The organism is Mesorhizobium sp. LHD-90 (assembly GCF_030929505.1).
Taxonomy (GTDB): domain Bacteria; phylum Pseudomonadota; class Alphaproteobacteria; order Rhizobiales; family Rhizobiaceae; genus Kumtagia.
Genome location: NZ_JAVFVV010000004.1, coordinates 55,567 through 382,690, shown reverse-complemented (window position 1 = coordinate 382,690; position 327,124 = coordinate 55,567). Strand labels below are relative to the sequence as shown.

The window sequence follows — 327,124 nt, the reverse complement described above, 5'->3', positions numbered from 1 at the left end:
CGAGGGGCTATTGGGTCACCACGAGTGGCAACGTAACGGACGAGATGTGGATGGAATATATCAAGAACCAGACGCCACCCGAGCCCGATGACGACTTCAACGTGACGTGAGTGAATGCCACGTCCGCCGCCGGCGGACCGATCCGGCTTTAAGCCGTAACCCGAAGCCACCGCCTTTTTGGCGGTGGAGCATTCACAGAGACGAGCGCAAGCGAACCGCTGATGAAGTGTCGAAAAGTACAAGATGATGTCGAAACCAGGGGGAATTCGTTAACCTGGGACGAGTCTGGGGGGTGGCCTGATTGCTGCCCAGGCGGCATCCGGCATGAAGGCGGCGTGACTCTTTATCGGGCTTCTTTGTGGAACGCGGGAACCTGTCGCCTCGATGTTAAGAGAGAAGCCCAAATAGGCGGTCCCTATGAGGGTGAGAATACCAATGCGGGGCACAGGGGCGGAGCAACCCGTAGTAGTGTTGAAGGTCCTGTAATGGGGCTGGAGCGAAGGGGTTGCGTTGTTCAGTTCTGGAGCGAGGACAACCAGCGGACGGGAGGATCCTCGTGGATAGAGCAAAGCCGTATACAATTCCGAAAAGGGAGGTATGGGAAGCTTACAAGAGGGTCAGAGCCAACCAGGGGGCGGCTGGCGTAGACGGTCAGACGATTGCGGACTTCGAGGCTGATCATCCGAACAGCCTCTACAAGCTCTGGAATCGACTGACGTCGGGCAGCTACTTTCCTCCGCCGGTGCGGCGGGTCGAAATACCGAAGAGCGACGGCAAGACACGACCGCTGGGAACCCCCACGGTGGCGGATCGCATCGCGCAGATGGTGGTCAAACACCATCTGGAACCGATGGTGGAGCCCAAACTCCATCCGGATCCCTATGGATACCGGCCCGGTAAATCGACGCTCGATGCGATCGGCGTGGCGCGGCAGCGATGCTGGCTTTACGACTGGTAAGCATCGAACCGGAACTGCTGATGCGGGCGGTGCGCAAGCACACGGATTGCCCGTGGGTGCTTTTATACATCGACAGATGGCTAAAAGCGCCGGTGCAGATGCCGGACGGAAGTCTCGTCGGGCGAGAACGAGGCACGCCGCAGGGCGGGTGATTAGCCCCCTCTTGGCAAATCTCTTTCTCTATGCGTTCGACATGTGGATGCGATGGAACTTCCCGGACATTCCGTTCGAACGCTATCCGTGCATTACCCCAAGGTTTCTTCCACTCCCTCAGAGCGATGGTGATGCCGTCGCCCAATGCTTCACCGAGAACGCCTTTCCAACGGTGCGGGGTAGCGTCATCACCCGCTCGATTCTGACTGACTACGACGAGGCCCACGCTGTCCACAACGCCAAGCTGAGCAATCAGCGATATTGTCTTGCAAACTCGCTGATGCCGCGCAGCAGCGGGTCCTGGTCACCGACCCAGAACCAGTGGTCGTCGCCGGCGACCTCCACGAACCGCGCTCCGGATATCTTCGCAGCAAGGAAACGACCCGCCTCCGAGCGGACCGCGCGGTCGCCCGAGCGATGCAGCACCAGCGTTGGGACCGAGACACTTGCAAGCAGATGGCGGACGTCGGTGTCGCGCAGCGCTTCGAGCACGCCCGTCACAGCGCCTGGGCTGGAGGCCGCCCTCAGCAACCCGGCCCACCAGGCTTCCGCCTGGCGGTCTCCGACGAGGCTCGAGGCAAAGGTCTCGATCTCGGCCGGTCCACCCCAGTTGGCGATCAGGCGTCGCTTCCAGAGTTCGTATTGCTCGGCGGTCAAGGCGAAGGGGTAGTCGGGCGCACGGCTGCCTTTGGCCAGGGAGCCCCAGAGAACGAGTCCGGCCAGGCGATCGGGATGGTCGACCGCAAAGCGGATGCAGCCGGGTCCGCCCTCTGAATACCCGACGAGCAGAGCGCGGCGGCTCCCGGCCGCGTCCATCACCGCCAATATGTCCTTTGCGGTCGCGTCGACGGTTGGACGCGCTCCGACGCGGTCGGAAAGGCCGACCCCGCGCCGGTCGAACAGGATCAGGCGACCGATACGCGAAACCGCCGCGATCCACGAACGGCATCGGCTGTCTTCCCAGATCCGCTCCACATGCGAAACGAAGCCCGGAACGAGCACGATATCCGGCGGACCCTTGCCAACGGTCTGGTACGCGAGGTGGATACCTTCCACTTCGACATAGCGCGTTCGCGGCGTTTCAGTGGCCTTGCTTGGCTCTTGCAACAAGGCAACGGTAGCAGGGTCAAGGGGAACGCCAAGCTCATCTCGCAAGTGCCGGGCGCATGCTTCGAGCTGGCGCTCGGCTGCCGCCTTGTCGCCGGCCGCCAGGTTTGCGCGGATCAGATGGCGGTGTGCGCTTTCGCTTAACGGATCCAGTCCTACCAGACGCGTCGCATGCACAACCGCAGTGCGAGCCTCTCCGGCTACGATCCGAGTTTCGATCAGACGCTCCAACGCCTGTGTCAGGCGGCTACGCAAGGCCTCGCGCCTGAAGAACGCCCATTCCTCGAATTCCTGACAATCCGGTAGGGAGAAACCCGCAAGAAAATCGTTCGTGTAAGTGTTGGTCGCCGTTTCAAGAGGGCCGCGGTCGCAGGCGTACTCGAAAGCCTTGGAGTCAATCTCGACGGAAAGCGCCGGGTGCAGGCTGAGGGAGGTTCCGCTCGCGGCGACGACCTCGCTGCGAAACGCGACTCGGATCTTGTAAAGGGTACGCCTGAGACGCGCCCGAGCAGTCTCTTCGTCGGCTTCGGGCCATAGCAGCGTGGCCGCAGTCGCGCGCGCGACCGGTCCACCGGCCTCGGCAAGAAAGATGAGGAGCGCGGCTGCCGTGCGCAGGGCAAGCTCCACCCGCCGCCCGTTCATGCGGAACTCCGGAAAGCCCAAAAGCCGAAACGTCAATCGCTCCATCGATCCGCACACGACAAATGCAGGCAGGGGACGTTGAGGGGACGCCGGCCGCCTATTGGTTCAACTCCGGGCCGATCACGCCTGCAGAGTTCTCTGGAGCGAGAAATGTCACTGGTCAATACTTCCACCTCTCACTGCCTTTCCGAGGCAGTTGCCGAGGACGGCGTCTCGATAGCCTATGAAGACCTCGGCTACGGCGAGCCGCTTGTGCTGCTACATGGCCTAACCGAAAGCCATGAGTCCTGGCATGAGGCCGGTTATGTCGAGCAATTACTGCAGCGCGAACGGCGGCTGATCCTCGTCGATTGCCGCGGCCATGGCCGGAGCGGGAAGCCGCACGATCCGGCCGCCTATTCGGGCCGCAGGCGGGCGGCGGATATCGTTGCCGTCCTCGACCATGCCGGCATTCGCCGCGCCGCGCTCGTGGGACATTCGATGGGCGGCGTCATCGCGCTGGCCACCGCCTCGTACCACCCGGACCGCGTCACTGCACTGATCGTCAACGGCGCGCATCCCTTCGCGGAAGACCTGACCCCCTTGCGAGCCACACTCGAGGATAACTTCGAGGCGTGGCTCGCTTTCCTGAAGCAATTGGCCCCTGACCTTTCGCCGGACAACTGCCGACGCATCCGCGGTAACGATCTCGCCGCCGTTCAGGCAAGCCTTGCCAGGGATAGACCTGATTTCTCGGCAGCCTTTGCGGGACTTGGCATACCAGTGCTGGCGATCAGCGGCACGCTCGATCCCCGATGCGATGCCGCCCGAAAGTTCGCAGAACTGGCCGGAGGCGAATTCCTGCCGCTTGTGGGCAAGAACCATGTGACGGCTTTTCTCGATGTCGAGACGATCGGGCCGGTTGTCGACGCATTCCTCGGCTGTGTCAGCACCGGCAATACAGGGCGAGGAGGCTGAGCCGTGGCAGAAGCGTCATCGCAGTTTTTTACGGCGTCGCCGCATACCTTCCAGCCGATGATGCAAGCATGGACGTCGCCGGGCTCGGCGCTCGTGCTGAACATCGCCCCGGACCGGTCGTCGGCTCTCGCCGAAATGCAGCGGGTCAATCTTCCCGAGGGCCATCAAGGCGCATCGTGACGCCGACGGGTGAGGCCAGAGGCAGTTCGCGGCGGAGACGTGGGCCGCCTCGGCGAACGGCGGAAAAGACAGGCAATCGAGCGGCGATGCGGCCGCGCGAACGGTTGAAACAAAAGGAGAAATCCAATGGCGGAAATTACCGGCACCAATGGCGACGACGTCCTGAACGGCACCGGTGACCCCGAAGTGATCTGTGGCTTGGCCGGAAACGACAGGCTGTTCGGTAGAGGTGGCAGCGATTTTCTCGACGGTGGCCCGGGCGCGGACCTGCTTGACGGCGGTGACACCGGCCCCCACGGCAACATCGCTATATATCGTTCCGCCAGAACCGGCGTCCACGCCACCCTTCGCAATCCGTCGGAGAACACCGGCGACGCCGCCGGTGACACATACATAAATATTCAAGGCCTGGAGGGTTCCGACTTCGCCGACATCTTGCATGGCAATTCGCATGATAACGACCTTTTCGGCGGCGGCGGAGGCGACGACATCCTTGACGGTGGCGGCGGCGGCGACAGGCTCTTTGGCGGAACCAGGTTCGACAGCGCCAGCTATAAGTTTGCGCTCACGGGCATCGTTGCCAGTCTTGCCGACCCGTCGCACAACACCGGCGAGGCCGACGGCGACGCATATTTCAGCATCGAGGCCCTGCTCGGCTCCAACTTCAACGACAGGCTGACAGGCGATGACGATGAGAACTTTCTTGCCGGCAATGGCGGCGACGACCAGTTGCGCGGCGGCGCCGGCAACGACAGGCTCGACGGCGGCGTCGGCAGCAACTTGCTCGAAGGCGGCATCGGCGTGGACACCGTTGATTATTCCACCGCGTCGTCGGCCATCTTTGTCTTGCTGGAGCAAGCCTTCGGCGGCGGCGGCGGTCGCTCGGACGTCTATACCGGCATCGAAAACATCATCGGCTCCGCCTTCGACGATGAGCTGCTGGGCGACAGCTTTGACAACGACATCCGCGGCGGTCTTGGCAATGACAGGCTGGAGGGCGGCTTTGGCGCGGACCTGCTCGATGGCGGCTCTGGTGCGGACGACCTCGACGGCGGCGATGGCAGCGATCAGATCGACGGCGACTCCGGCGTCGACCACCTCGACGGCGGCGACGGCAGCGATCAGATGGACGGCGGTGATGGCGCTGACACAATGATTGGCGGCACAGGAGACGACTTTTACCGCGTTGACGATATCCATGATCGCATTTTTGAGGTCGCTGGCGAAGGCACCGACACCGTCGCCAGCAGCGTCACCTATGTGCTCACCGCCGGCGCCGCGGTTGAGATGCTGCGCACCACCCTCCCCGGCCGCACGGGTTTTATCAATCTCACCGGCAACGCCTTCGACCAGACCATCGTCGGCAACTTCGGGATCAATGTCCTGAGGGGCGGCGGCGGCAAGGATACGCTGCATGGTCTGGGCGGCGACGACACCTATTTCGTGGACAGCGCCGATGATGTGGTCGTCGAGGTCGCCCTCGAAGGCGAGGCCGACCTCGTGGCGACCAGCGCCGACTACGTTCTGGGCGCCGGGGTAGATGTCGAGATACTGAGAACGACGGCGAACGGCGGCACGTCGGCGATCGACCTTACCGGCAATGCGCTGCAACAGACCATCATCGGCAATGCCGGCGCCAACATTCTGCATGACGGCGGCGTCGGGGCAGCCGATACGATGACGGGTCTTGACGGCAACGACACCTACCGCGTGTTCAATTCGGAGGATGTCATCGTCGAGGTTGCCGGCGCGGCGGCGGGGTCGGCCGACAGAGTCGTGGCCGCGGTCGACTACAGGCTCGGCGCCGGCGTCCATGTCGAGATCATGACCACCAATGGCTCGGCCGGTACCTCGGCAATCGACCTCACCGGCAACGAGTTCGGCCAGCGGATCATCGGCAATTCCGGCGACAACCGGCTGGAGGGCAGGGGCGGGCTCGACGTGCTGAGCGGATTGGGCGGCAAGGACACCTTTGTCTTCGCCACGGCTCTCGGTGCCGGCAACATCGACATCGTCACCGACTTCAACGTCGCAGACGACCGCTTCCTCTTGTCGGACGCGGTCTTCACCGAACTGGCCACCGGCACCCTCTCGGCCGCCGCCTTCCGGGCAAACACGACGGGACTGGCCGGCGATGCCAACGACCGGATCATCTACGAGAAGGACACAGGACGCCTGTTCTACGATCCCGACGGTACGGGAGGGGCCGCTGGAATCCACTTCGCCACGATCACGGCGGGCCTTGCCCTCACCAATGCCGATTTCTCGGTGGCGTGAATTCTTGGCGCCGCAGTCTCCAGACGGAGGCTGCGCCTGCAACGTTGCCTGCTTTCCACGGGAAAAGACAGGGAATCAAGCGGCGATACGGCTGCGTGAACGGTTGAAACAAAAGGAGAAATCCAATGGCGGTTATTCAAGGCAACAATGGCGACGACGTCCTGAAGGGCACCGGTGGCGACGACTTTATCCGTGGCTTCGGCGGAAACGACAGCCTGTTCGGCGGAGATGGCGGCGACACTCTCGACGGCGGCCCTGGCGCGGACCTGCTTGACGGCGGCGGCGACGGTGGCCTCTTCAACGTCGACGACACCGCTACATATCGTTCCGCCAGAGCCGGCGTCCACGCCACCCTTCGCAATCCGTCGGAGAACACCGGCGACGCCGCCGGCGACACATATATAAATATCCAGGAGCTGGAGGGCTCCAACTTCGACGACGTCTTGCATGGCAATTCGCGAGATAACGGCCTTTTCGGCGGCAACGGCGACGACATCCTTGACGGTGGCGGTAGCGGCGACAGGCTCTTCGGCGGAACCGGCATCGACAGCGCCAGCTATATGTTTGCGCTAACGGGCATCGTTGCCAGCCTTGCCAATCCGTCGGAGAATACCGGCGAGGCCAACGACGATATATACGACAGCATCGAAAACCTGCTCGGTTCCACCTTCAACGACAGGCTGTTTGGCAATGGCGTTGACAACTTTCTTGCGGGCAATGGCGGCGACGACATCATTGACGGTGGCGCCGGCGACGACAGGCTCGACGGCGGCGACGGCAACAACATGCTCGCGGGCGGCGTCGGCCTGGACACGGTTGATTATTCCACCGCGTCGTCGGGTGTCTTTGTCTTGCTGGAGCAAGCCTTCGGCTTCGGCGGCGGTCGCTCTGACCTCTTAAGCTTCATCGAAAACATCATCGGTTCCGCCTTCGATGATGAGCTGATCGGCGACGGCTTTGACAACGACATCCGCGGAGGTCTTGGCAATGACACGCTGGGCGGCGGCTTTGGCAATGACATGCTGGAGGGCGGCGTTGACGCGGACCTGCTCGACGGTGGCGCCGGCAGCGATCAGATCGACGGCGGTGATGGCGCTGACATATTGGTTGGCGGCACAGGTGACGACTTTTACCACATCGACGATATCGGTGATCGCATTTTTGAGGTCGCTGGCGAAGGCGCCGACACCATCGCCAGCAGCGTCACCTATGTACTCACCGCCGGCGCCGCGGTCGAGATGCTGCGCACCACCCTTCCCGGCGGCGGGGGTTTTCTCAGTCTCACCGGCAACGCCTTCGACCAGACCATCGTCGGCAACTTCGGGATCAACGTCCTGAGGGGTGGTGGCGGCAAGGACACGCTGCATGGTCTGGGCGGCGACGACACCTATTTCGTGGACAGCGCCGATGATGCGGTCGTCGAAAGCAGCGGCCATGGCACGGCCGACCTCGTCGCGACCACCGTCAGCTACGTGCTAGGCGAGACGACCGAGGTCGAGACGTTGAGAACGACGGCGAATGGCGGCACGTCGGCAATCGACCTTACCGGCAATGCGCTGCGGCAGACCATTATCGGCAATGCCGGCAACAACATTCTGCATGACGGCGGCGTCGGGGCAGCCGATACGATGACGGGTCTTGACGGCAACGACACCTACCGCGTGTTCAATTCGGAGGATGTCATCGTCGAGGTTGCCGGCGCGGCGGCGGGGTCGGCCGACAGAGTCGTGGCCGCGGTCGACTACAGGCTCGGCGCCGGTGTTCATGTCGAGATCATGACCACCAACGGCTCGGCCGGTACCTCGGCAATCGACCTCACCGGCAACGAGTTCGCGCAGGAGATCACCGGCAATTCCGGCGACAACCGGCTGGAGGGCAAGGGCGGGCTCGACGTGCTGAGCGGATTGGGCGGCAAGGACACCTTTGTCTTCGCCACGGCTCTCGGTGCCGGCAACATCGACATCGTCACCGACTTCAACGTCGCAGACGACCGCTTCCTCTTGTCGGACGCGGTCTTCACCGAACTGGCCACCGGCACCCTCTCGGCCGCCGCCTTCCGGGCAAACACGACGGGACTGGCCGGCGATGCCAACGACCGGATCATCTATGAGACCGACACGGGACGCCTGTTCTATGATCCCGACGGTACGGGAGCGGCCGCCGGCATCCACTTCGCCACGATCACGGCGGGCCTGGCGCTCACCAATGCGGATTTCTCAGTGGCGTAGTAAAAAACGACAAAGCCCCGCCGGCTGGAGCCGACGGAGCGCTGTGGTCTCACGGGTCAGCTTGCGGCTTCAGGCGCCGAACCACGAGTTCCAGGAGGAGGTCGGCATCCACACGGCGAAAACGCCAATGAGGAAAGCCGAGGCGTGCGCTGGCCGGTTCTGTCGCAAAACCATTGCGGTGTAGAATGGCGTTCTCAAGTGCCCATGAATCGACATCCAAAATACCGACTTGGGACTAGCAGGCTGATGAAAAAGTCCCGAGGATACCCGTTTTGATTCGTGTTCGTGCACGGTTCGATTCTGATACGTTCCGTGAACAAAACAGTTTTTCAACAGCCTGCTAGGCGCTGTACAGACAGCGACAATGGGGGAGCCAAGAGTGGCAATCACCATCGGGATAGCCTCAGGCAAACTGGTCTCGCTCTCGCGGGCCTCGTTCTACCGCGAGCCCGCCGGTGAAACGGCCGAGAACCTCACGCTGATGCGCGTCATCGACGCGGCCTTCATGGAGATGCCGTGGTATGGCTCCGTCAGATGGCACGTCATCTGCGGCGTTAGGGCTGGTGCGTCGGCCGTAAGCGGGTGCGTCGGCTGATGCGCAAGATCGGCCTGTCGCCGATCTACCAGGCGCCAAAGACTAGCGAACCGCATCCGCAGCACCGCATCTATCCCTACCTGCTGCGGCATCTGACGATCGAGCGGCCGAACCAGGTCTGGTGTGCGGATGTGACCTACATCCCGATGGCGCGGCTTCCTTTACCTCGTCGCCATCATGGACTGGTTCAGTCGCAAGGTGCCGGCTTGGCGGCTGTCGAACACGATGGATGCCGACTTCTGCGTTGCCGCTCTCGAGGCGGCGACCGCCCGCCATTGCAGGCCCGACATCTTCAACACCGACCAAGGCTCGCAGTTCACCAGCTTCGCATTCACGACGACGCTGAAGGATGCCGGCATCCGCATCTCCATGGACGGGCGCGGCCGCTGGATGGACAACGTCTTCATCGAGCGGCTGTGGCGCAGCCTGAAATACGAGTGCGTCTTCCTCAACGCCTTCGAGACTCGCAGCGAGGCGCGCAGCGGCATCGGTTCCTGGATCGACTATTATAACCGTCGACGGCCGCACTCAACCTTCGGCGGCAGGACACCCGATGAGGTCTATGCTACGGCAGAAATTACGGAGCAACTGGCGGCGTAGAAACAACCCCGATCCACCTTAGCCAGGCCGCCAAACTGTCTCGCCAGGCGGGTCCACCTCACTACGACGAGAGCAGCAAGTTCTAGACTAAGATTAGGCAATCAGCACCAGCGAACCGGTCGTCACCCGCGCCTCGAGGTCGCGATGCGCATCGGCGGCACGCTCCAGCGGATAGCGCGCCGGCGGGGCGAGCGACACGATTCCGGCGCGCAACGCTGCGAAGAAGCGTGTCACATGTGGCGCCAACCGCTCAGGCGTGTCGGTGTAGTGCCCATAATTGGGCCGCGACACGGTGACCGATTTCGACGCGAACCGTCCGATATCCCAGTCGCCGACCGGGCCTGACGCCTGGCCGAAGCTGACCAGATGGCCGCGCACGGCGAGCGCCGCCAGCGAGCCGGCAAACGTATCCTTTCCGACCGCGTCGTACACAACATCCACGCCCCGCCCGCCGGTGATGCGCATGACCGCTTCCGAAAAATCTTCGCGCGAATAGACGATGACATGGTGCGCCCCCAGTCGCTCGGCGATCCGCGCCTTGGCGTCGCCGGAGACGGTGGCGATCACCGTCGCACCGAGGTTCCTCGCCCACTGCACCAGAAGCTGCCCGATCCCACCCGCCGCGGCATGCACGAGCACGACGTAACCCGGTCGAACCGCGAACACGTCATGGAGCAAAAAGCTGGCAGTGATGCCCTTGAGCAGGCCTGCCGCCGCAAGATCGTCGGGAACGTCGTCGGAGAGTTTTACCAGCATCTCCGCCGGCCGGTTGGTGCGTTCCGAATAGGCGCCGAGCGGCGGCCCGGCATAGACGACCCGGTCGCCGACGGCGAGGTCTTCCACACCCGGCCCCAGCGCCTCGATGACGCCTGCGGCCTCCATGCCCGGCACGCCCGGCGGCTTCAGAAGATCGAAAAAGCCGGTGCGGCAATAGACGTCGATGAAGTTGACGCCGATCGCCGCGTGGCGAACCCGCGCCTCGCCGGGTCCCGGCGGCGGGAGCGGCACCTCGCGCAACTGCAACACCTCCGGCCCGCCATGGCGTTCGACGACGATGGCGCGAGTGCGGTCGTGGGTCGCTCCTTGCGGCTTCATACCCCCACCCCTAACCCCTCCCCACAAGGGGGAGGGGGATTCGGCGACGGTAGCGCCAAAGCGAACGACGTCTCCGGTTCGAGCGATGGAAGCGCCGGACGCGTCTCCCTCCCCCTTGTGGGGAGGGGTTAGGGGTGGGGGTATGAAGGCCGGACCAGTTTCAAGACTTGGCTCTCGAACCGGGCTCCCGCCGGTATGCCCGACAGACAATGGCAAAGCAGGCCGCGCCAGTCTTCTCTTTATCGCCTCGAACCCGGCCCGATAAATTCCGTCCGTGACCAGCGCAACCAATTCGTCGCGCCGCTCCGCCGGCGGATGAAACTCCGATGTCCATTCCCAGAACGTCCGGTCCCCGTCCGTCACAGGCTTCAGCGCAATGGTTGCGACATAACCCATCAGCGGCATCGGCGCTTCCAGCAGGCAATAGGTGAGCCGCCGGTCGCGGTCCGACAGCGACAGAAGCTGCTCGCGCAACTCGCCGCCATCCTTCAGCCGGAACCGCCTTACCGCACCCACCGCGTCGACAGGCTCGCCACCCTCAATAGCGCTGGAAGCGATCGCCGGATGCCAGCGGTCATGGCCGTTGAAATCGCGCAATATGCGCCAGACGTCACCGACCGGCGCGTCGACGATGGTGCTCTGCCGGACTTTCACCATGCGCGGAGGTCAGCGTCCGAACCGCTGTTTCAGCGCGGAAAAAGCCGTCTGGAACACCCCCTGCCCGATCTGCTGGACGAGTGCCGCCTCGCGTTCCGGCGGGCAATCGAACTCCGCCTGCCACGAGGCGAAGGTGGCGTTGCCGTCGGTCACCGGGGTTAGCGCCAGCGTGGCGATATAGTCCGACACGCCCATCGGGCTTTCGAGGATCGTGTAGGTACAGGACAAATCGTAGTCCGACAGCGCCAGCAGCTTTTCGCGGATGCGCCCGCCGTCCTTCAGCGTAAAATTCCGGATGCAGCCGATCTGGTCGGCCTTGGCGCCCTGCTCGATGCGGCTTTCGGCGACGAACGGCGTCCATGACGGCAGGCCGTTGAAGTCGCGCACGATCCGCCAGACTTCTGCGGCGGGGGCGGCGATGACGGTGGAGATGTAGACTTTGGGCATCAGGGGCGCCGCCCTCCACCCTCCCCCTTGAGGGGAGGGTCGCGGAGCAATGCGCTCGGAACGAGCGCGATTGTGACGCGGGGTGGGGTCGGTGATGACATGCTCTTGCGTAAAGCAACGTTGGAGTTTGGCCACGGCGACCCCACCCAGCCGCTTCGCGGCCACCCTCCCCTCAAGGGGGAGGGAAAGCGGCACTCAATGATCCCGGTCGTCATCGTCGTCCTTCGCCACCTTCGGCTTGCCGTTGCCCTTCTTGTCGCGCGTCAGGCTGGAAATGTCCTTGGCGTCGCGCAGCACGTCGGTCATGCGCCCCAGAGAGCCACCCTCGATGCCGATCTCCTTCATGAGGTTGTCGATCATCGGCGCCTGCACGCGGTAGCGAAGTGCCGAATCGATCACCTCGTCGGTGACGTTGCGGCCCGCTCCCCCGCCCGCGCCGCCGGTGACCCCGTCCACGTGCAGGATCTTGATGCCCTCGATCTTCTCCATCGGCTTGACGCTCTCGCGGATGATGCCTTCGAGCTTGTCGATGATCTTTCCGCGCGTGCGGCTGGCGCGCGCCGGCTCGGACAGCATGTTCTCCGCCTCGTTGAGCTGCCGGTGGCCGGCCGCGTCGACCTCGTAGCGCTGCGCAGCCGCAAGCGCGGCGATCTTCTCGGCCTCGGCGGTGGCTTGCGCCGCGATCTTCTGCGCCTCGGCAAGGCTTTTGGCCGCCCGCATCTCGGCCTCCGCGGCGGCGGTGATGCGCAGCGCCTCGCGCTCCGCCTCGCGGCTGGCGCCGATTAGGTCGGTGAGCTTGCGGCGCTCGGCGATCTCGCGCTCGCGTGCCGTCAGCGCCTGCTCCTCCGCCTGGATCGCCTTGGCGCGCACCGCCTCGGACGCGGCGATCGCCGACGAGCGCTCCTGCGTCTTCTTGGCGATGTCGATCGCCTTCTGGATCTCGGCGATCTCGACATTCTGGTCGCGGGCGATCGCAAGCTGCCTGAGTTCGCGCTGGCTGATCAGCTTCGCTTCCTCGATGCCGCGTTCGGTCTGGATGCGGGCGCGCTCCACCTCTTCCGCCGAGGCGATCTCGGCCTCCTCGAATGCCTGCCGCTTGGCGATCTGCAGCGCCTCCAGATGCCGCTCGCGCGCGATCCGCACCTCGTCCAGCGCCCGGTCCTGGGCGATGCGCTCGGCTTCGGTCGACTGGGCGGCGACGATCTCGGCGCGGCGCTTCTCGGCTTCCGCCTTCGTCACCTCCAGCGCCTTGGCGGCAAGCGCGATCTGCCGCTCCAGTTCGACGATCTCCAGTGCCTTCCTGCGCTCGATCTCCAGTGCACTCTGCGCCTGCTCGCGTTCGATGCGCGCCGTCTCCAGCGAAAGCTCCAGCGCGATCTGCTCGCGTTCGGTCAGCTCGCGGGTCTTCAGTTCGGCCTCGTCGAGCGACCTGCGCCGCGCGATCTCGCGCCGCTGCGTATCCTCCTCCGAGCGGATGCGCTCCTCGGTGATGGCGCGCTCCTGCGCCAGCCGCGATTTCTCGACCGCCTCGCGCGCCGCCAGTTGCGCCTGCTCGGCCTCCTGGTCGCGCACCGCCCGCTCGCGGGCAAGCTCCGAGCGTTGCGCGGCGCGGCGGATCTCGACCTCGCGCTCCTGCTCCAGCCGCGCATATTCGCTCTCGCGGTCGATCTCCAGCACCTTGCGCTGCGTGTCGAGGTTCTGGTTGCGGATGTCGACCAGCGTACGCTGCTCGATCTCGTTGCGCATCCGCCGCCTGGTCTCGATGGACTCCGTGAGTTGCGTCAGGCCCTCGGCGTCGAAGGCATTCGACGGATCGAAGAATTCCAGGCTGGTCTGGTCGAGGTCGACGATCGCCACGCTTTCCAGCTCGAGCCCGTTGGCGGTGAGCGATTCGGCGGCGAGAGCCCGCACCTTCTGCGCATAGTCGCCACGCTGCTCGTGCATCTCCTCAAGCGTCATCTGCGCCGCAACGGTACGCATCGCGCCGGCGAATTTACCCTCCAGCAGCTCGCGCAGCCCGTCCTCCTGCAAGGTGCGGCGCCCCAGCGTCTGCGCTGCCGCCGCCACAAGCTCGCGGCTGGCCCCGACCCGCACGAAGAACTCGGCGATGAGGTCGACGCGCATCCGGTTTTTGGTGATCAGCGCCGTGCCGTCCTCGCGCAGTACCTCGATGCGCAGCACGTTCATGTTGACCGGCGTGATCTCGTGCAGGACGGGGATGACGAAGGCGCCGCCATTGACCACCACCTTCTCGCCGAGGAAACCGGTGCGCACGAACGCCGTCTCCTTGGTCGAGCGCCGATAGAGCCACCGCAGGATGTAGACGGCGATCACCACGACGATGGCGAGAATGATCAGCCACAAGAGAAAAGTGCCGAACGTCTGCGCGGCCATTAGATTGTCCTCCGGGTTCCATGGCGGCCTGCCTCGCGGCGGCCAGCGGACATTTTAGTTTTATTGGAAACAGGTGTCTTGCTTGAAGCGCTGCCGCTGGCGTCGCACTCCGTCCAGCACCCCTCATCCGCCTTCGCTTCGCTCAGGCACCTTCTCCCACAAAGGGAGAAGGCGGAGCGCTGCACTTGCGCCTCTGCAAATCGCCAGCATGGGCGATTGGCGGTGAGGTCGGCGCGAAACTCCCCCTTCTCCCCTTGTGGGAGAAGGTGCCTGAGCGAAGCGAAGGCGGATGAGGGGTGCTGGACGGAGTGCGACGACGAAGGTCGAGGAATCACCTGTGATTGACGAGACGTGCTCCGAAGGACCGCATGCAATATCATTACGCCCTCCTCTGCATCTTCGGCGTGATGCTCTCGAACGCCGCCACCGTCGCATCCACGAAGGCCGCATCGTTGATATTGGCCTTCACCCGGAGCACCTGCCGCGTCGGCGACACGCGCACCGTCCGCTCGATCGCCGAAAACAGCGCCGCGTCCGCTTCCGGATCGTGGAACGGTTGTCCCGGCGCATCGAGCATCGACACCCCACCCTCCGGCAGCAGGAATCGCACCGGCCCGTTCATCCGGTTTAGTCTTTCCCCGATCCACTCGCCGAACTGGCGGTTCTCGTCGCGTGTCGTGCGCATCAGCGTCACGTTGGGATTGTGGATCACGAATTTCCGGCTGCGGAATTTTTCCGGCACGGTGTCGCGCGAACCGAAATTCACCATGTCCAGCGCGCCGACCGAGCCGACATAGGGCAGGCCGGTGCGGATCGCGGCACCCAGCCGGTCTTCGCTCGCCGGGAACACGCCGCCGACGATCATGTCGGCCACTTCCGTGGTCGTCAGGTCGATGAAACCCGAAAGCAGGCGGGAATCGCCAAGGTTCTCCATCGCCCGGCCGCCGATGCCGGTGGCGTGGAAGACGAGGCAGTCGTAATCCGCCTCCAGTCGCCGCGTCACCGCCTGCACCGCCGGCGTGGTCACGCCGAACATGGTGATACCGACCGCCGGCCGCGCCAGCTTGCGCCTGGCTTCCCATTGTTCGCCCGACGGCAGCTGCGCCACCATGCCGGCCATGGCGTGCGCGGCGTTGGACAGCACCGCCTCGGTGATCGAGTTCAGCCCCTGAACGTCGGCGACCGAGTGGAACATCATGATGTCGGCCCCGCCGACATACTTGCCGACATCGCCGGCCGCCACCGTCGAGACCATGATTTTCGGCACGCCGACCGGCAGCACGCGCATGCCCGCCGTCGCCAGCGTCGTGCCGCCGGAGCCGCCGGCCGAGATGATGCCGCCGATCTTCGGCTCCTGCGCGATCCAGCGGGCGAATGCCTCGGCCATCGCCGCGACCGAACCGCCACGGTCGCCCGACATCACCGCCGAAGACCCGCCCCGATGCATCGCAGCCACCTGGCCCGCCGGCACGTCGGCGCTCGCCGGTTTTCCCGAGGTCGAGAGATCGACGGTCCTGACCGGTATCTTCAGCGCCTTCAGCCGGTCGGCGATGAAGCGCAGCTCGCGGCCCTTGGTGTCGAACGTGCCGGCCACCAGAACGGTCCGGCCGATCCGCTCGGCAAAGGGAATGGCGAAGACTTTTGCAAGATCGTCGGTAGCTTGCGTCTTTTCCATCGCCGCCTGGCGCATCGCCGTCACCGGCACGTTCCAGCGGTTCGGCAGGTCCGTCACCGGCCGGTAGACACCACCAGCGCCCTGGGCCTGCGCCGCCACTTCGCCGCCGGTCCGCTCGATCCGGTAGACTTCGGCAAGTTGCGAGGCTGCCTGCGCAGCGGCAGCCGGCGTCACCGGCTCCTCTTCCGAATGCCGCCCGACACCCAAGAGCCGCTGCTGCAATTCGCGGTCGCCGGCCAGCGCCTTGGCGTCCATCACCCGGTTGACGCGGCCATTGACCATGATCGCTACGCGGTCGGAGACCGCTGTCGCCACGCCGATGTTCTGCTCGATGACGAGGATCGCCATCTCGCCTTCCCTGCCCAGCTCAACCAGCATTTTCTCGACCTGGTCGACGATGACCGGCGCAAGCCCCTCGGTCGGCTCGTCCATCACCAGCAGCTTCGGGTCCGACAGCAGCGCGCGCGAGATCGCCAGCATCTGCTGCTCGCCGCCCGAAAGCTGCGAGCCGCCATTGTTCTTGCGTTCCGCCAGCCGCGGAAAGGTCTGGTAGACGCGTTCGGCCGTCCACGCCGCGTCGCGCCGGTTGCCGGAGGCCAGCCGCAGATGTTCATCCACGGTCAGGCTCGGCCAGACGCGCCGCCCTTGCGGCACATAGCCGACGCCCAGCCGATGGATCTCATGTGGCTCGAGCGACGACACCTCGCGACCGTTGACCCGGATCGAGCCGGAACGCGCCCGCTTCAGCCCCGTGATCGTGTTGCACAGCGTGGTCTTGCCCATGCCGTTGCGGCCGACCACCGAGAGCACGCCGCTCTCCAGCGTCAGCGACACGCCCTGCAAGGCGTGGCTCTCGCCGTAATAGACCTGCAGATCGTCGATCTTCAGCGCCGCCTTGCCAGCGGGGGCGGAGCGCTCAGCCATGGTGGCGGCCTCCGAGATAGATCTCCTGCACCTGCGGATCGGCCTCGATCTCGCGCGGCGTGCCTTCCTTGAACAGGCGGCCATTGTGCATCATCGACACATATTCGGAGACGCGCAGCGCCACGTCGAGATCGTGCTCGATGATGATGTAGCCGATATGCTTCGGCAGCGCGTTGAGGATGGCGACGAGGTCGCGCCGCTCGGTCGGCGACAGGCCCGCTGCCGGCTCGTCGAAAAGGATGAAGCGCGGCGCGCCGGCCAGCGCCAGCGCGATCTCGAGCTGCCGCTGCTGCCCATGCGACAGCGTCGCCACCAGCGTATCCCTGTCGCCCTCCAGATGCACCGCGTTGAGGATTGATTCAGCCTGCGCCATGTTGACATCAGTGGAGGCCGGCCTGAGCAGCGAGAAGCGCCGGCGCGACACGCCCCGGCAGGCGAGGAAGATCGAATCCAGCACCGACAAGCCATTGAACAGCTGCGATATCTGGTAGGTGCGGCGCAGGCCCCGGCGGATGCGCTCGTGCGGCGGCAGGTCGGTGATATCCTCGCCGAAGAATTTTATGCGCCCCGCCGTCGGCAGAAAGTCGCCGGTGATGGCGTTGAACAGCGTCGTCTTGCCGGCGCCGTTGGAGCCCAGCACGGCGCGCCGCTCGCCGGCCGCGATGCGCATCGATATGCCGGTCAGCGCCACCAGCGCGCCGAAATGACGCGCGACGCCGTCGAGCTCCAGCGCGTGAGCGCCGGTCCCCTGTAGACGCGAGACGATGGATTCAGGCATGGGCGTCTTCCACCCATGGATCGTGGCGCCCTACGTTGCCCCCCTCTGTCCTGCCGGACATCTCCCCCACAAGGGGGGAGATTGGCTGTCGCGCCTGCTTTCGCCAATCACCAACGTTGCAGGAAAGGCGACGTGGGCGAAGCTGCCGATCTCCCCCCTTGTGGGGGAGATGTCCGGCAGGACAGAGGGGGGCAACGTAGAGCGCCACGATCATCTTCTAGATCACTCGGTCACTCGCAGCTCGGATTGTCGCGGCTCACCGCGCCCAGCGCCTTGAACTCGGCCTCGTCGATGCCGAGCGTCTGGTTCACCTGCGGCACGACCTTGATCAGCTTGTTGAGCAGGTTCCCGTCGGGCCCTTCCACGACCTCCGTCAGATAGATGTCGGCAACCGCGTTGCGGTTCTTGTCGAGCGACACCTTTCCGGTCGGCGTGTCGAAGGACAGTTTTGACAGCGCCGCGCGCAAATTCGCGCCGCCGTCGGAGACGTCGCCCTTGACCTCGTTGAGGCCAAGGATCGCCGCCTTCATGTTGATGTAATAGGCATGCGCGAACAGCGACGGCGACGGGAAGGCGTTGGGCTGCTTCTTGTAGGCCTCGGTGAACGCAAGCCAGGCCGGCGCGTCATTGGTGTCCGCCGTCGGGCCGGCCGCCGGCGTACCGATCAGCACGTCGCGGGTCTTGCCCTGCGAGGTCAGCACCGTCTGGTCGACCGTGATCGAGCCGCCGATCAGCGGCGCGGAACCGCCCGACTGCTGGTACTGCGACAGGAAGTTGACGGCATCGGCGCCGCCCAGTGCCACGTAGATGGCATCGACGTCGTCCGGCAGCGCCGCGATCACCGAGGAATAGTCCTTGTTGCCGATCGGCACCCAGGACTTTGACGGCACCTTGCCACCAGCCTTGCAGAATTCGGCCATGAAGCCGAACACCTGCGTGTAGGGGAAGGAATAGTCCTCCGCCACCACCGCCACGTTCTTGTAGCCCTTGTCGTTGAAGGCATAGGTGCCGAGCCCGGCCATCCACTGCGCACCGTCGGTACCGAAGCGGAAGAAGTTCTCTGCCGGGTCGCGGAAGGTGGTGTCCTGCGCCGCCGAGGCGCCGTTGAGGAAGGTCACGCCGGGCTGGGTCTTGGCATAGTCCTTGACCGCGATGCCCTCGTCGCCGGAGAGCGGCCCGACCAGCACCTTCACGCCGTCCTGCTCGACCAGTTTTCGCGCCGCGCGCACCGCGCTGTCGGGCGAAGCGTCGGACGAGCCCTTGACGATCTCGATCTTCTTGCCGCCGGCCGTGCCGCCAAGTTCCTCGATCGCCGTCAAGGCGCCGCGCTCGCCGTCCTCGCCGAGAACCGTGAACGGCCCCTCGAAAGTGGCCAGCAGGCCGATCTTGATCGTGTCGTCCTGGGCCAGCGCCAGCGACGGGGCGGTCAGCCCCGTGGCCAGCGCAAGGGCGAGAAGGCTACGTCTGTGAAGTCTCATCATTTTCCTCCCATGTTGAACCCGAAAACCCCTGTCCGGTGCCTATGGCCCCGGGCGCAGGGAATCCTGGGCGAGGTGCGGCTTCAGCCGCTCCCACAGCCCGAGAATGCCGTCCGGCGATACGAAGACGATCACAAGGAAAACCAGCCCGATCAGCGTATTGAAGCGCTCGGCGCCGACGATATCGATGGCGAAGGTCTGCATCAGCACCACCACGACAGCGCCGAGGAACGGGCCGATCGGATGCTTCAGTCCGCCGATCACCGCGATGACCAGCACGTTGATCGCCGCCGCCACATTTATGGTGCCCGACGAGACGCGGCCGTTGAACCAGATCAAGAGCACGCCGGCCAGCCCCGCGATCAGCCCCGACACGAACCACGCGAACACCTTGTGCGCGGTGACGTGGTAGCCGATGGCGCGCATGCGCCGCGGGTTGTCGCGGATCGCCTGCAACGTCAGCCCGAAGGTCGAGCGCGAACAATAGAGCACGGCGGCGTAGGCGAGCGCGGCGCAGCCAAGGCAGAGATAGTAGAACGGCACCGGGTCGCGCCAGTAGACGCCCCAGAATTCCGGCGCGCGCAGCCCGTTGAAGCCCGGAAAACCGTTGAAGATCATATAGTTCTGCTGCGCGAAATAGAATGCCGCCGTGGCGATCGCCAGCGTGATCATGATCGTGTAGATGCCCTCGGTGCGCACCGCGATCCAGCCGATCAGCGCCGAGGCGGTTGCCGCGAGCAGCATGGCGAAGGGCGCCACGATCCACCATGGCCAGCCGAAACCGTGCACGTTGGAATTGTTGAGCCCGAAGATCGCCACCGCGTAGCCGGCGATGCCGGCAATCGTGATCTGCGCCAGGCTGACCATGCCGCCATAACCGGCCAAAATCATCAGCGACAGGCCGATCATGCCGAAGATCAGCGAATAGCCGCCGATCTGCGTCAGAAAGAAGTCCGTGGCGACCGCCGGATAGAAGATCAGCGCCGCCGCGAGCAGGATATGCCCTGCCCCGACCTTGCCGAGGAAGGCCGGACGCGCCGTGGCTGGGGTCGTGGCGACGAGGCTCATCGCGCCTTCCCCATGATGCCCTGCGGCCGTATCGCCAGCGTCACCACCATGATGACGAAGGTCAGCACCACGCCATAGGTCGGGAAATAGACGAGGCCGATCTGCTCGGCGAGCCCGATCAGCAGCGCGCCGATCGCCGCCCCGGTGATCGAGCCCATGCCGCCGACGATGACGACAACCAGCGAGGCCAGGAGGTAGCGCACGTCCTCGCCCGGCGCCACCGACAGCGCCGAGCCGCCGACCACGCCGGCGAAACCAGCCAGCCCGGCGCCGACCGCGAAGACGATGGCGAACACCGCATGCACGTTGACGCCCGAGGCCGACAGCATGGCGCGGTCGTCGACCCCGGCGCGGATCATCATGCCGACGCGGGTGCGGTTGAGCATCAGCCACAGGCCCACGCCGATGACGACCGCCGCAAACAACACCACCAGCCGGTAGAACGGATAGGTGAGGAACACCGACGCGCCGTTCGAGCGGACGGCGGTGATGATCGGCAGCGTCACCGCCCCGTCCAGCCATTCCGGCGTGGCGAGCTGGTAGGTCTGCCCGCCCCATACGGCGAGCATCAGGTCGGCGGCGACGATGGAGATGCCGATGGTCACCAGCGTCTGCCGCAGGTCGTCGCCCTCCAGCCTGCGGAACACCAGCACCTGCATCAGCACGCCGACGATAGCCAGCACGACGAAGCCGGCGGCCACGCCGATCAGCCAGTAGCCGGTACGCGCGCCGACCTCGTAGCCGATATAGGCGCCGAGCAGGTAGAGCGAGCCGTGCGCCAGGTTGACGTTGCGCATCAGGCCGAAGACGAGCGTGAAGCCGCTCGCCACCAGGAAATACAGCCCCGCAAGCGTCAGTCCGTTCATGACGGCACTGACGAAGGCTTTTTTCGAAGTCAGTACCGCGTTCAGCCAGGCCGGCCAGACGGCGAAGATCAGCCAGGCGACGATGGCCGCAAGCAGCAGCCAGAACAGCCCCCACGCCTGTCTTCGCGTAAAACCACCGCCTTCCACCGACGCACGCTGTTGGTCGAGCAGGCTCATCTATCGCCTCCGAATGAAGGCACTCTACGTCGCCCCCCTCTGTCCTGCCGGACATCTCCCCCACAAGGGGGGAGATTGACGGTGGCAAGGCTGGCGACTAGCCAATCTCCCCCCTTGTGGGGGAGATGTCCGGCAGGACAGAGGGGGGCGACGTAGAGCGGAACCATCGAAATAATCGTGGCCCTACGCCGTCAGCCTGCGCCGCGCCTCGTTCATCTTCGGCGCCCGGTGGAATTTTCCGTCCTTCATGATCGCCAGGATGCGGTTCTTGTCCTGAAGGATGCGCACGTCGGCGATCGGATCGCCGTCGACCAGCAGCAGGTCGGCTAGATAGCCTTCCTTGATCATGCCGAGCTCGTCGCTCATGCCCATGATCTGCCCGCCATATTTGGTCGCCGCCAGGATCGCCTCCATCGGCGAGAAGCCGAGCATGGTGACGAAGGTCTCGATGTCCTTGGCGTTGGTGCCTTGCGGCGTCCAGGCGAAACCGTAGTCGCCGCCGATGCAGATCCTTATGCCGCGCCGGTGCATCTTCTTCATCGTCTCGACGCACATCTCCAGCTCGCGCTCGTATTCGAGCGTCACCGGCGAGCCGGGCTTTATGCCCCACGGCTCGGCGTAGCGCGCCGTGTTGATCAGCCAGGCGATGCCGGGTGCGACGAAATGCTTGTCCTTGGCCGCCTCCAGCATGTCGAGCGCCTCCTCATCGGCGAAGGAGGCGTGGTAGATGTTCTGGATGCCGTGGCGGATGCACTGCTTGACCGAGCCGGACGAGCGGGCATGCGCGGACAGCACCTTGTTGCGGCAGCGCGCCTCGGAAGCGGCCATCGCCACCTCCTCCTCCGACATCGGCGTTTCTTCCGCGCCCATGCCGGTCAGCGCCTCGCCCGACAGGTTGAGCTTGATGGAATCGACGCCGTATTTGATGAGCTGGCGCACCGTGCGCCTGATCTCCTCCGGACCCGACACAACGAGGCCGAGGTTCAGCCCCTCATGCGGGATATGCGATGGCGCCGCGTCGCCAAGGCCACCCACCGTGGTGATCTCCGGCCCGGCGGCGAGATAGCGCGGCCCGGGGAAACGGCCCTGGTTGATGAATTTCTTGGCCACCACGTCGAGCCTGGGCTTTGCCGCCGCCGCGCCGCGCCCCGCGGTGAAGCCGGCGTCGAGCACCAGCTTGGCCATCTCCATGGTGACCAGCATGTGCTCTTCCAGTTCCATCATCTGGATCGGGTCGATGCCGGGCGCATTGTTCCACGACAGGTGCAGATGCGCGTCGATCATGCCCGGCATCAGCGTGGCTCCCATGCCGTCGATCGTCGTGGTGCCACCGGCCCCGCTATAGTTGCTCGAGGACGAGCCGAAGCGCGACGAACCGCGCGTGATCTGCTTGATGCGGTTGCCCTGCACCAGCACCTCGCCTGTGTAGGGATACTCGCCCGTCGAATCGAGCACACGCACATTGGTGAAAAGGATGTTGCCGGTGCCGTTTCCGGTCCAGCCATTGTTCCAGTCGTCTGCCATCTCTACCTCCCAATGGCCGGCGCGGGCGAGCGCGCCAAAACTCCCTCACCTGTGCAGGCGCGTCAGAAAATCGGCGAGCCGCCGGCTGCTTTCCCCCGGAGCCTCGACCGTAGCCCAGTGGCCGCAGCGGTCGAGCGACGAGAATACGGCTCCCTTGATCCTGTCGGCAAGCGCCTGCGCGACGCTCGGTGGGTTCACGGTGTCGGCATCGCCGGTGATCAGCAGCGCCGGCGCCTTGATCCGCTTCGCATCGACCGCTTGCGCCTTTGCCAGCGCCTCGCAGGTGCGGGCGTAGGATTCAAAATCCTGCCGCGTGATCGACTCCCGCACGAAGGCGGCTGCCGCAGGAAAATGCTCGCGCGTATGCGCCGAGATGGCGTTGGCGACGATCTGGTCGGCAATGTCCGACATGCCGCCGGAGCGCGCCAGTTTCGCCCGCGCCTGCAACCCGTTGCGGGTGGCCTCCGCCGGCTCGGCCAGCGCGCCGAACAGAACCAGCGAAGCTACCTGCTCCGGCCTTTCGGTCGCGATCTGCTGTGCAACGATCGTACCCATCGAATGGCCGACCACATGCGCTTTCTGCACGCCGGTCGCCTCCATCACCTTGAGCACGGCCTGCGCCATGCCCTCGATCGACAGCGCACCGACCGGGCGTGGCGAACGGCCCGATCCCGGCAGGTCGACGCGCACCACGCGAAAGCCGCTGAGCGCCTGCATCTGCGGGAAGAACATGTTCGACGTGCCGCCCAGGCCGTGGATCATCACGACCGGGAACCCCTCGCCGGAAACTTCGACGACGGCCGACCCGACGCTCACCGTCGTCATTGCAGCCGCTCCGCGATCGGGTTCTCCAGTGCGCCGATGCCGTCGATCTCGACCCGCACGAAGTCGCCGGCCTTCAAATATTTCGGTGGATCAAAACCGATGCCGACGCCAGCCGGCGTACCGGTGGCAATGATGTCGCCGGGCCGCAACGTAATGCCCTCCGACAACGTGGCGATGATCGTCGGGATGTCGAAGATCAGCAGCGGGATCTTCGAATCCTGCCTGAGTTCGCCATTGACGAAGCAGCGAATGCCGGTTTTCTCCAGGTCGATCTCGTCCCTGGTCACCGCCCACGGCCCCATCGGGCAGAACGTGTCCTGCGACTTGCCGATCAGCCACTGGCTGTATTTGCCTTGCAGGTCGCGCGCCGTGACGTCGTTGACGATGGTGTAGCCCCAGACATGGTCGAAGGCATTTTCCTTCGAGATGCCCCGCCCCGCCTTGCCTATGATCACCGCGAGTTCGGCCTCATAGTCGATCGCGGTCGAGACCTTGCTGTCGATCATCACGCTGGCGCGGTTGGCGATGACCGATTCCGGCACCTTTGAAAAAATGATAGGGTTTTTCGGGATCGCACCGGCCGCGGCGCTGGAATCGAAGCCGCTTTTGGCGAATTCATGCGCGTGTTCGTAATAATTCTTGCCGACGCAAAAGATGTTGCGGCGCGGCTGCGGGATAGGCGCCTCCAACTCCACCTGAGCCAGCGGGATCGGCGACAGCGTACGCGGCGCGCCGGCGCCGTTACGGTCGATGAGAGCCAGGATGCCGCTTTCCGCCCGCTCGACGGTTAGGTCGAAAGGCGCGATCGTCTCACTGTCCGCATCGACAATGCCGACCCGGCGCTCGCCGCCGATCGAGAATGTCGCCACCCTCATGCTTCTCTCCATGAACCTTTTCTGAGCCAATTCAAGCCCATTTCGTTCACGCTAACGCCGATTGGTTCCTGTAGCAAGGGCGATTTGTTCCCTTTCAGTCTCATTTTCGTAGCCAGGCAGATCGAGGCAGCCGATTGCGTATGGACGAGGCACGAAATCGTCGATAGATTGGTTCACTATCGGTTCATAACAGGAATCGCTTCATGCCGAAGCTGGTCGCCGGAGATATCGCCACCGCGCTGAGGAAACGTATCTCCTCGGGCGAATGGGAGGACCGCATCCCGCCGGAGCGCGACCTCGCCGGCGAATTCGGCGTGGCGCGCAACACGGTGCGGCGCGCCGTCGGGCTGCTGGAGGAGGACGGCACGTTGGTCCGCCAGGTCGGGCGCGGCACCTTTGTCGCGGCGGCCGACCCCAACTCGATGCCCGCCGTCTTCGCGCGTATGGAAGGCACCAGCCCTGCCGACATGATGGAGATCCGCCTGCTGCTGGAGCCTGCCGCGGCCGGCTTCGCCGCCACCAACGCCAGCGCCGGCGAACTCAACGCCGTGCGCGACGCCTACCAGACGGCCTGCGAGGCGACCGACATGCCGGAGTTCGAGCATTGGGACGCCGAATTCCACCACCGCATCTTCGCCTGCTCGCGCAACGAGTTTTTGAAGGAATTACACAATCTCATGCGCATATTGCGCAACCAGTCGCCCTGGTTCGAGATGAAGAAGCGCTCGTTCTCCGAAGAACGCCGTCAGACCTATTGCGTCGAACACGAGGCGATCCTCGACCGCCTGCTGCGCCGCGACCCCGAGGGCGCTCGCGCTGCCATGCTCGCGCACCTGCAGACCGTGGCGAGGAATCTGCTTGGTAGATAGCGGCCTCTACCCCAGCGCTCCTCATAAGAAGCCAATAACCTCCAGCAGAGCTGGAGGTTTGGTGGGGAACCGCCGGAGGCGGTTAGAAGTGACGATATGACAAGGGATGGGATTTTAGGAAGCTGAAAGCTTGATCTCCAACTGGTCCAACTGCCGATCGGCCAGTTCCTGGTTCTTGATGTAGGCGCGGATCAGCTCTTCGTCCCGGCCGATGGTGGTCGCAAAGTAGCCTCGCGCCCAGAATTTGTGTCCCAAGAAATTGCGCATCCTGCGTTCCACATTCAGCGCAATCCAGATCGAGCTCTTGCCCTTCATATATCCGATGACTTGCGCCACCGCGTATTTCGGCGGGATCGAAATCAGCATGTGCACATGATCGGGCATCAGATGCCCTTCCTCGATCCGACATTCCTTACGGCGTGCCAGATCGTGAAACACCTGTTCCCAAACAGCACCTTCTTGTGGTGCTTTCGCGTGAACACGACATGGTACTTGCAATCCCACGTCGCGTGATTCAGCTGATTGTACTCTTGTTCCATAATTGTCTCCCTGAGGTTCTTGGCGGCTTCCCCAGGGAGACAAGTGGACCCGGCACCGTAAAGTTAACTGAAGGCTGACGCGAATCTGCGATTTGGCAGCATGTCGAAGATCGCTCGTGACCCGCTGTACCGCCGCCACCGCTTTCCCGCCGAGGTCATTGCGCAAGCGGTCTGGCTCTACTTCCATTTCCCGCTCAGCTTGCGCATGGTCGAGGACATGCTGGCAGCCCGCGGCATCATCGTCACCCACCAGACCATTCGGCACTGGGCGGAAAAGTTCGGACGGCATTATGCAAATGAGATGCAGCGCCGATCCGCCGGCCGCCTCGGTGACAAATGGTATCTCGACGAGGTCGTCGTCAGCATCGCGGGCGCGAAATGCTGGCTCTGGCGGGCTGTCGACCAGGAGGGCTTCGTCATCGACGTGCTGGTGCAAAGCCGCAGGAATGCAAAGGCTGCCAGGCGTCTGATGCGCAAGCTGTGCTCAAGACGCAGGGCCGAACGCCCCGCGTCATGATCACCGACAAGCTTCGATCATACGATGCGGCAAAGCGTCAGGTCATGCCGAACGTCGAGCACCGATCACATAAAGGCTTGAACAATCGGGCAGAAAATTCGCACCAACCGATCCGACGACGGGAGAGGATCATGAAACGCTTCAAATCAACGCGACAACTTCAGCGTTTCGTTTCCATCCACGATCCGATCGCCAATCTCTTTCACCTTCCCCGCCACACCCTCTCATCCTCCGATCATCGTGAGCTTCGAAGTGCAGCCATGGCAACGTGGCACGAAATCACGCACAGCGCTGCCGCTTGAAATCAGCACAGTTGAGGTCAGAACAAGAGCAGTGCGAAATCGTGCGCTAAGGTCGAACAAAGTGAGAACTCATGCGGCTCGCCGTAGTTCAGCCGGGAGCCTCAGCGACCGGAATCGCTCCAGCAGATGCTGCTCGCTATCCCAGGTGTAGATGCCTGTCAGATTGATGTGCTCCCGGCAGAAGAGATTCACGTTCACGCAATGTGGTAACAATGGAACTGGCTATCGCAGCACCGTCGTCGGACATTGCCGCCACCTGAATTGCAGCCAATAGCGCGGCTCGACGATCTTGAGCCGTCGCGCTTCTCGTATCCAGATACGCCATGAGGCACGCCGTGTGATCACGACGGGTTTCTTCACGGCGTGCATAGAGCACAAATGCTTCTGGATCAGCGCCGATTTGGTCAGCAACATATCGAAGCATGGCGCGGGGCGGGACCTCTTCCGCTCCCGGCACTCGGCGAGGGTATCGCATCAGACATAGCTGAACGGCGAAACCAAGCCGATTATGCTCACTCCTCCGCAATTCAATCTCCAGACGATCTTCCGGTGACAACGAATAGTGCCGGATCAGGCTATCCTCGTCGGCTGGTATATCGAAAAGCCTCCGTCGATCATGAGCTTTGAGAAGCTTCCGTTTTGCCATTGCCCGACTCCCACGACTCGGTGGCCGCCCAAAGAAGCATCCAGACGATCCGCCGCCCGGACGAGGCCGAAAAGGTCAGTCGAATACGCAGAAAACGCCTGTCATGGCGATGGTGCAGCGGCCGAACGACGACACGCCCGGCACTCCGGCCGGCGACGCGCGTGCCGCGGTGGTGGCCGGCCTTTCGATGCGCGATGCCGAGCGCGTCATCGAAACGCAGATCACGCCCGATGCCCGCTTGATGAGCGACGAGGCGAAGGCGTTCATGGCCATTGGTGAGAGTTTCGCCGAGCATGAGACCGTAAAGCACTCCAGCGGCGAATATGTTCGCGACACTGTCCACGTCAATTCGGTCGAAGGGTTCAACTCGCGTGTTCGCCGCACAATTGCCGGCGTCTTTCACCACATCAGCCCGCAGCATGCGGATCTGTATTTTCACGAGATCGGCTTTCGCTGGTCGCACCGCGTCGTCGCAGGCAATGCCGTTCGCAAAACCCGGCGCGGGCCGCGAAACCATCCGGACGCTTTGGTCGCGCGTGCCGCCGGCCCTGCAACTCCTGAGCGTCTTTCGCGCCGCTGTTGGACGTCAGATGCGCCGCAGCCAGGATGGCGGCATCGTCATCAAATCAGCCGTAGCGGTCTTTGGTTGATAAAGACCGCATGTCTGGGAAAGCAAATCTTGTTCCGACCCCTACTGGGCGCGAAGCTGCGGATCGGTGGCGACGGCTGGGGCGACCGCCTCGACGAAGGCCCAACGCAGCCACTTATTGCCCTGCTTGATGATCTTGCCGTGATATGTCTTGCTGCCGGACGAATAGGTCGAGGGGACATGCGCGTCATCCACGTTGTCCTCGACCAGGCGCCGGTGCATCGCGGCCAGGCCGTTCGCGATTGGCTGGCCAGGCCCGGCCGCCGAATAGAGCTGCATTTCCTGCCCGCCTACGCCCCCAACCTCAACGCCATCGAGCGATTGTGGAAGCTCATGCACGAGCACGTCACCCACAATCGCGTAGCGAAGGATTCGCTTAGGCGATTTTCCGCCGGCCGCCCCATCGATGGAAGCGGTCTATTCGGAGTTGCGTGATATCGACATGCGGCGGCCGGCCCGAAACCAGTTCGGCTACCAGCCGCCCGGTGACGCCCGCCAGCGTCAGGCCCAGATGCCCATGGCCGAACGCATAGGTCACGTTGGACGTTGCAGGGGAGTCGCCGATGACCGGCAACGAGTCGGGCATGGACGGGCGGAACCCCATCCAGGTCTTTCCGGCCGTTCCCGCCGCAGGGAGCAGACGCCCGACTTCGGAGCGGATCACGTCGCTCCGGACCTTGTTGGGCGCAGCCGACAGCCCGCCGAATTCCACCGTACCGGCAGCGCGCAGACCGTCCGCCATCGGCGTCATGTAGAAGCCGTGCCGGACAAAGCAGACTGGCCTCTGCACGAGTTCCGCGGCATGGGGGAACATCACGTGATAGCCCCGTTCGGTGTCGAGCAGAACACGGTCGCCTAGCTGGCTTGCGAGACTGCCCGAGAAGGCGCCGGCTGCGACGACGATATGCTCGGTAGAGTGCCTGACGCCATCGACCGAGAACTCCAGCCGCGTTCGCGTCGACCCCAGACCGGTGGCGCAGCCCTTGACGAACTTCCCGCCTTTCGCCTGGAACGCGCGAGCAAAGGCCTCACCCATCTGCCGCGGGCTGTGGATCGTGTAGGCATCGTCGTACAGGACGCCGGCATGATAGAGCGGGGCCACGTTAGGCTCGAGATCGCGGACCTCAGCGGCGTCAAGCCTGGTCAGTCTGACGCCGTGCCGCTCGCGCAGCCGGTTGCCATATTCGCCGGCCGCGTATTCGGCCTCGGTCTTGTAGAGGTAGAGGCACCCCTTGCGGCGTAGGAGGTGCTTTGCAGATGCAAGCTCGAACAGGGGCTGCCAGCCGGCATCGGCATGATTGAGGAGCGCGGCCAGCGTCCCGGCGATCCGATTGACCTCGGCCTCGCGCCCGGCCCGCAGGAAAGCACGGAGCCACGGAGCGAGACGGGGCAGGTAGCGCCAATTGATCGCCAGCGGGCCGGTCACGTCCAGGAGCATGCCGGGAACTTGCCAGGCAAGTCCCGGAATAGAGACGGGAACGACGCCGTGGGGCGCAAAGGTGCAGGCGTTGCCGTAGCTGGCGGCATGCCGCCAAGGTTCCTCCCCCAGAGGTGGGGAAGGATCGACGACGACGACTTCGTGCCCGAATTCCTGGAGCCAGAGCGCCGAGGCAAGCCCGACAAGGCCGGCGCCGACGACGGTAACGTGCTTGCGAGGCGCGCCGCCTGCGGCGGACGCCGATATGCTGACTGGTGCTGCTTGCGTCATGCGAGCCCCGACAAAGCCCTGGGACGATCGCCCAATGTCGTGGCGACGATCCTCAGCGCCGTCGCGAGTTCGTCGCGGGAACCGGCGCCGCCGACGTTGATCCGGACGGCGTGTTCGACGGGCTGCCTGTCACAGGCAAACGCGCTGGACGGCAGGACCGCTACCCCGTGCGCCCTGACGTTCGCCGTAAAATCTTCCGCAAGCCAGGGCGCCGGCAGCCGCAGCCAGATGAACATGCAACTTGGATCGGATCGGAAATCGCAACCTGCCAGCATCGTCGCGACCAACGCGTGCCGAGCCTTGAGCTCGGCGAGCTGCGCCTTCAGGATGGTGATGGCCGTGCCATCCTCCAGCCATCTGCTCGCGACGAGAAGAGGCAGGGGGGAAGGCATCCAGGCCGTGGTCCTGATCGCCTCGGCCATCATCAGGGCCTTGCCCGGAGGGGCAACAAGCCAGCCGACGCGCAGCCCCGGAGCGATCGCCTTCGACAGGGCCGCAATGTAGCAGGTGCGCGCGGGAGCCATCGTGTAGATCGCGGGCGAACGGCTTCCCAGCATCGGACCATAGACGTCGTCCTCGATGATCAGGAAATCATGCCGCTCGGCGATTTCGACGATCTCCTTGCGACGATGCTCGCTCATCGTCACGACCATCGGGTTCTGCATCGACGGCACCACGAAGACGGCCTTTATCTGCGTCTGCCGGCCGGCTTCCTCCAGCTCTCGGGCCGACATGCCTTCCTCGTCGCTGCCGACGCCGATGATCCTGAAACGGTACATCTGGGCCAACGCCTTGAGGCCGTAATAGGTCAGTCGATCCGATACGATCGTGTCGCCAGGGTTGATGAGCCCGCTGACGACGGCCAGCAGCGCGTGCTGCGCGCCGCTGGTCACGACGATATCGTCGATCGACGGCTCGAAACCGTTCAGCGCGATCCAGCGCCTGCCTGCCTCCCGCGCCCACAATGGGCCTTCCGGGGGCTGGTAATCCTGCATGCCCCCAAAACGAGGGTCCTTGGCAACCAGAGGCAGGCTGGCGGCCAACCTGTTCTGGAATTCATCGGTCGCCGGGCGGTTGACCGTGAGATCGATCATCCCGCCGGAGCCCTCGCCCCTTTCGACGCGGGGCATGAGCCCCTGGCCGGTGACGATCGTGCCCCGTCGCGTACTGCCTATGACCAGGTTCTGTTTCTGAAGTTCCCTGTAGGCGCGCGTTACAGTCGACACATTGAGACTGCGTTCGCTGGCCAGGTCGCGCTGCGCCGGAAGCTGGCTCCCCGGGGGCAGCATTCCGGATCGGATGCGGGCCTCGAACTCGCTGGCAAGCTCGACATAGGCGGGGCGGCGCGCGCCATGCTGCGCGCTATTTGTCCGGATCTTTTCGGAGGGATCGATCATACAAAGTTCCCGATGCCGCTCAAAGAAGCAACGCGATACATATCAAAACCCAATAAGAACGCTACCCTTTTGCCCGATGCAACAGGGAATAGAGCCGAACGCAACTTATTTCCGACAATCGATATTGTCCCGCTTGACAAAACAAATGCAGGCCACACAAACTAGCTTACGCAACGAGAAACGTCGATAAGGCGTCCCTGGGAGAACTGAAATTGAACGAGCGCTTCATTTCGTTTGAAGCCGTCCGCAAGTCCTACGACGGCGCGAATTATGTCGTCCGCGGTCTCGATCTCGACGTGGCGGAAGGCGAGTTCCTGACCCTGCTCGGCCCGTCCGGCTCGGGCAAGACGACTACCCTGATGATGCTCGCCGGTTTCGAGGAGCCGACACACGGGAGCATTTCCCTTGGGGGCGCGCGGATCGACAGCGTGCCTGCCTATGACCGCAACATCGGCATGGTGTTCCAGAACTACGCCCTGTTTCCCCACATGACGGTCGGCGAGAACGTCGCCTTTCCGTTGAAGATGCGCGGAGTTTCCAAATCGCAGATCTCCGAGCGCGTAAGTAGCGCCCTCGACATGGTGCGCATGGCCGGGTTCGAGAGCCGTAGGCCCAGCCAGCTTTCGGGCGGCCAGCAGCAGCGCATCGCCCTGGCGCGCGCCCTCGTCTTCGAACCCCGGCTCGTCCTGATGGATGAGCCGCTCGGCGCCCTGGACAAGCAGTTACGCGAGCACATGCAGATCGAGATCAAGCATCTCCACGAGCGGCTCGGCATCAATGTCGTCTATGTCACGCACGACCAGAGCGAAGCCTTGACCATGTCGGACAGGGTCGGAGTGTTCAGCGACGGCGTCCTCCAGCAGATCGCCACGCCGCACGAACTCTACGAGAAGCCGGCCAATATCTTCGTCGCCGGCTTTGTCGGCGAGAACAACGTTGTGCCCGGCGAAGTCGTCGACATCGACGCCGGCCTCTGCCGTGTCCGTACGCCGGACGGTTCGGTGATTTCCGCGGTAGCGGGAGAACACGTCCGCAAGCCGGCGCGGGTCGTCGTTGTCGTGCGGCCGGAGCGCATAGTCCTGGCCCGCGAGGGCGACGAGGCTGCCAACAGATTCGCCGGCAAGCTGGAAGAGGTGATCTACCACGGCGACCATGTGCGGCTGCGCCTGAACCTGCTCGGAAGCGAGGGCCTTCAGGTCAAGCTGGCCGCATCGGCGATCACGGCTCCGTTCTCGCTAGGGGCGACCATCCATGTCGGATGGCGACCGCAGGATTGCCGGGCGCTCATCCAGAGCTAGCGCCGAACGGTGACCAACCAGAGTTAGTAACTTAACCAGAAGGGTGAACTAAATGAGAAGTCTGAAATTGATGCTTGGCGGCGCGGCGATTGCAGTCGTCGCCTCGGCTCCGGTCCTGGCACAGGACGCACTGACGGTCACGTCCTATGGCGGCTCCTACACGAAGAGCCAGGAGCAGGCCTTCTACGAGCCGTTCGCCAAGGAGACCGGGGTCAAGGTCCTGCAGGACGAGTGGGACGGCTCGACCGCCAAGCTCAAGGGCATGGTCGAGACCGGACAGGTCACCTGGGACATCGTCGACGTCGAGCCCGGCCACGCCCTGCAGGGATGCGAAGAAGGCTGGCTCGAGGAGATCGACTACTCGAAGATCGGCGGACGCGAGGGCTTTGTCGACGGCGCCGCAATGGATTGCGCGGTCGCCACCATCGTGTTCAGCACGATCTACGCCTATGACGCGTCGAAGTTCCCCAACGGGGGACCGCAGACCATGGCGGACCTGTTCGACACGGAGAAGTTCCCCGGACCGCGCTCGCTCCGCAAGGCGCCCAAGACGACTCTCGAGTTCGCCCTGATCGCCGACGGCGTTCCGACTGCCGATGTCTACAAGGTGCTGGGCACGCCGGAGGGCGTCGACCGGGCGTTCGCCAAGCTAGACACCATCAAGAAGGACGTCAAAGTGTGGTGGAGCGCCGGCGCGCAGCCGCCGCAGCTTCTGGCCGACGGCGAGGTCGTCATGGCGACCGCATGGAACGGGCGTATCTTCGACGCGGTCAAGAACGACGGCAAGAACTTCAAGATCGTTTGGGACGGACAGGGCCAGGACTTCAACCTGTGGGCCGAGCCGAAAGGCCTGAAGAACAAGGAACTGGCCGACCGCTTCATCGAATACACGATGAGGCCCGATGTGATGTCGCAGCAGTCGAAGTACATCTCCTACGGACCGACCAAGAAGACGGCGATCGAGAAGGTGCCGGCGGATATTCTCGCCGACCTGCCGACGGCGCCCGAGAACACCAAGAACTCGTTCGTCGTCGATGCCGAGTTCTGGGCGGATCATGACGAGGAGTTGACCGAGCGCTTCAACAAGTGGCTCGCACAGTAATCCGGAATGAGCGGGCGACCGGTAGCCGGCCGCCCGTTCGACCATGCCGCACTTCGTTCTGACGGGAGCCGATGAAATACGCTGTGACTTTCGCCGAGAAGCACGGCGGCGAGGAGCAGTCGACGCTGGCCAGGCAAATGGCGCGGACGAAACGCCGCGCGAAGTTGCAGGCGCTGGCGTTGATAGCTCCTCTCATGCTGTTCCTCGTCGTGGTGCTCGTGCTGCCGATCGGCACGCTGCTGGCGCGAGGCTTCGACAACGGGGATGCCGCCGCCCTCCTGCCGCGAACGGCCGAAGCGCTGTCTGCCTGGAACGGGCAGGATGCGCCGCACGAAGAGCTGTTCGCGGCCCTTGCAGGCGACCTCAAGGAAGCAGCGCGGGAAGACGTGGCGGTGCTGGCCAAGCAGCTCAACTATCATGACGCCGGCATGCGCTCGATGTTCCTGAAACTGGCGCGCAAGGTCAGGACCGCCGAGGCGCCCTACGCTCCGTCGTTCATCGAGGTGAACGAGGACTGGAGTTCCCCGCGCTACTGGCGCGCGCTGCAGCAGGTCATGCCGAGCGTGACGGATTTCTACATCCTGTCCGCGCTCGATCTCATGCGCGACGAGAACGGCGACATCGCCAGTGTTCCGCCCTCGACGGCCGTCAACCTCGAGGTCCTGGCCCGCACCTTCACGGTCAGCGCCTCCGTCACCGTGATGTGCCTGCTGCTTGGCTATCCCCTTGCGGCGCTCATCGCCCGGTCCCGGGGAACTGCCGCCAACGTCCTGATTGTTCTCGTCCTGCTGCCGTTCTGGACGTCGCTTCTGGTCAGGACGAGCGCTTGGGTTGTGCTCCTGCAGAGCAGGGGCGTGGTGAACAACGTGCTCGCGTGGCTGGGCATGATCGACCCCGAGGCGCCGCTGGATCTCATCTACAACCGGGTCGGCGTGGTCATCGCCATGACCCACATCCTGCTGCCGTTCATGATCCTGCCGATCTACAGCGTGATGAAGGGCATTCCTCCAGTCTACATGCGGGCGGCCGCTTCCCTGGGCGCCCGGCCGCTCTCCTCGTTCTTCCGCGTCTACCTGCCGATGACGATGCCGGGGGTGAGCGCCGGCTGCCTGCTCGTCTTCATCCTGGCGCTTGGCTACTACATCACGCCCGCGCTGGTCGGCGGGCCGCGCGACCAGATGATCAGCTATTTCATCGCCTACTATGCCAATCAGGTCACGAACTGGGGCATGGCGGCGGCGCTGAGCATCATCCTGCTGGTGGCGGTGCTCGTCCTCTATGTGATCTACAACCGGCTCGTCGGGATCCAGAGGCTGAGAATAGGCTGATGTCCAGGGCTCAGGTTTTCTCGGCTGCACTCTGGCTGGTCGGCGGATTGGTCATCTTCTTCCTGATGGCGCCGATCCTGGCGATCATGCCGCTGTCGTTCAATTCCGAACCGTTCTTCACCTACCCGATGCCCGGGGTGTCGCTGAAATGGTACCGCGAATTCTTCGAGTCGACCGTCTGGCTCCTGTCGCTCAAGAACAGCATGATCGTCGCTGTGGCGGCGACCATCCTGTCGACCGCGCTCGGCACGGTTGCCGCGATCGGGCTGACGCGGCCGGAATGTCCGGCCCGGGCGGTCCTGACGGCGATCCTGATCTCGCCGATGATCGTGCCGGTCGTCGTCTCGGCCGTGGGCATCTACTACGCCTTCGCCGCGGCGGGCCTCCTGAACAGCCTGACCGGGCTCATCCTCGCGCACACCGCGCTCGGCGCGCCATTCGTTGTCATCACCGTGACCGCCACCCTGCAGGGCTTCGACCAGAACCTGATGCGCGCGGCGGCCGGACTGGGCGCAAGGCCGATCGCGGCAACGCGCCTGGTGATGCTTCCGTTGATCGCGCCGGGTGTCCTGTCGGGGGCGTTGTTCGCCTTCGTAACGTCCTTCGACGAGGTCGTGATCGCGCTCTTCATAGCGGGATCCGAACAGCGGACACTGCCAAGGCAGATGTGGAGCGGCGTGCGCGAGCAGCTCTCGCCGACGATTGCCGCCGTCGCCACGATGCTCATCGTCCTTTCGACGATCTTCCTGCTCGTCATGCAATGGTTGCAGCGCAGGGCGGAGCGTCAAAGGCTGACCCCCAACAACTGATTGTCCAGAGACCGAACGTTCCGAGAGAGTGACATGCAGATAAGGCGCTACGAAACGAACTCCCGAATGAGCCAGGCCGTCGTCTATGGCGGCTTTGCCTTCCTTGCTGGTCAGGTCGCGGTCGACGCGCCAAACGCCTCCATCGCAGAGCAGACGCGCAACGTGCTGGAGCGGATCGACGGCCTTCTGACAAAAGTCGGAACCACAAGAAGCCGCATCCTGAGCGCCACGATCTGGCTTACGGACATCTCGACCTTCGACGAAATAAACGCCGTCTGGGACGCATGGGTCCCGGCCGCTTCGGCGCCCGCGAGAGCGACCGTCGAAGCCAGGCTGGCTGCACCGAAATACGGCGTCGAGATCGGCATCATCGCGGCGGTCGGTGACTGATCGGCTGACCGGCGGCAGAGAGATTGTGAAGGGAATTGATCGAATGGCTGTCTACAAGGTCCGCTCGAAGGCCGAGTCCTACGGGCACGATGTCGGGATATTGCTGATCGACTGCCGTACGCCGTTCATCCCGGGCGATGTCGGCAACGCCAGTTCCTACGGTTATCCCGTGCTCTACCGCACCGTGCCCGACGTGACCCTGGAGCGACTGATCGAGAAGGGCGACCTGTCGCTGACCGAAAAGGTCATCGAGGAGGCCCGGATGCTGGAGGCCTTCGGCGTGACCGCGATCACCAGCGATTGCGGTTACATGATGCATTTCCAGGAGCAGGTCGCGGCGGCCGTCAAGATACCGGTCATGCTGTCGTCGCTGCTCCAATTGCCGTTCATCGCGTCCCTGCTTGGCCCCGAGCAAGCAGTCGGAATTGTCTGTGCGAACCGCAAGCGCCTGACCAGCGAATTGTTGGCCAAGGCCTATCCGGCGGCGCGCATTCCGGTTCACGTCGCGGGACTAGAGACATGTCCAAACTTCCGCGGGCCGATCCTCGATGAAACGGATACGCTGAACAGCGACCTGATCGAGGCGGAGGTGGTGGCAACAGCGGAGGCGCTGTGCGGCGATCACCCGGAGATCGGCGCGATCCTGCTCGAATGCTCCAACCTCCCGCCCTACGCTCATGCGGTTCAGGCCAGGACGGGGCGGCCGGTGTTCGATTTCCTGACCATGATCGATTTCGTCCGCAGTGCCGGGCGCCGGAAACCTTTCAGCGGCAACTATTGACAGCAGCTTCATTGAATGAGGTCGGACGAGGCAACCGCCCGTTCATGCCGCCTTCTACCTCACCGCGCGCCCATCCCATGCAGGGGATTCAAGCCGGAAACCGAGGCTCGCGAGCGGCAAGCTTTGGGCGACGACACCGCGAGTCAAACGACGTGTCCGCCGCTGGTGGCTGTTTACGATGGTTCCGCATCGTCGCCCCCTCCTCGACCGTGCGTGGACTGCCGGCATGCGGTTGTCGATCTCTTCGTCGGTCATATCCTCCAGAAGCTCGAGGGTGGTGCCCTGTCCGACGGTGTAAACAAGGATGGTCCGCTTGCCATGATGCTCCGGCGGCCAGGCATCGGGGTGCCTCACACCCAACGAATGGTTGAGATGATCACCTCGGTTGAGTGATGCCGACGGCGGCGGAGGTCCAGCGGGTTGCAACGCTCGAGCCTGGTGTAGCGGCGATAGCGTCGCCTTAACATGGCGTGTGGGCGCAGAGGCTCGATCCGAGCTTTCCTTCATGCTGCAACCGACGCAGCAATCTCGCGCCACGTTGCCTTGGGGCGGTACGAAATTCACGACGGTCTGCTGCGGTCATATTGTTGCGAGGAGTGTGGAACAGGTTGGCGATTGGGCCATGGATAGATACGAAGCGTTGGCATTGCCGGGCCGACTTGAACCGCTTCATGTTCCGCTCTGGTCGGCGAACGGCAAGATGAGAGTTCTCCGCTCTGTTGTTCAACCCCTTGTGTGATCGATGCTCGACGCCAAGCATGAGTTCGTTCTTCGCGGCGGCGTATGAGCCGAGTTTGTCGGTCACCATGACGCGTGGCGCGGCGCCCTGACTCTTTAGCAGTTTGCGCAAGAGCCGCAGCGCGGCCTGCTTGCTTCTCCGACTTTGCACGATCGCGTCAAGCACATAGCCCTGGGCGTCGACCGCACGCCACAACCAGTGCTTCTTTCCGGCGATGGTGATGACGAGGCGAGTGGCGCGGGGGAGTTGCACCCCCGCGCTCTCTCAGAACCGGACGTGATACTCTCCGCCACCCAGCCCCGCGCCGCCGCTTCCCCGGCGCTGCCGCTTCGGCTAGAGCCGAGCCATGGCGCGAAAATTCCCTCTCCTCCTGCCGCTGATCCTGTTTGCCGCGACGTTCTGCTTCGCGCTCGGCGTGGTCTTGCCGCTGATCCAGGTGGACCGCTTGTACTTCTTCACCGACCAGCCGTCGCTGATCGGCGTCGTCACCGGTCTGTGGAATCAGGGAGACGTGCTGCTCGCGGCCGTCATCGGCCTGTTCTCGGTTGTCTTTCCGGCGCTGAAGCTGGCGCTGCTGCATTGCGCCGCTTATGCGGAACACCATTCACCGCGCATCCCGGCCTGGTTCCGGGCGCTGGCCAACTGGTCGATGCTCGACGTTGTGCTGGTGGCGCTGGTCGTCTTCGCGGCCAAGACCAGCGGGCTCGCCACCGCCTTCACCAAACCCGGCCTGTGGTTCTTCGCCGCCTCCGCCCTGCTCACCGCCTCCGCTTCGGCGCTCGCCAAGCGCGAGGCTACGGAACACTGAGAGAGCCGCCTACGCGTCCTCCAAAGCGCCCTCGCGAGCCCGCGCCTCGCGGATTTCGGGAGCATAGCGCTCCGCCCATGTCCGGATCTGGTTGAGCAGTGCCGCCAGGTTCTGCCCCAGTTCGGTCAGCTCATATTCGACATGCGGCGGGATCACCGGAAAAACCTCGCGCCGCACCAGCCCGTCGCGCTCCAGCACGCGCAGCGTCTGCGTCAGCATTTTTGGAGTGATGCCCTCCACCTTGCGGGCAATCTCGCCATAGCGCCGGCGGCCGGGCCGAAGAGCTCCGACCACCAGATAGACCCACTTGCTGGCCAGCATCTCCAGCACCGTGTGGGACATGCAGTCGCGCCTGTAGGCGTCGTAGCCGAACGGCCTGTCGGGATGCTTACTATCCATGAGGTGCATATATATCGAAATAGTGCATACTGGACAAGCCGATTGTGCTATCCAAATGATAGTGTCACCATCAGCCAAGGAGATCATCACGATGCGTGCCATTGTCCAGACCGCGATAGGCGGACCCGAAGTCCTCACCGTCTCGGACGTTCCGACGCCCCGGCCAGAGCGGGGACAAGTGCTCGTCAGGCTGAAGGCTGCCGGCATAAACCCCGTCGACGTCGCGGTTCGCGCCGGCTTCTATCCGCTGCTGGGCGAGCCGCCGTTCACCATCGGCTGGGACATCGCCGGTACGGTCGAAGCGGTTGGAGAGGGTGTTACGGCATTCAAGGCCGGCGACGCGGTTTTCGGCATGCCTTATTTCCCGAAACAGGCGGCCGCCTATGCCGAATACGCCGTCGCGCCGGCAAACGAGCTTGCGACAAAACCCGAAGCGCTCGATTTCGTCCCTGCCGCCGGCCTGCCGCTCGCCGGCCTGACCGCCTGGCAGGCGCTGGTCGACGCGGGCGGGTTGAAAGCCGGCGATCGCGTGCTGATCCATGCAGCGGCCGGCGGCGTCGGCCATCTCGCCGTGCAGATTGCCAGGGCCCGCGGCGCTCATGTCGTCGCCACCGCCAGCACGGGTAAACTGGACTTCGTCCGCTCGCTCGGCGCCGACGAGGCGATCGACTACACGGCGGCCGACTTCACCAAAAAAGTTCGAGACATCGACATCGTGCTGGAACCGCTCGGCGGCGACCACGCGGCGCTGTCACTGAAGACGCTGCGACCCGGCGGCATCATCGCGGCGCTGCTGACGCCGAGCGACTCCGCCAAGGCCGAGATCGACCGGAGCGGCGCGCGCTTTGCGCGGATCGGCGTGCGTCCCGATGGACCGTCGCTGACAGAACTTGCAGCCCTCGCGGAAGCCGGAAAGCTGAAGGTGCATGTGGCAAGGACGTTCCCCTTGGCCGAGGCCGGCGCGGCGCACACTTTTCTCGCCACGAAACCAATCGGCAAGGTGGTGCTGACGCTCTGACGGCGGCGCGCCTTCCAAAGCGTCATGACTGGATCGGGTGCCTCGTCTGTCACAGGCGCTCCAGAAGAACCTCAGTCCTTGGCGCGCTCCACATACGACCCGTCGGCGGTCATGACAACGACGCGCGTGCCGACGCCGATGTGCGGCGGCACGGCGGTGCGCACGCCGTTGGACAGCACCGCTGGCTTGTAGGAGGACGACGCGGTCTGGCCCTTGGTAACCGGCTCCGTCTCGACCACCTCGAAACTCGCGCGCTGCGGCAGCACCATTGCGATCGCCACGCCATTGTGCAGCGAAAGCTGCACCGCCATGCCTTCGGACAGATAAGGCGCCTGGTCGGCGATATCCGCCTCGGGCACCGCCACCTGCTCGTAGGTCTCGGGGTTCATGAAATGATATCCTTCGCCGTCGCCGTAGAGGAAAGTGTGCTCACGGTCCTCCACATGGGCGCGCTCCACCTGCTCGGTGGTGCGGTAGCGCTCGGAGACTTTCACCCCATCGGAGATGCGCCGCATGTCCAACTGGGTCACGGGCGTGCCCTTGCCGGGGTGGATGTTCTCGGCAAACAGGATGACGTAGAGTTTGCCGTCCTTGTCGACGACATTGCCTTTGCGCAGCGAACTGGCGATCACCTTCACGGGCTTTATCCTAATGAATAGGCCGGCGCGCGCCGGCCGAAGAAGCGTTTGCGTGCGCCCTACAACATCTTTATGGCCGCCGCCAGTCATCTTGCAGCGGAGATTGGCTCCATGACCGAAGCCTCGCCCTGGTGGACGCCGCACGTCCACGCCGACCGCCGCCCGCGCCTGCTGGCGCGCAACGCCATCGCGGCCGCCATCCGCGACTGGTTCGCGCGCCAGGACTTCATCGAGGTCGAGACGGCGGCGCTGCAAATCTCGCCCGGCAACGAGACGCATCTGTCGGCCTTCGCCACCGAGGCGATCCGCCCCGACGCGGCGCGCCGGTCCCTCTACCTGCACACCTCGCCGGAATTCGCCTGCAAGAAACTGCTGGCCGCCGGCGAGAAGCGCATCTTCAGTTTTGGCCCAGTCTGGCGCAACCGCGAGCGCGGCCCCCTGCACCATCCCGAATTCACGATGATAGAGTGGTACAGGGTTGGTGAGACCTATGAGAGCCTGATGGCCGACTGCGCGGCACTGCTGGCGCTCGCGGCCGAGCGCGCCGGCGCGAAACGCTTTTCTTTCCGTGATCGCGGGGCTGATCCTTTCGCCGAACCGGAGCGGCTGACGGTCAACGACGCCTTCCTGCGCCATGCCGGCATCGATCTGCTGGCCACAGTAGCGCTCGACGGAGAAACGGACCGCAACGCCCTGCATGCCGCCGTCGCGCAGGCCGGCATGCGCACCGCGACCGACGATAGCTGGTCCGACCTGGTCAGCCGGGTCATGGTCGAGCGCGTCGAGCCGGCGCTGGGCCAGGGCCGCGCCACCATCCTCTACGAGTACCCTATTCCAGAGGCCGCGCTTGCCCGGCCGAGCGCCCGCGATCCGCGCGTCGCCGAGCGTTTCGAGCTCTATTGCTGCGGCGTCGAGCTCGCCAACGCCTTTGGCGAACTCACCAACCCCGAAGAGCAGCGCCGGCGCTTTGCCGCCGACATGGACGAGAAGCAAAAAATCTACGGCGAGCGCTATCCGATCGACGAGGATTTTCTGGACGCGCTCGCGATCATGCCGGAAGCCAGCGGCATCGCGCTGGGGTTCGACCGGCTGGTCATGCTGGCGACAGGCGCTCGGCGGATCGAGGACGTGATCTGGACGCCGGTGGCGGATGTCTGACGAAACAGGTGAGCCCAGGCCTGCCCGTCACCGAACTGAAGCCTCTGGTGCTGAAAGAGTATAGGTCGATCAGTGCCGGTATTGCTGTATGCGCGTGGTGCGCAGGCCGGCAAGACCGTATTCGTCGATCGAGGCCTGCCACGACAAGAACTCTTCCGTGGTCAGCTTGTAGCGCTGGCACGCTTCCTCGAGGCTGAGCAGGCCGCCACGGACCGCCGCCACGACCTCGGCCTTGCGGCGGATGACCCACCTGCGCGTGTTGGACGGAGGCAGATCGGCAATCGTCAGCGGGCTGCCGTCCGGCCCGATGACATATTTAACACGCGGCCTTACCAGATCGGTCATCATACTCTCTACAATATTCACAGACCTAATCGTGCCCAGACTAGCGCCACAGCTTTAAAAATTGCCTAAGCACCTGCGACAAGCGTAGGGACACCTGTCTCAACAGTTCCTTTCATTCGGCAGGAGAATTTTAACGATTTCCCTACTCCCCGAAACATGCAAGCCGTTTCAATGACTTGCCGTAGAAGCCCGGCAAGTTTTTGTCGGGAATGGTCGCTCGGCTAACGGTCGCACTCGATAGAGGTCGGTTGTCTTCGTCACGAATAGGGTACAAATCCGGGCGCTCCGTCTCGCCGGAGACGACATGTCGCCACGACAATGAGGCCTCGCCTCAGCTTCGCACGATCAGCGGCGCCATGCCCTCGTGGCGTCGGTCGAGATAGCAGACAACCCGGTCGCGGACGCGCTCGAAGACGACGTCGACGCTGGCGTCGCCCACCCGGATATGACGGATCGCCAGATTGTCGATGCCGATCGGCAGGCGCGGATTGGTCACCTCGATCTCGCCTTTCCAGCCGTCGACCTTGAGGCCGAGGCAGGCTTGCAACAGCATGAAGGCCGCGCCGGCCGACCAGGCCTGCGGCAGACAGGCGACGGGATAGGCGACAGGCGCCTCGCCGGGCAGGCGCGTAAAACCGCAGAACAGTTCCGGCAGCCGCATGCTGAAATGCACGGCGGCCTCGAAGGTGCCGCTCATCAGCTTCACCACATTGTCGCGGTCGCCATAGCGCGCCAGCCCGGCGGCGCAGATCGCCGTGTCGTGCGGCCAGATAGAGCCGTTGTGGTAGGACATCGGGTTGAAGGGAAGTTCGCTCTCGGCCAGCGTGCGGATGCCCCATCCGGTATGGAGCGAACCGGCCAGCAATTGCTCGGAAAGCCGCGCCGCCCGCTCGCGCGAGGGCAGGCCGACATAGAGGAGATGGCCGGCGTTCGAGGCCCGCACTTCGCAAGGCAACCCGTCGCCGTCGATGGCCAGCGCATAATGCCCCTGCTCTTCCATCCAGAACCGGTCCTCGACCGCCACGCGCATCTTTTCGGCAAGCCCCTGCCAATGGGCGGCGCGCTCCTCCTCGCCACGAAGAGTCGCCAGCCCCGCCAGCCCCTGGAAGGCGGCGAAGACATAACCCTGCACCTCGACCAGCGCGATCGGGCCGGGCGGGATGCGTCCGTCGGCGTGAAAGATGGCGTCTGCGCTGTCCTTCCAGCCCTGGTTCGACAAGCCGGAATCCGCCGCCCGCTTGTAGGTCAGGAAACCCTCGGCATTGCGCGCGCAGGCTTCCTCGATCCAGCCGGCCGCAGCGCACAGCGAGGCCCACATGCGGTCGGCGAAGGCGAGATCGCCGGTGCGCTCGGCATAGGAGGCGGCGAGATAGATGTAGAGCGGCGTGGTGTCGACGCCACCATAATAGCGGGCGAAAGGCAGTTCGCGCATCACCGCCATCTCGCCCTTGCGGGTCTCGTGCATGATTTTTCCGGGCTCGGAATCGCTGAAGGGCGCGGTTTCCGTCGCCTGGTGGATGGCCAGGAAAGCGAGCACGCCACGCGCCAGGCCAGGATTGAGCCACAGCATCTGCAAGGCCGAGATCACGCCGTCTCGGCCGAAGGCGGTCGAGAACCAGGGAATGCCGGCATAGGGATAAGGCCCGGTGGCGAGATCGGTGGTCAGAAGCGCGATGTCGGCGCGGGTGCGCGTCAGCCAGTCGTTGAAGACGCGGCCGGAGCTGTGCACGGTCGCACCCAGCCGGCGTTTGGTGCGCATCGCCCAGCGGGCGCGGGCGGCGGCAGCGCGGAACCGCTCCCGGTCGGGAACCGCGTGTTCCTTGCCCACCTCGATGTAGAGAACCTCCTGCGCGCGATGCGCCACCGGAACGCTGAATTCGGCGTGGGCGCGGGAAAGATCGTCCGGGCTCCTCGAAAACGCCACCACCGAATGCCGGACCACCTCGTCCAGCCCGTCATAGCGGAAGGTGATGGCATCCGGCACGGTCTCGGCGTCGTAGGACCGTCCACGCCGGCTGCGGGTCGAACCGCGCACCTCGAACATGTCGCGGAAATCGACATCGAATTCGAGGCGCAGCGAGATGCGCAGCGGCCGTCCGGAATAGTTGGACAGCGTCAGCCGCTCATACATGCGCTCCTGCCAGAGGAAGCGCGTGCGCTCGATGTGCAGTACGCCCTGCCGCAACTCCGGTCCGTCCGGCAGTTTCAGCGGCAGGTTGGTCAAATTGGCGGTGAACAGGATGTTGTCCTGCGACAGCGAGGCACCGAGCAGCGACGGCGTGCGGTCGCCGATCAGCAGCCGGAAATGCGAGAGAACGCGCGTGTCGTCGCGGAACAGTCCGTCGCCGGAGCCGCGTATGTCGCCATAGGCATCCGATACGATGAAGCAGTCCTCATGCTTCAGTGCGAACTGGCGATGCGGCTCGCGCGGCGCGGACTCGTCGATCGACGACAGCGCCACCGCCGGATCGAGGCGCTGCTCATCCAGCGATAGCCCGGCCGGCGGAATGTTTTGAGCAAGCTCGTTCATACTGGCCCTCCAGAGACAGCTCTCAACGGAGCGCGCGAGCCGTTCCCCGATCGCGCGACCTGGGATGCGTAGATCGCCTCATAGTCATCCACCATGCGCGGAACCGAAAAACGGTCCTCCAGTCTCTGCCTTATCCTCGCCCGGTCCAGTCCGCCGAGCCGCCCGACGCAGTCGACCGCCTTGTCGATGCTATCGACGACAAAACCGGTGACGCCCTGGTCGACGATCTCCGGCATGGCGCCTTCGTTCCAGACTATGACCGGCGTGCCGAAGGCCATCGCCTCGATCACCACCAGCCCGAACGGTTCCGGCCAGTCGATCGGGAACAGCAGGCCGGCCGCCTCGTGCAGAAATTTTGCCTTGGCCTCCTCGCCGACCTCGCCGACATAGACCACCTTGTCGCCATCGATCAGCGGTTCGATCTCGTCGTGAAAATAGGCGCGGTCGCCGTCGCCGATTTTTGCCGCCATGCGCAATTGCATGCCGCTCCGCCTGGCGATCTCGATGGCGCGATCCGGCCGCTTGTCGCGCGACAGTCGGCCGAGGAAGGCGAGATAGGGCCGGCCGCTCCGGTCGGGCTCGGCTGGCATCCTGTAGTGGTCGAGCGGCAGACCGTGATAGACGTTGCCGATCCAGTTTGCTTCCGGCAGCGGCTTTCGCTGGCGTTTCGAGATCGAGATCATCGGAAAGCCCGGCCAGCGCCGGTACGCTCCCACCAGGTCGACATAATCCAGCCTGCCATGCGGCGTCGTCACCGTCTTTTCCCGCATGTGCTCGAAAAACGGGAAATGCTGAAAATGGCTCAGATGGAAATGCAATATGTCGAACTCATCCGCCCGCCGCCGCACCTCGTCCAGCATCGACAGGTGCGCCGCGATCTCCGACTTCAGCGGCGCCGGGTCGAGCCGCAGCGACCGCTCCCGGCTGGGAACGAGGGTGGCGCTCGTCTTCGACTCGCCGCTGGCGAACAGCGTGACCGCGTGGCCGCGCGCCACCAGTTCTTCCGTCAAGGTCGAGACGATGCGCTCGGTTCCGCCATAGAGCGGCGGCGGCACGGGTTCGTGAAGAGGCGCAATCTGGGCAATTCGCATCGGTCGGGAATTTCGCTTTCGATCGTGGCAAACAACGGGCACGCCAAAAGACGCCCTCGACCGACTGAACCCGAAAGCCGGGCGGAGGTTCCGACAAAAGATCGAGACGGGTCGAACACGCCTCAGCGGGGGCAATACCCGGGCGATAGGCTCCCTGCAGCTAGGCGGTGAACGTTTCCGATCTTGACTGCGCCGGCTCGCGCATTTGTGCTAGGTTCAAGGGCGTGATCTGCAAGTGGGGCTGGCACCATGCCAACAGCGAGGGATTACGCGATCGAAGCCGCGGCGCTTGTGCCCGAGATCATGCGCATCAAGGCAGACCAATTCGATAACGAGGCCGTCATCGCCATCATCGAGCGGGCCGTGAGGAAGGCCTTGCGGGAGCGCTCGAACAAAGCAGGCCGGGAGCTGAAGGAGACGGAGGCGGCCGCGCAGAGGCGCCTGATGCGGCTGCTCAGCGCCTCGCCGGCGGTCGTCTACAGCTTCAGCGCGCGCGACGATTTTCGCCCGACCTTCGTCAGCGACAACATCGAGAGCGTCTTCGGCTATCGCGCGCGCGACTATCTCGACGACCCCTGCTTCTGGCGCGACCGCGTCCATCCAGACGACCTGGCCCGCGTAGAGGCCGAGATCACCCGCTTCTTCGAGAATGGCACCCACGCGATCGATTATCGCTTCCGCAAGAAGGACGACTCCTATTGCTGGGTGAACGACGAGCAGCGCCTGATACGGGACGACGACGGCAGGCCACTGGAAGTGGTCGGTTCGTGGAGCGACGTCACCGCGCGCAAGCAACTCGGCGAAACGCTCGTCGCAGCGCAAGACCGTATTGTCCGCCTACTCGCATCTGCGCCGGCGGTGATCTACAGCTTCAAGGCGAGCGGCGATTTCGCACCCAATTTCGTCAGCCGGAACATCAAGGATTGGCTCGGCTACGAGCCGAACGAATACCTGGAGAGCCCGGATTTCTGGTGGCGCTGCGTGCACCCGGACGACCGCGGTTCTGTGGGGGCGCAGTCCGCCAATCTCTTCCGGACAGGCCGCCTCTCGATGGAGTACCGTTTCCTCCGAAAGGACGGTTCATATTGCTGGGTGAACGACGATCAGATGCTTGTCCGGGACAAGGACGGGCAGCCTGTGGAGGTGGTCGGCTCGTGGAGCGATATCACCGCGCGCAAGCAGGCGGAGGAGGATGCGCAGGCGGCGCGCGAGCGCGTCGAACATCTGGTCGCGAGCGCGCCGGCCGTCATCTACAGTTTCAAGGCGAGCGGCGATTTCGCACCGACCTTTGTCAGCGCCAACATCAAGGAACTGCTCGGCTACGAGCGCGACGAATATCTCAAGAGCCCGGATTTCTGGAGCGCCCGCGTACACCCGGAGGACAGCCCGCGCATTAAGCGGGCTTACGAGCGTCTCCTCGAGGTGGAGCGCCTAAGCAGCGAGTATCGCTTCCGAAGGAAAGACGGCAGCTATTGCTGGGTGAGCGACGAACTGCAGGTGCTGCGCAACTCGGCTGGCGACCCGGTCGAGGTGGTCGGCGCTTGGGGCGACGTCACGGCGCGCAGGCAACTTGGCGAGGCATTGGTGGCGGCGCAGGACCGTCTCGTCCACCTGCTGTCGTGCGCTCCCGCGGTGATTTACAGCTTCAGCGCCACCGGCGATTTCGCACCTACCTTCGTGAGCGAGAACATCCGGGACTGGCTCGGATATGAGCCGAAGGAATACCTGGAGAGTCCGGATTTCTGGTGGCGCTGCGTACATCCGGACGACCATGCGGCAGTCGAAGCTCAATCGGCCCAGCTTTTCCAGAAGGGGCGCCATACCTCAGAGTACCGCTTTCGCAAGAAAGACGGCAGCTATTGCTGGGTAATCGACGAGCAGCACCTTATACGTGACAAGGACGGTCGACCCATCGAGATCGTGGGCTCGTGGAGTGACGTGTCCGCCCCAAAGGAGGCCGAAATCGCCGCCGAGCGGAGCGAGCAGCGGCTGGCGGATGCCATCGAGTCGATCACGGAAGGCTTTTCGCTGTACGACGCGGAGGATCGGTTGATCGTCTGCAACAGCGCGTATGGCAAGCTTCTTTATCCGGGGCAGAGCACCCCCGCGCCGGGGACGCCGTTCGAGACGCTCATTCGAAGCGCGGCGGATCGCGGCCTTGTCGAGGAGGCGAACGGCCGCGTGGAGGAATGGATGGCCGAGCGCCTGTCCAGGCGGCGCAACCCGCGCGAGCCGCACGTGCAGCGGCGCTCCGACGGACGCTGGCTTCAAATCAACGAGCGCAAGACGGCAGAGGGCGGCACCATCGCCGTCTACACGGACATTACTGCCATCAAGCGGGCCGAGGAGGAGTTGCGCGACGCCAACCGCAATGCCGAGCTCGCCAACGCGCTGGTTAGCGAGAAGAACCAGGCGCTAGAGCTTCTTTCGAGGAAGCTTTCCAAGTACCTCTCGCCCCAGGTCTATTCCTCTATCTTCACCGGCCAGCGCAGCGTCGAGATAGCCACTACCCGCAAGAAGCTCACCGTGTTCTTCTCCGACATCGTCGATTTCACCGCCACGACCGACGACCTGGAATCGGAGGAGCTGACCGGGCTACTCAACCGCTATCTCACAGAGATGTCGAAAATCGCGCTCGAGCATGGCGCCACGATCGACAAATACATTGGTGACGCGATCCTCGCCTTCTTCGGCGATCCGGAGAGCCGGGGCGTGAAGGAGGATGCCAAGGCTTGCGTCGGCATGGCGATCGCGATGCAGCGGCGCATGCGTGAGCTGCAGTCCGAGTGGCTCGACGCCGGACTGGAGAAGCCCTTCCAGCTCCGCATCGGCATCAGCACCGGCTTCTGCACGGTCGGCAATTTCGGCAGCGAGGACCGAATGGACTACACCATCATCGGCAGCCAGGTGAATCTCGCCTCGCGGCTGCAATCCCACGCCGAGCCTGGAGGGATCCTGCTCGCCCACGAGACCTGGTCGCTGGTGAAAGATATGGTGCTTGCCGAAGAGCTTGAGCCGATCCATGCCAAGGGCTTCGTCAAGCCCGTACGGAACTACAGGGTTCTCGACGAGATCGGGATGGCTGCCGAGCAAGGCAAAGTGATCCACGAGGAACAGGACGGCATGCGCGTCTTCCTCGACTTACGGAAGCTCGACAGGGCCGCCGCCGTCCGTAACCTCAAGAGCATACTCTCGCAACTCGGACCCTGACTGCGCATCACAGGCGCTGGTAGCGGAGGAGGGATTCGAACCCCCGACACAAGGATTATGATTCCTCTGCTCTAACCGACTGAGCTACTCCGCCAAACCTGCGGCCGATCCGTTCCGGGCCGCGTTCAAGGCAGCGGCGGTATAGGGGGGACGGACCGAACCTGTCAAGCGCGACACATCGCTTCCTTTTCCCGCCGGATTCGCGGCGGTGCTGCCTTGGCCGCTCCGGTGAAGCGACGTTTTCGATTGACATCAATCGTGCGCGCCGCAGGCTTGAGTTCGGGGAGGCGCGTGGCTATGTCTGCCCCGCTATCCATTTGCCGGCCGATGCCTTCCTAGAGTTCTCGATTCGATGAAGCCAAGTATCGCTGTGCTGGGTTGCGGATACTGGGGCGCGAACCATGTCCGCACGCTCAGGGACCTCGGCGTGCTGCGCGCCGTTTCCGACGCCAATGCCGCGCGCGCCGAGGGTTTCGCCGTCGAGCACGACTGCCTCGCGATCGCCCCGTCCGAACTTTTCCAGCGCGACGACGTCGACGCGGTGGTGATCGCCCTGCCGCCGCAGTTCCATGCCGAGCAGGCGGTGCGCGCCGTCGAGGCCGGCAAGGACGTGCTGGTCGAGAAGCCGATCGCGCTCACCGTGCCGGACGCCGAGCGGGCGGTGGCGGCAGCCGACCGCAACGGGCGTATCTTCATGACCGGCCACGTGCTGCGTTTCCACCCGGCCTTTGAAAAGCTCAAGGCGCTGATCGACGACGGCGAACTCGGAACGGTCAAATACATCCACTCGCACCGGCTGGGCCTCGGCAAGTTCCATACCGAGAACGATGCGCTGTGGGATCTGGCGCCGCACGATTTGTCGATGATGCTCGCCATCACCGGGCAGGCGCCGATCGATGTGCGCGGAGAGGGCGCGGCGCTGCTCGACCGGCTCAGCGACTTCGCCCACCTGCACATGCTTTTCCCCGACGGACTGCGCGGCCACCTGTTCGCCTCGCGGCTCAACCCTTATCGCGAGCGGCGCCTCACCGTGGTCGGCACCAGGGCGATGGCGGTGTTCGACGATGTCGAGCCGTGGGAACGAAAGCTCGCCATCTACCACCACGAGGTCTGGCAGGACAGCGGCCAATGGCTCGCCACCACCAACGAGCCGACCTATGTGCCGGTCGAAGGCGGCATGCCGCTGACGCGCGAGCTGGAGCATTTCATCCACTGCATCGAGACCCGCGAACCGCCGCGCACCAGCGGCGAGGAGGGCGTGGCAGTGCTGCGCATCCTGACCGCCGGGACGGTGACGCATAGCTGACGGCTAAGCTCTGAAACGGTGGCGACGCGCGGCAGTCCGCTACCGCCAAGCCACAAACCAGATGGCGAAGGCGGCGGCTGCAGCCACAAGCAGGGCGATGCATTCGAGATAAGCGCGAAGGCGTGCTTGAACCTCTATCGAACCGGCTTTTTCCCTAAGTTCAGCCATCAGTTTCGCGGGAACTAGCCGGTCCAGGATAGTCACGGCAGCACAAAGGCCGACAATGGTCCAGGCCAGTTCAGAGAAACCGTTCAATGGCGTCAATGAACTGATCAGTGTGCCTGCCGCCATCCAGCCTACGAGTACGAACCCGACCGCCAGTTTCGCTCGCCAAGGTGTTCTGACGTCCGTGATTGCAAGGAAGGAGGCAGTCAAAGTGCGACTAACGGCTGTCGCCCTATCCCTGATCCCTGTCCGGTCCATCCAGGAACCTATTCCGCTGCAATATGGGCCAGTGTGGCGAGCCTCGCCAGCATCGCCTCGGCCGCCGCGCCACGCTCAGAGCGCTCGATGAAGCCGCCGCCAAGCACGCGGGCGTCGTTGCCGTCGTCGCCATAGAGCACGCAGGCCTGGCCCGGCGCGATGCCGGATTCGCCTTCCGCAAGCTCCACCCAGGTGACGCCGCCGCGGCGATGCAGCATCGCCGGGCGCGGCGGGCGGGTCGAGCGGACTTTTGCGAACAGTTCGACGCCGTCGGCGCCGGCCGCATCCAGATCGTCGTCGCCGAGCCAGTTCATGGCGCGCAGGTAGATTTTTCGCGTCTCCAGCGCCTCGCGCGGGCCGACGATGACGCGGGCGCGCTCGGCGTCGAGATGGACGACATAGAGCGGTTCGCCGGAGGCGACGCCGATGCCGCGCCGCTGGCCGATCGTGTAGCGCAAGATGCCCTCGTGGCGGCCGAGCACGCGGCCGTCGATGTGGACGATGTCGCCGGGCGTGGCCGCCGCCGGCTTCAGCTTGGCGATGATGTCGGAGTATTTTCCCTGCGGCACGAAGCAGATGTCCTGGCTGTCCTGCTTGTCGGCAACCGTCAGGCCGAGCTCGGCTGCGATGGCGCGTACCTCGGGCTTGGACAGGCCGCCGAGCGGGAAGCGCAGATAGTCGATCTGCTCCTGCGTGGTGGCGAACAGGAAATAGCTCTGGTCGCGGTCGGCATCGACCGGCCGGAACAGCGCCCGGTGCGTGCCGTTCGCGCGGCTGCGGATGTAGTGGCCGGTGGCGAGCGCCGCCGCGCCGAGGTCGCGCGCGGTCTCCAGAAGGTCGGCGAACTTCACCGTCTGGTTGCACGATACGCAAGGGATCGGCGTCTCGCCGGCCACGTAGCTCTCGGCGAAGGGGTCGATGACCGCCTTGCGGAAACGCTCCTCGTAGTCGAGCACGTAATGCGGGATTTGAAGCGTCTCGGAGACGCGGCGCGCGTCGTCGATGTCGCGGCCCGCGCAGCACGAGCCGGCGCGGTGCGTGGCCGCGCCGTGATCGTAGAGCTGCAGCGTGACGCCGACGACGTCGTAGCCCTCGCGCTTCAGGATGCCGGCGACAACGGAAGAGTCGACGCCGCCCGACATCGCCACGACCACGCGGGTATCCTCGGGCCTGCCCGGCAGATCGAGGCTGTTCATGAGGCGTCTTCCAAGATTTCGAACCGGCGTTTCATGCCAAGACCGCGAATATAGGTCAAGCAAGGTCATATCGCCAGTTGCGCGCACCTTCCGCCGCCAGGAAGCAATCGACAGAACCGTTGACCGGAGCAAGTCGGATAATAGGGTGTGAGGCTGCGCATCGCCGATAGCGCTCGATGGCCGGTCAAGCGCCATCGTCGCCACGGGGCGGAAAAATCCGCGCCGGCCAGGCCTTTCGCTCGTGATCTTGCCCCCAAACCTTCCGGAGCGAGCCGCCGCGCGTCATGACGTATCGGGAGTTTCCAGCGCGTAGACGGCCAGCGCATGGGCGTGCGCAAGAATCTCGTCGATCTCGCGGATGTTGCGCGGTGGGGTCGTAGCGGGACAGCCGGCCGCCGGGCGGACGCCCGCGCCGCAGCGGCGAGATGCGCCGGAAGCGTACCGCCTCGCGGCGTTGCTGGTTTTGCGCGCCTGCGGCGCGGGCTTCCCTTTGCCGCGCAACTGCTGCGTCGTGACGCGCCTTCCAGCGGGCGAAACGTTGTGCCTGACCCGGCAGGTCGTCGAGTGCGCGGCCCAACGCCTCCAGCCGCAAGGCGAGCCGCGATGCGTTGACTGGATCGTCGGGCGACGGTGGTGGCGGCAGGGGGCGGAGTTGCGCGCCGAAATCGAGCCCCGAGATGCGCGGCACGCTTCGGACCACTGGCCGGGCGGGGCGGCTCCAAAACCGAGGCATGCGTAGCGGATCAAGCAGCGGCAGGTTCATGGTGCGCGGGCGGGCGGCTCGCTTGGCGGCGGCCCGCTTCGCCGCTTCGGCGCGGGCATGATCGGCATTCGACATGGTGACGGCGATGCCGAGGCTGCGCAGGATGGGCTCGATGCTTTTGGGCTTCGGTTTTCGCGGGCGAGCCGGCGGCAAGGTCACGACGAGACCCCGCGCCGCCGCGATGATCAAACGCCGCGCCGCGGATTCGGCCGGTCGCAGCAGTTTGAGGATGGCGCGGTGGAGATGGCGGGGAAGAGTGGGTGCGCCGCCAGCCATCTCGGCCATGCCGACAAGCATGGCCAGCAGGCGCTTCAACGCCTGCCAGTTCTTGTCGATCGCCGGACTTACCTCCATCGCGCCCAACTCCTTCCCAGCACAGGCGACGAGGATTATCGGCCCGGTGGAAAGGGAGGGGATAAGCCTTGGGAAAATAATCCTGACAGATGCTGACGATGGCCGCTCTGTTGAGATTCAACAAGCGGTTGCCCCTCTCTTGCGATTTCTAACACTTAACCGCGCTCAATCCTCGCCCTTCGGGCTCGGCGCTCGGTTAAGATGTTGAAATCGCTTTCTCCCCCGCAAGGGGGGAGATAGCGCCGGCATCGGCCTTTCCGCCAAACGTCAACCGTCGTGATTGGCAGAAACGTCGGCGCAACGGTATCTCCCCCCTTGCGGGGGAGAATGGATTTTCACGATCTTGGCCCGAGCCGCCCGAAGGGCGAAAAGCGAAGGCCAAGTCGTAGAAAATCCAAGAGAGGGGCCACAAAAGTTGCATCACGAAACGGCCCGGGCGGACGGTTGCATCCTGCCTTTCGGAGCCGAAGACCAAACCAGGCCGACGCGTCTCCGCATCGCCGGGCGGCCGAACACGATCTCGAACTTCCGGCATTTTCGCGGGAACATATTGCGCTGCGATTAGTTACCCGTCCGCCGCCTGTTCGAAAGATCGGTTCCGGCAGCGTCGGGCCACGGCGGTGCCGGGCGTCGGTCGACACGAAGAAAGTGACGATGCCGCCAGACAGTCTGTTTCCCGCCGCCCTTCATTGGACCATTCTTGCCTCAAGCCTGATCATCTCCCTGGCCGCCTTGGCCTGCGTGGTCGTCCTGCTTCGACGCCGCGCCCCGGCGCAGCCGCTTGCAGCGCCGCTGCTCGACCCGGCGCCGGCCCTGCGCGAAGGCGAAAAGAACGGTCGTTCTCCCGACGAAGCCTTCATGCAGTGGTCGCCGGAGATGCTGCGGCAGATTCTGGCGAACGAACTGCCGGACACAGAGCTGATCGTGGTGTCGAACCGCGAGCCCTATGTCCACGAGCACGGCGAGGACGGCATCGAGCTGAAGGTGCCGGCCAGCGGCCTTGTCTCGGCGCTGGAGCCGATCACCCGCACCTGCGCCGGCACCTGGATCGCCCATGGCGGCGGCTCGGCCGACCGCGAAACCGTAGACCGCAACGGTCACATAATGGTGCCTCCCGACGCGCCGGCCTACACGCTGCGGCGCGTGTGGCTGAGCGAGGAGGAATACAAGGGCTATTACCTCGGCTTCGCCAATGAGGGGTTATGGCCGCTCTGCCACATCGCCTTCACCCGGCCGATCTTCCGTGCGGCGGACTGGGAATGCTACCAGGCGGTGAACCGGAAGTTCGCCGAGGCGGTCGTCGAGGAAGCCAAGACCAAGCGCCCCATCGTGCTGGTGCAGGACTATCATTTCGCGCTTCTGCCACGGCTGATCCGCGAGCGGCTGCCGGAGGCGATCATCATCACCTTCTGGCACATCCCGTGGCCGAATTCGGAGGTGTTCAGCGTCTGTCCGTGGCGCGAGCAGATTCTTGACGGCATGCTCGGCAGCTCGATCCTCGGCTTCCATATCCAGCTCCACTGCAACAATTTCGTCGAGAGCGTCGACCGTTTCCTCGAATCGCGCGTCGACCGCGAGGGCGCGGCCATCTCGTATGGCGGCCAGACCACGCTGGTGCATTCCTATCCGATCTCGATCGAATGGCCGGAAGCGGAGGAACGCGTGCAGACGGCCGCCGAGGCCAGGCGAAAAGTATTGGAGCGTTACGGCCTGCCGCCGGGCGTCAAGCTGGCGGTCGGTGTCGAGCGGCTCGACTACACCAAGGGCATCCTCGACCGGTTTCACGCACTGGACGAGTTTTTTCACCAGCATTCGGACTGGATCGGGCGGCTGGTCTTCCTGCAGATCGCCGCACCAAGCCGGGGAACCCTGCCGGCCTACCAGGCGCTGCATCAGGAATGCCTCGACCTCGTCGCCGAGATCAACGAGCGCTACGGCCGAGACGGCTACCAGCCGATCGTGTTGCTGCCCGAGCACCACGACCATACGGACTTGTCAGAGCTGTTCCGCGCCGCCGACCTCTGCGTCGTCTCCAGCCTGCATGACGGCATGAACCTCGTCGCCAAGGAATTCGTCGCGGCCCGCGACGACGAGGCCGGCGTGCTGGTGCTCAGCGCCTTCGCCGGCGCCTCGCGCGAATTGCTGGAGGCCCTGATCGTCAACCCGTTCGACCCAAGCGGCATGGGCGAGGCGTTTTTCCAGGCCCTCACCATGCCGCCGGATGAACAGGCCATGCGCATGCGCCGTCTGCGCGAGGTGGTGCGCTCGAACAATGTCTACCGCTGGGCGGGCAGTATGCTGATGGATGCTGCCCGGCTGCGCCAGCGCGAACAGTTCCGCGACCTCGGAACGTCCTCCGCCCCCTGGGCGGCAACCCGTCCCCCAGAGGACAATGTGGTGAGGCTACGGGCATGACGACACACATGACACCTCCCCTGCCCCGTTCCCCCTTCGCGCTTTTCCTCGACATCGACGGCACGCTGATCGAGCACCAGGCCCACCCCGAAGGCATCGCCGTCGACGACGAGTTGCGCGACCTGCTCATCGCCGCCGGCGAGGTGGTCGACGGGGCGCTCGCCTTCGTCACCGGACGCTCGGTTGAGATGGTCGACCGCATCTTCTCGCCGCTGGAGATCCCCGTGGCCGGGCTCTACGGACTGGAGCACCGGCTGCAGCCCGGCGGGCCGATCGAGGCGGCCGACGAGCCGGAAGACGTGGCCTCCGTGGCGGAAGCGATGCAGCGCGAGTTCGAGCATGTCGACGGCGTCTATTTCGAGCGCAAGGGGCCGGTGCTCGCCGTCCATACCCGCGCCGCGCCGCAGGCCTTCGACGCGGTCAAGGCCTCGGCCGAGACGGCGCTGGCGCGGCTGCCGGCCGGCTACCGCATCGTCGCCGGCAATGCCGGGCTGGAGTTCCTGCCGGTCGGCGCGCTGAAAAGCGCGGCGATAGACCGCTTCCTGGAGATCGAGCCGTTCAATGGCCGCGTGCCCATCTTCATTGGCGACGACGTGTCCGACGAGAGCGGCTTCACATTCGTCAACAAGACGGGGGGCCTGTCAATCCGCGTCCGGCCGCGCGGCGCGACCGAGGCGCACCATACCTTGCCGGATGTCGCGGCGGTGCGCGGCTGGCTGGCGAAGGCCGTGCTTTCCTGTCCGGTCGGGGCCGGCAAAGCGACCAGGACGTCCTGACCGACACGGACAAGATTCCTACCGGTGGATAGGGTCCTTCCAAAGCACCTCCTCCGGCGCTTCGACAGGCTCGATGTCGAGATTGACCACGACTGGGTCCTGCCCGGAGCGCACGAGCACGCATTCCAGCGTCTCGTCGCGGCTGGCGTTGATCTCCTGGTGCGGCACATAAGGCGGCACATAGATGAAGTCGCCCGGGCCGGCCTCGGCGACATATTCGAGATGTTCGCCCCAGCGCATCCGCGCCTTGCCCTTGACCACGTAGATGATGCTTTCGAGGTCGCCGTGGTGATGCGCGCCGGTCTTGGCGTTGGCGTGGATGGTCACCGTGCCCGCCCAGATCTTCTCGGCGCCCGCGCGCGCCGCATTGACGGCGGTGGCACGGTTCATGCCCGGCGTCTGCGCCGTGTTCGGGTCGAGTGAGTTGCCCGGTATGACTTTGACACCATTGTCGCGCCAGTCGATAGGCGCCGAATGGTCATGGTGGTGGTCGTGGCTGTGATCGCTGGACATCGGATTCGCTCGGTTGTCAGGCTGCGGCGGCGCGCATGATATCACGAACGGCGGCGATGATGTCGAGCGGCTCGGTCCGCACAAGCCAGTCGGGGCTGACGTCGGCGAAGCGGACCGTGCCCGAACGGTCGATGACGACCACGGCGGGCATCGGCAGTTCCCAGGTCCCCGTTCCGGTGACCTCGCCGATCGGCGTGCCGCTTTCCAGCGAAGAACGCCGCGACGCCTCGTCGAACGAATAGAGGATGCCGAAACGGCGGCCGAGCCGGTTGTCGCGGTCGGTGGCGACGAGGAAGCTTAGATCGTGCCGCTGCTTGATCTCGACCAGTTTCTCCGGAACTTGCGGGCTGACACCGACGAGCACGGCGCCGAGCCGCGCCAGGTCCGGCGCCAGATGTTTGTCGTAGTAGGGAAGCGCGACATTGCAGGCCGGACATCCGGCAAAGCGGAAGAAGATCAGCACCGCCGGGCCGTCCTTGACTAGCGCGCCGAGCGACAGCGTTTCCCCGCCGACCTCCTCGACTTCGAACGGCGCGACCACGTCGCCGGCCTTTACGAAGCCGTTCCGGTCCGCCGTTTCGACCAGGGTTCGGCGCTGGTCGACACTGATCTTCAGCTTGTCGGCCGGCATGGCGAGGGCACGCTTCGCCTGAAAATCGGCGAGCGTCTGGTTGAGGGAAATCTGTTCGGTCACGTTTCGTCTCCTTGCTGGCGCGCGGTTCGACAATCCGCAATCCGCGCGCGAGCAAGGATAGACGGCGTGTTCGTTCGATCGAGGAATTAAATTGCGAAATCTTCCACATATGCGGAGATTTCAAGCGGAATACGCTGCATCTCTCACAAGGAAATCGACAGCCGCTCTTCCACGAATCTGCTCCGGAAAAGCATGATTTTCCCGGAACGGGGGCGGTTTCAGAACGTGCCGCTCTCTTCACGGCAATTTCTACAGATATAGTAGACATTATGTTCCCCGTCCAGCCGGGCACCGAAGCGGCGGGACGGGTACACGCTGAAAGGTAGTCGCATGGCGCTTCGCAAACTGGTCGGGTTCGCCGGTAGCTTCAACAAGCCGTCACGGTCGCGGGCCCTGGTCGATCTGGTCGCCGATCTGGCCGCACAGCGCTACGGCTTGGTCGCCAGCGTCTACGACGTTGCCGACTTCGGCCCGTCGCTGGGCAATGCGCGCCGCGCCGGCGACCTGGATATCAAGGCGCAGGCAATCCTGCGCGACATCGCCGAGGCCGACGTGCTGGTCGTCGGCACGCCGACCTACAAGGGCAGCTACACCGGCCTGTTCAAGCATGTGATCGACCTTATCGACCCCGGGGCCTTGCTGGGAACGCCGGTGATCCTCACAGCCACCGGCGGCGGCGACCGCCATGCGCTGATCGTCGAACACCAGTTGCGGCCGCTGTTCGGCTTCTTCCAGGCGCATGCGCTGCCCAGCGCCATCTATGCCGCCGATCGCGATTTCACCGACTACCAGCCTGCCGCCGAGCCGATCCGGCAAAGGGCGCGCCAGGCCGTGGCCGAACTCGCTCCCTTTGTCGCCGCGGCGCAACGCGCCCCGATCGCGGCCGAATGAGCATCTTTGCGCGTCAAGGGAGACCCGACATGACCGTCACATCAATTCGCACCAGGCAGGACCGCTCGCACGATCCTGTCCAGATCGCGACTGATGTCGCGGAAGTCCTTGCCCGCTCGGCGGCCGAGGTGGACGCGGCGACCGACTTTCCGCGCGACAACTTCCGCCTGCTGCACGAGGCCGGCCTGTTGGGGCTGACGGCGCCGGTCGAGCTTGGCGGACCGGGCGTGGGGCTTGCCGATGCCGCCGAGGTCATCCGCATCATCGCGCGCGGCGAACCATCGACCGCGCTGATCCTGATCATGCAGTACATCAACCTGGCGACCCTGCCGAAGGGACGCTGGCCCCAGCATCTGGCGCGACGGGTGATCGGCGACGCGATCGACAGCGGCGCGCTCGTCAACGCGCTCCGCGTCGAACCCGAACTCGGCACGCCGGTCCGCGGTGGCCTCCCGGCCACGACCGCGCGCCGCACCGCCGATGGCTGGTCGATCAGCGGCCGCAAAATCTACTCGACCGGCATCGAGGGCCTGACCTGGGCGATCGTCTGGGCAAGGACCGACGAGGCGGAGCCCCGCGTCGGCGCCTTCCTCGTTCCCGCCGGCGCGCCCGGCCTCACGGTCGAGCGCACATGGAACCCTCTCGGCATGCGCGCGACCGGTAGCCATGACGCGGTGCTCGACGATGTGCGGGTGCCGCTCGACCACGCCGCCGACATCCGCCTGCCTTCGGAGTGGGACGCGCGCGGCGAGGGCCAGGCCGCCTGGCTCGGCACGCTTCCGGGCGCGCTCTACACGGGTGTCGCCGAGGCCGCGCGCGACTGGCTGGTCGGCTTCCTCAAGGCTCGTGTGCCGACCAATCTCGGCGCCCCGCTGGCGACGGTCCCACGCATCCATCAGGCGGTGGGCGAGATCGAGGAACTGCTGGCGGTCAACAGGCGGCTGATCCGCTCCGCCGCTCGCGACTTCGACGAGGGCCGTCCCTTCAGCCTGACCGAAGCCGGCCTGATCAAGGTCGTCACCACCGAAAACGCCATCGCTGCCGTCGAGAAGGCACTGAAACTTACCGGCAACCACGGCGTCTCGCGCAACAACCCGCTTGAGCGTCATCACCGCGACGTTCTGTGCGGCCGCATCCACTCCCCACAGGAGGACACCGTGCGCACCGGCGCCGGCAAGCTCGCCCTCGGCCTCTGACCAGCAAAAGACGGAGTTCCCATGCCAGTCGAATTCATCGGATACATCGGCAACCACAACGCTTCCGAAACGATCGCCCGTAGCGGGCCGGTCATCGACCGCGATCATATTGCGGCCGCCGCTGCCATCCATGAGAATGGCGGTTTCGACCGGGTGCTGCTGGCTTTCCATTCGACCTCGCCGGAAAGCATCCTGGTCGCCCAGCATGTGACGGAACGCACGCGGAACCTGAAGCTGATGATCGCCCACCGGCCGGGCTTCACCGCGCCGACGCTCGCCGCGCGCCAACTGGCCACGCTCGACCATTTGAGCGACGGGCGCATCTCCGTCCACATCATCACCGGCGGCAATGACCGGGAGCTGGCGCAGGACGGCGACCATCTCACCAAGGATGAGCGCTACGAGCGCACCAGCGAATATCTCGACATCGTCCGGCAGGAGTGGACGAGCGCAAAACCCTTCGACTACGAGGGCAAGTATTACCGCGTCACCAGCGCCTTCTCCGAGGTCAAGCCGCAGGGGCCGGACGGCATCCCGGTCTATTTCGGCGGCTCCTCCGAGGCGGCCATCGCAGTCGCCGGCAAGCACGCCGACATCTACGCGCTGTGGGGCGAAACGCTTGCGCAGGTGGGGGAATCGATCCGCCGCGTGCGTGAAGCGGCCGCTCCCAATGGCCGATCGCCGCGCTTCTCGCTGTCGCTGCGTCCGATCCTGGCCGATACCGAGGAAGAAGCTTGGGCGAAGGCCGGCCGCATCCTCGAACGCGCCAAGGCGCTGCGCGCCAGCAGCGAAAGGCTGATCAAGGGCAACAGCCCCGCCCATCAGCCGGCAAACGAGGGCTCGCGCCGCCTGTTGGCGGCCGCGGCGCAAGGTGCGCGCCTCGACAAGCGGCTGTGGACCGAGATCGCCGCGCTGACCGGCGCCAGCGGCAACTCGACCTCCCTGGTCGGCACGCCGGACCAGGTCGCCGAGGCCATGCTCGACTACTACGACCTCGGCATCACCACCTTCCTGATCCGCGGCTTCGACCCGCTGGAGGACGCCTTCCACTACGGCCGCGACCTCATTCCGCGTGTCCGCGCGCTTGTCGCCGAACGCGACAACGGCGTGCGCCACGCCGAAGCCGCCGAATAACGCAGCGCCCTTATCCACCCAGACATTTCCGAACCCAGGAGAGACAGATGAATTGGAGCATCCGCAATCCCCTCGCGACCGGAAGCGACCTTGCCGCGGGCATCGACCGCCGCGCCTTCCTCAAGACCGCCGGCGCGCTCGGCCTTGCCGCGCCGCTGGGCGCGATTTCAGCCACCAGCCTGTTTGCGCAGGCTGCCGCACCGGCCACCGAGCTGAAGAAGGTGAAGTTCGCCACCAACGCCACCGCCATCTGCCTGGCTCCGGTGTTCGTCGCCCAGCAGCACGGCATCTTCACCAAATACGGGCTGGAAGTCGAGCTGGTGAACTTCGGCGCCTCGACCGAGGCGCTGCTGGAAGCCATCGCCACCGGCAAGGCCGACGGTGGCGTCGGCATGGCGCTGCGCTGGCTGAAAGCGCTGGAGCAGGGTTTCGACGTCAAGATCACCGCCGGCACGCATGGCGGCTGCTCGCGTCTCGTCGCGCTCAAATCGACCGGCATCACCAAGCTCACCGAGCTCAAGGGCAAGACGATCGGCATTTCCGACCTCGCCAGCCCCGGCAAGAATTTTTTCTCGATCCTGCTGCACAAGGAAGGGCTCGACCCGGTTGCCGACGTCGAATGGCGGCAATATCCGGGCGAACTGCTGCAACTGGCGGCCGACAAGGGCGAGATCCACGCCATCGCCGACGGCGATCCGAAAGCCTATTTCTGGCTGCAGGACCCCAAATACATCCAGATTGCCTCCAACCTCGACCACGGCTTCGAGAACCGCGTCTGCTGCATCGTCGGCCTGCGCGGCAGCCTGATCCGCGACGACCTGCCGACCGCGACGGCGCTGACCCGCGCCCTGCTGGAAGCACAGGACCTCACCGTCGCCAAGCCGGAACTGGCGGCGGAGGCCTTCCTGCCGCAAGCGCCGAAGGACAAGACGGTCGCCGATCTCGTCGGCGTGCTGAAGGACCAGACGCACGGCCACAACCCGACCGGCGCCGACCTTCGCACCGAGATCGCACTCTACGCGCAGGAGCTGCGCGACGTGCAGGTGTTCAAGCATTCGACCGATCCGCAGCAGTTCGCCGACCGCGTCTATGCGGACGTGCTGACGGCGTAAGGAGGCTGATATGGCATCGATCGACCCGGCGCTCTCCGAGCGCGCCCATGGTTCCTTCCGAACGACCGGATGGAGCTGGACCGCTGTCTGGCCGCTCGGCCTCGTGGCTGCCGCCGGGTGGATCGGCGTCGCCGCGCTGATCGAACTGTGGCCGGAAATCATCCCCCAGCCCTACGGACGCGAACTGGCCGGCATAGCGCTGGCGATCGCCGCCGTGCTGGTCGTGGTGGCGGCGACCGGCCGGCTGTTCGGCGCGGTCTCCGACACGGTCCGCTACTACGGGCCCTGGTTCATCGCGGCGGCCGCGCTTCTCGCCGTCTGGGAGGTGGTGACGGCCAAGACCGGCTGGCTGCCGGTGCCGTTCTTCTCCTCGCCGCAGAGCATTCTGGAAGTGTTCCTGGATGACTGGAGCCGGCTCGGCATCAGCATCTGGTATTCGGTGCTGCTGCTCGTCAAGGGTTATCTCATCGGCGCGCTGGCAGGCGTCCTGACCGGCGTCACTATCGGCTGGTCGCAGGCGGCGAGTTATTGGGTGCATCCGGTGCTGAGGCTGATCGGCCCCCTGCCCGCGACCGCCTGGCTGCCGCTCGCCTTCTTCATCTTCCCGACCAGCGGCTCGGCCAGCGTGTTCCTGATCGCGCTCGCCACCGCCTTCCCGGTGACGATCCTGACCTGGTCGGGCATCGCCAGCGTCAACCGCGACTACTACGACATCGCCAGGACGCTCGGCGCCAAACCTTCTTTCCTGATTCTCAAGGTCGCGGTTCCGGCCGCCTTGCCGCATGTCTTCGTCGGCCTGTTCATGGGCCTTGGCACCTCGTTTGCCGTGCTCGTCGTGGCCGAAATGCTGGGCGTCAAGGCTGGGCTCGGCTGGTATCTGCAATGGGCGCAGGGCTGGGCCGCCTACAACAACATGTATGCCGCGCTGCTGGTCATGGCGCTGATGTGCTCCAGCCTCATCACCATACTGTTCCGCCTGCGCGACTGGACGCTCTCCTGGCAGAAAGGCCTCGTCAGATGGTAGCACTCGCCCTCAAACAGGCGGCGGAAACGACCGTCACCGGCCAGCAGATCGACCTGGAAAACGTCTCGCATCAGTTCGAGTTGAAGGGCGCGCCTCTCCCCGTTCTCGACAATGTCAGCTTCTCGGTGGAGCCCGGCTCCTTCGTCTCGCTGATCGGACCCTCCGGCTGCGGCAAGTCGACCTTGCTGCGACTGCTCGCCGGGCTCGACCATCCGACCGACGGCACGGTCAAGGTCGATGGAGAATCGGTCGGCGATCCCGACCCGTCGCGCATCCTCGTCTTCCAGGACCCGACGCTGTTCCCGTGGCGCACCGTCTGGGACAATGTCGCGCTCGGACTGGAGGCGCAGGGCATATTGAGAAGCGCCCGTCACCGCGTCGACAATGCGGTGCAACTAGTCGGTCTTTCCGGCTTCGAAAAGGCCTATCCGCACCAGCTTTCCGGCGGCATGGCGCAGCGCGTGGCGCTTGCCCGCGCGCTGGTCAACGAGCCGAGGCTGCTGCTGCTCGACGAGCCGCTCGGCAAGCTGGATTCGCTCACCCGCCTCACCATGCAGGGCGAGATCGTCAAACTGTGGCAGGAGGCAGGGTTGACCGCGCTTCTGGTCACCCACGATGTCGAGGAGGCTCTGTTCCTCACCCAGCGTGTGCTGGTGTTCGGGCCGCGCCCGGCGCGCATTGTCGCCGACATCGCCGTCGACCTGCCCTATCCCCGCCATCGCGGCGACCCGAAACTCGCCGAGCTGCGCCGCGAGGCGCTCGGCCATCTCGGCCTCGCCGCCACCTGGTAGTTCTCCCACCGAAGGAATTGTCGATGACCAAACGATACACCAACCTCTGGCGGATATTGCTCGCCGTTGCCGGCGCCGGCCTCACGCAGCCGGCGGCGGCGCACATCACCTTCGAAGGCAAGGAGGTCAAGGCCGGCGCCACGGCGAAATTCGTGCTGCGCGTGCCGCATGGCTGCGCCGGCTCGCCGACCGTCGCCGTCCGCATCTCCGTTCCCGAGCAGCTCGGCGACGCCAAACCGCAGCCCAAGCCGGGCTGGACGCTCGACATTCTTCGCGCCGATACCGAGACGACGGGATCGACGCAAGCCGGGCACGACGCACATGCGGACGCTCACGGCGCGGCGATCAAGGAGATTTCCTGGTCGGGCGGCAGGCTGGAAGATGCCCACTACGACGAGTTCGTCTTCCGCGCCAAGGTCGACGCCTCGGCGAAGGGCAGCGACCTCTTCATTCCGATCGTCCAGCAATGCGAGACAGGCGTGGAGCGCTGGATCGAGGTGCCCGTCTCCGGCGGTTCGTCTGACGACCTGAAGTTCCCTGCGCCCTCGGTGAAGGTCGTTCCCTGACCAAATGCACGCCAGCTTTCTGAGAAGCCTGACGGCGGCGATCCTCCTCGCCGCCGTTCTGTTTGTCGGCGCGGCCGGACAGGCGCTCGCCCATGCGCAACTCATCGCCTCCGATCCGCCGGACGGCGCGGTGCTGCCGCAGGAGCCGCCGACGCTGACGCTGAAATTTTCCGAACCGGTGCGGCCGCTGGTGGCGCGGCTGACCGAGCCCGGCGGCAGCACGCGGGTGCTGGCCGACATCGGCACGAAGGGCACGACCGTCGTGCTGACGCTGCCCGCTGGCCTCGGCCAGGGCACGCATATCCTGTCGTGGCGCGTCGCCTCGTCCGACGGACATCCGATCGGCGGCGGTCTGCTGTTTTCCATCGGCGCGGCCAGCGCGACGGCGCCTGGCGCCACGGAGCAAGCCGACCTTTCGGTCCGCATCGGCCTCTGGGCGGCGCGCTTTCTCGTCATTGCCGGACTGGTGTTCGGCGTCGGCGGCGCGGTTTTCCGATCCTTGGCGCACGCTGCTTCGTCACCGGAACCGACACCCCTGGTCTCCGCCGCCCTCTTGGCCGGGCTGATCGGCGCCATCGTGCTGGTGCCGCTGCAAGGGCTCGATGCACTGGGTGCCCCGTTCGCGGCGGCCTTTGAGATGGAAAGCTGGAAGGCCGGACTGTGGGCAACGAGTTATGGCCGCGCCACGCTGCTGGCGGCAACCGCGTTGCTGCTCGCCTTCGCGTCCCTGCAGATCAACCCGTCCCGCACCGCCCTTTTGATTTCCGCGCTGGCGCTGCTCGCCGCCGGTTTCGCCTTCGCGGCTGCCGGCCATGCCGCTTCCGCGCCGCCGCGCTGGCTGATGGCCCCCGCCGTCTTCGTGCATGCGGTCGCCGTGCTGCTCTGGCTGGGCGCGCTGGCGCCGCTGGGCGTGGCGTTGGCGCGCGGCGGCGCCGAGGCTGTTCGCCCGCTTGCGTGGTTCTCGAAAACCATCCCGGCCGTGATCGCCGCGCTGTTGGTCAGCGGCGCGATCATCGCTGTCGTCCAGGTCCAGACGCCGGCGGCGCTGATTTCCAGCGATTACGGCCGCGTGCTGCTCGTCAAGCTCGCGCTAGTTGCCGTCATGCTGCTGCTTGCCACGGTCAACCGCTACCTGCTGACGCGGCCAGCCACCGCCGGCGACAAAGTTGCCAAACGCCACCTGTCGCAAAACATCGCTGCCGAGATCGTGCTCGGTATTGCCGTCATCGGCGTGCTCGGCCTGTGGCGCTTCACGCCGCCGCCGCGCGCGGTTGCCCCCGATCCCGCCCGCTTCGAGGTCCAGTCCGTGCAGGCGACCAACGGTGACGTCACAGCGCTCCTGTCGATCCACCCGCCGATCGCCGGGCCCGCTCGCATCGAGGTGACGGAGATCACGGTCGGCGGCAAGCCGCGAAAACCGCTCGGCGTCAGCGTCGAGCTCGGCAAGCCGTCCTACGGCATCGGCCCGTTCACCAAGGACGCCGTGGCCGCCGCCGATGGCGTCTACCACGCCGACGGCTACCTGCTGCCGCTCGACGGTTTTTGGGTGGTGAAGGTCACGATCCTGGTTTCCGACTTCCGCTCGGTGACCCTGACCGACGTGTTCGACGTGCGCAAGGCAACGGACTGACGACCGCATCGATATCCGCCGACAAGAGGTTGATCCCGATACGCGACTGCGATAACATGACAATCGTAGTTAACTTTTAGCCGCGGCCGCAGTAGGGGCCGTCCCCTCACGCGCGGCGTCCTCATAGCCATAGACGATTGGAGAGCGGAGCCCGCATGGCCTCCGCATGAGAGACGTTCGCGCAATGATCGACAGAAACCAGATCGCGGCAGAGCAGGCGACCTTTCGAAGCTTCGCCAACAGCTATTTGCGGGAGCTCGATCCCGGAATCCCGGTGTTCCACCGCATCGGCGACCGCAACTGCGACTGCGTGGAGCTTCCCTTGCTCTCGCGCGGCACCGTGCTGCGCATCGAGATCAAATCCCGGTCGCTCTGCGGCATGCACCTGTTCGGCCGCATCTGGATGCGGCATGAGGCCGGCTGGCGCGAGATCGAGCCGCTGCTGGCCATCCATCTCATGGTGCTGGGCGCCCGCGAAACCGTCTCTCCGACACATCGGCAGGCCGACGTCGAGCTGCTTGAACGCATTCTCCAGAGCTGCCAGGCGACAAAACGTTATCTCGACGCCGCCGGGGACAAGACTTTGCCGCCCGCCGGCTTCCTCGCAGCCGAACAGTCGCTGTATTTCGGGCATCCGCTGCACCCGACGCCGAAAAGCCTGCAAGGCATGACCAACTGGCAGCAGGACGTTTATGCGCCGGAACTGCGCGGTTCTTTCCAGCTCACCTGGTTCGCGGCCGCTGACACTCTGGTCCGCGCCGACTCGGCCGGCGAGCCGGTATCATCCATCATCGACTCGCTGCTCGGAGACGACGCGGGCGGGCTCGCCATCCGCGACGGCGAAGCCGTAGTGCCGATGCATCCGCTGCAGGCCGAGGCGCTGATACTGGAGCCTTCGATACGGGCGCTGCTGGCGTCCGGCGATCTCCGCCGGCTCGGCCCGGCAGGTCCGCTGTTCACGGCCACGTCGTCGGTCCGCACCGTCTATTCGCCGGATGTCCCCTGGATGCCGAAATTCTCGCTGCCGGTGCACATCACCAACTCCAAACGCGTCAACCGCCGTCATGAACTGGAGGCCGGCGTAGCCGTGGCGCGGCTGTTCGCGCGCGCCGGCATCGATGGCGTCGATCCGCGCCTCGGCTTCCTGCACGATAGCGCCTACGTCACGATCGACCTACTCGGACAGGCCGAGAGCGGTTTCGAGGTCATTTTCCGGGAAAGCCCACTCGGCGCCGACGATCCGGTCGTCACCGTCTCCGCGCTGACGGCCGAGCCGCTGCCCGGCCGCCGCTCGATGTTCGAAAGCCTGATCCAACGCATCGCCAGCGACCACCGTCTGCCGCTTCGGCAGGCTTGCCGGCTGTGGTTCGCCCGTTACCTCGACTGCGTGCTCGACCCGCTGGTCAGGCTCTACGACCGGTTCGGCGTCGCACTGGAAGCGCACCAGCAGAACAGCCTGCTCGACCTGTCGCACAGCGGGTTCCCCAGCCGCTATCTCTACCGCGACAGCCAGGGGTTTTATCTTTCCAACTCCTTCAGGGCGCGCTGGTGCGACCTCGTGCCGGAACTCGAGCAGGTGCGCGGCCTGTTTTTCGACGACCGCGAGATCCGCGAACGCTTCGCCTACTACCTCGTCGTCAACCAGATCTTCTCCGTCGTCGCGCGGGCCGGCCATGACGGGCTGGCGAGCGAGGCCGAACTGCTCGCCATGCTGCGCGACCGGCTGAACAGGCTTGCCGCCGAACTTTCAGGTGCCGGCGGCGAATTCGCCAAAAGCCTGCTGGACCGGCCCAACATCACCGCCAAAGCCAATCTGGCGATCCGGCTGCAGGATGTCGACGAACTGGCCCCCGGCGGCACCACCATCTACACGCATTTCCCCAACCCTCTGAGCCGCGCCGGGCTGTTTGTGGCCGCCGAGACGATCCATGCCCTTGCCTCGTGACACGGATGGCACGGCCGGGCGCAGCGTGATGCGCCGGCTGGCCGAGGCGATGATTTTCGAAGGGCTGGTCGACTGCACGGCGACGCCTATCGGCGGATCGCACCGTTTCACCTGGCGTTGCAACGGCGTGGACATAAGCTGCGAGGGTTTTGCCGGCGCTTTCGGGCGCATCAGGATCGAGCCCGCGACGCTGCAATGCCGTCGCAGCCAAGATTGGGTTGCGGCCACGCTGGACGATCTTGTCGCCAGCCTCGACGCCGATCCGGAGCGCCGGCGGCAATTGGCGATGGAACTCGACCGCACGCTGGCGCTCGCCACCTGGAACGACGGCAATCTTGCCCGCCGGCCGCGCCGGCATCTGCCTCATGCGCAACTCGACAGCGCGCTCGACGAAGGCCACCCCTATCACCCCTGTTTCAAGGCGCGCACCGGCTTCGATCTCGACGACCACGCCGCCTACGGGCCTGAGGCCGGCAACACTTTTCAGCTCGCCTGGCTGGCGGTAGCACCCGAGAGGCTGCATTCCGCCTTGCCGGCCGAGGAACAGGCATTCTGGGAACGCGAACTCGGCGCGGAAACCTTTGCACTACTCGACTCCCGCCGCGCCGCCTGCGGCGACGCCGCGAAAAATTTCGGGCTGATGCCGCTGCATCCCTGGCAGTGGAAGGCCTTGCAAGGTTCGCACCTGTCGGTCTGGCTGGCGGAGGGCTCGGCCTTCTTCCTCGGCTTCGCCGGCGACCGCTACGCTGCCAGCCAGTCGGTGCGCACGCTGTTCAACAGCGACCGCCCCGGGCAGGCCAACGTCAAGCTGCCGATGAACCTGATCAACTCGTCGGCCATGCGCATCGTCGAGCCGCATTCGGTGTGCAGCGCCCCGCCGATCAGTTTGTGGCTGAAGGAACTCGTCGCCGGCGATCCGGTCCTTTCCGGGCGGTTTCCAATAAGAATCCTCGGCGAATATGCCGGCACGATCGCCGGCCGCGACGGCCCGCTCGCCGGCCAGATCGCCGCCATCTGGCGCGAGGACGTGAGCATCTATCTGTCGCCCGGCGAGGCCGCCGTGCCGCTCAATGCGCTGATGATAGTCGAAAGCGACGGCCGGCCTTTTGTCGCTGACTGGATCGGCCGCTACGGCCTGGAGCGATGGGCCTCGCAACTTATCGAGACGGTGGTCCTGCCGGTCTGCCATCTGCTCGCCGCCCACGGCATCGCCACCGAATGCCACGGCCAGAACCTCATCCTCATCCATCGCGACGGCTGGCCGGTGGGGCTCGCGATGCGCGATTTCCACGACAGCGTCGAATACGTGCCGGATTTCCTGCGCGAGCCCGAAAAGGTTCCGGATTTTGTCGCGCTCAATCCCGCCTATCACGACGCCGCGCCGAACGAATTCTACTGGATGGAGAGCGTCGAACTGCTCGGCGAACTCGTGATGGACGCGCTGTTCGTCTACAATCTGGCCGAGATCACTCACCTCCTGCATCACTGCTACGGCCTGGACGAGACCGCCTTCTGGGCCGGCGTCGGCCGGCGGCTCGCCACCCATGGCGAGGAGTTCGGGCTGACCGGCCGCATGGTCGCGCTCGGCCTGTTCCAGCCGCGCATCCGCACTGAATCGCTGCTCAGGCGAAAACTGGCGCGGCCGGGTACAGAATGCGCCCACGAAATCCCCAACAGCCTGGCGGTTGCCGCCAACGATGCGAGCACCGGAAGCGCGGACACTCGTTATTTGCAGGCCGTGATGGCCTGACCGGACAGAATATCAGGAGAAGAAGATGATCGAGATCAACGACACGATCTTCGACGAGGGCTATTTCCGCGACGCCGCAGAGCGCATCGGCGAGGCCGCGCAACTCGGCGCGCGCGCCGGCGACCGTTTCGCCGTCTGCTTTTCCGAAACGCAGGACTGGCTGGCCTTCTTTTTCGCCGCCCGCACCGCCGGTGCCAGCATCCTGCCGCTGCACCCCTCGACGCCCTATGCCGCCGCGCGCCGCCAGGCCGAGAACGCACAGTGCAACTGGCTGTTCTACAACCGGCTGGAAGGCGAGCCGATTGCCGGGGAGCGTGCTTCCGAAACAGGGCAGCTCCTACAGATGAGTTCGGGCACCACGGGCGAGCCGAAATGCATCGCGCGCGCCTGGAGCGACATCGAGGACGAGATCGAAACCTACGTCTCCTTCTTTACCGAACCGAGCGACATGACGCCGCTGGTCGCCTGCCCGACCACCCATTCCTACGGGCTGATCTGCGGAATCCTCGTCGCCCTGAAGCGCGGCCTGACGCCAAAAATCCTCGATACCGGCAACCCGAAATTCCTGCTGCGCAAGCTGCGCGAGACGGAGCGGCCCTACCTGATCTCGTCGCCGGCGATCCTGCACACGCTGGCGCGGCTGCTGCCGCCGGGCGAAAAGATCCACGCCACCATGACCTCCGGCACGCTGCTGCCGGAGCCCTGGTTCCGAACGATCCGGGAAAAGTCGAAACATATGTTCCAGCAATATGGCTGCTCGGAAGCCGGCTGCATCGCCATCAACACGGACGTGCAGGCGGCCAACGAGGTCGGCCGCGTGCTGCCGCGTTTTGTCCTGCGCGAGCCCGGCAGCGCCGAGGAGCCGAAGGAGATCGCGGTCGAGCGCAGCGGCGTCGCCGTCGAAACCCGCGACCTCGGCTACCGCCGCGACGACGACATGCTGGTGTTCCTGTCGCGCCTCGACGACCTCATCAACGTCTCCGGCCTCAACGTCTATCCGAAGGAGGTCGAGGACGTGGTGATGGGCATGCCCGGCATCGGCGACGCTGTCGTCTTCCGCAAGCCGGATGCGTTCGCCGGCGAGCGTGTCGCGCTGCTGTTCAGCGCCGAGCAGCCGCTCGACCGCGCCCAGCTCAGGCAATGGTGCGCCGAGCGGCTCGCCGCCCACCAGATGCCGACCGAGATCGTCCAGGTGGAGCGCATTCCGCGCCAGCCCAACGGCAAGATCAGCCGGCGCGACGTGGCGGCACGCTACGGCGCCGGCGAATTAGGCTCGGTGCGGACGGAGGCGGCGTGATGACCCATGACGACATTCTCCGCGCCATCGAGACGATTTTGCGCGACAAGCTCAATCACGCTCATATTGACGCTTTCGCGCCCACGGCCCGGCTCAACGAGGATCTCTACCTCGATTCCGTGCTGATCCTGGAAATCATGCTGGCGCTGGAACTCGACCACGGCGTCGTGCTGCCGGAGGAGGCAATCAGCCGGCAGGACCTCGACACGGTCGACGATCTGGCGAGACTGTTTGCCGAGCCGGCGGCGGCGAGCGACCGGCCCGCCGGCCCGGCGCGCGACCTCAGCTTCGCCCGCGCCGAGCGCGAGGCGGCCGACCGCGTCGGCGTGCATGGCGAGGACTATATCGACATCAAGGTCCACTGCTTCGTCAGTGGCGTCTGCCACGCGGTGAAGCAGAAGAGCCTGGACCACCGGCCGTTCTTCTTCGGCGTCTGGGACGCGGGCTTTTCCGTCGACGACCGCTGGCGGCTCGCCTACCACACGCCGGAGATCAGCCACGATTTCTTCCGCGACTGGTTCGAGCGGCTCTACGGTCCAAAGGTCCGCCAGTGGTACCGGCCCGACGCCAGCAAGGAGGACAACCTTTCGACCATGCTGGAACTGCTGCGCGGCAAGAAGCCGAGCGAGTTCCTGATGGTCATGCTCGACCTCTTCCACTTGCCGGAGCGCGAGAACAAGTTCAACCAGAACCCGTTCCCGCATTATCTGATGCTGGAAGAAACGGAAGACCCCGACGTCTGGATGGTGCTCGACCCGGACTTCCGCTGGGAAGGCCGGATCGAAAAGGCAAAGGTTGTCAACGCCATCATGCAGCCGACGGTGGGCGGCGGCTTCATCTTCGACGCAGCAGAGGTCCATGCCCCCTCGCCGATCGCCCTGCGCGACTATTTCCTCGCCTGCTTCCATCAGGACGAGAACCTTTTGACCAGTGCCGCGCGCGACACCGTGCGCGCGCATGTCGAGGGCCGCAGCGGCGTGACGCTCGCCGACCTGCCGGCGGCGCTGCGCGAACTGCCGGTCATCTCCATCCGCAAATACGCGCTGGAGCACGGTTTCGCGTTCTTCTGGCGTTCGCTGCAATTGTCGAACGCCGAGTTCGACGTGATCTGCGACGACATCGAGGCTCTGATCCAGGAGTTCAAGGCGCTGCACTATGCTGTGATGAAACTCGGCCAGACCGGCGACGAGGCGCTCACCCAGCCGGTCTTCGATAAACTCGATGCGCTGGACGCCTTGGAGCGCGACCTGAAGCGCCGGCTGGCGCAGACCTACCGCGTCTGGTGCGATTCGCGCGGGCTGCTGCATGCGCCGTGCCACGACATCGAGGAGGCCGTGGCATGAGGCTGTCGCTCTGCACCATCACCTTCCGCCACCACCTGTTGTCGCTGGAGGATATTGCCCGCTGGGCGGCGGCCAATGGTTTCCAGGGCATCGAGCTGTGGGCCGCGCATGCCCGCAACATGCAGCATCTCACCGACCGCGACGCCGCCTGGATGGCCGGCTTCGGCCTGTCGGTGCCGATGCTCAGCGACTACCTGCCGCTCGACGACGATCTGGCCACGCTGCGCCACGCCACGGCCGACCTCTGCCGCCTCGCCAACCGCTGGGGTGCGAAAAAAGTGCGCACCTTCGCGGGAAAGGCCGGCAGCCGCGACACCTCGCCCGAGGCGCGCTGGCGCCTGTCGGCGCGGCTGAAGGACGCCTGCCGCATCGCCGAGGACAAGGGCTGCAAGATCCTGGTCGAGACGCATCCCGGCACCCTGGCCGACACGCTGGCCTCGACGCAGCGCCTGATCGAGGAGGTCGACCACGCGGCGCTGGCGGTCAATTTCGACACGCTGCATGTGTGGGAAGGCGGCGACGATCCGCTTGACGCGCACCGCGCCCTGCTGCCGCATATCCGGCACTATCACCTGAAGAACGTGCGCTCGCGCGCCGATCTCGGCGTGTTCGAGCCATCCAACGTCTATGCCGCGGCGGGAAAGCGCATCGGCATGACGCCGCTGTTCGACGGTGCGCTGAACTATCTAAAGTTCCTCGACGAGTTGTTCGAGCGCGACGATGTCGACGCCTCGCTGGAATGGTTCGGCGGCGACTGTTTCAACGTGCTGGCCAACGACGCGCGCAATTTGCGCCTGCTGAGAGCCGACCGCGAGGCACCGGTCCGCGCCGGCGCGGCTTGAGGCCGACGGCTCGAGTCCACGAACGCGAAGAAAGCCGGCGCGGACCACCATCCGCGCCGGCTTTCTTTTATGTTTCGATGCCTCAGAACCGCGCCGTCGCTGTCATACGGAACGAGCGGCCCGGATCGTAATGCGGATCAACGCCCTCGAAATCCTGGCCGTAGGCGGCGCGATCCGTATAATTCTCGTCGAATATGTTGAGGGCGTCGAGCCGCAGCGTGAAATCCGGCCTGGAAGGCGGCGTCCATTCCAGATAGGCGTTCACCACCTCGTAGCCAGGAAGATAGTCTACCTTCGGGCTCCCGCTATCGCTTGGATGGCGGAACGAAACATCCTCGTTCTTGAGCGCGATCTCGATGTCGCCGCCGACCCTGACGCCCCAATCTTCGAACGTGTAGCCGGCGCCGATCATGATGATCTGGCCTAGAGGGGTCGTCAGATAGCGTCCGACTTCGGAGTCGGCGTATCCATCGCCTTCGGCGGACCGGACATCCGCGCTGACGTCTGCATATTTCACGCTGACGAAGGCCGCATCCCAGTCGTAGCGCCCACCGATCTCCCAGCCCTTGGAGGCAACGTCCCGCGTGCGGAGGGATGTGAGACCGGGAACATAAGGAGCCGGGCCGTAGGACGGCAGGCGCGCACCGTTGATATCGGTGCGAAACACGTTCGCCTCAAACGTGAAGCCGTTGTAGCGCGCCTCCAGACCGGCCGTGTAGTTGTTCGACGTTACCGGCTCCGGACCGTCGTCGCCGTAGGTCCAGAGCGGGTTCTGGATAAAGTTCTCCGCCAGAGGAACGCCGCCCCACACATGCGAGGTCGCGGCCTTCACCATCAGGAACTCGGGCACAATATCGTATTCGCCGGAAATGTTGCCGCTCAGGCCGGCATTAGTCCAGTCGGAATCGTCGACACCAGTAAACCACTGGTGGTCGGCGCGGCCGCCAAACGAAATGCGTGCGCGATCCGACGGCTCCAGTCGAGCCTGGGCATAGAGGCCGACATTGGTAGCGCGCTCATCGGCAAACTCGAAGAAGCCGGGAAAGCGCGACTCCAGCTTCGCCTTGTCGTTGAAGAAGTCGAAGCCCGCTATCACGTTCCCCATATCGAACGTGAACCGGTTCTCGACCTTGCCGTTGAAGCTGCTCGTGTCGCCTTGTGCCGGTCCGGAGATTTCCGGCCCCCGGCGGCTGTACACTTCCGTTTCGAGATCGGTCTTGCTGTAGGCCAGGACGATCTTGGGGTCCCACCAGCCCTCCGGCGAGGTATCGGTGTAGGTGAAGACCGTGTTCTGCCGGTTCAGGTCATAGTTGCGGGTCTTCGGCTCGTTACCGAGATTGATGTAGACATTGGCGCGATAGGGCCGCAGGTCGTCGTCGCGCACCCGCTCGTGGCTGAGTTCGAAACGATGACCTTCGAGGCTTTCGTACGCGATCTTGCCCAGGCCGCTAAGCAGGTTCGTGCCTGTGCCCAGCATCTCCTCGCCATCGCCAGAGGTGAAATTGCCACCATTGCTATAGTTGATGTAGCCGAGGAACTCGAAGCCGTCCTTCTGGCCGAAGGCGGCGAGGCCGGTCGTGTAGGTCTCGCTGTTGGTGTCCCAGATGCCGGTGACGAAGCCTCCGAAATTGCGGCCGGGCTCCAGCAGGTCGACGGCGTCCTTGGTCTCGAAGCCGAGCGAGCCGGCAAGCGCGCCGGGACCGGCATCGGCCGGCGCGACGCCCGCCTGCACCGACACCGCCTTCAGCAGCGCCGGGTCGACCAGATAGGTGCCGTTGTGGTGGAACACCTTGTTGTTCTGCCGCGAGCCGTCGACCGTCACCGCCAGATTGTTCTCGTCGACGCCGTTGACATAGATCTTCTGCGTGCTGGGAATGGCTCCGCCGACCGCGATCTGCGGCTCGCCCGAAAACAGCTCGCGCAGGTCCCTCGGGGCCTTGCGGGCGATCTCCTCGGGACCGATGGTGATCAGGTTGGTGCCGGCCGAGGCGGGCGCGCCCGCACCGACGTCGAGAACGATGGGATCGAGCTGCGTCGTGCCGTCGGCGCTGGTTTCGCCATCCTCCTTCTTCTCCTCGGTTGCTGCCGCCCCGGCCTCGGCATCTTGCGCGGGAGCCGACTGCGCAAAGGCCGCCGGGCAGACAAAAATGGACATCGCGGTGCTGACCGTCAGCACGCGCAAAAGATCGGATGACATCGCCTGATTTTCCCCTTGATGACAGTGCCCACGGGCCGGTGTCAAACACACGACTACATCTGCCATAACGCATCGGTTGCGCTGCGGCAATAAACTTGATAAGAAAAATCCAGTTTATGCAAGCCATTGGAACTGCTACGCTCTTTGGCGAAGCGGTTCATGGGCGCGCTCACGCGTGGTGCAGCACCGTGAGCCTTCCGGCTAGGGTTTCGACCCGCATCGGGAAGCCGAACACCGCTTCCAGAATGTCCGGCCTTATGATCGCCGCGGTCTCGCCCGATGCGGCGATTCGGCCGTCTTTCATCGCCACGATGCGGTCGGCATAAGCGGCGGCATGGTTGATGTCGTGCAGCACCACTAGCACCGTCTTGCCGTGCCCGTCGGCCATGACCCGCAGCGTCCGCATCAGTTCGCGCGCATGGAACATGTCGAGATTGTTCAGCGGCTCGTCGAGCAGGATGTAGTCCGTGCCCTGGCAGAAGGTCATCGCCACCAGCGCCCGCTGCCGCTGTCCGCCCGACAGCGTGTCGATGAAGCGCGAGGCCAATCCGGTCAGGTCGAATTGTTCCAGCGTTTCCGCGACGATCCGGCGATCCTCCGCCGTCAGCCGTCCGCCATTGTGCGGGAAGCGGCCGAACCCCACCAACTCGGCGACACGCAGCCGGCTGGCCACGCCGGGATCCTGGCGCAGGATCGCCATCACCTTCGCCAGTTGGCGCGTCGGCGTCGTGTCGACCGGCAGCCCGTCCACCGTGATGCGGCCCGTCTGCAGCGGCCGCAGCCGGGCGATCAGCGACAGCAGGCTGGATTTGCCGGCGCCGTTGGGGCCGACCAGCGCGGTCACCCCGCCTTTCGGCAGCGTCAGCCCGACATGGTCCAGGATCAGGCTGCCGCCGAGCGTCAGCGACACGTCGGATATGTCGATCACCGCCGCGCCCCTGCAAAAAGCATCGAGAGAAAGACGACGCCGCCGACGAATTCGACGACGATGCCGAGCGTGCCCTCGCCGCCCAGCCCGTGCTGCAGCAGCGTCTGGCCGCCGACCAACACGACCACCCCCACCAACGCGGCGGTCGGCAACAGCACGGCATGCCTGCCGGTGCCGGCGATGCGATCGGCCAACGAGGCGACCAGCAGGCCGAGAAACGCCATCGGCCCGACCAGCGCCGTCGCCGCCGCCACAAGCGCTGCGACCAGCACCAGCAGCCACGCCGCCGTCCGCCGCCAGGCGACGCCAAGCCCGGTCGCCGCGTCCTGGCCGAGCGCGATCACGTCGAGAACATGCCGCATCCGCCAGACTACCACCGTGCCCGCTGCCGCGATCAGCCCGGCCACCAGCAGCAGATCCGGCCGGGTCCGGCTGAAGCTGGCGAATACCGCGCCTTGCAGCACGGCGAAGGCGTTGGGATCGATCAGCCGCGCCAATAGCACCGACAGCGAGCGGAACAGCACGCCGAGCACGACGCCGGTCAGCAGCAGCAGGCCGAGATCGAGGCGCCGGCCGAGCATCGGCAGGAACAGCGCAAGCGCGAGACCGGTCATGACAAAAAAATTGCCGAAAAATTGCAGGCGCGGGTCTATGCCGGCGAAACCAAAGCCGCTCAGCAAAAAGACCAGAGCCGTCTGGCAGAACACGTAGAGCGCATCGAGGCCCATGATCGAAGGGGTGACGATGCGGTTGGCGCAGACGGTCTGGAACACTACGGTCGACACCGCCACCGCCACGCCGACGACGACCATCGCCGTCAACCGCGTCACCCGCAATTCCAGCACCAGCGCGAGGTCGCCACGCAAGCCGACCGTCATGTAGGCGGCGCAGGCGAGCAGCGCCGCGGCACCCGTCAGCGCCAGCCCACGGTTCGCTCGCCCGGCTTCCGGAAACGTCACGGCCTCAGCCATCGGCGCGCCGGACAAACAACAGGGCGAGGAACAGCGCCGCACCGACGACGCCGAGCACCGTTCCCACTGGAATCTCGTAGGGAAAGCGGATCAGCCGTCCGATGATGTCGCAGGAAAGCACCAGCGCGGCGCCTGTACCCGCCACCCACGGCAAGGTGTGACGCAGGTTCTCGCCGGCAAAACGCGAGATCAGGTTCGGGGCGACCAGCCCGACGAAGGGTATGATGCCGACCACGACAACCGTCAGCGCGGTGACGGCCGAGACGATGACCAGCCCCAGCCGCAGCACCGCCGCGTAGTTCAGACCGAGCCCGACGCCGACGTCGCGGCCGAGCGACAGGATCGTCAGGCGGTCGGCGGTCCACCAGGCAAGCGCCACCAGCGCGCCGGCGATCCACAAAAGCTCGTAGCGGCCGCGCAGGATCCCGGAGAATTCGCCGGTGGTCCAGATTTCCAGATATTGCAGCAGATCGAGCCGCCAGGCCGCGAAGGTGGCAGCGGCGCCGACCACGCTGCCATAGACGATGCCGAACAGCGGCACCAGAAACGGCTGCGTCGGCGGCAGTTTGTGGACCAGCGCCAGGAAGACCGACGTGCCGGCCAACGCTGCCAGGGACGCGACGGCAGCCTTCCAACCGAGCGGCGCTTCCGGCCACAGCACGGTGACGAGCAGGATGCCGAGCGCCGCCGACTGCGCCGTGCCCGCCGTAGCGGGCTCGACGAAGCGGTTGCGCGCCAGCGTCTGCATCACCAGCCCGGCAATAGCCAGCGCGCTGCCGGCGAGCAGAGCGGCCAACGTGCGCGGCAGCCGGCTGACCATCATCAGCCGCAGCGCCTCGGGGTCCGAGAACAGGGTTTTGGGTGAAAGCGCGCCGACGCCGACGAACAGGCTGGCCAAGGTCAGTGCGAGCAGGCCGGCGAGCCCGGCAGCCCTCAGCACACCATCCGGACGACCAACGGAAACAACCGTCATTGCGGCTTCGAAAAGGCGGCTCGAAGCGTCTCCAGCACACGCGTCGTCGCGCCGATGCCGCCTGCCGCGATGTAGAAGTCGGCGGCCGGCAGGTAGACCACATCTCCGTTCTTCCACGCCGTGGTTTCGGCGACCAGTTCGTTGTCGAGCGTCGCCTTGGCGTTGGCCTCGCCCGAACCGATCGCCGCCGCGCGGTCGACGACGATCAGCCAGTCGGGATTGGCGTCGCGGATGAATTCGAAGGACACCGCCTCGCCATGCGTCGCAGCCTCGACGTCCGTCACCGCCGGAGGGATGTCGAGCGCCTCGTGCACCCAGCCGAAGCGGGAGTCTTCGCCATAGGCGGTCACTTTCGGACCGCTGGTCATCAGGATCAGCGCCTTGCCTTTTCCCTCGGCCGCCGCGCGGGTCCTGGCTACCGCGGCGTCCAGCTCGTCCGCCAGTCTTGCCGCTTCGGTCTCCTTGCCCGCCAGCGCGCCATAGGCGGCGAGCCGCGCCTTCGCCTCGGCGATGAGATCGTCGCCCTGAATGGTCATGTCGATAGTCGGCGCGACTCTAGCGGCGGCTTCCAGTTGCGGCGAAGAGCGCCCGCCGACGATGATGAGATCCGGCGCCAGGGCGCTCAACGCCTCGAGATCGGGGTCGAAAATCGTGCCGACGGCCTCCGCGCCCTCCTTCAGCCGGTCGAGTTCCGGCACGTAGAGTTTTTCCGGGACGCCAGCGATCTTCACGCCAAGACTGTCCAGCGTATCGATGGCGGCGATGTCGAACACCGCGAGCCTTCGCGGCGGCGTGTCGACAGTCACCTTGCCCCGTGCAGTGTCGATCTCGGCAGCCATTGCGCCGGCGGTCATCAGCGCCATCGCCGCCAGGACGAGCCCGGCCCGCGCCCAGCCGGCGGGCAGCCATCCGAACGACCGCATCGGCATCAGCCCTGCCAGGCGAGCGGCTGGAGGTTCTCGCGGAAGGCGAAGCGGATGAGGTGCGATTCGATGACGTGCTTGGTGTCCTTCAGCCCCTCCGCATCGGCCGCCTCCACCTCGATGTCGAGGTTTTCGGTGTCGGCGTCCATTTTTGCCGTGCCGCAGGAAAAACGGCATTCGCCGTGCCCGTCGGCATAGCTGGCCTCGATCTTGTGGCCGAAATGTTTGCAGAGCTGCTGGATGTACTTGTCGGCGTGCGGGGTTTGGCAGCGCGCGGTCGCGGTGAGCATGACCACCTCTTTTTACATGAGTATCATACTCCAGTTATCGCAAGCGGTCGCTGCGGGCAAGGTGCGGCACCCTTTTGGCTGAAACCCGTCCGGGGTAGACTGCCAACGACGATCGCCTCACGGGAATTTTGCGAGGCGGGCACATTTGTGCCAGTTAGGCGTCGACTCGTGACGGCACGGAGCTTCGAAGACATCCCGGCTTCGAGCGCAGCGGAGGGAGGAGCCCGGTTTTGCAGCAATTCGACTCCACCGCCGATTCCGCCGACGCGATCCTCGCCTCGGTGATCCGTTCTTCTCTCGACTGCATCATCGTCATCGACGAAAACGGCCACGTCGTGGAGTTCAACCCGGCAGCCGAAGCGACCTTCGGTTATTCGCGGGCGCAGGCCATGGGCAGGGAGATTTCCGAACTCATCATTTCGCCGCGTCTGCGCAACGCGAATTCGACCGGCCACGCAGCCTATCTCGCCGGGGGCGCGCCAGGTCTGCTCGGCCGCCGCATCGAACAGACCGCGATGCGCGCCGACGGGTCGGAATTCCCGGTCGAGCTTGCCATCACCGAGGCATGGAACGGCAGCCGGCGTTTCTTCACCGCCAGCCTGCGCGACCTTTCGGAGCGTTATGCCGCCGACGCCGCCCTGCGCGCCACCCAGGCGCGGTTCGCTGCCTTCATGAAGCATGCCCCGATCGGCATGTACCTGAAGGACACGGACGGCCGCTACGTGATGGCCAATCCGGAGATGACAAAGGTCTTCGGCCGTCCGGCCGAGGAGGCGATCGGACTGTCGGCCGCCGACATCTTCGGTGAGGAGGAAGCCGGGATGATCGCGGAGAACGACCGGCGGGTGCTGTCGACCGGCCAGCCCGTCGCGGTCGAGGAGTTTCTCAGCAATGCGGTCGACTACGCATGGAGCCTGGTGGTTCGTTTCCCGGTCCAGTGGGCAGACCAGCAGCAGGCGCGCATCGGCGGCTTCGACATCGACATCACCGAGCAGAAGCGCGCGGCCGAGCGGCTGGCCGACAGCGAGCGCCGCTTTCGCGAAGTGACCCATCATCACCCGGTGCCGGTCGTCTTCATCGATCCGCACAACCAACTGATCATCGCCAATCCAGCCTTCCGCGACATGATGGGCGTCGGTCCCGACGACGAGGAACGTTTCCTGCAGCACCGCTGGTTCGCCGGCCGCGACGAGTACCGGCGTATCAACGCCATGTCGCGCGAATTGCCCCGCGCCGACGGAATCGAGGCGCAGTTCCGGCGCCTCGACGGATCGGTTTTCCCGGCCTCGCTGAGCTGGCGCCATATCGAGATGGACGGACAGCCGGTGATCGTCGGCAGCATCCTCGACCTGACGGCAACGAGGGCGGCCGAGGCCGAACTCGCACGCTCGCGCGAGGCGCTTGCCCAGAGCGAACGGCTCAACGCGCTGGGTTCGCTGCTCGCCGGCGTCTCGCACGAGCTCAACAACCCGCTGGCGGTGGTGGTCGGCCAGGCGCTCATGCTCGAGGAGGAACTGACCGGCACGGCGCATGCGGACCGCGCCGGCAAGATCAGGCGCGCCGCCGACCGCTGCGCCCGCATCGTCCAGACCTTCCTCGCCATGGCGCGCGAGCGCCACCCCGAACGCCGCAGCATCAACGTAAACGACCTGATCCGCGCCGCGCTGGATATCGCCAGCTACGGCTTGCGAACCGCCGGCGTCGAGGTCACCAGTCGGCTCGCCGAAGGCCTGCCCTCCCTCGAAGTCGATCCCGACCAGATGCATCAGGTTCTCTACAACCTGATCGTCAACGCCCAGCAGGCGCTGCAGGAAATACCGGAGCCGCGGCGTATCGTCATCGAAACGGCGCGTGTCGGCAACGGCGTCGAGATATCGATCTCCGACAACGGGCCCGGCGTGCCGCAGGAGATCCGCAGCCGCATCTTCGATCCGTTCTTCACCACCAAGCCACTGGGCGTGGGCACCGGCATCGGCCTGGCTTTTTCACTGGGCGTGGTGCATGCCCACAATGGGCAGTTGGAATTGCTCGACAGCGCGGACGGCGCGCATTTCCGCTTGCGCTTGCCCGTCGAGATCTGCACTGGAACCGAGCCGGAGGGAAGCCAGGCGCAATTCCCGAAGGGCGGCGTCGGCCGCACCGCGCTGGTCGTCGACGACGAACCGGATGTCGCCGAAATGGTCGCCGTGTTCCTCGAGATCGAGGGATTTGCCGTCACCACCGTGGAGGACGGCGCCAGCGCCAAGCGGGCCATGACCGAAACCGCTTTCGACGCGGTCTTCTGCGACCTGAGGATGCCGAACACCGACGGTCCCGCCCTCTTCGACTGGGCGCGGGAGAAAACTCCCGAAGTAGCGAGCCGCTTTGTCTTCGTCACCGGCGACACCCTCGGCAGCTCGGCGGCGCGCTTCCTCGAACGGGCGCGCAGGCCGGTCGTCGAGAAGCCCTTCACGCGCGAGGCGATCCGCGAGGCGATCGCCGCCCTGGCGGAACAGTCCCGTCAGGCGGGATGAAAGGAGGATCGCCGGTCATTCCGCGCGGCGACGCCACGCACCCTCTTGCCGGACGATTGCCTGCCGCGATATCTCTTTGTCCCGTCCGGGCAAAACCGGGACGGCGCGCCTGGCGACCGTTCATCGATCATCCGGAGAGGACCCTGATGCCCGGCCCTGCCCATGTCGTAGTCGTCGACGATGAGGCTGACATCCGCGACATGGTGCAGGAGTATCTCTCGCGCCACGGATACGCGGTCTCCGCCGTCGACGGCGGTGCGTCGCTGCGCGCTCTTCTGGCGGAAAAGCCCGCCGACGTCGTCCTCCTCGATATCAACATGCCCAACGAAGACGGTCTCGCCATCGCCAAATATCTGCGGAGCCGGGGACCTGTCGGCATCGTCATGCTGACCGCTAGCCGGACAACCGCGGATCGCGTGAACGGTTTGGAGATCGGGGCCGACGACTACGTGACCAAGCCCTTCGACCTTCGTGAGCTTCTCGCCCGCGTGCGCAGTGTGCTGAGGCGCGCATCGGCCAACGAGCCGACGGCCACGGCCAATACGGAGATGCGTTTCGGACGTTGCATCTTCGATGTGCGTAAGGCGAAGCTCTATTCGGCCGACGGCAAGGAGATCGCCGTCACCGCGATGGAATTCGAGCTGCTGCAGGCCTTCGCACGCAACCCGAACCGCGTCCTGTCGCGCGACCAACTGCTTGGCCTGGCCGGCGATGGCGAACTGGATCCGTTCGACCGTTCCATCGACACCAGGATTGCGCGCCTGCGCAAGAAGATCGAGTTGTCTCCTGACGAGCCGCAATCGATCAGGACGGTGCGGGGCGTGGGCTACATATTCGTGCCGGGAGGAGCCTGACCGCGCGGCTTATCCTGTCCGCGCCGGGAAAGACGCCGGCGTCAATCGATCTGCAGCGACACCGCCGGATGCAGCTTCTTCAGGTTCGGCAGGGACTTGTTCTGCCAGGGCAGTTCGGCGCTTCCCTTCACGACCAGTTGCACCTCGGGCTGCTTTCGGACTTCGATGGTGAATTTTGCCAGAAGATTGATGCCGGAGGAGTTCAGGAACTCCAGGTCAGTCAGGTCGAGCGTGATGGCAGGCGGCTTCGCCGCCAGGATGCCGGTCATCAGCGTCATGATCGGCGCGTAGGCGTCCGAACCCGAAAGCCGCATGGCGCCCTCGAAATGGATATCGCTGGCCTCTGTCCAGACACGATAGTCATCGGTCTTGATTTCCATGTTCGGGTTCAGCCTCCTGCTAATGCGACTGCGATATCGGGATCGTGGCGAATGTCTCTACATGCACCTGGTCCCCGACGTCCACCGGGCTGAAGATCCACGCAAGGCGTACGCCGTAGTCGCTCATCAGGGTGAGCAGCCCAAGGCCCGACCCGGACGCGTCCGGATCGGCGGCGTTGGCTTCGATCCGGCTGATCAGGAGATCGCCGGGGTCGCCAATGGTGATCTCGGACAGCAGTGCCTGGAAAGCGGTTGCCGTCTGGTCGTTGACGACGTTCGATACCTTCACCTTGAAATTCTGCTGGTCCATGGATGCCTCGATCATGATCTCGCCCGGTTGGCGGAACTTGACCGCGTTCTCGATCAGCTCGTTTACGAGATAGCCGATGTTGTGACGAATCTCTTTGTAGTCGTTGCGAGACGTCTGGAACGGCAACGCGAAGATGTCCGCGATGAAGTCCGACGTAGTCGCGCAGTGGTGCCATTTCAGGTCGAGCGGACCATCGAACAGCCGCACCCTGCTGATGCTGTCGTTCATGCCGATCGCGATATCGGCGGGGCCGAACAAAGTGGTCATCGTTACCTGTGCCTCATCACAACCAGCGTGATGTCGTCGTGGATCTTGCGCGTCCCGATATGCGCCATGAGATCCTCGACGATACCATCCTTGATCTCCTCGGCGCTTGCGCCGTGGCGCCGCACCGCGCTCTTGGAAAGTCGTTCCAGTCCGAAAAGCTCGCCGCGCGCACCTTCCGCCTCGGTCACGCCGTCGGTGTGCAGAACCACCACGTCGCCGCTGACGAAGGGGATGTTGCGTGTTGCCACGAAGGGAGAAATGTCCTGCTCCAGCCCGATCGGCAGCCCAAGGTCCATCGTGTCGATCCGCTCGACGTCCCCGTCGGCGCGCACCACCAGCACCTCCTCGTGCTGACCGGACAGTACCAACCGCTCATCCTCATAGTCGAGGAAGGCCAGCGACAGGTGCTTGTCGGAATTGGTGCGTTCCAGGTTCTTGAAGATGGCGCGGTTCAGGCGATCGAGGAATTGCAGCGGATTGGCCTCGCCCGTCTCCTGCAAGGCACGCGCCACAGACTGCACCATCAGCATCAGCACACCGCTTTCCAGCCCATGGCCGGTCACGTCGCCAATCCCGATCTTCAGCTTGCGGCCGTCCTGCAGCACATCGTAGTAGTCGCCTCCGACCTCGTCGGCGGGGCGCATGTAAGCGGCGATTTCCATCCCCGGCACGGCCTCCAGCTCGCTTCCCTTCGGCAGCACCATCATCTGGATATGCTTCGCGACCTCCAGTTCGGCGCCAAGGCGGACGTTCTCGTCGCGCAACTTGTCATTCAGCGTCGAGATTTCCTTGTTGGCACTTTCGAGGTCGCGCGTACGCGCATCCACCAGCCGTTCGAGGTTCTCGGTATGGTAGCTGATTTCCTCGGCCATGCGGTTGAAGGCCACGCCGACCTCGCCGACCTCGTCCCGGGTCGGGATGTTGACGCGCACGGAGTAGTCCTTGTTCTGGAGCCGGCGCGCCGCGCCGGCCAGCGCGCTCAGCCCCGCCGTGATGCGCTTCGACAGCCCGAACACCGCCGCGAACACGATCAGCAGCGACACGACGATAGCGATGAGCTGGTAGAGCAGGATGCGGTCGGTCGCCTTGGAGATACTCTCCTGCGCGGCGAACAGTGATGCATAGATCTCGCGTTCGGGCACGACGATGCCGAGCGACATCGCCTGCGCCTCGACCGGCCCCGACGTCCACAGGTTGGTTGGCTTCAGTTTCTTCAGCACGACAATATAGGGGACGTCCTCGTCGCCCTCGCGCAGCAGGATATGCTGGACGACCCCGTCATTGTCCTGGTCGAGCGCGAGCGAGGCGATCGCTGGCTGGGTGCTCTTGGCGAGCGAGCGCTCGAGGCCCGTGACACCCTCGCCCGCACTGTCGCTCGACGACACCAGGCCGATGGTCGCCTCGCCTTTGGGATTGATGGCGACGACGTTGCCGTTCGACATCGTCAGGAAGCCGAAGCCGCTCTCGGCGATCCTGACGCTCTCGACCACCTCCGCGAGTTGGTCGAGCGTGATGTCCGCGCCGGCCGCGCCGGCCACACCCTTGCGGTCGGCGGTCCACAATGGGTGGAAAAAACTGACGATCAGTTTGCCGGTGATGGCGTCGGTGTAGGGCGCCGTCTGGGTGATGACGTCGTCCTTGACGACGCGAGACGACGGATTGGCGGCCCATTGTTCCCACGAGCCGTAGACGCCAGGGAAGAAGAACTCCCAGAACTCCGAACTGTTGTGGCCAGGATAGAGGCGGTCGAAGGTCTGGGCCTGGTCGGTGTAGGGCGCGGTCCTGAAGATCGGATGCTCCTTCGGGCCAATGTAATACATCTGCAGCTTGGAGGAGCCGGTGGTCAGCAGGCTCGGCGCGACCAGATCGAGCACGGCGCTGTTGTCGATGTCCTCCTGAACGGCAGGCAGCGGCTTGTGATCCGGACCGAGCAGATAACCCCAGACGCTGACGACGGACGACGCGCCGGGAAGGTTCTGCGCCCAGCCTCCTTGCGGATTGTACGTCACCTGCACGGAATTCGCCGCCTGGCTGGCCAGCGCGGCGCCGACATCCTTCTGCCGGTCGGGATCGTCGATCTGCGCCTGCAAGACGCCGGCCAGCGAGCTTACGTCCGCATGCACACGGTCGAGCAGAAGGTCCACGCGCGAGGCAGTGGAATCGGCATAGGAGCGGATGTACTCCTGGTTTGCATCGGTGAGACCCGCCCCGACCTCGGACGTCGCATCCTCGGACAGCCGCTGCACGTTCCACAGCGCCAGCCCGCCGCTCATCAGCAGGTCGAACAGCACCGCGCCGCCGACGACCAGCACGAACTTCGCCCGGAACGAGCGCAGTCCGAAGGCCGGTCTCGCTTCGCTATCGCCGGTCATGACGGCTTCCTTGCCGAGGCCACCCAGATTGGCCAGCCAGCATAACCCTTGGGATGCAGGGCGGCGAAGATGTGGTCGCGGAATCCCTGCCGGAACCGGCTGATGAATTCCGGCGTGTCGCCGCGCTGCACCGCCATCTCTCCCGCATAGACCTCTTCCCATGCCGCGATGACGTCGGCGAAATCCTGGGGATCGCCGTCGAGATTGGTAACCATGAAGGACTCGACGCGAATGTCGTCGAAGCCGGCGTCGGCAAGGTAGCGCCGGCTTTTCGGCCCGAACTCGACGTCCATGTCGAAATGCGCGAACAGTTTCGCCACCTCGTTGTAGGTCCATTGTATGCTTTCGGCACGCGGTTCGCCAAGGCAGTGCGAGTTCTTCTCGTTGGTGATGTAGACCCTGCCTCCCGGCTTGCAGATGCGGAAGAGTTCCTTGAGGATCAGGGTCGGCCGGTTGAAGATCTGCAGCGAGTGCCGGCACGTCACCAAGTCGAACTGATTGTCGTCCAGCAGCATCTCCGAGGCGTCGCCGTAGGTGTATTCGACGCCGCTGACCGCGAAATCGGCAGCGACCTGGCGCGCATAGGCCAGACTCGACTTTGAGTGGTCGAGCGCCACGATCCGCGCCGGCTTGAATTCCTTCTGCACGAGGAGCGCGAAGTCGCCGATGCCGCAGCAGATGTCGGCCATGACGATGCCCGGCCGCATGCCGTGGCGCGGCAGGATGTTGCGCTCATGCCGCCAGGTCATCTTGGTCTGGGTGCGCAGGATCGGGATGAACCCGCCTTCTTCGAGGAAGTTCTGCCCCGGATAGAACTGGTTGTCGTACTCCTCGACCGAGATGTTCGGCTCGATGCTGGCCAGCCGGCTGAACTTCCGCGTCGTCCAGCCGACCACGCTGGAGGTGATGATCACGAATCTGAGGTCCGAACGGATCCGACAGGAATCGATGATGATCCGCGAGAAAGCATGGAACGCCGTGTTGTTCATCTGCGTCAGGCGCCTGACGTTGACGTAAAACAGGCCCTGCACCCGATCGATCGAATCCTTCAGGAGGGCGAGGCTCGGCGCGATCTCGTCGACCATGTAGGGACGAACCGCCCCGGCGATCGAAAACTCCTGGTTGCTCAGGTCGAAGGTCGCCCTGTAGCGCGCCGACAAGCTGAAGATGTGCGTCGTCAATTCGCCAGCCCCCCGAGCGGCAGGTCGACGACGAGCGTGAGCGTCTCGTCCTCGTTGGCGCGCAACGAGAGCGTCGCGCGATAGTTCACCGCGAGTTCGAGCAGCGTCATCTCGCGGCTGGGCCCGACATCCCCCGACAGCGAGTCCAGATACCGGGCGCGCAGGTCCTCGCCGCTGCGAATCCGCGATACGTTGGTTTCGAAGAAGCGGCGTTCCTCCGCGCCGCAGGCGAAGCTTATCTCGATCCTGTCGGTGTCAACGTGCCGCGAGACCGCACAGGCGAGCGCGCCGGTCCTGTGGCGGGTCCGGAAGGTGATCTCCAGCAGTTCGTTGAGCACGGACGAGAACAGGTTCGAAAACAGCACCGAATCGGGCCGGTTGTGGCTGATGACACGGGCAAGGTAGGTGGCGATGTAGTCGCAATGCGTCCAGTTTGACTGGAAGGATGCGATCTGCATGTCGACCTGGATCATCGTGCGGAAATCGCGGTCCGCCATCGAGTCATATGCGGCTTTCATCGGCGCCCCCAGCATGTTCCGGCACGGCGCGGCATGGCGCTTGCCGGGCAAATTCACGATGTCCGTCGGAAAGAGATATGTATCGCATGCGCCCCTCCGCCTCCGCCACGGACAGCACCTTTCGATCAGAAGCGATCCTGCTCGTTCATCCCGTGCAACGACATCGATGACCGGGCTATGAAATCGGGAATCGAATCCGCCACCATCGCCTCTCCCAGAAAATTCCCCTGGAGGCAATCGCAACCCTCGCCGACCAGCCACAGGGCCTGCCCCGCTGTCTCGACCCCCTCGGCGGTGACGCTCATGCCGAGGCCGTGCGCGAGACCCATGATGGACCGGACGATCGTCTGGCTCTTCTTCTCCGACAACAGATCCCTGATGAAGTACTGGTCGATCTTGACCGAGTCGAAGGGAAAATTCTTCAGATAGGCCAGTGACGAGTAGTGGGTTCCGAAATCGTCCAGCGAAATCCGGATGCCCAGCACGTTCAGCGTGTTCAGCGTGTCCAGATTGTCGACCGTCTGCTCGAGCAGGACGGTCTCGGTGATCTCGAATTCGATCCGGTCGGCCCGGATGCCGGACGTGTCTATCACCTGGGCAACGGTGTCGGTCAGCGAGCCGCCGAGGAACTGGGCCGGCGACAGGTTGACCGCCACGTTGAACTCTTGCGGCCAGGTCATGGCCTCGCGACAGGCTTCCTCCAGCACCCAGCGGCCGATTTCCTCCATCAGCCCGTCCGCTTCCGCCATCGGGATGAAAACGGACGGGGGGATCGGCCCTATTTCCGGGTGGTTCCAGCGCAGCAGCGCCTCGAACCCAACGATCGATCCCGGGGCCTGGATCAGCGGCTGGTAGACGAGATGAAGTTCCTCGCGCTCCAGCGCCACCCGCAAGTTCCGCCGCAGGTTCTCGCGCTGCTCCAGAAGCAGCATCATCGAGCGGTTGAAGATTCGCGCACAGCCCCGGCCTTCGCGTTTGGCGGCATAGAGCGCTATGTCGGCCGCCTTCATCAGCTCTTCGCTCTCGGTTCCGTGCTGCGGACCGAAGGCGACGCCGATGCTTGCACCCACAAACAGCGGGATGCCATTGATGATGAAAGGAGGCTTAAAAGCGTCCACCAGGGCCTGGGCCAATTGCTCGGCCGCGAAGGGCTGCTCCTTGCCGTACTGTATGACCGCGAACTCATCGCCCGCGTAGCGGTAGGCCGTGCCGCCGTCCCGCAGGGCGTCTCGGATCCGCTCGGCGGCAAGCTGCAGCAAGGTGTCGCCCGTGCTATGCCCGAGCGTGTCGTTGACGGACTTGAAATCATCGAGATCGATCTGCAGCAGCGCCGAGCGCTCGCGCCCGCCCTCCCCGGCAGCCAGCACCTCCTCCAGCCGCTCGCTGAAACGGCGCCGGTTCTGCAAGCCGGTCAGCACGTCGTGCGTGGCCTGGTGCAGAAGCTTCACATGTTCCGCCTCGTCGATCGCCACGGGCCTTTGCTCGGACGCTTCGATGATGCCGATGCCCTCGGCAGTGCGGAAAACCACGCCTTTCCTGGTCCGGCGCCCGGCACCGTAGAGATCCACGGTCACCGAGGAGACGCCCGCCAGAACGCGTTCCAGGGCGCAGCGCGGCTCGCCTTCGGCCAGCGCCGGGTAGATGTCCCAGGGACGGGCGCCGAGCGCCACGGCGCCGCCGCGCGCCTGCTGCAGGCTCGCCGCGCAATCGGTCATGCGCAGTTCGCGATCGTAGAAGGAGACGAGGTCGGACGTGTTTTCAAGCAGTTTTGCCAGACGGGCATCGCTTGCGGAGGATGACTCCGCGGGCTTTCGGCTTGGGTGATCGTCCTCAACTGCCACTCTGAAACGCCCAAATGAAACCGTGGAGCCGCTGTTCCCGCCTACCACCGCAGATGGATAGCATGCCTTTCGAAGTGCCTGCAAACTTTCGCGACCGAACTCCACAGAGCGGCGTTGTCGAACGGATGCAACGTAGGAGAATCGCTATCGTTTGAACATGCGTTCGACGTATTTTCCGCGCGGATTGTTAACAAAATCAAACGGTGCGCAGCCCTTTCCACGCGGAGGTCGGCAAATCACCTTGGGGAAGCACATTGGCGACAACATGCGAACGGAACCGACGGGATGGCGGTCCCGGCGCAACCCACGCCGCGAAAATCGCTGCGCCCCCGCTGCCCGCCTAGGGTCTGTTGAGATTCCGGTCAGGGCGAGGCGAAAATGGTGATTTTCGAGAACCGAAGCGGAGTGTACGTGAAGGTACATGAGCATCGGAAGCGCAGAAAAGCGCCATTTGCAGCCCGCTCTGGCCCGAATATCAACAGGCCCTAATCGAATGGCTGGAGCAGTGCGCGGTCGGCGATCTCCATGCCGAATCCGGGCTTGTCGCCGACCGTGAGTCGGCCGTCGCGCGGCAGGTCCTCGCCGATGAACAGCTTGCCGAAGATCGGCATGATCGAACGGCCGTCGGGACTCGCCGCCACATATTCGCAGAGCGACTGCGCCGGCTGACTGGCGATGAAATGGTAGGAATAGGGTCCCGAGCCGTGCGGAATGACCGGCACGTCGTAGGCCGCCGCATGGGCGGCGATCTGCAGCAGCGCCGTCAGCCCGCCGACCCACATCACGTCGGGCTGGATGACGTCGATGGTCCGCTCCTCGATCAGCCGGCGGAAGCCGTAGCGGGTGTATTCATGCTCGCCGGTCGTCCATTTCAGCGTCGGATGCGCTTGCTTGAGCAGCCTGAAACCCTCGACGTCGTCGGGATGAAGCACCTCTTCCCACCAGTAGATGTCGAGATGCCTGGCCGCGTCCGCCAGCCGGATCGCATAAGGCACCGTCAACGACATGTAGCAGTCGACCATCAGCGGATAGGCCGGCCCCACCTTGTCCCGCTGCGCCGCCAGATAGTCGATGTTGCGCACGAGCCCCTCCTCGCCGTCGAAATGGCTGTGCGGCAGCGGCACCTTCGCGCCCCAGAAGCCGAGGCTTTTGACCGCGTCCGGCGCGGGCCCGGTGCAGTAGAAGGTGATCTCGTCGCGGCACTTGCCGCCGATCAGGTTGTAGACGGGCTCGCCCCGCAGCTTGCCGATCAGGTCCCATAGCGCCAGGTCGACCACGGAAATCGTGGCGATCGGCATGCCCTTGCGGCCATAGGGCATCGATGCGCGGAACATCTGGTCCCAGATTTTCGCGATATTGCGCGCGTCCTCGCCGATCAGGAAACGCGAAAAATGATGCTTGACCAGCCAGGCCGCCGGATGCCCGCCAAAGCCCGTCGCGACACCGGTCGCTCCCGATTCGGTCTCGATCTCGACGACGATCGAGCCCATCACGCCGATGCCCCAGGACGAGCGGGAGGCCTTGTATTTCTCATGGCCCGACATCGGATTGGCGATCAGCGTGTCGATCAGCCAGTGACCCTTGCCCTTCTGGAAATAGTCGCCGCCGTCGCCCTCGCTCTCGACGAGGAAGACGCGGACGTCCTTGATGATGAAACTGGGCATCGGGCTTCCGCTTGGCTTGGGTTACGGCAGGTGAAAGACGCGGGCGAGTTCGACCACATGCGGCGTGCCGTCGTCATTGTAGTCCATGACGTCCTGCATGAACGCCCACCAGCGCTGGTTCGCCTCGGTCTTCGGCAAGTCGGCCATGCGGTGGTCGTCGGAGCGCACCAGCGTCGCGAACAGGTAGTCCGTCTGCGGATCGTGCCAGATCGAATAGTCGGAGACGCCGGCCTTGTGCAGTGCCTCGATCATTTCCGGCCAGAGTTCGTCGTGGCGGCGTTTGTATTCGGCCACCTTGCCCGGATGGACCTTCATGCGGAATGCGACGCGCTCGGGCATGGGGATTTCCCTATTGCAGGTTGACGAAAAGGCCGCGGTCGCCACCGGTGACGATTGCACGTTTTCCTTCGAGCAGCATTGCGGCCTACCGGATGCGGAATGGAACGGGATCGGCGCCCGCAAGCACGTCGAGCGTCGTCTTGCGGATATGCTCGACATGCGCGACCATCGCTGCCTCGGCCGCTTCAGGATCGCGTGCGCCGATGGCCCTGACGATGGCGTCGTGGTCCTTCGCCGACTGGTCGAGCACGCCGGGCGTTTCCGAGGCCTTGCGGCGCTGGTCGATGGCAAGGCTGTAGAGCGACCGCGACACCCGGTCGAGGAAGGCATTGTCAGAGGCGGTCCCGACCAGTTCATGGAACTCCACATCCGCCAGCCGGAACGCGACCGGATCGGCGACGGTGCGATAGGCGACCTCGACCAGTTCGGCGAAGCGTTCCAGTTGCGCCGGCGTCGCGCTGCGCGCCGCCTCGGCCGCCAGCCCGCCATCGATGACGGTGCGCGCGGTGAACAGGCTGTCCAGGCTGTAGTCCTGCAGGCTGAGCACGAAGGAGAGCGGCGCCATCAGCCGGTTCGGCTTGAGATCGGTGACATAGGAGCCGCCGCCCTGCCTGGTTTCCACCACACCCATCATGGTCAGGCCGCGCAGCGCTTCGCGCACCACCGGCCGCGACACATGCAGCGCCTTCGAGAGCTGGTTCTCGCTGGGCAGCTTGTCGCCCGGCGCGATGTTGCCGGAGGCGATGAGGCTCAACAAGCGCTCCGCCACCTTCTCGGAGGCGGAGGGCGTGACCTCGATCGGCCGAAGCTGGTCTAAGGGCGTCATCGAGGCCTCATCCTTGGGAACGCACGCGCAACTGGTCGAGGCTGACGGCCAGCAGCAGCACGACGCCCTTGGTCACGTCCTGCCAGAAGCTCGACACGTTGAGCAAGGTCAGGCCGTTGTTGAGCGTGCCGAGTATCAGCACGGCGAGCAGCGTGCCCCAGACCGAACCGCGGCCGCCGAACAGCGACGTTCCGCCGAGAATGATGGCCGCGATCACGGTAAGCAGATGCCTGCCCACCGAATCCGGCGCGGCCGCGCCGAGCATCGCCGCAACGATGACGCCGGCCAGCGCGCCCGATATGCCGGAAACCACGTAGAGCACCACCTGCGTGCGGTCGACCGGGATGCCCAGCATGCGCGAGGCCTCGGGATTGCCACCGGCGGCATATATGTAGCGGCCGAACGGGGTGAAGGCCATCACCCACCAGATCAGCAGGAAAGCGACGAGCATGATGACCAGCGGCACCGGAATGCCGCGCGAGCCGCCGATCCGACCGGAACCGATCCAGTTAAAGCCCTCGATCATCAGCGGCTGGGTCAGGCCCCCGGTCAGAACCAGCGACAGGCCGGTGATGATCGACATGGTTCCGAGCGTGACGATGAATGGATTGAGCCTGAGCCCGTTGGTGAGCGCGCCGTTGCCCGCACCGATCAGGCCGCCGGCGGCGATGGCGATCAGGCAGGCCAGCCAGATGTCGATGCCCGCCGCGTAGCACATGGCCACGATGACGCCGGAAATGCCGGCCACCGCCGCCACCGAAAGGTCGAGCCCGCCGGCGATGATCAGCGGCGTGCCGGCGGCCGCCATCAGGCCGATGAAAGCCATGTTGGAGCCGATCGACAGCAGGTTCTTGACCGTCAGGAAGAACGGCGTCAGCGCCGTGAACACCCCGATCAGGATCAGGTAGAACACGAGCAGCATGGCGACGCCGGCCCAAGGCCGGCCGAGAAGATCCTTCGGCCGTCTGCCCAGCTCCTGGACCGCCGTTGCCTGCCGCGTCGACTGGATTTCGGACATCGGTCGCTCCCAGGGTTCAGGCCGCGACGGCCGAGTGGCTGGCCGCGTTCATCAGGGCGGAGGCCAGTACGGGCTGTTCGAAGGTAGATGCGATTCGTCCGCCCGCCAGCGCGATCGACCGGTCGGACAGTCCCGCGACCTCCTCGGCGTCGGACGAGATCAGCAGTATGCCGAGCCCCTCGTCGGCGAGCTGGCGGATCTGGCGATAGATTTCCTGCCGCGCGCCGACATCCACACCGCGCGTCGGCTCCTCCAGAATCAGCACCTTCAGGTTGCCGAGCAGCCAGCGCGCCAGGCAGACCTTCTGCTGGTTGCCGCCGGACAATGTGCCGATCTGCTGTTCCGGGCCTCGGGCGCGGATCGTCAGACGCCGGATCCAGTCGCCCACCGTGCGCTCTTCCTTGCCGCGATCGACGATAAGACCGCGCGTGAACAGCGGCATGTTGGCGGCCGACATGTTCTCGCGCAGACTGAGCATGGAGATGATGCCCTCGCGCTTGCGCTCCGCCGCGACCAGCCCCAGTCCGGCGGCCACCGCCCGGCCCGGCGTCGTGATCCGATAAGGCGCGCCGCCGATCGTTACGCGCCGCGCGGTGGCGCGGAGCTCGCTGCCGCCGAACAACGCCCGCCCGATCGTCTCCACGCCCGAACCGATCAGCCCGTGCACGCCGGTGATGGCGCCGCGGCGGATGGTGAAATCGATGTCGCGCAGCCATCCAGCGACGCTCAGCCCCTCGACAGTGACATCATCCTGTTTCCCGCCGGCATTGGCGGAGAAAGGAGGATAGAGGTCGCCGACGCGGTTGCCGACGATGGCCTGCAGCACCTCGTCGACGCTCGTCGAACCTGTGCGGAAGTCGCCGGCGTTGCGGCCGTCGCGCAGCACGACGATACGGCCGGCGATGGCGAACACCTCCTTGAGATAATGCGAGATGTAGATGACCGAAATTCCCTCCGCCTGCAGCCGGCGGATGATCGAAAACAGCGTCTCAACCTCGTCGGCAGCCAGCGAGGCGGTCGGCTCGTCCATGATCAGGATGCGGGCCTCGCCGTTCATGGCGCGCGCGATCTCGACGATGCGCTGCACATGATGGGAAAGATCGCCCATGCGCGTGCGCGGCGACAGCCAGTCCAGCCCCATGCGCTTCAGCAATGCGGCGGCCCGTTCCTCGAGCGTCCGGAAGTCGACATGCATGCCGGACTTTGGCAACGCGCCGATCATGATGTTCTCGGCAACCGTCAAGTCGGGAAAGATCGAAAGCTCCTGCGGCAGCATGCGGATGCCGAGCGCCAGCGCGTCGGCGGGCGTCCTGAGCTCGTAAATCTGCCCGTTGATGGCGATCGCGCCGGCATTGCGCGAATAGTTGCCGGACAGGATCTTCATCAGCGTCGACTTGCCGGCGCCGTTGGCACCGAGCAGCGCGACGACTTCGCCGGCATCAACATGAAAATGCACATTGCTCAGCACCGGCACGCCGCCGAACGACTTGCCGATGCCGGTCATGTCGAGAATTCGCGTTTCGGCCATTGTTGGCTACCTGCTGGAAAATGGAAGCGGCGAGGACGGGCTCAGACTCCGGCCCCCGCATCCGTAAGTATTTTAGTTCGCCGGCACGAGATCCTCGAAACCCTTGAGGAAATCCTCCTTGCGCAATTCGGTCAGGTAGGCCGAGAACGCTTCCTGCGGGAACACGTATTCGAAGTCGGCTTTGTCCGTGCATTTGAAGTCGGCGTAATACTGGCAGACATTGGCCTTGTTGATCATCACATGGTTGACCAGCACGGCCGGCGGCAGCGGCTTGCCGGCCAGCGCGGACAGCGCGATCGGCAGCAGGTAGTTGCCATAGGTCTCCGGGAAATAACCGGTCGCCGCGACCAGATCCGGCTCCTCGACCAGCGCCTTGGTCTCGTCGGCGCCGTTGCCCACCGCGACCACATCCGCCTGACGCCCGGCCTGCTGGACGGCGCGCAGCATGCCGATCGCCGACTGGTCGTTGATCGCGGTCACCATGATCGGCACGCCTTCCGGGATGCGGCCGAGCACGTTCGACATCTGGGCGAAGGATTCCTGCTGGGTGTTCTTGGTGTCGATGCGCAGCATCTTCGCCTTGTCGAATTCCGGCAGGGCCGACAGGAAGCCGTTGACCTGTCCCTCCGTGCGCATCTTGGGGATGGCGCCCGACTGCGGCAGTTCGCCGACGACGAAGTAGCCTTCCATCGCCTTGTCCTTGCCGAACTTGGCGATGGCGGCCTGGCCAAGATAGGATCCGGACATGTAGCCCGACTTCGGGTTGTTGGCCCCGAAGAAGGTGGCGCCGGGCATCGGTATGTCGATCGCCACGACCTTCACCCCGTCCTCGTTGAAGACGTTCATGATGGTCTGGCCGAAATTGCTGTCGGTCTGGAATTCGATGACATAGTCGGCATCGCGCTGCACATAGCTCTGGGCGTTGGCCAGCGCCGTAGGGCCGTCGAGCCGGTTGTCGGTGACCAGCAGTTCAACGCCGGCGAGATCGGCATTTGCCTGGATCGATTTCTCAACCACCACGCCGAAGGTGATGTCGCGCTGCAGATTGGCGAAGCCGATGACGTATTTCTGGCCGTTGCGCGGCGGCGTGACGGCAGTGGCGTCCTTGACCATCGCCGCATACTGCTCGGCGCTGAGCCGCTTGCCGTCGAAATTGGCGGGGTCGAAGCCGTGGAAATCCTCGGCGAAGGCGGATGCCGCGGGCAGCATGCACACGGCCACACCAAGCGCGAGCGCTCTGGCGAATCTCTTCATATCCCTGATCCTCCCAAGGCGGACGCTGCCGCCAACTATCTTCCCGCACGGCCCCTTCCCGGTCGTCAGGATATAGCCACGATGTCACCTCGCAACTTGTCAGTCAAGTTACAGTCTGCTAGCACTGTGGCCCCGGGAGGAAGAAGCAGAGATGCCGCTGGGGGCAAAGCCGCGCGTCGGCCTCATGTCTCTCGGGCTGGTGGCGGCCCCGACCATCCATGCAACTCGGGGATACGAATTGCCGGGTGCGTTTCCCGCCCGGATTGCGTAGGTTCGTCAACACCTGGGCGGCGGAAGGGCCGACTCATCACGGCGTGATGGCGCCGGGGCACCGGGTCGTGGCGCCGCGGCTGGTGGCGAAGCTGTTCGCCATCGAACTGCGGGTTGTTTGTTGAGCGGCAGGGGAGGAGAACCGTGTCGGAGAAGGTCAACATCGGCGTCATTGGCGCCGGCTGGTGGGCGACGTTGGCCCATATCCCTTCGCTATATGCCAATCCGCATGTCGGCTCGGTCGCGGTTGTCCGGCCGGATGCCGAGGGCATGGACAAGGTCGTTTCCAATTTCCCCGGCGCAAAACCCCATTTCGACCCTGCCGAAATGCTGGAGAAGGAACATCTGCACGGCGTGGTCGTCGCCTCGCCGCATACGCTGCACGCGCAACATGCGCGCCTTTCGCTGGCGAAGGGACTTCACACGCTGATCGAGAAGCCGATGGCGACCACGGCGGCCGATGCCCGCGATCTCCTGGCCCTGGCCCGCAACAACGGCGCCGAAATCGTCCTGCCTTATGGCTGGAATTTCAGGCCTGTCGTCGAGACCGCGCACCGGCTGGTCGCCGAAGGCTGGATCGGCGAAGTCCACCACGTCGTCGCGCAGATGGCCTCGGCGCTCGCCGACCTGTTCGGCGGCGAGCCGATGGTGGAAACGCGCGACCATCTGTTCCGGCCGCCGGTTTCGACCTGGGCCGACCCCGCGCGGTCGGGCGGCTATGGCTGGGGCCAGCTCACGCACGGCCTCGGCGCGCTGTTCCGCATCGTCGATCTCGATCCGGTCCGGGTGTTCGCCCGCACCGGCCTTTCGCCGGCCGGCGTCGACTTCTACGACGCCGCGGTGATCGAATTCGCCAACGGCGCCACCATGGCGCTTTCCGGCTCGGCCACGGTGCCAAAATCGCGCGGCTACCAGATCGACATCCGCATCTTCGGCAGCGAGGGCATGCTTCTGTTCGACATCGAACGCCCGCGCGTGGAGGTCGTCCGCCACGACGGCATGTCGCATGTCGCCGAATTGGATGCCAAAGCCGGCGACTACGAACTCGTCGCTCCCATCACCCTGCTGGTCGATCTCTGCCGCGGCGCCGCGGCGATCAACCCCGCCGACGGCGTGGTCGGCATGCGGTCTTCCGTGCTGCTCGACGCCATGTACCGTTCCGCCCGCAGTGGCAGGATGGAAGACGTCCAGTGAGACGATACAGCGCCGCCTGGACGCGGTAGATCAGTCGATACGATGACCGGCCGCCGGCATCGAAAACCAAAACGCATCGAAAGCATGAGGAACGGATGAACAGGATCGATCTCGAAGGCCAGGTCGCCGTGGTGACCGGCGGGGCGCAAGGGCTTGGCTTCGCCTTCGCCAAGCGCATCGTCGCATCGGGCGCCAAGGTCAGCCTGTGGGACGTCAACGAAGCGCAACTGAACGCCGCGGCCGCCGAACTCGGCGACGCCGCCAGGGCGGTCGTCGTCGACATCACCGATCCCGATGCCGTGGTTGCCGCGCACGCCCACACAGAAGGCGAATCGGGACCGGTGTCTATCCTGGTGAATTCCGCCGGAGTCGCCGGCCCGAACCACACGCTGGACGACTATCCGATCGACGCCTGGCGGCGGGTCATCGACATCAACCTCAACGGCACCTTCTTCGTGAACCGCGCGGTCGTGCCGGCCATGAAGGCGCGCAACTACGGCCGCATCGTCAACATCGCCTCGATCGCCGGCAAGGAAGGCAATCCCAACGCCTCAGCCTATTCGGCCTCCAAGGCCGCGGTAATCGGCCTGACGAAATCACTCGGCAAGGAACTGGCCGGCTATGACATCGCGGTGAACTGCGTCACGCCTGCCGCCGCCCGCACGCCGATCTTCGATCAATTGAAGCAGGAGCACATCGACTACATGCTGTCGAAGATCCCGCGCGCCCGGTTCCTCGAGGTCGACGAGGCGGCCAACATGATCGCCTGGCTGGTCTCCAAGGAGAACAGTTTCACCACGGCGTCCGTTTTCGACCTGTCGGGCGGTCGTGCAACCTATTGAGCCGGGGCAACGACGCGCTGAACGGCGCCAACGGTATCCGCACGATGCCCGGAACGCCGGTTACGCGGCGCTTTCGAGCATCGCGGCGCTTTCGAGCGTGGCGGTGCGTTCGAGCAGCAACGCCCGTCTCTCCGCCCGGCGGCGCGCGATCTCGTACCAGATCGCGCAGACGATGGTCACGCTGATCAGTATCAGCGCCAGGGCGTTGATGGTCGGCGTGATGCCGCTGCGGACCTTCGAGAAGACATAGACCGTCAGCGTGTTCGACGTGCCACGCGTGAACAGCGTCACGTTGAAATTTTCGATCGACTGGAAAAACGCGATGGCCGCGCCGGCGCCCAGCGCGGGCGCGAGGTGCGGCAGCAGGATGCGGCGCAGCACCTGGCCGTGGCTGGCGCCCAGGTCCAGCGCCGCCTCCTCCAGCGCCGGATCGAAACTTTGCAGCCGTGCCAACACCAGCAGCATCACGAAGGCGGCGATGTAGCTCACCTGCCCGAACACCGACAGGTGCAGCCCTGGTGGAACGTTCGCATGGTTCCAGAACAGCAGCGTCGAGATGCCGATCACCGCTCCCGGCATCAGGATGGGCGCGACCATCAGCCCGTAGAGCGCGCCGCGCACCTTGCCCGAGATCGAGTTGATCAGGATCGCGCCGGCCGTGCCGAGCGGCACGGCCAACGCGACGACGGCCAGCGCGACCAGGATCGTGTTGATGAACGACGTCCACATCACCTGGTCGGCGAACAGTTCGGCGAACCACCGTCCGGTCCAGCCTTTCCACGGATAGACGGACGGCAGCCGGCTGTCATTGAAGGCCGCGCCGCCCATGATGGCGAGCGGCACGAACAGGTAGAACAGGAAGGCCCCCATATAGAGGTGGCCGAGCAGGTTGCGCTTCCTGTGCATCCCCGCCCCCTACTTCGCGATGTCGCTGAGCTTGACCTTGAACAGCCACATGACCAGCGTCACGACGACCGTGCAAAGCAGGATGTAGAGGAAGGAATAGGCGGCGCCGGAATTCCAGTCCTGGCTCTCCAGCATCAGTACCTGGATGGTCTGGGTGAACCAGTTGGACCTTGTCGACGGCAACACGGTCGGCACCAGAAGCGACCCGGCCGACAGCATGAACACCATCACGCAGCCCGAGGCGATGCCCGGCTTGGCGTGCGGCAGCACGACCCGCCAGTGGGTCTGCCACCATTTGGCGCCGAGATCCTCAGCCGCCTCGATCTGGTTGCGGTCCAGCGACTGGATCGACCCGTAGATCGGGAACACCATGAACAGCACGTAGGTGTAGACAAGGCCGATGACGATCGCATCGTAGGCGGTCACCACGCCGTTCTGCCAGCGGATCGGGCTGTCGAGCAGCCCCAGGCCCACCAGCGAGGAATTGAGCGGGCCGTTGAAGGTGAGGATGATGTACCAGGCGAAGGCGCGCAGCGCTTCCGATACCCACAGCGGAATGAACAGCAGCAGGATGAGCGTCGGCAGCGAAGCGGGCGACACCATCTTGGCGAGATAGTAGGCCAGCGGGTAGCTGAGCACGAAGGTGATCACCGTCACGATCGCCGAAAAGATCACCGTGTTGAAGAAGGTGATCATGTGGATCGGCATCGTGAAGGGGATGCCAAGAAACGAGGTCTCGACCGGATTGTTGATGAATTTCTGGTAGTTGGCGAGCGTGTAAACATCCTTCGGCCCGCCGATGTCGACGACCGGCAGATAGTAGCGGAAGGACGATTCGAACAGCGTGACGTTCGGCAGGATCACCAGCGCCAGCAGCCAGAAGGCGGTCAGCACGACGAAGGCCCCGGTCAGCGTCGCGCCGTAGCGCCGGAGCAGGTCCTGCATCGCGTCAGGCCTTCGACTCGTCGGGCAGGATGATCGCGCGGTCGGCGTCGAAGTGCATGAACAGCTTGGCGCCGCGGTCAGGCAGTTTGCCGATGCCGTCGTTGCGCACTTCGGCGGTCAGATCCGCGCCCGTGTCCGCCGTCGCCGACACGGTGATGAAATTTCCCTCGAACGCGATGTCGCCGATGGTGACCGGCACCGAGTTCTCGCTGCCGCCATCCTGCGAAAGCACCATGTGCTCCGGCCTGACATAAAGCTTGACCGGCGCTCCGTTCACACCAGGCGCCAGCCGGGCACGGAAAGTGCCGTGCGGTGTCCCGAAGACGGCATGACCGTTGGCGACCTGGCCGACTTCGCCCGTCAGCCTGTTCATTTCGCCGACGAAGCCGGCGACGAAGCCGTTCACCGGATTGTTGTAGATCTCGCGCGGGTCGGCGACCTGCTGCAGGCGGCCCTGGCTCATGACCCCGACGCGGTCCGACATGGCGAGCGCCTCGCCCTGGTCGTGGGTGATGTAGATGAAGGTGACGCCCGTGCGTTTCTGGATGCCGCGCAACTCGGCGCGCATATGCTGACGCAGCTTCAGGTCGAGCGCCGACAGCGGCTCGTCGAGCAGCATGACCGAGGGTTCTACGGCAAGCGCGCGGGCGATGGCGACACGCTGTTTCTGGCCGCCGGAAAGCTGGCCGATCATCTTGTCGGCCGCGCCGGGCAGGTCGACCAGCCGCAGCAATTCCTCCGCCCGGGCGCGCCGCCTGACCTTGTCCTCGCCGCGCACCTCCAGGCCGAAGGCGATGTTCTCCCAGACCGGCATCAGCGGGAACAGCGCCAGGTTCTGGAAGATCAGGGCGGTCGGCCGCTGGTTGGCGCGCTGGCCGCGCATGTCCTTGCCGCCGATGCGGATGGCGCCTTCGGACGGCTCCTGGAACCCTGAGATCATGCGCAGGATCGTCGTCTTGCCGCAGCCCGACGGGCCGAGGAACGAGAAGAACTCGCCCGGTCGTATGGAAACATTCACATGGTCGACGGCGCGAAAACGGCCGAAGTCGCAGCTCACGTCGTCGAGCTCAACACCCGCGCTCATGCGTGCGCGCATCCCTCTGTAGCCGCGAGCTTGTGCCCGCTGTCATCATTGCCGGCCACGCTAGCGCGGAACCATTTCGCGGTGCAACATGAAACCGCCGGATCGCGTCCTGAATCCGGCGGCTTCCGCAGGCTCGCCGGTCAGGCAGCCCTGTACTTGTCCGCGTATTCGCCGCGCTTGGAGATGAACTCGGCGGTCTGCTCCGGCCACCACCACAGCTTCGACAGCGCCTCGTCGTTGAAGGTGCCGTTGTAATAGGCCTTCACGTCCGGATCCATGAGATCGGCCGCGCCCTTGCCCACCGGGTTCGACGAGAAGGCCGTGGCCCAGCCGGCCGCGCCCTCCGGCGTGGACACGAACTTCATGAACTCGAGACCCTGCTCGACGTTCTTGGCGTTCTTCATCATCACGAAGCCCTGGTGCCAGGCGAAGGCGCCTTCGGTCGGAGCGACGTATTTGTAGCCGTCCTTGCGCAGGTTGTAGCCGGTCGAATCCCAGCACAGGCCGAGCGTCGCGCCGTTGGCGGTGAAGCCGGCATTGGCCTCGTTCTCGCCCGACCACCACTGGACGACGTTGCCCTTGGCCTTGATCGCCTCGGCCAGCGCGATGTCCCAGAGCTGCACCATGGCGCCCATGTCGGAATAGCCGTCGATCCACGGACGCGGCAGCTTGCCCTGCGCGTCGAGATAACGGCCCATGGCGGCGAGCGTCGAGTGCGGACGCAGCACCACCTGGTTGTCGGCGCTGAACAGGTCGCCCAGCGACGGCGGCGACGACAGTTTGGCGTTGGCGTCGTTGGCGACCAGCGCCTCGGTGCCCCAGTTCGACGGCACGTAGTAGAGCTTGCCGTCGAGGCGCGAGCGTTCGCCCGCCGCGCCATCGGCGAGGCCGGGCAGATAGTTGCCCATCGCCAGCTTGGATTCATCGAGCGACTGCAGCAGGCCGTTGGCGTTCCAGCCGCCCCAGCGGTCGATCGTCGGCTCGATCACGTCGATGCCGCCGGCTTCGACGGCGACCTTGGCCTGCGCGAACATGGCGTCCTGGTCGGGGAGTTCGGTGAAGTTGACCTTGATGCCGGTTGCCTTGGTGAAGGCCGGGAACACCACCTCTGCGAGCTTCGGATAACCGGCCCAGCCGGTGAAGTTCACTTCGCCCGAGGAAGCGAGCGCCTTGCTGGAAATGATGGCCGGCGCGGCCAGAAGGCCGGCGCCCGCGGCCGTGGCCTGCAGAAACGTACGGCGGCTTAGCGGTTTGATAAGCTTGATCACGTGAATTCTCCCATTCGGTTTTCTAGGTCCGGTTGTGCTTCGTAAGGCCGGCCGGCCGGGTAACGCGAAGTCCCCTTGGCGTTTTTGTTATGGCGCCGTCGGATAACGGCGCGGTGACGCTCCCCTGCGAGCCGGCGAAGCTTGCCATTCGACAGTCTGGTGAGGGACCTTCCCTACAGACACTGCCATTCTCAACAAAATGACAGACCACTCGCAATGTCAATCGAGCGCATCTGGCACATTTCCGAAAGTGGCTGGACGCTTCAAAGTCCGTATGAATAGCTGTAGCAACGGGCGCCGGCAGGCCACGGCTTGCGGGCGGCGAAAAGACAGGCGAAGGGGAGACACGCCACATGAGAATGACCACCGAAGAGGCCTTCATCAAGGTCCTGCAGATGCACGGCATCGACAATGCCTTCGGCATCATCGGTTCGGCGATGATGCCGGTATCCGACCTCTTCCCCAAGGCCGGCATCACTTTCTGGGACTGCGCGCATGAATGCAATGCCGGCATGATGGCCGACGGTTTTACCCGCGCCACCGGCAAGATGGCGATGGCGATCGCCCAGAACGGTCCGGGCATCACCAATTTCGTCACGCCGGTCAAGACCGCCTACTGGAACCATTCGCCGCTGCTCCTGGTGACCCCGCAGGCTGCCAACCGCACCATCGGCCAGGGCGGCTTCCAGGAAATCGAGCAGATGGCCCTGTTCAAGGACATGGTCTGCTACCAGGAGGAGGTGCGCGACCCCTCCCGCATCGCCGAGGTGCTGAACCGCGTCATCGAAAAGGCCTGGCGCGGCTCGGCGCCGGCGCAGATCAACGTGCCGCGCGATTTCTGGACGCAAGTCGTCGATATCGAGCTGCCGCAGGTCGTGCGGCTGGAGCGCCCCGCCGGCGGCGCGGCGGCGATCGCCGAGGCGGCGAAGCTGCTGTCCGAGGCGAAATTCCCGGTGATCCTCAACGGCGCCGGCGTGGTGCTTGGCAACGGCGTCGACGCCTCGCGGCGTCTGGCCGAGCGACTGGCGGCCCCGGTCTGCTGCGGCTACCAGCACAACGACGCCTTTCCGGGCAGCCACCCTCTGGCGGCCGGGCCACTCGGCTACAACGGCTCCAAGGCCGCCATGCAACTGATCGCCAAGGCGGACGTCGTCCTGGCGCTCGGCACGCGCCTCAACCCGTTCTCGACGCTGCCGGGCTACGGCATCGACTACTGGCCGAAGACCGCGAAGATCATCCAAGTCGACATCAATGCCGACCGCATCGGCCTGACCAAGAAGGTCACCGTCGCCATCCAGGGTGACGCGCGCCAGGTGGCGGAACAGATCCTCGGGCAGCTCGGGCCGCATGCCGGGCAGGCCGACCGCGCCGAACGCGAGGCGGAAATCCACCGTACCCGCTCCGCCTGGCTGCAGCAGCTTTCGTCCATGGACCACGAGGACGACGACCCAGGCACCACCTGGAACGAGCGCGCCCGCAACAGGGAGCCGGACAGGATGTCGCCGCGCATGGCCTGGCGCGCCATCCAGGCGGCGCTGCCGAAGGAGGCGATCATCTCTTCCGACATCGGCAACAACTGCGCCATCGGCAACGCGTATCCGAGTTTCGAGAAGGGCCGCAAATACCTGGCGCCCGGCCTGTTCGGTCCGTGCGGCTACGGCTTTCCGGCGATCGTCGGCGCCAAGATCGGCTGCCCTGACGTGCCGGTGGTAGGCTTCGCCGGCGACGGCGCCTTCGGCATCTCGATGAACGAGATGACGGCGGTCGGCCGCGATCCGTGGCCGGCGATCACCATGGTGGTCTTCCGCAATTTCCAGTGGGGCGCCGAGAAACGCAACACCACGCTCTGGTATGACGACAATTTTGTCGGCACCGAACTTTCTCCCGACGTGCAATATGCCAGGATCGCCGAGGCCTGCGGGCTGAAGGGCGTTCAGGTGCGCAGCATGGAGGCGCTGACCGAGGCGCTGCGCGTGGCCGTCGAGGCGCAGATGAAGGACAAGGTCACGACCTTCATCGAAGTGATCCTCAACCAGGAACTCGGCGAGCCTTTCCGGCGCGACGCCATGAAGGCGCCGGTGGTGGTAGCGGGCATCGAACCGGGAGACATGAGGCGGCAGCGCGCAGGGTGACTTCGGCCGGCGTCAAATCCTGACGGTGACCGACTTCACCTTGCAATAGCTATGCACCGCGACGAGGCCCTTCTCCCGGCCGATCCCGGATTTGCGGTTGCCGCCGAACGGTGTCTCGATGCCGCCGGCGAAATATTCGTTGACGTAGACCTGGCCGGCGTCGACGGCGCGGGCGAAGCGGTGCGCCCGGGATAGGTCGCGAGTAAAGATGCCCGCGACCAGCGCGTAGCGCGTGCAGTTGGCGGCCGCCACCGCCTCGTCGAAATCGTCGACCACCTGCACCGCCAGCACGGGACCGAAAATCTCCTCCTGCACCACCGGATCGTCCCACGCGAGATCGTCGATCACCGTCGGCTCGAAGAACCAGCCCTTTCCGGTGGCCGGATCGGCCGCGACGTTGCCGCCGGTCGCCACAGTGAGCCCGCGCGCCCTCGCTCCATCAAGGTAGGACGATATCTTCGCAAGATGCCCGGCGGAGTTAATGGCGCCGAAATTCACGGTTTCCGACAGGCCGTGCCCCATGCGCAGGTCTTGGGCACGCCGGACCAGGCGCTCGATAAACTCGGCATGGATCGAACGCTCGATCACCAGCCGCGACCCGGCCGAGCAGATCTGGCCGGCATTCTCGAAGATGGCGCCCACGACATTGTCCAGCGCCAGGTCGAGGTCGGCGTCGGCGAGCACTACATTCGGCGATTTGCCGCCGAGTTCCAGCGTGACCGAGGCGACGTTGCGGGCCGCGGCCTGCATGACGCCCATGCCGGTCGCGGTGGAGCCGGTGAACGTGATGTGGCTGATATCCGGATGCGCTGCAAGCGGCGCGCCGGCCGCGGAGCCCGTGCCGGTCACCACGTTGCACACGCCCGCCGGCAGACCGGCCATGTGCAGCAGTTCCGCCAGCATCAGCGCCGTCATCGGTGTCTGCTCGGCGGGCTTCACCACCGCCGTGCAGCCGGCGGCGAGCGCCGGCGCGACGCTGCGCGCCGCCGTGGAAAGCGGATAGTTCCACGGGACGATGTGGGCGGTGACGCCGACCGGTTCGTTGAGCGAGAAGGACGAATAATCCTCGCCGAGCGGAAAGCTCTTTCCTTCGTTCTTGTCCGCCGCGCCGGCATAATAATCGAAGCAGCGGGCGGCTCCCGCCACGTCGCCGCGTGCTTCCGAAATGGTCTTGCCGCTGTCCAGCACCTCGGCGATGGCGAGCCGTTCGCTATTTTGGCGGATCAGTTCCGCGGTGCGCGACAGGATGCGCCCGCGCTCGCGCGGCAGGGCCTTTTTCCAGGCGCCCTCGCCGGCGCGCTTGGCGGCAGCGACGGCAGCCGCCACGTCCTCCTCGTCGCCCGCCGCGAAAACGGCATGCGGGCTGGCGCGGCCGGGGTCGAAACTTTCCATCACGCCGCCACCCGAAGCGGGCCGCCAAGCACCGTCGATGAAATGCCTGTCGGGAAGATCCGCCAGCACGCCGGAGCGCAGTACGTCGCGCAGCAGGTTGTCTTCACTCATGAAAACTCGCTTGCCTGATAGCGGGATCTCGCCAGCCATTCCGGATCGACCTCGACGCCCCAGCCGGGTTCGCCGGAGACGGTCACGTGGCCGTCGACAACCTCATAGGGGAACTTGCGGAACAATCCGTATTGCCACGGATAATAGTCCGGGCCCTCGATGGAGAATTCCAGGTATTTGCCGGCGCCCTCGATGGCGCGCAGCAGATGCATGGTGAACAGCGTCACCAGCCCCCAGTTCGCGGCATGCGGCGTGACCGGCAGGCCGGCGGCCTGCGCCATGCGGCAGACGCGCAGGGTGCGGCTGATGCCGCCGAGATAGAGGATGTCGGGCTGCACGATGTCGACGGCGCGCATGTCGATCATGTGCCGCCAGGTCGCGATCTCGCAGTCCTGCTCGCCGCCGGTCACCGCGATATCCAGCGCGTCGGCGACCTCCTTGGTCTGCGCGAGTTCCCAATAGAGGCACGGCTCCTCGAAATGCTCGACGCCGTGATCCTGCAACAGCCTGCCGACCTCGATGGCGCGCTTCGGCGAGAAGCCGGAATTGGCGTCGACCAGCAGCGCCACCCCATCGCCCAGCGCCTTGCGGATGGCAGGAACGATCTCCTCGGTGCGGCCGGGCCACTCGTCGACGTCGTGGCCGTATTCGGCCGCGACACGGAACTTGAAGGCGTCGAAACCGAATTCGTCGCGCAGCCGCCTGAACCGCTCTGCCTCCTGAGCCGGCGTGATGTCGCGTTTCATTGAGGAGGCGTAGGCGCGCAGCCGCCCCGGCGTGCCGCCGAGCAGGCTGACCACGGGCAGCCCCGCCTGTTTGCCGCGAAGGTCCCAGATCGCGGTATCGAACCCGCCCAGCGCCCGCTTCATGTAGGAGCCCGGAAACTTGTGCTCGCGCGCGATCACCTTGTCGGTCAATTTGTCGATATCGTCGAATTCCGCGCCGAGTACATAAGGTGCGACCTGCCGGTGCAGGACGGTGGAGGTGATGTCGGAATTGTAGGTCGAGACCTGGCCCCAGCCCTGGCTGCCGTCCTCGGCGGTGATGCGCACGAAGCCGATGGATTGGGTCGAAAAGGTCTCGATCCTGGTTATGCGCATCTTGTCCCCGCCGGTGCGCGCCTGCCGCGTGCCACAGGCTCTATCGTCCCGGCAGGCGGGCCGTGTAAGGTCCATTCTCGAAATTCGCGCGAACCGATCGTTCGCGCCGGGACCGCGGGTACGGCAAGGCATGGTGAAGCGTTCGGGGGGCGAGTTGCTGTTCGCGATCTCGATCGACCGCGCCTCTCAAAGATCGGTGACCTCGCAGGTCTACAACGCCGTCAAGCAGTTGATCGTCTCGGGCGACCTCGCGGCCGGCAAGCGGCTGCCGTCGAGCCGCACCTTCGCCGCCGAACTGAAGATTTCCCGCACCACGGCCATCGCCGTGTTCGAGCGGCTGGTCTCCGAGGGGCTGGTGGTGTCGCGCACCGGCTCCGGTTCGTTCGTCTCCGAGGCGGCCGAGGCGCGGCGGCCGAACGCCCGGCTGGTGGTCGACGCCGAGCGCCCGGCGACGACCAAGCTGGCCGACCTGATCGCCGAGGCTTCGCCGAAATTTTTCCAGCGGTTGACACATCCGGCAAAGCCGCGCGCCTTCATCACCGGCCTGCCCGACTATGACGCCTTCCCGCTCGCCGTCTGGTCGCGGCTGTCGGCAAAGCACTGGAGCGAGGCGCGCGACACGGTGATGGGTTATTCCGATCCCGACGGCCTGCCGTCGCTGCGCCAGGCGATCGCCGGCCATTTGCGCGGCAGCCGCGGCATCGCCTGCGAGGCTGGGCAGATCTTTATCGTCAACGGCGCGCAGCAGGCGTTCGACCTGATCGGCCGGGTGCTGCTCAACCGGGGCGACCGGGTGTGGTTCGAAAATCCCGGCGCGATCGGCGCGCGCAACTCCTTCATCGCCTGCGGCGCCGCCATGGCGCCGGTGCCGGTCGATGCCGAGGGGCTGTCGGTCGAGGCAGGCCTGCGCCTCGCCCCGGATTTTCGGCTGGCTTTTGTCACGCCGGCGCACCAGCATCCGACCGGCGCGGAGATGAGCCTCGAGCGCCGCGCGCATCTCTTGAGCGTCGCCAACGAGCGCGACGCCTGGATTGTCGAGGACGACTATGACGGCGAGTTCCGCTACGACGGCCGGCCACTGCCGACGCTGAAAAGCGCCGACCAAGCCGAGCGCGTGATCTATGTCGGCACCTTCTCCAAGGCGATGTTCCCCTCGCTGCGGCTGGGTTTTTATGTCGCGCCGCAGCCGCTGGTGCCGGTGTTCCGGCGCATTTCCGGCGCTTTCCTGCACGGCGTGCCGTCGAGCATCCAGGCAGTGACGGCGGCCTTCATCACCGAGGGCCACTTCGCCACGCACCTGCGCCGCATGCGCGACATCTATCGCGAGCGGCACGAGGTTTTTCACGACGAAGCCGGCAAGCGCCTTGGCGGCCTGTTGGATGTCGCCCGCTCCGCCGCCGGCTTTCACGTGGTCGGCCGTTTTGTCGATCCGCGCCACCAGGAGGATGCCGTCGAGGAAGGCGCCGCGAAGGCCGGGCTGACCGTGTCCACGCTCGGCCGTTTCTGCATCGAGCCGATCGCCGAGAAGGGTCTCGTGCTCGGCGTCAGCGCGATCGCGCCGCGCGCCATCCGCAAGGGCGTCGAGGACCTGGCTCGGGTGCTTGAAAATACCCGTGGATCGTCCCCCGCGACCGTACCAGCGCCGATGACGACGAAGTCGAACCGCTCCATTCCTTGAACCGCCGGCAGACCGATTTTCCGGCATGACATAGAACGGCGCTGCGCGGTCATGGCCAACCATTCCCAGCAAAACACCAAGCCGCTTGCCGCATTGACGGCGGAGCCCGCCGAAGCCGTTGCGGCCGTGCCGCGCCGGGCGTCGATTCTATCGCATGTTGAACGGCGGCTCGAATTCCTCGCACCGCAGGACCGGGCAGGACTGGGTGTCGGCTGCGGTAATGTAGACGATCTCGGTGACCTCCCCGCCCTGGCAAAACTGCGCGCTGCGCACGAAACGGTCGTAGAGCGGATTGCCGCGCCTGGAGGTGTAACTGACGATCGCCGCGCCATTGTCGCGGACTGACTGCTGCACGCGCGCGCAACTCATGCGGTTGGACGAGAACCGGGCGATCGCATAGGCATCGGTCGCGATCAGGGTGGCAAGAACGACAAGAAGAGAGCGGACCATGAAAGCCTCCGATGCGCAAAGATAGACACAACCGGGCGGCTGTCCACCCTGCTGCCTGCCGATCGTCGGGGCCGTGATGGTCTGAGGACCGGCAGACCTCGGCTCACATCTGGTCGTTGTAGGGCCGTTTCGTGCTTCCCACGAGGCGCGTCAGCTCGGAGAAGGACGGCACGGTGGTCTCGCCCTGCGCGTTGTTGGCCATGCGCAGCAGCCTGATCGGAAAGCACACGGCATCGCGGTTGGCCGGCGACATGTCTTCATGCAGGCGTTCGTCGCTGGTCAGGCCGGCCTCCGCCCGGCGCAGCGCGAGATCGACGTCATCGACCGTCAGGAGTCCTTTTTGGACGAGCAAATTGTTGACCGAGGCGACCGCCATCAGCAGGCCCTCAAGCTGTAGATTGGCAACGTTCATGATGATAGCCCTCCGCATGGACGGCATGCCGACGCGATTTTTGTGCTGCTCGTCCCGGCATCCCCAAAGCATTGAAACCGCGAGACCAGCAAGTGGTTCCGAGCTGTCGCGCCTAAGCCCCCGCCGGGCTCGCTCGCGACTAGGTGATCGAATAGCCGCCGTCGACCACCAGCGTGCTGCCGGTGATGAAGGAGGCGACCGGCGAGCACAGGAACAGCACCGCTCCGGCCACATCCGCCGGCTTGCCCCAGCGCTTCAGTGGGGTACGCGCCAGGATGGCGTCGGAACGACCGGCATCCTCGCGCAACGCCGTGGTCAGCGGTGTCTCGATCCAGCCTGGCGCGACGGCATTAACCCTGATGTTGTCGCCCGCGTAGGCGATGGCCAGCGATTTCGTGAGCTGCGAGATGCCGCCCTTGCTCGCAGCATAACCCGGCACCAGCCCGCCGCCGAAGAAGGACAGCATTGAGGCGAGATTGACGATTGCGCCTTGCCCCGAACGTGCCAGCAGCGGCCGGGCGGCGGCGCAGACCCGCATAGTGCCGCCGAGATTGATGTCGACCACCTGGTCGAAAATTTTCGGATCGAGTTCCTCGCCGCGCCGGATGATGCCGGCGCAGTTGACCACGATGTCGAGCGCCGGCAGGCGCGAAACCAATGCCTTGACGGCCTGGTCATCACGCACGTCGAGCAGTTCGACCAATGCGCTGCCCAAATCGGTATCGCCGGCCAGCGCGTCGATTTCGGCCTGCGTCACGCCGGTAGCCGTCACCATGCCGCCGGCGCGCAGGAAGGCGCGCGCCACGCCGGCGCCGATGCCCGACGTGCCGCCGGTGACCAGAACCCGCCGCCCGGTGAACCAGTCTGCCGGCCAACGCGAGTCCGTTTCCGTCTCCCCTGTGCTCACGACCTGCCTCAGTTAGCGAACAAACTGATCAACATAATCGGCGCCCAGCCCGACGCTCTCATAATGCGCCCGGCACATGTCGATCTTGGTGAACACGTCCTCGTAGCCGACGTGCTTGTTGTTCTCGTCGAGATAGACCATCGAGCCGGTGATGTTGAAGAAGGTGATCATCTCCGAGCAGTCCTCCGGCACCAGCAGCGTGTGGATCTCGCCCGGCGGCTCGAACACATAGGAGCCCGTCTCGGCGATCCAGTCGTGCTCGCGATAGTGCCACCTTCCCTTGATGACATAGCCGTGCACCGGGTTGGGATGCAGGTGCCGCGACAGCACGCCGGAGCGGCGCACGCGCAAAAGGTTGCACCACTGGCCTTGCAAAGTGTTGAGCATCAACGGCCGGAACCAGACGCGGTCGGCCTGAGGCACCCACACCCGCTCGTCGTCCGGCTCGGCCTTCACCGCGATCTCGGGCGGGGCGAGCCTGTGCGCCGACCCCGCCATGTTCTTGTACATGCCTCGTCTCCCTGATGCGCCTGGGACGTGTCGTGTCCGATCAAGGTGCCGGATGCGCCGGCCGGCTGCAACCGGTGCTCTGGCTCACGGCTTGCCCTGGGCGTTGCGCCAGGCGATGTATTCGTCCCGCACAGCCTCGGTGAGCGGGTAATATTTGCGCAGGTCGCCGCCCTGCGACAGGCGGAACCGCGAAAACTCCTCCCATTCGGCATGTTCGCTCGCCCGCTCGATGAGTTGCGGCGCCAGCGCCACAGGCACCACCACCACGCCATCGTCGTCGGCGACGATGATGTCGCCCGGCATCACCAGCGCCCCGCCGCAGGCGACGGGAACGTTGACGGCGAAGGGGATGAGGCTGGTCTGCGCGTGATAATTGGGCGTCACGCCCTTCACCCAGATGCCGAGGTCGAGTTCCTTGGCTTTTGCGGAATCGCGGATGCAGCCGTCGACGACGACGCCCGCGCCTTTCCGGCCGGCGAAGAAGGTCAGCATCATCTCGCCAAAGATGCCGCTCGCCATGTCGCCGCGCGCGTCGACCACCACCATGTCGCCGGCCTGCGCCGGATAGAGCACATGGCGATGCAGTTGCAGTTCCGGATTGTCGTATTCGTTGGTGCCGTAAAGGTCCTCGCGCTTCGGCATCATTTGCAGCGTCAGCGCCGGGCCGGCCACCGAGCGGCCGGACTTCAGCGGCATCGGCCCATGGATATGCGGGTCGCGGATGCCCATCAGGCTGAGCTCGCTGCTGGCAGTTGCGGTGCCGATCGCGGCCAGCGCGTCGGAGAGATGACGCGGCGGGCGGACGATGTCCTTGATGTCGGAGGGGGATTGCAAAGGAGAACCTCGATGTTGGGGTAAAATGGTTTGACGCGGCTGGTTCAGTTCGTCGCGATGCGCTGGCCGGAACCGTCGAACAGATGCAGATGCTCCGGCACCATCGACACAAGCAGCGTCTCGCCCGGCTTCTGTCGGATGCGTTCGCGGAAAACGCCGACAATGTCGTGACCGGCCAGCCGCATCAGCACCTGCGTCTCGGAACCCATCGGCTCCACCGTCAGGATCTCGGCCGGGAGTCCGTTCGTATCGAGCGAGAGGTGCTCCGGCCGCACGCCGAGGCTGACCGTCTCGCCTTCGTGCCTGCCGCCGACCGATGGCACGGCGATCGCCACTCCGGCGCCGGGAACGAAACGGCCCTCGACGATCCTGCCCTTGAGCACGTTCATGGCCGGCGAGCCGATGAAACCGGCGACGAACAGGTTGGCCGGAAAATCGTAGAGCTCCAGCGGCGTGCCGACCTGTTCGACGATGCCGTCATGCATGACGACGATGCGGTCGGCCATGGTCATCGCCTCGATCTGGTCGTGCGTGACATAGACCGTTGTGGTCTTCAGCCGCTGGTGGTTCTGCTTGATTTCCGAGCGCATCTGCACGCGAAGCTTCGCGTCGAGGTTCGACAGCGGCTCATCGAACAAAAAGACCTTCGGGTTGCGCACCATGGCGCGGCCCATGGCGACGCGCTGGCGCTGGCCGCCCGAGAGCTGGCGCGGATAGCGCTTCAGGTAGTTTTCGAGGCTGAGCATCTGCGCCGCCTTCGCGACGCGCTGGCGGATCTCCTCCTTCGGAGCGCGGGCGAGTTTCAGCGAGAAACCCATGTTCTGCTCGACCGTCATGTGCGGATAGAGCGCGTAGCTCTGGAACACCATGGCGATGTCGCGTTCCTTCGGCTGAACGGCGTTGACCACCCGCCCGTCGATCGCGACCTCGCCCGAACTGATGTCTTCCAGCCCCGCCAGCATGCGCAGCAAGGTCGACTTGCCGCAGCCGGAGGGGCCGACGAGCACGACGAATTCGCCGTCGGCGATGTCGACGGAAACGCCGTGCAACACCTGCACCGCGCCATAAGTCTTGCGGACGTCACTGATCGTTACTGATCCCACGAAAGATCTCCCGAATTGGCGCCGGTCAGTCGTCCCAGCGCGGCGACTTGGTCGGGTTAATGTGGCGCAGGCCGCGGTCGAGCGCGCGGATGCGGTTCATCTCGTCCTCGCTCAACCGCACTTTGAGCGCGGCGAAATTGCCATCGAGGTTCGCCCGGCTGGACGAGGCGGGAATGACGACATGCCCTTCCTGCATCAGGAAGGCGAGCCCCGCCGCCGCCGCGCTCACGCCATGCGACGCCCCGATTTTCCTGAGAACAGGATCGTCATTGACCTTGCCCTTGTAGAGCGGCTGGTAGGCCGTCAGCGTCAGGCTGCGCGAGCGCGAAAAATCCCTGAGTTTTGGCGATTGCAGATAGGGATGGATCTCCACCTGGTCGGTGGCGATGGCGCCCTCGCCGAGCAGCGCGCGGGTGCGTTCCAGATCGGCGATCGGGAAGTTGGACACGCCGATCAGACGTGCGAAACCCTTGGCCTTCGCTTCGGCGAGCGCCAGCATGTAGTGCTCGAACGGAACCTGGTCGTGCTGCGACGGCCAGTGGATCAGCAGCAGGTCGACCCTGTCCATGCCGAGGGTTTCCAGGCTCTTCTCGACGCTCGGCATGAAACTCGCCTTGTCGAGATTGGTGTCGGCCACTTTGGTGGTGACGAAGAAATCGCCGCGCGGCAGGCCGGAGCGGCGGATCGCGGCCCCGACGCTGCTTTCTGTGTCGTAACTCTGCGCCGTATCGATATGCCTGTAGCCGACCTCGATGGCGGTCAGGAGCGCTTCGATGCCGGCGTCGCCGGTACGGCCGAACGTGCCAAGCCCCATCTGCGGGATAGAAGAAGAATTCATCAGCAATTGCCTCGATCAACCTTTGGTGGCCCCGGCGGTGAGACCGCCGATGAACAGGCGCTGCATGGACAGGAACAGGAGCGCGATGGGCAGCGTCATCACCACCGAGGCGGCCATGACGGCACCCCAGTCGGTGTTGAATTCGGTGGAGAACTCCGCGAGCCCGATCGGCAAGGTCTTCACCGAGGAATCGGTGGCGAAGCACAGCGCGAAGATGAACTCGTTCCAGGTGGTGACGAAGGCGTAGACCAGCACCGAGACGATGCCCGGCAGCGACAGCGGCAGCGTGATGCGCAGCAGGCAGCCGAGCCGGCTCGCCCCGTCGATGATCGCCGCTTCCTCGAGTTCGACCGGGATCGCCTTGAAGTAGCTGGTCAGCATCCACACCGAGAGCGGCAGGGTGATGATCATGTAGACCAGGATCAGGCCCCAATAGGTGTTGACCAGTCCCAACACCCTTAGCGTGATGAACAGCGGCACGATGATTGCTGCGGTGGGCAGCAACTGCCCGACCAGCACGAAAGACTGCAGCAACGGCTTGCCCCTGAAGTTGAAGCGCGCGAAGCCGTAGGAGGCGAAGACCGCCAGCACCAGCGCCAGTGCGGTTGCGCCGATCGAGATCACCAGGCTGTTGAGGAAATAGCGCGGTATGTTCGATTCGAACAAAACCTTGCGGTAATTGTCCCAGGTCGGCGCTTCCGGCCACCAGATCGGCGGGATCGTATAGAGTTCGCGCAGCGTCTTCACCGACGACAGCGCCATCCACCAGAACGGGAACAGGCAGACCACGACCACCAGCACCGAACCGACGATGATCAGCGGACGGCCGAGGCCGGGGCGCTTCAGGGTTTCCGCCTTGGCGCTCATGGCTGGTCACCGCTGGAAGCGAGGGTCTTGATGTAGACGAACACCACCACGATCGCGACGCCGAAGAACATCACCGACAGCGCGGCCGCCTGGTTGAACTGCACGCCCTCGAAGGCGGTGCGGAAAATCTGGATCGGCGTGATCAGCGTGCGGTTGGCCGGGCCACCCCTGGTGATGGCGTAGATGATGGTGATGTGGTTCAGCGCCCAGATCACCAGCAGCAGGGTGACCGCGACGATCACCATGCGCACCTGCGGCAGCATCACGTACCAGACCTCTTCCCAGAAACTCGCGCCGTCGATGCGCGCCGCCTCGTAGAGGTCGTTGGGGATGGATTGCAGCCCCGCCAGCACCATGATGGCGACGAAGGGAAACATCTTCCAGACGTTGATGGCGATCATCACCGGCATCACCGTGCGGCCGTTGGTCAGCCAGCCGACCGGCTCGTCGATGAGGCCGGGCGCCGTCAGCATGTAGTTGATGATGCCGAACTCGGTGTGCAGCATCCACGCCCAGGTGGTGGCCGCGACGATGCCCGGCACCACCCACGGCACGAGCGTCACGGAGCGCACCAGCGCCCTGCCCCGGAAATTCTGGTTGAGCAGGATCGCCGTCAGCACGCCCAGCACGACCTGGAAGACGATCGAGCCGAACACCCACCACAGCGTGTTCCAGAAGGCGATGGGCGTGGCGCGCGCCGCCAGGATGCGCCGGAAGTTCTCCAGCCCGACATATTCGCCCTGGTTGTCGGTGACGCTGAGCAGCGCCGTGTAGGCGACCGGATAGGCGATCAGCATAGCCAGCAGCATCAGCGCCGGCAACACGAACAGATAGCCTGTCGATTGTCTCTGCATTCTAGGGAAAATCCAGCTTGAACTCAGTGCCCCGGCGGCGAAAAAATGCCGCCGGGGCACCGGGGAGGAGCGCTCTGGTTACAGCAGCGACTCGATTTCTGCGGCGGCACCGTCCATGGCCTTCTGCGCGTCCTCGTCGCCGAGCAGGATGCGCTGGATGCCGTCGAAATACGCCTGGCTGATCTGCACCCAGCGCGGATGCGCCGGCACCGGCCGGCCGTAGGGCAGCATCTGCTTGAACACATCGAGGATCGGATCGTTGAAGCGCTCGGCCTTCATCGCCGAGATGCGCGCCGGGAACGTGTCGGTCAGCACCGCCTGGCTGTCGGACTCCGCGAGGAAGGCGATGAAGGTCTTCGCCTCTTCCGGGTTCTTGGCCGAGGACGGCACGACGAGGCTCCAACCACCGAGGATCGCGGCGGTCTTGCTGCCCTCGGGATGCGGGATCGGCATGACGCCGACGTCGATCTTGGCATTCTCCTTCTTGATCGACGGTACGTCGAACTGGCCCGACTGGTACATCGACACTTTTTCGGCGATGAACAGCCGGCGGTTGGCCGTGCCGTCATTCTCCAGGGTGGAAGCCGGCGACAGCTTGTTCTTGAAGAAGTCGGTGTAGAAGGTCACGGCCTTGACGCTCTCGGGGCTGTTGACCAGCACCTTCTTGCCGTCGTCGGAGATGATGCCGCCGCCGGCCATCCACATGAAGGGCAGCGAGCGGAAGATGGTGTTGCCGACCTCGCCGCCGCCGGTAATGGCGAAGCCCGACTTGCCGTCGGTGGAGAGCTTTTCGGCGGCCGCGACCAGTTCGTCCCAGGTCTGCGGCGGCTTGTTCGGATCGAGGCCAGCGGCTGTGAAGTCGCCCTTGTTGAAGATCACCGCATGCGTCTCGATGCGGTAGGGGATGCCCCACAGCTTGCTGTCCCAGGTGACGTATTCCAGCGCCGCCGGGATATAGTCCTCGCGGTCCTTCAGCACCTCGTCCAGCGGCAGCACCAGCTTGTTCTGCGCGTAGCCGTTCACCCAGCCATGCTGCACGTCGACGATGTCGGGTGCGGCGCCCGACTGCAACGCGGTCAGCACGCGCTGCGGCAGGCCGTCCGTGGTGGTGACCTCGAGCTTCACCGTGATGCCGGGATTGGCGGCCTGGAATTTTTCCACCAGCGTCTTTGCCCGCGCTTCGTTGAAGTTGGGCGTCCACCAGGTCACCTCGCCGGCGAATGCCGTGCCGGCCGAAAGCGCTGCGATGGCCGCGCTCAGCAATGCTGTCGTCTTCATCCTCATCGTCATTTCCTCCCATGCGACACAAGCGTCGCGCCCGGCCCGCCGGCCGGATCGTCGTTACCGCGCCACGGCGGCGATTGCAGGATTGCGGACAGGTGCTGCCGGGCGCGCCGCAGACAGCGCGGCGGCATGCGCCACCAGCGCCTTCATGTAACCGACCGTATAGGCATGGCCGGCATGCCAGGGAGCAGCGCAGTCGAGGTCCGGCACGTGGTCCGGCACCAGCACGCCGTCAAAACCCTCCTCGTGCAGCACACGCACGATCTCGGCCATGTCGACGTCGCCGTCGTCGACGAAGGTCTCGACATAGGTCGGCACCTTGCCGCGCACATTGCGGAAATGGACATAGGCGATGGCGCCCGACCGCGCAAAACGCCGCGTCGTCTCATAAATGTCGCCCTCGCGCATCTCGGCCAGCGAGCCGACGCAAAATTCCAGCGCGTTGGCTGGGCTCGGCGCGATGGCCAGCAGCCGGTCGTATTTGGCGTGACTATTGACCAGCCGCGCGGTGCCACGCAGCCGCTCGACCGGCGGATCGTCGGGATGGGCGGCGAGCCGCACCCCCGCCTCCTCCGCCACCGGCACCAGTTCGTTCAGGAACCATTCCAGCCGCGCCCACAGCGTCGGCTCGTCCGCCGTCTGCGCAGCCGCGCCGGCCACCGCGTCGCGGTAGCGCATGTTGCCCACCATTCCGTCCGGCAGCGGGCTGTCGATGTCGACCTCGTCGGCGGCGAACACGGCGGTGATTGCGTTGCCGCGCGCGATCGGCTTGCGCTGCCAGCCCCACACGCCGGCCAACGAGAAATTGTAGCCGATGACGGGGATGCCGGCGCGACCGGCATCGCGCACCAGCCCCTTCATTGCCTCCATCTGCTCCAGCTTGCGCGGCCCGTCGAGCAGGATGTCGGACCAGAAATTCGGCGAGATGTTCTCCATCGCAGCAATGCTCAGCCCGTGGCGGGCAAGCATGGCCACCATGCCGGCCATATAATCATAGCTCCACAGCGGCGCGTCGATGCACTCACCGTTGATCGGGCCGACGCCGCCGGCAAGATAGCCCGAGCCGTCGCCGTTGCGCGTGTAATTGGTGAGATGGACGACGACGTCGCGCACGCCGAGCTGCGCCGCGAAACGCGCGCCCTGTTCGCTCAGCGATGAGCCATGCAGCGAAAGTCCAACCCGCAACGCCATCCTCCGTCTGCCTCCTCCAGATCGACGCCGGCTCTTCGTCCGTTAGTTCATATTTGAACTCTGTCAATTCTATGGATAACTATGATGGCAATGACCCTGCCTGTCAACCGCGCAGTTGCGCTGGTAATGTTTTGCAGGAGTTTCAGCGGCCTTCCCATGCCCAAGACCGCTTGGGAACGAATTGGTGATGAGCACTGGAACAGAACATTGGAGGCTGAAAGGCATGGCGCTCAAGCGGATGGACAATGTAGGAATCGTCGTCGAGGACCTCGATGCGACGATCGATTTCTTTCGGGAACTCGGCCTCGAACTCGAAGGGCGGGCCATGATCGAAGGAGAATGGGCCGGACGTGTCACCGGACTGGGCGATCAGCATGTCGAGATTGCGATGATGCGCACACCGGACGGCCACAGCCGTCTCGAACTCTCCCGCTTCCTCAGGCCGCCGGTCGTCACGGATCATCGCAACGCCCCGGTCAACGCCCTGGGCTACCTTCGCGTCATGTTCACCGTGGACGACATCGACGAGACGCTAGAAAGGCTCCGCCCGCGCGGCGCTGAACTCGTAGGCGAAGTCGTCAAGTATGAAGACGCGTATCGGCTCTGCTACATCCGCGGGCCTGAAGGGCTTCTCATCGGACTCGCCCAAGAACTCAGCTGAGACGCTGGCGTTGCCGCCGGTCAGCGGGTATCCCCGCCCGACAGCGTCTGCGCACCGGTCGCCACGCCGCTGGTGTTCATCGATCCGTCGAACAGCGGCACGTTGGTCGCCTCGTAGGGGAACCGCGCGCAGGCTTCCTCGATCAGCTCGACGCCCAGCCCCGGCGCGGTCGGCGCAAGGATCGTTCCGTCGCGGAACTGCAAGGTCTCGCGCACCAATTCCCTTCGCCACGGCACGTCGACCGACACCGTCTCGAAGACGGAAAAGTTCGGGATCGCCACCGACATATGCAGCGTCATGGCGTTCATGACAGGCCCGACCGGATTGTGTGGCGCCACCGGGATCAGGTGCGTATGGGCCATATGGGAAATGCGCTTGGTCTCGCCCATGCCGCCGGCATGCGACACGTCCGGCTGCAGGATGTCGACCGCCTTCTTCGACAGTGCCTCCAGGAATTTTCCGGGCTCATAAAACCGCTCGCCGGCGGCGATCGGCACCGGGCTGTGGGCGCGCACATCGGCCAGCGCGTCGATGCTTTCCGGCGGCGTCGGCTCCTCGATCCAAGTCAGGTCGAACGGCGCCAGCGCCTTGCACATGGCGATCGCCGTCGGCACGTTGAGCCGCCCGTGAACGTCCAGCATCAGATTGATGTCCGGCCCAACCGCGTCGCGCACCGCCTCGACGATCTCGATCGTCTGCCGCCGCTGTTTTCTGTCCATTTCGAGGTCGGCGACGTCGAACGGGTCCCATTTCAGCGCCTTGTAGCCCATCGCCACTCCGGCGCGCGCCTTGGCGGCATATTCCTCCGGCGTCGTCGCGCCGAAGAACCAATGATTGGCGTAACAGTCGACATGCTCGCGGAATTTTCCGCCTAAGAGTTCGAACACCGGCACGCCCAGCGCCTTGCCCTTGATGTCGAGAAGTGCTGCCTCAATCGCGCCCAGCGCCGTGCGGAAAACCGCGCCGGTGCGCCAGTAGCTGTCGCGGTGCAGTTGCTCGATGATCGCATCGACCGCAAAGGGATCGCGGCCGATCAGCACCCGCTCGAGTTCCTCGAGCGCCGACACCACCGTCTTGGTTTTCCACTCCAACGTCGCCTCGCCGACGCCCTCGATGCCGTCGTCCGTATAAAGTTTCACGAAGACAAAGTTGGTCCGCGAGACATTCGCGATGAACACTTTTTGGGCGACGATCTTCATGGCACGTCCTTGGCGGCGGTCTCGGCAAAAGCCTCTTCCAGCATGGCGCGATAGTCCTCCGCCGGAGCTGTGCGCGGATTGGTGGCGTGGCTGTGGTCGGCCAGCGCCCGCTCGACCACCCAGTCGAAATGCGCGCGGGTCACGCCCATCGCCGCAAGGCCGGCAGGCAGCCCGAAACTCCGGTTCAACACTTCCAACTCGCCCGCCAGATCGGCATCAGCCGGCAGGCCCATCGCCGCCTTCAGCCGCGCCAGCTTGTCGCCGACATGAGCGGCGTTGAAACGCACCACGATCGGCATGAGGATGGCGTTCAGCGTGCCGTGATGCAGCTTGAGATCCTTCAACCCGCCCAACGCATGGCTCAGCGAATGCACGGCGCCTAGCCCCTTCTGGAACGACAGGCCGCCATGCAGCGCGCCCATCATCACCTCGCTCCGCGCCGCGAGATCGGACCCGTCGGCGAAGGCTTTCGGCAGGTTTCGCCAGAGCCGCCCGGCGCCGTCCAGCGCGATCGCCTCGGCCGGCGGGTTCTGGCGCGGCGAGAACAGCGTTTCGATGCAATGCGACAACGCGTCGAGGCCGGTCGCGGCGGTGAGAGTGGGCGGCAGGCCGAGCGTCAGTTCGGGATCGCAGATGGCGCGGCGCGGAATGAGATACGGGCTGATGAAACCCAGCTTGCGCCCGTCATCCAGCGTCAGCAGCGAGGCGCGGCCAACCTCCGCGCCGGTTCCCGCCGTCGTCGGGATGGCGATCACCGGCGCGACACTTGCCGAAATACGCTCGATGCCGCCATAGATCGCCGCATATTGCTCAAGCGGCCCGTCATGGGTGGCCAGCAGCGCCACGCCCTTGGCGAGGTCGATCGGCGATCCGCCGCCGAGCGCGACGATGCCGTCGCAGCCGCCTGTCCGGTAGACGTCAAGTGCCGCCAGCACGGCGCTTTCGGTCGGATTGGGCGGTGTGTCGAGGAATACCGGCGCGCCGGCCGGCAGCATCGCCCCGACCCTGACGACAAGGCCGGAGGCGGCGAGGCCCGCGTCGGAAATCAGCAGCGGCTTGGCGATCCCGAGATCACCGAGTGCCGCCGGCAGCGACTTGAGTTCGCCGGCGCCGAAGTCGATCGTGGTCAGGTAGGTGATGCGGGCCATGGCGGATCATCCGGCCCGGAGGCGGGCAATGGCCGCCGGCTGCATGGCGTCCGGCATCATCTGCATCAGTTCGATGCGATGCCCGTCCGGATCCTCGATCCAGGTCTGCCAGTTGCCGTCGGCGCCCAGCACTTTTGGCCGGATCATCTCGACGCCCGCCGCGTCCAGCTCGCGCACCGTCTGTTCGATGTCCGGCACGGCAAGGCACATATGGTTGAAGCCCACCGCCTCGCGCTCGGCCGCCCGCTCGCCCTCGCCGTCCGGAAACACTTCGAGATACTGGTCGTCGGTGATGCGCAGGTAGATCAACCAGAGCTGGCCGTCGCGCTCCAGCCTGAGCATCTCGGCGAAACCCAGTCGATTGATGTAGAAATCCAGCGTCCGCTCCACGTCCTTGACGCGGATGGCGACGTGGCCGATCGATGAAACCGTCAGCATGGAAATGGCCTTTCGGACTGGTAAGGCAGGATCGGAATGCAGGCAGGATAACCGGGCGCCGCGCGATGCGCAGCCTGCCGCGAGGGACATGCTCTCCGCCCAGTCATCGACCAAAACTCCTCCCGGTGCGGCAGCGCCGCGCTGGACGATTGCCCAGCAATCAATCCAAATATGAACTTTGACAGTTCAATTTCATATGGTAGTGACGAGGCCACGATTGTCAACCGCTAGGGCGACGGATGAGCGACATAACCGACGATGCGGGTAGCAAGCACACCATCCCGGTCATCGACCGGATGATGGAGGTGCTCGGCGAGCTTGCACACCACGATTCCGGCCAGACGATCCGCGAGCTGACCGAGACCCTGCGGCTGCCGCGCACCACCATTTACCGTATCCTCAACTCGCTGCAGCAGCACAACATGGTCCGGCGCGATGAAGGCGGCGCCTACCATCTCGGACGTCGGCTGCTGTCGTTGGCCTCGCATGTGGCGTCGCGCGCCAGCGAGGTCGACCTCGCGGCGACCGCCCAGCCCTTTCTCGACAGGCTGGCCGTGGAACTCGGCGAAGGCATAAAACTCAGCGTCATCGACCAGGACGGCATTTTGGTGCTTGCGGCAGCGCAGGGCCGCCGTGAATACGCGCTGACCGTCGCGCCGGGCCAGCGCATGCCGATCCACGCCGGCGCGGCCAGCAAGCTGCTCTTGGCGCATCTGCCGCCGGAAGAGCTGGAATTGTGGCTGGCCAAGCCACTGATCGCCTACACCGGCAAAACCGTCACCGACCCAAAACGGCTGCGCACCGAACTGGCGAAGATAAAACGCCTCGGCTGGGCGCAGGACAAGGGCGAGAACGCCCCCAGCATCCATGCCTTCGCCGCCCCTATCCTCACCGGCGGCGGCAAGATGGTGGGCGCGCTGAGCGTGCCGTTCCTCGCCGGCGCCGAGGCCAGCCGCATGGAGGAAATCCGCATGGCCGCGATCGACATGGCCAAAACCATTTCGCAAGCCATGCCGGGCTGACGGGCGTCTGGGAGGACAGCCATGAAAATCGTCGACCTGAAATGCGCCGTCATCGGCAAGAGCCCGGTCGTGCGGATCGTGACCGACGAGGGGATCTCCGGCTTCGCCCAGGCGGAGACCTGGAAGCCCTATCTCAAGCCGCACATCCTCGCCTTCCGCGAGGCGCTGATCGGCGAGGACCCGACGCTGGTCGAACGCGTCATGCTGAAGATCCGCCAGCGCGGCGGCTTCAAGCCGTGGGGTTCGGCGGTCAGCGTCATCGAGACCGCCCTGTGGGATCTCGCCGGCAAGGCCGCCGGCCTGCCGATCCACCGCCTGCTCGGCGGAAAGATCCGCGATCGTGTCCGCATCTACAATGGCTCCGTCCGCTTCCCTTTCTCCGGCTACCGGCCCGAGGACTATGCCGACGACATCAGGAAGATGATGGCGTCGCCCGAAGGTTTTACAATCGTCAAGCAGCCGATCGGCTTCCATTCGCCGATGAAGCGGGAAGTTCCCGACTTCTATTATGGCGAGCCGAAAGCCAGCCCGTTCCACGGCGCGCTCGACCGAGGCGCGGTGACCGAAAAGGGCCTGCGGCATCTGGTCGATTGCGTGGCCGCGATGAAGGAAGTCACCGGCGATCGTGTCGGGCTGGCGCTGGATTGCGGCCCCGGCTGGATGCTGGGCGACGCCATCCGGCTTGTCCGCCTGCTGGAGCCCTACAACCTTCTCTGGGTCGAGGACCTGCTGTCGGGAGACTACACGCCCTGGGTCAATGCCGGCCTTTACCGCGACCTGACCAACAGCACGACCACGCCGATCCACACCGGCGAGCAGATCTACCTCCGCCAGAATTTCAAGGAACTCATCGAGACCCAGGCGGTCCGCGTCGTCGGTCCCGATCCGGCCGATGTCGGCGGCATCGCCGAACTGAAATGGATCGCCGAATATGCCGACCTGCACGGCATCACCATGGCTCCGCACGGCACCGCCAACGGCCTGCTCGGCCTGGCGGCGCTGGTCCAGGTCTCCTCGACGCTGCCGAACAACTTCATCGCCTTCGAATACACGACCGGCGATCCCGAATGGTGGAACGACATCGTCGACGGCCTGCCCGACCCGATCGTCAAGGACGGCTTCATCCAGGTACCTGACCGGCCTGGGCTCGGCGTCGAGATCGTGCCGGAACGCGCCCGCCGCTACCTCGCCGAGGACGACCGCGGCTTTTTCGATTGAACCCAGGGATCGGTGACTTGCACAGAATCGGCATTCTCGGCGCGGCCGGCATCGCGCCGCGCTCCATCATCCTGCCGGCCCGACGCCATCTACCGCAAGGCCGGGCTGCGGTAGGCGTCACCCTTCGCCCGTCCGGCCCTGGCGCGCGTTGCTCGCTCGGCCTGGGCCGAGCAGCACGGCTTCGAGTTTTTCGAGACCAGCAAGCAGGTCCCTGCTCGAAGCCTCGCCCAGCCTTTCCTTCAGCGCAGTTTCGAAGCCGGCCAGGTCGGGCACGATCTCCTCATAGGCGCTCCGGCCCGATTTCGTCAGCGTCAAGAATTCTTCGCGCCGATCCGTCTCGTTGGTCTCGCGGACCAGCCAGCGCCGCTCCTCCAGCGCTGCAACCGCGCGGCTCACCTTGGTCTTGTGCATGGCCGAATGCCGGCCGATGCGACTCGCGGTCAGCCGGCCGAACTGGCCGAGCGTCGCCAGCACCCGCCACTCCGGAACCGTAAGCCTGTGCTTACGCCTGTAGACGTCGCGCGCTCGGTTCGACAGCACGCCGGCGATGCGGTGCAGCCGGTAGGGAAGAAAATTTTCGAGGTCGAGGTTCATTCCTCGATGGTGTCGATTTCCACCGATCCCGGCAAGGCCGTTGTCCTTCAGCCAAGCGACAGGGCCGCGTTCGAAATAGAGAAGCCCAATGCGCGCAGCATGAAGCGCATGGCGCCGAAAACGGCGGTTGCACCTGCAAAAAAGCGGGCTTTCGTGAAGCCCGTCGTGGTGTTTTGTTCGTGCGTTCCGGATAAGGCATTGAAACAAAGCGATATTCTGGACTTCACGCGACCTCAACACGGATGGCGCGGCAGCGCGCGAAGGCCGCAGCACCGCCAGCCGTGAGGGCCTTAACAGATTGAAATCCCTCTCTGTTTCGAAAGACCGCGATCAGGCCGCGACCGGAATCTTCGTGTCGGTCTGGCGGTAGCGGAATTTCGTGTCGGTCAGCCCCGCCGCATCCGAAAGTTCCGCCGCCAGCAACTGTGCCGCCAGAATGTCGACGATGCCCCGCGCGATCCGGTTTTGCAGCGCCGGCACCCGCATGACGGCCAAGACACCCTTGTCGGAGACGTCCTGGTTAGATGTCACCAACAGCACCGGGCAGCCGATTTCCTCAAGCTGCAGCGCCATTTGGACCTCCCGGCCGTCGCCGAACACCACCACGCCGGTGCGCGAATCCATGGATTCCATCGGCCCGTGCAGATAGTGCCTGGTGTCGGTGGCACCGGCCGGAATGCGCGCCGCCTCGCGGATCAGCAGCGACGCACCGTCCGCCGTGCCCAGCGAGGAGACCGCGCCGACGCAGTCTATCGCCCTGCGATCGTTGAACAATTTGCCGAGGCGTGGCATTTTTTCTGCCGCCCGCTCCAGCGTGTCCCTGACCGTTTGCGGCAGCGCCGACCAGTCGGTGCCGCTCGCCCCACAGAGTTTTTCCGTCAACAATCCGGCGGCGGCCAGCGTGCCCGTGTAGCCGGTGCTGGAGGGCGTCGCGTCCGGCCCGTTCTCCAGTCTGATGTGCCGGCCGGCGGCCTCGGCCAGCGGGCTGGTCTCGCTGTTGGTAATGGCAAGCTTTGCCGCGCCCGGATGTTTCTTAAGGGAATCAACGGTTTCGACGCTGCGGCCGCGATGCGAAAGCGCGATGATGGCGTCGGCCGCGTCACCGGCGTCGATCAGGTCGACCGAGCGCAGCGCCACCGCGCGCCGACCGTTGCGCGCCAGTTCACCGGCGACGACGGCCGAGGCGGCAAAGCTCGCGCCGATGCCGGTCACGGCGATCTGGCCGGAGGAAAACGGAGCAAGATCAAGGGTTTCGACTTGGCCTCGGGCAGCCTCGATACAGGCCGCGATGGATTCCGGCTGCCGCGCGACGGTTGAACGATAGCTCATGACTTGCCTTTCCGATTGTCTTCAAAAATTCAAGAGGATACGGCCGGGCGGCCGATCGCGGCCGGCGGTTCGGCGTGGCCGGCGAGCTTTGCCGCCAGCCGACAGGCGCCTTCCACCGGCGGGCCGGTATAGATTCTTGCCGTCATCGCCCCGCCGTAACGCCTTGAAATCTCGTCCAGAAACGCGTTGGCGAGGCTCTGCTGGGCGACGATCACGCCACCGCCGGCGACCACAACATCGGCCTCGGCGCCGTTCCTCTTCAGCCGCGCCACCAGATCGGCCAGATGCCGCGCCCCATCGCGGATCACCTGGCGGGCAAGCAGCGAGCCGCGCCTTTCCGCCTCGAACAGCACCGGCGCGTGTTTTCCCAGTGCCGCCGCCCCGCCCTGGCGGGCGACCACCGAGCCGATGCGTGCCGCGCTCGGAATCGACAGCGCCTCGAACATCAGCTCGACCAGCGGCTCGGCCATCGAGCCGCCGCTGTCGAGATGCAGGCTGATCGTTCGCGCCGCCTCGCGCATCAGGCCCGACGCGCTGCCCTCGTCGCCAATCACCCAGCCCCAGCCGCCGGCGACCAGCATGCCGACCTTCGCATCCCGGCAGACCGCGATCGATCCGGTGCCGGCAACCAGCCCGATCTGGTGCTCGTAGCCGAGTGCCGCAGGCAGCAGTTCCGCGTCGTTGACCACCGTCACCGGAAATTTCGCATGGCGTGCAAAGGCCGCCTGGAACGCCTCGCATTCGGCCGCGTCGTCGCAGCCATGCGCGCCCACCGCCAGCGCCGCGATGTCGCCTGCGAAATTTTGCGCGATGCCGAGCAGCGCGACGGCGTCCTTGTCCCAGTCGCGCAGCCGCCATTCGGCGCTCGGCAGCACCAGGTCGCGCGCGGCGCCGGCCGGGTCGTAGAAACGCAGATGCGTCTTCGTCCCACCAATGTCGATGCCGAGCGCGGTCACGCGGTTCCTCCGCATCTGCCTGCCGACAGCGTCAAGCCGGTGGCGCCGCGCGTCCGGCTGCCCGGACGCGATGTCGTGTTGGTTCGCATATGCCTGCTCAATGGGTGCTTCTGATCCGCGCACCGGACCGGTCGAACAGCAATATGCCCGCCGGATCGAGGCTCGCCACGCATTGCGCGCCGCCGCGGTATCGCGCCTTGTTGCTGCGAATCACCAGCCGCTCGCCGCTGGCCGTGTCAGTGTGGATGTAGGTGACGTCGCCGAGTTCCTCGACGAAGGCAACTTTCGTCTCAAGCGTGCCGGGCCGGCCGACCTCGCTCGCGATCTCCACATAGTCGGGCCTTATGCCGAGCTCGACCTCGCGCACCGAAGCGTTGAACCCGGCGAACGGCAGGTCGAATCGGCCGCCGCCGCCGACATCCGCAACGGTGATCCTGCCGCCATGCACAGCCTCCACCGTCGCCCTCAGAAAATTCATCTTGGGCGAGCCGATGAAACCGGCGACGAACTTGTTGTCGGGATCATCATAGAGATCGAGCGGGCTGCCGCATTGCTGGATGATGCCGCCATTCATCACCACCATCTTGTCGGCCAGCGTCATCGCCTCGACCTGGTCGTGGGTGACGTAGATCATCGTGGTGCCGAGCTTGTCGTGAAGCTGGATCAACTCGGCGCGCATCTGCACGCGCAGTTCCGTGTCCAGATTCGAAAGCGGCTCGTCGAACAGAAAGACCTTCGGCTCGCGCACGATGGCGCGGCCTATGGCGACGCGCTGCTTCTGGCCGCCGGAAAGCTCGCCGGGGCGGCGCTCCAGAAGCTTTTCCAGCCGCAGGATCTCCGCCGCGCGGCCGACCTTCTCCTTGATCAGCGCCTTCGGCTCGCGCGCCATGCTCAGGCTGAAGGCCATGTTCTGGAAGGCGGTCATGTGCGGATAGAGCGCGTAGGACTGGAACACCATGGCGACCCCGCGTCTGGCCGGGTCGACCCGGTTCACCACCTTGCCGTCCAGCCGGATCTCGCCGTCGGCGATTTCTTCAAGTCCGGAGATCATGCGCAGCAGCGTCGACTTTCCGCAGCCCGACGGGCCGACGAAGACGACGAATTCACCGGACGAGATCGACAGGTTGACGTTTTTCAGCACCTCGACAGTGCCGTAGGATTTCGAGACGTCGACGATTTCAAGCTGGGCCATGGCGACCTCGGGAACTGATTTGCGGGACTGGCGAGCTTTTGGGCTCACGCGCACGGACAAAGGAGAGGATGGGCACCATGCGGCTCAGCCCTTGGTGCCCGACATGGCGATGCCCTCGACGATCTTGCGCTGGAACAGCAGGAAGAAGATCAGCGGTGGCAGCGCGGCGAGAAGGTTTGCGGCCATCACCACGTCGACCGTGACATGCGAGAACGGTGCGTTGAACAGGCCGACCACCTGGCCCACCGTGTAGAGCTGCGGGCTCGGCGCAACGATCAGCGGCCAGATGAAGTTGCCCCAGGTCTGCATGAAGGTGAGGATGGCCAGCGTCACCAGCGCGTTCTTCGACAGCGGCAGCGCGACGTGCAGATAGATCTGGAAATGGCTGGCGCCGTCGAGCCGCGCAGCCTCGATCATTTCTTTCGGGATCGACTTCATGAACTGGATCAGCATGAACAGGCCGAAGGCCGAAGCCAGCCCCGGCACGACGAGGCCCTGCATGGTGTTCAGCCAGCCGAGATCGGCGGTCAGCAGATAGCGCGGGATCAGCGTCACCGCCGACGGCACCATCAGCGACAGCATCACTACGGCGAACATCGGCCGCTTGCCGGGAAACTCGAACAAAGCGAACTCGAAGGCCGCCATCGAGCCGACGATCAGCACGCCGGCGATGGTCAGCAGGCTGTAGGCGATCGAGACGTAATAGGCGCGCAGATAGGGCGTCTCGGTGAAGATCATGCGGATCTTCTCCACCCCGTGGCTGAAGGAGGTCGGCACCAGGCGCGGATTGATCGAGACCGGCACGCCCGGCTCGGCGAACACCACATTGACCATCCAGACGATCGGGAAGACGGCCACGACGGTAAGGCAAATGGCCACCGCCCATTTCAGCACGGTCCATACCGAAAAATCCCAGCCGGCCGCCTGCGTGCGCTGGCCGATCATCGTCAGGGAGGCGCTCATGCGTCGTATCCCTTTCTGCGGAAGGCGAACATGCCGGCCGTGACCACCACGATGACGGCGGTGAGCAGGAAACCGTAGGCGGAGGCCTGGCCAAATTTCAGCTCGCCGAAACCGCGCCCCATCATGTCCATGACCGGGAAAAGCAGCGCGTTCTGGCGCCCGCCATAGTCGGAGAAGGACGATCCGGTCAGCAGCCAGGGCGTGTCGAACACCTGCAGCGCCGAGATCACGCCATAGGTGGTGACGAAGAACAGTACGGGATAGAGCATCGGGATGGTGACGTAAAACACCTCCTGGAGCTTGCTCGCGCCGTCGAGCCGCGCCGCCTCATAATAGTGCTTGGGGATGTTCTTCAGCCCGGCCAGGATGATGACCATGTTGAAGCCGGCCGATACCCACACGTCGACGGCGATCAGCGAATAGAGCATCGTGCTCGTGTCGTTGAGGAACTGCACCGATTCCAGCCCGAACCAGCCGCGGATGGTGTTCAACAGGCCGATGTTGGGTGTGTAGATCCAGCGCCAGATCGTGGCGGCCAGGAACATCGGCAGCACCACCGGCATGAAGAAGGCGCTGCGGAAAAAGTTCGACCAGAAGCCTTTGAAACTGTCGACCAGCAGGGCGAGGCAGAAGGAGACCGCGATGCCGAGCGGCACGGTGATGACGATGTAGGTCCCGAGATTCCACATCGCCTTCTTGAAGTCGCGCGAGGCGATGATGCGCTCGTAATTGCCGAGGCCGACGAAGCGCATCTGCGTTGTCGCGTTCCAGTCATGGAACGAGTAGATGAGGCCGCTGACGATCGGATAGAGAAAGAACACGGCAAACAGCGCCATGAACGGAAACACCATCAGCAGGTGCGGAATGTGTTTCTTCTCGATCATGCGACGCCTCAGGAATGCCGGCCGGCCCAAGTCGGGTCGGCCGATCTGGATTTCAGCCTAACCGATCAGCCGCCGGCCAGGCATTCGTTCAGTTCCTCGACGAGCGCGGTCGCGCCTTCCTGCGGCGAAAACTCGCCGTCGGCCGCCGCCTGTGCGTTGTCGGTCAGGATCGAACGGTAGCAGTTCGGGTAGGCCCCGACGAAATAGGGCGGCATGCCGTCTATGGCGTTTTCTGCCGCTTTGTTGGTGATGGCGATCAGCGGGTCGCTGGCGACCGATGGATCGACCATGGCGGCGGCACTTGCATTGTAACGCGACAGCAGCTTCGCCCAGCGCAGCATCTGTTCCTTGGCGGTGACGTAGGCTGCGAACTCGAACGCGACCTTGGCGTTCTTGCCGGGGGCGACGCCGATGAACTCGTAACCCTTGATGCCGCCGAAATCGCCCTCGGCCTTACCGGGAACCAACACATAATCGTATTTCAGGCCGGATGCCTTGGCGGCCTCCGCATAGGTCGGGTTGACCCACGGACCGACCAGGTGGAAGGCGAGCTGGTTGCTGATGAACAGATCTTTGGTGGCCTGGTCGTTGCGGCTGGTGCCGCTGTTGTAGGGCTTCATGTCGACGAACATCTGAAGCGCCTGGGCGTATTTTTCCGGATTGACCTTGGTGGTCTTGGCCTCGAAATCCGCCCCCCCATTCGTCCCTGGTCGCTACGCCGGAATAGGTGTCGACGATCGACTGCCAGGCCTGCGTCTGGTCCGGCACGGCGAACTTGCCCTTGGCCTTCACCTTCTCCATCTGCGACAGCCAGTCGGCCCAGTCCTTCGGCGGCTTCGAAATGTCGACACCGGCTTCCTCGAGCACGGTGAGATTGCGGAACATGAAGGAGCCGTAGCCGGTATAGGGCAGGCAATACATGGTCTCCGGCTTCGGCGAGCACATGGCAATCAGTGCCGGATCGAAGGAGTCGCGAAAATCCTGCGGCGTCGCCATGAAGTCGGCATAGATGTTGTTGAGCGCGCCAGCCTCGACCAGTTGAGCACCCACCGCCACGCCGTTCATGAACACGTCCGGCAGCGTACCGCTGGCGGCGCCCGTCACCTGGCCGGTGGTCAGGTCGTCATCGCCCTTGCCTGTGATGTTGACGGTGACGTTGGGATGCGTCTTGCGGAATTCCTCGATGAAGGCCTGCTGCAGCTTCAGCGCCTCGCCCTGGGCGAAGTCGGAATAGACCCAGTATTCCAGCGTCACCGCATCCTCAGCCTTCGCGCCGCCGAGTGACGCTGCAAGCGCCAGCGCGGCAAGGCTCACCCTGCCCAAACTCCAAGCCGTCGTCATCGATACCTCCAGTGCGTGTTGATGTTCCCGGTTACCGGCGCCGCGCCCTCGCGGTGTCGATCCCTATTATGTTACGCAGCTTAACAAACAAAATCGGATGCGCAAGGGGATTGTGATCGGGCGGCTCTTTTTGCGGCGCTGCGACGGGGATGGGTGAGGCGGACGGAGTTTAAGGCAGCGTCTCGGTTCGAATTTCGGCTATGGGGTAGAAAGTGGACCACCACTGCCGACTTGGGAGCGCTATCTCTCCCACAGGAAGGGCAAGTCGGGGTAGAGCCACTCGACTACCGCGCGCCGCATTGCGATGGCCAGGGGATCATGAAAAACCTCCAGGGCTTTTTTTGCCTCCTCAACCGTCAACCAACCATCGCTGAGACGCCAGCGACGGAAGAACAGCCAATCGAGACTGTGTCGGCGACCGGATTCAATGCTCCTGCGCGCCTGTTCATTTGTTGTGAAAGCACGGATTAGCGCTTTCGGACCGTATTTGGCGCGCTGTTCTTCGTACCATGCCTTGCTGTTTGCCAAGGCCGTGGCGATATCACTTTCGGTGATCGCCGCAAGCCGATCCATCTCGTCTCTAATGTCTTCGGGCATTGAGTTCGCCGCGCGCTTGATGGCGGCAACAAACCTTCGGTCGGATGTGAAATCTCCACCCCATTCTCTGGGTTGATCCCGCCAGCAGATGGTTTCGGCAATCGTCGTCCACATTCCATTGCTTACCAACCCCAATGCCTGCAACACCGATTGGACGTCTGGCATCGCGTATGCAGGTCCAAGGCCTTCAGCCGCATTGATATTCGCTGCTGGCGGAGGCGCGACTACCACCGCGCGAATTACGAACCCCCGCACTTTTACAGGCGGCACGTTGCCATCCGGAAGGCGATACCGCAGCTGCCCTCGTTGATCGGCTAGCTTGAGCACAACCGCGCATACATCGTCCCAACGCGGGAGAACTTCGGGTAGTCTAGGGTCTTTCAGAGGCACGGCGCCCCGGTCAGTTTCTTCTGCATATCCAAGAGCTGCCAACGCCTCGCAACTCATTTCATAGGCAGACGTGAATGTATGGTCCCAAGATTTGCCGTCATCGCTCAATTGCTGGTTTCGAGCGAGATAGTTGCCTGCCGCGGTCGCCCAGTCAGAAGGCAGGCCATTGTCCTCAATCATCGAACTCGTTCCGTCGTGCTTGCAGCAATTCTTGAACGCAGTGTCGTGGCGCAAAGGCGCCCAGTCCGTAATGGGTGCAGCCTGTGGCTCGAGAGCGGAAACTCAATCGATTCTAGACTGCGTCAGTCCGTGACCGTCCCCACCAGCATCTCACACGCATGGTCGGCGGCGATCTTCTCGATGCCCAGCACTGTAGCGTCATGGCCGAGCAGGCTGGACTCGATGTCGGTCGGATAGCTCAGCCGTTGCACCGTCTCGCGCACCGTCGGCAGCATCAGCGGGTTGCTGCCGATGCCGCCGCCGAGCACGAACAGGCCGGGATCGATGACGCCGACGCAGGCCGAGACGATCGCGCCGATGTCCTCGGCATGGCGCCTCACTTGGCTAAGCGCGTCTTCGTCGCCTTGTCCCGCCAGCGCGAACAGCGCGGCGGTGTCGGCCGGCGCCGGCCCCCGAGCACCGGGCCAGGCGGCGCGCACGCGCTGCATCAGCGCCTCGGCACCGACATGGTCCTCCAGCGCGCCATTTTCGGGTTTTTGGCCCGGTCCCCAGGGATAGGGAAGATGGCTGATCTCACCGGCAGCGCCGCTGCGCCCGCGGATCAGCCGGCCGCCCAGCACCACGCCCATGCCGATCTTCACGCCGACCTGGATATAGGCGAAATCCTTGTGTCCCCTGGCGACACCGTGGCTCTGCTCGGCGATCGCCGCGCAGTTGACGTTGTTTTCGAGCAGCAGCGGCACGTCGGCCGGCGGCTTGAAATGGCTGAACAGGTTTTCCTGCCGCGTCGCCGCCTTCTCCGTGTCGTCTTCGACCACACGCGACGGCAGCGCGATGCCGAGCGCCCGCAGCTTGCCCCAGCCCTTTTCGGTCTCGGCGCGGACCGCCTCGATCTCCTCCGCCACCGCCTGGCTGATTTCGGGACCGAGATAGCGCTGGTTGGAGGCCAGACGGTAGACGCGGTGGTGCAGCAGCCGGCGGTCGAGGGTTGAGACACGCAGCCGCACATGGGTGGAGCCGGCATCGACCGCGATCACATGACCGGCGCCTGCCCCTAGCCGGTACATGCCGGCCTTGCGGCCGAGCGCGCCCTGGATCTCGCCGATCTTCTCGACATAACCGACGCGCTCCAGCTCGCCGATGGAGGAGGACATGGTCGGCCGCGACAAGTCGAGCGCGGCGCAAAGCTGCGGCCGCGTCGCCGGCCCCTCGGCAAACAGCTTTCGGAAGACGGAGCGCGCGCTGGAGGTGAAGGTTGCGCGGATCGCGGCTTCGTGGGGTTCAACACGTTTCACGGAAATCCTTTAGTTAGGAAACTTGACAAAATCCATAGAGGAGTCGATCCGATATGCAAAGAGCATTGAAAACACGCGCAGTTTGCCTGAAACTCGACCGATCGCAAGCCGGGTCGAAAACGGCGGCTGCCACCATCGGAGCATGACCGCCATGGATCAGAGGATTGCCGCATTGGAAGTAGGTTACGACGTGCCCGCCGCAGTCGGCATGGACATTTCGGAAATTCAGACGCCGGCGCTGATCGTCGATCTCGACGCCTTCGAGCGCAATTGCGCGCGCATGAAGGAAGCCATCGAGCGCATGGGGGTACGGCTGCGCCCGCATGCCAAGACGCACAAGTCGGCCGACATCGCGCGCTACCAGATCGAGCATGGCGGCGGCTGCGGCGTCTGCTGCCAGAAGGTGTCGGAGGCGGAGGCGCTGGCGCGCGCCGGCATCCGCGACATCCTCGTCTCCAACGAGGTGCGCGACCCCTTGAAGATCGAACGGCTGGCGCGGCACGCACGCATCATCGTCTGCGCCGACGATGCCACCGGCGTCGAGGCTTTGTCGGCCGCCGCGGTCCGGCACGGCGTCACGATCGAAGTGCTGGTGGAAATCGAATGCGGCGCGCGCCGCTGCGGCGTTGCCGCCGGCGCGCCTGCCGTCGACCTGGCACGGAGGGTGGCCGCGGCCCAAAACCTGATCTTTTCCGGCCTGCAGGCCTATCAGGGCGCCGCGCAGCACATCGCCGATGCGGCCGAACGCGGGGCGGCGATCGGCATCGCCATCGAACAGACGCGCCAGACGGTTCGGCTGCTTGGCGTAGCCGGGCTCGACTGCGCCATAATCGGCGGCGCCGGCACAGGCAGTTTCGAGATCGAGGGCAATTCCGGCGTCTACAACGAGTTGCAATGCGGCTCCTACATCTTCATGGACGCCGATTACGGCCGCATCCGCGACGCCGGCGGCGGCGTGGTCGGCGGTTTCGAGAATGCGCTGTTCGTGCTCACCGCGGTGATGAGCAAGCCGGAGCCCGACCGCGCCGTCTGCGATGCCGGGCTGAAGGCGCTGGCCGTCGACAGCGGCCTGCCGGTGATTTTTGACCGACCCGGCGTGCGTTATGCCGCCGCCAATGACGAACACGGCAAGATCGAGGATCCCGATAACCTGCTCGCAATCAACGACCGGCTGAAACTGGTGCCCGGCCATTGCGACCCGACCTGCAATCTCTACGACTGGTATGTCGGCGTGCGCGGCGGCAAGGTCGAAACGCTCTGGCCGGTGACTGCACGCGGAAAGCTGTACTGACCTTTTTCAGACAATGGCGGAGCGCCGCCGTCAGATGCTTTCGTCCTCCCGGTCTGGTAGCCCGGTCCACGAGTGCTGCTGCAAGCGGTTGCGTTTGACATTTCACGCTCCAGCCCCGAATGCTGGCGAGCGGCCGCAAGCGGTTGCGGCGGTCGAGAGACAGGCAGGACGAGCCGGCCGGCCGAAAGTCGGGCGAGAAACAACAGGTCATGAAAGAGCAGTTCGCACCCAGGAAACCCGGGCGTCCGACCCTTTCGGACATCGCCAGGGCGCTCGACGTTTCCGAGGCCACCGTGTCGCGGGCGCTGCGCGGCAGCCCTGAGATCAGCGAGCAGACGCGGGCCGCGATCCGGCGAGTGGCGCGCGACCTCGGCTACGTGCCCAACGCGGCGGCGCGCAACCTCGCCCGCCAGACCAGCAGGACGCTCGGCCTGCTGGTGCCCGACGTCACCGACCCGGTCCACGCGCTGGTCGTCGCAGGTTTCGGCCGGGCGGCCGACAGCCGCGGCTACACGGTGATCGTCATGGACGGCTCACGCGACGAGGCGCGGCGCACCAGGAGCCTGCGCACGCTGATCGAGCATCAAGCCGAGGGCATCGTGTTCTGCAGCACGCCGCTGTCGATGCGCGAGACTATCGAGGAAGTTCGCCCGGCACACGCCGTCTTCATCCTGCATGAAGGCGCCGACGCCGTGCTGGCCAGCGAAACGCCGCTCGGGCGCGTGCGCGCCGACGACGAACTTGGTATCCGGCTGATGGTGGAGCACCTGCTCGGTCTCGGCAAGCGGCGCCTTTCCTACGTCAACGGTCCGGACATCGCCTCGAACCGGCTGCGCCGCAACGCCATCCTGCGGTCGCTGGAGGCGCTGGGCATCGAGCCGCGCATCCGCGAATATTCGACCGGAGAGGAGCAGACCGATTTCGAGAGCGTCGCCCGCCTGGTGGCGCGCGAGAGGCCGGACGCGCTGCTGTGCTACGACGACAAGATGGCACTGCACATGCTGGATGCGCTGCGACGCGCCGACGTTTCGGTGCCGGACGATCTGGCGGTGACCGGTTTTGACGGGATTCCCTTTGCCGCCATCTCCAATCCGCGGCTGACGACCGTGATCCAGCCCGCGGACCTTCTTGGCGAGACCGCGGCCGGCGCGCTGTTCGATGCGATCGAGAACGGCACGCCGCCGCCCGACGTCACGTTTCCTGTGACGCTCGCAATTCGCGGCAGCTCGCGCCGGCGGGTCGCTGAAACCGAAGGCGCCGTCGCCGGCGAGCCGTCATAGGCCGAACTCCGAAACCAGATGGCCTTCGCCGAAATCCCGCAGCAGGGTTTTCGGCGGTTCGTCGCCGACACGACGCACCGCGCTCGGTATCTCCTTGTCCAGCCTTGCAAACCGGGCGCGGCGGCGCGAGGGATCGGGGATCGGCACCGCCTCGATCAGGCGCTTCGTGTAGGGATGGCGCGGGCTGGCAAAAATCTGGTCGCGCGTTCCCATTTCGACGATCTGGCCGAGATACATGACCGCGACGCGGTCCGAGATGTTCTCCACCACTGCCATGTCGTGCGAGATGAACAGGTAAGCGACGCCGAATTCGCGCTGCAGATCCTTCAGCAACCTCAGCACGCGCGCCTGGACGGAAACGTCGAGCGCCGAAACGCTCTCGTCGGCGATGATGAGTTTCGGCCGCAACGCCAGAGCCCGGGCGATGCAGATTCTTTGCCGCTGGCCGCCGGAGAATTCGTGCGGGTAGCGCTCCATCTGGTCGGCGGAGAGGCCGACGCGCTCGAACAGCGCGGCGACGCGGTCGCGGCGTTCTTTCCTGTCGCCGATGCCGTGGATAACCAGCGGCTCCTCGACCAGTTCGCCGACGCGCATGCGCGGATCGAGCGAGGCATAGGGATCCTGGAACACCATCTGCACGTCGCGGCGGATCGCCATGCGTTCGGCGCGGCCGAGCGAGGCAAGGTCGCGCCCGCCGATCTCGATCTTTCCGGCATAGGGCACGAGGCCCGCGATGGCCTTCGCCGTGGTCGATTTTCCGCAGCCCGATTCGCCGACAAGCGACAGCGTTTCGTTCTGTCCGATGGTGAAGCCGACGCCCTCGACCGCATGCACGCGGCGGTCGACCCGGCCGAAGAATCCACCTGTCAGGTCGAAGCGGACGGTGAGATCGTGGATAGCGGCGACGGCAGGTTCCGTTGTGGGCCCCCTCACCCGGCCTCCGCTCCCGCCCGGATCGCGGACCGAAGGATCATGGCCTTCCGCACCCACGGAGCCGCGATCCAGCCGGGGCTCGGCCACCCTCTCCCCGCCGGGGAGAGGAGGTTTGCCGCCGTTCGCGCCAAGCCCGTGTTTGATATCCAGCGCAGCGCCGGCCTCTCCGATCTCCTTTCCCCTCTGGGGAGAGGTCGCCCGAGCGAAGCGGAGGGCGGGTGAGGGGGCCAATTGTCCGGCTCTGCCGCCCCCAATCCTCGGCACGGCCGCCAGAAGCTCGCGCGTATAGTCCTCGCGCGGAATGGCGAAAATGGCGGACGTAAAGCCTTCCTCCACCATCCGGCCGTGGCGCATGACGATGACGCGGTCGGCCATCTCGGCGACGACACCCATGTCGTGGGTGATCAGGATGATGCTGGTTCCCTGCTCGCGCTGGAGGTCGCGAAGCAGTTCCAGCACCTCGCCCTGCACGGTCACGTCGAGCGCCGTGGTCGGCTCGTCGCAGATCAGCACGTCGGGCTTCAGTGCCAGCGCCATGGCGATCATCACGCGCTGGCGCATGCCGCCGGAAAGCTCGTGCGGAAACTGTTTTAGCCTGCTCTCTGCTTCCGGAATTCGCACGGCCTTCAGCGCCTCGACGGCGCGGCGGCGCGCCTCCTCGCGCGACAGCGGCGTATGCGCTTCGATCGCCTCGGTAAGCTGGCGGCCGATCGACAGAACCGGGTTGAGCGAGGTCATCGGCTCCTGAAAAATCATGGCAATGCGGTCGCCGCGGATTGTTCGCATGCGGTTTTCGGAGAGGGTGGCGAGGTCAGTATCGCCGAGCCTTATGGATCCCGCAGAGACGCGCGCGCCGGGCTGTGGCAGCAGGCCCATGATGGCCAGCGCCGTCATCGATTTTCCGGAGCCGGACTCGCCGGCGATGCACAGTGTCTCGCCCTTTTGCAATGCGAAGGAGAGATCGGATACGACTTCACGCTCGCCGTCCTCGCCATGGACGGAGACGGCGAGGTTGGAGACGGTGAGGATAGGGGCGGTCAAAGGCGCGCGCCCCCTCCACCGCCTTCGGCGGTCCCCCTCCCCCGCTTCGCAGGGGAGGAACCAGCGCTGCGGGCGGCCGCGGCCTTGATCCTCCCCCGTTTACGGGGGGTCCGAAGGACGACCGCCGAAGGCGGTGGAGGGGGCGTGCGCAAACGCATCACTCGAACACAACCCGCGGGAAATAAAACGACACCACCCAGTTCGGCATGTCGACAATCTCGCTGATCCTCAAGTCGCCGCAGACCGAGCACAGCATGTAGGCGTCGACGGCATCCATGTTGTAGCGCCCCGCGAGCAGGTCGACCATTTGGGCGACGGATTCCTTGGCGCCAGTCATCAGGTCCGGCCCGACGCCGGTGGTCACCTCGTAGCCCTTGGCGTCGAGATGGCGCGTCACCGGACCCGGCGTGGTGAAGCGCGGGGTCCTCAGCCGCGCGTCCTTGACCAGGTCGAGCTTCAGCACCACGTCCATGGGGCTTTCGATGGCCGTGCCGCAGACCTCGCCGTCGCCCTGCGCGGCATGGGTATCGCCGACCGAGAACAGCGCGCCCGCCACCTCGACCGGCAGATAGAGCACCGTGCCGGCGGCTAGGTCGCGGATGTCGAGATTGCCGCCGACGCGGCGCGGCGGCACCACCGAATGCAGCCCCGGCTCGGCCGGCGCATTGCCGATGGTGCCGGCGAAGGGTTTTAGGGGCACCCGCGCGTTCTTGCCGAAGAGGGCCGGCTCGAGAGACGAGGCGTCATACTTCCAGATGTTCAGCGCCGGCGTCTTGAAGTCGTCGGCGAGCAGGCCAAAACCCGGAATGTTCGCCGTCCAGCCGAAGCCGGACGGTTTGAACTGTTCGATGGTGACCTTCAAGGCGTCGCCCGGCTCCGCGCCTTCGACATAGATCGGGCCGGTGACCGGATTGACCTTGGCGAAGTCGAGTTTTGGAACGTCGGCGACGGTGCTGTCGGTGTCAAACTGCCCGCCGGACGAGTCCAGGCAGTTGAACTCGATGGTCGAGCCGGGCGCCACCCGCTCGGCTGGGACAAACGAATTGTCCCAGCCGAAATGATAGTGGCGCCCGTGGATGGTGTAGTCGCAGTTACTGCACATCGGTCACATACACATAGTCGTAGTTGATCGGGATATGGACGGGGTCGACATAGAGGTTGTCGGCGCCGCCCATGCGGGGCGACTTCATGGTGAAGCGCTGCTCGTTGAACACCGGCGCCCAGGGCGCGTCCTCCATGACCTTGCCGTAGATTTCGCTCCACATCTTGTAGCGTTCCTCGGCCTTGGCGGGGTCGACGATGGAGTCTGCTTCCGCGGCCTTCTTGTCCAAATCTTCGTTGCAGTACCAGGCCCAGTTCCAGCCGCCCGGCACAGCGCCGCCGCAGCCGAGGATCGGGCCGTAGAAGTTGGACGGATCGGGGAAGTCGGCGATCCAGGCCATGCCACCCGACCAAATCATCGGCGCGCCCGCCTTGTCGCCGCCGGCCGCGATCACGTTGGCCTGCGCCAGCGACTGCAGGTTGGCCTTGATGCCGATCGCGGCGAGATCCTGCTGGATCGCCTGGGCGATGCGCGGGTTGGGGTCGGTGTTCATGACGAACAGTTCCGTCTCGAAGCCGTCCGGATGCCCGGCTTCGGCGAGCAGCGCCTTGGCCTTGTCCACGTCATAGGCGTAGCCGGCAAAACCCTTGTCGTAGCCAGGCATCGACGGCGGCAGCGGCTGGTTGGCCGGCACGGCGCGGTTGTTGATCAACTGGACGATGCGGTCCTTGTTGATCGCCATGTTGACCGCCTGCCGCACCTTGGCGTTGTCGAAGGGCGGCATGGTGGTGTTCATGGTGACGTAGCCGGTGTGCAGTTGCCCGCCGACCACGACGCGTTCCTTTTGCGCCGGATCACCCATCACCTCCTGGAATTTCGCGGGCGGAATGCCGTCGCCGGGCACGTCGACCTCGCCCTTCTGCAGCCGCAGCAGCGCCACGATCGGCTCCTGGCCGATCTCGAAGGTGATCTTGTTGAGATAGGGCAGGCCCTTGCGCCAGTAGTCGGGGTTCTTCTCGAAGACGAGGCGCTGGCCGAGCGTCCATTCAGCCATCTTGTAGGCGCCTGTGCCGACGGGGTTCTTGCCGAAATCCGCGCCGTATTGCTCTACGGCTTCCTTCGGCACGACGTGGCTGAAATTGATTGCCATGACATGCAGGAAGGTGGCATCGGGCCGTGACAGCTCGATCTTGATCGTCGACGGATCGACCACGGTGACGCCCGACAGGCTTTCCGACTTGCCGGCGGCGACGTCGTCATAGCCGGCGATCGAGGCGAAGAAGCCGGCGCCGGGCGACTGCGTCTTCGGATTGGTGACGCGGTCCAGCGAGTACTTCACGTCCTCGGCCGTCATCTCGCGGCCGTTGTGGAATTTCACGCCCTGCCTGAGTTTGAAGGTGAAAGTCTTGCCGTCGGGCGAGATCTCGTAGCTCTCGGCGAGTTCAGGGCGCAGCGTGGTCGTGCCCGGCTCGTAGTCCATCAGCCCGTCATACAAGCTCTTGATCATCGACCAGTTCTGCCAGTCGTAGCCGATCGCCGGGTCGAGCGTGGCGACGTCGTCCTTGTAGGTGATGGTGATCTCGCCGCCCGCCTTCGCGTTGGGGTCGAGCTTTTCCTCCTGCGCGGCGGCCGGCGAAAACGAAAGCATCAGCGCCAGCGCCGAGGCGGCTACGGTTGAGGCCAAAAATCTCTTCATGTCAGTGTTCCCTTTCTCGTTGTACTTCTCTTTGCTCACCGCAGTTTTATGCGGGGATCGACGAATGGCGCGACGATGTCGGCCAGAAGGTTTCCGAGCACGATGGCGCAGGCCGAAACCAGCGTGACGCCCATGATGATCGGAATGTCGACGCGCTGGATCGCCTGCCAGGCGAGCTGGCCGATGCCCGGCCAGCCGAACACGCTCTCGACCACGACGATGCCGCCCATGAAGATGCCGACGTCGATGCCGATCATGGCGATGACCGGCAGGATGGCGTTGGGCAGCGCATGGCGGAACAGGATGGTGCCGCGCGCCAGCCCCTTGGCGCGGGCGGTGCGGATATAGTCCTGGCGCAGCACGTCGATCATCGACGAGCGCATCATGCGCGAATACCAGCCGGCGCCGAGGATGCCGAGCGTCAACGACGGCAGCACCATGTGCCGCCAGGTGCCGTAGCCGCCGATCGGGAACCAGCCGAGCCGCACCGCGAAGACGTAGAGCAGCAGCAGGCCGACGACGAATTGCGGCGCCGAGACGCCGATGAAGGAGCCGACCATCAGCGCCTGGTCGGTCTTGCTGCCGCGCCTGACCGCGGCGACCAGGCCCATGGTGATGCCGATGACGACCTCGCAGGCGATGGCGCCGAGCATCAGCAGCAGGCTGGCGGGCAGGCGCGAGACGATGAGCTCCGTCACCTCCGAGCGCTGGATGTAGGAGCGGCCGAGATCGCCGCTCAAAAGATTCATCAGATAGCGCCAGTATTGCACGAAGAAGGGCTGGTCGAGGCCGAGCTGGCGGCGGATGTTTTCGACCGTTTCCGGCGTGGCGCTGCGGCCGGCGATCTGCCGCACCGGATCGGCCGGCAGCAGGTAGAGCAGGGCGAAGGTGATGATCGAGACGCCGAGCAGGATCAGCGCGGACTGGATCAGGCGGCGGCCGAGATAGGCGATCATGCCCGCCCCCGCTGCGTTGGATCGAGCACGTCGCGCAGCGCGTCGCCGACCAGGTTGAAGGCGAGCGCCAGCGCCAAGATCGCCATGCCGGGGAAGAACACCAGCCAAGGTGCGGCCTGGAAGTAGGTCTGGTTCTCGAAGATGATGTTGCCCCACGACGCCGTCGGCGGCTGCACGCCGATGCCGAGATAGCTGAGCGTCGCTTCCAGCAGCACCGTGGTGGAAATCCCCAATGTGCCCCAGACGATGATCGTCGGCAGAAGATGCGGCAGGATATGGCGGAACAGGATGCGCCCGGTGCCGGCGCCGATGGTGCGTTCGGCGTCGATGAACTCGCGCTCGGCCAGCGAACTGGTCTCCGTGTAGATGACACGTGCCGTCTGCACCCAGTTCACCAGCGCGATGACCAGCGCGACGATCCAGAGCGACGGCTGCAGGATGGCGGCGAGGCAGATGGCGAGCAGCAGCGCCGGAAAGGCCATCATCAAATCGGTGAAGCGCATCAGCACGCTGCCGATCCAGCCTTTGAAATAGCCGGCGGTCATGCCGACCAGCGTGCCGATCAGAAGTGCGGCGCCATTGGCGACGATGCCGATGATCAGCGAGGTGCGCGCGCCGTAGAGGATGCGGGTGGCGAGGTCGCGGCCGAGCAGGTCGGTGCCCAGCCAGAACTTTTCGCTCGGCGGCAGCGGCGCGCCCTCCAGCGTCAGCCCGTCGAACATCTGCTCGTTCGGGTCGTAGGCGGTGAGCCATGGCGCGAGGATGGCGCCGGCGACCGTCAGCACGATGATGACGAGGCCGAGCACAGCCAGCTTGCGCCGCAGAAGCCGCCGCCAGATGCCGGCGCGCGGCCTTGCCGGCATGACGGCCGGAGTGGCGAGGTCAGGCGCGATGGGAACGGTCATCGTTCTCCTCCGCCGTCATGGCGACCACGCGCCGCGCCGCCTCCTCGATGCTGATCTGCCAGCTCATGGCCAGCGAGCGAAGCTGCTCGTAGGCGCGGCCGTCATCAAAACCTTGCGCCGACAGCGCCGCGACCGCCCGCACGATGGTCTGCCGCTCCGCCACGCGCGATTGCAGGGCGGAAATCTCTCCGGTCAGCCTGCGGCGGGCCTCAAAACTTTGGCGGGCGATCAGCAGCGCCGAATAGACGCCGGCATTGCCGACGGGCTTCAGCAATTGCGCGTCGGCGTTCTGCGATAGCGCCCATTCGATGCGGCCGGGAGCCTCCGAGCCGATCAGCGCGACGGTCGGCATTGGCGCCTGGCCGGGCAACCATGGGAACTGCTGGTCGAAGCCGAGGTCGACGTCGAAGAAGACGAAGTCGGCGGCCAGCGCCTCGGGCGGCAGTTCGGGCCAGCACGCGACGGCATCCAGGCCGATCGCCGCGAGCTGGCGGGCGATCGCCGTCACCGTCGCATGCGGCCGGTGCAGCACGAAGGCTTTCGCCCCGCCGAGATTGGGAATGCGCGGGGCGCGGCTCACGACACCACCTTCAGGCGCGGATGGGCGAAGGTCACCGCGCGGTCGTAATGCGACAGGTAGGGATCGGGAGCGACGCCTTCGCTGCGGCTGATCACCGCGAAGCTGTTGCCGGAAGCGATGCGGCCGATCTCGACCGGCAAGGTGGCGTGCTGGGTGCGCGGATCGATGGCGATCCCGCCAAGGATCGTTTCGAATCTGCGCGCCGCGAAGATGGCTGGCAGGTCGGCGAAGGCGGCGTCCGGCCTGGTTGCCAGCACCTTGGCCAGCACCTGCACCGAGGCATAGGCGGAGGCTTCGAAGGAGGAGGCGGGAGCGATTTGCGGTGTCGCAAGGTCCCCTTCACCCGCCCTCCGCTTCGCTCGGGCGACCTCTCCCCGTTGGGGAGAGGAGGTCGTCAGCGTCCTCGCCTCACCTTCAACTTGATCAGTTGATGGGGGCGCTAACCGTGCAGACCTCCTCTCCCCAGCGGGGAGAGGTCGCCCGAGCGAAGCGGAGGGCGGGTGAGGGGGAGCTTTCAGTTCCTGCCAAAAATACGGACCGGCCGAAAGATGGCCGTCGCCGGCCGCGCCAACTGCCGGCAGCTCGCATTCGCTGAGGTTGCAGGACAGCAGCGGGCAGCGCTCGGGGCGGAAATGCGCGTCCTCGCGGCCGAGTTGCGCATAGGCGGCGATGAAGGCGTAGGAGGACGTGCCGATCAGGTTGTTCAGCACGAAATCCGGTCGCGTGGCGCGGATCTCGGCGATCAGCCGGCCGATGTCGGTCTCGCCGATCGGCAGGTAGCGCTCGCCCAACACCTTTCCGCCGGCGTCGGCGATCAGGTCGCGGGCGACGCGGTTGGTCTCCCAGCCCCAGATGTAGTTGGAACCGAGCAGGAAACCGTTGGCACCGAAGCGCGGCACGACATGCGCCAGCAGCGGGACCAGATGCTGGTTCGGGCAGGCGTGCATGTAGACGACGTGGTCGTTGGCCTCGAAACCTTCATAGGGGCAGCCGTACCACAGCGTGCCGCCGAGTTTTTCCAGTACCGGAATGGTTTCCTTGCGGCTCCAGGACGTGGTGCAGCCCAAAATGTGGCGGGCGCGGCTGTTGCGGAGAATCTCCTCGCAAAGCACGGCGTAACGGTCGGTGTTCCCCAGCGGGTCGCGCTCGACCGGGACCAGTTCGATCTCGGAGGCCGGATCGGCGTTGAGATCGGCGATCGCCCTGAGCGCGCCGAGCCGGCAGGATTCCGAAATCAGGCGGTAGGTGCCCGAGCGGGAATAGAGCAGGCCGATTTCGACGCGACGCTTCAACGGTGCTTCCAGAAATGAAAATGCCCCGCGAGCCGGACGCCCTGAAACGGGCGAGGCTAGCGAGGCACGATTGCCGCCCGGCATCCGGGGCCGGTATTTTGGAGACAGCCTATCCTTCGAGCGCGGTCAGTCAAGGGGCGGGTCGTTTGAATTTCCGCTTTCGAGCCTTACCGGCCGTTTGTTCCGATCGAAAAGCGCCACAAAATATCGCGTCTCGATATCGGCACAACGATCACGCCGGGAAAGATTCTCGAACCCGGACCGATGGCGAGGAAGACTGAGCGTCTCCTGACGGACGGCTGTCGGGAAGACCGTGCTAAATCTCTCTTCCCACGGCCGCCGAAAATGAAAGGCCTTTTGACTATGACGATATCACCGTTTCTCGCCGCCCTCAGATCCGAAGCTCCGCCAGCCAACCGGGCGAAAGACATGGACCTTTATGGGTGGCTGATCGGAAGCTGGGAAATGGACACCGTCCGCCACCTCGACGACGGCACAACTGAGGAGACGACAGGAGAAATCCATTTCGGCTGGGTGCTGGAAGGTCGCGCCATTCAGGATATCTGGATAAGGCCCAAACGCCCTGCACCGTCTACTATGTATGGTACGACTTTGCGCATCTTCGATCCTGCCATTGGTGGCTGGCATATCATCTGGAGTGACCCGTTCAACCAAGACTACTCGCGCCAGATCGGGCGTGCCGAGGGCAAGGACATTATACAGATCGGCGATGACTCACGCGGCCTGAAAGCTCGATGGCGCTTTACCGAGATCACTGCCGACAGCTTCCATTGGATCGGCGAGGAAAGATCTTCCAATAGCGATCCTTGGCAAATCACCTACGAGCATTTTGCCCGCAGAACCAGTCCTTGATGCTTGGGACGCTGTATTGGCTGAAAGCGGCCCTTCCGCTTTCCACCCATTGCGAAGCTGGCGGAACACCCAAACCGGTCTGGTCGGCTTCGCCACAGGCAAGCATGGCTCCTTGCCGGCAGCACCTATCGTCGCCGCACCGCGGAAAAATCAGCGCGACGATCGATCCCCGGCTTGTGGCGTCCGGAGCGGTGCCGTCATGACGTATCGGGAGATTCCAGCGCGTAGACGGCCAGCGCATGGGCGTGTGCAAGAATCTCGTCGATCTCGCGGATGTTGCGGGGATGGATCGCGGTCGGGTCGTAGCGCGACAGCCGACCGCCGGGCGGACGGCCGCGCCGCAGCGGCGAGACGCGCCGGAAGCGGACCGCCTCGCGGCGTTGCTGGTTTTGCGCGCCCGCGGCGCGGGCTTGCCTGTCCCGCGTGCGTGCTGCGTCGTGGCGCGCCTTCCAGCGGGCAAAACGTTGTGCCTGTCCCGGCAGGTCGTCGAGTGCGCGGCCCAACGAGGCGAGGCGCTGGCCAAGACGCGTGGCGTCGACCGGATCGTCCGGCGACGGTGGCGGCGGCAGTGGGCGGAGTTGCGCGCCGAAATCGAGCGACATGATGCGCGGCACTGTGCGTGCCGGCACATGGCGGCGATGGAAGCGGAACGGACTTTTGAGCGGATCGAGCAGCGAGAGGTTTAGGACAGGCGGGCGGCGCGGAGCGCGGCTGCGCGCTTCGCCGCTTCGGCGCGAGCAAAATCGGCGTGCGACATGGTGACGGCGATGCCGAGGCTGCGCAGGATGGGCTCGATGCTTTTGGGTTTCGGTTTTCGCGGGCGAACCGGCGGCAGGACCACGACGAGACCACGCGCCGCCGCGATGATCAGGCGCCGGGCGGCGGATTCGGCCGGACGCAGCAGTTTGAGGATGGCGCGGTGGAGATGGCGGGGAAGAGTGGGTGCGTCGCCGGCCATCTCGGCCATGCCGACAAGCATGGCGAGCAGGCGCTTCAGCGCCTCCCAGTTCTTGTCGATCGCCGTACTTACCTCCATCCCACCGCCTCCTTCAGCACGGGCGACGACGATTATCGCTCCGTCGAGAGGGAGGGGGATAACTAGTGGGAAAATAATCCTGACAGATGCTGACAATGGCCGCTCTGTCGAGATTCAACACAGCGGACCCCGGCGTTTTCGAAAGATTGGCCGGCATGTTCTGCATGACGATGCCGTCGCCTGCAGCGCGCCAAAATACGACCGCCGGCAAGAATCGGGTTGAATTCGCACCCTCTCTCCATGACATCCTTGGCAGACGAAAAGGAGGCCATGAAATGGGCAGCCATCACTACACCATCTTCGAAGCCGCGAACGGTTTTTGCGGCATTGCCTGGACCAGCGACGGCGTCACGCGGTTCCAGTTGCCGACCCGGACGGCGGACGCGGCCGAACGCATGATGCTGCGCCGCCTGCCGGATGCCGCGGTCGCGGCCCCGACGCCGGAAATCGCCGAGGCGATCGACGCGGCAAAACGCTATTTCGCCGGCGAGACGGTCGACTTCTCCGGCATAAGACTCGATCTCGGCGACCAGGAAGCATTCTTCCAGCGGATCTACGACGCGCTCCGGCAGATCGGCTGGGGCCGCACCACGACCTACGGCGCGCTGGCGAAACAGCTCGGCGCCGGGCCGGAAGCGGCGCGCGACGTCGGCCAGGCGATGGCGAAGAACCCCGTGCCGCTGATCATCCCGTGCCATCGCGTGCTGGCGGCGGGCGGCAAGGTCGGCGGCTTTTCGGCGCCCGGCGGCGCGACCTCAAAAGTCCGCATGCTGGAACTGGAAGGCGTGCATATCGACCAGGCGGCCAAGCCCGCGCAGAAGGCGCAGCAGTCGTTCGGGTTCTGAGGATTTGGATGGCGCTTTGGGTGCGTCCTTCGAGGCTCGCCCGTTAACCTGAGCCCGCGCATTTTGCCTCGTGGTCGAGCAGCCAGCGTTTTCGTGCGATACCGCCGGCATAGCCGGTGAGGTCGCCATTGGCGCCGATCAGCCGATGGCAGGGGACAACGATGCTGAACGGATTGGCGCCGTTGGCATGGCCGACGGCGCGCGGCGCCGACGGCCTGCCGATGGCCGTCGCCAGCCCGGAATAGGTGAGCGCCCGCCCCGGCGCGATGCCGCGCAAGGCCCTCCAGACCTCTTGCTGGAACGGCGTGCCGCCGTAGCAGACTTCCATCTCGTCGATGGCGCCGACATCGCCGGTGAAATAGGCGTCCAGCGCGGCGGCACCAGAGACCGGACCGCTTTCCAGCCGGTAGCGGCCGGCGCCCAGCCGGCGGTCGAGCAGCCGGCCGAGCCGCTCCTCACAGTCCGCGAATTCCGCCGCCCGCAGCGCGTTTTCCGGATCGGCGACGAGCAGCATGTCGCCGAGCGGCGTGGCGATACGCTGGACGGTCAGGCTGAGCATTTCAGGGTCACCTCGCATCGTGAAAGATGATGCCGAGCGTATGCCGCCGGCCGGAGCGGATGCGGCTGACGCCGTGCCGCATGTTGACACGGTAGCTGCCTTTCGTGCCCTGCACCGGCCGGTTGTGCACGGCGAAGGCGACCGCGTCGCCCTGCCTCAGCGGCACAACCTCCGCCCGGCTCTGCATGCGCGGCCTTTGCTCGGTCAGCACGAACTCGCCGCCGGCAAAATCGCGGCCCGGCTCCGACAGCAGTACCGCCGCCTGGATCGGAAAGGCGAGGTCGCCGTAGAGGTCCTGGTGCAGGGCGTTGAAATCGCCCGGGCCGTATTGGAGCAACAGCGGCGTCGGACGCTTTTGGCCCGCCTCGTGGCAGGCCCGAAGATAGGCCTCGTGGTCGACGGGGTAGCGGGTCTTGTCGCCCATGCGTTCGTTCCATGCATTGGCGACCGGCGCCAGCCGCGCATAAAGCGCGGTTCTCAGTGCCTCGACGAGATCGGGCAACGGATAGGCAAAATAGCGGTATTCGCCCTTGCCAAAACCGTGGCGCGCCATGACCACATGGCTGCGGAAATGTTCCTGCGGATAGAGCGCGGCGATGGCGGAACACTCTTCCGGCGTCAGTAGCTTTTCGATCACCGCGCAGCCGAAATCATCCAGCTCGCGCGCGAGTGCCTTCCAGTCGTGACGGCCGACACGCGCCGCCGCCTGCGGGTTCCTGAACGACACGATTTTCGATGCGGTATTCATTTGGCGACCTCCTGCCTCGGCCGGCCCGCCGGCCGGCATCCGGGTCGAAGCTAAGCGGGACGCCCGCGCCCCGCCACCCGATTTGGGACGGTGTCGAAAGCGATCGATGGTTGCTTCGAGCCCGACAGGCCGGCCCTGTTCACTCCGCATCCGGCTGGTTTTCCGGCGCGGCGTCCCGGAAGACGGGAAGCGCGGCGCAAGCCTCGGCCACGGCGACGATTTTTGGAAAGGCGTCGAGTGGGACGGCGAAGCGGCGCGCATTGTAGACCTGCGGCACCAGGTAAGCGTCGGCGAGCGTGGGTTTGGCGCCCATCGCAAAGGGTTCTGGCTCGATCAGTTCTTCGATTGCCGAAAAACCTTCGGCGATCCAGTGCGCGTACCAGGCATCGACCGCCGGCTTGTCGCATCCGAGCTGGTTCCTCAAATAGTTGAGGGTGCTCAGATTGTTAAGCGGATGGATATCGCAGCCGACGATCGCGGCGATGGCCCGGCAGCGCGCCCGGGAAAACGGCTCGGCAGGCAGCAGCGGCGGTTCGGGAAACGTCTCTTCCAGCCATTCAATGATGGCCGACGACTGGATCAGGATTGTCCGGTCGTCGCCAATCGCCAGCGCCGGCACGCGGCGCTGCGGATTGATGGCTCGATAGGCGTCCGACAGGTGTTCCCCGCCGCCGCGCACGAGGTGAGCGGGTATCTGGTCGTAGGAGAGCCCCTTCAGCCGCAGCGCGATGCGGACGCGATAGGCGGCGGACGAGCGGAAGTAGTCGTAGAGGACAAGATCAGTCATGGTTTATTGCTCGCGCCTCCGACACGGGAAAAACATTGCGCCGCTTGAGACGTCGGCGCCTCAAGCCATAAAGCATCTCACACCCCCAGATACCGATCCTGCAATTCAGCGGTCAGCGCGGCCGGCGGACCGGAAAACACGGTGGCGCCTTTTTCCAGAACGAAGCAGCGGTCGGCGACCGGAAGCAGTTCGGACAAGGTCTTGTCGACCACGAGGATGGATTGCCCCCTGCCCTTCAGCGTGCGGATCGCCGCCCAGATGTCCTGGCGGATGACCGGGGCGAGGCCTTCGGTCGCCTCGTCGAGGACGAGCAGGCGCGGATTTGTCATCAGCGCCCGGCCGATCGCCAGCATCTGCTGTTCACCGCCGGACAGGGTGTTTGCATATTGGCCGCGCCGTTCGCCGAGGCGCGGGAACAGCTCGACGATACGGGTCACGGTCCAGTCGCCGGGGCGGGCAGCGGCGAGCAGATTTTCCAGCACGGTGAGGTTCGGAAAACAGCGGCGGCCTTCCGGCACGAGGCCGATGCCGAGCCTCGCGATGCGGTGCGGCCTCATGCCGGAGATGGGCTGGCCGCCGAAGCTCACCGTGCCGGTGCGCGGCCGCTCTAGCCCCAGGATGGAGCGGATGGTGGTGGTCTTGCCCATGCCGTTGCGGCCCATCAGGGCGACCACCTCGCCCTCGCCGACCTCCAGCGTCACGCCGAACAGCGCCTGCGAGGCGCCGTAAAAGGTTTCGAGCCTGGTGACGCCGAGCAGGCTCATACCGCATCTCCCAGATAGGCGCTGCGGACTGCTGCGTCGCGGCGGATGTCGTCGACCGAGCCGGTGGCGATGACGCGGCCATAGACCAGCACCGAGACGCGGTCGGCGAGCGCGAAGACGGCGTCCATGTCGTGTTCGACCAGCAGGATCGGCGCCTCGCGGCGCAGGCCGTCTAGGAATTTCGTCAGGTTTTTCGAGCCTTCCGGCCCCATGCCGGCCATCGGCTCGTCGAGCAGGAAGATTTTCGGCTCGAGCGCCAACGCCACGGCGATTTCGAGCTGCCTTCGCTCGCCATGCGACAGGCTTGCGGCGGGCACGTCGGCGCGGGCGGAGAGCCCGACGCGCTCCAGCATGGCGCGGGCCGGGTCGGTCAGCGCCCGGTCGCCCATCACGGATCGGAAGAAACGGAAGCTGGAGCCCTGCCGCGCCTGCACCGCCAGCATGACGTTGCGCAGCGCGGAAAATTCCTGCGCCAGCGACGACACCTGAAAACTGCGGCCAAGGCCGAGCCCCGCCCGCCCGGCCATGCCGATGCCGGCCATGTCACGGCCGAGGAAGCGGATGGTGCCGCTGTCGGGTGGGATCGAGCCGCAGATCTGGTGGATCAGCGTGCTCTTGCCCGCGCCGTTCGGGCCGATGAGGGCGTGGATTTCGCCGGGCCTGAGATCCAGGCTGACGCCATCGGTCGCCTTCAGCGCCCCAAAACTTTTGCGCAGGTCGCGGATCTCCAGCACCGGCTCAGCCATGCCGCGTCCTCCCCGCCAAAATGCCGAGCAGGCCGCCGCGCGCGAACAGCATGACGCCGAGCAGGATGAGGCCAAGAAAGAACTGCCAGCGCTCGGTGAGCCCGCCCAGTGTGTATTCGAAGAAAACGTAGAGCATGGCGCCGGCCAGCGGGCCGAGCAGCCGGTCCTTGCCGCCCAGCACGATCAGCACGATGAGTTCGCCCGACATCTGCCACGACAGCATGGACGGGCTGGCGAAGCGGTTGAGGTTGGCGAACAGCACGCCGGCCAATGCAGCGACCATCGCCGAGATGACGAAGGCGGCCAGCCGTATGCCGAAGGGCGAGATGCCGACGGCGGCGAGCCGCGTCGGGTTCTGCCGGCCTACCTGCAAGGCGGCGCCGAAACGCGAACCGCGGATCAGGCGGAAGAGAACAAGGGCTGCGGCCAGCACGGCAAGGCAGACCAGGAAGAAAGGCAACGGCTTTGCGGTGTTGACCAGCGGAAAGGCATTGCGCAGCGCCATCGGCAGGCCATCCTCGCCGCCATAGGCCGGCCAGGAGACGGCGAAATAATAGATCATCTGCGCGAAGGCGAGCGTGATCATGATGAAATAGACGCCGGAGGTGCGCAAGCTGATCGCGCCGATCGGCAGCGCCACAAGTGCTGCGACCGCAATGGCGACGAGCGCGATCACCGGCATGGACTGCGTTGCCGGAAGGCCGAAGACCAGCGGCTCCATGTTGAGGGCATGCGAAGCAAGGATGCCGGCGACATAGCCGCCGAGGCCGAAGAAGGCGGCATGGCCGAACGACACCAGCCCGCCGAGGCCGAGCGCGATGTTCAGCCCGGTAGCGGCCAACGCCAGGATGACGATGCGGGTGGCGAGCGTCAGGTAGAAGGGTTCGTCGAGGACGATTGCGGCTAGCGGGATCGCCGTCAGCAGCGCGACGATCAGGATGTTTGCGGCTGTCTCGCGGGCAGACATGGCGGCGCTCATGCCTCGGCCGAGAACAGGCCGCGCGGCCTGAGCGCCAGGATCAGCGCCATGACGATGTAGATGAGCATGGAGGCGAGTGCCGCCCCCGCCATGCCCGCCTGCGCGGCGGGCAGCATCAGCGCGAGAATTTGCGGCAGCAGGAAGCGGCCCATCGTGTCGACCACGCCGACCAGTATGGCGCCGACCAGCGCGCCCTTGATCGAGCCGATGCCGCCGATGACGATGACGACGAAGGCGAGGATCAGCACCGGCTCGCCCATGCCGACCTGCACCGATTGCAGCGCGCCGACCAGCGCTCCGGCGAAACCCGCGAGCGCTGCGCCCAGCGCGAAGACGATGGTGTAGAGGCTCGATATGTCGACGCCGAGCGCACCGATCATCTCGCGATCGGACTCGCCGGCGCGGATGCGCATGCCGAGCCGCGTGCGGGCGATCAGCCAGTAGAGGCCGACGGCCACCAGCACGCCGACGCCGATGATGGCGAGGCGATAGAGCTGGTACTGGCCGCCGCCCGGCAGCGGCACCGCGCCCTGCAGAAGCGGCGGGATGTCGAGATAGAGCGGAAACGAGCCGAACAGCCAGCGCGTGCCTTCCGACAGGATGAGGATCAGCGCAAAGGTGGCGAGCACCTGGTCGAGATGGTCGCGCGCATAGAGACGGCGGATGACCAGCATTTCGAGCAGCGCCCCGGCGGCGGCCGCGGCGGCGAGGCTGGCGGCAAGCCCGATCCAGAAGGAGCCGGTGGCGGCGGCGACCGAGGCGCAGGCGAAGGCGCCGATCATGTAGAGCGAGCCGTGCGCCAGATTAATCAGGCCCATGACGCCAAAAATCAGGGTCAGCCCCGCCGCCATCAGGAACAGCATGACGCCGAGCTGCAGCCCGTTGAGGAGTTGTTCGAGGAGAAGAGGAAGTTGCACGGCGGCTCGCGATTGGCGGTCCTTCTCCCCGTCTACAGGGAGAAGGTGGCGGCAGCCGGATGAGGGGCAGCGTCAAGCTAGCGCAGGTATGCTTCCGCCCCTCATCCCCCTGCCGGGACCTTCTCCCCGCACGCGGGGAGAACGAGGAAACTCACATCTTGCACTGCTCGGCGTAGGCGTCGCCGTGCTTCTCGAAGGCGGTGGCAATGATCTTGTTGGTCAGCGTGTCGCCTTCCTTCACCACCTCGCGCACATAGATGTTCTGGATCGGGTGGTTGTTGGTGTTGAAGGTGAAATCGCCGCGCACCGACTTGAAGTCGGCGGATTTCAGCGCGGCACGGAAGGCTTCCTTGTCCTTGACGCTGGCCTTGCCGAGCGCCGACAGGATCAGGTTCGCGGTGTCCCAGCTCTGCGCGGCATAGATCGACGGCAGGCGCTTATATTCGGCGACAAAAGCCTCGACGAACGCCTTGTTGGCCTCGTTGTCGATGTCTTTTGCCCAGCTTGCCGAGTTCTTGACGCCGAGCGCGGCGTCGCCGATGGCCGGCAGCACGTCCTGGCTGAAGGAGAAGCCGGGCCCGAGCACCGGGATGCCGACGCCCGACTGGGCATATTGCTTCATGAAAGCGATGCCCATGCCGCCGGGCAGGAAGAAGAACACCGAATCGGCGCCCGAGGCGCGGATCTGGGCGATCTCGGCGGCGTAGTCGGTCTGGCCGACCTGGGTGTACAGCTCACCGGCCAACTCGCCCTTGTAGTAACGCTTGAAGCCGGTCAGCGAATCTTTTCCGGCTGGGTAGTTGGGGGCGAGGATGAAGGTCTTCTTGTAGTCCTGGTTGGCGTATTGGCCCATCGCCTCATGAAAGTTGTCGTTCTGGTAGGCGACGTTGAAATAGTTGGCGTTGCAGCCGGCGCCGGCAAGCGCCGAAGGACCGGCATTGGGTGAGAGATAGATGACGTCCTGCGCCACGGCGTTCGGCACCACGGCCATCGCCAGGTTCGACCAGATGATGCCGGTGAGAAGGTCGACCTTGTCGCTCTGGATCATCTTGTCGGCGATCTGCACGGCCAGTTCCGGCTTCTGCGCGTCGTCCTCGACCACCAGTTCGATCTCCTTGTTGCCGGACTGCTTTATCGCCAGCGCGAAGGCGTCGCGCATGTCGATGCCCAGCCCCGCGCCGCCGCCCGACAGCGTGGTGATCACGCCGATCTTGACCGGCTCGGCATGGGCCGCGGCGGAGAGCGAGAGACCGAGCAGGCCGCCCGCGAGGATTCTTTTCATGTCATTTCCTTCCCAAAATGTTCCCCGCGCGCGTTTGCGCGTCTTGGTGGGGTGAATTTTTCAGAGAACGGGCGGGAGTTCAACCGGGGCACGGGAAAGGAAATGCGGATAATGCGCCCCCTCCACCACGCTTCGCGTGGTCCCCCTCCCCCGCTACGCAGGGGAGGATCAGCAGCGGCCCTCACCTCCCCGGCCGCGCCACCGGCGGCACATAATCCTCCAGGTCGGGGATCGGGAAATGCACGGTCTGGCCGATCTCGGCGGAACGGTAGAGGCCGATCAGCATCTCGATGACGGCGAGCCCGTCGTGAAAAGTTTCGAGCGGCGTCTCGCCCTTGCGGAAACATTCGACCATGTGGCGGTTTTCGTCGGTGTAGCCGTAGACGCCGGCCTCGTCCTCCAGCACCGGCATCAGACCCTGCTCGGCATTCTGTTTCTCGACGAGGTCCTCGCCTTCCGAGCCGGTGACGGCGCGCGACATGAAGATCTTCAGGCCCGTGCCGAGCGAGTTGAACTCCATGGCGTATTCGGGGCCGAGCAGTTCGAGCTGGATGCGCAAACCGGCGCCGACATAGGCCCAGGAGGTGGTGGCCTCGATCATCAGCTCTTCGCCGTTCTCGTCCTCCAGCGTGATCGTTCCACGCGCAAAGTCCTCGGACGGGCGTTTCGTGTAATCGACCTCGGCGCCGAATCGCTCTTTGAGTTGTGCGGCATAGATGGGCCGCGTCCATTTCAGATTGGCGACGGTGCCGTTGACCGATTTTATCCTGAGCGAGTTGCGCGGCGCGCCCGGCGCGGTGAGCAGATGCCGCGCCACCTCGACCGAATGGCACATCATGTCGGAGAGCACGCCGCCGCCCTGCTTGTCGCCCTGCCAGAACCAGGGCTCGTGCGGGCCGGAATGTTCCTCCGCCGCCCGCGCCAGGTAGGGCCGGCCGGTGGTCGAGGCGGCACGCCGCCAGACGATCTCCTTGCCGCGCAGCACCGGCGTCGAGAACACCTGGTTTTCGAGATAGCCGTGGTTGAGCCCCGCATCCTCGGCGAGCCGCAGCATCTCGCGCGCCTCACGAATAGTGCGCGCCAGCGGCTTTTCGCAGGCGACCGCGAACACCTTGCTGCGGCCTGCCTTCACCTCGGCATGGATGACGCGCATCGTGTCGAGGCGGGTGTAGTTGGGCGAGAGGATCCAGATGGCGTCGACGTCGTCCGCCCGCAGCAGCGATTCCAGGCTGTCATGCGTGCGGCATGAGCCGAGGCCGAGATCGGCGACGGCGGCTGCGAAACGGTTGCGCTTTTCGGCGCTGCGGCTGAAAACGCCGGTGACGTCGGCATTGCGCACGCCGACCAGCGATTTCAGGTGGAAATGCGCGATGAAGCCGCTGCCGACGAAGCCGATGCGCAGGCGCTGTTTTGGCAGGTTGGTCAAGATGTCCTCCCTCTGGTGTCGTCCCAGCGATGTTAGCCGCCTGATGGCGCCGCCGGTTGCTGCAAATTCTACGCCGCCGGAGTGTACCGCCACCGGTACGGCATGGGTCCTAGGGTCTCCGCACTCGCTCCGCTCGTGCTGCGCCCTAGGATGACGAAGGCGTTGGGGTTCGCAGCAAATCGTCTACGTTGGCGATTGGCGGCTGACGTTGACGGTTGGCAGCGGTTTCCCTCACTTCGTCATCCTAGGGCGCAGCACGAGCGGAGCGAGTGCGGAGACCCTAGGACCCATGCCGTAGCGGTGCGGACCCACTCCAGCGGTGTAGAACTCGCCAAATCAGGCTGCGGCTCACGGAACCACCTACCGATCCTCGATGATGCGCAGATAGGCGGCGGTGACCAGGAGCACGATCGCCCCGAACAGGATGCGTCGCGCGCCTTCCGGCATCTGCAGGATGGTGAGCAACGTGGTCAGCACGGTGAGGATGAGCGCGCCGACGATGGTGCCGGTGTAACCGCCGCGTCCCCCGAAGATCGACGTGCCGCCGATGACAGCGGCGGCTACGGAAGGCAGAACGAGCGGTTCGGCCAGCGACAGCGACGGGGCGCGGATCAGGCCCATGTAGAGCAGGCCCATGATGCCCGCCAGCACGCTGGAGAACATGTAGAGGGCGAGGATCACCTGCCAATACTGTACGCCGGAGAGGCGCGTGGCGCGCTCGTTGTCGCCGACGGCGTAGAGCAGGCGGCCGAAGCCGGTGCGCTTCTGGATGAAGATCAGCAGGGCGGCGACCGGGATGAACAGCAGCAGCGCGTTCGGAAAACCCCAGGTCACGCCGGTACCGAGCCAGATCAAGAAGTCCGGCACCTTGGCGCCGGAGCCGATGACGGTGCGCTGGTAGACCTGGAGGCAGCCGACGCCGATCAGGCTGGTGCCGAGCGTCATGATGAGCGGATGGACACGGAAGACGCCTACGCCGATGCCGTTGGCGAAGCCGACCAGCAGGGCGGGGATCAGCGCGATCAGCATGGCGACTGGCGCCGGATTGTCGACGCCCTGGGTGGCGACGATGAAGGCCGCCATGGTGGCGACGGTGCCGACCGAGAGGTCGATGCCGCCGGTCAGCATGGTCATGGTCTGGCAGCCGGCGAGCAGCGCAAGCGGGATGGCGAACTTGACGGTGTTGGCGATCCAGCGCTGGTTGACAATGCCCGGCTGCATGATCTGCAGGACGACGACCAGCAGGACGAGCAGGATGAGCAGCGGCACCAGCGGGTAGTCGCCCATGAAGCGTTTTACGCGGCGGCCGAGCGGCACGGTTGGGGATGCAGTCGCGATGATGCTCATGACGAGCGGCTCCGCATGACTATGAAAGCGCCGAACATGACCACCGCGACCATGATCGTGCCTTCCACGATCGCCGTGACGTTCGGATCGATGGCGAGCAGCGTCAGGTCCGTGCGCACGAGGCGCAGCACGAAGACGGCAACGATCGGACCGAGCAGGCCGCCCTTGCCGCCGCCGAGCGCCACGCCGCCCAGCACCACGGCAGCGACGCTGGCCAGCAGGTACGGACCGGGGATCGGCGCCCCGATGCCGGTGCTCATCGTCAGCGACAGGCCGCCCATAGCGCCGAACAGGCCGGCGATGGCATAGGCGAGGATCTTTGTGCGCGCCACGGGAACGCCGCTGCGGAAGGCGGCGAGCTGGTTGGAGCCGATCGCATAGATGGACAGCCCAAGGCGCGAACGCATCAGCGGAATCCAGACGATGCAGAGAAGCACGACCATCAGCACGAGGGCTTTCGGTATCCACGTGGTGAGGCCGTCAGGAATGCCGGGCAGCGGTACGGTGCCGATGATCAGGTTTTTCAGCCATTCGGCTGCGCCGCCGCCCGGCGCGCCGAGCACAAGCAATGCCGCGCCCTGCAGCATGAACAGTGTCGCCAGCGTCACCACGATGTCGGGCACACGCGTGACCACGATCAGGATGCCGTTGAGAGCGCCGAGCGCGAAGCCCAAAGCCAGCACGAAAGGCACGACGAACAGCGCGTATTCCTCGCTGGCGCCCGCCATCATCGAGGCGGCGGTGACGCTGGTCAGGGCCATCATCGAGGCGACCGACAGGTCGATGCCGCCGGCGATCACCACCACCGTCTGCGCGGCGACCACAAAGGCGTAAGGCAGCACGGCGCGAACCAGCGAGCCGAAATCGCCGGCGCCGTAACCTGGTTGGATGATCTTGGTCAAAATGAAGAGCACGACGAACAGGGCGAAGAGGCCCGCGACCCAGCCGTGCTGGCGAAGAAAACGCATCACGGGCGGGCTCCCTCGCTCGACGCGGTCTCCGCCAGAATGCCGACAGCGGCCTTGGCGTCGCGCGGCAGGCCATAGGCCGCGCGCGTCAGCGCCGGCTCGTCGGCGATCTCGACCGGCAGGATGTCGACGACCTTGCCGCCGAAGATGACGATGGCGCGGTCGCAGGCGAGCTGAATCTCCTCGAGCTCGGAAGTGTAGAACAGCACGGATTTGCCCTGCGCGGCGAGCTGGCGCAGCAGCTTGTAGATTTCCTGCTTGGTGCCGACGTCGATGCCCCGCGTCGGGTCGAAGCACAGGATGGTGCGCGCATCGACGGCGATCCAGCGGGCGATCGTCACCTTCTGCTGGTTGCCGCCGGACAGCCGCTGCACCTCTCTCTGGGCGCGCGTGTCGATCTGCAGCCGCTCGATGGCGCTCTGCACCGTCGCGCGCTCCTGACCCATGCGGATCGGCCCCCAGTTGCGGAAGGCCGCGCTGAACGGCAGGGCGATGTTTTCCCGCACCGACTGCTGCATGGCCAGCGCTTCCGAGCGGTCGCCGGGCACATAGGCGATGCCGGCGCGCACGGCGTCGACGGGGTGCGAGAACCGGACCTGCCGACCGTCGACCTCGATCGTGCCGCCGGAGGGTTTTGTCGAGCCCGCGAGCGCGGCGAACAGTTCGTCCTGGCCCTGGCCTTCCAGCGCGACCACGCCGGCCACCTCGCCGTCCTTCAGATCGAAGGACACGTCCTGCAGTTTCGTGCCGACGCGCAAATTGCGCACCGCGATGCGGGTGCCCGCCTCGCCATGCGCGCTGGCTTCGGTCGCCTGCCGCTGCGCGGCGCGCGCCTTCTCGATCTTCGCGCCGAGCATCAGCTCGACGATGCGCTCCTCGACGCCCGGGCTGATGTCGACCACGCCGACCGTCTCGCCGTCGCGCAGCACGGTCGCGCGGTCGCACAGCGCGGAGATCTCGACGAAGCGGTGTGAGATGAAGATGACGGATCGGCCTGTCCGGCTCTGCCGCTTGACCACGTCCAGCACACGCTCGGCCAGGTTCGCCGGCAGTGCCGCGGTCATCTCGTCGAGCAGAAGCACGTCGGGTTCGATCGCCAGCGCGCGGGCGAGGTCGAGCACGCGCTGGATCGCCAGCGGCACGTCGCGCGCATTGTCGCGCATGTCGAGGTCGGGCACGCCGAGTTCGCGCACCCAGTTGCGGAATGGCTCCACCGGCGTCTGGGTGAGACGAAGATTGGCGAGCACGTCGAGATCGGGGATCAGCGACGGCTCCTGATAGACCGAGACCAGGCCGGCCCGGCGCGCATCGGCGGGTGAGCGCACCAGATGCGCCTTGCCGCGCACCAGGATCGTGCCGCGGTCATGCCGGATCGCGCCGGTCAGGATCTTGACCAGCGTCGACTTGCCGGCGCCGTTCGCCCCCATGAGGGCATGGACCTCGCCCGGCAGCACCGACAGCGACGTATTCTTCAGCGCGGCGACCGCGCCATAATTCTTGGCCACACCGGTGGCTTCGAGGAGAGGTGAAGCGTTCAAAGTCGACCGTAATGGAGATTGGAATTCGAATGGAAGCCGCGGGTTCGGGTGTTTTCGATCCCGCTCCAGCGCACTTGGTGTGCCCCCTCCACCACGCTTTGCGTGGTCCCCCTCCCCCGCTTCGCAGGGGAGGAACCAAGATCGCGTCCGGCCGCACCGTCGATCCTCCTCCGTTTACGGGGGAGGGGGACCGCCGAAGGCGGTGGAGGGGGCGATCCGGAGATCATCAGGGCGAAAGCTTACTCGCCCGGACCCTTGCAGGCGACGATCTGCTCCTTGGTGTAGGTGGTCCAGTCCGGGATCGAGATGGAGACCGGCCATTCCGGCGAGAGCGACGGATCGGCGGCGCCCTTCAGCTTGGCCTTGCCCTCGTCGGTGACGTTCTCCCAGAGCTGCGGCTCGACCAGAACGGTCTGCTGCGCCGGCTTCTGGCCCTCGAGGATCTGTAGCGCGAGCGTCACGCCGGCGCCGCCGATCGAGCCGGGGTTGGTGACCGCCGCGCCCTTCAGGCCTTCGACCGAATTGAGCTGGCCGACGAAGCCGGCATTGTCGGCGCCGACGACCGGCACCAGCGTCGCCTGGCTCTCGACCAGGGCGTCGACGATGACGTTGTCGATGCCGGAGGTCCAGATGCCGTCGAACGGCACGCCGGTGGCGATGTAGTCAAGAATCTGCTGCTTGCCCTGGTCCTGCTGCCAGCCGGTGAACGTCTCCTGGGCGACCTTCACATCCGGGAACTCAGCGAGGGCCTTCTTAAAGCCCTTGTCGCGGTCGCTGTCGGCGGAAGCACCGGCCGCGCCGCGCATATAGACGACGTTGCCCTTGCCGCCCATCTGCTCGAACAGCCATTTCGCGCCGAGATAGGCGTACTGCTCCTGGTTGTTGGAGATGATGTAGGCCGACGGCTCGGTGACCGCCTGGTCGACGGCCACCACGGTGATGCCGGCGGCAGTGGCTTCGGCGAGCGCCGCCTGGATGCCGGCCGGATCGGCCGGGTTGACGACGATGGCGTTGACCTTCGCGCTGATCAGGTTGCGGATGTCCTCTGACTGGCCGGCGGCGTCGGTGTTGCGGTGGGCGATGTTGAGCTTGGCGACCTTGCCGGAAGCCAGCGCCTGTGCCTTGATCGCGCAGATCATCTCCTCGCGCCAGCCATTGCCCTGCACGGTGTTGGACACGCCGATCGTGTAGGTGCCCTGCGCCATGGCGGTGCCGGCGAAGAGACCGGCGGCGATGGCGGCGAGGCCGAATTTGGCAAGCATTCTCATGAAACTCCTCCTGGTTGTGCTTCTGCCTGTTTGTAGTGCTTCTGCATACAGCACGGATGGCAATCCGTAGCTGATCGGGTGCTCACGCCGCAAGCCTTATCCATGTGCCGCCTGCCTCGTGCGAATCCACGGCGGCCTCGATGAAACGCATGCCCTTGAGGCCGTCATGGACGTTGGGAACCGACGCTACCAGCGCGGCGTCCGGCGTCTGACCGGCGCGGCGCGCGGCGATCAGCGCTGCGGCGTCTCGGTAGAGATTGGCGAAACCCTCGACGTAGCCCTCCGGGTGCTCGGCCGGCATGCGCGACACGGCCGCCGCGGCAGCGCCGACACCCGGCCCGCCGCGCACCAGCGTGCGCGTCGGCTCGCCGAACGGCGTGAAATACAGCACTTCCGGCTCGTGCGCGAACCATTCCAGCCCTGCCTTCTCGCCATAGATTTTCAGCGAAAGCCGGTTGAGGTTGCCGGGCGACACCTGGCTGGCGATCAGCACGCCGCGCGCGCCGCCCGCATACCGCATCAGCACATGCGCATTGTCGTCCAGCCGCCGGCCGGGCACGAATGTCGCCAGATCGGCGGCGATCTGTTCCGGCACCATGCCCGATACGAACTGGGCAAGGCTGTAGGCATGGACGCCGATGTCGGCGAGGCAGGCCGAGCGACCGGCGCGTGCAGGATCGGTGCGCCATTCCGCCTGCTTCTGCCCGTCGGCGTCGATCGGCAGCGTCAGCCAGTCCTGGATGTATTCGGCGCGCACGATGCGGATCTTTCCGAGCGCGCCGGAGGCGACCATGGCGCGCGCCTCACGCACCATGGCGTAGCCGGTGTTGTTGAGCGTCACGGCGAAAACCAGGCCGGACCGGTCCGCCAGTTGCGCCAGTTCCTCGGCCTCGGCTAGCGTCGCCGACAGCGGCTTGTCGCAGATCACGTCGATGCCGGCCTTCAGGAAGGCACGGGCGACCGGTGCATGCAGATGGTTCGGCGTGACGATGATGACCGCCTCGATGCCGTCGGCGCGGCTCGACTCTGCGTCCGCCATCTCCTGATAGCTCGAATAGGCGCGGTCGGGATCGATGCCGAGATCGGCCGCCGAAAGTTTTGCGCGTTCCGGATCGGACGACAGTGCGCCGGCGACCAGTTCGATGCGGTCGTCGAGCCTGAGCGCCATGCGATGAACGGCGCCGATGAAGGCGTCGCGCCCGCCGCCGACCATGCCGACTCGCAGCCTTTTGGCGCCCATGCCGTCGCCCGTTGCGTAGACCATGTCGTCAGCCCTTTATGCCGAGCAACTGGCGGCTCATCGTCAAGTCGACGCCGGTCGCCATGAAATCGTCGAACACCCGGTCGGTGACTTCGATGATGTGGTCGGAGATGAATTTCGCGCCGTTGCGGGCGGCGACTTCCGGATGCTCCAGGCAGCACTCCCACTCATAGACCGCCCAGCCGGCGAAATCGTACTGCGAGAGTTTTGAAAAGATCGCGCCGAAATCCACCTGGCCGTGGCCGAGCGAGCGGTCGCGCGCGGCGCGCTCCAGCCAGCCCTTGTAGCCGCCAAAAAAGCCCTGCTTGGCGGTCGGGTTGAACTCGGCATCCTTGACGTGAAACATCTTGATGCGCTCGTGATACACGTCGATGAAGCCGAGATAGTCCATGCCCTGCTTGATGAAGTGCGAGACATCGTAGTTGATATTGCAGCGCCTGTGGCCGCCGACGGCGTCCAGGAACATGTCGAACGTGTCGCCGTCAAAAGTGTCTTCCGTGGGATGGATCTCGAAGCAGAGATCGACACCCTCGTCCTCATAGACGTCGAGGATCGGCTTCCACCGGCGCCCCTGCTGGGCGAAAGCTTCCTCGATCAGGCCGGCAGGACGCTGCGGATAGGGATAGATGTAGGGCCAGGCGAGGCTGCCGGTGAAGCTGACATGCTCGGTCAGGCCGAGCTTTCGCGACACTTTTGCACATTTGCGCACCTGGTCGGCAGCCCAGTGGCGGCGGCCCTCCGGATCGCCCTTGAACTGCGGCGGGCACTGGCCGTCGAACATCAGGTCGTAGGCCGGATGCACCGAGACCATCTGGCCCTGAAAGTGGCTGGATAGTTCGGTGATGACGATGCCGATGTCCTTCAGCTTGCCGTTGATCTCGTCGCAATAGGTGTCGCTTTCATAAGCGAGATCGAGGTCGAAGAACCGCTTGTCGACACTCGGCACCTGGATGCCGGCATAACCGTAGTTCTTCGCCCAGCGGGCGATCGATTCCAGCGAGTTGTGCGGCGCCGTATCGCGCGCGAACTGCGCCAGGAACAGGCCCGGTCCCTTTATGGTGCGCATTCTTTTCCTCCCCTACCGCTCTCCCGGGCGGATACTGCACGACAATTTCCACTAGTCAAATTCTGAAATTCTCTGTCCCGACATCGTGATCACGCCGTCTGCGAAGCGAGGAAATCGCGGACGACCTCGCGTGACGGGCGCCTGCCGAGATCGGCGACGAGGTCGGCCAGCCTGTCCTTGACGAAGCCGTTCTGGGCAAGATCGGTTCCGAAGATCGCCTCGATGCCGAGCATGCCTTCGACCAGCCGCGCCGCATCGCCGCCGCTTGCCGCGGCGACGGCTTTCGTGCGCTCCGCGAAGGGGTCAAGCACCTCCAGCGCCCTGCCGGCACTGTCGACGCCGCTTGCGTATTTCATCCAGCCGGCGATGCCGAGCAGCAGCCCGCCGCAGGGCGTTCCGGCCTTCAGCGCGGCGCGCAACGGCTCCAGCAGACGCTGCCTGATTTTCTGCGAGCCGTCGGTGGAAATCTGCAAGGTGCGATGCTTCAGCGCCGGGTTTTTGAGCCGGCTAATCGTCTCGCCGACATAGGCGGAAACGTCGATCCCGGGTACGGCAGGCAGATGCGGGACGACTTCCCGCGAAATCGTACGCAAGGCGAAGTCGCTGAATACACCCTCGGCCATGGCATCGGCCATGAAGTCGATGCCGGACAGTACGCCGAGTTGGCAGAGGTTCGACTGGATGCCGTTGACCACCCGCATCTTCAGAATCTCGTAGGGCGCGACGTCCTTGACGAACATCGCGCCGGCCCTATCCCAGGCCGGCAACGGCCCGTTAAAGCGGTCCTCCAGGACCCACATGCGGAACGGCTCGCCGACCACGAGGCCGCGATCCTCGATGCCGGTCGCCTCCGCAAAACCTGCAACGTCTTCGGGCCGCGTCGCCGGCACGATGCGGTCGACCATGGTGTTGAGAAAACACGCCTCGCGCTCGAGACGGTCGCGTAGGGCTGGATCGATTTTTGCGGCAAGGCAAAGCACCGAACTCCGCAGGGTGCTGCCATTGTCCGGAACGTTGTCGCAACTGATCAGCGCCGGCAGAGGCCGGCCGGCGGCAAGGCGCATGGCAAGCGCGCGCAGCACGAAACCCGGCACGGAGACCGGCGTTTCCGGATGGGCAATGTCGTGGCTTATGTCGGGATGGCCGAGATCGAGTTCGCCTGTGGCCGGGATGTGGCAATAACCCTTTTCCGTCACCGTCAGCGTGATCGCGCCGATAGACGGGTTCGAGGCCACCGCGAGCGCTCCGGCGAGAGCACCCCCCTGCAGATCACCATCCTCGCCGGTCACCGAAATCGTCTCGACCAACGCGCCGATTAGCCGGCGTTCGACATCGCCGTGACGACGCAACTCGCGGCAATAGAGGTTTTGCTGGGTACCCAGCGTCGGGGAAAGGTCGGGCGCCCGCAGATTAACCCCGACGATACCCCACGGACCGAACGCCGCCTCCAGCGCGTCGTCGGTGTATTCCGCCTGGTGGCAGCGATGGAAGGCGCCGACGCCGAGATGCAGGATGCCTGGCGTCAGGCGGCTGCGATCATAGCCGGGGCATCGGACATTTGCCGGCAAACGATCGACGGCCGAAGGACCGAGGCGCTGTGCGGAAGCCCTGGGTTCCTGCACGGACATCAACCCATCCCGCGCGGCGGCGCGCCGAGCACGACCTGTTCGAGATCGGTCAGCGTGCCGGTCATCAGGCCGGAGGCTTCGCTGAGCAGGAACAGCGTCAACTGCGCGACCTCGTCCATGGTAAGCAATCGTCTGAGCGGCAGGCCGGCGGCGGCCTTGCGCTCCCAGTCGTCGCCCTTGCCCAGCGTCCTGCCCTGCATGACCTGCTCGGTCGGGGTCGCCACCCAGCCCATGTTGATGCCGTTGACCCGGATGCGGTCGGCGAGATGGGCGTTGGCGGCGTTGCGGGTCAGCGTCGACAGCGCGCCCTTGGTGGCGGAATAGACGGCAAGTTCCGGCGCGCCGCAATGCGCATTGATCGACAGGATGTTGACGATCGAGCCTGGCGCGCGCCGCGCCTTCATGTCGGCCACCGCCGCCTGCATCAGGAAGAATGGCGCGCGGGCGTTGACGGCGAACAGCCGTTCCCAGTCGGCCAGCTTACCGTCGGTGAGCGAGGCGCGGTCGGTGAGCGCCGCCGCGTTGACCAGGCAATCGACCCGCCCAAGTTTTGCGATTGCCTCGGCCATCACGGCGGCGGGCGCTTGCGGGTCCCCAAGTTCGGCCTGGATGAAATGCGCCGGACAGCCCAACGCCGAGACCGCCTCGGCGACGCCGGCTCCGCGCTCGGCATTGCGCCCGACCAGCGCGATGCCTGCAGCGTTGCTCTCCGCCGTCAGGCGGCAAATGGTTTCGCCGAGCCCCTGCGTGCCGCCGGTCACAACCAGGGTCTTGCCGTCAAGGCCAACGTTCAATTCGCCCTCCCGAAACCGAAATTTTCAGTTTCCAAGTAATAGAATTGCATTTCCAATTTTGGATTGTCAAGCGCCACCGGGGCGCAGCCGCGCCGATTTGCACTTGCTATCGGTCGATATGGCTGCCGAGGCTGACGATGATCGACTGGCAGAGCACCATGGCCGGCACCTGCGAGCGGAAATGGCCGAGCCGCGCTTCCTTGACGTAGAGCGTGTGCCGGCCGAGTTTTGCCACCGGGCTGAGTTCGTTGTCGGTGATCACCAGCAGTTTTCGGCCCTTCCTGTGGGCGGCGAGCGCCAGTTCGATGGTTTCCGGCGTATAATCGTCGAAGGTCAGCACCATCAGCACATCGTCCGGCGCCATCGCGGCAAGCTGCTGCTCGCGCATGGCGCCGAGATTGTCGATCAGATGCGCGCGTTTGCCGATGCGCGAAAAGCCGTAGTAGGAATAGGCGCCGACGCCGAATGCTCCCCGTGCCGCCGCGATATGCACCGCGCCCGAGGCGCGCAGTGTCTCGACAAAGCCTTTCAGCGCGTCCGGCTGGACATCCTCGCGCAGTCTCAGCAGCGCATCCATCGCGGCCAGCACGAACGTGTCGAAGACGACATGCGGCTCGTCGAGTTCCAGCCCGGCGGCAGGCGCCTTTCCAGGTCCTTCCGACAGCGCCTTCATGCGGTCGGCATAGGTCATCTTCGGCCCGACCAGCCGCTGCCGGAACACACCCTGCAATTCGCTGAAACCGTCGAAACCCAGTTCCTTGGCGAAGCGCGAGATGGTCGAGGGATGCGTACCGGCCTGTTTTGCGAGTTCGACGATGGTGTAGATCGCCACGTCTTCCGGATTGTTCAGGAAGAACTGCGCCACCTGCTGCAGCCGCTTGCTGAGTTTCGCCTTGCGCGCCGTCAACATGGCGACAAGGCTGCCATAATCCTCGGCCTGGCCTGTAGCCATATGCTTTCCTCGTCCGCGAAATCGCCGGCGCCGGGATGCGCCGGCCGGCCGCAATGCCACCGGTTTGAAATCGGGCCGGCGTTTCGCGCAAGCACAATTCCATATTGGAAATTCTGGAAAACTCAATTGCAGAGGCGGCCAAATCTGTGCCTCGTTCGTCTCAGTGCGATCCGGCCCGCTGCGCCGCAGCAAGGCTGGTGACGCTGCCCGGCGCGACCGCGACGCCGCTGTGGGCGGAAGCGATGGCTGCAAAGGCCATCGCAAGGCTGACCAGATTGCCGCGCGCGCCATTCAGCGGCTCGCGGTTTTCCTCGATGGCGCAGATCAGCTCGCCCATCGCGCCGTGAAAGCCGTCATTGAACCAAGTGCCTTCCAGCGCAGGCGTGGCGACGCCGGCCTCGGTGGTGATCTCGACCGTCTGCTGGCCGAGATTGGGGCCGATGCTGAACAGGCTGCCCTTTGTGCCGGCGATATAGGTTCGATCCTGCGGACCGTGGGGCGCGGCGCCGTCGAAGATCAGCGATGCCTGCCCGCCGCCGAAAGCGACAAGCGATTGCGCCAGCAGCGGTGGCCTTGCCTCCTGCCCGGCGGCGCTGGCGCGCGTGGCGAAAACCGAACTGGCGCGGTCGCCGATGATGCTGGCGAGAAAATCGAACCAGTGGATGGCGAAATCGTAGAAGACGAGGTCGTCGATCTCCTCGAACGGCGTGCCCTTGATCCAGCCGTGGTTCCAGTGGACGCCGACATGGCAGGACATGACCTCGCCGATCAGCCCCTCACGCACCGCCTCGCGCATATAGGAAAAATGCGGCGCCCAACGGCCATTCTGGTTGACCGCGAGTTTTAGTCCATTGGCCTCCGCGAGATCCGCGAGGCGCTTGCCCGTGTCGAGGTCGAGCACGAACGGCTTTTGCGACAGCACATGTTTTCCGGCATCCAGCGCCTGCCCGATCATCGTTTCGCGCTCCTTCGGGTGCGTGGTGATGTCGAGAATGTCGATGTCGTCGCGCGAAAGCAGCGTGGAAAAGTCGTCGGTCGCCTCGGCCTGCGGAAAAAACTCCTCGCGGCGTGCCACGGCTTTCGACAGCGTGCGGCTGCAGATGACGGGCACCTCATAACCCGCCTTCCGGTAGGCGTCGAGATGCGCGAAGGAGATGCCGCCGGCGCCGACCAGCGCGATCCTCGGCTGATAGGATTTCGGGCGCGGCGGCTTGTAGTCGAGATCCGGCGCGGCGACCGTTTCGACCACCCTCACCGCCAGCGCGTAAGAATCCTCGCTGGGCGTCCCGCTCATGGCAGCAGCACCACAGTGCGCTTCTCGCGCGCCGACAGCACGGCGCTGTCGATGATCTGCTGGCCGACGCGGCAGAGCGCCGGGTCGAGCGGCCCGCCGATCGGCGCACCGTTGGCGATGCAGTCCAGCACATATTCGACCGGCGAGCGCCGGCCGGTCGGCAGCGTGTCGGCGGGAATGCGCGTCTGCTGCGGGCGCTCGCGCGTCTGGATCGTCACATGCGGCTCGTAGTCGTAGCTGGAGATCGTCCCATGCGTGCCGACGACGACAAAACCGCATTTCGGCTGCGGCTGCAGCGTCCACGGGTCGGAGAACGTGCCCCAGCGCGTCTCGAACTTCGACAGGCCGCGCCGGTAGCGGCAGATGGTGATCGAATGCTGATCGACCTCGATGCCGGGCGTCTCGTCGACCACGCTGGTGACTTCGAGCGGCTTCTCGCCGTTCAGGAACCAGGTGCCGAGCGTGACGCCGTAGCCGAGATAGTCGAGCAGGCTGCCGCCGCCCGACGCCTTCTTGTACCACCAGGAGGCGGGCTTCGCCGCTTCGATCTCCTCGGGCGTGACCTCAACCTTGTCGGCGAGATGGAAAAGCGGGCCGCGATTGCCGTCGTAATAATGCACCTCGATGACGTCGCCGATGGCGCCCTCGTCGATCAGCCGCTTGGTGGTGACGTGGCAGGGATACCAGGCGAGCGGCCAGTTGATCGCCATGCTGCGGCCGGCGGCTTTCATCGCCGCGATCATTCGGTCGGCCTCGGCGACCGAGGCGGCGAAGGGTTTTTCCACCAGCACATGCACCTTGTGACGGGCCACGCGCTCGACATGGTCGGCGTGCTCCGCCGTCGCCGCGCAGATGATGGCGAGGTCGGGCTTCGTCCGCGTCAGGCATTCATCAAGGTCGGTGAAGACACGGTCGGCAGGCAAGGCGAAATTGCCGATCGCCGATTTCATCCGGTCGAGGTTCTTGTCGTAGATGCCGCAAATCTCGGCGTCGGCGTGGTCGAACACTTGCCGGAGCAGGTCGCCCATGTGCATGTGGTCGAAATTGATGCCGGCGACACGCCACCTGCCCATGCTGTCCTCCCTGGATCGCGCTCGGCAAAAAGATCCCCGGCGCGGATATGAAGATCGGACTCAGGGCCGCCGGATAGCTCGGCAGCGACCGACTTCATTTTGATGCTTCATTTTGAAGCTAGTGTGGCGGGGCGTCGCGCGTCAAGGTGCAAAACCCATTCCTGTCAGGACCCGGGAAGTGGAGCACCGCAAATCCACATCTTTATGATGGCAAAGAAACCTCATTTTGAGGCTTTCTCATTGACCCATCCATTTCGCGGTCGTACTGTCCGGCCTCATGGGCGGATGCAAGGGGGATTTTTGAGCGACGCGCGACCAAAGATGGATGAGATCGCGCGCACCGCCGGCGTCTCCAAGGCCACGGTCGACCGCGTGCTCAACAATCGGCCGGGCGTGCAGGAGCACACGCGCAAGCATGTGCTGGCGATCGTCGCCGAACTCGCCGGCACGCTTTCCCCCGATGCGCAGCAAAGCCGAATCCGCCTGGATTTCGTGCTGCCCGGCGGCGAAAATGCCTTCATCACCGATCTGGCGCGGGAGATCGAGCGGCAGGTCGAACTTCGCGGTGATGTCGATGTCGTCGTCCACCGGCTGAACGGCATCACGCCGGAGGAGATCGCCGCCAAGCTCGGCAGCCTGCGCCCGACAACGCAAGGCGTGGCTCTGATCGGGCTGGACAGCCCGTCTGTGCGCGAGGCCGTGCGCAAGCTCGTGGCGGCCGGCATCCCGGTTCTGACGCTGGTCTCCGACATCAGCCATGTCGGAAGGGTGAATTATGTCGGCATCGACAACCGCGCCGCCGGGCGGCTGGCGGGCTACCTGATCGGCCGCTTCCTGCCTGGCTCCGCTGGCAAGGTGGCGCTGATTGCCGGCGCACTCGCCTATCGCGGCCATGAGGAGCGGGAGATGGGGTTTCGCCACGTACTGCAGGAGAGTTTTCCGCGTTTGAACATCGTCGCCGCGCGCGAGGTTCAGGAGGACGCCGGCAGAGCCTATTCGGAAGTGCGCGCGCTGCTTGCCGAACATGACGACCTCGTCGCCATCTACTGCATTGGCGCCGGCCACGAAGGCATTGCCCGCGCCCTGACTGAGGCCGGACGCGAGAACGCGATCGTCTTCATCGGCCACGACCTGACCGAGGACACGCGGCAGTTCCTGTTGAGCGGCGTGATGGACGCGGCGATCGACCAGAACGCTCGCGTCGAGGCGCGCGAGGCGGTCGACCGGCTGGTGCGGGCCGTCCGCAACGAGAGCAACGTTTCAACCGCCACGGTGCGTATCCAGTCGGTGTTTCGGGAAAACATCCCCAACGAGCCGTAAGCCTTCCTGCAAGCAGAAGAGACCCTCAGATGGACAAAATCGCCACCGACGGCATCACGGTCGCCTTCAATCGCCAGGGGGGCGTCATCGACGAACTTGTCATCGAGCCGGCGGGCGGCGCGGCGCTGCGGCCGCTGCACAAGGCGCCATGGGTACGCGACGGGGAGATTCTGCCCGACCATGTCGCACCGGTGGAGCGGCGGCTTGCCGGCGACTTTTTCTGCGCGCCGTTCGGAAGGCGCGGCGACGGCCTGCCGATCCATGGCTGGGCAGCCAATGGCGAGTGGGAGAGCGCGGGTACAGAGACAGCGCCTGGCGGCACGGTGACGGCAGCCTACCGCCTGCGCCAGGATGTCGACGGGGCGCGGCTGACCAAGCGCATCAGCCTGCATCCCGGCCATCCGATCGTCTACCAGCAACATGAGTTCGAGGGCGGCAACGGCCGCCTGCCGGTCGCCCACCACGCCATGCTGCATGTGCCGGGCGGCGCGCGGCTGAGCTTTTCGAAAAAGATCGGCGGCGGCACCCCTGCCGCCGCGCTCGAGCCGGATCCTTCGCGCGGCCGGTCGGTGCTGGCCTATCCGCAAACCTTTGAAAATCTGTCCTCGGTGCGGCGGGCGAATGGCGAGACTGTCGACGCCAGCTTTTATACCTTCGACCAAGCGCATGAAGATCTGGTCCTGATGACGGAGGACCCAGGTGCAAAGCTGGGCTGGTCGGCGGCGCTGGCGGAAAAGGACGGCTTTCTGTTCTTTGCGGTGAAGGACGCGGCGCTGCTGCCGCAGACGATCCTGTGGATGAGCAATGGCGGCCGCAACTATTCGCCGTGGAATGGCAGGCATCGCGCGGTCATCGGCATCGAGGAGGGCGCAGCCGATCTCGGCATCGATCCCGCCCGCCCCGGCATACCGCCCGATCCGCCCTCCGGCCTGACGCTGGCGCCGGGCAGGACCACCGCCATCCGTTACGCCTTCGGCGCCATCGCCGCCCCGGCGGGCTGGACCCGTGTCGCCGACATTTTTGTGGAGGCCGGCAAGATCACATTGGCTGACGCCAGCGGTGATACGCGCACCCTGCCCTTCCTGGACAACCATTTTGCCGGGTCGATCTAACTATAACCTCAAAATGAGGTGTTTCTTGCCGGAGGGTCGGTCCGGGACCCATCAAATCCAGAAACAAGGATCGATGATGCAGTTGCCATTGCGGCTTGACTCATGCTCCGGCTTGCCACTAGCATTTACCGACATCAAAATGATGATGAAAAGAAATCATTTTGAGCGAACAGACATGAACTGACTGCCGGAGCCGCCATGGGCGGCGTGGCAGGTGTGCCGGGCTGGAGGAGCAAGGCCTGCGCGACAGAATTTTCGGACAGTCCGAAAAGGGGCCGGACATCGGCTCCCGCAAGTGGAGGAGGAGCAAGTGCTGAGACGTACATTCATATTCCTGTCGGCGGCGCTGGTGGCGGTGAGCCTCGGCGCGGTGTCGACCGCCTATGCGCAGGCCAAGAAGACCTACTACTGGGTGTCGCACGGCTCGCCCGCCGACCCGGTCTGGACCTATTTCCTCGCCGGGGCCAAACAGTGGGCCGACGATACCGGCAACGCCGTCAACACCTCGTTCCACAATGGCGACGTGCCGGCGCATCAGGAAGCCATCCGCGCGGCGATCGCCGCCAAGGCCGACGGCATCGTCACCACCAGCCCCGATCCGGGCAGCCTGGTCGAGATCGCCAAAGAAGCCAACGCCGCCGGCATCCCGATCATCAACTTCAACACGCCCGACCCGACCGCCAGCTTCGACGCCTATGTCGGCGGCAACAACGTCGCATTCGGCCGCGGCTGGGCGCAATATCTGGTCGACAAGGGCCTGGTGAAGTCCGGTGACTTCGTCTGGATGCCAGTCGAAATCCCGGGTGCCACCTATGGCGTGCAGGAAGAGGAAGGCATTTCAAGCGTCTTCAAGCCGCTCAACATCACCTGGGAAGTGACGGATTCGACGCTCGACCAGGGCGAGGTCATCACCCGCATGACCGACTATCTCACTGCCAACCGCGACAAGATCAAGGCCATCATCGGTCTCGGCGATCTCGTCACCGGCTCGATCAAGCGCGTCTTCGACCAGGTCGGCGTCAAGCCAGGCGAGATTCCGGTGGTCGGCTGGGGCAACTCCACCGACACCACGCAGGAAGTGCTGAACGGCTACGTCAATGCCGGCCAGTGGCAGGACCCGCAGGCGACCAGCTACATGGCGCTGTCCATGGCGGCGATGGCCTCCAGCAAGATCCCGCCGGGCTTCAATATCATCACCGGCGCGCTCTACGAGAAGGACACCGCCCAGATCTACGACGACATCCTGTCGGGCAAATAGGTCTGGTCCGGAACTTCGTCGCGATCCTTCACCCGGCTTGAGCCGCTGGCTCGAGCCGGGCAGCTTTCTCATGCTGACGGCGGCCCTTCATGCAGCAACACTCCCTTCTGCAGCGCTTCATCGCCAAGCCTGAATTCGGGCCGCTGGTTCTGCTGGTGCTGGAACTCGCGGTCTTCTGGTCCCTGAACCCCAGCTTCCTTTCCCTGCAGAATATCGGCAACACGCTCGCCTTCACGGTCGAGCTCGGCCTGATCGCGCTGGCGATGACGCTGCTGATGACCTCGGGCGAATTCGACCTGTCGGTCGGCTCGGTCTTCGGTTTTTCGGCGGTGCTGATGTGGACGCTGTTCAACAGCGGCGTCGTCTCGCTGGAACTCGCTTTCCTGGCCGCGATGGCGGTCAGCCTGTTTATCGGCTACGTCAACGGCTGGTTCGTCACCAAACTCAACATCCCGTCCTTCCTTGTGACGCTCGGCATGCTGCTGGTCGTGCGCGGCACCGCGCTCTACGTCACAGACGGCTTTCCGCAGCGCACCTGGAGCGCCGAGGGTTCATGGCTAGCCTCCGCGCTGGTCGGCAGCTTTTCGATCGGCGGGCTGAGACTCTACATGTCGGTCTTCTGGTTCGCGCTGGCGGCGATCGGCACGCACTACCTGTTGACCCAGACCAAGGCGGGCAACTGGATCCAGGCATCGGGCGGCAATCCCAACGCGGCGCGCGCCCGCGGCGTCAATGTCAGCCGCACAAAAATCGCGCTGTTCATGTTCTCCTCCGCCATGGCAGCACTTGCCGGCATCATCAGCTCGATCCGCACGTCGGCCGCCAACCCGAATAGCGGCACCGGCTACGAGCTGGAGGTGATTGCCATGGTGGTCATCGGCGGCACGGTGCTGACCGGCGGCCGCGGCACCATCATCGGTACGGTCCTCGGCATCTTCATCCTGCGCATCATGCGCAACGGCATCGTCATGATCGGCGTGCCGGGGCTGGCCTACAATATCTTCATCGGCGCCATCATCCTGGGCATGATGGCGCTGCATTCCTGGCTCGAACGCCGCCACAATGCGGGGACCTGAGACGATGGCCGCCGAAGAACTCGTCCGCATGGAAAACATCAACAAGTTCTACGGCCGCATCCATGCGTTGCGCGACGTGAGCTTGAGGATCGATCGCCATGAAGTCGTGGGCCTGCTCGGCGACAACGGCGCCGGCAAATCGACGCTGATCAAGGTTCTGTCGGGCGCCGTGCCGCTGACCAGCGGAGACATCTTCGTCAAGGGCAAGAAGGTCGAGATCAAACGCACGACCGATGCCATCGCCAACGGCATCGAGACGATCTACCAGGATTCGGCGCTGGTGCCGCAGCTCTCCATCGCCCGCAACCTTTTCCTAGGCCGTGAGCCGATCAAGGGGCCGCGTTTCCTGAACCGGCTCGACCACCAGACGATGGGCGCGGTTGCCCGCCAACTCTTGAAGAAGGTCGGCATCACAAAAGACATCCCGCCGGAGACGCCGATCACCGCGCTGTCGGGTGGCGAGCGCCAGGCGGTGGCGATCGCGCGCGCCATGCAGTTCGACAGCGATCTGATCATCCTCGACGAGCCAACCAACAATCTCGGCGTCGCCGAGACGCAAGGCGTGCTGCGTTTCGTGCGCGAGGCGCGCGACACCGGCCATTCCTGCATCTTCATCGCCCACAACATCCACCACGTCTTTCAGGTCGTGGACCGCATCATGGTTATGCGCGGCGGTAAGCTGGTGGCTGACGATATCGACCCGAAAAAGACGACGATCGAACAGGTCGAGCGGGTGATTACCGGAGAGCATCTGCTGCATTGAGCAGTATGTCCCTCCACCGCATTCGCCGGTGGCGGGACAGTCAGTTCGCGTTCAAGCCGCCTTGCACTGCGCGCAGGTGCCACGCATCTCGATGGTGGTCTTCGACAGCTTGAAAGCGTGATCCTTCGACCAGCCGCTCAGCCGCGACTCGACCATGTCGTCCGAAAACTCGTCCACCTGCCCGCACTTTTCGCAGATGGCGAAGGCGATCATGCCATGCGCGTGGTCGTGGGGATGCGAACAGGCGACGAAGGAATTCAGGCTCTCCAGCCGGTGGACCAAGCCATAGTCGATGAGTTTCTCCAGCGCCCGGTAGACCTGCAGCGGGGCGCGGAAACCGTGCTCGCGCAACTGGTCGAGCAACGTGTAGGCGCTGAGCGGCCCGTCCTCGCGCGACAGCGCGTCGAGCACCAGCCGCTGGTTCTTGGTCAATTCCGGGGCGTGCATCGCTTTTTGCATCCCATTCCATTTGCCGTCTTGCGGCCGCAGCCGATGTTGATGTAATAACATCACATCGCCATCCGCTCAAGGACCGGCGAACCCCATCACGGAATCATCATCGCCGATGGCCGAGGCCTGCATCACATTTAGCGACTTCACGCTGGGCTACAACAGCCACCCGGCGGTACACCACCTTAACGGCGCGGTGAAGAAGGGCTCGCTGACAGCGGTGGTGGGCGCCAATGGCTCGGGCAAGTCCACGCTGATGAAGGGCATCGTGGGCGTGCTCAAGCCGATGGCCGGGGCTTGTGCCGTGGCACACGGAACGCGCATCGCCTATCTGCCGCAGCAATCGGAACTCGACCGCTCCTTTCCGGCGCGCGTCGTCGACCTCGTCTCGCTCGGCCTGTGGCCGAAGCGCGGCCTGCTCGGCCGCCATCGGCCCGAGGACCGCGAGGCGGTGGCGAACGCCATCAAGGCGGTCGGACTGGAAGGATTTGAAAAGCGCCCGCTCGACACGCTGTCCGGCGGCCAGTTGCAGCGCACCCTGTTTGCCCGCGTTCTGGTGCAGGACGCCGACCTGATCCTGCTCGACGAACCGTTCAACGCCATCGACGCCAAGACCGTGACCGACCTGGTGGCGCTGATAAAGCGGTGGCAAGGCGAGAACCGCACGGTGATGGTGGTAGCGCACGATCTCGACCTGGTGCGCGCGCATTTTCCCGAGGCGCTGCTGCTGGCGCGCCGGCCGATCGCCTGGGGCGAGGCGCGGGCGACGCTGGCGCCGGAAAATCTTTTGCGCGCCCGCCAGTTCCACGAGGCCTGGGACGAGAACGCCCCTTGGTGCAGTCCCGAAGCGGAAACAGGCGGCCACGATCACGGCCATTCGCATGACCATCACGGCCATGATCATGGCGATGGCCACGCGGATCATGGCCATGCGCACGGCCACCCGCATCTCCATGCCAAGCCGGCGTCGGCAGATGCAAGGCACATCCACGGGGATGCCGCCTGATGGACGCGCTTTACCAGTGGCTGATCGCGCCTTTCGCCGAGTTCGGCTTCATGCAGCGCGCGCTGTTGGGCTCGCTGCTGCTGTCGCTGAGTTCCTGCCCGGTCGGCGTCTTCCTGATGCTGCGGCGCATGAGCCTGACCGGCGACGCCATGGCGCATGCGATCCTGCCGGGCGCGGCGGTGGGTTTCCTGCTGTTCGGGCTTGCGATCGTGCCGATGACCATCGGAGGGCTCATCGCCGGCATCGTCGTGGCGCTTGGCGCCGGCGCGGTTTCGCGGCTGACTGTGCAGCGGGAAGATGCCTCGATGGCCGCCTTCTACCTGATTTCGCTGGCGCTTGGCGTGCTGATCGTGTCGCTGCGCGGCTCCAGCGTCGACCTGATGCACGTGCTGTTCGGCACGGTGCTGGCGCTGAATGACGAGGCGCTCGGCCTGATCGGCCTGATCGCCGCCGTCACGTTGGCAGGGCTCGGCATCTTCTGGCGCGCGCTGGTCGCCGAATGCCTCGATCCGCTGTTCCTGCGCTCGGTTTCACGGCTGGGCCCGCCGGTCCACTTCGTCTTCCTGGCGCTGGTGGTGCTCAACCTCGTCGGCGGTTTTCAGGCGCTCGGCACATTGCTTTCGGTCGGGCTGATGATGCTGCCGGCCGCCGCCGCCCGCTTCTGGACGGTGCGGGTCGAGCCGATGTGCCTGCTCGCCATCGGCATCGGCGCGGTCTCCTGCATCGCCGGGCTTTTGCTCTCCTATCATGCCGCCCTGCCCTCCGGCCCGTCCATCATCCTGTCCGCCGGCGTCGTCTACGCCGTGTCGATCATCGCCGGAACGCGCGGTATCGTCGCCACGCGGCTGCGCCACGCCTCCCACAGAACCGCCTGACTTCAAAGGAGTTTTGAGCAATGCTGAAGCCGGTAAAACTCGCCTCCGCGCTGACTGTTATAACATTAACATCACCCATGTCCGCGCCAGCCTTCGCCGATCCGCTGAAGGTGGTCGCCAGTTTTTCGATCATCGCCGACTTCGCCAAGAACGTCGGCGGCGACAAGATAGAGATCACAACCCTGGTCGGTGCGAACGGGGACGCGCATGTCTACGATCCGAAACCAGCCGACGCGGTCGCCATGTCGAAGGCCGACGTCGTGCTGGTCAACGGCCTGCATTTCGAGGGCTTTCTGACGCGCCTGGTCGAGACCAGCGGCGCCAAGGCAAGTGTCATCGAACTGACAAAAGGTGTTAACCCGTTGAAGATGAATGAGGAATTCGAGGAGGGAGAGAAGGGCAAGGAGGCCGCCGAGGCGAGTCATGACCACGCGACTGAAGCCGGACACGATCATGCTGCGGAAGGAGAGCACGCCGCGGAGGATCATCACGGTCACGGCGACATCGACCCGCATGCTTTCCAGTCGGTCGTCAACGCAAAGACCTATGTAGCCAACATCGTCGACGCCTTCTGCCAAGCCGACGCAGCTTCATGCGAAACCTACAAAGCCAATGGAAGCAACTACTTAGCGAAACTCGATGCGCTCGACGCCGAAGTGAAGACAGCCGTGGAATCGATCCCTGCGGACAAGAGGACGGTCATCACCTCGCACGATGCCTTCGGCTATTTCGAGCACGAATACGGCCTGACTTTTCATGCGCCGGAAGGCATTTCGACCGAGGCAGACCCTTCCGCAGCGGACGTGGCGAAGCTCATCCGGCAGGTCAGGCAGGACAAGGCATCGGCTATCTTCCTGGAAAACATCACGAATCCACGCTTGGTCGAGCAGATCGCCGGCGAGACCGGATTGAAGCTCGGCGGCGAACTCTATTCCGACGCACTGTCAGATGCCGACGGCCCGGCGGCAACCTATATCGACCTGATGCGGCACAACATCGCCATCATCAAGGGCGCAATCACGGGAAGCTGAGCCCGGTGGCAAGAAGGCAGGCGCCCCTTATCGGGTCGCCTAAATATTTGATATTATGAAACTTTCATCCCGATGACGATCTGCGTTCCGGCGCGTCGCCGCGTCATCGACGGCCCCTGCCGCAGCTTATGTGAAGTCCGGAAGATCGAACGTTTTCAGTGGCTTGCCGGAGATGATGCGCGCCAACAGCGAGAATCGTTTGAATCCTGGGCGGTTTTGGGGGCCTTTTCGTTCACGGTCGGGGCATTTCGCATTGCCGGCGCGTCAATTCCATTCGCGCGCTTCACCAAAATCGAAGCAGCATTGACGGCCGTCGCACGAAGCCCTGCCGACGAGGCAAGACGCGCTCGGTTCGTGCGTCTCGCCTCGTCGCTGTTCGTTCGGACCGTTTTTATCGCCACCCGGCTCACGCCAGTTCGATCGCCTTCTTCTCGGCGATGCTCTGCTCGGCCGCCAGCACGATGCGAAGCGAGTTGACCGCAGCGTCCATGGATTCGGTGAGGTCCAGATCCTCCCGGATGGCCTTCAGGAAAAACGCCTGCTCGCGGTCGCAGAGCTCCTGATGGCCCGGCTCGTCGGTCATGGAAAAAATCTCGTCCGGCTTCGACCAGTTCTTGTCCTTGTCGACGGCGGCGTGGTGGATCTTGATCGCGTCGGTCTTGGTGTGCTTGTCGATGTCGGCGGAGTCGGAGAGCTTCTCCGTTTCGGTGACGCTGCCGCCCTGGTTGGCGACGATCGACACCGCGCCCTTCGGGCCGACCACATCCTTCACGAAGAACGCGACCTCGCTCATCATCGGCCCCCAGCCAGCCTCGTACCAGCCGACAGAGCCGTCGTCGAAGGTGACGTGCAGGTGGCCGTAATTGTCCTTGTCGGCCTCCGCCCAGAGTTTCGCGCCGATGCCGTGGACGCGCACCGGCTTGGCGCCGGTCAACTGGCACATCACGTCGACATAATGCACGCCGCAGTCGACGATCGGGATCAGCGAGTCGATCAGGTTCTTGTGCCAGTGCCAGGCCGGGCCGGATGACTGCTGGTTGAGATTCAAGCGCATCACCAGCGGCTTGCCCAGCGTCTTGCCCATCTCGATGAATTTGATCCAGGACGGGTGGACGCGCAGAATGTAGCCCAGCACCAGTTTCTTGTTCGCGGCGCGGGCTGCGGCGACGACCTTTTCGGCGTCCTCGATGTTGGTGGCGATCGGCTTTTCCATGAAGACGTGGCAGCCGGCGTCGAACGCCTTCAGCGCATATTCGGCATGGGTGTTCGGCCAGGAATTGATCGACACCGCGTCGGGTTTGGCTTGCCTCAACGCTTGGTCAAAATCCTCGTAGAGGGGGTAGTTTTTCAGCTCGTCGGGGATTTTCTTGCCCTTGATCGACCGGCTCATCAGGCCGACGATCTCGAACCCCGGATTGCGGTGGTAGGCGCTGGCATGAGACGCACCCATATTGCCGAGGCCGACGACGAGGATTTTGACTTTGTCCGGCATGGTGCCCTCCCGATTAGTTTGCCATCAAGAAGGCTGGCGCTTCTTCGCACCCCCCTCTGTCCTGCCGGACATCTCCCCCTCAAGGGGGGAGATTGGCCGGCCGCTTGCGACGGCACTGTTCTTCGCCGTCTCCGATTGGCGAAATCCTTGCAACCTCCAATCTCCCCCCCTTGAGGGGGAGATGTCCGGCAGGACAGAGGGGGGTGCGAAGGACCTCGACTTGTCTTCTACACCGCGTCGTCGAACATATGCGCGCGCACGTTCTCGACGTCGATCGCCGCGAACGCGTCGGTCAGCTTGTAGGCATCGGCGTCGGCCTTGACCTTGGCGTGGTCGAAATCGTTGGCGCCCTTGATCAGGTCGTTGGTGCAGACGTCCTCGGCCTTCACCGCCTCCTTGATCTGGCCGAGCTTCAGGGTCAGGTCGAAGAACTGCTGCCAGCTCGACATGTCGTGAGAACCCCAGCCTTCGCGCTTGTCCATGTCGCCGCGGAAGACGTTGTCCTGCTGGAGCAGCGAGGTGGTGCCGAGTTCCGGCCCGGTGTTTTTCGCGAAAGCCGGGAACTGCTCGAACACGGCTTCTACCGCCGCGCGCGGGTTCTGGTGGCCGAATTCCAAGCCCATCGCCCAGCCGCGAAGATATTGCTCGAGGAAAGCCTTCTTGTCCGGGTCGTCGAGATCGGCGGCGCGAATGACAAAGGTGTTGGCCGGCAGCTTGGATTTCTGCACGCCGAGCCAGTAGTCGAATTTGAGGCCCGTTGCGATCCATTCGGCGCGCAGGCCCTCCCAGGAAAGAGCCGCGTCACCCTGGCCGCCAGCAAGCGCGGTGCCCCAGGTCGGCCAGCCGGCCTCGACATATTTCACCTTGGTGACGTCGACGCCCTGGGCTGCGAGCATCGGGTCGGTGATCGCCTGCCAGGCGGCCGAACCGAGCAGCATGGTCTTGCCCTCGAGACCCTTCAGGTCGGCCATGCCTTCGCCCTTGCGGAAGGCGATGGAAAAAGTGTCGCGCGCGCCCATGTGGAACACGCTCTTCAGCTTCATGCCGTTCTGGAGCGCGAAGGAAAAGATGCCCGGAGACGGGAAGCCCATGTCGGCCTGGCCGACGTCGACGAACTTGACGGTCGCGGTGCCGTCCGATGGGCCGGGCTGCATGTCGGTCGGCAGGTCGCCGAAGTAACCCATCTTCTTGGCCGCCCAGTACGGGTAGTCGTCGAGCACCTCCAGCGTGCCGCGCGGCGAGATCCAGGTGAATTTTTCATAGGCCGCGGCATTGGCCCGGAAGGCCGAGCCGCCGAGCGCGGTGGCAGTCACCACCCCGGCGCCGGTCACCTGCAGGAAGGTGCGGCGGGTCATGCCCGTGTCGAACATCGTCATTGTCAGTCTCCCATTGTTTGACGCGTCTGTTCTTTTCGCGCCGGTCTGCGTGCCTGATTTTTTCGGCTACGCCTCCCAGCTCGCCCACTTCTTCCCGATGAAGAAGAAGAGCACGTAGATCAGGATGCCGAGAATCGACAGCAGCAGCACCACCGCGAAGAATTGCGGCATCTGGATCATCGACGAGTAGCTGGTGAGCCGGTTGCCCAGGCCGAAGCCGCCGCCGACCATCTCGGCGCCGACGGCCGTCAGCAGGCCGAAGATCGCGCCGATCATCAGCCCGACCAGGATCATCGGCAGCGCCATCGGCGCACGGATCTTCCAGAATATCTGCAGCGTCGAGGCGCCATAGGAACGCGCCAGCGCGATTTTTGCACTGTCGACGCGGCGAAAACCGGTGGCGGCGTTGATCATCACCATCGGCCCGGCGGCGAGCGCCACGGCGATGATGCGCGGGGTGTAGCCGAAGCCGAAGCGCAGGATGAGCAGCGGCACCAAGGCCAGCATCGGCGTGGTGACGAGCAGAAGGATATAGGGGGCGACGATCTTTTCCGCGAAAGGAAACTGGGTGATGACGGCCGCCATGACCAGCCCGATGATGGAACCGATGGCAAAACCCGAGACGAGCTCGACCAGCGTGTAGCCGAGATGCGGGGCGATCAGCGGGAATTCGTCGACCAGCGCCCAGGCGATCTGGCTTGGCGGCGGCATGATGTAGTGCGGCACCTCGAAGAAGCGCAGCAGGAATTCCGCACCGCCGACGATGATCACCGCCACGGCAATGATGGCGAAAATCTCCGCGCCGGATCTTATGCCGGGCCCGCTGGAGAAGGCCGAAAGGTTGGTGAGGCTGACGTCGCCGCCCTCGCCGGCTTTTGCCTTCTGGAATTCCGGAATGGCGTCGCCCTGGCTCATCGCGGTGCTCCTCCGTTCACCACGGCCAGCGCCGGTTTCGCCTTGGCGCCGATGCGGCCGCCGACAATGTCCATCTTGATGGCGTTGGTGAGGTCGAACACCTCCTTCGTCGCCATGATCTCCAGCGAGCGTGGCCGCGGGAAAGGCACGGGATATTCCTTTGCGACGCGGCCCGGACGCGGCGTCAGCACCACCACCCGATCCGACAGGAAGATCGCCTCTTCGATCGAATGGGTGATGAAGACGATGGTGGTCGGCGCGTCCAGCCAGATCTCCTCGACCAGCCGGTTCATCTCCTCGCGGGTAAAGCTGTCAAGCGCGCCGAACGGCTCGTCCATCAGAAGCACCGACGGTTTCAACGACAGCGCCCGCACGATGGCGGCGCGCTGCTGCATGCCGCCGGACAGTTCGCGCGGGAATTTTCCGCCAAAACCTTCCAGCCCGACGCGGCGCAGGAGGTGGTTTATCCACGCTTTGTCGGGTTGCGTGCCCTTGATCTCGAAGGGGAAATTGATGTTGGCGTCGAGGTTGCGCCAGGGCAGCAGATTGGCTTCCTGGAAGACGATGCCGATGTCGGGATGCGGCCCGGTGATTTTTTGGCCGTCCAGCACCACCTCGCCGGCGGAAAGCCCGTGCAGGCCGGACATCGACCACAAAAGCGTGGTCTTGCCGCAGCCGGACGGGCCGACGATGGAGACGATCTCGTTGGCGCGGACGTCGAGGTCGCAGCGGTCCAGCGCCAGCAGGTCGCCGGAGGCCGTGTGATAGACCTTGGTTGCGGCGCGCACCCCGAGCTTCGGCTTACTGGTATGGCCCGCGTTCATGCACCCTCGGAATTCGCACGATGATCCCCATATCATCCACCCGCGAAAATCAGTCTGTAACTATCCTACTTTTCTGTCAAGCACTCGTAACCGATCGGTTGGAAGTCGACACACGATTTTTCCTATCATATTGTTTTTGCTAGCTTCTATGAAGCATTGCCAAGAATGTTGCTTTCCTACATAATTTGCCAGTCCGCGCGGATCGCGGCACGCGCCGGCAGCGGTGAAAGGACGGAAGCACCTTCATGACGGAAGCTCTCGGCGAGGCTTTGTGGAGCGGCGAGAACGATGCCGACGCGCACGACCCCGCCAAACGCATCCCCGACATCATCTCGCTGGTGAAGGACTCCTACGGTGAGTTGCGACCCGCCGAGCGGCGGGTGGCCGACGTGGTGCTCGACGACGTGCGCTTCGCCATCGACGCATCCAACGCCGCCCTGGCCGAGCGGGCGCAGGTGAGCGAGCCGACCGTGACGCGCTTCTGCCGCGCCATCGGCTGCGAGGGCGTGCGCGACTTCAAGCTGAAGCTGGCGCAGAGCCTGGTGGTCGGCGCGCTTTATCTCGCCAAGCCGCCGCAGCAGCCTTCCAGCGACAACGGCATGCCGTTCTGGAACGCCGTGTTCGGCGAGGCGCGGCTGGCGCTGCAGGAGGCGGAACGCCAGATCGACCCGGCGCAACTGGAGAAGGCGGCCGAGCTGATCGCCAAGGCGCGGCAGGTCGCGGTGTTCGGCCTCGGCGGCAGCTCCTCGGCGCTGGCGCAGGAGACGCAATACCGGCTGTTCCGCTACGGCGTCACCGTCAGCGCGCACAACGATCCCTATGTGATGCGCATGACCGCATCGACGCTGAAACCCGGAGACCTTGTCATCGCGATATCGGCCACCGGCCGCACCCGCGAGGTGGTGGAGGCGGTCGAACTGGCCCGCCACTATCGCGCCAACGCCATCTGCATCACCGCGCCGGACACGGATCTTGCCCGCGCCTGCGACGTGAGGCTGACCGTGGCGGTGCCGGAATATCCCGACACGCTGAAGCCGACCGCATCGCGTTTCGCCTTCCTGGCGGCGATCGACCTGCTGGCGGTAGCGACGGGGTACAGGATCGACGGCCCGGCGCGCGAGACGCTGCGGCGCATCAAATACAACGTCCAGACCTATCGCGCCGGCAAGGAGATGGAGCCGCTGGGGGATTGAGGGCGGGAGACTGTTTGGGTGTTCGTTTCGTGTGGTGGCGCCAAGCTGGAACACCCCTCATCCGACCTCCCCTTTCGGCTCGCTCGCTGCGCTCGCGGCTCAGGGTCGGCCCCCTTCTCCCACAAGAGGAGAAGGGGGAGCCTGCATCGACCTTGCTGCCAATCGCTGGCGCGGAGATTTGCAGAGGCGGAGGCGCGAAACTCCCCCTTCTCCCCTTGTGGGAGAAGGTGGCCGACCCTGAGCCGCGAGCGCAGCGAGCGAGCCGAAAGGGGAGGTCGGATGAGGGGTGCTCCAGCCTGCAAAATCGCTGGCTGGGAAAGCCATTGCGAAGTTTAGTCAAGAAGAGAAAAGCATGCACGAACATTCCGCCACTCAACAGGCCGCCGCATGGCTCGGCGCCTTCGCCAGGGCGCTCGAAACAAGCGACATATTGGCGGCCATCGGCCTTTTCGCCGACGACTGCTACTGGCGCGATCTGCTGGCCTTCACCTGGAACATCAAGACGCTCGAGGGTCGTGACGCCATCCGCGACATGCTGGGAGCGACGCTTGCCGGGACACACCCTACCGGCTGGCGGCTGACCGGCGAGGCATCGGCCGATGGCAGCACTGTCGAGGCCTGGTTCAGCTTCGAGACGGCGGCGGGCCGTGGCGAAGGCTGCCTGCGCCTGATCGACGGCCGGTGCCGCACACTCTTCACCGCGCTCTCCGCGTTGAAGGGTTTTGAGGAGAAGTCGGGGCCGACCCGGCCTCTCGGCGTCCGTCACAAGGCAGACCGGCGGCGCGAGACATGGTCGGAGGCAAGGCGGCGCGAACAGGCCGAGCTTGGCCTAACGGAACAGCCTTTTTGCGTCGTCATCGGCGGCGGCCAGGGCGGCATCGCGCTCGGCGCAAGGCTGAAGCAGCTCGGCGTGCCGACGGTCGTGCTGGAGAAGAACGCGCGGGCCGGCGATTCCTGGCGCAACCGCTACCGCTCGCTCGTGCTGCACGATCCGGTCTGGTACGATCACCTGCCCTACATCCCCTTCCCCGATCACTGGCCGGTGTTCACGCCCAAGGACAAGATGGGCGACTGGCTGGAGATGTACGCGCGGGTGATGGAGCTGAACTACTGGACGAGTTCCACCTGCACGGAGGCGTCCTATGACGCCGACGAAAAGCACTGGACCGTCGAGGTCGACCGCGCCGGCGAGAAGATCGTGCTCAAGCCGAAACACCTTGTCTTCGCCACCGGCGCCTACGGCCCGCCGAAAATGATCCGGCTGCCCGGCGCGGACAATTTCGCCGGCGAGATTCTCCATTCGAGCGCCTATTCGGACGGCCGCAAATTCGAGGGCAGGAAGGTGGCGGTCATCGGTGCGGCGAGTTCCGGCCATGACGTCAGCGTCGACCTGTGGGAAAGCGGCGCCGACGTGACGATGATCCAGCGCTCGCCGACCACCGTGGTGAAATCCGACACGCTGATGGAACTCGCCTTCGAGATCTATTCGGAGGCGGCGGTTGCGCGCGGCATGACCACGGAAAAGGCCGACATGCTGGTGGCGTCGACGCCTTTCGCGCTGATGCCGGAAGGCCAGAAAAAGCTCTATGACCGCATCCGCGTACGCGATGCTGCCTTTTACGAACGCCTCGCCGCCGCCGGCTTCGCGCTGGATTTCGGCGAGGATGAGACCGGCCTGATGATGAAGGCCTACCGCACCGGCTCGGGTTACTACATCGATGTCGGCGCCTCCGACCTGATCATCGAAGGCGAGATCAAGGTGCGCAGCGGCGTGTCGATCAAGTCGCTGGCGCCGGCAGGCATCCTGTTCGACGACGGCACGCAACTCGAAGCCGACGCGATCGTCTGCTGCACCGGCTACCAGTCGATGCACGAGACGGTGGCGCAACTGGTCTCGCGCGAAGTCGCCGACAGGGTCGGCCCGTGCTGGGGGCTGGGCTCCGGCGTGCGCGGCGATCCCGGTCCCTGGCAGGGCGAGCCGCGCAACATGTGGAAGCCGACCGCGCAGCAGGCGCTATGGTTCCACGGCGGCAACCTTGCGCTGTCGCGCTTCTATTCGAAATATGTGGCGCTGCAGATCAAGGCGCGGATGGAGGGGATTCCGACGCCGGTCTACGGGATTCCGCCGGATGCAAGGGGTTGAGGGCCGGAAATCTGGCCCTCACACCACCGCGGTCATGCCGCCGTCGACCGAAATGAGCTGGCCGTTGACATAGTCCGACGCCGGCGAGGCAAGATAGATGACCGTGCCGACAATCTCCTCCGGCAGGCCCCACCGCCGCGACGGCGTGCGGGCCTTGACCCAGGCATCGAAGTCCGGATTGTTGACCAGCGCATCGTTCATTTCGGTGACGATGTAGCCGGGCGCGATCGCATTGGCCTGCACGCCGCTCGCCCCCCATTCGGCCGCCATCTGCTGCGTCAGCATTTTCAGGCCGCCCTTGCTGGTGGCGTAGGGGGATATGGTGGCGCGCGCCAGCAGGCTGGTGGTCGAGCAGATATTGATGATCTTGCCGCGGCCGCGCGCCACCATGCGCCTTCCGGCCTCGCGGCCGATGACGAAGGCGCTGGTCAGGTTGATGTCGATGACCCTTTGCCATTCGGCCGTGGGCAGGTCGACCATCGGCTTGCGCCACTGGATGCCGGCATTGTTGATCAGGATGTCGATGGCGACGCCGTCCGCGTCGAAGCGCTCGAAGGCGGCGAGGATCGCGGCTTCGTCGCGCACGTCGAAGGCGATGCCATCCGCCTGATGGCCAAGGGCGCGGAGATCGTCGACGGCCGCAGCCACGCGCGCCGCGTCGGTGCCGTTGAGGATCACCTTCGCGCCGGCGCCCGCCAATCCTTCGGCGAAGGCGCGCCCGAGGCCGCGCGTCGAACCGGTGATGAGGGCCGTGCGGCCGGTGAGATCGAACAGGGAATTCGGCATTTTCACCTCAGCAATTGCATTTGCCGAAATGCCGGCGGGCGAGGTCGGCATGGGTCTGGCGCCCTGACGGCGCGTATGTTCGCGGCGTGTCCCTGTGCTCGTTCGGCCACCATGCCCCGCCGGCGACAATGCCGTGCGAGATCAGCTCGCGCTCGGCGACGAGCTCCGCGCCGGTGGAATCGAAGAAGCTGACCGGTCCTGCCCGCTCGCCGAGCACGGCGATGTCGGCCGGCCCGCCGACCGCCAGGCATCCGAGCTCCGGCCGGGCGATCGCCTCCGCCGGACGCTGGGTCGACGCCTTCAGCACGTCCAGGAACGGCATGCCCAGCGCCAGCATCTTCGACATGCAGACCATCATGTCGAAGGCGGGTCCGTCCACGTTCAACAGGTGCACATCGCTGCTGATGACGTCCGGCGCCAAGCCTTCCTTCAGCATGGCGCGCGCCACGTCGAAGTCGAACGAACCCATGCCGTGGCCGATGTCGAAGATCACGCCGCGCTCCCGCGCCAGGTGCATGTCGGGCCGCACCGCGCCCGAAGCGAACACCGGCGCGTTGGGGAAGGGTCGGAAACAATGGGTGAGCACGTCGCCCCGGCGCAGGCGCGGCAGCACCTCGGAGCGGCCGGGCGGCGGCTCGTCTATATGCGCCATGAGCGGCAAGCCGGCCTGGTCAGCCGCCTCGACCGCGAGATCGACCGGCGCGATGCCGCTGGTGCCGCTGGCGTGTTTTCCCGCCCGCACCTTCACGCCGACGATCACGTCGCGGTGCTCGTCCACGCAGCCGAGCACCTCGCGCGGCTCGCACAGCCTCAAATCGCTGCATTCGCCGACCATGACATTCTTCGAGAAGCCGAAAATCCCGGCAAACGAGATGTTCACGTAAGCGAGGATGCGGACCTTCGAGCGCTCCATGACATGGCGGCGGAAGCCGAGGAAATTGCCGGCGCCGGCGCTGCCGGCGTCGATGAAGGTCGTGGTGGCGCTGCGCGCCGCAAGCAGGTCGGCGTCGACGCCGAGCGAGGTTCCGCCCCAGTAGACATGGCTGTGCAGGTCGATCAGGCCGGGCGTGACCATGGCGCCGGCGGCGTCGACGACCTCTTTTGCCCTGTCCGCCGGGATGCCGGCTTCGATCGCGGCGATCCTGCCGCCGGCCACCGCGACGTCGCGCGGCGCGTCCAGTCCGGACGCCGGGTCGATGACGCGCCCGCCCTTGAGGAGGAGATCAAACTGCATGAACGACTGCCTCCGCTTTCATTCCGTTGCCTGCCTCGCAGTGGCGCATCCTTCCCGAATACAGGGCGGGACCGGACTGCCGAAAACTCAAACCGGCTTGTAGGCGACCGCCTCGATCTCGACCTTGATGTCGATCATCAGGCGGGATTCGGCGGTGGTGCGCGCCGGCGGCTCCTTGGGGAAGTGTCTTGCATAGACGGCGTTGAAGGCGCCGAAGTCGCGGGCGTCGTCCAGCCAGCAGGTGGTCTTGACGACGTCCTCCATGCCGCAGCCGGCCAGCGCCAGCGCCGACTTGATATTCTGCAGCACCTGCTCGGTCTGCTCGGCGATCCCGCCCTTCACCACGAGGCCGTCGGCGCCGACCGGCACCTGGCCGGAAACGAACACGAAATCGCCGGCGCGCACGGCCGGCGACAGCGGCACATGCGAGGTTCCGAAACACTGTTTTGGCAAGGCTGTCTCCATCGGGCGGTCCGTTCGCCGCCCCGCTTTGCGAAGCGCTTGCAACCGTTCCGCCATCCTGTCTTTCGAGCGGGTCTGGCCGCTTCCTGCGCATCTGCATAACGCTGAACTGGGGACTCGTCCACCAGTCTTGTTGGAAAGCAACACGGAATCTGAAATCCATGTTGCTTTGTTACATGGAGATCAGCATTCTATCGAGAATGGCGGGCGCGGCGACGCCGGCGAAACGGCTGAAGACGAGGCGGAGGGGCGCGGCATGATCGATTTCGGCGGGCGCAAAAAAGAACAACGCGGTTTATCTTTATGAAAGAATTATGAAAGAACCTTGCGATTTTTGGGCAGTATCTTATGAAAGGGAGGAGGCAAATGTAGGAAACTTACATGACAAAATTGAGCGATACGTGGTTGAGACGTACCAAAATAGACAATGGCATCTACGGAGACGGGGATCGCTTGTACCTGCGAGTGCAGGGTAACGCGCGGTCTTGGTTGTTCATCTACACGAGCAAAGGTAAGCGCCGTGAACTCGGTCTTGGTGGGTACCCTGCGGTAGGTTTGAAGGATGCTCGCAAAAAGGCCGGGGAGGTCCGCAACCGACTCACCAATGGCAAGGATCCGATAGCTGAAAAGCGCGAGGAATTGACGGTACTCGCCAAACGCACACTGGGCGAGGTGTGTGAAGCGTATATCAAAGTCAATGAGTCAGGGTGGACCCCAAACGTCGCTGCCAGATATCGGGCATACATCAAGAACCATATCGGCGATACCAGATCGATGCTGATCGAGGATATCACGACCGATCATATCGAGACGGTGCTGATGCCGTCATGGGACACACCGACTGGTGAGTTTTTACGGTCGTTCCTCGAACGCGTCTTCGACTATGCGATGGTCAAAGGCTACCTGCCGCGTGGATTTAACGTCGCTCGGTACAAGGGCAACCTCAAACACATAATGCCCAAGGTCAAACGAACGACCCGGCATCACGCCGCTATGGCTTGGCAAGAGGTACCGGCGCTCATGCGCTGGCTGGAACGTATGTGTGATGCTGACTGCGCGACAGGGAGTCGGTCGTTTCAGGGCGTCGGCGCAATGGCATTACGCTTGACCATCCTCTGCGCGTTGCGTCAGGTCGAGGCACGTGAGTTGCGCTGGTGCGACGTGAAGGCCGATCGGATCGTGATCCCTGCAGAGCGATATAAGACCCGCCGCGAGCATGTCGTGCCTCTGTCTGACGCTGCGAAAGCGATCATTGATGAGGCGGGCCGCGGCAGTAATCGTGATCCAGACGCGCTTGTGTTCGCTGGTCGCCTCGCTAAGCGTCCGTTATCGCAGCACATCTTTTCGTTCCTGTTGAACGATCTTGGGTCCGATGCGACCGTCCATGGTTTCAGGACGTCATTTGCGGTTTGGTGTGTGGAGGGTGGTGGGTTCTCAGATGACATCGCTCAAAGGTGTCTCGGCCATGTGGTCGGAACTGCTGTTGGCCGGGCGTATCAGCGGTCAGATTTTTTCGATGCGAAGCTGGCCGCATTGCAGGGATGGGGTAAGTTCTTGATTGGCGATTGTCCGGTTGACAAACCACGGGCCGCCGCAATGGATACGCCCTGTATGGCGTGACTGAGTCAAATGGTCGCATTGATTCGGTGTCTCTGGACCTGCCGAATCAGCCCTCCAACACGTATCGTGTCACCTAATCAGGAGGGACTATCGAATGGCCGGACGGGTGCTGTCCCCGATCTACCTGGATTCGAGCGAAGCCGACGAATACCCGACTGTAATTTCGCGCCGCCGCAATCGTCGCCGCATTGCGTTCGGCTGGTATGGCGGCAAATTCAGTCACCTTGAATGGCTTCTGCCGCTCCTTCCCAAGGCGCATCACTATTGCGAGCCATTCTCCGGCTCTGCTGCCGTCCTGCTCAATCGCGCACCGTCGCCTGTCGAGACGTACAACGACATTGATGGCGATGTGGTGAACTTCTTTCGGATGTTGCGGGAGCAAGGTCCCGAACTAGAGCGGCAGATTGCCCTCACGCCGTTCTCACGGGAAGAGTACCACAAGGCTGTAAACGACTTCCCGCGAGCGACTACGGCACTGGAGCACGCCCGCAGGTTCTATATCCGCGCTCGACAGACGCGCACTGGGCTAGCTCAGACAGCAACACTTGGTCGATGGGCAAACTGTAAGGACACAAGTCGCAAGGGTATGTCTGGCGTCGTCTCGCGCTGGCTTGGTGGCGTCGAGGCTCTTCCGGAAATCGCAGAACGGCTCCTGCGGGTGCAGATTGAGAACCGGCCTGCCACAGACGTTATCCGGCTCTACGACTCTCCCAAAACCCTGTTTTATTGTGACCCGCCGTACCTGCATGACACTCGCGGCGACAGCAAAGCCTACGGCTTTGAGATGGACGAGGGAGAACATGTAGCACTCGCGACAACCTTGCGCGCATGTAAGGGCAAGGTGGCGGTTTCCGGCTATCGCAACCCTCTTATGGACAAACTTTTCAAGGGGTGGAAGCGGTTCGACGCTCCCGTGAAGATGGCGCATTCCATCAAAAAGGAACGCCAAGAATGCCTTTGGATGAATTATTGAGGTATGGCCGATCTCTACGACAAAGCGCGGGAGTTGCTGGCTGAGGCGTTCTCAGAAGCAGAAGACGATTTTCGTGACGGGAAGCTAATAACGCTTCCCAGTGATGTTATGGGGGCGATCGAGCGCACCTTTGCCTCCAAAACACAAGCTTACCGAGAGGCACTTGTCGGTTGCGCGCTAACAAGGCTGGTCGACGAAACAATTGACGTTCGATACCCAGCGACGGCACACGGGGACAAATCATTCAGCGGCAGAGGCGTCTCCGATCAGGTGGTGGCCCCGTTCCTTCAATCAAAACGGGTTCCTATTTCGGTCTCACCGTATTTGTCAGCCCTTCGTGGTGGCGCGAAATTTGTTCCCGGTGGGCAACCTCGAATTCAGAGAGACCAGCCGGCTTTCGACGCGCTTGTAAAAGCTGTCTCGTATGTCGCCGACGCAAATCCAGATGAAACGAGAGCGCTCCTTCGAAGGCTACTGAGGGAGTTCATCCAGCTACGAGAGTCGGCGAACATTAGTCTTAAGCGGACCGCCAAGCCCAGCGTCTTCCAACTCGACAAAATTGCTGACACGCTCCTGAGAATCAAAAGCGGCGGGCGGATAGCGTCGTTTCTCACAATCGCAATGTTTCAGGCTTTGAGCGACAGGTTTACTCTCGGCTGGGAAGTCGATTTCCAAGGGATAAATGTCGCCGATAAGTTCACCGGCGCGGTTGGCGATGTCACGGTTAAAAAGAATGGCGATGTCGTGCTCGGCGTCGAGATAACCGAACGGCCTATCGGAAAGGCTCGCGTGTCGCTGGTTTTCGAGGACAAGGTTTCGCCGGCCGGGTTGATCGATTACCTGTTCGTGACGACCGCGCTACCCGAAGCCGATGCCATCGTGGCCGCTAAGAATTACACGGCGGTTGGCAACGACATGAACTTTGTCGATCTCCGTCGATGGCTTCACCATTTGTTGGCGACAATCGGACCGGTCGGACGGCTTGCCTTTCAGGACAGATTGATAGCTCAGCTTACGGAGACAGGTGTCCCGGCCGAGCTCAAACTTGCTTGGAACGACGCCCTCGAAGCAGCTATTGGCGGCGCGACTTAACTTCCGGTTTTTTTTTGCCAACGCCTTTATAATGCAATTTCCAGAAATTCGACTTTTGAAAAAACGGGAGCCGACGCCGCCCCCAGCAAGTCGCCCTCCTGCAAGCACCCCGGGGTAGCATCGCCATGCTGTTCACATCGAACAGATAGCTGCCCTCCTGCCGCCTGCTACTTCAACGCCTTAGCGCTTGCCTGTGGCACAGTTCATAAGCACGCTCATAAACAGCGTCGAATTTAATCGATTGAATTTGCATCGATCCTTTTAGGGGTATGTCGCGTATCGTCACACGTATTAACACGCGTCACACGGTATGCCTCGACGGTTGCTTCGCATTTTACCGCGTCACAGTACCCCCTGTTTTGCACGTCGCAGTGACCGCCGTGTCAGCGCTCAGGACGTGTCACGTCTCTTTGGGCAAGAACTTGTCGTGGAACTCGGCGATCTGCTTGTCGAGCTCGGCACGATCCTATAGGAGATGGTGGCCGCCATGGGCTGGCTTTCTTCGATGATTTTCATGGTCGTTTCCTCATCTGCTCGCCGCGAGGCGATCGCAGGTTACACCGAGCACGTACTCGGCAGCAGCTACCTTCACAGGATCGACCGCCTTCGCCTCGTACTTGGCCCATAACCGCTGCGCGCCTTGGCGTCCTCAAACTCCTTCTTGATGAAGGCTTTCGACTCCTGAAGTTGTGAATAGCACGTCAATAAAAATCCTTGGCACTGCAAACAGGACAAACACATGAACCGACCTACTTTTTTCTAGAAGCGATTCTCCGGCAGTACCTCCTCCAGATGTGGCGATAGTTCTAGGGGTTCTAGGGGTTCTAGGGCGGAGATTTTAATGACTTTGTATGGTTTATTTTCGCCTAGGGGGCTTACCCCTAGAAAACAGTCTTGACCCTAGAAAATACGTTAAAGAAATCAATTCACTAGGGGTTCTAGGGGTTCTAGGGTAAAAAAAATGAACCATATATAGTCAAAAAAAGTGAGCTTTTTTTCGCGTGTATGGTGAATATGTTTTTAGGGTACCCCCCTAGACCCTAACCCCCCTAGGGAAAACTCAAGGAACGATAAGACCTAGGGGTTCTAGGGGATCTTTTCAGTGCCATATCGACCATTCAATAGCATCATTATTCCATTCTAACCCAGAAACTTCGTAATGCTTTTCAGCAAGGCGGCGCGACAACCACAGAGAACCTATCCACCGTCCTGTTTGATTTTCATTCTTATACCAATGCTGATCACGACTGATGATCCTTCCGTGCTGGGTCACAACGCTCTTCCCCGCAGCGAATTTGCCGCCGGCACTCATGACCGACAGGATGTATCCAGCTTGGGCGGCGTCCATTCGGTAAGCATGTCCGCTGTCCATCAGCATGCGCAGGAACCATTGAGTCGGCACGTAATGAGCCTCTACAAACTCGCCTTCTGGATAGGATGCGTCGAATGAACGGGCGGAGATCATCTCCATCACCGCTGGATCGAACGGTAGCAGCCCGGCCTCTAGAACCGAATGCAGTATCCGGTTTTTGCCTCGCAACGAGTGAAGCTGCTGGGAGACCAGGGTGCTTGTTTTTGGAATGTTGCGCAGATCGAAATTCGCTAACGGCACCTTGGTCAGAAACTCGAAGAACGCCCACATCTCCACGGCCTCCCCCGTAGCGCCGGATTTACCAATGCCAATCGCTTCATCCAGCGCGGCGAAGTAGGCGGCGTCCTTCTGATGAATCTCGGAACATGTCAGCAGGAACTGGCGCCGATCCCCGAAATCAGCGTTCATGAACCAGTGCTCGTTTGAGGCGAAGATCATGCGGAAAAACTTGCGTGCCTCGAAAGCGTCGATGAACTTCTTTTCGACCGTGTAGACCTCGCCTGTTGTCAGGTTCTTAAAGACGGCGTCAGACGTTTTGTCACCAACCGCGAATGCCTCATCGAAACCGAGAAACAACCGATACAGCATCAAAGCGTTGAAGTTCCTTTTCAGCGACTCCGGATGCGTGAAGATGTGACTGTAGTCTGCACCAATCAGACTTTTGACCAATTCGAGCAGCTTGGTCTTGCCGGTACCTGGTTTGCCGCGAATGCCGATTACGGTCGTGTTGTACTCAAGCGGGAATTGCACCCAATGAGCGAGCCAAAAAAGCAGGTATGCAAAATGTTCCTTGTTGCTGCTGCACACTACAGCATTGAGGTAGTGGTAGATCTTTGGCCATTTGGTCGACCCATCTTCAACCACACCACTCACTGACGGCCAGCCGTGACTATTAGGTTCGTACACGTTTCCTGTAGCGCGTGCCCACGGCCAGCCTTGCCAAACATTGTACTCGCCCGGAATCGCTCCAAGCACCGGTTTGAAAATCTGAGTGTCGTAGCGATCTGCCTCGGGATGGGTTAAATACCAAGGATGCACTCCCTTAAGGACCGGATTTCCGTTTTTATCAATACCGATAAAGACCTTGCGCTCTAGACTGGCGTCCTCGAAAGCCTTCTTGAACATTGGCGGTTGAACCGCGCCGTCGCTTGATCGATTTTTTGGAATTATGGCGAGCTTTCCACCGTAGTTGCGAATGATCCTAAACCGCGACAGACACCATTCTAACCACACGTCTGGGTCATGGTGGCCGCCTTTCATTTGCTCGCTAACAAACTTGACTCTCGCCTTCTGATATTCCTTGAACAGCGCCTTTTCGCTCAGTCGCAATCCCTCTTTTGCGCTCAAAATGTCTATCAAAATGTCCAGATCGATTTCTGACTGCTCCAACCGTGCGGCGTATCGGACGTACTTTCGAGCCTCATCCGCGGACAGCGTGCCTTGAGCCAGCTCCTGCTGAACTTTGGCGACGATCTCCTCAATCGTTCTTAGCGCCGAGACTGCCTTCATGTCGGGATTGACGATCTCAACCCTCGGCGTCTCATGGTCACGCCCTAGCCATTGCGATTCCCACTCGCCCGCATAGAGGCCGCTCTCGTCCTTTGGGTCATCATTCCCCGGGTCAGGTTCCTCGGGGGCGTCAGTTCGGATGAACGTGCAGGTACCGGGGCCGTTGGCAGTTCGGAAGGTCCTGATCTTGTGGACGGTGCCGTCATCAATCGGATTGTTGCAGTTCCCGCATATGCTGGGTTTGGTCTCGGCATCGGACATCATGGCGCTACCATTTCGGTTGGCTAACACTTCGAGTTGGCGAGTGTCGGCCGCGCTAGGCGGTTTTGATGTCGCAGAAGGAGGTCTACGCTACCTCACGGTAGGGTCACTGGCAACGAGTGAGTCACTCCGCAGCTGCTTTTGTAATAAAGTCAGGGGTTGCTGGCGGGACAATCACCTTGGCGAAGGCGTGAGCTAGCTTAACTGCTGGTGCCTTCATCCGCTCACGTAGCTGCGGGAGAGGCAAGACCTCCCGCGTCACCATATGATAGTAATAGCGATCATCCTGCGGATGAACCAGCCATCCTTCTGGCGGCACGAACCGAGCGGGCGCTGCTTCTCCTAGAATGATTTGGCAGTCTGGATAGAAAAACTCCACCAGTTTATCTATCATGTCCACACCAACCCTGTACGTTGATCCTCTCAAAAATCCGTACAATCGCTGTGTTTGAAGTCCAGTCATCACCGCTACATCATATACATTCCCATACTCACGCAACCTTTGGCGGAGATGTTCTTGAAGCTCCGACGGTTTCATTTTGGTTAATCCCTATTTTGTACTTGACAATGCCAATATTATATGCGACAATACAGTGAATGTCAATAGTATACCTTTGGCGTGACTAAATATTGTTTTAATCTATACTACTGGATCAACTAGAGGACAGGACAATGGACACCTACCTGGACGTCAGAATTATAACTCAAGACGATTATGCGCAGGACCCGAAGAATGCAGATGAGGATGAAACTCGGTGGATGATGCACGGCGCTCAAATATTTCTGGACGCGTTCAAGGATACACTTAAACCAAAGAATCAGCGAAAGTTGTGCTTCACCTGCGACTACGAGTTTGATCTCGAAGGTGGCCCTCCTTGCGCTTGCGTCGTAGCGAGAAACAGATTTGAACCCGATAATGGCATGGCCACGGGTGGGGTTATCTGCTGCGAGTGCATAGAAGACGAAGACATTCTATCTCGCGTCAAGGCCGCATTCGGCAAGATTTATCCGGGATCGACTATCCTCCACAACCACTATGCGTGACGTGGCGCCTTAGTGCTTCCAACAGGACAAACACATGACTTGGGGTAGACCGCTACGGCGACCGTCACAGCGTTTGGCCGAGCTTCACTACGAACTGGCCATGGCCTATGCGAGGGCTGGCCTTGCAGTTATGCCATGCTATCCGGACGACGACCGCGCCCCTTTGATCAGCGGTTGGACGACGCAACGCATTCCGGTCGAGCGGGTTCATGCGATCTGGAACCCAGCACCGCACAAGTACGAAACGGGTCATGCCGGCACGTATGCAGGAGCAGCGATTGGCCTTGTAGCTGGACTGTCCGGCCTGCTGGTCGTGGACGATGACATCTACAAGAAGCAGCCGGGCGGCGAGTATGAGGGTGCGGAGACGTTCGAGCGCACTGCGCAGGCAAACCACGATCCGCTGAACGCGGTACCACGTGTAGTCACCCCCAAAGGCGGAATGCACTACTATTTCCGTCAACCTGACGGCATGGCGCTTGGGAATAGCACGGGTTCTTTGCCGAAAGGCACTGACGTGAAAGGCGGCGGGGGATTCGTGTTCGCGCCGGGATCATACACCGTCTTCGGCCAGTACAGCGCTCTAGCGATCGACCAAATCCTAAACGCCCCGCCGGTGCCTGAATGGTTGATTAAAATCCTGCAGCGACCGCTGGCCTTGGATACCCCTCTATGTGTTTTTCCTGTTGGAAGTAGCTCAGAGGCGATCACCGGGTTGCAACTAAGCCTACGGTATCTCGATCCAGATTGCGATCATAGGCAATGGTTCACAATCCTTGCCTGCATCTGGCGCGACACGAATGGCAGCGAAGATGGTCGACAACTGGCGCACGAATGGTCGAGCAAGGGTAGCAAGTATTATGACTCAACCCGTCGGATAAGAGGTCTAGGTTTTGCGAACGGCGCGGATCTGATTGACGTCTACTGGAAGCGAGGATTTCAAATCAAAGGCAAATATTCCGGTGAGCACACACTCGCAATGATGCTCAGGAAGAGTCTTGGATGGTAAGTCACATTTAATATTCAGGATCGATAATAACGATTAAGTATAGATTTCATCGCTACAAATATCGATGTTGCATGTACGATGAACACGTGTTATGATACATGCACGATGAACGAATGTAGCGATATATCCTATGCCTAACCCGCCTGATAATTGGGCGCAACATCCGACGTCCCCGGACTACTGGTGGAACAGCGCGACCAAAGAAGTCATCTTGGCGACAGGGCTGGTTGAGCGTTTCGGATGGAAGATACATCCGACCAACCCGGCATTCTACTATAGAGGGAAAGATGTAATTCTGAAGGAAGAATTGCTGAAAACGCGCATCGTGCATGACGCGCGTATGAACGCGGCGCAATCCCTTAGGGAAAATCTTGTCGCCGATCAAAAGGAAAAGGCTGAGGCGAAACAAGCCAAAGCTGACAAGAAAGCTGCTAATAAGAAAGAAAAGGTTGATATAATCTTTCCGCCATTCGGCTGGCAACCACATCCAACTGCGCCGGGTCACTATTGGAGCACGGTAAGTCGCGAAGTTTTCACGGAAGATGCGCTATATGGCCGGATACGATCAAATGGGATCTATGTCCGAACCGATGCCGAGATTGAAAAGCTAAGACAAGCGATCATAAAATTGCTGCGTGACGACAGTCTTCCTGTGACGGTTAGACAGGTATTCTATCAAATGGTGGTCAAAGGCCTGGTTCCCAAGATAGATAAGGGAGCAGGTAATGGTTACGGTTACACACAGAGAGAATTGCTCAGTCTACGTCGATCAAAGATAATCCCGTACAGTCGAATAGTTGATAGCAGTCGGACCATGTTTAGTGCGTACGACAGTGGCACAACGCGGTCTCCAGATAAATATCTCAAAGATCAGTTAAAAGGTATTGGTGATTTTAGTCACATAGCGATTGGATACGAAATACCATACTGGCACAAAAAGGATGAGCGAGTACAGGTATGGCTCGAGAAGGCAGCACTACAGGAGATTATCCGACCCATCTGCAGCGAGTATCGTGTGCCGCTATATGTGGCACGCGGCTTTTCAAGCGAGACATTTGTGAATGAAGGCGCGGAAGAAATCGCGCTTAATCCCGGCGAGATGAAATGGGTGCATGTGCTGCATCTCGGGGATCGCGATCCGAGCGGCGATAAAGCAGCAAAGGATATTGGGAACAAAATAACAGCGATGGTTAAAGAATTAAATCCGGATATCCTAGTCGACTTTAAGCAGATAGCTGTGACGGATGAACAGATCGAAACGTTAAAACTGCCGACACGACCAACTAAGGTTGGGAATAATCCACATTACGATGCTAGCTGGGATGGCAAAGGCAGTGTTGAGCTTGATGCTATTCCGTCGAAGATTCTACAAGAAATACTTACCAGTGAGCTTGACAAATTCCTTACGCCGAAAGATTTCGAAGAACGTAAGGAAAAGGAGGATGAGGCGCAACAATGGATGCTACCATTCTTGGAACAGATCACGGTTGAAGTGCCTGAAATCTTCCCGCCATACGAGTGGAAGCCTAATCCCACAGAATCCGGCTCCTACCGTCACGAGGAGACCGATGAGGTTCTGACTGAGGAACAGCTTCGCCAGAAACTTGCTGAGAAGCCCAAGGATGAAGAGGAATTGGATTAATCAGTTTCGATCTTAACGCGCATCGTGCATGTCGCAAACGCGTTTTCAGATCGATGACTACCACCACGTAAAGCGTTTCTTGGAGGGCGCGGTACCTAGGGCCTTTAGCGCTTCGGCAACTGGGTTGTAGTCGCTAACGATGCTCCCCGATGACCGCAATTCAGCACGCTCCCTTTCACGGCGCGCAGCACGCCTCTCTGTCTGTTCCCGTTGGAGTCGCAATGCCCGTTCGACCAACGCTTCCCGATGCTTCTGGAGGGCGGATTTCATCCCCAAACCTTTCTTACAGCATTCTCAACCGACCGGATTTCAGCAGCTTCCTTGCGAGCTAGTTCCAGTTCCTCGTCAGTCGCTTGCCAGACTTCGGGCATGTCGATTGATGCCCCCCTCTGCGTACCTTGAACCACCTCAAGTCGCACGATCTCTGGAGGATCAGGTCTCGCCATAAACGATAGCTCGTTCCGCGCGGGATCGATGAACTCACCTGTCGAGCAGACGATGATCTCGATTTCGGGGCCATCACCGGACAGCCGCTCAGGGACCACGAACTCGTTGCCACGAATGTCGGCCAGACGTATCTGGGCCATATTAGAACCCGCTAAGTTGCATCATCTCGACCTTGCCTGCTTCAATGGACGCCTCCCGGCCCATGATTGCGTACCGGCCGGCATCAAGGCAGTGATCGTGTCCCTTGCGCGGAACCTGAGTGCGCTTGCCAGACTGACGGTCCAGCTTCCATTTGTAATGCTTAGTCTCCTCTATGACCGTCTCGCAGTCAGGGTTCACGACAATCCGGTATCCGCGAATGAACCTGATCCCCTCAATGACCGATCCGGCGCCCTTTTTGGCCGTGACGAGATTATACCCTTTGGCGTTGAGCGCGTCGGTCGTGCGCTGCTCCGAGTTGTCAGATGTAACGACTGCATCTTTTTCGTGCAGCACGTGATCGAGCAAGTCGGCAATGCCGTTGGCATCCTCCCCATATCCCACTGCTTCCTTTTCGAAGTAAATGAGCTTGTGCTGTTGGAGCACCCAGACGCGGACCGCTGCGGTCGGATCGTCAACGTAACCGAGGTCGAGACCGTAACAGGGTTCGCCGCCGGCCAGATATTGCCAAGGCACTTCGCCGATCTCGATCTTGTCGTAAACTCGTTCCCCGCCGGCGGAGTCATGCTTGCCCCCGTAGACGTGTTGCCACATCTGCTCGTCGGCGGCCTTGAGACGCCAGTACTCGTCGGCCATAGGCGATGTGAAGAAGGCGGGGTTGTCGTCTTGGGTGGTTTCAAGCAGCAGCAAATGCTGAGGCGGCACGTCTCCGCGATATAACTGCTCGATCGCATCTTGCGGGTCTAATGGGTTCCAGCTTGAGATCAGTTCCGCGCCACGTTCACGAAGAACCCTGACCAGATTCATCAGCGCCTGCATCGAGACGTTGCGAGCTTCGTCCAGCCAGAAGATATCGACGCCATCTAACCCGCGGGTCGTCTCGTCGCTGTCATGCTCAAGGCCACGAAAGAAGGCAATCGACCCCGTGACGCGATTTCGGATCTCAGTATGAAGCACTTCAAAACGGTGAGTCAGACCCAACCAACGGATGGCCCGTTCCAACACTCTCTTGCTGCTGTGACGGATTGAGACCTGGCGCTTACGCAAACCGGCAACGACCGTGTACGCGGCGTCCATACGCAGAATGATGTAGAGGGCAATCGTAGTGGTCTTCGCCGTTCCACGACCGCCGTAAAGCGCTTTGTGGGTGTAGCCGGGGCTGAATAGCTGGAGGTACTTTTCGCACAGAACTAGCTGGCCATTCCAACCCCCAATGGGTCCGGCAACCGATTCCCGCAGCGTCCGTAGCGCTCGATCAGTCGCGGTCGAGTTGGTTAGGAGATTCCATCCGGCTATGCGCATGGAGCGTCAGACCACCTTGCCGGGCGGCGGCTTCTGAATCCTGTCAGACACTTTCTGCGCTGACTTCTTGTCTAGGGCTTGTTCTGCGGCAAGCGCATTAACCTTCGCGCCCAGAATGCCAAGGAGCGTTGCCACGAACTTTTCATCGACGGCCCCTGCGGCAAACGACCTCAAGACGGAGTCAACCGCGTCAACAGGAGCCAGCTCGGTGAGGGCCTGCACATTCGGCACGGCATTGACGACCTGAGCGGGACCGACTGCGCGCTTTAGAATCTCTTCCGCGACCGAAAGCTGATCTTTGAGCGGGGCATTGCTGCCTTTGCGCAGGACGTTCTCGTAAGTCTCAAACGCGGCCTGCAAACTGTCGGCGGCACGAAGACGGACATACGCCTTGGCCTGAGCGACGGACATGACAAAGTTTGGTTTGCCGCCAGCACGCGCGACGTAATGCTCGTGCAACTGGATGCGCTTCTGCTCTTGCTGCGCTTCATAAGCCTTTTTCTGCGCCTCGTAAGCGCCGACTGCTTCGTCATGAGACATGTTCTCGCAGCAGGTAATAAAGTGCTGCTCACGCAACTCAGCAGAGAATGTCCCAATGGGTTCATGCTGACGGGCATCGTACCAAAAATAGAAAGGCATGGCGGAACACTCACATGACTTGAAACGTCGCGTGATACAATATAGTACTGCGCATAGCACGTCAAATAATTGCCTTCAGCAATACCAGTACAAAATGCGGTGCTGATACCATTGTGATTGTACATTAGCGCTAAAGTACTCTATTATATCAGGTGTTTATAACTGTCCTCATTAACTGGATGTCGCTAGCTCCTGTAGCAAACTGAGTCTGATCCTCTTAGTTATAGTGGCATCCAGTCAGGACAGGTTGAGGACAAGACACATGAACTCCATTCCACAAGAATCTCAGGACCGTGAACGTCCTTTCGGCGGTTCTGATGATCCGGTCGGCCGCCTGAATCCTCGCGCCGATGTAGGGCGGCCGACTGCTGAAATGCTCCTTGCATTGCCGAAGTTCGTAACCGGCAAGGACATCTTCTACGGCGTCCCGGTGCCATTCCGCGTCCAACAGAACAAACAACCATCTAACTCGGAGGCGGACTAATGAGCGGCCTTAAGAAGCTGCGGAAACGCGCTTGGCATCACAATGGCAGTCCAGACCTGGCGCGACGCATGGGAGTCACTGCCGACCGCATTCAGCAATTCGCCATCGGCCATGACAAGTTCACGGACGAGCAATTGAACGAGATGGCCAAGTTCTTCGGCTTCGGCGGTTACGACGCCAAGGCGGATGAGGTCACCCCTCTGCGTACCTCGAAGTGACATGCCATGAATCCCTACGTCCTCCCCATCACCAAGACAATAATTCAGAGTCAGTACGTTCGGTCGATTACCGCCAGACTCATTGCTCACTACAACAATGATACCGCGCTCGCTGCGCAGGCTGAGCACGACATGGCCGCTTGTAAGAACATGATGGCCGAACTCGATGCCATTGGCGCGCGGCGCAAGTTCTCTGCAGGTCAGGTCGTCACACTCAAAGCGCCACAGGGATCGGATGGCATCGTCACTGGATGGGCCAGCACGTCTGACCTCGATCTGTACGGCCATAAGATCATGCGCGGCGCGTTCTCGCAGTCGATAAGCTCGCGCGGCCTGACAGGTCCGAGAGCTATCAAGTTGTTGCTCGATCATGACTGGCACAAACCAGCGGGTCTAATCCGTCAACTCGAATACCGTGCCGACAACCTCTGGATCGACGCTCAGCTTGCTTTGGACGTGGAATACGTTCGCGACCGCTACACCGTCATCAAGATGCTGAACGGGTTCAATTTCTCGGTTGGCTTCATCCTTGAAGACTACGAGATCAAGACTGATCCGGTGACGAAAAACGAGTACCTCCAGGTAAATCGCGGCGATCTGTTCGAGGTGTCGGTCGTGGCCTTTCCGGGGAATGAGGCTGCTACCACGGTCGAGGTCCGATCTCTGAGCGACAACGAAAAACTAGAGCGGATGATCGACCAAATTCGCGGACTCAAAAGGGAGCTAGGAAAGTGAGCATCAAAGACACAATCCAGTTGATGAAAAGCGTCGGCTGGACGCCGCAGCTATTCGCTGAATCCTTTAATTCGATGGCCCGCTTGGAGGCCCATGCGGCCTATCTGCGAACGAAACAACGTGCGAGTGCCATACCTCAAGTCGATCTCGCGACGGCTGAGCGGTTCCTGGCCAACGGGACAAGGTTCGGCGGCGTGGCTGAAGATGATCTACTTGATCGGTGGATTGCGCGACGCTCTGGCCAAGGCCATGTCGCCAGACCTATGGGGGGTACCACAGTGACCTTCTTCGACCCTCCAATGGAAAAACAAACTCTCTCCAATGTCTCGCCGCCGTTGTTGCTCCCTCTCGAAGTCGAGGAATCGCAAGACGTCATCACGCTCCAGAACGTGACCAACGAACGGGCGCGGGCAAAGGCACTTGGTATCCGGGGGATTGGTTAGTCGAGGTACGCAGAGGGGTGTATCTAAAGGAGACACCATGGTTGCGCTGGAGTTCTACGCCGACAACCCTGTGCTATCGCAGGAATGTAAGTTTCCTGTCGATGAACTCCTGACCATCGAACTGATCCGCGATCACACCAAAACAGACGACGTTCCGTCCGTGAGCGACGAGCAGTTGAAGCTCTACCGCGCTGCTTCCGTTGAAGCTGCCGAGCAATATACGGGCATAATGCTGCGCGGTTACAAACCGATCACCGAGCAGATCGATTTTCGGATCGGCCACAAGTCGATGCGGTCCGGATACGTCGTCTACAACCTCCACCATCCTTCAACCGACGGCATCGTCTACCTCTACGGGGCGCTGACCACGACGCTTCGCATCCGGCCACGGAGCCGAAAGATTCATATCCCCACAATGGCCATAATGTTGGACGTGAGCAGCGCTTGCTGTCGCGGTCCTTGTGACGAGTTCAACGAGCGTGGCGGGCACGTTCAGTTCGACCTCATGGCCCTTTACCGAACTGGCTTCGCCAAGTGGGACGATCTCCCGAAAGGCATCATTCTCGGAATGCTTAAATTCATCGCTTGGTGCGTAACCCACCCAGGTGACGAACTGATCTCTGTCCGCAACAAAGAGGGCATCAGTGCCGGTCTGATAATGGGCACCAATAACGTAGCGTTCGCCAGCGGGGCATTGGAACTCTGGCGCCAATACGACTCCGTTGCATGAGGTCATCATGGCCAGCTTTTCAGTTTCAGCATCACTTTTATTAAATGAGAAAGATGCCGTAAAAGGGATCAATAAAACCAACGCTGCTTTAAAGCGTTTATTCGCGACCGCTAAGTCCATGAAGAACATGGACCTTGGCCTCAATACTCGGACTTTAGGTCGAGCAGAACGCGAGATACGCAACCTTACTCGTTCAGTTAGCAATTTACAGCAAGCAGCGCGTCGTCCGATCACCATAGCGATCAATACATCACGGGCGCAGCAGCAGATACAGCGTCTACGCCAACAGGCTTCGCAGTCTGTTACGATGGGGGTAGGTGCCACAGGACGCAACGCCGGATATTCGTTCGGCCGCGACATGGGTCTTGGTTTCCGTGCGGCGATCGGGAATGAAATCTTCCAATTCGCTAAACGTGCTGTGGTGGAAGGAGCGACAGCGACGGATGTTTCCGACACTCGCTTGGCCTTGCAACAACTGTCTGCCACGGATGAAGCAGCGGCTAGGAGTGCTATTCAGGATATTTTGAAGCGGCAGCAAGCAACACCATCAAAGCAGCTTCTCAACGAAGCGCAGACTCAGAGCTTGTTGACTGAGGCCCTTGGTGTGACGCGCGGCGATGTTGGTGCCGCCAAGCTGCTGACTGAAGAATTGACTACAATGATCAAGCTCGGGGTCGCGCAAGGCCAGACCCTAGACGCTGCGCTAGAAGGCGCGATCAATTTTGGTAAGGCCGGTGAACAGATGGGCAAGTTCACCGACTCAGTTACTGGCGCTTTCGATCCGAGAGGCATGGCCGCATGGTTTGAGTTACAGCGCAAAACAATGCCGTCTATCGGCAAGGAATATACCGGCCAGTTTGTCAGAATGCTGACTCAAGGTCTGCGCTCATCGAAATACCCGCTGACGCCAGAAGCGTTTGTCAAAGGTGCGCTGCTACAGGAAGAGAACACCTCGACCGGCGTAGGAATAAACCAGTTGGTGAAGAACCTGACTGGCGGCACTGACGTCAAGACCATGCTCAATCAGATGATGGCTGGTTTGATTGAGACGGAACAAGTCGGCAAGAAGACCATGTGGCGCGGCACCTTTGACGAGGATGCCCTAAGAGAGAATCCAGCGCAGTGGATCAATGACTACGTGATCCCAGCTATGAAAAAGCAGGGGTTCGATCCGGCAAGCGCGACGGATGCGACCAAATTCGCTTCGCTAATTGCATCTGATAGAACTGCCCGCGAAACCCTGACTGCAATGATTATTCGCAATCAGGAATTGGAGGCGCAGGCCAAACAAATCTTAGCTCGTAGCGGCACAACTGCTACAACAGAACAGATCCTTAAAGATTCAGCTACGCTTCGTTTCGCAGCATTTGGTGCTCAGGCTGAAAACGTTGCTGGCAATGCCATCCGGGCGCTTGAACCGATAATTGTTCCGGCCATGGACAGGTTAAATCAGTCTTTGGCCGATATGGCGCAAGGCAAAGTATCCCCAGCTAAAGCAGCGACTGCTGCGGCAGCAGCTTTGGCTACAACTACAATGATTTCCGGCGCTTCAAGTCTAATGTCCCAAATAACCGGGATCAGCGCGCTTACCTCTGGCGATCCGACCACGAAAGTCCTCGGCGCAATCGCGGTCAACACAGCGAACACGGCCACAGGCGTTGCAGCTATCGCGACAGGGATGGCGGTAGGTGGCGGCAAAGGTGCTTTAGGTCTGCTCGGACTGTTAGGTCGATACGCTGGTCCTGCCACAGCAGGGGGCACGCTCTACGGCCTTGCCATTTCCTATCTCGAATCTCTCAAAAGACCTGAACAACGTGCTGGCGAATACGTCGGCGGTCTCGTCGGACCAGAAAAGAATTACGAGGAGATGTGGAAGGAGCTAAGGCGCAAACCCGACTGGACCGATCTTGTGGATCGCACGGATGAACGGGCATATCGTCGTAGTCAGATGGAAGAATTGACCCGAGCGCCAGACCCGCTAACGACTCAAGGAATTTTCGCTAACGCGGATGCCTCTCTTGAGGCTGCATTTACCGCAGGAGGCACAACAATCGCCGCGTCCATGACTGGTGCCGCGCCGACCGTTGGCAGTTCGATCATGAGCGCAATGATGGCGGGTGCCGCAGGGATGGGTAACGTCATTGGTGGAGCTGCGGCCGCGAGAATCTCCAGCGCCCAGATCAATGTTAGATACGCTGCTGCACCCACTGCGCCTGATACCGGCGCACAGACAGTGATCCAGTGACCTCCAACAGAACAAACACATTATCCTACTGGAGTGTGGCACGGCGCTAATATCGATTTCACACGAGGTGGTACGTTGGAATACCCGCATTCCGTCATTGCCACTGACTTCATGGTCGCTGTGAGCAATGCGATTTATCAGATGCCGGAGGTCGACAGGATCGCGGTGCTTGGGGCAATCGGGTCTGTGATCGCCGCGTTGGATGAGTTCCCTCGCGAATGGGAACCCGAGATAATTTACGCTAAGGGCACAGGAAAGCTGGTAGTGGTCTTCAATGGCGACCCGGCGAGGGAACCTGTCGTGGTGGAATTGTGACGGTACATCGGTATGCTAACGTTTCCCCCTTATGGAAATCTTATGAACTCAGGACACCAAAGAACCTAAGTCATTGATCCAGTTGCACTTCCCATGTTGCTTTGTTACATGGAGATCAGCATTCTATCGAGAATGGCGGGCGCGGCGACGCCGGCGAAACGGCTGAAGACGAGGCGGAGGGGCGCGGCATGATCGATTTCGGCGGGCGCAACGTGGTCGTCACCGGCGCCGGCGGCGGGCTCGGCAAGGCGCTGGTCGAGGAGCTTGCCGCCTGTGGGGCGCGGGTCGTCGCTTGCGACGTCGAAGGCATGGATCTGTCCGCTCCGGGGATCGCCGAGGCGCACCGCTTCGATCTGCTCGACGACGCCGCGGTGGCGGGTTTCGCGGCGCGCGTTAATGATGGCGAGCCGCCGGCGGCCGTGATCTCCAACGCCGGCTGGACCCGCGCCGAGACGCTCGCCGCCGTCACGCCCGAGGCGCTCGACCGCGAGATGAACCTGAATTTCCGCAGCGCCGCCCTGCTGTCGCAGGCGCTGCTGCCGTCGATGCGCAACCGGCCGGGCGGCAGCGCTTTCGTCTTCGTCTCCTCCGTCAACGCCATCGCGCATTTCGGCAACCCTGCCTATGCGGCTGCCAAGGCCGGCCTGCTCGCCTGGATGCGCGCCATCGCCACCGAAGAAGGCGGCAACGGCGTGCGCGCCAACGCCGTCGTGCCGGGCTCGATCCGCACCGGCGCCTGGGACCACCGCATCGCCGAGAAGCCGGAGATCCTTGGTGCGGTGAGCAGGCTTTATCCGCTCGGCCGGCTGGTCGAACCGGTCGAGGTGGCGCGGGCCGCGGTGTTCCTGGCCTCGCCGGCGGCAAGCGGCATCACCGGGGTGTCGCTCAACGTCGATGCCGGCCTGCTTGCCAGCAACCTGCCGTTTCTCAACGAAATCGCCTAAGGGCCCCAGGAAATGCGTGATGGGCCCTAAAGGCAGCACAACCCGGAGACCAATCATGCGCGTGGAAGATCTGGATACGCCGGCGATCGTCATCGACCGCCGCATCGTCGAGGAAAATCTGAAGCGCGCGCAGGAGCATGCCGACCGGCAGGGCAAAAGGTTGCGGCCGCATATCAAGACGCACAAGCTGCCGATGTTCGCCAAGCGGCAGCTTGAACTCGGCGCCATCGGCATCACCTGCCAGAAGATCGGCGAGGCCGAGGTCATGGCCGACGCCGGCATCGCCGACATCTTCATCCCCTACAACATCATTGGCGCCGCGAAGCTGGAACGGCTGAAGGCGTTGCACGAGCGCATTACCCTGTCGGTGACCGCCGATAGCGCCGAGACGGTCGACGGCTATGGCGCGGCCTTCACCGATGCGAGCCGTCCGCTCGCCGTGCTGATCGAATGCGACACCGGTGGCGGCCGCTGCGGTGTCCAGACACCGGCGGAGGCGGTGGCGCTGGCCGAACGCATAGGCGCTTTCCCAGGCCTGCGGTTCGGCGGGCTGATGACCTATCCGCCGCGTGGCAAGGCGGGCGAGGTGGACGTCTGGCTGGAAGAGGCGCTTGCGCTGTTCAAGGCGAAGGACATCGCTGTCGAGCGCGTGTCGGTCGGCAACTCGCCGGATTTCTATACATCGAGCACCGGCGACGCGGCGACGGAGTTGCGGCCCGGCACCTATATCTATTCGGACCGCATGCAGGTGGCCTTCGGCCATGGCGCGCTTGAGAATTGCGCGCTCACCGTGCTGGCGACCGTTGTCAGCCGCCCGACGCCCGATCGCGCCATTCTCGACACCGGCTCGAAATCGCTCGCCGCCGATTTGTCGCCGGCGCCTGGTCACGGCCACATCGTCGAATATCCGGACGCGGTGATCACCATGCTCAACGAGGAGCACGGCATCGTCGACCTGTCGCGCTCGGCGAACAAGCCGGCCATTGGCGACAAGGTCCGCATCATCCCGAACCATGTCTGCGTGGTGTCGAACCTGTTCGACGTGGTGCATCTGGTCGAGGACGGAGAAGTCGTCGAACAGGCGCCGGTAGCGGCGCGCGGCAAGCTGAGCTGAGAAAGCCGAGGCCGGTCAGAACCAAAAGGGCGGTGGTCGAGCGCCACCGGGTAGCGGCGCGGGCCGGATCGACAGCCCGAGCACGATCCGCTGCGTGTGTAAGCGCCTTACACCTTCCCAAAAATGTGCTTGTCGTAGTCCGACACCAGCAGATGCAGCGGCGCCTCGTCTTCCTCGATCGAGGAGAAGCGGCCAATCGGCTGGTCGAAGATGTTGTCGGAGAGATCGTCGTTCACGGTCGAGACCTCGCCGATCAGCACGTCGCCGCCCTCGCCCCAGAAGGCGTGCCAGACGCCGGGCAGCAGCGTCACGCTCTCGCCCGGATCGAGCTTCAAGAGGCCGCCCGCCGGCAGTTTGCGCACCACGCCGTCGGTCGGCACCGTGACCTCCTTGTGGCGGTCGATGCCGCCGTCCTCGGCGGGCATGAACAGTTCGAGCACCAGCTTGCCGCCGCCGCGGTTGATGATGTCCTCGGCCTTCACGATGTGCCGGTGCATCGGCGATATCTGATCCTTGCGCGAGATCATGATCTTCTCGGCGTAGAGCATGCCCTTGCCGCTCGCCAGATCCTCCTGCCGGCCGTTGCGCACGGTGAAGAGGAACAGGCCGAACTCGTCGAATTTCTCCTGGCCGAAATCGGTGATGTCCCAGCCGAGCCGCGCCCCGACGATGCCGTCGGGCCGCCGTGTCCTGAGTTCGTCCGGGGTCCAGTAGGCGAAAGGCGGCATGATATAGCCGAAGGAGCGGATGAAGGCGTCGCCTTCACGGATGATCTCGTTGACGCGCGACCGTTTCATGCTTTCTCCTCCGGATGCTCGGCGCCTTCACATGCCCGGTATTCGCACTGCCCGCAAGCCTCGCGTGGGGCGGCCGGCATCGTCGCGGCGACGCCGGAAGGACAATCGATCCATATTTAACAAGTTTTTAATTTTCGCCTTTGATGTCGGATTCGCGACGCGTTAGATTGAAAGCGAATCAGTCGACCGCGGCTCGGAAAACGACCGTGATCGACACTCGCCAGACGGGTCTTTGAGGCGCCTGGCAAGCGGTTCGTAGTATGTGCGGTTCGCGGTCCGTCTCGAGGACGGGCGCGTGGTTCTCGTGACAAGTTGTAGGTTTTTCATGTCCGGTCGCTGGCGCAGCCAGGGTCCGGGCAACCGTAGCGATTCGGGCTTCCAGCAGGCGGATGACAAGCCTAGGCGAACAGTTCGGAACCTCGACAGGGCTGGCCAAACGGCTGGCGTCGCGAGGCGACCTCAGCGGATTCCTGATGGCGCTGTGCCAGGCGATCGGGGCCGACAGCTACATGCTGGTTGCCGTGGTCAACGACCAGAACAGGAGCGACGTGCGCATCGTCGCCTCCAACTGGATCTACGACACGATCCAGCTCGTCGGGCATGAGACCGTCGCGGCAATCGCGCAATGTGCTCATGCGGCGGCGCCCGGCGCCCGGCCGCGACCGATCACCACGCGCGAAGCTCCCGCGCTTGCCGGCGTTCTGGGCGGCGAGGAGGCAAGGCTCCTCGACGTGCTCGGCCATGGCGAGATCTACGCGCTGAGGCTGAATGTCGGCCGCCAGCGGCTGTTCATGCTGCTATCGACCGAAGAACCCGGCCAGCTCGACCCGGCGGAGCTCGCCCGCGCCCAGATCCGCTGCTGCCACGCGCTGTCGCAGGTGCCCGACCTGCTTGCCGCCACGACCCAGCAGGATCCGCTGTCGGACCGCGAGCGCGAGTGCCTCTACTGGGTCTCGGAAGGCAAGACGACCGACGAGGTGGCCCTCATCCTGGGCGTCTCGTCCAACACCGTGAACAGCTACGTCACCCACGCGATCCAGAAGTTCTCGGCGTCCAACCGCGTCATGGCGGTTGCAACCGCGATCAGGAGCGGCATCTTTTGAGCAGGCCGGGCAAAGACGGCGGTCGCCTCGCGGCGCGGAATCGCAAAAGCCCCTTCGGCGCGGCCTCGCCGGATGGCGAGCCCGGCCACACTCTGTCGGTCGCGGATGCGGTGCGCCGCTGCCGCTGGATCGCCATCGACATCAACGCCGCGGAATTCGCGCTGTTCTTCGCCAGCCCTTCGCTGGAGCGCGCCCGGCTCGTACCCTGTTTCGACGCCCTTCATCCCGCAATTGCGCCGGGGACGCGCCTTGCCGCCGGACGCGGCGGCGAGGCGATCGTGCGCCACGCGCGCACCTCCAGCCTGCCCTGCTGGTGGGGCAACGACGGCGCAACGGCGTCGGAACGGGCCTTCGCCGCACTCGACATGGCCGAGCGCACGGAGGAACTCGTGCCCGGCTGTCCCGGCATCGCCTTTCCCGTCTTCGGTGAGCGCGGCCAGTGCGGCCTGATCGCCTTCTGGGGTAACGAGATGGTGCTTGCCGGCGACCAGGCGCTGGACATCCATGCGCGCTGTTTCTCGCTGTTCGCGGCCGTCTCGGCGATCCGCTCCAACGAGTTGCGCAAGCTGCCGACGATTTCGAAACGCGAACTGGAATGCCTGAAGCTGACCGCCAACGGCTTGACCAGCGAGCAGATCGCCGCCTCGCTGAAACTCTCGGTGCATACGGCGAACCAGTACCTGACCAGTTCGGCGCAGAAGCTGGACGCCACCAACCGCACCCATGCGGTGGCCAAGGCGCTGAGACTCGGACTGTTCGAGTAGGTTGCAGCGCCGCAAAGCCGCGCTCAAAGCATGTAAGTCAAATCTTACCGAATGCCCGCAGGCTCCGGCCGCCTGATCCGCGCATCCTCGATCGCGGCGGCGAGAAAGGCCGTGTTCTTTTCCGGATCGGGGTCGGGGTCTTCGAAGGCGACGTAGTTCACCGTCACCCCGGCCGTGTCGGCGCCGAGCGTCAGCGTGAAATAGACCGTCGCGCCGCGCGGCCTGAGTTCCAGGTCGAGTTCGATGCGCGGCGGGTCCATCCAGTCGACATGCGCCTGCCCGCCATGGCCGAGGCGGACCGTGCGGGGCATGAAATACAGCTCGGCCGCCGAATCGACGAGGTCCGAGATGCAGGCAAAATGCTCCAACCGGATGAAGGCGATGTAGTCGGCGGCGTCGACCAGCCGCAATTCGGCGACGATGTCGCGAATGGCGTCGGCAACGATGACCTCGCGGGACGATGCGTGCGATTGCCGGATCATGATGCCTGTTTTTTCGAAGGCTGCTTGGCGTAGACGATGCGGACCAGTTCGGCGACCGCCTGGTAGAATTGCGGTGGGATGACGCTATCCACCGAAACTTGCTTGTACATGGAGCGGGCGAGCGCCACGTCCTCGAACACCGGGATATTGTTCTCGGCGGCGATCTCGCGGATGCGCAGGGCCACCAGATCCTGCCCCTTGGCGAGCACCACCGGTGCGGAATTTTCCTCGCGCACGTAGCGCAGCGCGATCGAGAAGTGGGTCGGGTTGGCGATGACCAGCGTGGCGCGCGGCACCGCCGTCATCATGCGCCGCCGCGCCCGGTCGCGCGCCAGCGAGCGCAGCCGCGACTTGACGATCGGGTCGCCTTCCGACTGCTTCATCTCGTCCTTTACTTCCTGGCGGGTCATGCGCAGGTCCTGCAGCCAGTGGAAACGCGACCATACGAGGTCGATGGCGCCAATGACGGCCATGACGGCGACGATGGCGACCAGGATGTTGATGGCGATGTCGCGGATGACCAGGCCGAACGACACCGGCGGGGTGATCATGCCGGACAGCAGCGTGGTGAGGTCGCCGCGCAGGACGAACACCAGCACCAGCGTGACGAACACCAGCTTGCCGAGCGATTTGGCGAATTCGACGAAACCCTGCGCGCCGAACAGCCGCTTCCAGCCCTCGGTAAGCGAGATGCGCGAGGCCTGCGGTCGGATGCGCTCGCCGACGAACTGCGGCAGGTTCTGGATTGCCGAGGCGACGAAGCCCGCCACCATCAGCATGACCACCAGCGCGACCATCGCCTTGCCCATCTGCATCAGCACCGCCTTGTAGAGCGTGCCGATGTCGCTCGCCGTGTCGAGCGGCCAGTCTTCCGGCTTTTCCAGGAATACGGACAGGAACACACCCATCTCGCCGATGTCCCGCTGGGCGAAGAACACCGCGAAGACCAGGATGGCGAGGAAGGAGGCGAGGATCGGCGCCTCGCGCGACACCGGCAGCTTGCCCTTCTCGACCGTGTCGCGGATCTTCTTCTCGGTCGCCTGCTCGGTTTTGCTTTCCTTGTCGGCGCTTTCGGCCATGTCTGCTCAGCCCATCAAGCCGCGGCGTCTTGTGTCGACGGCAGCTCGAACGCCCCCTCGCGCGCCATGCGGATGGCGGTGGACGCCACTGTCTTGCGCGCCCGCACGATGTCGGCCATGGCGATGCCGTCGGAGCCCTGCCCGAGCTCGGCCTCGATCATGCGCCGCGAGCGCGCACCGATGGCCGACAGCACCGATTCGGCCAGCTGCGCCGGGGTGTTGCGCAGGCAGAGCGTCACGAGTTCCGTCGACAGGCCGTCGAACAGCGCGACGCGCGCCTTCTGCGTGAGCAGCGGGATGTCCTCGAAGGAGAACAGCCGGGCGCGGATCGCCGCGATATCCGGCGTGCCGGCCTCCTCCAGATCCTGCATCACCTCGTCCAGCTGGCCCTTGTCGAGTTCGTTGAGCAGGTTGGCGACGCGGCTCTGGCCGGCCGACATGTCCTTGACGTTGGTTTCGCCCAGCACGCGGTTGCGCAACTGGTTCTCGATGATCTTCGTGGCGGCCTCCGGAATGGCGGCGATCGACACCATGCGCCGGACGATCTCGCCGCGCAGCGGCTTGTCCAGCGTGATCAGCGCGTTGGCCGCCGTCTGCGGCGCCAGCTTGGAGAGCACCAGCGCCGAGGTCTGCGCATGTTCACCAGCCAGGAAGGCGCCGATGCGCGCCGGATCGAGCTTTTCCAGTTCCGTCCACACCGGCGGCGGCAGATTGGCCGCGCCCGCCTGGTCCTTGCCCATGATCGCCTTCATCTCTTCCGCCGACAGGGTCTCGTTGAGCAGGTCGTCCATCTGGTCGGCCGAGTCGAGCTGTCCGGCCCCTTCGGTGAACTCCGCCTCGAACTCCGCCACGATGCGCTCCAGCTCGCTCTGCGGAATCGTCTTCAACAGCCGCGCGCCCTCGACAAGCGCCTTGAGTTCGTCCTGCTTGAAGAATTTCAGCAGGCGGCTGGCGGCCGGCTTGCCCATGGCGACCAGGATGGCGGCCGCCTTCTGTGGACGCGAGAGGTTGAGCGTCGTCATCCGCGAACCTGTCCCATCGTCGGCCAGAGCACGGAACCGGCCATCACGCCGGACCCGAGGTGATGATCTCGGTCAGCCGCAGGCCGAAACGCGATGGGTCGTTTTCGAGCACGGTGATCTCGCCGCGCGCGATGCGGCGGCCGTTGACCATGACGTCGACCGCCTCGCCGACGCGCCGGTTGAGCGCTACCGTCGACCCCTTCTGCAGCCCCATCAGCTCGGACACCGACATCTCGGCGCTGCCGAGCACGATCTGCACCTCGACCGGGATGTTCATGATGATGTTGGCGTTGGCGGCCACCGCCCCGCTGGGCGCGCGCGCCGCGCCCGCGTCGCCGTCGTTGAGGACGCCGCGCAGTTCCTGGATGGCGCGGTTGAGCTGGTCTTCTCCGCCGTCTTCGGCCGGTGCCCCGTTTCCCTGGCTCATCAACGATCCCCTTCCAACCTTGATCCGGCGGCTAGCGCCGAACCAACCCCGCGATCAGTTCCTGCCGCTCGTCGAACGGCTGCTTGATGCGCACCGTGTAGTGCAGCCCGAGCTTGCCGAACTCGCATACGAAAAGAGTCTTGTGCCGGGCTGACAGTTTCGCCTCGCCCTGCGCGTTCTCGCCGAGTTCGATCACCTGCCCGGGCTGCAGGCAGGCGAGATCGGCCAGCGTCATGCGCGCCAGCGGCATGGTCGCCTCCAGCCGCACGGCCGAGCGCATGACCTCCTCGCCGAACCGGTCGCCCCAATCGTCGCCCGCGGCTTGGTCCGCCGCGCCGTGCTTGTCCCCGCGGTGCTTGAGCAGCACGCGCTGCGGCATGAACATCGACAGGCGCCCGGAAGTGCTGCCGCAGGTGACGGAAAAATCGACGCGCGCCGCCGGCCCGTCGCGGATCACCCGCTCGGCCAGGGCTGCGCCGGAGATCGCGTGCGGCAGCGGAAGATTGAAGGCGAAGGCGCGCGGTCCCGAACCGTTCACTGCCCTGGCGATCTCTTCGAACGCCATCGTCGCAACGTCGATCTCGGTCGGTGACAGCGGCCGCCCGATCGCCGCGACCGGCATATCCGCATCGCCGCCGAACAGCGCCGAGACGAGGACCGCCGCGCAGCGCGAATCCAGCGTCAGCACCATGGCGTCCGGCGAGGCCGGCGAGGAGGCTATCGCCATCGCGCCGTTCTCACGCGGGTCGGGTTTTGCGGTTGCGAAGCGGGTCAGTTCGACAGACGCGATGTCAACGCCGACCGGCGTTGCGAGGCTGGCGGCAAAACCCTTGCGGATCGCCGGCAAGGCGCGCTCCGCCACCGAGCGCGCTGTGGCGCCGATATGGTCGGGCTCGCCAGTGTCGCCGACCAGGCGCTCGACGATATAGGCGCGCATGTCCGACGGGCTGCCTGGGCTAACCATCGAGGGAGTGCTCCGCCCGGCGCATCGGCATCACTCAGGCCGCCTTCTTCGCGGTGTCGGCGCCGGCGACGCCGCCGGTGTTCAGCGTGCTCTGCTCGACCGCGTCGATCGACGGCCGGTCGTAGGAGGAAATGGTCTTGCGGCCGAACTCGATCGCCACCTGCGGCAGCGAACCGTTCATGTAGGCCAGCAGCGTCTGCTTGACGATGATGTAGAGACGGTTGTTCTTCTCGCGCACGATCTTGATCTTGGTGGCTATCGGCCCGACCACCGCATAGGACAGGAAGATGCCGAGGAAGGTGCCGACCAGCGCGGCGCCGATCAGCGCGCCGAGGATTTCCGGCGACTGGTCGAGCGCGCCCATCGCCTTCACCACGCCCAGCACCGCAGCCACGATGCCAAGCGCCGGCAGGCCGTCGCCCACCTGCACCATGGCGTGGTAGGATTTCAGCTTGTCGGAGCGGATGGTCTGGATTTCTTCGTCCATCAGCGCCTCGATCTCGTGCGAGCGCGCATTGCCGATGATGATGAGGCGGCAATAGTCGCAGATGAAGTGCGTCAGGTCGTGGCGCTTCAGCACCGACGGGAACATCTGGAAGATCGTCGAATTATCCGGATCATCGATATGCGCCTCGACTTCCGAGCGAGATTTGGTGCGCAGCTCGCGCATCAGGCTGTGCAAGACGCCGAGGGTTTCGAGATAGTCCTTTTCCTTCGGCACCGCCTGCTTGAAGGCTTCGAGCATCGCCTTGCCGGTGTCCTTGACCGTCGACATCGGGTTGGCGACGAGAAAGCAGCCGACGGCCGCGCCGCCGATGATGACGAGCTCCCACGGCTGCATCAGCACGTCGATGTGGCCGCCCATGGCCATGAAGCCACCCAGCACGCAGCCCAGCGTCACCACAAGTCCGATCAGAATGCCCACGCGGCAGGCCCTCGCATGATTGTGCCAGCGTGCAAGGATTAGCCCGCGTGCCTTGTGTGAGGCTTGAATGGGCGGCGGGGAAGCTTCGCGGACGGGTCGAACGGATTCAGCCTCGCGCAAGGAACCCGCCCTATTCTGCCTGCACCAGGCTGCGGAGTCGCGCGCGTGATCAACACCTATCTGGACTACCAGCTCATTGCCAAGGACATCGGCAAGGCGATCGACCGGGTCGAGACCGAGCCGATGGTGAAGCGCGAGACCGAATACTATCTCGCCAACATCACCCAGGTGAAGTCGATCGACGACCTGATGAAGGACGACCGGCTGTTCCGCTATGCCATGAAGGCGCACGGGCTTGGCGACATGAGCTACGCCAAGGCCTTCATGGTAAAAGCCATGAAGGAAGGCATCGACGATTCCGACAGTTTCGCCAACAAGCTGACCGACAAGCGCTACTACGAATTCGTGAAAACCTTCGACTTCGTCAGTTTCGGCGAAACGACGACGGTGCGCACCCGCGCCCAGCAGGGCACGGTCGACATGTATCTGCGCCAGACGCTGGAGGAAAATGCCGGCAAGCAGAACGAAGGCGTGCGGCTGGCGCTGTATTTCGAGCGCAAGGCCGGCGACCTGACCAACTTCTACGAGGTGCTGGCCGACCCGGCGCTGAGCCGCGTCGTGCGCACCGCGCTCGGCCTGCCGGATTCGTTCGCCTCCGCCGATATCGATAAGCAGGTAAAACTGTTCGAAGAAAAGATCGACATCGCGGATTTTTCCGATGCCGGGAAACTGTCGAAGTTCCTGGAACGCTTCACAAGCCTGTGGGAGCTGAGCAACCCCTCGCAGGGCAACTCGGTCTCGCAGATGAGCGTGCTGTTCAGTCAGCCGGCGGAATACGGCATCTCCACCAATCTTCTGTTCTCCATCCAGGGCCTCAGGAAATAGCGATGCAGGACGGTCTATACGTCGCGCTTTCCGCGCAGGTGGCGCTGGAGCGCCGGCTGAACACCATCGCCGACAACGTCGCCAATGCCTCGACGGTCGGCTTCCGCGCCACCGGCATGAAGTTCGAGGACGTGGTCAGCGGCACCGGGCAGAAGGCGGTCGCCTTCGCCTCCAGCGGCGACACCTTCATGTCGACCGAGGCCGGTGCGCTGCGCGAAACCGGCGACCCGTTCGACTTCGCCATCCAGGGCGACGCCTGGTTCGGCATCGAGACGCCTGCGGGCACCGTGATGACCCGCGACGGCCGCTTCACCATGCTCGACACCGGCGACCTGGTGACGCTGCAGGGCCATCCGGTGCTCGACGCCGGCGGCGCGCCGATCCAGCTCGATCCGCAGAACGGGCCGCCCGTCGCCGGCGCCGACGGCGCGCTGCGCCAGCAGGGCCAACTCGTCGGTGCGCTCGGCCTCTATAATTTCGACCCGGGCGAGAATTTCGTCCGCTACGCCAATTCCGGCATCGTGCCGATGGGTGCGCCGGAACCGGTCATCGACCGCAACGACATCGGCGTGGCGCAGGGGTTTGTCGAGGAATCCAACGTCAACCCGATGCTTGAAATGACGCGGCTGATCGAGCTGCAGCGCAATTTCGAGAACGTCGCCGCGGCGATCCGCGGCACCGACCAGACGTTTGGCGATGCGATCGCCACGCTCGGGTCGAAGACTTAGCGCAAACTCGGCCACTCCCTTGCAAGCACCCTCCGACCCGCTCGACCTCATCGAACGAAGCTGGGCGCGTTTTTGCGACGACCGCACCCTTGTGCGCCAAGGCGGCAGGGTGGTCGAGGTCTCGCCGACCCATTATCTTGTCGGCGGCCTGTCGGGCTCCGCGCGGCTGGGCGACATCGTCGAGTTGCGGGGAAAGAGCGGCCGCGGGCGCGGCGAGATCGTGCGGATCGGCCCGCGTGACGTGATGGTGGCGCCGTTCGAGCGTGCCGCCGACGCCGGTATCGGTGACCTCGTCTTCGTCCACGGTCCGCTATCGGTGGTTCCGCATGCCGCCTGGCGCGGGCGGGTGATCGACGCGCTCGGCCGCGCCGTCGACGGCGGCCCGTCCATGATCGAGGGCGATGCACGCCATTCCGGCGAAGCAGTCCCGCCCTCAGCGCTGGCGCGCCAGCGTGTCGGCACGGGGTTCCGCACCGGCGTACGTGTCATCGACATCTTCACGCCGATCTGCTTCGGCCAGCGGCTCGGCATTTTTGCCGGCTCCGGCGTCGGCAAGTCGACGCTGCTCGCCATGTTGGCCTCGGCGGAAGCCTTCGATACGGTTGTGGTGTCGCTGGTCGGCGAACGCGGCCGCGAGGTGCGCGAATTCCTGGAGGACACGCTCGGCGAGCGCGGCATGAAAAAGACCGTCGCCGTGGTCGCCACCAGCGACGAGAGCGCCATGATGCGCAGGCGCGCGCCCGACACCGCCATGCGCGTCGCCGAGCACTTTCGCGACCAGGGCCACCGCGTGCTGCTCGTCGTCGATTCCATCACCCGCTTTGCCCATGCGCTGCGCGAGGTGGCTATCGGCGCCGGCGAACCGCCGATCTCGCGCGGCTATCCGCCCTCGGTCTTCACCGACCTGCCGAAACTGCTTGAGCGCGCCGGCCCCGGCGCCGACGGAGCCGGCTCGATCACCGCCATCATCTCCGTGCTGGTCGACGGCGACGACCACAACGACCCGGTCTCCGATGCGGTGCGCGGCATTCTCGACGGCCACGTCGTGCTCGACCGCGCCATCGGCGAGCAGGGCCGCTACCCGGCCGTCAACCCCCTAGCCTCAATCTCGCGGCTGGCGCCAAAAGCCTGGAGCGACGACCAGCGCGCGCTGGTGGCCAAGCTGAAGGCGATGATCGCCCGCTTCGAGGACACGCGCGACATCCGCCTGCTCGGCGGCTACCAGCCTGGCGCCGATGCGGAACTCGACGTAGCCGTGCGCCAGGTGCCGCTGCTTTACGAGGCGCTCAACCAGTCGCCCGCCGACCGGCCGTCGGCCGATCCCTTCGCCGACCTCGTCCGCTACCTGAAACCCAGGGAAAAGCCCCATGCCGCCCAGCAAGCCTGACCGCGCGCCGCCCGGAGCTGGCAGGCAAAAACCTGCCGCCCGGCGGAGCTTTTCGCGCCTGTGGCGCGGCCGAAATTCGTCCTCGCCACTGCTGGCACGCCGGCGCCGCAGCGACCTGATTGTCGCCGGCCTTGGCATCGCGCTGGGCTTCGGCTGCGCGGTGTTTCCCTGGTACATCTTCTTCAACCAGGACAAATTCGGCATCCGCGCGCTGAAGTTCGAGGGAAATCCCGACCAGAAGCCGCCGGTCATGCTGGGTTCGGACGGCGAGCGCATCGGCGCGCCGATGACCGCCGAGGACATTCCGCCGATGCAACTCGACCTCTTCGCCACCGGCACGGTCGGCGCCGGCGCCGACGGACAAGAAGAGGAAAAGCGCGCGACCGAGGCGCTCGACCAGCCCTTTCCCGGCGACGCAGTCGCCTACCGGCTGGTCTACGCCGCCGCCGGCCGCGCCATGATCGCCGACGACAGCGGCATGTGGGTGGTGCAGCGCGGCTCGCTGTTGCCCGACAACAGCAAGGTCGCCGGCATCGAGCAGCGCGCCGGCAAATGGGTGCTGATCACGTCTAATGATAAGGTGGTGGAACTGGAAGCGATGTGAGGCAGAAGGCTTAGGAGGTCACGGCACTGCGCCGAACTATGGCAGCGAGTTCCAGTCGACAATTCCATGGTCCCTGATGGCCTCCACCTGGTCCGAATCGACACGCTCGCAAAAGACGATCAGATTTACGGCATTCGACCGGGCGCTTGGGACAAGGAGGCCGTCATGTCCATGAAAATGCGCCACTTCCGCGATCTCCTGGGTACGCGGATATTCGGCAGTCCGTTCGAGATAAGACATCCGCCCGTACTGCCTCGTGTCCAGTCCCAGCGCCTCCAGAGCGTGCAGGGAGGAAAGGTCGAGCACGTTTCGCAGTCGAATGCGCAATTCGTGAAGTCCGAAGCGCAGCTTCGAAGGCACGACAGGCTGTCCCGCTCTCAGATGAAAGAGCATTTCGGCTAGAGCGCCTTCACGGGTCCGGGAAGTATAGAGAACGTCGAAGGTTGTATCATCCCAGCGGCCGCCTGATGCGCCGCAATCGGTTGGATCACGGCCCTCGCGGGCCACCCTCCAGACAACTTCGTCCAACGGTAAACGCGGACGGCCATCTAGGGCATCGACAAGTCGGATGTCGCGTGGGGGACGAGCCATTCCTAAAGATATGCGCCGGCATCCAGCCGATTCAGAATCTGAAGAACCTCGTCCGTCCTGTCGGAGTGAATCAGGTCGATCGCCCTTGCACCATCCAGTTGCGGGTGACGGGCGTAAAGCCAGATCCTGATCTCCTCGCCGGAATAATACTCCTGCAAGCGCCCCACGACGTAATGCAGATCGGAAATACGCAGCTCGTTGCTCGGCTGCGGTTTTGCGGCGCCGCTCCGCCAGCGCGAAACCGTCGCTTTCGACACATCCGTGATGTTCGCGATGTCCGTACCCCGGAGCCCGCCGTTGCTTTCCAGCTCTCCGATGAAACGCGCGACAGTGCTTTGTGCAGGAGCCATCTTCTTCTTCGGTTCCTAAAAAGATGAGCTTTCGGCAAGGTGCCTTCGCCCTATTAGTTCCATTCTCGTTTCATGCCGCAAAGATATGAAACGAAAATGAGACCGTCAAGCAAACTCGGGCTGACAGTCTCCCTCACAAGCCCCGCGCAAGACTGGCCGCCTAGAGTTCGCAAGAACGCCCGGAATCCGGATCAGGCCATGCAGCCCGTCAACCTCTTTCACCTCGCTTCGCAGCAGGCCGAATGGCTTTCGGCGCGCCAGGCGGCGGTTGCCGGCAATGTCGCCAACGCCAACACGCCCGGCTACCGCGCCGTCGACGTCGAGCCGTTCGAAAAAGTGCTGGAGCGCACCGGCGTCAGCCTGACGGCGACGCAGGACGGCCATTTCGGCGCCCGGGCCAGCGAGGTGAATTTCCGCAGCCGCGACGACGACCGCACCACGGCAATTCTGCCCTCCGAAAACACCGTCGTGATGGAGCAGGAACTGATGAAGGCCGGCGAAGTCGGGCGTTCCTTCGAGATGAACACGGCGATCGTCAAGGCCTTTCACCGCATGATGCTGATGAGCGTCAGGTAGCGCCATGGACGCCCTTACCTCCGCCCTGAAGGTCGCCGCATCGGGCCTCTCCGCCCAATCGGAACGGCTGCGCGTGGTTTCCGAAAACCTCGCTAACGCCCAGTCGACCGGCGACGCGCCGGGCGCCGACCCGTATCAGCGCAAGACCATCACCTTCGCCGCCGAGCTCGATCGCGCCACCGGCGGTTCGAGCGTCGAGGTGCTGAAGATCGGCCACGACGAGACGGATTTTCCGGTCGAGTTCATGCCCGGCCACGAGGCCGCCGACGCCAACGGCTACGTCAAGATGCCCAATGTCAACGTGCTGATCGAGATGGCCGACATGACCGAGGCCAACCGCTCCTACGAGGCGAACCTGCAGGTGATCAAGCAGGCGCGCTCGCTGATCTCGATGACCATCGACCTGATGAGGCCGCAGTCATGATCTCCGGCCTCGGCCCGATCGGCCCGAATTTTCTGACTGGCACCGCCGGCGGCGTGCTGAGCCCAACCACGCCTACGGCCGGCAGCGCCGCCGTCGAGACCGGCGTGTCCTTCGCCTCGGTGCTGGCCGAGACCGCCGGCCGCTCGGTCGACAAGTTGAAGGCGGCCGAGCAGATGTCGGTCGAGGTGCTGCAGGGCAAGGGCGACATGCGCCAGACCGTCGACGCGGTGATGAGCGCCGAGCAGTCGTTCCAGGCGGCGGTCGCCATCCGCGACAAGATCGTCACCGCCTATCTCGATGTCAGCCGAATGGCGATCTAGGAGTTTTCTGATGCGCGCCCTCTCCATCGCCGCCACCGGCATGAACGCCCAGCAGACCAACCTGGAAGTCATCGCCAACAACATCGCCAACATCAACACCACCGGCTTCAAGCGCGCCCGCGCCGAGTTCACCGACCTGCTCTACCAGGTCGACCGCATGCAGGGCGTGCCCAGCCGCGCCAATGCCAGCGTCGTGCCGGAAGGCGTCAGCATCGGCCTCGGCGTCAAGACGGCGGCGGTGCGCAACCTGCACATCCAGGGCAATCTGATCAGCACCGGCAACAAGTTCGACCTGGCGCTGACCGGCAATGGCTGGTTCCAGATCGACGGCGCCGACGGCGAGACGCTCTATACGCGCTCCGGCGCCTTCAACACCAACGCCACCGGGCAACTGATTACCCTGGACGGCTACACCGTGCAGCCCAACATCACCGTGCCCGCCGACGCGGTCGAGGTCGTCGTCAACAAGTCCGGCGAGGTGTTCGCCCGGATCGACGGCCAGGTCGACCTTCAATTACTCGGCCAGTTGCAGCTCGCCAGCTTCTCCAACGAGGCCGGGCTGGCCGCCATGGGCGACAACCTGTTTCGCGAGACGCCAGCCTCCGGCCCGGCCACGGTCGGCATGCCCGGCGATCCCGGCTTCGCCGAGGTCGAGCAGGGTTATCTGGAGGCCTCCAACGTAGATCCGGTGAAGGAAATCACCGAGCTGATCTCGGCGCAGCGCGCCTATGAGATGAACTCGAAGGTCATCCAGGCCGCCGACGAAATGGCCGCCGTCGTCTCCAAGAATATCCGGTGACGGCGATGATCCGCCACGCCCTGTCCCGCTTCGCCGCCGCCGCCCTGCTCGCCGCGTCATGGGCCGCGCCGGCCATGTCCGCCGAAGTCGTGCTGGTGCCCAGCCGCGTCATCTATCCCGGCGAGACGGTCGAGGCGGATGCGCTGAAGCAGGTCGTGCTGGCGGAGGGCAAGGTGGCGCCGGACAACGTCGTCGTCGTGCTCGACGCGCTGGAGGGCAAGGTCGCCAAGCGCACCCTGCTGCCCGGCCGCTACGTACAAGCCACCGCGCTGCGCGAGGCCTATGTGGTCGAGAAGGGCGTGCCGGTGGAGATGGTCTTCATGACCGGCGCCCTGTCGATTTCGGCCAGCGCCGTCACCCTGCAGCCGGGCTCGATCGGCGACGTGGTGAAGGTACGCAACATCGACAGCGGCAAGATCGTCTCGGGCGTCGTCATGGCCGACGGCAGGGTCAGGATCGGCGGCTGATGAAGCGCCTGGCCACCCTCCTGCTGGCTTTCGCGCTCGGCTGCCAGGCGGCAGCCGCGGACGACGCGCGCGCCGGGCGAAGGCTGGGGCCGGGCGACAAGGGCGCCGGCGACGGCAGCTACGGCGACCAGACCGTGCTCTACGACGGCCGCAACCTGCCGACGGCGCGCATCAAGGACATCGCCCAGTTGCAGAGCTCGCGCGACAACCAGCTCGTCGGCTACGGCCTGGTGATCGGGTTGAACGGCAGCGGCGACGGGCTGCGCAATTCGCCTTTCACCGAGCAGTCGATCCGCGCCATGCTGGAAAACCTCGGCATCGCCAGCGAGGACGGGCGCTTGCGCGCCAAGAACGTGGCCGCGGTCATCGTCACCGCCAATCTGCCGCCCTTCGTCCAGTCCGGCGCGCGCATCGACGTGTCGGTGTCCTCGCTCGGCGACGCCACCTCGCTGCAGGGCGGCACGCTGGTGATGACGCCGCTGAAGGCGGCCAACGGCGAGATCTACGCGGTCGCCCAGGGATCCGTCTTCGTCTCCGGTTTCACCGCGCAGGGCGAGGCCGAAACGCTGACGCAGGGCGTGCCCACCTCCGGCCGTGTACCAAACGGCGCCATCGTCGAGCGGCAGGTCGAGGCCGAATTCGCCAATCTCGGCACGCTGATCCTGCAACTGCGCAATGCCGACTTCTCCACCGCCGTGCGCATCGCCGACACGATCAACGATTATTCGATGGAGCGTTTCGGCCGTCGCGTCGCCGCCGAACAGGATTCGCGCACGGTGATCATCAAGAAGCCGGGGGAGATTTCAGCCGCGCGTTTCTTCGCCGAGCTCGAAAATCTCGTGGTCGAGTCGGATTCGCCGGCCCGCGTCGTGCTGGACGAGCGCACCGGCACCATCGTCATCGGCAACGAAGTAAAGATCTCGCGCGTGGCCGTCAGCCACGGCACGCTCACGGTGCGCGTCACCGAGGCGCCGCGCATCGTCCAGCCGGAGCCCTTCTCCGACGGCGTCACCGCGGTCGAGCCGTTCACGGCGATCGAGGCCGGCCAACCAGACGCCAAGGTGGCGGTGCTCGACGGTCCCGACCTGCAGACACTGGTTGCCGGCCTGAACCGCCTCGGGGTGAAGCCGGACGGCATCATCGCCATCCTCCAGGGCATCAAGTCGGCCGGCGCCCTGCAGGCCGACCTGGTGGTGCAGTAAGATGACGGCCGCCCTGCCCCGCAGCTTCGCCGGCCGACGTCTCCAGGCTGGGGTCGCCGCCGCCGTGCTCATGCTGGCCTCGAGCGTACCCGCCGCCACCGAAACCATTCCGCTTTCGAGCACGCAGACGCCGTCCGAGATCGAAAAGTTCTGCACCGGCATTGCCGACGCCGCGCGCGACCGCCGCTACTCACTGCAGGCGATGGAACTGAAGAAGCTCAAGGACGACATCGACCAGCGCATCAAGCGGCTCGAGCAAAAGCGCGCCGAATATGAGAGCTGGATGAAGCGGCGCGAAGTGTTTCTCGCCCAGGCCGAGGACGGCGTGGTGAAAATCTACGCCACGATGAAACCCGACGCCGCCGCCGAGCGGCTGGCCGAGCTCAACGTCAAGCTCGCCGCCGGCATCCTGATGAAGCTCGATTCGCGCAAGGCGGGCGTCATCCTCAACGAGATGGACAGCAAGGCCGCCGCCACGCTCACCGGGATCATGGCGAGCGCTGCCCGCAGGGAAGACCCGTCATGAGAACAATCCTCGCGCTCGCCGCGCTTGCCCTGCTCGCCGGCTGCAGCAGCAGTTTGAAGGAAGTTAACAAGGCGCCCTCCATGTCGCCGGTCGGATCCGGCGTGGCGCTCGTGCCTTCCTCGGAGAGCGGCTACGCCGAGCCACGGTCGCAGCCGGTGAAGCGCTTTTCGCTGTGGAACGACAAGCAGAGCCGGCTGTTCACCGATCCACGCGCCATCACCACCGGCGACATCCTCACCGTCCGTATCTCGATCAGCGACCGCGCAAAATTCAAGAACGAATCCGACCGCAGCCGCGTGGCGGAACGCTCGATGGACCTCACCTTCTCCGGCGACTGGAACGGCACCAAGACAGGTGAGGCGAGCGGCTCGGGCGCCATCGGCTCGACCACCGTCACCGACGGCAAGGCCGCCACCGAGCGCTCCGAAGACATCAATCTCAGGGTCGCGGCCGTCGTCACCGACGTGATGCCCAACGGCAACCTGATGATCCACGGTTCGCAGGAGGTGCGCGTCAACTACGAATTGCGCGTGCTGACCATCGCCGGCATCGTCCGGCCCATGGACATCGGGCCGGAAAACACCATCGCCTACGACCGCATCGCCGAGGCGCGCATCTCCTACGGCGGCCGCGGCCGCCTGTCGGAAGTCCAGCAGCCCGGCTGGGGCCAGCAGGTCGCCGACCAGGTTCTTCCTTTCTGATCCCGCTGCGACGATGGCCATCACCGACCAGACCGCCCCACCTGCGAAAGGTCCGTCCATGATCGTGCAGCTTGCCGTGCTGCTGGTCATGACGGCGGCGGCCGTCGGCGGCGGCTGGTTTGCCGGCGGCTATCTCGGCATGGAAGGCGCCGAAGCCGCCACCGGGGGCAAGGCCGCCGCGGCCGACCACGGCACGGCTGCCAAAGGCGGGTATGGCGCCGCCGCGGGTGGCGAAGCCAGCCATAGTGATCAGGCGGCCGGCAATCCGCTGCTGGTGCCGCTGGCGCCGATGACCACCAACCTCGCCGCGCCCAGCAAGATCTGGGTGCGCATGGAACTCGCGCTCGTGCTCGATGCGCCGCAGCCGGCCGAGCTTGTCGAGGCTGTCCACCAGGATCTGTTCGCCTATATGCGTACGCTGAAGCTGCACCAGATCGAGGGGCCGAGCGGCTATCAGCACCTCAAGGCCGATCTCGAGGATCGCGCCCGCGTCCGCAGCGACGGCCATGTCCGGCAGGTGCTCATCAGGACGCTGCTGTTCGAATGAAGCGCTTTTTCCTGACCCTTCTGGCGCTTCTCGCCGCCACCGGTGCGGCCAGCGCCCAGCAGATCGACCTCGGCCAGATCGGCCAGGCCGACGGCACCACCATCGGCTACATCATCCAGATGTTCGGCCTGATCACGGTGCTGTCGATCGCGCCCGGCCTGCTGATCATGGCGACAAGCTTCACCCGCTTCGTCATCGCCTTCTCGATCCTGCGCGCCGGCATCGGCCTGCAGACCACGCCGGCCAATCTGATCCTGATCAGCCTGTCGCTGTTCATGACCTTCTACGTGATGGCGCCGACCTTCGATCGGGCCTGGAACGACGGGGTCAGGCCGCTGATGGCCAACCAGATCGACGAGACGGTGGCGCTGGAGCGCATCTCCGACCCGTTCCGCGACTTCATGATGCGCAACGTCCGCGACAAGGACCTCGACCTGTTCGCCGACCTCGCCCGCGAGCGCGGCCAAACGGTGTCGGTCGAGAATGTCGACCTGCGCATCCTGGTGCCGGCCTTCATGATCTCGGAGATCCGCCGCGGCTTCGAGATCGGCTTCCTGATCGTACTGCCGTTCCTGGTGATAGACCTGATCGTCGCCACCATCACCATGGCTATGGGCATGATGATGCTGCCGCCGACGGTGATCTCGCTGCCGTTCAAGCTGCTGTTTTTCGTGCTCATCGACGGCTGGAACCTGCTGGTCGGCAGCCTCGTGCGATCTTTTATGTAGCGTTTACCTTTTACGAAACGTTCACCTTTCGACTTACGCGTTTGGTAGGGACTCCCTGCGATGTTCCCCCTCGCATGGCGGGGGTGATCTTATTCGATCATGGGCATGATGCCGCACCGTCATACCGGTCGAGCCGGTATGCCTGTTCAGTATGATTACGAGTAAGGTCCAGTATCATGGCCAGTATCATGACCAATGCGTCGGCAATGACGGCGCTCCAGACCCTCAACGCCACCAACAAGAACCTCGAAGCCACCCAGAGCCGCATTTCCACCGGCTTCCGCGTCGCCGAGGCGGCCGACAACGCCGCCTACTGGTCGATTGCCACCACCATGCGCTCCGACAACAAGGCGCTGTCGACCGTTCAGGACGCGCTCGGCCTCGGCGCCTCCAAGATCGACACCGCCTATACCGGCATGAACAAGGCGATCGAACTGGTCAACGACATCAAGACCAAGCTGGTGGCCGCCAACGGCGCCTCGGCCGCCGACAAGGAAAAATACGACATCGAGATCAAGGCCCTGCAGGGCCAGATCAAGAGCTATGCCGATTCCGCAACCTTCTCCGGCGCCAACTGGCTGTCGGTCGACACCACCAGCGGCCACGCTGCCGCCGGCACTTTCGATGACGTCAAGATCGTCGCCTCCTTCAACCGCAACGCTGCCGGCACCGCGTCGATCTCGACCATCGACGTGAAGGTGCAGGACATCAAGCTGTATGACGGCGGCTCGACCGACGGCACCACCGACGGCATCCTCGACGCCGTGCGGCTCGGCACCACCGGCGCCCGCCAGGCGGCTGCCTCGGCTCCGACGGCCGGCACCGACGCCGCGACCGACACCTATACGGTCTCGACGCTCTCGGTGAAGGGTTTCAGCGATGCGCAGATCACCAAGATGCTGACGGTGACCGAAGCGGCACTGAAGGAAATGACCACCGCCGCGACCAATCTCGGCGCCGTCAAGACCCGTGTCGACCTGCAGAAGACCTTCACCTCCAGCCTGATGGACTCCATCGACCGCGGCATCGGCCAACTCGTCGACGCCGACATGAACAAGGAGTCGACCCGGTTGCAGGCCCTCCAGGTCCAGCAGCAGCTCGGCATCCAGGCGCTGTCGATCGCCAACGGCAACTCGCAGTCGATCCTGTCGCTGTTCCGCTAAGCGAACCGTCCAGGCAACATCTTTTTGGCGGGCCGCGTTCCGGGGGGGAGCGCGGCCCGCCTGCTTTACGTATGGCGCGACGAAGTCGCCGCCATTGGAACATTGAGCAGCCGCCGGTTCCGTCCTTCGTAAAATCGGGCATTTACCGCCGCTTAACCATAACGCTTATGCGTTTGGTAAACCTGCGCCGTCATAGTCGGCCGCGACAATGACGGGTTGATCACCAGAAATCGATCATGGGCATGATGCCGCGCCGTCATACCGGTCGATCCGGTATGCCTGTTCCGTACCGCTTACTGTCAGGTGAGTATCCATGGCCAGCATCATGACCAACGCCGCGGCGATGACCGCGCTGCAGACCCTCAACGCCACCAACAAGAACCTCGAAGTCACCCAGAGCCGCATTTCCACCGGCTTCCGCGTTTCCGAAGCCGCCGACAACGCCGCCTACTGGTCGATCGCCACCACCATGCGCTCCGACAACAAGGCGCTGTCTACCGTTCAGGACGCGCTCGGCCTCGGCGCTTCCAAGATCGACACCGCCTATACCGGCATGAACAAGGCGATCGAACTGGTCAACGACATCAAGGTCAAGCTGGTAGCCGCCAACGGCGCATCGGCCGCAGACAAGGAAAAATACGACATCGAGATCAAGGCCCTGCAGGGCCAGATCAAGAGCTATGCCGACGCCGCGACATTCTCCGGCGCCAACTGGCTGTCGGTCGACACCACTAGCGGCCATACCACCGCCGGCACCTTCAACGACATCAAGATCGTCGCCTCCTTCAACCGCGACGCGTCGGGCGCGGTGACGCTGTCGACCATCGACGTGAAGGTGCAAGACATAAAACTCTACGAAGCCTACACCACCGCCACAGGCTTGAACGACGGCATTCTCGATGCCGACCGTCTCGGCACCACCGGCGCGCGCAATGCGACAGCGCAAGCCCCGACGGCCGGCGCCGTGCCGGCCGCCGGCGACACCTACAAGGTCTCGACGCTGTCGGTGAAGGGTCACAGCGACGCGCAGATCGGCCAGATGCTGACCGTGGTGGAAGCCGCGCTCAAGGAAATGACCACCGCCGCGACCAATCTGGGCGCGGCGAAGACGCGCGTCGACCTCCAGAAGACCTTCACGTCGAGCCTGATGGACTCGATCGACCGCGGCATCGGCCAGTTGGTCGACGCCGACATGAACAAGGAATCGACCCGCCTCCAGGCCCTTCAGGTGCAGCAGCAGTTGGGCATCCAGGCGCTGTCGATCGCCAACGGCAACTCGCAGTCGATTCTGTCGCTGTTCCGCGGCTAAGACCCCGCCGCCACCTTATTTCTGAACTTAAAGGGCCGCGCTTCGACCGAAGCGCGGCCCTTCCCTTTTGGCCATCCGCCTCTGCCGGTTAACCGAAACGGCCACGTCACCGTAGTCGCTTAAGACGGCGTTAACCATGTTGCTTGTACTCATGGTTAATCAAGGCTTACGCCTGCCCGTGGAATGCGCCAATATCCGGTGATTCGGCGGCGGCTTGGGATGGGGTGGTTTCGTGTCTAGCATCATGACGAACGCATCGGCGCTGACGGCGCTGCAAAGCCTGAGCGCGACCAACAAGCAGCTCGATACCATTCAATCCAGGATTTCCACCGGCTACCGGGTCGCCGAGGCCGCCGACAACGCCGCCTACTGGTCGATCGCCACCACGATGCGCTCCGACCGTGGCGCCATGTCCACGGTGCAGGACGCGCTCGGCCTCGGCGCCTCCAAGGTCGACACCGCCTACACCGCGATGAACAAGGCGATCGAGCTGGTCAACGACATCAAGGTCAAGGTGGTGGCCGCCACCGGTGCCACGCCGGCCGACAAGGAGAAGATCCAGACCGAAATCTCGGCCCTCCAGGGCCAGTTGAAGAGCTACGCCGACGCCGCCACTTTTTCCGGCGCCAACTGGCTGTCCGTCAGCTCCACCGTTGCGGCAGGCCACACCGCCGCCGGCGTCCACAACGACGCGCAGATCGTTTCGGCCTTCAACCGCGACGCCGCCGGCAACGTCACGCTCGGCACAATCAAGATCAAGGTGCAGAGCATAAAACTCTACGATGCCGGCGCCGGCGCCGCCGACCAGGTCAACAAGGGCATTCTCGAAGGGCTGCGCCTCGGCACCACCGGCATCCGCGCCAACACCGCCACCAACCCGACCACGCCGGGCGCCGCGCCCGCCGCCAATGACGGTTATGCCGTCGCCTCGCTGACGGTCGTCGGCTACGGCGACGCGCAGATCGCGCAGATGATCAGGGTCGTCGACGAGACTTTGGGCGAGATGCAGGACGGAGCCGTCATCCTCGGCGCCGCCAAGAAACAGATCGACCAGCAGAAAACCTTCATGACGAGCCTGATGGACTCGATCGAGCGTGGCGTCGGCCAGCTCGTCGACGCCGACATGAACAAGGAATCGACCCGCCTCCAGGCGCTCCAGGTGCAGCAGCAGCTTGGCATACAGGCGCTGTCGATCGCCAATTCCAACGCCCAGCGCGTGCTCTCGCTGTTCCAGAACGGGTAAAACCGGCACTAAGTGCTCCATGACCATCGGGCCGCGCATCGCGCGGCCCGATTTCATCCTCGCACAAGCTTCGATCGTTAGGCTCTGCCCCGGAAAGCCGTGTGGAGCCGTGATCCGTGCCCGAGCAACTCCAGAAGATCGTTGCCAACCTGCAGGCTTTCGGCCCGCGCCGCCTCGCCATCATGGGCGGGGTCACGGCGCTGGTGCTCTCCGTGCTGGCCGTCGCCTCGATCTATCTCAACCGGCCGGCCTTCGAGACGCTCTATGTCGGCCTGGAGCGCTCCGACGTGAACCAGATCGGCCTGGTACTGGGCGAAGCCGGCATTGCGTTCGACGTCGCCTCCGACGGCACCACAGTGCTCGTTCCCGCCGGCAGGACGGCCGCCGCGCGCATGCTGCTGGCTGAAAAAGGCCTGCCGACCAGCGCCAATGCCGGCTACGAGTTGTTCGACAATGTCGGCTCGCTCGGCCTCACCTCCTTCATGCAGCAGGTGACGCGCGTGCGCGCGCTCGAGGGCGAGATCGCCCGCACCATCCAGTCGATCAACGGCATCAAGGCCGCGCGCGTGCACCTGGTCATGTCCGAGCGCGCCTCCTTCCGCCGCGACGAGCAGCAGCCTTCCGCTTCCGTCGTCATCCGCGCTGCCGATCTGGACGCCGCCAAGAGCGCCAGCGCCATCCGCTACCTGGTCGCCGCCGCGGTGCCCGGGCTCGGCGTGGAAAAGGTCACCGTGCTCGATTCCAGCGGCACGCTGTTGGCTGCCGGCGACGATCCCACCAATTCCAGCGCCAGTCGCTCGCTCGGCGTCGAGCGCAATGTCGAGCTGCAGATCGAGGACAACATCCGCCGCGCGCTCGCCCCCTATCTGGGGCCGGAAAATTTCCGCGCCAGCGTCAAGGCAGACGTCAACACCGACATGCGCCAGTCGGAGGAGACGATCTTCGATCCGGAATCGCGGGTCGAGCGCTCGGTCCAGGTGGTGCGCTCCAACGAGAACACCAGCCAGCAATCGGCGGCCGCGCCGGCCTCCGTCGACCAGAATTTGCCCGAAACCGAGGCGCCGATCACCGCCGGTCCGCAATCCTCCGAGCAGAGCGAGCGCAAGGAAGAAACCACCAACTACGAGATGAACTCCAAACGCATCTCGACCACCAGCAACGGCTACACGTTGACGAAGCTGTCCATCGCGGTCGTGGTCAACCAGCAGCGGTTGGCCGCGATCCTCGGCGAGGGTGCGACGCCGGACAAGGTCGCCGAACGCATCGCCGACATCCAGAAGGTCGTCGCCTCGGCCGCCGGGCTGGACGAGGCGCGCGGCGACAAGCTGAACGTCTCGGCAGTGGAATTCATTGACGGGCTGGACGGCAGCGAGATCGCCGGCCCGGGCATCATGGATTCGATCGGTCGGCATACCGGCACGATGATCAATGCCGGCGCTTTCATTGCGGTGGTGTTCCTGCTCGCCTTCTTCGGCCTGCGCCCGATGGTCGCCGCGCTACAGAGGCCGGCCGGCGCGCCGGCGCTCGCCGGCCCGTCCTTCGACGAGGTGCAGCGCTCGCTGCCCAATCCGGAAAGCGCCGGCGCCGAGGTCACCGCCCTGCCCGGCCGGTCCAGCGCGACGACGCCGCTCGACGATCTGCGCCAGAAGCTGAAGCCCGCGCCGCAGGAGCGGCTGGCGCGCATGGTCGACTTGAACGAGGAGCGCACCGCGCTGATCCTGCGCAAATGGGCCGCGCCGGAAGCGGCGGGCTGATCCGATGGCGGCCCTCAGACTGATCGATGCCCTGCCGGATTTCGGAGCGCCAGCCGCGCCCGCGCCAGGCACGCCGCGCGCTCCCGCTCCCCCTTCGCCGGCTCCGCAGCCGCCGCAGGTCGATGTCGACGCGATCGTGCGCGCCGAGGTCGAGCGCGCCGAGCAGGCGCTGGCGATGCGGCTGGCGGTCGAGCACGAGGCGGCGCTGCTTGCCGAGCGGCGGACCCACGCGGAAGAGATCGAGGCGCTGTCGCACCGGCTGGGCGAGGACGCCGCGACGGCCATCGCCACGCGGCTCACCGAACTGGAGCGCGGCGTCGGCGAACATGTGTCGGCGACGGTCGCGCGCATCCTCGGCGGCGTGCTGGCCGACGACCTGCGCCGCCGCTCCATCGAAAGTCTCGCCCGGTCGATCGACGCCGCGCTACGCGACGCCGACAGCCTGCGCATTGAGGTGCGCGGCCCGCGATCGCTGTTCGAGGGACTGAGCCAGGCGCTGGCGGGCCGCGCCGCCAACCTGCACCATATCGAGACCGACGGCTTCGACCTCTCCGTAGCCATCGACGGCGCCGTCTTCGAGACCCGGCTGGGCGAATGGTCCGGCGTGCTGTCGGAGATTCTCGAATGAGCGCCGATTCCCCGCACGAGATCGTCATCGTCCGGCGCGGCCACGGCGACCACGACGACGACCATCATGGCGGTGTCTGGAAGATCGCTTTCGCCGATTTCATGACCGCCATGATGTGCTTCTTCCTGGTCATGTGGCTGATCAACGCCTCGAACGAGGAGACAAGGGTAGCGGTCGCCAGCTATTTCAACCCGGTCAAGCTGGTCGACCGCAACGCCGGCCGCAGAAGCATCGGGGACGAGGGCGACGGCTCCGAACAGGTGGGCAGCGAGACGGAGAAGAATTCCGAGGGCGGCGAGGCCGAGGCCGGCCCGTCGACCAAAGAAGGCACCGTGCAGAGCTCCGAGATCAAGAAGGAGGCCGACGAGAAGCTTTTCTCCGACCCCTACGCCGTGCTGGCCGAGATCGCCTCCGACACCGGCATCAAGCAGAACATCAGCGAGAACGGCGACGGCGGCGCGCAGGTGGCCGGGCCGGCGACGGGCGCTTCGGGCGGCGAGGCTTACCGCGACCCGTTCGCGCCGGATTTCTGGTCGCAGCAGGTTGCGCTGCCGAACGAGGCCGAGGCCAGTGCCGAGCCGCGGCGCACCGAGGACGGCAGCCCCGGGACCGAGGCGGCCGCGAGGCCGGACGCGGGCGGCGAAACTTCTGCTCGCAACGCCATTGAACAGCCGCGGGCGGAAAAGACCCCGCCCGCCGCCGCTCCGAAAGCCGATGCCGGGACCACGGCGAAACCGGCGGAGCCTGCGCCGCGGGAGAAACCGGAACCGACGCCGGCGGCAGAGAAGGCCGCCGACCAGATCCGCCGCGAACTGGCAGAGGAACTTCTGCCAAACGACAAGATGAAGGACGGAATTTCGGTGGTGGCCACCGACAAGGGCGTGCAGGTCTCCGTCACCGACCAGCTCGAATTCGGGATGTTCGAGATCGGCTCGGCCATGCCACGCCGCGAGCTGGTGCTCGCCATGGAAAAGATCAGCCAGGCGATCGGCAGGCAGAAGGGCACGGTCACCCTCAGCGGCCACACCGACGCCCGCCCCTACAAGGGCAACGGCTACGACAACTGGCGGCTGTCCACCGCGCGCGCGCATTCGGCCTACTACATGCTGGTGCGCGCCGGCCTCGACGAAAAGCGCGTCACCGAAGTGGCCGGCTTTGCCGACCGCAAGCCGAAGGACCCCGCCAATCCGCTGGCGGCAGTCAACCGCCGCATCGAAATCCTGCTCGAGATCGGCGGATGAGGTTTCTGGCGACCGCCGCCGGCCTGCTGGCCGGGTGCCTGCTCGGCGCGCCGGCGGCCGTCGCGCAGCCGACTGACGGCGCGCCGGATCTGGCGCCCTACCAGATGGTGCGCTCGCTCCAGCATGTGCAGGACCGCGTCGCCGTCGGAGACCACGCGGCGCTGCCGATCCAGCGGCGGCTGCTGGAGATGATCGATGCGCGGCTGCGCGAGGCCAGCGCTGCCGAACTCATGCAACCGGCCAATCTCCAGGCGATGCTGGTCTACGCCATGAGCGGCGGAAACCCGGCGACGCTGAAATCGATCCTGCTCAGGCTGCATCTCGGCGAGCGCGACAGCCGCATCGCCGCCGGCATCCTGGGTTATCTCAACGGCGGCACGCGCAACGCCGCCGGCGCGCTGCGGCCGATCGATCCGATGGCGGAGCCGGCCGAGATCGGCGCCTTCATCGCGCTGCTGAAAGGTTCCCTCGCTTCGCTCGAGGATCCCAACGGCGCGCTGAAGCTGCTCGACCAGGCGCGGCTGCTGTCGCCCGGCACGCTGGTCGAGGAGGCTGCACTGCGCCGCTCCATATCGCTGGCCGCGAGCGTCGAGGACCCGGAGCGCTTCCTGCGCGCCATCGACCAATATGCGCGCGGCTACATCCGTTCCCCCTATGCCAGCCAGTTCGCCGACGCACTGGTCGCGGGCGTGATCAAACTGAACGACCGGCTGGACCTCTCCTCGGTGGACGCCGTCACGCTCCTTATGAACCCCGAGCAGCGCAAGGTGATCTATCTGCGCATCGCCCGCCGCGCCGTGATCGAGGGCCATGTCGCCTTGTCCAAATACGCCGCCTCCAAGGCGGAATCGGTGATCGTGCCCGAAAGCCACGAGACGGACCCGCGCCTCCTGCTCTACACCAGCCTCACCGGCGTGGCCGAGGAACCGACGGAGGCGATCCGCCAGCGCATTTCACGCATCGACCGGGGAAAACTGTCGGACGGCGACCGCGAACTGCTCGATGCGGTGCTGGCTGTCAGCGAGGGCATCGTCAGGACGCCCGCGGCGTTGGCGCCCCCCTCGCCACCGGCGGCTGACGCGAAAGGACCCGCCGCGACGGCGCCGGGCGAAGGCGCGTCCCAATCTATCGAGCGCGGTCCCGAGCCCGAAGGCAGCGCGCCGAACCGGGCTGCTTCGCCCGGCGAGACCTTGCCGCAGGTGGTCGAGGCGCCCGCCCAGCCGCCCGCGGACCCGGCGCCTGACGGCGACGATGCACCGGTTGAGCAGGCGCAAGCACTGGCGGCCGAGCCTGGCACGCGGCGCGCCGCAGCCCAGGCCGAAGAGCCCACCGAGGACCATGCGGCCGCCGCTCCCGCCATAGCCAAAAGCCCGGATGCGGCGAAACCCGCCGATGCTGTCGACATGACGATGGCTGAAGGGCGCAAGAAGCTTGCCGAGATCGATGCCTTGCTGTCGGGAGCCGAGGATTGAAGACCAGCAACATCGCCCCTGCTTCGCCTTTGGCGAAACCCACCAGGCACGGCGGTCCGGCGCGGCGCGACGACGCGGGTGCCTTCTCGCACTTCGTCCGGCAAACCGAAGCGCAGGCGAAAAGCTCGTCAGCGAATGCAGAAGGCGCGGCCGTTGCGGCCCATGCTACATCCGCCGGCGACAAAAGCCCGCCGCATGCCGAGGAACTCAAAACGCCGATCGCCGCGGACCCGGAAAGCACTGGACAGCCCCATCCTCTCCCCGCCGCTGCTGCCTCCGGGCGATACAAGGCCGATGTCGCAGAAAGGGAAACCGACGCCGGTGACGAGGATCGTCGGCAGGATCCGCACGCAGCCGATGTCCCGGTGTCCGTTCCCCCCGCACCTGCCCTTACCGCGCCGGTGCCGCCGTCCCTCGCGCCTCTACCCGCGCAGTCCGCGCCTCTGGGGTCCGCGACAGTGGAATCCGCGCGGGCCGCATCACCCGATGCGGTTGCGGATGCAGCCGAATCCACCTCCTTGCCCGGCGCACCGCTCCCGGCGTCCGACGGTGCGTTGAAGGCACCCGCAAACCAGGGCAAAACCGTCGCACCCGATGTCCGGCATGCCGTTCCCGACAAGGCTGATCGGCACGCCCGCGCTGCAGCCATCGGCAGCGCGACGACGTCGGGCGATGACGCCTCCTCCACACGCCCCGTTTCCGACCGGCCTTCGATCCCGGCGGCGTCGACTTCGCCTGGTCCCGCAGAAGCGTCCGCGTCTGCGGCCCCTCCGGGAAGCGCCGTCGCGGCCATCGGGCGCGGCCTCCCGCCGGCAGTCCGATCCCGCAGCGAAGCGACAGACGCGCGCGCGTCTGTCAGAACGCCAACGGAGGGCGAAACGCCGCTTTCGCGCGACGCCGGGACGCCCCGCCGGCAGGTGGGCGCCGCACCGGCTGGCGACAACCCGTCGACAACTGCAAAACCGGCCCCGGCGGGCCCAGGGACGCCGACGTCGACCACAGCCCAGCCACAAGGCAACCAGGCACAAGTTCCATCCGCCATCGTCATTTCAGACGTGGACCTGTCGGATGGCCGCCCTGATTTCACGCCAAGATCTGCGAAGGTACAGGGTCCCGGCCCGGCCATCGGCCGCACATCCGAACCCTCACAACCGTCGCGGACCGTTGCTCCCGGCGATGGCGACCGCTCCTTCTCTTCCGAATTGACCGCCGCCGTGGCGCGGTATGCGACGCGCCGGCCCGCGGCGGAAACCGCAACGCGCCAGCCGGTGCAGCAGCATGACACGCTCTCCGGTGCGGCCGCGTCAATCCCGCAGCCCCCACGCCCCTCGGCCGCCGGGCCTGAGCGCTCGCGCACGCTCGTCGCCAGCGTCCTTTGGACCAAACATTCGTCGGCGGCGGGTCCGTCTCCCGGCGCAGACCAGCTTCAGGACGGCGCCGGGCCGCTGGAGCTCGCAGCAGCGCCGGCGGATGGAACGGGCGTTCATCCGGATGAGCCTGCCGACGAGCACATCGCCCAGCCTGACGCGTCGGCCAAAACGGAACCGGCGCTGCAACTCCTGGCGGCAGCCGCCACGGCGAGGCCCGCCGTTCCGCCAGCTCAGCAGCCCTCCCCAGCGCTGGCGCTAACCGCCGCGATCCTGACGGAACCGACATGGCGGCCCGCGCCTGTTGCAGTGGCGACACACCCCTCATCCCTTCTCGCACCCCTTGCTCCGAGGACGCTCGAGCTGCAGCTCAATCCCGAACATCTGGGGGCGTTGACAGCTACCTTGAGCATATCCGGAACTCAATTGAAGGTTGAAATCCGCGTTGCCACGCGTGAGGCGCATGACCGTCTCAAGGGTGAGGAGCAGGTCATCGAAAAGGCAATCCGATCGCTGGGCTACGAAGTGGGTCAGGTCACCGTTATACAATCTTTGATTGCATCAAATGCATCAGCGCGCGCCGATGCGGCTACCCCGCCCGGCCTCCCGCAAGGCCGCGACCAGCCGCCAGGCGGTACGCCAGGCGACGGCGGCGAACGGTCGGGCGGCCATCATGGAGGGCGCAGTGAAGAAGACGGTTCGCCGGTGTTCGCCGGCACGGCTCGGCGCGATGCTGATCGCGGCAGCGGCGGCCTTTACATCTAGCGCCGCCGCGACAGGCGTCGCTTCCGCCGCCGGCAACCCCTGCGAGCCCGAGATCCTGCGCGCCGCCGACCGCTACGGCGTACCGGTCGGCATCCTTTACGCGGTCGGGCTGACGGAAACCGGAAACAAGGGGAGCCTTCAGCCCAACGCCTTGAATATAGAGGGAAAAGCCGTCTTCCTCGAAAGTCCGCGACAGGCGCTGGCCGCCTTCGCCAAGGCGCGCGGCGAAGGCAAGACGCTGATCGATCTCGGCTGCATGCAGATCAACCACCACTACCATTCGCAGCATTTCGCCAGCGTCGCCGACATGCTCGATCCGCGCAAGAATGTCGACTACGCCGCCCGCTTCCTGGCCCGCCTACATGCCCGGCACGACACCTGGTCGATGGCCGTCGCGCGCTATCATGCCGGACCGGACAACGACCCGGCACAGAAGCGCTACGTCTGCCGCGTCATCGCCAACATGGTCGCCACGGGCTTCGGCAAATGGACGTCGAACGCCCGCTCGTTTTGCAACCATAGATAGCTCTCTGGCCGACTGCGCCCACACGGCGGTCCCCCCTCCTGCGCGCATTCATATATGAGATGATTCCGATACAACCTTGCAAGTGCGAAACAACTTTTACGGGCATCCATTCCCAAGAAACCATCCACAAGAAATAGTGATATTTCGGGGTGGCGGTCACGATTACGCCTTGAATCGCAAATCGCTGCGAATGATTCGAAAGGCGGGGGCCTATGATCGTGATCGTGGACGAGCGCAAGCTCGTCACTGAAGGTTATTCCTCACTCTTTGACCGAGAAGGCGTGGCAACCACCGGTTTCAGGTCGGGTGAGTTCGGCGAGTGGGTTTCCAGCGCGCCCGACGAGGATTTGAAGTCGGTCAGGGCATTCCTGATCGGCGACTGCGGCAGCGAAAACCTCTTGCCGCGCGCCCTGCGCGACCGCACCGGCGCTCCGGTCATCGCGCTCAGCGAACAGCATTCGCTCGAAAACACGCTCCGGCTGTTCGACTCGGGCGTCGACGACGTCGTCCGCAAGCCGGTCCACATCCGCGAGATCCTGGCGCGCATCGCCGCCATCCGCCGCCGCGCCAGCGACGAGCACAAGCCGGCCGAGATCGGCCGCATGCGCATCTTCATGGATGGCCGGGATCCCGAGATCGATGGTGTGCCGCTGCCGCTGCCGCGGCGCGAGCGCCGCATCCTCGAATATCTGGCGGCAAACAGCGGCCGCCGCGTGACCAAGACGCAGGTCTTCAACGCCATTTACGGGCTTTTCGACGAAGAGGTCGAGGAGAACGTGGTCGAAAGCCATATCAGCAAGCTGCGCAAGAAGCTGCGCGAGCGGCTGGGCGCCGATCCGATCGATTCGAAACGGTTCCTCGGCTACCGGCTGGTCGTGTGATGTCCGCGCCCGTTCCGGAGGCGCCGGCGGGCCGCTGCCACGCCGACAGCCTCGCGCAAGACAGATTGGCTACCCTCGGGTCCAACGGCCTGGATCATGAGGAGACCTCCCGATGAGCCTTTATGGAATGATGCGCACCGGCGTCTCGGGCATGAATGCCCAGGCCAACCGGCTTTCTTCCGTCTCGGACAACATCGCCAATTCGAACACCACCGGCTACAAGCGCTCGAGCACCGAATTCTCGTCGCTGATCATACCGACCACCGGCAGCAACTATACGTCCGGCGGCGTCACCACCACGGTGCGCAACGCCATCTCGCAGCAGGGCGACCTGCGCTTCACCACCTCGTCCAACGATCTCGCCATCAACGGCAACGGCTTCTTCATTGTCCAGGACGCCGACGGCCAGACCTTCATGACCCGTGCCGGCGCCTTCACGCCCGACGACGAGGGCCGGCTGGTCAACGCCGCCGGTTTCCAGTTGATGGGCTACAGCTACTCCAACGGCATTCCCAGCGCCAACGCCAACGGTTTCGGTGGCCTCGAAGCCGTCAGCGTCAAGATCAACGAGACGACCGCCGCGCCGAGCCGGCTCGGCATCTTCAGCGCCAACCTCCCCGCCAGCGCCGACATCGTGCCTGCGGCCGAGCGGCCGTCGCAGAACGCCGCCACGGCAAAATTCTCGGCGAAATCCTCGCTGCTCGCCTACGACAATCTCGGCCGCGAGGTGCTGCTCGACGTCTACAGCACCAAGACCGCCAGCAACACCTGGGAAGTCACCATCTACAACCAGGCCGACGCTGCGGCGAACACCTCGTTCCCCTACAGCAGCCCGGCGCTGGCGACGCAGACGCTCTCCTTCGACGGCACCACCGGCCAGCTTACGGCGGCCAGCCCGAAGGACATCACCGTTGCCGTTCCCGGCGGGCAGAGCTTGACGCTCGACCTTGCCAAGATGACCCAGCTCGGCAAGGACTACACGGTCAGCAAGGCCGAGATCGACGGCTCGGGGCCGAGCACGATCGACACGGTGGAAATCGCCAGCGACGGCACCGTCTTCGCGCAGTTCAGCGACGGCTCGATCAAGGACCTCTACCGCATCCCGCTCGCCAGCGTGCAGAGCCCGGACCAGCTCAACGTCCTGTCCGGCAACGTCTTCTCCGAAAGCACATTGTCGGGCTCGGTGCAGGTTGGCTTCGCCGGCGAAGGCACATACGGCGCGATCGTCTCCGGCGCGCTCGAAAGCTCGAATGTCGACGTGGCGGAAGAACTCACCAACATGATCGAGTCGCAGCGCAGCTACACGGCCAATTCGAAAGTGTTCCAGACCGGGGCCGACCTGATGGATGTCCTCGTCAATCTCAAGAGGTAGCGTCGCGGGCCGCGGCGCGCCTTCGGGCGCCCGCGGTAAAGCGGGCCGCCTGAAAGTCCTTACACATGTCGCTTTCCGCCGCCCTCAACATCGCCCAGTCGGCGCTCCTCAACAACGGGCGCCAGACCAGCGTCGTCTCGCGCAACGTTCAGGACGCCAAGAACCCCGACTATACCAGACGCGTCGCGCTGGTCTCCAGCATGGCTCCGGGCAGCCGGGTGGTCGACGTCCAGCGCGCCACCAACGAGCAGTTGTTCCGCCAGAACCTTGCTGCGCTCTCGGCCTGGAGCGGACAGGGCACACTATCCGCCGGCCTTGAGCAGCTCGAAATATCCGTCAATGGCGTCGACAATAGCTCGACCGCCGCAACTGCCATCGGAAAACTCCAACAAGCATTGCAGACCTATTCGGCCTCGCCGTCGAACCGCAGCCTGGCCGAAAACGCCATCGACGCCGCACGCCAGGTGGTGCGTTCGCTCAACGACGGCACTGCCGCGATCCAGACATTTCGCGGCGACGTCGACGGCCAGGTCGCCACTGCCGTCGGCGAGCTCAACCAGTTGCTCGCCCAGTTCAAGGACGTGAACACCGCGGTCGCCGCGGGCACGCGCGCCGGCCGCGACGTCAACGACGCGCTCGACCAGCGCGACGCGCTGCTGAAAAAGATTTCCGAATATGTGCCGCTGTCGACCCTGTCGCGCGGCGACAACGACATGGTGCTGATGACGAAGGACGGCGCCACGCTGTTCGAGGGCGTACCACGCACCGTCTCCTTCCAGGCGACAGCGGCCTTCGGCGCCGGCACCAGCGGCAACGCCGTCTATGTCGACGGGGTGCCGGTACGTCTCGGCTCAGGCGGCAACACAGATGCCTCGGGCAAGCTCGCCGGCCTGGTGCAACTGCGTGACGGCGTCGCCGCACAGATGCAGGGCCAGCTCGACGAGATCGCACGCGGCCTGATCTCCGCCTTCGCGGAAAAGGGAACTGCCGTGCCCGACAGGCCCGGCCTGTTCACCTGGCCGGGCGCGCCGGCCATGCCCGCCGCCGGCACGCTGGCCGACGGGCTCGCCGGCTCGATCCGCATCAACGCCGCCTTCGATTCGAGCGCCGGCGGCAATCCGGAACTGCTGCGCGACGGCGGCGCCAACGGCGCGGCTTATGTCGTCAACACCGGCGGCAATGCCGGCTTCGCCGATTTGATCATCGCCTATGGCGACCGCCTGGGCCAGCCCATGGCCTTCGACACGGCGGCGGGGCTGACCACCAACATCAGCCTCAGCGCCTATTCCAGCGCCTCGATCGGCTGGTTCCAGGCGGTGCGCAAGGACGCCTCGGAGGGCGCCGAGACCAAGGAGGCGCTGGCGGCGCGAACCCAGGAAGCGCTCTCCAACGCCACCGGCGTCAATGTCGACGCCGAGATGGCGCTGCTGCTCGAGCTCGAACATTCCTACGAGGCCTCGGCGCGCATCATCAAGGCGGTGGACGAGATGCTCGCCACCCTGCTCGCGGCGGTCGGGTAGCGCCCATGAAGATGACCTCCGTCTCCACAGCCGCCCTGTCGCAATCGCTGCGCTACTCGCTGCTGCGCGCGCAATCGGACCTGATGAAGGCGCAGAAGGAGTTGCAAACCGGCGTGCTTGCCGACACCGGGCTGGCGCTCGGCGCGCGTACCGCACAGACGGTTTCCTTCACACGCGACTTCGAGCGCATGCAGGGCATCGTCGATTCCAACACGCTGATCTCGTCGCGGCTGAAATCCAGCCAGGACTCGCTGACGCAGATCCACGAGGCGGCGCAGAGTTTTCTCTCCACGCTCACTACCAGTTCCTCTGGCGACGCGGTGGGCGACGTCACCCGCTCGGCGGCAAAGATCATGCTGGAGCAGTTGACCAGCGTGCTCAACACCAGCTTCAACGGCGAGCATATCTTTGCCGGCACCAATACCGACGTGACGCCGATCGACGATTTTTCGGCGCCGGGCTCCCCCGCCAAGGCGGCCTTCGACGCCGCCTTCCAGGCGCATTTCGGTTTCGCCAAGACCGATGCGGCGGCGGCCTCGATCACCGCCGCGCAGATGGATGCCTTCCTGACCGCCGCGGTCGAGCCGCAGTTCCTTGGCGTCGGCTGGATCGCCAACTGGTCCAGCGCCACCGACCAGCGCATCGTCAGCCGCGTCACGCTCACCGACACCACGGAAACCTCGGTCAGCGCCAACGATCCCGGCCTCCGCAAGCTGGCCATGGCTGCCGCCACCATCAGCGACCTGTTCGACAGCGAAATCGGCGCCGGCGCCCGCCAGGCGCTGTTGGAAAAGGCCGTATCACTGGTCGGCGAGGCGGTCGGCAACATCGCCGACCTGCAAGCCACCACCGGCATCCTGCAGAAAAGGGTGAGCGACGCCAGCGACCGGCTCGAGGTGCAGATCGACCTGTTCGAACGCCAGATCGGCGACATGACCGGCGTCGATCCCTACGAGGCCAAGACGCGCGTGGACGCCCTGCTCGGCCAGATTGAAGCCTCCTACGCGCTCACCGCGCGCCTACAGCAACTCAGCATCCTGCGTTTCATCAGCTAACCCGGCGGCAAACCGACGATGTATCAATTCTCCTACGCCGACATCCAGACCGACTCGGTCGCCGACGCACGGGATCGCGAGCGCCAGTTGCTCAACCGCTCGATCGCGCTGCTCAGCGAGGCCAGGCAGGCCGGCGCCGACTCGCTGAAGGCGATCGAGGCGCTGCATTTCACCAACCGCCTATGGACCACCTTCGTCGAGGACCTCGGCAATGCCGAGAACGCGCTGCCGAAGGAATTGCGTGCCAACCTCATCTCCATCGGCCTGTGGCTGCTGCGCGAGGCCGAAGAGGTCCGCCAGGGCCGCTCGCAGAATTTCGAGGGGATCATCGAAGTGTCGCAGATCATCCGGGACGGAATACGATGAAACCGACGCTGAAGATTTCGCTGAAGCCCAACGAGAAGATCTATCTCAACGGCGCCGTCGTGCGGGCCGACCGCAAGGTGACGATCGAGCTTCTCAACGACGTGCAGTTCCTGCTGGAAAGCCACGTCATACAAGCTTCCGAAGCCTCCACACCGCTGCGCCAGCTCTATTTCATGGTGCAGATCATGCTGATGGAGCCGGAGGGTGCTGCGCAAGCGCGCGACATGTTCCGCAAATCGCTGCCGCTGCTGATCGCCAGTTTCGAGGACCCGCAGATCAGCGCCGCCCTCAAGCAGGTCGATGCGCTGGTGAGCCAGGGCTCGGTGTTCGAGGCGCTGAAGACCATCCGCTCGCTCTACGGGCTGGAGGCCAAGGCGATGGGACATGCCAACGATGCCGCGACGAATGTGCGACCGATCGCGATGGGAGCGCGCGCCTGATGACGTCGCCGGTCAATGCAGTGCAGACGAACACTGCGAACAAGACATCCACATCGAACGATGCGGCCGCCAAAACCTCGGTCGACTACCAGTCCTTCCTGCGGCTGCTCGTCGCGCAGATGAAGAACCAGGATCCGACCAACCCGATGGATTCGACCCAATATGTGGCGCAGCTCGCGTCCTTCAGCCAGGTCGAGCAGTCGATCCAGATCAACAGCCGCCTCGACCAGCTTCTGCAGGCGTCGACACTCGCACAGGCCGATGCCCTCATCGGCCGTACCGTGACCTCCGCCGACGGCAAGACCAGCGGCACGGTGACCGAGGTGCGATTGACGAGCAGCGGCGCCGTCGCCGTGCTGGAAAGCGGCAAGCAGATCACCGTCGGCCCCGGCATCGTCATTTCGCCGGGCAAATAGTGCCGGAAGTACCAGCTTGAAACTTGAAGCGACCCCTCACCGAATCAAGCGGTCTCTCGCGGGAAACAAAGTCCATGAACGAGGCCGACGCGCTCGACATCGTGCAGTTCGCCATCTGGACGGTTCTGACCGCCTGCGGCCCGGCGGTCGGCGTCGCCATGATCATCGGCATCGGCATCGCGCTGGTCCAGGCGCTGACGCAGATCCAGGAAATCACGCTGACCTTCGTGCCGAAGATCGTCGCCATCCTTTTGGTCATCGCCTTCACCGCGCCGTTCATCGGCGGCCAGATCACCGCCTTCTCCAACGTCATCTTCGAGCGCATCGAGACAGGGTTTTGAGCATCACGGCCCGGTTCCCACGCCGCCGATTGCCCAATTGCCACTTGAACGATCGCGACACCTGTCGTACTTTGATCAGACATTTGTCGCGATGAAGGCGATCCAGGCATGCGAACTGTTGGCGATCTTCGGAACGAAGCCGAAGTAGGCTACGTTCGGCACAACCTTCGGCGGGTGATGGACCTGCTCGGGGGCGACGAAGTTCTTGACGAAGCGCCGGCAACCGAACTCGATGTTCACGACCTTCTGCTACGCGGGCTGCCGTCCCGAGCCCTCAACAGCCTGCTCGACCGCCTCATCGTTTTGCCAAGGAACAAGTCGCTTGAGCAGGCGGTAGGAATCAGCCTGCGGACATACCAGCGCCGCAGCGAGCAGCCCGACAGGCCGCTGAGCCAGGAACAAAGCGGCAGGACATGGAAATTCGCCGAGATCCTGGCATTGGCCACCGATGTATTCGGCTCGCAGGAAGAAGCCGAACGCTGGATGGAGCGACCGGCAATGGCGCTCGACCAGCGCCGCCCGATTGATTTGCTCGCGACACCCGCAGGCGTCGGGCTTGTCGAGACATTACTCAAGCGCATCGACTACGGTGTCTATACATGACGCCTCTGCCGGCGCCTCTCGGCGGCGACGAGTTGATCGCCTGGCGGCTTGACCGGCAGGCATATGCCAGGACGTGGGACAGCGGCGAAGGCGCCTATCAGGTGGGCGGCCGCTGGAACAGTGCGGGCGTTCGCGCCGTCTATTGCGCCATTGATCCGTCGACCGCGATTCTGGAGGTCGGCGTCCACAAGGGTTTTCCGCTTCTGGACACAACACCGCACGTGTTGACGCAAGCCAAGGTGGTCGATCTCACATCCGTCCGGGTGGTATTGCCTGAAGATGTGCCGAACCCGAATTGGCTCTATCCGGGCCAGCCGAGCGCCGGTCAGCAGGGCTTTGGCGACGGGCTTCTGGCCGATCACCAGTTCGTCGTCATCCCGAGCGTTGTTTCCAGGCGCAGTTGGAACCTGTTGTTCGTGGCGGAAAAAGCTGCCGGCGCCTATGTCATGGGCTCGCAGGAGCGTTTCGCCCTCGACCCCCGACTGCACCCGCCTGCCGTGAAACAAAGCCTGTAGCCTTCCCCACCACGCCTCGCGCAAGCTTGAGCGTCTAGCCTCTCCGCGCCGGTCTGCGCGTGCGACGCTCCGGCATGAACTGGAACGGGCACATGGCAGTCACCGAAACTCTCTCCCCCGCGCCGCCCGCCCGGCACAGCCGTGACGTCTTCTTCGCGCTCGGCATCGTCGTCATCCTGGCGGTGCTGTTCCTGCCGATACCGGCCTTCATGATCGACATCGGGCTGGCTTTCTCGATCGCGCTTTCCGTGCTGATCCTGATGGTGGCGCTGTGGATCCAGCGGCCGCTCGACTTCTCGTCCTTCCCGACGATCCTGCTGATCGCCACCATGCTGCGGCTGTCGCTCAACATCGCCACCACGCGCATGATCCTGTCGCATGGCAGCGAGGGCACACACGCGGCCGGTTACATCATCAGCGGCTTCTCGCAGCTCGTCATGAGCGGCGACTTCGTCATCGGCCTGATCGTCTTCCTGATCCTGATCATCGTCAATTTCATCGTCATCACCAAGGGCGCCACCCGTATCGCCGAGGTCGGCGCCCGCTTCACGCTGGACGCCATCCCCGGCAAGCAGATGTCGATCGACGCGGACCTTTCCGCCGGCGTCATCGACGACAAGACCGCGCAGTTGCGCCGCCGCGAGCTGGAGGAGGAAAGCTCCTTCTTCGGCTCGATGGACGGCGCCTCGAAATTCGTGCGCGGCGACGCCATCGCCGGCCTGATCATCACCGCCATCAACATCGTCGGCGGCATCGCCATCGGCTATTTCCGCCACGACATGGGCATGGCGGAAGCATCCGACGTGTTCATCAAGCTCTCCGTCGGCGACGGTCTGGTGACGCAGATCCCCGCCCTCATCGTCTCGCTCGCCGCCGGCCTGCTGGTCTCCAAGGGCGGCACCCGCGGCTCCACCGACCAGGCGGTGTTCGGCCAGCTCGGCGCCTATCCGCGCGCGCTCTATGTCGCCGCCGGCCTGCTGGTGCTGTTGTCACTGATGCCCGGCCTGCCGATGTTCCCCTTCGTCACGCTGGCGGCCGCCATGGCGGCCATCGGCTACATCATCCCGCTGCGTCAGCGCCGAGAGGCCGAGGCGCAGGCGACCGTCGCACGCGAGCAGACCGCGACAAAGGAGGACGAGGAGAAGAACTCGGTCAAGGCGTCCCTCAAGACGGCCGAGATCGAGCTGCTGATCGGCAAGCAGCTCTCGACGAAACTTCTAGTCTCGCATCAGGAACTCGCCTTCCGCATGGCCAAGATGCGGAAAAAATTCGCCTCGCAATACGGTTTCGTCGTGCCCGAGGTGAAACTCACCGACGACCTCGCTTTGCAGAGCAAGAGCTACCAGATCAAGATCCACGGCACGGTGGTGGCCGAGCACCAGATGCGCGTCGGCGAGTTGATGGTGCTGCTGGGAAAACGCGACAATCCCGACATCCCCGGCGAGGAGGTGCGCGAGCCGGCCTTCGGCATGCGCGCCTATTCGGTGCCCGAAATGTTCGCCGAGGATTTGAAACGCGAGCAATACACTTATGCCGACAACATGTCGGTGCTGCTCACCCACCTGTCGGAAGTCATCCGCAACAACCTGCCGCAGCTCCTCTCCTACAAGGACATGAAGGCGCTGCTCGACCGCCAGGATGCGGAATACAAAAAACTCGCCGACGAGATCTGCACCTCGCACATCTCCTATCCCGGCCTGCAGGCGGTGCTGAAGCTGCTGCTGGCCGAGCGGGTGTCGATCCGCAACCTGCATCTCATCATTGAGGCCATCGCCGAGATCGCCCCGCATGTGCGCCGCACCGAGCAGATCGTCGAGCATGTGCGGGTGCGCATGGCCCAGCAGATCTGCGGCGATCTTTCCGAGGCAGGCGTGCTGAAAGTGCTGCGCCTCGGAAATCGCTGGGATCTCGCCTTCCACCAGAGCCTGAAGCGCGACGCCAAGGGCGAGATCCGCGAGTTCGACATCGACCCGCGCCAGCTGGAGGAATTTGGCCAGGACGCCTCGAAGGCGATCCGCTCCCATATGGAGGCCGGCGAACGCTTCGTCATCGTCACGGCGCCCGATGCGCGCCCCTATGTGCGCATGATCATCGAGCGGCTCTACACCACGCTGCCGGTGCTCTCCCATGTCGAGATCGCCAAGGGCGTCGAGATCAGAATTCTGGGCACGATTTCGTGACCACCCTGCCCGAAAGCGTCGTCATCGCGGCCTTTCTCGCCTTCTGCCGCATCGGCGGCTGCTTCATGATCATGCCAGGCCTGTCCAGCGCCCGCGTGCCGATGCAGGTGCGGCTGTTCGTGGCGGTGGCCGCCACCGGCGCGCTGCTGGTACATCTGTGGGACCAGATCCTGCCCTCGGCCACGCGCGAGCCGGCGCTGCTGGCGCCGATGGTGGTTTCCGAACTGCTGACCGGCGGACTGATCGGCCTGCTCGCCCGGCTTTACATGATGGCACTGTCCTTCATGGGCTCCGCGATCGCCATGCTGATCGGCTATGGCGGCATGGCCGGTCCCGGCATCGAGAACGGCGAGCCGCAAGCGCCACTCGGCGAGATCATCTCGTTTTCGGCGCTGCTGCTGCTGTTCGTCTTCGATTTCCACCACGAGATCGTCAAGGCGCTGATCCAGTCCTACGAGGTCGCCCCGGTCAACATGCTGTTCAATCCGCGCGCAGCACTCGTCAACGTCACCGACACGTTGGGCGAATCTTTCATGATCGCGCTGAGGCTCGGCAGCCCCTTCATCGCCTATGCCATCCTGGTCAACCTGACCGTCGGTTTCGTCAACAAGCTGACGCCGCAGATCCCGGTCTACTTCATCTCGCTGCCTATGGTGATCGCCGGCGGGCTGATCATCTTCTATTTCGCCATCGCCACCATGCTCAGCCTGTTCGCCGATGGCTTCGCCGCCACCGCGCTGGGAGGCTGAACCATGGCCGACCGCGTCAGAAGGCTGAAAAAGCTGCTCGACGTGCAGGAGCAGTTGAAGGCGCTGCACGAGACGCGTCATGCCGGTTTCGTCGCCTCCGCAGTTGCCGCCCGCGCGGAGGCGGAGGAACTTGCCGGCCGTTTCGACGCAGAAGGCTCGCTGGCAATGTCCTTTCCGGATGTCTACCACCGGCGCATCTCAGCCGCGCTGTCCCGCGAGCGGGCCAGCCAGAAACTGGCCGAGACCGAGGCAGGGCGCGTGGCGATGGCCACCGTCCGCGCAGACCGGGTCGAGCGTGCCTGGCGCGAGGCCGATCGCGCCGACGAGCGCGGCAAGACGGAACGCGATCTGCTGGAGTTGCTGGCGCGGAAGCAGTCGCCGACGTAACCCTCCCCCTCGAGGGGAGGGTCGGCGAGTCAACGAAACGAAGTGGAGTTGAGCGAGCCGGGGTGGGGTCGCTTCAGTTTGGAGCGCCCGTCGGACCGCTTCAGGATGGAGCACTTCATCGGCAACCCCACCCCGCGTCACAAATCGCGCGTTCCGCGCAATTTGCTCCGCGACCCTCCCCTCAAGGGGGAGGGTTACGCTGGCGCTCCCCAGGCAAGGCTCCCGCAAGCTTCTCGGTCCACAATGCACCCGTCAAAAACCGGAGGAGCCAGCGTCTTGGCCATTTCGCCGCCCAGCGACATCGTGCTCGACGTAGCCCGCGCCGTCGAGCCGTCGGGGTTGGAGGCGGCTCGCACCGCGCTGGCCCGCCGCGTCGGCGCGACGGCGCCGACTGGAGCCGACGCCGCCTTCAGCCTCGGCGCCGCCGGCCCAGGCAATATGCGCGCCACCCGAGGCGCAATAGCCCCCGATGGCGCCGACGCCTTGAAGAAATTCGAATCCGTCGTGCTCGGCACCTTCATTCAGACCATGCTGCCCAAGGACGCCGGCGAGGTCTACGGCAAGGGGCTGGCCGGCGACATGTGGAAGTCGATGATGGCCGGCCGCATCGCCGACGTCATGACCGAGCGCGGCGGCATCGGCATCGCCTCGCGCCTGCTCGCCGATCACTATGTCGAGGGCAAGTCCGCCGTTCCGGTCGGCCCGGTCTCGCACGGCACGGAACGCACCGAGGCCGACCGCCAGGCAGCGCTCTCCGACGCGCTGGTGCAGGACCTGCAGCGCCGCGTGGCGCGCGCCATGGAAGAGCCGCGCGGCGCGAACACCGACGGCAAGGCGTAGGGAGTAACGAATGACCGAGTACACCGCGACTGTTACCCCCACCGAGAGGCCCTACGCACCCGAGCCGGCAGCCGCCCGCCCGGCCAGCCTTTCGATCCTGATCGGCCGCATCGAGGAAGCCGTCGAGGCCGAAACCCACGGGCTGAAGAACGACCGCGGCTTCGACCTCCAGTCCTCCAACGCGCGGAAAGGCCGCTGCCTCTACGAACTGACGCGCGCCATGAAGGGCATCGGCGAAGCGGCTTTACTCGCCGAGCACCGCGACGGCCTCATCCGCCTGCGTGAGACGCTGGCGCGCAACGAGGCGGCCATCCGGGCCCACATGAACGCCGTCAACGAGGTCGCGACGCTGATGCGCAACGCCATCCGCCACGCCGAGGCGGACGGCACCTATTCGGCCGGCGAGTTCGGGTGGGGCAGGTGATAAAATTCGTCCTCGCCGCACTCTGGATCTGCGCGGCGACGCTGGGCGCCGTCTTCTATTCCTTCCAGTCGGCCGGCACGAAATCGGATGCGCCGGCGCAGGAGGCAAGCCTCATGGGCGGCCTCGACTATGTGAAGACCGACGTCATCTCAGTGCCGCTGATCCGCAACGCGTCGGTCGAGGGCTATTTTCTCGCCCGCCTGGTCTATACGGTCGATCCTAGGGAACTGCGCAAGCTGACCGTGCCGGCCGACGCGCTTATCACCGACGTCGTGTACTCCTACGTCTATTCGACCCCGGCGCTCGATTTCAGCAAGACCCCGGCCCTCGATCTCGACGCCTTCCGAGCCGGCATCCGCGACGGCATCAACAAGAGGGTCAAGCAGCAACTGGTCGAAGACGTGCTGGTCGAGCAGGTCGACTACCTCACCAAGGAAGAGATCCGCGACAACGCGGTAAAGCGTCGCAAGACGATCACCGAAGAGGTCCCCGCGACCCAGGACGCCGACGCGTCCTCCGGCGGCCACGACGCCGCGCCCGCGCATTAGAGCGTGTCGCCGCAAGCCGACGGTTGACCCGCCACACACGCCTGACGTAACCCTCTGCCAAGTCTGATTTGCATCGGTCCGGCTGACCTTGCGGCACGATTGCCGCGGGCGCCGGCGACGCTATTTTGCGGTGGCGGATCGATCCGCCGGCCGCGCCAACAGGAGATTTTGAGATGAGCGTTCAGGATCTGGTCGAGCGGCTGCGGCCCCGCGTCGAAAAATCGGATTTCGACAAATCGGTGAAGTTCGATCTGGGCAAGGACGGCGTGATCGTCGTCAACGGGACCAGCATTTCGACCACGGACGCCGAGACGGATTGCACCATCTCGCTTACGCTGGACAATCTGGAGGGCCTGATGTCTGGGGACCTGAGCCCGACCATGGCGTTCATGACCGGCAAGATCAAGGTCACCGGCGACATGTCGGTGGCGATGGCGCTGAGCCAGTTGCTCTGAAAACGCGCGGCGGCTTCGCCAAGCGCGACCGTCGGTGTGGACCCGGCCATCTCCCCCACCAGAAGATGGCCGGCGGACCGGACCCAAGGTCCAGCCCGTGGGAAAGTGACTTACGCGGCCCGCGCGAGTTCCGCCCGGGCTCCGATCTTGCGGCCGGCAGGCCGAAGCACGCCTTGCGCTCCGTCCAGCGCGCCCTCGACCAGTTCAAGCGCCAGGAAGCGATGACGCTCATAGGGACCGGGCATGGCGAGCCGCCCCGTCTTCTCCGCCGAGAAGCCAAAACGCCCGTAGTAGGGAGCGTCGCCGACCAGCACGACCGCCCTGTGTCCGAGCCGCTTCGCCTCGGCGATCGCATGCCGCATCAGCGCCGAGCCGACGCCCGCGGATTTTGCCGATGGATCGACCGCCAGCGGGCCGAGCAGCAGCGCCCGGCGGTCGCCGCTGACATGGACGTCCCACAACCTTACCGTCCCGAGCATGCGCCCATCTGCGCCGCGTGCGACAAATGCCAGTCCCTCGGACGGCTTGCGGCCGCGGCGCAGCTTCTCCGACGACTTGCGCTTGCGGGCAACACCCATGGCGCGGTCGAGCAGCGCCTCGCGCGCCGCGACATCCGCGGTGGTCTCGGCGACGATGGAGTAGGTCAGGGTATCGATTTCGACTGCGTTCACTTTGAAAAATCCTTCCCCCGCGGAGGTCTGTTCCACAAGCGAACCCGTCGCCGGCGAGATACCGCCGGCGGCCGGGAAGTGATCTGAGGGGCCGCGAGCCCGTCAGATCACGTAGGATCGCAGCGGCTCGAAGCCGTTGAAGGCGACCGCCGAATAGGTGGTCGTGTAGGCGCCAGTGCCCTCGATCAGCACGTCGTCGCCGATGGTCAGCGACAGCGGCAGCGGATACGGCGTCTTCTCGTAGAGCACGTCGGCCGAATCGCAGGTCGGGCCGGCGAGAACGCAAGGTGCGGTCTCGCTGCCGTCATGCGCCGTTACGATCGGGTAGCGGATCGCCTCGTCCATCGTCTCGGCGAGCCCGCCGAACTTGCCGATGTCGAGATAGACCCAGCGCACATTGTCGTTGTCGGCCTTCTTCGAGATCAGCACGACCTCCGACTTGATGACGCCGGCATTGCCGACCATGCCGCGGCCCGGCTCGATGATCGTCTCCGGGATGCGGTTGCCGAAATGCTTGCGCAGCGCCGCGAAGATCGCCTGGCCATAAGCCTGCGCCGCCGGCACGTCCTTCAAATAGCGGGTCGGGAAGCCGCCGCCCATGTTGACCATCTTGAGCACGATGCCTTCCTCGGCCAGCGTCTCGAAGACACGCTTGGCGTCGCCCAGCGCGCGGTCCCAGGCCGACAGGTCGCACTGCTGCGAGCCGACATGGAAGGACACGCCATAAGCGTCCAGCCCGAGCGCCTTTGCATGGCGCAGCACGTCGACCGCCATCGCCGGCACGCAGCCGAATTTTCGCGACAGCGGCCACTCGGCGCCTTCGCCGTCGGTCAGCACGCGGCAGAACACGCGGCTGCCGGGGGCGGCGCGGGCGATCTTCTCGACTTCCTCGACGCAGTCCACCGCGAACAGGCGGATGCCGAGTTCGTAGGCGCGCAGAATGTCGCGCTCCTTCTTGATGGTGTTGCCGAAGGAGATGCGGTCGGCGGGCGCGCCCGCGTCCATGGCCATCTCGACCTCGGCAACCGACGCGGTGTCGAAGGACGAGCCCATCGAGGCAAGCAGGCGCAGGATCTCCGGCGCCGGGTTTGCCTTCACCGCGTAGTAGATCTTGGAATCCGGCAACGCCTTCTCGAAGGCGCGGAAATTATCGCGCACGACGTCGAGGTCGACGACGAGGCAAGGCCCGTTCGGTCGTCGGGTGGCGAGGAAGTCGAGGATGCGCTGGGTCGCCATCGGTCTCTCCATTCGCACGGGGTTTCTACCGCGCGTCATCTGCAAGGTGCGGACCGCCCTCTGGGCGTTCATCCGCGGTGGACAAAGGGGCGAGACGGCTTCTCGTGGCGCCAGCCGGTGGAGACCCCGGAACCACGAAAACGCGTCACGCGCGTCGGCTTGCTGAGACCTTGCGGTCCGCGCTCGCTTTGTCTGCCTTGGCTTGGATGGGAGACCCGTCCGCACTGCCGGCAATGAAGGTGTGCCTCTTCAGTAATTGTCGGCGTTGGACTGCCGACAGAGACCAGAAAGGCCCGCACCGTCGTTGCTTCAAGACGTCCTCGGATCGGCGGTTGGCCGCTGAACCGACCGGGCTCGTTACTTCCCGGGTACCGTCCCGACATCTCGCCATTCCGAGGGTCGGGGGACGCCCACAGGCACGTGCGACTTTGGGCAAGCGCGATATAGGAATCTTGGCTGTCACAATCAACGAAAAAATGCACTCCGCTTGCAATTCTTCGAGACGCGAACAATTCTGCCGCAGCAGACAGGAAACAGTGAACGATGATTGGCACCCGCGACGCCCTCAACGCTTTCCTCGACCTGCCGCAAGTGCCTGTCGCGCATGCGGAATCCGGCCTGCTCGATGGGCTGCGGCTGGGCGTCAAGGACATATTCGACGTCGAGGGCTTTCGCACCGGCTGCGGCAATCCGAAAAAGTTCGAGCAGGCGGTTCCAGCTACACAAAGCGCCTCCTGCGTGAAGGCGCTGCTCGATTCGGGCGCGCGCTTCGCCGGCAAGACCGTGACCGACGAACTGGCCTTCTCGCTGTTCGGCCAGAACGTGCATTTTCCCTATCCCGTCAATCCCAAGGCGCCGGACCGCTTCACCGGAGGCTCTTCCTGCGGCTCGGCGGCGGCGGTGGCCGGCGGGCTGGCCGACATCGCCATCGGCTCCGACACCGGCGGCTCGGTCCGCGCCCCGGCCAGCTTCTGCGGCCTGATCGGGCTGCGCACCACGCAGGGCCGCATCCCGATCGACGGCGCCATGCCGCTCGCTGCTTCCCTCGACACGGTCGGCTGGTTCGCCGCCGACATCGAGATCTACGAGGCGGTCGGAAAAATCCTGCTCGGCCGCGATGCGAATCGAGCGCTGATCGCCAAGGCGGTGACGCTCGACACGATGGATGCTTTTGTCGCCGGCCCGGAGGAAGCCGCCGAATATGAGCGCATGAAAACCTTCCTCGGCCTACCGATCGAGCGGCGCGAAACCTTCCCGTTCACCTCGACGCCGGACGAACTCTATTTCTGCTTCCGCAACATCCAGGCTTTTGAAGCCTGGGGCGCGCACGGCGCTTGGCTTGAAACGCATGGGGATACGGTTGCCCCCGCCACGCTCGAGCGTTTCCGCTATGGCAGGACGATCGACGAGCAGACCGTGCATGCCGAGCGCGTCCGCCGCCTCACCTTCCGCGCCGAGATGCTGGAGCTTCTGAAGGACGGCGCGGTGCTGGTGCTGCCCACCGTGCCCGGCGCATCCCCGCTGAAGAGCGCTTCGCCCGATGATCTGCAGAGCTACCGCGAACGCGCGCTGCACCTGCTCTGCCTGGCCGGCCTCTCCGGCTGCCCGCAGATCACTTTGCCACTGGGCACCGTCCACGGCGCGCCCTTCGGCCTCTCCATCGTCGGCCCGCCCGATAGCGATGTTTCGCTGATCAGGCTGGGGCGCAAGATTCTGGCGGGTGCGGGAGTAGAGTGATGCCGCCAACCGTCGAACGCGCCCCCTCCACCACGCTTCGCGTGGTCCCCCTCCCCCGTAAACGGGGGAGGATCCAGGGCGTACCGACTGCGCCGCTGGTTCCTCCCCTGCGAAGCGGGGGAGGGGGACCACGTGAAGCGTGGTGGAGGGGGCGTCCTATCGCCAATACACCCAGACCGCCGAAGTTGGTGGAGGGGGCATTCGTTCTTTCCCTTGGACGCGCCTGAATGGACACCCTCACCCGCATGCGCGCCTTCATCGACGTGGTCGAGGCCGAGGGCTTTTCCGCCGCCGCACGAAAGATCGGCCGCTCAAAAGCGCTGCTTTCGAAATATGTGCGCGAGCTGGAGGACGAACTCGGCGCGCTACTACTCAACCGCACCACCCGCCAGTTCTCGCTGACCGAGGCCGGGCACACCTATTTTCGCCGTGCCACCGAAATCGTCCGCGAGATCGACAGCCTCGCCGACGACGTGCGCGAATCCTCGGGCGACGTGCGCGGCCGCATAAAACTGTCGGCGCCGCGCACCTTCGCCGACGCGCCGATCGGCCAGGCGCTGATCGATTTTGCCCGCGAGCATCCGGAGATCGTGCTGGAGATCCAGCTCGACGACCGTTTTGTCGATCTGGTCGAGGAAGGTTTTGATCTCGCCATCCGCATCACCAGGCTGGAAAGCTCGTCCCTCATCGCCCGGCGCCTGTCGCCCTTTTCGGTCAGGCTCTGCGCCTCGCCCGAAGTCATCGATAAATACGGCATGCCCGTCCGCCCGCAGGACCTCGCGGCAAAACCCTGCGTCGTCGACACCAACGGCCGCTGGCTTTCCAACTGGCCCTTCGTCGGCGAAGACGGCGAGACGACAACCGTCTCGGTCACCGGCCGCATCGAGGTCAACAGCCCGATGGCGGCGCGCGCGGCCGCCGTCTCCGGCCTTGGCTGGGCGGTGCTGCCCGACTTCATCGCCGAGCCGGACATCGCCAGCGGCAAGCTTGTCCCGATCTTCGACGACCGCATCCCGCGCGGCGGCGGCATCTTTGCCGTCTACCCCCACCGCCGCTACCTGCCGGCAAAAGTCCGCGTCTTCGTCGATTTTCTGGTGCAGTGGTTCCGCAAGAACGGAGCGGGGTGACAGGGATCGTCCGGCTCGCTTCAGGACATGCAGGCCTGGAGCGGGCCTGCGCCGGCGCCAGCCGGGCAGGCAGAGATGGTCGGCGATTGCGGCCGAGGTCACGGAAGACGCCGATGTGGGACGATGCAGTGCTGTCGTCTAATGCGGCCGGCGGCCGGCCGCGGACGGGACCGCCTCGCCGCGCGCCCTCAGCGTGTCCTTCGGCATTTCGCCATACTGGCGATGATATGCCTGCGAAAACCGCCCGAGATGGGAAAAGCCCCATTTGAGCGCCGCATCCGCGACGGTGGCCGGCCCGCCGGCATCCATCAGGTCGAAGCGCACGCGGCGCAGGCGCTCGCGGCCGAGCGCGTGCATCGGCGACAGGCCGTAGGCGCTCCTGAACGCCGTCTGCAGCGTCCTTGCGGTGACACCGGCGGCCTCGGCGATGTCGAGCACGCCGATCGGCTCGGCGGCGTTCTCGCGCAGGAACTCGTTCGCCCGGCGCAGATGGCGCGGCGCGGGTGCGGCCGGTGCGTCGTCGATGAAGTGGGACATGTTGTTCGGCTGCTGGCGAAAGAACAGTTCGAGCAATTGCTGTTCACAGAGCGAGGACGAGATATCCGGCGCCGGCCCGGTCTCGGCTTTCTGAAACAGCGCCGCGGCAAGCGCCCGCCACTGCTTCATCTCGGGACGCGTCAGGTCGATACGCGGGGCGAAGGCGACCGGACCGGGCAAGACGCGGTCGAGCAGGCGCTCGACGAAAGCATGGAAGGGCGCCTTCTTGACCTGGACCAGGATCTGTTCGCATCCCGCCCACCATCGCATCCTGGTCGCCCAGTGCGGGTTGAGCACCGATGCATGGTCCGCATCCGTCGAGAACTCGTCGCAGCCGTTGCGGATGGTCGCCCCGCCCCGGACCTGCATCTGGATGAGGTAGAAGTGCTCCAGTTCTCCCGGATCGACCAGCACGTCGGCGCCATAGCGGATATAGTTCAGCGACAACATGGTGCCCGGAACATGATGGTGGGCCGCGTCGAATTGCGCGCGGTCGCCCAAAAGCTCCAGCCGGTGACTGCAGAATTTCTCGGCGACGCGCTCGCGCGCGCAATCAAGGTCGCCGGTCTGGAACAGGACGTGGTTTGAAAGCGGTGACGCGTGCATGGTCATGACCAGTTTCTGCGGCAATTTTTGGCAAACCTGACCGCTTCATACAGAAATATCCGCAAATTGCCACATATTCCCGCATTCGATTTCGTTTTCTGGATAGTCGTTGCGCCTGGCGGATAGATTTTCATCGCCGGCCGCAGCACAACCCCGCCACGAAACGGATCGGTGAGGGGCAATCACCGGTACCCGATCGAAACAAGAAGCGACGAACTTTGCGCGGAAGAGATGCCCATCGGCATGTCCATCAGGCGAAAGCGTCGTTCGGACCTTTGATCCGAAGACGTAGCGACGGCCGGCAGGCCCAAGTTTTCTTGCTTGGCAACGACACGTCGGTCGCCGGAACTATAAGTATCTCGTGGGAACAACGAAGTCCCACAGGGATCTCATAAAAACATAAGCCGTCAATCGGCAATAAAAAATCCATTCATCTGGGACGCGTGCCGGTTCGGATTGCATCCGGACAAAGATGCGCGCGCGATCAAATCATGACTCCGTCGAACGCCGATGGAAATTTCATTTCAAGGAGAACACCATGCCTACCGTTGTACAGATCGTCCCCGCGAGCGCCCTGGATCTCGTCAGCACGCCGATCACCCAATTGTCTGACGCCGCGCTCATCGAGGGCAGCAGCTTCAGGCACGCCAGCAGCACCGGCTTCGTCTGGGGCCGCACCATTCCGCAGGGCCAGCCGGGCGCCTACACCATGCTGCAAGGCAGCATCGTGGTAGGCGGCAGCAATCTCGTCTACGGCGGCGACTCCATTCCCGACAGCGGCACGATCACCTCGCTCAGCATCAGCCTCGGCGGCGTCATCACCAACCATGTCAGTATCGGGTCCTCACCGGGACTGACCATCTCCGGCCTGTCCATCGACGCCGCGGACTTTGGCGAAATGCTGATGGATTTTTTCGAGACCGGCAACGGCTCGAACCTCGACGCCCTGTTCCGCACCTTCGACTGGACCTACAACGGCAGCGGAGCGCGCGACGTCTATGCCGGCGGAGACCTGGATGACGTGATGAAAGGCAATGGCGGCGACGACCGCCTCATCGGCCACGACGGCGACGACACGATCGCCGGCGGGGACGGCGACGACACGCTTATCGGCGGCGAGGGCACCGACTACCTCAGCGGCGGCAAGGGCACGGACACCGCGGACTATCTCTCCGGACCCGAGGTGGTCGTCAGTCTTGCCGACCCTTCCCTCAATGCGGGCGGCGCGGCCGGCGATACGTTCAATTCCATCGAAAACGTCAGCGGCTCGATCTATGGCGACACCATCACCGGCAATGGCGGCGCCAACACGCTGGGCGGCGACTGGGGCAACGATACGCTGATCGGCCTCGGCGGCAACGACACGCTGCGCGGCGAAGGCGGTGACGACATCCTGGTCGGCGGCCTGGGCGGCGACGCGCTTCATGGCGGCGACGGCTCGGACACGGCCTCTTATGCGGGTGCGGCGGCCGGCGTCGTCGCCAGCCTGTTCGGCCCGACGGAGAACACCGGCGAGGCAAAGGGCGACAGCTACCAGTCGGTGGAAAACCTGATCGGATCGGCCCACAATGACGATCTCACCGGCAACAATTCCGCCAATACGTTCAAGGGCGGCGGCGGCCAGGACATCCTGCGCGGATTGCAGGGCAACGACACGTATTATGTCTACGATTCCGCGACTGAAGTCGTCGAGGCGATGTTCGGGGGAAATCTCGACCGCGTCACTGCGGCGGTGGACTACAAGCTCGCCGCGGATGCCGAGATCGAGATGATGACCACCAACGGGTCGTTGGGCACCTCTGGTATCGACCTCACCGGCAATGGCTTCATCCAGGAGATGATCGGCAATGCCGGCGACAACCGGCTTGAGGGACGAGGTGGCGCCGATACACTGAGAGGGCTTGGCGGCAAGGACACGTTCGTGTTCAACACAAAATTCGGCGTCGACAATGCCGACGCCGCGTTGATCCTCGATTTCAACGCCGCCGACGACCGCATCCTTTTGTCCGACGCCATCTTCACGGAACTGACGCCGGGCACGCTGTCGGCCGCCGCGTTCCGCGCCAACACCACCGGCCAGGCCCAGGACGCCACCGACCGCATCATCTACGAGACGGATACGGGTTCGGTCTACTACGACGCCGACGGCAATGGCGCCGGCGCCGGTATCCTGTTCGTGGGGCTGGTGGGGATGCCGGCGATCACCAACGCGGACTTCTCGATAGCATAACCCTACACAGTCGACGCCAGGCCGGCCGAGGGGCACGGCCAGCCAGATCCATGGCGTGGGCGAGAGCGGGCGGCCAGGGCCGCCCGCTCTTCGTCAGATCGCCTCGACCACATGGAAATCCGCGTGGGTCAGCGCCAGGCCGCCGGTCAGCGTGGCGAAGTGGATCCGCGCGGCGGCGCCGGTTCCGTCCGGATCGTAGTACAATCTTCCGGTGTCGGTCTCGTAGACGATGCGGTCGCTGGCATCGGCGGCCAGGCCCGTCATGTTGGCACGAAAGGCGGCGGTCGCGAGCGGGCCATCGGGGAGCGCGGCGAAGACGGTGTCGACGAGCTGGATGGTGTCGGCGGCGGTGCTGTAGTCGACGATGGTGTCGACATTGCCGGCGCCGAGCGCGGTGGAGAAAACGAAAAAATCCTGGCCGCTGCCGCCGCGCAGCGTGTCCTTGCCACCGCCGCCGTCGATGAAATTGACGCCGGCATTGCCTGTGATCTCCTGGCCGATCTCGTTGCCGGAAAGGTCGATCGCCGTGGTGCCGGTCGAGCCGTTGGTGGTCAGCATCTCGACATGGACGCCCTTGCCCAGCCGGTAGTCGACGGCGGCGATCACTCGGTCGGCCGTCCCCTGCGATGCCGTCTCGACGATGACGTCCTCGCTGTTGAAGACCCGGTAGGTGTCGTTGCCGGAGAGGCCGCGCATGACGTCGGACGCACCCTTGCCGCCGTCATGCAGGATGTTGTTGCCGGCATTGCCGATAATCTCCTGTTTCATTTCGTTGCCGGTGAGGTCGATCGCCGCGGTGCCGGAACCCGAGGTGGTGGTCAGCATCTCGATGTGGACGCCGGCTCCAAGCTTGTAGCTGACGCCGGCCAGAACGCGGTCGGCGGTGCCTTCGGTCGCGGTCTCGAAGATCAAATCGCCGGCATTGTAGACGATGTACCTGTCGTTACCGGAAAGCCCGACCAGTTCGTCGGCCTGGCCGCCCGGCCCGCCGCCCTTGATCGTGTTCTGGCCGGCATTGCCCTGGATCGTCTGCGCATACTGGTTGCCAGTCAGGTCGATCGCCGTCGTGGCCCTCGCATCGGTGGTAGCGAAAACCTCGACCGCCGCCGTCTGCGCCAGCGCATAGCTGACAGAGGTCAGCACCGTATCGCCGCCCTCGCCGTCGAATTCGGTCACCACGTCGCCGACATTGTCGACCCAATAGGTGTCGTCGCCGCCGCCGCCGCGCATGACGTCGGCGCCCTCCCCGCCGATCAGCGTATCGTCCGCGGCGCGGCCAGTGAGGCGGTCGTTGCCTTCCTCGCCATGCAGGGTGGCGCCGTCCTCACGGCCGACGATGTTGTCGTCGCCGTTGCCGCCGGCGAGAAAATCGTCGCGCGGATCGATGATCCGGTAGTTGAGTGTCGCCTCGCCGGTCGAATCCCCCGTCTCGCTCTGGTAGGTGAGGATGACGCGGCCATCGTCCAGCGTGGCGATGCTGGTGAGAATCTGGTCGCCCGGCTTGTCGATCTCCAGCCGCACGCCGACCGCCATGCCGTTGGCGTCGAAGCGCTGCAGGAAAATCTCCTGCTCTATGGTGCCGTCGCCCTCCATGCCGGAGAGGTTGATCCAGGCGACGATGAAGCCGCCATCGTTGAGCCCCGTCACCTTCGCCGAGATGCTGTTGGCCGAGCCGGCGATCAGTTGCGGCTGCTCGTCGAGCGCCACGCCGAAGTCGTTGTAGCGGCGGAAGTAGATCCCCTTGCCGACGTCCTGGAACACTACCACGAAGTCGGTCGGCAGCAGCGGCAGATCCTTCATCCGGGCGATGTCGGGGCGAGCGGCGTTGCCGGTGTCGCCGACGACGAAGGTGGCGGGAACCGAGCCGTTGGGCCGGACGAAGGCCAGGTTGACCGTGCGGATGCCTGTGTCGGGGTCGAAATTCTCGTAGGCTATCGCCACGTTGCCGGTGCTCAGACCCGCCACCGCGCCGAGCCGCTGGATGCCGTCGCTTTCCTCGCCGATGCGGATCGGTGACGTGGTCGTCTTGTCGCCGTCCTCGTCATAAAAGCGCATCGCCAGATGGTTCTCGTCGCCATAAGCGAAGACGGAAGCCGTGCCGCCCGATGCGGTAGCCGTGGTGTCGAGCAGGAGTTCGTCGGTGCCGAATTCGATCTCCAGCCCGTCGACCTTGGAGCGCGGCATGAAATCGGCGTTCACCGCGTGCCGCAAGATGTCGATGTCGCCGGACTGGAACGCGAAGTCGAAATCGACCACGACCTTGCCGTTGGCCTGCTGGACGATGCGCGGCGAATGGATGTTCTGTGGGATGCCGTCGGAGACCGCGGCCATGAAGTCGCCGCTGGCGGCGGCCCCTGTCTCGTTGTAGTGGCGCCCGCCTATGTCCAGGCTGTCGGACCAGACGATGGCGAAGGTGTTGTCGGCAAGGCCGACGACCTGCCCCTGGAAATCGTCGGTGCGGTTGGAGATGATGGTTTCATTGCCCCAGAATGTGGGTGTGGTGGTCATGATGGGTCTCCGCTATGCGCAGCGTTGAGGTTCCCGGACCGGGCATCGCCCGTCCGCGTGGAAAGTTCCCCTTGAGGCCTTCGAAGACTTGCAATGGAGGCCGCGCCGGACGGTGCGGCACCGTTGCAAGGCCCTTGCGGCCCTTAGACCCGTCTGGTGATTGGCCGGCCTGCCGCCGGTTTCCCGGCGGGGATGGACGACGCCCGCGCAAAGGCTGTCGTCCGGCTGGCAAAGTTCCGGCCCGATGCCGCTGTCCCTTTGGGGATTGCGCGGCACGGGCCAGAGAGTCGGCGCGCGGCGGCTACTCGGCCGCCCCGCAATATGCCTCGATCCGGTAGCCGTCCGGGTCGACGGCGAAGGCGGCGTAATAATTGTCGCCGTAGTCGGCGCGCAGCCCGGCCGGGCCGTTGTCGCGGCCGCCTGCCTTCAGCGCCGCTTCGTGGAAAGCGGCGACGGATTTGCGGGTCGGCGCGGAAAAGCAGAAATGCAGGCCCGAGCCGGTGTCTTCCGGGACCGGGCGACTGCTCTGGCCGATCCAGAGCGCGACCGCGTCCTTGCCGTAGCCCAGAGAGGTCGCGCTGTCGCTCAAGCAGGAATAACCGAGCGGCGCCAGCACCGCATCGTAGAATTTCTTGGCGCGCCCCACGTCGCGGACGCCGATGGAAACATGGTCGATCATCGCCATTGTACACTCCAATGAATTGGACGGCCTGCAAGGCAGCGACCGTCATGAGATGGCGGCAATCTGCGGCGGCGCGCTTTCCGGCACTTGGGGAAAATTGCTATGATTGCGCCATGGATAGCTTGTCCGGCGAATTCGACATGCAGGCGACGCACGTCGGCGTCCCCGCCACGTCGCGGCTTGCCGACGGGCGCGGCTGGTCCATTCACGACTATGTCTGCGAGGCGGGGCCGGGCGACCGGCCGTTCGAGGAGCGCCATGAATCGGTCTCGATCGCGGCCGTGGTCGCCGGTTCGTTCAACTACGCATCGGATCGCGGCCGGGCTCTGCTGCATCCCGGCGCGCTCTTGCTCGGCAATCACGGCGCCTGCTACGAGTGCGGCCACGACCACGGCGTCGGCGACCGCTGCATCGCCGTGAAGTTCGCGCCGGATTATTTCGCGGAGATCGCGGCGACGGCGGCCGGCTCGTCGAAATTCCGCTTTCCGGCGGCGATGCTGCCGTCGGCACGCGAGACGCTGCCGCATACTGTCATGCTGGAAGCCGGCGGCAGGCAGCGCGACCGGCTGAAGATCGAGGAGGATCTGGTCGGCTTCGTGGCGGGCGTGGTGCGCGCGCTCTCGGGCGCGGGCGCGGTGGCGGCGCGCGTCTCGGCGCAGGATTCACGCCGGCTGTCGCGGGCGCTGCGCCACATCGAGAACCATGCCGAACAACCGCTCGATCTCGACCGGCTGGCCGGCGTGGCAGCGATGAGCAAGTTTCATTTCCTTCGCGTCTTCCGCCGCGCGCTGGGCACGACGCCCTACCAGCATGTCCTGGCGTTGCGGCTGCGCCGCGCCGCGCTGCGTCTCCTGACCACGCCCGAAGCCGTCTCGGCCATCGCCTACGACAGCGGCTTCGGCGACCTCTCCACCTTCAACGCAGCCTTCCGCGAGCGCTTCGGCAAGAACCCGACGGCCTTCCGCCGGGCGGGGTGAGAGGGCGGCAGTCGGCCTTCCGCGTTTGCGATTTTCCCCGCCTGCGTCAATCTCGACCGACCTTCCGGTCCCATTTTCGCCCGCTTTCTGGTAATCCTCGGGCCCGCAAATCAGCCGGACCCGAGGATGCCTTTTTCCCATCAGCTTACGAAAGCGGCAGCCGCGGCTTTGCTACTTGGTGCCTCTACCGGGCCGGCGCTGGTGCATCCGCATGTCTTCGCCGAGGCCAGGTTGGATGTGGTGATCAATCCGGACCGCACCGTGAAAGCGCTGCGCCATCTCTGGCGTTTCGACGATCTTTTCTCCTCCACCGTGCTGATGGAGTTCGACAAGAACTCCGACCTGAAGCTTGACGACGCCGAGTTGCAGGACGTCGCCAACACCGTCCATGCCTCGCTCGCCGAATACAACTATTTCCAGGTGGCCACCGCCGACGGCAAGGACGTGGCGATGCAGCCGCCGCCGAAACTGATCGCCAGTTTCGAGGACCAGCAACTCATCATTCTGTTCGAATCGGCGCCCAAGGAGCCGCTGAAGCTTTCCGGCAAGGTGGATTTCGGCGTCTACGACCCGACCTTCTACACGGCGATCGATTTTACCGAGGACGCCAACCTCACCGTCGTCGACAAGCCGGCCGACTGCTCGACCACGGTCATCCGGCCCGACCCCGACGAGGCCCTCGCCCAGAACCAGTCGACGCTGACCGAGGCCTTTTTCAACGATCCCACCGGCACCGACATGAGCAAGATTTTCGCCACGAAACTTGAAATCGCGTGCCAGGCGAACGGGTGACGGGCCGCGCCGGATGACGAAATCGACGCTTCGCGCGCCCCTCGCCCTGCTCACGCTGGTCGTCGTCGCCAGCCAATTCGCGACATTCGCCCATGCGCAAAGCTCGCTCGGCATCGGCACCAACGAGGCGATGGTGCCCTCCACCGGCCTGTTTTCCGGCTTCATGAACTGGATCAACGTCCAGCAGCAGGGTTTTTATCGCTCGCTCACCGGAGCGCTGAAGGCCATGCGCCAGGACGGCAGCCAGCTTTGGATCCTGGTCGGGCTCTCCTTCGCCTACGGCGTCTTCCACGCCGCCGGGCCTGGCCATGGCAAGGCCGTCATCTCGTCCTACATGCTGGCCAACGAGGTGGCGCTGCGGCGCGGCATCATGCTCTCCTTCGTCTCGGCGTTCCTTCAAGCGCTGACGGCTATTGTCGTGATGACGCTGGTCTTTCTTGTACTTCGCGGCACCGCCGTTTCGATGACCGACGCCACCTGGTTTTTGGAGATCGCCAGCTATGCGCTGATCACGCTCTTCGGCGCCTGGCTGCTATGGCGCAAGGCCTTGCCGCGCATGGCCGGCCTGTTCGGCCTCAACCCGGCGCTGAGCCTTTCGGCCGCCCAGGCCGACAGCCCGGCCGGCAAACTGTTCGGCCCGGTGGAACGCCGCGCCGCGCCGCGCTACGACCATGCCTTCGTCGCTTCCGACGCCGGCGCGCCCGGCGTCACCATGGTCTGCGAGACCTGCGGCCACAGCCATGCGCCCGACCCGTCGATGATCTCCGGCGACCGCTTCGACTGGCGCACCGCCTGGTCGGCGGTGGCCGCCGTCGGCCTGCGCCCCTGCACCGGCGCGCTGATCGTGCTCTCCTTCGCCTTCCTCAACGGCCTGTTCGCCGCCGGACTGCTTTCGGTCCTTGCCATGTCGGTCGGCACCGCCATCACAGTCTCGATCCTTGCCACGCTGGCCGTCACCGCTAAGAACTGGGCCGTGGCTTTCGCCGGCGACGGCCGCACCGGCAACCGGGTGCATGCCTCGATCGAGATCGCCGGCGCGCTGCTGGTCTTCCTGCTCGGCCTGGCGCTCCTCGGCGCCAGCCTCAAGGCATAAGGTTGGGACGACGGGGGGCGGTTTGCCTTTTCCGACAGTGCCCAACCTTTGCGTGCTTCGGCCTTCTGCGGAAAAGCTAAACTCTCCCCGGACTCATCGACGGCTGGTCGGGATCAGTCCAAGCGCGCGAATGCGAAACGCAGCCCGGAGAACACGAAAGCGCTCGGAAGTGCGCCTCCATCGCGCTTTCCACGGGTTTTGTGAAACTCGAAAAGCCTGTGCTGTCCTGACATGCCGCACAGGCCGTTGAGATTGCTCGATATTCCCGGCTTCACATTGATTTCTGGCTGAGCTTCGTCAGCGGCCGCGCCGGCGCTGCCGGCGGCCGCGCAGCCAAAACACCAGGAAGAACGCCGCGACGAACAGCACGGCGAAAATCCCTGCAATTACAGGCGAATAGCCACCGATCGCCAGCATGATCGTCGGCAGGTAGAACGCGCCCAGGCCGAAAGCCAGCACGATCACCAGCGCGGCGATCGCCGCATTGCGGTTGTCAGCATCCATCAGAGGGCGAAATCCATCGAAGTATGATCCTCAAAGCGCGAAACCGCCGTCGACATTGATCACGGTACCGGTGGTGAAGGCCGCCTCGTCGGCCGCCAGATAAACCACCACGGGGGCGATTTCGGCGGCATCCGCGACGCGTCCCATCGGCTGGCGATTGACGAACATTTCCAAGGCCTTGTCCTTGCTGCCGACTGTTCTGCCGAGTTCCTCCACCCGATCTTCCCACGACGGCGACCGAAACGTTCCCGGCGCAATCGCATTGCAGCGGATTCCCTCGCGAATATAGTCCGCCGCCACCGCTTTCGTCAGCCCGATCACCGCCGCCTTGCTCGCCCCATAGGCATACCGGTTGGGTATCCCCCGCACCGAGGAAGCCCCCGACGAAATGTTCACGATTGAACAGGTCTTGCCCGTTTCCCTGGCCCGTTCCAGCATGCCGGGCAGGAACGCGCGGATCGTCCGATGCATCGACTTGACGTTGAGGTCGAAAGAAAAATCCCAATCTTTCTCGGAGGTTGTCAGCACCGTGCCGTGATGCACGAAACCCGCCACATTGACCAATATGTCGATCTTGCCGACCTTTGCGGCGTAGGATTCAACGGCTTTGGTCGACAGCACGTCGAGTTTCGCCTTCTTGGCGCGCGCCAGCCCTTCCAGCTTGTCGCGCGACACGTCCGACGCGAAAACGGTCGCGCCTTCGGCCACGAACGCCTCTGCGATGGCCCGGCCGATCCCCTGCCCCGCGGCGGTCACCACCGCGACCTTGCCCTTCAGTCGTCCGGCCATTGTCTCTCCCTGACGCCATTGCCATTTCGCGGACCGTCCACCGCGCCGCCCGGCGCAGGCTTAGTGCATTGGCCGGCAAAAGTCTTGATCTATCTCGGCTTTTTGGACTTCAGCCTGCGGCGCGAAACTCTTCCAGCCGCTTCTTCTGTTGGCCGGAGGCATCGAAATTCGACGGATCGAGCCATGCCTCATAGGCGCGCTTCAGCGCCGGCCATTCCTTGTCGATGATCGAAAACCATGCGGTGTCGCGGTTCTCGCCCTTGATCACCATGGCCTGCCGGAACACGCCCTCAGGCTGGAAACCGAAACGCAAAGCGGCACGTTTGGAGGGCTCGTTGCGGTTGTTGCACTTCCACTCCCAGCGGCGGTAGCCGAGTTCGTCGAAGATGTAGCGCATGAACAAAAAATGCGCTTCGGTCGCCGCCGGCTTGCGCTGCATCAGCGGCCCCCAATGGATATGGCCGATCTCGATCGACCCGTTGGCCGTGTCGATGCGCAGAAATGTCTGGCGGCCGGCGACCTTGCCCGACGCCTTGTCGATTACCGTGAAATACAGCGGATCCTCGCTGGCTTCGGCCTTGTCCAGCCAAGGTTGCAGCGCGGCGCGACTCTCCGGTGGATATTCGCCGAGCCAGCGGAACCGCTCGTCGGCATTGGCTGTTGTCGCCGCCTCGAACAGGCCGTCGCCATGCCACGCCGCCGACAGCGGCTCCAGCCGCGCGTAGCGGCCCTCCAGCACCTTGCGTTCGGGACGGGGGCGCGCGGTCCAGTTTTTCAGATCTTCGTCCAAGGCCGGCCTTGCTCCGATTGACTTTGCGGCGCGAGGCTCACAAAAACGCGCACCCGCAAGATTTCAGTAGCACATGATTTTCCCGAACTCGTTGGGTTTTCGGGGCCATGCGCTAGAACCAGATGGGGAGGAAAAGTGCTCCAAACGATTGCCGCCTTCGACCGCATCGGCGAGGAAAACGCCTTCGCCGTGCTCGCCCGCGCCACGGCGCTCGCCGCGCAAGGCAAGGACATCATCAATCTCGGCATCGGCCAGCCGGATTTCCGCACGCCCGAGCATATCGTCGAGGCGGCCATCAAGGCGCTGCGCGACGGCCATCACGGCTACACGCCGGCCACCGGCCTGCTCGCCACCCGCGTGGCGGTGGCGCGCCGTACGCTCACCACCACCGGCGTGGAAGTCTCGCCGGAAAACGTCATGATCCTGCCCGGCGGCAAGCCGACCATGTATGCGGCGATCGTCATGTTCGGCGAACCGGGCGCCGAAATCCTCTATCCGGATCCCGGCTTCCCGATCTATCGCTCGATGATCGAATTCACCGGCGCCAAGCCGGTCCCGGTGCCGATCCGCGAAGAAAACGGCTTCGCCTTCTCGGCCGAGGAGACGCTTGCGCTGATCACGCCGAAGACGCGGCTGCTGATCCTCAACTCGCCGGCCAACCCTACCGGCGGCGTCACGCCGCGCGCCGAGATCGAGAAACTGGCGAAGGGGCTGGAAAAGCATCCGCATGTCGCCATCCTCTCCGACGAGATCTACGACGTCATGACCTATGACGGCGAACAGCACTGCTCGCTGCTGCAATTTCCGGAACTGCGCGAGCGCCTGATCGTGCTCAACGGCTGGTCAAAAACCTGGGCGATGACCGGCTGGCGCATGGGCTGGTCGATCTGGCCGAACTCGGACGCCAGCAGCCATCTGTACGACAAGGTGCGAAAACTGGCGGTCAATTGCTGGTCCTGCGTCAACGCCCCGTCGCAACATGCCGGCATCGCCGCCATCGACGGGCCGCAGGACGCAGTGGATGTGATGATGAAGGCGTTCGACCGCCGCCGCAAGGTTGTGGTCGATGGCCTGAACAAGCTGCCCGGCGTCTCCTGCATCACGCCGAAGGGCGCCTTCTACGCCTTCCCCAACATCTCGAAGACCGGCTGGAAGGCCAAAAAACTGGCCTCTGCGCTGCTGGAGGAAACCGGCGTGGCGCTGATCGGCGGTCCGGATTTCGGCGTGCTCGGCGAAGGCTATATCCGGCTTTCCTACGCCAATTCGGAGGAGAACATCTTGCGGGCGCTGGAGCGGGTGGGTAATTTTCTAGCAGCGTGAGAAACGCTGAAAGCCCTCTCAATTCCCGCTTGTTGCCTATCTTATTATCTGTTCACTTTATGTTCTTGTTGAGGTATGTCTTTTCCCATTGGAGGAGGGGAGGACATGGCACGTTCGCTATTTCACTTGGTTCGAAACGCCAAGCTTGAAAGAGGCAGGTTCAATCGCGAAACTGAGCCGCCGAATCAATCAGAATCGCGGTATTGGAATATGAAGACTGCCCGCATCAAACGATCACCTCAGATGCCATTGCGCGAAAGCATCATCATTGAAGGAGATGCGTTGACAGTCTTGCGCCGCCTGCCGGATGAGGCCGCGCAATGTATAATAACATCACCCCCTTACTGGGGCCTACGAGACTACAATACTCCGGACCAGATTGGACTCGAACCAACGTTGCCGCAGTTTATTTTTCGGTTGGTCGAGGTGTTTCGCGAGGCAAGGCGCGTTTTGCGCGACGATGGAGTTTTTTGGCTAAACGTCGGGGATGGCTATACGAGTGGTAATCGTGGTTGGCGCGCTCCGGACAAAAAGAATCGCGCACGCGCCATGACGGTGCGCCCCGATACACCTGATGGTTTGAAACCAAAGGATCTTTTAGGCATCCCATGGCGTTTGGCTTTCGCGCTTCAGGATGACGGCTGGTATCTACGTGCTGATGTGATTTGGCATAAGCCGAACGCTATGCCTGAAAGCGTGCGGGATCGCCCAACACGAGCTCACGAATATCTATTTATGTTCTCCAAAGGAGAGCGTTATTTCTATGATCGCGATGCTGTCCGTGAAGTAAACAACCGTAATCTTCGCTCAGTATGGAACATTAATACCTTGCCGTTCCCGGGAGCACATTTTGCGACCTTTCCCCCTAAGTTGATCGAACCTTGCTTGCGATCCTCTACGCGACCAGGTGATTTCGTGCTGGACCCGTTTTTTGGCTCAGGAACTGTCGGGTTGGTGGCCGAGCAGCTACATCGGTCTTATGCGGGTATCGAGTTACATCCAGAGTATGTCGCGTTGGCAGCCGAACGGCTCAACGCAGACAACCGGACGATTGTCCGGGTTGCGGCATGATCCCATTACCTGAACTGCAGATTGAGTTCAGTGTTGCTCTTGCCGAGATCAGGCGGCACATGCTTCAGGAGGCCTTGCGCGAAACAGTACGGAAGTTGGATATTCCGGCCTTGGATCGCGAACTCGCCGACAACGTTTCAGCCCATAGCCTAGCGCAACTCGCCAGCTTTGGCATTAGGGGCGAGATGATGTTCCCGGTTCCACTGGTGCTGACGGCAAATCCGAGATTGTTGGGATACTACCGTCTGCTCTATGGATACAGCCAGAAGGAGTTCTATACCTCGGCTACAGGCGCTGGAAAGTTCAGTGGCATGGAAACAAGGGGCACATTGCGAGCCGAACTTGAGGAGCACTTGTCGAATTTCTGCAAGGAAATGTGTGAGGCTGGCTCGCATTTGCTTACCGGGATAGCCGGACAGAAGGTCACGACGGCGTTGCTTGATGATTTGACGCTCCTCACACTAGGACCACAGTGGCGCGGTGGTGCCAATGTGCGGCGAGGGACTGCCGGAATCGTGCAGGTCTTCAATGTTATAAAAGAAATCGTCCAGGAACACGTGGAGGTGTCGGAGACCCGTGAACTGAAGGTTCGAAACGCGGCAAGCCGGCTCGTACTTATTCAATTCGCCGCTGATCCTGATATCGTTATCCGCGAAGAGCTTCGCCCCGAAACCTATCGCAATATTGTTGCGATCGAGGTCAAAGGCGGAACAGATTTTTCAAACATTCACAACCGCATTGGTGAGGCGGAAAAAAGTCACCAGAAAGCACGCGCGGCTGGTTATGTGGAGTGCTGGACAATCGTAAATGTAGACCGGATTGACTTGGCAATGGCCTCGCGCGAATCACCCACGAGCAATAGATTTTATCGGATATCGAGTTTGGTAAAGGCGACTGGCCAGGAGTTTGATGACTTCGAAGATCGCGTCATTTCAATGACGGGAATTCCGACTCCTCGCTGACACGACGCCAATAGCTCTGCCACTGGCCCTGGCCCTCAAGCCGACCGCCATCTGGACCGCGAAACCGGCTACCGCCACGTCATAGTGGCGCATGTCTGCCGGCATCATCGTCTTTTCGGTCGTGTGCGTTTTCCTCGCGGCAATCGTGCGGGGCTATTCGGGATTTGGCTTCTCGCTGCTGACCGTCACCGCGCTGTCGCTGGTGCTGCCGCCTTCGCAAATCGTGCCTTCGATCTTCATGCTGGAGATCGCCGCCAGCATCCATCTGCTGCCGGGCATCTGGAAGGACGTGCACTGGCGCTCGATCCTGCCGCTGCTGATCGGTTGCCTCATTGGAACGCCGTTCGGCGTGTGGTTCCTCGCCAACGTGCCCGCCGCGCCCATGCAAGTGGCGCTGGGCATCGTGGTGCTGATCTTCACCATCCTGCTGTGGCGCGGCTTTGCGCTGAAAACCATGCCGGGCACGCTCGCCTCGGTGACGACCGGCGGCGCGTCCGGCCTGCTCAACGGCGCCTTCGGCACCGGCGGCCCGCCGGTGATCCTGTTCTATTTCGCCTCGCCGGCCGGCAACATTGCCGGCCGCGCCTCAGTGATCGCCTATTTCCTCGGCACCGACATGATGGCGCTGCCGATGCTGGCGCATGAGGGGCTGCTGACCTGGGACAGCGTCTTGCGCGCCCTGATGTTCCTGCCGGCGCTGCTGGTCGGCGTATGGGTCGGCTCGCGCGGCTTCAAGGGCGCCGACCCGGCCGTGTTCCGCAAGGGCGTGCTGGCGCTGCTCGGCCTGCTGGCGCTAATCTCGGCCGTGCAGGGGGTCGCCGCGCTTTGACGCCTATAGCCGTTTCTCGAACCAGTGGTTGGCGTAAAAATTGTCGTTGTAGCGCTCGATCTCGTGGTAGCCCAGTTTTCGGTACATCGCCTGCGCTTCCGAGAGGGCCCGGTTGGTGTCGAGCCGCACGGTCGTCAGACCGGCCTCCAGGGCAATGGATTCGAGCTTTTCCATCAGCCGCGACGCGATGCCCAGTCCGCGCGCCGAAGGCGACACCCAGACACGCTTGATCTCGCCGATGCCTTCTTCAAGTGTCTTCAGCACGCCGCAGCCGGCGGGCTCGCCGTCGATGCGCGCCATCACGAACCAGCCCTTTGGCGGCATCATCTCAGATGCTTCGGCCGCCTTGCCGAGTTCCAGGTCGAAACCTTCCTCGAAGCGCCGCGCCAGCTCTGCAAAATATTCGCCGAGGCAAAAGCGCGCCTCGTCGCTGTCCGGAGCCTCCACTGAGACCTCCAGAGCCGCGATGCGCAGCAGCCGCTCGACCTCCGCCATCGCCGCCACCAGCCGCTCGCGCTGCGCCTCGCCCAGCGACGCCAGCATCGCGCGCGCCATCTCGTCGGAAAGCGCGTCGTAGGCAGCATACTCATCGCGTCCCTTGGCGGTCAGCCGCGCCTGGCGCACGCGGCCGTCGGCCTCCGCCCTGCCGACCTCGACGAGTTGCTGGCCCTCCAGCGATCGCAGCAGCCGACTGAGATAGCCGGCGTCGAGACCGAGCCGGCGGCGCAAAAAGCGCACATCCCTGCCCTCGCCCTGTCCTGTCTCGAAGATCAGCCGCGCCTCGCCGAGCGGTCGGCCGCGCGACAGATAGCTGTCGTCAAGCGCGCCGATGCGCTGCGAGACCAGCCGGTTGAAGCGGCGTATCTGCTCGATCTGTCCGTCTTGCATTATCTGACTTTAGTCAGATATCTTTCCACATGCAAGTTCCGGCCACTGGCATGTCCACGCCGGCCGTGGCCATGCCGGGTCAATGTCAGGAGCGAGTGGACAACAGACTTGCACGAAAAGCCGGAACCGGCTCTGTTTCGCCGCCAACATAGCCGTCCGGCCGAGACCAAGAGAGGAAAGCCGATGCTTTATGCGATGCTCGCCTACCACGTCGAAGACACGATCACCGCGATGACGCAGGACGAGGCCTCAGCGCTGATGACGGATCTTCTCACCGTCCACGCGCGCTATGTCGAGGAGGGCACATTCGGCCCCGCCGCCCGGCTCGGTTCGACCAAGGACGCATTCACGCTGCGCGGGCCGGGCGCCGGCATGGTCATAGACGGCCCCTTCGCCGAGACGAAGGAGCAACTGCTCGGTCTTTATATGGTCGAGGCCGAAGACCGCGATGCCGCGGTCGAAATCGCGCGCAGCCTGCGCCGCGTCAACCGGACTGCGGTTTATGAAATCCGGCCGGTCAGGCTCTTTCTGCCGGGCGCGCCGTTTCCGGAGACGGCCGCGGAGTAGCGCAGGATCGCCATCTGGCTAGACGGAAGCGCCGAGGCCTTCCGCCCGTCACCCCCGTCCCACAAACGGCATCTTGGTCGCCATCACCGTCATGAACAGCACGTTGGCGTCGAGCGGCAGGTTCGCCATGTGCAGCACCGCGTCGGCGACATGCTGCACGTCCATGACGGCCTCTACCGCCATCGTGCCGTTGGCCTGCGGAACGCCCACCGTCATGGCATGCGCCATGTCGGTCAGCGCGTTGCCGATGTCGATCTGCCCGCAGGCGATGTCGAACGGCCGTCCGTCGAGCGCCAGCGTCTTGGTAAGCCCCGTGATGGCGTGCTTGGTCGCGGTGTAGGGTACCGAGCCCGGACGCGGCGCGTAGGCCGAAACCGATCCGTTATTGATGATGCGCCCGCCTTGCGGCGACTGCCGGCGCATGGCGCCGAAGGCGGCGCGGGCGCACAGGAACGAGCCGGTCAGGTTCACACCGACCATGTCGGTCCACACCGACACCGGGATCTCGTCGATCGGCGTCGACTTGAAGCCCATGCCGGCATTGTTGAAGAGCAGGTCGACGCGGCCGAAAGTGTCGATGACCGTCTTGAACAGTTTTTCGACATCGGCCTCTTGCGAGATGTCGCAGGAAACAGCCAAGGCCCGGGCCTCGGTCGAGCCCGCAGCAGCCACCGCATCGTCGAGCATCGCCTGCCGCCGCCCGACAAAGACCGTGTTCCAGCCGTTGCGCAGCAGCGCCGTGGCCGTCGCCTTTCCGATGCCGGTGCCCGCGCCCGTGACCACCGCCGTTCTGCCTGAAGTCATGATGTCTCCTCCGTGTCCGTGTCGCGGAGGCATTGCAGATCGGGAAGGATTGGGCAAGCCGCCCGACAAAAAGGGCGGCCATTGGCGACCGCCCTGATCTGAACCGCGCTTGGGAGGAGGAAAGGCGGATCCGACTGATGAGAATCATGCGCTTTAAGGGTTAACGAAACGTTAACCCTTTTGGCGGGCAAATTTGCCGCCGGGAGTATTTCATCAATCTGCCAGTCCAGGCATCGGCCATGCAAGCGCCATCCGTAGTGAATGCACCAAATTTTGACGGCGTCAAGATTGAGTTGGAGGCAAGCGAATGGTATGGCGACCCGATCGCAGAGATGGACCAATGGCATCGGACACGGCGCGACGGCAACGAGCCGGCTATCACCACGGCGACCTGCGCGCCGCACTACTCGCCGCCGCCGAGCAGGAACTGATCGAGAAGGGCGTGGAAGGGTTCAGCCTGCGCGGCGTCGCCAAGCGCGCCGGCGTGTCACACGCCGCCCCGGCGCATCATTTCCGCGACACCAAGGATCTGTTGACGGCGCTGGCTGCGCTCGCGGCGCGGCGCTTTCGCGACGCCATGCTCGACAGGCAGTTGCAGGCGCCGAGGAACGCCCGCTCGCAATTTATCGCGTCGGGTCTGGGCTACGTGGAATTCGCGCTCGCCAATCCGGCGCTCTTCGACCTGATGTTCGGATCGAAACGGCCGGACTTCGCATCCGAAGACTTTTCAACGCCGGCTTCGGAGGCCTTCATGGTACTGGTCGAGGGCGTCGCGGCGCTACGTGGCGACGACCCGCTAACATTGGCCGAAGGTCGCGCCGAAATCCTCGCCGCTTGGTCGCTGGTCCACGGACTGGCGGAACTGCTGATCGCCGGCCGCCTTGCATTCGCCGAGGCCGACCTCGCGGCCGACCGCGAAGGCACGATCTTGCGCGCCATCGAGCGTGCCCTGCCGCTGGGCGGAAAGACCTGTTAGACGCCCAAAAAGCTGGAGCTGGCTGGCTACCAGCGCGGGTTGACTTTCGGAGTCGTCGAAGGAGCCGGGGCCGGCTCGGGCGCGGAGGCTGGCTCTGCCGGCACCGAGGCCTTGGCCGCGGAGACAGTCGCCTCGACATGGTCGATTAGCGCGTCCGGCAGGCCGAGCCGGCCGGCCAGCAGGTCGAGATAGCCGCGCTCGGCGCGCGAATTCGGATCGATCGCCAGCCGCGAGGCGGCATAAAGCTCGACCTTCTGCTCCTCCGTCTTGGCCGCGGCCGCGAGCGCATCGAGATCAAGCGGCGCCTCCAACTCGGCCATCAGGAATTTTTCGGCGTCGCCGCCGATGCCGGCTAGGCTGAGCTTGTCGGAGATGCGCTTGCGCTCCTCCTCGTCGATATGCCCGTCGGCCTTGGCCGCGGCGATCATGGCGCGGATAAGCGACAGCGCGAATTCGGCGTCGCCCTGGGGAGCGTTGTCGGGATGGAAGCCCGTGTCCGAGGGCGGCGGCAGCATTTCAGGCTGGGAGCTCGCCGTCTCGCTGGTGTCCTTTCCGGCCTGCCAGTTCTTGTAGGCATGATAGGCAAGCCCGCCGATTGCCGCCAAGCCACCCACCTTGGCCGCCGTGCCGGTCACCGAGCGCCCTGTGCTGGTGCCGAGCAGCACGGCGACCAGCGCGCCCGCCGCAAGGGGGTTGTCCTTCGCCATCCGCATCGCCTTGCCGGCGCCGTCACGCACCGTGCCGCCGGTACCGGGCACGTTGGAGCCAAGCAGATCGTCGAGCAGCTTCTTGGGATCGAACATCAAGGCCTCCGCTTTCTGGTCCCGCTGGCCGGGACGGTCACAGGTCCGTCAGAATTAGGCAGACCATCGCGACAATGCAATGACCGGCGCAGCAGCTCAACTGCCGATCGGCAGCGGCAGTCCCAGCGCCTCCGCGCGCTCCACCTGGCGCTGGCGCTCGGCATAGCGGGCGCGGTCCTCGTCACTGCGCTCGTCGTGGCAGCGCTCACATGAAATACCGGGCCGATATTTCGGCGACAGGCGGTCGGCCGGCGTCAGCGGCGCCCGGCAGGCGCGGCAAAGCTCCGCCTCGCCTTCCGCCAGCCCATGCGTGACCGAGACGCGCTCATCGAACACGAAACACTCGCCCCGCCACAGGCTTTCCTTGGCCGGCACATTTTCCAGATATTTCAGGATGCCGCCCTTGAGGTGGAACACGTCCTCGATGCCCAGCGACTTCACATAGGCCGTCGCCTTTTCGCAGCGTATGCCACCAGTGCAGAACATCGCGACCTTGCGGCCGGCGAGTTCCTCGCGGTGCTTTTGCGCCCAGGCGGGAAAATCCCGAAAGCTGCGGGTATGCGGATCGACCGCGCCCTGGAAAGTGCCGAGCCGCACCTCGTAGTCGTTGCGCGTATCGACGACGATCGTGCCAGGGTCGGCGATCAGCGCATTCCAGTCCGCCGGCTCGACATAGGCGCCTGCGCTGGCGGTCGGGTCGATGTCCCCGACGCCCATTGTGACGATCTCGCGTTTCAGCCGCACCTTCATGCGGTGGAAGGGCATCTCGTTTGCACCGCTGTATTTGACGTCGAGGCCTGCCAGTTCCGGCACCGCCTGCAGCTTGTCGATCAGCGCGGCGATCGCCTCCTCGGTTCCAGCGACAGTGCCGTTGATGCCCTCATGCGCGAGCAGAAGCGTGCCCTTGATGCCGTGCCCGCAGCAGAAGGCGGCCAGCGAAGCGCGCAGTTCCTCAAATCGATCCAGTCGGCAGAACCGATAGAGCGCGGCGACGCGGAAAGCCTGTTCTGGTGGGGGCGAGGTCATGGCCGCTGCCCGTATCGGTTCATCCGCGCCTTTTCAAGGCGAAGACCGGCTCGTCGGAACCCCGCAGGCGGCCTGATGGCCTGCGCGGATTGCTCGCGTCGCGGCCGCCAAATGCAGGGTCGTTTCGTGGACTTGCCCAGCCCACTCTGCTAAATCGGTTGAATTCCAACCATTCCCCGGACCGTATCGATGCCAAGCAAGACCGAAACGCTGCTGTCCCTGCTCGACGGCCAACCCGTCATTCCCGTCATCAAGATCGAGGATGCGGACAATGCAGTTCCGCTCGCACGGGCGCTGGCGCGCGGCGGACTGAAGGTGATCGAGATCACGCTGCGCACGCCGAGCGCGCTGGAAAGCATCCGCCGCGCCGCGGCTGAAGTGCCGGAAGCCGTGGTCGGAGCCGGCACCATTCTGGACGCCGCGCAATTCGACCAGGCGGCCAGGGCGGGCTCGCGCTTCATCGTCAGCCCCGGCGTCACCCGCGACCTGCTGTCGGCTGCCGCCGGCAGCGAGGTGCCGCTGCTACCCGGCGCGATCACGCCGGGCGAGATCATGACCGCGCGGGAAGCCGGCATCGACTTCCTGAAATTTTTCCCCGCCGAGCAGGCTGGCGGCGTAGCCTTCCTGAAGGCGCTGGCCTCGCCCTTCGCCAGCATCCGCTTCTGCCCCACCGGCGGCGTCTCGCAGAAGAATGTGAAGGACTATCTGTCGCTGCCCAACGTGATTTGCGTCGGCGGCTCCTGGGTCGCGCCCGACGACCTGATCAAGGCCAAGGACTGGGCGGCGATCGAGGCTCTGGCCCGCGAGGCTTTTACGCTGCGCCACCGGTAAGGCCGGCTGCGCACGCGATTCGCTGTCTGTACTAAATGAAAAAGCGCCGGAGCGACCGGCGCTTTTCGTTTGTCTGAACCGAGCCTGCGCGGATTGCGCTACTCGAAGCGGGCCACCGACAGGAATTCCACCGACTTGCCGGTAAACCGGTTCGGATTGGGAATCCCCTGGTCGTCCTTGCGGAAACCGGAGGTGTAGACCTCGCGCGGTGCGGTCACCACCGCGTTGTAGGCGAACGACGGAGCGGTCGTGCTGGCGGCGGCGGTCTCGGCCATCTGGTCGCTGTTCAGCGCCCAGCGGGCGGCCTTCGGCTCCGCCACCTTCACCTGGCTCTTGCGGTCGGGCTTGGCGTCGCTGGCCGTGGCGCGCGCCGTCTTGCGGGTGGTCTTTACGCCGAGCGACGAAACGGTATCTGGGTCTATGCCGGCGGTGACCACCTGTCCGGCCGCACCGGCCGTGACCGATGCTAGCGCGGCGACGCGAGCCTCGTTCGCTTTCATCACTGCCTTGACCGCGGCTTGGTCCTCCGGGCTGGTCGCCGTGGCCATCTGCGGACGCTCGGACGGCAGCGCGGTCAGAAGTTCGTCGTCGTCGGGGCGCGCCATTGGCATCGGCACGGCGGCTGCGTCGCTCGTCGCCGGCCGGTCGCGATCGGCCGAAATCAGCGCCATCAGAACCTCGTCCTGCATTCCGGGCGCCGCGTCCTGCGCCGGCTTTGCGGCATGGTTCGGCCGCGGCGTCGGCAGCGGGATGCCGAGCGCAACCTCGGTGGCCGGCTGCGCGGCGGCAGCGCCCGCAGGCACGTCCTGGGCCTGACCGAACGGAATGTCGGTCGGCGTGTAACCCACGGCTGCGGCTTCGTCGACCGTCGCCATCGCGACTTCCGTGCCGCTGACGTCGGTCTTCGGTCGTGGCGCCATCAGCGGCAGCGGCACGGAGCGGGCCGGCAGCGCGGCGATGATCGCCTCGGGCGTCTCCGGCGCCTCCGGCTCGGATTCGGCCGCCACGGGTATATCCACGCGGTTCGCCTGGTCCGGGGACACGATCTGGATACCCGGCAGATTGGGCTTGGCGGCCGCCGCGGGCGGCTCGGCCTTGGCCACCTGGACGGGCGCCTTCTTCTCCACCGCCGGAGCAGGCGCCTCGTTTACCACGCCTTCTTCGTCCTCGTCTTCGCCGCCGCCGAACAACGCCGCCAGCAGGCCTTTCGACGGCTTGCTGCTGCCGGTGGAGGCCAGCGCCAGCGCGGTCGCGCCGGTCTTCTTCCGAGCCTCGTAGGAGGCGACCGCCTGGTCGAAGCCGGGCAGCGGCTTGCCGTCGCTCGGCATGTGCAGGGTCTTGCCGTTCGGGAAAAGCGCCACCAGTTCCCTGCGGCTCATCCGCGGCCAGTGGCGCACATTGCCAACGTCCATGTGGACGAACGGCGACCCGGAGCGGGGATAGTAACCGACGCCGCCGACCTGCATCTTCATGCCGGTGTCGCGCAGCTTTTTCAGACTGACGCCGGGAATGTAGAAATCCATCGCCTTGCCGAGCATATGCTGGCTCCTCTTGGCGACGCCACGGCTGCGGCCGCGCAGCATGGAATTGGTCGCAGGCGAGCGATAGGCCGAGACGACGTTGATGTAGTCGCGCGCGCCGACAGACTTGTAGACCGACCACACGAGGTCGAGCAGGCGCGGGTCGACCTTGGTCGGCTCGTTGCGACGCCAGTCCCGCAGGAACATGTTGATCTTCTTGAGGCCGGCCTGGTCGTAACGCCCGTTGCGCTTGTAGGTGATCTCGGCCCGTTCCTTGGTGTGGATGAAATAAAGCTTCAGCGTACGGGTCTCGGCGCTCGCCGCGCCCATGCCCCAGACAGTCGCGCAGAACGCGACCATGAGACCAACAACCCAGTTTCTCCAGCGGGTTCCCTCGTCGTCTCGCCGGTCTTGGTGTCGCTCGATGCTGATCAAATCAAAAGGCCTTGCAGACTGCCGTTTGTCCCCGGATTTGAACTCCGGACGCCGGTGATTCCCGACACCCAGACTATCGATCCTAATGGTTAATCACAGCTTATTGAAGCCGAAATGCGGTAAGAGCGTGGCGATATCCTGTCCAAATTCGCGCTGCCAACCACATGGTTAACAGCCAGAATATGACGGCTAGCTTACGCGATGCTTGCGTTAACGTCTACGACGCGAGCCGGTCGGAACGCCCGGTTTCCGGGTCGATGCCGTATTCCTTGAGCTTGCGGTAGAGCGTGGAGCGGCCGATGCCCAGCCGCCGCGCCACTTCGCTCATCTGCCCGCTGTAGTGGTCGATCGCCATCACAATCATGTCGTATTCGACCTCGGCCAGTGGCCTGACCTCACCGCTGTCGTCCAGCGCCCGGAGCATGCCAGTGGCCGGGAGCATCATTGCGGCCGGCGCTGCCGGTTCCGCGGTGGCCGCCTCGAACAGATCGGGCTGCGGATCGCGCGGCGCCTCGGGGCCGCGATCCGCCGCCGCGTCGAGGTCGACGGTGCCTTCCACCTGCGCCCGTATCTGCGGGAACTCCTCCTCGGTCAGCGTGTCGCCGTCGCAGAGCACCGTGGCGCGGAAAACGGCGTTCTCGAGCTGCCGGATGTTGCCCGGCCAGTCATACGCTTCCAGCATGGCGAGCGCGCGCGGCGAGACCGCACGCACCCTGCCCTTGGTCTCGGTCGCCGAGAACCGCGCGAGAAAATGCCGCGTCAGCGGCTCGATGTCCTCACGCCTGTCGCGCAGCGGCGGCACGACGATCGGATAGACGTTGAGCCGGTAGAACAGGTCCTCGCGGAAGAGACTGTCCTTGACGCGCTGCAGCAGGTCGCGATGCGTGGCCGAGATCAGGCGGATGTCGACCTTGATGGCGGAGCGCCCGCCGACGGGATCGACCTCGCCTTCCTGCACGGAGCGCAGGAGCTTGACCTGCACGTCGAGCGGCAGGTCGCCGATCTCGTCGAGGAACAGCGTGCCGCCATTCGCCTCGACGAATTTGCCGGCGTGCTTTTCGGTGGCGCCGGTGAACGATCCTTTTTCGTGGCCGAACAGGATCGATTCCACCAGATTGTCGGGAATGGCGCCGCAATTGACGGTGACGAAAGGTTTTCCGGCGCGCTCGCCCGATCCTTGGATCGCACGCGCCACCATTTCCTTGCCGACGCCGGACTCGCCCTCGATCAGGATCGGGATGTTGGAGGCGGCAGCCTTGCGCGCCAGCCTCAGCATCTTGTCCATCGTCGGGCTGCGGGTGACGATGTCGGAGAAGCCAAGCGTGCCCGTGGCGCGCCGCGCCACGCGCTTGGCCTCGTCGCCACGCGTCTCGACCCTCAGCGCATTGGCGAGCGCCACCTTCAGCCGCTCCGGCGAGGCCGGCTTCACGACGAAATCGAAGGCGCCGTGGCGCATGGCATTGACTACCGTCTCGATGCCGCCCTGCGCCGTCTGGACGATCACCGGTAGTTCGAGCCCGCGTTCGGCCATCGCCTTCAACACGCCGATGCCGTCGAGGCCGGGCATGTTCAGATCGAGCACGAGCGCCGAAATGCCCTTGCCGTCAGGCCCGTCGAGCACGGTCAAAGCGGCCTGGCCGTCGGTTGCGATCACAGCCGCGTAGCCGAAACGCGTCACCGCCGCTTCAAGCAGCCGCCGCTGAACCGGATCATCGTCAACGAGAAGGATACGTGCCGTCATGGCCCCTTCGACTTCAGCGGAAAACCGTTCTGGCCATGGATGCCGTCTGGATGATACTGGCACCCGGACCTAAATAAGCGTTTAAATTTCCGCCCGACTTCCCACCAATGGCGGCCGCCCCCCGGAATCGAAAGAGGATGACGATGCGTTTTGCCCCAAATGCCATAGCCGGCGCTGCAGTGGCGACCGTCGGCGCGCCGCCGCTGGGCGACCTGCCCGAATGGAATCTGGCCGACCTCTATCCTGGTATCGAGTCGCCCGAGGTGAAGCGCGATCTCGCCCTGGCTGCCGAACAGTCGGTGGCGTTCGAGAAGCGCTGGAAGGGCACGCTGGCTTCCGAAGCGTCCGCCGGGAAGGCAGGACGCCTCGGCCAGGCGCTGAAGGAGTACGAGGCACTGGAAGAGCTCATGGGCCGCATCGCCTCTTATGCGGGCCTCGTCTACGCCGGCAACACCGCCGACCCGCAATTCGCGAAGTTCTATGGCGACGTCCAGGAGAAGATGACGGACGCCAGCGCGCATCTCCTGTTCTTCTCACTGGAGCTCAACCTGATCGAGGACGAAGCGATCGCCACGGCGCTCGCTGCAGATCCGGTCTTTGGCCACTACCGGCCCTGGGTGCTCGACCTGCGCAAGGACAAGCCTTACCAGCTCGAGGACCGCATCGAGCAGTTGTTCCACGAAAAATCGGTGACCGGGCGCGGCGCCTGGAACCGGCTGTTCGACGAGACCATGACGGCGCTGCGCTTCAGTGTCGACGGCGAGGACCTGACGCTCGAGCCGGCGCTGAACAAGCTGCAGGACCCCAACCCGAAAGTCCGTCAGAACGCCGCCGCGGCGCTGGCGAAAACTTTTGAGGAAAACCTCCGTGTCTTCACGCTGATCACCAACACGCTCGCCAAGGACAAGGAGATTTCCGACCGCTGGCGCGGCTTTCAGGACATCGCCGATTCCCGCCATCTCGCCAACCGCGTCGAGCGGGAGGTCGTGGATGCGCTGGCCGCCGCCGTTCGCGACGCCTATCCGCGCCTGTCGCACCGTTATTATAGGATGAAGGCGCGCTGGCTCGGCATGGACAGGATGAACCACTGGGACCGCAACGCGCCGCTGCCCGAAACCCCGCAGGCGACGATCGGATGGGACGAAGCGAAGAACACTGTGCTTTCGGCCTATCACCGTTTCTCGCCGGACATGGCCGACATTGCCCGCGGCTTCTTCGACCGCAAATGGATCGACGCGCCGGTGCGGCCCGGCAAGGCGCCGGGCGCCTTCGCGCATCCGACCGTGCCTTCGGCGCATCCCTATGTGATGCTGAACTACATGGGCAAGCCGCGCGACGTGATGACGCTGGCGCACGAACTCGGCCACGGCGTGCACCAGGTGCTGGCCGGCGCGCAAGGACCGCTGATGTCGTCGACGCCGCTGACGCTCGCCGAGACCGCCTCGGTGTTCGGCGAGATGCTGACCTTCCGTTCGCTGCTCGACCGCACCACCGACCGGCGCGAACGCAAGGCCATGCTCGCCCAGAAGGTCGAGGATATGATCAACACGGTGGTGCGCCAGATCGCCTTCTACGAATTCGAGCGCAAGGTCCACACCGAGCGCAAGAATGGCGAACTGACCTCCGACAGGCTCGGCCAGTTCTGGCTGGAGGTGCAGAAGGAGAGCCTTGGCGAGGCCATCACGCTGCGCGAGGGCTACGAGACCTTCTGGACCTACATCCCACACTTCATCCATTCGCCTTTCTACGTCTATGCCTACGCCTTCGGCGATTGCCTGGTGAATTCGCTGTTCGCCGTCTACCAGAACGCCGAAAAGGGCTTTCAGGAGAAATATTTCGACATGCTGCGCGCCGGCGGCACCAAACACCATTCCGAACTGCTCGCGCCGTTCGGGCTGGACGCGTCGGATCCGGCCTTCTGGGGAAAGGGGCTCTCGGTCATCTCCGGACTGATCGACGAACTGGAAGCGCTCGACTGAACGGGCGCGCCAGCCGTCGGCTTCCCCCAGGCAGGCCCAAAGCTGCGCAAACGATCCTCCGACTTGCCAATAGGCGCACGCACGCGCCCCGGCTAGGTTCGCGCATCGACGACGGCAGCCGGTCGCAGGACGGCTGCGCAAGTAACGTGACATCATCCTGGTTTCGATTGACCGATTAAATGGCAAAGCCATCTGATCCCTTCGTCCTCTTCCGGGACGACCCCGCTGGCCGGTCGGTTCTGTTCGAGCGACCGCGCGACATCCTGTCCGCTGACACGCCTGAAGCCTTCTTTGCCGTGCTGGATAAAGCCGAAGCTGCGCGCGACGCCGGCAAATGGCTGGCCGGCTATTTTTCCTATGAAGCCGGCTATCTTCTTGAACCCAAGCTGCGGCCGATCCTCCCGGAAGGACGCCGCGCGCCGCTGGTCTGCCTCGGCGTCTTCGACGGGCCGGCAGATACGGATCAGCCAATAGGGAAAACGGCTCCGACCAACGGCCCGATCTTCGACGCCCGCGCCACATGGACCTTCCCGGAATACGAAAAGCGCTTCGCAAAACTGCATGGACATCTGCGCGCAGGCGACTGCTATCAGGGCAATCTCACCTTCCCCGTCCATGCGAATTGGAGCGGCGAGCCGCTCGCCGCCTTCGACGCACTGACCGCCCGCCAGCCGGTGAAATACGGCGCGCTGGTCGATCTCGGCGGGCCGGTGGTGCTGTCGCGCTCGCCGGAACTGTTTTTCGAGATCGGCCAGGACGGCTGGATCGAGACGCATCCGATGAAGGGCACGGCGCCGCGCGGCGCGACGAAGGCCGAAGACGTCCGGCTCAGGGAGTTTCTTCGCAACGATCCGAAGAACCAGGCCGAGAACCGCATGATCGTCGACCTGCTGCGCAACGACATCTCGCTGGTCAGCGAGGTCGGTACGCTGGACGTGCCCGAACTCTTCAAGGTCGAGACCTATCCGACCCTGCACACCATGGTCAGCCGGGTGCGGGCGAAACTCCTGCCCGACCGCTCGATCCGCGACGTGTTCGCCGCGCTGTTTCCCTGCGGCTCTGTCACCGGCGCGCCGAAGATCCGTGCGATGGAGATTCTGCGCGAATTGGAAACCACGCCGCGCGACGTCTATTGCGGCGCCATCGGCTGGATCGCGCCCGGCGGCCCGATGCGTTTTTCCGTGGCGATCCGCACCATCTCGCTCTTCCCGGACGGCGAGGCCGTCTACAATGTCGGTGGCGGAATCGTGTTCGATTCCACCGCAGAGTCGGAGTACGAGGAATGCCTTCTGAAGGCCCGCTTCGCGACGGGAACGGTCCCGGCTTCGAGCTGATCGAGACGCTGCGCTGGGAGCCCGAAGGCGGCTTTGTCCGGCTCGAGCGGCATCTGGCGCGGCTCTATGCATCGGCTATCGCGCTCGGTTTCCCGGCAGACCCGCAAAAGATCGGCGAGGCCCTGCACGAGTGCGAAGGCGAACGTGTGCCGCTACGCGTGCGGCTGGCGCTGGCTGGGGACGGCAGCGTCAGCGGCGTCACCCAGCCCTTCGAACCGCTCCCCGAAAACAGCGTTTGGACCCTGCGCATCGCAGGCACACGGATCGACTCGGCCGATCCGCTGCTGCGTCACAAGACGACGCGCCGGGCGCTCTACGAGACAGCGCGCGCCGAGTTTCCGCGCGACCAGGCCGACGAGATGCTGCTTCTCAACGAGCGCGGCGAAATCTGCGAGGGCACCATCACCAACATCTTCCTCGGCGCCGGCGATGGCGGCCCGATGCTCACTCCGGCGCTGTCCTGCGGGCTCCTGCCGGGCGTGCTGAGAGACGAGATGCTCGACGACGGAAAGGCGCGCGAAGCCGTGCTGATCCTGCACGATCTCTGGACGGCGCAACGAATATATGTCGGCAACTCCTTGCGCGGGCTGATCGAGGCGCGGATTTCCGCTGCGCCGGCAGCGGGTTTTGGAACACGATGATTTGACGGCGAAGGTGACGCCCTCTACACTGTGTTCGCCAGAGTTCACCTGTGTTCGAGGATCACACCATGGCCGCGAGCGAGACTTTTTCGGTACGCCTGCCTCCAGAGACCAAAAAGGAGCTGGAAGAATACGCCCGCGCAACTCAGCGTTCCACGGCCTTCGTCGTGAAGGAGGCGGTCGAGGCGCATCTTGCCGAGCGCCGCGCCTATCTCGCCGCGATCGAGGAAGCGGAGCGGGAGATCGAGCGAGGCGAAACGGTCGATGGCGAAGAAGTGATCAAATGGCTCGAGTCCTGGGGTACTGCCAATGAGCTGCCTCCTCCGAGCGTTCGCAAACCAAAAGTCGCCTAGTGAGAATCAAGCTCTCCAAGTCGGCCGAACGTGACCTGTCGGCATTGCGCAGCTACATTGGCGCGGACAATCCCAGAGCGGCCGACGAGGTTTCGGGACGCTTGGTCAAGGCGTTTCTCCTGATCCGCTCCAACCCGGAAATCGGCAGGCCGAGCCCTTCCGGAAAAACACGAGAGTGGTCGGTTCCGGGGCTGCCTTACTTGATCCCCTACAGGATCAGGCCCGGCGTTCTCTATATTCTTCGCATCTGGCACACGAGCCGCGACCGCCCCGAGCAATGGTAGACTTGCTTCCCGCCCACACCCCTTATGACGGCTCGTCGAAACTGTTCACGATCGGCCTGAAGCCGCTCGACCTGAGCGACTGGATCGAGGTCGACAAACGCTACGAAGCCTACATCGCCGAGAAGCAGCGGCTTTATGCGACGATCCCGGAAAAAGTCTTCGTCGAGGAACCTGATACGCGCGAGGCGCAAGCCGAGGTGCTCGATCGGCTCGCCGAGCATCTCTGCGCCAACGCCGCCCGCCTGTTCGCCATACCGGAGCAGAAAGCACTTTTAGATGCAAACCTTGCAGCCGCGCAAGCGCCGTTGCGGGCCGCCTCGCTGCTGGTGCAGGAGGACCTGATCCTGATGCGAAGGGGCGAGAATGGTTGGCGGCTGGTGGCCGGATCGCTTTGCTTCCCATCCTCCTGGTCGCTGCTCGAAAAGTTCGGCCGGCCTCTGCAAGAAATCCATACGCCCGTGCCGGCCTTCGGTCCGGGCACGCGCATGGCAGAATTGATCCACCGGATGTTCGACAACCTGCAAGGCCAGGGCGTCCAGCGTTTCAACTGGTCGATCCAGGCGAACGCCGACCTCTACCACCCGCTGTCGAACGTGGCCCGCATCGACCGCGCCACCAACCGCCCGTCTAAATTCCCGGATCTCGAAGCCGCCGCCCGCGCCTTCATCCGCGTCGAGCGCCAGACGCTGCGAAAAATGCCGATGTCGGGCGACATCCTGTTCACCATCCGCATTCATCTCGATCCGCTGGCGGCCCTTCGCCGCCATCCGGACCGCGCGGCTCTGGCAAAATCCTTCGTCGAGCAGCTCGGCGCGCTCGACGAGGCGCAACTCGACTACAAGGGGCTGACCGCCGACCGCAACCGGCTGACGGAGCAGTTGCTGCTCATCGGTGCGGCCTGACCAGCCTGGGATTCCTTGTTCTGTCGCATGATCTTGTCCGAAAAGTCTGCACCTTTTCGGGATCATGCTCTATCGCTGCGCCGGCGCGCCGGTCACCAGCGTAAAGGCGGCGTCTCCCGCCGCTTCCATATAGGCGGGGTCGCGGTTGAGCAGCACCACCGCGAAGGCGCCGTCGAGCAGGATCACCACCTGGCGGGCAAGCTGCGCCGGGTTTTCGAGCCCTTCAGCCGCGAACATCGCGGCAAACCAGTTTTCGAAATCCTTCTTGTGGGCGACGCCGATCCTGATCGCCGGATGCCCCGGCATATTGGCGAGTTCGGCCGCAGTGCGCAGGAAGGCGCAACCCCTCCAGCTCGGCCGTCGCGCCGCGCGCGCCAGATTGCGGAACACGGCGCGGGTTTTCTCGGCGACGCCACCCTCAGCCTCCGCGTACCAGCGCCGGAACCGCGCAAGATTCGGTTGTTCCCGCTGCTGCAGATAGGCGGCGATCAGCTCGTCCTTGCTGGTGAAATGGTAATATAGCGTGCGCTTGGTGACGCCGGCCCTTTCGGCCACCGCGTCGACGCTGACCGCGCGAATGCCCTCCCCGTAGAAGAGGTCGGATGCCGCATTGACGATGCGGTCACGGGTAGAGAGTTCGGCCGAGGTCATGCTTCCATGTATACCGACTAGTGAGTGTGATCAATCGCGGCACAACGATAGGCTGGCGGCGTGTGAAGGAGGCCTTTCATGCTGCACCAAGCCTTGTCCGCCGCCGAGCCCGTCACTATTCCTTGCGCCGACGGCGTGGTCCTGCACGGCCATTTCTGGAAGGCCGCGCACGGACAGTGCACCGGCACCGTGATCGTCAACGCGGCGACCGGCGTGATCGCCCGCTACTATGCCCGCTATGCCGCCTTCCTTGCAGCCCATGGCTTCGACGTCTGGACCTACGACTACCGCGGCATCGGGGAATCGCGTCCGGCCAATCTGCGCGGCTGCGGCTATCGCTGGCGCGATTGGGGCGAGAAGGATTTCGAGGCCGTGCTCAAAGTGGCCAGGGCGCGGGCCGGCAAAGCGCCCCTGCTCGTCGTCGGCCACAGCATCGGCGGCGTCCTGCCCGGCCTCGCCGAAAGCGCGCCGGCGATCGACCGCATGCTCACCGTCGGCGCGCAATACGCCTATTGGCCGGACTATGCGCCGAACCGCGGTGCCAGGCTCTTCCTGAAATGGCATGTCGTCATGCCGCTGGTCACCGCGGCCTTCGGCTATTTCCCGGGAAAACGGCTCGGTTGGCTGGAGGACCTTCCCGCCGGCGTCGCCAACGAATGGAGTTTTCGCGGGGCAAAAATGGAACGCAGCCATCCTCGCGCCGAGCGGCCGGAAGTTCTCCGCCGCTTCGCTGCCGTCAAAGCGCCGATCCTGGCGGTGACGGTTTCCGACGACGAATTCGCCACGCCGCGCGCCGTCCGCCGCGCGCTCGGCTACTACAGCGGCGCGGCCCGTCAGGAAGCCCTGCTGTCGCCGTCCAATCTCGGAATGAACGCGGTCGGCCATTTCGGCCTGTTCCACGACCGCCATGCCTCGGGCTTCTGGCTCGACACGCTGATGTGGCTGCGCGACGGCACGAATCCATGGCCGGGCAAGGGTTTTGGCCCGTCGCTGGACACAGCCGATTGGGACATGCCGCCACTCCCGCCATACATTCGTCGCTACTATTGAGGCCGTCAGGCACGGCTGTTGGCCGGCGCGAAGAGCGGTACCGCGAACCTGAAAACCGGGCGAAGTATGCTTCAAAAGGCCCGAAACGGCCGAAATTCGAGATTTCGCTTTATTGTGACACCGTTCTATGGTGATCGAAGAGGCTGCCCACTCCCGGGCGCCCAAGGTTCAATGGAGGGACCAGCATAAAATGGCGAAAGACAAATGGCCCGTCTACGGTGAGATCACCGGCCCCGTCGTGATGATCGGCTTTGGTTCGATCGGTCGCGGCACGCTTCCTCTCATCGAGCGCCATTTCAAATTCGACAAGTCGCGCATGACAGTGATCGACCCGCGCGACACCGACCGGAAACTGCTCGACGAGCGCGACATCAAATTCCTCCAGGAAGCCGTCACCAAGAAGAATTACAAGGAACTGCTGCCCCCATTGCTGACCGAAGGCGGCGGCCGGGGTTTTTGCGTCAACCTGTCGGTCGATACCGGCTCCCTGGACCTGATGAAGCTCTGCCGCGAACTCGGTGTGCTCTATATCGACACCGTCGTTGAGCCGTGGCTCGGTTTCTATTTCGACAAGGATGCCAGCAACGCCTCGCGCACCAACTACGCGCTCCGCGAGACCGTGCGCGAGGAGATCCGCAAGAACCCCGGCGGAACCACCGCCGTGTCCTGCTGCGGCGCCAATCCCGGCATGGTGTCCTGGTTCGTCAAGCAGGCGCTGGTCAATCTCGCCACGGACCTCGGCCTCAAATTCGAGGAGCCGGCCACGAACGACCGCGAGGGCTGGGCGAAACTGATGAAGAAGGCCGGCGTCAAGGGCATCCACATCGCCGAGCGCGACACCCAGCGCACCAGGAACCCGAAACCGTTCAACACTTTCTGGAATACCTGGTCGGTCGAAGGCTTCATTTCGGAAGGTCTGCAACCGGCCGAACTCGGCTGGGGCACGCACGAAAAATGGCTACCCAAGAACGCCAAGAAGCAAAAGAAGGGCTCGAAGGCGGCGATCTACCTCGAGCAGCCCGGCGCAAACACCCGCATCCGAACGTGGTGCCCGACGCCGGGTCCTCAATACGGCTTTCTCGTCACTCACAACGAGGCGATCTCGATCGCCGATTTTTTCACGGTGCGCGACAAGCATGGCGAAGTGACCTTCCGCCCGACCTGCCACTACGCCTATCATCCTTGCAACGACGCGATGCTGTCGCTGGACGAGATGTTCGGCGCCGCCGGCAAGGCGCAGCCCGTCCAGCACGTGCTCGACGAGACCGAACTGGTCGACGGCTCGGACGAACTCGGCGTGCTGCTCTACGGCCACAAGAAGAACGCCTATTGGTACGGCTCGCAACTGACGCTGGAGGAGGCGCGAAAACTCGCCCCCTACCAGAACGCCACCGGCCTGCAGGTCACCTCGGCGGTGCTGGCCGGCATGGTCTGGGCGCTGGACAATCCGCAGGCTGGCATCGTCGAAACCGACGAGATGGATTATCGCCGCTGCCTCGAAGTCCAGTCGCAGTATCTCGGACCGGTCGAGGGCTATTACACCGACTGGACGCCACTCGACGGCCGTCCCGGCCTGTTCCCCGAGGACATCGACGAGAAGGACCCCTGGCAATTCCGCAACATCCTCGTGCGCTGACGGGACTTCCACACGTCGCCCGTTGAACTTGCAATCGCCCGGAATTCGGGCGATTGCTTTTTGACGGAGCAAGGAGAGGATTCGCAACGATGATCGAAACGCGCAGGCTTATCCATGCGGGCGCCATCGCAATCCTGGCTGCCGGAATCGCGGGCTGCGTCAGCGGCGGTCCTTCCGGGCCGGGCGCGGCCGTGTCGGCGGTCGAGGGCGACTGGCTGAGCAGCGACGGCGTCGCGGTATCAAGACTGTCGGGAGGCGTTTTCACCACCACCGCTCTCGACACCGGCAACAAGCTCGCCGACGGCAGCTACAAGGTGAACGGCAATTCGGTCGAGATCACCGTCGTGTCGCTGATCCGCAAGACCACCACCAACGTCAACTGCAATCTCGTCGCTGCCAGCCAGTTGAACTGCACCAGCTCGGCCGGCCAGCAATTCGTTCTGACCCGGCGCGGCGGCGCCGCGGCCTGACGCCGATGGACCCTTCCATCCCCGCTGTCCGTCCGCGCTGATTGCCCTGGCCGATCTGCGGGCCGGATCGGCGCGCTGCGATAACACGCCCGATCGGGAGGACGGTCATGGCGGAATTCTTCGACGATCTGGAAACGCGCTCTCATGCGCAACGCGAAGAGGCGCTTTTTTCCGCCCTCCCGGCCTTTCTCGCTGGGGCGGCCCGAACCATGCCTGCCTTTGCCCAGCGACTCGGCGGTATCGATCCCGCAGGCGTGACCGACCGGGCGGCGCTGGCAAAACTGCCGGTGCTGCGCAAATCCGACATCATGGCGCTCCAGGCCGAACATCCGCCGTTCGGCGGCCTCGCCGACCCGGCAACGCTTGCCGGCCAGCGTGTCTTCCAGTCGCCCGGTCCGATATGGGTGCCGGAGGACGATCGGAGGGAGGCTGCGCATGCCACGGCGCGCGCCTTCTTCGCGGCCGGCATCCGTGCGGGCGATGTCGTCCATAACACCTTCAGCCACCACATGACCCCTGGCGGCTTTCTGCTCGACGCAGGCGCCCGCGCCCTAGGCTGCACCGTGTTCCCCGCCGGCGTCGGCGGCACCGACCTGCAGGTCGAAGCGGCCGCCAGCTTGAAACCCACGACCTATTGCGGCACGCCGGATTTTCTGAAGGTCCTGCTCGACCGGGCGGCGGAGATGGGCAAGGACCTGTCCTCGTTCCGCAAGGCGCTGGTCACTGCCGGCGCGCTGTTCCCGTCGCTGCGCGCCGAATATCTGTCGCGCGGCGTCTCGGTCATGCAGTGCTACGCTACCGCCGAGTTCGGCGTCATCGCCTACGAGACGGCGGGGCCGGAGGGCACGCCGAACCCCGGCATGGTCGTCAACGAGCACGTCATCGTCGAGATCGTCCGGCCCGGCACCGGCGATCCCGTGCCAGAAGGTGAGGTCGGCGAGATCGTGGTCACCGGCTTCAACCCCGCCTACCCGCTCGTCCGTCTCGGCACCGGCGACCTTTCCGCCGTCCTCGCCGGCCCGTCGCCCTGTGGCCGCACCAACACCCGCATCCGCGGCTGGATGGGCCGCGCCGACCAGCGCACCAAGGTGAAGGGCATGTTCGTCGACCCCGCGCAGGTCGCCGAGGTGACGCGCCGCCATCCCGGCATTGCCCGCGCCCGTCTCGTGGTCACTCGCGACGGCGAGATGGATTTGATGACGCTGCATGTCGAGCCGAAACCGGGTCAGACGCTCGACGCCGGCGCCATCGCTTCCGCACTGCGCGAGACGACCCGTCTCGGCGGCAGCGTGGCGGTCGCCGAACCCGGCACTTTGCCCAATGACGGCAAGGTGATTTCCGACGAGCGCGACTACGCCAAATAGCAGTTGCGCCGCAACGGCGGACCGGCACGCCGGGGCTTTCCTGCAACAGCCACGGGCCGCCTCGCGCGGAGCCCCGATTCCGCTTGCATCCGCCGATTGCCGGTGAAAACATGCCGTTCATCCGCCGTGTAAGAAAGCGGCAAGGGGGGCGCGCTAAGGGCGTGCGACTGGTCGTATCCGGGAGACAAAGATGAAGAAACTCGCCGCACTCGCCGCCCTGTCGGCGTCGACGCTTGCACTGTCCGTCAGCGCTTCCTTTGCCGACTACACGCTCAACATCCTCCACATCAACGACTGGCACAGCCGCATCGAGTCGAACAACAAATACGAATCGACCTGCTCTGCCGAGGAGGAAACGAAGAACGAGTGCATCGGCGGCGCGGCCCGGCTGGTCACGGCGATCGCCCAGGAGCGCGACAAGCTCAACGGCCAGAACGTGCTCTTGCTGAACGGCGGCGACAATTTCCAGGGCTCGCTGTTCTACACCACCTACAAGGGTGCGGTTGAGGCCGAGTTCCTCAACCAGATGAAGTTCGACGCCATGACCGTCGGCAACCACGAGTTCGACGACGGCGAGGACGCGCTGGTGCCGTTCCTCGAAAAGATCCAGTTCCCGGTGCTGTCCGCAAACGTGCACCCCAATGCCCAGTCGAAGGTCGGCGACCGCATCAAGCCTTCGATCGTGCTGGAGGTCGGCGGCGAGAAGATCGGCATCGTCGGCGCCGTCACCAACGACACGCCCGACATCGCCTCGCCCGGCCCAAACATCACGATTGCCGACGACGTCCAGAACATCACCGCAGAGGTCGAGAAGCTGAAGGCGCAAGGCGTCAACAAGATCATCGCGCTGACCCATGTCGGCTATCCCAGAGACAAGGAGATGATCGCAAAAATCCCGGGCGTCGACATCGTGGTCGGCGGGCACTCGCACTCGCTGCTGTCGAATACCGACGCAAAGGCCGAGGGGCCCTACCCGACGATGATCGACAACCCGGACGGCTACAAGGTGCCGGTCACCCAGGCGGCGTCCTATTCGAAATATCTCGGCGAATTCAAGGTCGTGTTCGACGACAACGGCATCGTCAAGGAGGCCTCCGGAAACCCGATCTTCCTCGATTCCACCGTCAAGCCGGACGAAGGCGTGCTCGCCCGCGTCAAGGAACTCGGCGCACCGATCGAGGAATTGAAGGCCAGGGAGGTCTCCGAGACCACCAAGCCGATCGACGGCGACCGAAAGTCCTGCCGCGCCCGCGAATGCGAGATGGGCAATCTTGTTGCCGACGCCATCCTCGACCGCGTCAAGGGCCAGGGCGTGCAGATCGTCTTCCAGAATGGCGGCGGCCTGCGTGCCTCCATCGACCAGGGCATCGTGACCATGGGCGACGTGCTCACCGTGCTGCCTTTCCAGAACACGCTCGCCACCTTCCAGCTTCCCGGCAAGGACATCACCGCAGCGCTGGAAAGCGGCCTCGGCCAGATCGAGGAAGGCGCCGGCCGCTTCCCGCAGGTGGCCGGCCTGAAATATGCCTTCGACAAGGCCGCGCCGGCCGGTAGCCGCGTCAAGACGGTCGAGGTGATGGAGAACGGTGCGTGGGCGCCGATCGATCCGAACAAGGACTATATCGTCGCCACCAACAACTACGTGCGCCAGGGCGGCGACGGCTACAAGGTCTTCGCCACCGACGCCAAGAACGCCTATGACTACGGCCCCGGCCTTGAGCAGGTCGTAGCTGACTATCTCGCCGCGCACCGGCCCTACACACCCTATCTCGACGGCCGCATCACTGATGTCTCGGCGGACGCTCCGGCCCAGACGGCGCAAGCGCAGCCGGCCACGGAACCCGCGCCCGCTGCAACTGCACCCGCGCAGCCAGCCCCGGCGGAAGCAGCTCCCGCGACGGCTACGCCGGCGCCGGACGTAGCCTTGCCGGAATTGCCGGCGGCATCTGGCGACATAGCCGGCACACCGCCCTCCACGGGCGAACCCGCGGCCGATCAGCCTGCCGCTACCACGCCCGCGGAAACGGCTGCGCCGGCGACAGCCGCAGCTCCCGCCGAGAGCGCGCCGGCCGCTGCCGCTGCGGCGGAAACCAGCCATGTCGTGGCCGTCGGCGACAATTATTGGGATATCGCCGAAAAGGTGTATGGCGACGGCGCCAAATGGCACCTGATCGGCGACGCCAATCCCTACAAGCCGCGCTCTATTCCAGTCGGGGCGACCCTGAAGATCCCGCCCGCAAACTAACGCGGCAAGCTTGAGACAAGATCGGCCCGGCCTTCGCCGGGCCGTTTTCATGTGCGGCAGGACGCTGCATTGAATTCCCGGCTTTTCGGGTTAGGTAAAGCCGGGGAGCACAGCCGAATGACTTCAGCCACCACCACCCGCGAGGCGACTGCAGCAAGCAGCGAGACGAGCAGTCCTTGGCCGCCCACCAGCCAGCCGAAGATCGGCGTGATGCTGGTCAATCTCGGCACCCCGGACGGCACCGATTTCTGGCCGATGTGGCGTTACCTGCGCGAGTTCCTGTCCGATCCGCGCGTCATCGAGCTGCCACGCTTTATCTGGTACCCGATCCTCTACGGCGCGGTGCTGACTACCCGCCCGCGAAAATCCGGCGCCAACTACGCGAAGATCTGGAACCGCGAGAAGAATGAATCGCCGCTGCGCACCATTACCCGCGCCCAGGGCGAAAGGCTGGCGGCCGGCTTTGCCGGCGACGACAGGATCGTCGTCGACTGGGCGATGCGTTACGGCAGCCCGTCGATCAGGAGCGTCGCGGAACGGCTGGCTGCGCAGGGCTGCGACCGCATCCTCACCTTCCCGCTCTATCCGCAATATTCGGCGACGACGACGGCGACCGCCAACGATAAGCTGTTTTCCGCGCTGGCGAAGATGCGCGACGCTCCGGCGGTGCGCAGCGTCCCGCCCTATTATGCCGAGCCGGTCTATATCGACGCGCTCGCCCGCTCCATCGAGGAGCATCTGAAAACTCTGCCGTTCGAGCCGGAGATCGTGCTCGCCTCCTACCACGGCATCCCGAAACCCTATTCCGACAAGGGCGACCCGTATCGCAGCCACTGCCTCGAAACCACAAGGTTGCTGCGCGAAAGACTCGGATGGGGCGAGGAAAAGCTGACCACCACCTTCCAGTCGCGTTTCGGCGCGCAGGAATGGCTGCAGCCCTACACCGACAAGACCGTCGAGAAGCTGGCACGCGACGGAATAAGATCCATCGCCGTCGTCAATCCGGGATTCTCCGCCGACTGCATCGAGACGCTGGAGGAGATCGCGGTCGAAGCCGCCGAGATTTTCCGCCATGCCGGCGGTCAGAACTTTTCCCATATCCCCTGCCTCAACGATTCTCCCGAAGGCATGGCGGTGATCCAGGCGATGATCCGTCGCGAACTGTCCGGCTGGATCTGAGTCTGCCTTCCACTGCACGCGGAACGCTGTTGGCACTGGTCCGTTAAGACCGGGTCAACCTTTCCACCGGGGTTTCATGCAACGCCAGCTTGACCTTCACACCGGACGTCCGGTCTGGTCCGCCTACCGCGCGCCACGCGTTCCTGTCCGCAGGCTCATTCGCGACATCAAGACCGAAGTGGTCGTAATCGGCATGGGCATCAGCGGCGCGATGATCGCCGAAGCCCTGTCCGCCGCCAGCCATGATGTCGTCCTGATCGACCGGCGCGGTCCCGGCCATGGATCGACTGCGGCCAACACCGCGCTCGTGCAACACGAGATCGACATGCCGCTCTCGCTGCTCTCCCGCCGGATCGGCCGCGAAAAGGCCGAACGCGGCTGCCGGCGGTCAAAGCTCGCAGTCGCGAACCTCCATGCCCGCATCGCCGACCTCGGCATAAGATGCAACCTTGTCCTCCGCCCCTCGCTCTATCTGGACGGCGACGTCCTCTCGCCCTCCGACATGCGCAAAGAAGGCGCCGCTCGCGCCGCCGCCGGCCTGCGCAGCCTCTATCTGCCACCCGCCGCCCTGAAGGAACGGTTTGGCATCGAAGGCCGCTCGGCGCTGCTCAGTCACGGCAACATGGCGCTCGATCCGCGCAAGCTCACCGCCGGCCTGCTGCTCAGGGCGCGCGCGAACGGCGCGAGGCTCTACGCTCCAGCCGAGGCGACGGCCATCGAAACCGATGTTGATCGCGTCCGCGTCGCCACCGAGGGCGGTCCCGTTGTCCTTGCTCAGCATGCCGTTCTGGCAACCGGCTACGAACTGATGGACGTGGTGCCGAGGGCCCACCACCAGATCGTCTCGACCTACGCCATCGCCACGCGTCCGCAGCCGCGTTCGATCTGGCCGGAAAAGGCACTGATTTGGGAAGCGTCGGACCCCTATTTGTACGCGCGCACGACACCCGACGGCCGCGTCATTTGCGGCGGGGAGGACGAGGATTTCCAGTCCGAAGACCGCCGCGACAGTCTGATCGGCGCAAAATCCCGGAGGATTTCGGACAAGCTCCTGAAATTGTTCCCACAAGCGGATTTCACGCCGGAATTCGCCTGGGCCGGAGCTTTCGGAACGACCTCCACCGGCCTGCCCTTCATCGGCCGAGTCCCGCGAAATCCGCGGCTCTTCGCTGTCATGGGTTATGGCGGCAACGGCATCACCTACTCGCAGATCGCCTCCGAGCTGATCGCGACGGCACTTGCCGGCGGGGAGGATTCGGATACGGACCTTTTTGCCCTTCCTGGCTGAAGGCCTTCACAAGTGCTTCGCCATCACCCGATTGTATAGTTGCCGCGCCGAACTTAAGTGATTCGTGCGGGACCGGGCGGATTCTCCGCTGCGAGGTCGGCAATCGGAGGGGAATTGCATGAATTTTACCGGCTTCGACATCGTCATCCCGGCTCTTGTGATCCTGGTCCTGCTCATCCTTTTCATGGGCATCAAGACCGTCGGGCAAGGTTACAACTATACGGTCGAGCGTTTTGGCCGTTACACCAAGACGCTGACCCCCGGCCTCAATCTCATCATCCCCTTCATCGACCGCATCGGCGCCAAGCTGAACATGATGGAGCAGGTGCTTGATGTCCCCACCCAGGAGGTCATCACCCGCGACAACGCCATCGTCGCCGTCGACGGCGTCGCCTTCTACCAGGTGCTGAATGCCGCCCAGGCCGCCTATCAGGTCTCCAACCTGCAGAACGCCATCCTGAATCTCACCATGACCAACATCCGCTCGGTCATGGGTTCCATGGACCTCGACGAACTGCTTTCCAACCGCGACGCCATCAACGAACGCCTGCTGCGCATAGTCGACGAGGCGGCACATGTCTGGGGCATCAAGGTCACCCGGGTCGAGATCAAGGACATCAATCCGCCGGCGAACCTCGTCGAATCCATGGCCCGCCAGATGATGGCCGAGCGCAACAAGCGCGCCCAGATCCTCGAAGCCGAGGGCCTGAAGCAGGCGCAGGTGCTGGAAGCGGAAGGCCGCAAGGAAGCCGCCTTCCGCGACGCCGAGGCGCGCGAGCGCGCGGCCGAAGCCGAGGCCCGCGCCACGCAGGTGGTATCGGAAGCCATCGCCCAGGGCGACCTGCAGGCGATCAACTACTTCGTCGCCCAGAAATACACCGAGGCGCTGGCCAAGATCGCCTCGGCCGGCAACAGCAAGGTCGTGTTGATGCCATTGGAGGCGTCGTCGCTGATCGGCACGCTCGGCGGCATAGGCGCGATCGCCCGCGAGGCGTTCAATCCCGACGGCGGCGGCCCCGCGCCGCGGTCCCCGTCCCGTCCGCCGGTGACGCGCACGCCGGAACAGAACTGAGGAGCGCTTCCGATGATCGAGTGGCTGATCGGCGAGCTGGGTCCGTGGAACTGGATGGTGCTGGGGCTGGCGCTGCTGGCCATCGAGATCGTTACGCCCGGCTTCTACCTGCTGTGGATCGGCCTTGCCGCGCTGGTCGTCGGGGCGATCTCGCTTGCCCTTTGGGATGCCGCCTTCTGGGGCTGGCAGGTGCAGGTGGTCGCCTTCCTCGCGCTGTCGCTGGTTGCCGCTTACGCCGGCTACAAGCTAATGGGCGGCCGCAAGACCGAAAGCGACCAGCCCTTGCTCAACCGCCGCGGCGAGCAGCTCGTCGGCCGCACCGCGATGCTGAGCGAACCGATCCGCGAGGGTTATGGCCGCATCCAGCTCGGCGACACTATGTGGCGTGTTTCCGGGCCTGACCTGCCGGCCGGCGCGCGCGTCAAGGTCGTCTCGGTGAACGATCTGGAACTGGTGGTGGTCGCCGCGTAACAGGCGCCTACTCAGGCGACGCCGATCTTGAGCAGATCGTGGAGGTGGACGAAACCGACCACCTTGTTGTTTTCCAACACGATCAGCCCGGTGATCGAGGCCGTCTGGATGCGCTGCATCGCTGTCGCCGCCAGTTCGTCCGGCTCGATCCATTTGGGATTGCGCGTCATCACCTGCTCAACCGTCTTCGACGGCAGGTCCTCGCCGATCTTGCGGCGCAGATCGCCATCCGTGATGATGCCGGCGAGACCTCCCCCGGCGTCGACCACGACGACGCAGCCGAATCGTTTGCTCGATATTGCGACGATGGCTTCCCTCATGCCGGCGCCGACCTCGATCGTCGGTATCTCGTCGCCGGTGTGCATGATGTCGCTGATCTTGGTCAGGCTGGCGCCGAGCTGTCCGCCCGGATGGAAGGTACGGAAGTGATCCGGCGTGAAGCCGCGCATTTCCAGGAGCGCGATTGCCAGCGCGTCGCCGATGACCAGTTGCTGCAGCGTCGAGGTTGTCGGCGCCAGCCCGTGCGGGCAGGCTTCCGGCGTCTTCGGCAGGCAGATGACGACGTCCGCCGCGCGCGCCAACGCGGATTTTGCGCCGGAGGTGATCGCGATCAGCGGGATCGCGAAGCGGCGGGAATAAGCGATGATGCCCTTGAGTTCGGTCGTTTCACCGGACCATGACATGGCGATGATGGCGTCATCACTGGCGATCATGCCGAGATCGCCGTGATTGGCTTCGGCGGGATGCACGAAGAAGGCAGGCGTCCCGGTCGACGCCATCGTAGCGGCGATCTTCGAGCCTATATGGCCGCTCTTGCCAACGCCGGTCATGATCACGCGTCCGCCAATACCGGAGATCAGCTCGACGGCATGGGCGAAGGGTTCGGACAGGCCGTTGTTGAGCGCCTCGACCAGCGCGGCCATGCCTGCCTGCTCGATTGAAACTGTTCTCAGTGCGGACGCGATCGAGGAGGAGCGATCGGGTCGAATCTTCACGGAAGCGAGAGCCATGAGTGAAGCGCTTAGCGCTTTGGCGCCGCGCTGTCCACCGCCAAAGAAGGCGACAAACCCGCCCGGACATCCTCAACCCAACGTTAACCATCGCCATTTACGGTTCGGTAAGCATGACGCGCAGGCGTCGCCGAACCATTGGAATTTCATGCCGCGGGTCCGCCTTCAGCCAAGCCAAAGCCTGCGCGCAAAGGCGGTCTGCCTTCTGCTTGCGTCGGCGAGTGCCTTGGCGTTCACGCCGGTTGCATTCGCACAGGATGCGGGCGGCTTGCGCGGCGGCATGCGGCTCGAAGCCGACGCCACCGATCCGGTGACGACGGGAGGCACGCCGGCCTCCTCCGAAACCCAGGCCGCGCCGGCCTATGTGCCTGTCAGTCCGGGCGCGGTTCCCGACGAACCGACTGACACGGCCAACCCGCCGGGCACGCTTTTCCCCCAGGACAACGGGAACTCGGCGGGTTTCGGCGATGTCCCGGTCCCGAGTGCCCGCCCGCCGACGACGGCGCGCGAACGCAGGGCGGCACGCGAAGGGCGGGAGCAGCCGGCGGCCCCACGTCAAAACACCCGCGCCGCGGGCAGCGGCGAGCCGGCCCAGATACCCCGGCAAGAAACGACCGGCACTGTCCGGACCGAAGCCGTGGGGCCGGCAGTGCGAATCGGCGTTCCCGATGATGGACAACGCGCGGAAGCGATCGAGGCTCTCGATCCGCGGCAGCCGGAGGAAGACCCTTACGCCCCTCTGGGCATCCGGGTCGGCACCTTCATCCTGCGTCCCACCATCGAGCAGGGCGTGACTGTCACCTCGAATGCCGATTACAGCGTTGAGGGAAGAGAGGCGGTACTGTCGCAAACGACGCTGCGGCTGAACGCCATTTCGGACTGGACCCAGCATTCCGCCTCGCTGGATGCCTACGGCACCTTCCGAAAGACGCTCTCCGGCTATGAGATCAGCGAAATCCGGGCAGGCGGACTGGCCGCGCTGAACCTCGACATCACCGAAGAGCTTCGCGCCCGCGCGACCCTGGGCTACGAGCGCGCGCCGGAGACCGCGGCCTCGCCGGTGATCATCGCCGACACCGTCGAGGATCCGATCCACCAGACTTTCACCGGGAGCCTCGGTCTCGAGAAGGACGTCGGCAAGGCGCGTTTCGGCATAACCGGCCGGGTGGAGTATGACGCTTACGGCGATGCCGACCTTTCGGACGGCACGGTCCTCTCGCAAGAGGATCGCAACTCGACGCTGGTGGCAGTTTTGCTGCGCGGCGGCTACGAAATATCACCCGCCGTCACGCCCTTCGCCGAAATCGAGGCGGGCCACAACTTCTACCAGGAGGAAGTCGACGCCAGCGGCTTCCGCAGGTCCTCCGACCGTATCGGCGCCCGCGCAGGCGTCGAACTCGACCTTAGCGAGAAACTCACCGGAGAAATATCCGGCGGCTGGATCCGCGAGCAATTCGAGGACGATCGCCTTGAGCCTATCGAAGGGCCAACCCTCAACGCCCTGCTCACCTGGTCGCCGGAGCGGGAAACGACCGTGGATATCGAGGCTGCCACCACCGTGGAGGGCACGACGACCGCGGACGAGAGCGGATCGCTGCTGCACGTGGTGCGAGTCGGCATCGAGCGGCAGGTGCGCGCCAATCTGACAGCGAACGCGGAACTTGGTATCGGTTACCGCGACTATACCGGACAGGACGGCCACGACCTTCTCTATAACGCCGAACTCGGCGCGACCTGGTGGCTGAACCGCTACGCCGGCATAACCGGCCGGCTCCGCCACGAAAGCCAGAAAAGCAACATCGAGGGCCGCGACTTCAAGGCCAACAGCGTGTTCCTGGGGCTCAAGGTGCAGCGCTGACGTGGCGCCGGGCCGCCTATTCGGCGGCCTTTACCGTCTGATCCCTGTCGAGATCGGCGATCAGGCGCTCCAGCATGGCGAGCACGCCGCTGCGCATCTCCGGACGGCCGAGTGCGAAAGCGATGTTGGCTTCGACAAAACCCTCCGGAGAGCCGCAATCATAAGTGCTGCCGCGATAGTGATAGCCGAAGAAGGGCTGGCGCTTCTCCAGCTTCAGCATGGCGTCGGTGAGCTGGATCTCGTTGCCGGCGCCACGCTCCTGGCTGGCGAGCACCTCGAATATCTCCGGCTGCAAAATGTAGCGGCCGTTGATGAAAAGGTTCGACGGCGCGGTTCCCTGCCTGGGCTTCTCGACCATCTGGGTGATCTCGAAGCCGTTGTGGATGTCCTTGCCTCGGCCGACGATGCCGTATTTGTGCGCTTCCGCGGGGTCGCACTCCTGCACACCGATGATGTTGCTGCCGGTTTCGGCGTAGAGCTCGACCATGTCCTTCAGGCAGCTCTTTTCCGACTGCATGATCATGTCGGGAAGCAGCAGTGCGAAGGGCTCGTCGCCGACGATGTCCCGCGCGCACCAGACGGCATGACCGAGGCCGAGCGGCACCTGCTGACGGGTAAAGCTGGTCTGGCCCGGTCCAGGCTGCAGTTTCTTGAGGTAGTCGAGCTGTTCGATCTTGCCGCGATGGGCAAGCGTTTCGTTGAGTTCGAACTGCAGGTCGAAATGGTCCTCGATGACCCCCTTGTTGCGGCCGGTGACGAAGATGAAGTGCTCGATGCCGGCTTCACGCGCCTCGTCGACCACATACTGGATGACCGGCCGGTCGACGACCGTCAACATCTCCTTCGGGATCGATTTGGTGGCTGGAAGGAAGCGGGTTCCAAGCCCGGCGACGGGGAAGACTGCTTTTCTGACTCGTTTCATACCCTAGAATATCCGTTCACCCTTGGTGGCCGCAATGAGCTCGAAAGTCATTGTCATGCCCGAATTGAAGATTAGTTCCCGCACAAGGCGGGGCGGTACGCTGCCAACAATCGATTTCATGAATTTTGGTTCCGGCCGGCTCCATGGTAAACGGATTGCTAACCGCCTTTGGCGATGAATGTGTCTTCAGTATATCGGACTGGAGGTAAACATGCTCGTTCGCAACACCGCAAGACGCTTGGCCGTCGCGGCATTTGCTGGCCTGTCGATCGCAATCGTCGCCTGGTCCGGCCCGGCCTTTGCCGATGCCGGCTTTGAACGCTGGGTCGCGGGCTTCCGCGCCACCGCCATTCAGAGCGGCGTTACCGGCGCGACCTACGACCGTGCGTTTCGCGGCATAAGAGCCGCCGATCCCGAGGTGATCGAGAAGGCGCGCTTCCAGCCGGAGTTCACCGCTCCGGTGTGGGACTATTTCGACAACCGGGTGCACGAACAGTCGGTGGCCGTGGGCCGCGCCATGGCAAAGAAATGGAAACCCTGGCTCGACAAGATCGAGGCGCGCTACGGCGTCGACCGCAACATCGTGCTCGCCATCTGGTCGATGGAATCGAACTACGGCGAGATTCTCAAGAACGACAAGGTGATGCGCAACGTGGTGCGTTCGCTGGCGACACTTGCCTACGCCGACAAGCGGCGGGCGAAATTCGCGCGCACCCAGTTGATCGCTGCGCTGAAAATCCTGCAGTCCGGGGACATCGACGAAAGCCATCTCACCGGCTCCTGGGCCGGCGCGATGGGCCACACGCAGTTCATCCCGACCTCCTACCAGGCCTACGCCGTCGACATGGACGGCAACGGCCACCGCGACATCTGGAATTCGGTTCCCGATGCGCTGGCTACCGCCGCCAATCTGCTCAAGAAGAACGGCTGGCAGGCCGGCAAGACCTGGGGATACGAGGTCGCGCTCCCGGCAGGCACGAAATTCCCCAAGGGCTCGATGTCGCTATCGAAATGGGCTGCTCTCGGCGTCGAGAGGCCGAGCGGGAAGGCGTTCCGCAACGGCGGCGACAAGGCGGAACTCAAGGTGCCAGACGGGCGCGGCGGCCCGGCCTTCCTGATGACGAAGAATTTTTACGTGCTCAAACGCTACAACAACGCCGACAAATATGCGCTTGCCGTCGGCCTTCTGGCGGACCAGATCGCCGGCTATGGCGACCTCGCGCAGGACTGGAAGCGGCCCTTCACCAAGCTGAGCTTCGCCGAGAAGCAGGAGTTGCAGCAGCGCCTGATGGCGCACGGCTATTATGACGGCAAGGCGGACGGCAAGATCGGCGAGGGTTCCCGTTCGGCCATCAAGGCGTTCCAGTTGAAGGCCGGCATGGAAGCCGACGGCCATCCCAGCCTTGAGGTGCTGAAGACCTTGCGGCAGAACTAGGAGTATGGAGGATTTGTGCGGGGCAGGCGACGCTTGACGTCAGGCCGGCATTTGCTGCCGGTCTTGCTCGCAGCCGTTTCCCTGACCGTCGCCGGGGTGTCGGCGGTCGCCTTCGCCCAAGAGAGTTCGCGGCCCTGGTCGCTGCGTGACCTGTTTGCGCCTCGCAAGCCGCAGCGGCTCCTGCCGCGGGACCCATCGCCTCCAGCCGCCACGCCGCGGCCGCGTAAGAAGAGCCCTGCGCAGCGGAAATCCGCCGAGCCGCGCGACGAGCGACCCGAAGTAGCGATCCTTCCCAAGCAGCCGGACGCCAGAACCGTGCTCGTGGTCGGAGATTTCATCGGGTCCGGCCTCGCCGAAGGCCTCGACATGCTGTTCGCGGCCGAATCGGGGATACGAATCGCCGATCGTTCCAACGGCTCGTCAGGTTTCGTGCGCGAGGATCATTTCGACTGGCCGGGCGAGATATCGGCCGTCGTCGAGGCCGAGAAGCCAGCCGTGGCGATCGTGATGATCGGCGCCAATGACCGCCAGCCGATGCGCATCGGCCAGACCAGCGCGACATTGCGGTCGGATGCCTGGACGCGGGAATATTCCGCCCGCGCAGCCAGCTTCGCCAGCGCGCTTTCCGGAAGCGGCGTGCCGCTGATCTGGGTCGGCGCGCCGCCGTTCAAGTCGCCGCGATCCTCGTCCGACATGCTGGCGCTCAACGAGATCTACCGCCGCGTGGCGGCCGATGTCGGCGCCGAATTCGTCGACGTGTGGGAAGGTTTCGTGGACGAGAACGGAGCCTTCTCGACGACCGGCGCGGACATAACCGGCCAGACCGTGCGTCTGCGCAGTGGCGACGGCGTCAACCTGACGGCGGCGGGCAAACGGAAGCTTGCCTTCTACGTGGAGAAAATGCTCAAGCAGCGGCTCGGAACAGGCGGCGCATCCCCGGGCGGCGCCGGCGTGCCCGTGGCATCCGCCAAGCCGGATCGGCCGGCCCAGACGGACCGCACTCTGCCGATAGCCCTCGACGATCCTGCGCTGGATGGCGGCGGCGAGCTTTTGGGGGCGGCAATCGTGCAATCTCCTGCACGCCCGTCCACCGGCTCCGTGTCGACGACCGCCACGGCGCCCGCAAGGGTGATCGGCCGGGCAGACGATTTTTCGTGGCCGCCGTTGGCCGCAACAGCTCCCGCCTCCTCGCCGCCGGCGACGCCAGATCCAGCGAGCGCTAAACAAGGCGTCGGCGCCGCCGACTGACGGTATCTTCCGCGTCCTTTTCAGCGCGGCAGCACCGACGAACCCATCAGAGCTTCGTCGATTGCGCGCGCCGCCTGCCGGCCCTCGCGGATGGCCCAGACGACCAATGACTGACCCCGCCGCACGTCGCCGGCGGCGTAGAGCCTGTCGACGCTGGTGCGGTAGTCCTTGTCGTTGGCGGCGATGTTGGTGGAGCGTCGCGTGTCCTTGATCACCTGCAGCCGTCCGTCGAGTTCCTTCAGCACGCCGTGCGCGAACGGGCCGGCGAAGCCGATGGCGATGAAGGCGAGGTCGGCACGAATGACGAATTCCGAGCCGGCGATCGGCCGCCGCTTCTTGTCCACCTCGCAACATTTTACGCCGGTCAGCGCGCCGTCCTCGCCGATGAACTCCAGTGTCGCAACCTGGAACTCGCGCTCGGCGCCCTCGGCCTGCGAGGAGGACGTACGCATCTTGGTCGCCCAATAGGGCCACACGGCGAGCTTGTTCTCCTTCTCGGGCGGCTGCGGGCGGATGTCGAGCTGCGTCACCCTGACCGCCCCTTGGCGGAACGCGGTGCCCACACAGTCGGACGCGGTGTCGCCACCGCCGACGACCACGACGTGCTTGCCGCCCGCGAGGATCGGCGCCGACGGCCATGCGACCGAATCAATGTCCTCGTGGCCGACGCGCTTGTTCTGCTGCACCAGATACGGCATCGCGTCGTGCACGCCTTCGAACTCGGCGCCCGGAATGCCGGCGGGGCGCGGTGTTTCGGAGCCGCCGCAATAGAGCACGGCATCGTGGCTTGCCAGCAGTTCGTCGACTGTCTTGTCGACGCCGACATTGACGCCGCAATGGAAGGTGACCCCTTCGCCCTGCATCTGCTCGACGCGACGGTCGATGAAGTGTTTTTCCATCTTGAAGTCCGGAATGCCGAAGCGCATCAGCCCACCCGGCTTCGACTCGCGCTCGTAGAGATGGACATCGTGTCCGACGCGGGCAAGCTGCTGGGCGGCGGCCATGCCGGCTGGACCGGAGCCGATCACGGCAACGCTCTTGCCGTTCTTCTTCTCGGGGGGCTGCGGCCGGACCATGCCGAGTTCGTAGGCCTTGTCGGCCAGCGCCTGCTCGACCGTCTTGATGGCGACGGGGATGTCCTCGAGATTGAGGGTGCATGCCTCCTCGCACGGCGCCGGGCAGATGCGCCCGGTGAACTCCGGGAAATTGTTGGTCGAATGGAGGTTGCGGATCGCGTTCTCCCAATCGCCATTGTAGACGAGGTCGTTCCAGTCCGGGATCTGGTTGTGGATCGGGCAGCCGGTCGGGCCATGGCAGAACGGCACGCCGCAATCCATGCAGCGCGCGGCCTGTTTCTCGACCTCCTTGTCCGACATCGGCAGCGTGAATTCCTTGAAATGCCGGATGCGGTCGGAAGCCGGCTGGTACTTATGCACCTGCCGGTCGATCTCGAGAAAACCAGTTACCTTGCCCATGAAATTCAAATACCCAGTTCAATCATCGTGTGCGTCGGCTTGCGAACCGCATGCATCAGATCTCAGTTCTTCCAGTTTTCGATCTTCAAATTCGGCACTTGTGAAAAATGCCTGACATTTGCCGTGACGACCGTCGCATCGGTCGCAAGAGCGTGCGCAGCGATGAGCATATCCATCGCCCCGATCGGCCTGCCCTTCTCCTCAAGTGCGCTTCTCATGTCTGCATAGACGTAGTCGAACGGCGTCTCCCAACTTTCAATGGCGATATTCTCGAAGAATATTTCGTACGCCGCCTTGAGCCGTTTTGACGAAATCTTGGTGTAGCCATAGCGCAGTTCCGACACAACAAGGATGCTTGTCACGATGGCCGCGCGGCGCACCTCCTGCCTGATCCTCGCCGCCGCTAGCCCAGTTGGCTGATCGATGACATCCGAGATGATGTTCGTGTCAAGGAGATACCTCATCCCTTGTCGTCCAGATCGATTGGTTCTGGAGGAAAATCTTCTATTTCTGGCATTTTCTCGTCAAACGGTGGTTGCTGTGCAAGCCAATCCAACACGTCAACCAATGACTTCTTCAGGGGTTTCGGCCGAAGATGCACCGTCCCATCCTCGTCCCGAGAGATCAGTACCTTCTCGGTGTCGAACTCAAACTCCTTAGGAATGCGAACCGCTTGGCTGCGGCCGTTGCGAAAGACGCTGGCTTCCTTTTCTCTGGCAGCTTCCATGTTTAGCCTCCTGCATCCGTGATATGACGCGTCATATCACGGATGCTTGGTTTCAGGAAATCACTCCGCCGCCAAGCTCATCCGCATACGCTCCATCTCGATCAGGGCGCGGCGATACTCGACCGGCATGACCTTCCGGAATTTCGGCCGGTAGGTCGCCCAGTCTTCCAGGATCGTCTTGGCGCGGGTCGAGCCGGTGTAGTGCGCATGGTTCGAGATCAGTTGCACCAGCCGTTCCTCGTCGTGCTTGGTCATGTCGCCCGACACGTCGACCCGGCCCTTGTGGGCGATGTCGCCACCATGATGGTGCAGCTTCTCCAGCATGTCGTCTTCTTCGGGAACGGGCTCCAGTTCGACCATCGCCATGTTGCAGCGGTTGGCGAAGTCGCCCTCCTCGTCGAGCACATAGGCGACGCCGCCCGACATGCCCGCCGCGAAGTTGCGGCCGGTCTTGCCGATCACCACGACCACGCCGCCGGTCATGTATTCGCAGCCATGGTCGCCGACGCCTTCGACAACCGCGGCGGCGCCCGAGTTGCGCACGGCGAAACGCTCGCCAGCGACGCCGCGGAAGTAGCATTCGCCCTCGATAGCGCCGTAGAGCACGGTGTTGCCGACGATGATGGAGTCTTCTGCGACGATACGGGCGTCCTCCGGCGGCCGGATGACGATGCGCCCGCCCGACAGGCCCTTGCCGACATAGTCGTTGCCGTCGCCAACGAGTTCGATCGATATGCCGCGAGCCAGGAACGCGCCGAACGACTGGCCCGCCGTACCTGTAAGCTTCACCGAGATCGTATCATCCTTCAGCCCCTTGTGGCGGAAACGCTTGGCGACTTCGCCGGCCAGCATGGCGCCCGCCGAGCGGTCGACGTTGCGGATCGGCATCTCGATCTTCACCGGGATCTTGCTCTCCAAAGCGGGACGGGCAAGCTCGATCAGCTTGCGGTCGAGCACGTCGTCGATCGGATGCTTCTGGCGCTCGGTCCAGTGCGTGGCCTCCGCCGGCGCGTCCGGCTTGAAGAACATGCGGCTGAAATCGAGCCCCCTGGACTTCCAATGATCGATGACGTCCCGCTTCTCCAGGAGGTCGGAAGCGCCGACGATCTGGTCGAGATGGGTGAAGCCCATTTCGGCAAGCAGTTCGCGCACCTCTTCCGCGACGTAGAAGAAATAGTTGATGACGTGCTCCGGCGTGCCCTTGAAGCGCTTGCGCAGCACCGGGTCCTGCGTCGCCACGCCGACCGGGCAGGTGTTGAGATGGCACTTGCGCATCATGATGCAGCCGGCGGCGATCAGCGGCGCCGTCGAGAAGCCGAACTCGTCGGCGCCGAGCAGCGCACCGATGATCACGTCGCGACCGGTGCGTAGGCCGCCGTCGACCTGCAGCGCCACGCGCGAACGCAGTCCGTTCAGCACCAGCGTCTGGTGCGTCTCGGCAAGCCCCATCTCCCACGGCGAGCCGGCGTGCTTCAGCGACGTCAGTGGCGAGGCGCCGGTGCCGCCGTCATAGCCGGCGATGGTGATGTGATCGGCGCGCGCCTTGGCGACGCCGGCCGCGACCGTGCCGACGCCGACTTCCGAAACCAGCTTGACCGACACGTCGGCCGCAGGGTTGACGTTCTTCAGGTCGAAGATCAGTTGCGCCAGATCCTCGATCGAATAGATGTCGTGGTGCGGCGGCGGCGAGATCAGGCCGACGCCCGGCGTCGAATGCCGGGTCTTGGCGATGGTGGCGTCGACCTTATGGCCGGGCAACTGCCCGCCTTCGCCGGGCTTGGCGCCCTGCGCGACCTTGATCTGCATCATGTCGGAGTTGACAAGATACTCCGCCGTCACGCCGAAGCGGCCCGACGCGACCTGCTTGATGGCCGAGCGTTCGGGGTTGGCCCCGCCGCCTGGCAGCGGCAGGTAGCGGTCCGGCTCCTCGCCGCCTTCGCCGGTGTTCGACTTGCCGCCGATCCTGTTCATGGCGCGCGCCAGCGTCGAATGCGCCTCCCGCGAAATCGAGCCGAAGGACATCGCACCGGTGGAAAAGCGCCTGACGATGTCGGCCGCCGGCATGACGTCGTCGAGCGGTACCTTCTTGCGGCCCGACCCCTCCGCCAGCCTGATCTTGAACAGGCCGCGGATCGACTTCGCCCGTGCCGCCTCGCTGTCGATCTGCGCGGAGAATTCCTTGAAGGTCTCCCACGAACCTTGGCGCACGGCATGCTGCAGCGATGCCACGGCGTCAGGCGACCAGACATGCGCCTCGCCGCGCATGCGGAACAGGTATTCACCGCCGACTTCGAGCGCAGTGCGCAGCACCGGATCGTCGCCGAAGGCGTCGGCATGGCGGCTGACCGTCTCGGCCGCGACCTCGTCCAGCCCGACGCCCTCGATCAGCGAGGCCGTGCCGGTGAAATATTGCTCGACGAAATCGCTCTTCAGCCCGATCGCGTCGAAGATCTGCGCGCCGCAATAGGACTGGTAGGTCGAGATGCCCATCTTGGACATGACCTTCAGGATGCCCTTGCCGATCGACTTGATGTAGCGCGAGACGATCTCGTAGGGATCGACCTCCTTCGGCATCTCGCCGCGCTTGTGCATGTCGAGCAGGGTATCGAAGGCGAGATACGGATTGATCGCCTCGGCGCCATAGCCGGCAAGGCAGCAGAAATGATGCACCTCGCGCGGCTCGCCGGACTCGACGACGAGGCCGACGGAGGTGCGCAGTCCCTTGCGCACCAGGTGATGGTGGACAGCGGCTGTCGCCAGCAGTGCCGGAATGGCGATGCGGTCCGGCCCGACCTGCCGGTCGGAGAGCACGATGATGTTGTAGCGCCCGGCGACGGCCGCCTCGGCGCGCTCGCACAGCCGTTCGATCGCGCCGCGCATGCCGGTTGCGCCTTCCGAGGCGGCATAGGTGACGTCGATCGTCTTGGTGTCGAAACTGTCTTCGGTGTGCCCGATCGAACGGATTTTCTCCAAATCGCCATTGGTCAGGATCGGTTGGCGAACCTCCAGCCGCTTGCGGCGCGATGTGCCGACCAGATCAAGAATGTTCGGCCGCGGCCCGATGAACGACACCAGGCTCATCACCAGTTCCTCGCGGATCGGATCGATCGGCGGGTTGGTGACCTGCGCGAAGTTCTGCTTGAAGTAGGTGTAGAGCATCTTCGACTTGTCCGACATCGCCGAGATCGGCGTGTCGGTGCCCATCGAGCCCACCGCTTCCTGACCGGTCGTCGCCATCGGCGACATCAGCAGCTTGGTGTCCTCCTGGGTGTAGCCGAATGCCTGCTGGCGATCGAGCAGTGTCACGTCCTTGCGCAGCGCGCGCGGCTCGACCGGCTTCAACTCCTCTAGGATCAACTGGGTGCGCCCCAGCCATTCCTTGTAAGGATGCCTGCCGGCGATCTCCGCCTTGATCTCGTCGTCGGAGATGATGCGTCCCCTGGCGAGGTCGATCAGCAGCATCTTGCCCGGCTGCAGGCGCCACTTCTGGACGATATGCTTCTCCTCCACCGGCAACGCGCCGGCCTCGGACGCCAGGATCACCCGGTCGTCGTCGGTCACCATGTAGCGCGCCGGCCGCAGCCCGTTGCGGTCGAGCGTCGCCCCGATCTGGCGGCCATCGGTGAAGGCAACCGCCGCCGGCCCGTCCCACGGCTCCATCAGCGCGGCATGGTACTCGTAGAAAGCCTTGCGGTCGGCCGGCATCGACTTGTTGCCGGCCCAGGCTTCCGGGATCAGCATCATCATCGCATGCGCCAGCGTGTAGCCACCCTGGAACAGGAACTCGAGCGCATTGTCGAAGCAGGCGGTGTCCGACTGCCCTTCATAGGAAATCGGCCACAGCTTTGAGATGTTGTTGCCGAACAGTTCGCTGTCGACCGACGCCTGGCGCGCCGCCATCCAGTTGTTGTTGCCGCGCACGGTGTTGATCTCACCGTTGTGGGCAACCATGCGATAAGGGTGCGCCAGCTTCCACGACGGGAACGTGTTGGTCGAGAAACGCTGGTGGACGAGGATCAGCGCCGTCTCGAAGCGCGGGTCCTTCAGGTCCTTGTAATAGGCGCCGACCTGGTAGGCCAGGAACATGCCCTTGTAGACGATGGTGCGCGCCGACAGCGACACGCAATAGGCGCCGATGTCCCTGTTGTTGTTCTCGGCATAGATGCGGCCGGAAATCACCTTGCGCAGCAGATAGAGCCGCGCCTCGTACTCCTCGTCATTGTCGATGTCGGGCGTGCGGCCGATGAACACTTGCCGGTGGAACGGCTCGGCCGCCGCAATGTCGGGCGCCTTCGAAAGCGACGCATTGTCGACCGGCACGTCGCGAAAACCGATCAGCGGCAGGCCTTCCGACTGCGCCGCCTCACGGATGATCTCGTTGATATGCTCGCGCATCGCCGCGTCCTGCGGCATGAACCAGTGGCCGACGCCATACTGTCCGGGCGGCGGCAGCTCTATCCCCTGCCTGGCCATCTCCTCGCGGAAGAAGCGGTCGGGAATCTGCACCAGCACGCCGGCGCCATCACCCATCAGCGGATCAGCTCCAACGGCGCCGCGATGCGTCAGGTTCTCGAGCATGAACAGCCCGTCCTTGACGATCTGGTGTGACTTCACGCCCTTCATCTGCGCGATGAAGCCGACGCCGCAGGCGTCGTGCTCGTTGCGCGGATCGTAGAGGCCGTTTTCGGTGGCGCGTTTGACGGCGGCCGCATTCGTCGTAGCGGCAGCAACAAGCGCGCGCGTCGAAGATGTCATGTCCGTCATGGTCAGCCTCCGTTCGTTCCGGCTCCCTGCCTGCCGCGCCGCCGGAGGGCACCGCGAAGGCAGGTACGGGCGTTCGTCTCGAAATTCACCGCTGGCGGCCGGCTCTGGATAGCATCCGTAGGCCAGACCTCTGTCAATCCGGCATGCGGACGCATCTCACAGAACTGGCCGGAAACGAGGCGTTTTCAACGCTCGATCCGGCGGCCACTGCGCGGATAAATAAGACAGCACTGCTGTCCTAAATTTGTTATGGCAGAAATCACGGAACCACACAAGACCGAATCGAAAACAATCGGGGCGAGACACGAAATAATCTGTCGCAAGGCTTGCCGCTCACGCAACTTCCGGTCGCAGCCGCCGAGGGTTCTGGCGGTGCGATAAGCCTTGCTGGCTCTTGATGCCGACCGTCAGATCCGGTCTTGTCGCCGCTTCCGCCCGACAAGCCCGATGGACCCCTTCATGCACTTCTCTTCCGACAACTGGGCCGGCGCCCATCCCAAGGTGGCCGAAAACCTCGCGCGCCATGCAGCCGGCTACGACGCCGCCTACGGCAACGGCGTTCTGGACAAACAGGTGGCCGAAAAATTCAACGAGATCTTCGAGCGCGAGGTCGAAGTGTTCTTCGTCGGCACAGGCACGGCGGCGAATTCGCTGTCGCTGACCCTGTTCAACCGGCCGGGCGGCATTTCGTTCTGCCACCGCGAGGCGCATGTGATGGACGACGAGTGCGGCGCGCCGGAGTATTTTTCCGGCGGCTCGCGGCTGTTCGCGGTGGACGGGCCGACGGGCCGGATGACCACGGAAAACCTCGACCGCGCCATCGGCCGCTTCGTGCCGCACGTCGTGCATTCCGGCCGGCCGATCGCCGTCACCATGACCCAGGCGACCGAGGTTGGAACCGTCTATTCGCTGGACGACATTTCGGCGCTGTCGGCCGTCGCCAAGAAATACGGCCTGCCGCTGCACATGGACGGCGCCCGCTTCGCCAACGCGCTGGTCTCGCTGAACACCACGCCGGCCGAGATGACCTGGAAGCGCGGCGTCGATATTCTTTCCTTCGGCGGCACCAAGAACGGCTGCTGGTGCGCCGAGGCGGTGGTGCTGTTCGATAGATCGAAGGCTGAAGAGTTGTCGTTCATCCGCAAGCGGGCGGCTCAGCTCTTCTCGAAATCGCGGTTCATCGCCGCGCAGTTCGACGCCTATTTCGCCGGCGGACTTTGGCTTGAGACGGCCGCGCACGCCAATGCGATGGCTGCTCGGCTGGCGGATGTGTTCCGGAACTCCACGAATGCGCGGCTTGCCTGGGAGCCGCAGGCCAACGAAGTGTTTTCGATCATGAAAAAGGAGACGATGGCGAGCGCGTTGGCCGCCGGCGCCTCCTTCTACGACTGGCGCCCGCCGCAAAACTTCGCCGATCCGATCGCCCCGGACGAAACCTTGTGCCGGCTGGTCACCAGCTTCGCCACCACACACGACGATGTCGGCCGTTTCGCCGCGTTGATTTCCTGAAGCCGCAAACGCAAAGCGGCGCCCGAAGGCGCCGCTCGCGGGAGGATGCGATGCCGGTCTTAGTTGACGGCATTCGCCTCGATCTGCTTGGCTTTCGCCGAGGTGTTGGTGATCGCGATCTTGCGCGGCTTCAGCTCCTCGGGAACGTTGCGCTTCAGCTCGATGTGCAGAAGGCCGTTCTTGAGGACGGCACCCGTGACCTCGACGTGGTCGGCAAGCTGGAAGCGTCGCTCGAACGAGCGGGCGGCAATGCCGCGATAGATCACTTCGCTGCCTTCGCCATTGCCCTCTTCCTTGCGCTCGCCCTTCACGCTGAGCACGTTGCGGTGCGACTGGATGTCGATCTCGCTGTCGGAGAAGCCGGCGACCGCCATGGAGATACGGTAGGAATCCTCACCGGTCCGCTCGATGTTGTAGGGCGGGTAGCTGGGCGAGGCGCTCTCGGGCTGGCCGAGCGAGTCCAGCATGGTGAAGAGCCGGTCGAAACCGACGGTCGAGCGATAGAGGGGGGAAAAATCAACGTGACGCATGTGTCTGTTCTCCTGTCGAGCAACAAGTTTGGCGTTTGATCCGTGCGAAGCCCGTTTGGCCCTTCGCGGCGATCAGCGGCCCCGTTCTGGCGGCCGCACCGTTCATTTGGGGAGGCAAAAACGGCGTTTCAAGGCATTTCGCCGCGAGATTCATGAACCGGGAATGAACCGCGCCTTCGGCCGTTGTTCAGGCAGGCCACGCTAGATTGCGCCTGCATCGGAAAGCGGTGCGTCTCGGCGCAACGCCGACGAGCCGAACCGGGCGTAACGTCCCTTCCGCCCGGATCGCAAAGGGCCGGAGGTTCGCGGAAAGCGGCTTCCGGCCCGCTCCCATTGCTTACCGCATTTCGCAGACGCGCGTGTTTCTCGCCAGTCCGCGGAAAAATCCGCGCTGGCCGTCGTTCCTTCGCTTGTGTCGTCCGACAAGGACGCCGTCACGACGTATCGGGAGTTTCCAGCGCGTAGACGGCCAGCGCATGGGCGTGCGCCAAAATTTCGTCGACCTCGCGAACGTTGCGCGGATGGATGGCGGTGGGGTCGTAGCGCGACAGCCGCCCGCCGGGCGGACGCCCGCGCCGCAGCGGCGAGATGCGCCGGAAGCGGACCGCCTCGCGGGGTTGCTGGTTTTGCGCGACCGCGGTGCGGGCTTCCCTATCCCGCGCAAGTGCTGCGTCGTGGCGCGCCCTCCAACGGGCAAAACGTCGTGCCTGGCCGGGCAGATCGTCGAGTGCTGCGGCCAGTGCTTCCAGCCGCAAAACCAGCCGCGATGCATTGATCGGATCGTCGGGCGATGGCGAGGCAGGCAAGGGGCGATATGGCGAGTCGTCAGCGAGCGACCTGATGCGCGGCAAGGCGTGCGCGGGTACATAGCGGCGGCGGACGCGGAGCGGATTTTTCAGCGGATCGAGCAGCGACAGGCTCGATGCGCGCAAGGCGGGTTTTGGACGCTTCTTCGGGCCGACCGGCATGAAAGCGCGCGGCCCCCGCCGGATCGCGGGCTTCGGTTTTCGCTGGCGAAACGGCGGCAGGGTCACGACGATCCCACGCGCCGCCGCGATGATCAGGCGCCGCGCCGCGGATTCGGCCGGACGCAGCAGTTTGAGGATGGCGCGGTAGAGATGGCGCGGCAGGGAGAGTGCCGCGTTAAGTGCCGGGGACAGTTTACTTTTTTCGGCTTGCGCGACGTCTGGACTGCTGCGGCCTTCCTGCCGAAAGAAAGTAAACTGTCCCCCAGCACCCAGCCCACCAAGACCCAGTTCGGCCATGCCGACAAGCATGGCCAGCAAGCGCTTCAGCGCCTCCCAGTTCTTGTCGATCGCCGGACCTCTCTCCATCGCCGCCGCCTCCTTTCAGCACAGGCAACGGAGATTATCGCTCCAGTCGGGAGGGAGGGGGATAAGTCTTGGGAAAATAATCCTGACAGATGCTGACAGCGGTCACCCAAGGCGAAGGGGAAAGTTCGCCCCCGTCTTCAAGCGATCAATGTCCCTCTCTTGGATTTTCTACGACTTAGCCTCGCTTTTCGCCTCGCCCTTCGGGCTTCGGCCGCTCGGCTAAGATCGTGAAAATCCATTCTCCCCCGCAAGGGGGGAGATAACGCGGGCATCGACCTTGCCGCCAATCGTCAGCGCTGGCGATTGGCAGTAAGGTCAGCGCCGCCCCTCCCCTTGTGGGTCCGAAGGAGGTGGCCGAGGCCCGCGGTTCGGGCCAGCGCGGTGGCAGACCGTGAGTCGCGAGCGCTGCGAGCGAAGCATCTCACCATTCGGGATCCCGGCCTTCGAGCCCGTCGTCCGGGGCGATGTGGGGCCGGTGACTGGTGTAGGGGTCCACGTAGGCCATTTTCAATGCATCGCCGAGCAAGGCGGATATTGCGGCGAGCGACGCTCCGATTCTGAGCATCGGTATGCTTGGTTGCTGCAGGTCCGAGCGGCGGACGGTGATCGGGGCGTCGGCGGAGATGTCGGTCATGATGTCCTCCAGTGACGGTGAGGATGACACCGCTTCCCATTCAGGTCCTTGGCTCGGACCTGAAGAGTCCTGAACAGCCCTGAAGTTCGCCTTCCGAGCCGTCTTGGGTTATCGTGCCTGCGAGGGATGGATTCTGGGCAAATGGACCTGGAGTTTGGCAGCTATCGCCTGAAGCGCGCCGACCGGCGGCTGCTGGGGCCAAAGGGGCCGGTGGACCTTTCGGCGCGATCCTTCGACATCCTTGCCTTGCTGCTGGATAAGCCGGACGAGGTGATCGGCAAGACCGAACTTTTCGATGCGGTCTGGCCCGGCCTGGTGGTGGAGGAGAACACCCTCCAGGTCCACGTTTCGACGCTGCGCAAGGCGCTCGATGGCGGCATGATCATGACCGTGCACGGCCGGGGCTACAAATATGTGGGACCGAGGCCAGTCGCGGCCGCGCCTGTTGCAGATGTGGCTTCGCCGCCAACCAAACCGTCCATCGCCGTCCTGCCCTTCGCCAATCTGAGCGGCGATGCGGCGCAGGACATTTTTTGCGAAGGATTGGCGCTCAACATCGTCGCCAGCCTCGGGCGCTTTCACGAGTTGTTCGTCATCGACCTGTTGTCGACGCTGGCCTACCGGAACCGGCCGGTGACATCGGCCGAGGCGGCGCGTGAACTCTCGGTTCGCTATATTCTGGAGGGAAGCGTCCAGAAAGCCGGGGATCGCATCCGCGTCTCGGTCCAACTTGTCGACGGAGCCGACAACCGGCAGCTTTGGACCGAGACCTATGACCGGTACCTGACGGACATCTTCGCGGTCCAGGACGAAATCACCGGAACGATCATCGGCACGCTTGCGTCGGGCTATGGCGGCAGGCTCGGCAAGGCCTGGCGTGACCGAAACAAGCCCGCCAGACTCGAGAGTTTCGCCGCCCTCGACCATCTCCTGCGCGCCATCGATACCTGCCGTTTCACCAAGGAAGGAGAGATCACTGCCAGGGAGCATCTGGCCAGGGCAATCGAATGCGATCCCGGCCTCGCCAAGGCCTATAGCAAAATGGCGTTGAGCCACCTGGTCGAAGCCTATTGCGGCTGGGCCGACGACTATGACGCCTCGATGGAACTGGCCCGCCAATGGGCGATGAAGGCAATTGCCTGCGACGATGGCGATTCCTCGTCCTATTGGGCTTTCGCCAACTATCATTTGTATACATTGAATCATGGCGTGGCGCTCGAGGCCTTCCGCAGGGCCCTCGAATGCAATCCCAACGACGCCGAGGCGATGACCGATTACGGGCTTTGCCTGAGCTATGCGGGCAGGGCGGAAGAGGGCATCGAGCACGCACTGAAGGCCATGCGCCTCAATCCGTATCACTTTGAATGGTACACTTCCCAACTGGGCCAGATCTATTTCGACGCCCGCCAATATGACAAGGCAATCGCCACCTTTGCCGGCCTGCGTTCGCTGGAGAGCGCCCTCACACGTATCTATCAGGCCGCCAGCTTCGCCGCCGCCGGGAACCAGCAGCAGGCTCGGAAATCAGTTCATCGCGCGCTCGAACTCGACCGCGGCGCGACGCTGGAGAAATGGACCGACGCGAAACTCGCGCCTTACGGCGATGCGGGTTACCTCGAACATTTGCGGCGGAATCTCCGGAAGGCAGGCCTGCCGGAGCGGACCGCCCCGCATGACGAAAAACCCTCCATCGCCATACTTCCCTTCGACAACATGAGCGGCGACCCGGAGCAGGACTATTTCAGCGACGGGATTACCGAAGACATCATCGCCGAGATCGGCAAGTACAAGGAGTTCCTGGTCATTGCGCGGAACTCCTCCTTCCAGTTTCGCAAGGCGCATGACCTGGCCGAAGTGGCGGGAAAACTCGGCGTCCAGTACGTCGTGGAAGGCAGCGTGCGCAAGATCGGCAACCGGGTGCGCATCAGCGTGCAACTGACCGATGCGTCCTCGACGGCGCATATCTGGGGCGAACATTACGACCGGGAACTCGACGACATTTTCGCGATCCAGGACGAGATCACCCGGATGATCGCAGCCCGCCTGGCCCGGCAGGCCAGAACCGCGATCGCGTCGCGCGCCAGGGCCCGGCCGACCGACAACATGTCGGCCTACGAGTTCTACCTGCGGGCGCTGCAACTGGCAGCCGTCTATGACGCCGCGCACGACGCGGAACCGTTTCTGCGCCAGGCGATAAAACTCGATCCGCGGTTTGCTGCTGCCCACGCCATGCTCGGCGTTGTCGAGACCCTCAAGTTCTTCTGGATCTTCTATGAACCCGGCCCCTTGCATTCCGCACTGGAGATGGCAAAAACCGCGTTGGAGCTCGACCCCGACGAGGTGTACGGCCATCTCGCGACCGGCTTTGCTCTCTTGTACCTGCGCCAATTCAGGCAGGCTGAAATCAGTCTCGACCGTGCGGTTGCCCTGAACCCGAACGACCCCTTCATTCTCAGCATCCGTGCCCTTTTCCTCAATTACACGGACAGGCCGGAGGAAGGGCTCGCTGAAATTAACGAAGCCCAGCGCCGCGACCCATACGCCGTGGGATGGTATGAAGACTTTCGCGGCATCCTGCTGACGACGGCTGGACGATATCGCGAGGCAACTGCCTGCTACGCGAAAATGGCCGTTGTACCGCGGTGGTCGCTCGTTCGTCTTGTCGTCTGCCATTGCGAACTGGGCGAGATCAGCCAGGCGCAAGACACCCTGGCAAAAGTCAAGGCACAGTATCCCGCACTCAGCCTTGACGAGATCGTTGATGCGGAAGTGGACTACTATGCAGATCCCGGCGTGTGCAGCCGTTATCGCGCGATCCTCCGGCGCCTTGATCACGCAGGGTAAGCATCCGAAGACCGCGGCCGCCGCCCGGCAGGCTGTCCAGGCCGCGGCGGGACGATTTTTTTGCAATTGCCCGATAAGCTCCTACCTTGCGACTAGGTCGCCCCAGCGCGAGCACGCCATGCTTCGATGACGGACTTCTTCTTCGAGATCCCCGGCAATTCCGCGCCGGACGACGCCTCCGGCGGCTTCTTTTGGACGCCGGACGGTTTTCGCCTGCGCTACGCCTGCTTCGCGCCGAACGAGGCGCCCTCGCGGGGAACGGTGATCCTGCTCAGCGGCCGCAACGAGTGCATCGAGAAATATTTCGAGACGATCCGCGACCTTTCGGCACGCGGCCTGGGCACCGCGATCATGGACTGGCGCGGCCAGGGCGCTTCCGACCGGCTTATCCGTGACCCGATGCGCGGCCACGTCGTCAGCTTCGACGACTATGTCGCCGATCTCGGCCATTTCTTCGCCGAGATCGTGCAGCGCAATTGCCCCGGCCCCTATTTCGTGCTGGCGCACTCGACCGGTTCGCTGATCGCGCTCATGGCCGCGCCGTCCTTCGCCGGCAAGGTGCGCCGCATGGTGCTGGTCGCCCCGTTCCTCGGCGGCAGCGGGCTTCCCCTGTCAACCAAAAACATCAAGCGGCTGATGAACCTGTTCTATTGGGTCGGCATCCGACGCCTCTATGCCTATGGCGGCAGGCGGCCGCCCGGACCGCCGGTGTTCGCCACCAACAAGCTGACCACCGACCAGGCGCGGTTCCAGCGCAACACGCTGCTCTACCTGACCCATCCCGGGCTGGCGCTGGGCGGCCCGACCGTCTCCTGGGTCCGCGCCGCCTGCATCGCGTCGGAAAAGGTGCAGGATCCTGCCTTCATCGCCGGTTTCAAGATCCCCACGCTGTTCGTCGCCGCCGGGGCCGACGAGGTCGTCTCCACCCAGGCCATCGAGGATTATTCGCAACGGCTGAAGGCCGCCTCGCTGGTCACCATCGACGGCTCCCGCCACGAGATCCTTCAGGAGGCCGATCTTTACCGCGAACAGTTGCTCGCCGCCTTCGACGCTTTTGTGCCGGGATCGGGCGCGGAGTTGGCCAACGCCGCGACGGCCTGACACGCCGCCGATACCACAAAGCACTGGCGCAGCCCCTTGCCCTCCGGACTCGGCCAAACACAAAATTTGCGGATTATGGAGAAATTCGCTATTATTGAGATAATTGGAAAGGAGCTGCCGATGGTCACGATCACAGCCGCCGAGCTACAGAACCATTTCGGACGCTACCGCGATTTGGCTCAGAAAGAGCCGATCTCGGTCACACACCATGGCCGCGAAAGCGTCGTCCTGATGTCGGCGGAGGAATTCAAGCGGCTGAAGGCATTCGATACGCGGCAGGTTTTCTATGCACACGAGCTTCCCGAGGACATCCTCGCCGAACTCGAAAAGGGGTATCAGGGCGAGCCGACGCCGCACCTTGACCATCTGATGAAATAATCGCGTGGCGCTCGAGCCGAAACCAGGCCTTGTTGTACGTTATGATTTCCTCTGGAAGGAGGAACAACGCACCGGCATCGAAAGCGGAAAAGACAGGCCGTGTGCGATTATTCTGACCTCGACCGAACGGCCTGGCGGCTCCAAAGACGTTCTGCTTTGCGCGATAACACACACGCCACCCAGTAAGGGCGAAACCGCTGTAAAGGTGCCGGCGGCAGTGGCAAACCATCTCGGCCTCGATGAAGGCCCGTCGTGGATCAAGACCGGTCAGGTGAATAGGCTTGTGTGGGAGAAAGGTCGTATTCCCCACGGTATCAGTCCGGTTGCGAAGGGCGAATGGACATTCGGCATGCTCCCGCAAGGCCTCGGCCGGCAGGTTTTCGAGCAGGTACGGGACAAAGCGCGACAACGGACATTGCGGACGGTGGACCGCGACGCTCCTTCAAAGCGCGATACCGGTTCACAATGACATCCCGCGCGCGCCCTACCCCGCCAGAACCGCCCGCGCCGCAGCATGCAATTCGGGCGTCGCCGCGGCGATGATGTCGCCGCCGCCTTCCGCCGGGCCGCCGTCGAAAGTGGTGACCACCCCGCCAGCCTGCTCGATGATCGGGATAAGTGCTGCGATGTCGTAGGATTTCAGGCCGGGGTCGGTGACGATGTCCACCTGCCCCGCCGCCACCATTGCGAAAGCGTAGCAGTCGGTGCCATAGCGCGACAGTTGCACGCTGCCTTCCAGGCGGTCGTATTTCGCCCGCATCGGCGCGGTGTTGAACAGCGCCGGCGTGGTGGTGAACAGGATGGCGTCGGCGAGTTTGGTTGTCTTGCGGGTCGAAAGTTTCCGCTCGCCGCCCGGCCCCTCATAGAAGGCGCCGGAGCCGGTGGCGTAAAAAAGCTCGCCAATGAAAGGCTGCGACATCAGCCCCGCCGCCGCCCTGCCGTCGACCGTCAGGCCGACCAGCGTGCCCCACACCGGAATGCCGGAGATGAAGGCGCGCGTGCCGTCGATCGGATCGATGATCCAGCGGTGGCGGCTGTCGGCGTTTTCGACGCCGTGCTCCTCGCCCAATATGCCGTGGTCCGGATATTGCGACCGGATCAGCGCCCGGATAACCCGCTCGGCCTCCTGGTCGGCTTCCGTCACCGGGTCGAACCCGCCCGCCAGTTTGTTGGAGACAGCGCCCTGGCTGCGGAAACGCGGCAGCGTCTCCTTCGCCGCGGCTCGCGCGATGGTGCGCAGGAAATCTGCCGAAACGGTCAAGATGGAGAATCCTTTCTGGGAGGCGTCAGGCGATTCGTTGCAAAAATATCACAAAAGCGGCCATTCGGGATCAAAACATCACTCTGAATTAAGAATTCCGTCATGATCGCTTGACATTTGTGCGATGCACAATATGCTCATATTTGAACAGGGTTTCCTGTTCATGCCCTCCTTGGGCGTTTCCTCCCTAGACTTGGACCGCGTTGTGCGAACAGCGCGGTTTTTTTTGCGCTGTGCAAACGACACGGCCCGGCGAGGGCGATCGATCCCGCATGGCGAGCGCCCTATTCCGCCGCCTGCGGCAGGCCGACGAAAAAATGGTCCGGCAGCGACATCAGGTCGGCGGCGAACCGCGTCAGGTCGTCGGCGAGCGCGTCGAACCCGGCGGACTTCTGGAACGTACGCTCGTTCATGTAGAGCCCGCGGTTGATCTCGATCTGCACGGCGTGCAGGCCGCGCGCCGGCCGTCCGTAGTGCTCGGTGATGAAGCCGCCCGCATAGGGTTTGTTGTGGGCGACCGTATAACCCATCGCCGACAGCAGCGCGATCATGCTCTCCACCATGCTACTCGAGGCCGACGCGCCGAAGCGGTCGCCGACGATGAAATCCGGCCGCACGCCGTTGTCGCCGACGCGGATAGAGGCCGGCATGGAATGGCAATCGATCAGCACCGCGTAGCCGAAATGCCCGTGCGTCCGCATCACCAGGCGTTTCAGCGTCTCGTGGTAGGGTTTGTAGACGCCGTCGATGCGCCCGACCGCCTCCGCCAGCGGCAGCCGCGCGGGATAGATGTCCAGCCCCTCGCCGACCAGTTTCGGGATGGTGCCCAGCCCGCCGGCGACGCGCGCCGAGCGGATGTTGGCGAAGGACGGCACCGGCTCGTGGAACATGCGCGGGTCGAGTTCCCACGGCTCGCGGTTGACGTCGAGATAGGCGCGCGGGAAGTTGGCGGCGAGCAACGGCGCGCCGAGCGCCACCGCGCCGGCGAACAGCTCGTCGACAAAACTGTCCTCGGAGCGGCGGATCGCCGTGGCGTCGAGCCTGGTCATCGCCAGGAAGCGCGGCGGATAGTGGCGGCCGCTGTGCGGCGAGGAGAAGACGAAGGGGACGCGCTGTTCGGCGCTGCTGCGAATCTCGAAGGGCGCGACGCCGGAAAAATCGTCGGCCGCCGTCAATGGAGCTGCTCCCGGCCCTGAACGCTGTCTGCCATGAAGCCGAAACTGCCATTTGCCGGGCCGCGTGTCCAGCTTCCCCAAGGTCGCCGAAGCGGCGGCATTCACTTGATATTTACCGCCCGCACTTCATATACAGAAATGGTTAACGGGCGCCCTCAGCGGCTCGACGATCCGATTGGGACGGGACACGATGGCACGAATCCTTCTGGCCGAAGACGACCACGACATGCGCCGCTTTCTGGTCAAGGCGCTGGAGCGCGCCGGCTACGACGTCAGCGATTTCGACAATGGCGCCAGCGCCTATGAAAGGCTGCGCGAGGAGCCCTTCTCGCTGCTTCTGACCGACATCGTCATGCCGGAGATGGACGGCATCGAGCTGGCGCGCCGCGCCACCGAGATCGACCCCGACCTGAAAGTGATGTTCATCACCGGTTTCGCCGCCGTCGCGCTCAACCCTGATTCGAAGGCGCCGCGCGACGCGAAAATCCTGTCGAAACCTTTTCACCTGCGCGATCTCGTCAACGAGGTCGAGAAGATGCTGCAGGCCGCCTGAATCCGACCGCTCCACGATCGATTTTGCGCGCGCTGCCCCCGCCTGCCGTCGCTTGCCCCATCACCTCGGCGCTGTTTCGCCGCTCTACCGACACCGTCTGCTGAACAAAAATAGCCGCACCGGGCGCTATTGACGCGCCGGAGCAAAAATGGTGTATGCGCCCCATTCGGATGGGCGTGTAGCTCAGCGGGAGAGCACTACGTTGACATCGTAGGGGTCACAGGTTCAATCCCTGTCACGCCCACCATTCGAACCGTTGAAATCGTTGAAAAATCCGCTTCGGCGGATTTTTTCGTTTCTGACGAGTGGCACGCAGGTGGCACGCAATCGCCCAAATCAATAACACGAGGCTGATCTGAGAGCGCCAATTCGGTGAAGTAGTCATCAATCGCTTGACGCCCCTCCGAGAGGTAGTCAGGGGAATATTTGGCGTAGCGCTCAGTCACCCCCGGCATGCGATGTCCGAGGAAACCCTGAACCTCCCAGTGATCGACACCTCGCTTGCGGAGTTCGGTAGCCATTGTGTGCCTCAGGCAGTAGGGGGTTACCTCGACCGGAAGCCCTGCTGCCTTGACCAGCGTTGCGAAACCTTTCTTTACGCTTGCGATTGGCTCACCGTGCCAAGTCACAAACCGAACCACCTCGCGGGCTTGAAGATAGGGAAGCAGTGTATCGGTGATCGGCACGACGGGTCGCTGCTTCTTTGTCCGCTTGCGGCCTCGAGGGTTCAGGTCGATCCGCCTTTCATCAAGGTCAACCTGTGCTGGAGAAAGGTCCAAGACAGCGTCTGGTCGCGCTAAGGTGTTTAGCGCGATCATGCTGAAAATGTGTAGGTGCGGCCATTTCTCCTTCGCCGTAAGCAGCAGCCGATGTATCTCCGGCTTCGACAGCCGTAACTTCTCCTCTTGATCACTGCGATCGGGCACGTCGATGATGTAGGGCGAGTGACCTATCTCTTGACGCTTGTGGGCCCAACGGATTGCTGCTCGGCCTACTGAAAGCACCCGCGACACATAGGAGTTTTTTGAACCCCGCGACTTCAACCATTCGACAAACGCTTCTTGACGAGCGATGGTTAGGTCCGCGACCGTCGCACTACCCCAGTGCTCGGTCCAAAGAGCGAGCGCAAATTTTGCCTGCTCATGGCTCGCAATTCGAATGAGGCGACCATCAGGCCCGGTTCGGCATACATGACCGTGCCAATAGCGGATAAACACCGACGCCAGTTGTGGCTCACCGGGTCCTTGGTCGCAAACACGGGCTTTCTTCGCAACGAACTCTGCTAGACGGACTTCGGCTTCCCGAAGGTCCTCTGTGCCAAGAGATGCGCGCTTGGTTTGCCGGGTTGCCTGATCGAACCAAGTGGCGTGAAAGAATGGCGAGCGCTCCCGCTTGGTGAGGTAGTACCCCGCGAGTTCACCGAACCGCTCGTCTTTTTTTCGCATGCTTCAACCTTGGTTCTTTCGACAAATTCGCGGAGGTCTGCCAGCGTATACCGGACCCTACCCCCAATCTTGCGGTAGCTGATTTCGTTCCGCTTTCTGATGCGCTGGAGCGTGTCGACGGACACCCCTAGGCGCAGGGCCGCATGCCTCTCACTGAGTGGTGGTTCCAAAACTTTCTCCCTGTTGTCACGCCGAACGGATCGCCGTCGCGTGCGTGTCGCCAAAGTGGAGTGTCGGAGGTCAAATGAGGAGGGCAAAAGCGAGAACATCTATGATACATTTGGCAGTTTACCTGCCGTCTTGAAGACCCCATAGCCACTGGCGACCTGACGATGAGGCTCGCGCTCGGTATCGAAGAACGCATCGAGTTTTATCGCGCTCCTAGATGCAAGGCGGTAGGGGTGTATTCTTCATCGTTGGTATGCCCCGAATGTGGAGCACATCGTCCTGAAAACAAGGTTTATTCGATAATTTTTCTGAGGCGCTAATGACTGGGAAATCGGAGACGATGGCTAGAAGAAGGTCCCGGCCGCGAGATGCCCCAAAACACCCGTCTGGAGCATGTACAGCGCCAAAGCGGTATCGGCGCCTCATTGTCGATGAGGCTGTGAGAGGCCGTCAGTTCCAGCGACACATCCAGGCCTGCTTGAAGATCAGTCATACTTGACACTTTGGCGACGTCAGCCCTTGTCGAGCTTGACGCGGCTCGAGCCGATTGCGGCTAAACACTGGAGGAAAAAGCCTGCCGAAAAGCCACCTCGAGCGATTTTCGACCGCACAGCCTTATGGCTAATGTCAGAGCCATTATCCGCGAGCTTCTTCCTCAAATCATTCATGTTGAGGCCATGCGCTTCCAACTCTGACCTGAGCATATCCGAAGCGACCTTTTCCCACTCCTGGTCCAGCTGCGATTTTTCCTTCATTCCCAGTCCTCGAAAAAATTATCGGCTAACCATTGCATCAAGCCGTATGTGCCCCACATATGGGCCATACCCCACAACTGGGGCATACCGACGGCGAGTCGGTCCAATGTCTCTCTTACCAGGATTTCTCCATGACCCTTGAGCCTAAGGCTAGCCAATGCATCACCGCTCTTTGCCGGGAACTGGCATCTGAACTCGACCTGCATCACGAAGACCATGAACTCCCTGCTGCACAGGCGACCATCCAGGTTCTTCAACAGGCTGCGCAGCTGCTTCAGGAAAACGGCATCCAGGTGCCGGAGGTGCAGTTGCACATCGTCAATCGTTACCTGGCTGCGACGCGCGGAGGCCAGCATTGATCACCCTATTCGACCCCAACACAACCGCCACCGAGTATCTGAAGCTGGCAGCGATCGATCCGCAGCTTCCGGACCGTCTGAACTGGTTCCTGCGGCCAGGCTTCGATTTCGGGTTCAATGCGGGAAACCTGAAGGTGCTGAAGGAGCAAGCGACGGAGATTTGCGTTCACGCGGATTGGAACGGCATTTCCAACATCAAGGTTTCCTGGACAACCCTGGGCGACGACGGCCCGAAACTGCCCGACGACCGGCGCGAGCTACTCTGGTACCGTCGGTTCAAGCAGGCGCTGGACGAGGCACAGTTGGGCTTCCGAGGCGGGCTCTTTGTCGCCTACGCCCACATCGCGCGCTACAATCAACTGCTCAACGACATTCGGTCTGCAGGTGTCACGATCATTCGAGCAAGCCGGATCATGCCGTTCTGGGAGTTCAACGTCGACATCCAGCAGGCACCGGCCTAAGGCGATGGGCAAACAGGCCTCGGCGCCTCAGTCCACACGGAGACTAGAGGCGCCGAGCGACCAATAGGGCCCTGATCGGCTTCGGTCCATTTCGCCTCCCTCAACGACGTTGAGCTTCCGCACTTCAAACGGTCGTCGGGCACTAACGTCGAGAATGATGCCCTTTGTCCGAACTGACGAGCCCAACGTGATTGACGTTGGGAGCTTCCATTTTCGAACCAGTCTAGTCGGGACATCGGTTTTCGGCGGGAGGGCGTTGGCATCTAAGGAGGAGACCTAACCGGGCGATCCAAACGCTGCGTAGTCGGTCCAGCCAGTTCACCAATTCGTCCGACCAGATTGCGGCGAAGCACTGAAGCAGAAGGTCTCCAATGATTGAGCAACTCGCCGGGGTCTCGCCCGCGAGATCGCAATCCGCCGAAACAGCGCTGTGTGGCTGTCGGCGGACCGCTGCGCTCATTACGAACTGCTAGGCAGTCACGGGTTCCTGACAATCGAGGCGGTCCAACAGCAGCAACATCCCCTTAAGCATTGCCACCGTCCACATGCTGTCGCCATCGACGTGGACCTCAATATATTCGCATTCATCGGGATCGAAATCGTCTGAGCTATACCAAGCAAGCAAGAGCCTATTGGCGATGCGCCCGGGCGATGGGATCGGAAGAATTTCTTCCTTGTCCAGCAGGAAGAAGCGATGCTTCCAGCCCGGCAACGCCATTGAGATCAGGCCTCCTGCGGCCTCATGACAGGTGGTGTAGGCTGGAACGGCAGAAAGGTCGTCGCTTTTCGCCACCAGCTTGTGCAATAATAAATCAAACCCAAACCACGGGAAGTCGTAAGTCTCCATAATATCGGCGAGTTGAGCATAGTGGGCAACGTCTTGCATCGTATTCTCCTTGAGGTTCTAGCCATATATAGATATGATCTCTCACCCAGGAATGATCGCTACGTCAAATGTCTATTAGATATTG

304 protein-coding genes, 2 tRNA genes and 10 pseudogenes are annotated in these 327,124 nt (G+C 64.2%); 159 read left to right on the top strand and 157 right to left on the bottom strand.

What is annotated here, in order from left to right:
* Positions 1-556: 556 nt before the first annotated feature.
* A pseudogene (locus tag RB623_RS07755) lies at positions 557-1,196 on the top strand (reverse transcriptase domain-containing protein); the annotation flags it as partial.
* A 167-nt stretch (positions 1,197-1,363) separates the two neighbouring features.
* On the opposite strand, the gene RB623_RS07750 reads toward RB623_RS07755, so the two are convergent.
* Complete coding sequence (locus RB623_RS07750) at positions 1,364-2,905, bottom strand: alpha/beta fold hydrolase (protein WP_308056190.1); 1,542 nt, start codon at positions 2,903-2,905, stop codon at positions 1,364-1,366.
* A 33-nt stretch (positions 2,906-2,938) separates the two neighbouring features.
* Here RB623_RS07750 and RB623_RS07745 point away from each other — a divergent pair, with 33 nt between their 5' ends.
* The 5 genes and pseudogenes from RB623_RS07745 to RB623_RS07725 form a co-directional block, all read left to right on the top strand.
* Positions 2,939-3,817 (top strand): alpha/beta hydrolase, encoded by an 879-nt coding sequence (locus RB623_RS07745; RefSeq protein ID WP_308056189.1) that lies wholly within the window; start codon positions 2,939-2,941, stop codon positions 3,815-3,817.
* A gap of 3 nt (positions 3,818-3,820) precedes the next feature.
* Positions 3,821-3,997, top strand: coding sequence for a hypothetical protein (locus RB623_RS07740; protein ID WP_308056188.1), 177 nt, complete (start codon positions 3,821-3,823; stop codon positions 3,995-3,997).
* 126 nt (positions 3,998-4,123) lie between these two features.
* Positions 4,124-6,274 (top strand): calcium-binding protein, encoded by a 2,151-nt coding sequence (locus tag RB623_RS07735; protein WP_308056187.1) that lies wholly within the window; start codon positions 4,124-4,126, stop codon positions 6,272-6,274.
* Positions 6,275-6,399: 125 nt separating this feature from the next.
* Positions 6,400-8,502, top strand: a complete 2,103-nt coding sequence (locus RB623_RS07730) for a calcium-binding protein (protein WP_308056186.1) — start codon at positions 6,400-6,402, stop codon at positions 8,500-8,502.
* Between the two features lie 373 nt (positions 8,503-8,875).
* Positions 8,876-9,697: pseudogene (locus RB623_RS07725) on the top strand (IS3 family transposase); the annotation flags it as partial.
* Between the two features lie 93 nt (positions 9,698-9,790).
* Here RB623_RS07725 and RB623_RS30360 read toward each other — a convergent pair.
* From RB623_RS30360 to RB623_RS07665, 11 genes are all read right to left on the bottom strand, one after another.
* On the bottom strand, positions 9,791-11,449 hold the full coding sequence (locus tag RB623_RS30360) for a zinc-binding dehydrogenase (RefSeq protein ID WP_374121649.1): 1,659 nt from the start codon (positions 11,447-11,449) through the stop codon (positions 9,791-9,793).
* A gap of 9 nt (positions 11,450-11,458) precedes the next feature.
* Entirely contained in the window at positions 11,459-11,896 is a 438-nt protein-coding gene (locus RB623_RS07710; protein WP_308056185.1) for an SRPBCC family protein, read from the bottom strand.
* Between the two features lie 195 nt (positions 11,897-12,091).
* On the bottom strand, positions 12,092-14,290 hold the full coding sequence (locus RB623_RS07705) for a flotillin domain-containing protein (protein WP_308056184.1): 2,199 nt from the start codon (positions 14,288-14,290) through the stop codon (positions 12,092-12,094).
* Positions 14,291-14,669: 379 nt separating this feature from the next.
* On the bottom strand, positions 14,670-16,889 hold the full coding sequence (locus RB623_RS07700) for an ABC transporter permease (protein WP_308056183.1): 2,220 nt from the start codon (positions 16,887-16,889) through the stop codon (positions 14,670-14,672).
* Positions 16,882-17,667 (bottom strand): ABC transporter ATP-binding protein, encoded by a 786-nt coding sequence (locus RB623_RS07695; RefSeq protein WP_308056182.1) that lies wholly within the window; start codon positions 17,665-17,667, stop codon positions 16,882-16,884. The genes RB623_RS07700 and RB623_RS07695 overlap by 8 nt, the downstream gene beginning before the upstream one ends.
* A 230-nt stretch (positions 17,668-17,897) precedes the next feature.
* A complete protein-coding gene (locus RB623_RS07690; protein ID WP_308056181.1) occupies positions 17,898-19,145 on the bottom strand; it encodes an ABC transporter substrate-binding protein in 1,248 nt (415 codons plus the stop codon).
* Between the two features lie 42 nt (positions 19,146-19,187).
* On the bottom strand, positions 19,188-20,213 hold the full coding sequence (locus RB623_RS07685; protein WP_308056180.1) for a branched-chain amino acid ABC transporter permease: 1,026 nt from the start codon (positions 20,211-20,213) through the stop codon (positions 19,188-19,190).
* Complete coding sequence (locus RB623_RS07680; RefSeq protein WP_308056179.1) at positions 20,210-21,256, bottom strand: branched-chain amino acid ABC transporter permease; 1,047 nt, start codon at positions 21,254-21,256, stop codon at positions 20,210-20,212. The genes RB623_RS07685 and RB623_RS07680 overlap by 4 nt, the downstream gene beginning before the upstream one ends.
* 183 nt (positions 21,257-21,439) lie before the next feature.
* Entirely contained in the window at positions 21,440-22,780 is a 1,341-nt protein-coding gene (locus RB623_RS07675; protein ID WP_308056178.1) for an amidohydrolase family protein, read from the bottom strand.
* A 45-nt stretch (positions 22,781-22,825) separates the two neighbouring features.
* Positions 22,826-23,605 carry an alpha/beta hydrolase gene (locus tag RB623_RS07670; protein ID WP_308056177.1) on the bottom strand — a complete coding sequence of 260 codons (780 nt, stop codon included), beginning with the start codon at positions 23,603-23,605 and terminating at the stop codon, positions 22,826-22,828.
* Complete coding sequence (locus RB623_RS07665; RefSeq protein ID WP_308056176.1) at positions 23,602-24,492, bottom strand: fumarylacetoacetate hydrolase family protein; 891 nt, start codon at positions 24,490-24,492, stop codon at positions 23,602-23,604. The genes RB623_RS07670 and RB623_RS07665 overlap by 4 nt, the downstream gene beginning before the upstream one ends.
* 191 nt (positions 24,493-24,683) lie before the next feature.
* Between RB623_RS07665 and RB623_RS07660 the strand changes: the two genes are divergently transcribed.
* Positions 24,684-25,349 carry an FCD domain-containing protein gene (locus tag RB623_RS07660; protein WP_308056175.1) on the top strand — a complete coding sequence of 222 codons (666 nt, stop codon included), beginning with the start codon at positions 24,684-24,686 and terminating at the stop codon, positions 25,347-25,349.
* A gap of 114 nt (positions 25,350-25,463) precedes the next feature.
* On the opposite strand, the pseudogene tnpA reads toward RB623_RS07660, so the two are convergent.
* Positions 25,464-25,888, bottom strand: a pseudogene (tnpA, locus tag RB623_RS07655) (IS200/IS605 family transposase).
* Between the two features lie 100 nt (positions 25,889-25,988).
* On the opposite strand from tnpA, the pseudogene RB623_RS07650 reads away from it, so the two are divergent.
* Positions 25,989-26,707 (top strand): annotated as a pseudogene (locus RB623_RS07650) (IS6 family transposase).
* Positions 26,708-26,861: 154 nt separating this feature from the next.
* Here RB623_RS07650 and RB623_RS07645 read toward each other — a convergent pair.
* Positions 26,862-27,353: pseudogene (locus RB623_RS07645) on the bottom strand (DUF4158 domain-containing protein); the annotation flags it as partial.
* A gap of 16 nt (positions 27,354-27,369) precedes the next feature.
* On the opposite strand from RB623_RS07645, the pseudogene RB623_RS07640 reads away from it, so the two are divergent.
* Positions 27,370-28,003, top strand: a pseudogene (locus tag RB623_RS07640) (IS1595 family transposase); the annotation flags it as partial.
* 44 nt (positions 28,004-28,047) lie between these two features.
* Here RB623_RS07640 and RB623_RS07635 read toward each other — a convergent pair.
* Positions 28,048-28,236 (bottom strand): annotated as a pseudogene (locus RB623_RS07635) (transposase); the annotation flags it as partial.
* Between RB623_RS07635 and RB623_RS07630 the strand changes: the two are divergent.
* On the top strand, positions 28,183-28,437 hold the full coding sequence (locus RB623_RS07630; RefSeq protein ID WP_308056174.1) for a transposase: 255 nt from the start codon (positions 28,183-28,185) through the stop codon (positions 28,435-28,437). The pseudogene RB623_RS07635 and the gene RB623_RS07630 overlap by 54 nt on opposite strands.
* Here the strand turns inward: RB623_RS07630 and RB623_RS07625 are convergent.
* Positions 28,379-29,710 (bottom strand): FAD-dependent oxidoreductase, encoded by a 1,332-nt coding sequence (locus RB623_RS07625; protein WP_308056173.1) that lies wholly within the window; start codon positions 29,708-29,710, stop codon positions 28,379-28,381. The genes RB623_RS07630 and RB623_RS07625 overlap by 59 nt on opposite strands.
* On the bottom strand, positions 29,707-31,107 hold the full coding sequence (locus tag RB623_RS07620; protein WP_308056172.1) for a PLP-dependent aminotransferase family protein: 1,401 nt from the start codon (positions 31,105-31,107) through the stop codon (positions 29,707-29,709). Before RB623_RS07620 ends, RB623_RS07625 begins: the two co-directional genes overlap by 4 nt.
* A gap of 212 nt (positions 31,108-31,319) precedes the next feature.
* Between RB623_RS07620 and RB623_RS07615 the strand changes: the two genes are divergently transcribed.
* The 6 genes from RB623_RS07615 (at position 31,320) to RB623_RS07590 (ending at position 36,815) form a co-directional block, all read left to right on the top strand.
* The gene (locus RB623_RS07615; protein WP_308056171.1) at positions 31,320-32,405 is read left to right on the top strand and encodes an ABC transporter ATP-binding protein; all 1,086 of its coding nucleotides are present in this window, start codon (positions 31,320-31,322) and stop codon (positions 32,403-32,405) included.
* A gap of 52 nt (positions 32,406-32,457) precedes the next feature.
* Entirely contained in the window at positions 32,458-33,507 is a 1,050-nt protein-coding gene (locus RB623_RS07610; protein WP_374121648.1) for an ABC transporter substrate-binding protein, read from the top strand.
* A 71-nt stretch (positions 33,508-33,578) separates the two neighbouring features.
* Positions 33,579-34,835, top strand: a complete 1,257-nt coding sequence (locus tag RB623_RS07605) for an ABC transporter permease (protein WP_374121647.1) — start codon at positions 33,579-33,581, stop codon at positions 34,833-34,835.
* The gene (locus RB623_RS07600; RefSeq protein WP_308056170.1) at positions 34,835-35,644 is read left to right on the top strand and encodes an ABC transporter permease; all 810 of its coding nucleotides are present in this window, start codon (positions 34,835-34,837) and stop codon (positions 35,642-35,644) included. The genes RB623_RS07605 and RB623_RS07600 overlap by 1 nt, the downstream gene beginning before the upstream one ends.
* 33 nt (positions 35,645-35,677) lie before the next feature.
* Entirely contained in the window at positions 35,678-36,034 is a 357-nt protein-coding gene (locus RB623_RS07595) for a RidA family protein (protein WP_308056169.1), read from the top strand.
* Positions 36,035-36,077: 43 nt separating this feature from the next.
* Positions 36,078-36,815 carry an aspartate/glutamate racemase family protein gene (locus RB623_RS07590; protein ID WP_308056168.1) on the top strand — a complete coding sequence of 246 codons (738 nt, stop codon included), beginning with the start codon at positions 36,078-36,080 and terminating at the stop codon, positions 36,813-36,815.
* A gap of 503 nt (positions 36,816-37,318) precedes the next feature.
* Here RB623_RS07590 and RB623_RS07585 read toward each other — a convergent pair.
* Positions 37,319-37,782 (bottom strand): annotated as a pseudogene (locus RB623_RS07585) (transposase); the annotation flags it as partial.
* Positions 37,783-37,900: 118 nt separating this feature from the next.
* On the opposite strand from RB623_RS07585, the gene RB623_RS07580 reads away from it, so the two are divergent.
* Positions 37,901-38,362 carry a paraquat-inducible protein A gene (locus RB623_RS07580; RefSeq protein WP_308056167.1) on the top strand — a complete coding sequence of 154 codons (462 nt, stop codon included), beginning with the start codon at positions 37,901-37,903 and terminating at the stop codon, positions 38,360-38,362.
* Positions 38,363-38,371: 9 nt separating this feature from the next.
* Here the strand turns inward: RB623_RS07580 and RB623_RS07575 are convergent, their stop codons facing one another.
* Positions 38,372-38,761, bottom strand: coding sequence for a helix-turn-helix domain-containing protein (locus RB623_RS07575; RefSeq protein WP_308056166.1), 390 nt, complete (start codon positions 38,759-38,761; stop codon positions 38,372-38,374).
* Positions 38,762-38,852: 91 nt separating this feature from the next.
* Here RB623_RS07575 and RB623_RS07570 point away from each other — a divergent pair, with 91 nt between their 5' ends.
* Positions 38,853-39,779, top strand: coding sequence for an NADP-dependent oxidoreductase (locus tag RB623_RS07570; RefSeq protein WP_308056165.1), 927 nt, complete (start codon positions 38,853-38,855; stop codon positions 39,777-39,779).
* A 71-nt stretch (positions 39,780-39,850) separates the two neighbouring features.
* Here RB623_RS07570 and efp read toward each other — a convergent pair whose 3' ends face one another.
* Positions 39,851-40,417 carry an elongation factor P gene (gene efp / locus RB623_RS07565; protein WP_308056164.1) on the bottom strand — a complete coding sequence of 189 codons (567 nt, stop codon included), beginning with the start codon at positions 40,415-40,417 and terminating at the stop codon, positions 39,851-39,853.
* Positions 40,418-40,528: 111 nt separating this feature from the next.
* On the opposite strand from efp, the gene epmA reads away from it, so the two are divergent.
* On the top strand, positions 40,529-41,575 hold the full coding sequence (gene epmA / locus RB623_RS07560; protein ID WP_308056163.1) for an EF-P lysine aminoacylase EpmA: 1,047 nt from the start codon (positions 40,529-40,531) through the stop codon (positions 41,573-41,575).
* A gap of 69 nt (positions 41,576-41,644) precedes the next feature.
* Here epmA and RB623_RS07555 read toward each other — a convergent pair whose 3' ends face one another.
* From RB623_RS07555 to RB623_RS07545, 3 genes are all read right to left on the bottom strand, one after another.
* The gene (locus tag RB623_RS07555; protein WP_026227425.1) at positions 41,645-41,920 is read right to left on the bottom strand and encodes a DUF1153 domain-containing protein; all 276 of its coding nucleotides are present in this window, start codon (positions 41,918-41,920) and stop codon (positions 41,645-41,647) included.
* A 331-nt stretch (positions 41,921-42,251) separates the two neighbouring features.
* Positions 42,252-44,450: an amylo-alpha-1,6-glucosidase gene (locus RB623_RS07550; protein WP_308056162.1), complete on the bottom strand. Its 2,199-nt coding sequence runs from the start codon at positions 44,448-44,450 to the stop codon at positions 42,252-42,254.
* Entirely contained in the window at positions 44,447-45,541 is a 1,095-nt protein-coding gene (locus RB623_RS07545) for a glycosyltransferase family 4 protein (protein ID WP_308056161.1), read from the bottom strand. The genes RB623_RS07550 and RB623_RS07545 overlap by 4 nt, the downstream gene beginning before the upstream one ends.
* A gap of 249 nt (positions 45,542-45,790) precedes the next feature.
* Between RB623_RS07545 and RB623_RS07540 the strand changes: the two genes are divergently transcribed.
* Positions 45,791-48,751 carry a PAS domain-containing protein gene (locus RB623_RS07540; RefSeq protein ID WP_308056160.1) on the top strand — a complete coding sequence of 987 codons (2,961 nt, stop codon included), beginning with the start codon at positions 45,791-45,793 and terminating at the stop codon, positions 48,749-48,751.
* Between the two features lie 17 nt (positions 48,752-48,768).
* Here RB623_RS07540 and RB623_RS07535 read toward each other — a convergent pair.
* Positions 48,769-48,845 (bottom strand) — tRNA-Met (locus tag RB623_RS07535).
* A gap of 258 nt (positions 48,846-49,103) precedes the next feature.
* On the opposite strand from RB623_RS07535, the gene RB623_RS07530 reads away from it, so the two are divergent.
* Positions 49,104-50,057 (top strand): Gfo/Idh/MocA family oxidoreductase, encoded by a 954-nt coding sequence (locus RB623_RS07530; protein WP_308056159.1) that lies wholly within the window; start codon positions 49,104-49,106, stop codon positions 50,055-50,057.
* 39 nt (positions 50,058-50,096) lie between these two features.
* On the opposite strand, the gene RB623_RS07525 is transcribed toward RB623_RS07530, so the two are convergent.
* The 3 genes from RB623_RS07525 to RB623_RS07515 form a co-directional block, all read right to left on the bottom strand.
* A complete protein-coding gene (locus RB623_RS07525; RefSeq protein ID WP_308056158.1) occupies positions 50,097-50,348 on the bottom strand; it encodes a hypothetical protein in 252 nt (83 codons plus the stop codon).
* Positions 50,349-50,488: 140 nt separating this feature from the next.
* Positions 50,489-51,676 carry a tRNA 2-thiouridine(34) synthase MnmA gene (gene mnmA / locus RB623_RS07520; protein WP_308056157.1) on the bottom strand — a complete coding sequence of 396 codons (1,188 nt, stop codon included), beginning with the start codon at positions 51,674-51,676 and terminating at the stop codon, positions 50,489-50,491.
* A gap of 184 nt (positions 51,677-51,860) precedes the next feature.
* Positions 51,861-52,793 carry a hypothetical protein gene (locus tag RB623_RS07515; protein ID WP_308056156.1) on the bottom strand — a complete coding sequence of 311 codons (933 nt, stop codon included), beginning with the start codon at positions 52,791-52,793 and terminating at the stop codon, positions 51,861-51,863.
* A gap of 654 nt (positions 52,794-53,447) precedes the next feature.
* Between RB623_RS07515 and RB623_RS07510 the strand changes: the two genes are divergently transcribed.
* Together RB623_RS07510 and otsB are read left to right on the top strand one after the other, a co-directional pair.
* Entirely contained in the window at positions 53,448-55,208 is a 1,761-nt protein-coding gene (locus RB623_RS07510; RefSeq protein WP_308056155.1) for a trehalose-6-phosphate synthase, read from the top strand.
* The gene (otsB, locus tag RB623_RS07505) at positions 55,205-55,984 is read left to right on the top strand and encodes a trehalose-phosphatase (RefSeq protein WP_308056154.1); all 780 of its coding nucleotides are present in this window, start codon (positions 55,205-55,207) and stop codon (positions 55,982-55,984) included. The genes RB623_RS07510 and otsB overlap by 4 nt, the downstream gene beginning before the upstream one ends.
* Before the next feature lie 18 nt (positions 55,985-56,002).
* Here otsB and RB623_RS07500 read toward each other — a convergent pair whose 3' ends face one another.
* Entirely contained in the window at positions 56,003-56,497 is a 495-nt protein-coding gene (locus RB623_RS07500) for a cupin domain-containing protein (RefSeq protein WP_308056153.1), read from the bottom strand.
* Between the two features lie 16 nt (positions 56,498-56,513).
* The gene (locus tag RB623_RS07495) at positions 56,514-57,191 is read right to left on the bottom strand and encodes a peroxiredoxin-like family protein (protein WP_308056152.1); all 678 of its coding nucleotides are present in this window, start codon (positions 57,189-57,191) and stop codon (positions 56,514-56,516) included.
* 330 nt (positions 57,192-57,521) lie between these two features.
* On the opposite strand from RB623_RS07495, the gene msuE reads away from it, so the two are divergent.
* The 13 genes from msuE to RB623_RS07430 all read left to right on the top strand — a co-directional run bounded on the left by msuE (position 57,522) and on the right by RB623_RS07430 (position 72,712).
* Positions 57,522-58,082 (top strand): FMN reductase, encoded by a 561-nt coding sequence (gene msuE, locus RB623_RS07490; RefSeq protein ID WP_308056151.1) that lies wholly within the window; start codon positions 57,522-57,524, stop codon positions 58,080-58,082.
* A gap of 29 nt (positions 58,083-58,111) precedes the next feature.
* Positions 58,112-59,278: an acyl-CoA dehydrogenase family protein gene (locus RB623_RS07485; protein WP_308056150.1), complete on the top strand. Its 1,167-nt coding sequence runs from the start codon at positions 58,112-58,114 to the stop codon at positions 59,276-59,278.
* Positions 59,279-59,299: 21 nt separating this feature from the next.
* Positions 59,300-60,412: an LLM class flavin-dependent oxidoreductase gene (locus tag RB623_RS07480; protein WP_308056149.1), complete on the top strand. Its 1,113-nt coding sequence runs from the start codon at positions 59,300-59,302 to the stop codon at positions 60,410-60,412.
* Between the two features lie 47 nt (positions 60,413-60,459).
* A complete protein-coding gene (locus tag RB623_RS07475) occupies positions 60,460-61,524 on the top strand; it encodes an ABC transporter substrate-binding protein (RefSeq protein ID WP_308056148.1) in 1,065 nt (354 codons plus the stop codon).
* 10 nt (positions 61,525-61,534) lie between these two features.
* Entirely contained in the window at positions 61,535-62,548 is a 1,014-nt protein-coding gene (locus RB623_RS07470) for an ABC transporter permease subunit (protein WP_308056147.1), read from the top strand.
* Entirely contained in the window at positions 62,542-63,339 is a 798-nt protein-coding gene (locus RB623_RS07465; protein WP_308056146.1) for an ABC transporter ATP-binding protein, read from the top strand. The genes RB623_RS07470 and RB623_RS07465 overlap by 7 nt, the downstream gene beginning before the upstream one ends.
* Positions 63,340-63,362: 23 nt before the next feature.
* A complete protein-coding gene (locus RB623_RS07460; protein WP_308056145.1) occupies positions 63,363-63,905 on the top strand; it encodes a DUF1775 domain-containing protein in 543 nt (180 codons plus the stop codon).
* 4 nt (positions 63,906-63,909) lie between these two features.
* On the top strand, positions 63,910-65,535 hold the full coding sequence (locus RB623_RS07455) for a CopD family protein (RefSeq protein ID WP_308056144.1): 1,626 nt from the start codon (positions 63,910-63,912) through the stop codon (positions 65,533-65,535).
* 184 nt (positions 65,536-65,719) lie between these two features.
* Entirely contained in the window at positions 65,720-67,480 is a 1,761-nt protein-coding gene (locus tag RB623_RS07450; RefSeq protein ID WP_308056143.1) for an IucA/IucC family protein, read from the top strand.
* Positions 67,464-69,230 (top strand): IucA/IucC family protein, encoded by a 1,767-nt coding sequence (locus tag RB623_RS07445; RefSeq protein ID WP_308056142.1) that lies wholly within the window; start codon positions 67,464-67,466, stop codon positions 69,228-69,230. The genes RB623_RS07450 and RB623_RS07445 overlap by 17 nt, the downstream gene beginning before the upstream one ends.
* Positions 69,231-69,255: 25 nt before the next feature.
* Positions 69,256-70,527, top strand: a complete 1,272-nt coding sequence (locus RB623_RS07440) for an AMP-binding protein (protein ID WP_308056141.1) — start codon at positions 69,256-69,258, stop codon at positions 70,525-70,527.
* Entirely contained in the window at positions 70,527-71,870 is a 1,344-nt protein-coding gene (locus tag RB623_RS07435; protein ID WP_308056140.1) for a DUF6005 family protein, read from the top strand. The genes RB623_RS07440 and RB623_RS07435 overlap by 1 nt, the downstream gene beginning before the upstream one ends.
* The gene (locus RB623_RS07430; protein ID WP_308056139.1) at positions 71,867-72,712 is read left to right on the top strand and encodes a sugar phosphate isomerase/epimerase; all 846 of its coding nucleotides are present in this window, start codon (positions 71,867-71,869) and stop codon (positions 72,710-72,712) included. The genes RB623_RS07435 and RB623_RS07430 overlap by 4 nt, the downstream gene beginning before the upstream one ends.
* 82 nt (positions 72,713-72,794) lie before the next feature.
* Here the strand turns inward: RB623_RS07430 and RB623_RS07425 are convergent, their stop codons facing one another.
* The 6 genes from RB623_RS07425 to RB623_RS07400 form a co-directional block, all read right to left on the bottom strand.
* Positions 72,795-74,909, bottom strand: a complete 2,115-nt coding sequence (locus RB623_RS07425; RefSeq protein ID WP_308056138.1) for a TonB-dependent receptor domain-containing protein — start codon at positions 74,907-74,909, stop codon at positions 72,795-72,797.
* Positions 74,910-75,078: 169 nt separating this feature from the next.
* A complete protein-coding gene (locus RB623_RS07420) occupies positions 75,079-75,837 on the bottom strand; it encodes an ATP-binding cassette domain-containing protein (protein WP_308056137.1) in 759 nt (252 codons plus the stop codon).
* Positions 75,834-76,808: an iron chelate uptake ABC transporter family permease subunit gene (locus RB623_RS07415; protein WP_308056136.1), complete on the bottom strand. Its 975-nt coding sequence runs from the start codon at positions 76,806-76,808 to the stop codon at positions 75,834-75,836. Before RB623_RS07415 ends, RB623_RS07420 begins: the two co-directional genes overlap by 4 nt.
* Positions 76,801-77,781, bottom strand: a complete 981-nt coding sequence (locus RB623_RS07410; protein ID WP_308056135.1) for an iron chelate uptake ABC transporter family permease subunit — start codon at positions 77,779-77,781, stop codon at positions 76,801-76,803. The genes RB623_RS07415 and RB623_RS07410 overlap by 8 nt, the downstream gene beginning before the upstream one ends.
* On the bottom strand, positions 77,778-78,704 hold the full coding sequence (locus tag RB623_RS07405; RefSeq protein WP_308056134.1) for a siderophore ABC transporter substrate-binding protein: 927 nt from the start codon (positions 78,702-78,704) through the stop codon (positions 77,778-77,780). The genes RB623_RS07410 and RB623_RS07405 overlap by 4 nt, the downstream gene beginning before the upstream one ends.
* A 5-nt stretch (positions 78,705-78,709) precedes the next feature.
* Positions 78,710-78,994: a DUF2218 domain-containing protein gene (locus RB623_RS07400; protein WP_308056133.1), complete on the bottom strand. Its 285-nt coding sequence runs from the start codon at positions 78,992-78,994 to the stop codon at positions 78,710-78,712.
* A 230-nt stretch (positions 78,995-79,224) separates the two neighbouring features.
* On the opposite strand from RB623_RS07400, the gene RB623_RS07395 reads away from it, so the two are divergent.
* Entirely contained in the window at positions 79,225-81,507 is a 2,283-nt protein-coding gene (locus tag RB623_RS07395) for a PAS domain S-box protein (protein ID WP_308056132.1), read from the top strand.
* Between the two features lie 146 nt (positions 81,508-81,653).
* Positions 81,654-82,361, top strand: a complete 708-nt coding sequence (locus RB623_RS07390; RefSeq protein WP_308056131.1) for a response regulator transcription factor — start codon at positions 81,654-81,656, stop codon at positions 82,359-82,361.
* 41 nt (positions 82,362-82,402) lie between these two features.
* On the opposite strand, the gene RB623_RS07385 is transcribed toward RB623_RS07390, so the two are convergent.
* The 12 genes from RB623_RS07385 to RB623_RS07330 all read right to left on the bottom strand — a co-directional run bounded on the left by RB623_RS07385 (position 82,403) and on the right by RB623_RS07330 (position 95,859).
* Positions 82,403-82,741, bottom strand: a complete 339-nt coding sequence (locus RB623_RS07385) for a hypothetical protein (RefSeq protein ID WP_308056130.1) — start codon at positions 82,739-82,741, stop codon at positions 82,403-82,405.
* Positions 82,742-82,760: 19 nt separating this feature from the next.
* A complete protein-coding gene (locus RB623_RS07380; RefSeq protein WP_308056129.1) occupies positions 82,761-83,318 on the bottom strand; it encodes an ATP-binding protein in 558 nt (185 codons plus the stop codon).
* Positions 83,319-83,320: 2 nt separating this feature from the next.
* Positions 83,321-85,690: a SpoIIE family protein phosphatase gene (locus RB623_RS07375; protein ID WP_308056128.1), complete on the bottom strand. Its 2,370-nt coding sequence runs from the start codon at positions 85,688-85,690 to the stop codon at positions 83,321-83,323.
* Positions 85,687-86,871 carry a class I SAM-dependent methyltransferase gene (locus RB623_RS07370; protein ID WP_308056127.1) on the bottom strand — a complete coding sequence of 395 codons (1,185 nt, stop codon included), beginning with the start codon at positions 86,869-86,871 and terminating at the stop codon, positions 85,687-85,689. Before RB623_RS07370 ends, RB623_RS07375 begins: the two co-directional genes overlap by 4 nt.
* Positions 86,868-87,389: a ubiquinone biosynthesis methyltransferase UbiE gene (locus RB623_RS07365; protein WP_308056126.1), complete on the bottom strand. Its 522-nt coding sequence runs from the start codon at positions 87,387-87,389 to the stop codon at positions 86,868-86,870. The genes RB623_RS07370 and RB623_RS07365 overlap by 4 nt, the downstream gene beginning before the upstream one ends.
* A 125-nt stretch (positions 87,390-87,514) precedes the next feature.
* Positions 87,515-89,104, bottom strand: a complete 1,590-nt coding sequence (locus tag RB623_RS07360) for an EAL domain-containing protein (protein WP_308056204.1) — start codon at positions 89,102-89,104, stop codon at positions 87,515-87,517.
* A 611-nt stretch (positions 89,105-89,715) separates the two neighbouring features.
* Positions 89,716-90,894: an L-rhamnonate dehydratase gene (rhmD, locus tag RB623_RS07355; RefSeq protein WP_308056125.1), complete on the bottom strand. Its 1,179-nt coding sequence runs from the start codon at positions 90,892-90,894 to the stop codon at positions 89,716-89,718.
* A 21-nt stretch (positions 90,895-90,915) separates the two neighbouring features.
* Positions 90,916-91,239 carry an L-rhamnose mutarotase gene (gene rhaM, locus RB623_RS07350; protein ID WP_308056203.1) on the bottom strand — a complete coding sequence of 108 codons (324 nt, stop codon included), beginning with the start codon at positions 91,237-91,239 and terminating at the stop codon, positions 90,916-90,918.
* Positions 91,240-91,318: 79 nt separating this feature from the next.
* The gene (locus RB623_RS07345) at positions 91,319-92,059 is read right to left on the bottom strand and encodes a FadR/GntR family transcriptional regulator (RefSeq protein ID WP_308056124.1); all 741 of its coding nucleotides are present in this window, start codon (positions 92,057-92,059) and stop codon (positions 91,319-91,321) included.
* Between the two features lie 7 nt (positions 92,060-92,066).
* Positions 92,067-93,077: an ABC transporter permease gene (locus RB623_RS07340; RefSeq protein WP_308056123.1), complete on the bottom strand. Its 1,011-nt coding sequence runs from the start codon at positions 93,075-93,077 to the stop codon at positions 92,067-92,069.
* Between the two features lie 16 nt (positions 93,078-93,093).
* On the bottom strand, positions 93,094-94,605 hold the full coding sequence (locus RB623_RS07335) for a sugar ABC transporter ATP-binding protein (protein ID WP_308056122.1): 1,512 nt from the start codon (positions 94,603-94,605) through the stop codon (positions 93,094-93,096).
* Between the two features lie 72 nt (positions 94,606-94,677).
* Entirely contained in the window at positions 94,678-95,859 is a 1,182-nt protein-coding gene (locus tag RB623_RS07330; RefSeq protein ID WP_308056121.1) for a sugar ABC transporter substrate-binding protein, read from the bottom strand.
* A 414-nt stretch (positions 95,860-96,273) separates the two neighbouring features.
* Here RB623_RS07330 and RB623_RS07325 point away from each other — a divergent pair, with 414 nt between their 5' ends.
* Together RB623_RS07325 and RB623_RS07320 are read left to right on the top strand one after the other, a co-directional pair.
* Positions 96,274-97,323 carry a Gfo/Idh/MocA family oxidoreductase gene (locus RB623_RS07325; protein ID WP_308056120.1) on the top strand — a complete coding sequence of 350 codons (1,050 nt, stop codon included), beginning with the start codon at positions 96,274-96,276 and terminating at the stop codon, positions 97,321-97,323.
* 95 nt (positions 97,324-97,418) lie between these two features.
* Positions 97,419-98,165: an SDR family NAD(P)-dependent oxidoreductase gene (locus RB623_RS07320; protein ID WP_308056119.1), complete on the top strand. Its 747-nt coding sequence runs from the start codon at positions 97,419-97,421 to the stop codon at positions 98,163-98,165.
* Between the two features lie 60 nt (positions 98,166-98,225).
* Here the strand turns inward: RB623_RS07320 and RB623_RS07315 are convergent, their stop codons facing one another.
* The 4 genes from RB623_RS07315 to RB623_RS07300 form a co-directional block, all read right to left on the bottom strand.
* A complete protein-coding gene (locus RB623_RS07315; protein ID WP_308056118.1) occupies positions 98,226-99,071 on the bottom strand; it encodes an ABC transporter permease subunit in 846 nt (281 codons plus the stop codon).
* A gap of 9 nt (positions 99,072-99,080) precedes the next feature.
* Positions 99,081-100,016 carry an ABC transporter permease gene (locus tag RB623_RS07310; RefSeq protein WP_308056117.1) on the bottom strand — a complete coding sequence of 312 codons (936 nt, stop codon included), beginning with the start codon at positions 100,014-100,016 and terminating at the stop codon, positions 99,081-99,083.
* A 4-nt stretch (positions 100,017-100,020) separates the two neighbouring features.
* A complete protein-coding gene (locus RB623_RS07305) occupies positions 100,021-101,100 on the bottom strand; it encodes an ABC transporter ATP-binding protein (protein ID WP_308056116.1) in 1,080 nt (359 codons plus the stop codon).
* Between the two features lie 140 nt (positions 101,101-101,240).
* Positions 101,241-102,368 carry an extracellular solute-binding protein gene (locus tag RB623_RS07300; protein WP_308056115.1) on the bottom strand — a complete coding sequence of 376 codons (1,128 nt, stop codon included), beginning with the start codon at positions 102,366-102,368 and terminating at the stop codon, positions 101,241-101,243.
* 353 nt (positions 102,369-102,721) lie between these two features.
* Between RB623_RS07300 and xsc the strand changes: the two genes are divergently transcribed.
* Positions 102,722-104,500 (top strand): sulfoacetaldehyde acetyltransferase, encoded by a 1,779-nt coding sequence (xsc, locus tag RB623_RS07295; RefSeq protein WP_308056114.1) that lies wholly within the window; start codon positions 102,722-102,724, stop codon positions 104,498-104,500.
* A gap of 12 nt (positions 104,501-104,512) precedes the next feature.
* Here the strand turns inward: xsc and RB623_RS07290 are convergent, their stop codons facing one another.
* Both RB623_RS07290 and RB623_RS07285 read right to left on the bottom strand, forming a co-directional pair.
* On the bottom strand, positions 104,513-106,003 hold the full coding sequence (locus tag RB623_RS07290) for an aldehyde dehydrogenase family protein (protein WP_308056112.1): 1,491 nt from the start codon (positions 106,001-106,003) through the stop codon (positions 104,513-104,515).
* Positions 106,000-107,103, bottom strand: a complete 1,104-nt coding sequence (locus RB623_RS07285; protein ID WP_308056111.1) for a mandelate racemase/muconate lactonizing enzyme family protein — start codon at positions 107,101-107,103, stop codon at positions 106,000-106,002. Before RB623_RS07285 ends, RB623_RS07290 begins: the two co-directional genes overlap by 4 nt.
* A 130-nt stretch (positions 107,104-107,233) precedes the next feature.
* On the opposite strand from RB623_RS07285, the gene RB623_RS07280 reads away from it, so the two are divergent.
* The gene (locus RB623_RS07280) at positions 107,234-108,781 is read left to right on the top strand and encodes a PLP-dependent aminotransferase family protein (RefSeq protein WP_308056110.1); all 1,548 of its coding nucleotides are present in this window, start codon (positions 107,234-107,236) and stop codon (positions 108,779-108,781) included.
* Positions 108,782-108,928: 147 nt separating this feature from the next.
* Here the strand turns inward: RB623_RS07280 and RB623_RS07275 are convergent, their stop codons facing one another.
* The 11 genes from RB623_RS07275 to RB623_RS07225 form a co-directional block, all read right to left on the bottom strand.
* Positions 108,929-109,231, bottom strand: coding sequence for a hypothetical protein (locus RB623_RS07275; protein WP_308056109.1), 303 nt, complete (start codon positions 109,229-109,231; stop codon positions 108,929-108,931).
* A gap of 103 nt (positions 109,232-109,334) precedes the next feature.
* Positions 109,335-109,643 carry a hypothetical protein gene (locus RB623_RS07270; RefSeq protein ID WP_308056108.1) on the bottom strand — a complete coding sequence of 103 codons (309 nt, stop codon included), beginning with the start codon at positions 109,641-109,643 and terminating at the stop codon, positions 109,335-109,337.
* A 139-nt stretch (positions 109,644-109,782) separates the two neighbouring features.
* A complete protein-coding gene (locus RB623_RS07265) occupies positions 109,783-110,550 on the bottom strand; it encodes an SDR family NAD(P)-dependent oxidoreductase (RefSeq protein WP_308056107.1) in 768 nt (255 codons plus the stop codon).
* 12 nt (positions 110,551-110,562) lie between these two features.
* Positions 110,563-111,060 (bottom strand): 2,4'-dihydroxyacetophenone dioxygenase family protein, encoded by a 498-nt coding sequence (locus RB623_RS07260; RefSeq protein WP_308056106.1) that lies wholly within the window; start codon positions 111,058-111,060, stop codon positions 110,563-110,565.
* Positions 111,061-111,144: 84 nt separating this feature from the next.
* Complete coding sequence (locus RB623_RS07255) at positions 111,145-111,894, bottom strand: ribonuclease activity regulator RraA (RefSeq protein WP_308056105.1); 750 nt, start codon at positions 111,892-111,894, stop codon at positions 111,145-111,147.
* 44 nt (positions 111,895-111,938) lie between these two features.
* Positions 111,939-112,997, bottom strand: coding sequence for a sn-glycerol-3-phosphate ABC transporter ATP-binding protein UgpC (locus tag RB623_RS07250; RefSeq protein WP_308056104.1), 1,059 nt, complete (start codon positions 112,995-112,997; stop codon positions 111,939-111,941).
* Between the two features lie 25 nt (positions 112,998-113,022).
* The gene (locus RB623_RS07245) at positions 113,023-113,835 is read right to left on the bottom strand and encodes an aldo/keto reductase (RefSeq protein WP_308056103.1); all 813 of its coding nucleotides are present in this window, start codon (positions 113,833-113,835) and stop codon (positions 113,023-113,025) included.
* A gap of 15 nt (positions 113,836-113,850) precedes the next feature.
* On the bottom strand, positions 113,851-114,702 hold the full coding sequence (locus RB623_RS07240; protein ID WP_308056102.1) for a carbohydrate ABC transporter permease: 852 nt from the start codon (positions 114,700-114,702) through the stop codon (positions 113,851-113,853).
* On the bottom strand, positions 114,699-115,556 hold the full coding sequence (locus RB623_RS07235; RefSeq protein WP_308056101.1) for a sugar ABC transporter permease: 858 nt from the start codon (positions 115,554-115,556) through the stop codon (positions 114,699-114,701). Before RB623_RS07235 ends, RB623_RS07240 begins: the two co-directional genes overlap by 4 nt.
* A 78-nt stretch (positions 115,557-115,634) precedes the next feature.
* Positions 115,635-116,840 (bottom strand): ABC transporter substrate-binding protein, encoded by a 1,206-nt coding sequence (locus RB623_RS07230; RefSeq protein WP_308056100.1) that lies wholly within the window; start codon positions 116,838-116,840, stop codon positions 115,635-115,637.
* Positions 116,841-116,897: 57 nt separating this feature from the next.
* Positions 116,898-118,025, bottom strand: a complete 1,128-nt coding sequence (locus RB623_RS07225) for a mannonate dehydratase (RefSeq protein WP_308056099.1) — start codon at positions 118,023-118,025, stop codon at positions 116,898-116,900.
* 229 nt (positions 118,026-118,254) lie between these two features.
* Here RB623_RS07225 and RB623_RS07220 point away from each other — a divergent pair, with 229 nt between their 5' ends.
* Positions 118,255-118,692 carry a VOC family protein gene (locus tag RB623_RS07220; protein ID WP_308056098.1) on the top strand — a complete coding sequence of 146 codons (438 nt, stop codon included), beginning with the start codon at positions 118,255-118,257 and terminating at the stop codon, positions 118,690-118,692.
* A 20-nt stretch (positions 118,693-118,712) separates the two neighbouring features.
* On the opposite strand, the gene RB623_RS07215 is transcribed toward RB623_RS07220, so the two are convergent.
* The 3 genes from RB623_RS07215 to RB623_RS07205 are packed head-to-tail and all read right to left on the bottom strand — an operon-like array spanning position 118,713 to position 121,477.
* Positions 118,713-119,891, bottom strand: a complete 1,179-nt coding sequence (locus RB623_RS07215) for a mandelate racemase/muconate lactonizing enzyme family protein (RefSeq protein WP_308056097.1) — start codon at positions 119,889-119,891, stop codon at positions 118,713-118,715.
* Positions 119,888-121,039 (bottom strand): iron-containing alcohol dehydrogenase, encoded by a 1,152-nt coding sequence (locus RB623_RS07210; RefSeq protein WP_308056096.1) that lies wholly within the window; start codon positions 121,037-121,039, stop codon positions 119,888-119,890. The genes RB623_RS07215 and RB623_RS07210 overlap by 4 nt, the downstream gene beginning before the upstream one ends.
* 6 nt (positions 121,040-121,045) lie before the next feature.
* A complete protein-coding gene (locus tag RB623_RS07205) occupies positions 121,046-121,477 on the bottom strand; it encodes a VOC family protein (protein WP_308056095.1) in 432 nt (143 codons plus the stop codon).
* 239 nt (positions 121,478-121,716) lie between these two features.
* On the opposite strand from RB623_RS07205, the gene RB623_RS07200 reads away from it, so the two are divergent.
* A complete protein-coding gene (locus RB623_RS07200; RefSeq protein ID WP_308056094.1) occupies positions 121,717-122,499 on the top strand; it encodes an IclR family transcriptional regulator in 783 nt (260 codons plus the stop codon).
* A 21-nt stretch (positions 122,500-122,520) separates the two neighbouring features.
* Positions 122,521-123,717, top strand: coding sequence for a mandelate racemase/muconate lactonizing enzyme family protein (locus tag RB623_RS07195; RefSeq protein WP_308056093.1), 1,197 nt, complete (start codon positions 122,521-122,523; stop codon positions 123,715-123,717).
* A 117-nt stretch (positions 123,718-123,834) separates the two neighbouring features.
* Here the strand turns inward: RB623_RS07195 and RB623_RS07190 are convergent, their stop codons facing one another.
* Positions 123,835-124,311: a MarR family transcriptional regulator gene (locus tag RB623_RS07190; RefSeq protein ID WP_308056092.1), complete on the bottom strand. Its 477-nt coding sequence runs from the start codon at positions 124,309-124,311 to the stop codon at positions 123,835-123,837.
* A gap of 6 nt (positions 124,312-124,317) precedes the next feature.
* Here RB623_RS07190 and RB623_RS07185 point away from each other — a divergent pair, with 6 nt between their 5' ends.
* On the top strand, positions 124,318-124,596 hold the full coding sequence (locus RB623_RS07185) for a hypothetical protein (RefSeq protein WP_308056091.1): 279 nt from the start codon (positions 124,318-124,320) through the stop codon (positions 124,594-124,596).
* A gap of 45 nt (positions 124,597-124,641) precedes the next feature.
* Here the strand turns inward: RB623_RS07185 and RB623_RS07180 are convergent, their stop codons facing one another.
* From RB623_RS07180 to RB623_RS07140, 8 genes and pseudogenes are all read right to left on the bottom strand, one after another.
* Positions 124,642-125,640, bottom strand: coding sequence for an SIS domain-containing protein (locus RB623_RS07180; protein WP_308056090.1), 999 nt, complete (start codon positions 125,638-125,640; stop codon positions 124,642-124,644).
* A 29-nt stretch (positions 125,641-125,669) separates the two neighbouring features.
* Positions 125,670-126,596 carry a BadF/BadG/BcrA/BcrD ATPase family protein gene (locus tag RB623_RS07175; RefSeq protein ID WP_308056089.1) on the bottom strand — a complete coding sequence of 309 codons (927 nt, stop codon included), beginning with the start codon at positions 126,594-126,596 and terminating at the stop codon, positions 125,670-125,672.
* Positions 126,597-126,693: 97 nt separating this feature from the next.
* Positions 126,694-127,788, bottom strand: coding sequence for an ABC transporter ATP-binding protein (locus tag RB623_RS07170; RefSeq protein WP_308056088.1), 1,095 nt, complete (start codon positions 127,786-127,788; stop codon positions 126,694-126,696).
* A gap of 84 nt (positions 127,789-127,872) precedes the next feature.
* A complete protein-coding gene (locus tag RB623_RS07165) occupies positions 127,873-128,751 on the bottom strand; it encodes a carbohydrate ABC transporter permease (protein WP_308056087.1) in 879 nt (292 codons plus the stop codon).
* Entirely contained in the window at positions 128,748-129,635 is an 888-nt protein-coding gene (locus RB623_RS07160; protein ID WP_308056086.1) for a sugar ABC transporter permease, read from the bottom strand. Before RB623_RS07160 ends, RB623_RS07165 begins: the two co-directional genes overlap by 4 nt.
* Before the next feature lie 65 nt (positions 129,636-129,700).
* Positions 129,701-130,976 (bottom strand): annotated as a pseudogene (locus tag RB623_RS30355) (extracellular solute-binding protein).
* Positions 130,977-131,216: 240 nt separating this feature from the next.
* A complete protein-coding gene (locus RB623_RS07145) occupies positions 131,217-132,143 on the bottom strand; it encodes a hypothetical protein (RefSeq protein WP_308056084.1) in 927 nt (308 codons plus the stop codon).
* Between the two features lie 122 nt (positions 132,144-132,265).
* The gene (locus tag RB623_RS07140) at positions 132,266-133,438 is read right to left on the bottom strand and encodes an ROK family transcriptional regulator (protein ID WP_308056083.1); all 1,173 of its coding nucleotides are present in this window, start codon (positions 133,436-133,438) and stop codon (positions 132,266-132,268) included.
* A 151-nt stretch (positions 133,439-133,589) separates the two neighbouring features.
* On the opposite strand from RB623_RS07140, the gene RB623_RS07135 reads away from it, so the two are divergent.
* Together RB623_RS07135 and RB623_RS07130 are read left to right on the top strand one after the other, a co-directional pair.
* Positions 133,590-134,729 carry a DSD1 family PLP-dependent enzyme gene (locus tag RB623_RS07135; protein WP_308056082.1) on the top strand — a complete coding sequence of 380 codons (1,140 nt, stop codon included), beginning with the start codon at positions 133,590-133,592 and terminating at the stop codon, positions 134,727-134,729.
* Positions 134,730-134,938: 209 nt separating this feature from the next.
* Positions 134,939-136,009 (top strand): LacI family DNA-binding transcriptional regulator, encoded by a 1,071-nt coding sequence (locus RB623_RS07130; RefSeq protein WP_308056081.1) that lies wholly within the window; start codon positions 134,939-134,941, stop codon positions 136,007-136,009.
* Here the strand turns inward: RB623_RS07130 and RB623_RS07125 are convergent.
* The 7 genes from RB623_RS07125 to RB623_RS07095 all read right to left on the bottom strand — a co-directional run bounded on the left by RB623_RS07125 (position 136,004) and on the right by RB623_RS07095 (position 144,454).
* On the bottom strand, positions 136,004-137,983 hold the full coding sequence (locus RB623_RS07125; protein WP_308056080.1) for an ABC transporter ATP-binding protein: 1,980 nt from the start codon (positions 137,981-137,983) through the stop codon (positions 136,004-136,006). The two genes, RB623_RS07130 and RB623_RS07125, sit on opposite strands and share 6 nt — an antisense overlap.
* Positions 137,984-138,140: 157 nt before the next feature.
* On the bottom strand, positions 138,141-139,085 hold the full coding sequence (locus RB623_RS07120; protein ID WP_308056079.1) for an acetamidase/formamidase family protein: 945 nt from the start codon (positions 139,083-139,085) through the stop codon (positions 138,141-138,143).
* Complete coding sequence (locus RB623_RS07115; RefSeq protein ID WP_308056078.1) at positions 139,075-140,721, bottom strand: ABC transporter substrate-binding protein; 1,647 nt, start codon at positions 140,719-140,721, stop codon at positions 139,075-139,077. Before RB623_RS07115 ends, RB623_RS07120 begins: the two co-directional genes overlap by 11 nt.
* A 35-nt stretch (positions 140,722-140,756) precedes the next feature.
* Positions 140,757-141,677 carry an ABC transporter permease gene (locus RB623_RS07110; protein WP_308056077.1) on the bottom strand — a complete coding sequence of 307 codons (921 nt, stop codon included), beginning with the start codon at positions 141,675-141,677 and terminating at the stop codon, positions 140,757-140,759.
* A complete protein-coding gene (locus RB623_RS07105; RefSeq protein ID WP_308056202.1) occupies positions 141,674-142,540 on the bottom strand; it encodes an ABC transporter permease in 867 nt (288 codons plus the stop codon). Before RB623_RS07105 ends, RB623_RS07110 begins: the two co-directional genes overlap by 4 nt.
* Before the next feature lie 19 nt (positions 142,541-142,559).
* The gene (locus RB623_RS07100; protein WP_308056076.1) at positions 142,560-143,162 is read right to left on the bottom strand and encodes an ANTAR domain-containing protein; all 603 of its coding nucleotides are present in this window, start codon (positions 143,160-143,162) and stop codon (positions 142,560-142,562) included.
* On the bottom strand, positions 143,159-144,454 hold the full coding sequence (locus RB623_RS07095) for a transporter substrate-binding protein (RefSeq protein ID WP_308056075.1): 1,296 nt from the start codon (positions 144,452-144,454) through the stop codon (positions 143,159-143,161). The genes RB623_RS07100 and RB623_RS07095 overlap by 4 nt, the downstream gene beginning before the upstream one ends.
* 465 nt (positions 144,455-144,919) lie before the next feature.
* Between RB623_RS07095 and RB623_RS07090 the strand changes: the two genes are divergently transcribed.
* Positions 144,920-145,327, top strand: coding sequence for a hypothetical protein (locus RB623_RS07090; RefSeq protein ID WP_308056074.1), 408 nt, complete (start codon positions 144,920-144,922; stop codon positions 145,325-145,327).
* A 197-nt stretch (positions 145,328-145,524) separates the two neighbouring features.
* Here RB623_RS07090 and RB623_RS07085 read toward each other — a convergent pair whose 3' ends face one another.
* The gene (locus tag RB623_RS07085) at positions 145,525-145,941 is read right to left on the bottom strand and encodes a hypothetical protein (protein ID WP_308056073.1); all 417 of its coding nucleotides are present in this window, start codon (positions 145,939-145,941) and stop codon (positions 145,525-145,527) included.
* Between the two features lie 68 nt (positions 145,942-146,009).
* A complete protein-coding gene (locus RB623_RS07080; protein WP_308056072.1) occupies positions 146,010-146,363 on the bottom strand; it encodes a hypothetical protein in 354 nt (117 codons plus the stop codon).
* A gap of 275 nt (positions 146,364-146,638) precedes the next feature.
* Here RB623_RS07080 and RB623_RS07075 point away from each other — a divergent pair, with 275 nt between their 5' ends.
* A complete protein-coding gene (locus RB623_RS07075) occupies positions 146,639-147,208 on the top strand; it encodes a methylated-DNA--[protein]-cysteine S-methyltransferase (protein ID WP_308056071.1) in 570 nt (189 codons plus the stop codon).
* Positions 147,209-147,251: 43 nt separating this feature from the next.
* Here the strand turns inward: RB623_RS07075 and RB623_RS07070 are convergent, their stop codons facing one another.
* The 20 genes from RB623_RS07070 to RB623_RS06975 all read right to left on the bottom strand — a co-directional run bounded on the left by RB623_RS07070 (position 147,252) and on the right by RB623_RS06975 (position 168,605).
* Complete coding sequence (locus RB623_RS07070; RefSeq protein ID WP_308056070.1) at positions 147,252-147,767, bottom strand: methylated-DNA--[protein]-cysteine S-methyltransferase; 516 nt, start codon at positions 147,765-147,767, stop codon at positions 147,252-147,254.
* A 7-nt stretch (positions 147,768-147,774) separates the two neighbouring features.
* Entirely contained in the window at positions 147,775-148,515 is a 741-nt protein-coding gene (locus RB623_RS07065; RefSeq protein WP_308056069.1) for a 2OG-Fe(II) oxygenase, read from the bottom strand.
* 139 nt (positions 148,516-148,654) lie between these two features.
* A complete protein-coding gene (gene maiA / locus RB623_RS07060) occupies positions 148,655-149,302 on the bottom strand; it encodes a maleylacetoacetate isomerase (RefSeq protein WP_308056068.1) in 648 nt (215 codons plus the stop codon).
* A 77-nt stretch (positions 149,303-149,379) separates the two neighbouring features.
* Positions 149,380-150,066, bottom strand: a complete 687-nt coding sequence (locus RB623_RS07055) for an ABC transporter ATP-binding protein (protein WP_308056067.1) — start codon at positions 150,064-150,066, stop codon at positions 149,380-149,382.
* Positions 150,063-150,812 carry an ABC transporter ATP-binding protein gene (locus tag RB623_RS07050; RefSeq protein WP_308056066.1) on the bottom strand — a complete coding sequence of 250 codons (750 nt, stop codon included), beginning with the start codon at positions 150,810-150,812 and terminating at the stop codon, positions 150,063-150,065. The genes RB623_RS07055 and RB623_RS07050 overlap by 4 nt, the downstream gene beginning before the upstream one ends.
* Positions 150,805-151,779, bottom strand: coding sequence for a branched-chain amino acid ABC transporter permease (locus RB623_RS07045; protein WP_308056065.1), 975 nt, complete (start codon positions 151,777-151,779; stop codon positions 150,805-150,807). Before RB623_RS07045 ends, RB623_RS07050 begins: the two co-directional genes overlap by 8 nt.
* Positions 151,780-151,787: 8 nt before the next feature.
* The gene (locus RB623_RS07040; RefSeq protein WP_308056064.1) at positions 151,788-152,708 is read right to left on the bottom strand and encodes a branched-chain amino acid ABC transporter permease; all 921 of its coding nucleotides are present in this window, start codon (positions 152,706-152,708) and stop codon (positions 151,788-151,790) included.
* 151 nt (positions 152,709-152,859) lie between these two features.
* Positions 152,860-153,990, bottom strand: coding sequence for an ABC transporter substrate-binding protein (locus tag RB623_RS07035; protein WP_308056063.1), 1,131 nt, complete (start codon positions 153,988-153,990; stop codon positions 152,860-152,862).
* Positions 153,991-154,171: 181 nt separating this feature from the next.
* Entirely contained in the window at positions 154,172-155,416 is a 1,245-nt protein-coding gene (locus tag RB623_RS07030) for a Gfo/Idh/MocA family oxidoreductase (protein ID WP_308056062.1), read from the bottom strand.
* 360 nt (positions 155,417-155,776) lie between these two features.
* Positions 155,777-156,763 (bottom strand): ABC transporter permease, encoded by a 987-nt coding sequence (locus RB623_RS07025; protein ID WP_308056061.1) that lies wholly within the window; start codon positions 156,761-156,763, stop codon positions 155,777-155,779.
* Positions 156,760-157,734 (bottom strand): ABC transporter permease, encoded by a 975-nt coding sequence (locus RB623_RS07020; protein ID WP_308056060.1) that lies wholly within the window; start codon positions 157,732-157,734, stop codon positions 156,760-156,762. The genes RB623_RS07025 and RB623_RS07020 overlap by 4 nt, the downstream gene beginning before the upstream one ends.
* Positions 157,731-159,269: a sugar ABC transporter ATP-binding protein gene (locus tag RB623_RS07015; protein ID WP_308056059.1), complete on the bottom strand. Its 1,539-nt coding sequence runs from the start codon at positions 159,267-159,269 to the stop codon at positions 157,731-157,733. Before RB623_RS07015 ends, RB623_RS07020 begins: the two co-directional genes overlap by 4 nt.
* 239 nt (positions 159,270-159,508) lie before the next feature.
* Positions 159,509-160,531: an ABC transporter substrate-binding protein gene (locus RB623_RS07010; protein WP_308056201.1), complete on the bottom strand. Its 1,023-nt coding sequence runs from the start codon at positions 160,529-160,531 to the stop codon at positions 159,509-159,511.
* A gap of 88 nt (positions 160,532-160,619) precedes the next feature.
* Positions 160,620-161,801, bottom strand: a complete 1,182-nt coding sequence (locus RB623_RS07005) for a Gfo/Idh/MocA family oxidoreductase (RefSeq protein WP_308056058.1) — start codon at positions 161,799-161,801, stop codon at positions 160,620-160,622.
* A 4-nt stretch (positions 161,802-161,805) separates the two neighbouring features.
* Positions 161,806-162,864, bottom strand: coding sequence for a sugar phosphate isomerase/epimerase (locus RB623_RS07000; protein WP_308056057.1), 1,059 nt, complete (start codon positions 162,862-162,864; stop codon positions 161,806-161,808).
* Positions 162,865-162,953: 89 nt separating this feature from the next.
* Complete coding sequence (locus RB623_RS06995; RefSeq protein ID WP_308056056.1) at positions 162,954-164,492, bottom strand: mannitol dehydrogenase family protein; 1,539 nt, start codon at positions 164,490-164,492, stop codon at positions 162,954-162,956.
* Positions 164,492-165,286, bottom strand: a complete 795-nt coding sequence (locus tag RB623_RS06990; RefSeq protein ID WP_308056055.1) for an SDR family oxidoreductase — start codon at positions 165,284-165,286, stop codon at positions 164,492-164,494. The genes RB623_RS06995 and RB623_RS06990 overlap by 1 nt, the downstream gene beginning before the upstream one ends.
* A gap of 106 nt (positions 165,287-165,392) precedes the next feature.
* Positions 165,393-166,238: a MurR/RpiR family transcriptional regulator gene (locus tag RB623_RS06985; protein WP_308056054.1), complete on the bottom strand. Its 846-nt coding sequence runs from the start codon at positions 166,236-166,238 to the stop codon at positions 165,393-165,395.
* Between the two features lie 160 nt (positions 166,239-166,398).
* Entirely contained in the window at positions 166,399-167,532 is a 1,134-nt protein-coding gene (locus RB623_RS06980; protein ID WP_308056053.1) for a Gfo/Idh/MocA family oxidoreductase, read from the bottom strand.
* Positions 167,529-168,605, bottom strand: coding sequence for a Gfo/Idh/MocA family oxidoreductase (locus RB623_RS06975; protein ID WP_308056052.1), 1,077 nt, complete (start codon positions 168,603-168,605; stop codon positions 167,529-167,531). The genes RB623_RS06980 and RB623_RS06975 overlap by 4 nt, the downstream gene beginning before the upstream one ends.
* A 321-nt stretch (positions 168,606-168,926) precedes the next feature.
* Here RB623_RS06975 and RB623_RS06970 point away from each other — a divergent pair, with 321 nt between their 5' ends.
* From RB623_RS06970 to RB623_RS06950, 5 genes are all read left to right on the top strand, one after another.
* On the top strand, positions 168,927-169,925 hold the full coding sequence (locus RB623_RS06970) for a LacI family DNA-binding transcriptional regulator (protein ID WP_308056051.1): 999 nt from the start codon (positions 168,927-168,929) through the stop codon (positions 169,923-169,925).
* A gap of 29 nt (positions 169,926-169,954) precedes the next feature.
* Complete coding sequence (locus RB623_RS06965) at positions 169,955-171,037, top strand: hypothetical protein (RefSeq protein ID WP_308056050.1); 1,083 nt, start codon at positions 169,955-169,957, stop codon at positions 171,035-171,037.
* A gap of 310 nt (positions 171,038-171,347) precedes the next feature.
* The gene (locus RB623_RS06960; protein ID WP_308056049.1) at positions 171,348-172,295 is read left to right on the top strand and encodes a substrate-binding domain-containing protein; all 948 of its coding nucleotides are present in this window, start codon (positions 171,348-171,350) and stop codon (positions 172,293-172,295) included.
* A gap of 89 nt (positions 172,296-172,384) precedes the next feature.
* Positions 172,385-173,371, top strand: coding sequence for an ABC transporter permease (locus RB623_RS06955; RefSeq protein WP_308056048.1), 987 nt, complete (start codon positions 172,385-172,387; stop codon positions 173,369-173,371).
* Positions 173,372-173,375: 4 nt separating this feature from the next.
* Positions 173,376-174,134: an ATP-binding cassette domain-containing protein gene (locus RB623_RS06950; protein WP_308056047.1), complete on the top strand. Its 759-nt coding sequence runs from the start codon at positions 173,376-173,378 to the stop codon at positions 174,132-174,134.
* 51 nt (positions 174,135-174,185) lie between these two features.
* Here RB623_RS06950 and RB623_RS06945 read toward each other — a convergent pair whose 3' ends face one another.
* The gene (locus RB623_RS06945) at positions 174,186-174,581 is read right to left on the bottom strand and encodes a Fur family transcriptional regulator (RefSeq protein ID WP_308056046.1); all 396 of its coding nucleotides are present in this window, start codon (positions 174,579-174,581) and stop codon (positions 174,186-174,188) included.
* 118 nt (positions 174,582-174,699) lie between these two features.
* Between RB623_RS06945 and aztA the strand changes: the two genes are divergently transcribed.
* Genes aztA through RB623_RS06930 form a run of 3 tightly spaced genes read left to right on the top strand, consistent with a single transcriptional unit; the run spans position 174,700 to position 177,496 of the window.
* Positions 174,700-175,590: a zinc ABC transporter ATP-binding protein AztA gene (gene aztA / locus RB623_RS06940; protein WP_308056045.1), complete on the top strand. Its 891-nt coding sequence runs from the start codon at positions 174,700-174,702 to the stop codon at positions 175,588-175,590.
* Positions 175,590-176,465: a zinc ABC transporter permease AztB gene (gene aztB / locus RB623_RS06935; RefSeq protein ID WP_308056044.1), complete on the top strand. Its 876-nt coding sequence runs from the start codon at positions 175,590-175,592 to the stop codon at positions 176,463-176,465. The genes aztA and aztB overlap by 1 nt, the downstream gene beginning before the upstream one ends.
* Positions 176,466-176,485: 20 nt before the next feature.
* Complete coding sequence (locus RB623_RS06930; protein WP_308056043.1) at positions 176,486-177,496, top strand: metal ABC transporter substrate-binding protein; 1,011 nt, start codon at positions 176,486-176,488, stop codon at positions 177,494-177,496.
* A 406-nt stretch (positions 177,497-177,902) separates the two neighbouring features.
* Here RB623_RS06930 and RB623_RS06925 read toward each other — a convergent pair whose 3' ends face one another.
* From RB623_RS06925 to RB623_RS06910, 4 genes are all read right to left on the bottom strand, one after another.
* A complete protein-coding gene (locus tag RB623_RS06925; protein ID WP_308056042.1) occupies positions 177,903-178,988 on the bottom strand; it encodes a Gfo/Idh/MocA family oxidoreductase in 1,086 nt (361 codons plus the stop codon).
* Positions 178,989-179,215: 227 nt separating this feature from the next.
* Complete coding sequence (locus RB623_RS06920; RefSeq protein WP_308056041.1) at positions 179,216-180,364, bottom strand: ABC transporter substrate-binding protein; 1,149 nt, start codon at positions 180,362-180,364, stop codon at positions 179,216-179,218.
* 66 nt (positions 180,365-180,430) lie between these two features.
* Positions 180,431-181,279: an ABC transporter permease subunit gene (locus RB623_RS06915; protein ID WP_308056040.1), complete on the bottom strand. Its 849-nt coding sequence runs from the start codon at positions 181,277-181,279 to the stop codon at positions 180,431-180,433.
* Positions 181,276-182,103, bottom strand: a complete 828-nt coding sequence (locus RB623_RS06910) for an ABC transporter ATP-binding protein (RefSeq protein WP_308056039.1) — start codon at positions 182,101-182,103, stop codon at positions 181,276-181,278. The genes RB623_RS06915 and RB623_RS06910 overlap by 4 nt, the downstream gene beginning before the upstream one ends.
* A 245-nt stretch (positions 182,104-182,348) precedes the next feature.
* Here RB623_RS06910 and RB623_RS06905 point away from each other — a divergent pair, with 245 nt between their 5' ends.
* Positions 182,349-183,296: a MurR/RpiR family transcriptional regulator gene (locus RB623_RS06905; protein WP_308056038.1), complete on the top strand. Its 948-nt coding sequence runs from the start codon at positions 182,349-182,351 to the stop codon at positions 183,294-183,296.
* 352 nt (positions 183,297-183,648) lie between these two features.
* Complete coding sequence (locus tag RB623_RS06900; RefSeq protein ID WP_308056037.1) at positions 183,649-185,439, top strand: NAD(P)/FAD-dependent oxidoreductase; 1,791 nt, start codon at positions 183,649-183,651, stop codon at positions 185,437-185,439.
* Positions 185,440-185,457: 18 nt separating this feature from the next.
* Here RB623_RS06900 and RB623_RS06895 read toward each other — a convergent pair whose 3' ends face one another.
* The 3 genes from RB623_RS06895 to RB623_RS06885 all read right to left on the bottom strand — a co-directional run bounded on the left by RB623_RS06895 (position 185,458) and on the right by RB623_RS06885 (position 187,924).
* Complete coding sequence (locus tag RB623_RS06895; protein ID WP_308056036.1) at positions 185,458-186,225, bottom strand: SDR family oxidoreductase; 768 nt, start codon at positions 186,223-186,225, stop codon at positions 185,458-185,460.
* Positions 186,226-186,232: 7 nt separating this feature from the next.
* Positions 186,233-187,459 carry an amidohydrolase/deacetylase family metallohydrolase gene (locus RB623_RS06890; RefSeq protein ID WP_308056035.1) on the bottom strand — a complete coding sequence of 409 codons (1,227 nt, stop codon included), beginning with the start codon at positions 187,457-187,459 and terminating at the stop codon, positions 186,233-186,235.
* A gap of 87 nt (positions 187,460-187,546) precedes the next feature.
* Positions 187,547-187,924, bottom strand: coding sequence for a RidA family protein (locus tag RB623_RS06885; protein ID WP_308056034.1), 378 nt, complete (start codon positions 187,922-187,924; stop codon positions 187,547-187,549).
* 127 nt (positions 187,925-188,051) lie between these two features.
* Between RB623_RS06885 and RB623_RS06880 the strand changes: the two genes are divergently transcribed.
* The 4 genes from RB623_RS06880 to RB623_RS06865 all read left to right on the top strand — a co-directional run bounded on the left by RB623_RS06880 (position 188,052) and on the right by RB623_RS06865 (position 191,606).
* Complete coding sequence (locus tag RB623_RS06880; RefSeq protein WP_308056033.1) at positions 188,052-188,228, top strand: hypothetical protein; 177 nt, start codon at positions 188,052-188,054, stop codon at positions 188,226-188,228.
* 74 nt (positions 188,229-188,302) lie between these two features.
* Positions 188,303-189,541: an integrase arm-type DNA-binding domain-containing protein gene (locus RB623_RS06875; RefSeq protein ID WP_308056032.1), complete on the top strand. Its 1,239-nt coding sequence runs from the start codon at positions 188,303-188,305 to the stop codon at positions 189,539-189,541.
* Positions 189,542-189,635: 94 nt separating this feature from the next.
* Positions 189,636-190,514 (top strand): DNA adenine methylase, encoded by an 879-nt coding sequence (locus RB623_RS06870; RefSeq protein WP_308056031.1) that lies wholly within the window; start codon positions 189,636-189,638, stop codon positions 190,512-190,514.
* 3 nt (positions 190,515-190,517) lie between these two features.
* Positions 190,518-191,606, top strand: coding sequence for a restriction endonuclease, SacI family (locus RB623_RS06865; protein WP_308056030.1), 1,089 nt, complete (start codon positions 190,518-190,520; stop codon positions 191,604-191,606).
* 1,099 nt (positions 191,607-192,705) lie between these two features.
* On the opposite strand, the gene RB623_RS06860 is transcribed toward RB623_RS06865, so the two are convergent.
* A complete protein-coding gene (locus tag RB623_RS06860) occupies positions 192,706-194,751 on the bottom strand; it encodes a DUF5906 domain-containing protein (RefSeq protein ID WP_308056029.1) in 2,046 nt (681 codons plus the stop codon).
* Positions 194,752-194,872: 121 nt separating this feature from the next.
* Positions 194,873-195,286 (bottom strand): hypothetical protein, encoded by a 414-nt coding sequence (locus RB623_RS06855; RefSeq protein ID WP_308056028.1) that lies wholly within the window; start codon positions 195,284-195,286, stop codon positions 194,873-194,875.
* Between the two features lie 134 nt (positions 195,287-195,420).
* Here RB623_RS06855 and RB623_RS06850 point away from each other — a divergent pair, with 134 nt between their 5' ends.
* The 3 genes from RB623_RS06850 (at position 195,421) to RB623_RS06840 (ending at position 198,443) form a co-directional block, all read left to right on the top strand.
* A complete protein-coding gene (locus tag RB623_RS06850; RefSeq protein WP_308056027.1) occupies positions 195,421-195,792 on the top strand; it encodes a hypothetical protein in 372 nt (123 codons plus the stop codon).
* Positions 195,793-195,865: 73 nt separating this feature from the next.
* Positions 195,866-196,801 (top strand): bifunctional DNA primase/polymerase, encoded by a 936-nt coding sequence (locus RB623_RS06845; RefSeq protein ID WP_308056026.1) that lies wholly within the window; start codon positions 195,866-195,868, stop codon positions 196,799-196,801.
* 130 nt (positions 196,802-196,931) lie between these two features.
* Positions 196,932-198,443 carry a hypothetical protein gene (locus tag RB623_RS06840; protein WP_308056025.1) on the top strand — a complete coding sequence of 504 codons (1,512 nt, stop codon included), beginning with the start codon at positions 196,932-196,934 and terminating at the stop codon, positions 198,441-198,443.
* 266 nt (positions 198,444-198,709) lie between these two features.
* Here the strand turns inward: RB623_RS06840 and RB623_RS06835 are convergent, their stop codons facing one another.
* The 3 genes from RB623_RS06835 to RB623_RS06825 are packed head-to-tail and all read right to left on the bottom strand — an operon-like array spanning position 198,710 to position 200,990.
* Positions 198,710-199,030 carry a hypothetical protein gene (locus RB623_RS06835; protein ID WP_308056024.1) on the bottom strand — a complete coding sequence of 107 codons (321 nt, stop codon included), beginning with the start codon at positions 199,028-199,030 and terminating at the stop codon, positions 198,710-198,712.
* A 1-nt stretch (position 199,031) separates the two neighbouring features.
* Entirely contained in the window at positions 199,032-200,351 is a 1,320-nt protein-coding gene (locus tag RB623_RS06830; protein ID WP_308056023.1) for a phage terminase large subunit, read from the bottom strand.
* Positions 200,352-200,357: 6 nt separating this feature from the next.
* Positions 200,358-200,990 (bottom strand): hypothetical protein, encoded by a 633-nt coding sequence (locus tag RB623_RS06825; RefSeq protein WP_308056022.1) that lies wholly within the window; start codon positions 200,988-200,990, stop codon positions 200,358-200,360.
* 262 nt (positions 200,991-201,252) lie between these two features.
* On the opposite strand from RB623_RS06825, the gene RB623_RS06820 reads away from it, so the two are divergent.
* The 9 genes from RB623_RS06820 (at position 201,253) to RB623_RS06780 (ending at position 208,218) form a co-directional block, all read left to right on the top strand.
* Positions 201,253-201,474, top strand: coding sequence for a hypothetical protein (locus RB623_RS06820; protein ID WP_308056021.1), 222 nt, complete (start codon positions 201,253-201,255; stop codon positions 201,472-201,474).
* Positions 201,474-201,692, top strand: coding sequence for a helix-turn-helix transcriptional regulator (locus RB623_RS06815; protein WP_308056020.1), 219 nt, complete (start codon positions 201,474-201,476; stop codon positions 201,690-201,692). The genes RB623_RS06820 and RB623_RS06815 overlap by 1 nt, the downstream gene beginning before the upstream one ends.
* Positions 201,693-201,698: 6 nt before the next feature.
* Positions 201,699-202,427 carry an HK97 family phage prohead protease gene (locus tag RB623_RS06810; RefSeq protein ID WP_308056019.1) on the top strand — a complete coding sequence of 243 codons (729 nt, stop codon included), beginning with the start codon at positions 201,699-201,701 and terminating at the stop codon, positions 202,425-202,427.
* Positions 202,424-202,870, top strand: coding sequence for a hypothetical protein (locus RB623_RS06805; protein WP_308056018.1), 447 nt, complete (start codon positions 202,424-202,426; stop codon positions 202,868-202,870). Before RB623_RS06810 ends, RB623_RS06805 begins: the two co-directional genes overlap by 4 nt.
* Before the next feature lie 37 nt (positions 202,871-202,907).
* A complete protein-coding gene (locus RB623_RS06800) occupies positions 202,908-203,600 on the top strand; it encodes a hypothetical protein (protein WP_308056017.1) in 693 nt (230 codons plus the stop codon).
* Between the two features lie 7 nt (positions 203,601-203,607).
* Positions 203,608-205,845, top strand: a complete 2,238-nt coding sequence (locus tag RB623_RS06795) for a hypothetical protein (protein WP_308056016.1) — start codon at positions 203,608-203,610, stop codon at positions 205,843-205,845.
* Between the two features lie 75 nt (positions 205,846-205,920).
* Positions 205,921-206,160 (top strand): hypothetical protein, encoded by a 240-nt coding sequence (locus RB623_RS06790; RefSeq protein WP_308056015.1) that lies wholly within the window; start codon positions 205,921-205,923, stop codon positions 206,158-206,160.
* A gap of 188 nt (positions 206,161-206,348) precedes the next feature.
* On the top strand, positions 206,349-207,104 hold the full coding sequence (locus RB623_RS06785) for an SDR family oxidoreductase (RefSeq protein WP_308056014.1): 756 nt from the start codon (positions 206,349-206,351) through the stop codon (positions 207,102-207,104).
* Between the two features lie 55 nt (positions 207,105-207,159).
* Positions 207,160-208,218: a D-TA family PLP-dependent enzyme gene (locus RB623_RS06780; protein ID WP_308056013.1), complete on the top strand. Its 1,059-nt coding sequence runs from the start codon at positions 207,160-207,162 to the stop codon at positions 208,216-208,218.
* 107 nt (positions 208,219-208,325) lie between these two features.
* On the opposite strand, the gene RB623_RS06775 is transcribed toward RB623_RS06780, so the two are convergent.
* The gene (locus tag RB623_RS06775; RefSeq protein WP_308056012.1) at positions 208,326-209,015 is read right to left on the bottom strand and encodes a D-lyxose/D-mannose family sugar isomerase; all 690 of its coding nucleotides are present in this window, start codon (positions 209,013-209,015) and stop codon (positions 208,326-208,328) included.
* Positions 209,016-209,404: 389 nt separating this feature from the next.
* Here RB623_RS06775 and RB623_RS06770 point away from each other — a divergent pair, with 389 nt between their 5' ends.
* Positions 209,405-210,118 (top strand): LuxR C-terminal-related transcriptional regulator, encoded by a 714-nt coding sequence (locus tag RB623_RS06770; RefSeq protein WP_308056011.1) that lies wholly within the window; start codon positions 209,405-209,407, stop codon positions 210,116-210,118.
* On the top strand, positions 210,115-210,882 hold the full coding sequence (locus RB623_RS06765; RefSeq protein ID WP_308056010.1) for a helix-turn-helix transcriptional regulator: 768 nt from the start codon (positions 210,115-210,117) through the stop codon (positions 210,880-210,882). Before RB623_RS06770 ends, RB623_RS06765 begins: the two co-directional genes overlap by 4 nt.
* Before the next feature lie 44 nt (positions 210,883-210,926).
* Here RB623_RS06765 and RB623_RS06760 read toward each other — a convergent pair whose 3' ends face one another.
* The 6 genes from RB623_RS06760 to motA are packed head-to-tail and all read right to left on the bottom strand — an operon-like array spanning position 210,927 to position 215,781.
* On the bottom strand, positions 210,927-211,364 hold the full coding sequence (locus tag RB623_RS06760; protein ID WP_308056009.1) for a hypothetical protein: 438 nt from the start codon (positions 211,362-211,364) through the stop codon (positions 210,927-210,929).
* Positions 211,361-212,443: a flagellar biosynthesis protein FlhB gene (gene flhB / locus RB623_RS06755; protein WP_308056008.1), complete on the bottom strand. Its 1,083-nt coding sequence runs from the start codon at positions 212,441-212,443 to the stop codon at positions 211,361-211,363. The genes RB623_RS06760 and flhB overlap by 4 nt, the downstream gene beginning before the upstream one ends.
* Positions 212,444-212,457: 14 nt before the next feature.
* Positions 212,458-213,465 (bottom strand): FliG C-terminal domain-containing protein, encoded by a 1,008-nt coding sequence (locus RB623_RS06750; RefSeq protein ID WP_308056007.1) that lies wholly within the window; start codon positions 213,463-213,465, stop codon positions 212,458-212,460.
* 43 nt (positions 213,466-213,508) lie between these two features.
* On the bottom strand, positions 213,509-213,892 hold the full coding sequence (fliN, locus tag RB623_RS06745; protein WP_308056006.1) for a flagellar motor switch protein FliN: 384 nt from the start codon (positions 213,890-213,892) through the stop codon (positions 213,509-213,511).
* Between the two features lie 31 nt (positions 213,893-213,923).
* Positions 213,924-214,856: a FliM/FliN family flagellar motor switch protein gene (locus tag RB623_RS06740; protein ID WP_308056005.1), complete on the bottom strand. Its 933-nt coding sequence runs from the start codon at positions 214,854-214,856 to the stop codon at positions 213,924-213,926.
* Between the two features lie 34 nt (positions 214,857-214,890).
* Positions 214,891-215,781, bottom strand: coding sequence for a flagellar motor stator protein MotA (gene motA / locus RB623_RS06735; RefSeq protein ID WP_308056004.1), 891 nt, complete (start codon positions 215,779-215,781; stop codon positions 214,891-214,893).
* A 165-nt stretch (positions 215,782-215,946) separates the two neighbouring features.
* Here motA and RB623_RS06730 point away from each other — a divergent pair, with 165 nt between their 5' ends.
* The 4 genes from RB623_RS06730 to RB623_RS06715 are packed head-to-tail and all read left to right on the top strand — an operon-like array spanning position 215,947 to position 219,445.
* Positions 215,947-216,726 carry a DUF1217 domain-containing protein gene (locus RB623_RS06730; protein WP_308056003.1) on the top strand — a complete coding sequence of 260 codons (780 nt, stop codon included), beginning with the start codon at positions 215,947-215,949 and terminating at the stop codon, positions 216,724-216,726.
* A 2-nt stretch (positions 216,727-216,728) separates the two neighbouring features.
* Positions 216,729-217,454: a flagellar basal-body rod protein FlgF gene (flgF, locus tag RB623_RS06725; protein ID WP_308056002.1), complete on the top strand. Its 726-nt coding sequence runs from the start codon at positions 216,729-216,731 to the stop codon at positions 217,452-217,454.
* Positions 217,423-218,841, top strand: a complete 1,419-nt coding sequence (fliI, locus tag RB623_RS06720; protein ID WP_374121646.1) for a flagellar protein export ATPase FliI — start codon at positions 217,423-217,425, stop codon at positions 218,839-218,841. The genes flgF and fliI overlap by 32 nt, the downstream gene beginning before the upstream one ends.
* A complete protein-coding gene (locus RB623_RS06715; protein WP_308056001.1) occupies positions 218,822-219,445 on the top strand; it encodes a hypothetical protein in 624 nt (207 codons plus the stop codon). The genes fliI and RB623_RS06715 overlap by 20 nt, the downstream gene beginning before the upstream one ends.
* A 36-nt stretch (positions 219,446-219,481) precedes the next feature.
* Here the strand turns inward: RB623_RS06715 and RB623_RS06710 are convergent, their stop codons facing one another.
* Entirely contained in the window at positions 219,482-219,973 is a 492-nt protein-coding gene (locus RB623_RS06710) for an RES family NAD+ phosphorylase (RefSeq protein WP_308056000.1), read from the bottom strand.
* Between the two features lie 65 nt (positions 219,974-220,038).
* Positions 220,039-220,386, bottom strand: a complete 348-nt coding sequence (locus tag RB623_RS06705; protein ID WP_308055999.1) for an antitoxin Xre/MbcA/ParS toxin-binding domain-containing protein — start codon at positions 220,384-220,386, stop codon at positions 220,039-220,041.
* A gap of 198 nt (positions 220,387-220,584) precedes the next feature.
* Between RB623_RS06705 and flgB the strand changes: the two genes are divergently transcribed.
* The 36 genes from flgB to RB623_RS06525 all read left to right on the top strand — a co-directional run bounded on the left by flgB (position 220,585) and on the right by RB623_RS06525 (position 251,236).
* Positions 220,585-220,962 (top strand): flagellar basal body rod protein FlgB, encoded by a 378-nt coding sequence (gene flgB, locus RB623_RS06700; RefSeq protein ID WP_308055998.1) that lies wholly within the window; start codon positions 220,585-220,587, stop codon positions 220,960-220,962.
* 4 nt (positions 220,963-220,966) lie between these two features.
* The gene (gene flgC / locus RB623_RS06695; protein WP_308055997.1) at positions 220,967-221,386 is read left to right on the top strand and encodes a flagellar basal body rod protein FlgC; all 420 of its coding nucleotides are present in this window, start codon (positions 220,967-220,969) and stop codon (positions 221,384-221,386) included.
* Positions 221,383-221,706, top strand: coding sequence for a flagellar hook-basal body complex protein FliE (locus RB623_RS06690; RefSeq protein WP_308055996.1), 324 nt, complete (start codon positions 221,383-221,385; stop codon positions 221,704-221,706). Before flgC ends, RB623_RS06690 begins: the two co-directional genes overlap by 4 nt.
* A gap of 10 nt (positions 221,707-221,716) precedes the next feature.
* Positions 221,717-222,505, top strand: coding sequence for a flagellar basal-body rod protein FlgG (flgG, locus tag RB623_RS06685; RefSeq protein WP_308055995.1), 789 nt, complete (start codon positions 221,717-221,719; stop codon positions 222,503-222,505).
* Positions 222,506-222,510: 5 nt separating this feature from the next.
* Positions 222,511-222,972 (top strand): flagellar basal body P-ring formation chaperone FlgA, encoded by a 462-nt coding sequence (flgA, locus tag RB623_RS06680; protein ID WP_308055994.1) that lies wholly within the window; start codon positions 222,511-222,513, stop codon positions 222,970-222,972.
* Positions 222,972-224,174, top strand: coding sequence for a flagellar basal body P-ring protein FlgI (locus tag RB623_RS06675; RefSeq protein WP_308055993.1), 1,203 nt, complete (start codon positions 222,972-222,974; stop codon positions 224,172-224,174). Before flgA ends, RB623_RS06675 begins: the two co-directional genes overlap by 1 nt.
* A gap of 1 nt (position 224,175) precedes the next feature.
* A complete protein-coding gene (locus RB623_RS06670; RefSeq protein WP_308055992.1) occupies positions 224,176-224,700 on the top strand; it encodes a MotE family protein in 525 nt (174 codons plus the stop codon).
* Positions 224,697-225,401 (top strand): flagellar basal body L-ring protein FlgH, encoded by a 705-nt coding sequence (gene flgH, locus RB623_RS06665; protein WP_308055991.1) that lies wholly within the window; start codon positions 224,697-224,699, stop codon positions 225,399-225,401. The genes RB623_RS06670 and flgH overlap by 4 nt, the downstream gene beginning before the upstream one ends.
* Before the next feature lie 13 nt (positions 225,402-225,414).
* On the top strand, positions 225,415-225,948 hold the full coding sequence (locus tag RB623_RS06660) for a flagellar basal body-associated FliL family protein (protein ID WP_308055990.1): 534 nt from the start codon (positions 225,415-225,417) through the stop codon (positions 225,946-225,948).
* The gene (gene fliP / locus RB623_RS06655) at positions 225,945-226,676 is read left to right on the top strand and encodes a flagellar type III secretion system pore protein FliP (protein WP_308055989.1); all 732 of its coding nucleotides are present in this window, start codon (positions 225,945-225,947) and stop codon (positions 226,674-226,676) included. The genes RB623_RS06660 and fliP overlap by 4 nt, the downstream gene beginning before the upstream one ends.
* Positions 226,677-226,852: 176 nt before the next feature.
* Positions 226,853-227,839, top strand: a complete 987-nt coding sequence (locus RB623_RS06650; protein WP_308055988.1) for a flagellin — start codon at positions 226,853-226,855, stop codon at positions 227,837-227,839.
* Between the two features lie 313 nt (positions 227,840-228,152).
* The gene (locus RB623_RS06645; protein WP_308055987.1) at positions 228,153-229,148 is read left to right on the top strand and encodes a flagellin; all 996 of its coding nucleotides are present in this window, start codon (positions 228,153-228,155) and stop codon (positions 229,146-229,148) included.
* A gap of 232 nt (positions 229,149-229,380) precedes the next feature.
* Complete coding sequence (locus tag RB623_RS06640) at positions 229,381-230,391, top strand: flagellin (RefSeq protein WP_308055986.1); 1,011 nt, start codon at positions 229,381-229,383, stop codon at positions 230,389-230,391.
* Between the two features lie 116 nt (positions 230,392-230,507).
* On the top strand, positions 230,508-232,145 hold the full coding sequence (fliF, locus tag RB623_RS06635) for a flagellar basal-body MS-ring/collar protein FliF (RefSeq protein WP_308055985.1): 1,638 nt from the start codon (positions 230,508-230,510) through the stop codon (positions 232,143-232,145).
* 4 nt (positions 232,146-232,149) lie between these two features.
* A complete protein-coding gene (locus tag RB623_RS06630; protein WP_308055984.1) occupies positions 232,150-232,773 on the top strand; it encodes a hypothetical protein in 624 nt (207 codons plus the stop codon).
* Complete coding sequence (locus tag RB623_RS06625; protein WP_308055983.1) at positions 232,770-234,014, top strand: MotB family protein; 1,245 nt, start codon at positions 232,770-232,772, stop codon at positions 234,012-234,014. The genes RB623_RS06630 and RB623_RS06625 overlap by 4 nt, the downstream gene beginning before the upstream one ends.
* Positions 234,011-235,486: a chemotaxis protein MotC gene (locus tag RB623_RS06620; protein ID WP_308055982.1), complete on the top strand. Its 1,476-nt coding sequence runs from the start codon at positions 234,011-234,013 to the stop codon at positions 235,484-235,486. The genes RB623_RS06625 and RB623_RS06620 overlap by 4 nt, the downstream gene beginning before the upstream one ends.
* The gene (locus tag RB623_RS06615; protein ID WP_308055981.1) at positions 235,483-237,618 is read left to right on the top strand and encodes a flagellar hook-length control protein FliK; all 2,136 of its coding nucleotides are present in this window, start codon (positions 235,483-235,485) and stop codon (positions 237,616-237,618) included. Before RB623_RS06620 ends, RB623_RS06615 begins: the two co-directional genes overlap by 4 nt.
* Positions 237,584-238,144 carry a transglycosylase SLT domain-containing protein gene (locus tag RB623_RS06610; RefSeq protein ID WP_308055980.1) on the top strand — a complete coding sequence of 187 codons (561 nt, stop codon included), beginning with the start codon at positions 237,584-237,586 and terminating at the stop codon, positions 238,142-238,144. Before RB623_RS06615 ends, RB623_RS06610 begins: the two co-directional genes overlap by 35 nt.
* A 212-nt stretch (positions 238,145-238,356) precedes the next feature.
* On the top strand, positions 238,357-239,025 hold the full coding sequence (locus RB623_RS06605; protein WP_308055979.1) for a response regulator transcription factor: 669 nt from the start codon (positions 238,357-238,359) through the stop codon (positions 239,023-239,025).
* A gap of 112 nt (positions 239,026-239,137) precedes the next feature.
* A complete protein-coding gene (locus RB623_RS06600; protein ID WP_308055978.1) occupies positions 239,138-240,397 on the top strand; it encodes a flagellar hook protein FlgE in 1,260 nt (419 codons plus the stop codon).
* Positions 240,398-240,462: 65 nt separating this feature from the next.
* Complete coding sequence (gene flgK, locus RB623_RS06595; RefSeq protein WP_308055977.1) at positions 240,463-241,917, top strand: flagellar hook-associated protein FlgK; 1,455 nt, start codon at positions 240,463-240,465, stop codon at positions 241,915-241,917.
* A gap of 11 nt (positions 241,918-241,928) precedes the next feature.
* Positions 241,929-242,972, top strand: a complete 1,044-nt coding sequence (locus tag RB623_RS06590; protein ID WP_308056199.1) for a flagellar hook-associated family protein — start codon at positions 241,929-241,931, stop codon at positions 242,970-242,972.
* Positions 242,973-242,990: 18 nt separating this feature from the next.
* Positions 242,991-243,338, top strand: coding sequence for a flagellar biosynthesis regulator FlaF (flaF, locus tag RB623_RS06585; protein WP_308055976.1), 348 nt, complete (start codon positions 242,991-242,993; stop codon positions 243,336-243,338).
* Positions 243,335-243,778 (top strand): flagellar biosynthesis repressor FlbT, encoded by a 444-nt coding sequence (gene flbT, locus RB623_RS06580; RefSeq protein WP_308055975.1) that lies wholly within the window; start codon positions 243,335-243,337, stop codon positions 243,776-243,778. The genes flaF and flbT overlap by 4 nt, the downstream gene beginning before the upstream one ends.
* Complete coding sequence (gene flgD / locus RB623_RS06575; RefSeq protein WP_308055974.1) at positions 243,778-244,194, top strand: flagellar hook assembly protein FlgD; 417 nt, start codon at positions 243,778-243,780, stop codon at positions 244,192-244,194. Before flbT ends, flgD begins: the two co-directional genes overlap by 1 nt.
* A gap of 74 nt (positions 244,195-244,268) precedes the next feature.
* A complete protein-coding gene (fliQ, locus tag RB623_RS06570; protein ID WP_308055973.1) occupies positions 244,269-244,535 on the top strand; it encodes a flagellar biosynthesis protein FliQ in 267 nt (88 codons plus the stop codon).
* A 108-nt stretch (positions 244,536-244,643) separates the two neighbouring features.
* Positions 244,644-245,138 carry an antitoxin Xre/MbcA/ParS toxin-binding domain-containing protein gene (locus RB623_RS06565; protein WP_308055972.1) on the top strand — a complete coding sequence of 165 codons (495 nt, stop codon included), beginning with the start codon at positions 244,644-244,646 and terminating at the stop codon, positions 245,136-245,138.
* On the top strand, positions 245,135-245,653 hold the full coding sequence (locus tag RB623_RS06560; RefSeq protein ID WP_308055971.1) for an RES domain-containing protein: 519 nt from the start codon (positions 245,135-245,137) through the stop codon (positions 245,651-245,653). Before RB623_RS06565 ends, RB623_RS06560 begins: the two co-directional genes overlap by 4 nt.
* A 92-nt stretch (positions 245,654-245,745) precedes the next feature.
* A complete protein-coding gene (gene flhA / locus RB623_RS06555) occupies positions 245,746-247,833 on the top strand; it encodes a flagellar biosynthesis protein FlhA (protein ID WP_308055970.1) in 2,088 nt (695 codons plus the stop codon).
* Positions 247,834-247,838: 5 nt separating this feature from the next.
* On the top strand, positions 247,839-248,582 hold the full coding sequence (fliR, locus tag RB623_RS06550) for a flagellar biosynthetic protein FliR (RefSeq protein WP_374121653.1): 744 nt from the start codon (positions 247,839-247,841) through the stop codon (positions 248,580-248,582).
* 3 nt (positions 248,583-248,585) lie between these two features.
* Positions 248,586-248,969 carry a hypothetical protein gene (locus RB623_RS06545; protein ID WP_308055968.1) on the top strand — a complete coding sequence of 128 codons (384 nt, stop codon included), beginning with the start codon at positions 248,586-248,588 and terminating at the stop codon, positions 248,967-248,969.
* A gap of 276 nt (positions 248,970-249,245) precedes the next feature.
* Positions 249,246-249,809, top strand: a complete 564-nt coding sequence (locus tag RB623_RS06540; RefSeq protein WP_308055967.1) for a rod-binding protein — start codon at positions 249,246-249,248, stop codon at positions 249,807-249,809.
* A gap of 10 nt (positions 249,810-249,819) precedes the next feature.
* Complete coding sequence (locus RB623_RS06535; RefSeq protein WP_308055966.1) at positions 249,820-250,233, top strand: hypothetical protein; 414 nt, start codon at positions 249,820-249,822, stop codon at positions 250,231-250,233.
* Positions 250,230-250,781: a hypothetical protein gene (locus RB623_RS06530; RefSeq protein ID WP_308055965.1), complete on the top strand. Its 552-nt coding sequence runs from the start codon at positions 250,230-250,232 to the stop codon at positions 250,779-250,781. The genes RB623_RS06535 and RB623_RS06530 overlap by 4 nt, the downstream gene beginning before the upstream one ends.
* Before the next feature lie 173 nt (positions 250,782-250,954).
* Entirely contained in the window at positions 250,955-251,236 is a 282-nt protein-coding gene (locus RB623_RS06525) for an SCP2 sterol-binding domain-containing protein (protein WP_308055964.1), read from the top strand.
* A gap of 110 nt (positions 251,237-251,346) precedes the next feature.
* Here the strand turns inward: RB623_RS06525 and RB623_RS06520 are convergent, their stop codons facing one another.
* Together RB623_RS06520 and odc2 are read right to left on the bottom strand one after the other, a co-directional pair.
* The gene (locus RB623_RS06520; protein ID WP_308055963.1) at positions 251,347-251,907 is read right to left on the bottom strand and encodes an N-acetyltransferase; all 561 of its coding nucleotides are present in this window, start codon (positions 251,905-251,907) and stop codon (positions 251,347-251,349) included.
* Positions 251,908-252,009: 102 nt separating this feature from the next.
* Positions 252,010-253,143: an ornithine/lysine decarboxylase gene (odc2, locus tag RB623_RS06515; RefSeq protein ID WP_308055962.1), complete on the bottom strand. Its 1,134-nt coding sequence runs from the start codon at positions 253,141-253,143 to the stop codon at positions 252,010-252,012.
* A 543-nt stretch (positions 253,144-253,686) separates the two neighbouring features.
* On the opposite strand from odc2, the gene RB623_RS06510 reads away from it, so the two are divergent.
* Positions 253,687-254,880, top strand: a complete 1,194-nt coding sequence (locus RB623_RS06510) for an amidase (protein WP_308055961.1) — start codon at positions 253,687-253,689, stop codon at positions 254,878-254,880.
* Between the two features lie 227 nt (positions 254,881-255,107).
* On the top strand, positions 255,108-256,007 hold the full coding sequence (locus RB623_RS06505) for a LysR family transcriptional regulator (RefSeq protein WP_308055960.1): 900 nt from the start codon (positions 255,108-255,110) through the stop codon (positions 256,005-256,007).
* Positions 256,008-256,145: 138 nt separating this feature from the next.
* Here the strand turns inward: RB623_RS06505 and RB623_RS06500 are convergent, their stop codons facing one another.
* Entirely contained in the window at positions 256,146-257,156 is a 1,011-nt protein-coding gene (locus RB623_RS06500; RefSeq protein WP_308055959.1) for a helix-turn-helix domain-containing protein, read from the bottom strand.
* A 532-nt stretch (positions 257,157-257,688) separates the two neighbouring features.
* Here RB623_RS06500 and RB623_RS06495 point away from each other — a divergent pair.
* Positions 257,689-259,380 (top strand): calcium-binding protein, encoded by a 1,692-nt coding sequence (locus RB623_RS06495; RefSeq protein ID WP_308055958.1) that lies wholly within the window; start codon positions 257,689-257,691, stop codon positions 259,378-259,380.
* Positions 259,381-259,473: 93 nt separating this feature from the next.
* Here RB623_RS06495 and RB623_RS06490 read toward each other — a convergent pair whose 3' ends face one another.
* A complete protein-coding gene (locus RB623_RS06490) occupies positions 259,474-261,888 on the bottom strand; it encodes a calcium-binding protein (RefSeq protein ID WP_308055957.1) in 2,415 nt (804 codons plus the stop codon).
* Positions 261,889-262,189: 301 nt separating this feature from the next.
* A complete protein-coding gene (locus RB623_RS06485; protein WP_308056198.1) occupies positions 262,190-262,567 on the bottom strand; it encodes a VOC family protein in 378 nt (125 codons plus the stop codon).
* A 116-nt stretch (positions 262,568-262,683) separates the two neighbouring features.
* On the opposite strand from RB623_RS06485, the gene RB623_RS06480 reads away from it, so the two are divergent.
* From RB623_RS06480 to RB623_RS06470, 3 genes are all read left to right on the top strand, one after another.
* Positions 262,684-263,547 carry an AraC family transcriptional regulator gene (locus RB623_RS06480; protein WP_308055956.1) on the top strand — a complete coding sequence of 288 codons (864 nt, stop codon included), beginning with the start codon at positions 262,684-262,686 and terminating at the stop codon, positions 263,545-263,547.
* A 126-nt stretch (positions 263,548-263,673) separates the two neighbouring features.
* Entirely contained in the window at positions 263,674-264,339 is a 666-nt protein-coding gene (locus RB623_RS06475; protein ID WP_308055955.1) for a DUF1007 family protein, read from the top strand.
* Between the two features lie 13 nt (positions 264,340-264,352).
* Positions 264,353-265,432 carry a nickel/cobalt transporter gene (locus tag RB623_RS06470; protein WP_308055954.1) on the top strand — a complete coding sequence of 360 codons (1,080 nt, stop codon included), beginning with the start codon at positions 264,353-264,355 and terminating at the stop codon, positions 265,430-265,432.
* 297 nt (positions 265,433-265,729) lie between these two features.
* Here RB623_RS06470 and RB623_RS06465 read toward each other — a convergent pair whose 3' ends face one another.
* From RB623_RS06465 to RB623_RS06455, 3 genes are all read right to left on the bottom strand, one after another.
* Complete coding sequence (locus RB623_RS06465) at positions 265,730-265,939, bottom strand: hypothetical protein (protein ID WP_374121652.1); 210 nt, start codon at positions 265,937-265,939, stop codon at positions 265,730-265,732.
* Between the two features lie 27 nt (positions 265,940-265,966).
* Complete coding sequence (locus tag RB623_RS06460; protein WP_308055952.1) at positions 265,967-266,725, bottom strand: SDR family oxidoreductase; 759 nt, start codon at positions 266,723-266,725, stop codon at positions 265,967-265,969.
* Between the two features lie 109 nt (positions 266,726-266,834).
* Positions 266,835-267,515: a GNAT family protein gene (locus RB623_RS06455; protein WP_308055951.1), complete on the bottom strand. Its 681-nt coding sequence runs from the start codon at positions 267,513-267,515 to the stop codon at positions 266,835-266,837.
* Positions 267,516-267,650: 135 nt separating this feature from the next.
* Between RB623_RS06455 and RB623_RS06450 the strand changes: the two genes are divergently transcribed.
* The 4 genes from RB623_RS06450 to RB623_RS06435 all read left to right on the top strand — a co-directional run bounded on the left by RB623_RS06450 (position 267,651) and on the right by RB623_RS06435 (position 271,697).
* Positions 267,651-268,835 (top strand): pyridoxal phosphate-dependent aminotransferase, encoded by a 1,185-nt coding sequence (locus tag RB623_RS06450; protein ID WP_308055950.1) that lies wholly within the window; start codon positions 267,651-267,653, stop codon positions 268,833-268,835.
* A 243-nt stretch (positions 268,836-269,078) separates the two neighbouring features.
* Positions 269,079-269,906, top strand: a complete 828-nt coding sequence (locus tag RB623_RS06445; RefSeq protein WP_374121651.1) for a site-specific DNA-methyltransferase — start codon at positions 269,079-269,081, stop codon at positions 269,904-269,906.
* Positions 269,903-270,868, top strand: a complete 966-nt coding sequence (locus tag RB623_RS06440) for an XcyI family restriction endonuclease (RefSeq protein WP_308055948.1) — start codon at positions 269,903-269,905, stop codon at positions 270,866-270,868. Before RB623_RS06445 ends, RB623_RS06440 begins: the two co-directional genes overlap by 4 nt.
* Positions 270,869-270,959: 91 nt before the next feature.
* Positions 270,960-271,697, top strand: coding sequence for a sulfite exporter TauE/SafE family protein (locus tag RB623_RS06435; RefSeq protein ID WP_308055947.1), 738 nt, complete (start codon positions 270,960-270,962; stop codon positions 271,695-271,697).
* A 3-nt stretch (positions 271,698-271,700) separates the two neighbouring features.
* Here the strand turns inward: RB623_RS06435 and RB623_RS06430 are convergent, their stop codons facing one another.
* A complete protein-coding gene (locus tag RB623_RS06430) occupies positions 271,701-272,585 on the bottom strand; it encodes a helix-turn-helix domain-containing GNAT family N-acetyltransferase (protein ID WP_308055946.1) in 885 nt (294 codons plus the stop codon).
* A gap of 183 nt (positions 272,586-272,768) precedes the next feature.
* Between RB623_RS06430 and RB623_RS06425 the strand changes: the two genes are divergently transcribed.
* The gene (locus tag RB623_RS06425; protein ID WP_308055945.1) at positions 272,769-273,152 is read left to right on the top strand and encodes a YciI family protein; all 384 of its coding nucleotides are present in this window, start codon (positions 272,769-272,771) and stop codon (positions 273,150-273,152) included.
* 48 nt (positions 273,153-273,200) lie between these two features.
* On the opposite strand, the gene RB623_RS06420 is transcribed toward RB623_RS06425, so the two are convergent.
* Positions 273,201-273,956, bottom strand: coding sequence for an SDR family oxidoreductase (locus tag RB623_RS06420; RefSeq protein WP_308055944.1), 756 nt, complete (start codon positions 273,954-273,956; stop codon positions 273,201-273,203).
* Positions 273,957-274,296: 340 nt separating this feature from the next.
* Here RB623_RS06420 and RB623_RS06415 point away from each other — a divergent pair, with 340 nt between their 5' ends.
* Positions 274,297-274,932 carry a TetR-like C-terminal domain-containing protein gene (locus tag RB623_RS06415; protein WP_308055943.1) on the top strand — a complete coding sequence of 212 codons (636 nt, stop codon included), beginning with the start codon at positions 274,297-274,299 and terminating at the stop codon, positions 274,930-274,932.
* A gap of 26 nt (positions 274,933-274,958) precedes the next feature.
* Here the strand turns inward: RB623_RS06415 and RB623_RS06410 are convergent, their stop codons facing one another.
* Together RB623_RS06410 and RB623_RS06405 are read right to left on the bottom strand one after the other, a co-directional pair.
* Positions 274,959-275,735 (bottom strand): tellurite resistance TerB family protein, encoded by a 777-nt coding sequence (locus RB623_RS06410; protein WP_308055942.1) that lies wholly within the window; start codon positions 275,733-275,735, stop codon positions 274,959-274,961.
* 96 nt (positions 275,736-275,831) lie between these two features.
* The gene (locus tag RB623_RS06405; RefSeq protein ID WP_308055941.1) at positions 275,832-276,761 is read right to left on the bottom strand and encodes a rhodanese-related sulfurtransferase; all 930 of its coding nucleotides are present in this window, start codon (positions 276,759-276,761) and stop codon (positions 275,832-275,834) included.
* A 189-nt stretch (positions 276,762-276,950) separates the two neighbouring features.
* Here RB623_RS06405 and RB623_RS06400 point away from each other — a divergent pair, with 189 nt between their 5' ends.
* Positions 276,951-277,592, top strand: coding sequence for a 2-dehydro-3-deoxy-phosphogluconate aldolase (locus RB623_RS06400; protein ID WP_308055940.1), 642 nt, complete (start codon positions 276,951-276,953; stop codon positions 277,590-277,592).
* A 98-nt stretch (positions 277,593-277,690) separates the two neighbouring features.
* On the opposite strand, the gene RB623_RS06395 is transcribed toward RB623_RS06400, so the two are convergent.
* Together RB623_RS06395 and RB623_RS06390 are read right to left on the bottom strand one after the other, a co-directional pair.
* The gene (locus RB623_RS06395; RefSeq protein WP_308055939.1) at positions 277,691-279,472 is read right to left on the bottom strand and encodes a DUF882 domain-containing protein; all 1,782 of its coding nucleotides are present in this window, start codon (positions 279,470-279,472) and stop codon (positions 277,691-277,693) included.
* 292 nt (positions 279,473-279,764) lie between these two features.
* Positions 279,765-281,288 carry a sigma-54 dependent transcriptional regulator gene (locus RB623_RS06390; protein ID WP_308055938.1) on the bottom strand — a complete coding sequence of 508 codons (1,524 nt, stop codon included), beginning with the start codon at positions 281,286-281,288 and terminating at the stop codon, positions 279,765-279,767.
* Between the two features lie 143 nt (positions 281,289-281,431).
* On the opposite strand from RB623_RS06390, the gene RB623_RS06385 reads away from it, so the two are divergent.
* From RB623_RS06385 to RB623_RS06365, 6 genes are all read left to right on the top strand, one after another.
* On the top strand, positions 281,432-283,267 hold the full coding sequence (locus RB623_RS06385) for a M3 family oligoendopeptidase (protein ID WP_308055937.1): 1,836 nt from the start codon (positions 281,432-281,434) through the stop codon (positions 283,265-283,267).
* Positions 283,268-283,446: 179 nt separating this feature from the next.
* A complete protein-coding gene (locus RB623_RS06380) occupies positions 283,447-284,601 on the top strand; it encodes an aminodeoxychorismate synthase component I (RefSeq protein ID WP_308055936.1) in 1,155 nt (384 codons plus the stop codon).
* Positions 284,550-285,242 (top strand): aminotransferase class IV family protein, encoded by a 693-nt coding sequence (locus RB623_RS06375; RefSeq protein ID WP_308055935.1) that lies wholly within the window; start codon positions 284,550-284,552, stop codon positions 285,240-285,242. Before RB623_RS06380 ends, RB623_RS06375 begins: the two co-directional genes overlap by 52 nt.
* Before the next feature lie 68 nt (positions 285,243-285,310).
* Positions 285,311-285,595, top strand: a complete 285-nt coding sequence (locus RB623_RS06370; RefSeq protein ID WP_308055934.1) for a ribbon-helix-helix protein, CopG family — start codon at positions 285,311-285,313, stop codon at positions 285,593-285,595.
* Positions 285,595-285,879, top strand: coding sequence for a type II toxin-antitoxin system RelE/ParE family toxin (locus tag RB623_RS30350; RefSeq protein WP_374121645.1), 285 nt, complete (start codon positions 285,595-285,597; stop codon positions 285,877-285,879). Before RB623_RS06370 ends, RB623_RS30350 begins: the two co-directional genes overlap by 1 nt.
* The gene (locus RB623_RS06365) at positions 285,873-286,781 is read left to right on the top strand and encodes a DUF3445 domain-containing protein (protein WP_308055933.1); all 909 of its coding nucleotides are present in this window, start codon (positions 285,873-285,875) and stop codon (positions 286,779-286,781) included. The genes RB623_RS30350 and RB623_RS06365 overlap by 7 nt, the downstream gene beginning before the upstream one ends.
* 69 nt (positions 286,782-286,850) lie before the next feature.
* Here the strand turns inward: RB623_RS06365 and RB623_RS06360 are convergent, their stop codons facing one another.
* Positions 286,851-287,432, bottom strand: coding sequence for a helix-turn-helix domain-containing protein (locus RB623_RS06360; protein ID WP_308055932.1), 582 nt, complete (start codon positions 287,430-287,432; stop codon positions 286,851-286,853).
* A gap of 78 nt (positions 287,433-287,510) precedes the next feature.
* Between RB623_RS06360 and RB623_RS06355 the strand changes: the two genes are divergently transcribed.
* The 9 genes from RB623_RS06355 to RB623_RS06315 all read left to right on the top strand — a co-directional run bounded on the left by RB623_RS06355 (position 287,511) and on the right by RB623_RS06315 (position 298,207).
* A complete protein-coding gene (locus tag RB623_RS06355) occupies positions 287,511-288,482 on the top strand; it encodes an alpha/beta fold hydrolase (RefSeq protein ID WP_308055931.1) in 972 nt (323 codons plus the stop codon).
* Positions 288,483-288,672: 190 nt separating this feature from the next.
* Entirely contained in the window at positions 288,673-290,118 is a 1,446-nt protein-coding gene (locus tag RB623_RS06350) for a homospermidine synthase (protein ID WP_308055930.1), read from the top strand.
* 89 nt (positions 290,119-290,207) lie between these two features.
* Entirely contained in the window at positions 290,208-290,588 is a 381-nt protein-coding gene (locus RB623_RS06345; RefSeq protein WP_308055929.1) for a hypothetical protein, read from the top strand.
* 107 nt (positions 290,589-290,695) lie between these two features.
* Positions 290,696-291,952 carry an AMP-binding protein gene (locus RB623_RS06340; protein WP_308055928.1) on the top strand — a complete coding sequence of 419 codons (1,257 nt, stop codon included), beginning with the start codon at positions 290,696-290,698 and terminating at the stop codon, positions 291,950-291,952.
* A gap of 190 nt (positions 291,953-292,142) precedes the next feature.
* Positions 292,143-294,197, top strand: a complete 2,055-nt coding sequence (locus tag RB623_RS06335) for a 5'-nucleotidase C-terminal domain-containing protein (RefSeq protein ID WP_308055927.1) — start codon at positions 292,143-292,145, stop codon at positions 294,195-294,197.
* A gap of 117 nt (positions 294,198-294,314) precedes the next feature.
* The gene (gene hemH / locus RB623_RS06330) at positions 294,315-295,376 is read left to right on the top strand and encodes a ferrochelatase (RefSeq protein ID WP_308055926.1); all 1,062 of its coding nucleotides are present in this window, start codon (positions 294,315-294,317) and stop codon (positions 295,374-295,376) included.
* A 76-nt stretch (positions 295,377-295,452) separates the two neighbouring features.
* A complete protein-coding gene (locus RB623_RS06325) occupies positions 295,453-296,664 on the top strand; it encodes an FAD-dependent oxidoreductase (protein ID WP_308055925.1) in 1,212 nt (403 codons plus the stop codon).
* Positions 296,665-296,782: 118 nt separating this feature from the next.
* The gene (locus RB623_RS06320; protein ID WP_308055924.1) at positions 296,783-297,736 is read left to right on the top strand and encodes an SPFH domain-containing protein; all 954 of its coding nucleotides are present in this window, start codon (positions 296,783-296,785) and stop codon (positions 297,734-297,736) included.
* Between the two features lie 12 nt (positions 297,737-297,748).
* Positions 297,749-298,207, top strand: coding sequence for an NfeD family protein (locus tag RB623_RS06315; protein ID WP_308055923.1), 459 nt, complete (start codon positions 297,749-297,751; stop codon positions 298,205-298,207).
* Between the two features lie 11 nt (positions 298,208-298,218).
* Here the strand turns inward: RB623_RS06315 and RB623_RS06310 are convergent, their stop codons facing one another.
* Positions 298,219-299,217, bottom strand: a complete 999-nt coding sequence (locus tag RB623_RS06310) for a KpsF/GutQ family sugar-phosphate isomerase (RefSeq protein ID WP_308055922.1) — start codon at positions 299,215-299,217, stop codon at positions 298,219-298,221.
* Here RB623_RS06310 and RB623_RS06305 point away from each other — a divergent pair.
* Positions 299,105-301,075, top strand: a complete 1,971-nt coding sequence (locus RB623_RS06305) for an outer membrane beta-barrel protein (protein ID WP_308055921.1) — start codon at positions 299,105-299,107, stop codon at positions 301,073-301,075. The genes RB623_RS06310 and RB623_RS06305 overlap by 113 nt on opposite strands.
* A 16-nt stretch (positions 301,076-301,091) precedes the next feature.
* Here the strand turns inward: RB623_RS06305 and galU are convergent, their stop codons facing one another.
* Complete coding sequence (gene galU / locus RB623_RS06300) at positions 301,092-301,997, bottom strand: UTP--glucose-1-phosphate uridylyltransferase GalU (RefSeq protein WP_308055920.1); 906 nt, start codon at positions 301,995-301,997, stop codon at positions 301,092-301,094.
* A 211-nt stretch (positions 301,998-302,208) separates the two neighbouring features.
* On the opposite strand from galU, the gene RB623_RS06295 reads away from it, so the two are divergent.
* Together RB623_RS06295 and RB623_RS06290 are read left to right on the top strand one after the other, a co-directional pair.
* A complete protein-coding gene (locus tag RB623_RS06295; RefSeq protein ID WP_308055919.1) occupies positions 302,209-303,432 on the top strand; it encodes a lytic murein transglycosylase in 1,224 nt (407 codons plus the stop codon).
* Between the two features lie 33 nt (positions 303,433-303,465).
* Positions 303,466-304,680 (top strand): DUF459 domain-containing protein, encoded by a 1,215-nt coding sequence (locus RB623_RS06290; protein WP_308055918.1) that lies wholly within the window; start codon positions 303,466-303,468, stop codon positions 304,678-304,680.
* A gap of 20 nt (positions 304,681-304,700) precedes the next feature.
* Here RB623_RS06290 and RB623_RS06285 read toward each other — a convergent pair whose 3' ends face one another.
* The 4 genes from RB623_RS06285 to gltB form a co-directional block, all read right to left on the bottom strand.
* On the bottom strand, positions 304,701-306,155 hold the full coding sequence (locus RB623_RS06285; RefSeq protein WP_308055917.1) for a glutamate synthase subunit beta: 1,455 nt from the start codon (positions 306,153-306,155) through the stop codon (positions 304,701-304,703).
* Positions 306,156-306,217: 62 nt separating this feature from the next.
* A complete protein-coding gene (locus RB623_RS06280; protein ID WP_308055916.1) occupies positions 306,218-306,619 on the bottom strand; it encodes a type II toxin-antitoxin system VapC family toxin in 402 nt (133 codons plus the stop codon).
* Positions 306,616-306,882, bottom strand: coding sequence for an AbrB/MazE/SpoVT family DNA-binding domain-containing protein (locus RB623_RS06275; protein ID WP_308055915.1), 267 nt, complete (start codon positions 306,880-306,882; stop codon positions 306,616-306,618). Before RB623_RS06275 ends, RB623_RS06280 begins: the two co-directional genes overlap by 4 nt.
* Before the next feature lie 60 nt (positions 306,883-306,942).
* Entirely contained in the window at positions 306,943-311,646 is a 4,704-nt protein-coding gene (gltB, locus tag RB623_RS06270) for a glutamate synthase large subunit (RefSeq protein WP_308055914.1), read from the bottom strand.
* A gap of 459 nt (positions 311,647-312,105) precedes the next feature.
* On the opposite strand from gltB, the gene RB623_RS06265 reads away from it, so the two are divergent.
* Positions 312,106-313,155 carry a low specificity L-threonine aldolase gene (locus tag RB623_RS06265; RefSeq protein ID WP_308056197.1) on the top strand — a complete coding sequence of 350 codons (1,050 nt, stop codon included), beginning with the start codon at positions 312,106-312,108 and terminating at the stop codon, positions 313,153-313,155.
* Between the two features lie 59 nt (positions 313,156-313,214).
* Here the strand turns inward: RB623_RS06265 and RB623_RS06260 are convergent, their stop codons facing one another.
* From RB623_RS06260 to RB623_RS06250, 3 genes are all read right to left on the bottom strand, one after another.
* Positions 313,215-313,685, bottom strand: coding sequence for an Hsp20 family protein (locus tag RB623_RS06260; protein ID WP_308055913.1), 471 nt, complete (start codon positions 313,683-313,685; stop codon positions 313,215-313,217).
* A gap of 434 nt (positions 313,686-314,119) precedes the next feature.
* The gene (locus RB623_RS06255; RefSeq protein ID WP_308055912.1) at positions 314,120-315,019 is read right to left on the bottom strand and encodes a hypothetical protein; all 900 of its coding nucleotides are present in this window, start codon (positions 315,017-315,019) and stop codon (positions 314,120-314,122) included.
* 421 nt (positions 315,020-315,440) lie between these two features.
* Positions 315,441-315,653, bottom strand: coding sequence for a hypothetical protein (locus RB623_RS06250; protein WP_308055911.1), 213 nt, complete (start codon positions 315,651-315,653; stop codon positions 315,441-315,443).
* Positions 315,654-315,779: 126 nt separating this feature from the next.
* On the opposite strand from RB623_RS06250, the pseudogene RB623_RS30345 reads away from it, so the two are divergent.
* The 5 genes and pseudogenes from RB623_RS30345 to RB623_RS06225 all read left to right on the top strand — a co-directional run.
* A pseudogene (locus RB623_RS30345) lies at positions 315,780-316,004 on the top strand (transcriptional regulator); the annotation flags it as partial.
* A gap of 192 nt (positions 316,005-316,196) precedes the next feature.
* Positions 316,197-318,497, top strand: coding sequence for a tetratricopeptide repeat protein (locus RB623_RS06240; RefSeq protein WP_308055909.1), 2,301 nt, complete (start codon positions 316,197-316,199; stop codon positions 318,495-318,497).
* Positions 318,498-318,623: 126 nt separating this feature from the next.
* Positions 318,624-319,598, top strand: a complete 975-nt coding sequence (locus RB623_RS06235) for an alpha/beta hydrolase (protein WP_308055908.1) — start codon at positions 318,624-318,626, stop codon at positions 319,596-319,598.
* A gap of 120 nt (positions 319,599-319,718) precedes the next feature.
* Positions 319,719-319,976, top strand: a complete 258-nt coding sequence (locus RB623_RS06230; protein ID WP_308055907.1) for a type II toxin-antitoxin system Phd/YefM family antitoxin — start codon at positions 319,719-319,721, stop codon at positions 319,974-319,976.
* A 4-nt stretch (positions 319,977-319,980) separates the two neighbouring features.
* Positions 319,981-320,445 (top strand): hypothetical protein, encoded by a 465-nt coding sequence (locus RB623_RS06225; RefSeq protein ID WP_308055906.1) that lies wholly within the window; start codon positions 319,981-319,983, stop codon positions 320,443-320,445.
* A 15-nt stretch (positions 320,446-320,460) separates the two neighbouring features.
* Here RB623_RS06225 and hisN read toward each other — a convergent pair whose 3' ends face one another.
* Positions 320,461-321,237 (bottom strand): histidinol-phosphatase, encoded by a 777-nt coding sequence (gene hisN / locus RB623_RS06220; RefSeq protein ID WP_308055905.1) that lies wholly within the window; start codon positions 321,235-321,237, stop codon positions 320,461-320,463.
* A gap of 284 nt (positions 321,238-321,521) precedes the next feature.
* Positions 321,522-322,412, bottom strand: a complete 891-nt coding sequence (locus RB623_RS06215; RefSeq protein ID WP_308055904.1) for an N-formylglutamate amidohydrolase — start codon at positions 322,410-322,412, stop codon at positions 321,522-321,524.
* A gap of 190 nt (positions 322,413-322,602) precedes the next feature.
* Here RB623_RS06215 and cpdR point away from each other — a divergent pair, with 190 nt between their 5' ends.
* Both cpdR and RB623_RS06205 read left to right on the top strand, forming a co-directional pair.
* Positions 322,603-322,965, top strand: a complete 363-nt coding sequence (cpdR, locus tag RB623_RS06210) for a cell cycle two-component system response regulator CpdR (protein ID WP_308055903.1) — start codon at positions 322,603-322,605, stop codon at positions 322,963-322,965.
* A 172-nt stretch (positions 322,966-323,137) separates the two neighbouring features.
* A tRNA-Val gene (locus RB623_RS06205) sits at positions 323,138-323,212 on the top strand.
* Here RB623_RS06205 and RB623_RS30340 read toward each other — a convergent pair.
* The 3 genes from RB623_RS30340 to RB623_RS06200 all read right to left on the bottom strand — a co-directional run bounded on the left by RB623_RS30340 (position 323,163) and on the right by RB623_RS06200 (position 325,333).
* Positions 323,163-323,891, bottom strand: coding sequence for a site-specific integrase (locus tag RB623_RS30340; protein ID WP_374121650.1), 729 nt, complete (start codon positions 323,889-323,891; stop codon positions 323,163-323,165). The genes RB623_RS06205 and RB623_RS30340 overlap by 50 nt on opposite strands.
* 356 nt (positions 323,892-324,247) lie before the next feature.
* Positions 324,248-324,679, bottom strand: a complete 432-nt coding sequence (locus RB623_RS30335) for a helix-turn-helix domain-containing protein (protein WP_374121644.1) — start codon at positions 324,677-324,679, stop codon at positions 324,248-324,250.
* Positions 324,680-325,090: 411 nt separating this feature from the next.
* Positions 325,091-325,333 (bottom strand): DUF6471 domain-containing protein, encoded by a 243-nt coding sequence (locus tag RB623_RS06200; RefSeq protein WP_308055902.1) that lies wholly within the window; start codon positions 325,331-325,333, stop codon positions 325,091-325,093.
* Between the two features lie 131 nt (positions 325,334-325,464).
* Between RB623_RS06200 and RB623_RS06195 the strand changes: the two genes are divergently transcribed.
* Positions 325,465-325,692 carry a hypothetical protein gene (locus RB623_RS06195; RefSeq protein ID WP_308055901.1) on the top strand — a complete coding sequence of 76 codons (228 nt, stop codon included), beginning with the start codon at positions 325,465-325,467 and terminating at the stop codon, positions 325,690-325,692.
* On the top strand, positions 325,689-326,153 hold the full coding sequence (locus tag RB623_RS06190) for a hypothetical protein (RefSeq protein WP_308055900.1): 465 nt from the start codon (positions 325,689-325,691) through the stop codon (positions 326,151-326,153). The genes RB623_RS06195 and RB623_RS06190 overlap by 4 nt, the downstream gene beginning before the upstream one ends.
* A 469-nt stretch (positions 326,154-326,622) precedes the next feature.
* Here RB623_RS06190 and RB623_RS06185 read toward each other — a convergent pair whose 3' ends face one another.
* A complete protein-coding gene (locus RB623_RS06185; protein ID WP_308055899.1) occupies positions 326,623-327,039 on the bottom strand; it encodes a hypothetical protein in 417 nt (138 codons plus the stop codon).
* Positions 327,040-327,124 lie beyond the last annotated feature (85 nt).

Excerpts from the sequence above, each read along its gene's own strand:
- RB623_RS07700 (WP_308056183.1), bottom strand. The coding sequence starts at position 16,889 with ATGGCTGAGCGCTCCGCCCCCGCTGGCAAGGCGGCGCTGAAGATCGAC.
- RB623_RS06645 (WP_308055987.1), top strand. The coding sequence starts at position 228,153 with ATGGCCAGCATCATGACCAACGCCGCGGCGATGACCGCGCTGCAGACC.
- RB623_RS06690 (WP_308055996.1), top strand. The coding sequence starts at position 221,383 with ATGATCTCCGGCCTCGGCCCGATCGGCCCGAATTTTCTGACTGGCACC.
- RB623_RS06445 (WP_374121651.1), top strand. The coding sequence starts at position 269,079 with ATGCCATTGCGCGAAAGCATCATCATTGAAGGAGATGCGTTGACAGTC.
- RB623_RS06480 (WP_308055956.1), top strand. The coding sequence starts at position 262,684 with ATGGATAGCTTGTCCGGCGAATTCGACATGCAGGCGACGCACGTCGGC.
- RB623_RS07425 (WP_308056138.1), bottom strand. The coding sequence starts at position 74,909 with ATGTCATCCGATCTTTTGCGCGTGCTGACGGTCAGCACCGCGATGTCC.
- RB623_RS06860 (WP_308056029.1), bottom strand. The coding sequence starts at position 194,751 with ATGATGTCCGATGCCGAGACCAAACCCAGCATATGCGGGAACTGCAAC.
- RB623_RS07330 (WP_308056121.1), bottom strand. The coding sequence starts at position 95,859 with ATGAAGAGATTCGCCAGAGCGCTCGCGCTTGGTGTGGCCGTGTGCATG.
- RB623_RS07050 (WP_308056066.1), bottom strand. The coding sequence starts at position 150,812 with ATGGCTGAGCCGGTGCTGGAGATCCGCGACCTGCGCAAAAGTTTTGGG.
- RB623_RS07570 (WP_308056165.1), top strand. The coding sequence starts at position 38,853 with ATGCGTGCCATTGTCCAGACCGCGATAGGCGGACCCGAAGTCCTCACC.
- RB623_RS06380 (WP_308055936.1), top strand. The coding sequence starts at position 283,447 with ATGGCAAAGCCATCTGATCCCTTCGTCCTCTTCCGGGACGACCCCGCT.
- RB623_RS06905 (WP_308056038.1), top strand. The coding sequence starts at position 182,349 with ATGACGGAAGCTCTCGGCGAGGCTTTGTGGAGCGGCGAGAACGATGCC.
- RB623_RS06370 (WP_308055934.1), top strand. The coding sequence starts at position 285,311 with ATGGCCGCGAGCGAGACTTTTTCGGTACGCCTGCCTCCAGAGACCAAA.
- RB623_RS07405 (WP_308056134.1), bottom strand. The coding sequence starts at position 78,704 with ATGCGGTCGTTCGGATGGCTGCCCGCCGGCTGGGCGCGGGCCGGGCTC.
- RB623_RS07540 (WP_308056160.1), top strand. The coding sequence starts at position 45,791 with ATGCCAACAGCGAGGGATTACGCGATCGAAGCCGCGGCGCTTGTGCCC.
- RB623_RS06185 (WP_308055899.1), bottom strand. The coding sequence starts at position 327,039 with ATGCAAGACGTTGCCCACTATGCTCAACTCGCCGATATTATGGAGACT.
- RB623_RS06440 (WP_308055948.1), top strand. The coding sequence starts at position 269,903 with ATGATCCCATTACCTGAACTGCAGATTGAGTTCAGTGTTGCTCTTGCC.
- cpdR (WP_308055903.1), top strand. The coding sequence starts at position 322,603 with ATGGCACGAATCCTTCTGGCCGAAGACGACCACGACATGCGCCGCTTT.
- RB623_RS06985 (WP_308056054.1), bottom strand. The coding sequence starts at position 166,238 with ATGGCTACAGGCCAGGCCGAGGATTATGGCAGCCTTGTCGCCATGTTG.
- RB623_RS06350 (WP_308055930.1), top strand. The coding sequence starts at position 288,673 with ATGGCGAAAGACAAATGGCCCGTCTACGGTGAGATCACCGGCCCCGTC.
- RB623_RS07340 (WP_308056123.1), bottom strand. The coding sequence starts at position 93,077 with ATGTCCGAAATCCAGTCGACGCGGCAGGCAACGGCGGTCCAGGAGCTG.
- RB623_RS06235 (WP_308055908.1), top strand. The coding sequence starts at position 318,624 with ATGACGGACTTCTTCTTCGAGATCCCCGGCAATTCCGCGCCGGACGAC.
- RB623_RS06320 (WP_308055924.1), top strand. The coding sequence starts at position 296,783 with ATGAATTTTACCGGCTTCGACATCGTCATCCCGGCTCTTGTGATCCTG.
- RB623_RS07460 (WP_308056145.1), top strand. The coding sequence starts at position 63,363 with ATGACCAAACGATACACCAACCTCTGGCGGATATTGCTCGCCGTTGCC.
- RB623_RS06705 (WP_308055999.1), bottom strand. The coding sequence starts at position 220,386 with ATGGCTCCTGCACAAAGCACTGTCGCGCGTTTCATCGGAGAGCTGGAA.
- RB623_RS06760 (WP_308056009.1), bottom strand. The coding sequence starts at position 211,364 with ATGATCCGGCAATCGCACGCATCGTCCCGCGAGGTCATCGTTGCCGAC.
- RB623_RS06265 (WP_308056197.1), top strand. The coding sequence starts at position 312,106 with ATGCACTTCTCTTCCGACAACTGGGCCGGCGCCCATCCCAAGGTGGCC.
- otsB (WP_308056154.1), top strand. The coding sequence starts at position 55,205 with ATGACGACACACATGACACCTCCCCTGCCCCGTTCCCCCTTCGCGCTT.
- RB623_RS07245 (WP_308056103.1), bottom strand. The coding sequence starts at position 113,835 with ATGAATTCTTCTTCTATCCCGCAGATGGGGCTTGGCACGTTCGGCCGT.
- RB623_RS07525 (WP_308056158.1), bottom strand. The coding sequence starts at position 50,348 with ATGGCGGCAGGCACACTGATCAGTTCATTGACGCCATTGAACGGTTTC.
- RB623_RS07215 (WP_308056097.1), bottom strand. The coding sequence starts at position 119,891 with ATGAAGATCGTCGCCCAAAAAGTGTTCATCGCGAATGTCTCGCGGACC.
- RB623_RS07450 (WP_308056143.1), top strand. The coding sequence starts at position 65,720 with ATGATCGACAGAAACCAGATCGCGGCAGAGCAGGCGACCTTTCGAAGC.
- flgC (WP_308055997.1), top strand. The coding sequence starts at position 220,967 with ATGGACGCCCTTACCTCCGCCCTGAAGGTCGCCGCATCGGGCCTCTCC.
- flaF (WP_308055976.1), top strand. The coding sequence starts at position 242,991 with ATGTATCAATTCTCCTACGCCGACATCCAGACCGACTCGGTCGCCGAC.
- RB623_RS07110 (WP_308056077.1), bottom strand. The coding sequence starts at position 141,677 with ATGATCGCCTATCTCGGCCGCCGCCTGATCCAGTCCGCGCTGATCCTG.
- RB623_RS07390 (WP_308056131.1), top strand. The coding sequence starts at position 81,654 with ATGCCCGGCCCTGCCCATGTCGTAGTCGTCGACGATGAGGCTGACATC.
- RB623_RS06740 (WP_308056005.1), bottom strand. The coding sequence starts at position 214,856 with ATGGTTAGCCCAGGCAGCCCGTCGGACATGCGCGCCTATATCGTCGAG.
- RB623_RS06950 (WP_308056047.1), top strand. The coding sequence starts at position 173,376 with ATGGCCGCCGAAGAACTCGTCCGCATGGAAAACATCAACAAGTTCTAC.
- RB623_RS07180 (WP_308056090.1), bottom strand. The coding sequence starts at position 125,640 with ATGAGCTATCGTTCAACCGTCGCGCGGCAGCCGGAATCCATCGCGGCC.
- RB623_RS07365 (WP_308056126.1), bottom strand. The coding sequence starts at position 87,389 with ATGAAAGCCGCATATGACTCGATGGCGGACCGCGATTTCCGCACGATG.
- RB623_RS06255 (WP_308055912.1), bottom strand. The coding sequence starts at position 315,019 with ATGGAGAGAGGTCCGGCGATCGACAAGAACTGGGAGGCGCTGAAGCGC.
- RB623_RS07065 (WP_308056069.1), bottom strand. The coding sequence starts at position 148,515 with ATGAATACCGCATCGAAAATCGTGTCGTTCAGGAACCCGCAGGCGGCG.
- RB623_RS07135 (WP_308056082.1), top strand. The coding sequence starts at position 133,590 with ATGGATCAGAGGATTGCCGCATTGGAAGTAGGTTACGACGTGCCCGCC.
- RB623_RS07590 (WP_308056168.1), top strand. The coding sequence starts at position 36,078 with ATGGCTGTCTACAAGGTCCGCTCGAAGGCCGAGTCCTACGGGCACGAT.
- RB623_RS06525 (WP_308055964.1), top strand. The coding sequence starts at position 250,955 with ATGAGCGTTCAGGATCTGGTCGAGCGGCTGCGGCCCCGCGTCGAAAAA.
- RB623_RS06510 (WP_308055961.1), top strand. The coding sequence starts at position 253,687 with ATGATTGGCACCCGCGACGCCCTCAACGCTTTCCTCGACCTGCCGCAA.
- RB623_RS07660 (WP_308056175.1), top strand. The coding sequence starts at position 24,684 with ATGCCGAAGCTGGTCGCCGGAGATATCGCCACCGCGCTGAGGAAACGT.
- RB623_RS07400 (WP_308056133.1), bottom strand. The coding sequence starts at position 78,994 with ATGCTCACCGCGACCGCGCGCTGCCAAACCCCGCACGCCGACAAGTAC.
- fliP (WP_308055989.1), top strand. The coding sequence starts at position 225,945 with ATGAAGCGCTTTTTCCTGACCCTTCTGGCGCTTCTCGCCGCCACCGGT.
- RB623_RS06810 (WP_308056019.1), top strand. The coding sequence starts at position 201,699 with ATGAATCCCTACGTCCTCCCCATCACCAAGACAATAATTCAGAGTCAG.
- msuE (WP_308056151.1), top strand. The coding sequence starts at position 57,522 with ATGGCGCTTCGCAAACTGGTCGGGTTCGCCGGTAGCTTCAACAAGCCG.
- fliI (WP_374121646.1), top strand. The coding sequence starts at position 217,423 with ATGCGATCGCCACGCTCGGGTCGAAGACTTAGCGCAAACTCGGCCACT.
- RB623_RS07680 (WP_308056179.1), bottom strand. The coding sequence starts at position 21,256 with ATGAGCCTGCTCGACCAACAGCGTGCGTCGGTGGAAGGCGGTGGTTTT.
- RB623_RS07045 (WP_308056065.1), bottom strand. The coding sequence starts at position 151,779 with ATGTCTGCCCGCGAGACAGCCGCAAACATCCTGATCGTCGCGCTGCTG.
- RB623_RS06400 (WP_308055940.1), top strand. The coding sequence starts at position 276,951 with ATGCCAAGCAAGACCGAAACGCTGCTGTCCCTGCTCGACGGCCAACCC.
- RB623_RS07320 (WP_308056119.1), top strand. The coding sequence starts at position 97,419 with ATGAACAGGATCGATCTCGAAGGCCAGGTCGCCGTGGTGACCGGCGGG.
- RB623_RS07575 (WP_308056166.1), bottom strand. The coding sequence starts at position 38,761 with ATGGATAGTAAGCATCCCGACAGGCCGTTCGGCTACGACGCCTACAGG.
- RB623_RS07165 (WP_308056087.1), bottom strand. The coding sequence starts at position 128,751 with ATGAGCGCCTCCCTGACGATGATCGGCCAGCGCACGCAGGCGGCCGGC.
- RB623_RS07010 (WP_308056201.1), bottom strand. The coding sequence starts at position 160,531 with ATGCTTGCCAAATTCGGCCTCGCCGCCATCGCCGCCGGTCTCTTCGCC.
- flgH (WP_308055991.1), top strand. The coding sequence starts at position 224,697 with ATGAGAACAATCCTCGCGCTCGCCGCGCTTGCCCTGCTCGCCGGCTGC.
- RB623_RS07130 (WP_308056081.1), top strand. The coding sequence starts at position 134,939 with ATGAAAGAGCAGTTCGCACCCAGGAAACCCGGGCGTCCGACCCTTTCG.
- RB623_RS07455 (WP_308056144.1), top strand. The coding sequence starts at position 63,910 with ATGCACGCCAGCTTTCTGAGAAGCCTGACGGCGGCGATCCTCCTCGCC.
- RB623_RS06930 (WP_308056043.1), top strand. The coding sequence starts at position 176,486 with ATGCTGAAGCCGGTAAAACTCGCCTCCGCGCTGACTGTTATAACATTA.
- RB623_RS07625 (WP_308056173.1), bottom strand. The coding sequence starts at position 29,710 with ATGACGCAAGCAGCACCAGTCAGCATATCGGCGTCCGCCGCAGGCGGC.
- RB623_RS07515 (WP_308056156.1), bottom strand. The coding sequence starts at position 52,793 with ATGGAGGTAAGTCCGGCGATCGACAAGAACTGGCAGGCGTTGAAGCGC.
- galU (WP_308055920.1), bottom strand. The coding sequence starts at position 301,997 with ATGAAACGAGTCAGAAAAGCAGTCTTCCCCGTCGCCGGGCTTGGAACC.
- RB623_RS06470 (WP_308055954.1), top strand. The coding sequence starts at position 264,353 with ATGACGAAATCGACGCTTCGCGCGCCCCTCGCCCTGCTCACGCTGGTC.
- RB623_RS07620 (WP_308056172.1), bottom strand. The coding sequence starts at position 31,107 with ATGATCGATCCCTCCGAAAAGATCCGGACAAATAGCGCGCAGCATGGC.
- RB623_RS06910 (WP_308056039.1), bottom strand. The coding sequence starts at position 182,103 with ATGAACGCGGGCCATACCAGTAAGCCGAAGCTCGGGGTGCGCGCCGCA.
- RB623_RS07730 (WP_308056186.1), top strand. The coding sequence starts at position 6,400 with ATGGCGGTTATTCAAGGCAACAATGGCGACGACGTCCTGAAGGGCACC.
- RB623_RS06590 (WP_308056199.1), top strand. The coding sequence starts at position 241,929 with ATGACCTCCGTCTCCACAGCCGCCCTGTCGCAATCGCTGCGCTACTCG.
- RB623_RS06340 (WP_308055928.1), top strand. The coding sequence starts at position 290,696 with ATGGCGGAATTCTTCGACGATCTGGAAACGCGCTCTCATGCGCAACGC.
- aztB (WP_308056044.1), top strand. The coding sequence starts at position 175,590 with ATGGACGCGCTTTACCAGTGGCTGATCGCGCCTTTCGCCGAGTTCGGC.
- RB623_RS07210 (WP_308056096.1), bottom strand. The coding sequence starts at position 121,039 with ATGGCCCGCATCACCTACCTGACCACGATCGACTTCGGCGCCGGCGAA.
- RB623_RS07440 (WP_308056141.1), top strand. The coding sequence starts at position 69,256 with ATGATCGAGATCAACGACACGATCTTCGACGAGGGCTATTTCCGCGAC.
- RB623_RS07170 (WP_308056088.1), bottom strand. The coding sequence starts at position 127,788 with ATGGCCCAGCTTGAAATCGTCGACGTCTCGAAATCCTACGGCACTGTC.
- RB623_RS07695 (WP_308056182.1), bottom strand. The coding sequence starts at position 17,667 with ATGCCTGAATCCATCGTCTCGCGTCTACAGGGGACCGGCGCTCACGCG.
- RB623_RS06395 (WP_308055939.1), bottom strand. The coding sequence starts at position 279,472 with ATGGTCGCGTTCTGCGCGACTGTCTGGGGCATGGGCGCGGCGAGCGCC.
- RB623_RS06855 (WP_308056028.1), bottom strand. The coding sequence starts at position 195,286 with ATGAAACCGTCGGAGCTTCAAGAACATCTCCGCCAAAGGTTGCGTGAG.
- RB623_RS07705 (WP_308056184.1), bottom strand. The coding sequence starts at position 14,290 with ATGGCCGCGCAGACGTTCGGCACTTTTCTCTTGTGGCTGATCATTCTC.
- flbT (WP_308055975.1), top strand. The coding sequence starts at position 243,335 with ATGAAACCGACGCTGAAGATTTCGCTGAAGCCCAACGAGAAGATCTAT.
- RB623_RS06650 (WP_308055988.1), top strand. The coding sequence starts at position 226,853 with ATGGCCAGTATCATGACCAATGCGTCGGCAATGACGGCGCTCCAGACC.
- RB623_RS06285 (WP_308055917.1), bottom strand. The coding sequence starts at position 306,155 with ATGGGCAAGGTAACTGGTTTTCTCGAGATCGACCGGCAGGTGCATAAG.
- RB623_RS06430 (WP_308055946.1), bottom strand. The coding sequence starts at position 272,585 with ATGCAAGACGGACAGATCGAGCAGATACGCCGCTTCAACCGGCTGGTC.
- RB623_RS07605 (WP_374121647.1), top strand. The coding sequence starts at position 33,579 with ATGAAATACGCTGTGACTTTCGCCGAGAAGCACGGCGGCGAGGAGCAG.
- RB623_RS07670 (WP_308056177.1), bottom strand. The coding sequence starts at position 23,605 with ATGACGACGGTGAGCGTCGGGTCGGCCGTCGTCGAAGTTTCCGGCGAG.
- RB623_RS07285 (WP_308056111.1), bottom strand. The coding sequence starts at position 107,103 with ATGCGCATAACCAGGATCGAGACCTTTTCGACCCAATCCATCGGCTTC.
- RB623_RS06970 (WP_308056051.1), top strand. The coding sequence starts at position 168,927 with ATGGATGAGATCGCGCGCACCGCCGGCGTCTCCAAGGCCACGGTCGAC.
- RB623_RS06335 (WP_308055927.1), top strand. The coding sequence starts at position 292,143 with ATGAAGAAACTCGCCGCACTCGCCGCCCTGTCGGCGTCGACGCTTGCA.
- RB623_RS07270 (WP_308056108.1), bottom strand. The coding sequence starts at position 109,643 with ATGAACGTTGCCAATCTACAGCTTGAGGGCCTGCTGATGGCGGTCGCC.
- RB623_RS07470 (WP_308056147.1), top strand. The coding sequence starts at position 61,535 with ATGGCATCGATCGACCCGGCGCTCTCCGAGCGCGCCCATGGTTCCTTC.
- RB623_RS06915 (WP_308056040.1), bottom strand. The coding sequence starts at position 181,279 with ATGAGCCAGGGCGACGCCATTCCGGAATTCCAGAAGGCAAAAGCCGGC.
- RB623_RS07510 (WP_308056155.1), top strand. The coding sequence starts at position 53,448 with ATGCCGCCAGACAGTCTGTTTCCCGCCGCCCTTCATTGGACCATTCTT.
- odc2 (WP_308055962.1), bottom strand. The coding sequence starts at position 253,143 with ATGGCGACCCAGCGCATCCTCGACTTCCTCGCCACCCGACGACCGAAC.
- RB623_RS07080 (WP_308056072.1), bottom strand. The coding sequence starts at position 146,363 with ATGGAGGTAAGTACGGCGATCGACAAGAACTGGGAGGCGCTGAAGCGC.
- RB623_RS06620 (WP_308055982.1), top strand. The coding sequence starts at position 234,011 with ATGAGGTTTCTGGCGACCGCCGCCGGCCTGCTGGCCGGGTGCCTGCTC.
- RB623_RS07290 (WP_308056112.1), bottom strand. The coding sequence starts at position 106,003 with ATGAGTGAAGACAACCTGCTGCGCGACGTACTGCGCTCCGGCGTGCTG.
- RB623_RS06785 (WP_308056014.1), top strand. The coding sequence starts at position 206,349 with ATGATCGATTTCGGCGGGCGCAACGTGGTCGTCACCGGCGCCGGCGGC.
- RB623_RS06605 (WP_308055979.1), top strand. The coding sequence starts at position 238,357 with ATGATCGTGATCGTGGACGAGCGCAAGCTCGTCACTGAAGGTTATTCC.
- RB623_RS06610 (WP_308055980.1), top strand. The coding sequence starts at position 237,584 with ATGCTGATCGCGGCAGCGGCGGCCTTTACATCTAGCGCCGCCGCGACA.
- RB623_RS06260 (WP_308055913.1), bottom strand. The coding sequence starts at position 313,685 with ATGCGTCACGTTGATTTTTCCCCCCTCTATCGCTCGACCGTCGGTTTC.
- RB623_RS06865 (WP_308056030.1), top strand. The coding sequence starts at position 190,518 with ATGGCCGATCTCTACGACAAAGCGCGGGAGTTGCTGGCTGAGGCGTTC.
- RB623_RS07310 (WP_308056117.1), bottom strand. The coding sequence starts at position 100,016 with ATGCAGGACCTGCTCCGGCGCTACGGCGCGACGCTGACCGGGGCCTTC.
- rhmD (WP_308056125.1), bottom strand. The coding sequence starts at position 90,894 with ATGCCCAGTTTCATCATCAAGGACGTCCGCGTCTTCCTCGTCGAGAGC.
- RB623_RS07260 (WP_308056106.1), bottom strand. The coding sequence starts at position 111,060 with ATGTACAAGAACATGGCGGGGTCGGCGCACAGGCTCGCCCCGCCCGAG.
- RB623_RS07690 (WP_308056181.1), bottom strand. The coding sequence starts at position 19,145 with ATGAGACTTCACAGACGTAGCCTTCTCGCCCTTGCGCTGGCCACGGGG.
- RB623_RS06385 (WP_308055937.1), top strand. The coding sequence starts at position 281,432 with ATGCGTTTTGCCCCAAATGCCATAGCCGGCGCTGCAGTGGCGACCGTC.
- RB623_RS06920 (WP_308056041.1), bottom strand. The coding sequence starts at position 180,364 with ATGACGATGTTCGACACGGGCATGACCCGCCGCACCTTCCTGCAGGTG.
- RB623_RS06850 (WP_308056027.1), top strand. The coding sequence starts at position 195,421 with ATGGACACCTACCTGGACGTCAGAATTATAACTCAAGACGATTATGCG.
- RB623_RS07000 (WP_308056057.1), bottom strand. The coding sequence starts at position 162,864 with ATGCGCACCATAAAGGGACCGGGCCTGTTCCTGGCGCAGTTCGCGCGC.
- RB623_RS06390 (WP_308055938.1), bottom strand. The coding sequence starts at position 281,288 with ATGACGGCACGTATCCTTCTCGTTGACGATGATCCGGTTCAGCGGCGG.
- RB623_RS07600 (WP_308056170.1), top strand. The coding sequence starts at position 34,835 with ATGTCCAGGGCTCAGGTTTTCTCGGCTGCACTCTGGCTGGTCGGCGGA.
- RB623_RS06995 (WP_308056056.1), bottom strand. The coding sequence starts at position 164,492 with ATGTCCGTGCAGGAACCCAGGGCTTCCGCACAGCGCCTCGGTCCTTCG.
- RB623_RS06600 (WP_308055978.1), top strand. The coding sequence starts at position 239,138 with ATGAGCCTTTATGGAATGATGCGCACCGGCGTCTCGGGCATGAATGCC.
- RB623_RS06750 (WP_308056007.1), bottom strand. The coding sequence starts at position 213,465 with ATGACGACGCTCAACCTCTCGCGTCCACAGAAGGCGGCCGCCATCCTG.
- RB623_RS06830 (WP_308056023.1), bottom strand. The coding sequence starts at position 200,351 with ATGCGCATAGCCGGATGGAATCTCCTAACCAACTCGACCGCGACTGAT.
- RB623_RS06295 (WP_308055919.1), top strand. The coding sequence starts at position 302,209 with ATGCTCGTTCGCAACACCGCAAGACGCTTGGCCGTCGCGGCATTTGCT.
- RB623_RS06345 (WP_308055929.1), top strand. The coding sequence starts at position 290,208 with ATGATCGAAACGCGCAGGCTTATCCATGCGGGCGCCATCGCAATCCTG.
- RB623_RS06275 (WP_308055915.1), bottom strand. The coding sequence starts at position 306,882 with ATGGAAGCTGCCAGAGAAAAGGAAGCCAGCGTCTTTCGCAACGGCCGC.
- RB623_RS07235 (WP_308056101.1), bottom strand. The coding sequence starts at position 115,556 with ATGCAGAGACAATCGACAGGCTATCTGTTCGTGTTGCCGGCGCTGATG.
- hemH (WP_308055926.1), top strand. The coding sequence starts at position 294,315 with ATGACTTCAGCCACCACCACCCGCGAGGCGACTGCAGCAAGCAGCGAG.
- RB623_RS07315 (WP_308056118.1), bottom strand. The coding sequence starts at position 99,071 with ATGCACAGGAAGCGCAACCTGCTCGGCCACCTCTATATGGGGGCCTTC.
- RB623_RS06375 (WP_308055935.1), top strand. The coding sequence starts at position 284,550 with ATGCCTTCTGAAGGCCCGCTTCGCGACGGGAACGGTCCCGGCTTCGAG.
- RB623_RS07120 (WP_308056079.1), bottom strand. The coding sequence starts at position 139,085 with ATGTGCAGTAACTGCGACTACACCATCCACGGGCGCCACTATCATTTC.
- RB623_RS07710 (WP_308056185.1), bottom strand. The coding sequence starts at position 11,896 with ATGCCCAAAGTCTACATCTCCACCGTCATCGCCGCCCCCGCCGCAGAA.
- RB623_RS06250 (WP_308055911.1), bottom strand. The coding sequence starts at position 315,653 with ATGACCGACATCTCCGCCGACGCCCCGATCACCGTCCGCCGCTCGGAC.
- RB623_RS06405 (WP_308055941.1), bottom strand. The coding sequence starts at position 276,761 with ATGACCTCGCCCCCACCAGAACAGGCTTTCCGCGTCGCCGCGCTCTAT.
- RB623_RS06840 (WP_308056025.1), top strand. The coding sequence starts at position 196,932 with ATGCCTAACCCGCCTGATAATTGGGCGCAACATCCGACGTCCCCGGAC.
- mnmA (WP_308056157.1), bottom strand. The coding sequence starts at position 51,676 with ATGAACAGCCTCGATCTGCCGGGCAGGCCCGAGGATACCCGCGTGGTC.
- RB623_RS07305 (WP_308056116.1), bottom strand. The coding sequence starts at position 101,100 with ATGAGCGCGGGTGTTGAGCTCGACGACGTGAGCTGCGACTTCGGCCGT.
- RB623_RS06415 (WP_308055943.1), top strand. The coding sequence starts at position 274,297 with ATGGCATCGGACACGGCGCGACGGCAACGAGCCGGCTATCACCACGGC.
- RB623_RS07195 (WP_308056093.1), top strand. The coding sequence starts at position 122,521 with ATGAAAATCGTCGACCTGAAATGCGCCGTCATCGGCAAGAGCCCGGTC.
- RB623_RS06875 (WP_308056032.1), top strand. The coding sequence starts at position 188,303 with ATGACAAAATTGAGCGATACGTGGTTGAGACGTACCAAAATAGACAAT.
- RB623_RS07580 (WP_308056167.1), top strand. The coding sequence starts at position 37,901 with ATGGCGCGAAAATTCCCTCTCCTCCTGCCGCTGATCCTGTTTGCCGCG.
- RB623_RS07465 (WP_308056146.1), top strand. The coding sequence starts at position 62,542 with ATGGTAGCACTCGCCCTCAAACAGGCGGCGGAAACGACCGTCACCGGC.
- RB623_RS07200 (WP_308056094.1), top strand. The coding sequence starts at position 121,717 with ATGAGCGACATAACCGACGATGCGGGTAGCAAGCACACCATCCCGGTC.
- RB623_RS06900 (WP_308056037.1), top strand. The coding sequence starts at position 183,649 with ATGCACGAACATTCCGCCACTCAACAGGCCGCCGCATGGCTCGGCGCC.
- flgG (WP_308055995.1), top strand. The coding sequence starts at position 221,717 with ATGCGCGCCCTCTCCATCGCCGCCACCGGCATGAACGCCCAGCAGACC.
- RB623_RS06965 (WP_308056050.1), top strand. The coding sequence starts at position 169,955 with ATGGACAAAATCGCCACCGACGGCATCACGGTCGCCTTCAATCGCCAG.
- RB623_RS06815 (WP_308056020.1), top strand. The coding sequence starts at position 201,474 with ATGAGCGGCCTTAAGAAGCTGCGGAAACGCGCTTGGCATCACAATGGC.
- fliN (WP_308056006.1), bottom strand. The coding sequence starts at position 213,892 with ATGAGCCAGGGAAACGGGGCACCGGCCGAAGACGGCGGAGAAGACCAG.
- RB623_RS07105 (WP_308056202.1), bottom strand. The coding sequence starts at position 142,540 with ATGCCGGCAAGGCCGCGCGCCGGCATCTGGCGGCGGCTTCTGCGGCGC.
- RB623_RS06420 (WP_308055944.1), bottom strand. The coding sequence starts at position 273,956 with ATGACTTCAGGCAGAACGGCGGTGGTCACGGGCGCGGGCACCGGCATC.
- RB623_RS06975 (WP_308056052.1), bottom strand. The coding sequence starts at position 168,605 with ATGGGCAGGTGGCGTGTCGCCGGCATCAATTTCGACCACATGCACATG.
- flgD (WP_308055974.1), top strand. The coding sequence starts at position 243,778 with ATGACGTCGCCGGTCAATGCAGTGCAGACGAACACTGCGAACAAGACA.
- RB623_RS06660 (WP_308055990.1), top strand. The coding sequence starts at position 225,415 with ATGGCCATCACCGACCAGACCGCCCCACCTGCGAAAGGTCCGTCCATG.
- RB623_RS06435 (WP_308055947.1), top strand. The coding sequence starts at position 270,960 with ATGTCTGCCGGCATCATCGTCTTTTCGGTCGTGTGCGTTTTCCTCGCG.
- RB623_RS06675 (WP_308055993.1), top strand. The coding sequence starts at position 222,972 with ATGAAGCGCCTGGCCACCCTCCTGCTGGCTTTCGCGCTCGGCTGCCAG.
- RB623_RS06825 (WP_308056022.1), bottom strand. The coding sequence starts at position 200,990 with ATGCCTTTCTATTTTTGGTACGATGCCCGTCAGCATGAACCCATTGGG.
- RB623_RS07025 (WP_308056061.1), bottom strand. The coding sequence starts at position 156,763 with ATGAGCATCATCGCGACTGCATCCCCAACCGTGCCGCTCGGCCGCCGC.
- RB623_RS07480 (WP_308056149.1), top strand. The coding sequence starts at position 59,300 with ATGCCAGTCGAATTCATCGGATACATCGGCAACCACAACGCTTCCGAA.
- RB623_RS07005 (WP_308056058.1), bottom strand. The coding sequence starts at position 161,801 with ATGGTCTACGCAACGGGCGACGGCATGGGCGCCAAAAGGCTGCGAGTC.
- RB623_RS07090 (WP_308056074.1), top strand. The coding sequence starts at position 144,920 with ATGGACACCGTCCGCCACCTCGACGACGGCACAACTGAGGAGACGACA.
- RB623_RS07190 (WP_308056092.1), bottom strand. The coding sequence starts at position 124,311 with ATGAACCTCGACCTCGAAAATTTTCTTCCCTACCGGCTGCACCGCATC.
- RB623_RS07205 (WP_308056095.1), bottom strand. The coding sequence starts at position 121,477 with ATGCTGACGGTTTCATCGATCGGCCACGTCGCCATCCGCGTCAAGGAC.
- RB623_RS06200 (WP_308055902.1), bottom strand. The coding sequence starts at position 325,333 with ATGAAGGAAAAATCGCAGCTGGACCAGGAGTGGGAAAAGGTCGCTTCG.
- RB623_RS07145 (WP_308056084.1), bottom strand. The coding sequence starts at position 132,143 with ATGATTGAGGACAATGGCCTGCCTTCTGACTGGGCGACCGCGGCAGGC.
- RB623_RS07220 (WP_308056098.1), top strand. The coding sequence starts at position 118,255 with ATGGCGCTCAAGCGGATGGACAATGTAGGAATCGTCGTCGAGGACCTC.
- RB623_RS07445 (WP_308056142.1), top strand. The coding sequence starts at position 67,464 with ATGCCCTTGCCTCGTGACACGGATGGCACGGCCGGGCGCAGCGTGATG.
- RB623_RS06425 (WP_308055945.1), top strand. The coding sequence starts at position 272,769 with ATGCTTTATGCGATGCTCGCCTACCACGTCGAAGACACGATCACCGCG.
- RB623_RS06795 (WP_308056016.1), top strand. The coding sequence starts at position 203,608 with ATGGCCAGCTTTTCAGTTTCAGCATCACTTTTATTAAATGAGAAAGAT.
- RB623_RS07610 (WP_374121648.1), top strand. The coding sequence starts at position 32,458 with ATGAGAAGTCTGAAATTGATGCTTGGCGGCGCGGCGATTGCAGTCGTC.
- RB623_RS06355 (WP_308055931.1), top strand. The coding sequence starts at position 287,511 with ATGCTGCACCAAGCCTTGTCCGCCGCCGAGCCCGTCACTATTCCTTGC.
- flgB (WP_308055998.1), top strand. The coding sequence starts at position 220,585 with ATGCAGCCCGTCAACCTCTTTCACCTCGCTTCGCAGCAGGCCGAATGG.
- RB623_RS07275 (WP_308056109.1), bottom strand. The coding sequence starts at position 109,231 with ATGGTCCGCTCTCTTCTTGTCGTTCTTGCCACCCTGATCGCGACCGAT.
- RB623_RS07530 (WP_308056159.1), top strand. The coding sequence starts at position 49,104 with ATGAAGCCAAGTATCGCTGTGCTGGGTTGCGGATACTGGGGCGCGAAC.
- RB623_RS07075 (WP_308056071.1), top strand. The coding sequence starts at position 146,639 with ATGGGCAGCCATCACTACACCATCTTCGAAGCCGCGAACGGTTTTTGC.
- RB623_RS07665 (WP_308056176.1), bottom strand. The coding sequence starts at position 24,492 with ATGGAGAGAAGCATGAGGGTGGCGACATTCTCGATCGGCGGCGAGCGC.
- RB623_RS30335 (WP_374121644.1), bottom strand. The coding sequence starts at position 324,679 with ATGTTCTCGCTTTTGCCCTCCTCATTTGACCTCCGACACTCCACTTTG.
- RB623_RS06630 (WP_308055984.1), top strand. The coding sequence starts at position 232,150 with ATGGCGGCCCTCAGACTGATCGATGCCCTGCCGGATTTCGGAGCGCCA.
- RB623_RS06485 (WP_308056198.1), bottom strand. The coding sequence starts at position 262,567 with ATGATCGACCATGTTTCCATCGGCGTCCGCGACGTGGGGCGCGCCAAG.
- RB623_RS07070 (WP_308056070.1), bottom strand. The coding sequence starts at position 147,767 with ATGCTCAGCCTGACCGTCCAGCGTATCGCCACGCCGCTCGGCGACATG.
- RB623_RS06925 (WP_308056042.1), bottom strand. The coding sequence starts at position 178,988 with ATGCCGGACAAAGTCAAAATCCTCGTCGTCGGCCTCGGCAATATGGGT.
- RB623_RS06310 (WP_308055922.1), bottom strand. The coding sequence starts at position 299,217 with ATGGCTCTCGCTTCCGTGAAGATTCGACCCGATCGCTCCTCCTCGATC.
- RB623_RS06890 (WP_308056035.1), bottom strand. The coding sequence starts at position 187,459 with ATGCAGTTTGATCTCCTCCTCAAGGGCGGGCGCGTCATCGACCCGGCG.
- RB623_RS07595 (WP_308056169.1), top strand. The coding sequence starts at position 35,678 with ATGCAGATAAGGCGCTACGAAACGAACTCCCGAATGAGCCAGGCCGTC.
- RB623_RS06945 (WP_308056046.1), bottom strand. The coding sequence starts at position 174,581 with ATGCACGCCCCGGAATTGACCAAGAACCAGCGGCTGGTGCTCGACGCG.
- maiA (WP_308056068.1), bottom strand. The coding sequence starts at position 149,302 with ATGACTGATCTTGTCCTCTACGACTACTTCCGCTCGTCCGCCGCCTAT.
- RB623_RS06280 (WP_308055916.1), bottom strand. The coding sequence starts at position 306,619 with ATGAGGTATCTCCTTGACACGAACATCATCTCGGATGTCATCGATCAG.
- flgK (WP_308055977.1), top strand. The coding sequence starts at position 240,463 with ATGTCGCTTTCCGCCGCCCTCAACATCGCCCAGTCGGCGCTCCTCAAC.
- RB623_RS07750 (WP_308056190.1), bottom strand. The coding sequence starts at position 2,905 with ATGGAGCGATTGACGTTTCGGCTTTTGGGCTTTCCGGAGTTCCGCATG.
- RB623_RS06820 (WP_308056021.1), top strand. The coding sequence starts at position 201,253 with ATGAACTCCATTCCACAAGAATCTCAGGACCGTGAACGTCCTTTCGGC.
- RB623_RS06870 (WP_308056031.1), top strand. The coding sequence starts at position 189,636 with ATGGCCGGACGGGTGCTGTCCCCGATCTACCTGGATTCGAGCGAAGCC.
- RB623_RS07545 (WP_308056161.1), bottom strand. The coding sequence starts at position 45,541 with ATGCGAATTGCCCAGATTGCGCCTCTTCACGAACCCGTGCCGCCGCCG.
- RB623_RS07385 (WP_308056130.1), bottom strand. The coding sequence starts at position 82,741 with ATGGAAATCAAGACCGATGACTATCGTGTCTGGACAGAGGCCAGCGAT.
- RB623_RS06955 (WP_308056048.1), top strand. The coding sequence starts at position 172,385 with ATGCAGCAACACTCCCTTCTGCAGCGCTTCATCGCCAAGCCTGAATTC.
- RB623_RS06835 (WP_308056024.1), bottom strand. The coding sequence starts at position 199,030 with ATGGCCCAGATACGTCTGGCCGACATTCGTGGCAACGAGTTCGTGGTC.
- RB623_RS06775 (WP_308056012.1), bottom strand. The coding sequence starts at position 209,015 with ATGAAACGGTCGCGCGTCAACGAGATCATCCGTGAAGGCGACGCCTTC.
- RB623_RS07500 (WP_308056153.1), bottom strand. The coding sequence starts at position 56,497 with ATGTCCAGCGATCACAGCCACGACCACCACCATGACCATTCGGCGCCT.
- xsc (WP_308056114.1), top strand. The coding sequence starts at position 102,722 with ATGAGAATGACCACCGAAGAGGCCTTCATCAAGGTCCTGCAGATGCAC.
- RB623_RS06475 (WP_308055955.1), top strand. The coding sequence starts at position 263,674 with ATGCCTTTTTCCCATCAGCTTACGAAAGCGGCAGCCGCGGCTTTGCTA.
- RB623_RS06325 (WP_308055925.1), top strand. The coding sequence starts at position 295,453 with ATGCAACGCCAGCTTGACCTTCACACCGGACGTCCGGTCTGGTCCGCC.
- RB623_RS07185 (WP_308056091.1), top strand. The coding sequence starts at position 124,318 with ATGGTGTCGATTTCCACCGATCCCGGCAAGGCCGTTGTCCTTCAGCCA.
- flgA (WP_308055994.1), top strand. The coding sequence starts at position 222,511 with ATGATCCGCCACGCCCTGTCCCGCTTCGCCGCCGCCGCCCTGCTCGCC.
- RB623_RS07115 (WP_308056078.1), bottom strand. The coding sequence starts at position 140,721 with ATGAAGAGATTTTTGGCCTCAACCGTAGCCGCCTCGGCGCTGGCGCTG.
- RB623_RS07555 (WP_026227425.1), bottom strand. The coding sequence starts at position 41,920 with ATGACCGATCTGGTAAGGCCGCGTGTTAAATATGTCATCGGGCCGGAC.
- RB623_RS06495 (WP_308055958.1), top strand. The coding sequence starts at position 257,689 with ATGCCTACCGTTGTACAGATCGTCCCCGCGAGCGCCCTGGATCTCGTC.
- RB623_RS07335 (WP_308056122.1), bottom strand. The coding sequence starts at position 94,605 with ATGGCCGAAACGCGAATTCTCGACATGACCGGCATCGGCAAGTCGTTC.
- RB623_RS07735 (WP_308056187.1), top strand. The coding sequence starts at position 4,124 with ATGGCGGAAATTACCGGCACCAATGGCGACGACGTCCTGAACGGCACC.
- fliQ (WP_308055973.1), top strand. The coding sequence starts at position 244,269 with ATGAACGAGGCCGACGCGCTCGACATCGTGCAGTTCGCCATCTGGACG.
- RB623_RS06780 (WP_308056013.1), top strand. The coding sequence starts at position 207,160 with ATGCGCGTGGAAGATCTGGATACGCCGGCGATCGTCATCGACCGCCGC.
- RB623_RS07675 (WP_308056178.1), bottom strand. The coding sequence starts at position 22,780 with ATGGCAGACGACTGGAACAATGGCTGGACCGGAAACGGCACCGGCAAC.
- RB623_RS06980 (WP_308056053.1), bottom strand. The coding sequence starts at position 167,532 with ATGAGCGGGACGCCCAGCGAGGATTCTTACGCGCTGGCGGTGAGGGTG.
- RB623_RS06490 (WP_308055957.1), bottom strand. The coding sequence starts at position 261,888 with ATGACCACCACACCCACATTCTGGGGCAATGAAACCATCATCTCCAAC.
- RB623_RS06360 (WP_308055932.1), bottom strand. The coding sequence starts at position 287,432 with ATGACCTCGGCCGAACTCTCTACCCGTGACCGCATCGTCAATGCGGCA.
- RB623_RS06315 (WP_308055923.1), top strand. The coding sequence starts at position 297,749 with ATGATCGAGTGGCTGATCGGCGAGCTGGGTCCGTGGAACTGGATGGTG.
- RB623_RS06800 (WP_308056017.1), top strand. The coding sequence starts at position 202,908 with ATGGTTGCGCTGGAGTTCTACGCCGACAACCCTGTGCTATCGCAGGAA.
- RB623_RS06670 (WP_308055992.1), top strand. The coding sequence starts at position 224,176 with ATGACGGCCGCCCTGCCCCGCAGCTTCGCCGGCCGACGTCTCCAGGCT.
- RB623_RS06715 (WP_308056001.1), top strand. The coding sequence starts at position 218,822 with ATGCCGCCCAGCAAGCCTGACCGCGCGCCGCCCGGAGCTGGCAGGCAA.
- RB623_RS06460 (WP_308055952.1), bottom strand. The coding sequence starts at position 266,725 with ATGGCCGGACGACTGAAGGGCAAGGTCGCGGTGGTGACCGCCGCGGGG.
- RB623_RS07475 (WP_308056148.1), top strand. The coding sequence starts at position 60,460 with ATGAATTGGAGCATCCGCAATCCCCTCGCGACCGGAAGCGACCTTGCC.
- flhB (WP_308056008.1), bottom strand. The coding sequence starts at position 212,443 with ATGGCCGAAAGCGCCGACAAGGAAAGCAAAACCGAGCAGGCGACCGAG.
- RB623_RS06365 (WP_308055933.1), top strand. The coding sequence starts at position 285,873 with ATGGTAGACTTGCTTCCCGCCCACACCCCTTATGACGGCTCGTCGAAA.
- RB623_RS07280 (WP_308056110.1), top strand. The coding sequence starts at position 107,234 with ATGGTGAAGCGTTCGGGGGGCGAGTTGCTGTTCGCGATCTCGATCGAC.
- flhA (WP_308055970.1), top strand. The coding sequence starts at position 245,746 with ATGGCAGTCACCGAAACTCTCTCCCCCGCGCCGCCCGCCCGGCACAGC.
- RB623_RS07360 (WP_308056204.1), bottom strand. The coding sequence starts at position 89,104 with ATGACCGATTGCGCGGCGAGCCTGCAGCAGGCGCGCGGCGGCGCCGTG.
- RB623_RS07410 (WP_308056135.1), bottom strand. The coding sequence starts at position 77,781 with ATGACGGTTGTTTCCGTTGGTCGTCCGGATGGTGTGCTGAGGGCTGCC.
- RB623_RS07240 (WP_308056102.1), bottom strand. The coding sequence starts at position 114,702 with ATGAGCGCCAAGGCGGAAACCCTGAAGCGCCCCGGCCTCGGCCGTCCG.
- RB623_RS07380 (WP_308056129.1), bottom strand. The coding sequence starts at position 83,318 with ATGACCACTTTGTTCGGCCCCGCCGATATCGCGATCGGCATGAACGAC.
- RB623_RS07055 (WP_308056067.1), bottom strand. The coding sequence starts at position 150,066 with ATGAGCCTGCTCGGCGTCACCAGGCTCGAAACCTTTTACGGCGCCTCG.
- RB623_RS06410 (WP_308055942.1), bottom strand. The coding sequence starts at position 275,735 with ATGTTCGATCCCAAGAAGCTGCTCGACGATCTGCTTGGCTCCAACGTG.
- RB623_RS07435 (WP_308056140.1), top strand. The coding sequence starts at position 70,527 with ATGACCCATGACGACATTCTCCGCGCCATCGAGACGATTTTGCGCGAC.
- RB623_RS06885 (WP_308056034.1), bottom strand. The coding sequence starts at position 187,924 with ATGGAGACAGCCTTGCCAAAACAGTGTTTCGGAACCTCGCATGTGCCG.
- RB623_RS07160 (WP_308056086.1), bottom strand. The coding sequence starts at position 129,635 with ATGATCGAGAAGAAACACATTCCGCACCTGCTGATGGTGTTTCCGTTC.
- RB623_RS07685 (WP_308056180.1), bottom strand. The coding sequence starts at position 20,213 with ATGAGCCTCGTCGCCACGACCCCAGCCACGGCGCGTCCGGCCTTCCTC.
- RB623_RS07375 (WP_308056128.1), bottom strand. The coding sequence starts at position 85,690 with ATGACCGGCGATAGCGAAGCGAGACCGGCCTTCGGACTGCGCTCGTTC.
- RB623_RS07550 (WP_308056162.1), bottom strand. The coding sequence starts at position 44,450 with ATGAACGAGCTTGCTCAAAACATTCCGCCGGCCGGGCTATCGCTGGAT.
- RB623_RS06770 (WP_308056011.1), top strand. The coding sequence starts at position 209,405 with ATGACAAGCCTAGGCGAACAGTTCGGAACCTCGACAGGGCTGGCCAAA.
- RB623_RS06230 (WP_308055907.1), top strand. The coding sequence starts at position 319,719 with ATGGTCACGATCACAGCCGCCGAGCTACAGAACCATTTCGGACGCTAC.
- RB623_RS06895 (WP_308056036.1), bottom strand. The coding sequence starts at position 186,225 with ATGCCGAATTCCCTGTTCGATCTCACCGGCCGCACGGCCCTCATCACC.
- RB623_RS06505 (WP_308055960.1), top strand. The coding sequence starts at position 255,108 with ATGGACACCCTCACCCGCATGCGCGCCTTCATCGACGTGGTCGAGGCC.
- RB623_RS07345 (WP_308056124.1), bottom strand. The coding sequence starts at position 92,059 with ATGACGCCCTTAGACCAGCTTCGGCCGATCGAGGTCACGCCCTCCGCC.
- RB623_RS06625 (WP_308055983.1), top strand. The coding sequence starts at position 232,770 with ATGAGCGCCGATTCCCCGCACGAGATCGTCATCGTCCGGCGCGGCCAC.
- RB623_RS06500 (WP_308055959.1), bottom strand. The coding sequence starts at position 257,156 with ATGACCATGCACGCGTCACCGCTTTCAAACCACGTCCTGTTCCAGACC.
- gltB (WP_308055914.1), bottom strand. The coding sequence starts at position 311,646 with ATGACGGACATGACATCTTCGACGCGCGCGCTTGTTGCTGCCGCTACG.
- RB623_RS06560 (WP_308055971.1), top strand. The coding sequence starts at position 245,135 with ATGACGCCTCTGCCGGCGCCTCTCGGCGGCGACGAGTTGATCGCCTGG.
- RB623_RS06565 (WP_308055972.1), top strand. The coding sequence starts at position 244,644 with ATGCGAACTGTTGGCGATCTTCGGAACGAAGCCGAAGTAGGCTACGTT.
- RB623_RS30360 (WP_374121649.1), bottom strand. The coding sequence starts at position 11,449 with ATGGTGAAAGTCCGGCAGAGCACCATCGTCGACGCGCCGGTCGGTGAC.
- RB623_RS07035 (WP_308056063.1), bottom strand. The coding sequence starts at position 153,990 with ATGAAAAGAATCCTCGCGGGCGGCCTGCTCGGTCTCTCGCTCTCCGCC.
- aztA (WP_308056045.1), top strand. The coding sequence starts at position 174,700 with ATGGCCGAGGCCTGCATCACATTTAGCGACTTCACGCTGGGCTACAAC.
- RB623_RS06545 (WP_308055968.1), top strand. The coding sequence starts at position 248,586 with ATGGCCGACCGCGTCAGAAGGCTGAAAAAGCTGCTCGACGTGCAGGAG.
- RB623_RS07485 (WP_308056150.1), top strand. The coding sequence starts at position 58,112 with ATGACCGTCACATCAATTCGCACCAGGCAGGACCGCTCGCACGATCCT.
- RB623_RS06195 (WP_308055901.1), top strand. The coding sequence starts at position 325,465 with ATGACCCTTGAGCCTAAGGCTAGCCAATGCATCACCGCTCTTTGCCGG.
- RB623_RS06535 (WP_308055966.1), top strand. The coding sequence starts at position 249,820 with ATGACCGAGTACACCGCGACTGTTACCCCCACCGAGAGGCCCTACGCA.
- RB623_RS07630 (WP_308056174.1), top strand. The coding sequence starts at position 28,183 with ATGCGCGTCATCCACGTTGTCCTCGACCAGGCGCCGGTGCATCGCGGC.
- flgF (WP_308056002.1), top strand. The coding sequence starts at position 216,729 with ATGCAGGACGGTCTATACGTCGCGCTTTCCGCGCAGGTGGCGCTGGAG.
- RB623_RS07230 (WP_308056100.1), bottom strand. The coding sequence starts at position 116,840 with ATGAGGATGAAGACGACAGCATTGCTGAGCGCGGCCATCGCAGCGCTT.
- RB623_RS07415 (WP_308056136.1), bottom strand. The coding sequence starts at position 76,808 with ATGGCTGAGGCCGTGACGTTTCCGGAAGCCGGGCGAGCGAACCGTGGG.
- epmA (WP_308056163.1), top strand. The coding sequence starts at position 40,529 with ATGACCGAAGCCTCGCCCTGGTGGACGCCGCACGTCCACGCCGACCGC.
- RB623_RS07430 (WP_308056139.1), top strand. The coding sequence starts at position 71,867 with ATGAGGCTGTCGCTCTGCACCATCACCTTCCGCCACCACCTGTTGTCG.